Below are 461,373 nucleotides of genomic sequence, written 5' to 3'. Positions count from 1 at the left end.
TCTTGCTTTCATATCACACCGCAGATTCTTTTTTAATTCTAAAGCTTCTTCTGGCATTTTAGTTTTTATCCAGCTTCTTTCCATATTTCTCACCAAGATTTTCGATACTTCCGTCTTTATTCTGAATGTCAATTCGGTTCAAAGAACCACGCAAGTTTTTGCGGATGGCAGTAAGGTAAGCTTTGCGGAGTTTTTTCTGCTCTGCTTCTTCTGCTTTGGTAAGTCCCACAGATTTGGATTTATGGTATAATTCATTAATTCTGTCGATATCGACGTTATTCATAATGTCCCTCCTCGTATACTAAGTGGCTTTTAATAATTATCAATAACCACTTACTTTGCTTAAATTCTAAGGCTTTTCCAGCCAGAATTCGTAGTAGTATTTTATCCGTTGTATTATACACAATGGTCCTACGTTTGTAAACACAGAAATATCTTTGTTAGTAGATGCAATCAATCTTTGTCTTGCTGCTGGCTGTACTTAATTCTGTGTGAGAATCTTCTCTGCAATGGCTTCCGCAGTTTTAATACCATCCATTGCTGCAGAAGTGATTCCTCCGGCATAACCTGCTCCTTCTCCACATGGGAAAAATCCTTTGATATTACTTTCAAACTTCTTATTTCTTTCCATGCGAAGCGGGGAAGATGTTCTTGTTTCTACACCTGAAAAAACGGCATCTTCTGCATCATACCCCTTTATTTTACGTCCAAAAGCCTTCATCCCTTCCAAAAGAGATTCACAAACGTAATCCGGAAGGCACTCATGAAGATTTGCAAACTGCCAATCTCCCTTTATTGATGGGGTGACTGTTCCGATCTTTGTGGATACCTGTTTTTTCATGAAATCTCCAAAAAGCTGTACCGGAATCTTTCCATTTCCGATTTTATAAGCAAGTTTCTCATACTTACGTTGAAATTCCAACCCTGCTAATGGACTGTCAGAAGAAAAATCTTCTGGTGTTACTGTTGTAATCAATGCCGTATTTGAATTACGTCCTGCCCGGTCATGATAACTCATCCCATTAACGCAAAGCCGTCCTTTTTCTGAAGAAGAATTTACAACATATCCTCCTGGACACATACAAAAAGAATAGATTCCCCGGCCCGTACTTTCACACTGATGTGTAAGCTTGTAGCTCGCTGTCGGAAGTTCTTCCGGATACTCTTTTCCATACTGGCTTTCATTAATAAGATGCGCCGGATGTTCCACACGGACTCCAATGGCAAATGCTTTCGGAGTCATGAAGAGCTTCTTTTCATGAAGCATATAAAAAGTATCTCTTGCACTGTGACCGATTGCAAAAATAACATTGCGGCAAGGGTATTTTGTACGAACACTGTCTTTCTCGATAAGAAGTCCTTTGATCTGGCTGTTCTGCCTGCCAGCAGTTATTTCCTGTTCATGGACTTTCCCTGCCTCATCTTCTTTTATGCCGGCAATATCCTCACACAATATATCACAAACCTTTGTCCGAAAATGAACTTCCCCACCCAGACTTTCGATTTCTTTTCGAATTGATGCCACCACATCTTTTAAAATATCTGTTCCTATATGCGGTTTAGCTTCATAAAGAATATCCTCCGGTGCGCCATGTTTCACAAATTCCTTCAGAACAAAATGATTTCGCCCAAATTTATCTTTAACTAATGTATTAAGCTTTCCATCAGAAAAGGTTCCTGCACCACCCTCTCCAAACTGTACATTCGATTCCTCATCCAGTTCCCCCGTCTCAAAAAAATGTTCCACAACTTCAGATCGGGTCTCCACACAATCCCCACGTTCAAAAACAACAGGGGCAAATCCAGCCCTCGCAAGAACTAACGCAGCAAAAAGTCCGGCTGGTCCCATTCCTACAATCACTGGTCGTTCTTCCAGTTTTTCTTCTTTGAAAGACATTCCTGCTTCTTTACTATTACTATATGGAAAGGTATAGTTTGAAACAGATGGTTTTGTCCATTTACTTTTTTTGGCTGAAAGAAGTTTCTTTTCATTTTCAAACTCTGCATCAATTGTATACACATAAAAAAGCTGTGGCTTCTTTCTTGCATCCACAGATTTTCTTACAATCTGCCAGGAGACAGGTCTTTTCCCATGCGCCTGATGAATAATCTCTTCAAAAAGTTGTTCCCTGGTATGTCCCACCTTTAATTTCAACTGTGAAATTCGTATCATCTTCTTCGGTTCCTTTCTGAAATACCATCGTTTTCTTCCATCGTATGCCGGTCATCCTTAAAAAGCTCTTGATTTCTCTTGACAATCGCTCTTCCTGCTACTGTACCACTCGAAAATGCCCATTGAAGATTATAGCCTCCGCAAGTTCCATCAACGTCTGCTACTTCTCCTGCAAAAAATAGTCCAGGCTGCAAAACGGACTCTAACGTATCTGTTAATTCATCAAGGCAGACTCCGCCTCTCGTTACCTGTGCCTTTTCATAACTTGCATATCCGTTAATTCGCAATGAAAAATGAGCAACTGCTTTTACAAGATTCTCCCAATCTTGTTTTTTCATTCTGCCCGTCGTTTGTCCTTCTTCTACCTTTGCCTCTCTTAAAATAATTGGACAAAGCTTCGCTGGAAACAGTCCCTTTAAAAAAGATAACATACTTTTCTTTTTATTATTTTGTGCAAGACTTAAAAACAGGTTTCCTTTTTCTTCTGAAGAAAGCTCTGGCATAAAGTCAAAAGATAATGAAACCTTTTTATTTTCTTCTAACGCTGTAATAGCAAAGCGGCTCAACTGAAAAATTGCCACTCCTGAAATTCCGTAGTCGGTCCATTGAAGTTCCCCGATTTCATGTCGGACTGCATTGCCATTGATTTCTAATGTGATCGCTGCCTGATTACGTACTCCACTCACTTTTTTTAAAAACGGAGCAGATGACTTTAATGCAGTAAGTGCCGGAAGCGGTCTTATTATCCTGTGTCCAAATTGCTTTGCAAATGTATAGCCGCTGCCATCACATCCAAACTTTGGTCCGGCAAGTCCACCGGTTGTAATAAGAAGGCTCTTGCAAACATAGTATTTTTCTTTTTTATGTTGTACATTTTCTTCGGAAAGCAAATGTACCCCGATATAAAACAGACCTTCTTTTTCAGAAACTGTACGAACTTCCGCTTCAGGAACAAAAGTAACTCCCGTTCCGGACAGTACACCTGCTTCAAAGGCTTCCCTCACGCTTGCCGCCTGTTCACTATACGGATAAACATACCCATTCTTATCCTTTGTATAAATTCCAAGACTTTGGAACAATTCCATTGCTTCTCTTTGCCCAAACACAGACAGTACTTTCTGCGCTCTTCCGGGACAATCACTCCGATAATATTCTTCTTTTTGTGAAAAGTTAGTAAGATTGCACTTTCCATTACCTGTAACAAGAATCTTTCTGCCCATCTGACTCTGCTTATCAATCAGAAGAACTTTCTGTCCCTGATTTTTACAGGCAATCGCCGCTGCCATACCGGCTGCTCCTGCACCAACAATAATCGTATCCCATATCCTATGCTTTTTTGTATGTTTCAAGATTCCATCTCCCGAATATATCCACAACTCTTAAGAATCTCTTCCTGCTTTCTTTCCATTACTATACGTTCTTCCTCTACCATATGATCGTATCCCATTAGATGAAGCATACTGTGCGCAACTAAAAATGCCAGCTCCCTTGTATTAGAGTGCCCATAAGCCTTCGCCTGTTCTTTTACTTTATCCATGGAAATAATGATATCGCCAAGCATCAATTCCCCTGTTTCTGGATGAAAAGCATCCGGATCTCTTTCTTCTATATCAGAGAAATCTCCCGGCACCGGATAGTCTGCCATTGGAAAAGAAAGAACATCCGTCGGACGGTCAATCTGGCGATGTTCCCTGTTGATCTGATGAATCTCCTCATTATCTGTCAAAAGTACATATACCTGCACTTCATACGGACATTTCTCATAATCTAATGCAGCTTCGATTACATTTTTAATAACGGTCTCATAATCCGGCAAAACCACTTCCGGATATACATTTTCTATTTCAAATGTCATTTTTTCTCCTGCTTTCCTGTTGTTCTCTGCTTTCTCTTTTGTCTTGCTTCTTTCTTTTTGTCATACTCATCGTATGCGGTAACAATTTTCTGAACAAGCGGGTGACGCACAACATCTTTGCTTGTCAGATTACATACACCAATTTCATCAATATTCTTAAGCACATGAAGTGCATCATCAAGACCTGAACGAGTACCTGACGGCAAGTCTTTCTGCGTAAGGTCGCCGGTAATAATTGCCTTTGATCCAAAACCAATACGGGTGAGAAACATCTTCATCTGTGCCGGTGTCGTATTCTGCGCTTCATCTAACACAACAAATGCATTATCTAACGTTCTTCCTCTCATATAAGCAAGAGGTGCCACTTCTATTAATCCCTTTTCCATGTTTTTAGCAAAAGTATCCGCACCCATAATTTCGTAAAGCGCATCGTAAAGAGGCCGTAAGTACGGATCCACTTTACTTTGAAGGTCACCCGGAAGAAATCCCAATTTCTCCCCGGCTTCAATCGCCGGACGAGTCAGAATAATACGATTCACTTCATTCGCCTTAAATGCTGTAATTGCCTTTGCCATCGCAAGATATGTCTTTCCGGTTCCCGCAGGTCCTACACCAAATACAATCATCTTATTGGTAATCATATCCACATATTTCTTCTGTCCCATCGTTTTTGGCTTAATCGGTTTCCCCATGATCGTATGACAGATCACATCACTATCTAACTGGGTAACCGCAGATTCCTCATTCGTCATGGAAAGAGAAAGTGTATAATTAATATTCTGCTCTGTAATATCATTCCCTCTCTGCGATAATAAAAGGAGCTGCTCTATTACATGTTTTGCTCTATCGCAATCCTTCTCTCCTCCAATTAACTTCAACTTGTCATCTCTAAAAATAATCGTTACATGCAATGTCTTCTCTATCTTTTTCATGTTTGCATCAAACTGACCAAAAACATTACTTGCATGTTCCGCTGGAAAAGGGAATTCCTGTTCTGCTATACTCATTCTTTGTCTGATTTTCCTTTCTTGTCAATATATTTTCAAAATCCCACTATATGATTTGTAATTGAACTTACTGCCAAAATTATCTGTTTAAAACAACAGGCTCTTGTTTTATATCCTTTTCCCCATTTAATGTTGAGGAAATCTCCTGAACTTTACCTACACGTTCTTTTATCTTGATAATTCCCTTTGCAGTACACTCATTTTTATCACTGTCTATTCTAACATTATTTTTCAGGATTACCACCCCTTTTCTCTCATATTCTTTCAAAAAGAGAAAAAGACGCTTCCTTGCCTCCTTTTTTGCCTGGGACACACTATAACTCTCTTTTGAAATCTGACACTGCGCCTTTGTTATAACAAAAAGAGAAACCGGCAGATAAAACTGCGGTCCGATATGCAGCAAAATTTCTCTGGACTGTTCATCATACTCTGCATATGCTGTTTTACGTTCCGGCATTTTAATCGTATAACCATTTATCAAAAAGCGATAACTTTTTTCTGTCTTTCCAGTATAATTTTTTTTATAATAAATTAATGGAAAATGATCTTCATATTTTATTTTTGAAATCGCATAAACATCTCCCTGCGCCCTTACTAAGGTCTCCTCTGCGATTTCTCCCGCATCATCTCTTATCTCTACAACCCCTGAAATAAGCACATCCCCCGGCTTTACTTTATCGCCCTTTTTCACCTTTGCACTTCCGCTTCTTATAAGTATACTGGCAATCTTTCCTTTCTTTGAAGCAATAAGATTACATGGTGATTCCTGCATTTCTCCCTCCTTTTGATCACGTTTATCTAAAGTTTCCTTCACTCTGACTCTTAACAGTGTTCCCTTTCTTTCACAAGACACCCATGCTATATCTTCAAAATCCTTTCGAATCTGCTCCTCTAATCGTGCACACGAAAACCCTGAAATCTTTGTCCCACTATGAACTCCTTTTTTCTCAAGATAATCAAGAAGCTCTTCCTCTGAGTGTCCATAACTTCCTGTCACCTGCACCTGCCATATAAAACAGGACATGACAATAAAAATAGCTGTACAAAACAAAAGTGCCAACACAAAACACTTTCTTTTTTTATATCTGCAGAACAAATACGGGATTCCTTTTTTCTGTATACACCGGAACGTACTCCCCGTTTTTTCTGATATTTCCTGAAGTTCTTTATATCCCCCTCTGCTTATGTAAAAAATATAATACTTTCCCTCTTTTTTAATATTCCACAAAAGAATCTGCTTTGCTGCGCAGAGATTTAAAAAACGTTCCTGATTCATCCCACTTAAAACAACCCGGCAATATCCCGACAGAAAATGAAATAACGAAAAGAGCATCTTCTTCTCCCTTCAAAAATGAATTGAATGAATATGACCTGTAATCTTCATATCAACATCGGTAAAATATTCAATTAAAAGACCTTCCCCCTCAATAATCATCTTACATTTATAGCAGTTCAACACAATCTTTTTATCACTGAAATCACCCAGACTCCCATAATTTTCTATACTGATTTCTTTGGCTCCATTTACCGAACAGACAAAAGAACTCTTCCTTTCCAGCATAAAATCACACCATGTATTTTTTATATCCCTATGAGAAAGAAGAAAAAAATAGAACTCCTGATTTCTAGATTTATTGTAGACGAAAAAAGAAAAACTACCCTATCCCATCTGCTCTGTAGTCGCTGTATTTAAGATGCTCATCCGCATCTTAAATACGCTCCCAAGCCGCATCTGGGATGTATTATTTTTTTCTTTTTTCTGACTACTCTAAATCTACAGTTGGTGAGAATGGGGATTCTCCAGAAGGTTATGGATTCTCAGGAAATTAAAATCTAAAGGATTGACTCATTTCTTCTGGAGTTTTCCATCTAAATAGAAATTGTATACTTCTGGACAATCCCCTTGTTTTTTAACTGTGTTGTAGGATGAGGTTAGACAGCCGCTATAATAGAACTTCTTGCTGAATTGCAAGGAAACTATAGTAAAGGAAAGAGAATTTTTATAAGTATTGCATTTTGTGACTTTGCGCTGTGGAATTTTGACTCTGAAAACTTTGGACTCGTTTTTCCGAAGTTTTCGTTTTTTGAGGCAAAATGGAGCGTTTGGCGCAACAGAACAAAATCAAACTTATAAAAATTCTCTTTTCTTTAGAAACCTTAATACAATTCAGTTAAGCAATCTCTCTTCAGTGGCGTCTGTTGCCCTCCCCCCTGCAATAGGAACTTCCTTCTGGCATATTCCATATTGACAAACTGTAGATTTAGAACAGTCAGAAAAAAGAAAAAACACGATATCCCAGATGCGGCTTCGGAGCGTGTTTAAGATGCGGATGAGCATCTTAAACACAGCGACTATAGAGCAGATGGGATATTGTGTTTTTTCTTTTTTCGTCTATACAAAATCTACAAATTAGAATTTTGCCTGTTCTTTCGATGCTTGTGCTACCTGCACAACTTCTTCAAGAGAAGCTCCTCCTGCGGCAACTACTGCTGCTGCAATCGTTCCTTCTGCAACAGGACAGTCAACCATCTTAATCTTGCGGTCTTCCATAGATTCTAAGACCATCTCTGTTGTCATAACAGCGCTTCCTAAATCCATAAAGATTGCTACGCCATCCTCACTATACACTTCTTCGACTGCTTCTGTAATTTTTTCAAAACTTGTCCCAAATCCGCCGTCATCCATTCCACCGGCTGCCTTCATCGGTGTTTCCGGTGCCATTAAAGATGCTAATTCCACAACACCTTCTGCTAACTTCTGGCTATGGGATACAACAACAATACCTACCATATTTCTAATTCCTTTCTCTTATGCAAGTTCCTGTACTGCTTTAAGCATTAATGTAAATGAAGTAGCGCCTGGATCCTGGTGTCCGATACTTCTCTCTCCAAGATAGCTTGCACGACCTTTTGTTGCGATAATTGTCTTTGTATATTCGATACCTTCTTCTGCAGCCTTTACGCCTGCTTCTAAAGCTTTCTTTGCATCTTTATCTGCTTCATAGGAAGCTGCAATTGCATCATGTGCCGGAATCATAGCATCAAGCATAGTCTTCTCGCCTTTTACTGCCTTACCACGCTTCATGATACCGTCAATAGAAACCTGAAGCATTTCGATAAAGTCATTCATATCCATCTCTGTCTTACCATTCAGTAAAGCACCTGACTTCATAAATGCAGTTCCGTATAAAGGACCGGAAGCACCACCAACAGTAGAAACAAGCTTCATTCCGATTGCTTTTAAAATAGCTCCGATATCTTTACCTTCAAATGTTCCTTCAATTGTTTTAACTGCATCAAAACCACGAGCAAGATTAATTCCATGGTCACCGTCACCAATTACATTATCAAGCTCTGTTAAAAATAACTTCTGCTCATCTACATCTGCAATAATCTTGTCAATGATCTCAATTACTTTTTTTACGTCTGCCATAATTATGTCCTCTTTCCTGATATTATGCTGTTGGGTTCAAAAGGTATTTGACCCCTTTGATACCAGATACTACATGCTTTGCACTCCTGCAAACAAACTTGCATCGGCTTTCTGACCTTTTGACCCTGGTATCATATTAATACTGTAACAAAAGACCCACGCAGATTACGCCGGTCTTTTTATAATTCATTGTAACCTGTCTAAGGTCAGTCTGTCAATAACTGACCTTAAACAGTCTGCTTGTTGTTCTATTATTTTGCAACGGTAAGTGCAGGAGTATCTGCCTCATCATCTAAAAGTTCTTTCATCTGATCATCCAGACGAAGTAATGTAATAGAGAATCCTTCCATCTCAAGAGATGTCATATATTCGCCTACCATTGTCTTATATACTTTGATACCTTTCTCAGCTAAAACATCTGCTACATGATTATTAACGATGAACAGTTCCATTAAAGGAGTAGATCCACATCCATTAATCATCACTGCAACTTCAGATCCTGCATAATCGATATCTGCTAAAATCTTCTCAAGAAGTGTATCAACAATCTCATCTGCTGTTTCAAGAGGTTTCTTCTCAACACCAGGTTCTCCATGGATACCAATACCGATCTCCATCTCATCGTCAGCCAGTTCAAATCCAGGTTCTCCGGCTGCTGGTACAGTACAAGGCTTAATAGCCATACCCATTGTTCTTACGTTATCAATAACTTTCTGAGCAACAGCCTGTACTTCGTCAAGGCTTGCTCCTCTTTCTGCTAATGCTCCGGCAATCTTATGTACAAATACAGTTCCGGCAACACCACGACGACCTGTTGTATATAAAGAATCCTGTACAGCTACGTCATCATTAACAACAACTTCTTTTACATCGATGCCATCCATATCCGCTGCCATCTCTGCTGCCATCTCGAAGTTAAGAACATCACCTGTATAGTTCTTTACTACCATTAAAACGCCCTTGCCATCATCAACAGCTTTAATTCCTTCATAAATCTGATCAGGAGTAGGAGAAGTAAATACAACACCTGCAACTGCAGCATCTAACATACCTTTTCCAACAAATCCGCCATGTGCTGGCTCATGTCCGCTTCCACCACCACTGATTAATGCTACCTTGCCAGTCTTCTTCTGCGCTCTGACAACAACATTACCACAGTCAAGCTTCTTAACATACTGAGGGAAAGCCTTAACCATACCTTCTATCATCTGGTTTTCTACCTGATCTACTGCATTAATAATCTTCTTCAAAATAATCTCCTCCTTCAAAGAAATAATATGTCATTGGAAGTATATGACAACTCATACACTCATTCCAGTTTTAATAATATCACTTTTGTATAAATCGGTCAATTAGTTTTGTGCAATTTTAAGGATATTTTGAATAACTATTTGGGGCTGTCGCAGTAACGATTCTTTAATCGTTACTGTTGATGCCCTTTTTATATGATTTTCTAATCCAATCTATTAAATTTTTGTACATATCTCTCTTTGTTTTTACAAAAAGGGTATACAAAATCAAGCCTCTTGCTTTTGACAAAAGACTTTTTACATTTGTATTTTAAGCTCTTTAAATTCAGGCACTCTTTTTTAGTTCAAACAAATGCTGTCCTGTACAGTCATTCTGAATCTTATTGTGAAGTTTGTTTATGTTATGGGCGATTGCCAGAATAATATTCTGTGCTAGGATATTTTCCATTCCTCGATAGGTGTACCGGCGAAATCCCATATCTGCTTTTATGTCCGCAAATGATCCTTCCACCTGTATACTCCGGTTCATTCGCAACTGTTTTCCGTAATCACTGGTAATCCTCTCCACGCATTCCTTCCGTTTTGCATTTAAGGTCTTTTGTACATGGAGTGTCTTTTTTCTCTCTTCTATTGGTGTTTTACAATGATTCCCATGAATACAGTCCGTTTTACACGGGCAGCCTTTACACTCTTTACATTCGTATATTGATGTGACACGGGTATATCCTGTTTTTGATGTTCTCTCTGTATCGCATCTCCATTCCAGCTTTTTCCCATTATGACACACATAGCTGTTTTCTTCCTCATCATAAGTCATATTTTCGGCCCGCCCAATATCATTCCGGTATCTTGCTTTTTTGGACCTTTCATAGTTACCTGGTTTGATATACGCTATCTGACCGTTCTCTTCAATAAAAAGATAATTCTCTTCACTTTCATAACCGGCATCTGCAACGATATCCCGATACCGAAAGCTCAGATGTGACTCCATATCCTGCAAAAATGGAATCAGTGCCTGTGTATCATTTGTTTTCTGGTTCGTGTCAACCCATGTGATATACTCCGAATCCACTCCATGCTGGACATTATATCCTGGTTTCAACTGCCCAGTGCCCAGATGATCTTCTTTCATCCGCATAAAGGTAGCATCCTTATCTGTTTTTGAGTAACTGCTCCGTTCCCCGCAGGTATGGATCTTTTGATTGTATTCTTTGTATTTCGCAAGATAGGTCTCTAATTCTTTGATATCTTTTTGCAGTTTTGACTGCTTTTTGCCGCATCCATGAACAAAGATAATCCCCTCTTCTTCCTTGATCCGGTAAAGTCTTTTCCGTATTTTTTTCAATGTCCTGATACCAAACGTTGTCCCATTGAAGATAAAATGGATCCCGTAAGAGAGTTCCAGTCCTTCCACAAAAACAGCGATCCTTTCTGCTAATCTGTTCTGAAATTTTGTGACGGCTTTCTTCCATACGAAAGTATAGCGGCCTGCTACAGATTCCATCTTTGTTCCGTCAATAAAAACCTGAACACCGGAGATCTCACCGATGTCAAGAAGGACTTCTGTTACTTCTGCCAGAGTCTTTTTGGAACACTGCGAAAAATGAGCAGAGAGAAATCTGGCGATAGTGGAATGATCTGGTGCTGGTTTTCCTTCTAAAAGATACATGAAATTGATATCTCTCTTACAGGCAGTTTCAATGTCCCTGCTCGAATAGATATGGTTCATAGCAGCATAAAGGATAATCTTGAACATCTGACGCGGTGATACCTGATTTTTTTTGATCTTCTGATAAGAATTATAAAGATCGGTTAATTCCAGCCCCTCCACAAATACACTCAACAGGCGTACCGGGTCATTGTCTTCGATGAGAACTTCCATTTCAAGAGGAAGTTTGAATTGATAATTTAATATAGATGATGTATAATCTTTTTGTATAATTTTTGTGATTGTCATAACATAGATTATACACCAAAGCCGTTCTTCATAGAAGTACGGCTTTGATTTTCTTTACGCAAATGGCTGTCGGGCTATTGTTCCGAGATAAAATAAAAATAAAACACAGAGAGATCCCATATATAAATCTGCACTATTTGAAGAACGAGGAGAGATTGTATCCAAGGGAAGAAGACAACCTCTTGTCTTACTGACCTGGACACAATCCAACGAAGTACTTCAACTAGTGTGGATTTATATATGGGGTCTCTCTGTGTTTTTTAATAGTCTAAAGTTGGAACAATAGCGCGACAGCCCCGAACTTTACATAATCACGATTATGTCTAATTTGATTTGTTTGGAGACGAAGTCTGGAAAGTGAATCTCAAACCTCCCCAGGATATCCTTAAAAACAGCATGAAAAAAGGACATCCATAACTGGATGTCCTCTTACAGCACTTATTTATATTTTCGTTTTCTAGCAGCTTCAGATTTCTTTTTACGTTTCACACTTGGTTTCTCATAGTGTTCTCTTTTACGAATCTCCTGCTGAATACCTGCTTTAGCACAGCTTCTCTTAAAACGACGAAGAGCGCTGTCTAAAGATTCGTTTTCTTTAACGATAATACTTGACATTGACTCACCTAACCTCCCTCCAGTTGCGTATTGTGCCTAATACAACTGTCTGGGTATTTTTGCACTGTCTAACATTATAGCATAAAATACTAATTCGTCAATAACTTTTTTAAAATTTTTTAAATAAATTATTTCTCCAGTTCTTTCACCTCTTTATTTTGGTTATTATATCAGATATAATATGTCTCTCCATTCTTCTTACTTTTTTATTCGTACTTTTTTACATTGCTCCACTTACTGTAATATATTTTTCCTTTCACAGTTTTGTATGCACGAACTCTGATATAATATACTCGGGAGTTTGACAGTTATATGATTATGCGTCGGCACAATCTGGCATAAAATTTTGAAAGCAGAATATACTTGAAATATGTGATTCAGTACGATATATTGAAAGCAGAAAAGAATATGCTGTACAATATGTACACAAATACAAATCCCCTCAGTACCGCAAATACTGAGGGGATTATATTATATTTTCCCAGAAAAATCCATGTCAATCTTTAATATTTCATTCCCCGAATGCTCACAATCTCATGAAACTCACAAAGACTTTTCAAATTCTCTAATATTCAGTTTTGAATTTATTTCAGCAGTCAACAAATAACAAACCATAATTTTACTGCAAATATTCATTGACTTTTTTGTTAAATTATGTATATAATACTTATATAGCAACCATTGATATATCATAACGGAGGTAGCGTAAATGCCAGATTCCACAATCTTACAGCCAGAAGGCTTAGAACAACGCTACGAAAGATATAAAGAAAAGATAAAACACTTTACGATAATGAATGACATCTTTATGCGGAATGTTTTAAAGGAAATTTCATGTACGGAATATATTCTTCAGGTTATCATGAACAAAAAGGAACTAACGGTAATCGACCAGACTTTACAAAAAGATTATAAAAATCTCCAAGGGCGTTCCGCCATTTTAGACTGCGTGGCAAAAGATGCAGAGAATAATTTTTTTAATGTGGAGATTCAAGGTGAGAATGATGGTGCTTCTCCAAAAAGAGCCAGATACCACTGCGGTCTACTGGATATGAACCTACTGAATCCAGGCGATCTTTTTGACAATCTCCCAGAAACTTATGTCATTTTCATTACTAAAAATGATGTCCTTGGATATAACCTGCCAATCAACCACATAAGAAGACGAAGCAACGAAACCGGAGAAATATTTGAAGATGGACAACATATTTTATATGTAAACTCGAAAAAACAGGACGACACCGAATTAGGCCGCTTAATGCATGACTTACATTGCAAAGAAGCAGACAAAATGTATAGTAATGTCCTGTCTGCAAGAGTACTGCAGTTAAAAGAAACTACGGAAGGAGTGAACCAAATGTGTCAGGAATTAGAAGAAATCTATAATGAAGGAGAGCAGTCTGGCGAATTAAAAAAAGCAAGAGAAACTGCCCTTACTCTTCTTGATATGGGAATGCCAGCAGAACAGATTGCAAAAGCTGTAAATTTCTCTATTGAAACTGTTCAGAATTGGATAGCAGAAACCAACTCCTGATCTATAGATTTGGTTAGACGAAAAAAGAAAAAATACGATATCCCATCTGCTCTGTAGTCGCTGTGCTTAAAATGCTCATCCGCATTTTAAACACGCTCCGAAGCCGCATCTGGGATATCGTATTTTTTCTTTTTTCTGTCTAATTTAAATCCATAGTTGGTAAAAATGGGAATTCTCCAGAAGGGCATGGTTTTTCTGGACAAAATGAAATGCTTAGTGCAACGGAACAAAATCAAACTTATAAACATTCTCTTTTCTTTAGAAGATAAAATACAATTCAGCTACATACCCTCTCTTTAGCGGTGCCTGTTCAAAATTCTATATCAAACATTTATTAACTCTTATGTTGAATTATGTATATAATAGTCGTATAATAGCATTGACACATCATAATTGAAGTCTTGAAAGGAGGACATATGGCTGTCAGAGAAACCTATATCTCAAAGACACTTTCTGCGCTTGGTGATGGTGTAGCGAAAGTCGATGAAAAGATTAAGGCATTACTGGCAGATAAACAGATTCTGGCAAGAATTTTAAAATACAGTGTAGAAGAATTTAAAGAATATGATATACTGGAGATAATCAATAGAATTGAGGAAGTAGAGATATTAGAAGTTCCAGTCGATGCAGGACTTTCTCACAAAAGTAAAAACGAATTTGGAAAAATTTCTGGAAGCAATACAGAGGATAATGTGCCTGGCGAGGGTGTAATATTTTATGATATTCGATTTAATATAACTAAAGGGAAGAAACGCATAAAGGTTCTTATCAATATTGAAGCACAGGCGACAACAAGTGTTTCCAGATTAGGATATCACATTGAAAACCGCATGACATACTATCTTTCCAGAATGATTTCTGCACAAAAGGAACAAGAATTTTTCGGAAGTGACTACGATAAGATTAAGGAAGTAATAAGTATCTGGATATGCATGGATGCCAGAAAAAATGAAGATTCCATTATAGAATACCAACTTAGACCGGAAGTAAAATTTGGTGAAAATATTCACCCCGAAGAGATAAATCTGTTAAAGGGGATTCTCATAAAAATACGAGGTGGGAAAAACATGACACAGTCTAAAAATAAACTAATCGAAATGTTGGAATATGTAATTGCAGACCATTCGGTAGAAGAAAAAAAGAATTATTTAAAAAATGAATGCGGCGTAGAGATGACCAAAGAATTGGAAAGGAAGGTGGAAGCGATGGGCGAAAGTATGGGTCGTGCAATATTACAGGGAATGCTAGAAGATGCCTGGGATAAAGGAGTAGCACAAGAACGCAGAAATACGGAAAAGGAACGAGAAAATACTCAAAAGGAACGAGAACACGCAATTGCTGCATTCATTTCTTTTGGAATACCAAAAGAAAAAATATTAGAAAAAGGATATACTGAAGAAGAATATACGAAAGTCAAGAAAAAACTGTTCTCTTAATATTTATCTTATGATTTACCATAGGTAAGTTAACAAAATTGACGAAACCAGCATCGAAAGAGAGAAGAGACTCTATATTTGTAGCCTTAGAACGAGGATTGAATGTGAGCGCAAAAGCGAACATTCAACCCACAAGTGATAGAGTCACAGATACAGAGTCTCTTCTCTCTTTCGGTGCATCTGTTTTGCTTCACAAATCAAATAATTATCCCTTCGCAATGATCCACCTCATGCTGTATAATCTGCGCCACCCAGCCTTTATACTTCTGGTGCTGTTTTTTAAAATGAATATCTTCATACTCCACTTCTATCTCCTGATATCGAGTCGTTTTTCTAACTCCTTTTAAAGATAAACAGCCTTCTTCCGCTTCATATGGTTCTTTTTTACTCACAATCATCGGATTTAACATCGCAATATTCGCAAATCCCATATTCACCGCAATAATTCTTTTATTTACCCCAATCATATTTGCTGCCATTCCAACACAGCCAGCTTCATTTGCCTTTAACGTATCAAGTAAATCCTGCACTACTGACATATCGTTTTTTGTCGCAGGAACTGCTTTCTTTTTGAGAAACAAAACATCTCTCATAATCGGTCGAATCATAAACTATCCTCCTATCGAAATTCTGATTTGATGGACTAAGAAACGAAAACCAGAAATTCTGACTTTACAAGGCCAGCCAAAGACAGCTCCGCAAAAGAGACAATAGCCTATATTTGTGGCCTTAGAGCGAGGATTGAATGTGAGCGTTTAAGCAAACATTCAACCCACAGCGATAGAGTCACAAATATAGGCTATTGTCTCTTTTGAGGAGCGTCTACTTGCCTGCGGCACTCCAGAATTTACATCTTATAATTGTTCTTTTGCGATTTCCACTGCTTTTTCTAATGCAGCTTTGATTCCTGCTGGATTCTTTCCACCGGCCTGAGCCATATTTGGACGTCCACCACCGCCGCCACCTACTAAGGCTGCTGCCTCTTTGATGATCTTTCCGGCATGTGCTCCTGCTTTTACAGCATCATCTGTTGCAGTTACGATTAAGTTAACTTTTCCGCCCATATCGGAAGCAAGGATAATAACACCGCTTCCAATCTTATCTTTAAGGTCATCACCTAAAGTACGCAGAGCATTCATATCAACGTCTTTTACGGATACTGGAAGTACTTTGTAATCGCCTGCTTCCACTACCTGATCCATTACATCTGCAACTTCACTCTTTGCAATCTGATCTTTTAACTTTTCATTCTCTGCGGTAAGTGCTTTGATCTCGTCAAGCATGGACTGAATCTTTTCTGCTAATTTATGAGGCTCTGCCTTTGCTGCTTTTGCTGCTTCATGAAGTGTTTTTTCTTCATCAAGGTAATATTTCATTACACCGTCTCCGGTTAATGCCTCGATACGTCTTACTCCTGCTGCAACACCTGTCTCAGAAATAATCTTAAATGCTTTGATTACTCCTGTGTGTGGTACATGTGTACCTGCACAAAATTCTTTGGAGAAGTCTCCCATTGTAACAACTCGTACTTTGTCACCATATTTTTCTCCGAATAATGCCATTGCACCAGTTTTCTTTGCTTCGTCAACACTCATAATCTCTGTGTTTACAGCAATATCTTCCGCAATTTTATCATTTACCATCTTCTCTACTTCAGCGATTTCCTCTGCTGTTAATGCCTGGAAGTGAGAGAAGTCAAAACGAAGACGGTCTTTATCAACATAAGAACCGGACTGTTCTACATGATTTCCAAGAACGGTACGTAAAGATTTCTGAAGAAGATGTGTTGCACTGTGTCCTTTTGCTGTGTCTGCTCTCTGTGCTTTATTTACAGATAAAGTTACCGTATCACCAACTTTAAACATTCCTTTTGTGACATGTCCGATATGTCCGATCTTACCACCGAGCATCTTCACAACATCTTCTACAATAAATTCACCATCTTTACATGTGATCACACCACTGTCGGCATGCTGTCCACCGCCTGTAGCGTAAAATGGTGTCTCATCAACAAAGATTGTTCCTGCCTGTCCGTCAGTTAATGCCTCTGTAAGCTCTGTATCTGTTGTCATAACTGTAATCTTAGAATCACATTCCTGTGTATCATATCCAACAAAAGTACTTGTTACAGATGGATCAATTGATTCGTAAACAGTAACATCAGCACCCATGTAGTTTGTTGTCTTTCTTGCATTTCTTGCTTTTTCTTTCTGCTCATTCATGCAAGCCTGGAATGCTTCTTCATTTACAGTGTATCCTTTTTCCTCAAGAATTTCTTTTGTAAGGTCTAATGGAAATCCATACGTATCATAAAGTTTGAAGGCATCTTCACCATCAAGCTCTTTTACACCTTTTTCCTTCATGGATTCTTCTAAATCAGCAAGGATTGCAAGACCCTGATCGATTGTCTTATTGAACTTACCTTCCTCCTGAATGATAACATTGTAAATGAAATCTTTCTTTTCTTCTAATTCCGGATAACCATCTTTAGAACCTTCAATCACTGTCTTGCTAAGTTCTGCTAAAAACTTACCTTCGATACCAAGTAAACGTCCATGACGAGCTGCTCTTCTGATAATACGGCGAAGAACATATCCACGACCTTCATTACTTGGCATGATACCGTCAGAAATCATAAATGTAGCGGAACGGATATGGTCTGTGATCAGACGGATTGAAATGTCATCCTGTTCATTCTCTTTATAATTCTTCTTTGCTACTTCACAAATCTTATCACGAAGGGAACGAATCGTATCTACATCAAAAATAGATCCTACATCCTGAACAATAACAGCAAGACGCTCTAATCCCATACCGGTATCAATATTTTTCTGTTTTAATGTTGTATAGTTATTATGTCCGTCATTTTCAAACTGAGTAAATACGTTATTCCATACTTCCATGTAACGGTCACAATCACAACCTACCGTACAACCTGGCTTACCACAGCCGTATTTTTCTCCGCGGTCATAATAAATCTCGGAACAAGGACCACAAGGACCTGCACCATGTTCCCAGAAGTTATCTTCTTTTCCAAACTTAAAAATGCGTTCCGGAGCAATTCCAATCTCATCTCTCCAGATAGCAAATGCCTCATCGTCTTCTAAGTATACAGATGGATATAATCTGTCTGCATCAAGCCCTACAACTTCTGTAAGGAACTCCCATGACCATGCGATTGCTTCGTGTTTAAAATAATCTCCAAAAGAGAAGTTACCAAGCATTTCAAAAAATGTACCATGACGGTCTGTCTTACCAACGTTTTCAATATCACCGGTACGAATACACTTCTGACAGGTTGTTACTCTCTTTCGTGGTGGAATCTCCTGTCCTGTAAAATAAGGTTTCAATGGTGCCATACCTGCATTGATCAGTAATAAACTGTTATCATTATGTGGAACCAGTGAGAAACTCTTCATTGCAAGATGTCCCTTGCTCTCAAAAAACTCCAGATACATTCTTCGAAGTTCGTTTACTCCATACTTTTTCAAAATTCTGTCCTCCTGTAGTATCGCATATATTAATGCCGGTTATACCGACATGAAAGGGTGCTGGCAGAAAACAATCCGTTCTCCGTCAGCACCCTAAAATATATCGCTATGTTAATTATTTACCTGATGTATTTTCAGTACCAGCCGTATTGCTTTCCATGTTCTTCTTCGTTCTTAACTTCTTTCCACAAAAAATACCTCCGGCCGCGGCTGCTACCAGCAAAATAAACGTTATAATATATTGAACAAATGCACTTAATACAGCCGACATAATAGGCCCTCCTTCTCATACTGAAAATGTTTTCGGTTACATAAAGCTAGTATACCATATTTCATAAAAAACTGTAAACCTTTTTCTGATTTAATTCGTTGAAATGAACAGACGAACAAACATCCTCAAATCTTCTATCACTGATGTAGTAATTCCTTTCCAGCCAAAGACAGGAAGTAGAAGGCTCTTAGTATAGCATCTGTGGCCTCGGAGCTACGCCAACACCTCATTCATGCTTCCTGTTCGGTAACCTTCCAGGTCCAGGGAAACGTAGGTAAATCCGTATCGTTTGAGTTTATCTACGATTTCTTTTCGAAGTTTTTCGTCAAGAATTCTTGAAATATCCTCCGGCAATAGTTCAATTCTTGCGATTGTACCATGAATCCGAACACGAAATTGATGAAATCCTTTTTCCCGAAGAAGCTCTTCTGCATGTTCTACCATAAGAAGCTTCTCTGATGTTATTGTCTCTCCATAAACAAACCGAGAAGCCAGGCAGGCAAAAGATGGTTTACTCCATGTGGGAAGATTCATCTGGTGGGATAGTTCTCTGATTTCTGCTTTGGTAAGCCCGGCTGCCCGAAGCGGACTTTTTATTCCAAGCTCTGTGATTGCCTGCATTCCCGGTCGATAATCCCCTAAATCATCCATATTCGAACCTTCTACAACATATGCCATCTGATATTCTTCTGCTTTTTGTAAAAACTTTTCAAACAGACCTTTTTTACAAATATAACAGCGATTTGGCGGGTTATCTTTAAAATGATGCAGTTCGGTGTCTCCTAAATCAAGAACAATCTGTTCCACACCAAGACTTTTACAAAATTGTTGTGCTTCTTTTGATTCTCTTTCCGGAAAAAGACAGGACTTTGCAGTTAACGCAATCACATTATCTCCTAATGCTTCTTTCGCCACTGCTAAAAGAAAGGTAGAATCTACTCCTCCGGAAAAAGCGACTGCTACCGATCCAAGTTCTTTTAAATAATCCAGTAATCTTTGATATTTTACTTCTAAATCGCTCATATCTTCTTTTTTCAGCTTCTTTCCATTAATCTTTATCTTAATCTTTATCTTAATTTTTATCTGTTTTTTCTATATTTCTTATAATTTCTATGTTTCCCTTATTTGTATTATTTTACTCCTCTTGCGCAAGTCTTGTAAAGAAACAGGTACGGTTTCCTGTATGACAAGCAGCTCCAATCTGCTCTACTTTTGCCAAAATCGTATCTTTATCACAGTCAATATCTAAAGACTTCACATACTGATAATGTCCGGAAGTATCTCCCTTCGTCCATAGTTCCTGACGGCTACGGCTAAAATAAGTCATTTTCCCTGTTTCCAACGTTTTTTCAAAGGATTCTTTTGTCATATAGGCAAGCATCAATACTTCATTTGTCTTATAATCCTGTGTAATAACCGGAATCATTCCATCACTGTTTAATTTGAATTTGTCAAAAGAAATAGTGCTTTTCATTTATAGTGCTCCTTTCGTAGAAAGTACATCTGTAATTCTTGGATCATAGGAAGAAGCTTCATCTAAAGCTTTTGCAAATGCTTTAAACGCTGCTTCCATAATATGATGATTGTTACTTCCATGTATTAATTTTAAATGCAGATTCATTGCTGCACTGTAAGAAACTGCATAGAAAAATTCCTGTACCATTTCTGTATCAAACCCACCGACTTTTTCTACGGTAAATGGCAAATCACACACGCAATATGGTCTTCCGGATAAATCTACCGCACCAAGTACAAGCGTCTCGTCCATTGGAAGCAGGAAGTTTCCAAAACGTCGAATTCCTTTTTTATCTCCTACTGCTTCGCGAATCGCCTGTCCAAGTACAATACCTGTATCTTCAATCGTATGGTGACAATCGACTTCTAAATCTCCATCTACTTTGCAGGTCAGATCAAAAAAGCCATGACGTGCAAAACTATTTAACATATGATCAAAAAAACCGATTCCTGTATCAATATCATACTTTCCACTGCCATCTAAATTCAGCTCAACTACAATCTTTGTCTCACTGGTATTTCTCTCAACACGCGCTTTTCTTTCTGGCATCTCTACTCCTCCTCTTCAAAACGAACAGCAATAGAATTTGCATGCGCTGTCAATCCTTCCGCTTTTGCAAATGTTTCAATGTCATTATGAATCGCTTTCAAAGCATCTTTTGAATAATAAATAATACTTGATTTCTTTACGAAATCATCTACATTTAACGGAGAGAAGAACTTTGCGGTTCCATTTGTAGGAAGAACATGGTTTGGTCCTGCAAAATAATCTCCAAGTGGTTCAGAACTGTACTCTCCGATAAAGATAGCTCCGGCATTTCTTACCTTTGTCATTACTTCAAATGGATTCGCTGTCACGATTTCAAGATGCTCGGAAGCAATCGCATTCACTACTTCTAACGCTTCATCTAATGTCTCTGCCTCTAAAATATAGCCAAAGTTTTCAAGAGATTTTTCAATAATCTCTGCTCTTGATAACTTCTTTAAGTAGCCTTCAATCTCTTCCTGCACTTTCTCACCAAGTGTTTTACTTGTTGTTACTAAAATCGCACTGGCAAGTTCATCATGTTCTGCCTGTGAAAGTAAATCTGCTGCAACATAGTGCGGATTGGCTGTATCATCGGCAAGAACAAGAATCTCGCTTGGTCCTGCGATAGAATCAATACTTACATGTCCATATACTGCTTTTTTTGCAAGAGCAACATAGATGTTTCCAGGACCTACAATCTTATCAACTTTTTCAATTGATTCTGTTCCATAAGCTAATGCACCGATTGCCTGCGCTCCACCGACTTTATAAATATGAGTAGCACCTGCTTCATTTGCTGCTACTAATGTTGCCGGTGTTACTTCCCCATCTTTATTTGGAGGAGTAACCATCACGATTTTTTCTACTCCAGCTACCTTTGCCGGTACAATATTCATAAGTACAGAAGACGGATATGCTGCCTTTCCACCCGGTACATACACACCAACAGAAGCTAAAGCAGTCATCTTCTGACCAAGAATCGTACCATCCGGTTTGGCATCAAACCAACTATTTCTCTTTTGTTTTTCATGATACTCACGAATATTTACAAGAGATTTACGGATAACTTCTACTAAAGAATCATCTACTTTTTCATATGCTGCCTTGATTTCTTCCTCTGTTACCTGAATTGTATCTTTTGTCAGCTTACATTTATCAAACTTTTCTGTGTAAGCAAAAAGGGCTTCATCTCCCTTTTCCTTAATCTCGTCTAAAATACCCTGTACTGTTCCGGCATACTGGTCATAGTTATTTGGGCTTCTCTTTAATAAATCACTTAAAATATTTTTTGTATTTTCTTTATTTACCTTTAAAACTCTCATTTTCTTTTCCTCTGGAATGTTCTAATTTATTTTTGTTTCTATTTTTCACCATCTATTGCTGCTTCAGTTTACGCAGGTCATAAATCAGTTTACGAATTCTCTCCTGTTCCATCTTAAGACTTACCTGATTTACTACCATACGGGCAGAAAGATCACAAATTTCCTCTAGGACTGTAAGCCCGTTTGCCTTTAATGTAGAGCCAGTCTCCACGATATCGACAATGACCTCAGAAAGTCCAACAATCGGAGCTAACTCAACGGAACCATTCAACTTGATAATCTCTACGGTCTGGAACTTTTTATTATAAAAATAATCTTTGGCAATGCTTGGATACTTAGAAGCTACACGAATAAGCTCTCCATGCTGCAACTTTTCCCTTGCACTTTCCGGTCCACAGACACACATCTTACACTTTCCAAAGCCCAAATCCATTACTTCGTAAAGGTTTCTTCCTTCTTCAAGAATCGTATCTTCCCCTACGATACCGATATCCGCTGCACCGTACTCTACATAAGTAGGAACGTCAGAAGCCTTCGCTAAGAAAAACTTAAGCTTTAAATCTTCATTGACAAAAATAAGCTTTCTTGTCTCTTTATCACGAATGGAATCACAGGTAATACCAAGTTTTTCAAACATATCCATTGTTTTATTAGCAAGTCTTCCCTTTGCCAGAGCAAATGTTAAATAGCGCATCTTAATATTCCTCCCTGAATTCCTTTAATGTCTTTGTCTCCTGCTCTCCGGAAGCCATATCATAAACAGTGACATTCTCCCCATCTAAATAGATAATTCCTTCTGCTCCCTGATTCTTTCCAAAAGCAAGATATTCTTCTAAAGTCTTTCCTTCTGTCATAGAAACGAGTTCCGTCCTCACTCCGGCATCTCTTAACTTTACAACTAACGGAATCGCATTCTGTCTGTCCTCTGATTTATAAAGAAGTAAAGAATAGGCATATTCTTTTAAGGAAATGCTGATATTCTGTCGGCTTAATGCAGATAGTACATCATCAATCAAAATGGTAAATCCGCTGGCACTTGCTTCCTTGCCAAACTGCGCTAAAAGGTTATCATAACGTCCACCCTTTCCGATTGCATCTCCAGTTCCATAAGTATATCCTCGGAAAATAATTCCTGTATAATAATCAAAATGATTCACCATGCCAAGATCAAAACTTACATATTTCTCATATCCGTAAAGCTTTAACACTTCATAAACTTCCTCTAATCTGGCAATTGCCGCCTGACAACGAGGATTTATCGTAAGCTTCTTTGCCTTTTCAAGCATGGTAACATCACCATATAAATCATTATACTCAAGCAGAATGTTACGATAACAATCTTTCATAGATAAATCCGATAAAAGAATTTCCATTCCAAGAGCATTCTTATTCTCGATATATTCGTGAATCTGCTCCTTAACTTCCTCAGAAGCTTCTAACGCATCCATAATTCCTTTATAAAACTCTGCCTGCCCGATATCTATACGAAAATCCGTAAGACCTGCTGCAAGGAAACAGTCAATCATCATGATAATTCCCTCTGCATCTGCTTCCGGACTGTCATCATTAATAAGTTCCGCTCCCATCTCCGTCTTCTCAGTAAGCTTACCTTGATAACTTCTGTTATTTAAAAATGTATTCCCACGATAAGAAAGACGAAGTGGAAATTCACAGGCACTATAATACTTTGCCACACTTCTTGCAATAGAAGGCGTCATATCCGGGCGAAGCACTAATGTATTATTATTTCTATCAAAAAACTTAAACATCTCTACAGAACTTACGGTTCCTGTATCACTGTTAAATATATCAAAGAATTCAAATGTTGGTGTCTCAATATCCTGATAGCCGTAAAGCTCTAATATATGATGAATCCGCTTCTCCACCGCTGACTTTCTCTTACATTCTGAGTTATAAATATCTCTTACTCCCTCTGGAGTGTGGAGCAGTTTTTCTTTCATTAATGTTATCCTCCTAAATTAAAATCTCATTCACCACTTTTATAAAATTGTCTGAGCTATTCTCATAAAAAAATAAAAATCTATAAAAGAAAGAGCCTGCATTCACAGACTCTTTTGTGACAATCTTCTTGCCCCTTAAACACTCTGTCACAATAAAGTGGTAACGCATTAAAACTGTTTATGATTATACTCGTGACCGCCCATTTTGTCAACCAGAGAACAGAACTTTTTCTAATTGATTCCTGTAAAATTAATTGAAATTATGGTCGTCCATATCTCCATCTCCATCAAATTCAACAGGATCGATGTGACTTACCGCCCCATACATATCTCTTCCGACTACCTTTTTATCTTCTCTTTCCTTCTCAATAAGATCACTCAGCACTCTCTTTACCTGCGCAGACTTCGCAATATTTTCCAGACGGATAACTGGCGTGGAGCGGTCTTTTGTGTGAAGCTCAATCGTTCCTGTTCCAAAAATACGCTGTGGAAGACTGCGGTATAATGTAATATCTGTAATACGATATAACAGACACTCATCTTCTCTTGAAGAAAGAAATCCGCTATTTACATATAATCTTCCATTCCCCACTGTATATTTTGTAAAACTAATCGGGAACCATAAATGATGCTTTCTGTCCTCCCAGATATTTGCTGTCACTTCTCTGATCTCTCCATTTTCTGCTTTTCCCATAATATGCCTCCTTCTATATTTTCGTTCTTTTATCCAACATATCACATTCTCATTTTCCATGCAAGTATGCCTGACATTTTTGACATTCCCTTCTTATCTATGGTATCATGAAAAGGCTGCAAATCCTACTGTTTTTCAGATATTTTTGCCGCAATATCATTCTATACTTTTATATTTTTCATGCAAAGCAGATACATTTCTTTTGCATGGATTATTTAAAAGTATAAATATTATTTCAGGAGGAATTTTACTATGGCTTTTGATGGCGTTGTAATAGCCAATATTGTATATGACATGAACCGCCTGCTTACCGGCGGACGCATCTACAAAATCTATCAGCCGGAAGCGGACGAACTGCTTCTTGTTGTAAAAAATAATAAAGAAACCTATCGACTACTGATTTCTGCCGGAGCAAGTCTCCCACTTATCTATTTTACTACAAAGACAAAGGCGAATCCTATGACTGCCCCAAACTTCTGTATGCTGCTTCGAAAATATATCAGCAACGGAAGAATTATCGAAATCACACAGCCTGGTATGGAACGAATCGTTGAGATCACAATTGAACATTTAAATGAACTTGGTGATACGTGCCGTAAAAAAATGGTTATCGAAATCATGGGAAAACATAGTAATATTATTTTTATTGATGAAAAAAACATGATTATCGACAGTATCAAACATATTTCTAATCAGGTAAGTTCTGTAAGAGAAGTTCTGCCAGGAAAAACTTATATTGCCCCGCCGGGAAAGGGGAAGATTTCTCTTAATGACCTTTCTGCAGAGTGGATGGAAAATACACTGCTTGTCAAACCAGTTTCTGTGCAAAAAGCAGTCTATGGCAGTATTTCCGGTATCAGTCCGGTGCTCGCCAATGAAATCTGTTACCGCGCTGACATTGACGGAGATTCTGCTGTTGCTTCTCTTACCCCAGTGCAGCAAAGTTCCCTTTACGGTGAACTCGTCCGTCTGAAAAATCAGATAGAAACACACGCTTTTTCTCCAAATATTATTTACGAAGGAAAAGCTCCAAAGGAATTCGGTGCGTTTACATTTTCCATGTTCAGTGATTTAACTATAGAAGAATATCCTTCCATCTCTGAAGTATTAGAAACCTTTTACGCACAAAAAGAAGTCGTGACCCGTATCCGCCAAAAGTCCGTTGACTTACGCCATATCGTGCAAAATGCGTTAGAGCGTACTGCGAAAAAATATGACCTGCAGCTAAAACAGTTAAAAGATACAGACAAAAAAGAAAAATATAAAATATACGGAGAGCTTCTTCACACTTACGGCTACGAGGCAGCCCCTCATCAAAAAGAATTAAAATGTATCAACTATTATGATGGCAAAGAAATCACGATCCCACTTGACCCCGACTTAAATGCAATGGAAAATGCCAAAAAATATTTTGACCGCTACGGAAAGTTAAAACGTACTTATGAAGCATTAAGTACTCTTACAAAAGAAACCTTTGCCGAACTATCACATTTGGAATCTGTAAGTAATGCTTTAGAAATCGCCCGCGATGAAAATGACCTTGCTATGATCAAAGAAGAATTAATCGAGTGCGGTTACATGAAACGCCATGGCAGAAATCAAAAAAAACGTCAGGGCAAAAGTAAACCGCTTCACTATATTTCTTCTGACGGATTCCATATGTATGTCGGAAAAAATAACTTCCAGAACGACGAATTATCTTTTAAATTCGCTAACGGAAAAGATATGTGGTTTCATGCTAAGAAAATGGCAGGTTCCCACGTCATCGTAAAGCTCGGAACCGCAAATGAACTTCCTGACCGCACCTACGAAGAGGCCGCAAGACTTGCCGCTCACTACTCTAAAGGGAAAAATGCTCCGAAAGTTGAGGTTGATTACACCGAACGACGAAACTTAAAGAAACCGCCTCAGGCAAAACCAGGATACGTCATTTATCATACAAATTACTCTATGCTCATTGATCCGGATATCAGCAGTATCAAAGAAATTTCTGATTTGTAGATTTGGTGTAGACGAAAAAAGAAAAAAATAATACATCCCATCTGCTCTGTAGTCGCTGTATTTAAGATGCGGACGAGCATCTTAAATATAGCGACTACAGAGCAGATGGGATATGGTATTCTTTCTTTTTTCGTCTACATCAAATCTACAAATCAGAATATAATTTTTCGTATTTTCTGGAAGATGCTTTCCATGAATAGTTTTTCCTCATTCCTTTTGCAGTAAGGTTTTTCCATTCTTCTGGATTCTTTTTATAAACATCTAAGGCTGCAAGAATTGCATCTAAAAAGGCTTCCGCATTATAATCTGTAAATCCAAAACCTGTTCCTGTTTTGCTCTTTGGATTATAGATGCTTACGGTATCTTTAAGACCTCCTGTCTTTCTTATGATCGGAACTGCTCCGTAACGAAGGGACATAAGCTGACAAAGTCCACATGGTTCAAAGCGTGATGGCATTAATATCGCATCACAGCCAGCATAGATGTATTTTGCCATTTCATCGGTATAGTCTAATTGTACATATACTTTATCCGGATACTGTTCCTGATAGGAAAGAAACATATTTCGATATTCCTCTTCCCCATCGCCTAATACGTAAAGCTGTACCGGCTTCTTCATGAGACGTTCCATCATATAAGAAAAGAGTGCAAAGCCTTTCTGTTCAGTCAATCTTGAAACAATTCCTAATGTAAATGCTGTTCTCTTCTTTGGAAGACCTGTTTTTGCCTGAAGAGATGCTTTATTCTTTTTCTTTCCTTTATCAAAGGTTTTATCATCATAATGGCAAGGAATGTATTCATCTGTAGAAGGATTATAGATATCATAATCAATTCCGTTGACAATTCCGCAAAGATCATCACTTCTATGCTGTAGCACACTATCTAATCCTTCTCCATATTCTGGCTGTTTAATCTCCTCCGCATATGTTTTACTTACTGTTGTGATCTTATCTGCAAAAACAAGTCCACCTTTTAAAAGATTTGCCGAATTATTATATTCTAGTTTGTCGTAAGTAAACATATCGTCAGGAAGACCGGTTATATCTTTTAAACGGTCGATTTCCGTAATTCCCTGAAACTTTAAATTATGTATTGTCATCACAGTTTTAATATTACGATAAAATGGGTCGGCACAATAAAATGCTTTTAAAAATACCGGCACTAAAGAAGACTGCCAGTCGTGGCAATGAATAATATCCGGTTCAAAATCAAGATAGGATAACATCTCAAGTACTGCTTTAGAAAAATAACTGAACTTCTCTATATCTACCCACATGTCATAATATGGGGAATCTCCGCAAAAATAAAAGTTATTTTCAATGAAATAATAAATAATTCCTTCATAACTTAATGTTTTTACGGTCACTGTCTGCATTCTCCAGCCAAGATACATAGGAAAAGTCACAACCGTTTCCATCTGATCACGCCACTTTTTATCAATACAATGATACCCCGGTAAAACAACCCTTACATCATATTTTTTATGATTTAACTGCTTTGGCAGAGAGCCGACTACTGCACCTAATCCTCCTGTCTTTACAAACGGATCACATTCTGCACTGGCAAATAGTATCTTCTTCATAGTTTTCTCCATCCTGTTTTTTATTTTTAGTAAGGCAAAATACCTTTTGACCCTAACATCATAACATAAAAGAAATAGCTATACAATTACGATTTCTTTCGTTAAAGAACAGGAAAGAGAATTCTTCTTTTTTTGTCTCCCCTAGTTTAATTATGCATTCATTCTATATTCTAATCGTAGTTTATCTGCGATAAGTGCAATAAATTCCGAGTTTGTTGGTTTTCCTTTTCCTGCACTAATCGTATAGCCAAACATATCTTCAAGAACATCAATCTGCCCCTTGTTCCATGCTACCTCGATTGCATGACGGATTGCTCTCTCTACGCTGCTTGAAGTTGTTTTATACTTTTTAGCAATTGTTGGATAGAGAAGCTTTGTAATATAATTCAATAGATTGATATCATTTACTGTCATCATAATCGCTTCTCTTATATATTGGTATCCTTTGATGTGAGCCGGTATACCGATTTCTCTTATAATATGTGTCACATCATTTTCCAATGTATTTTCCGTATATTGATTCATGCCATATTTCTGCATCGCATATCTTCTCTCTTTTTCCTTTATTTGCAGCTCTGCTTTTCTTCGTACAAGCATTGCCTGAAAAATACGGTGTATCACACTGTCTAAATTATAAGGCTTCATTATATAATAATGTACTCCTAATTTACAGGCATATTCTACCATTGATTGATTTCCCATAGAGGAAATGACGATAAATATCGGTTTTTTCTTAATACTTCTGTTTCCATTTGTTTTTTCAATAACAGTAAATCCGTCCATAACTGGTAAGATAACATCAATAAGAACAATATCCGGAACTTCATCAATAATGACTCGGTAAGCATCTTTTCCGTTATCTGCAATATTTAACAACTGTATTTTTTCATTATTTTCTAAAAATTTTTTTAAATTATTTCGGGCAAATTCTGAATTATCTGCTACTAGCACTTTGATCTTTTTTTCGTTTTTCATATTCATTTTCCTCCCCATCCATCTTTTTTATATAATTTTAAATCACATGACTGCAGAACTTTTTATTTTCCCTTTATATTCCAAACGAATTTTGTCCGCAATTAACGCAATAAATTCTGAATTTGTTGGCTTTCCTTTTCCTGCCTGAATAGAATATCCAAATAATTCATTAATTGTATCCATCTTCCCTCTATTCCATGCCACTTCAATCGCATGACGAATTGCCCTCTCTACTCTTGATGGTGTCGTATTATGCATTTTTGCGATTGTTGGATACAACTGTTTCGTAATAGAATTTAATATGTCCATATCATTTACTGACATAATGATAGAATCTCTTAAGTACTGATACCCTTTAATATGTGCCGGCACCCCTATTTCATGAATAACATTCGTTACAATAATTTCCAAACGATATTTTTCATCCTGATGTTCTTCTTCTAGCTTAATAAACTTTTCCTGATCAGATAGGAGTTTTCCGTTTTTTATCTGACGTATTTTTTTAATTAACGAAGTCCGTTCAAAAGGTTTCAGTATAACATACTCAGCGCCTAATCCTATTGCTTCTTCCATTACTTCTTCCTGCCCTAATGCTGTCAAAATAATAAATGCCGGTTTTTTTAAGCTGCTTTCATCTTTGTTTATTTCTTCAAGAACTTTCAACCCATCCATTTTAGGCATAATGATATCTAACAGTACAACATCCGGATGACTTGTCCTTATCATAGACAAAGTGTCAAGACCATCCGAGGCACTCCCCACGAGTGTCATATCCTTCTCTTTAGAAATAATCTCCTGTAAATTCTGACGAATTCGCTCATTATCATCCGCAATCGCTACATTAATATTTGACATATAACATCCTCCTGTAAATTACATTCAAGAATGCCTCGGCATTCTTGCTGCGAGATGCGCGTCATGCAAAGCATGACATATTTCTTTTGCGCATCTCTGCAATCCTGCCGGAGGCTATATCAGATGGGGGATTGACTCCCACCACTGATACTAATTTGCTCCTCGCCACCTGAAGAGGTGGGAGTCATCTCACATCTGATATATTACAGCAAGAATACCTGGGCATTCTTGAAAGTTAGATAACGCAAAAAACTATTTGTTTTTACCGCAATTACCTTGATTCTTTAATATATTATGATGTTATTTTTGCTATTATACCAAAAATAAAGGAGTTTACAGACGAATCAACGAAACGCAAAGATTCGATTGTTAATTTTTATTGACTTTTTAAATTTTATGTGTTAAAGTTTTTGTAGTTTACACAATTAAAGTATAAAAGTAAATCTATTATTCATGTACTCTTAGAATCTTCTTGTACTACTAATGAAAAATCACCCATAAAAGTACTGATACCATAAAGACTTCAAGCGTACATATTACAAAGAGAGGAAAAATGTATGAAGTTACTAATCTTAATCGCTTATTTTATTGTACTTATTACAATCGGTTTTGTCTGTCGGCAGAAGGCAACCGATGTAAATGGCTTTGTTCTTGGAGGACGTTCTGTTGGACCATGGCTTACTGCCTTTGCTTACGGAACTTCTTATTTTTCTGCTGTTGTTTTTGTCGGTTATGCCGGACAGTTTGGCTGGCGTTTCGGTATCGCAGCAACATGGGCCGGTATCGGTAATGCTCTTATAGGCTCCCTCCTTGCATGGGTGATTCTCGGACGGCGTACCCGAATCATGACACAGCACCTTGACTCTGCAACAATGCCGCAGTTCTTTGGAGAACGTTTCCAAAGTAATTCTCTGAAAATAGCCGCATCAATCATCATTTTTATTTTCCTGATTCCGTATACCGCTTCCCTTTATAACGGTCTTTCCCGTTTATTTGGAATGGCATTTCATATTGATTATTCTGTATGCATTGTCCTCATGGCAATTCTTACTGCGATTTATGTTATCGCAGGTGGATATATGGCAACAGCAATCAACGACTTTATTCAGGGAATTATCATGCTTGCCGGAATTGCAGCTATTATCATTGCTGTACTTAACAGCAAAGGTGGATTTATGGCAGCTTTAGATGGTCTTGGACATATAAGTGATCCGGCTGTATCCTCCACTCCTGGAATTTTTGGATCTTTCTTCGGACCTGATCCACTTAGTCTGCTTTCTGTTGTAATCCTCACTTCTCTTGGTACATGGGGACTTCCACAGATGGTTCAGAAATTTTATGCAATTGACAATGAAGATTCCATCAAAAAAGGAACCATCATCTCTACCTTTTTTGCATTAGTTGTTTCTGGAGGATGTTACTTCTTAGGTGGCTTTGGCCGTCTTTTCTCTGATAAAATCGATATTGCTGCTAACGGATATGACTCTATCATTCCGACAATGCTTGAAAACTTACATCCTTTATTGATTGCTCTTGTTGTTATTCTTGTATTATCCGCCTCAATGTCTACCTTATCTTCTTTGGTCATTGCCTCAAGTTCCACACTGACAATCGACCTGATCAAAGATAATATCGTAAAAGAAATGAGTGATAAAAAACAAGTATTTTGTATCCGCGTACTTATTGTCATCTTTATTGCAATTTCTGCAATCATCGCGATCATCCAGTACAAGAGCGCCGTTACATTTATCGCACAGTTAATGGGAATCTCCTGGGGTGCACTTGCAGGCTCTTTCCTTGCACCGTTCCTCTACTCCCTCTACTGGAAGAAAACAACAAAGGCAGCTTGCTGGACATCTTTCATATTCGGGTGTATAATCATGGTTCTGAATCTCGTTGCAGGATCTCATTTTCCAACATTATTGCAGTCCCCGATTAACTGTGGTGCATTTGCAATGCTCGCCGGATTAATCATTGTACCTGTTGTCAGTCTTTTTACAAAGAAACCAGACACTGCACTAATTGAAAATACCTTTGCCTGCTACGACAAGACCAATACAGTAACACAAAAAACCGCACTTGGAAAATAATCATACGAGAGGATGGAATCTTATGGCAGGTAAAAACATAAATATTGTATCTAAAACTTTAGCGGAGTCTTATATCCGTAAACAGATAAAAGCATTAAAACAAGATCCGGCACAGACCATCCATACTTTAACAAAACAGCTTTTAGAAAAACCAGACAGTCCTTTGGAAAAGTATCTTCTACATATCACGCCTGAAAAACTTCAGGATACACAAAGCGGATATTACCAGCTTTTCCATGATATCCTTCCTAAAATAAATACGGAACATCTGGTTACTTTAGCAATGAATATTGGATATAATAGTCTTTTTACCGCCTCAAAAAATACACAGCTACACTCCCCAGAGAGCATTTTTAATGCTCTCTGGGCTTTTAAGTTGTCAATTGATGGAATCTGTTATGAAAAAAAAGCAGCACAATATAAAGCACAGATTACCAGCGCAAAAAAGAACGGAACCCACTGTTTTATACTTTTTATCGAAAAAAATGCATGGAAACTACTTCCATTCATAAAAAAAGAAAAAGACTGTGCATTCTTCTTGTTTTGCCCCGCTTCCTGCTTAACAGAAAAATTCCTCGATGCCGCAAAGCTGACAAAAAATCTTTTTATTTCTGTTGCTTATAATAAAAATAATCATAAACACCCGACACCTTCCACCGATGTATTTAAGCAGCTTAGAATCCGAAAACTCCCCTATGCCGTACATTATTATTATTCTGCATCAGATATAGAGAACTTTAAATCTAGGGAAATCTTTAAAGAATTAAGTAAGGAAAGACCTCTGTTCTCCTTCTTTCTTTCAAAAAAATCTGACTCTGGTCAGGATACTGTAACAGAAGAAGACAAAAAGGCTGTTTATGAAATAATCATAAAAGAAAGATATTGGTTAACATATCCTTCAATTCCATTTGCTATTTGATTCATTGGGAAGAGAGCAGACGAAAATAAAAATAGTAGCCCATTGCAACTGTAAAGATATCACTGCGTAGAAAATGCCTGTCCGGCATTTTTACTTGCTCTCACATTACATTTGCAATGGGCTACTATTTTTATTTTCTGTTTGTTGGCTCCAGAAGGAATGTATTCAATAATTTTTAGGAGAGATGAGAATGATCGCTGGCGATGGCATCTTGACAGCATCGTGGAGACAGTATCATAATAAGCCACGACCTTCTGACCTCTCCCCCTTCATCTCCCCAAAGACTATTTCATTCATTCCATGTGGAGCCAAAACACAGAAAAAAAGAAACAATGTCATATCCCAGATGCGGCTTCGGAGCGTGTTTAAGATGCGGATAAGCATCTTAAACACAGCGACTACAGAGCAGATGGGATATGACATTGTTTCTTTTTTTCGTCTGTTTCCTCTAAATAAATGAAATAGTAACTAAGCTCTATTCTGTTGTGCTACGAGATATTCTGCTCCATATTTTTTACGGAGTGCAGGTTTCTCAATCTTTCCGGTTGCATTTCTAGGTACATCTGCAAAAATAATCTTCTTTGGACGTTTATAACGTGGAAGCTTCATGCAATATTCTTCAATCTCCTCTTCTGTACATTCCATACCGTCTTTTACAGAGATGATTGCTCCGGTAATCTCTCCTAAACGCTTATCCGGAAGACCAATTACCGCTACGTCTTTCACTTTATCATAAGCACTTAAAAAGTTCTCAATCTGTACTGGATAAATATTCTCTCCTCCACTTACGATAACATCCTTCTTACGATCTACAAGAAAATAAAAGCCGTCTTCATCCTGCATTGCCATATCTCCGGTAAAAAGCCATCCATCTTTAAGTGTCTCTGCAGTCGCCTTTGGATCATTATAATAACAGGTCATCATTCCAGGACCCTGCACGCAAAGTTCTCCAACCTCCCCTTGTGAAAGTGCTGTACCATTTTCATCTACAATCTTACAGGACCAGCGATATCCTGGAATTCCAATTGCTCCAACCTTATTAATATTCTCTATTCCAAGATGTACACAACCTGGACCTGTAGATTCTGAAAGTCCATAATTCGTATCATATAAATGATTTGGGAAATATTCTTTCCAATGCTTAATTAATGATGGTGGTACCGGCTGTGCACCAATATGCATTAAGCGCCACTGCGAAAGTTCATAATTCTCCAGCTTCAGATCTCCTCTGTCAAGACTGTCTAAAATATCCTGTGCCCAAGGAACTAAAAGCCATACGATCGTACAATGTTCTTTTGACACTGCATCAAGAATGATCTCCGGTGTTGTACCCTTTAATAATACCGCCTTACTTCCTGCACAAAGACTGCCCATCCAGTGGAACTTTGCTCCGGTATGATATAACGGAGGAATACACAAAAATACATCGTCTCTGTTCGTCAAATGATGCTTCTGCTCCATCTGGGCAGCCTGTAGAAGACTTTCATGATTATGAAGAATTGCCTTCGGAAATCCTGTTGTTCCTGATGAAAAATAAATCGCTGCATCATCTTCATCCTCTAAAAGAACTAACGGAGCCTGACTTGAACAATCTGCTACAAGTTCTCGATAACTTTCTGCGAATGTCGGACAGCCATCTCCTACATAAATCAAAAGACGCCCTTTGCTAAGTTCTTCCTCAATTGCTTCAATTCGACCAATAAACTCCGGTCCAAAGAAAAGCACATGAACTTCTGCCAAATCTGCACAGTACTTAATCTCATCAGAGGCAAAACGGAAATTAAACGGTACGGCAATCGCTCCTGTTTTTAAAATACCAAAATAAATTGGCAGCCATTCCAGGCAGTTAAACATTAAGATTGCTACGCGATCCCCTTTCTGAACGCCTCGGCTTAATAACATATTCGCCACACGATTCGCCTTTTCATCAAAAACACTCCATGTAATCTCACGACGATATGGAACAGAAGAGGTCTGCTGTACAAGGTCATATTCCTTCCATGTTGTCTTTCTTGTATCCTTCATCGTAGGATTCAACTCTACTAAAGCAACCTCATCTCCGTAAAGCTTATGATTTCTCTCAAGTAAATCTGTAACTGGCATAACGCTACCATCCTTTTCTTAAAAAATTTAAATATTTAAAATACAGACACCCCTTTCTCTGCGTCTGTATCTCTTAATTTTCCTAATTCTTTTTCACTTTTATTTATTAAAGTGTTGCACTATGATAAAGTATCATATTTTGTGAAAAAAGTCAACGCTATCTCGCCATTCCAGCTCTTTTTTTACCAGTTCAAAAAAATATTTTATATGCAGATTGTATACAAGATTTTTCTATAAATCATCCAGTTGATTTACGATGCTTCGTTGACAGATTTCCTTTTTTGCACTATCATTATATGGTAAAAATAAACAGAAACGAGGATAAAATTATGTTAAATGAAAAAATGGTTGCTCTCGGCACCCAGCGTTCTGTTATTCGTGAATTATTCGAGTATGGCAAACAGCGTGCTGCCGAAGTAGGCGCAGAGAATGTCTTTGATTTTTCCATTGGAAATCCTAGTGTTCCTGCTCCTGACTGTGTAAATGAAACTGCAATAAAACTGCTGAAAGAGATGGATTCCGTTATTCTTCATGGATATACAAGTGCACAAGGTGATGCCGGTGTTCGTAAGATGATTGCAGACTCCCTTAACTCCCGCTTCCAGACATCCTTTACTGCGGATAATCTTTACATGACTGTTGGTGCTGCTGCTGCTTTATGCTGCTGCTTAAACGGTCTTGCCTGCCCTGGAGATGAATTTATCGTATTTGCTCCATACTTCCCTGAATACAAAGTATTCATTGAAGCTACTGGTGCATCTATGAAGTTAATCCCTGCAGATATTGAAGCCTTCCAGATTGATTTTAAAGCGTTTGAAGAAGCAATTAACGAACATACAAAAGGAGTTCTTGTAAACTCTCCTAATAATCCTTCCGGAGCAGTCTACTCTGAGGAAACAATCAAGAAACTTGCTGAAATCCTTGAAGCAAAGTCAGCAGAGTATCATCATCCAATTTATTTAATTGCTGATGAACCGTATCGTGAGATTGCATTTGAAGGTACCTTTGTTCCTTATCTTCCAAAGTACTATAACAATACTTTAGTATGTTATTCCTGGTCAAAATCTTTATCTCTTCCTGGAGAACGTATGGGATATGTTGTTGTGCCAGATGAAATGGACGATCACGAACTGGTTTATGCTGCGATTGCAGGTGCCGGCCGTTCTCTTGGCTATGTAAATGCTCCTGGATTATTCCAGAGAGTCTGTGCCCTTTGTGCAAATGAAACTTCTGACATCTCCGTCTACGAGACAAATAAAAATATTCTCACAAAAGGACTTCGTGACATGGGATATCACGTTGTAGAACCAGGCGGAACCTTCTATATGTTCCCTCGTACATTAATTGATGACGATATTGCTTTTTGCGAAAAAGCAAAATTAGAGCATAATCTTTTAATCGTACCAGGAACCGGCTTCGGATGTCCTGGACACGCAAGAATCTCTTACTGTGTCCCTACCGAGCAGGTTGAACGCTCTCTCGCTGCATTCGAAAAACTTGCCAAATCATATAAATAAATGTGTACTGTTGGAGGCAGATTATGATTATCGATTTTCACACCCACACTTTTCCGGATCAATTATCCGAAAAGATTGTGAATCACCTTGCACATACTGGATGCATCCCTCCACATACAGACGGCTCCGTTATCGGTCTCTTTTCTTCTATGAAAGAGGCCGATATTGACTATTCTGTAAATCTGCCTGTCATGACAAAACCCGGACAGGTAGAGAAGGTTAATTCCTCATTGATCATGCAAAAAGAATATCTTCTTGATATGAAGATCATTACTTTTGGAGGAATGCATCCTGATTATGTAAACTATAAAGAAGAACTCCTGCGATTGAAGCAGGCTGGCATTCCCGGTATCAAATTACACCCTGCATATCAAAATGTAGATCTTGATGATATTCGTATGATGCGTATCATTGATGAGGCTTCTTCACAGGGGCTGATCACATTAGTCCATGCTGGCATTGATATTGGTATTTATGACCACAATTATTCTTCTGTTGCTCATATTTTAAAATTATTAAAAGAAGTTGCTCCAGAAAAGCTGGTTCTTGCACATATGGGAAACTGGGGCTGCTGGAACGAAGTCGAGAGTGATCTTGCCGGAGCGCCTGTCTATTTTGACACTGCTTTTTCTTATGGCCCGGTAACTCCACTCCCCGATGCCCCAAGAGCTCCGTATATTTCCTATAATCTTCATCCAAAGGACTTTGTACGTCTTGTGAGAAAACATGGTACAGACAAGATCCTTTTTGGCACTGATTCTCCGTGGGAAGACCAGAAAGATTATGTAAAAAGAATCTCCCATATGGCTTTTACAAAAAAAGAACTCGAACAGATTCTTTCTGAAAATGCAAAAAATCTTTTTACTATTTAATTCATTAGAGGAAAACAGACGAAAATAAAAATAATAGACCATTGCAACTGTAAAGATATCACTGCGTAGAAAATGCCTGTTCGGCATTTTTACTTGCTCTCACATTACATTTGCAATGGTCTATTATTTTTATTTTCTGCTTGTTGGCTCCAGAAGGAATGAATGCAATAGTTTTTGAGGAGAGAAGGGGGCGAGGTCAGAAGGTCGTGGCTTATTCTGATACTGTCTCCGCTATGCTGTCAATGATGGTAAAATGATATCGCCAGCTATCACTGTACATGATGAATTTATCATTATATATAAAGGTGACTACTTTATTTTTTGGGAAAATGACAATGCCCTTTCTCTTTACTGTTTGTTAAAGAGAGTACCTAATCTTCTGAACGATATACCTTTTGAGCAATAAGAGATTTCTGGCCTTGCCACCTTTTCCCTCCCAAAGACTATTACATTCATTCCTTCTGGAGCCAAAATACAGAAACAGAAAAAGATTCGGCATAGTGAAAATGACATCAGAATAAGCCACGAACTTCTGACCTCTCCCCCTTTTCCTTCCCAAAGACTATTGCATTCATTCCTTCTGGAGCCAAAACACAGAAAAAAGAAATAATACCATATCCCAGATGCGGCTTCGGAGCGTGTTTAAGATGCGGATAAGCATCTTAAACACAGTGACTACAGAGCAGATGGGATATGGTATTATTTCTTTTTTCGTCTGTTTCCTAATGAATTAAATAGTAATTTATTTTATTTTGATTTTTACAGTATGTTTTTTCCCGCTTCCATCAGTTGCCATTGCTGTAATTTTTACAGTTTTCCCTTTGGCTGATTTTTTCGTTGTTACGATTCCTTTGGCATTTACGGTGGCATATTTTGCATTACCTGATGTCCAGAGAAGTTTTGTATTTGCTTTCTTTGTGGCAGTTACTTTGGCTTTTAGTTTTAGCTTCTTGCCTGCTTTTATTGGCTTACTCCCCGTAATCTTAACTTTCTTTACAATGCCTTTCATAGATGTAATCTTCCAGGAAGCATATTTTTTACTGCCATCTTTTGCTGTTGCTGTAATCGTTACTTTTTTACCACCTGTTTTCTTTTTCAGGGTGACTATATCACTTTGGGTTACCGTTGCAACTTTTGGGTTGCTGGACTTCCAGATTAGCTTTTTATTGGATGCATTGTTTGGTAAAACTGTCGCTTTTAAAGTAAGCTTTTTGCCTGCGGCAATTTTTTTGGAAATACCGGAGAGACGAATAGAAGATACTAACCTTCTATTACTATTTGTGTCTATATTCGGTTTTGTATTCTGGCCGTTGCCTGAATACAAAATATCTCCACTGAAGTTATAATTATAAAAGATTCTTCCGGTAGATACTATCTCATACTTATCCAGAATGGACATTGGCTGGTTTTGTTCTCCTTCTACTGGAATTGCATAATTTTTATTATCTTTCTTTTTAATTTTATAAATAGAACATACTTCTTCATTTTTTTGCTGATCATAATCAAAGCGTGCTACGTAATCTGGCACTGTACCTGAAGATGTCTTTTTATTTAGCATCATCAAGCTGTATGATGTTACATGTGTTGTATAGTTGTATACGCTTTTATTTTCTGTGCATTCGTATTTATATTAAAATTGCTTGACCAGAAATAGTTTCCTGCTTCATCCTGCATAGAAGCAATCCAAATTCCAGGGAAAACTTCCTGTATTTTATAAATATTATAGTATGGTTCATCGTCACTGCATCCTGCTTGTCGTAAAGCCCCATATATCCCTGTTACAGAATCGTCTTTTGGCGTACATGGAATAAAGTCTGCCAGCTCATAGACTGCCGCAGTCATCTGTTTTGCTTCTTTTTGTGGTGTTTTCTGTACTTTTTGGTTTAATGTATCATTTCCTTCAAATACAATGCCATCTTTTGCTGCGGCAGAATAAGAAACAACTATAGAAGAAGGAAATTTATTATCACGATACACTTTTAAAGTAACCCCTTGTTTTACTTTAAACTGTGCGTTTGCCTCTTCTGCCATTAAAAAAATCGGTTCCCCCTGTACTCTGTTTTTATTAATCTCTAAGGAACCATTTCCTTCTAATGTAAGGCTTCCGCCATAAGAGTAACCCCATACAGCAATTCCCTGTATCTGATTATTTCCCACTACTTTTACTTTAAAATCATCCCCCATTTCATTTGCCACAATTTTCTTTTCAGCTTCCTGATATCCGTTTAAAGTAAGAGTATTTGTTTTTTTATCATAGCTGATGTTTTTAACTGTGCTGATAGTCACTGATTTATTGGCGTTATAAAGCTGTTTAGGATTTGCACTTCCATCATCAATCACTATATATGCACTACTCCAATCCTGCTCATTTGGTCCATTTGCCGCTTCGACCGAACTTCCCAGCATCACAAATGACATTAAAAACGCAAAACAAAGTGCCATTATCTTTTTCCATCTTCTCATCATAATCCCTCCTCATATCGTTTGCTATGTTGTTTTTTGATAATTACATTATACAAAATTCCACTCTATATTTTCTGATTCTTTCCAGTCAGTCATTGCCAAAACGGAAATCATACTTTATGGGTTTTTTGTCTGCTGCTTTTACGATATAATAGAATTAAATGAAACCTTTCAGGATTACAAAATCTACCACATAAAGCCTGGTACATAATCTTCGATTCATTTAAACTTTTAATTTAGGAGAAGGTAAGATGACCGATTTTAAAGATATTTTAATAAAATATATGGAAGAACTGGATTGTTCCTCAAAGGAGCTTGCAGATAGTTCCGGACTTTCTGCCGCAACGATCAGCCGCTATCGTTCCGGAGAACGAATACCTGATGTAGAAAGTGACAATTTAAAGCAACTGATTTACGGTATCGTTAAACTTGCCCAAAAAAGAAATCTTTCTTCTATTAATGACATAACGGTACATTCTGATTTTCTGCGTTTTTTACCGGATATATCGGCTGATTTTTCTATTTTGCAGGCAAATTTGAATACTTTATTTACTATGCTGTCAATAAATACTTCAGAGTTTGCCAGATTTTTAAATTATGATGCCTCTTATATTTCCCGCATAAAAAGCGGCGAACGGCAGCCTGCTGATCCAGAACTCTTTCTTGTTAATACTGCTCTTTTTGTAACAAAAAGATATACGAAAAAAACAGATCTTTCTATATTAGCAAATTTATTTGATTGTTCTTTGGAAGATTTGCGAGAGGAAAAAACGTATTTATCTCTTTTAAAACACTGGCTTCAAACAAAGCATACGAATACAGACAAAGAACAGCAATCTTTATCCCATTTTCTGCAAAAATTGGATGAATTCAATTTAGATGACTATATTCGTGTTATTCATTTTAATGAATTAAAAGTCCCAACGGCACCTTTTCAGTTTCCCGGTTCTAAAAATTATTTTGGATTAAAAGAGATGATGAATAGTGAACTCGATTTTTTAAAAGCAACGGTTCTTTCTAAATCACAGGAAGATGTTATTATGTATAGTGATATGCCTATTGAAGAGATGGCGAAAGATTTGGAATTTTCTAAAAAGTGGATGTTCGGAATGGCCTGTATGCTAAAGAAAGGATTACATTTGCATCAGATTCACCAAATCGACCGGCCGTTTGCCGAAATGATGCTTGGGCTTGAAAGCTGGATTCCTATGTATATGACAGGTCAGATTTCTCCTTATTATTTAAAGGAAAGCACCGGACATACCTTCATGCATTTATTAAAAGTTTCCGGTGCTGCCGCACTTCAGGGTGAGGCAATTTATGGACATCACACACAGACAGGGACGTTATTATCTTACGAAGCATAAAACTGAAATATCTTATTACAAAGAAATGGCTGAGCTGCTTTTAAAAAAGGCTTCTCCTCTCATGGAAATATTTCGGGAAAACTCCATGATGCCCTATCATGCTTTTTTACAGGCAGATGCAAAGACCAGCGGAAAACGATATCACATTTTATCTGCTTTACCGCTTCAAACTCTAAATTCTTCTTTACTTGAGGACATTTTAAATCAGAATCAGATTAATAAAGAAGATGCTCAGAAAATCAAAGCATATATTGATAAAAAGTCTGCTCAGATTCAGCAGATTCTTTCCCATGATATGATTACGGAAGAATTCCCTATTTTATCCAAAGAAGAATTTAGTAGATTTCCGATTGCGCTTCCATTATCCGATATTTTTTATGAAGAAAACATCTATTATACCTGGGAAATGTATAAGCAGCATTTAGAAAGCACTCTAAATTACGAAAAAACACATCAAAACTATTGTATAAAGCAAAATCAACAATCTGCTTTTCGAAATATTCAGATCAGGATTCACGAAAAAAAATGGGTTCTCGTATCTAAAAACAGAACCCCTGCAATTCATTTTCTCATCCGGCATCCTAAAATGAGAAATGCTTTTGAAAATATGATCATACCAATTGTAGAATTCTAGAAAATAAAAAATATCCTATAGCAGCTAATATCACAGCTACTATAGGATACTTTTTATTTTCTTTCTAAGATTATTTATTATAGAGATTTCTCTTATCGACTACTCGAACCGCTTTTCCTTCGCTTCTTGTAATAGTCTTTGGCTCTAAGATGCTGACATCTACTTTGATTCCAAGCATATTCTTTAAACCATGTACGATTTTCTTTTCTCTAGCTGCGATAGCAACATCTTCCTGTTGCATTTCCGGTGTCATCTCTACCTGAACTTCGATTGTATCGTTATTACCAATACGATCTACTAAAATCTGATAGTTTGCCTGATATCCCTGTTTTAATAAAACAGCTTCAATCTGAGATGGCCATACATTAACACCTTTTACTACCATCATATCATCGCTTCTGCCCATTGGTTTATGCATACGGATATGGGTACGTCCACAGGAACATTTCTTTCTTGTAAGATAACATAAATCTCTTGTGCGGTAACGGAGTAATGGATAGGCTTTCTTTGTAATACAGGTAAATACTAACTCTCCTATTTCTCCTTCTGGAAGAACTTCTCCTGTATCTGGATTAATAATCTCAGGAATGAAGTGATCTTCCTGTATATGCATTCCTTTCTGCTCTTCACATTCAAAGGATACACCCGGACCGGAAATCTCGGTCAGTCCATAAATATCATATGCTTTGATACCAAGAGATTCTTCGATATTATGACGCATTTCCTCTGTCCATGGCTCTGCTCCAAAAATACCTGCCTTTAACTTGATATTCTCTCTATGTCCGCCTTCATTAATTGATTCTCCAAGGCTTGCAGCATAAGAAGGAGTACAGCAAAGAATGGTAGATCCTAAATCTTCCATAAACTGAATTTGTCTTTCTGTATTACCTGAAGACATTGGAAGTGTCATACAGCCCACTCGATGAGAGCCTCCATGCAGACCTGCTCCGCCGGTAAAGAGTCCATAACCGTAGGCTACATGGCATACATCATCTTTTGTTCCACCAGCTGCCATGATTGCACGCGCACAGCAATCCTCCCAAATATTAATATCTTCCTGTGTATAGAAAGCAACTACTCGACGACCTGTTGTACCACTTGTAGACTGCATTCTCACACATTCAGATAATGGTACCCCAAGAAAACCGTATGGATACTGATCTCTCAAATCATCTTTAGTAACGAAAGGAAGTTTATGAAGATCTTCGATTCCTTTTATATCTTCTGGTTCTACTCCTGCTTCTTTCATTTTATTGCGATAAAATTCTACATGATCATATACATACTTTACCTGCTCTACAAGTCTTTCGCTCTGTAAAGCCTGCAGTTTCTCTACCGGCATCGTTTCAATCTCTGGTTGATAATAATTTCCCATTCTTCTCTTTCTCCTGTTGTCACTTAATTTATAATGATTTCATTTTCTTCTATTCTTCGCCTCTTCCAAGTGCAAATGCTTTGTGATTGAGTTCAACAAACTTTGCCGGAACACATTCCTCGATTGCTTTCTGCCACTTTTCTACTGGAATATCAAAGTATTTAGACAGTCTTCCCATTAAAACAATATTTACCGCTTTTGATGAACCTGCTTTTTCTGCTAAGGACAGACAATCCATCGCATCTACTTTAATTCCTAAAGCTTCCATCTTTTCGATAAGATTTTCAGGGTACTGTGCCGCACCGGTAATAACCGGCATTGGATCAATTTCCTGTGTATTTACTACAATTCTTCCTTCTGGTCTCAAATATTCTACATAACGGGCAGCCTCTAACTTTTCAAAAGAAACAATGAAATCTGCCTCTCCTTTATCGATGATCGGAGAATATACTTTATCTCCAAATCTTACATATGTAACAACGCTTCCACCTCTCTGGCTCATTCCATGAACTTCGGAAACCTTTACGTCATAACCTTCTGATAAAAGCAAATGTCCTAATAACTTGCTGGCAAGAAGGGAACCCTGTCCTCCTACACCGACAATCATAATATTCTTTGTCATTTCGCCTGTCCTCCTATGCCTGTAATGCATCAAACTTGCATAACTGCTGGCATACGCCGCAGCCTACACATAATGTTGTATCAATGACTGCCTTCTTATCCTTTATACTGATAGCAGGGCAGCCAAGTCTCATACATGATTTACATCCTACGCAGTTTTCTTTTTCAACCTTTAATGGTGGATTATGTTTTACATATTTTAAGAGCGCACAAGGACGACGGCTAATAATTACAGATGGTTCTTCTGCAGCTAATTCTTCTTTAATCACTGTGTCACAAGCAGCAAGATCATATGGATCTACCACGCGAACCCTGTTAAATCCCATGGAACGACACAGACTTTCTAAATCAATCTTTCCTGCTGGATCTCCTTTAATATTGTAACCGGTTGTCGGATTCTGCTGATGGCCTGTCATTCCGGTAATAGAGTTATCAAGAATAATTACAGTGGAATTACTCTGATTATAAGCAATATTAGCAAGTCCTGTCATTCCGGAATGCATAAATGTAGAATCTCCAATAACGGCTACAGTCTTTCCTTCACTTTCTTTGCCAAGTGCTTTGTTAAAACCATGAATAGAACTGATCGAAGCACCCATACAAAGAGTCATTTCCATCGCGCTAAGCGGTGCAACAGCTCCAAGTGTGTAGCATCCGATATCACCAAGAACTGTACATTTATTCTTGGACAATGTATAGAACAGTCCTCTGTGTGGACAGCCTGCACACATAACCGGCGGTCTTCCCGGAAGAGTTTCGCCAAGTTCTTTATGTGCCGGAATCTCTACTCCTAACTTCTCAGCGATCAGATTCTGTGAGAACTCCCCTTCCATCGGAAGAGTATCTTTTCCTGTAACAGTCAGTCCAAGTTCTTTACAGTGATTCTCTAAAATCGGATCCAATTCTTCAATAATCGCAAGTTTTTCTACCTTTGCTGCAAAATCTAAAATAAGCTGATCCGGTAATGGATTTACAAGACCAATCTTTAAAATACTTGCCTGTTCTCCAAATACTTCTTTTGCATACTGATAACATGTGGAAGAAGTAATAATTCCAAGCTTGGTATCAGCCATCTCCACACGATTAAAATCACAATGATTTCCGTATTCGATGAGTTTTCTTGTTCTCTCTTCTACAACTGGATGACGGCGAATTGCATTACCTGGCATCATAACGTATTTTGCGATATTCTTCTCATAAGGAATTGTTTCTGGTACAACATGTTCACCCGGTTCTACAATACTCTGAGAATGTGCAACACGAGTACACATCTTAATAATAACCGGTGTATCAAACTCTTCAGAAAGCTCAAATGCTTTCTTGGCAAATTCATAAGCTTCCCTGGAATCAGATGGCTCTAACATAGGGATCTTTGATGCGATCGCATGATGTCTTGAATCCTGCTCATTCTGTGAAGAATGCATTCCCGGATCATCTGCAACACAAATAACCATACCACCATTCACACCTGTATAAGAACAGGTAAATAATGGATCGGCAGCTACGTTTAAACCAACGTGCTTCATTCCACAAAAACTTCTCTTTCCAGCAAGAGAAGCACCAAAAGCTACTTCCATCGCTACTTTCTCATTCGGTGCCCACTCACAGTAAATCTCATCATATTTCGCAGCTTCCTCTGTTACTTCTGTACTAGGAGTTCCAGGATAGCTGGATACTACACTACAACCTGCTTCATATAAGCCTCTTGCCAGTGCCTTATTACCTAACATTAATTGTTTCATGGTAAATATCCTTTCTATAATTGTTTATTTGTTCCTTTGTATAAAAAGATACGGCTGTCCTGCACAGCCGCATCTAGCTATATCTGACTTTGTAGCACATTTAAAAATCAGGATTCTTCTGTTCCCTCTTTGTCCTCTTTCTTATCCAGTCTGTCAATTACCTCTCCAAGACAGCCTGTTCCATAATTAAGCATACGATTCACACGACTGATTGTAGCAGAACTTGCGTTTGTCTCACTCATAATCTCCGTATAAACTTTTTCCTTCTTCAACATACTTGCAACTTCAAAACGCTGCTCCATAGACCGAAGCTCAGTCATTGCACAAATGTCTTCAAAAAAATCAAAACATTCTTCTAAACTTTTTAACTCCAGAATAGCTTTATACATGCCTTCTTTACGTTCTTTTGGAATATTTTTTCCCATAAGATGTTCCTTCCTTTACGAATTCAAGAATGCCCCGGCATTCTTGCTGCGAGATGCGCGTCATGCAATGCATGACATCCTTCTTCTGCGCATCTCTGCAATCCTGCCGGAGGCTATATCAGATGGGGGGATTGACTCCCCCACTGATACTGATTTGCTGCTCGCCACCTACAGAGGTGGGAGTCATCTCACATCTGATATAATCTTATGATACCATCTTTTTTCGATTTCGTAAATAAAAAGTTTAATGTGTTAAAGAGTTTTTCCTTTAAACAACAAAAACACTATAATAATTCCCTTGATTCATTTTTTATGCTATACTTAATCTATCTTTTTGATAATGAGGTTTATTTATGAATTTAGAACAATATAACAGAATTCACGATTTTTTCATCACACATTCATCGGCTTTTTCTTTACTACTAATGGCTAACCGTTTTTTGACCGCCTGTGGTTTTTTTCTTTACCCGCTGTTATTGTTATTTCTTCTATTAAAAGGAGAATTTCTTACGTTATGTTCTTTTATTTTTATTCCTGCAATTTGTTTTTTAATCATAACAATTTTTAGAAAAGTTATAAACAAGCAGCGCCCATATGAAAAACTTCCAATTCAGTCACTAATTAAAAAAGAGAAAAAGGGACAGTCTTTCCCAAGCCGCCATGTATTTTCTATCTTTTTAATTGCAACATTATGGTTTTATTTTTGGAAACCAATAGGCATCTTTCTTCTTATTGCTGGCATTTTTCTCGCAATTGTCAGAGTAATTGGAGGCGTACATTTTATAAGCGACGTATGTGCCGGAGCGTTTCTTGGTATCATCGCAGGGTGGATTTCTAACTATATCTTTTTGATTTGCTAAAAAACAGACAAAAAAAGCCTCCGCATGCCTTTCTGGAGAATCCTCAAATCCCTCACAAGCGAAATTACCTCAAAGGCAGAAAATAAAAAGACTAATAATAGCAGATGTGACCTCGGAGCAAATGTTGGATGTGAGCGCAAAAGCGAACATTCAACACGCCACGACTAAAGTCACAGGTGCTATTATTAGTCTTTTTTATTTTCGTCTATTCAGCCAATTATGCTAAATTATTCGTTATCTAAAGCTTTGATGCTTAAGCTGATCTTACGATCATCTTTCTTGAAGTCTACAACTTTAGCTGTAACTTCCTGACCTACTTTTAATACATCAGATGGTTTCTCGATATGTTCTTTAGCGATCTGAGAAACATGAAGTAAAGCATCTACACCTGGCTCTAATTCAACGAATGCACCGAAGTCTGTCATACGAGCAACTTTACCAGTTACTTCGTTACCTACTGCGTATTTTTCGTCAGCGTGAAGCCATGGATTTGTCTCAGGGAACTTTAAGGATAATGCAATCTTCTCACCCTGAATATCTTTAATAAGAACGTTTAATTTCTCACCTACTGTGAAAACTTTCTTAGGATTTTCAACACGTCCCCAGCTCATTTCGGAGATGTGAAGAAGTCCGTCTGCTCCACCTAAATCGATGAATGCACCAAAATCTGTTACGTTCTTTACAGTTCCTTCTACAGTCATACCAGCTTCGATTCTTTCAAACAGTGCTTCCTGTTTTGCTTTCTTCTCTGCTACTAAAAGCTGTTTACGGTCACCGATGATTCTTCTCTTGCGAGGGTTGAACTCAGTGATAACGAACTCGATTTCCTGTCCGTCATATTTCTTTAAGTTCTTCTCATAAGTATCGGATACAAGGCTTGCAGGGATGAATACTCTTGTATCTTCCACTACAACACTTAAACCACCGTCAAGAACCTTAGCTACAGGAGCTTTTAATACTTCATGGTTGTTAAATGCCTCTTCTAATCTCTTGTTACCTTTTTCTGCTTTAAGTCTCTTATATGTTAAGAGAACCTGTCCTTCGCCATCATTCACATTCAGAACTTTAGCTTCCATCTCGTCACCAACTTTAGCGACTGTTGTTAAATCTAAATTCTGGTCGTTGGAATATTCGTTTCTTGAAATGATACCGTCGGCTTTATATCCAATATTTAAGATGATCTCATCCTCTTTTACATCGATAATAGTACCCTGAACTACCTCTCCATTTCTAATTGTCTTAAAACTTTCTTCCAGCATCTGGTCAAAACTCATTTCTGCCATGCTTTCATGAACCTCCTTGATAATATTATTTGGGGTTGAAGCCCCTGCAGTAATACCGAGCATCCCGATATTAGAAAAATCCTCCATATTCAAATCATTTTTTGTTTGTATATAAAAAGTATTACTACATTCTTTTTTACTTATCTCAAAAAGCTTTTGAGTATTCGAACTGTGTCTGCCACCGATCACTATCATCGCATCAGACTTCTTCGCCAGTTCTCTGGTCTCCGTCTGCCGCTCCTCAGTTGCATTACAAATCGTGTTAAAAACATTTATATCATAACCCTTTTCTGAGATAATTTCAACTAAATCTTGAAACTTATTGTAGTTAAATGTCGTCTGTGACACGATGGATATCTTCGCATCGGCATCTAACTCAACTCCTTCTGCCTGCTCTCGATTCTCAATTACAATCGGATGCGTCTGGCACCAACCCATGATCCCTTCTACTTCGGGATGATGGTTATTGCCTATAATAATGATTACTCTGCCATCCCCACTCTCCCGCTCAACGATCTTATGAATCTTTCTCACGAAAGGGCAGGTCGCATCCACTAAATCAAGACCCGCATTAAGGATCTCCTCATAAATTGCTTTTGACACGCCATGAGAACGAATAATAATCGTTCCTTCTGAAAGAGACTTAAACTCCTTGCTGTCATTAATAACATGAACTCCCTGTCTCTCCAGATCTGCGACAACTTCATCATTGTGAATGATCGGCCCAAATGTATAAACGTTCTTCTTAGAAGACTCTTTATACACCGTATCTACAGCTCGCTTTACTCCAAAACAAAAGCCAGCAGATTTTGCTATGTCAATCTTCATCATTTACTCCGGCAATATTATTTTATTTTTTTAAATTCGGAGATAATCGTATCAATCACCTGTGGAATGGACATATCTGAGGAATCTACCAGTATGGCATCTTCTGCCTTACATAGTGGAGCAATCTCCCTCTCCATATCCTGCTTGTCTCTTGCCATGATATCACTCTTAATCTGCGCAATATCACACTCTGTTCCTTTCTCCTGTAATTCATCATAACGTCTCTTCGCTCTTACATCAGCGGAAGCCGTCAGATAAATCTTAAGAGAAGCATCCGGCAGGACATTCGTTCCAATGTCTCTTCCATCCATGAGGATATCTGAAGTCTTCGCCATATTGCGCTGTAAATCTAACAGTGCAGCTCTTACTTCCGGTACAGCAGAGGTAACTGATGCCATCTTCCCGACCTCTTCTTTACGAATAAATCCGGTAACATTCTCACCATTTAAAATAACCTGCTGTTTTCCTTCCTCATCATATTCTAAAGTTACATGAATGTTCGGACATTCCGCTGCAACGAGCTTCCTGTCATGTCCATCAATACCTTTACGCAAAAAATATAAAGCGATTGCCCGGTACATGGCTCCGGTATCTACATATATAAATCCTATATCCTCTGCGATTGCCTTTGCAATCGTACTCTTTCCAGCTCCTGCCGGACCATCAATTGCTATACTGTACATGGACACTTCCTCCCATTTCTTTGAAACCTGACTGCTCACATAGTGATTTCACTTTTACCTACACTTGATTAGTGTAACATATCTTCGCGAAAAAAAAAACATTTTTTTATATTTTTTTTGAAATTCACGTAGTTTTTACGCATTTTTTCCTGCTGCATAGCCTGTTGTCCATGCAATCTGCAGATTATATCCACCTGTAACGGCATCTAAATCCATAATCTCTCCGGCAAAAAAGAGATGTTTTACCTTCTTTGATTCCATCGTTGCCGGATTAATTTCTTTTACATTCACACCGCCTCTTGTGACGATCGCTTCATTAAATCCTCTTACACCGCTGATATGCATCTCAAAATTCTTCATAAGTTCAATCATGCGTCTTCTTTCTTTTTTGCTGATATCCCTTATCTTTTTATCCTCTGGAATCTGTGCCGTATCAAGAAAGACTGGAATCATCTTTTTAGGGAGCAGACGTTCCATTACATTTGAAATATTTTTATTACGATACGTATCAAATTCTCTTAAAAAACGTTTGTCTAACTGCTCCGGTGTAAGAGAAGCCTTTAAGTCAAGAAACAGTTTCAATTCTCCTGCTTCTAATTCCTTTTGATACTTGCCAAGGCAGGTGCTTGCAGTAAGAACAAGCGGACCACTCACTCCAAAATGTGTAAACAAAAATTCTCCAAATCCTTCATAGATTGTTTTCTTCTTTGTTTTTATGCGAACCATAACATTCTTTAATGTAAGTCCCATCAACTCTTTGCACCAGTTCTCCTTCATTTCAAACGGAACAAGGGATGGCTCGATGGATTTAATTTTATGTCCTGCCTGTTTTGCAAGGATATATCCTGCCCCATCAGAACCAGTAGATGCATAAGAAAATCCTCCACAGGCAAGAATCACTGAATCTCCTTCCATCTTTCTGCCATCAGACAAAAGTACACCTACACACTGATCTTTCTCTTCATTAAAAAGCAGTTCTTTTACCTCTGTATGATAATAAATCTTTACTCTGCCTTTCTCACACTCTCTTTTTAATGCCTGTATTACATCAGAAGATCGATCTGACTGCGGAAAGACTCTCTGTCCTCGTTCTGTTTTTACAGGAAGACCGATTTTCTCCAGATATTCTATCATATCCTCATTATTAAATTGTGAAAATGTACTATATAAAAAACGAGGATTTGTTACTACATGCGTAAGAAATTCCTCCGCCGGACAAGCATTTGTAATATTACATCTGCCTTTTCCTGTAATGAAAAGCTTCTTGCCAAGCTTCTCATTTTTTTCAAGAATACATACCTTCTTTCCTGCTTTAGACGCAGAAATGGCAGCCATCATACCGGCTGCCCCTCCACCTACAATAATTACTTTGTTCATTATAGTAAACTCCTGTTATAAACATCATATTCGTTCCAGAGTTCCTCAAGAGCCATCAGGCGCTTCTCAACATCTTCTTTACGAAGCAGTGCGATTGCTGTAACCATCGCATTCACAACGCTTAACGGACATACAAGAGAATCAACGATTGTCATCACATCACTCTTTGCGATTAGTTTACAGTCCGCATACTCTATAATAGGAGACTGCATATTATCGGTAAGTGCGATTGTCTTTGCTCCATGATTCTTTGCATACTGAAGAGCGCAGATCGTTCTTTTGGAATATCTTGGAAAAGTAATGCCCATCATAACATCATTCTCACTGATATCATAAATCTGCTCTAATGTCTCAGAGGTACTGTTAGCATCCACAATAATTACATTGTCAAATAACATCTTAAAGTAATATCCCATCAACCCTGCAAGATATGCAGCACTGCGCGCGCCTAAAATATATAATCTTCTTGCATCGTTAATAAGCATTACCGACCTGTTAAATTCCTTTTCATCCACCCCACTCTGAATCGTATCTCTAAGTCGTTCCGCATCTGTATAAAGAATGCTCTTTAAGACACCTTTTTCCTGATATCTCTTAGAGGAAAGAGACATCCTCTGAATAGAGTTTGAGTTCGTCTTTACGATAACCTGAATTGCCTTCTGTAACTCCGGATATCCTTCATAATCAAGCTGATAAGCAAAACGAACTACTGTTGATTCACTGACTCCCGCTTCCTTTCCAAGCTTGGATGCAGTAAGATATGCCGCAATATCATAATTCTCTGTAATATACTGAGCCAGCCTTCTCTGTCCTTTACTAAACTCAGAAGACTTCTGCTCAATCCTCTGTAATAAATTTAAATGTTCCACTCTATTACTCCACCTATTCTGTAAAATTAAGTATATTTCATAATACTCCATTTTTCTGTTTTTGTAAAGCAAAATGAAGGATTTAAACAAAAAAATTGCAAACAGGAATCGTTTTTTCTGTTTTTGTAATTTAGCAAAAAGTTTTCCAAAAAGAAAAACTGTGTTTCCGAAAAACTTCGGTTGCACAGTTTTCATTTCTTAATGATTCATTACTGATTACTTTCCAGGATAAGTGATAACAGCTTCTACATCATAGCCTTTTAAAGCATCTCGTCCATGCAGTCCCTGCAGTTCCATAACAAAAAGAACCTTTACAACAACACCGCCAAGCTGTTCGATCAAATCAATCGCTGCTTTTGCCGTTCCGCCTGTTGCCAGCAGATCATCGACAAATACAACTCTCTGACCCGGACGGATATCTTCTTTATGAATCTCTATTTCTGCTGTTCCATATTCCAAAGCATACTCCCTGCTTACTGTCTCTCTTGGCAGCTTGCCCTTTTTACGTACAGGTACAAACCCTTTACTCTTATTATATGCAAGAGGCATACCAAATAAGAATCCACGAGATTCCGCTCCGACAACAACATCAAATTCTGTTCCCTCAAGGCAGTGCATCAATTCATGTACACTAAGTTTCAATCCTTCTGGATCACGTAAGATTGATGTAATATCCCTAAAAATAATTCCTGGTTTTGGGAAATCCGGAATATTGATGACATAATCTTCAAGTTTCTTCACTTTGTCCACCCTTTCTGCCCGAAAACAGGCATAAAACTACTACTTTTTTCTTATGTTAATTATAGCAGATTTTTCACACAAAAAACAACAAAATCTGCATATTTCTATTATCTTTCTATAAAACTTATGACAACAAGATCATTTGCGTCCTGATACAATTTATATTTGTCATTTGCCTTCGTAATTTCATTTTTATTTTAGATGTCAGGATCAACATTTTACTTTAAATCACAAAAATATTCGATGGCATATGCCACCCCTTCCTCATCATTTGTCTTTGTGACAAAGTCTGCAACTTCTTTTAAAGACTCTTCTCCATTCTCCATGGCAACACCGACACCCGCCATCTTTACCATTTCAAAATCATTGTTTCCGTCTCCACATGCCATAATACTTTCTACCGGAATATCAAGAATCTTCCCAAGATGTAACATCGCATCTCCCTTATTGCATGTTGCCCCGTTAATCTCAAGATTATTTCCAAGAGAGCAGGTCACTGCCAGATCTTTTATCTCTCTAAGATCCTTAAACGCTCTTTGTCTGTCTTCTTCTCTGGCAAAAAACATATTAATTTTTTCGACCGGAGCCTTATTCTCTTTCATCCACACTCTCAGATCATCAATTCGGTTACGTGTTGTTCTTACTAGGTTTTCAATATGCTTTTCAATTCCATAATTGCCTACATTATCATAAAAACGCGCTTCACACCATCCTGTTCCCAAAGCATATACATCATAAAATGTATGATAAGTTTCCAGCACATCAAATAGCTCTAAAGCTCTTTTCCATGGAATACAATTTTGATAAAGTACTTTATCTTCTTTCAAATCCAAAACACTTGCACCATTTGATAAAATGACATATCGCATTCCTTCAATCTGTGTTAAATACTCTGGAATACCTGTTTTCACTCTGCCTGTCGCCGGAAGGACCTGAACACCTTCGGCTAAGCATTTTTCTAGAACTTCCTTTGTATGTGGGGTTAATACCTTTTCTGAAGTAAGCGTAGTTCCATCTAAATCTAATCCTATCAATCTGACATTTTTATTCTTCTGTTCCATACATCTTTACTCCTTTACTGGTGTTTAAAACGATAATTCTGAATAACAATCTGAATACTTTTCTGACCTCTCCACTCATTAATCTGTGGATAATAGGTTACATCCATCCATATATGATGTGGCAATCCTCTTTGAACTCTTTGTGCTTCTTCTTTTCCGCAAAAACAAGAAAGTTCTTCTAAAAAACCATCCGATTCTCCAAAATACATTGCTTCTATGTTCGTTTGACTTCCGTCAGAAAGAAACAACTTCAAACACCGACCAGTTGTTCCAAGAACACGTATCCCCTTTATGTACAAATCTTTTTGTGCAAACAATGGTTTTGTATTTTCATTCCCAAACGGTTCGAGCAATTCAAATTCTTTAATCAGGCTTTCTGACAGATACGAAATCGGTAATGCTACATCAATATGTACCTTTTCTACAAAATCCTCTTCTGTAAGCGTAGTATTCGTATTTAATTTCTCCCGGAATTCCTCTAACCTGTCTTCCTGCATAGAAAGACCGGCCGCCATCGGATGACCACCAAATTTATCAAAACATTCTTTGATTTTATTCATTTCCTGATACATATGATATGCTTCAATTGATCTTCCGGAGCCTTTTAACCCCTCTTTTGTTCTTGTAATGACAAAAACCGGTTTGTGATAATATTCCTTCATTCTGCCAGCAATAATTCCTGCGATACTTTCATGACAATCCGGCAGATATACAACTAACACTTTATCTTTTGCATGGCCTGTACTTTCCAGATATGCTTTTGCTGCTTTCACTCCATCTGCGGTCATCTCTTTTCTTTCTGCATTTAAAGCAGTAAGTGCCTCTGCTTTCTGTCTGCAGATTTCCTTGTCCTTGCAAAGAAGAAGCTCTAATGCCTCCTTTGCCGAAGTAAGTCGTCCGGAGGCATTAATACATGGTCCAAGGATAAATCCAAAATGATAGGAAGATAACTTCTTATCTTCAAGATGATTCGCCTCTATCAAAGCCTGCAGACCCACAATCTCTGTCTGCCTGATTCGGCGCAGCCCTTCCTTTACAAGAATCCGATTTTCATCAAATAGAGGCATCACATCACAAACCGTTGCCATTGCTGCGATTTCAAGAAATGCCTCGCTTTCTTTTTGATCAATCTGAAACAGATCATAAAGCACCTGAATAAACTTATAGACAACCACTGCTCCACATATACTTTTAAATGGATAGGAACAATCTTTCTGTTTGGGATTAATCACAGCAGCAGCTGGCGGAAGTAGATAGGTTATTTCATCATTTTCTTTTTGAAACGGAATATCATGATGATCCGTTACAACAATCGTCAAACCTAAAGAATTACCATAAGCAATCTGAGCCGATGCAGCAATTCCATTATCACAGGTAATAATCGTATCAATCCCATCCTCTGCCGCCTGCTCTATCAGATGCTCATTAATACCATAACCGTCTTCTACACGATCTGGAATCTTATAATCCACATCTGCACCACAGCGTTTCAATCCCTGGTATAAAATATAGTTTGAAGAAACACCATCGACATCATAATCTGAAATAATACGAATCTTTTTCCCTGCTTCTATCTTTTCTTTTATGATTTCCGCCCCTTTATCTGCATCTTTTAAAAGATGAGGATCATAAAGATCCGACAGGGAACCATACAAATAACGCTGCATTTCTTCTATTGTTGTTAAGTCCCTATTCCGCATCAGACGCGCCGTCACTGGACTGATATGAAATACTTCTCCAATCTTATTAAAATCTGCTCTTTTTGAAGCGACAAACCACTTTTCCATTTATTCCTCTTCGCCCTCTGTATCTGCTAATGCTGCCTTAATCATAATTGCGCACTCTACTCGTTTACGTTCCATATCACAGCTCAGATCATAAGAATCATCGATTGTTCCATGGAAATTATAAGAATTTGCAGGACATCCGCCACTACAGTAGAATCTTGCAAAACACTCTTTACATTTCTTCTTGGTGTATACGTTACAGGAACGGAATTCATCACAAATATCTGTACGTTTAATTCCATCAAAAACATTACCAAGAAGGAACTTATCTTCCCCTACAAACTGATGACATGGGTATAAGTCTCCCCAAGGTGTTACTGCTAAATACTCTGTTCCACTTCCACAGCCGGAAAGTCTCTTTGCCACACATGGTCCGCCTGTAAGATCAATCATAAAATGAAAGAAATTAAATCCTCTTCCCTCTTTTTCTCTCTGAATCATTTCTTTTGCAAGTCTGTCATACTCATCAAAAATCTGCGGAAGATCCTTTTCCTGAATTGCATATGGCTCTTCTGGCTGTCCAACAACCGGCTCCATGGAAATCTGTTCAAATCCCAAATCCGCAAGATGAAGAACATCCTTAGAAAAATCAAGATTTCTATTTGTAAATGTTCCTCTTACATAATATTTCTGCTGATGTCTCGATTCTGCAAAGCGAATAAACTTTGGCATGATCAGATCATAGCTTGGCTTGCCATTTCTTGTAGGACGCATATAGTCATGGACTTCTTTTCGTCCATCTACACTTAAAACGACATTATCCATCTCTTTATTAGCAAATTCCATCATTTCATCATTTAAAAGAACACCATTTGTTGTGAAAGTAAAACGGAAATGTTTATCATAATCTTTTTCAAGAGAACGTCCGTACTCTACAACTTCTTTTACAACATCAAAATTCATCGTTGGCTCGCCGCCAAAGAAATCCACCTCAAGATTGTGACGATTACCAGAATTTTTCACAAGGAAATCAAGAGCAGCTTTTCCTACTTTAGCGCTCATAAGCTCACGATGTCCCTTATATTCTCCCTCTTCTGCAAAACAATAGCGGCAGGCAAGGTTACAATCATGAGCGATATGCAGACAAAGAGCCTTTACTACAGTCTTTCTACTCTTAACTTCGTTAATGTACTCTTCATAAATATCTTCTGTAAATAATAAACCTTCTTCTTTTAAAGAAGTCACTTCTTTATATGCCTCTTCAATCTCTTCCTTATTATAAGTATCAGACAATTCCTTTTTAATTTCCTCTAAATTCTTTTCTTCATATAAAGCAATTACATCATATGTCACATCATCAACTACATGGATCGCACCACTGCACACATCCATAACAATATTATATCCATTATTTTTATACTGGTGAATCACGTTAATTATCCCTTTCTACTCTCTTACTTCTCTTCTATATGTGATATCCTCCCACCTGTAATGGTAGGAGAATTCTTACGATATTTATCAAATTATCATAAAGTGATCTTAGGAAAATACTTTTCCATACAAGATTTCATACAAAATTTTTATATAAAATTTATATTATAAAATTTCTATACAAGAGATAAGGTGAACTGACCGCAAAGACAGTTCACCCTACTTCAAGCATATGTCAGGAAGCAATCTTCCTGTTGTGCTTTTTAATTATTTATTACTCTCGCAAGTCTGGTTACCTACTGTACAAGATGTCTTGCAGGCAGACTGGCAGGATGTCTGGCATTCACCGCATCCACCTTTACACATGGTAGTACCGTATGTCTTGTTTCCGGTCAGTGTCTTTACACGTTTCATTAATAACGCCTCCTCACTTCATAATCTAGTATGCAAAGCATCTAAGATGACACTTTGTAGGTTATTATAACACAAACCCTCCCGTAAGAAAAGACCTTTTTAAAGAGACCTCTACTTAACTCAACATTCCTCCAAGCATCCCTCCGGCTGCACAATATAAAAGTGTCGTAAAAAATGCTGTTTTATCTGCCATAAAAGGCTGCCCCATTCCCACACGTATCACTGAAAAAAACAAACAATATAAAGCACCAACCCCCAGTCCCCATAAATACCTTTTCTTCGTATTTTTCTTTCCGCAAAAAAATCCACCGACAAAGCAGGCAATAACGCTCATTACAATCAGGCCAATCTTTTCTACAGAAGCAGATAAGCTTCCCTTTAACATAGCAAATGCAAATACAGCCAGAAAGAGCATTGTTAGCAAAACAGCAATTATAACAGACACTAACACTCTTCCTATCCTATCCATCCATTTTTTATAAGAAATCCCGTCCATGTATCTCCGTACCTGAATATTTTTATACAGTGTATGAATTCTATTTTTATTTAGAACAAATCATAATAACAAATACTGTGTCTTCGCACATTCTCTTACTCTACGTAGGAGCGATTTTCTATAAAACAAAAAGAGCTGAAGACTTATCATCTTCAGCTCTTATGCAGTTGACGGGACTTGAACCCGTACCCAGTCAGCCCGGACTAGATCCTTAGTCTAGCGCGTATGCCAATTCCGCCACAACTGCTTATCAGTGAATCTCTTGCTCACCAACGAAAATTAGTATACCATAACATTACTTCTAATGCAAGTATTTTTTTATTAAATTTCATATCATATTTTTATGATAAAAACAAAGAGCTGAAAACTTTATGTCTTCAGCTCTCATGCAGTTGACGGGACTTGAACCCGTACCCAGTCAGCCCGGACTAGATCCTTAGTCTAGCGCGTATGCCAATTCCGCCACAACTGCTTATCAGTAATTATCTCTCACTGACAAAAATTATTATAACACAGTTTTTTTAAATTGCAAGCACTTTTTTAAATTTTTTTAATTTTTTCAAAATTTTTAACTATAAGTAAAATAAACTTACCCTTTTCATCTTCTATTTCTGGCAAATTCAAGTCGAGCCGCTGTCACTCACCACCTGAAAGAAGTGGGAGTCTTCTCGACTGAGATAAAAATCCCCTGTAGCAGATATGATATTCATACAATTAAAATGTACTTAAACTTTTAACTGTATCTAATTTCCCATCTGCTACAGAAGACTTTTTATTTTTCATTTTCTGATGAGTCTGCTTCCGTTGTATAGTCGTTTAAATACTGAATGTCTGTCGTAAGATAAAGTCCTTTATCTGTAATATAAGCAGATTCTCCGTTCTTTCGTGTAACCTTGCCTTTTACCTGTACTTTATCACCAACATAAACAGACTTTACTACATTATCCGCCTGAAAATCCGCCCATTTACGAAGTCTTACTCCAGTGGAACTAATATATGTAATAGCTACATATCCTTCCAGTTTCTCATAAGAAGCAAGTTCTTCCATGTACTTTTCGCTGGCATACAAATACATTCCATTTTTCAGATGATAATATGTTTTATCTTTATATGTTCCCTTTTTGCTTGCCCAAAGAATCTGCCCACTTTTTAAATAAGTAGAACTATTTTCTTTCTTTCCCGGTAATTCTGATATATATAACCCTTTTGCAGGCAAATTCTTTATCATAATATAGCCGGCCTTAAATGACTTATCTGTTTCCAGATATTCTTTATGTGCATCATAATCATTCTTTCGTTCTTCTTTTTGAACATTCGCACCTTTATACTCTCTTCCGCTCAAAAAATATCGAAACCCAAAAATAAATAGAAGCACTGCTGCTACCAATACCAACGAAAATGACATCGAAAGAATCGTCTTCTTTACTGATAGCAATTCCTGATCATTTTCTTTTTTTACCATAAACCATTAATTATCCCACTTTGTCAGATTATATTTTTTAATAAGCGTTGTCAGCTCTGATACATATCCCGACCATGTACAATATCCGCCTTTTTGAAGAATTGTAAGCTGAGAAGAATAACTCTTTGTGTCTGTAAGTCCATTATATCGTCTTCTCGCACCATTCATAGCGTTAGAAAGATATGCGGAATGATCAGCGATAGACTGTGCTACAGAAGGATATTTACGGAACTTCGCAGTAATAGTCACTTTCTTTCCGTTATACTCTTCTCTTGTCTTCACTTCTACATAACTTCTTCCATCCCACACTGATCCTGACCAGCTATTACCGGAAAGAGAAGTTTTCATACCGAACATATTGTTGGAATTCTGTGTAAGCCCTGACTTACCCCAGCCACTCTCATTAATTGCCTGCGCCAAAGTAACAGAGGCAAGCACACCTGTTTTTCTGTAATCTTCTCTTGCAATCGGTCCTACTGCATTAATAAATTCCTGTGTACTCATATTCTTAAAAGCTGTTGCCTGAAGACCTGTATTCACCGCCGGTTCATTCACAATCGGTGTTGAGGCCGGTGCATTTGTTGTCGTTGTATTTCCTGTCACATAGATTGCCTTTTTAGATTTGTTATATATATAATGAAATCCCAGCTCCTCAAAAGCAACTCTTGCTGGAAGCATTATAAGACTAGTTCCCCCTATCTTTGCTTTAACAGGAGCAGTACGAATATTCTCTTTTTTTCCATTTACTTTTATGTACTTTTTATTTAGATAAAACCTTACTTGATTTCCATTCGCAGAAAGCGTTATTGTCTTTCCTTTATTCGCTTTTGATATAGATACTTTTGGTCCTCTTTTTACCATTGTATAATGATATGGAATCATAATATTTCCGTTAATCATCAAAGATGGTCTTGTTACACTATTCACTCTCTTACTATTATAATATACTTTATAATTTGCACCTCTGTAGCGAACAGTACGATTACCTGTTTTATAAGTAACTGCTGCTGCTGCACTTAACGAGCTGAATGCCAGAACAAACACCATTAAAAAAATTGCAGCCTTTTTAATAACCTTTACATTTTTCATAACTATCTCCTCCCTTTTAGAAATAAAAATTAATGTTATTTAATAAATGGACAACTTTTTTGTAAATAAAAAAGCCAGCAGATAATATCTGCTGGCCTTAACCTTCATTATGCTAATTTGCTCTTTGCTAATTCTGCAAGAGCTGCGAAACCTGCCGGATCAGCGATTGCCATCTCGGAAAGCATCTTTCTGTTAACTTCTACACCTGCTAACTTTAAGCCGTACATGAACTTGCTGTAAGAAAGTCCGTTCATTCTTGCTGCAGCGTTGATACGTGCGATCCATAACTGTCTGAACTGTCTCTTTCTCTGCTTTCTTCCTGCGTAAGCGCTTGTTAAAGCTCTCATTACGGACTGTTTAGCTACTCTATACTGTTTAGATCTTGCTCCTCTGTAACCTTTTGCAAGCTTCAGTGTTCTGTTATGTCTTTTCTTTGCGCCAATTGCGCCTTTTACTCTAGCCATTAATTACTTCCTCCTATATACGATTAAAGATATGGTAAAATCTTCTTCATGTTCTTTACGTTAGTTGCATCTGTCATTGCAGCTTTTCTTAAATTTCTTTTTCTCTTCTGAGATTTCTTTGTTAAGATATGGCTCTTGTAAGCTTTATTTCTTTTTAACTTTCCACTACCTGTCTTTTTAAAACGTTTTGCAGCTGCTCTGCTTGTTTTCATTTTTGGCATAATATTAGTCCTCCTAATTTCTAATCTTAATTAACGTTTTTCAGTTAAAAACATTATCATACTTCTTCCTTCAAATTTAGGCTGTTTATCAACAACAGCTATATCTGAAAGCTGCTGTGCAAAATCCTCAAGAATTCCCTTACTGGAATTCACATGAGCAAGTTCTCTTCCTCTGAAACGAAGAGTTACCTTTACTTTATCGCCTTTAGAAAGGAACTTTCTTGCCTGATTGATCTTGGTATTCAGGTCATTCTTATCGATATTCGGTGAAAGTCTTACTTCCTTCACATCAATCGTCTTCTGCTTTTTCTTAGCTTCCTTCTCTTTACGGGCAAGCTCATATCTATATTTTCCATAATCAATAATCTTGCACACAGGCGGCTTTGCATTCGGAGCAATCTTTACAAGGTCAAGTTCTGCCTCTCTTGCAAGCTTCATAGCTTCCTTTGAAGACATAATTCCAAGCTGCTCTCCATCACTGCTGATAACTCTAACCTCTCTGTCACGTACCTGTTCATTAATCATTAATTCGTTAATAGTAGTACACCTCCATAAAAAATAAACATTAGTCCGGCAATTCAAGTACACCTTGTGCCCAAACACCCATGAAAAACATAGAAAAAATGGACAGTCACAAGACCATCCACAAAATATCTCATAATCCCTGTCAAAACAGTTCATTATATATACGATATTAACCCGAGTCACCATACGTGCTAAGGTGAGAGTGGATACTCTGCTTTTCTGTTACTCAATAACCTTAATTACTATAGCATTACCCAGACAACATGTCAAGTCTTTTTTGTCACTTTTTTAAATTCTATTCATCTATCAAGACATTTATGTCTTTTACAAATCCAGAACCAGCTCTTTTTCTTCTTTCTGGTACTGCCTGTAAGTAATTCCTACCATATCAAACATTCTTTTCGCTGCAATCGTAGAATCTGTATCCGCATACTTATCAGAATAGTAGATTACTTCTGTAATTCCCGCCTGGATAATCGCCTTAGTACACTCATTACATGGAAATAAAGTAGTATAAATACGCGCTCCTCTTAAAGAACCGCCACTATAATTAAGTATAGAATTCAGTTCCGCATGGCACACATATAAATACTTTGTATCAAGCGGAGTTCCCTTCCGTTCCCATGGCATTCTGTCATCACTGCATCCTGTCGGCATTCCATTATACCCCATAGAGAGAATCTTATTATGCGGATCAACAATGCAGGAGCCAACCTGCGTATTATTATCCTTACTTCTCTGCGCAGAAAGAAGGGCTACACCCATAAAATAGGCATCCCACGATAAGTAGTCTTGTCTTTTCATCGCTTACTCTCCTGTCCTCGATATTTTCTTTAATCATAACACAAAAATATTTATAAAACAATCCTGATTTGTAGATTTCAGGTAGACGAAAAAAGAAATCATCCCCTATCCCATCTGCTCTGTAGTCGCTGTATTTAAGATGCTCATCCGCATCTTAAATACGCTCCCAAGCCGCATCTGGGATAGGGGATGATTTCTTTTTTCTGAGTACTGTAAATCTACAGTTGGTGAGAATGGGGATGTCCAGAAATCTACGATTTTTATTCAGATAAAAACTCCAGAAGAGAACTTTTTTGTCGTGGGATGTCATGTAGAAGTGAAGTTATCACGCATCTGATACAACTAATTTCCAAATATATACAGCGATTTGAATGTCAATCCTTTTGAATTTAATTTCTCGGAAAGTCATAACCTTCTGGAACATCCCCACTCTTGCAAACTATGGATTTAGAGTAGACAGAAAAAAGAAAAACTGCCATATCCCAGATGCGGCTTCGGAGCGTGATTAAGATGCGGTTTAGCATCTTAATCACAGCGACTACAGAGCAGATGGGATATGGCAGTTTTTCTTTTTTCGTCTATACGAAATCTACAGTTCAGAATTAGTCGCCTAATGCGAACTTGTCATGTACTGCATTTAATGCTCTTTCTGTATATTTCTCGTCAATGAGAACTGTAACACGAATCTCAGAAGTGCTGATCATCTTAATGTTAACGCCTGCATCATATAACGCTTCAAACATAGAAGCTGCAACACCTGGATGTGTCATCATGCCGGCACCTACGATAGAAATCTTTGCAACGTCTTTTTCTTCGTCAATCTTGTTATACTCGCTCTTTGGAAAGCTCTTCTGGATGATCGCTACTGCCTCATCCGCTTCATCTTCTGCTACAGTAAAGGAAATATCCTTTGTTCCGTTACGTCCTACAGACTGTAAGATAATATCAACGTTAATGTTATATTTTGCAAGGGCATTAAAGAGATGGAATGCGATTCCCGGTTCATCCTTTAATCCAATTACTGCAATTCTTGTGGCATTCTTATCGGCTGCAACACCGCTTACAAGCATCTTTTCCATGTTTACTTCCTCCCTGACGATTGTTCCTTCGTTATTATTTAAACTTGATCTAACTACTAACTGTACTCCATATTTCTTTGCCATCTCTACGGAACGATTGTGAAGTACACCCGCTCCAAGAGAAGCCAAATCAAGCATCTCATCATAAGTAATCTCATCAAGCTTTCTTGCCTTCTTCACGTAACGTGGGTCTGCTGTATAAACACCATCTACATCTGTGTAAATCTCGCAGGCATCTGCATTAAGAGCCGCTGCCAGTGCTACTGCTGTTGTATCAGAACCACCTCTTCCAAGTGTTGTTACGTTATCAAACTTATCAATTCCCTGGAATCCGGTAACAAGAACGATCTTTCTCTGTTCTAATTCATTACGGATACGATCTGTATCAATTCTCTTTAACTGTGCATTACCATAACGGTGTGTTGTATGCATCGCTACCTGAAATGCATTCAATGAAATCGCCGGCACACCTAATGAACCCATTGCCATTGCCATGAGGGATACAGAAACCTGTTCTCCTGTTGTAACAAGCATATCCAGCTCTCTTTTTGATGGTGTCGGATTGATATCTTTTGCCATATTGATCAGTTCATCTGTTGATTTACCCATAGCGGATAAAACAACAACAACATCATTACCCTTTTGATAATCTTCGATACATCTCTTGGCAACATTTAAAATTCTTTCTTTGTTTCCTACAGATGTTCCTCCGAATTTTTTAACGATTAACATTCTGTTCCTCCCTAAGTCTTTCAATATTCTCATCTATTATTTTAATCTAAAGTCAGTGTATTCCAGATGTAATACAGGAAAACCAACTATTAAAATTACTCTTTGATTATATGCAGACTATTCTACATATTTTTTTATAATCAGTCAAGACGGATACGGTTAATAATATTTCCTGCTTTTTCTGCTGCCGCATTAAAGGCGCTTTCTTTCATAAGCCCTGTGATAAATGCTTTTTCATCAATTCCATCCACTGAAATCATCTCCACTGTTCCGAATATATTCTGTATTGTTTCTTCTGCAGTGTCTGCTGGCATTCTTACAAAATATTTTCTCTCAAAGTTTCCAAGATCGCTTAATGTAAGTTTTTCCGGTTCCCAAAGAATTTTAATATTCTTTCCGATATGTTTCGCACAATCTATAACATCCGCTGCCACTGCACTGGCTGTAGGAAGCTTTCCAGCTCCTTTACCATAAAACATTGTCTCATCTACCATATTTCCACGTACAAAAATTGCGTTAAATACATCTTTTACTCCTGAAAGTGGATGTTCATTATCTAAAAGCATCGGACATACCATAGCATAAAACTTGTCATCTGTTTTCCAGCTGCTTCCAAGAAGTTTGATGCTCTTTTTCATTTTTGCAGCATAACAAAAATCTTCTGCAGTAATTTTTGTAATACCTTCTGTATAAATATCTTCAAAATCAACCTGCTGTCCAAATGCGAGAGAAGATAATATCGCAACCTTACGACAGGCATCATAACCTTCTACATCTGCTTCCGGATGAAGTTCTGCATATCCTTTTTCCTGTGCTTCCTTTAAAGCTTCTTCAAAGGAAAGTCCTTCTTCTCCCATTCTTGTAAGCATATAATTTGTCGTACCATTTAAAATACCACTGACTTCTTCAATCACATCTGCTGTGAGGCAGCGCAGTAACGGACGAACGATCGGGATACCGCCGCCAACGCTTGCTTCAAATAAAAAGTTTATGTTCTTTTCTCGAGCGATCGCAATGAGTTCTGCCCCATGTTTTGCAACCAGTTCTTTATTCGAAGTTGCAACACTTTTTCCATTAAGCAATGCTTTTTTTACAAAAGTATAAGCCGGCTCCACACCGCCCATACACTCTACAACAACCTGAATATCGCTATCTTTATCGATAATATCGTAATCATGGACAACTTTATCCGCATTCGGATTTCCTGGAAAATCTCTCAGATCCAAAATATATTTTACGGCAATGTCCTCTCCTACTCTCTTTGCAATGACTGCGGCATTGGTCTGCAGTACTTCTACTACACCTGAACCAATCGTGCCATATCCTAACACCGCTACATTTATCATCTTTGTCCTCCTTATTCTTCTGAAACAATCTTCAGATTATTAATTCCATCTGCATTTTCAATTCTATCAAAAAGTTCTGCCACATCATCTGTAATTGGTAAAATCATTACACTTAACGTTATAAGCGCAATATGATTTACCGGTATACTCTGATGTATCGACAAAATATTTGCCTTGCAATCTGCTACAACCTTTAATATGCTGGAAAGCAGACCCGGCCGGTCTTCCATTTCCATTACAAAGGTAATCGTTTTCCCCTGTATCTTTTCATGAATAGGAAAGATATCATCTTTATATTTGTAATAAGAACTCCGACTGATACCAACAGCATCTATCGCTTCCTTAATTGTCCTTGCTTTCCCCCTGTTTAGCAAAGCATTCGCTTCTGCCACTTTTAATAATATTTCGGGCAAAGCTTTCTTTTTTACCATATAAAATTTAGAACTGTTCTCCATATTCTTATCTCCTGCCTGTAACAGTCAGGATTCCCTTCTCGTATTTGTTCGTCTATGAAATACAAATGTTTTCACCTCAAAGATATTATCATACTATTTTCATCCTTGCAACTGCTTTTTTTTAAAATAATCTTAAAAAAACAACTTCTGTTACATTCTTTTTCAAAAATAATATCGTTTTTCGCATTATTTTCTTCATTTATTTACCGCAAAAAAGAACAGATATCCCGACTATTCCATCGATGACACCTGTTCTTTTATTACATTACTCTTTTTTGTTAAAAACAGATATTATAAACTACTCTACAACTACACCGCGAAACACATAAGCAATCAATTCACAAAATTCCCAATACTCTGGAAACTCCTCCATATTCTTTAACGAATCACATAACCCCCTGTAATACCAGGCCTGCTGTGCTTTGTCTTTCATATTAAAACGCTGCCACAGCTTATCACCAACCATTTGATAATCTCGTTTTAAGGAACGTGCATTTGAAAGCTTATCTGCCAAAGCAACCAACTTCACATCAGAAACTTTCTCTTCTTTTAATCTTCTTACTGTATTAGCCTTTCGCTCGTTCCAGGTCCCCCCCTTTTCCTCACTCTCGGCTCTTACAATCTCTGCCACCCTTTCTCCAAATTCCTGACAGAGTACAGAAAACGTTACTTCTTTACAATCTTCCAATGTGTCATGAAGAATTGCTGCTGCAATCACTTCCTTATCCTGTGTCATTCGTGAGACAATAACCCCCACCTCTAACGGATGCACAATATACGGAAGCTTTGTTCCTTTCCGAAATTGACCTTCATGCGCCTTCGTAGCAAATGTAATCGCTTTATCAATCATAGTTTATTTAATATTCTCCTTTTCAGCCGCTGCTTCTTTTAATACTTTTTCCTGAGCATCTGCCGGCATCTGCTCATATCTGCTAAATTCATAGGAGAATTCTCCACTTCCACCTGTCATGGAACGTAAATCTGTAGAATATCCAATCAGGCTTGCCAAAGGAATGTCTGCTACTAATTCCTGTCTTCCACCTTCTAATGGATTCATTCCAAGAATACGACCGCGGCGCTTATTCAAGTCACCCATAACATCACCGGTATTCTTATCAAGAACATCTACTTTAAGATTTACAATCGGTTCAAGAAGAACTGGTTTTGCATCCATCACACCATTCTTAAATGCTGTGATCGCTGCCATCTTGAATGCCATCTCAGATGAGTCAACCGGATGATAAGAACCATCTGTCAAGGTTGCTTTAATTCCAACAACCGGATATCCAGCTAAAGGTCCCTTCAGACAACTTTCTGCAATACCCTTCTCTACTGCCGGGAAGTAGTTCTTTGGAACAGCTCCACCGAAAATCTTCTCATCAAATACATATGGTGTTTCTAAATCGCCAGATGGTTCAAATTCCATAAGAACATCACCATACTGACCATGTCCACCCGACTGTTTCTTATACTTACCACGAACTTCTACTTTGCCTCGGATCGTCTCTTTAAATGCTACCTTTGGCTTTACAAGTTCGATTTCCACTTTATATCGGTCGGCAAGCTTACTCTTTACAATTTCAAGATGCTGATCTCCTAAACCATATAATAACATCTGACGGTTCGCTTTGTCATTAACTTCTTTTAACGTAAGATCTTCATCCATCAACTTCTTAAGAGCAGCAGAAACTTTATCTTCATCACCCTTTGTCTTTGTGACATAGCGGACAAATGTATATGGTTCCGGCATCTCAGCTTTCTCAAAGATGATAGGGTTAGCCTTCGGTGATAAAGTATCCCCCGTCTTTGTAACAGAAAGTTTTGCGATTGCTCCAATATCACCTGCATAAAGAGCATTCACTTCAATCTGTTCCTTACCTCTTAAAACATAGAGCTTACCGATACGCTCTTCTGCATCTCTGTTTGCATTATATACAGCACTATCTGCCTTTAAAATACCATCTGTAACCTTTACTAAAGAAAAACGGCCTACAAATGGATCTGCGATCGTCTTAAATACATAAGCACTTACCGGCTGACTTACATCATAAGCTGCGCTCACCGGTTCATCTGTCTTTACTTTAATTCCAACAAACTGATCTGTAACGGTACCTGGTGCGGAGAAATACTTCACCATATCATGAAGAAGAATATTAGCACCATAATCTGTATTGATTGCTCCACAGATAACAGGCATAAGGTCTCTCTTTGCAATAGAAGAAACAATCGCCGTCTTAATCTCATCTTCTGTAAATGGCTCTTCTGCAAAGAACTTCTCCATAAGTTCTTCGCTTGTCTCAGCAACACCTTCCATCAACTGCTGACGATATTCATCAAGCTCCTCATTCACGCCTTCTTCTACTTCTTTTTCGTAGTAAGTTCCATTCGGCTGTAAACGACACTCTAACATCTTCGCTGCATTGATAAATCCTTTAAATTCTGTTCCTTCCTTCATTGGCATATGGAACGGTACGATCTTGTTACCATAGCTTTCTCGAAGTTCATCAATAATCGCAGAAGCATCTACATGTTCATCTTCTACACATGTAATATATACGATAACCGGAATGCCTCTCTTCGCACAAAATTCAAAACTCTTTCTTGTTCCAACTTCTACTCCGGACTTACCATTAATAACGATGATCGCGCCATCTGCTACACTTAATGCTTCGTACACCTCACCTGAAAAATCAAAGAAACCTGGTGTGTCTAAAAGATTCACCTTAACTCCATCTACCTCCAGAGGAATAACTGAGGACTGAATAGAAAACTTTCTTTTAACCTCTTCTTTATCGTAATCACTTACTGTACCGCCTTCTGTTACTGTACGAACCCTCTTAATAATCCCCGTTGTAAAAGCCATAGATTCAATTAAAGAAGTCTTGCCACAGCCACCATGTCCAAGTAATACGACATTTCTAATACTTTCGGTTGCATATACGTTCATAATCAGTTCCTCCCATGTTGTTTAATCATATTTGCGAGATTTTCAGCTTTATTTTTGTAAAATTAATGAATAATTATTCTTATACCAAGAATCTCACATGACTATTTTACTAAAAAATTCTTCATTTTACAAGAGTATTTTTAGCATTTTGACACATTTTTTTGAATTCGTTTAAATTCATAGAAAATCTTATTACTATATCCCTCTCTCCAACACATATTATCCTTCTCTTCTAGAATAAAACATCGCAAAATCAACATATTTTCTGAATAGTCCAACCAACTTTCCCTTCTTTTTCCGATTTTGCTTTAACGCTGAAAAGTGTTGACACGTTTTCTTTTTCCATGTACAATAAATACCGTTGAGATTATCGTATTATTTACTATTCTACGGTATCAGATTACATATCTATACCATTTGATCACCATTTGATCACATAGTATATCATTCGCGATGCTCTAAAACTCACATCAACTTATATCGCTTGGAGGCTTCAATTATGAACGCAAATCATATGACAATCGGCTTTATCGGCCTTGGACTAATCGGCGGCTCTATCGCCAAAACAATACGAAGAATACATCCGGATAGCATTATTTATGGATTCGATACAAATACCGACTCTCTTAAAGCAGCTAAAGAAGATGGCACTTTAAATCAATACTTTGAAACACTTGATCCAACATTTTCTTCCTGTGACATTATCTTTCTCTGCGCACCGGTTTCAAATAATATTGAATATTTAAAAGAATTAAAAGATATTGTTTCGGAAAACTGTCTGCTTACCGATGTCGGAAGTGTGAAGGAACCAATTCAGACTGCCATCAAAGAACTTGATATGGAGACAAACTTTATTGGCGGTCATCCGATGGTTGGCTCTGAAAAATCTGGATATGCTTACGCCAATGATCACCTTCTTGAAAATGCATACTATTTTCTGACACCAAGTGAGCGTACACTATTTCAACTTACAACAAAGTTTTCTTCCTTTATTCAGGGATTAGGCGCATTAGCCGTTTCTTTAAAACCAGAAGAACACGATTTTATCACAGCCGCAATCAGCCATGTACCGCATATTGTTGCTGCAGAACTCGTACATCTTGTCCGACGTGCAGACCGGAACAACGGTATGTTAAAGCAGCTTGCTGCCGGAGGTTTTAAGGATATCACGCGAATTGCTTCTTCTTCTCCGGTTATGTGGGAACAGATCTGTGAAAATAACTCTTCCAATATAAGAACTTTACTTACTTCTATGATTCATGATCTTCAGGAAGTTATTGATCAGCTTGACAATAAGAATGGCGCATATGTCAATGAATACTTTAAAGAAGCCGGTGAATATCGAAATTCTGTACCCGACCATTCCATTGGCTTATTTGATAAAGTACATAAACTTTATGTACATATTCCAGACCAGCCAGGTACAATCGCTACAGTTGCTTCTCTGCTTGCTTTCAACAGCATCAGCTTAAAAAATATTGGTATCATATATAATCGAGAGTTTGAAGAAGGTGTTTTAGAAATCGTTCTTTACGATGAGGAATCCTGCCAAAAAGGGGCGCAGGTGTTAGAAGAGAGAAATTACATTGTACATATTCGCTGATCTGTATTACGCATTTTTATTACAAACATGTACATGACTATTTTTCAAGTCGAGTCGCTGTCACTCACCACCTGAAATAGGTGGGAGCCTTCTCGACTGAGATAAATTTACATAAAGTGAGGATTTATTTATGAAAAAAATAACAAGAATTACCGGCCTTAAAGGAACTCTTCGTGTTCCCGGAGATAAATCCATCAGCCACAGAGCCATTATGTTTGGCTCACTTGCAGAAGGAACAACTACCATCCATGGATTTTTAAAAGGAGCTGATTGTCTTTCTACTATTGACTGTTTTCGCAAAACGGGAATTTCTATTGAAGAAAAAGAAGACACGATTTATGTTCATGGAAAGGGGCTTCATGGTCTTCACAAACCGGAAGAAACTTTAGATGTCGGAAATAGCGGCACAACAACCCGTCTTATTTCCGGAATCCTTGCCGGTCAGAACTTTGATACTGTTTTAAGCGGCGATGCTTCTTTAAATTCCCGCCCTATGGGACGGATTATGAAACCTCTTTCTATGATGGGCGCTGATATTACAAGTATTCACGATACTGGCTGTGCACCACTTTCCATCAAAGGCCGTTCTCTAAACGCCATTCACTATGATTCACCTGTTGCTTCTGCTCAGGTAAAATCCTGTGTACTGCTTGCTGGACTGTATGCTAATGGAAAAACAAGCGTGACTGAGCCGGCACTTTCCAGAGATCACACAGAACGTATGCTTCGTTCTTTTGGAGCCAATATCGTATCAGATAAAAACACTTGCACCATTACTCCACCTGAAACTTTGCATGGACAGCATATCGAAGTTCCCGGCGATATTTCTTCTGCCGCTTTCTTTATTGTAGCCGCCCTGATTACGCCAAATTCTGAAATCACAATAAATAATGTCGGTATCAATGACACGCGTGCTGGAATTTTGAAAGTATGCCAGGATATGGGCGCTGATATCACATTATTAAATGCCAGAGAAGAGGGCGGGGAACCAGTTGCTGATCTTCTTGTAAAAACAAGCAGCCTTCGAGGAACAATTGTAGAAGGAGATATTATCCCTGCTCTTATCGACGAACTTCCTGTCATTGCCCTTATGGCATGTTTTGCAAAGGGGCAGACCATTATCAAAGATGCACACGAACTTCGTGTAAAAGAATCTGACCGTATCGCTATTATGACGGAAAACTTAGGTGCTATGGGTGCTGATATCATAGATACAGAAGATGGCTTTATTATCAATAGCCGCAGTAATAATACAATCCCTGTACTTTACGGCACAAACATTAATTGTTCTATGGATCACCGTATCGCAATGACGTTTGCCGTTGCAGGACTTAACGCAGACGGAGAAACTATCATCACTGATTCCGATTGTGTCGATGTGTCCTATCCGGGATTTTTCACACAATTAGAACAGCTTTTTTCACAAAATTAATCACAGAAAGATTTTGAGAATACGTTATAAAATATGGAGAAATTTATGAAAAAAATTAAACAACTATTATTTATCACTTTCACTCTTACTATCATTACAGGATTATTTTGTTTCTGTGGAAACACTGCTTATGCCAAAAATGCAAAAAAAGCTTCTCGAAAAAAAATAACTTACCAGCATAAGGTAATCGCTTATCAAGACTCTCCTGCAATTTATGATTTCATTCCAACAGGAAGTGCTGCCGGAAATCGCCGCGCTTTAAACTATTTGATAGAAGGAAATGAACCTAAAACTATAAATATCAATAATGATATTTCCATCGATACCTATTTACGCCCGGGCAATAACACAACAATCAATGCCGGAGACCATACGATCACATCCGGAAGCGGCGTAATTATAAACGACCCAACTGCAGCATCCTATGATAATTTTAAAAACCTTACCATTAACGGAGGTGTATGGAAAAATTCATCTTCCTCTGGATTAAAAGGAACAATGATGCGAATTTCCTATGCTTCTAATATTTCTATCAATGATGCTACCGTCTATTGCAATTACACCGGACATGGTATTGAATTGATCGCATGCAACGGTGTTTCCATTAATGGATGCAAATTAATCCCACAGGGCAAATGTCCAAAAAAATGTGTAGAAGAACAGCTCCAGATCGACCTTGCCACACCAAAAACAGCTCCTGGTCTTTACCGTTTAAGCCCAAAGCTCTGTAACGGTACCCCAAGCAAAAATATCAGCGTAACGAACTGTATTGTCAGCGGAGCCAGAGGAATCTGCGCAAGCTTCCCAGGCAGCGAAGCAAAATACAGAAAAGCTGGAAATTACCACTCTAATATTACAATAGAGAACTGCAATATTACTGGAAAGTCTGCAGAAGCACTCGCTCTTTTCAATACAAAAAGCGCCACAGTAAAAAATTGCCGCGTAACAACAAAAACACCTTTAAAACGTAATTCCTACTCCGTAGGACTCGCTGTTGCTTATCAGAAAGGTTCTTCTCCAAAAACAAGCATTAAAAATAAAGTTGTCATTGAAAACAATATCGTAAAAGGCGGCAGACAGGGAATCTTTGTATTCTCCCACACATCAAAGAAATTCGGCAACGTAATCGTTAAGAAAAATAAAGCCTATGCCAGAAGCGGTAAAAGAAATGCTATCCGCGTGATTTCTGCAAAGAAAAAGCAGGTTTCAAAAAACAAAACAAAAAAATGGTAACAACTCCTGATTTTTAGATTTCGTGTAGACGAAAAAAGAAAAACCAGCCTATCCCATCTGCTCTGTAGTCGCTGTATTTAAGATGCTCATCCGCATCTTAAATACGCTCCCAAGCCGCATCTGGGATAGGCTGATTTTTCTTTTTTCTGATTACTCTAAATCTACAGTTGATGAGAATGGGGATTCTCCAAAAGGTTATAACTTTCCGAGAAATCAAATTCAAAAGGATTGACATTCAAATTGTAAGAAATGTACAGTAAAGAAAAGAGAATTTTTATAAGCTTGATTTTACTCCGTCGTGCTAAACGCTCTATTTTCCCTCAAAACACAAGGGGATTCTCCAAAAATCTACACTTTCTATTCAAATGGAAACCTCCAGAAGAAATGCGTCAACCCTTTAGACTTTAACTCCCCAAGAATCCATAACCTTCTGGAGATTCCCCACCCTTACAAACTGTGGATTTAGATAGCCAGAAAAAAGAAATACTGCCATATCCCAGATGCGGCTTCGGAGCGTGTTTAAGATGCAGTTGAGCATCTTAAACGCAGCGACTACAGAGCAGATGGGATATGGCAGTATTTCTTTTTTCGTCTGTACGAAATCTACAGATTCATATTTTAGTGGTGGAATAAGCGAATTCCTGTGAATGACATTTCGATTCCGTATTTATCACATGTTTCGATTACATTGTCATCGCGGATAGATCCTCCTGGCTGTGCAATGTATTTTACACCACTCTTATGTGCACGTTCGATATTATCACCAAACGGGAAGAAAGCATCAGAGCCTAATGCTACATCTGTAAGTTTATCAAGCCATGCTCTCTTTTCTTCTCTTGTAAATACTTCCGGTTTTACTTTGAAAGTATTTTCCCATACACCGTCTGCGAGTACATCCATGTATTCATCTCCCATGTAGATGTCGATCGCATTGTCTCTATCTGCACGACGAATCTCATCTTTGAACTGAAGTCCCATTACCTGAGGGGACTGTCTAAGCCACCAGTTATCTGCTTTCTGTCCTGCAAGACGTGTACAGTGGATTCTGGACTGCTGACCTGCTCCAATACCAATCGCCTGTCCATCTTTTACATAACATACAGAGTTAGACTGTGTATATTTTAAAGTAATCATGGAAATAGCCAAATCTCTCTTCGCTTCTTCTGTCAGTTCTTTATTCTCTGTAACGATATTATCAAAGAACTTATCATCGATATTTAATTCATTTCTTCCCTGCTCGAAAGTGATTCCAAATACCTGTTTTTTCTCGATCGGTGCCGGAATGTAGGCTGGATCGATCTGAATTACATTGTAGTTCCCTCTTTTTTTAGATTTTAAAATCTCAAGTGCTTCTGGTTCATATCCTGGAGCGATCACACCGTCAGATACTTCTCTTTTGATCATGTTGGCTGTAGAAACATCACATACATCGGATAATGCGATAAAATCACCGTAGGAAGACATACGGTCCGCTCCTCTGGCTCTTGCATAAGCACAGGCAAGAGGAGATAATTCTCCAAGGTCATCTACCCAGTAGATTTTAGCCAGTGTATCGCTAAGAGGAAGACCTACTGCTGCTCCGGCTGGAGATACATGTTTAAAAGAAGTTGCAGCAGGAAGCCCCGTTGCTTTTTTTAATTCGCTTACAAGCTGCCAGCCATTAAAAGCATCTAAAAAGTTAATATAACCTGGTTTTCCGTTCAGTACCTGAATAGGGAGTTCCCCCTCTTCCATATAAATCCGGGATGGTTTCTGATTTGGGTTACATCCATATTTTAACTCTAATTCTTTCATTCTTATTTTACCTCTTTTAGTTTATGTTCTGACTTTGTGATTTCGGTTATTCTTATTGCATATTTAGAGCGTGTTTGAAATATCAAAAAGTAACCTGCACGCCTCCATTTGCATATTTTAAAATTTTTCTATATTTTAGTCCAGAATTGCAAATGCGTATCTGTATAATTTTAATCTGCAACTTTGCAATATGTTTTTAAATAATTACTTTTTATTCGCACTAATTACTTGTCTTCAATAATTACTTGTCTTCAATAATTACTTATTTTTATTAATAATTTTAGATTCATATTTTCCTGTTGCAATGTCAATATAACGTACAAATAAAGAAACTTTATTCTCTTCATTCAAACTGTTCCAGAGAGTATCTGCAAATGCATCCATATCATCTGGAATTGCCATCCACTTTGGCTCTCCTTCAAAGCTTGGTAAAGGATTACCATCATGCATATAAGTGGAAATGAAATGACCCTCTCCTGCCGGAACATCACTATATGCAAATGTGTAGCGATTACAGCTTTCCGGATTACCGTTATTGCTCTTTAAAATAGACATTGCATAATTGAATTTGCCCTTTTCCAAATGAAGAACTGCTGAAATTCTAGGAGTATAGTTTGGTCCGTCCGGCTCAAATTCTCTGGAACGTAAAGACTGCTCGAATGTAAGCTGTTTATCCATTCCTTCATAAATGGTGTCTGTCTGATCCCCGTTTGTCACGATTGTTTTATTACCAAGCACTCTCACTGGCGCATAGATAATAAGGCTTGGATCTTCTAACTTTGACGGATCAAATGCCTGTGTACGAATACCTTCCCCGTCTTCCACAAAAATACGGTTACGGCTGTTCGAACTTCTTCCCATAATAAAATAAGCAATTGCTGCCTTTTTTCCGTCTTCGGAACGTCCGACAATAATTCCTCTTCCCGGATAAGAATTCTCTTTCAGTTCTTTTTCGATTGAAATCATTTTCATGAATCAAGCTCCTCCTTTGAATCTAAAACATTTTTAATAAAATCTATTTATAAAATATAATACAATAAGATACTGACAAACGCAACTGTCAGACCTTTCGAATTATAAGAAAGATATTAAAAAAGATTTAGATATTTTCCCTACTTGTGCCTGATATGTGGTAGAATAAAGTACGTCTTTTTTACAAAAGCTAAGACGTATCACATAAATGTGTGTCTACTACGCACAGAAAGGACCTATTATGAAGAAAAATTTTTTATTACTTTTCACCACCTTTTTACTTTTTGCACTTACTGCTACAGGCTGTAGCAATAAGGTTTCGGGGAACCTCGGTAAAGATGGCATCAAACTGGTTGGAACGTGGAATGGAGTTGGGAATGCTTTAGGAAGAGACGATAGTTATAACTGTGATTATCTGAGCTTTTCCATAGATAAAGAGGGACAGTTTACGCTGAAAGATATCACACAGAATAAAACCTGCCTAAGTGGAGGTCTTTCTGCTGATTCATCAAAGTTTTCTTTAAATACCGGAAGTGAAACTGCTGTAGGATTGCCTTCCGGATGGGATGATCTTGGTTCAGGCAGTACGCTTTCTTATACGATGCCTTCTGAAAATATCCTTGTATTAACCTATGATAATGTCAGCTATCTTTTTAAAAAATATAAGGAAGGGACACAGTCTGATTCTGCAAATACTACGGGACCACTCTTAAATCTTACAGAAAATGACGTATGGTACAGCAAAGAAGACTTTACAACCGATACAAACCGATACAAATTAAGTTTATATGATAATTACATGGAACTTCATTCTCTTGATGAGAAAGCTGCTACTGAAAATGAACCTGCTTTTGTTACTAATTTTTTCTATCTTTCAAGCAGGGATAATGAATTTACTTTTTATACGTACAAAGATGATTCTATGAATCTTCCTGCTGTTTTTAAAGATTTACCGAATGGTTTTTCAAAATGCACCATGAAAATTCATGCAGAAAACAACTCTCTTACTCTGTCTTATAAAGGACAGAACCTTCTTTTTACAAATAAATAAAACAAAGAAGGAATAGAACTAACAAAGAATCTTTTTATTCACATTTAATAACCTGTGTACGCCTGGAATTTTTCTGTACTATTTTTAAGATTTTTAAGAAAAACAAGAAGGATACATCACAAATCATGGAGTAACATTTATGATTGAAGTAGAAATTAAACTTCCTCTGTTCCGAAGATCTGTAACGGAACGGACGTTAACAGAGTTTGGATTTAAACCCGGCAATCTGGTGAAAGAATCGGATTTTTATTTTACCAGCGATTTTCATGATTTTATGAAAACAGACGAAGCACTTCGCATACGAACATGCGATAACTTTAACACAAGAGAAACAGCTTCTTTCCTCACCTATAAAGGGGCGAAGCTTGATACTGTTTCCACAACAAGAAAAGAATTGGAAACCCGCATAGACGATGCAGAAACTACAAGGGAGATTCTTATCTCCCTTGGTTACAAAAGACTCTATCCGGTTACGAAGCTCCGTCAGTATTACCATAAAGGAATGATGACTGCCTGCGTAGACCAGGTAGAGGGGCTTGGTTCTTTTTTGGAACTGGAAATTCTCGTAAACACTCTGGAAGAAAAAGAAAATGCCCTGCAAAGCATCGAGGCACTTCTCTTAGATATGGGCAGCAGCCTGAGAGAAACTACGCGGAAATCTTATCTGGCGATGCTTCTTTCAAAGGGTTCTCCCGATTAACAATATAAATTCCTATACATACAAGAACTAATGAGGTCAGGCCAGCTAATGAAAATGCCTGGCCTTTTTCTTTTAATAAAAGAGCTGATAGCATTACACCAAACACCGGATTCATAAAGCCAAATACTGCAATTCTTGAGGGCGGATTATATTTCAAAAGTAAAGACCAGATTGTATAAGCTACCGCTGAAATACAAGCCATATACAGCAACAGGAACAATGGTGCGATTCCCTCAAAACGAAGTTTTCCACCCATTATTTTTCCCATAACGATAAGCACTGTACCACCCATCATAAACTGCCAGCCGCTAAGGAGAACCGGGTTTGCTTTTGTAGAAAACTTTTTAATAAATGCAGAAGAACACGCAGCGGACACTGTGGAAACAAGTATGAAAAATTCTCCATTCCAGTGAAAGCTCATATCTAATCCTCCGCCACCAAGATTAACAAGAATCACTCCGGCAAAACCAATAACACAGCCAATAATTTTCGGTCCGGTCAGCTTTTCCTGATGAAATATAAGGCTGGCAATTAAAATAACCAGAAAGGAATTCGCTCCGTTAATAATTGAAGACTTTACTCCTGTTGCATGAGCCAGTCCCATATAAAAGAATACATATTGTAATATTGTCTGAAAAACTGCCAGTATCATTGCCATGGGAATTTCCATCTTTTTTAATTTATACTTTCCGGAAGTCCCAAGCAAAAGCACAAGAAAACCGGCAAGAAAAAATCGGCATCCTGCAAACAAAAGCTGTGATGAAGCATCTGCTGATGCAATATGAAACATCTTGTATCCTATTTTTATACAGGGAAATGCACTTCCCCAAAGCAGACAGCATATCATAGCTAAAAACCATACAACGCCTGTCTTTTGCATCCATTGTTCTTTCAAATTACTTTCCTCCTGTTTTATCACATATTTTACAAAATTATCGCAATCCTTTAACATTTGATTTTGCTGTTCTATTCTATACTAGCTATCCATCGTCTGTCAAATTCATTTCTCCTAAGAAACTTTGTTCTGTATTCTTGCATTTAAAAATAAGATACTATACAATGATGTCAGGGTCAAAAGGTCAAAACTCCGTTCGTGCCTGTACGATAGGGTGTTTGACTTTGAAACCCGCGGAACATGATAAAGGAGGTGATTAACTTATGAAGTTAATCCACACTGCCGACTGGCATCTTGGAAAAAATATCGAAGGTTACACCCGCTTAGAGGAACAACGGCAGTTTTTAAAAGACTTTATAAAAATATGTGAAGATGAACAAGCAGATATGATTATTATTGCCGGAGATATTTATGATAATTATAATCCGTCTGCCATAGCGGAACAGCTTTTTTATGATACATTAAAACAACTTTCAAGAAATGGCAGCTGTATGACGGTTGTGATTTCCGGAAATCATGATAATCCTGACCGCCTGACTGCCTCTGGACCACTCGCACGAGATCATGGCATTGTTATGGCCGGCAACCCAAATTCCATAATCACTCCCGGGATATATGGCCAACACGAAATTACAGAAAGTGCCCCGGGATATTTTCACGCAATTATAAATAATGAAGAAGTTGATATGCTTCTTGTTCCTTTTCCAAGTGAAAAAAGATTGAATGAAGTATATCTTAATGAAACAGACGATGAAACACAGAAAGCCTCTTCATATGGAGAAAAAATGTCTGCACTCTTCTCTTCTCTTAAAGAACATTTTCATAAAGATTCCATACATCTTATCGCAAGCCATCTCTTTGTAATGGACAGCATTGAAGATGGTTCCGAACGAAGTATACAGCTTGGAGGAAGCTATATGGTCGGAGGAGATATCTTTCCTGAGACAGCAGACTATATCGCTCTTGGACACGTCCATAAACCACAGAAAGTTCCCGGCTGTCCAAATGCAAGATACAGCGGCTCTCCACTTCCTTTTAATATTAAGGAAACTTCTTTTCATAAACAGGTTATCTCCGTAGAACTTCGTGCCGGCTCTCCCTGCGTTATTCATGAACTGCCGCTTCCTGTATATAAACCAATCGAAATATGGCATTGTGAAAACATTGAAGAGGCGATTGAAAAATGCGAAGAAAATAAAGAGCGGGACTGTTGGGTATACCTTGAGATCAAGACTGACCACTATATTCACGAAGAAGATATCAAAAAAATGAAGACATTAAAAACAGACATTCTATCAATCACTCCCGTTTTACCAGAGAATGACTCTGATGACTTTTCCGCCTCTGATATTAAAGAACAGCCATTTGATGAACTTGTTAAAAATTTTTACCGGAAAAGATTTCAGGTTGATATCGGAGAAGAGACACTCGCTCTTTTGATGCAGATTATGGAGGAAAATTAAATGAGACCACTTCAATTAAAACTAACCGGCATTAATAGTTACCGAGAAGAACAGATCATTGATTTTGAAACACTGACTTCGCAGGGACTTTTCGGAATTTTTGGTCCTACCGGAAGCGGAAAGTCCAGCATTTTAGATGCGATGACTCTTGCCTTATATGCAAAACTCCCCCGCGATACTAAAAACTTTATCAATACCAACAAAAAAAAAGCTAACGTTTCCTTTCTTTTTTCCATCACAACAGACAAGACACGCAAATACTTAGCAGAACGTTCTTTTCGCTATCACACAGGAAATAGCGTTTCTACAGTAAGAAATACAACCGGACGTCTTATCTTGTATGAAGGTGATACCGAAACTGTTTTAGCCGACAAACCTACAGAAGTTACAAATGAATGTATCCGTCTTCTTGGACTTACAAGTGAAGACTTTATGAGGACTGTCGTTCTTCCGCAGGGGCAGTTCAGTGAATTTCTCCGTCTGAAAAATAAAGAACGGCGCGTTATGCTCCAGCGTATTTTTCACCTTGAAAAATACGGAATAGAACTTACCGGTAAAATTGCCCGCGCAAGGCAAAAACAAGATTTACTTTTAAGTACTCTTTCCGGAGAAAAAAAGGGATATGAAGATGTCTCTTCCCAGAAGCTTTCTTCATTGAAAAAAGAAAAAAAAGAAAATACTAAACAGTGTGCCACACTCTCTGAACAGCTCACTGTTTTAGAAAAAAACTTTGAAGAAACAAATGAACTTTTCTCCTTACAGCAGGAACTTTCTCCCCTAGAAGAACAAAAAAAAGAAAATGAAAAGACACTTTCTTCCATAAAACAAAAGGAAAAACAGCTTGATACTGCAAAAAAGGCCAATCAGCTTCGTTCTTTTTCTGATCAGGTCTCACAGACAAAAAGCATTTGTGAAGAAGCAGAAAAAAGATTGCAGCATATTCAAAAAGAAGTAGATTCTCTTCACGTTGCTTTTGAAGCAGCAAAAAAAGCATATGATGAAGTCCATCTATCACAAAAAGAAACTCTCCCTGCCCTTCAAAAAGAAGAGCAATTATTAGAAAACTCTCTATCCACTATCAACACAATACAATCCTGGTCTAAATCACAAAAAGATTACGAAAGGCAAAACCAGGAACTTTTAAAAACATTGTCTCCTTTAAAAGAAAAACAGCAAAGCCAATTAAAAAAAGAAGAAGACATTCGAAAACAGATTGAACACATAGAAGTGGAACTGGATGCAGACAAAATCACTGCTGAAAAAAAAGCGCTTTTAGAACAGGGAAATATCATGGAAGAAACCTATCGGGAAAAGCATCAGAACTATACAACAAATTCAGAAGCGTTATCTGACTTAAAAGCAAAGATCATAACAGAAAAAGAAGCCTTTGCTCTCAAAAAAAAGCAATTAGAATACAGCTATATACAACTTTCCCATCGACTTTCTTATTTAGAAAAACAACATTCTGATCTTACCGAAAAATTAACTGATTTTAGAGAGAAAGAAATTCAAAACAAGCAACAGCAAAAATTATTGCAGCAAAATCATATGGCTCAGCTTTTACGCGAAGAATTACAAGAAGGCGTGGTCTGTCCCGTCTGCGGTATTCCTTATGAAAAACATGATCTGCCAACAGAATCTTCCCCATTTTCGTTGAAAGATCTCGAAGAAACGCAAAAAAATCTAGAAAAAAATATACAGCAATTGCAGAATAGAATCATGCAGATTGAAAAAGAATTTGCCTCTCTAAATACACAACTCCCAAATCTAAAAGAGGCTCTGGAAATCACTACCCAAAACGATCTCTCTGATATGATTTCTGCCCCTGATCTACAGAAAAAAACTCCGAATAATCCCCCTATCGTACCGGATTATTCTGCCATTTCCAGACAGCATGCTGAATATTTACAGGCAAAAGGACACCTTCAACAGCAGGAAAACCAGTATACAGAGCAGAACACACTCCTGAAAGAACAGCACGCTACCCTCCAAAACTATGTAGAAAAAATATTTTCTCTTCGAAAAGAAAATAACATCGAAAATTTTTCTATTGCTCTTAAAAACCTTCGAAATAGGGAAGAACATCATCAAAAACAAGAAAAAGCTTTAAAAGAAAAACGCCTTTCTTTAGAAATCCTCCTTTCTGAGAAAGATAGTCTTTCTTCCCAGATTATATCTTTGGAAAATGAAAGTTCATCCCTCACTGCAACCATTGATAACTGCAAAAAAGTAATTGCAGAACAAACCGAAAAAATTCCAAAACAGTTCTCTTTCGATATGGATTTTCCTCTGGCATTAAATAAGGTCAAAGAAAAACAGGAAAATATCAAAACTTGTTTTTCCAAAGCAGAAAAAGTCTACCAAAACAAACAAAAAGAACTGCAGCAAAAACGAGAAGAACTTGGCTCCTGCGAAAGCACTGCCGCTTCTTCACATACACATTTAAAGCAAATGACGCAGCTTTATCAAAACCAAAAAAATATGCTCGGTTTTAAAGAAGAGGAACAGCCTGAATGTTACTACATGGAAGAAATACAAATAAATCAACTTCACAACGAAATTGACACCTACTATACTTCTGCAAGAAAAACCGAAGAACAAATTCTTTATTTAAAAAATAAGCTTGGAAATCGTCATATTGAAGAAGAAGACTGGCGCAGACAAAAAGAAGAACGGGACTCTGCCAGAAACCAAATTAATACTCTAACTTCTTCCCTTCTCCTTTTAGACCATCAGATTCAGGAGATGACAGAAAGACTCACTGAAAAGCAAAAATTAGAAGAACAATGGGAAAAAGAAACACATAAAAAAGATATGATAAAAGAATTAGAACAGCTTTTCAAGGGAAACGCTTTCATTGAATATGTGGCCCAGGCAAAGCTTGCCTATATCGCCAGAGAAGCTTCCGTCATTCTCTCAAAGATATCTGGTGGAAACTACACTCTCGAAATTAACGAATCCGCTGAATTTATTATACGGGATAATAAGAACGGCGGTGCCATACGCCCTTCCGATACTCTTTCCGGCGGAGAAATGTTTATTACATCCCTCGCATTAGCATTAGCGCTTTCTTCCTCCATCCAGCTTAATGGAGCTGCACCACTTGAATTTTTCTTCTTAGATGAGGGATTCGGAAGTTTAGATGACGATCTGTTAGACACTGTTATGAATAGTTTAGAACAGCTTCAATCCAAAAAGAGAAGTATTGGCATCATCAGTCATGTAGAGGCCATTCAGACAAGAGTTCCCGTAAAGCTCCTTGTCACTCCATCAGATCTATCACAAAAAGGCAGCCAGATTACATTAGAATATTCCTAATATTCATTTTGTAGATTTCGTGTAGACGAAAAAAGAAATATTGCCCTATCCCATCTGCTCTGTAGTCGCTGCGTTTAAGATGCTCAACCGCATCTTAAACACACTCCCAAGCCGCATCTGGGATAGGGCAATATTTCTTTTTTCTGACTATCTAAATCCACAGTTGGTAAGGATGGGGAATCTCCAGAAGGTTATGGATTCTTGGGAAATTAAAGTCTAACGGATTGACGCATTTCTTCTGGGTGTTTCTATTTGAATAGAAAGCGTAGATTTTGGGAGAATCCCCTTGTGTTTTGAGACAAAATAAAGCGTTTAGCGCGACGGAACAAAATCAAGCTTATAAAAATTCTCTTTTCTTTACCATACTTTCCTTACAATTCAGATAAAATCTCCAGAAGAGAAAAATTTCTTGTTGTGGGATGGCATGTAGAAGTGAAGTTGTCACGCATCTGATATTACTAAATTCCAAATATACACAACAATTTAAATGTCAACCCTTTAGAATTTAATTCCATAAAAAGCCATAACATTCTGTAGAATCCCCCTTCTCACCAACTGCTGATTTATAGTAGACAGAAAAAAGAAACAATACCATATCCCAGATGCGGCTTCGGAGCGGGTTTAAGATGCGGATAAACATCTTAAACACAGCGACTACAGAGCAGATGGGATATGGTATTGTTTCTTTTTTCGTAAACTATAAATCAGTAATTAAAAACCTTTGTAGTATCTTCCTAAGGCATCTGCTGCAACCATTGCTGCGTATACCTTCTCTGGTGTAACTTCAAATGGTTCATTACCTAATGTGTCATCTGGGGAAGCTGCTAATGTTGCTGCTTCCATAAGAGCATCCTTATCTGGATTCTCGATTCCAAGATCTGCAAATGTAGTAGGAAGTCCAACATCCATGCAGAAAGTAATTACTTCATCTAATAAATCTTCATCGGCATTCTCAAGTACAAGCTGTGTTAATGTACCAAATGCAACTTTTTCTCCATGATATAAATGGTGACATTCTTTAATACATGTCAGGCCGTTATGGATGGCATGTGCGCCAGCTAATCCGCCACTTTCAAATCCCATACCAGATAACAGTGTGTTTGCTTCAATTACTTTTTCTACTGCTGTAGTACATACATCAGCTTCTACTGCAAGTTTTGCTTTTACACCTTCTTCTATTAATGTCTGATAGCAAACTTTTGCCAAAGTAATCGCTGCAATTGTAATATGACCACCTGCACAGCTAGTTGCATTGCTTGCCTGACAGGCTTTTGCTTCAAAATATGTTGCAAGTGCATCACCCATACCGGAAACTAACAGTCTCGCCGGAGCCTTTGCGATAATATCGGTATCTACTAAAACAAGATTTGGATTTGCCGGTAACCATAAGTATTCTTCAAATACGCCATCATCTGTATAAACTACAGTAAGGGCAGAACAAGGTGCATCTGTTGCGGCAATGGTAGGACATACGATAACCGGACTGTTCACATAATAAGCAACGGCTTTTGCTGTATCAAAAATCTTTCCGCCGCCGACACCGATAACCATATCGCAGCCTTTTTCTTTTACGATAGCAACCAGGCGGTTAATCTCGTTTTTAGAACATTCCCCATGAAATGCTTCAAAAACAAGTTCACATCCTGTCTCTTTGAAACTATCTTCGATAATTCCACCAACACGTTTCTTTCCGCTTTCACTAATTAAAATAAAAGGCTTCTTTCCAAGCTTTGTAGCGTACTGCGCAATATTCGCAAGCTCTCCCTTTCCCTGCACGTACTTCGCTGGACTGATAATAATGTTTGCCATAAAAAAATACCATCCTTTCTTATAATAGAAAAAAATTGCTACAAAAACCGCTTTGTAACCCCGGTTTTCTTGTTATAATTATAACAATTTTCTAATAAAAAAGCAACAGTTCTTTGTATAATTAGACAAAAAACAGGAAACAGATGCGATAGTTGTTTCTGTAAAGTTACTACTATAATATCCATTTCCCGTTTCTATTTATTTTATTCGAAGTTATTATCGAAAATAATATTAAGTTTAGCTTAATGCTGCTGTAACAAGTGCCATTTTATAAACTTCCTGTGCATTACATCCACGACTTAAATCATTGATCGGTGCATTAAGTCCCTGAAGAACTGGTCCGATTGCTTCATATTCACCAAGACGTGCAGCAATCTTATATCCGATATTACCTGCACTGATTTCTGGGAAGATAAAAGTATTTGCCTGTCCTGCTACTGTAGAACCTGCACATTTTACTTTTGCAACTTCCGGTGCTACCGCTGCATCAAACTGAAGCTCACCGTCAATATCTAAGTCTGGCGCCATCTCTTTTACTTTCTTTGTAGCATTCGCCATTAATGTTACCATCTCGCCCTTTCCAGAGCCATATGTAGAATAAGATAACATAGCAACCTTTGGATCAATACCAAAGATTTTTGCTGTCTTTGCAGTCTCAATAGCGATCTCTGCTAATTCATCTTCATTTGGAGCAATGTTAATTGCACAATCTCCCATTGCTAACTTCTTATCACCTTTTACCATGATAAAGCAGGAGCTTACAATCTTGTTACCTGGTTTTGTTTTAATTAACTGTAATGCAGGACGTACTGTATCTGCTGTAGAATAAGTTGCTCCTCCTAACAGACAATCAGCCTTACCCATCTTTACTAACATTGTTCCAAAATAGTTTGATTTAGAAAGAGCATCGCGAACCTGTTCCGGTGTCATCTTGCCTTTTCTTAATGTTACCATCTCATCAACCATCGCATCAATATCAGCATACTGTTCCGGATCAATGATCTGACATTTATCAATATTAAATCCGGTTTCTTTTGCTGCTGCCTTTACTTCGTCAGCCTTTCCAAGAAGAATAACACCAAGAACTCCCTCTGCTGTAAGTTTATCTGCTGCTTCAAGAATACGGGCATCTGTTCCTTCTGTAAAAACAATAGTACGTGGGTTTGCTTTTAACTGCTCTGATAATTTTTTAAACATGTTTTATTTACCTCCTGTTATTCAGTCATATACTTAACTAAATCCAAATAACTAAAATCTTTCGACTGCAGATCGCGCAATGGACTATCACACGAACTTGCACACACATTTTTTATTGTATCGGTTTTGTTTCCGCTTTTCAAGCTATTTCAAAAGAAAATACAAAAAATTATGCACTTTTCTTTGTACATAATAGAATTCGACTATGAATCATAAAACAATCTACTAAGCAAACTGCACAACAAAGATGTTACTGTACAGATTTTTTATATTCATAACGTAATATCCCACTCTGGAATACGCCTTCTTTCCAGGTTCCTTCTTCCACAATATTCCAGTCCGGATGTTGTTTATCCAAATATTTCTTTTGTCCGTAACCTTCTTTTATTCCATCCGAACCAAAAACAGCATCACATAAAAGTCTTCCATCTTTTCCATATACTTTATACCGATCTTTATCCCACTCAAAAGCACGAACACCTGTAGTATAGCGATTTCGATATCCTGGTCTGAACTTTTTACCGGTAAGCTGCTGGAACAGACGCAGCGTATTCGGATGGAGAAGCGCAGTATAACGAAGTCCCCCTTCACTTAGCTCCTTGTAATAATACGGATAAAACGGCATCATAAACTGTAAAAACACTTGCTTTAACTTTTCGATATCATTTACATATCCTACAAGTTTACCTTCTTCTTCCCGGAAATCTACACAGGTAAAGTATTCTTTTACCATTCTTCCCGTAACGGTAGAAAGTCCTTCAATAATATCATTCTTTTCCTTATATAATTCCTGAGATATCTCCCCAAGCTTTTTAAGCTGACTCCATTCCTCTTTATTATAAACACAAAACAAATTCTGCAGCTCCTGAGTCATATAATGATATAACTGCTCTTTTTGTTTCACTGCCTGTATATCTGCAGATGACTCTTCTTTTGTTGAAATATTCTGTAACTCTTTTTTTGCAGCACTTTGTAATTCTCTTTGCGGCTCTTTTTGCGTAGTACCTTGCGATTCTCCCTGTGTCCTGCTTTGTGACTCTCTTTTCGCAGTACTTTGCAATTCTTCCTGTGTCCTGCTTTGTGACCCCCTTTTCGCAGTACTTTGTAATTCTCTTTGTGCCGTACTTTGTAACTCTTCTTTCGTAGTATTCTTTGAATCAGACTTACTGGCCATAAAAAAGGCAATCCCAGCAATAATAATCCCAATTACTACGACTCCGATTATAAGATTCATTTCTTCTCTCCCTCTTTTTTCCTCAGTAATTATAGTAATTTTGAAAAAAATACTATATTATATTTATACTATACGTTTTTCACAAAAAATTCAATATTAAATGTTATATTTAGTAAGTATATATAAACGAAGACTTTTATGGAGATTCTATATGATTACCTGTTTCGTACAGCTTAATTTAAAGCTGCTTTTCGTTTTAATCCTGTTGGGATTTATTATCGGGAAAAGCAGACACTCAGCCATTCAAAACTTTTCCAACAAAAAGTGTGGCTATTTTATTATGGACTTTTTTAATCTGATCGGTATTCCTGTTCACGAGCTTGGACATTTACTTTTTGGACTTTTCTTTGGATACCATATTGATCAGGTTTGCCTGTACCGTACCACAAAAAAGGCGATTCATTCAGGTGGAACTTTAGGATTTGTAAAAATGCACCATGAAAATCATTCCTTTTTGCAAAAACTGCAGGGAGATTTAGGGCAGTTTTTTATCGGGATCGGCCCACTCTTATTTGGACCAACCGTTATTTATATTATCAGCCGGTTTCTCCCGGAAAATATCAGAATGCTCCCTTTTTCCTTCCAAAAAGGATGGGCAATTTCCCTGAAAGCCTTGCAACAATTACGAGCTTCTGATATAATCTTTCTGTTTGTATTCCTGTATATCATTATGGGAATTTCTTTAAATATGGAATTAAGCAGACAGGATATGCATCTTGCCTGCAAAGGCCTGATTCTTCTTGAGGTTATATTTCTTATTCTTTCAGGTCTTTCTGTTTTATTTCACTGGAATCTGCAATACAGCATTGATATTCTCTTTCGATGGAATCTACTGATTTCTTCTATCGGAATCATCTCCGCACTAATTGCCAATCTGATTTCTCTGATTTAAAGCTCATAAATAAATAATACAAAGGGGTATGTATAAATTATGTCAGTATTAAAAAAATTCAAAAAGAAATTCATTTCAAAGTTACGCCGAATCCGCAAACACTATCGCTACAAAGTATATTTTCCAAAAGTATATTCTTCCTACTGTACTGAACCTGTACAGGAGAATAAAGTCCTGTTTTTGGAAATGCGTTTTACAAAGCTTTCCAATTCATTTGAACTTATTTATAAAGCTTTAGAAGAATCCGGCGAATATGATTTAAAATGTTCTTATGTACAGTTTAATTTTATCCGCGGACGCGAATTTACACAGCGCGTTAATGAAATGCTCAAAGAACTTGCAACAGCAAAATATGTCTTTGTTGACGATGCTTCTTTAATTCTTTCTTCTATTCCATTAAGAAAAGAAACGGTAGCGATCAATCTCTGGCATGCCTGTGGTGCATTTAAAAAGTTTGGCCGCAGCACAGCAGAATTAAAATTCGGCTCTTCCGCTGCTACATTAGATAAATATCCAAACTATGGTAACCTTACTCATGTAACTGTCAGCAGCCCTGAAGTCATCTGGGCATATGAAGAGGCAATGCACCTTCCTAAAGGCATCGTAAAAGCAACCGGTGTCAGCCGTACTGACCAGTTCTATGATAAAGAATTCGTAGAAAGCCGCAAACAAAAACTATACGAAATCATGCCAGAAGCTAAAGATAAAAAAGTTATTCTTTATGCTCCAACCTTCCGAGGTCATGTTGCTACTGCTTCCTCCCCGGACTGTATTGATTTTGAACGTTTTTGTCGTGAATTAGGCAACGAATATGTTATTGTTTGTAAACATCATCCATTCGTCAAAAATCCACCAATCATTCCGGAAGAATTACAGCATTTTGCAAGAGACCTTACCAAGTACCTTTCTATCGAAGACTTACTTTGTTGTGCAGACATTTGTATCTCTGATTATTCTTCACTGGTATTTGAATACTCTTTATTTGAAAAACCAATGATTTTCTATGCATATGATTATGATAACTACTGTGACTGGCGTGGCTTTTACTATGACTATTCTGAATTCACACCAGGTCCAGTTGTTCAGACAGAAGATGAACTTTTAAACAGCATCAAGAATATTGATACACAGTTTGATAAGCAAAAAGTCATTGATTTCAAAGAAAAATTCATGGGAAGCTGCGATGGACACGCAACAGAACGTATTATCGCCTTAATGAAAGAAAATTAAAATCCTGATTTGAGGGACTAAAGAAATGAAACCCAGAAACTTTATATAGAATAAAATGTGAAGATAGTCGCGGCGTAGAAAATGCCTGACTGGCATTTTTACTTGCTCCGACATCACATTTTATTCTATATAAAGTTTCTGGGTTTCTGTTCTTTGGCTCCAGATGAAATCAGAATTTTGTGCAAAAAATAAGGGAATTCCCCAGACGTGAGTATCTTTCTGCTGAATTACATTGAGATTTCTAAAGAAAAGGGGATTCTCCAAAAAGTTATGGATTTCCGTAGAATTAAATTCAAAAGGATTGACATTCAAATTGCTGTCTATTAAAAAACTATGAAAAAAGAGAAAAACTGTTTATAAATATTGTATTTTATGACTTTGATCTATGGATTTTAGCAGAAAGCGTATTCCTTTTGGAGATTTTCATTCTAAATAAAAACCATAGTCTTCTGGACAATCCCCTTATTTTTCCCAAAACGAAAATACTAATTTCCATCTGGAGTCAAAGAACAGAAAACCAGAAATTTAATAGAAAAGAAATGTGATGTCGGAGCCAGTAAAAATGCCGAACAGGCATTTTCTACGAAGCGACTATCTTCACATTTTCTTTTCTATTAAATTTCTGGTTTTCGTTTCTTTAGACCCTCAAATTAGTATTTAATCCCCATTCTCACCAACTGTGGATTTAAAGTAGTCAGAAAAAAGAAAAAATACCATATCCCAGATGCGGCTTCGGAGCGTGTTTAAGATGCGAATAAGCATCTTAAATACAGCGACTACAGAGCAGATGGGATATGGTATTGTTTCTTTTTTCGTCTATACGAAATCTACAAATTAGTATTTTTTAGATGACATGCGAGTTCGTGTTTTTCGCCTACTGTTTTTAATTCTGGTTTTTCTTCTTGACATTTTTTCATGCAGTAAGCACAACGATTCTGGAACGGGCAGCCTTTTTGTTCTCCTGTCGCTCCATTCACTTCTCCTTCAAGAGGCTCGATTGGTTTTGAAAAATCCATATGAATATCAAATACGGATTGTAACAATGCTTTTGTATATGGATGCATCGCTTCTTCCGTAACCTTTTCTCCCGGAAGGATTTCTACAATGTTACCCATATACATTACTGCGACTTGGTGTGCTATACTTGATATCATTGCCAGATAGTGACAGATAAATCCTAATGCGATCTGTTTTTCTTTTTGCAGCTTTACAAGAAGCTCAAGGATTGTCTTTTGTACAGAAACATCTAAGGCTGAAGTTGATTCATCGCAGAAAATGATTTCCGGTTCTAAAGCGATTGCCCGGGCAATGCCTACTCGCTGCTGCTGTCCGCCACTCATATTATGTGGGTAGCGATCAACAAAGTCTCCTGGTAATTCTACCATTTCCAGATACTTTCTTGCGATGGCATCTTTCTCTTTTTTCTTAATCAGTCCGAAATTCATAAGTGGTTCACAAATTATATCCCGCACTTTCATTTTAGGATTAAAGGATGTCGCAGGATTTTGGAAGACCATCTGCACGTTTCTGCGGTTTGCTCGTAATTCTTCTCCCTTCATCTTTGTAATATCTTTTTCTTTGAAAAAAATCTTTCCTGATGTCGGTTTCTCAAGCTGTACCATCATCCGCATAAATGTGGACTTTCCGCAACCGCTTTCTCCTACAATTCCTAATGTCTGTCCCTTATAGAACTTCAAACTGATATCATCATTGGCAATCAATTCTTTTCCGTTTGCCAGAGGGAACTTCTTTGTCACATGTTTTGCTTCTAAAATAGGTCTTTCTTCTTTAGACATACCGCTCCCCCTTTAAAGATGGCACAGCCAGCAATAGATTCTTTGTATAGTCTGACTTTGGATTATGTAAAATCTCTTCTCTGTCACCGGAATCTACAACTTTTCCCTGCTTCATTACGATCATTTTATCTGCCATATACGCAGCAACACCAATATTATGTGTTACGATAATAATGCTCGTACCAAAAGTGTCTCTAAGTTCCATCATCTCACGTACGATCTGTGCCTGCGTTGTTACATCAAGTGCACTTGTCGGTTCGTCTGCAAGAAGGAGTTTTGGTTCAAATGTCATAGCCATTGCAATACCGACTCTTTGACACATACCTCCGGAAAGTTCAAATGAATAACTATCCATAATACGCTTTCCATTCGGCAGACGCATCTTTTCTAACATCTGAATGGCCATATCTGCTGCATCTTTTTTGGAAATGTCTCTATGCGCGCGGATATACTCCACATACTGGCTCCCAATTTTGCGGACAGGATTTATCATTGCCCCAGCATTCTGAAAAATCATGGAAATCTGAGTCCCTCTTAAATCTCTCCACTGCTTTTTAGAATAGTGAAGTAATGATTCTCCTTCAAAAAGAATGTCTCCCTTGGTTACCTTTCCACCGCCGGGCAAAACTCCTAAAATAGAACGGATTACTGTGGTTTTTCCGCTACCGCTTTCTCCCACAATGCTGCAGATTTCTCCGGGTTTCATCTGAAGATGAAACCCTTCGATTGTCGGTCTTGGATTTTGGCTGTATGTTACGGTTATATCCTGAACATTAAGCATAAAAACCTCCTATTTCGCTGGAGCAATTTCTGTTGTAAGCCAGTAATAATCTGCTGTGTGAATGTCTGCTCCTGTAACTGTCTTATCACTGATCATTGAACTGTTGTAATAACCATGAACAACAACAGCTGCGTCATCAATCAGAATCTGCTGTAACTGCTCAATAATCTTTGCACGTTTTGCTTCATCAAATTCTGTTTCTAACTGCTCATATAACTTGTCAAATTTATCATTTTTGTAATTACAGAAGTTTGCATCTGATTTACCATACCAGTTTGCAAGATATTCTGTAGGGTCGCCATTACCTACAGTAATCCAGTTAGAATCACAAAGATCATACTCTCCTGCAACCATCAAGTTCCACTCTTTATCTGCGTTCATAGAATCAATCTTTACATCAATTCCGAGGTCTTTAAGCTGTGTCTGGATTGCCTGTGCAAAGTCGGAAAGTCTTCTGTTCTCATATGTGATATATCTAAGTGAGATATTCTTTCCATTCATCTCGCGGATTCCATCGCCATCTGTATCTTTATAACCTGCATCATCTAAAAGTTTCTTGGCTTTATCTGTATTAAACTCATATGGATTCTTTAAATTATCATATCCATAAGCCAGACTGGAAGGAAGTACGGAAATTCCCGCTGTATATAAACCGCCAACTGTAACTTCGCACATGGTCTTATGATCTAATGCCATCTGTAATGCCTGTCTTAATGCATCGTCTTTTAAAATACCTTTTTCATTGACATACGCAAATCCACAGCGAACACCCTGTCCGATAGATACATTAAAGTTATCATCTTTTTTCAAAGTTTCAAGATCAGATGCAGAAGTAATATTTTCTACAAGATTTACATCACCGTTCTGGAGAGCCATTGCTTTATTATCTTCACTTAAGAAATCAATTTCAACGTTATCATAAGGCACTTCACCATTCCAGTAATATTTATTCTTTACAAGAGTTGCTTTTGTCTTAGAATCAAAACTTGTTAATGCATAAGGGCCTGTACCGATTGGATTCTCTGCAAGATCATAATCTCCACTTACATCAAGAATAACGAATACTGGATATGCAAGATCTTTTCTAAGGTCAGCCTTTGCCTGTTTTAAAACAATTGTTAAAGTACGTGCTTCATCATCTGCTGTAATTGATTCGTAATCCATAAACTTAGATGGATTAGAAGAACCCGTCTTGTTAGCATAAAGAACATCCCAGCAAGCTTTGATTGCAGAAGGAGTTACATCATTTCCGTTAGAAAACTTTACACCATCGCGGATGTGGAATACCCATGTCTTATTATCCTCTGTAGAATATTCATCACAAATCGTATTCTCTACACTTAAGTCATCTTTATACTTAAAGAGACATTCTCCAACACCATAACGGCTGTTACACCAGGCTGCATTAATCATATTTGCCGGGTCTAAAGATTCTGAGTAAGAAAAACATCCAAACTTTAATGTATTTCCCTCTGTGCTGTCACTGTTTCCTTTACCGTTTCCACCACAACCGGCAAGCATGGTAACTGCCATGATCATAGCTGTCATGATTCCTAAAAATCTTTTCATCTTCTTCATAAACTTATCCTTTCTTTATCCTTTTTTGTTATTTATTATACATAACTGTTGATTTCTACACAGACTGCAAAATACATCATATCATTTGCAGTTAACATACATAGGAACCCATACAGTTACTAATATAATCCTTTATTCTTCTCTTACATCAAGTACATCTCTTAAACTGTCACCTAAAAGATTAAATACTACAACAACGATAACGATTGCCAGTCCCGGATAAATCATCATCCATGGTGCATTTTGCATATAGGTTCTTCCCTCATTGAGCATAAGTCCCCATTCTGCCGCCGGAGCCTTGGCTCCAAATCCTAAGAAGGATAAACCGGCAAGTTCCAGCATCATACCACCAATATCTGTGGCGGCTGTAATTATCAATGTTGGAATAATATTTGGAAGCATATATTTTCTTAAAATATAGCTTGTTTTTGAGCCAGTTACTATTGCTGCATATATGTAATCTTCATGACGTATCTTCATGACAAGGCTTCTGGCAAGTCTTGCATATTTAGGCCAGCTTACTACAGCAACCGCAATCACCGCATTCTTTACACTAGCTCCCATAATACCTGCAACTGCAATAGCAAGAACCATACCTGGGAAAGAAATCATCATATCGGATATTCTCATAATAACCGCATCGATCCATCCTCCAAAATATCCTGCTAACGTTCCAAGTAAAGTTCCTATTGCAAAAATCAGTACAACGAGTATTAATGTTGCCGGGAGTGAACTTCTTGAAGCATAAATCACTCTGGAAAATATATCCCGCCCTAATTTGTCTGTTCCAAACCAATGAGCGCTGCTCGGTGGCTGTAATGCGTTCTTTAAATCAGATACATAAGGATCCTGTGGTGCAATTACCGGTGCAAAAATAGTAATAAGAGCAAGCAATATAACTAGCAATAAGAAAAAGGAAAACTGTTTATTCTTTTTTATAAAATCTAATACTTTATGCATTACGTTCACCCTTTCTCACTTCTTCGTATTCTTGGATCCACAAAAGTATAAGAGATATCTACAAGTAAATTAATTACCATATAAATTAATGCTACCCATAGTACATATCCCTGAATCAGTGAATAATCATAGGAACTAATTGCCTGTACTGCCAGATTTCCAAGACCTGGATATGTGAAAATAACTTCTACTACTGCCGTACCTCCTAATAAATTACCAAGAGATAATCCAAGCAGGGTAATCAATGGTAATAATGCATTTGGAAATACTTGCTTCCAAAGTACTTCTTTTTCTGTCATTCCTCTTGCTCTTGCTCCAGTAACATAATCTTGGTTCAGTTCTTCTAAAACTGCTGTTCTTACCTGCCTTGTATATTTTCCCATCATTGCAAAAGCTAAAGTCGCTGCCGGTAAAATAATCTTTTCAAATCCTTCTCCTGTTGAAATAACAGGAAGTAAACTAAACTTCAGTGCAACTACATATAAAAGTATTAGTCCAACCCAAAAGTTAGGAATCGATACCCCAAGAAAAGTAATTCCTCTGACCAGATAATCAATCCAGGAATTCTTATAAACTGCCGATAACATCCCTAGCGGAATCGCAAATAGCAGCATAAGAAGCAATGCCGCAAATGCCAGTTTTAATGTTGGAAGTAATCTTTCTGATAAAAGCTCTGCTACTGGCTTTCCATTCGAATAAGAAGTTCCGAAATCTCCATGAAGAACTTTACTAAACCATCGCCCATATTGTACTAAAATCGGATCATTTAATCCTAGTTTTTCTCTTTCCTCCTTTGCCCTCGTATGTACTCTTGGAATCTTTTTGTGCTTGATTTTGTGAGAAGATTTTTTGTCAGTTGTGTCCAAATTTTTGAGGCGTACGCAGTGCGTACGTTGATGAAATTCAGGTGCGACTGGCGGAAAATCAGCCACAAAAGTAAGTGCAAGAAAGACTCCGAGAGTACATCGTATAAAATTAACATGAAAAAGTATGGATTTTAAAATAGAAAATCATTAATATAAGACCCTGCTACATATCAAACCGGAGGCAGCAGACTGTTATGATAGGACAATCTTAGAATATCCCAAAGAAAAGGACATATAAGTACAATTCCAAAAAAATTCTTGTAATTTTCTAGAAAAGCCTATATGGCCTGTACAATTTTCTACATATATCTACAATACTTTTCAATAATATCATGACAATTTTTCTATGCCAAAGTGTAATTTTACCTTTTTTGATGCTTATTTTGACAATTAAGTTCTTTTATCTATGTATTTTTTTGTCCACCACACTACTTAATATTACCTGTCCTGTTTTTAAATGCAAATCCCTTGCATATTTTACACTTGAAATAATCCATATAATTTTTTAATAAAAATGGAAATATCCATACCAGACTAAGTATTTTTGATTCAATATTGCTATATTTACTTTTCTATTTTATAATAATGATATTATTTTTATATGATATCAGGGTCAAAAGGTCCAAACTCCATTCGGGCTTGCACGATAAAGTGTTTGACTTTGGGACCCGCGGAATTTGAGGCTGAATCAAATCATTACAACAATTTACATGGCACAGGAGGCATTGGGATTTATGCAAAACAGTAAAGAGAAAAATTTAGATTTTATAGAAATTTTGTCTAAAGAACCAGATAATATTCTTTCTTTAGACGTTTCTTCTGTAAAGACATTACAGATCGGGTATCAGGCAGAGACTCTTCTTCTACACAAAGCAGATGATGATACTCTTACAATTAAGGAATACATTAACGGTCTTTCCGGAAGTGAATATTATGCAAAAGTTACTGCGAATCGTTTTAAAACAACCATACGTTACGGTCGAAGAGAAACTGTAAATCCCGCTACCTGTATCGAAATTTTCCTCCCGGATTCTTTCAATGGCGAATTACTCCTTTCATCCCAATATGGCAATATCATTACAGATGCCGACTGGAATGTAGAACGATTTGCTGCCGAGACAACAGAAGGTTCTATTTCTTTAAATACGATCACTGCTCCACGAATCCGGCTTGTTTCTTCAATCAGTTTAATTCACATTACACGAGCAGAGGGATTTACGGATATACACTCTGTTTCTGGTACAATTATCGCTGACTGTATCGAAGGTGGTGCCAAATTAGCTACTTCATCCAGTCCGATTCAGGCTACATTCTCTTCTTTAAATAATATTGTAGAATGTGAAACATTAAATGGAAATATTCAGCTTACACTTCCTGAAAACTGCGGAATGAAGATTGATGGAATCAGCAAACGAGGCTCTATTCACTCGAACATCGAGGGACTTTCTATTAAAGAGAAACCCGGAAATGTACAAAATATTACTGGTATTTTAGGTGAAAAACCTTTTTATAATGTACGTATATCTACAATTAACGGAAATATTTCTCTAAACTAAAACATCTACTAAGCCTATGGCATAAATTCTTGTATCACACATAGAATCCATGCCATAGAATTCTTAAAATTCAAGTCGAGAAGACTCCCACCTGAAAGAGGTGGGAGTCTTCTCGACTGAGATAAAAAAAGCTGTTATAGTTACAATTATAAAATCATCAAACTATAACAGCTATTATATTCTATATCTATCTTACTTATCATGTACCTTCAAAACTACACACAAACTATCTTTTCTAATTGCAAATCTTATTGACTAAAGCCTTTACTAAAGCCGGTCATCTCGATTCCGCTTACGCTTCATCTCGATGGATTTGCTCCGCAAATCTTCATGCTGTCATAAACTGTATTCATAAAGCAAGCTTCATTCAGCCAGTTTACTGACATCATTACGGCTTTCTACGCTTGGTCAAGCTTTCGACCGATTAGTAACAGTCAACTCCACACATCGCTGTGCTTCCATCTCTGCCCTATCTACCTCATCGTCTCTAAGGGGTCTCTCACTCTTTCGAGTCTGGATATCTCATCTTGAGGGGGGCTTCACGCTTAGATGCCTTCAGCGTTTATCCCTTCCCGTCTTGGCTACCCGGCCGTGCCATTGGCATGACAACCGGTCCACCAGCGGACGGTCCATCCCGGTCCTCTCGTACTAAGGACAGCTCCTCTCAGATATCCTGCGCCCGCGCCGGATAGGGACCGAACTGTCTCACGACGTTCTGAACCCAGCTCGCGTACCGCTTTAATGGGCGAACAGCCCAACCCTTGGAACCTGCTCCAGCTCCAGGATGCGATGAGCCGACATCGAGGTGCCAAACCACTCCGTCGATGTGAACTCTTGGGAGTGATAAGCCTGTTATCCCCAGGGTAGCTTTTATCCGTTGAGCGATGGCAATCCCACGTTATGCCACCGGATCACTAAGTCCTACTTTCGTACCTGCTCCACCCGTCGGTGTCGCAGTCAAGCCTCCTTCTGCCTTTGCACTCTCTGGATGGTTTCCAACCATCCTGAGGAGACCTTTGAGCGCCTCCGATACCCTTTCGGAGGCGACCGCCCCAGTCAAACTCCCCGCCTGACATTGTCCCCCGCCCGGGTCACGGGCGCAGGTTAGAAACCCAGTACTGCAGGGGTGGTATCCCAACACCGGCTCCCTTACGGCTGGCGCCATAAGTTCTTAGCCTCCCACCTATCCTGTACATGCAATACCGAATCCCAGTATCAGGCTGGAGTAAAGCTCCATGGGGTCTTTCCGTCCTGGCGCGGGTAACCAGCATCTTCACTGGTATTTCAATTTCACCGGGTGTGTTGTTGAGACAGTGCCCAAATCATTACGCCTTTCGTGCGGGTCGGAACTTACCCGACAAGGAATTTCGCTACCTTAGGACCGTTATAGTTACGGCCGCCGTTTACTGGGGCTTAAGTTCAAACCTTCGCTTGCGCTAAGCTCTCCCCTTAACCTTCCAGCACCGGGCAGGCGTCAGCCCATATACCTCACCTTTCGGTTTCGCATAGACCTGTGTTTTTGCTAAACAGTTGCTTGGACCATTTCTCTGCGGCTGCTTGCGCAGCACTCCTTCTCCCGAAGTTACGGAGTCATTTTGCCGAGTTCCTTAACAACACTTCTCCCGCCGGCCTTAGGATCCTCTCCTCATCCACCTGTGTCGGTTTACGGTACGGGCCCTTGCTACACGATAGCGGCTTTTCTCGACAGGAAGGGGCCGCAGCTTCGCTACTTTGTTTCGCTCCGCATCACGCCTTCGTCTCATGCAGGACGGATTTTCCAATCCTGCGACTACTTCGCTTGCACCGGGCTTTCCATTCCCGGCTCTGCTTCCCTTCCCGTGTCCCCGCAGTTCTGATAACAAGGGGTGCAGGAATCTTTTACCTGCTGTCCATCGGATACGCATCTCTGCCTCTCCTTAGGCCCCGACTTACCCAGAGCAGATCAGCTTTACTCTGGAAACCTTGGATATTCGGCCGCAAGGATTCCCACCTTGCTCTCGCTACTCATTCCGGCATTCTCTCTTCTTAGCAGTCCACATCCCCTTCCGGTAATGCTTCCCTCCCCTAAGAATGCTCCTCTACCAACTCTTACGAGTTCCGCGGCTTCGGTGTGGTGTTTCAGCCCCGGACATTTTCGGCGCAGGACCTCTCGACCAGTGAGCTGTTACGCACTCTTTTAATGAATGGCTGCTTCTGAGCCAACATCCTGGTTGTCTTAGAGATCCCACATCCTTTTCCACTTAACACCCACTTTGGGACCTTAGCCGGCGGTCTGGGCTCTTTCCCTTTTGACTGTCCAACTTATCTCGTACAGTCTGACTCCCATACACCATCTGTCCGGCATTCGGAGTTTGATATTCTTTGGTAGGCTTTGACGCCCCCGCGGAAATTCAGTGCTCTACCTCCGGCAGACTTGTATGAGGCTAGCCCTAAAGCTATTTCGAGGAGAACCAGCTATCTCCGGGTTCGATTGGAATTTCTCCGCTATCCACACCTCATCCCCACCCTTTTCAACGGATGTGGGTTCGGTCCTCCATCGCCTTTTACGGCGGCTTCAACCTGGACATGGATAGGTCACCCGGTTTCGGGCCTGCACGTACTGACTGATTCGCCCTATTAAGACTTGGTTTCCCTACGGCTCCGTACCTTAAGTACTTAACCTTGCCAGTACCCGCAGCTCGCCGGACCGTTCTACAAAAAGTACGCGGTCGTACCTAAGAAGTACTTCCACAGCTTGTAGACACAGGGTTTCAGGTTCTCTTTCACTCCCCTCCCGGGGTTCTTTTCACCTTTCCTTCACAGTACTATACGCTATCGGTCACTGAGTAGTATTTAGCCTTACGGAGTGGTCTCCGCTCGTTCCCACAGGGTTTCCCGTGTCCCGTGGTACTCTGGATCCTGCCAGGTCAGCTCTGACTTTGGATACGGGGCTCTCACCCTCTCCGGCCGGCTGTTCCAAAGCCGTTCTCCTGTCATTACTGAATCCCTTCTGCAGTCCGAACCCCGCGATGCACGCATCACGGTTTGGGCTCTTCCGCGTTCGCTCGCCGCTACTTACGGAATCGATGTTTCTTTCTCTTCCTCCGGGTACTTAGATGTTTCAGTTCCCCGGGTTCCCTTCCATAAGCTATGGATTCACTTATGGATGACTGTAGTCCATACAGCCGGGTTTCCCCATTCAGAGATCTCCGGATCAAAGGATATTTGCTCCTCCCCGAAGCTTATCGCAGCTTATCACGTCTTTCATCGGCTCTCAGTGCCAAGGCATCCGCCCTGCGCCCTTCTTCGCTTGACCTTTGTATATCCATTTCCTGAGAAATGGCTGCCTCCTGTTCTTCCTAGCGTAGAGAACATTCGGCGTATGAGTTAAAACTCATGTTTTGTCTTTCGACTTGCTATTGGGAGAATTTTCGATAACTGTTCAGCCATGCAACAAAAACGGAACAAAACTGCGTAAGCTTGCTTACTGGCAGCTTTTGTGATGTTTTTTGTTATATGGCGCTCAGACGGATCGAGATGAAGGATGCTATTGCATCCGTAATCGAGATTCGCTGAACAGTTATATAAAAACTCTTTCTTATCATAGAAATCTGATGTCGCTTTTCTTTTAAAGAAAAACTTCTCTGTGTGCAGTTTTCAAGGTACATCTTCCACTTCCGTATTGCCACACCTGCTTGGTTCCCTCAAAATCAACCAAAAGATTTTTAAGGAACCGGGCAGCCACCTGCTCTCCCATGCCGTCTCCAGCATAGTACCATCGGCCGCTCAGGTCTTAACCATCGTGTTCGGGATGGGAACGGGTGTGTCCCCTGAGCGCATCGCCACCCGGAAGGGTTTTGAAAGCTTGACAGCCTTCTAAGCCAGTCGTACCATCTCGATTCGTTTCCCTCATCTCGATGCAGGACGTTCGTCCTATATCCAAAACACATTACAATCTGTCTCCTGTGCGAGCACAGGACAGCTTTCCATGGTTTTGTCTGCACGACTCACTGAATAACAAAACAACTCTTTACTTGTCTTCCTTAGAAAGGAGGTGATCCAGCCGCACCTTCCGATACGGCTACCTTGTTACGACTTCACCCCAGTTACCGGCTCCACCTTCGACAGCTCCCTCCAAAAGGTTGGGTCACTGGCTTCGGGCATTTCCGACTCCCATGGTGTGACGGGCGGTGTGTACAAGACCCGGGAACGTATTCACCGCGACATTCTGATTCGCGATTACTAGCGATTCCAGCTTCGTGTAGTCGGGTTGCAGACTACAGTCCGAACTGGGACGGCCTTTTTGTGGTTTGCTCCCCCTCGCGGGTTTGCCTCACTTTGTGACCGCCATTGTAGCACGTGTGTCGCCCAGATCATAAGGGGCATGATGATTTGACGTCGTCCCCACCTTCCTCCAGGTTATCCCTGGCAGTCTCTCCAGAGTGCCCAGCCTTACCTGCTGGCTACTGAAGATAGGGGTTGCGCTCGTTGCGGGACTTAACCCAACATCTCACGACACGAGCTGACGACAACCATGCACCACCTGTCTCTTCTGTCCCGAAGGAAGACTCCCATTACGGAGTGGTCAGAAGGATGTCAAGACCTGGTAAGGTTCTTCGCGTTGCTTCGAATTAAACCACATGCTCCACCGCTTGTGCGGGTCCCCGTCAATTCCTTTGAGTTTCATTCTTGCGAACGTACTCCCCAGGTGGAATACTTACTGCGTTTGCGACGGCACCGAAGCCTATACGGCCCCGACACCTAGTATTCATCGTTTACGGCGTGGACTACCAGGGTATCTAATCCTGTTTGCTCCCCACGCTTTCGTGCCTCAGTGTCAGTAACAGTCCAGCAGGCCGCCTTCGCCACTGGTGTTCCTCCTAATATCTACGCATTTCACCGCTACACTAGGAATTCCGCCTGCCTCTCCTGTACTCTAGCTATGCAGTTTCAAATGCAGCTCCGGGGTTGAGCCCCGGCCTTTCACATCTGACTTGCACTGCCACCTACGCACCCTTTACACCCAGTAAATCCGGATAACGCTTGCTCCATACGTATTACCGCGGCTGCTGGCACGTATTTAGCCGGAGCTTCTTAGTCAGGTACCGTCATTATCTTCCCTGCTGATAGAGCTTTACATACCGAAATACTTCTTCACTCACGCGGCGTTGCTGCATCAGGGTTTCCCCCATTGTGCAATATTCCCCACTGCTGCCTCCCGTAGGAGTTTGGACCGTGTCTCAGTTCCAATGTGGCCGTTCATCCTCTCAGACCGGCTACTGATCGTCGCCTTGGTAGGCTGTTACCCTGCCAACCAGCTAATCAGACGCGGGCCCATCCTGTACCACCGGAGTTTTTCACACAAGAGGATGTCCTCTCGTGCGCTTATGCGGTATTAGCAGCCGTTTCCAACTGTTATCCCCCTGTACAGGGCAGGTTACCCACGCGTTACTCACCCGTCCGCCACTCAGTCACCGATCAATCATCCGAAGAATCTTAAAAGGTGCTTCGTTCGACTTGCATGTGTTAGGCACGCCGCCAGCGTTCATCCTGAGCCAGGATCAAACTCTCAAATAAAATGTTTAAGATGTCAGATCCAGGTCCAGAACCACTGGTTCTTTTCCTGTCTTTACTGTTTATTTAGGTTTTGAACTTTCGTTCTGTTCCATGGACTTTCCTGCAGACATCACTCTCAGGAAAACCCGAATGAAATTTGAATTAACGTTCAAGGTTGTTTTGTTATTCAGTTATCAAGGTTTTGTGTTTTCTTTCGAAAACGCTTAATTATATTATCACATCTTCAAGTTCTTGTCAAGAACTTTTTTCAAAAACTTTTTTTCTTTTTTAAGAAGTCTGTTCTCTCTTTCAAATGTGAACTTTTATATATTATCACACAACTTCTAATCTATCAAGAAGTTTTTTAACTTTCTTTTAAGATTCTTTTCATTTTTCCAAGAAAAATGGATTTCTCGTGTGCAACGGATATTATAATATCACAACAGTATATGTGAGTCAAGCTTTTTTTGAATAAATTTTATTTTTCTTAAAAAATGTTGTATACTGTACTTTTTTTGTATTTTTCTTTCCCTTTGTGTTCTTTTGCTTTGATATATTGTTATTTTTTTATCATTATTATAGATAAATTGACTATTTCTTTTACAAAATTCAAAAATGCCTCGGCATTCTTGCTGCGAGATGCGCGTCATGCAAAGCATGACATATTTCTTTTGCGCATCTCTGCAATCCTGCCGGAGGCTATATCAGATGGTGGATTGACTCCCACCACTGATACTAATTTGTCTCCACCTGAAGATGTGGGAGTCATCTCACATCTGATATTATTCTTCACCCTACTATATCTGATATTTGTCACCTATTTTTTTATTTTGGTATAAGCACTATATAATACCGGCATTTATATCTTATATTCACCCAGCATAGCTTGGGGATTCGCTCTTTCATTTACCAGCTCTTATCCTCACTTTACCTGTCCTTACTCCTTTTTGAAGCAGCCTGTTCATATTCGCCAGGCTTTCCGGACGTACATAAACTTCTACTTCGTTTTTTAATCGGGCAAATGTATCTGCATAAACTTTTTGCAAGTTTCTTCCTTTTAAATAAATAGTCTTTAGATGCTCATTTTCACAAAAAACTTCTTTTTCTATACTATGCAGTCTGGAATTACAGCTTTTTCCTAAAGTAATCTTCTCTAGTCGCTTGCATCCGGCGAGTGCTTCTTTTTCCAGAACCCGAATACAATCCGGCAGCGTAAGCGAACGCATTTTTCTACAATCGCAAAAAGCTCTCGGTGCTACTCTTTCTATAAAATAATAATAATCACCGATTTTTGCCTGCGCCGGAATCTGAATCTGACTGGTATCTTCTATATAATATAATAACCGAACACTGCCATTCTTTATGGACGGGTTTATAATTTCATAGCGATTTCCTTCCACCTCGGCTACCCTGCCTGCCGGATTTGAAAACTCCCAGCTTGCATGAATTTCTTCATCTTGCGTTACTGTTTCCGGATGGTTATCCCAGCGTAACGTATATCCCTTTTTCTTTAACTTGGGATACTCTATTAAGTCTCCGTAATGGTATTGCTTTTCTTTTATTTTTTCTTCTAGTTGTTCATCCTGTAAACCGTTATTACCTTCCGATAATCGTTCATAGATACATACGTTGTATTCATTGTAAACAGATGAAAAAACCGCATGAACTTCTATATTTTCTTTTACACTGTCAAAGGTTTTATCCCAGCCTTCAAAGATATAATGCCATACTGCATCCTGCTGTTTTACCGGGCTTTGTGGCGCATGTGCTTCCTGTCCATATAAAACTTCTTCTTTTTTTAATACTGTGCCGTCTTCATGAAAAAAAGCTACTGTAAAAGAGCGTTCCCTCTCCTCAAAGACAGCCTTTGCCATCGTATCTTTTTCTATGTGAGAAAGGTCATTATTCCAGCCTTTAAAAATATAATAGTGTTCCGCTGTCTTTGGTTTTTGTGGATGATATGGCTGTGATGCCGCCTGACCGTATGGAACACTTTCTGTTCCAAGTAACTTTCCACTCTCATGGAAATACATCACCAGATATTCTTTCGGTACTTCTTTATAAACCGCCTTTACCACAAGATTCCCCTGCACACAGGAAATATCCTGGTCCCATCCTTGAAATTTTATTTCATGATGCTCCGATTCGCCTTTCTTTTTGGGAAGTTCAGGAGGAATCGCCTCTTCTTCATGCGAAACAAAGGAAGTCTTTAAGACATTGCCCTCTTCATCCTGAAATACAACAATATGCTTTTTTTCTTTCTTTGCTCCTGCCAATAGCTCGCCCTCCTATCACTTTAATGTACTCTCGGAATCTTTCTTGCAAAATCAAGCACAAAAAGATTCCGAGAGTACTTTTTATTCTTCCAAATTAACTACAAATATTTTCTGTTAAGCAGCCCATTTTTCAAAGAAAAATGAGCAATTATGAATGTTTCAGAATTACGGGAGCAGCGTCAGCTACGAGGTAATTCGTGATATTAATATATGATGATATCATAGGACTTTTTAAAAACTTCCCCGGCTTTTAATGTGTTGATGCCCGGCTTTTCAGAAATCTCCCCATGAAATCCTTTATTATCGCATCGTCCGCACCATGGCTCTAAGCAAACATATGGTGCGCCCGGTTTCGACCATATTCCAAAGTTAGGGAAGTTTTTGCTTTCTAATGCAATATAAGGCTTTCCATTCGGTAATGCTAATCCCACCCATTCGATCTGTCCATTATCAAATATTAAGGCATCTTTATCAAACATATCTTTTTTCAGAGCATATTTGCTATTTGTCAGTTCCAGTTTGTATGTTTTATCGGTGAGTGCAGTACCGTTTTCTGCATCAATAAGAATATAGGAAAGAGTTTCTATTCCTTCTTTAAATACAAGCGAGTAATCCTCAAAATCTGTATCTGGAAGAATATTTACGTTAAATGCAGGATGTCCACCGATTGTAAAATACATTTCTTTATCATCTACGTTCTTCACATTCCATTCTACCGACAAGCGATTGTTCTCTAATCTATGCGTAATTTCCAGCACAAAATCAAACGGATATTTCTTTTTACTTTCCTCATCAGCACATAGACGATACGTTACGAAATCTTCTCCTGCTGCTATCTGCTCAAATTCCGTATCTCGGGCAAATCCATGCTGTCCCATTGGATATGCTTTGCCATTATAAGTAAAATGTCCACCATAATACTTTCCTACATTGGGAAAAAGCACCGGTGCATGGCGATTCCAAAAAGCGGGGTCAGCCTGCCAGATAAGCTCCCTGTCATTTTCCTTATCATAAATGTTGCTAAGTTCTGCCCCATGCGCATCAATAGTTACAGATAACTTTTCATTTTCGATTGTGTAAGCTGCCATTTTATTCTCCCCTTTTTATCTATATATATTATATCTTCTTGCAATCTTTTTGTATTATAATCCACATAAAATAATCCGGCAGACCAGTATCTGCCGGACTTATGTAAAGTATATCATATATTTCTGACTAATCCAAATCAAAAAGCTGTCTTGGTTTTAAACTTACCGAAGTCCAGGTTTCTTTATTAGCTGGCACCCCATATAAGGTAACTTTACTATCTACTTTCGCAAAAATACGACATTCTTTTTTATATGTTGTATTTGTTTCTTTTAAATAGCTTTCCATATCGTTTAAGCTAAACTGGAAGGTATCATTCCCCTGTAGTTGAAACTTTCCTTCCTGATTAACTGTAATCGTCTGTCCGTCCGAATATTTTTTCAGGATATCTGCCTTTCCGGACACTGAAATTTTACTTACCTTTACAGATTCGCCATTGATATTCATCTCTTTTCCATTTTTATCATCTTCGATATACAACTCCATTGTAAGCGAATTTGCGTTACTGTCCGTATTGCTTAAGTTCGATGCGACCATGTTGTAGTCGCGGATTCGAATACAAAACGTATTGTCCCCATCTAAAATATTTGATGTATCACCAGCTTCCGATGCTTTTAAGCGGTCCGGCATATAATAACGATACTCTTCCTGCGAAGCTACCGGGTCAAAATCATCAAGAAAGGTGGCTTCCGGATCAACTGCCGTAACGTTTGCGGCAGCAATAACAGCATTCGCAAAAAGCTGCTGTTCCTGCTGTGTAATTCCTGTTTTGTGCCCTACTCCAGTGTAGATAACATTTCCTTTACTGTAAAAATAATAATTATTACGAACATCGTTTGGACTGTATGTATATGCATTTTCTTTTCCATTTTTTAAGCAAAACCATACAACAATATCATTTGTTCCATCATGATTAGAATCTTCTTCCATTGCGAGCTGATAATATTGTGAGTGCGTAGTTGCTGTACTAATAGAAGAACTTATGTAATATGGATATTGTGTCATGGCTCCCTCATTCACTTTGCTGGCATGTGATGTCGTATGCCCTGTATTATCAAAGGAATTATTGGAAAATCCCTGCGTCATCAGGCTACTTTTCTTTCAGTCGGAGATTTTGGACTCCCACTGAGACAAATTTGCTGTCACTCACCACCTGAAAGAGGCGGGAGTCTTCTCGACTGAGATAAAAAAATCATATGATTGCATCGGTCTATTGCCAATGCAGCCATATGATTTTTATTAATTATTTCACTGTGGTAGTTTTTTCGATTTCTTTTAATACAAGATCATTTAATACGACACGATTTAAATACGGTTTAGAATATAACTTCTCATACTTTGCCGTATCTTCCCCATTAAAATATTCTTTGATATCATCGTCTGTTACAGCAATCTTCTTCTCTGCCGCGATTGCATCTGCAACTAAGAATACTTTTACTGTGCTTTCACAGCTGCTCTTATACTGCTCTCTCAAAGCATCTTCATCTTCAATACCATATGCGGAAAGATAATCTTTTAAAGAATAATTCGATGACTTTAACTCTGCCTTTAATCCGTCTACAAGAACATCGATACGATCATTGATCAGCTGGTCCGGAATTTCTTTAAACGTACTCTTCTCGATCATATGATTCCAGATGTAATCTGTCTTGTTTGACTTGTAAATCTCATCTTTAATCTTCTTTTTCAGTTCTTTTGCTGACGTAACACCATAAGAATCTGCTAAATTCTCTTTTACAAACTGATCTGTCAGTTTCTGTTCTTCTTCGATATAATTAATCTTTGTTTCAAACACCGCATCTTTTCCGGCAACATCTGCATTCGTGTAATCCTTCGGAAACGTTACTTTTACCTGTATAGTTTCTCCCGGCTTTTTACCGATCAGCTGATCTTCAAAACCATCAATAAATGTTCCGGAACCAATCGTAAGATCTGCACCGGTAGCTGAGCCGCCATCAAACTCTTTGCCATCGATCGTTCCTGTATAGTCAATATTAACTACATCGCCCTTTTTTACTTTACGATCTGTAACCTGCTTCTTATAATTAGATAAAATAGAATCAATCTGGCTCTGCACATCACTGTCAGATGCTTCTATATCTTTTTTCGCAATCTTTAAAGAAGAATAATCACAAACTGTTACATAGTCAGATGCTTTTACCCCTTCTAAAGTTCCATCCTCATTCAGTCCCTTTGAATAATCCACCGTTTCTTCTTTTACTTCTGTTGTCGCTTCCGCTGCCTTCTTACTGTTATCACATCCGGTCAACATCGTCATTGATAAAACAGCTGCAAGTGCAATTGCTGCAAACTTCTTCATAATCAAATATATCCTTTCTAGTTTTAAACCACTCTTCTTTTTAACTAATCTTCTTTTTAACTACTTTTCACTTAAGTAATCTTGATTATCGATTCTGATCACTTTTAAGAATGTATAGATATTCTTACAAACTTAAGCGTTCATCGCCTCTAAAATCTCCTGCTCAAGTTCCTGTGCGATCACCGCACCCTTTACAAGCGCTTTTCTGGCATAATAAACCGCTTTCTCAAGAGATCGGTCCACACCTTGTCCTTTAAAATACAGTAAACCAAGACTATAGTAAGCCATACGATATTCTGCCAGTTCAACCGCATTCATAAAGCAGGCCGCCGCTTCTCCATACTGTCCAGAATGATAGTACTTTGTTCCCATCTGGTACATCTTCTTTGCTTTAGGGATTCCTGCTTCTAATGCTTTCTCCTGCTCAAGCTGAAATGCTCTGGCAATCTTACGAACCTTTATCACTGACTTCTCATACTTCGTATTCACTTCATAGCTGCCATCTTCTTTCTCTAAAAGAAGCTTCTGCGTAGAAAGTCCCTTTAACAGATAATCCATATAGGTGTCTACTTCTGCAAATGGCACACTTCCATTTACAATTCTTCTTGTCTGTTCCAAATCAACAATATGATTCTCTTTTAATGGAAGCTGTCCAATAAAAAAAACAGAATGTTTCATAACCTTCTTCTTCTCTTCCGGTTCTGATGCATTCTGCACCATATCGTACATCTTCTTTATATTATCCTTCTCAAGAGTCTTTCCTTCCATCATCTCTTTGATCTTTGTTCCTTCTACTGCCATCGTCCCTCTCCTTTTTATTGAAAATCTGCATGGCTCTGCATAGTTACAAATTATATTATTAAAGAAAACAATTGTCAATAGTCCGGCTGCATACAACAAGTTCCGGTTCACCGTCTTTTTCCTCACAAACCGCAATCCGGTATCCGTCATATTCCCATTCAAAAAATCTTTCTTTTAAAGCTTTCCCATTCTTTTTTCCTTTATAACCTGATATCCCCGAAAAATCCAAGCCCTCAAGCGAGATTCCAAGCCCCTCGCCCGTTTTCTTTACATAGCTTTCTCTCAACACCCAGAACCGGGTAAAAAGTTCTTCCTCTGCCCCCGGACTTTCTTCTTTTAACTTTTCCAGAATATCATATTCTCCTTCAGAGAAAAATCTCTTTGCCAGCTTCCATCTTACTTTCTGAATCTTTTCAATATCACAACCGACTTCTACATCCGACACTACACACATAACATACTTTCCGGAATGTGAAAGATTAAAACAGACTTCTTTCTTCTTTCGTTCCGGTTTGCCATGCCCTCCATAACGATATGCCCCGTCTGCTCGGATACTTTCTTCCGGGATTCCCCATTCTTTTAAGGCGTGATACAACAAAAGCCAGGCAGCAAGCTCCGTTTTCCTGTCTTCTTCTCTTACCGGACGGACTGTTTTTTCCCATCGTTCTTTCGGAAGAAAGTCTTTCCACGAAGAAAAACTTACCGGATCTGCTATTTTAGTTCTATCTAACAAATATACTTTAGTACGTTTTTCTGACTTTTTCATTCTTTTTGTTCCGTTTGTTCTGTTTGATTCTTTTGATCCTTTTGATTCTTTTTATGTGTCTTTGCTTCTTCAATCACATCATTTACCGCTAACGAAGTCACGCTGATAATAATGACTGCAATTCCGACAAGATCTGCCATAGCAAATGTCTGGTGCAGTACTGTGATTGTAAGAATTGTTGAGACAAGCGGCTCCATACAGGAAAACAGACTGCTCTTTACCGGTCCTAAATACATGACTCCTTTTAAATAGCAGGTAAATGCACATACGGTTCCAAAAATAATAACGATTCCAACTAATATTACCGTATACCCATCCCACTTTCCGGATAGTACCCAAAATTTTGAAAATGGTGCCAGCATGATTCCACCAAGAAACATTCCCCAGCCAATAACGGACGGGGATCCAAACTCTCTTAAAAGACTTACCGGCCATACCGTATAAAATACAATCGTAACTGCCGCTATCATTCCAAGGATCAATGCCTTTTGTGAAATCGCAAGAGTGTGGATGTCCCCATGCGTTGACATAAGAAAAACACCTGCAACCACAGCAATCAGAACAAGGATATCTATTATTCTCGGCAGCTTTTTATCAAGGAAAAGGCATAAAATCATAATCATGACCGGCGAAGTATACTGAAGCACTGTCGCTGTTGCCGGATTAGAATACTGCACACATAAAAAATACGTAAGCTGACACGCTAACATTCCAAATGCTGCAAATAACAGCATACTGCATGCCGTCTTCTTATTCTTCCATACATCAAAAATCTTCTCTTTTTTCTGCAAAAAGGCAATGAACAACATAATAAGCCCACCAATAATAAGTCTTGCCGTCACAAGCCATTGTGCATTCAACCCTCTTGTATCAAAAAGGAGTTTCCCTACGATACCGGACAATCCCCAGCATGTTCCTCCAATAAGAGCATAGGTGATTCCCTTTACTTTTGCATTCATTCTTTCGTCCTCTCTTTTCTTCCATATGAAGTATCCGCTCTATTCTACAATAAGAAGAAAAAGTTTGCAAACAAAAAATCCTATCACGTTTTGCAAATATCATAATGAATCCACACTATTATTCTTCGACTTTATTATATTGTTGCATTGAATAATTATCTGGGGAATATCGCAATACAGAATAACAACTTACAGAAAAAAATGCATATGATATAATGCCAGTAGGCAAAATGATGTAAGTAAAGAAAAAGAGACCCATGAAATATGGCTTAAATAAGTCATATTTCATGGGTCTCTTATGGACCTGAGGGGAATCGAACCCCTGTCCGAAAACCTATTCCGTACGGTATCTCCCATCACAGTCTCTATTTTAACATTCCCTCTGTCCGGCGTCTAAAGACAAACTCCGGATTTCAGTAGCTTCATATTACTTCATACTCCGCAAAGCTTTGGAATACGAGTGTCCCACATATTCGGTGCCGGACTCTTAATCTGTGGGGAAACTAAGGCCGACAGCTGCAACTAGGCAACGTATGCTAAATTATCTTCAGCGTTTATATTTAGTTCCGAGTTTTAATGTGGTCCCGGACCACAGATGGCTGCCCCACGTTCAAAATCCCCGTCGAAACCAGTACAAGCCCCCATAAGGGTTCTTTGAACCGTAGTATCACTATTATATACTTTTTGAGGAAAATGTCAAGGGGTTAATTTTATTTGCTGAGCTTTACATCTGCAAATCCATATTCTGTATCGGGAAGCTTAATGATATCTCTGGTACAATATAAATTCTTAAATCTTTACATCCTTTTACATTAATCGTATGTATGGAGAACGCTTCGTCATCCTTAATTTCAAATGTTCCGTTTTCTATAGTTTTTCCATCTGCCTTGATCGTTACCTTTGCTGGTCTTCTTCGAGCAATATACTTCCCATCTTTTATACCTGTTTTAAAAGTAAGAGAAGTGTATTTTCCTCCTAAGTTAAAATAGATTCCTTCATCATTGCGCAGCGTTCCTCTTACTGCAAACCCATGCGTATAGGAAGTGCCTCTCATCGTAAAAGCACGTGCATTGTAGCTTTCATAGCTTAATGGTTTCGCATATGGCTGCACGTAGTCTAATAACCAGCCGGAAGCTGGCATTGTAATCTTCTTTACCGAACTGCTGCCTTTAAATGTTTTTCCGTCTGCTCTTAAATATGGCACAACTTTATAACTATAAACTCCGCCTAACTCAAGACCGTTTACGACATAGCTTCTTTCTTTTACTGCTGTTATCTTATTCCACTTTCCATTGGCTCCGGCCTTATATAAGTAATATCCGGTCGCATTCTTTACTTTATTCCATTCCAAAACTGCTGTTGTACCGGTTACCGCAGCCGAAAGTCCCGGTTTGGTGTCCGCCAGTGTACGGATTCTTTGTACAGAAGAATAACTACCTTTTTTGCCCTGATTGATTCCTCTTACTTTATAAATATAAACTGCACCTGTCTTTAACTTTTTATGTGTAACGGAGGCTGCTTTTGTTGTCTTTATCTTTTTATACTTGCCGCCATTCACTGAGCAGTATACCTGATACTTCTTCGCATGCGCTGCTTTTTTCCAGGTAAGCTTTGCCGTTCTTTTTGCGGTAAGCTTCACTGTGAGATTCTTTACCTGCGAAGGTTTTTTCACTGCCGCTGCCTGCGCCTTCTGCGGTATAAATAATAAAACGGTCAGGCACAGGACTGCGGTCAGCAACAGTTGTACCTTTTTCTTGTAAATACTTTTCATAGATATCTTCCTTTCTCTGTCTTATTTTTCTTAATTTTTTTATTCTTTTTCTTAACAGTTTTTCTTTGTCGTAAAATAATATCTCATATTCTGTATTTTTTCAATAGATATCTAAAGGCAATCGTCCAATAAAGAGATTCCTTCGTAATTTTATTGATTTTCTTTCTTTTTTATACGATAATATTTGTGGCAGATATCTTTTTTACGACTCTGACCTTTAATTTAAGGAGATTGAAAGATGAAGAATTTAACGAAACAGGAGAAACACGAACAGTGTATCCGCGAAATTCGTGGAACATTAGTTGTTGTTGCCATCTGCTGTGCATGGCATATTTTAAGTGCATTTTTACTAAACGAAAGTGGTCTTTACTTTCTCGGTATGCCAGCATGGTTCAGTGTGTCAACGTTAGGTACGATCGTACTCTCTTTACTTGGGGTATGGTATTTGTTAAAGCATGTATTTATTGATTTTGAATATGATGATGAAGAGGAGGGAGAAGAATAATGTCTGCAGATCAGAAAGTCATTCTTGGTATTTTTGTTATTTACCTTGCTTTAAATGCGATTATCGGTATTGTATTCAGCAAACGGCAGGGAAGTAAACAGCATGTATCCTCTGAGAAAAAGTTTTTTATTGGCGGGAGAAATATGAATGGTCTTCTTTTAGCTATGACCACTATGGCAACTTACACTTCCGTCAGTTCTTTTATATCCGGTCCAGGTGCCGCAGGACTTACTTATGGATACGCACAGGCATGGATTGCTACAGTGCAGGTCCCGGTTACATTTTTAGTTTTAGGTGTGCTCGGTAATAAGCTGGCAATGGTCTCAAGAAGAACTGGTGCCGTTACCGTTGTCGGTTATCTGAAGGCACGTTATAAAAGTGATGCTTTAGTTATTATTACCAGTTTACTTATGGTCGCATTTTTTATGGCACAGATGATCGGACAGTTTACCGGCGGAGCGACTTTGATTTCTTCTATTACCGGGCTTGATCATGTCGTCTCTCTGTTGATTTTTGGCGCAGTCGTTATTATTTATACTTCTTTTGGCGGCTTCAGTGCCGTTGCTATCACAGATACGATTCAGGGAATTATTATGTGCATCGGTACGTTTTTGTTTATTTTCTTTGTATTAAAAGCAGGGGGAGGACTTGCCGGAATTGATGCAGGACTTGCGAAGAATCTTCCCGGTGTGTATGACGATCTTTTCTCTGTATATACTCCTGGTACTCTGCTTAGCTTCTGGGTTCTTGTCGGTTTTGGTACGCTCGGACTTCCGCAGACTGCTGTCCGCGCGATGGGCTTTAAGAACACGAAGAGCCTTCATTCCGCTATGTGGATCGGAGCAATCACCTGTAGTTTTATCATTGTCGGCATGCATATGGCCGGTACATGGGCAGGTGCATTAGTGGATACAAGTAATCTTCCAACCTCTGATTACTTTATCCCATACATTGTTCAAAAGATTATGCCAGTCGGTCTTGCTGGAACATTCCTTGCCGCTCCGATGGCTGCTGTAATGTCTACAGCCGACTCGCTTCTGATTCTTGCTTCCGCTGCGATCGTGAAAGATTTATGGCGTAACTATGTTGTAAAAGATGACCCGGTAAAGGTGGCTTCCTATAATAAAAATGTCGGAAAGTTAAGCACACTTGTTACTTTCGCCTTCGGCGTTATCGTTATTTTACTTACGATCAACCCGCCGGATATCATTTTCTTCCTGAATCTATTTGCCTTAGGCGGTCTGGAATGCAGCTTCTTCTGGCCTCTTATCGGCGGACTATTCTGGAAAAAAGGAACGAAACAGGCGGCTGTCAGCAGTTCGATCGGTGCCGCCGCCACCTATGTATTCTGCTATTATAATGTACATGTTGCCGGAATTAATGCTGTCGTATGGGGGCTTCTTGCCGGAGCAGTCCTGTACTTTGCAGTAGGAAAAGCAACCTGTAAAAATGGACTTGATCCAGACATTATTAAAAACTGTTTTTAAGATAGAAAAAAGAAACGACATTCTCTTAGATACTATATGACCATATCTAAAAGGTGCCGTTTCTTTTTTTATGCTTTGTCACAGCTAAAATAGCTGTTTGTGGAAAGATCAATCTTTACAAATATCTGCGTACTGTCCTTTCGTAATCTTTAACAGTTCATCTGGTTTACATTCAACCTGTGTTCCAATCTTTCCTCCACTTACCATAATCACAGGATTATTCTGTGCTGTTTCATGATATGTTGTAACAAACTGTTTTTTCATGCCAACCGGAGAGCAGCCGCCACGAATGTATCCTGTAATTTTATTAATATCTTTTACATGAATCATCTCGATAGATTTTGCTCCAACTGCTTTGGCAGCTTTTTTTAAGTCAAGTTCTTCCGCTACAGGAATAACAAACACAAAGTATTCCTTTTTATTACTTACAGTTACAAGTGTTTTAAAAACATAGTCAGGATTTTGTCCGGTAAGTTCTGCTACCGTCACGCCATTCACTGCTTCTTTCCCATGCGGATAATAATGTGCCTCATAATCTACCTTTTCTTTTTCAAGAATACGCATTACATTTGTTTTTACTTCTTTTTTCATTGTCCTAATTCATCTACTACTGAAAACTCATAAAAAGTTATAAACAGTAACTTGCTCCTTTCCTAACTAGATGTTCTTTTAACTAGATATTCTTTATTCGATGTTCTTTTATTTATATCATTTTACAATCCATTTAGAATTTATGAAAAAACAAAAAAGCCGCATTTATTATATGCCACTTTCTTGTCTTTGTCCATTTGCAAAAATATTCTAAGCGTTTAATTCCTTCTTGAATGTACGGATATATTCTTTTGCCACATCCAGATTATAACCGTTTTCTTCCATAAGTTCAATAAAATGTGTTCCGACAATGCAGCCATCAATCGTATCTTTTAATCCGGCTACATCCCCTGCGGTGCGGATTCCAAATCCCATCATGACAGGAATCTTTGATACCGTTTTTACATTTTCCAGATAGTTTCTTACGTTTTTATGGAAATGTGCCGCCTGTCCAGTTACGCCCATGGAAGATACGCAATATACATATCCTCTTGCATTTTCTAAGATCATAGGAATTCTATCTGCGGATACCGGTGCGACAAGCTGAATGAGGATTGGAGCATTTTCTGTGTGTTCAAGTGCCTCTGCCAGCTCAAACTGTTCCTCTTTTGGAAGATCGGGGATGATGAGACCATCTACGCCAGTTTCCGCACATTTCTTAGCAAATGCTTCCACCCCATAATAAAGAATTGTATTATAGTACATCATAAATACGATAGGTACTTCACAATCTTTTCTTACTTCCTCTACGGCAGCAAATACACCTTTTACGTTTGTTCCTTTACAGATGGAACGATAAGATGCATCCTGAATAACCGGACCATCTGCTGTTGGATCTGAAAACGGTATTCCAAGCTCGATAATATCAATCCCTGCCTCGTCCTGTGCTTTTATTAATGCTTTCGTTCCTTCCATATCCGGCAGACCGGCTGTCATATATGTTACAAATGCTTTTTCATGTTTTTGTTGTAATTCTTCCATTCTTTTTTCAATACGATTCATGTTTTCTGTCCTCCCTGTGAGAATACTATACTCTTGGAATCTTTTTGTCTCTATTTCTCTTTTCTATTTCTTTTTTCTATTCTTCTTTTCTATTTTTCTTTAAAATACTCTGCAATAGTATGTACATCTTTGTCTCCCCGCCCTGAAAGATTTACTACCATAATCTGGTCTTCATTCATTGTTTTTGCTTTTTTTAATGCATAAGCGATCGCATGTGCGCTCTCGATTGCTGGTATGATTCCTTCTTCACGACAAAGTTCTTTGAGTGCCTGCATTGCCTCATCATCTGTGATTGAAACATAAGTTGCTCTTTTGCTATCATGGAGATATGCATGTTCTGGTCCGACTCCCGGATAATCTAAGCCTGCGGAGATCGAACTTGCAATCTGAATATTTCCATCATCATCCTGGAGCAGATAAGAACGCATCCCATGAAGAACCCCTGCTTTTCCGGAAGCAAAGGCGCTAGCATGTTTTCCTGTCTCAATTCCAAAGCCTGCTGCTTCAACACCGATTAATTCTACGTCTTTTTCATCAATAAATTCTGCAAACATTCCGATGGAGTTTGAGCCACCGCCTACGCAGGCAAGGACACAATCCGGAAGTCTTCCTTCTTTTTCAAGAATCTGTTTTTTTGTCTCTACGCTGATAACCCTCTGGAATTCTTTTACCATCTGAGGATATGGATGCGGACCTACGGCTGAACCAATGATATAAAAAGTATCTTCTGCATTTTTTGCCCATGTACGGATTGCTTCATTTGTTGCATCTTTTAATGTGCGGCTTCCGCTCTTTACACATTCCACTTTTGTTCCAAGCATCTCCATACGGAACACATTTAATGCCTGACGTTCCATATCTTCTTCGCCCATGAATACCGTACACTCCATATCAAAAAGAGCTGCTCCGGTCGCTGTTGCCACACCATGCTGGCCAGCTCCTGTCTCTGCGATTACTTTTTTCTTACCCATACGCTTCGCTAAAAGAATCTGACCAATTACATTGTTAATTTTGTGGGCGCCGGTATGGTTTAAATCTTCACGTTTTAAATAAATCTTTGTACCATACTTTTTCGAAAGCTTTTCTGCAAAGTAAAGTGGCGTTTCTCTGCCTACATATTCCTTTAAATAATAATGATATTCTTTAATAAATTCAGGGTCATTAATCGCCTCATTATATGCTGACTCTAATTCTTTTAAAACATTCATCAGAGATTCTGCTACATATTGTCCACCGTATTCACCATATTTCTTATTCTGCATAATAAAGTCCTTTCTTTTACTGCGGCATGAGCCTTTGTCACGCCGCCTTTTCCGGTCAATATTCCTGTTTTATCTTTTATTGACCATGTACTATTGTTATTATTGTTTTTACTTTTTCCGGATCCTTTCCAAAAAAAGCTCCATCTTTACTTACTTTTTCTACTGCGGAACTTAAATCGATCACATCCGGGGCAACTTCAGAAATGGCCCGTTTTACATTGTTTTCATCGATTCCTCCCGCAAGGAAAATCACTGTTTTTTGTTTTTGTCTGATATGATCAAGCAGTTTCCAGTCAAATGTCTCCCCACTTCCTGGATTCTTGCTGTCAAATACATACCCTTTGATTTTATCTTTTATTTCATATTTTTCTAACTTTTCCAGATTGGAAATATTAAATGCTCTTAAAATCGGAAGCGTACACTGTTCATAGACTTCTTTGGTCATAGTTCCATGAATTTGAATGTAATCAAATCTAGCTTCTTCAATCTGCAGTAGTTGTTCTATTGTCGGTGAGACAACGACTGCTACTGTTTTTATTCGTTTATCTGCTTTTGCAAGCAGATCTTTTGCCTGTTTTATCGAAATGTTTCGTTTACTTTTCGGAAAAAATAAAACAAACCCAATATAATCCGGCAAATACTTGTTCACTGCTTTAATATCTTCCTCACAAGTCATTCCACATATTTTAATTTTTGTCATATAAAGCCTTCCAATCTGCCGCCAGCTCTTTTGGATGTTCCGATAACATAAAGGCGCCTCCGATCAACAGGGCATCCACTTTGCACTCTTTTAAAAATGCGATATGTTCCTTTGTTGTCACACCACTTTCTGAAACAAATACTGTTCCTTCCGGAACCATCGTACGAAGTCTTTTTGTATTTTCAAGAGAAATCGTAAAATCCTTTAAATTCCTGTTATTTACACCAATAATCTTTGGATGGATTTTTAATGCCCGTTCCATTTCCTCTTCATCGTGTGTTTCTACTAACACATCCATACCAAGTTCAGCCGCAAGCTTATAATATTCTTTCATTTGATCATCCGAAAGAATTGCCGCAATCAAAAGGATACAATCCGCTCCGATTACCTTTGCCTCATAAATCTGGTATGGGTCAATGATGAAATCCTTTCGTATCATCGGAAGTGGTGAAATCTTTCTGATTTCTTTGAAATATTCTATATTTCCAAGAAAATGGTCTTCTTCTGTCAGACAGGAAATGGCATCTACTGACTCATTATATTCATCAATTCTGTCGGTAAGCTCCATCGTCATCTCTATCTTTCCCATACTTGGAGAAGCCTTTTTAAACTCTCCGATAATAGATAGTCCCGGCTTTGCCAGCGCTTCATAAAAAGAAATACTTTTTCTTTCACAGGAAAGTGCAAGCTCTTTCATTTTTTCTTCACTGATGCGGTTTTTATGCTCTTTTAATTTCTTTTTCTTATCTTCTACAATTACATCTAAAATCATCGCTTTTATGTCACCTCTTTTTTGTCATAAATCCTTATCATAATTTCAAAAAATTCTCTATCATCTTTTTGCCATGATCGGTATAAATAGATTCCGGATGAAACTGAATTCCAATTAACGGATATTCTTTATGCTGCATCGCCATAATTTCTCCATCTTCTGTTCTTGCCAATATTTCAAAAACATCCGGCAGTGTCTTTTCATCTACCGCAAGAGAATGATATCTTGCCACATACACCGGACTTGGAATCCCTTCAAAAATTCCCCTTCCATCTTGTGTGATCAAAGACTGTTTTCCATGCATCAGTTCCTTTGCATGAACAATTTCAGCTCCAAATGCTGCTCCGATGCTCTGGTGTCCCAGGCAGATACCAAGAATCGGCTTTTTCTGATAAAAATGTTTTACGACATCTATGCATATTCCTGCTTCTTTCGGACTTTTCGGTCCCGGTGAAAGAACGATTCTATCCGGATTTAACTGTTCTATTTCTTCTATCGTCATCTTATCATTTCGAACAACCTTAATGTCTTTTTCAAAGATTCCCATATACTGATATAAGTTGTAAGTAAAAGAATCATAATTATCAATCAGCAATATCATAAATTTTCCTCCCGAACTAATACCTTGGCAAGCGCCCTTACTTTGTTGCAGCATTCGTTATATTCACTTTCCGGATCACTATCTGCTACAATACCTGCTCCTGCCTGAATATAAACCTTATCCCCTTTTTTAATCATCGTTCGTATCGTAATACAGAAATCCATATCGCCGTTAAAATCAATATAACCGATCGCTCCACCGTAAAGTCCTCTTCTTACGGATTCCAGTTCATCAATAATCTCCATCGCCCTTACCTTCGGCGCTCCACTTAAAGTTCCTGCCGGAAGGAAGGCATTTACAAGATCAAGCGGATGAAACTCCCCTTTTTTTCTTCCCTCTACCAGCGAAACAATGTGCATTACATGCGAATATCGTTGAATATGCATGAAATCTCTTACCTTTACCGTTCCAAACTCTGCGATGCGCCCCATATCATTTCTTGCAAGGTCAACAAGCATCACATGCTCCGCTTTCTCCTTTGGATCTTTCATCAATCCATCCGCAAGCAGCTGATCTTCTTCCTCATTTTTTCCACGAGGTCTTGTTCCCGCAATCGGACAGGTCAATACCTTATTATCCTTCTGCTTAACAATCATCTCTGGAGAACTTCCGATAATCTCAAACTGTTCAAAATTAAAATAATACATATACGGAGAAGGATTGATCTCTCTTAATTCTTTATACAGATCAAAACCTTTCTGTTTCGTCTCAATCGTCCATCTCTGGGAAAGTACCGTCTGGAATACATGTCCATCTATAATATACTGTTTAATCTTATTTACTTTTTCACTATATTCTTCTAAAGTATCCGACTGCTTTATAATCTTTCCATCCGGCAAAAACTCTGACTTCTCATCTTTCCGGATATCCTCAAATGCTTCCTTCACCATTTCTTCACAGCGTAACATTGCTTTCTTCCTGCTTCTGTATCATCCTCCACAACAACCGCTGTCATTGTTTCTGCGAAATGGTCAATAGATAAAAACTCTGTAACAAGCATCAATGAAATCGTACTAATTCCAATCTCATCCGGATTCTTATCCGGCAGCTCCTCCTTATACCTTACAAAATCATAGCCAAGACCACCGACAAGACCGCCTGTAAACGCAAGCTGTTCATCATCCTTATGGATTTCAAAATCACTGTAATACTCTTTTAAAAGATCCACCGGATTCCCGTTAAGTTCTTTTGTTATGCCATCTGCCCTTGCAATAAGCAGCCCGTTTTCTTTACTTGTAATGACCTCTTCCGGGTCCTTGCCTATAAAAACATACCGCCCGTTATTTTTATCGTAACTCTCAAGAAGAAATCCTCTTCTCTTCCCTACAAAACTTCCATAAATCTGTACTGCTGTCTCATCAATAAGACTGACTGTTTTACTGTATGCCCTTCTTATACGCTTCATATGTACTCCCTTCTTTCTGTAGGCGATAAAATAGTATAAAAAAATCCCTGACGTTCATAAAAAACGTCAGGGACGAAATATTCCGCGGTGCCACCCTTAATTAATCACTTAAAATCATTCTTAAAAAATCATTTCCTGCCATCCACTCTGCCTAAGATGTGCCAGACAACATATACAAAGATTCTTCCAGATAATTCTATGTTATTCTCTCTAAATCCGATACGGACAAAAGCTCTCTTATAACTCCCATCGATATCCTACCCCTGTAACGCGAGGACGCGGCATCAGCTACTGTTACTTTCACCTTGCATCTCCCAAATCCATTCCCTCTTCCCTCACATATCGGCTTCCACCTGACCCGACTCTCTGGTATGCTGTGGATAAAAGGTACTACTTTTGTTCAACGATTTTCCTACAGTCTTAATATGGTTTACAGTATAGCAACTTTTACGCTTTATGTCAATAAATTATTTTAAATTAGTGAGGAGGTGGGAATAAATAGACGAAGTCCCGAAACCTCTAATATGTAAAAATGCTTCGTATCACTGCACTCTTAATGCTCGTCCGCATTAAGAGCTTGCTCTAAGGCGCATTTTTACATATTAGGAGCTTCGAGACTTCTGTTCTTTCTAAGTCTTAACTTACAATTTTTTCTCTGCTTCTGTGTATTCTACTCCCACAAATTAGTGATGGAGAATCAGGAAATGCGAATGAGAGTACTATACTTTTGCTATTATACTATACTTTCATAAAATCGTAATCCTCTGAAAAATCCTCAAATCTCTCGACATAAAATTCTGATTTCTTTCCAACAGCCAAAAAACAGCTCTCTTAGGAGCGTCTACCTTGCCTGCGGCAAACCAGAATTCCCTATTCTCTTATTGTAGTTAAAAGTGCATCACACACACCTTCTACGCTATATTCTCCGCTTCCGGCGGTAAGAAAAATACTGTCTCCCTTTTTATAGGATACACACTCACCATTACTGGTAATTTCTCCTTCGCCGTCAAGTACAAGAATGCTTAAGAAGGATTTTTCCGAAACAGTTCCCTCCATTTTGTTAAAGGTTTTACCATCGAGGTTAAGCTTATCTACTGTAAAATAATCACAGTCTGCGATATGTGGATAATGGCTTCCATCCTTTTTCGCCGGTGCACGATTCGTTACGTCCAAAGCTTTCTCGATGTGGAGTTCTCTCTTCTTTCCGTCCTTTCCAACTCTTCCGTAATCATATACACGATACGTTACGTTAGAGTTCTGCTGAATTTCTGCAATAATAAGTCCCTTACCGATTGCATGAATGGTTCCGGCTTCGATAAAGAATACATCTCCTTTATGGACCGGTACTTTATTCAACACTTCAAGAAGAGTGTCTTCTTCAATTCTTTTTGCAAATTCGTCTTTGCTGATTTCTTTTTTAAATCCATGATAGAGATAAGCACCTTCTTCTGCATCCACTACATACCACATTTCAGTTTTGCCATATTGCCCTTCATTTTTTAAGGCATACTCGTTATCTGGATGTACCTGGATTGAAAGGTTATCCTGTGCATCAATGAATTTTGTTAAAATTGGAAAGTCCTCAAAACGCTCGCAGTTTGTTCCAAGTACTTTCTTTCCATGTTCCTCAATATACTGTCTTAATGTCTTTCCGGCATCTTCGCCATTTGCAACAAAGCTTGGACCATCTGGATGACAGGATAATTCCCACGTTTCTGCGAGTCTGTCACCTGTCATTTCTTTTCCGTAGTTATCTACAAGTTTATGTCCACCCCAAATGTAATCTTTTCCGCTTGGTTTTAATTTTAAAATTGCCATCTTCGTTCTCCTTTTAGCAAAAAGTACTTTTAAGTTTTCTGAATCGTTTCAATCAGAATCATTATAATACTTCCATCATAAAATGTTAAGGTCAAAAGGTATTTTGTCCCTAACTTGATGTCACTGATATTTACTTTTTAAAAGCTCTTTTTAACACGTCAAAAAAGCTTAAGGAGCGAACCATATGGTCAGATGGAACATAATTTCTTACCGCACGAAGAAGTTCTTTTGGTTTCTTTGCTGCAAAGGTAAAGGTTCCGCTTTTTTTTGTCTGAATGGCGAAGCGAGGAATATATTTGCCCTTAAACATAACAGATGCTATGACATAATCAACCTCTTCCCATGGAATCTGGATATAGTCATTCATCTTTTTTTCGTTATAATATTCGAAACCTCTGTCGCCAATCATAATTTTTCCGTAATTATTCATTCCGTGAAAGGAAGTGGCATCCATAACCAGATCCACTTTAGTATTGAGTGATTGTGCCATTATGCATCCTCCTTTGTATACATAACATAGCAAGGGCTGTGCAAAAATATCGGAAATATTTTTGTCACAGCCCCCTTTGTATTGTTTATTCCGCTTTAATTAAACTTAAATTACAGAATACCTACTACATGTCCTAAAATACCTACTACAAACAATGCAAGGATGATTACGATCGGAGATACTTTCTTCTTAAGTAACCACATACATAACAGTGTCAGTAATAATGGCATAAGACCTGGGATTAAGGAATTTAAGTTGTCCTGTAATGTTGTAACCTTTGTAGGATCTAAAGCCATTCCGGAAGCATACTGGGAAAGTGCTGTCTTAATACCTTCTGCTCCTGCTGGAAGGCTCTTCCAGTCAATGTAAGCACCCTCACTTAATGTTACTTTTGATACAACTGGAGTAAAGTTGATACTTACCCATCGTTCAATCAACGAACCGAGTACGAACATACCAAGAATAGATGCAATCTTTGTTACTTTCTGTAAAAGTCCTCCAGAAAGGTCTTCAGAAATCTTGCTACCAGCCTGGTAACCAAATTCCTGTGTATACCACATGAATGCCCAACGGATCACGTTCCATAATACGAAGAATAAGATTGGTCCTAAGATGCTTCCGCCCATGGCAAGAGATGCACCTAACGCACCAAGCATTGGACGAGCAGTAAACCAGAATACTGGATCACCAACACCGGCTAAAGGTCCCATCATACCTACTTTTACACCCTGAATAGCTGCGTCATCTACCTGCGCACCGTTTGCTTTTTCTTCTTCTAAGGCAAGTGTTACACCAAGTACAGGAGAAGCTACATATGGATGTGTGTTGAAGAACTCAAGGTGTCTCTTTAAAGCTGCCTTCTGATCTTCTTTGTTTGTGTACAGTTTCTTAATCGCCGGAATCATGGCGAAACACCATCCACCGTTCTGCATACGTTCATAGTTCCATGAACCCTGAAGGAAAGTAGAGCGGAGTGCAACAGATCGACGATCTTTTTTTGATAAAGTAATTTTTTCTTCTGCCATTTCTATACCCTCCTTACTTCTTAATAGTCATTTAAAATGTCATCGAGTGGATCACCAACGTTTCCGCCACCGTTTCCATTTCCACCATTTTCAGATAAGTTGATGTAAATGAATGCGATTGCAAGAGCGATTGCACCAAGTGCGATCAGTGTAAGGTCTGAAATAGCTGCCAGACAGAAACCGATTGCGAAGAATGGCCAAACTTCTTTTGTTGCGATCATGTTGATAACCATTGCATAACCAACGGCTACTACCATACCACCACCGATGGACATACCATCTGTTAACCATGCTGGCATAGACTGTAAGAAGTTCTGTACTGTTTCAGTAGGGATTGCAAGAAGACATGCTGCAGGGATTGCAATACGAAGTCCCTGTAAACAGATGGCAATGATGTGCCATAATTCAATACCCTTGAAGTTTGCTTTTTCAGCTTCAGCGTCCATACGGTGAACACATGCTACAGAAAGAGTACGAACAACCATTGTTAAGAATAAACCTGCTACAGCAAGAGGGATAGCTACAGCGATCGCTGTACTTACACCTTTAACTCCCTGTCCACCAAGAACAAGAATAATAGCAGATGCAACAGATGCTAAAGCTGCATCCGGTGCTACAGCAGCTCCGATGTTAGCCCATCCAAGAGCGATCATCTGAAGACTACCACCAAGAACAATACCTGCCTCAAGATTGCCTGTTACCAGACCAATCAATGTACATGCTACCAAAGGCTGATGGAACTGGAATTCATCAACAACACCTTCGATACCAGCGAGAAAGGCAACTATAACAACTAAGATCATTGAAATAATTGACATGACGTTTCCTCCTAATATTAATTGTTAAATACTATTTTGCTAATTCAGCTTTTGCTTTTTTCAGGATCTCATCCATGTTATCCTGAGAATCACTTGGAACTTTACGAACATCAAACTTAACGCCTAACTTCTTCAGTTCTTCAAAAGTCTCAATATCTTTTTCATCTAAAGATAATACTTTGCTGACTGCTACCTTGCCAACAGAGTGAGCCATAGAACCAATGTTAAGTTCCTTAATATCTACTCCACCCTTGATTGCTGCAAGAGCATCCTGTGGTGTTTCAAATAATAACAGAGCCTTTGTATTTCCAAAACGAGTATCCTTTGCTACCTGGATCATCTTGCTTACCGGAACTACATTTGCTTTTACCCCTGGAGGCGCTGCTTCACGAATCATACTCTTACGAAGATCATCATGAGCTACTCCATCAGATACAACGATAATTCTGTTTGGTCCTGTAGTCTTTGTCCATGCTGTTGCTACCTGTCCATGGAGCAGACGGGAATCGATACGTGCAAGCACATATTTAATCTTTCCATCTCCTACTACAGTTCCTTCCGGTAATGCACCCTTTGGCTGTCCATCGGAAACCGCTGCTGCTTTTTTCTCTTCCTTTGGCTCTAAGCTTTCTGGGTAAATTCTGACACCTTCTTTTGCACTTCCTGAAATCTGTACAGCAAGTTCCTGCGCTGTATCCATCATCATACGGGAAGCATAAGCGTCAATAAGCATCGGCAGGTTAAGACCGGCAACAATCGCCCATGTATCCTCATGACCTGCAATAAGACCATTTGCCTGATTAAATGGAGTTCCACCCCATAAATCAACGAGGATTAACACCTGCTGCGGATCTTCGAAAGATGCAACTGCTTCTTCCATTTTCTTTCTCACATCATCCGGTCCTTCATTTGGCTGCAGTGTTACGGCTGCCACGTTTGGCTGTTCTCCAAAAATCATGGAAGCAGACTGCTGGATACCGGTCGCAAAATTGCCATGGGTTGCGAGAATAATTCCTACCATGTTAACTTCACATCCTTTCCTCTCCTGTTAGAAATTATTAGTTACTCTATCTCAAAATATGAAACAGCTTTTGTCTGAAAACCTCATCCGGAAGATTCTTTTCCATCTGAAGTTTTTTAATACTCTCCTCTACATTCGGATCTGCCATTGTCCGGTAAAATGTATTAAAAAGTATTGGTTTTTCCCTGAGCATTTCTGCGGATACCGCAAATAAAAACGCACAGCTTACTTTAGAATCATCCCACAAAAGCGGCTGATTCATTCTTCCGATTACCAGTCTTGTATTTTGTACCATTGCCGGATTCCCATGTGGCAGGGCAATGTAATTAAGACTTGTGGAAGACATTTCCTCTCTGCTGAGGACTGACTGCATATATTCTTCCGTCACGAAATCTTCTTCCTGCAATGGCTGTACCATTGCTCTTATAGCAGATTCCATATTTTTTTCTTCTATAGGAAGAATAATTGCTTCTAATATATTTAATTCCAATAAATGGTTTACCTGAATTTCCTTGATTCCTTCCTCAATCTTTCGCATCTCACGCTCTGAAAGAGCCATAGAAATATAAATGATTGGAAAGTCCGCTTTTAAAATGCGTTCGGTTGTCACAATGCAGTCACAATCTAAATGAGAAAGGGATTTAAATTCCTGTAAGGAATACATTCCTGTTACTTTCACACCAACAAGCTTTCTTTCGATTTTTGATCGAATTATTCTTGCTGCCGCTGCTCCAAAATGACAGACAATGATAATTTTTGTCTTTTCCCCTTCATCTTTCATTCTTTCGATTGCTGCCTGAAAATGAATGGCAAGATAGATAAGATCATTTTCCTTCATAGACAGATTATACATATCTGCGATGTAATCTGCCGCGATTGCTGCCATTTCAAATCCAAAAGGATACTGACGTTTCATCGACTTTACCATATACGCATCCGTTTCAATATCCAGATGATTTCCTCTGAGAATCGTTGTATAAATATGGGAAGACAATCCCTCAACAAGATCTTCATCATTACAAAAATCCACACTGAGCCTCTCCGCAATTCCTTTAAGGATTTCCTGAATTGGATGTCTCATTTTCTCCATAATCTGATCCTGACAGGCAATTTTTTGTTTACGAAGCGATAACAGCAGTGTATACATATAGCGCAGTTCTTCTTTTGAATCGGGCAGACCAAATTCCTGACACCAGCCAGGAATCCATTCAAACAATCCGTCAAATTCCTGCGTATTAATGAAGTCTTCCTGTATCGCAGCCGGTCTTTCTGTATTCCCGCTGTCTGCATGACGGACAAGAAACAAAATATAAAGAAAAAGCTGCTGCAGCGACTCATCGGTAAGCTGAAACCATTCTAATCCCTGAAGCTGTAAAACTGCTCCTCTCGTCCTCTCCATCTGCTTCCTCGTAAAATAATGAAACAGTGGAAAATGAAGACTGTCAAACTGCTCTAAAGCCACAATATAATCTTCCCCAAACAAATACGGAAACAGTATCTTAACGAATACTTCTCTTCTTTTATTCTGGGATGCTGCATAGCGGATGCCATAATGCCGCTGTGCCTGGATATCTTCCGGATACTTCTTCATAATCGATGCCAAATGCTTTTCTGCGTAAGACTTGCTTACCAGAAGCTCATCTGCAATTTCCTGTATTGTCAGGAAATTATCATGCAGTACCAGAAGTAAAAGGAATCTTCTTTCAAATTCCATCTCAAAGCGAGGGATGCTCACACTCATCACTTCCGCAAACTTCTCATGTCCCCTGACCATCAACTGATTACCGGAAACAAATCGGATATCCACTCCAAATTCTTTCAGCATTTCCGCCAGTTCCTTCAGTTGATTTTTCAGAGTCTTTACAGATACTCCCAGATATTCTGACATAGAATCTAGTTCGAGTACTTCATAATCTCTCAAATACTCTATCATCATCATATCCCGTCTTGTGAATCTCATGTTTACGAATCACTCCTCACTCACTAAAATTTTATCAGATCATTCAAAAATGTAAAACGCATAGTTTGACTTATTTTTGAACAAAAGATGTGCTTAACTTAAGATTTTATTTCATTTCCCTTGCAATTTCAATATAGAAACGAGTATTTTCTTTGAAAAAACAGCAAAATAGTACTCTTCTTTTTTCATTTTTTTACATTAGATAGTATAGATAGTATTCTTTTAGTATTCTTTTTTACCTGCAATTCTGCTTTTTCTTAAATGCCAGTACAATTGCTGCAGATACGGCTGTACCTAAAATTACACTTAGCAAATACAGTGACATATAATTTGTCGCTTTAAATAAAGCAACAACCAGCCCTCCATGTGGAACTGCAGAAGTTATCCCACATGCTGCCGAAAAAGCTCCGGTAACTGCTGATCCTGCAATGGTAGCTGGCAATACATGAATTGGATCGGACGCAGCAAAAGGAATCGCACCTTCACTGATTCCTATAATTCCCATAAATATCGTATAAAATCCTGCATTTTTTTCTTCCTCCGTAAACTTCTCTTTTCCGATAAGCGCCGCTATCCCCATCGATAACGGAGCTACGGCTATAGAAGTAGACACAATCCCCATAATCTGAAGATTTCCCTGGGCTATAGACGTTACTCCAAAAAAGAAAGCTACCTTATTAACAGGTCCGCCCATATCCACTCCTATCATCGCACCAAGCACGATGCCAAGTATAATTGCACTAGAAGGATTCGCCGCCAGTTGTACCAGCATGGTATTTAGTACCTCCATCATCATTGCAACGGGTTTTCCAATCGCAAAAATAAATAATGCCGATACTGTTATCACTCCTGTAAGAGGAATAATAAATATTGGCATCATCGGCTTAAATTCTTTTACTACATGCCAGCTGTTCATCCATTTCACAAGATATCCGACGAAATAGCCGACAATAATACATCCCATAAAGCCGGTCCCTGCCTTTGTTCCAAGAATCTCTTCATTCATTGCAACCATTGCTCCGATCATTGCCGGGGCAAGTGTTGCTCTTCCTGCGATAGAAAATGCAATAAAGCCCGCCAGGATCGGATACATTAATGTGAAGGCAAGTGCGCCAATCTGATGCACTTTATCCCATATCCCAAGAAAAACAACCTCTCCATCTGGTGAAGTCGTTGCTCCAAAAGATAATGATAATGATACGAGCAGACCTCCGACAACTACAAACGGAATCATATAGGATACACCATTCATAAGCTGTCCTAATATATCTGTAGATTCTTTTTTATCAGAATGTTCTATCATATTTCCGGCATTTTCAGCATCACTGTCTTTTAGGTCACACTCTTGCACAGCATCTATACCACCCATAATAAAATATTCTTCTTCTAACCGTTCAAAAATATTCTCTGTATTTTTCAATACCGGTTTAATCCTCGTTTTAAATACTTTCTTACCATTAAAACGCTCTGGCTCATCAATACTGACATCTGCTGCTATGATCACATAGTCCGCTTTTGCAATTTCTTTTCTGGTAAGTTTATTCTCTGTTCCCTGTGACCCCTGTGTTTCCACCTTAATCTCATAACCAAGCTTCGCCGCTGTCTTTTCTAACCGCTCCGCTGCCATATAGGTATGTGCTATTCCGGTCGGACACTTTGTAACTCCAACTATTTTCATACTTTTAAACTTTCTCTCTATAAATTCTCACTCAATAAATTTCACTTAGTATCTACATCTATTCTATATCTGTTTTATATCTGATTCTCTCTATATACTCTATATCGAATCTGGGATTTAAAAAACAGACAGCAGATATTCATACATTTCCTCTTCATTTCTGCACTTTCGAAAACTTTCGATAAACTCTTCATCCACAAGCTTTCTGGCAAGACGTGCAAGAAAAGAAAGGTATTTCTCCTGCCCGGTTTCCTCCGGTGCGATGATGGCAAAAGCAACACCTACCGGCTTCCCATCAAAAGCATCCCATTCTATCAGATAGCGAAATCGTATCACTGCAAGCTGTACTTTGTTCGTTTCCCTTACAAGTGCATGCGGAATTGCAATTCCGTCTCCACATCCCGTAGAATCCCATTCCTCTCTCTTCCAAAATGCCTCTTCTAACGTACTCTCATCTAGTAGCCTGTGTGTCGCACAGAGACGACTGATTATTTTTATGGCCTCCTTCTTCGTTCCTGAAGGAACTATAATATTATCAAATATCTTTTCCCTTTTTATCAGTGTATCCAATTGATGTCTTCTCATTTTTCTATTTTTTCTAATATGCAATCCTTTCTTACATTTATAATTATATATAATACTATGATGTCACGAATTACTCCGTAGCTAACGCTACTCTCGTAATTCTGAATATACTATATCATTATTTCGTCTTATTTATTGTACCAAAAGGAAAACAAAGGTAAACCCCTTCCTTACCTCTATCAACCGTTGTTTTTTGTTTGTTTTCAGGAACAATTAGTTATTTTGCTTATAATAATTGTTCTCCTATCAATGCAATATAACCCAATTTATTCATAATGCCAAGAAAAAACGAAAAAAAACGGTTATTCTTGGCAAACTCATGCATAGACATTTTTATCGAAAATTGGTATACTTAAGCCAAGATGAGTGATACGATTTCATCTCGTCTCAACTATTCAATTAAATTATCCAATAGAGCAGTCACTCCTCCTCCTTCAATAGTGACTGCTCGCAAGAACACCGTTTCCTATCAGCCATCAGAACGGTGTTTTTTTGTATCATTTTTTTCAGAAGGCAGTGAACTGAACATATAAATAATAGAAGTAGGTTACGTATGATAAGTATAGAATAGACACAAAAACAGAAATGTTTTTTGCATGTCTTTGTTATCTTTTTCATATGATGGTAAAAAGATTTTAAGACAGGACTTTTATTATGAAAGATTACATTGAATTACGTGCGATTGAAGTAGGAAGATATATTATTGATTCTAAGGCTACCGTACGAAAGACTGCTACAAAATTCGGAGTTAGTAAATCGACTGTACATAAAGATCTTACAGAACGTCTCCCACAGATCGATCATCATCTCGCTGAAGAGGTGCGTGATATTTTAGATATCAATAAATCTGAGCGGCATATACGAGGGGGTATGGCTACCCGGCAGAAATATCTGCTTTTACATCGGGTAAATTAACAGACATTTTTTATTAGCAGACATTTTCTTATAGAAAAACTTCTGTTTATTTTTGCTTTATTTCTACCGAAATTTTTAAATTCGAGCCAAACGTACGCAAGCGGCTCAATGCATAATTTCGGTCAATGTCAGCTAAAATAAACAGAAGTTTTCTCTCTTAATTATCCAATTGTTTCTGCAGGTACTCAAGCTTCTCACCTACTATATCAAAATGTCTCTGCATCGCAAAGCTTCCCGCTACAAAATCCTTCGCTACTAAAGAATCATAAATATTCCAGTGCGCTCGCCTTAACGCTTCTGCCTGTCTTGGATCTGCCATAATACGAACACGAAAATCTGAGATAAACCGATTCATCAATTCTGCGATCATTGATGAATATAATACGATCAGACGATTATGAGATGCTGCGATCAGCTTGTTATGAAACTCCATATCCAGCCTACCACTCTCTTTTGGATCTTCAACCTCATCCATCTTTATTAAAATCTGATGAAGCTGTTCAATTTCCTCTTCTGTTGCATTTTTAATCGCTAACCGTAACGCTACGGTTTCATATCCCATACGGATATCATATACTTCTGTATACTCAATCTTATGAAGCGCCATGACCATATTCATGAACTGTACCATATATCCCTGCGGTTCACAGCGGATATAGTTCCCGCTTCCCTGACGACAATCAAGCAGTCCGTTAATTTCTAACATATGCATTACTTCACGAATGGAATTACGACTTACATCCAGCTTCTCTGCAATTTCTCTTTCTGGTAAAATCTTGTCATTTATCTTTAATTCACCAGACAAAATCTGCTCAGAAAAATAATCAAATACATATTGGTATGTCTTTTTATTCTTCATTTTGTAGGTTTTAAAATCTGTAAATTCATTCATTTTTTTGTCGCCTCCCCGTCACATTTTCTGTTAGATTTTTATCATTCTTTATTTCTAAAAGTTTATTTTATAAGATTCCTGCTTTTTTTGCAAGTGCAAAATATTAACAACACAAGGGAAAATATTTATACTAAAAAAAATGGCGGACCTGCTGCTCATTTGCAGGTCCGCCTACAAAATGCGAAAAATGAATTTCACATTAAGCAAACATGTTTGACTATTAATTTTCTGGTTTTTTTACCATAACGGAAACTCCATCCGGAATAATTGAAATATGGGCATCTTTTCCCTTTTCTTTTATTGCCATCTCAAGAGCTTCGTTTACATCATTTGCAACAGCAAATCCCATCTCCTGTGCCATCTTACGATTTTCTTCGCACATAACATAGATGACTTTGTGCTGCATTAAGATACGACATTGTATCTGATATTCCCACTGATCTGGTTTTGTCTGATCCTGTGGAACTTTTAAGATTTCTTCCATAAGGTCTGCCGGACTGGAGCAGTTTTTCAAAGCTTCATAGAAACCTTCTCCTCCATGTCCGTCACCACAATTGGAAACCATGATAAGAATACCATCATCTTTGGCTGCTGCCTCTGCGGCAGTCATTCCTTTTACGGACTGATACATATTCTGGTCAAGCGGGTATCCGCCGTTGGTTGAAATAGCGATGTCTGCGGCTTTTTTAGGAACTACCTGACAATAATCCTTCAGGAATTTGCATCCTGCGGCATGGGCTTCTATCGCATCGCCTGCAACGGCGTGTACCACTTTTTTATCTGCGTCAATAATTACATTAACAATATATTTCTGATGTGCCATTTTACTGGCAGCTACCATATCTTTATGAATCGGATTTCCTTCTAAAATTCCAGTTCTGCTATATGGAGAATCAATAAATTTAGAACAGTGATTTCCAAGCACTGTGACTTTACTAGATACTCCCGGAAGGATGCTCTTTCTTCCTCCGGAGAAACCTGCAAAGAAATGTGTTTCAATGAATCCCTCACTTACAAGAAGATCTGCATTTGCTGCAACCTTGTTAATCAAAAGAGGGGCCCCAGATGGCAAAGTTCCTATGTTCTCCATTGCGTCCATATCCTGGCTGTCATGAATAACAATATGTTCATGATCTACGATTTCTTCTCCAAACTTACCAACTAACTCTTCTCTCGTTGTTGCTCTGTGAAATCCTGTAGCAATTAAAAGGGTGATCTTTGCATCCGGATTACCTTCTCTGATTTCCTTTAACATAAAGGGAATAATATGTTTACTTGGAACAGGTCTGGTGTGGTCGGAACAAATGATTACTACATTTTCTTTTCCTTTTGCAAGCTCAGAAAGCTTTGGAGAACCAATCGGATGTGCCATTGCATCAAGAACGATCTCATCTTCTGTCTTATCGCTCTTTGGCATGGACTCGATGGACGAGGATAAAACCTCGTAGTCCATCGAATCGTCAAGATGCAGCATCATACCGGTAGTTGAAAAAGGTAATTTCATATCCATGCTGCTCAACTCCTTATTTAACACCCATCCATCCAGAGATAACCATCATCTGTACTTCAGAAGTACCTTCATAAATTTCTGTAATCTTAGCATCACGCATCATTCTCTCGATTGGATAATCTTTTGTATATCCATATCCACCGTATAACTGTAAGCAGCGTGTTGTTACATCCATAGCGTTTCTTGCTGCTACAAGTTTTGCCATAGCTGCTTTATGTGAGAATGGTTCATGATCATCTTTTGCACATGCTGCCTGATATACAAGAAGCTTAGCTGCTTCTGTCTGTGCACGCATCTGTGCCATTTCAAACTGTGTATTCTGGAACTGAGAAATTCTTCTTCCGAACTGTTTTCTCTCTGTGATGTACTTTGTTGTTTCCTCTAATGCACCTTCTGCAATACCAAGTGCCTGTGCTGCAATACCAACACGTCCACCATCTAATGTCATCATTGCATATTTGAAACCTTTTCCAAGTTCACCAACAAGGTTTTCCTTAGGAACGATACAGTCTTCAAAAATAAGTTCACATGTAGAAGAAGCACGAATACCTAATTTATCTTCATGTTTTCCGATAGAGAATCCTTTGTATCCTTTTTCTACGATAAATGCGGAGATACCTTTTGTTCCCTGAGATTTATCTGTCATAGCAAGTACGAAGAATACATTTGCTGCTCCTGCATTTGTAATAAAAATCTTAGATCCGTTTAATACCCAGTGGTCACCAGCATCTACTGCAACTGTCTGCTGGCCTGATGCATCTGTACCAGCGTTAGGTTCTGTTAATGCGAAAGCACCAATCCATTCACCTGAACATAATTTAGGAAGATATTTCTTTTTCTGTTCTTCGGAACCAAACTGATAAATAGGTGTTGCACATAAGGATGTATGAGCGGAAAGAATAACACCTGTAGATGCACAGTATTTACTTAATTCTTCTACTGTCTGGATATATGCTAATGTATCCATTCCAGCTCCGCCGTACTCTTCTGGGAAAGGAATTCCCATCAGTCCCATTTCAGCCATCATTTTGACATTCTTCATTGGGAACTCTTCTGTTCTGTCGATTTCAGCAGCTAAAGGTTTTACTTCGTTTACTGCAAAGTCATGCACCATTTCTAATATATCCTGATGTTCCTCGTCCTGTCTAAAATTCATAACTATTTCCTCCTGTCCGGTCATTTTTAACACATTGTTTTTTAATTTTGAATTTAAAATATTGAATTTAAAATAATACCACAATAAATATTATTGCTGTTATAATTGCTTGTTTGATTTTTTTTTAACAATTTGCCTGTGACTTCATTCACAATACTATTATCTGACGGCTATTTCATTTTATATCGTACTAGAAATCTCTGTCTGATTAATATATTGCTTTTATATGTTCAGGTCTGACCTTCCGTTAAAGGAAGGTCGGCCATTGACAAACTTTTTAATATTTTTTTCTATATATGCTATCAAGCTTTAAGCTTTCTGTGCTTTGAATGCTTCTGTTAACGCTGGAACTACTTCATTTAAGTTTCCAACGATTCCGTAATCTGCTACATCAAAGATTGGAGCATCTGGGTCCTTATTGATTGCTACAATCGTATCAGCACCGGAAATACCTGCTACATGCTGAATCGCACCGGAAATACCTATTGCGAAATATAACTTCGGAGCAACTGTTTTACCAGACTGTCCTACTTGATGTGCATGTGGCATCCAACCTGCATCTACTACTGCACGGCTGCATCCAACAGTTGCGCCAAGTACATCGGCAAGATCCTGTAATAACTGGAAGTTTTCCTGAGAACCAACTCCACGTCCACCAGAAACAATAATCTCTGCTTCTTCAAGGTTGATAGATTCAGCAACTTCTTTTACTCTCTCTATGAGGGTTGTACGAATTTCATCTGCTGCTACCGTAATCTCTTCTTTTACGATCTCACCTGTTTTTGCTTCATCATAAGCACCTTTTTTAAATACTGCAGGACGAACAGTACCCATCTGAGGGCGGTTTTCTGGACACATGATTGTTGCCATCAGGTTTCCACCAAATGTAGGACGTGTCCATGCAACATTTCCTGTCTCTTCATCGATTGCGATTGCTGTACAGTCTGCAGTAAGACCTGTTTTTAATCTACAAGAAACTCTAGGTCCTAAATCACGACCATTGTTTGTCGCACCAATCATTAATGTTTCTGGTTTATATTTTTCTACTAATGCAACAAGTGCTTTTGCAAAAGCATCTGTTGTATAGTATTCATATTCTGGTCCATCAACGATAATTGCGGAATCTGCACCATAGCAGATGGCATCTTTTGCAACACCTTCAATGTCTTTACCAATAACAACTGCGATCAATTCACAGCCTTTTTCCTGTGCGAGTGGTTTTGCTGCGTTGATCAATTCAAAACCAACATTTTTTGGCTTACCACATTCTGTTTCAATAAAAACCCAAATATTTTTATAATCTGCAAGATTCATTCTTCAGTCCTCCTTACAAAATTTTTGCGTCGTAAATTAATTTAACAACCTGTTTTGCTGCATCTTCTGCTTCAATATCCTGAAGTTTTACACCATTCTTTTCTGTTACCGGTGTATATGTCTTCTTTACTTTTGTTGGAGAACCACTTAATCCGCAACGCTCCAGATTGATTGCAGGAATGTCTTCTTCTGTAAGAACAGGAATCTCTTTTTTCTTTGCAGCCATTTTGCTCTTGATGGTTGGGTATCTAGGTTCGTAAGGAAGTCTAACTACTGTAACTACTGCTGGAAGCTGTGTAGAAATCATATCGTAACCTTCATCACATTCACGTTTTACCTGGATATCTCCGTCTTTTTCAATGATGTCTAATGCATATGTAATCTGTGGAAGTCCAAGATGTTCTGCGATTTCCGGTCCAACCTGTGCGGTATCACCGTCAACTGCCTGTTTACCACAGAGAATTAAATCAAATTTTAATCCTTCTTTTTCCTCTACTGCCTTGATTGCTTCAGAGAGGATATAGCTTGTTGCTAATGTATCCGATCCGCCGAACTTTCTGCTGGAAATAAGATATCCTGCGTCAGCTCCTACAGAAAGACAGGTTTTAATTGCTTCTTTAGCCTGTTCTGGTCCCATGGAAATAACAACTACTTTGCCGCCTAATTTTTCTTTTAAGCGGACACCTACTTCCTGTGCATAGGTATCAAAAGGATTTACAATACTTGGAACTCCCTTTCTTACCAGTGTATGTGTAACTGGATCTACCTTAATCTCATTAGTATCAGGTACTTGTTTGATACAAACACAAATATTCATTCTTCTTCCTCCTTAATATTACAGACGGTAGCAAACTTTGCCTGGATTTAAAATCATCTTAGGGTCAAATACTCTCTTGATGCCTTCCATAATTGCCATGTTTGTTTCTCCAACAGAATCAACAAGATATTTTACTTTACCTGAGCCAATTCCATGTTCACCGGAAACAAGACCGCCGCAATTTGTTGCTTCTTTATAAATAATGTCAAAGAATTTATCTACTCTCTTCTTAAACTCTTCTTCTTCCAGATCATTGGAGCACTGATAAATATGAAGGTTTCCATCTCCGGCATGTCCGAAGGATTTGATAACAAGACCACATTCTTCTCCGGTCTTATTTACAAATGTAAGGTATTCTGCAATCTTATTAACAGGTACAACTACGTCACACTCGTCAAGAAGCTTTGTCTCTTCCATGATAGCCTCTAAGAAAGAAGAACGTGCTGCCCATGCATCTTTCATCTTAGCAGATGTATCTGCTACTAATACATCAATTGCTCCCGCTTCTAATACAAGCTCTGCAGCCTGCTCGATCAATGCATCTACTTCATCCTCACTGTTACCATCTAATGTAACAAGAAGATATGCACCAATCTGAATTCCGTCCATTTCCTGTGGGAATACAGACTTTCCAACATAACGTTCGGAAGCAAGTACGATTTCTCTCTCCATGAACTCAATCGCCTGTGGATTCATATGAGCCATTTTAAATTTAGGTACGGTTGCAAGTGCTGTCTCTAAGTCTTCATAAGGGATAATTAAAGATGCAACAGCTTTTGGTGCTGGGATAATCTTTAATGTCAACTCTGTGATAATACCAAGTGTTCCTTCAGAACCAATCATAAGATTTAATAAGGAATAACCTGAAGATGTTTTGGAAACAGTTGCTCCAAGATGTGTAATCTCACCAGTTGGCAATACAACGGTCATTGCTCTTACGTAATCACGTGTTGCTCCATATTTAACAGCTCTCATACCACCTGCATTTGTTGCTACGTTACCACCAACACATGCAAACTTTTCACCTGGATCTGGTGGATATAACATTCCTTTTGACTGACAATCCTCTGCCAAATCATTTAACAGAACACCGGCTTCAATTTCAACAACGAAGTTTTCCATATCGTAGGATTTAATCTTATTCATCTTTGAGATATCAATTAAAACACCACCATATAATGGAACTGCTCCACCAGCAAGACCTGTACCAGCTCCTCTAGGCGTTACAGGAATATTATTCTCATAACAAATCTTCATTACTGCTGCAACTTCTTCTGTAGAACGTGGCTGTACTGCTAAATCTGGCATATGCGTACCATAAATCGGCATCTCGTCCTTCGCATAGTCCGGATTAATCTCTTCTCCCATGAAGACATTATTGGAAACTTTTTTAATTTCTTCGATAATTTCCGGTGTCAACTGATTGTACATATTTCTACCTCCTAATCATTTCCTCTTTATATAAAAAATAATAAAGTTCTTTAAAAATTTCTTTAACTTAATACATCGGTTAGAATCCTGCCATAGAACCTGCATAACAGATAATTCCGGCAATAACTACATAAATCACAAAATACTTAAATACTTTTCTTAATATCTCACTTTCAGAACCAACTGCACCAATCGCACCGGCCCCAATCGCAATACCCTGTGGACAGATCATCTTTCCAATGCCGGCTCCCATAACATTTGCCGCTGCCATCCATGAAGGATTCAGTCCAAGAGAGAGCGCTGTCTGGCTTTGTAATCCACCAAATAATACACAGGTAGATGTTCCGGAACCTGTAACAAATGCTCCAAGTGCTCCAACCAATGGGGAAATCAATGGATAGAACGGACCTGCTACAACAACTAATGCTGCTGCAATATCAGAAATCATTCCGCTGTATCCCATAATCTTTGCTGTTGCCATAACGCAACAGATCGTAAGAATCGTCTTCCAGTATTTTTTCAGAGTTTCTACAAGAACTTTTCCCATTGTTCCAAAAGAAGCTCCCTGAATCAGTCCACCGATAATTGCGGCGATGAAAATCATAACACCTGGTGTATTAATCCAGCTAAAGGAAAGAGAACCAGGATTCTCTCCCGCATACACAGTAACTGTCGTCTTTATATCGGCAATCAGATTATGAATTGGCGGACATAACGTTGAAGTAAACATCAAAAGTAAAAAGATTAAAATAAATGGGCTCCAGGCTTTTACACCTTCCGAAGCAGTAAATCCACTGCTTTCTTCTTCACCAGATAATGCTACTCTGTATTCTTCTTCCGGATTCTTATTTAAAAATCTTGCTGCCACAACCATACAGATCATAGAAATAATCGATCCGATGATATTCGGAAGCTCACATCCAATTACCTGAGCAGCAATAAACCATGGTACAGTAAATGAAAGAGAAGCAATTAAAATCATTGGCAATACACTCTTTATTGCTTTGAATCCCTTTCCAACGATAAATACCATAAAGAACGGTGACAAGAATGTAAGAATTACCTGAATCAATGCAACATTTCCTGACAACTGTAAAACATCAAGATTTGTTACGGATGCAAGTGTTACTGTCGGAACTCCAACAGAACCAAATGCTGTCGGTGTGGAGTTAACAACCAAACAAGCAATAACCGAAAGAATCGGATTAATACCAATCGCTGCCAACATCGATGCCGGAATCGCTACCGCTGTTCCGAATCCAGCCATACCTTCCATGAAATTACCGAACCCCCATCCGATAATTAAAAGTAACACTCTCTGGTCAACGGAAACACTGGCTAGCATCTTTTTAATCAACTCCATCGCCCCGGTTTCCAACGTCAGATTATATGTAAACAATGCCGCTACAATAACCAGACAGATTGGCCACAATGCATTAAGCACGCCCTCAAGTCCTGCTGTCGCAGTACATACGAGACTCAACTTCCAGTAACCTGCTGCTAATACTGCCGTAATCACCAATGCGATTAAACAAGCTTTATGACCTGCAATTTTTAGTACACTCAACGCGATTATCAGCCATAAAATGGGCAGTATTGCTAAAAAAAACTTCAAAAACAACGATACAGCACCTCCTCTGCATACCCTCTAATGGGTCACCCAATGTTTATGTTTGTATTATACCACTTGACTAAAATAATGCAATACTTTTTATTTTTTTCGGCATTATAACATATATAGACAATATGTTTTTGGTGAAAATTTCAATATTGGGCATTACAATCTATACAACTTCAACAATGGGTCACCCATTTTAAATACACATTGCACAATAGATTACTCTCTAGATGCATTTTTTACCTCTTTTTTAGGCTTTTTGCATCTTTTATTCTACATTCGCAAAATGAATGATATTTTTTTGTTATTCTAATATGATGCCCCCATCCTTTTTTCAGACGAAACATACACAAAGCATTCCTTATATTCAACTTCAAATTGCTAATCTAGCATGGATGAGATATAATTTTTATATGACACCAGGGTCCCAAAGTCAAACGCCTTATCGTGCAAGCACGAACGGTGTTTTGACTTTTGGGCCCGCAGAACATGAGATTGTAATAAAATAAAATGTACTCTCGGAATCTTTTTGTGCTTGATTTTGTGAGAAGATTTTTTGTCAGTTGTGCCCAAATTTTTGAGGCGTACGCGGTGCGTACGTTAATGAAATTCGGGTACAACTGGCGGGAAATCAGCCACAAAAGCAAGTGCAAGAAAGACTCCGAGAGTACATTAAACAGACCAGGAGGTTTTTTATGAATTTTCGTGCTAAAACGGTACAAGAATCTATTGTAGAAACTGTACACATCATCCGTCCATCTGATCTCAATGATGCAGGCCGCCTTTTTGGAGGCGTTCTGATGCAGTGGATTGATGAAGTTGCCGCACTCGTGGCAAAACGGCATTCCCAGATGAATGTCACTACCGCTTCTGTTGATAATCTTCAATTCTTACATGGTGCTTTTCAGCGAGATGTCATTGTCATCATTGGAAAAGTCACACATGTTGGACATACTTCCATGGAAGTTAAGGTAGAGACTTATGTAGAAAATACAGATGGAAAAAGAGCATTGATCAATCGCGCTTTTCTAACTCTAATCGGTCTCGGACCAGATAACCGCCCTGCCATTCTCCCTCGCCTTATCTTAAAATCCGAAGAAGACAGAAAAGAATGGGAACGAGCAGAAATCAGACGGTCACTTCGCAGAAAACAACGAGAAGAAGGATTTCACTTCTACGGAGAATAACTATTTCATTTATTAGGGGAAACAGACGAAAATAAAAAGAATAGACCATAACAAATGTAAAGATATCACTGCGTAGAAAATGCCTGTTCGGCATTTTTACTTGCTCTCACATTACATTTGTTATGGTCTATTCTTTTTATTTTCTGCTTGTTGGCACCACATGGAATGAATTCAATAGTTTTGGGAGGAATTAAGGGGGAGAGGTCAGAAGTCTACTGCTTACTCGGAAGGATATCTCGTCCGAAGAGAAAAAATGATATATTGCGACAATATAATGATAAATTTATCATGTAAAGTAATAGCTTGCGGCATCATCTTATCATCAGTGAAACTTGAAAAAAAGGTTCAGCATAGTGAAAATAACATCAGAATAAGCCACAACCTTCTGTCCCCTTCCCCATCTTTCTCCAAAGACTATTGCATTCATTCCTTCTGGAGCCAAAACACAGAAAAAAGAAATAATACCATATCCCCGATGTGGCTTCGGAGCAAGCAGTAGTCTTCTGACCTCTCCCCCTTATCTCTCCCAAAGACTATTGCATTCATTCCTTCTGGAGCCAAAACACAGAAAAAAGAAATAATGCCATACCCCAGATGCGGCTTCGGAGCGTGTTTAAGATGCGGTTGAGCATCTTAAACACAGCGACTACAGAGCAGATGGGATATGGCATTATTTCTTTTTTCGTCTGTTTTCTTCTTAATGAATAAAATAGTTAACTACCTTCTTTTTCCTGTGGAATGTCTTATTATTAATTGAGTTTCATATTCTAAACGCATGATTGGACGTTTCTTTTCTTTTTTATCGTCTTTTTGTTCCATGCGGGTTCTCTGATTTCTAAGCATAGATACCGCATAGGCTCCTTTTTCTCCAATACAATGATCGATCGTTGTAAGAGAAATTCCTGAGAAAGAAGCTACAAGTGTGTTATCAAATCCACATACAGAAAAGTCTTCTGGTATGCGGTATCCGAGGCTCGTGATTGCATCCATAATCCCAATTGCCACAAAGTCGTTCGTCCCAACAAAGGCTGTGATATTCTCCAGTTCTGCATTTGTTTCTTCTTTCTTTTTTAAGATATCTTCTCTTTTTTTGAAATATTTTCTTGTCAGGCCATATCCGGTGTCATAATGCTTATTTCCTGTAATCGTTTCCTGTTCTTCTCTTTTCCCTGAAATGACATGGATGAAAGAAGAATCCAGTCCCTGTCTCTCATACTCTTCCTGCATTCCTTCTAAACGCCTGCGTCTTGGCACTTCTATGGACGATAGCGGGGTGGTCATGTAACCGATGTCACGATGACCGAGTTCTAAAAGATGTGCTGCAATCAGCCGGCCAGACTTTTTACTGTCAAGTTCTAGTAATTCCATCTTTAAATCTGGATTGTGGTCATTGATCAGGACTAATGGAAGCTTTTCATATAAATGATTTAAAGAAGATACCGCTCTTGGCGCATACGTGTAGATAATCCCATAAAATCCGGTATCTGATGCCATATTAAGGTAATATTCTTCCCTTTCTTTTGAACGATTCGTATAGGCTATCAGCGTATACAACCCATGTTCCTGTGCTTCCTGCGTAATAAACTGAATCAATGTTGTATAATACTGTGTTGCCAGAGAAGGACACATGATCATAATCGTATCGTTTGTCCCTGTCTTTTTCTTTTTGGCTCTGCCCCTATATTCGTACCCCATCTCTTTTGCCGTTCGTTTTACCCGTTCAATTGTCTCTGGGGCAAAATGAATATCTTCCCGACCGCTTAATATCATCGAAACTGCTGACTGAGATACAAAGCATGCTTTTGCAATATCTCTTGTTGTAGTACGTTTCTTTCCGTTCATTCTACATTTCCTCTAAAATTTATTTTAATTAAACCAAATTGACTTTCTACCCTGTATTTCTCTTCATACTGCACATTACTAATCATTTTTGAAAAATTAATCAGAATTGCACTTCTCTCGTGTTTTCTTCTTGATTAGTAATCAAACTGACTGGTTTGCACCTATTTTTTCATACATTTTTACTAATCATTTTCTTGATTAATTGTACTATGATTTTGATTAGTAATCAACAGTTTTCACCTGTATTGACGGATGATTTTTTGTGAGTATACTGTGATATATCAAAACAACAGCACAGCATTTACCCGTCATTTTAATCACCCAATCACATAATAGACAGGTAAAAGAACACTGGCAGACAGCAATAGTACTCTCGGAATCTTTTTGTGCTTGTTTTCGTGAGAAGATTTTTTGTCAGTTGTGCCCAAATTTTTGAGGCGTACGCGGTGCGTACGTTGATGAAATTCGGGTGCGACTGGTGGAAAATTAGCCACAAAAGCAAGTGCAAGAAAGACTCCGAGAGTACATCAATAACTATGGAGGTATTTATCATGGCAACGAAACTTAATCTGAACGACTACTTAGGACACAACATGAATTGCACTTGTGGAGAAGAACATAAAACAAATCTTAAAATTGTAGACATTGACAAAAATGCCGTAGCCCGCCTTCCAAAGCATATCGAAACACTTGGATATAAAAATCCTTTCCTTGTTGCTGACGTAAATACATGGAATGCCGCCGGCACACAAGTTACAAAAGAATTAGAGACTGCTAATATTTCCTATAAAAAATATATTTTCAAGGACAACGAACTTGTTCCTGACGAAAAAACGCTCGGTTCTTTAATGATGGCATTTCCAAGAGACTGTGATGTTATCGTCGCAATTGGCTCTGGAACTCTGAATGATCTATGCAAATTTTCCAGTTTTCAGCTTGGTCTTGATTATATGGTTTTTGCTACGGCACCTTCCATGGATGGCTTTGTATCCATTGGAGCCGCCCTCATTACCGATTATGTAAAAACAACGTATCAGGCGCACGTCCCTCTGGCTGTAATCGGCGATACCGATATTCTCGCTGCGGCTCCGATGGAGATGATTACTGCCGGTCTTGGAGATATCCTTGGAAAATACACCTGCCTCTTAGATTGGAAAATGGCGCATATTATCACTGGGGAATACTACTGCAAGACCATTGCGGATATGGTAAAAGAAGCCGTTGAAATCGTTGTGGAAGAAAGTACAAGAATCAAAGACCGTAATCCAGAAGCAATAAAGGCAGTTACCGAAGCTCTTGTGTTAAGCGGAATCGCTATGAGTTTTGTCGGTAATTCCCGTCCGGCTTCCGGAAGCGAGCATCACTTTTCCCACTATTGGGAAATGAAATTTCAGGCAGAAGGCAAAAAACCCGTCTTACATGGCATCAAAGTTGGTATTGGCATGATTATTGTTACAAAAATGTATGAAATGCTTGAACAGGAACATTTTGACTTTACTTCTTTAAAAGAACGTTCCTTTGACTATGCCGCATGGGAGAAAAAAGTCAACGATTGCTATCAGGATGCAGCCCCTGGTATCATTGCTTTAGAAGAAAAAACACAGAAAAATAATCTTTCCGAAAGAAATAAACGTCTTACTATCCTTGAGGAAAAATGGTCAGAAATCGTGCAGACAATACGAGAAAGCCTTCCTTCTTCCGCAGAAATGGAATCTTTACTTTCCTGCCTTGGAGCACCGACGAAACCTGCACAAATTGGCATATCTCCTCAGCTTGTAGAAGATGCGATTTTACTTGCAAAAGAAGTAAGAAACCGCTTTACTTTATTACAGATTCTGTGGGATACCGGATTATCAGAAAGTTATGCAAAAACAATAGCAAATCTACATTAATTTTTACTGACCAATTAAATTCGACATAAAAATCATTTACTATTGTAAATAACTTTTTACTCTGATATCATAATATCAGGTTCACAAAAGTCAACTTATAAAAATATAAAACAAAACAACACGAAGGGAGAACGTACAAAATGAGTAAATATGCAATTGGGGTAGACTACGGAACACTTTCCGTACGTGCATTACTTGTAAACATTGAAACTGGAGAGGAAGCTGCAACTAGTGTTTATGAATATCCACATGGGGTTATGGAGGAACATCTTCCAACAGGAGAAAGACTTCCTTCCGGCTGGGCTTTACAGGAACCGCAAGACTATGTAGAAGGCTTAATTCTTACGATTCGTAATGTCCTCGCTGAGAAAAAAGTGCTTCCGGAAGAAGTAATCGGTATTGGCGTTGACTTTACCTCCTCTACTGTTATTCCTGTAAAGTCTGACCGTACACCACTTTGCCACCTTGAAAAATTTGCAAGAAATCCTCATGCCTATGTAAAACTGTGGAAACATCATGGTGCAGAAGAAGAGGCACTTCAGATTGACCGCATTGCAAAAGAACGCGGTGAAAAGTGGCTTCCACTTTACGGCGGAAAAGTATCCAGCGAATGGATGATTCCTAAAATCTTAGAAACATTACATCATGCTCCAGATGTTTATAAAGAAGCTGACCGCTTCATGGAAGCGCTCGACTGGATCATCTGGCAGATGACTGGCGAAGAAACAAGAAGTGCCTGCGGTGCAGGATACAAAGCCTTCTATCGTCACGATAGCGGCTACCCAACAAAGGACTTCTTTAAGGCACTTGATCCTGCTATGGAAAATATCGTTGAAGAAAAACTGGATGCTCCGATCAAATCTATTGGAGAAACTGCTGGATATTTAACAGATTCTATGGCAAGAGAACTTGGGCTTTTAGCTGGTACCCCTGTTGGAACAGGTATCATTGATGCACACTCTTCTCTTCCTGGATGCGGAATTGGAAAGCCTGGTACAATGATGATTATCGTAGGAACCTCTTCCTGTCATATGATGCTTTCTGAAACAGAAGCAGGAATCGCCGGTGTTGGTGGACTTGTAAAAGATGGTATCATGCCAGGCTACTTCGGATATGAAGCTGGACAGTGCTGTGTAGGCGATCATTTCGCCTGGTTCACAGATAACTGCGTACCGGAAAGCTATGAGCAGGAATCCCGCTCCCGTGGCATCTCCATCCATCAGCTTCTCACAGAGAAATTATCTGGTTACAAGGCCGGACAGAGCGGATTGTTAGCACTCGACTGGTTCAACGGTGTTCGTTCCCCATTAATGGACTTTAACTTAAATGGTCTGATCATGGGTATGAACCTTCTTACAAAACCAGAGGAAATTTACCTTTCTTTAATCGAAGCAACTGCTTACGGTACCCGTATGATCATCGAACAGTTTGAAAATGCAGGTGTTCCTGTAAACGCACTTGTATTAAGTGGCGGTATTCCAGCTAAAAACAAGATGCTTGTTCAGGTTTATGCAGATGTATGTAACAAAGAAATCCGCATTTCCGGAACAGATCAGGCAAGCGCTCTCGGTGCTGCAATCCTTGGTATCGCTGCTGCTCCTGAACGCATTACCGGCTTTAAAAACGCAAACGAAGCCGCTGAAAAACTTGGAAAAGTTCGCGATGAAGTATACAAACCAAATCCGGACAACGTAGCAGTTTATGATAAACTGTATCAAGAATACGAAACATTACATAAGTACTTCGGAACAGGAGAAAACGATGTAATGAAGAGACTGAACAAAATCCGCGAAGACAGATTAAGTGAATAAGTTCTGATCTGTAGATTTCGTGTAGACGAAAAAGAAAAAATGATATATCCCATCTGCTCTGTAGTCGCTGTGTTTAAGATGCTCGTCCGCATCTTAAACACGCTCCCAAGCCGCATCTGGGATATATCATTTTTTCTTTTTCTGACTATTCTAAATCCACAGTTGGCGAGAATGGGGATTCTCCAGAAAGTTATGGCTTTCCGGAAAATTAAATGATCCCTTCTACTCTGTAGTCGCTGTGTTTAAAATGCTCGTCCGCATCTTAAACATGCTCCCAAGCCGCATCTGGGATATATCATTTTTTCTTTTTCTGACTACTCTAAATCCACAGTTGGCGAGAATGGAGTTCTCCTGTCCCCATCCCCAAATCTTTTTCCGCTGATTTGCAGGCTTGGAATACACAGAACCCTCCCCGCCTGTAATATATAAAAATGCGCCTTTGAGCAAGTTCAAGCTGCGAACGAGGAGCTTGGACGCAGGGAAACGAAGCATTTTTATATATTACAGGCGGGGAGGGTTCGTCTGTTTCACAGCCTCACAAATCTATATTTATTGTTTTTACCTCTTCTATTGCTTCTTCTTTGAAATTCTGTTTTTGTACTTCGTCAATATCAGGAAGTTCTTCGATAGATGATACTCCGAAACAACGAAGAAATTCTTCTGTCGTTCCAAATACAATGGGATGTCCTATTGTATCGAGTCTTCCCAGTTCTTTTATTAATTGATACTCCAGCAATTTATTGACTGCAAAGTCACTTTTTACACCTCGGATCGCTTCGATTTCCTGTTTGGTTACTGGCTGCTTATAGGCAACAATCGAAAGTGTTTCTAACATAACATCGGTAAGTGAACGCTTTTTCGGCTGACTTACCAGCTTTTTCACATACTCGTACGTTTCAATCTTCGTACAAATCTGATATGCTCCATCTAATTCGATTAGACAGATTCCTCTGTCTTTACCTGCATAATCGCCTTTCATTTCCTCTAATAAATCTTTCAGGGCTTCTTCTTCTACTTCAAGAACTTCTGCCAGGCGGGAAAGTGCAACGGATTCTCCCATCGTAAATAAAATCGCCTCAACGATTCCTTTTATTCTTTCTTTATCCTTCACAAACAAAATCCTTTCATTCTTGTTTCGTACATATTTTTATTGTTTTTTTATTGCTTTTTCATTCTTGTTCATCAGTTTCTTTTCTTATTCACAGGAATCCAGATAAATTTCTGCAAAGTTGTGTTCCTGAACTACCTTGACTTCTCCTACTTTCATCAATTCAAGCACCGCAAGAAATGTCACAATAACCATCTCTTTCACTGGCTGTATATCAAGTAAGGTACGGAAGTTAATTCTTTTCAGTCCCCGAATCTGACATCGTATATCGTCCATACGGTCTTCTACTTTATATTTTTCTTTTTGAATCTTTCCAAATTGGCTTCGTACCGGATCTTCTCTATCTTTTTTCCGGCGCATGACCATTTGAAAAATCTGGTTTAATTTTTCTAAGGTAACATCTCCAACAATTTCACCTGGCCGGATTGGTTCTTCATAATGCTTGATTTCTTCCGGCACAGTTTCAGATTTAAAAAATACTTTCTGCGCATCCACACTTAAATCTTTTAGCTCTTCTGCTGCATATTTATAAATCTTATATTCTGTAAGCCGGCGTACCAGTTCTTCTCTTGGATCTTCTTCCTCTTCTTTTTCCGGCTGCGGAAGCAGCATCTTTGACTTTATCTTTAATAATGTCGCTGCCATAACAAGAAACTCACTCATAGATTCCATAGAATAACTCTTCTCCATCTCGCGAATATACTCCATGTACTGGTTCGTAATCTCCACAATCGGAATATCATATATACTTACTTTATTTTTCTCTATTAAATGTAAAAGAAGATCCAAAGGACCTTCAAATACATCCAATTTAATATCAATTTTCATGCTCTGCTCTAATTTCATGCTCTGTTCTAAATCTCTTTCGATCAATATCTAACGATGCCTCATCTAGCATCGGTAAAGGTATTTCTTTTGGTTCCGGAAGAAATTCTACTTTATAAATAATCGCTGCTAATGCCGGAATCGTAATCTTGAACTTTCTCTTCCACCACTTATATCCTGTCAATTCTGTCAGAATATCTGCCTTTGACCCATCAAAATATCCGCCGTATTCCTTTCTCTCACCAGATAGCACCTCATGGAGTACAGCATAATGATCATATCCAAATTCAAAGTCATTATACTGTTCATCACTCATATTCAATACAATAATAAAATGATCTTCCCCACACATTCTCTCATAAATGTAAACTCGTTCTTCTACCGCTTCCACTTCAATCCAGCGGAAGTTCGCAGAATTATAATCTCCATTAAAAAATGCCGGTTCATTAATATAAATCTGATTTAAATCTTTTATAAAACGATGGAAATCCTGATGTTTTGGATAGTCTAACAGCATCCAGTCACATTCTTTTTCTTCATCCCACTCTCTGAATTGTCCAATTTCGTTACCCATGAAATTAAGCTTCTTTCCAGGATGCGTATACATATAAGTATAGAGAGTCTTTGCCTGCTGGAACTTCAGATCATACTCTCCCCACATCTTCTGTAAAATCGTTGCCTTTCCATGTACTACTTCATCATGTGAAAATGGAAGCAAATAGTGTTCATTATAAAAATACATCATAGAAAAAGATAATTTATGATAATGGAACTTTCTATCATATGGATGAATCTTAAAATAATCTAATGTATCATTCATCCATCCCATATCCCATTTATAATCAAAGCCCAGACCATCGTACTCAACCGGTGCCGTTACTTTTGGAAAGTTTGTAGAATCTTCCGCAATAAGCATAACAGAAGGATGCAATTTTTGCAAACCTGAATTCATGCATTTGATAAAATCAAGTGCCCCTTCATTAATTCCCTTTGAAGAATCCCCCTGCCAGTAAATCGCATTACTGATCGCATCCATACGGATTCCGTCAAAGTGAAACTTCTCCATCCAGAAATTCGCAGATGACTGTAAAAAGCTGCGCACTTCTCCCCGGTAATAATTAAAATTGCAGGTTCCCCATTCACTGTAGCCTTTGTCCTCATCCGCATACTCATAAAGAGCAGTTCCATCAAACTTATTAAGCGCATAAGTATCTGAAATAAAATGTACCGGAACAAAGTCCATAATCACTCCAATTCCTTCTTTATGGAAAAGATCCACCATCTCCATTAACTCCCCTGCTGTTCCATAACGGGAAGTTGGACAGAAATATCCACTCGCCTGATATCCCCAGGAGCAATCTGCCGGATGCTCCGTAAGCGGAAGAAATTCAACGTGCGTATAGCCCATTTCCTTTATATAAGGAATAAGCTGTCTTGCAAGTTCATTATAATGATACCAGCCGTTCTCCTCATCTGCTTCATTCTTTCTCCATGAACCAGCATGCACCTCATAAATATTCACCGGAAGATCATAATTCTTACATCTCTTCTTTATCCATACACTATCAGAAAAATGATACTGGTCAAGATCTACAATAATTGATGCGGTATCTGGCCGCACCTGTGAACCAAAACTATACGGATCAAAACGGTCAAGTACAATTCCATCCTTCTGATAAATTCGATACTTGTACATCATTCCCGGTTCTGCATCTTCCTGTACACATTCAAATACACCGCTTTGTGCATCCTGAATCATCTCATCCTCGCTGCCATCCCAGTCATTAAACTCCCCAATCAGTTCAATCTTTTCCGCACAAGGTGCGTAAACTCGAAACAGCACGCCATCTTTCGTTATGTGTGCTCCAAAATATTCATACGCATCAAATGCTTTTCCAATATAAAATTCATGTAAATTCATACTCGTATCCCCTTATTTTATTTCACCCAGATATTTACTTCTATTTTAAGCAATTTTCTTCAGAATGGCAACAAGGAAATGCATATTTTTAGTCACCAGCCATAAAATGTACTAATTCTTATTTGGAGTATCCTATGCTAAAATATTTTTCCAAACACTTAGGGCAAAAAACGTTTTATATTTTCACCTTTCTGCTTACAACAAGTCTTTTCTTCTCTCTTATTTTTTCTCCTGTAAAGACAGTCGCCTCATCCACTTTACGGCAAGTAACTAAAAACAAAGAAACGAAACACCCCACTGACATCAGTTTTCAATCTGCCGCCCCAAATGCTATTCTAATGGAAGCCTCCACCGGTACCATTCTATATGAAAAAGACGCTGACAAAGAAAAACCTCCCGCCAGCGTCACAAAAATCATGACTCTTTTACTTATATTTGACGCACTGTCAAAAAAACAGATTACTTTAAATGATACCGTTACTGTCAGTGAACACGCCGCATCTATGGGTGGTTCACAAGTATTTTTAGAACCCGGAGAAACACAGACTGTAGACACCATGATTAAATGTATTGCTGTCTCTTCAGCAAATGATGCCTGTGTGGCAATGGCCGAACATATTTATGGAAGTGAGGATGCCTTTGTTGCAAAGATGAATGCAAGGGCACAGGCTCTTGGCATGAAGCATACTCATTTTATTAACTGCTGCGGCTTAGATGCCGAAGGACATTATACGAGCGCAAGGGATATTGCCCTTATGTCACGAGAACTTATTATAAAGCATCCAGATATTTTTCATTATACGACTATATGGATGGAAAATATCACTCATGTGACAAAGCGAGGAGAATCGGAGTTTGGACTTTCCAATACGAATAAATTACTGCGGCAATATCAGGGGGCTACCGGACTAAAGACTGGAAGTACTTCCAAGGCTGGGTTCTGTCTCAGTGCGACCGCAGAGCGTAATCATATTTCATTGATTGCCGTTGTTATGGCCTGTCAAAGTGCAAAGGAGAGAGTGAAAGATTGTGCCTCCCTCCTTGATTATGGCTTTTCTCTTTGTAAAGTTTATACAGACAAACAGCCACCTGCACTTTCCCCGGTTTCCATACATAATGGTACACAGGAAATGCTTTCCTGCAAATATGATAAAAACTTTTCCTATGTTTTTACTTCTGAAATTAATCCAAATAAAATTCAGAAAAAAGTGATATTTCAGAAAAATCTTTCAGCTCCAATTAAGAAAAATCAGGTAATTGGCAAACTGGAGTATTCTTATTATCAAAAAAATATAGGGTCTGTCTCCATACTTGCCTCGCACTCAGTAAAAAAAGCTACTTATCTCGACTACTTAAAAAAGTTAATTTTAAGCTGCTAAAATTTAAAGGATATCGATATGTTCTCCTGCTAATGCTTTGTTCATGCTTCGTACTGCACAGAACTTTCCACACATAGAACAGGTATCTTCATGTTCCGGTTTTCTGTCATCGCGGACTTTCTTTGCTGTTTCCGGATCCATCGCACATGCCCACTGAGCTTCCCAGTCTAATACTCTGCGAGCATCTGCCATTTTATCATCGATTTCTCTTGCACCGCGAACTCCTTTGGCGATGTCAGCTGCATGTGCCGCAATTTTAGAAGCCATGATTCCCTGTTTTACATCTTCAAGATTTGGAAGTGCGAGATGTTCTGCCGGTGTAACATAACAGAGGAAGGCTGCTCCGTTCTGGGCGGCAATGGCTCCTCCGATTGCTGATACAATATGATCATATCCCGGTGCAATATCTGTTACGATCGGTCCAAGTACATAGAATGGTGCACCGGAACAGATTGTAGACTGTAACTTCATGTTGGCGGCAATCTGGTCCATTGGCATATGTCCTGGTCCTTCTACCATTACCTGTACATTTTTCTCCCATGCACGTTTTGTAAGTTCTCCAAGGCGAACCAGTTCTTCAATCTGGCATACATCGGAACCATCTGCAAGGCAGCCCGGACGGCAGGCATCACCAAGAGAAATCGTTACATCGTATTCCTGACAGATATCAAGAATTTCATCGTAATATTCATAGAATGGATTTTCTTCGCCTGTCATTGTCATCCACGCAAATACAAGAGAACCGCCGCGGGATACGATGTTCATTTTTCTTTTATGCTTTTTAATCTGGTCGATTGTTTTTCTTGTGATTCCACAATGTAATGTTACGAAATCTACACCATTCTCTGCGTGAAGACGTACTACATCAATAAAGTCTTTTGCAGTAAGTGTATCTAAATCTCTCTGATAATGAATTACTGAGTCATAAATCGGTACTGTTCCAATCATAACCGGGCATTCTGCAGTTAGTTTTTTACGGAATGGTTCGGTGTTTCCATGAGAAGATAAGTCCATGATGGCATCTGCTCCCATATTAACTGCTTCCATTACTTTTTGCATTTCTATGTCATAATCTTTACAGTCTCTTGAAACACCAAGATTTACATTAATCTTTGTCTTTAACATAGAACCAACACCCTGAGGATCTAAGCATTTATGATTTTTATTCGCACAGATAGCAACCTTTCCTTCTGCAACGAATGCTCTGATTTCTTCTGGTGTCATACGTTCTTTGGCTGCAACCTTTTCCATTTCCGGAGTAATAATATTCTTTCTTGCTGCATCCATCTGTGTTGTATAATTTCTCATCTTCTGTTACCTCCAATTTATTATTAATATTTATCGTGTACTTTTTTATAAATCCCACATATGATCAAGCGGACCGTTTCCCTGTCCAAGATTCAGCATCGCTCCAATGGCTCCACTAATATAATCTTTTGCTTTTTTTACAGATTCTTCTATCGAAAATCCTTTTGCAAGATTTGCGGCTATCGCACTTGAAAGTGTGCACCCGGTTCCATGGGTATTTGGATTATCAATCCTGCAGGCTGGATACCAGACTTTCTTTGGGCACTTGAAGGCTTTCTCATACAAGAAATCATCGGCATTTTGCTCACTGTGCCCTCCCTTGCTAAGAACTGCACAGTTCCATCGTTTTGCAATGATTTCTGCCGCTTTTTCTCTCGTCTTCCTGTCTGTGATCTTTCTTCCTGATAAAAACTCAGTTTCCGGAAGATTTGGAGTCAGTAAAGAAATGTTCGGAAATAGTTTTTCATATAATACTTCTCTTACTTTCTCTTCTACAAGAACCGTTCCGCTCGTTGAAATCATAACCGGATCTGCTACTACCTGCTTTATTGAATATTTTTGCAAATACTTTGCAATAATCTCAACCTGTTCTTTGGATGCAATCATTCCAATCTTTACGGCATCCGGTTTTATATCTGAAAAAACACTATCCATCTGTTTTTCAAAAAAGTCTGGCGGCACTGGCATAATACCGGTAATCCCTTTTGTATTTTGCGCTGTAAGTGCGGTAATACAGCTTGTTGCATAAACTTTATGCACCGTTAATGTTTTTATATCTGCCTGAATTCCTGCCCCGCCACTTGCATCACTTCCTGCAATTGTAAGAACTGTTTTCATTTTGCACTTCCTTATCTTCTTTCTGACAGTCTGTGTAGCTACTTTTTTTGCGTTGAAAAACCTGACAGCTTTCTATTTCGTAAAAATCTTTTACATAAATATCAGAAAATGTTCGGATTTCTTCTGTATTATCCCTGCTATATGCATCATAAATACTACATACAGGAAACCCTGCTTTGGAAGCAGTCTTTACTGCATATAAAGAATCTTCAAACACCCAGGTTTCTTCTTTTTTCGTCTGTAAATGTTCTCTTGCCAGTTCGAATACTTTAGGACTTGTCTTTCCTGCTCCTGCCTCTTCACAGGTAATCATTCCGTCAAAATCTTTCCATATACTATTACGTATAAGAGCCGACTTTGCCATCTCTGCATCCGTTGCTGTCGCAATAATTAACCTGACCTGATTTTTCTTTAACTTTTGTATCAGATCACAGACACCTGGTTTTAACACTGCCTCTTTAAAATAAAAATCTTTTACTACCTGATTGACACCTTCTAATATTTCCTCTATCGTTACGGAAAGTTTATATTCTGTTTGCATATATAAGGCACCTTCCGGAAGAGATAATGCATCAAGTCTTTCCTTTAAATCTGACCTGGCTTTTATGCCAAGTGTGGCAAGATATCTCGCCCCGGCGTTCTCCCAGACAGGCATCGAATCAAGTAAGGTTCCGTCAATATCAAAAATTGCTCCCTTTATCACACGCAAAGACCTTCCTTGTCGTTTACCATTGCTGTCGTTTTTTCCAGTAAAACTCCTGTAGCATCTTCAATATCCTTTGCTGCAAAAATAGCACTGACAACTGCAATTCCACAAATACCGCTTCCTTTCAGCGTCAGAATATTATCGGCTGTAATTCCACCAATCGCAATAACCGGGATATGAACTGCTTCACAAATTGCTTTTACTCTTTCTTTGCTGATAGCGGATGCATCCTTCTTCGTCGATGTAGAAAAAACAGCTCCGACTCCAAGATAATCTGCCCCCATCTTCTCTGCAAGAACTGCCTGTTCTACTGTCTGTGCAGACACACCAAGAATCTTATCTTCTCCAAGAATCTTTCTTACATCATCCGCTTCCATATCGCTTTGTCCGACATGCACCCCGTCTGCATCCATCTCCTTCGCAATCTTTACATTATCGTTAATGACAAATGGAACATGGTATTTGTGACACAATTCTTTTAGGGCAATTGCTTCTTCCAGAAAATGTTCTTCATCTAATTCTTTTTCTCTAAGCTGGACAAATGTCGCTCCTCCTTTTAATGCTTTTTCCACCTGCTCATACAGTGTTTCTTCCCCAAGCCAGGAACGATCTGTTACCGCATACAAAAGTAAATCTTTTTTTAACTGTTCTCTGTTAACACAGCTCATACTTTGCTCTCTCCTCCAATATACTGACTTCAGACTTCTAATTATTCAAAAAAACAAATACACTTACATGAATTATTATATATTCATAAAAGGGAAGTAAATTAAGGATATCCTCTTAGAATATGGATAAAGAAACGATAAAATAATAATAACTTCTGATACTGAAAATATGTATCAGAGAAATATCAGAATTTTTAACTGACTTTCAATGATTTTAAACTCTGAAAAGAAAAACGCATATACACCAATTACGGTATATATGCGAATCTATCTACGCTATCCCTACGTTGGCATTATCCAAATCAGGTTATGGGTCTAAGCACCTTAGCTTACTCTCAGCCTGCTCCTGCAAGCTCCCCGTGTATGAATTTACCAATATAGTACGCTATTTATTCAAAAAAAGCAAGCATAAATTCCAAAACAATCTGCAATCTATACATCAGTTATCCTAACGCAACATCTAAAATCATCATAAGACTAAACCCGATCGCAAACATAAAAATGCCGATATTTGTTGTTTCTCCAACTGACATTTTCGGAACAAGCTCCTCCACAACGACATAGATCATCGCTCCCGCTGCAAAGCTTAAAAAATACGGAAGAACCGGAACAACCAGACTGGCTGCCCATACAGTAAACAACGATGCCACCGGTTCTACTGCCCCGGAAAGGACTCCATATATGAATGCTTTTCTTTTTGACATTCCTTTTGTACAAAGCGGCATTGAAATAATCGCCCCTTCCGGGAAATTCTGAATCGCAATTCCTAATGCAAGAGAAAACGCTCCCATTGCTGTAATATGATCTGCATGATTCAATAATCCCGCATAGATCACTCCAACAGCCATTCCCTCCGGAATATTGTGGAGGGTCACCGCCAACAGCAGATTATCTTTTTGTTCTCCTTCTATGCATTCCGGTGGAGCAAAATAATCAATTGCCATTAAAAATAAAATTCCAATCCAAAATCCAATTGCTGCCGGAATAAAACGCCACACTCCAAGTGAAGCCCCCTGTTCAATTGCCGGAAGCAACAAACTCCATATTGATGCTGCTATCATTACTCCCGCTGCAAATCCAGTAAGTGCTTTCTGCATCCCCTTGCCAAGTTCATTTTTCAAAAAAAATACACAAAATGCACCTAATGTTGTTCCTATAAAAGGAACACTGAGACCTTTTATTATCTCTATAAGCATAAAATCCCTCCAAAGACATCTTTATTAAGCATCTCTTGCAGATTTTTATTTTATTATTTTTTATTTTAAAATAAAAATCTGTCCTATTTCTTAATATGTCTTTGAAGGGAAATGTTTCTTTTTTTATTTCTTTTTTTACAACATCTTTTTCTTTTTAAAATAAGCAACACACAAAATTACGATCGTAAGACTTACATTTTCTGTGCATTCATATATGCCTGATCATAGAAAAATTCCTGTGAATTTAACGGTGTTTCCTGCACTGCCACAATCTCATAATTTCCATGGCTATCTTCTTGTCTTGCTTTTTGGTTATCGCTAAGCATTGTGATAAACATTTCTTCTAACTGCATCTTTAAATCTTTATCATAAATCGGTGCTGCAACTTCCACTCTTCTTAATGTATTTCTCGTCATAAAATCTGCTGATGCAATATAAATTTTTTCTCTTTCCTGCGTTCCAAAAATATAGATACGAGAATGTTCCAGAAATCTGCCAACAATACTTCTTACCTGAATATTCTCTGTTTTTCCTTTTACCCCCGGAATCAGACAGCAGATTCCACGAATTACCATATCAATCTTTACTCCTGCCTGTGAAGCTTCAATCAGCTTATCAATAATCTTCTTATCGGTAAGTGAATTCATTTTCAAACCGATATATGCTTCCTTTCCTTCTTTAGCATAGGATATTTCCTCATCGATCATTGATAAAATTCTGTTCTGAAGACATCTTGGCGCAACAAGCAGATGCTCTACATTATCCACTGTCTCTTCCATGGAAAGTGCCTGGAATACTTTTGCTGCTTCAACTCCAATCTCTACATTGGCTGTCATAAGAGATAAATCTGTATATAATCTTGCTGTTTTTTCATTATAATTTCCTGTTCCGATCTGTGTATAATATTCTACCTGACCCTCGGACTTTCTTGTCACAAGACATAACTTTGAATGTACTTTGTAACCGTCTAATCCATAGATCACACGACAACCGGCATCCTCTAATCTTCTGGACCATTCAATATTGTTTTCCTCATCAAATCTCGCCTTCAGTTCTACAAGAACAAGTACTTCTTTTCCATTTTCCGCTGCATCGATCAGATACTCTACAATTTTACTATGCTTTGCAACACGATATAATGTCATCTTTATAGAAATAACATCTTTATCATTTGCAGCTTCTCTTAAGAAATTAAGAAATGGTTTCATACTTTCATAAGGATAAGAAAGTAATTTATCTTTTTCTTTAAGCTGTGGAAAAATCGATTCATCTTCTTTAAACTGTGCTGATCTTTGTGGTATTCTTTTTTCGTAAAACAATTCCGGAACTTTTCTTAGTGTATCCTGAATTTCAAAAACAAACGACAGGTCTAACGGAGACTGTACCTGAAATACATGATCGGAATCCAGCTCTAAATAATCACATAAAATATCTACAATCTCGCCATCCATCTCTCTTGTGAGTTCTAAACGAACCGGCGCAAGCTTCTTTCTTCTCTTGATTAATTCCGTCATGAAATCCCTGTAATCCAGATCTTCATCATATAATGCATCTGCATCAATATCTGCATTTCTTGTTACACGAATCAATGACTTTGCTTTAATATTATATCGCTCAAACACTTTTGGAATATAATGTAAGATCAATTCTTCTACCAACATATAAGTTCCTGCTGTTGGTAATTCAACTAATCTCTTAAATCCTGTATTACTGCATGGAATAATACCAAGCTTTTCCTTTCCACTCTTTGTCTGTAATACTACAACCGCATAAATTTCGTTATTTTTCAAAAAAGGAAATGGCTGTCTTTTTCCTACAATCGTTGGAGAAATCACTGGCGCAATTTCTCTTAAAAAATACCTTTCAAGATATTCGCTTTCTTTCTTTGAAATCTTTCGGAAGTCAACCATTCGGACTCCCTGCTCCTCAAGCTGTCCCATAATGGTTTCATAAACCGCATCCTTTCTGCGATTTAACTTTGTTACCTGATGAAGCACTGCCTGAATCTGCTCTTTTGCCGTCATTTTCGTTTTATTATCACGCATCTTTCCACCAAGAAGCATCTGATCAATCAAAGATCCTACTCTCACTCGGAAAAACTCATCCAAATTACTCTGATAAATAGAAGCAAACGTCAGCCGTTCACATAATGGCACCTTTTTATTTTCTGCCTCTTCTAATACTCTCTCATTAAACTTTAACCAGGATAACTCCCTGTTCATATATACCTGCTGACTCATTTATCAATTTCCTCCATAAAAATCATATTTTCTCTCTGAATCTCCTCATATCTGATATATTTATCCCTTATATCTGATAACTGGGCTATGATAACACAGGAAAGTAAAATCTGAGAAAGCAGTCCCGTAAAATAAAAGTAAAATACCAAGTTCCGGTTTTCTGTTTTTGAAATGAAATAGAAATTCGTGTTTTTGAGTTCATCCGCCTATTTTGATAAATGTAAGATTGCTTCCAATACTCCTCCAGCAACACATCTTGCTTTATCAGATATATGATAACAGTTCTCCTGTTCTTTTACACGAGGATCGACATCAGCAATTTTTAATCCTTTTTTTACCGGATATCCTTCCCGGATCATACCACGAAGAACTCCTCCTATCACTGTTTTTACCGGGGTACCTTCTATATCTGCAATCGTATCCCCTGCCTGTACTATTTCACCTATCTGTTTTAAGATATGCAGATTCCCTGCCGCCGGGGCATGAATGACTCTTTCTTTCGCATAACCTGCGATCATTCCAGGAATTCCGGTATTCGGAGCTGCTTCTCCTTCATAGATGACTCTTCCAAGATTGTGGCCTCTTTGCGTTTCAATTACTGCATCTACATCTTTCCCTGCGCAAAACCCCGGACCAATTCCTATAACTGCCGGAGCATCCGTTATCTTTGTTCCAAGGTTTCTTTTGGCCAGAATAGCATCTACGACTACTGGAGGATGCAGAGTCTCTATTGTACTTCCATTTTCATCAATCATCACCGGAATCTGTCCCTGTTCATAAATTGCAAACGCCTCTTCTAATGAATCTGCCCGTTTTGCAATTACACCTTCCACTTCTACTTCTTTATCAAAAACTGCTTCGCAAAAACTGATTGTCCGGCGAATACAGCTTGGATTCGCAATTTCCAATACCAATACAGAAAACCTGCTCTGATGTAATTTATAGATCGTACCTGTGGCAATATCTCCGCCACCGCGGACTATGATTAATTTTTTCTTCCATTCTTCAAATGTATGCATTTCTCTTTCCTCGTATTTTCTCTTTGTGAAAAATATTCTCTTTCCATTCTGTGTGTGATATATTATATACTATATCAGGATACACAAATCTGTTTCTAACTATCCGTCACAGAACGGAATCATGTTTAAGCAATATTAAATATACTATCGAACGAAATCCAGGTCAAATATTTGATTATGAATATTTGAAAAATCATTTTTTATTTTATTAATTTTTTCGCAAGGGAGCTTTATATTTGAAAAAAAATTTTTTTAACCATAACCTTTCTTCTCTTCTCGGTCTTACTGACAGCCATATCTTAACCTTTGTCGGTGGGGGTGGCAAGACCTCTCTTATGAATACTCTGGGCATAGAATTTGCAAAACAGAGAATCCCAACACTTCTTACTACAACAACGCATATTATGAAGCCAGACTTCCTTCCCAGTAAAGCTTGCATTGAAGAAGAGAATTTAGAACAGATAACCTCCTTTTTTATGAATTTAGAGGAAGATATTTTACCTCTTGCCGCTTTAGGAATTCCTGAAAAAAAGATATATAATAAAGTCAAATGGAAAAGTCCGTCTATAAACTTTATGAAAAAACTTTCCCTATTTTCACGAAAATATTCTAATATTTCTCTGCGTATTTTATGCGAAGGCGATGGTTCTAAAAGATTTCCGATCAAACTTCCTAAAGATGGAGAACCTGTTTTTTTCCCAAAGACAGATACCATTATCGGCGTAATTGGACTATCCTGTCTTGGAAAACCAATAAAAGAGATGCTTTTTCGTTACGAACTCCTTCCAAAACTCATTTTTACTCAAAAAAATTTTTCTTCACAAAATAATTTCACGAAACTGCCACAAACCACACACAACATCACTACAGACTTTTTATACTGGCTATGTCTTTCTGAAAATGGGCTTCGGAAAAATATTTCTTCCGAAAAATTTTGTATTGTTTTTAATCAGGCGGATGTTCTCGACGAAAAAGCTCTCGCGGAAATGATTACATTGAGAAATAAAATAAGAGATGAGGGAATTTCCTGTCATATTCTTTCCCTGAAAAACAAATATATTATTAAGTAATAATTTGCCGCAGGCAAGCTAACACCTCCAAAGAGAGAAATGTCCGTCTTGCCTGCGGCAAATTACTACTTATCTAATAACTCTTGTTCATCTACTCCTTCTAAGACTGGTGCATCTTCTGGCAAAAATTCAATAAGATCTTTGTCAAGACGACCGACTCTTGCTTGAGAGTAAACATAATATCCAGCATCTTCCAATCTTTTTCTTCCCTTCTGGAAAGACTTTTCAATCAATATTCCAATCCCGGTTAAATCTGCACCGGATTCTTTTATGAGGCGGCTGGCTCCCATAGCTGCTTCTCCATTTGCAAGGAAATCATCAATTAATAAAACTTTATCGTTTTGATCAATATAATCCTGATATAAGGTCAGTTCATAGCTTGTTCCTTTTGTAAAGGAAGTTACTCTTGTCTGATATACTTTTCCGTTTAAAATTTTGGAAGTCTGTTTCTTTAAAATGACCATAGGAACATCCAGATATTTTGCTGTCATCAATGCAGGAGCAATTCCTGAACTTTCAATAGTAAATACTTTTGTAATTCCGTACTCTTTAAAATGCTCTGCAAAATCTTTTCCGAGTGCATCCATAAATTCGGAATCTACCTGATGATTAATAAAACTATCTACTTTTAATACTGTTTTTCCCAGTGCTTTTCCGTCTTTTTTTATTCTTTCTTCCAATAATTTCACTTTTTCCACCTCATATTATGTTTTTTTCCAAATTTATTTTATCCTCTTGATAATCCATATCTGATAATTCCTGCTCAGTAACATAAACTTTATATATCATTTCCGGATGTTCTTTTGCAATCCGCTTACCTCCCTTATCCCCTTCTAATGCCATCAGTTCTTCAAATAGGATTTTAGGAAATATTACGGGATTTCCTTCTCTTTCTTTTGTTACACACATATGGATTCCTTCTGGATTTCTGTAAAAGCTTTCAAAAAGCTTTTGCAAACTTTGTTTTTGCAATAACGGCTGATCACAGACCATAAAGCAGCAACCGGCATATTTTTCGTAATCTTTTGACTGTCTCAAATGATGAATTCCCAAATGAATGGATTCTGAAATTCCACGTTCCGGATGGGCATTCCATACAATATCCATCTTCGGGGCATTTTCTTTTACATAATGCTTAATCGGCTCATATCTCGTTACAATAATTTTCATTGCTGCATCAGATGCATATGCCAAATCTACGGCATAAGTAAAAAGGCATCGATTCCCGAACGGTTCTAATAGTTTATTTGAACCAAATCGTTCACTGTAACCCGAAGCCATGAGTACGACAGCTATACGTCTCTCCATTCCTCTATTCTTCTTCTCTTTCTAGAAGTCCCATCATAACCTGTTCCGCTGTAATTGGAAGGGTTCGGAAACGAAGTCCTGTCGCATTATATACTGCATCCGCAATTGCCGGTGCCGGTGTATTGATTACAATCTCTCCGATAGACTTTGCTCCATAAGGACCGGTTTGCTCATAACTGCTCTCAAATTCCACGCTGATACTGCCCATATCAAGTCGTGTAGGAATCTTATAGGACATAAAGTTTCGATTCTTCATCTTTCCTGCCTCTGTATACTGCACATCTTCATACAGAGTCATTCCCATTCCCTGCACAATACCACCTTCTGTCTGTATACGTGCAAGGTTCGTATTGATAACGGTTCCACAGTCTACGGCAGCTACGTAATTAATTGGAGTAATCTTTCCGGTTTCTAAGTCCACTTCAATCTCTGCGGCTCCTGCCATAAATGGTGGTGGTGAAACTGGTGAAGTATGAGACTCCGTCACTTCGATTATTCGTCCCTTCCCTGCTTCTAAACTTGTAATCAGATCAGATAATGTCATGCTGTGTTCTGGATTATCATTCTCGCTGATCGTCTCTCCATCAAAATCTACTTCGCCTGACTTTAGTCCCATAATTGCAGCTGCTTCCTCACAGATTCTCTTTCTCATGGATTCACATGCCTTTACAACTGCACCACCGGTAACATACGTTGTACTTGAAGCATAGGAACCACTATCATATGGCGACTGATCGGTATCTACTCCACGAACAATGATGTTATCCATATCACAGCCAAGACCATCCGCTGCCATCTGTGCAAGAATAGTATCACAACCGGTTCCCATATCAGAACATCCAATCATTAATGTGTAAAATCCATCATCATTTAACTTAAGCTGAACAGATCCTACATCCAGACCACCTATACCGGAACCCTGCATTGCCATAGCCATTCCTACAGAACGAACCGTATGCGGACCCGTTTTCACATAAGGATACTTTTCATCCCATCCAATCATTTCTTTTACTTTAGCGACACATTTATCAAGATTACAAGACTTTGTTACTTCTCCAAAATAATTCGTTAAAACGTCGCCTTCTTTTACCATATTCATTTCACGAATCTTAACCGGATCCATATTTAATTCATGTGCCAGTTCGTTCACAGCAGATTCTACTGCAAAAATCCCCTGCGTTGCCCCGTAACCACGATAAGCTCCGGCAGACACTACATTCGTATAAACAACCTCGGTCTTGAAGCGGAAAGCTTCCATATTGTATAAAGATAATGACTTCGTACCTGATAAATCTACGGTTGTCGGACCATGTTCTCCAAATGCACCGGTATTAGAGAGTGTAGATAAATCTATTCCCCGAATTCTTCCGTTTTTATCTGCTCCTAATCGTACATGTACCTGCATCTCATGTCTTGGTGAACCATGAATAAAACATTCTTCTCTTGTAAATACTATTTTAGCCGGCTTTCCAGTTTTATAAGTTACAAATGCCGGATAAATTTCTACTACCGCCGTCTGTTTTGCGCCAAATCCTCCACCAATTCGCGGTTTTACCACTCTGACCTTGGATTTCGGAATATTTAATCCTCTGGCAACGATTCTTCTTGCATGAAACGGAATCTGTGTAGAGGATATTACCTTGATTCTTCCGTAAATATCAATAGAAGTAAAGGCACAAAATACTTCCATCATCGCCTGGCTCACTGCCTTTGTATGATAGGTCCGATCAATAATATACTCACATTCTGAGAGTACTTTATCAATATCACCATTACCTCTGCACTGAGAAGCACAGATATTTCTCTTTACATCGTTTCCGATATTACTCTTGACTACATAATTATCTTCCGGATGAATAATGATTGGATTATCAATTGCCTTCGTAAAATCAAGAATTGGTTCTAATACTTTATATTTTACCTTAATTCTCTTCATAGCCTGATTTACGCAGTTCTCATCTTTTCCGGCAATAATCGCAACCGGATCACCGTTATATCGAATATGCTGATCAAGAATAAGTCTGTCATCCGGGCTTGGCTCAGGGAAAGTCTGTCCTGCCTGGGTATATCTTTTCTCTGGTACATCTTTATAAGTAAAAACCGCTTCGATTCCAGGAACTTTTAATGCTGCATCCACAGAAATATCTTCAATCCAGGCATGCGCATGAGGACTTCTTAATAACTTCACCACCAGACAATCCGCCGGGGCAATATCATCTGTATATACCGGGCGGCCGGAAAGAAGAGCCTGTGCATCTTTTTTTACGATTGCTTTATTTACAAATCTGGTATTTTCCATCTTTTGTATTATTCCTCCACTCCAAAATATTTTGCAAGGGCACGATACTGACCCTGATATCCCGTACATCTACATAAATTACCAGCTAAATATTCCTTTACCTGCTGCATTGTCGGATTCGGAATTTCTCGTTTTAAAGCCAGTACATTCATTATCATTCCCGGACTGCAGTAACCACATTGATCTGCTCCTTCCTTCGCAAGATAATCTGAAAATTCTGCTGCCTCTTCCTGTACACCTTCTAATGTTGTAATCTTATGTCCTGCTGCTCTCGCTGCCGGAATACTGCAGGAAAGAACCGGTTTTTCATCCATCCATACCGTACAAAGCCCACAGTTTCCTGTATCGCAGCCTCTTTTCATGCTCTTATAACCCTGTTCTCTTAAAAAGTCTAACAGCATCTGATCCGGGGTTGTCTCTGCCTGAATCTTCTTTTCATTTATAAATAACTCTATTATCATCTGTCTATTCCTCCGTAAGCCGGGAAATACAACGGCTAATCAATACTTTTGACAACTGCTTTCTATACTGTTTGCTTCCTCGGATATTGCTGCCATACTGAAGTTTATCGATTACTCTCTTGGCATATGATGCTACATCTTCTTTCGATAAAGAATCTGCCAGTTCCTCATCAATTACTACCTCTGCATGTTTTGGTCTTGCACCAAGGACTGTTTCAAAACGACCATCTACCATGGCCATCGCACAGGTCAGTGTTGGAAAATCGGTTTCTGTCATTCTAAAACTTTCATATGCAGTCTTTCTTCCGTCCTTTTTCACATAGATATGTGTCAAAATGTCGTTATCTAATGGCATATAAATAAATTCTCTTAATGAAACTTCTCCTTTTTTATAGAGGATAACCTGTGTATCACATGCTAAAAATGCAGTCAGAACATCTGAAAAGCCTAGTTTCGGAAAAATACTTCCACCTACTGTCGCACAATTTCTAAACTGCACCCCAACAATGTGACGAACTGCTTCTTTAAATAAATCCTGAAACTCTTTATTCAATCCCTCATGCATCTCAATGTCACGTAATGTTGCCATACATCCGATTCGAAATCCACTCTCGTCTTCTTCTATACAATCTAATCCAAGTGTAGATAAATCAATCGCATTTAAAATATTTCTGTTTCCCATCTTCAGCCACAGGTTTCCACCAATAATGACATTGTTTCTTCCTTTTTGGTTCAGTTCCCACGCCTGTTCGAGAGACTCTGCCATAATATAATTTCTTATTGTGTGCACTTTAACTCTCCTTTGTATTTTATTATCTGCCTACAAGAAAAATCCTAACTTACAGGATTCTACGTTAATTTATTATTATACATGAAAATCTTTATATTTTCCATACCTCAGCAAAATCCTATGGAAAAATACTAAAAATCTTTTTTAATATCAGAGGACTTATGTATGCCTCTAGGTAACATCCTACAAAAAACAATCCTATTATAAGTAAAGTTATGATAATCCTGTCTTTAAGTAAGGTTTGCGAATTCCCATGCCTTCCCCTTGAAATAGCCATATAAAAATTTCCAATGACCGCATTTCGGAACAAGTAAATATATATGATAATAAAAATCATACCATAAAAAACATATTGTGGAAATAAAAAGCAGACTCCTCCGATCATGCCTGTCCAACCATATTTTAATACCATAACAGAAAGCAATATTCCAATAAATATTGATGTTATATAATCCAGAAGACAAAAAACAATATATGGCGAAAACAAAAACAGACCAATAAAAAATAATATTAACTGTCTGAAACGTACAAAAAATACATACGAACAAAATGTAGATAAATCTATATTTTCTAACATCTTCATATACTCTGTAAAATCAAGAAAATCAGATAGTTTAAATATCTGCATTTTCATCGTAATATTAAAAAAAAGCGTTCCCGTTATCAATCCTGCTATATACAAAATCCCAAGAACTCTTTTGCCTTCAATCGTATAATACATAACATCCTCCCTGCAAACATATTTATTAAAATATATTCACAGAAAATAATCTTATGATTTAATTCATTAGAAGCGGAAATCCAGCCTTCTATCATCATGGTACCGGGAGGAATCCCATGTAAAAAGTATTATTAAAAAAAGCAAAATTCTTTCTCAAGAATTTTGCTTTTTTATTCTAATCTGTATCAGTCTTCTGCTTATAAGATAAATATCTTACTTTGCGTAATCAACTGCTCTCGATTCGCGGATCACATTGACTTTAATCTGTCCCGGATAACTCAATTCATTTTCAATCTGTTTTGAAATATCCCTTGCTAATAAAATCATGTCAGAATCACTTACCTGTTCAGGAACTACCATAATTCGAATTTCTCTACCGGCCTGAATGGCAAAAGTCTTATCAACTCCCTTGAAGGAGTTAGCTATATCTTCTAACTGTTTTAATCTTGTCGTATAAGTTTCCAATGTCTCCCGTCTGGCACCAGGTCTTGCAGCAGAAATCGTATCTGCTGCCTGTACGATACAGGCAATCAGGCTTGTTGGCTCAACATCACCATGGTGAGATTCCACTGCATTAATTACGACAGAGGATTCTTTGTATTTCTTACACAAATCCACACCTATTGAAATATGAGAACCTTCCATCTCCTGATCGACAGCCTTGCCGATATCATGGAGCAATCCGGCTCTTTTTGCCAAACGTACATCTTCGCCTATCTCTCCAGCTATTAAACCGGATAACTGGGCTACTTCGATGGAATGTTTCAATGCATTCTGTCCGTAGCTTGTTCGATATTTCATCTTACCAAGCAGACGAACCAATTCAGGACGAATTCCATGTACACCTACTTCTAAAACAGCGGCTTCTCCTTCTTCCCTCATTGTCTGCTCTACTTCATTCTGTGCCTTCTCCACCATCTCTTCGATCCTTGCCGGATGAATTCTTCCATCAACAATTAACTTCTCAAGAGCAATTCTTGCAACCTCTCTCCGAACCGGATCAAAGCTTGATAAAATAACTGCCTCCGGAGTATCATCAATAATCAGATCGACTCCTGTCAATGTTTCTAAAGTACGAATATTACGACCTTCACGACCGATAATTCGTCCCTTCATCTCATCATTCGGCAGCTGAACTAAAGAAATTGTTGTCTCGGCTACATGGTCTGCCGCACATTTCTGAATCGCTGTTACGACATATTCCTTTGCCTTTTTGGATGCTTCTTCTTTGGCCCTAGTCTTCATTTCTTTGACCATGACCGCCATTTCCCTTTTTACGTCATCTTCGACAGTTTTAAGCAGATAATCTTTTGCTTGTTCAGAGGTTAATCCTGAAATCCTTTCCAGTTCCTGCAGACGTTTTTCATGCAACTCTTCAACTTTTGCTTTCTGTTTTTCGAGAGCGCCTTCTTTATGGGCGAGAGACTGTTCTTTCTTCTCTAATACATCAGATTTACGATCAAGTGCTTCTTCCTTATTCAGGACACGTTTCTCATATCTCTGAAGCTCCATTCTTCGTTCTCTACTTTCCTTCTCAAAGTCATTCTTAGCTCTGAGCGCTTCTTCTTTCGCTTCTAATAATGCCTCTCTTTTCTTTGCTTCGGCATTCTTTAACGCATCATCAAGAATCTCTCTTGCCTTTTCCTCCGCACTTCCTACTTTCGCTTCTGAAACACTCTTACGATAAGCGATCGTTGCAAAAACAGAAATAACGGCAGTCAGAACAACTGCAATCAGAATAGCAATCACAGTAATTGGTGACATATCTACAGGAGCACCTCCTTATTTAGTTTTCATTGTACAAAAGTACAACACTTAGATTCTATACTTATATTGACAAAAAGTCAAGTATAATATGAATCTACTATAAAAACTGCACAGATTATTCCGTCATTTTATCCTATATAATATTACTTATGCCAAAATTTAAAAGATATTCAAATTTTTCTTTGTTAACGCTATCTGTATTTCTCTTTTTTCCCGAAATCCAGACAAGTACGCAGTAAATCCGTTCCAAAAAAGTCTTTATTGCTCAATGAAAGAAGTTCTCTGTATCACTTTCTTCTTCTAATAATTCCCCGGCTTTTGTCATCGCTTCACGAATCAACTCACTATTGTAGCCTTTTCGCGCAAAATGTGCATAAATCTTCTGTCTTGAAGCATAATCAAGCTGCGGAAATCTTCTCATATACTTCTTTACCTGCATCAGTATATCTTCCATCTCCTGACCGCCTTCTTCTTCAAAGACGGTTTCTAACACCTGCGATGAAATTCCCTTCTTTTGAAGCTCCATCTTAATCTGTAAAAAACTTTTTCTTCCTTTTTTAAAATAAATATAGTCTCTGGCATACTGAACATCGTCCACATACCCGCAGGTTCTGACATAAGATATCGTCTCTTCAAGCGTTTTTGTATCTGTAAGTGACTGCTGAAGTTTATCTCTTAATTCCTTCTCTGTCTTATCTCTTTTCGCTAAAATTGCAATGGCACGATGCTTTGCTCTTGGCAAAGCGTACTGAAGACGAATCCTTTCGAATTCGTCTTCTTCTAACATACTGCCTTCTAAAAGCTTTAACTTCTTTATCTCTCCCGGATAGAGATAGATTCCTTCTCTTATTCCCGGATCCACGTAAACCTTCTTCTTATCCGTTTCCCTCAGTGTAACTGTATAACTCATCTTTTTATTCTTCCGTTACGAGGTTGTCAAACTTATCTTTCGCTTCTTCCGTATCCGTAGCCTGCACAGCAGTTTCTACTACGGTATCGGCAGGAAGTCCGTAATATTCTCTTACCTGTACTTCTACTTCTGCCATGATCTCAGGATGTTCTCTTAAGAACGTTTTCGCATTCTCTCTTCCCTGACCAATCTTCTCTCCTTTATAAGCGTACCATGCTCCACTCTTCTGTACTGCATCTACTTTCACTGCAAGATCAATCAAATCTCCTTCTCTGGAAATTCCCTGACCAAACATAATATCAAATTCTGCTTCTTTAAATGGAGGCGCAACCTTATTCTTAACTACCTTCACTTTTGTATGGTTACCAATGATTTCTCCACCCTGCTTAATTGCCTCTACTCTTCGTACATCCATACGAACAGAAGCATAGAATTTAAGAGCACGTCCACCTGTTGTCACTTCCGGATTACCAAACATGATACCAACCTTCTCACGAAGCTGATTGATAAACACTACTGCACAGTTGGAACGATTAATCACTCCGGTAAGCTTTCTCATCGCTTTAGACATTAGTCGGGCATGAAGACCAACCTGCTGATCATCCATATCTCCCTCAATCTCTGCCTTAGGTACTAAAGCTGCCACTGAGTCAACAATAACAATATCAAGTGCACCGGAACGAATCATCGTCTCAGCAATCTCCAATGCCTGCTCTCCGTTATCCGGCTGAGATATGTAAAGATTGTCAATATCTACACCGATCTTCTTTGCATACTGTGGATCAAGCGCATGTTCTGCATCAATAAATCCTGCTATTCCATTCCTCTTCTGTGCCTCAGCAATCATATGAAGGGCAACGGTTGTCTTACCACTAGATTCCGGACCATAGATTTCAATGATTCTTCCACGCGGAACACCTCCGACTCCTAGTGCCACATCAAGACTGATTGAGCCTGTAGGAATCGCCTCGATATCTATATTCGCACTGGAATCCCCCAGCTTCATTATGGATCCCTTTCCATAATTTTTCTCTATTGCGGCTACCGCATTATTCAATGCGGCAAGTTTCCCTTCTCTGTCATCTCCAAGGTACTCCACTCTGCCTGCATTCATATTCTCTTTCTTACTTGCTGCCATGCTATTCTAATCCTTTCTAATAATAAAATTAATAAAATCTATAATACTGATAAAATATTCTTTCTCGTATCATTAGTATAGCACATTTGTTCTTTAAAAACAAGCGTTCGCAAAAATTTGTTCGTATTTTATCGATTATCTACCTTTTCCGGATAAAGATCATGATTTACAAGACGATCCATGGCCACTTTTTCCCACATTGTTCCCGGCTTTCCATAGTTAGTATACGGATCGATCGATATTCCTCCTCGCGGAGTAAACTTGCCCCACACTTCAATGTACTTCGGCTCCATAAGCTGAATCAGATCCTTCATAATGATATTTACACAATCCTCATGGAAATCCCCATGATTTCTAAAACTGAATAAATACAACTTTAAAGACTTGCTCTCTACCATCTTCACATCCGGGACATAGGAAATATAAATCGTCGCAAAATCCGGCTGTCCGGTCATTGGACAAAGACTTGTAAACTCCGGGCAGTTAAACTTTACAAAATAATCATGATCTTGATGTTTATTTATAAAAGTTTCCAGCATTTCCGGTGCATAATCCTGCGGATACTTTGTTTTCTGATTTCCAAGGAGAGTCACTCCCTGTAATTCTTCCTTTTCTCTGCTCATATATTTCTCCATTTTTACTTTTATTATTATTTGCTATTTATTTCATTCCAATTTACAAAAAACGTCCCTGCACTCCGAAATCATCACAGTACTGAAATGTAGTATATACATTTTCTTTTGGTACTTTCAAGTCTTCCTCCATAATTGCAAAAATCGCTTCATTGAACTTTTCACAATCCGTTCTTGTCACTCCTGTTTTAAAAACAACATGAACATATGCTCCATATTCAAGGAATTCTCCTCCTTTGTAAATATGTTCATCAGAAGAAATAGACACCATAAGGCCTGCTGCCGTCTTTCCCGGTACTGTTGTGATTGCCTCCCCTAACTTCTCTGTAAGAATTCTTTCCTGTTTTCTTGATGCCTGCTTTGCTAACTTTACTTCAATATATGGCATAATATATCCCCCTTTTCTTTTTCTTTTACTTTCCCTTAATGTAGTTCCGGAACCGCATTCTTATAAGTAGTAAAATGATAGATCAGATCAAAACAATATCTCTCTTCACTTTTTTCTACTATACTCCAGTTTTCTTCTTTATCAAGATTCGGCATCCATGTATCCGCCTGATATTCATAATCAAGACGGGTAATATATGCCGTATCACAATAAGGAAGCAACATATGATAAATACTTTCTCCACCTGTTACAAAAATACTTTCTGTGTCATATTTGGAAAGTTCTTCCCACAATTCTTCTTCGCTGTGAACAACAATTGCTCCTTTTCCATTATAATCTTTTTTATGTGTTAAAACAATATTAACTCTATTCGGAAGAGGTTTCCCTCCCGGAAAACTTTCTAAAGTCTTTCTTCCCATAACAATAACATTTCCTGTTGTCATTGCACTGAAGTTCTTCATATCTTCTGAAATACGTACTAAAAGTTCTCCATCTTTTCCAATAGCCCAGTTTTTATCTGCTGCTGCGATCAGTTTCATTTTTCTCCTCCTATCATACTCTACGCTTTCGGAATCTTTTCACAAAAGCAAATGCAGTGAGAACTCCGAAAGTACATCACTATTTATATTGCAATCGGAATATTCTTTATCTGTGGACCGGCCTGATAATCTTCAATCATAAAATCATCTACTGTAAATTTATAAAAATCCTTTACCTCTGGATTCAATGTAACTTTCGGTGCCGGATAAGTTGGCCTCTTTATCAGTTCCTTTATGATTGGGATATGACGATCATAAATATGCGCATCAGCTATCACATGGACAAGTTCTCCCGGCTCAAAACCACTTACCTGTGCAAACATCATAAGCAATGCTGCATACTGTACAACATTCCAGTTATTCGCTGCCAGAATATCTTGTGAACGCTGATTTAATATCGCGTTTAGACGATTGCCGGTTACGTTAAATGTCATGCTGTACGCACATGGATAAAGATTCATCTCGTGAAGATCTTCATGAACATAAATATTCGTCATAATCCTGCGGCTAAACGGATTCTCTTTTAAATCAAATAATACTCTGTCTACCTGATCCATCTCTCCTTCTTTATATTTATGCTTCTTACCAAGCTGATAACCATATGCTTTTCCGATCGAACCGTCTTCATCGGCCCATTCATCCCAAATATGGCTATTTAAATCATGCACATTATTAGATTTTTTCTGCCATATCCATAAAATTTCGTCAATTGCCGAACGAATATATGTCTTTCTGAGGGTAATTGCCGGAAATTCTTTCGAAAGGTCATAACGATTTACCACACCAAACTTTTTAATGGTATATGCATACGTTCCATCCGGCCATTTTGGTCTTACCTTTTCCCCTTCTGTACTATAACCATTTTCTATAATATCACTGCACATATCAATAAACAACTTATCTGCATAGCTCATATCGTAACTTCTCCTTTTTTATTCCTTATGTAATATACTCCTGGAATCTGTTTATGCTTTACTTTACTCCAAAAGTATATGTATTATCATTATTCGAAATCATATCGTATATTGTCAAACTGATTAGTAATTGATTTTCTTTTTAAAAAGTATTAGAATAAAATATAACAATCATACCAATACTTTCATTCGGAAGATTCTTCATGGGAATGCCTGAGGAATCAGAACCGACTGAATACAGAAAGGGCGTAATTATGAAAAAACATCGTATTATTTCAATTGCGTTATCCGTAATCGGTATCGCAGCAACAGTATCTCTGGCAGTATATCTTTTAAAAGACCGCATAAAAGGTTGTCCATTCTGCGGTAACAACTCTTCTGATGAACCCGAAGAAGATATCTTTGATTCCGATCTTGATGATTTAGAAGAGTTTGTTCCAGTAGAAAAAGAAGAAAAACCTTCTTCCCAGACAAAGATCCGTCGAGGATACATTCCATTAAAATTCCATTCCCATGAGGAAGAGGACGCTTAATTTTTAAGATCATTATTTTATCTATTGTACTTTATTTATAATGATTTTCCGGAGGCTGCAGGATTTATCTTGCAGCCTTTAACATTTCTTTTAATTCTTCTACACTGAAGGTATAGTGAGAATTACAGAAATGACAATTCACTTCAATCGGCTTTCCTTCTTCGATCATATCGGTGAGTTCCTTTTTTCCTACACTGACCACTGCCCTTGATACTCTTTCTTTTGAACAGTTACAATAAAACTCTGTAGGAATTTTATCTTCAATTGTCATATCCATTCCTTCAAACAACTCTGCCATCATATCTTCCGGTGTCTCCCCTTTGTCAAGATGTGAAGTTACAGAAGTAAAGTCTTTTAATCGTTCTTCTAACGCTGTGATAACTTCATCGCTGGCAAATGGCATCATCTGAATCATAAAACCTCCGGCCTGTCTTACCGTATTCTCCTTATTCATAAGAACCCCTAATGCTACTGATGTAGGAATCTGTTCAGAAGATGCAAAATAATAAGTCAGATCCTCTGCAATTTCTCCGGTAATCAGGTTTGTCTGTCCAGAATACGGTTCTTTTAAACCAAGATCTTTAATTACAGTAAGAACACCATTTCCGATTGCTCCACCTACATCAAGCTTTCCCTGGGCATTTGGAGGAAGCATAACATCTTTATTATAAACATATCCCTTTACCCTCGCCTTCGCATCAGATGTCACAACAAGCCCGCCCATAGGACCGTCTCCCTTAATCTGAACCGTAACAATATCGCTGTCATTCTTACACATACTTCCCATCATTGCTGTTCCTGTCATTAATCTTCCAAGCGCTGCTGTAGCAATCGGACTTGTGTTATGAATCTGTCTTGCTTTCTCTACTAATTCCTTTGTATTCGCAGCAAAAAAACGTACCTGTTTGTCAGCTGCCATACCTCTTATAATATAATCACTCATTCTAATTCCTCCTGTTTTTTCCATGTTCCTGCGCAACTACCACGATCCGGCCACTATCCGGCTGTGGAGCCTGCATCGTATATTCCTCATAGGCCTCTAAAAAAATCAGACCACTTTCTTCTAATAATTGTTTTATTTCATCAAGCGTATATCCCCTCTGGATATGCTCTTCCTGAAATTTTTGGTAAATGTTTCCTTCTTCCTGTACAAATACTTTAAGGTCAATATCATTCAAATGACTTTCCTCATCATATTCATTAAACCAGATGAAACTAACATCTTCCCTATCTTCTGCAATCACTGTCTCTCCGATCAGCTCGCGGTATTTATATTCTGTATTGAAATCAAAAATAAATAACCCTTCCGGATCAAGATAATTATTTACCAGCTGAAAAACTTTCCTTAATTCTTCCTTTTTTGTAATATAATTCACGCTGTCACAAACAGAAATTACTGCTTTTACCGTCCCATACAATTCAAACTCTCTCATATCCTGTAAAAGATAGAGGAAATCCTGTGAAGTCTTTTCTCTGGCAATCTGCAGCATCTCTACAGAATTATCTACTCCAATCATATCAAATCCCGCCTTGCCAAGCAAAGTCATCAGCTTTCCTGTTCCACATCCAAGTTCCAATACCAGACCTTCTGTTATCTTTCTGTCCTGCAAAAGATTTAAAATAAATTGTGCCCACTCTTCATAAGGCACATTATCCATGAGTTCATCATATACTCTGGCAAAATTTTCGTAACTTCCCATTTATTTTTCCTCGATTTCTTTTCCTATCGTTTCCGTCACATAGTTTCGTCTGTTTTTAATGATCGAATCTTTAATGTGCTCTCGGAATCTTTATGTGCTTGATTTTGTGAGTACATTTTATAATAACGGAGCAAAAATCCGCAAAATTCCCTGTAGCAATAAAAAAAACATATTTTTTTTGCACATTTCTTCTGTAATGTGGTTACAGTCTTCTAACGTATCTAATATGTCCTGCTTAATAGCCATGACTGTATCACAATCATATAAGAAAAGCCCATTTTCAAAATGTAGATATAAGCTGCGGTAATCAAGATTAATTGTTCCGACTGTTGCAATCTTATCATCACAGACAGCACACTTTGCATGAACAAATCCCGGTCTGTACTGAAAAATCTTTACGCCTCCTTCTACAAGCTGAGGATAATAAGACTGTGTTACAAGGAAGATCATCTTCTTATCAGGTATTCCCGGTGTAATAATCCTTACATCAACCCCACGCTTTGCTGCTAGGATCAAAGCCGTAACAACTTCATTGTCGATAATAAGATACGGTGTGAAAAAATAAATATATTTCTGTGCGCTGTTGATCAGATTAATGTATACACTCTCGCCTACAAATTCTGAATCGAGGGGATGATCCGAGTAGGGAAGAACAATTCCCCTTTCTTTTTCCGGCAATAACGCTACCTCTTCCAAAGAAAACTTCTCATAGTCAAGCTTTTCTTTTTCCGGTGCAAATGCATTCCACATCTGTAAAAACATCTGTATCATACTGTATACCGCTTTTCCCGTTATTCGCACTCCATTATCTTTCCAGTAACCAAATCTCTGCTTTTCATTAATATATTCATCTGCAAAATTAATCCCACCCGTAAATGCAGCATTTCCATCAATTACAAGAATTTTTCGATGATCTCTGTTGTTAAATACGGTAGAGAAAACAGGAATATATCTGTTAAAAACTACACACTTGATTCCTTTTTTGCGGAGAGAATCTGCATAATGTGATGGAAGATTAAAAATACATCCAACATCATCATACATAACCCTTACATCGACTCCTGCCTTTACTTTTTCCTCTAAAATATCAAGAATCGTGTTCCACATAATCCCTTCTTCTATAATAAAGTATTCCAGATAAATATACTTCTGCGCTTTCTTCAGTTCCTCAACCATAATACGAAAACATTCTTCTCCAGAAGGATAATAATCTACTTTTGAATCTTTATATGCTGGAAAGCCTGACTGATGTTCCAGATAATAAATCTGCGATGCTGTACTCCCGTCTGTAAGCTTCAATTCTTCTTCAATCTGTGGGTCAATTTTTAAATGCCTCTCGCTCTCTTCTATCATGGGTTCTAACTTTTTACGAAGATAAGATATTGGTTGTTTTCCACCTATTGTAAGATATAAAAGCCCGCCAAAGAGTGGAAATAACAATATGACAATAACCCACACCAGTTTCACTGACGGATTATCACTCCGGTTCATTATATATATAACGACTAAAATGCTAAGTATTTTAAATGCAGCTGTAATATACTGACTGTAAGATGTAAATTTAAGAAATAATCCAACAAACCATAAAACCTGCAAAAAAATAAGAAAAGTCACAATAACAATACGTTGTGATAGAAATTTCAAAAATTTACGCATTCTCTCCTCTTCTTTCCTCTAATTCACGTATTTCAAATAGAACGCACATGAGGATTGCATTCTCACTAAGACCAATTTATTAATTACTCGCCACTTATGGAAGTGAGAATTTTCTCGACTGAGATAAACTTTTTCAATGAAAAAGAATATAAATAAATCTCACTGACTCTTTTTTCTAAAATCTGCTCAAGGGCTGCTTTATAATATAACATCTGATTCCCGTATCGGTCAAGAAGCTGCTGCTCTTCCCCTTCTTTAATCTGGTCTGTCTTATAGTCAATTAAACACAGATGATTCCCCATATCTGCACAGGCATCTATCACACCCTGTACAACAACCGTATCCTCTGCTTCTGTGTCCTGATTGATCAGAGAAACCGGCAGCCCTACTGTAAATGGGAGTTCTTTTTTTACTTTACCTGCCTCATCCATTTTGCGTATTTTTTCGCCTTGTTCCGAAAATAAAAATGCTTCTATTCCCCGATACAGCCACTTAGCGGAAATCTGTTTTGATTCAGGATAATTCTGTTCTAAGTCAGTAATCCAATCAAAAAGCTGTTTTTTCGTCTGAATTTTAGCAAATGGAAGCATTTCCATTATTTTATGAACGATGGTTCCCTTCGCCGCTCCACCGACTTCTTCTCGTTCTTCTTTAAGAAACTGTGGGATGATCTTTTCTTCCTCGTCCGGCTCATACACAACACTCTCTTCATTTGGAAGCGTTATCTGCGAAAGGGATTTTAACTCTGAAACAGAATACTTTCTCTTCCACTTTGTTGCTTCCATATTTGGATATACATGAGAAAAAGCTTTCTTAATCAGAGAACTGTCCTGCCCTTCTACGTATTCCTCCATAAAATGCCGATAGGAAAATGCAGCTTCTTCTCTTTCTCTGGCATCAAAAAATTCTTCTATATCAGACCAACTAAATAATCGTGCTTTCAGCCATATTTTATCTGTGTTTTGAAATTGTTCTGCCATAACCGGAAGAATCCAATCCATCATACTTCCTGCACGCCATTTTTGCGCCTGTATACTTGCCCGCATCCCAGCTTCTAACTCTTCTGATTTTATCACCCCTGTAAGAATCAGCTTTCTCTTTGCTCTGGTCATTGCAACATACAAAATTCTCATTTCTTCTTCAAGGGTATCTTTCCACACTTTTTCCTGAATGGCTTTTTTCATCAATGATGGATGATGAAACCGTAGTGTTGTATTCACACATTCCATTCCGATGCCAAGTTCCGGATGGCAAAGAACTGCCTTATTTAAATCCATACGATTAAATTTTTTAGACAAGCCGCTTACAAACACTACTGGAAATTCTAACCCCTTGCTTTTATGAATCGTCATAATCTTTACGACATCTTCCTCTTCCATACTGGTTCCGGCTTCTCCCATTTCGATTTCATAGGATTTAAGCTGCTTCATATAGCGATTAAAATAAAACAGGCCTTTAAATACCGTTTTTTCATAATCTTCTGCTTTTTTTAGAAGCATTAAAAGATTTTCTTTTCTCTTTTCTCCATCCGGCATAAGCTGCACATCATAATAAAAACCTGTCCTCTCGTAAATATCCCACAACAATGTGCTAAGCGGCTGTTCCTTTTTTTGCTGTCTGAAATAGAGCAGATCCATAAGAAAATCCCGAATCTTTTTCTTTAATTCTTCTTCTGTTCCTTCCTGCATATAAAGACGCATAAAGTCATATAACGTATATTTCCCACGCACAGGTTCTTCAATGAGTACCCGGAGTTTCACCAGTTCTTCTTCTGTAAATTTTCCAATAGAAGATAACATGACTGATGCCATCGGAATATCCTGATATATATTATCTACAATAGAAAGATAATTCAACATGACTGTAATTTCTCTTGTCTGAAAATACCCTGTTTTATTATCACAGCTTACCGGGATTCCCTCTTGCTCTAAAAATTCAGCCATCGGTTCCATTCTTCCTGCCCCGGATCTTAACAAAATTACCATATCCCCATAGTGATAACCTTCTTCAATTAATTCTTTGATTCTTTTACAGATGACCGCACTTTCTGCCAAAATATCTTCCGGAACTTCTTTCAGTGCCGATGCACTGTCTTTTTGGAAAAATAAAATTTCCGAAGTTTCTTCATCCTGCATCATCGAACCACCATCTCCCGGACGAAGTGCTGTCTTTTCATTATAGTCAACCCCGCCAAACTCTTTTTCCATCAACTGCGAAAAAATATAGTTTGTGAATGTCAATACTCCCGGTGCACTTCGAAAATTATCCCGAAGTTCAATAGAAACTCCTGCATCAGCCTGCGATATATATTGGTCTTTTCTTCTTAAAAACAAATCTGGTCTTGCCTGTCTGAAACGGTAAATACTCTGTTTTACATCCCCTACAGTAAATAGTGAATTGTGTTTCTTATTCAACAGCATTTCTAGTATTGTTTCCTGTACAAGATTTGTATCCTGGTATTCATCCACAAAGATCATCTTATACTTTTTTGATAATTCCTTTGCCGTTTCTGAAGGCTGTGCCGCTCCCTGTTCATCATAAGATTCTACTAAAAGTTCTAATGCAAAATGTTCTAGATCATCAAAATCATAAACATTTTTTTCTTTTTTACACAAAAAATATATCTCTGCAAATCGCTTTGTAAGAGCCATATATTCTTCTAAAAGAAGATAGATTACTGCTGCTTCCCTCTGCAATTCTTCAGCCGGTGCCGTAAATACATTCTCTTTCTGACTATTGATCTGTTCTCTTACCTTCTGATGAAACTCTTTTACTTCTTCATATAATCCCCACTCTTTTTCTTTTTTAGCTGCTCTTGGAAAAGAAGAAATAGATTTTTGAGATAAGACTTTATAATAACTATTGTAATCTTTTGCTTGGGTCAGAGAATTTATATATTCTTTTATCTCCTGAAGAAGTCCTGTATATTTTTCAGGAGCATCTTCAGTGACACTCTCTAAGAGCTGATACAGTTCTTCCTGTATTTGTAAACTTTCCTTTTGTGCTTTGGAAAGAAGAAGAGTCACTGCGGTAGAAGTATCCCAGCCATCTTTTCCTGCAAGAATCGCTGCCTCTTTCCCTGTCTTTTCAAACCAGCCGTCTGCATTAGGAAAACTGCGTGAAAAATGATACAAATCTTCGATCATTTCTTCAAGAACGGTATCATTCTTTCCCGGCGCATATGCTTCAACAAATTGTAGAAAGCTTTCTCTTCCTGAGGCATATGCTTCCTCTAATACCTGTTCTACTGCCTGTTGACGAAGCAGAAATAATTCCCCTTCTTCACCAATTCGAAAGGAAGGATCTATCGCAAGCTCATTATAATGTGTCCGAATGAGATGATTACAAAAACTGTGTATTGTTGAAATATCCGCCTGCCGGATCTTTCTTATCTGTTTTCTAAGATAAAGATTATCCGGATCTTTTTCCAGGCGTTCTTCTAATTCGGTTCCGATACGTTCTTTCATTTCCGCCGCTGCTGCATTCGTAAATGTCATTACAAGAAAACGATCTGCTTCTATCGGATGTTCTTTATCCATGATTAATTCTGCCATACGACTTACAAGAACTCTTGTCTTTCCCGCTCCTGCTCCGGCAGATACCATGATATTTTTCCCTCTCAGAAATATTGCCTGTTCCTGTTCTTTTGTATAATTCATCTTACTCTCCCTCCTCTCTTATTTTTTCTAAAACTTCTTCTACAGATAAACTCTGAAAACTCTGATATTCATATCCCGGCAATTTCACATCAAATCCACATACATCGGCAAACGGACAATAATCGCAGGCTGTTCCCTTTTTATTTCGGTACGGTCTTGGACGAATTTCTCCTTTATAAATCCTTCCTCCAAGTTCAGCCGCTTTTCTTTTTGCATACCCGCCCATATAATGAAAATCCTGTGTCCCCATTACCGGAGAATTTTTATATGGTTCCCCTGATTTTTTCAGACGGACCGGCATAGACAGAAAGTCACCGTCAGGTGCCTCAAGTTTATTTAAAATATCTCCATCACTATTCGCCATTCCAGACATGCGGAAATTTTTAAGCAGACTCTCTTCCTCTGCATGATCTGCTTTAATGATAGGATCTTGTAACTGATAATAGAACACACCGGCAGGTGTTACTTCTTTCTCTGTTTCTTTATGATATATCTCCTCTGCTGCATTCATATAAATAATCAACTGTAGTTCCAGTCCATAATAAAAATCTTCCATTTCAAACTTTTTAGCACCGGATTTATAGTCGATCACACGCATAAGAACCCTGTCATCTTCTTCACAGACATCCACCCTGTCAATCGTTCCTAAAAGAAACATTTTCCGTCCATTTGAAAGAGGCACTTCAGCCTCTCTTAATCGCTCCTGCTTTCCAAAGTGAAGTTCAAAACGATCCGGTTCAAATTCACTGTTCTTTAAATGTGCACGAAGAACTCCTATTGTCCTTCTCATAATTCGCTCTACCGTCTTTATCTTATATTGATTTCTTGAAGAACTGTAAAACACATCACCAAGATTCTCATCCATAGCAGTTTGCAATGCTTCCGAAATATATTCATTCTGCACCTTCTCCGGAATTGTTTTCCAGCTATAGTCTGACTCCTTCACCTTTTTTGAAAAAGTTTCCAGTGCCTTATGGAAAAGATTTCCCAAATCCATCGGTCGAATTTTGTATTCTTCTCTTTCTTTTAATTCCAGACCATAAATACAATAATACTGATATGGACAGGCAGCAAATCGTTCCAGCCTGGTTACACTGCCTGAAATTTCTTTCCCATAAAGTTCTTCCATTAAATCTTCCGATAATTTTGGTTCCTCATATGATTCTTCCAGATACTGTCCATATTTTTCCAGATCTTTTTTCTTTTCTGAATACTGATCCCAATAATTTGCTAACATAAGAAAGGCTTTATTCTTTTTTATTTGTTCGGGATGGTGTTTCATTTGAAGAAGCCCCTGCAATAAAAACTCTCTGCTATCTTCCTCATTAAAATAATATCTTTTTTCTTCCTCTGGATATTTCTTTCTATTCAGCTTTGGAAAAAGATAAGTTAAATTCTTTTGAAGAACAGAAGGTCGAAGTGCTGTCCCGTCACTGTCCGTTAATGAATAGGAAAAATAGAGCTCTTCCGTTGGCTTAGAAAATGCCATATACATATAAAACTCATCTTCCATCGACTGCTCTAAAAGATTTTGTGACAGAGTAATTCCATATTGCTTTAAAAGTTCTTTTTCATCATCACTAATGATTCCTCTATCTTCTAAATTCGGAGGAATCTTTCCGTCATTCATCCCTGTAATGAACAAAACTTTTATCTCATGCAGACGAGATCGTTTCAAATCTCCAAGCACGACCTGATCCATAGATAACGGAACAACGCCAAGCCCCAGAGAGTCCAAACCGGCATCCATAATTTCTCCAAGTTCTTTTATCGTCATCTTCTCTTCCCCGAAAATCATGACAATCTTATCTATCAGCGAAATCAATAATTCATATAACTGTCTGTATTCTGTTGCTTTTACATAATCTCCTGCATCCTCTGCCTTTTGTGCACAGTAAGAAAACTTTTCTTCAAAAGCCAGTTCCGTCATTGTCAAATAAAGCGCTTTCATTTTATCTTTTACTGAAACTTCTTTATCCCTCATTACCTGACAGAAATGCTCAGTTTCTTTCATAAAACGTTCCTGCAAAGTATGCAGTTCCTTTATCATGTCTTCCTCTTTGTTCTTTAAGCGCCGGACAAATGGTTTTTTCCACATAGAAAGTCCTCTGATACCTGCATAAAGAACATAGTTTTCCAGATAATCGGCTTCTTCATCCATAAGATCAGACATTCCTGACTTCAGATAACGAAAAACACTCTCATAAGAATAGTCCATCTGTGCAAGATGGAATAGTGACCTTACTGCCTCAACTCCAGAATGATAGGATACCTTTTTTTTCGTATCTTCAAATACCGGAATATTTAAGATTGCAGCCTTTCGTTTAAACGCAGATGCATATTCTGCAACATCTCCGGAAAGAACAGCAAAATCCCGATATCTATATCCTTTTTGTCTCACAAGCTGTTCTATTTTATGCATAACATAATCTGCTTCTCCATCAGGATTGCGGCATACTGTCATATGAATTCGTTCTGGAAAATCATCATATGATTCTCTGTTATTCTGGAATAAATGTTGTTCTAAAAAAGCTGCTTCCGGATTATTTATAAATCTAGGAGCGATTTTTTCTCTAAGATTAACTATCTCTTCTACTTCCTGCATATTTTCTTTACAAAGCATCAGCAATGCATCTGCTGTTTTCTTACTGGCATTGAATAAATCTTCCGACAGTCCTTTTTGTCCCGGAATAAATTCAGGAATCGTCACCGTTACATTAATCTGAGCAGCCACCTTGAGCAATTCTCTTAAAAAAGAAATCTGTACCGGTGTAAATCCTGCAAACCCGTCAAAATAAAAGACTGCATTCTTTAACATCGGCGCCTTCTCTGTAAATTCTCTGGCAATATCAAGAATCTGTTCTGTTACCATAAACCTTCCCTCTATTGCCTTTTCAAAATGCTCGTAAATTCTTCCAAGTTCTTCACATTTATTACAAAGAGATTTGTTCTCGTCTAACTGCTTTGTTACTTCTTCCACCTGTTTCCATGAAACACCATAACCAATAAACTCCATAAGCATTGATTTTAGTTCATCAATAAAACCTGGCTTCTTCATGCTTTTTTTGAAATAAAGGAAATCCCCTTCCTCTTCTGAAAGAATCTTTCTAAGCATCATTGATACGCCCAGATCTTCTAGTATTTCTTTTGGCTGATAATTACATTCTGCAAAAATACGATAGGACAGACGATGAAAGCTTAGTACATCTATATTAAAAAATCCATGTCTTGGATGCATCTTTACTATTTTACGCTGCATCTCCAGACTGAACTGTTCCGGTACAATAACATAATATTGTTTTTCCGGAATCTCTATAGAACGACGGATCACTTCCTGCACCAGATATTCTGTTTTTCCCTGTCCACTTCTTCCTGTAATATATCTAAGCGCCATTCTCTATTCCTCGTTCCAGTTACTGAGTTCTTCTCTTAATACAGCTAACAGATCACTTTCCGGTATCTTCCGGACTACCTGTCCTTTCTTGATAAGGAGTCCTTCTCCCTTTCCACCTGCAATTCCAATATCGGCCTCTTTGGCTTCTCCCGGACCATTTACAACGCATCCCATAACAGCTACTTTAATATTTAAACTATCAAACTCTGTTACCATTTTCTCTACTTCATTCGCCAGTCCGATAAGATCAATATTCGTTCTTCCACAAGTAGGACAGGATACTACCTCGATTCCACCTTTTCTAAGGCCGAGTGTTTTTAATATCTGCTTTGCTGAAGCAATTTCATTTACCGGATCTCCCGTAAGCGAAACTCGAATCGTATCCCCAATCCCCTGATTTAAAATAATACCAAGACCAATTGCTGATTTGATATTTCCGCGGAACAAAGTTCCTGCTTCGGTGATGCCTACATGAAGAGGATACTGACACTTTGGCGCTAATAATTCATGCGCTCTGGCACACATTAAAACATCGGACGACTTAATACTTACTACAAGATTATCGTAGCCCATATCTTCTATCATCTTCACTTTATCAAGTGCGCTCTCTACAAGCCCCTCTGCAGTCACTTTTCCATACTTTTCTATGATATGTTTCTCTAATGAACCACTATTTACTCCGACACGAATCGGCACATTATATTCTTTTGCTTTATCAACGACTGCCTTTACTCTTTCAGAAGAACCGATATTTCCCGGATTGATTCTTATTTTATCTGCTCCATTCTCAATTGCTGCAATCGCCATACGATAATCAAAATGAATATCTGCTACGATTGGAATATGAATTCTTTTTTTAATTTCTCCAAGTGCTTTTGCTGCTTCTAATGTAGGTACCGTAGAACGAATAATATCACATCCTGCTGCCTCTAACTCAAGAATCTGTGCTACGGTTGCCTCTACATCTTCTGTCTTCGTATTCGTCATAGACTGAATCAGAATCGGATTTCCTCCACCAATCACCCTGTTTCCAATTTTCACTACCTTTGTTTGTTCTCTGTACACAGCAGTTCCTCCTTTTTATAACGTACATATTTGCCAGAAAAGAGCCTGCCGCACCTTTAGCTGCAACAGCCTCTTTTCCTTTCTTACACTTTACATTCGATATAGAATAAACCTGTATAAGTTTATCTGTCTGTTCATTTATATAAAAAATATATTTTTAATATCATTCGCCATGACAATGACCATCAAAGCCATCAACAGAACCAATCCGGCAAAATGAACCATTCCCTCCTTCTCCGGAGGTACTTTCTTCCTTCGAATCATCTCAATGATAATAAACACCAATCGGCCTCCATCTAATGCCGGAAGCGGCAAAAGATTCATTACACCTAAATTAGCACTCAGCATGATCGCAAAATTCAAAAGACTTAATACCACCGTCTTAATGCCATACACGATCGACTGCTCATAGGTGTCTCCGATCATATTGACGATTCCAACCGGACCGGACAGATCGTTCAGTTTAAAACGTCCTGTTATCAAATATTTAAGACTGAGGAAGGTAGATTTAATCTGATACCTTACCTCAAGAATACTGTACTTTACTGTACCCCAAAGACCTTCTTTTGTACTTTCCTTCTTAGAAATTCCAAAAGCATAACTTCCTGATTCTGTTTTCTTTCGCGTAACCGTGACTGTCTTTCTTTTTCCGTCTCTTTCATAGGTTACTTTCACATCTGCTTTGTCATTATGCATATAGTTAAAAAGAGAAATCTCGCGAAAATTATAGATTCGTGAGCCATCTAACTTTACGATATGATCTCCTGCCCGTATTCCTGCTTCATATGCTCCGCTATCTGTTGGAACTTCACTTGCTATCGCAGGGTCTGCCCCTCCGAAGCCAACAACAAATAATGCAAGAACAAATGCCAGAATAAAGTTAAAAAACGGTCCGGCAAATATTACCGAGAATCTGGCAAGTGGTGACTGGCTTCCAAACGCTCTTGGGTCCTGACAGGCATCATCTTCTCCAAGCATAACACAACAACCGCCAAATGGAAGACACTTTACGGAATACTTGGTCTCTCCTATCTGCTTTCCAAAAATAGTTGGTCCGATTCCAATCGCAAATTCTTCGACACAAATCCCGTTTTTCTTTGCCAGCAGGAAATGTCCCAACTCATGAAAAATAACAATAATACTAAATAAAACAATTGCAAGAATTATTTTCAGCATGAATTTTCCTTTCTTTTACTGAAGTACGGAATAAACCCACTGCTCTGTTGCAAGAATCTCTTCTAAATCAGGATGAGCAGATACTTTGTGAGCATCCATACACTTTTCAATAGAACGGACAATGTCCGTATACTTTATCTCACCTTTTAAAAACTTTGCAACCGCCCTCTCATTCGCTGCATTAAAAACAGTCGGCATTGTTCCACCTGTCTTTCCAGCCTCAATTGCAAGAGATAATCCTCTAAACACTTTATAATCTGGTTTCTCAAATGTAATCTGAGATAACTTTGAAAAATCCAGTCTGTCACCCGGAAGACTTCTTCTTTCTGGATAAAATAACGCATATTCTATCGGAACACGCATATCCGGCGTTCCAAGCTGCGCAATAACTGCTCCGTCAATATACTGCACCATTGAATGAATGATACTCTGTGGCTGGATAACAACTTCTATCTGAGAATAATCTACGCCAAAAAGCCACTTTGCCTCCATCACTTCAAGACCCTTATTCACCATTGTCGATGAATCAATCGTAATTTTCGGTCCCATAGACCAGTTCGGATGATTCAGCGCATCTTCAAGCGTTACGGTCTCTAAAAATTCTGCGTTCTTTCCGCGAAATGGTCCGCCGGATGCAGTAAGAAGAATCTTATCAAGCGCTTTCTTCGGTTCTCCCTGAAGGCATTGGAATATTGCAGAATGCTCACTGTCCACCGGAAGAATAGATACACCGTATTCCCTTGCCATCGGAATGATCAGATGACCTGCCGTTACAAGTGTCTCTTTGTTTGCTAATGCAATATCCTTACCCTTTCTGATTGCCTCCATCGTCGGTAAAATTCCCATCATACCGACAACGGCTGTCACAACGACATCTGCACTGTCTATCCCAGCAACTTCAATAAGTCCATCCATTCCGCAGACAACTTCTACCGCTTCACCCGCAAGTTCTTCTTTTAACTCCTGTGCCTTCCTCTCATCAGATAAGCTTACTAACTCCGGATGAAATTCTCGAATCTGCTCTTTCAGTCGTTCTTTATTACTGCCGGCAGCAAGAGCTACTACTTCAAGCTCATCGGAATGTGCTCTGACTACATCTAACGTCTGTGTTCCTATCGAACCTGTTGAACCTAATATCGCTATCTTTTTCATTTTAATCCCACCACCATCACTAACATATAATAAATAATCGGTGCCGTAAATATAATACTGTCAAATCGATCCAAAATACCTCCATGCCCCGGAATCAAATGACTGTAATCTTTGATATCATAATTTCTCTTAATCGCAGAAGCACCTAAATCTCCAATGATACTAATAAGACCACCTACAGCACATACTATGCCAAATACTATAATCAGGTTATAATGAACTGACAGGAAATTCTTTGAGATCAAACCATAAAGGCAGCCAAGTAAACCTGCTCCGATAACCCCGCCTACAGCACCTTCTATTGTCTTCTTCGGACTTAATATTGGAGACATCTTATGCTTTCCAAATAATCGTCCGGCACAATATGCCAGTGTATCATTACCCCAGGCACTTAAAAATACAAGAACTACCATATAAGCACCATCAGAAAGCATACGGATTCGATAAATACAGGAAAGCATTATTGTAACGTAAAATAATGCAAAATAAGAAATCGCCACACTCGAAATCTCATATTTAGGAAAAGTAAACACATATACCGCTATCAGCATAATAAGTACCAGTAATGCCAACGGGATTATATACTGCTCTAATCCAAGAAGTAATAACAAATAATATAATATACTACCTGTGTATACTATGACACCAAGAGCAGACTTCTCCATATGGATCACTCTTAATAACTCAAATACACCAATCAAAGAAATCGCTCCCACTACAAAAAATGTAAGAAAGCCACCATAATATAGTGTAACAAACGCAATAATCACCAGAATAATTCCGCTGATCAATCTCTGTTTAAACATCGCTGTCCTCCTTATCAGACTCCGCCAAAACGGCGTTCTCTGGTATTATAATACTCTACAGCCCGTATTAATTCCTGCTTATCAAAATCCGGCCAGAGTACATCTGTAAAATAGAATTCCGCATAGGCAAGCTGCCATAACAGCCAGTTAGAAAGTCTCTGTTCGCCACTTGTCCGAATCATCAGATCCGGATCTGGCAGATCCTTTGTATCAAGATAAGAAGCAAACCGTTCTTCAGTAATCTCTTCCACAGAAAATGCTCCCTCTTTGCAATCCTGTGCCATGTGGCGCATTGCTCTTACCATCTCATCCCTGCTTCCGTAATTAAGCGCAATCGTAAAATTAAGTCCTGTATTCGCTGCAGAAACCTCTTCAAGTTCATCAATTGCTGCCCTGATATCATCATCTAAACGGCTCTTTTCTCCAATAACACGAACCCGCATGTTATTCTTTGCTGTTCTTTCGATACAATCTTTTAAATACTTTCGTAAAAGCCTCATCAATGCCTTTACTTCCTTATCCGGACGTCTCCAGTTTTCTGTTGAAAATGCATATACTGTCAAATACTTGATTCCGATATTCCACGCATCTTCACAGATCTGTTCTACTGTCTTCGCCCCCTGGGAATGTCCATAATTTCTAGGCATCAGACGTTTCTTGGCCCATCGTCCATTTCCATCTAATATAATAGCCACATGCTCCGGAATTACAAGCATCTTTCCATTCAATTCCTTTTCCACTTATCTGTAAACCTCCAAACTTCTAAACCAATCTTATAATGAAACACATAAGAAAAACCAGACAGCCAGTCACGCCGGCCGCCTGGTTGCTTTCCATGATACTATACTGTAAGAATCTCCTGAGACTTCTTATCGATCATTCCATCGATTGTCTTAATATGCTTATCTGTAGCTTTCTGTACTTTATCCTGCTGATCTTTTAATTCATCCTCAGTAATCTCATTATTCTTGTTCGCCTTCTTAAGCGTATCATTCGCATCTCTTCTGATATTACGGATAGCAACCTTCGCTGCCTCACCCTTTTTCTTAACGTCCTTTACAAGTTCCTTTCTTCGTTCCTCTGTCAATTCAGGGAACACAAGACGGATAACCTTACCATCATTCGTAGGATTAATTCCGATATCAGACTGCATAATCTCCTTCTCAATTGCCTTTAAAAGAGAAGTCTCCCATGGCTGAATCGTAATAATTCTTGGTTCAGGAACAGAAACATTACCAACCTGCTGTAATGGAGTAGGGGTTCCATAATAGTCTACCTTAATCTTATCTAATACATGCGGATTCGCTCTTCCGGCACGAATAGAGTTATACTCTCTCTCCAGACTCTCAATAGACTTCTGCATCTTCTCTTCAAACTTCTTTATCATAATATGTCCTCCTACATTATACTTTGTACTCTCTATTATTGTGTGGTATTAATTTACAATAATCCATCTTGATTGTCAAGCTATTTCCATTTTTTATTTATCAAACAATACCTCTATACCGTAACATATGTTCCGTTAAACTTGCCACTCATTGTATTTACAATACTGTTCTCCTCTTCCAAACCAAAAATGACTAATGGCATCTTATTCTCAAGGCACATGATTGTTGCTGTCAGATCAATAACACCAAGCTTTTTGGAAAGTACCTCATCAAGAGAAATCTCATCATACTTCACAGCATCCGGATTCACCTTCGGATCACTGTCATATACACCATCAATTGCTTTTGCTAAAAGAATCGCATCCGCTTCAATCTCAATGGCACGAAGAGCTGTAGCTGTATCTGTGGAGAAATATGGATGTCCGGTTCCGCCGGCAAAGAAAGTTACCACTCCATCTTCCAGATTATTCACTGCATCATCTTTTGAAAAAAGTTCTGTAAATGCTCCACAGGTAAAAGGAGTATAAACCTTAGTCTTCATTCCTGCATGACGGAACATATCAGAAACATAAATACAGTTCATTACAGTTGCAAGCATACCAATCTGATCTGCCTTGGTTCTTTCCATGTTCTCGCTGGTTCTTCCTCTCCAGAAATTACCGCCGCCAATAACAATAGCAACCTGCACCCCATCATCAACGATCTGCTTTACCTGCTCTGCTACTTTTAATACGGTTTCCTCATCAAAGCCAGTCTTCTTCTCTCCGGCTAACGCCTCTCCACTTAACTTTAATAAAACACGTTTTAAACCTTTTAAATCTTTCATGTAAACCTCCAAAAGTCTTTATCCCATGATAATCTTCCGGGTGCGAAAATCATAACGAATCTCTGTCTTCCTAAATTTCTCATCTACATCAATAAATTTAAGCATAGTATCATCATGCGCTAACACTGGATAGTTCATCCCTGACAGCACCGAAAAAAAGACATCTATGATCATATATCCATTTTTCCTCGAAACATTCGACAATAATACTTTCATTCTTCACACCTCTGATTCTCTACCTTGTACAAAAAGGCAAAGTAATACTTAATAACATTATAGCCGATTCTGCCCCCAATGTAAAGAACCAGATATCAATCCTGATTTGATGGATTAAAGAAACGAAAACCAGAAACTTTATATAGAATAAAATGTGAAGATAGTCGCGGCATAGAAAATGCCTGACCGGCATTTTTATTTGCTCCGACATCACATTTTATTCTATATAAAGTTTCTGGTTTTCTGTCCTTTAGCGCCAGATGAAATCAGGATTTTTGTCTGAGGGAAATAAGGGGCTTGTCCAGAAATCTACGATTCTCCTTCAATTCAAGTCGAGCAGCAGTGAAAAATTTAAATGTCAATCCTTTTGAATTTAATTCCATGGAAAGCCATAATATTCTGGAGAATTCCCATTCCTTCCAACTGTAGATTTAGATAGTCAGAAAAAAGAAAAAACACCCTATCCCAGATGCGGCTTCGGAGCATGTTTAAGATGCGGATAAGCATTTTAAACACAGCGACTACAGAGCAGATGGGATAGGGTGTTTTTTCTTTTTTCGTCTACATCAATCTACAAAATCTAACCTAAATTGCGGATTTTAAAGTCTCTTTCGGCTTCTCTTTTTGCATCTTTCTTTGCAATATCCTGTCTCTTATCGTATAACTTCTTACCTCGGGCAAGACCGATTTCAACTTTTACAAGGCTGCCTTTAAAGTAAACTTTTAATGGCATTAAGGTGTAGCCTTTCATTTTAATCTGACCGGCCAGTTTATTGATTTCTGATTTATGAAGAAGAAGCTTTCTTACACGAAGTGGATCACGATTAAAAATATTCCCCTTTTCATAAGGGCTGATATGCATATGATTAATGAGCACTTCTCCTTTATTACTTATTGTTACAAAGGATTCTTTTATACTACATTTGCCCATGCGCAGAGACTTTACTTCGGTTCCATGAAGAGCAATTCCTGCCTCATATTTTTCATCGATAAAGTAATCGTGATATGCTTTTTTATTGTTGGCAATTAATTTAATGCCTTCTGATTTTGCCATACAAATTCCCCTTTCCTGTCATAATATACTCTTAGATTCCTTGCCTTACTGAACCCCATAAGTACATATATTTAACGATGCTAAATCTCATCAATTTTCTTTTTGCTGTAAAGATGGAGCAGGCGGTCTGCTTCCTCATCATCAATCCAGTCATTTAAAAGAATACCGTCCTTATCCGGAAGGCTGCTTCCGGTCTCGTCAAATTCAGAATCTTCTTCCGCAAAACTATCTCCTGGTATTCCATCACCATAATAATCATCTGGATCAGGATAATCAGCATGCTGCGAAAATTCTTTTAAAACAAAATCTATCGTACGTTCCATTTTATCTGCAGAACGAACTACAATTTCTACCTTTTGACCCAGTGTGAAAATTCGTCCGGTATGTTCCCCCGTAAGCTTATAACTTTCTTCATCAAATACATAGAAATCATCTAACAGGCTGTTAATCGAAACCATTCCTTCGATCGTATTATCAAGTTCTACAAAAAATCCCCAGGAGGTTACTCCAGAAATGACACCTGTAAAGGCTTCTCCTAAATACTGCTGCATATATTCTACTTTTTTCAGTTTGTCCACTTCTCTTTCCGCATCCTGTGCACGACGTTCCATAGTAGAACTCTGCTGTGCCACCGATGGTAATATGGCCTCATAATGTTCTAATCGCTTCTGATTCAACTTTCCGTGAATATTCTCTTTGATAATTCGGTGGATCTGTAAGTCAGGGTAACGTCGTATCGGTGATGTAAAATGCGTATAGTACTGTGTGGAAAGTCCAAAATGCCCTACATTCAGCGTTGTATACTTCGCCTGTTTCATTGATCTGAGTGCAAGGCGGCTAATTAATGGTTCCTCCGGTTCTCCTTCTAATGAAAAAAGAAGTTTCTGAATTTCTTTCGGATGAAAGTTCTCTCTTCCGGTCTTCATATAATATCCAAAATTATGGATAAATGTATCAAGTTTCTTTATCTTATCGCTATCGGGTGTCTCATGTGTTCGATAAAGGAATGGAATTTCCTGCCAGAAGTAATCCTCAGCAACCGTTTCATTGGCAAGAAGCATAAAGTCTTCAATGATATCTGTTGCAACATTTCTCTCATATGGATGAATATCTATCGGATATCCCTTATCGTCTACGATGATCTTAGATTCCGGAAAATCAAAGTCGATCGCCCCTCGTTTTCTACGCTTCTCTTTTAAAATAGCTGCTGCTTCTTTCATTAAAAAACATAATGCACGAATATCTTCTCTTTTTCCTTCTGGATGTTCCTGACCTTCAAGAATCGCCTTTACACCTGTATAACTCATTCGTTCATCAACACAGATCACTGATTCCGTAATCGTATGATCAAGTACATTACCATTTACATCAAATGTCATCATACAACTCATTGCAAGACGGTCTGTTCCTGCGTTCAAAGAACAGATTCCGTTGGAAAGTTCTCTTGGAAGCATCGGAATAACACGATCTGCAAGATAAACGCTAGTTGCTCGTTCTAATGCTTCTTTATCAAGCGGTGAGTCTTCTTTAACGTAGTGAGCTACATCTGCGATATGCACACCGAGATAATACTTCTCATCCTTTTTAGAAAGTGTGATTGCATCATCTAAGTCTCTCGCATCTTCTCCATCAATTGTTACTGTAAGAAGATTTCGGAAATCCACACGCTTTCCGCCTGGCTGTTCTGAAATCTCCTGAGGTACAGACTGTGCTTCTTTCATAACAGACTTTGGGAATTCTTGTTCAATTCCATAAGCACGTATAATACTTGTCACATCGGTAGCTGGATCATCCATTGGTCCAAGAATTTCAATAACCGCTCCTTCCGGTTTCTTTCTTTCTCCTCCAAAATCCGTCAGACGAACTACTACTTTATCTCCGCCCTTTGCGCCACTCATATGCTTCTTAGAAATAAAAATATCTTTATCGTAATGACGGTCATCCGGGAGAACAAACCCGAAGCTGGTATTCTTCTGGAAGGTACCGACAAGTGTCTTACAGCCACGTTCTAATATTTTTAAGACCATTCCCTCGCGGCGCTTTCCTTCTCTTCCCGACCTCTTTGTCACTTTCACTTTAACAATATCTTTATGAAGCGCACCGTTTACCTGTGTCGCAGGAATAAAGATATCTTCTTCTTCTCCCTCAACCGTCACAAAACCAAAACCACGTGCATTCGCTGTGAATACGCCCGTAACATTGTGGTTCTCCGGCTTAATATACTTTCCCTTCGCTGTAAGTTCTACACTTCCATCTGCCACAAGAGCATCCATTACTTCTTTTAATGCGCCCCTGTCTTTATGTGGTACATCCATAAGATATGCCATTTCTTTTAATTTTAAAGGAATATAATCCGGGTCATAAATCATATCCCGTATGCTGTTTTTACGCTGTTCAAATAATAATTTATCTTTCATAAATAGCTTCCCCTGTCAAAACTTTTGTCAAAAAAAGCCGCCTCAGTTCAGTTTGCGAATTGAGACGGCATCATAGTCTGCTTTAAAATTACTGGAAAACCTTCAGGCATAGGCCGATGGCTACTACGAAGAACAAAAATCCAAGAATTGCTGTAATTCTTTCTAACTTACCTTCCTTAGTCCGACCACGGTTCTTTCTAACATAAGAATCAGAATCAACCTGTCCGCTTAAGGCACCGAACCCTGAATTCTTGCTTTCCTGCATCATTACCACTATAATCATCGCAAGACATATTAACATAAATACGATTGTTACTAATGTTCTAGCCAAATTTCACACCTCCTGCCATCTACACAAAATCTAAACTATTATAGCACAGTTTTTTCCACAAAACAAGCTTTTAATTCTCTTCTGTTGTAGATTCGGCAGATTTCTCTTCCTGTTCTGCAAGATAATCATGCGTACTTTCTGTTACTCCATCAACAAAGATATCAAAAACAGATTTCGACTGTGTCATGGATTCCTGTAAATTTCCATTTCTAATGTACTTTTTATATTTCTTAAACTTTTTGTTACTCTTTGCTAATGTATCAAGAGAAGAACCATCGACCGTAAACTTCTCTATATTAAATACTTTTGCATTTCCAGCTCTTAAATTCTTCTCCAGTTCAGCAACTTTTTCTACAGTACCGTCTGATATATGCTCATCATTCAGCTGAGAAAGCACAACAGCATTCTCTGCATAACCAGCTGTCCAGTCTGTTGCGATTTCTTTGTCTTTTAATACTTTATTCACTGCATAAGCATAATATACACTCCAGTCAGATATCACAGAAGTAAGTGCATCTTTTGGTGCGGTAGAAATAAGATTGATGTCATTTCCAATCAATGGAGTATCATTCTCTGCACATACCGTTGCTACAGCAGTGGTATACGTATACTGCGCCATCATCTTCACACCAGCTGCAATAAGCTGTCTTGCTGCCTTCCCATCTGCATCATAAACGCCTCTTTTACCGACATAACGAACTAAAACAGAGGACTGTGAACAAGCTCTTTCTACTCCAAGATAAAATGCATTAATACAGCTTGTTGTCTTTGCATTCTTTTCGCATGCCACAAATCCAATCACACAGTCTTCCGCGGAAATATCTCCTTTATCAAGAAGATGATTTAATTTGATACCAGCAACGAGACCAGCTACATGATATGCTTCATATATTCTTGTATCGTAGTTATGAAAGTTAGAAAGTTCACTGTCCTTAGCAAGCTTTCCGCCTTCCTGACAAAACTGTACCTTCGGATACTTCTTCGCTGTTTCTTCTAATACACTTTCAAACTCCGGATTTTCAGAAAAAATAATGCTGCAGCCTTTTTCTGCAAGTTCCGCTGCTTTCTTCTCACAATCAGACTTCTTAACACTTTCTTTAATGATGATCTGATCATCTTTTATTCCTGTCTGCTCCTGCATCTTGCGGATTCCCTGTACTCGCGCAACGGTATCTGGTGCATCTCCGTCTGAAGAGAGCAGATACCCCACTTTCATACTTCCACTGTCTGCAGTCTTTGTTTCCTGCTGCTCTCCTGTATTCTCAGGAAAAAGTGACTTACTGCTTCCACATCCACAGATAGAAAGCGCCATGATCACAGCCATAACTACTGCTATATGTTTTCTCATGTTTTCGATTCCTCCGTTTCTTTGCTTAACGGTCCTCTCTAAAATATGCCAGTCCCAGACTATTCGGCGGCTGCTGCTCTCTCTTCTTACGAAGACTCGTAATAATAAGAACAATGATCGTTACCAGATATGGAAGCATCTTAAAGATTTCCTGCATACTTCTTCCAAGTCCCGGTATATAAAGATATAAAATATACAATCCGCCAAATAGGAAGGATCCCCAGATTGCATTGACTGGCTTCCAGAGGGCAAAAATAACAAGCGCGATCGCAAGCCATCCTCTGTCACCAAAACCATTATTCGTCCAGGTTCCTCCTGAGTATTCCATTACAAAATAAAGTCCTCCAAGGCCGGCAATTCCTCCACCGATTACCGTTGCAAGATATTTATAAAGCGTAACATTGATTCCTGCCGCATCCGCTGTCGCTGGACTTTCTCCTACTGCATTCAAATTCAGTCCCCAGCGGGTACGTTTTAAAAAAAACGCCATAAGTAGTGTAATAATAATTGCAAAATATGTCAAGAACCCATAATTAAAAAATATCTCTCCGATTACGGGGATCTTTGATAAAAACGGAAGCTTTGCACGATAAGCATCTCCGGTAACCGCTACGGAAATCTGTCCTACACCACCGGCAAGTGTCGAAAGGGATCCTCCAAAAAAGTTACCAAAACCAACACCAAATGTTGTCAGGGCAAGACCTGCCACATTTTGATTCGCTCTTAATGTAATTGTCAATACACTAAAAATCAAACCACCGAATGCAGCCATTAAAAATGCAGCTAACAGGGACAGAATCATTCCAACCAGACCATTTGGATGTGCGGCAGCCTTTTCATAATAAAAAGCTGCGATAAGACCGGCAATTCCGCCCATATACATCATCCCAGGAACTCCAAGATTTAAATTGCCTGATTTTTCTGTCAGAATTTCTCCATCTGCGCCAAAGAGCATACAGACACCCTGCATAATGGCCTTTTGTATAAATGTAATTAATACTGTCATCACTCTCTTCCTCCTTATGCGCTGTGCTTTCCGCGAAATTCCAATTTATAATTTATGAAAAATTCACATCCGATAACAAAAAACAAAATAATTCCCGTAATAACATCGGAAGCATTTTCATTCAGATTATACTGTGTCGCGATCTGAATCGCTCCCTGCTGCATAAATACAAGAAGAAAAGAAATCACTGCCATTGCCCATACATTAAACTTCGCAAGCCATGCTACAATGATCGCGGTAAATCCGCGACCTCCCGCCGTACTTGTAGAAATCGTATGAGAAGAACCACTTACAAGAATAAATCCTGCAAGACCTGCAATTCCTCCGGAAATTCCAACGGTACGGATAATCACGTTACCTACGTTAATCCCTGCGTATCGTGCAGTATTCTCACTCTCTCCTACAACAGAAATCTCATAGCCATGTTTTGTACGCTTCATATAAATAAACATGAACACCGTTAATAATAACACAATTACAAGATTCCATCCATAGTCAAGTCCAAAAAGAGGAGGAAGCCATCCTGCTTTTGTCGGAGCATTAATAATTCCAACCGAATTTGATCCAACCGGATTCTCCCAATATACAATACAAAATGTTACAACCTGCATAGCAACGTAATTTAACATCAGGGTAAATAACGTTTCATTTGTATTCCACTTTGCCTTAAAAAATGCCGGAATAACTCCCCAGATAGCTCCGGCAGCAAAACTGCAAAGAAACATCAGCACAAGTAATACTCCTGTTGGAAGAGCATTCCCTGCATAGATCATCATTGCCGCAGAAGCAACACATCCCATAAGAATCTGTCCTTCTGCACCGATATTCCAAAACTTCATTTTAAAAGCAGGTGTTACCGCAACTGCCACACATAACAGAGTCAGTGCATCTCTTGCTGTTACCCAGAAACGGCGGCTTGTTCCTACGGCGCCTTCTACAATTCCTTCGTAGACTTCTACAGGATTCATCTTAATAATCATAAAAATAAAACCTGCGCATACAACAAGCGAAAGGAAAATTGCAACAATTCTTACCAGCCATCTCTTTCCAAATGGCATATCCTCTCTTTTCGAAAGATGTATCAGTGGTTCTTTCACTGTATTATCCATTATTTTTCCTCCTTATGGGATGTCATCAACATTCCGACTTCTTCTTTTGTTGTCTTTCTGGCATCCACAATTCCTGTTACCTTACCATCACAAAGTACCAGGATTCTGTCGCAGAATTCAAGAAGCATGTCTAGATCCTCTGCTACACATACAACGGCAACGCCCCGTTCTTTTTGTTTGTTTAACAGATTATAGATCATATAAGAAGAGTTGATATCAAGACCACGCACCGGATAAGCAACAAGAAGAACTGCCGGTGAAGAAGCAATTTCTCTTCCTACAAGAATCTTTTGTACATTTCCCCCGGAAAGTCTTCTTACAGGATAATCAATATCCGGGGTTACAACATCTAGATCTTCTTTAATCTTTTCTGCCAGCTCTTTTGGTGCTTTTAAACTCGTAAAGAACCCTTTTCCTTTTCTAAAAGAACGAAGAAGCATATTTCCTGTCATACCCATAGATCCGACAAGTCCCATACCAAGACGGTCTTCCGGAACAAAAGAATGACGGACTCCCAGTTCATTAATCTGTGCTGCATTATATTTAGCCAGATCAATATCCTCTCCTTCCGGCGAGTGGAAAACAACACTTCCGGAAGAAAGCTTCGTAAGTCCGGCAATCGCCTCTAATAATTCTTTTTGTCCACTTCCGGAAATTCCTGCCACGCCAAGTACTTCTCCACCAAACGCTTCAAATGAAACATTCTCTAATGTATGCAGTCCGTCCTCATTCGTACAGGTAATAGTATCGATTGTAAGACGCTTTTTAAGATCATGCGGCATCGGACGGTTAATATCAAGGGAAATCTTTTCTCCAACCATCATCTCTGTGAGAGATTCTACAGTCGCCTCTGAAGTTTGTAATGTCCCAATATACTTTCCTTTCCGTAAAATCGAAACACGATCAGACAATTCTAAAACTTCATTTAGTTTATGTGTAATAATGATAATTGCCCTGCCATCATCTCTCATATTGCGAAGCACATCAAACAATTTATCTACTTCTTGTGGCGTAAGTACTGCTGTCGGCTCATCAAGAATTAAAATATTGGCACCTCGATATAACATCTTAACAATCTCTACTGTCTGTTTCTGAGAAACGGACATGGTATATACCTTCTGTGCTGGATCAAGATCAAAACCATACTTATCAACAAGCTCCTGAATATCTTTATGCACTTTCTTCATGTCAAGAACCGCGCTTCCCTTTAATCCCAAAATAATATTTTCCGCTGCGGTCATAACATCGATCAATTTAAAATGCTGATGGATCATTCCGATTCCAAGATCAAAAGAATCCTTTGGAGAACGAATCGATACTTCTTTTCCATCTACAAATATATGTCCTTCATCTGGAAAATAAATTCCGGAAATCATGTTCATCAAGGTGGTCTTCCCACTTCCGTTTTCGCCAAGCAACGAAAGAATCTCTCCCCTTTTCACCTGAAGATTAATTCCATCATTTGCGACAATCTTGCCAAATCGTTTTGTTATATTTTTTAATTCTATGGCATATGTCTGTTCCAACTTTTTTTCCTCCATTATCCGACTATTCAAGTCGAGCAGCTGTCACTCACCATCCAAAAGAGGTGGGAGTCTTCTCGACTGAGATAAAATATTGTTTTTTACATAATCAGGCAGAGCCACTGATATGGCGGCTCTGCCTTAGTAAACTGACTGTTTAATTACTTTGTAATGGAGTCAATTCCATCAATAATAAATGTGAATGCCGGTGCAGAAGTCATTCCACCTGCCACGTCGGATTCATGGAAATATCCATCTTTGATATAACTCTGAAGCTTTGTAGCATCCTCATCACCGGACTCTACAAGTTCTTCAAGGGTCTTACCACCGACGGTAAACTTAGAAGTATCAAATACATGAATTGTTCCGTCTTCAATTCCCTTCTGTGCTTCTTCTACTTTTTCTTTTGTTCCTTTAGCAACGGTCTTATCATTCAGTTCTGTAATTGCATCCGCTCCATCTTTTACACCTTTTGACCAATCTGTATCAATAGCTGTTCCCCCAATTACAGACTGTACAGCATATGTGTAATACGGACCCCAGTTGATTGTTGCAGAAGTAAGAGCTGCATCCGGAGCTGTTGGAATCATATCGATATTATAACCTACACAAGGAACCTTCTTTGCTTCACATGCTGTAGGAGCTCCTGTTGTATCGGCATGTTGGCTGATTAATACACAACCATCCGCGATCAACTGCTCCGCACATTCTTTTTCAAGATCAAAGGATGCCCAGCTGTTTGTATATTTTACTTCCATCGTAGCAGAATCACAAACAGACTTCACACCAAGATAGAAAGAGGTAAATCCACTGATAACTTCGGCATATGGGAAAGCCCCTACATAACCGATCTTACATTTATCTTTTGTAACTTCACCTTTTTGAATCATCTCATTTAACTTCATACCCGCAACAACACCGGATAAATAACGAGATTCATATACGTTCGTGAAGAAGTTGTGCATATTAGCAAGCCCACTGCTCTTTGCCTGATATCCTGTTGCATGACAGAACTGTACATCCGGATAATCTGCAGCTGCCTGAAGAATATAACTTTCATGACCAAAACTGTTTGCAATAATAATGTTGCATCCCTGTTCTGCCAGGTCTACCGCAGCATCATAACAACCTTCATCTTCTTTGATATTGGTCTTGATCACTACCTGATCATCTGTAAGACCAAGATTCTTCTTCATCTCTTCTACTGCTTTTAAATGTGCTTCGGTGTATCCTTCATTCTCATCACCGATCATAATACATCCCACTTTCACATCGGATGCTGCTACAGGTTTTCCTGCTGTTGAACTTCCATTTGCGGATGTAGAACCTTCTGATCCACTGTTTGAAGAACCGCAGGCACAGAGTGATGCTGTCATAACAGCAGCAAGAATAAATGCCAGTAATTTTTTCATTGTCTTTCCTCCTCTATATTTGCTTCTGAAAAAATACACTTCTATATTAGACTACATCTTTTCATAAGTAAAGTCGAAATAGAGCGAAAATAAGATTTTTTCTTATTAATCCTTCAATTTTGTAATTTTGTAATATAATCTCTCAATTTTTCATGATTTCTGAGATGGCTCTCCTAAAATTCTATCTGTAGCATTTCATAAATCACTTTCCATAACTTCCAGAATTCCCAAGTTCTTCTTCAATCCGCATAAGCTGATTATATTTTGCAGTTCGTTCTGCCCTGCATGGAGCGCCTGTTTTGATCTGCCCTGCATTTACCGCCACTGCCAAATCCGCAATCGTTGTATCTTCTGTATCCCCGCTCCGATGAGATATAATCGTGCGATAACCAGCTTTTTGTGCCAGTAAGATCGCATCAAGCGTTTCAGATAAGGTACCGATCTGGTTCGGTTTTATTAAAATCGCATTTGCGATTCCCTTCTCAATTCCTTCTGACAACCGTTTTACATTTGTTACAAAAAGATCATCTCCAACAAGCTGTACCTTTTCTCCAAGGCGATAGGTAAGGACTTTCCACCCTGCATAATCTTCCTCGCTCAATCCATCCTCAATAGAAATCAAAGGGAATTTTTCTACAAGTTCTTCATAATATTGCACCATTTCTTCTGCATTTCTGTAAATTTCCTTTTCTTTCATCTGACTTTCCCCTGGAAAATAATAGCGTCTGGTATTTTCATCATACAATTCGGAGGCTGCCGCATCCATTGCAAAAAAGATATCCACTCCAGGCTCATACCCGGCAAGCTGCGTTGCTTCCTGCAATAATGCCAGCGCTTCTTCCGCAGAATTTAAATTCGGAGCAAAACCACCTTCATCGCCCACACCGGTTGCATACTCTTTTTCAGCTAACGTTTTCTTTAACTGTTGATAAATCTCTGCACACATCTGGATTCCTTCCGATAAAGACTCTGCACCAACTGGCATGATCATAAATTCTTGAAAGTCAATTGAATTTTTCGCATGACACCCCCCATTAATGACATTCATCATAGGAACCGGCAGTACTTTACCATTCACGCCGCCAACATAACGGTAAAGGGGAATCCCCAAGCCTTCGGCCGCTGCTCTGGCCACTGCAAGAGAAACTCCCAAAATAGCATTTGCACCGTATTTACTTTTATTTTCTGTACCGTCCGCTTCTTTTAAAATATGATCGATTTCTCTTTGTTCTAAAGCATTGCAGCCGCATAAACGATCACTGATTCTTGTGTTTACATTTGTAACTGCCCTCTCTACTCCTTTTCCTCCAAATCGTTTTTCCTCATCTCGAAGCTCCACCGCCTCAAAACGACCTGTAGAAGCTCCAGAAGGCACAATCGCTTTCCCGCTTGCACCACTTCCTAATCTTATCGTTACTTCTACCGTTGGATTCCCCCTGGAATCAAGCACTTCTAAACCATGTACTTCTTCAATACTAAAATCTTTTTTATTTAAACCTTTTTTCATAAAAAAATTCCCCCTTACTGAATTGTGAAAATAATTTCTTTCTCATATACTCTCTTAATCTTTCTGTGTCTGATTTTACGAAAGATTCCAAAAGTATATTTTCTTCAGTATGGGAGAAATTTCATTTTTTATACATAATTTTTATATGTACTTACTTATATTGTTCAATATATGCTTTTACTACCGCTACAAGCTTCTCATAGCTCATACTTGCAGTATTTAGGCAAAAGTCATAGTTTCTTGAATCATTCCAGTCTTTCCCGGTATGATATCTGTAATAATCTGAACGATATTTATCCGTTTTTTCAATTTTGCGGATAATCTCTTTTTCTGTACCGCCATTCTGTGTCTTTACGCGGGCAATACAGTCTTCCTTTGGTGCATAAAAGAATAAACGAACTACATCCGGATTATCCTTTAAAATAAAATCCGCACATCTTCCGATAATTACGCAGGATTCTTCTGCCGCAACTTCTTTGATAATCTTCGCCTGATAATTAAAAAGGTTGTCATCTGATACGAAATCATCACTTTCTGGAGGGAATATCTCCCCCTTGTAAATCTTTTTACTGATGCCAAATAAAGGCAGGCTCTTCACCTTCTCATCTACTTCTCCAAACAAAGCTTCATTGATACCACTCTGTTCAGAAGCCATACGAAGCAATTCTCTGTCATAGCAATGAATACCAAGTTCCTTGGCCAAAAGTTTGCCTAAAGTTCTTCCACCACTTCCATAACTTCTTGCAATCGTAATTACTGTATGTTCCATTGTAACACCTACTCTCCCAAATATGCCTTTTTAATAGACTCATTATTCATAAGTTCTTTCGCATCACCGCTAAGAGCAATCTTACCTGTCTCCAAAACATACGCTCTGTCAGCAATTGCCAGTGCCTTCTTCGCATTCTGTTCTACAAGAAGTACTGTCGTTCCAGCGGCAGAAACCTGCTGAATAATCTTAAAAATCTCATCTACAAAAATCGGTGATAGTCCCATAGAAGGCTCATCCATCAGAATGATTCTTGGTTTAGACATTAACGCACGTCCCATCGCTAACATCTGCTGTTCTCCACCGCTTAATGTACCTGCAGACTGATTTCTTCTCTCTTTTAATCGCGGAAAACTTTCATATACCATCTCTAAAGACTGTGCGATCTCATTCTTATCTTTTCTTGTATATGCACCAAGCTTCAAGTTCTCATACACAGAAAGATTCGCAAATACACGTCTTCCTTCCGGTACATGTGCCATTCCCATTGTTACGATCTTATGTCCCGGTACCTTTGTAATATCCTGTCCTTCAAACAGAATATGTCCCTTCTTTGCCTGAAGCATACCGGTGATTGTCTGAAGAGTTGTTGTCTTACCAGCACCATTCGCACCGATAAGAGCGATAACTTCTCCCTGATTTACCTCAAAGGAAATCCCCTTGATGGCCTGAATCATCCCATAATATACTTCAAGATCCTTTACTTCAAGCATTGCCATAAAGTTCTTTCCTCCTATTCTCCAAGATAAGCCTTAATAACTTCCGGATCATTTAAAACATCTTTCGTCTTGCCCTGTGCCAGTACCTGGCCAAAGTTTAATACGGTAAGTTCTTCACATATTCCTGATACAAGCTTCATATCATGTTCGATCAATAATACTGTCATATCAAAATTATCACGAACGAAACGAATCGTATCCATAAGTTCTATTGTTTCATTCGGGTTCATTCCGGCAGCCGGCTCATCTAATAAAAGAAGCTTTGGATTTGTTGCAAGCGCTCTGGCAATCTCTAACTTACGCTGCTCTCCATATGGAAGATTCGATGCAAGAAAGTCTGCCTTACCATCAAGCTCAAATACTTTCAGAAGTTCCATTGCCTTTTCATTCATCTCTTTTTCCATCTTATGGTACTTTGGTAAACGTAAAATGCCTGTCAAAGCGGAATACTTATACTGATTATGCAGTCCAATCTTTACATTGTCAAGAACAGACTGCTGGGAAAACAGACGAATATTCTGGAAAGTTCTTGCAATACCTGCCTTATTAATCTCAATTGTCTTCTTTCCAACAAGATCTTCACCATCTAACTTGATAATACCGTCTGTCGGTTTATATACACCGGTCAGCATATTAAAGACAGTTGTCTTTCCTGCACCATTTGGTCCAATCAGACCGTAAAGCTGTCCTTTCTTTATCTCAACCTCAAATCGGTCTACCGCACGAAGACCACCAAAAGAGATACCCAGATTCTTTACTTCAAGTAATGCCATAATTACTGTACCTCCTCTGCTTTTGCTTTTTTGCCAAACATTCTCTTAATGGAATACTTTTCTCTCCACTCGATTGCTTTTGGTGCCCAGTTAAAGAGCATCATGATAATTAATACAATCGCGTAAATCAACATACGGTAATCGGCAAGTCCACGAAGAACTTCCGGAAGCATTGTAAGAAGAACTGCCGCAATAATAGATCCACGAAAACTTCCCATGCCACCTAAAACAACGAATACAAGAATCATAATGGACATATTGTAACCGAAGTTTGCAGGAAGTGCTGTTAACGTAGACAGGTTATGTGCATAAAGTACACCACCCGCACCGGCAATCGCTGCTGAAATTGTAAATGCCATTAATTTATACTTTGTAATATTGATACCTACAGATTCCGCTGCGATACGATTATCACGAATCGCCATGATCGCGCGTCCTGTTCTTGAGTTTACAAGGTTAAAACAAACAAATAAACTAATTAAAATAATAATAATACCAACAACAAAGGTAGACTGATTTGGCGTTCCGACAATACCTTTTGCTCCATCAATGATCTTTTGTCCATCTGTCTCCATATTTAAAGAGGCACTGTCCTTTATGGAGAAATGAAATCCTTTACTGTCTTTTCCAAGATACATAACGTTAATTACATTCTTGATAATCTCACCAAATGCCAGCGTTACGATTGCAAGGTAATCGCCTCTAAGACGAAGAACCGGAATACCGATAAGCCATCCAAAAATTGCTGCAACAACTGTACCGATAAGAATCGCCAGAATAAAACGAAGTGTTTCATTCATTCCTGTCGCCATCATACATTTTGAAAATACAGCACTTGAAAATGCTCCAACACACATAAATCCTGCATGACCAAGACTCAGCTCACCAAGATATCCTACACAAAGATTTAATCCGATCGCTACGATAGAATAAATGCAAAGCGGAACAAGAAGTCCCTGCATCAGACTCGACATCATTCCGGTAGATACCATAACCTCTACAATAATAAATACTGCGATTACCATAGCATAGGTAATCAACATACTTTTTGTCTGTTTGTTCATACTTTTTAAATTTGCTTTTTTCATTTCTTATGCCACCTACACTTTCTCCTGTACCTGTTTGCCAAGAAGTCCCGTAGGCTTTACTAAAAGTACGATGATCAATACGGCAAATACGATTGCATCAGATAACTGTGAAGAAATATATGCTCTTCCCAGAATCTCAATTACTCCCAGTAAAATACCACCAATCAACGCTCCCGGAATCGAACCGATACCACCAAATACCGCTGCAGTGAATGCTTTGATACCAGGCATCGCTCCAGTATACGGAGAAAGAGTCGGATATGCGGAACATAACAATACACCAGCAATCGCGGCAAGCCCGGAACCGATCGCAAATGTAAGCGAAATTGTCTTATTTACATTTACACCCATAAGCTGTGCTGCATCTTTATCTTCAGATACTGCAAGCATTGCCTGACCTGACTTCGACTTTTTAATAAAAATCATCAATGCTGCCATAATAACAATACAACTGATCACTGTTGCGATTGTTACACCGGAAATTGTAAGATTTCCTCCAGCCAGCTTAATTGATGGAATATGTACAACAGACGTAAATGACTTTGTGTCTGCTCCAAATAAAATCAACGCTAAGTTCTGCAAAAAGTAACTGACACCAATTGCAGTAATCAATACCGCAAGTGGAGATGCTTTTCGAAGTGGTTTATACGCAATCTTTTCAATTACTACACCAAGCAGGGTACATCCAATAATTGCAGCAATAATGCTTACTGTAGAATTCAGATGGAAACTGCCCATCAAAACAAAAACGATGTAACAGCCAATCATGATAACATCGCCATGTGCGAAGTTCAGCATCTTAGCGATACCGTATACCATAGTATAGCCAAGGGCAATAATTGCGTAAATACTTCCCAGGCTGATACCATTTATCAAATATGATATAAAACTCATATGTTTTCCTCCGTGCCGTCCTTACGGCTTTTCTAAAAAACGAAAAACTTCTCTAAACCAAAAAAGGAGCTACCCGCAGGTAACCCCTTCCCTGGGCTATATTATTTAATCCAAATCACTTAAGAATTACATTGCCTTGTAAGCACCGTTTTTAATAATAACAGCCTTAGGAGACTTAGTTACTTCTCCACTCTCGTTCCATGTAAGACCGTCTTTTCCACCTGTGAGACCCTGCATTTTAATCTTAGTCATCGCACCTTTTAATGCATCGCACATATCAGAAGCACTCATATCTGTAGTTGCTTTAGATTCCTCGATTGCTGCCTTTAATGCGTAAACAGCATCGTAAGAGTCTGCTGCGAATTGGTTCGGAGTATCTTTATATTTTTCTTTGTAAGTCTTTACAAAGTTCTGAACCGCTTTATCTTTTGCGTCTGCTGCGAATGGTGTTAAAAGCATAACCCCTTCAGCTAACTTCGTATCAAAGTTCTCTACAGTAAGGATACCATCCATTCCGTCTACACCGAAGAATTTCGGTTTATATCCCATAGTATCTGCCTGTTTTAAGATAATAGAAGCTTCCTGATAGTAAATAGGTAAGAAGAGTAAATCAGCACCTGCGTCTTTTGCTTTCTGAAGCTGTGTACCAAAGTCTGTCTTAGAATCTGCTGTAAATGCTGCTTTAGAAACAATCTGCAGTCCTTTATCCTTAGCTTCTGCTTCAAACTTCTCTTCGATACCTGAAGAATATACATCAGAACTATCATAGATAATACCAATCTTCTTAGCAAGCTTGTTCTCTGCAATATACTGAGCAGATGCAATACCCTGGTTAGGGTCTGTAAAACATACCTGGAATATATTACCGTTTCCACTGGAGAGTACATCTGGTGCAGATGCAGATGGAGTAATCTGGAACATATTATCAGAAGCTGTCTTACCTGCTACTGCGATACATGGAGCAGTTGTTGTTGTTCCTACTAACATCTGCATGCCCCAGTCTTTTAATGTATTATAGGCATTCACTGACTTCTCCGCATCATTCTGATCATCTTCAAAACGGTATTCAATCTGCTTACCGTTAATACCACCTGCAGCATTGATTTCATCTACTGCAATCTGTGCTCCGTTCTTTACGGCTGTTCCGTAAATCGCTGTTGCTCCGGTAGTCGGTCCAATACCACCAATATAATATTTGTCTGCATCTTTCTTAGATGAAGAACTTGAATTACTACCACATCCTGTTAATGCTGTTACTGCCATTGCAGCGACTAACATTACACTTATAAACTTTTTCATTATTTTTTCCTCCTTTATAATATATAATGAAAAATATAACTTTAATGTATCAACTCAATGTCAAGTATTCTGATTCCACTACCACTTTGTCAATACCTTAGATATTTTTATGGACTTTATCTTACTACACTAAAGCAATAAAATCAAGTTTTTTTGAAGGATTAAAAAAAATTTTTGCATTTTTTTTGTTTTTGACTTCATTTTTCACTTTTTATCTCATAGAAAGCTCCCTGCTTCTCCACGATCCAAACTCATGTAATACGACACGCTTCCTATAGAAAACATACAAATCCGCTCTATAATACCTTAATATTTTAAATGTTATTTATAAAATAAAACAACTCCGCTCGCAAAAACAGATAGGAACAACCTGCTTTATGAGCGGAGTTTGAAATAGTTACTTTTTTGACGGAAAATCACCCTCACCAGTCAAACAGTTTAACACATTACATTAATGAGAGAGAATTTCCGTTCCATCTTCCGTCACCAAAATTGTGTATTCCCACTGTGCGGAAGGCTTACCATCTTCTGTGCGGATTGTCCAGCCGTCATCTTCATCTTCCCATACGTCTGGTTTTCCCATATTTACCATTGGTTCAATCGTAAATGTCATTCCCGGCACAAAAAGAATGCCTTCATCTGGTTCACCGATATGATTGACCCATGGTTCTTCATGGAACTGTACACCACATCCATGTCCTCCGATTTCTCTTACAACACTGTATCCATTCTCTACAGCATGTTTATTACAAACATACCCCATATCTCCCATCGTTCCCCAAGGCTTTGTTGCCTCAAGCGCAAGATCGACACATTCTTTTGTTACACGAACAAGCTTTTTCTTTTCTTCAGAAACCTCACCGATGCAGAACATTCTTGATGCATCACCGAAATATCCATTATAAATTGTCGTACAATCTACATTCAGAATCTGTCCACTTTTTAAAATCTGGTCATCACTTGGGATACCATGGCACACCACATCATCAATAGATATACAGACACTTTTTGGATATCCCTGATAACCAAGACATGCCGGAATTCCACCGATTTCTCTTGTGTACTCTTCAATAAGACGGTTTAACTCTCCCGTACTTACTCCCTCCTTTACATAAGGAGTAATAAAGTCAAGCACCATCGTATTCTTCTTACCTGCTTCGCGTATTCCTTCTATCTGTTCCGGTGTTTTGATCATAGAATGATCTGGCACTTCATATCCTCTGTTCCAGTAATCTTTGATACGATTATCAAAGGACATATGACATGCCTTATACTTTCTTCCACTGCCACACCAGCATTTATCATTTCTTCCTATCTTCATTTTGATCCTTCTTTCTGTATCATTCCTCTAATTTATCTCAATCGAGAAGACTCCCACCTCTTTCAGGTGGTGAATGACAGCAGCTATTTTTTCTTCTACTGTCACATATCGTATATTAAGCTACTTACTCTTATTTTGCAATATTTATTTCATTTTACCTATCTATTTGGGATAAATGCAGATTTTTGCATTTTTATCTACTGTTTTCATAATCTTTTTCATATACTTTTCTTTCACTGCAACACAACCTCCCGTATACGGATTGCTTCCTGTACAATGTAAGAAAATAGCTGCCCCTTTTTTATAGATGCATTTTTTATTATAATCAATCGCCAATGCATAATTATAATGCGGTCTGTAACGGATGAGATGTTCCCCCGCGCGGCTTGCCTTTACTTTTCGAATATCTATCATCTGATTATAATACTTTCTGCCCGCACTCCAGTACAGATAAGAATTTAACTTTATGTATTTTATCTTACTTCCCGGATTACTTTTGATTCCAAACGCTTTTGTGAAACCATAGGTACCAGTCGGTGTTTTCTTATCACCTTCACGCTTTTTATTTATTCCGTTCTTTCCAACATAACCGGCACAGGCAAATACTTTTTTAAACTTTCCGTTTGCTTTTTTATACAAAATAATATCTGCCTTACTGTTTCCTTTGTATTTCACAAAAATAAGCTGGTTTACCTTCTCACTCTTCTCGTATTTTTGAATAAGTCTGGTCCATCTGTTCTTTTTTACTGCAGCTTTTTTATCTGACATATTCTTCCTCTGGCTTTTTATCGTTTCTGCCTGTACAGATACAGTATTCCCTGACATAGTAACTATACTTATCACAAAAATAATTGTTAAAAAGATCGCCAATCCATTCAAACAAAGAGTTCCTATTTTCGTAGTTCCTTTCATAATATGTGTTTCCTTTCTTTTTTATTCAACCTTAACCCACTATGTTTAAGCGAATTGATTTCCTTAAAAGGATAACACAAAGCTTGTAAAAGATAAAGTTTGCACTTTTACCTATAACAAAACAGACCCTGAAGATCTGATTGTCACAAATCTACAAGGTCTATTTTTGTTTATTTTTTAGTTAGACGCAGATCATCTTTGTCCTTTATAAGCATTATCCGCTTATTTCTTAATAAGCAGTGACTTTCCTGTCATTTCTTTTGGCTGTTCCATTCCCATCATCTCGATTAAGGTTGGAGCAATATCTGCTAAGCATCCGCCTTCTCTTAATGTATAAGCCGGATCATAGTTTACAAGGATAAACGGAACTGGGTTTGTTGTATGTGCTGTGTATGGTTCTCCTGTTTCATAGTCAATTAACTGTTCGCAGTTTCCATGATCTGCACAGATAAACATCTGTCCATCTACTTCTTTTAATGCTGCTACTGCATTTCCAACGCAGGTATCTACCGTCTCAACTGCCTTAATTGCTGCTTCCTGTACGCCAGTATGTCCTACCATATCAGGGTTTGCAAAGTTGATGATAATCACATCGTATTTATCAGATTTGATTGCTTCTACAAGTTTTTCTCCAACTTCTGGTGCGCTCATCTCCGGCTGTAAATCATAAGTTGCTACTGCTGGAGACTTAACAAGGATTCTATCCTCATTCTTATTTGGAACTTCTACACCTCCATTGAAGAAGAATGTTACATGCGCGTATTTTTCTGTCTCTGCAAGACGAAGCTGTGTCAAACCGTTTGCTGCAAGGAATTCTCCGAAGGTGTTTGTAATTTCTTCTTTGTGGAATGCGATAATCTTTCCAGGGATTGTCTCATCATATTCTGTAAAGCAGACATACGTTAATGGGAATACTCCATTTCTTCTTTCAAATCCTGTAAATTCAGGGTCACACATGGCACGAGTGATTTCTCTTGCACGGTCTGGACGGAAGTTGAAGAAGATAACGGAATCATTTGCTTTTACTGTGCCTACTGGCTGTCCATCTTTCTTGATTACTGTAGGGATAACGAACTCATCTGTCTTATCATTATCATAAGAAGCCTGAATTGCCTCTACTGCATCTGCTGCTTCATTACCTTCACCGTAAACTAAAGCAGCGTAAGCTTTTTCTACACGATCCCAGCGGTTATCTCTGTCCATTGCATAGTAACGACCTTCGATAGATGCGATCTGGCCTACACCGATTTCTTTGATCTTAGCTTCTAATTCTTCGATGAATTCTTTACCAGATGTTGGGGCTGTGTCACGACCATCAAGGAAACAATGTACACATACGTCTGTAAGTCCCTGTCTCTTTGCAAGCTCTAATAAAGCATAAAGATGTGTATTGTGGCTGTGTACTCCACCATCAGATAATAAACCATATAAATGAAGTGTGGAATTATTCTTTTTACAGTTTTCTACTGCTTCTAAAAATGCTTTATTATCAAAGAAATCGCCATCCTGAATTGCTTTTGTAATTCTTGTAAGCTCCTGATATACGATACGTCCTGCACCCATGTTAAGATGTCCAACTTCTGAGTTACCCATCTGTCCGTCCGGAAGACCAACAGCAAGGCCGCTGGCATTTCCTTTTACAAATGGACAGTCTTCCATTAACTTATCGATATTTGGAGTGTTTGCCTCATATACAGCATTGGCTTCATGTCTGTCATTTAAACCAAAGCCGTCCATAATTAATAATACTGTAGGTTTTTTACTCATTTTATAATCTCCCGTTTAAAGTTTAGTTGACCCGCGGAGAAAAGTCCGCGGGTTACTGTTAACATTCTTATTACTCTGCTTTAAAATGCAAAGCTTATTATTTGTTATAGTTTACAATCTGACCAAAATCAGCTTTTAAGGAAGCTCCACCAACAAGACCTCCATCAATATCTGCCTGTGCAAATAAGTCTGGAGCTGTCTTAGCGTTTACACTTCCGCCATACTGAATACGGATTGCTGCAGCAGTTGCATCATCATAGATTTCTGCGATACATTTACGAATCTCTGCACAAACTTCCTGAGCCTGCTCTGTTGTAGCAGTCTTTCCTGTTCCGATCGCCCAGATTGGCTCGTAAGCGATTACTGCTGTCTTAGCCTGATCTGCTGTTACATTTAAGAAACCAACTTTAACCTGCTGACGGATAAAGTCCATTGTAACGCCCTGTTCTCTCTGCTCTAAAGTTTCTCCACAGCACATGATTGGTGTAATACCATGTTCGAAAGCTTTTAACATTTTTTTGTTAACTGTTTCGTTTGTCTCTGCGAAGTATTCTCTTCTTTCAGAATGTCCGAGAACAACGTATTTTACTCCGGCATCTACTAACATAGCAGGAGAAATCTCACCAGTGTAAGCACCGCTTTCTTCATAGTACATATTCTCTGCACCAATTGCGATGTTAGAACCTTTTGCAGCTTCCATAGCTGGGATAATGTCGATTGCTGGTACGCAGAATACTACGTCAACATCTTCATTCGCACAAAGTGGTTTTAACATATTTACTAATTCAACTGCCTCACTAGGAGTTTTATTCATTTTCCAGTTACCTGCTACGATTTTCTTACGCATAACAAATTCCCCTTTATTATATATTTATGATGTTAGGGTCAAAAGGTATTCTGACCCTAACTGATGTCACGAATTACTCTGTAGCTAACGCTACTCCCGTAATTCTGAAATTATTTATCGTTTGCTGCTGCAACACCTGGTAATTCTTTACCTTCTAAGAACTCAAGAGAAGCTCCGCCACCTGTAGAAATATGGCTCATCTTGTCACCATATCCAAGCTGGTTAACTGCTGCTGCGGAATCTCCGCCACCAATGATTGTTGTAGCATCTGTCTCAGCAAGTGCTGCTGCAACTGCCTTTGTACCTGCTGCAAGGATTGGGTTTTCGAATACACCCATAGGTCCATTCCAAACAACTGTCTTAGCTGTCTTTACTGCCTCTGCGTATAATTCGATTGTCTTAGGTCCGATATCGCAAGCTTCTTTGTCTGCTGCCATAGCGTCTGCATCGTATACATATGTTGGGATTTCAGCATCGATTGGGTTAGGGAAAGCATCTACCATTACAGAGTCAACTGGAAGAAGTAACTTCTTGCCAAGGCTTTCTGCTTTTTCCATCATTTCTTTACAGTAATCAATCTTTGTCTCGTCAACTAAAGAGTTACCGATTTCATATCCTTTTGCTTTTAAGAATGTGTAAGCCATACCACCACCGATGATGAGTGTGTCACACTTCTCAAGTAAGTTAGAGATAACGTTTAACTTATCTGCAACTTTTGCTCCACCAAGGATAGCAACGAAAGGACGTACTGGGTTCTCTACAGCATTGCCTAAGAAATCGATTTCTTTCTGCATTAAGTATCCAACTACTGCTGTGTCTACTAAAGAAGCAACACCTACGTTAGAGCAGTGAGCTCTGTGAGCTGTACCGAATGCATCATTTACGAATACATCACAGATAGAAGCAAGGTCTTTGGAGAATTCTTCTCCACACTTTGTCTCTTCTTTGCGGAAACGAGTGTTCTCAAGTAAGATAACATCTCCGTCTTTCATAGCTTCTACTGCAGCTTTTGCGTTTGGTCCAACAACTTCACGGTCTGCTGCAAATTTTACTTCCTGTCCAAGAAGCTCAGATAAACGAGCTGCTACTGGAGCTAAAGTCTTTGTTGTGTAATCTTCTTCTGTTTTTACTTTACCTAAGTGAGAGCAAAGAATTACTTTACCGCCGTCTGCGATTAACTTCTTGATTGTTGGAAGTGCAGCTACAAGACGGTTCTCGTCTGTGATCTTACCATCTTTTAATGGAACGTTGAAGTCACATCTGCAAAGAACTTTAAGTCCTTTTACATTAATATCGTCTACAGATTTTTTATTTAAACCCATGTTGGAATTCCTCCTAAATTATATTCATGTACTCTTAAAATCAAAATCTACATAACTGCAGATTTATCAGACTTCCAAAAGCACTTTTTCAAAAACAAACAAAGGTCCGGTCCCACGAGACCGGACCCATGTTTGAGTCTTATATTCTTAAATATATACTAATACTATCGCTTAGATTATGCTAATTCAGCAAAGTATTTGATTGTACGAACCATCTGAGATGTGTAGCTGTTTTCGTTATCGTACCATGAAACAACCTGTACTTCGTATAAATCATCAGCAACTTTGTTAACCATTGTCTGAGTTGCATCGAATAAAGAACCAAATCTCATTCCTACGATATCAGAAGAAACGATTTCGTCTTCGTTGTAACCGAAAGATTCGTTAGCTGCTGCTTTCATAGCTGCATTGATTCCTTCAACTGTTACATCAGCACCTTTAACAACTGCTGTTAAGATTGTTGTAGATCCTGTAGGTGTAGGAACACGCTGAGCAGATCCGATTAACTTACCGTTTAATTCTGGGATAACAAGACCGATTGCCTTAGCAGCACCTGTGCTGTTAGGAACGATGTTAACTGCTGCTGCACGAGATCTTCTTAAATCACCTTTACGCTGTGGTCCGTCAAGAGTCATCTGGTCACCTGTGTAAGCATGGATTGTACACATGATACCACTCTGGATTGCAGCATATTTGTTAAGAGCGTCAGCCATAGGAGCTAAACAGTTTGTTGTACAAGATGCAGCAGAGATAATCTTATCTTCTGGTTTTAATACTGTATGGTTAGTATTGTAAACAACTGTTGGAAGGTCGTTTCCAGCAGGAGCGGAAATAACAACTTTCTTAGCACCAGCATTGATATGAGCCTGAGCTTTCTCTTTGCTTGTGTAGAAACCAGAACACTCTAATACTACATCAACACCGATTTCTCCCCATGGGCAATTGTTTGCATCTGGGAAAGCGTAGATTTTGATTTCCTTTCCATCAACTGTGATAGAATCTTCGCCAGCTTTTACTGTAGCTGCTTTCTCATATGTTCCCTGAGAAGAGTCATATTTTAATAAGTGAGCAAGCATTTTAGGGCTTGTTAAATCATTGATAGCTACTACTTCATAGCCTTCTGCACCAAACATCTGTCTGAAAGCTAAACGACCGATACGGCCAAATCCATTAATTGCAACTTTTACTGCCATGGTAATTCCTCCTAAGTTTTAGATATTCTTTGACATTAAAGTTCGCAGGGAATATGCCCTCCTGCGTTCCGATTTGACTCATCCTGTCAAATCCTTAACTATTTTACCTAATTATTGCCAAGATTTCAAGTAGTATTTTGCATAAAATTATAGATTTTTTTCTTTCACTTTTATGCTATTATGATATTGTTGCCATTTTTCCTGCAAGTATACAGAGTTTTTGGTCTTGAAATACAATTTTTTACCTTTATTTTTGATACGCAAGAAAATTCATATACAATTTTTTACCCGAAAGGAATGATGATTATGATTTACACCGACACACATTTACACACATCTTTTTCTTCTGATTCAGACACGCCTATGGAACTTATGATCAAAAAAGGACTTGAACTTGGAATGAAAACATTATGCTTCACTGAACACTATGATCCCTGCCATCCGGATACACCTGATAAGCTGGACTTTCTTTTAGATTTTGAAAATTATAAAAAAACACTATTTTCTCTCAAAGAAAAGTATGCCTCTCAGATTGAGATTTTATACGGACTTGAACTTGGCGTACAGCCACACCTTGGTCGGTTACTTGCTAACTTTTATGAAAAATATGGAAAAGACTTTGACTTTATTATTAATTCCTGTCATATCGTAAATAATATGGATCCTTATTACGGCACATATTTCAAAGAGCTTGGCGCAACCAGAGGGCTTATGACTTACTTTGAAACAGTTTTATCCAACTTAAAAGCATTTCCTCACTACCAGTCTGTCGGTCATCTTGATTATGTCTGCCGCTACCTTCCGGAATCCTCCCAGACTTTCTTCTATGATCATTTTTCTGATATTCTCGATGAAATTTTAATCGAAATTATTGAGAGAAATCGCGCTCTTGAAGTAAATACTGCCGGACTGAAGTACGGACTTGACTGGCCAAACCCTGACATTTCCATATTAAGAAGATACCGCGAACTTGGCGGCGAACTTATCACAATCGGAAGCGATGCCCATAAACCGGAGCATATGGCATGGGAGTTTGACAAGGTGCCGGATATTCTTCATAGAGCGGGATTCCGCCATTATGCGGTGTTTAAAGAGAAGAAACCGGTGGTTTATGATATTTAAATGCTGATTTGATGGACTAAAGAAACGAAAAGCAGAAATTTGATATAGAATAAAATGTGAAGATAGTCGCGGCGTAGAAAATGCCTGACCGGCATTTTTACTTGCTCCGACATCACATTTTATTCTATATCAAATTTCTGCTTTTCTGTTCTTTGGCGCCAGATGAAATCAGGATTTTGTGTAGAAAAAATAATCCACTGTCGTGTTTCTGTATGACTTTGGTAAAATTATTGTAAAAAAAGAAAAGAGAGGCAAACATACTCAGAGTAAAAAATGTCCTAAAACAAATCCAGCATATTATCAAGATATATTGCTTCTCTGATATGTATCTGATATTCCGGCTTAACCATATAGTAAAGCAAAAATTCCAGCACCAATGCACTGCCAAGTCCCCGTCCTTCTATTTTAAAATTAGAAAATCCCATCGGCAGATAAACATTTTGAATATCTTCTATCCTGATAAATCCCGGATTCTTCATGGCTTTTGAAAAACGATATCCTTCTTCTGCATCCGGTGCAGCACAATGATGTTCCGGGCAGTTTTCTCCAAGATTTTTTCGACTTACTGTTTCATAACAACGCTTTCTGTCCTTACATCCAAACCAGCAGCATTCATTACATAGGAATTCCACTTTATCTTTTTCTATTTGCGTTAAGGTATTTAACCTATCAAAAGACTTGTTCAGACGAAAATCTGGGACAACATATCGAAATTCTTTTCGTTTCACTTCATTTGAGAACTGCTGAAAATCTGTCAGAACTTTTGTCGTAGAAGAGACAAAGTAAAGGTTAGGATAGTTCTTTTTTAAGTAATCCAATAACAAGTCTGAATGAACGATAACTCCATTTTGTATTACTACTTTAGGCTGTACATTATTCTCTTGTATATCTTTTATGCTTTTATTTTGCATATTGGAGTTTGATACACTTTCACTTTGTATATCCCCAGCTTCTTCAAATAACTTGCAAAGCGCATTGCATTTTTTATCCAAAAGATGTTCTTCTCTAAGCAGAGAATTACTAAAAGTCAGCCGGGCAGAAATTCCATACTCCTTCATTAAATCTAACACTTTTTTTGCATCGTCATCCCCAAATCCTGCTCGTCCTCCACCCCAGATACAATCCGCTGGGGCACCATAGACAGATCCAATATCACACCAATCATAAAAATATTCTCGATGTTCCCGAAATAACGGCAAAAACACCTTATACAATTCATAAAACTCAAACAGTCCCGGAAGATGATACTGTGCTATACTACTTTTCACTTGTAGTGCCTCCTTATTCTATCCGAAGCATTCGGTATCCGATTCCGATATGCGTCTGTATATACTGGAGTCCATTTTTATCTGGTTCAAGTTTTTTACGTAATGTTGCCATAAACACTCTTAATGAAGCAACATCATTTTGTGAACAGCTTCCCCAGATCTGCTGTGTGATATAGGTATGCGTTAAAACCCTTCCGACATTACGTGACAAAAGACATAAAAGCTTATATTCAATTGGTGTCAGATGCAGTTCTTTTCCTTTCAGATAGGTACAGCCAGCTATATAATCTATTTTTAATTGTCCGTTAATAAAAATAGAAGCTTCCTGTTCTTCTCCCACCTGAATAATGGCAAGGCGCCGCTGTGTCACCCGTATGCGGGCAAGCAGTTCTTCCACCGAAAAAGGTTTTGTAATATAATCATCTGCCCCGGAATCTAATGCTTCTATTTTATCGCTATCTTCACTTCGGGCGCTGATAACAATAATCGGCATATTGGACCATGTACGGATTTTTTTAATTACATCTACTCCTTCCATATCCGGAAGACCCAGATCTAAGAGGACAATATCTGGATGATGTGAAGATGCTTCCATTATCGCAGATACTCCATTGTTAGCCGTAAGATATTTATAATCATGCATTTTTAATGTTGTTACGATGAGATTTCGTATCGGACGGTCATCCTCCACAACAAGAACTACTGTTTTATTCATTTAATGTCACCTCGCTAAGTGGTAAAGTAAAAGTAAAAATACATCCTCGTGGTGTATTATCTGTAAGAAGGAGCCTTCCATCATGTGCTTCTATAATAGATTGGCAAAGTGACAGACCAAGACCAAGACTTCTCTGGCTGTCTGCAATCGTACTTTTCCCCGTATAAAACATGTCAAAGATATATGGCTTCATTTCATCTGCAATTCCCGGACCATCATCCTCCACGCAAATCTGTGCTTTTCCATTACATTTCATTCCCCGGATACAGATTTTCGAGCCTTTCGGTGTATATTTTATGGCATTATCAATCAGATTCACGAGTACCTGTATGATAAGCTGCACGTCCATCCGGACAAGAATCAATTCTTCACATTCTGTCACAATTGTATATTCATCATGCTTCCTGCTGATATGACGCAGAGATTCTGCAATGACTTCATCAAGTAACTGATCTGTAAATTTAAACTTCAGCCGCCCATCATTAAGCCTTGTAATAGATAACAGATTCTCTACTACGCCAATGAGCCATTCAGAATCATCATAAATATCCGCATAAATCTGCTGCTTCGTTTTACTGTCCAGGCACGCTCCGTTATTTAAAAGCATATCCGCATTGCCGGAAATAGAACAAAGCGGTGTCCTTAGATCATGAGAAATCGCACGCAGTAAATCTGCTCGCAGCTGTTCATTTTTTGCCAAAACAGCATTCTTCTCTTTTTCTATTGCATTGCGCAGATTTTCCATAGCAAGCGCACATTCATTTACTACAGAAAGTAAAATGCTATACTCAACGGAATCAAGAACATCTTTGTTCGCCGGAATCCCAATTACACCATATACGTGATCACCGATGCGGATCGCCAAATATAAACATTTTGCATTTTTAAAATAATTCGTTCCTACTCCTGCACGCTTATTATTTTCATAGACCCATCTGGCAATCTTTTGTTCTTCCGGTATTAAAAATTGCTGATTCGTTCCTTCCTTATTTTGATAAAACACCTGTCCCTGTGACAATTTCCCCTCTTCTACAATATATGCAACAATATCCCGGTTCAGTAAACGAACCAGCTGCGTGCAGGTGACACGCAACATCTCTTTACTGCTCCTCGCTTTTTGCAACAGGCGGTCTGTGTCGAATAATACCTGCGTTCGAAATGCAAGCTGAGAGGAAATCCTTGCATGCATTTTTAATTTAGCGGAAAGAGTTCCCGCCAACACAGAGCATACCAGCATAATCGCAAAAGTCACCGGATATCCAACTGCATATGTCTGGAAAGACATCCTTGGTTCCGTAAGAAAAAAACAAAATAAAACAACGCTTAAAAAGGAACCTGCGATACTGCACAGATAACCGTCTGTCAAAATAGAAGTAATCAATACACCAAGAATATATATCGTAACGATATTCGTATCTGTAAAATGCAGTTTCTGAAATAAAAGACCAATAATAGTACATATCATAAATATAAAAACCGTCACAAAACAATCTTTTATTGACGGTTTCTTTGCATATAATGCAAAATGCTGCTTTAATACGCCTTCTCTTCTTTCATTTTCTTCCATTATTTTAATTTCCCGCCTTTTATTTGAATTCAAGAGTATATTAGAGTATATCACACTGCTTTATCACCGTCAAAACACTGCCTTTTATCTTCCTTTTTTGAATCATAAATTATCATACTTGCTTTACCACATTTTTTTTGATAATCATGTATTTCTTTTAACAACTCTTCATCAGAAATTTCATCCAAAGATATAATTTTACAGGATTGCGTATTTTCCCTCTCCCCTATAATAAACGCTTTGTAATTTTCATTGATGAAATATCCAATCTTTCCCATAACAAAAAAACAAACAATAAACATTACCAATACTGTTAAGAGTAAAATTACTTCTTTCATCATTTATCCCCTCTTTAATTTAAATATGGAAACACTTTTTAATTGCCTTATGCTCTCCGATTACTAAAAGCGTGATATCCCCTGTAAAAAATGTATCTGGAGATATTGCCATGCTAAGCTCTCCATTATTTTTTATTGCAAGGATATTAATATCATATTTTCTTCGAATATCCAGCTCTCCAACCGTTTTTCCAATCCACTCTTTCGGTACTTCCACTTCAAATATTGCATGGGAAGCATCTACTTCCATATAATCAAGGATATGGTCATCGGTATAACGGATCGAAGCCCATTTTGCCACCTGTTTTTCTGGATAAATTACTTTATCTGCACCATTTCTTAAAAGGAACTTCTCCTGAACATCCCTCTCTGCTCTCGAAATAACCATTTTTGCACCAAGTTCCTTTAATAGAGATGTGGTCTCTAATGAATTTTGAAAGCTTCCTCCAATCGTAACAAAACAGATATCATAATTTCCAATTCCTAATGATTCTAAAAATTCCGCATTCGTGCTATCTCCAATCTGGGCATTTGTAACGTAGGGAAGGACTTTATCTACTCTGCCCTCATTGACATCTACTGCCATAATTTCATGCCCTAATTCACTAAGCTCCATTGCAATATGTCTTCCAAATCTCCCAAGTCCGATTAATAATATATTTTTCATAATTCCATTCTCCTTCTGTCTTATCTAACGGATACCATACACAATCCTAACACTTATCCTACTGTTATTTTTTCTAACGGTAACCTTGCATTTCCCTTCTTTTTCTTTGAAAGGACCGCATAAATAAGAGTAAGTCCTCCTACTCTTCCAAGATACATAAGTATGATCAGTATGAATTGTGACACTATATGAAGCTTTGGTGTGATTCCTAATGTAAGCCCTACTGTTCCAACCGCTGATGCTGCTTCATAAAGACATTCCGAAAGTGGAAGCCCTTCATATACACTGATCGTAATTCCTCCACATAAAAATAACATACAGTACATCATTGCAATCGTTGATGCATTCTTTATCACACTGCACTCGATTCTTCTTCCAAATGTTTCGACATTTTCCTGACTCCGGAATGTGGCAAATGCATTCAATATAAGCACTGCAAAAGTTGTTGTCTTCATACCTCCTGCCGTAGAACTTGGCGAACCTCCGACAAGCATAAGTATAATAATCATTGCTTTTGAAACTTCTGTCATTTTAGAAATATCCATAGTATTAAATCCGGCAGTTCTTGGAGTTACTGCCTGAAAAGCCGATGCAAGCAACCGTTTTCCCACTGACAGATGAGTAAAATCAGAAAAAAAGAAAAAAACAGCTGGTAAAACTATCAAAAGTGCGGTTGTCACAAGTATAATCTTACTCTGCATATGATACTTTCTAAAGTGGATTTTATTAATACAAATATCCTCCCACGTAAGAAATCCTATACCACCTGCTATAATTAAAAACATAATCACTACATTTACAATCGGATTTCCTGCATAAGCCGTAATGGATGGAAATGGATTCGTGGGCGTACCTAAAATATCAAATCCAGCATTACAAAAAGCCGATATGGAATGAAATACTGCCATCCATATCCCTTTCCTGCCAAAATCATGATAAAAAACCGGCAGCAACGCTAATGCGCCTGCCATCTCAACAAATAATGTTCCCTTTAAAATAAACTTTGTCAGACGGACAATTCCTCCTACTTTATGTGCAGAAATTGCATTCTGCATCGTGCTGCGCTGCATCAGAGAAATCTTTCTGCCTGACAGCATAAATACAGAAACGGCAACAGTAACCACACCAAGTCCTCCTATCTGTATCAAAAGTAAAATCACTACCTGTCCAAAAACAGACCAGTAACTACCTGTATCCAAGACAGCAAGTCCCGTTACACATACCGCGGAAGTTGATGTAAAAAGCGTCTGATTAAATGGAGTCATCACTCCCTCGGCAGAAGAAACTGGCAACATTAATATAATTGCCCCCAATAAAATAACACCTGCAAATCCCAGAATAATTAATTGAAAAGAAGACAAATGCTTCTTTTTATGTATGTCCCTTGACATAAATCCCTCCTGTTATTACTATTTCATCCGGCATGTTTCCCCTCATTATATATGTCCGCATTCAAAGATAGTATAAATATATCGACTACCATATTAAGATTACATAAAGATTTATAGATTGATTTTGTATAGACGAAAAAAGAAAAAATGCCCTATCCCATCTGCTCTGTAATCGCTGTAGTTAAGATGCTCGTCCGCATCTTAACTACTCTCCCAAGCCGCATCTGGGATAGGGCATTTTTTCTTTTTTCTGACTATTCAAGTTCGCGGGAATGGGGATTCTCGCGAAGGTTGTGGATTTCCATGGGATTAAATTCTAAAGAGTTGACATTCAAATTGTTGTATGTTGCTGAATTGCATTGAGATTTCTAAAAAAAAGCGAATTCTTATAAGTTTGATTTTGTTCCGTTACGCTAAATACTTCATTTTTCCTCAAAAAACCAGCGGCTTTCTAACCTCATCCCACAACTCAGTTAAAAAACAAGGGGATTGTCCAAAAGTCTACGATTTCTAATATAACTAAATTCCATGTATATACAACAACTTAAATGTCAGCTCTTTTGAATTTAATTTCTCGAAAAGTCATAATCTTCTGGAAAATCCCCATTCTTACCAACTGTAGATTTAGATTAGATAAAAAAAAGAAAGAATACCATATCCCAGATGCGGCTTCGGAGCGTGTTTAAGATGCAGATGAGCATCTTAAATGCAGCGACTACAGAGCAGATGGGATATGGTATTCTTTCTTTTTTCGTCTACACGAAATCTACAAATCAGGATTTAAAGTTTTCTTCTTTTTATCACAATACCGATTCCGATTGCAAGTATTACCAGTGGAATCACAAATACTGTCATAATCAATGTTGCTTTCTGGTTAAATGCCGGTACGACTGCATTCTCTGTTTTTAAGCTCTTTGCTCTGATCGATATCTTACTCTTTTGTTCTGCAAGATAATTCACACCATTTAATACAAAGTCCGTATTGGCCCCACTGACTGCCTGATCAATATCTTGAAGCAGCATGTTCGTACATCCAGTTACGATCATTCTTCCACCGGTAGAATCAGATACCGCTACAGAGATGTCAAATGGACCGCTGATATCTTTCTTTTCTTTATTTAATGTGGAACTTGATGTATCTACCTTGGAATAAGCGCCATCACTTGTGGAAAGTAATGAAGTTACTGTGTAATCGGATGCAGAAGAATCCTTCTTTGCATTCTTTTCTGTGATATCTTTTAAACCTTTTGCACTTGGAGCAAGGACATAAACATTGCTGTTATACTGTGCAGAAGTTGCATCGGAACTTTCAATCGTCGGCAGCAGATAAATTGGATATTGTGTATATTTACTTGCATCGCTTTCTACCACAACACCTTTCTGTGGTTCTACATTATATGATTGAAGCAGGCTGTATAAGTTTGTAAGATTCTCTACTCTCGCATCTAAGAATACATACATCTTTCCACCGTTTTTCATATAAGTTTTAATCATCTTAAGCTCATCTTTTGTGATATCTTTTTGCGCACCATTGATGAGCAGGATTGAACAATCCTCCGGTACTTTCTGTTCTGTGAGAAGATTCAGTGTTTTTACAGAGTAATTGTCTCCCTCAAAACTACTTGTCGTACTTGAATCAAAACTTTGTTCTGAATGTCCGCTTAACGTATAGATTACCGGTGTGGAATCTGAAATAACATAATTAATTGCCTCTGTTGTAAGACTTTCTAACTGAAGAGAATCTGCCGAATAGGAGTAGTCACTTCCATAACTGTAGGAAACATAGTCATTTGCAGAAACATAGCGGTATTTCTTACCACATTTTATAATCATACTGTCATTTGCAACTTCTTCACTGCTATCTACATATTTCTTTGTAAAGTTCGGATACAGATCCGGATCTTTATAAACAAATTTTATTTTTGTAGAATTTTTCTTATATTCTTTCCAGACCTGTGCATAAGAAGAGTTTACATCGGATTCTTTATTCACTACGTATATGGTAACTTCTTTATCTAACCCTTTTATTATTTTTTTCGTCTGTTTTGAAAGTGAGTAAATTTTATTGGCTGTTACATCTACTGTATAGTTTTTACTTGTTACAAATATATTGACTGCAATAACTGCTGCGATCAGAACGACAACTGCTACTGCTGAAAAAATACCTTTTTTTAATTTTGCATTCATCTTTTTCCCTGTCATTTTATGCCCTCCTAATTCCATCTGCGTTTTTCAATTCCCTGCATTGTCAGGAATAAAAATACTGCAATAAATGATACGTAATATACAATAGAAGATGCATTTAAAATTCCACTGCAAAAGTCATTAAAACGATCCAATACAGAAAACCAGTCAATGATTTTAGACAGACCGTTATCAAACAGCGCAGGTTTTACTTTGCTTAAAATACCAATCACTGCGATACCGGCAATGCCTGCTCCTGCCGCAATTTTCATGTTCTTGGTCTCATCATAGAAAAACCATGCAATAAGAAGTACTGCCAGCACACATACGAGATACGTATATCTTGCTCTTCCTGGTACAACATTTGAGATATTCGGAAGTAACATACAAAATAAAACTACTGCAAAGGATAAGGCTGCTGCGATCATCTGATTATCTGTGATAGAAGATACAAACATTCCTACTGCCATCAGGCAGGCGCCTAAAAGGAAGTAACCAAGGCAGCCGGTAAGAACTGTTTTCCAGTTTACACTTCCAAACATACTTAATACACCGGCTTCTATAAGGCTTACTAACATAGACATAGCGAGCAATGTTACAGAAGCCAGATACTTTCCAAGGACAATACTTCCCGGCCGAATCGGGGAAGTATACAAAAGCTGATCTGTTCTCTGCTTCTTTTCTTCCGCAAATAAACGCATAGTAAGAATCGGCACAATAACAATATATAAGATCGTACTGTTAGAAAATACGTACTGTGAATAGTCTGTATACCCGTAAGACATACAGATTACTGAAAAATAAACTCCTGTTGCAGCAATAAAAAGAGCAAAATAAATATAGGCTGCCAGTGAGTGAAAATAGCTTCTCATTTCTTTTAAATAAATGGCTTTCATTCTACTTATCCTCCTCTTTTACGTCTTCTGCTTTTTTCTTTCTTTTAAAAGAAAAACCATGATGACTTTGCTTTTCAATCTGCTCTGAAGCTTTCTTTGCCTCTGATTCTACTTCTTCCACATCCTGTCCGGTAAGTTTCAGGAATACATCTTCAAGAGATAAACTTTCTCGTTCCATCTTGATGATCGGCAATTTTTCTTCTGCAAATTCAAAGAATAAATTATCGCGGATATCCTCTTTTGTTGCTGTTTTTGCCTGCACATCAACGATGTCTTCTTTTTCTCCTGTAATCTTGTAATCTTTAATATATTCTGAAGCTTTTAATACTTTTTCTACTTTTTCCTTATCTCCTTTTACCGATAAGATAATACTGTCCGTATCTGAAAAATCTTCTGATAAATGCTCTGGTGTATCTTCTGCAACTAACGTTCCCTTATCTATAATAAGTACGTAATCACATACCGCATTCACTTCTGATAAAATATGAGAACTTAAAATAATCGTGTGCTTTTCGCCCAGACTCTTAATCAAAGAACGAATTTCTATGATCTGGTTTGGATCAAGACCTACCGTCGGCTCATCAAGGATCAACAGCGGTGGATTTCCAATCAGTGCCTGTGCGAGTCCTACTCTTTGTTTATATCCTTTGGAAAGATTTTTAATCAGTCTCTTTTTCATGTCAGAAATCTTTACCGCTTCTGTTACTTCATTGATCGATGATTCTTTTTCTGTTTTTTTACGAATTCCCTTAAGATCACAAATAAAATTCAAATATTCTTCTACTGTCATATCTTCATACAGAGGAGGAATCTCCGGAAGATACCCAATTAACTTCTTTGCCTGTAAGGGCTGTTCTAAAATATCATATCCGCCAATTTTCACTTCACCAGAAGTCGCAGAAATATATCCGGTCATTATATTCATTGTTGTAGACTTTCCTGCACCGTTTGGTCCAAGCAGACCGACAATCTGTCCGTCAGGTACGGAAAAACTGATATCTTTTACTGCATGGTGTTTTCCGTAATCTTTGACTAAGTTTTTTACTTCTATCATAAAATAAGCCTCCTGTTTAAATTTACACGTAGTATAGTATTCTTAATTTACGATAATTTTGTGAACATATGCCTTTTTTCACATTAAGTTCACACTTTAAACAGAGTTATCCTTATGTCTTTTATTGTTTTTTTATTAACAACAACTCTTATATATATATCTATATGATCCCTTTTTTCTTTTTTTATTTTTTATAGTTTCCTTTTTTTACAAACTGAAAAAATGAAATTCTTGCAGCTACAACTATCATTTTTTCTCATTTCACACTTAAAAATATGAAGTTAAATGTCGGGTTATGAAATTTTTTTAAAAAAAGTTGTACTTTTACTTATTCTTTTTATTGAATAACTTCTCACAATATAGTATAATAGAGCGCGGAAAAAGAACTTGATGAGAGACTTGATTCTGATATTTTTTTGTCAATCATCAGGAGTTTAAAAATATGTATAATACACAATATCAAGGAGGAACAAACTATGTCTTACGTTGATGACGTACTTGCAAGAGTTATTGAGAAAAACCCAAGTGAACCAGAATTCCATCAGGCAGTTACTGAAGTATTTGAAACAATCCGCCCGTTAATTGAAGCGAATGAAGAAGAATTCAAAAAACAGGCTGTTTTAGAGAGAATCACTGAGCCTGAAAGAATGATTAAGTTCCGCGTACCATGGGTTGATGACAATGGACAGGTTCAGGTTAACATGGGTATCCGCGTTCAGTTTAACAGCGCAATCGGACCTTACAAGGGAGGCTTACGTTTCCACCCATCTGTAAACCAGGGTATCATCAAGTTCTTAGGATTTGAACAGATTTTCAAAAACTCTCTTACAGGACTTCCAATCGGTGGTGGTAAAGGTGGTTCTGATTTCGATCCTAAGGGTAAATCCGATCGTGAAGTTATGGCATTCTGCCAGAGCTTTATGACAGAGCTTTGCAAACATATCGGTGCAGACACTGACGTACCTGCTGGTGATATCGGTGTTGGCGGAAGAGAAATCGGTTATCTTTTCGGACAGTATAAGAGAATCAAAGGTCTTTATGAAGGTGTTCTTACAGGAAAAGGCTTAACATATGGTGGTTCCCTTGCAAGAACAGAAGCTACAGGATATGGTCTTGTATACTTTACAGAAGAAATGTTAAAATGCCACAATGATGACATTGCTGGTAAGACAGTTGTTGTTTCCGGTGCTGGTAACGTTGCAATTTATGCTACTGAAAAATGTCAGCAGCTTGGCGCAAAAGTTGTAACATGTTCTGATTCTACTGGATGGGTATATGATCCAGAAGGAATCGATTTAGCTGCATTAAAAGAAATCAAAGAAGTAAAACGTGCTCGTTTAACAGAATACAAAAAGTATCGTCCAAACAGCGAATATCACGAAGGACGTGGTGTATGGTCTGTTAAATGTGATATCGCTCTTCCATGTGCTACTCAGAACGAGCTTTTCCTTGAAGATGCAAAACAGTTAGTTGCTAACGGATGTATCGCTGTATGTGAAGGTGCTAACATGCCTACTACATTAGATGCTACAAAGTACTTACAGGAAAACGGTGTATGGTTCGCTCCTGGTAAAGCTTCTAATGCCGGTGGTGTTGCTACATCTGCTCTTGAAATGTCCCAGAACAGTGAAAGATTAAGCTGGACATTCGAGGAAGTTGACAGCAAGCTTAAAAACATCATGGTTAACATTTATCATAACATTGATGATGCTGCAAAACGTTACAACAAAGAAGGCGACTATGTAACTGGTGCTAACATCGCTGGTTTCGAAAAAGTATTAAACGCTATGCTTGCACAGGGCGTTTGCTAATTCTTCCCTGATTATTATTTGAAAATAAATTTTTTCTTGAAATCGTTTTTCAAATGATATATAATCAAAGAACACAAAGGAGTGTTCCGTTTAGGAATACTCCTTTTTTGTTTTCCTTTTTTTCATTTTAAGGTTTACGAAAGAATCCTCTCGCCGGCTTTTCTCTTCACTGAATTTGCTTTTGTGAGATTATTAATCACTTTTGGAGGTAACATATTATGGATAAAATAGACAGAAAAATTCTTTCTCTTCTTCAGGAGAATGCCAGATATCCTTTAAAATATCTTGCACAGAAAGTATTCTTATCTTCTCCTGCTGTTTCTACAAGAATAGAACATTTGGAAAAAGCCGGCATTCTCACCGGCTATCATGCAACGATTGATCCCGTTGCTCTTGGATATCATATTACTGCATTTATCAATCTGACTTTAGACCCAAAACAAAAGGATGAATTCTATCCTTATGTCAAAGATTGTCCAAATGTACTTGAATGCAACTGTGTTACTGGTACATATTCAATCATGTTAAAGGTAGCCTTTCCAAGTACAATGGAATTAGACACCTTTATCGGACATCTGCAAAGATTTGGGAACACACAGACACAGATCGTATTCTCTACTGCTGTTCCCCCAAGAGGAGTTGGCATCGAAACAGACGACCTTGAAAAAGAATAATTACCGGGTGCTCTATAATTTCTCTGTCAATACTGTCTAGAGATATTATAGAGTATCCGGTAATTTATTTTACTTATGATAAGGATGATTGTTGAGTATTCGGTATCCTCGATAAATCTGCTCATATAGAACCATACCTGTCATATTAGAAGACATGGTAAAGTCTGAGAGAACCAGAGATTCTATTATTATTGGCTGTTTTGTTTTTGATGCCTTCTTTATCTGAGCATCAGCCAGGATTTCTTCATTCCATTCTGGAACAAAAAACATAATTCCCTTTATTCCGGAACCTTCCCAATTTTTTATCTGTTCACTCAGTCTTTCTGATGTAAGTTCCGCCTTGCCTGGCTGTACTATGAACTTCTTCATCCCTGCATCTTTTACAAGCAGAGACTCCCATTCTTTTTCCTTCTTTATAAACTTACAACTAATCTTACAGTAGCGGCTAAGACGTTTCTCATATTCTGCGATTGCTTTCTTACAGAATTTCTGTGACTTCTTAGATTCCTGTATATATACTTCGTACTTCATGTTATTCCTCTATTAAAATGCATAAAAAAAACGAACCAGAAGGGACTCGAACCCCCGACACACGGTTCCGGAAACCGTTGCTCTATCCAACTGAGCTACTGGTCCAATGGAAGTTCATAAAAAACTTCCGCTGTTTATAATACTATATTTTATATCATATTGCAAGGAAAATTTTCTTTGTAAATTCGATAATCTTCTGCATTTTCTCTCAGTTTTTTTACTGCTTCTTTGATACATTTTATCGTGTAATCGATTTCATCCTGCGTGTTTTGATAACCGATCGTAAGGCGCAATGTTCCCCGAGCCAGTTTTTCCGGAATCCCCATGGCGGTAAGCACATGAGAAGGAGCGGTATCTCCCGTACTGCATGCTGAAGCAGCAGAGGCACATATATTTTTCTCATCTAATAAGAGCAATAACTCATTTCCCTCTATAAACTGAAAACTGACATTGCAATTCCCCGGCAATCTCCTCACAGCACTTCCGTTTATTCGACAATACGGTATTTCTTCACAAAGTTTCTTCATAAGATACTCTCTCATCTGCTGCACTCTTTTCTCCCTTTCCCTCTGTGCGGCAAATGCGATTTCTGCTGCCTTTCCCATACCGACAATTCCTGCAACATTTTCTGTTCCTGCCCGATGATTTCTCTCCTGCTTTCCTCCATGAATATAAGACATAACAGGCACACGCTTATCTATATAAAGAAATCCCACCCCTTTTGGTCCGTTAAATTTATGTGCGCTTGCACTTAGTAAATGTATATTTTCTTTTTTGATATCAATGGGAATCTGTCCATATGCCTGTACGGCATCTGTATGAAAGAAAATATCATTTTCCTTTGCAATTTTTCCAATCTGATCGATTGGCTGTATTGTTCCTACTTCATTATTAGCGTACATAATAGAAATTAATATCGTATCTTTTCGTATCGCTCTTTGAAGCGCATCCAAACGAACGCACCCCCACTCATCTACATCAAGATATGTCACTTCAAATCCCTGTGTTTCTAAATAAGCACAGCTGTTTAATACTGCATGATGCTCAATTTTACTTGTAATAATATGTTTTCCTTTTTCTTTTAATCTTTGTGCTGTACTTTTTATCGCCCAGTTATCTGACTCCGTCCCACCTGATGTAAAATAAATTTCTTCTGCGGATACTTTCAGCGTCTCCCCAATTTGTTTGCGGACCGTTTCTACCGCCTGCCGACATTCTGATGCCATTTTATATATTCCGGAAGGATTCCCGTATTTTTCGCAAAAATATGGCTGCATCGCTTCTTCTACTTCCGGACGAACCGGTGTTGTTGCTGCATTATCAAGATAAATCTGCTGCATAGGCTTTCCTCTTTTCCATCATTCTTTACGAATTGCTTCTGAATAGATACTTTTATTTCTGCATACAATCAAATAACCCTTTATCTATGGTGTTTTCATGTCATATAAAACTTCCTATAAAAAAACAATCTTTACCGGAACATTAATTTTAACACTCTCGGGGTTTCTCGCTAGAATACTCGGATTCTATAACAGAATATTCCTTTCTAATCTGATTGGTGCAAAAGAACTTGGAATTTATCAGCTGATTTTCCCAGTATATATGCTATGTTTTTCTTTATGCTGTCATGGCTTTGAGACTGGAATCTCTAATCTTACTTCCCGTTTTTTTGCAAAAGGGCAAAAAAAGAACGCACACCGGCTTGTAAAACTCGGCTGCCTTCTCTCTTTTTTTCTTTCTATTATATTAATGTTTTTTTTATTTGAAGGTGCTGATTATTTAAGTACATTTGTCTTAAAAGAAGCTTCTGCTGCTCCTTCTTTAAAAATCGCAGCACTCTCTCTTCCCTTTGTGTCCATAAAAGCCTGTCTCCATGGCTATTACATCGGTTTGAACCGCTCTGCTGTACCCGCAGTCAGTCAGATTGTGGAGCAGATTACCCGCGTCGGAAGTATTTATCTTCTTTCCGTTACCATTTTTATTTTAGGTGCCGATGCTCGTATTGCAGCCTGGGGAATGGTGCTTGGAGAAGGGGTTTCTACATTTTATACTATTCTTGCCTATTTTCGTACATACTTTTTAGAAAACAGAAATTCCCTTTTTCATAAGAACGCAATCTCCAAAAAGAAAAATACAAAAAAAAGAGCAGATACCCATCGAACTGAGCCTGCTCTTCTCCCGGCAAAAAAGCTTTTCTTTCACTTTTTTTCTTTTAGTCTCCCTATCTCCATCAATCATTTCAGCCTCACTGTGATCAGCAGCTTAGAAACGATGTTAATTCCTTTTATGTTGAACATATTTTTCCAAAGTTATACTCATGCTTTAGAAACTTATGGTACTTTAACCGGCATGGCATTACCGTTCCTGTTCTTTCCCGCTACAATTGTAAACTCTTTATCTGTAATGCTTATGCCGGCTATTTCCTCTGCCTATGACCGAAAACAACACCAGCAAATGGAGAAAACGATTTCTGCCAGCCTGCACTTTTGTATTCTCATCGGTATATTCAGCACGTTTGCCTTTCTTATTTACGGAACCATACTTGGAGAAACAATCTTTCACAGTAAAGAAGCCGGAGAATATGTTCATTCTTTCTCTCTTCTTTGTCCATTTATGTATGCGGCACAAACGACATCCAGTATTCTAAACGGATTTGGTAAGACAAAACAGACCCTCTATCACAATCTTCTCGGTGTTGGAATCCGAATCTTCTTTATCCTGCTCCTTATTCCTTCCAAAGGAATTTTCGGATATTTATTAGGACTTCTTGCCGGATACAGCCTTCAGCTTCTTTTAAATATTTATTATATTTATCGCACGATACCTTTTTCCTTTTGTACCCAAAAGACGATTCTATATCCTGTGATTACTGCGATAATCAGCGGAATTCTTTCAAAAAAATGCTGGGAAATCGCTGCGGTTTCTCTGCCGATTCCTGCATTTTATATTCTAGCTGCCAGCGGATGCCTGTATTTTTTCCTTTTTATCCTTCTGCAGCTTTTAAGGGAATATGTCACTACACAACTCGGGCAATCTGCTCACATAAAATAAGGCGCATCATCTGATGCGGAAAAGTGAGTGCCGAAAAACTTAACTTTTCATTTGCCCTTCGTATCACTTTCTCTGACAGCCCCAGCGAACCCCCAATCACAAAAGTCACCTGTGAAGGTACCTGCAAAAAAATCCTGTTCATCCGGTCGCCCCATTCCTGTGTACTATAATGCTTTCCATCAATACAAAGAGCAACAACATATTCATCGTCTTTTATTTTATTTAAAATCCGTTCCCCCTCTGTGTCCCGAATCTGTCTTTCCACAGATTCAGGACACGAATCAGGTGTCGGTTCATCCGGACACTCTAAAATATCCATCGGGTATTTCTTTCGGATTTCTTTTACATAATGTCCAATACCCTCTTTAAAAAATTCTTCTTTTACTCTGCCAACACAGACAATCTTTATCCCTCTCATAATGCATTAATCGTCTCTTCTGCCGCCGAATAATAAAAGAAGACGTAACAACTGTAAAATAGAAGATGCAGCAGCAGCAACATAAGTAAGCGCAGCAGCCGTAAGCACCTTTCTTGCACCGGAAATTTCATCATCATAAAGAATATGAGAATTACCAAGAATCTTTAATGCTCTTGAAGAAGCATTAAACTCCACCGGCAGCGTAACAAGCTGAAATATTACAGTAAGAGAAAACAGCAATACACCAAGCATGATCAATGTATGGCTTCCTCCAAGAATAATTCCGATCAAAATAAGCGGCCAGGAAATATTTGCTCCAAAATTTACAACTGGTACAATCGCACCGCGGATCTTAAGCGGCGCATAACTTTCTGCATCCTGAATCGCATGCCCACATTCATGTGCCGCCACTCCGATCGCCGCCACAGAAGTAGAGCGGAATGTTGCGTCAGATAAATTAAGAACCCGACTTCTTGGATCATAATTATCTGTCAGATCTCCGGAAATATGCCGAATCTCCACATCATAAATTCCCGCTCCATGTAAAATACGTTCTGCCGCCTCTGCAGCAGTAATTCCCGCATGACTTCTTACCTTATCAAACTTCGCATAAGTAGACTTCACTCTTGCAGAAGCAAGCAGGCAGATTATCATGCCTATTACAACCAGAATATATGTCGGGTCCCAAAATGCCCCGTAATATCCTCCATAATACATATCGATACCTCCAATCTTAGATGTAAGCAATTCATTCTTCTCTTACTTCCGAAGTTCTTCATTACTTTTAAATTATTGTAAATCCTTTTCATTATTGTTCAATACGGTAGGCAGCGATAACCTCCGCTGTATACATATGATGATAATCCTTCTGTGGATACCATCTTCCATCCACTTCTGAATCAATAAATTCTTCTGGATTCAACTGCGTTTCCATAAGTTTTTTACATACAAAAACCATTTTACCTTCCTCAAAAGTCGGCTGTTCCTCATCGGTTTTTACTACATGAAAACCTACTTTGCTAATTTTATCTTCATCTCTTCCAGATACTTTTCCAAGATATCCCATCTCCTCCTTACGCTCTCCATCAAAAAATGTTAACGTGAAGAATTCTCCTGCATCTACAAATTCTTTTGTAAAGCGCTGTGGACGTATCCCGACAGTTACGACATTCTTTCCCCAAAAAACACCCATCATTCCCCAGGAAGCAGTCATCGTATTCACCTTGCCTTCTCTCTCGGCAGAAATCAACATCCAGTCCTGGCCAATTCTCTGAAATGGGTTTACATTTTCCTTTGTTATATCAATCTTTTCAAACTTCATTATGATATCCTCCTTAAAATTTCAATTAATAATCCAGCTTTCTTGCCGCTTCTACAATCATCTCTTCTGTTACAGTATATGGATAATGCGCAAGATCCTCATCTTTTACCATAAATGATGCACACTTTGCGACTTCTTCTACCGTAACACCGACTTCAGAAAGCTTCGTTGGTAGCCCAACTGTCTTATTAAAAGCAGTCAGCTTCTCACATTCTTCTTCTTTACCATCAATCGTAAGCAAAAGCAAAACACCAAATCCAACAACAACGCCATGCAGGTGATTCTCATCAAATCCAGGCAGGTTGCAAAGACCATAGAAAAAGGCATGCGCAGCTCCACCATTATAATCCATCGTATGTTCTCTTGCCACAAGCAACGAAGCCCAGCCTGCTGTAATAATAATAGTAAGCGCCGCCTGTTCTAATGCATAGGATGCCGTCCTCTGTTCGTTATCTTTTAATGCCTGTGCTCCATGCTCAAGCATCGCTTCCATACACATACGGCTAAGCTGTACTCCCATTGCCTTATAATGCTCTAACTGCTCACCTCTTGCAGAAATACTTACTTCATAATACTTTGCATAAGTATCTCCAATTCCAGCCCATAAATATTCTGTTGGCGCATTTGCGATAATTTCTGTATCAATAAAAATATGCTTCGCCGGCTCGAGAAAATGTACAAACTTACAAAATGTTCCGTCTTCGTTATATACAATAGACACCGCAGATGTCGGAGCACAGTTTGATGCGATCGTCGGGAAAGAAAAATACGGTTTTTCAAGCGCAATACTTACAAGCTTACATGTATCGATTGCCTTTCCTCCGCCAACAGCAAATATCACATCTGCCTGTTGTACTGCTTCTAACTGTTCGAGAGCTTCTGCATTCTCAAAGGTACATTCTCCTCCAAACCATACAAAATCAACAATTTCAATTCCAGTATCTTCTACCGCACAAAGCAGCTTCTCCTTCGCAGCAGCCATCGCCTTCTTTCCACCAATAACAACTGCCTTGCTTCCATATATGTGACATTGTTTTTCAATCTTTTTATATGCTTCCGGTCCTACCGTATACGGTGGAACCTGTACTGAATAGTTCTCCATGATATACTCCTTTCTGTCCGTTTTATTATAGTAAAGTAACATCGCCCCGTCAATATACGATTCCTGTTCTTGTTCTTTCCCATCTCATATGCTACACTCATAGAGACTATCTACTTAATCAAAATATATAAAATAAAAAGGAGTGTTTCATTTTATGTTAAACAAACAATACACAAACATGCTACAGGAAAAAGACGTTATCTTTGAAATATTCCAGTATGCTGCAGAACGTGCCAAAGTCGTTGGAGCAGAAAATATTTATGATTTTAGCCTTGGTAACCCTTCTGTACCTGCACCTTCTATTGTAAACGAAACAATTGTCCAAAAAGTGAAAACTTTAGACCCTCTTGCCCTGCATGGATATAGTCCAAGCTTTGGAATCATGGAAACCCGCGAAAAAATTGCTGCCTCTTTAAATAAAAAATATGGTTCAGCCTACAAAGCTGCCAATATTTTTATGGCAATTGGTGCTGCTGGAGCTTTAGCTCACGCTCTTCGTGCGGTAACAAATCCCGGCGATGAAATTATTACTTTTGCACCTTGTTTCTCTGAATATAAACCATATACCGCCGGCGCTGGATTAAAGCTTACAATTATCCCTGCAGATATCGACACTTTCCAGATTAATTTTGCAGCATTTGAAGCCCAATTAAATGAAAATGTTTCTGCTGTCCTGATCAACTCTCCAAATAACCCTTCCGGAATTGTCTACTCTACAGAAACCATTGAAAAACTGTCATCAATCTTAACAGCAAAATCAAAAGAATTCCATCATCCAATCTATCTTATTTCAGATGAGCCTTATCGTGATATTATTTTTGAAGGAGTAGATGCTCCTTACATTGCAAATTATTATAAGAACACGCTAACCTGCTATTCTTTTAGTAAATCGATCTCTCTTCCGGGAGAACGTATCGGCTATCTTGCCGTACATCCGGATTGTTCTGATGCCGATAAGATTATTGAAATCTGTCCGCAGATTTCCCGAACAATCGGGCAAAATGGTGCCGCTTCCCTGATGCAGAGAACCGTAGCGGATGTCTGCGGCTGTACCTCCGATTTAAGCGTGTATGAAACAAATAAAAAAATACTTTTTGAAGCGCTTAGAGAATACGGCTACCATTGTGTAGAACCCGGCGGAACGTTCTATATGTTCCCACGTTCTTTAGAACCGGATTCCCAGGCATTTTGCAAAAAAGCAATGGAAAAAGATCTGATGCTCGTTCCTGGAGATATCTTTGGATGTCCGGGGCACTTCCGTATCGCCTACTGTGTCCCTACGCAAAGAGTGGAACAGGCACTTCCCGTATTTAAGGAACTCGCCGAAGAATACAGATAACAGCTATAGATAACTCACAAAAAATTAAGAATATCCCGTACTGTTATGTAGCAAATCACAGTGCGGGATATTTCTTTTCTATTTTATAACAATTTAATTCTTTAAAGATTCTTTTTCCAGAAATTCTATAAATTCATCTTCCGGCAATGGTCTGGAATAATAATATCCCTGAATATAGTCACAACCGCTCTGTTTTAAGAATCTTACCTGTTCTTCTGTTTCTACTCCTTCTGCAACTGTCTCTATATCCATCTCATGCGCCATTCCTATAATATTACGCACGATACTTTTCGTTTTTGGATTCTCTTCCATCTTACGGATAAAGCTCATATCAATTTTTAATATATCAAAATCGTAATCCTGGAGCATGCCAAAGGAAGAAAAGCCACTTCCAAAATCATCTAAGAGAATCTTGGTATTTCTAATCCGAAAACTCTCAAGAATATCACTTCGATTTTCCCTGATGGCAGCGTATGAAGTTTCTGTAATTTCAAAACGAGTCATATACTCTCTACCCACTTCTTTAAATTGATCTATTTCTTTTATGATTGTTTCCATCATTACTTCATCATAGAAATCCATCCAGGATAAATTTACAGATACCGGAACAACAAACTTATTCTTTTCGTATCTTTCATTAATGAACTGCCATACTTTCTTAAGTACATAAAAATCAAGCTCGGAAATATGACCATCCTCTTCTATTGCCGGGATAAATAATCCCGGAGAAATGAATCCCTTTTCTGGATGGATCCAGCGAATCAATGCTTCTGCTGAAGCAATCTTTCCAGTTTTCGCATCAATAACTGGCTGATAATAAACCTTAAACTGTTCCTGTGCGATTCCCTCCTGCAATTCCCCGGTAAGCTTTGCTTTGTCTACATAAGCAGCCTGCATAGAATCATCATAAATCATGTACGGTTGAACATATTCATCCGTAATATACTTCTTCGCAAGCTTTGCCCTGTCGATCATACCGGAAATCTTCATCGGTTCATCTTCTACATAAAAAATACCACATCGGATAATCAAATTCATCCGCTTACCGTCTTTGCAAAACTTATTCTCACATACTTTTGTCAGTTCTGCAAAGTCTAAATTCTTCTTATCGATCAGGCAGACAAAATGATCAGACTCTACTCTTGCAACGATCACCGGAGCAAGTCTTGAATATTTCAGCGTTTTATATATATTCCGAAGAACTACATCTCCATTCTCCACTCCAAACAATTCATTCACTGCTTTAAAATTCTTTATATTAAAAAACAATACTGCATACTGTGTTCTATCAGATGCTGCATTTAAAAAACGTTCTGTATTGCGAATAAATCCCCGACGATTATATCCTCCTACCAAAACATCTTTTTCTGAAAATTCAGTAATATCCTCTCTCGCCCCGACAATAATATTTAATCGTTTATCTACATAAATATAAGAATATCTTTTTAACCTCACTTCACCTGTTTCATCTATCTCATGAACAGTAAAAGAAAACTGTTTATCTTTGCAAAGACCTTCTTCTATTGCAGAAAGTTCCACACATTTTTTAAACTTTTCACACTCACTGTCCACAACGTCTTTCTGCGAATCATAAGAAGTCCAGCCTTCATATAATTCTTCTCTTTTCAGGTACTCTGATAAAACAGAAGATAAAATGTCTGTCTTTATCATCTTTTTTCTATTTGCATCAATAATGATAATATTCTCATAATTCTTCTGATAAATCTTTTGCGGTACATTCTCTACAAGATACCCTGCAGTAATATCTGTAAAATGTAACACTGCTCCAATTTCCTTTGAAAAAGAATTCCTTGCCATATCTACATTCACCCGCAGTACAGATACCTGTGCTTCTTTTGAACAGGCAAATGCCGTATCCATGGAAATGTCTGTTTTTCCTTCATGAAATGTCTTTAACATATTTTTTTGTGAAAACTTCTGACAAAAATTCTTTCTTAATTCATCTACCGGAATCATTTTACTGATCATCTCTATATAAGAGTCAATACTCTGACCTTCCCGACCTTCTAATTCCTCCTTCTTTCCGGCAAAAGAAAGACAGATTCCCTGGGAAACATTCGCTGATACAATGCCTACAGAGTCTAATGTATGACTCATTGCCATCTGCAAAAGCTTTATATAATCATCATTAATATCCCGCACATACATGACAACCTGCTGATTATCCTCTCTGTACTCTGTGCTTCGTACAATCTCCATGGAAATCCAGCGATATTCTCCATCAATAACTCTACGATACTGTAAACTTGCATATTGGCTGCCATCTGAAAAAATTCTCTTCAAATGTTCTATAGAACAAAATTCTACATATTCTTTATAATCCTCCTCATGAATATGCCCTTCTTCAGCAAGCCCCATAAGACATTCGGATATACTTTCTTTTTGAAAACACTCCCTTAGCGGATCATTGTCTCCATGCTCTATAATCTCATAAGTATCTGCCTTTAAATCTATTTTTAAAATCCGGAAAAATATTGTAGACAACATCATTACCGCATCATTAAAATTGCTTGAAATGTTATCATAGAGAGTAATAGTATTCCGAACTCTTCTAGATACAATAGATTCATTAAATGGACGTACAAAATAATCGCTAGCTCCCAATTCGTAAGCCTTTCTCACGCTCTCTCCACCAATCTCAGCAGAAATAACAATTACAGGAAGCCTGTCTAACCACTTTCTCCTTTTCATAATGGAAAGGGCTTCATATCCATCCATTACCGGCATATTCATATCAAGTAATACTAGCTTAAACTCTTCCCTGCTTTTCTCTAATATACCGATTGCTTTTTTCCCATTCTCAACCTGATAAATCTCATACTCATCCTCCAGCATGCTTGCGAGAAGTTCCCTATTCAGTTCAGAATCATCTACAATTAGTATTTTTAATTTGTTTACACTCTGTCCGGCATCTAGCATCTTCATTTCCCTCACTTCTCATGTTATGCTGATTTTAGATATAGTAATCTAGAATAAGTATATCATCTATATAACAAAAATTAAAGATATTTATAAAAAAGAGAGGATTTTTACTTTTAATCCTCTCTCCTATTTTTATGTTTTACAGTACTTTTCTATATTCAGTCATTCAAGAATATCTCAGCATTCTTGCTGCGAAATATGTGTCATGCAACGCATGACATACTTCTACTGCATATCTGATATAATTAATCCTCAAAATATCTCTCGAGGAACTGTCTCGTTCTTTCTTCCTTCGGATGTTCAAATACCTGCTCCGGTGTTCCGTATTCTGCAATAGTACCTTGATCTAAGAAAAGAACTTTATCAGATACATCTCGAGCAAACTTCATCTCATGTGTAACGATAACCATTGTTGTATGTCTGTCTGCCAAACCACGGATAACCTTTAATACTTCCCCGGTAAGTTCCGGGTCAAGCGCTGATGTCGGCTCGTCAAAACACAGGATATCCGGCTGTAACATTAACGCTCTTGCGATAGCTACTCTCTGCTGCTGTCCTCCGGAAAGCTGATGTGGGTAAAAATCCATCTTCTCTTTTAATCCAACACTTTCAAGAAGCGCCTCTCCCTCTGCCTGAATCTCCGCAAGAGTCTGTTTTTTATTCTCTTTAAAATCCGGACGTTCCTTTGCCATTAATTCTCTGGCTAATGTACAGTTACGTAACGCTGTATATTGTGGGAAAAGATTAAAGGACTGAAATACCATTCCAAAATGTAAACGGTTCTTTCTTATCTGTGCATCTCCTAAAGACTTATTATCATCTGCATCAAAGATTACTTTATCATTTACAATAATCTGTCCATGTGTTGGACGCTCTAAAAAGTTCAGGCAGCGTAAAAGCGTTGTCTTTCCACTTCCCGATGCTCCAATCATTGCAAGGGCTTCTCCCTTTTCCAGAGAAAAATCAATGCCCTTTAACACTTCAAGACTTCCAAAATTCTTTTTTAAATTTTTCACTTCAAGAATAGACATCAAAACCCCTCCTTATACTCTAAAATAGTCCATTTTCTTTTCAATCCATCCAAATAAAAGAGTCAGGATTCCATTGAAAACAAGGAAAAATACTGCTGTAGAGAATAATGGCCAGATTAAGCCCTGTTTTGTAAAACGTTCTGCACACATGATAATCTCTGCAAGACCAATAATTCGGGCAAGAGCGGTATCTTTCGTAAGAGTGATCACTTCATTACTCATCGGCGGAATAATTCTCTTTATAACCTGTAACAGAATAATCTTAAAGAAAATCTGTGTCTTTGTCATACCAAGAACCTGTCCTGCTTCGTACTGCCCTCTTGATACACTTTCAATTCCACCACGATAAATTTCTGAAAAATAAGCAGCATAATTAATAACAAATGCAATAATTGCTGCTGTAAAACGAGAACTCATCGGCATAGAAAACAAAAGTCCTGGTGCATACAGTACAACGAACAACTGAAGCATCAGTGGTGTTCCTCTGATAATCCAGACAAAAGTTCTGCTTAACCATTTTAAAGGCTTGAACTTTGACATAGAGCAAAATGTAATCACTAATCCAAGTGGCAATGCCAAAAGTAAAGTGATAAAAAACAGCTCGATGTTAATAATGAATCCTGAACTTAAGGATTCCATTGGGCTGGTAGCCATCATAATCTTATCCTTCTTTCTTCATATATTTTAAATAATTTTAAGAATACCTCAGCATTCTTACTGCGAGATGCCCGGCTGAAACCACAACAAGAATCCGGTCTTTCTGTCCTTTTTCCTTTAAAAGATACTGAAATCCCGGATTCTTTTATATGTATTCATACGAAGCTTATACAGCTTCTATATCATACCATAGAAGCAGTTATTTAATCAACATATCCTGTAAATCGTATTTCTTAGCAATCGTATCTACCGTTCCATCTTCATAAAGTTCTTTGATTGCCTGATTTACCTTTTCTGTCACATCGCTGCCCTTACGGAATGCGATACCATATTCCTGCTGACCAAAGTTATTATCCATGTTGATAACTAAATCTTCATAATCTGTTCCTTCGCCAACCATACCAAGAGCACATACACTGTCAACTAAAGCAACATCTGCTGTTCCTGATTTTACTTCCATGAGAGCCTTAGCCATAGAATCAGAAGCTACATAGTTCGCATCTTTAAAGTAATCCTTAGCAGAAACCTTTACTGTATCATCATCGGCAATAGAACCGTCAATCTTACCTTCACCAGTAGAACCCTGTTCTGCTGTAACAGTAAGACCTTTTACACTCTTCATGATTTCTTTTTCTCTGCTCTTCTTCATTACCATAGCTTGTGTATTGTAAAGATATGGATCAGAAACACTCATATTCTGCTTTCTCTCTTCGGTAATACACATTCCATTCCAAAGACAATCAATATTCTTAGAGTTTAACTCTACCTCTTTAGAATCCCAGTTAATTTCACTAAATTCTACATCAATGCCAAGCTTCTTTGCCACAGCCTGTGCCATCTCTGTATCAAAACCAACAAGCTCATTCTTTTCATTATAATAATTCATCGGTGCAAATAATGTAATACCAACTGTAAGCTTGCCCTTTCCCTGAATATAAGCCCAATCAGAATCAGAACTTGTACTTGTAGAACCAGCTTCGCTGCCACTCTTATTAGAAGAACCACATCCAACTAATCCTGTAACGCTCATTACGAGAACTAAAAGCATAGCAATTATCTTTTTCATAGTATCTCTCCTTTTTCTTTCCCTTATAATCTCTGCGTAGTTTTATCAATGCACTACACTAAAGTATTATAGCTAAAAGGGAGTTATTTGTCAAGATACAAAAAAAGAAACAAGCCTGATTTGATAGACTAAAGAAACGAAAAGCAGAAACTTTATATAGAATAAAATGTGAAGATAGTCGCGGCATAGAAAATGCCTAGCCGGCATTTTTATTTGCTCCGACATCACATTTTATTCTATATAAAGTTTCTGCTTTTCTGTTCTTTGGCGCCAGATGAAATCAGGTTTTTGTGTGGAGAAAATAAAGGGGGTTGTCCAGAAATCTACGATTTTTATTTGGGTAAAATCCCCAGAAGAAATGCGTCAATCCTTTAGACTTTAATTTTCTGGAAAGTCATATCCTTCTGGTACATTCCACGTTGCCCAACTGTAGATTTAGAATAGCCAGAAAAAAGAAAAAGTGATATATCCCAAATGCGGCTTGGGAGCATAGTTAAGATGCAGATGAGCATCTTAACTACAGCGACTACAGAGCAGATGGGATATATCACTTTTTCTTTTTTCGTCTATTACCAAATCTACAAATCAGTAATTAATATCTTGGGGTTAATCCTACATACATATCTTTGTACTGTTTTGCACTCTTTTCCCAGGATACATCTTTATTCATATCACGAATCACCATATCATCCCAGCATTTTCTATTCTCGAAATAAAGAGTCTTAGCTCTATTGATCGCATCGTAAAGAAGGCCACTTTCATATCTGTCAAATGTAAAACCATTGCCTGTATTTTCAAATACATTGTAAGGCTGAACAGTATCCTTGAGACCTCCTGTTTCTCTGACAATCGGAACTGCACCATATCTCATAGATATAAGCTGGGTAAGTCCACATGGTTCAAACCTTGATGGAACTAAAAGTGCATCGCATCCTGCATAAATGTTATGAGCCACATTTTCATTGTAGGCAATATACGCACAAAAACTACCTTTGTATTTATTTTCATAGTAGCGGAATGTGTCCTCATACTGAGAATCACCTGTACCAAGAACAACTACCTGTGTATTTCCATCCATGATACCTGGAATTACGTCATTCACTAAATCAAGCCCTTTCTGGTTTGTAAGACGGGAAATCAGTCCAATTACCATCTTATTCTCATCTACATCTAAGCCTAACGCTTCCTGAAGTGCCTTTTTGTTCACTTTTTTATTCTTTATCACTGATTCTGCATCATAATTAGATGCCAACAGCTTATCGGTTGCCGGATTCCAGATATCTGTATCAATACCATTCACAATTCCTAAAATTTTATTTTGGTGATATCTTAAATGTTCTGCCAGTCCTTCACCATACTCCTCTGTCTGAATCTCCTCAGCATAGGTATTACTTACGGTTGTAACTTTATTGCAGTAATCGATTCCACCCTTTAACATATTTGCATCAAGCCAGTTCTGTGTCAGGCAATCCTTATTAAATACATAATCAGGAAGTCCTGACCAATATTGAATCATTTTTCTATCATAAACACCCTGGAATCGCAGATTATGTATGGTAAGTACTGCAATCGCACGTCCCACATCTGTATCACTAAAGCTGGTTCTTAAGTAAAGAGGTACTAAAGCGGCCTGCCAGTCATGACAATGCACTACGTCCGGAGTCCAATCCAGATAATTGAGCGCAGCAAGCGAAGCTTTTGCAAAATAACAGAACTTCGGTATATCGTCTATCAAATTCGTATATGGATTGCCCCAGGAGAAAAACTCATCATTATCTATAAAATCATAGACAACACCATCTTCCTGATACTCCATGATTCCTACATAATATTGTTTTCCATCGGAGCAGAGATTCATATAGAAGGAGCCCCTGTATTCCATCTTTTCCTGATACTCCTGAGGAATACACTTATATCTTGGCAGAATCACCTTAACATCCAGGTTTAATTTTGCCAGAGCCTTTGGAAGAGCAGACATTACATCTCCGAGTCCACCAGTCTTAACAAATGGATAACATTCTGAACCAATAAAAGCAACACTTCTTCTTGGTCCTAAATCCGGCTGTTCCATCGGAATATTCTGTTCAGTTGTCGTCTTCGGAGTAGCTGCTTTTTCCTCTATTTCAGCTATTTTTTCTTTTGTTGCATCTGCTTTTTCCTTTGTTGCAGCCTTAGAACGAACCGTTTTCTTTTTGGTCGTAGTTTTTGGTTCCGCTACTTTTTCCTCAGTCACAGTCTTTGAACGAACTGCCCTTTTCCTTGTCACTGTTTTAGACTTAGCTACCTTTTTCTTCGACTCTTCTTTCGGCTTATCTGTCTTTTCCTTTGGCTCTTCTTTTGGCTCTTCTGCCTTTTTCTTTGGCTCTTCTTTCGGCTCATCTGCCTTTTTCTTCGACTCTTCTTTCGGCTTATCTGCCTTTTTCTTCGACTCTTCTTTCGGCTTATCTGCCTTTTTCTTTTCCTCTGCTGTTGAGACAACTTCTGTTTTCTCAACAGCATCCTTTATTTCTGTTGAAACAGTTTTCATAGTTGTTTTTTTGGTATTGATTCTCTTACTCATAACTCTCTCCAATCCATGAAATGATGATACACACGTTGATGTTTTATCTCTTTACTTTATATAATTATTTTAACAAATAACACAACTATAGTCAATTAAAGGAAGTTTTAAATTCTCGAAAAATTCAATTCCGATTTGTAGATTTCGTATAGACGAGAAAAGAAAAAACAATATACCCCATCTGCTCTGTAGTCGCTGTATTTAAGATGCTCATCCGCATCTTAAGTACGCTCCCAAGCCGCATCTGGGGTATATTGTTTTTTCTTTTCTCTGACTATGCTAAATCCACAATTGGCGAGAATGGGGATTTTCCAGAAGGTTATGATTTTTCATGGAATTAAATTCTAAAGGATTTACATTTAAATTGTTGTATATACTTGAAATTTAGTTACATCAGATGTGAGATAACTTCACATCTACAAGACATCTCTTAATAAAATTTTTTTCCTTCCGAAGATTTTATCTGAATAAAAATCGTAAATTTCTGGACAAGGCCTCTTATTTTTTAACTGAGTTGCGGAATAAGATTAAACAGCCACTGTAATAGAACTCTTTGCTGAATTGTAAGAAAACTATGGCAAGAAAAGAGAATTTTTATAAGTTTGCTTTTGTTCCGTTACGCTAAACGCTTCATTTTGCCTCAAAAAACGAAAACTTCGGAAAAACAAGTGGATTCTTCAGCGGATTTTTGAATGTCAGCCCTTTAGAATTTAATTTTCCGGAAAGTCATATCCTTCTGGTACATTCCATGTTGCCAAACTGTGGATTTAGAATAGTCAGAAAAAAGAAATAATACCCTATCCCAGATGCGGCTTGGGAGCGTGTTTAAGATGCTCATTCGCATCTTAAATACAGCGACTACAGAGCAGATGGGATAGGGTATTATTTCTTTTTTCGTCTACATCAAATCTACAAATCAGTATTATTGTGAAGCAGCTTATGTTCTTTTCCTTTAAGGAGTCCTTCGTAAAGTTCTCCTACGATTGGATTATCATTAGAACGTTTTATCTGTGCCGCATCGTCAATGCGGTATAATCCCTCAAATCTTGCTGCTTTGGTTCTTGGGCCGATTGGTACTGGCTGTCCGCCGCCTGCCATACAGCCTCTTCTACATGCCATGACTTCTACAAAGTCATATTGTGCTTCACCACTTTTTATTTTCTGGATAAGTTCATCTGCATTTTTCAGTCCACTGACTACAGCAATCTTAAGCTGTCTGTCTCCATATGGAATAATAGATTCTTTTATCCCTTTTGTTCCACGAATACCAGTGAATTTAATTTCATTTAAGGCTTCCATTCCGCTATCTGCTACCAAGCGACGAAGGACTGCTTCTGTTACACCACCAGTTACACCAAAGATAACACCGGCTCCTGATGATAATCCAAATGGCATATCCATTGCTTCCCATGGCATCTGTGTCAGATCAATTCCTGCCTCTTTTATCATTCGGATGATTTCTGTTGTTGTCAATACGAAATCTACATCCTGCTCTCCTTCTGTCTTATGTTCTGGGCGGAGGATTTCTGCTTTTTTCGCAGTACATGGCATAATTGAAACAACAATCGTTTTTCTGCTATCTTCTTTATTATTCCGCGCTTCTTCTTTTAATACCGCTCCAAACATCTGCTGTGGAGAACGGCAGGTGGAGATATTTTCGCGTAACTCCGGATATTTCTGCTCGCAAAACTTTACCCATGCAGGGCAGCAGGATGTGAACAATGGTAATTTTTCTCCTGACTTCACTCTTTCTAAAAATTCTTTTGATTCTTCCATAATCGTAAGATCTGCACCGAAATCTGTATCATATATTTCATCAAATCCCATTCTTCGAAGTGCTGCCACAAGCTTTCCAAGAGAATTTTCCCCTTTTGGTATACCAAATTTATCACCAACAGCTACACGAACTGCCGGAGCAATCTGCACAACAACTCTTGTGTTTTTATCAGCAAGCGCCTCCCATACCGGATGAATGTTATGCTTGATCGTTATAGCGCCTGTCGGGCATACGACACGACACTGTCCACAGCCAACACAGGCTGTTTCTGCCATTTTTCGATCAAATGCCGGCATAACCTGCATCTTAGAGCCGCGATAGGCAAACTCTAAAATACCTAATCCTTGAATCTCCTCACAAGTTCTTACACAGTCTCCGCAGAGAATACATTTATTTTTATCAATAACTATACAATCTGAGCTTTCATCAATCGGAATCTGTGGTTTATTATTTTCAAAACGTATGTAGCTGACTCCAAGCTGTTTTGCAAGATTCTGTAATGTACAGTCTCCATTCTTCTTACAGGTTGTACACTCTCTGCAATGTGCAGAAAGCATCAGCTCTAAAATCATCTTTCGATGATGCTGCAGCTTTGGTGTATTCGTATAGATCACCATGCCGTCTCTTGGCACCTCGGAACAAGAAGCAAAGATCTTCCCTCTATCATCTTCTACCACACACATACGGCAGGCGCCATAAGTAGAAAGTTCAGAATGATAACAGAATGTCGGCAGATTAATTCCCGCTTTTCTGATAACAGAAAGCACATTTTTTTCATCATCAAATGCAACTTTTCTATTATTAATTGTCATATATTTCATTGCTTTCCCCTCCTATGCTTCTATATGAATTGCGTGGAATGCACAGGCACTCTCACAGGCACCACATTTAATACAGATACTGTCATCAATAACATACGGCTTTTTAATCTGTCCGCTGATTGCGCCAACCGGACAGTTTCTTGCACATTTTGAACATCCTTTACAACGTTCCGGACTGATAACAAAACGACGTAATGCTGTACAGTTCTTTGCTGCACATTTTTTATCGACAACATGTTCTTCATATTCCTTACGGAAAAGACGAAGTGTACTCATAACCGGAAGTGCTGCACTCTTTCCAAGTCCGCACAGTGCTGTATCCGTAATCATAGAAGCCAGTTCATCAAGCAGATTTAAGTCTTCAAGTGTTCCCTTTCCGGCAACAATCTTTTCCAGTATTTCAAGCATTCGTTTTGTTCCCTCGCGGCATGGAACACATTTACCACAGCTTTCATTCTGCGTAAAATTCATAAAGAAACGGGCAACTTCTACCATACAGGTCTTATCGTCCATAACTACAAGACCTCCTGAACCAATCATCGCTCCCATTTTCTTTAAGGAATCAAAATCAAGGCTGACATCTAAATGTGGTGTGATGAGACATCCGCCGGACGGTCCTCCAATCTGGACTGCTTTAAAATGTGCATCTCCTTTAATTCCACCACCGATATCATAGATTACTTCCCGCAAAGAAGTTCCCATCGGTACCTCTATCAATCCTGTATTTTTTACACTTCCTGTAAGAGCAAATGCTTTCGTTCCGGGACTCTTTTCCGGCCCGATACTCCGATACCATGCTGCACCTTTATCAATAATCATCGGAACATTGGCAAAAGTCTCAACATTATTTAATACGGTTGGCTTTGCGAACAATCCCTGTTCTACCGTTCTTGGAGGTTTTACTCGCGGCATCCCTCTTTTACCTTCAATAGATGCAGTGAGTGCACTTCCTTCACCACATACAAAAGCTCCTGCTCCCCTGTTAATATGTAAGTGGAAAGAAAAATCTGTTCCAAGAATGTTCTCTCCAAGAAGTCCACTTTCCTCTGCCTGTGAAATTGCTAGGCGAAGACGACTGATTGCAAGCGGGTATTCTGCACGTACATAAATATATCCTTCCTGTGCCCCTACTGCATAAGCTGCAATCAGCATACCTTCTATCATTTTATGAGGGTCACCTTCCATGATACTTCTGTCCATAAATGCTCCCGGATCTCCTTCATCACCATTACATACAATATAACGTGTTTTCTCCTGCTGTCTTGCAACCTGTTTCCACTTATATCCTGTCTGGAAACCACCGCCTCCACGACCTCGCAGATTTGATTCTAAAATCGTCTCAATTACGTCATCCGGTGTTTGTTCAAACAATACCTTTGCAAATGCCTGATATCCGCCAACTGCAATATATTCTTCTATATGTTCTGCATCAATATGTCCACAATTTTTAAGTACCAGACGGGTCTGTTTCTTATAAAATGGAATCTCTTCCTGCTTTGGATATTCAACACCATCCTGCTTATATAAAAGATGGTGGATAATATTTCCATGCTTTATCGTTCTTTCAAAAATCTCTTCGCAGTCTTCTAGTTTTACTTTCGTATAAAGAATACCAAGCGGTTCAATTCTCATCAGCGGTCCCATCTCACAAAAGCCATGACAACCGCTTCTCTTCACTGCAACTGGATGTTCACTTCCATGTGCGATTTCTGGTCCAAATTCAACATCAACATCTTTGCAATCCTTTGTAAGTTCACACATTTTCTCATAAATCTCACCTGAACCACCGGCTAAACATCCTGTTCCTGCACAAATCAAAATACGGCACTTCGTTGAAGAAACTTTACCTGCTGCCATCTCACGAATCTTGCTTAACTCTTCTCTGTTATGAATCCTCATCCCCTATTCCTCCTCTCGAAGCTTCTGAAGTAACTGTGCAGCATCATCCGGTGTCATTGACGGATATACTTTATCATTCACCGTCAGTACCGGAGCAAGACCACAGGCACCAAGACAGGATACCGTCTCCACAGTAAATAACATATCGTCCGTTGTTACCTTCTCTTTTGAAAGTCCCAGTTCACTATAAATTCTTTCCAGAATCGTAGTAGACTTACGCACATGACATGCCGTTCCATCACAGACCTTAATCACATATTTTCCCTTTGGTTCAAAAGAAAAATTCTCATAAAATGTAGCAACACTAAATGCCTTCGCCTCTGTAATCCCAATCTTATCCGCAACATAAGATAATAATTCCGGTGGCAGATACCGATACTCACTCTGAATATCCTGTATAATCGGAATAAGAGATGCTTCCACCGCCCCGTGAGACTCAATAATCGCATCCGCTTTGTCATAGTAACCCTTCTCTAACATAAGCTTCTCCCTTCTTTATATGCATATACACTTTTGAAAAAACACTACAAAAGCAAACACAAAAAATTAAAAAATACACATTACTCACATTTAGACATTGTGAACAATTTTTCAAACAAAACAGTTATTTTATCCTCTTTTTTGATAAACATTTTATCATTATACTATTATTATATAAAAAAACAGAGAAATTTACAATAACTTTTTGATAGTTTTTTAACAATTTTATTTTTATAATAACTCTATTGCTTATTCTGTTATATAAAAAACAGCATTTTATTCCTGTAAAGTAATATAAAAGACCAGGAACATCACAACTGCAATGCTCCTGGTCTTTTTACTTACTATAATTTTCATAAAAATGTATTCTAGGCCGGTCCAACATCAATCCACTTTTTATCTACCCATTCTCCCTGAGTATAATTCCATCGACGTTTCTGTACTCTTCCATTATGAATACGATACACATACTCTATCTGATCCGCACAAGGATTAATATCACCGTCAGAAGCTTTCATTACTTCTTCATAAGGTGTCTCTGCTTCTTCTGCCTGCAAACTTGCTACTGGACATACCATACCCAAACTCATAAGGACAGCACCTGCTGCGATTGTTTTTCTCCATCTTGCCTTTTTCATCGTTCTCTCTCCTTTTTATGTATATGCAAATTATAAAGTTACCGTATATAAACATAAAACCGGCAAAGAACAGGCAACATTAAAACATCATCTATTCTTCGTCATCTAAATTATCTAACCTTGACTCAATTAAACTAGAAAGTTTCTGTAAAGATTCCGAGCTTATCTCCTCGGAAACAAAAGTATTAAACAAGCCAGAAAATACTCTCGTATTTTTCTTCTTCTCCTGCTGTAACTGCTTCATAGAATATTCTTCTCTTGTCATAGATGGCTCAAATGTTCTGGCGTAATTCTTTGTTGTCTTCTTAAATCCGGCAACTTGAACGAAATTCTTCTTTAAAAGCGAATTTAATAATAAATGCACCGAGCTTGACTTCCATGTCCGATCATCTGATACTTCTACGATTTCTGAAGATGTTAGAGCCTCTCCTTCATCCCACAACACTTCTAGAATCTGCATCTCACTATTTGTAATTCTTGGAATCTTCTTACCCATAATATCATCCTTTTCTTCTGTTAATTATATTTTTCATTATATCATATAAAGGAATAGAATGAAATATGAGTTTCCCTAATAAACTAATTATTTACCTTTCTTCTATTATAGGATATGAATTGTACAATCCTTTTTCAATATCTTTTTTGGATATTTTCTCTACAGTCCTTCCAATATGCAAAATATATGTTCCATCTTTTTTCTTTTCTAAATACAAATCTTTTCCAGTAAAAACAGATTCTTCTTGATTTTGAATTTCTTTATCTGGGCTGTATGTTGGCTGTAATATAAAATAATAAGAACTAAGCATCCATATAAAGCATCCACAAATCACAGCTATATTTACCTTCTTCTGCAACTTCAAATTTTCTTTCGCATCTAATATGTAAAAAAGTCTTTGTTTGAACCCTTCTTCACTGTTTATATCAACAAAATTCAAAGAATTAAAATTCAATTTTTTTAATGAATGTTTCTCTGCTTCCAATACATAACATATTGTTTTCAAGTATTCTAATGCATATCTCATAGGATAGTCTCGGAGCATGGTCTTATCACACCCCATCTCTATCATCAGTTTAATATCTTTATGTAAAAGTCGAAATAACGGATTCCACCAAAATATAATAATCATCAGATATGCAAATAATAACTTCCAAGGATCCTTTCTCTTCCAGTGTGTATATTCATGCGTTAAAATATATTTGATTTGTGTATCTGTGCATTCTACTTCTGTCATATAAATCGTTGGTTTAAATATACCTACTAAAAATGGTGTATCCACTAAATCTGTATATCTTATAGAAATACCACTGTTTGGAGCAATCTCTTCTAAAATACGCTCTACTCGTCCATCCCCTTTATAACAGGTTCTTCGTAACTTTATAAGCAGCCCACCTACAGTAATGCTGTAGTAAATCGACCAGGCGATAATCCCCAGAACCCATATACCAAAAATAGTCCATAAAGCCAGCCTTCTTTTATCTGTTCCTAAGTCTGCATACGTTTTCATCAGAAAAGAAAACATATGTGGATCACAAATTACTTTCTGAAACACTGGTACTTCTATTGGTATTAACATTCTGATTACACAAAATGCATATAAAATACAGATAAATGTAACTCCATACTTCATCAGGCAGGCTGTTCTTCTTCTTAAAACGACTATCAGGAGAAGCAACGGGCAGCTAACTAAAACTGTCCATATTAAAGAATATAATGATATCATACTTGTCCTCCCTATCCCCGTTCTGCTTTGGTATTGTAATCATTATACACTATATAAAAATAAAAAGAAAGAGTTTTTGTTTCTTTTTAACATTTATTTTTTTCTTTTGCATTTATTCTAATTTTTGTATCATTTTTAGATACTTTTATTATAACGAATAAAAGACAAATAAAAAAACATTATGCAGTTACTGTATATCCTTGCACAATGAATACGATGCATTTCATTGTGCAAGGATATAAAACAGATTTGCATAATGCTTTTTTGTTTCATTTATGAAATTAATGGGTTTTGTCGTATGATTTCAAAAAGTGAGTCAGACGATCGCAGGACTTTGCCCATACGACAAGTTCTTCCGGACTCAGGGTTTCCATGATAGCATCTAACATTTTTTCATGGAATTCTTCATGATGTTTATAAGCAGCAATTCCTTTTTCAAGGAGATATACGTTAACAACCCGCCTGTCTTTTTCACTTCGTGATCTCGCTACATAGCCTTTATTTACAAGACTGTTCATAGATGTTGTGAGCGAACCTACTGTGATATTCAAACGTTTCGCTACCACACTCATGCGTGCTCCTTCACCCAGACCGATTGCTTCTATGATATGCATATCATTATTGCTTATATCCGAAAATTCATCTGTGATGATCGCCTTCTCTTCTAATTCTAAAATCTCGTGGAAAGTCTTTACTAACATTGTGTTTATTGTTTCTCTTACATTGTTCATTCCTATATTCTCACCTTATCTAATACCGTATCGTTTCTTTTACATTTATTATAAACAATCTTTACAGAAATAATCAATTACTTTTTTTACTGTTTCTATTGTTTTTGCTTCATAAGCACGTCCTCCGCAGAATAAAAGGGCCTGATCGACTTCTCCTTTGGCTGCGTGAATAAGTGCTTCGGTGATGCAGTACGGTGTTTCTGCCGGATTGCAGGTATGAATACAGCGAAGACACTTTGTTGGTGGAATTCTGCCTTCGGTTTTTACTTTGTCTAAAAAAACATTTCTGATTGCTCTTCCCGGCATACCTACCGGACTGTTTACGATAACGATATCTTCTTTTTTGGCTTGAATATAGGCTTGTTTATAACGTTCATCTGCATCACATTCTTCTGTTGTTACAAAACGGGTTGCAATCTGCACTCCATCTGCACCAAGAGTAAATGCTCTTTCATAATCTGCATGCTCATAAATCCCTCCTGCCAGAATGACAGGGATTTTTTTCTCATATTTTTCTTCATATTTTCTTACTACAGTAATAATTTCTTTTACTTCTTCGGCGTAAATTTCTGGAGTAAGTTCTCCTAGCTGTTCTTTATGGAAACCAAGATGTCCTCCTGCCATAGGCCCTTCAATAACAATAAAATCTGCTGTTTTTTTATATTTTTTATCCCAGAATTTCAAAATAACATGGGCAGATTTTCTGGTAGATACAATGGGAGCGATTGCAATATCACTATCTTTTATATAAGCAGGAAGATCAACCGGAAGCCCTGCTCCTGATACGATAAAGTCAGCTCCCGCCGCAATCACTTCGCGTGCATACGTTTCATAATCATTCATTGCCACCATCAGATTAAAGCCAATGACTCCTTCCGGAGAAATCTTTCTTGCTTTATCCATTTCTTTATGAATCGCACGTTTATTCGCTTCTACTGGATTCTCATAAAAATCCGGTTCACGAAAACCAATCTGCGCAGCAGATATCGTTCCGGCCCCACCTTCTTTTGCGACAGCTCCGGCCAGTCCGCCAAGACTGATACCAACGCCCATACCACCCTGTATAATCGGGACTTTTAATTGTTTTTTCCCAATGGAAAATTGTTCTTTTCTCATAAGTTACATTCTCCTGTAAATCCTGTCTTTATAGTCTCCTGTAAAATACATCTGCCCTTACATACTGCGAAAACGTTGATATCTTTGCTCCACTCGTTCTTCTTCTGTCATACTCTTGCTATTTTCTAAAAATACAGAAATATTTTCCTCTAGATTATCAAATACGTTAATAATCGAATCTAATGTGTAACCTTCTGGTTCCGGTATGATTTTTTCTACAAAACCAGCTTTATATAAATCATAGGAAGTAAGCTTCATCGCTTTTGCTGCACGAGCTGCCTGACTGCCATCTTTCCACAAAATAGCGGCATATCCTTCCGGAGAAAGAATGGAATAGACAGCATTTTCAAGTATCCAGACTTCATCAGCTACAGCCATGGCAAGTGCCCCGCCACTACCGCCTTCTCCAATCAGTATAGAAAGGATCGGGGTTTTTAAGGCAGACATTTCATAAAGATTTCGGGCAATTGCCTCTCCCTGCCCTCTTTCTTCTGCTTCCATACCACAAAATGCTCCCGGTGTATCAACAAAACAGATAATCGGGCGATGGAACTTTTCTGCCTGCTTCATAAGACGAAGTGCTTTCCGATATCCTTCTGGTTCCGGCATTCCAAAATTACGCGCAATATTTTCTGCGGTACTTTTTCCTTTCATCTGTGCAATAACCGTAACAGGCTTTCCCTGAAAGTAGGCGATACCTCCGCAGATTGCGGCATCATCGCCAAAGTTTCTATCACCATGGAACTCTATAAATTCTTCAAATAATCCATAAATATAATCTTCTCCTACCGGACGATCTTTCTCACGTGATGTCAGTACACGCTCCCATGCCGTCTTTTCCCCTGCACGTTTTTTCTGTGCCAAAGAGAGCTTTTGTTTACGTGACTTTCCTGCATTTTTATTTGAAACAGCCTGCACATCTTCTCTCTTTGATGACGGATTTACAGTATTTAAGTCAGTCTTTATTTCAGAAACGGCTCCTGTATTCTTTACTATTCCAGAATGCTTTGTCGTCAAGCGATGCATTGTAAGTATCTGTTCTAAGACCGTCTTCATATCTTTTCTCTCTACGATTTTATCGATAAATCCATGTTTTAAGAGAAATTCTGAACGTTGAAATCCTTTTGGAAGCTTCTTATGAATCGTCTGCTCAATGACACGAGGACCTGCAAATCCGATAAGTGCCTTTGGTTCTGCTAAAATAATATCTCCAAGCATGGCAAAACTTGCAGTAACTCCGCCTGTGGTCGGATCCGTCAGCACTGTGATGTATAACAAGCCCGCATCGCTGTGTCTTTTTAATGCTGCCGAAGTCTTTGCCATCTGCATAAGAGAAGTCATTCCTTCCTGCATTCTTGCTCCGCCAGAACAGGTAAAAATAATAACAGGAAGCTTTTCTTTTGTGGCACGTTCCACACCTCTTGCAATCTTTTCACCTACAACTTCACCCATGCTTGCCATAAGGAAACGACCATCCATCACCATAAGAGCAACTTCATTTTCACCAATACGCGCTTTTCCGGTAACAACCGCTTCATCTAACTTTGTCTTATCCTGTAACGCTTTAATTTTGTCAGGATAGCCAATCATATGCAATGGATTTTCTGTAGAAAGACCCGTATCCCACTCTTCAAAAGAATCTGCTTCTGTTAAAAATTCAATTCGTTTCTGTGCCGGCATTCTAAGATATCCCCCGCACTTTGGACAAATATAAAGATTCTTTTTATAATCTTCCGTAAAGATACCTTTTCCGCATTTATTGCATCTTTTTAAAAGTCCTTCCGGAACCTCTGGCTTTATCTGACTGGCTGTTTCTTTTACTTCCGGTTTTGTGACGGGTGTTTTCTTAAATATACTTTTTAACTTCATTATTTATTCTCTCCCATCTCTTCAAGCACTTTTTCTAAGTACTGAATTGTAAAATCGCCCTCCTGATAATCCGGACGTTCCATGATTTCATACAGAAAATCAATATTAGTTGTGATTCCTTCAATGATCACTTCACCCAATGCCCGGTGCATCTTTGCAATTGCTTCTTTTCTTGTTGCTGCAAATACAATTAGTTTTGTGATCATAGAATCATAATAAGGGGATACTTCGCAGCCGCTGTAAATCGCACTGTCAATACGGACCCCTTTACCTCCCGGAAGATACATATCGGTAATCCTTCCCGGACATGGACGGAAGTTCTTAGACGGATCTTCCGCATTGATGCGGCATTCGATCGCATGACCTGTAATCTGGATATCTTCCTGCTTCCATTTTAGTTTTTCTCCATCTGCAATACGGATCTGCGCTTTAATCAAATCAATTCCGGTTACCCATTCTGTAACGGGATGTTCTACCTGAATACGGGTATTCATTTCCATAAAATAAAAGCTCTTGTCCTTTTCAAGAAGGAATTCAATCGTACCGGCATTCTTATAGCCGGCCGCCTTTGCTGCAAGAACTGCTGCTTTTCCCATTCTTTCACGAAGTTCCTCATCTACAGCAGCAGAAGGAGATTCCTCAATAACTTTCTGATGATTTCTCTGGACAGAACAGTCTCGTTCTCCAAGATGAATGACATTACCGTAATTATCCGCAAGAATCTGAAACTCTATATGACGAGGATTCTCCACAAAATGCTCCAGATACATACTTTCATCACCAAAGGCTAGCCCTGACTCTTTTTGTGCCATTAAAAAGGCATTTTCAAATTCCTCTTCTGTATAGGCAACACGCATTCCTTTGCCACCGCCGCCAAGAACTGCCTTTACGATAACGGGGAACCCTATTTCTTTTGCAATTTCTAATGCTTCTTTTACATCGGTAAGTGCCTTCTGGCATCCCGGAATAACCGGCACGCCGGCATCTACCATAGTCTGTCTTGCCACTGCCTTATTTCCAAGACGGGCAATAATATCGGAATCCGGACCGATAAAAGTAATATGGCAGGCCTCACATAGCTTTGCAAACTGGCTGTTTTCTGATAAAAAACCAAATCCCGGATGAATCGCATCCGCACCGGTAATTATTGTTGCACTGATAATCTGCTCCATATTCAGATAGCTGTCTTTCGCTGCAGCTGGTCCGATACAGACCGCCTCATCGGCAAGCTGCGTGTGAAGCGCCTCCCGGTCTGCTTCGGAATACACTGCAACAGTCTCAATTCCCATCTCCCGACATGCACGAATGATGCGGATGGCAATCTCTCCTCTGTTTGCAATTAATATTTTCCGAATCATTATAATCTCCTCTTATCTATCCAACCATAAAGGTTAATTCTGCTTTTACGACCACTTTTCCATCCACATAAGCTGTAGCTTCTCCTACACCCATAGGACCTTTTCGTTTTACAATCTTTGTTTCTAACTTCACCTTATCTCCCGGAACAATTTTTCCTTTAAAACGGCATTTATTGATTCCGCCAAAGTAGGCTGTTTTTCCTTTATTCTCTTCTAAAGAAAGAATCGCAACAGCTCCTACCTGCGCTAATGCCTCTACTGTAAGAACCCCTGGCATAACCGGTTCCTGTGGAAAATGTCCACGAAAAAAGTCTTCATGAAAAGTAACACATTTATATCCGACAGCACTGACACCCGGTTCCATCTCTTCGATATAATCTACTAAAAGAAAAGGATGTCTATGTGGTAAAATCTGTTCAATTTCTTTAATTCCTAATCTCATAATTTTTCCTCAAATCTGTTCATTCCATAAGAATGCTATATTACTGTATACGGAATAATGGCTGTCCATACTCTACATTGTCTTCATTTTCTACAAGAATTTCTGTGACAACTCCATCAAATTCACTCTCAATCTCATTCATAAGCTTCATAGCCTCAACAATCGCCAGCGTCTGTCCCTTCTTTACAGTATCACCAACCTTTACAAAAGGCTGTGCATCTTCAGATGGCGCTGCATAGAATGTTCCAACTAATGGAGATTTTACAATATTACCGCCTTTTTCTTCCGTTATCTGCTCTGGCTCCTGCTGTGCAGAAACTGCAGTTTCTACTGTATTAATCCCTGCTCCGGCTGCTTCCTGTAAAACAAGATTTGATGCCGGTACAACAATTTTTTCTTCTGGCTGTGGACAGCTCATGGCAATACGGATATTTCCTTCTGTATATTCAAAATTTGTAAGTCCCGCTTTCGATACTTCTTTTACTAACTCTAAAATCTGTTGATAATCCATATCGGTCTACTCCTCGTATTTCTTTACAAGAAGAGAAGCATTATGTCCTCCAAATCCAAGAGAATTGGAGATTGCTACATTCACTTCCTGTTCTACTGCTCCATTAATCACATAATCAAGATCACATCCCTCACCTGGATTCGTCGTTCCTACCGTTGGGTGAATATATCCCTCTTCAATAGACTTCACACAGACAATCAATTCCACTGCGCCGGCTGCTCCAAGTAAATGACCAATCATGGACTTTGTAGAGCTCATTTTTACATGATCTGCACTGGCACCAAAAGCTCTTCTTACCGCTCTTGTCTCAAAAAGATCATTATGATGTGTTCCTGTTCCATGTGCATTAATATAGTCTACTTCCTCTGGTTTTACCCCTGCTTCTTCCATGGCAAGTTCCATCGCTTTTGCAGCACCACTTCCATCTTCTGCAGGAGAAGTAATATGGAACGCATCACAGGTAGAACCATATCCAGCTAATTCAGCAAGGATCTTTGCCCCACGATTTTTCGCATGTTCTAACTCTTCTAATACAACAACTCCGGCACCTTCTCCGATTACAAAGCCACTTCTTGCCTCATCAAATGGAAGAGAAGCACGTAACGGATCACTTTCTCCTGAAAGAGCAGTAAGATTTGTAAATCCTGCAACTGCGACTGGTGTAATACTGCTTTCTGTTCCTCCGGCAAGCATCACATCCGCATCTCCGTACTGAATCGCACGAAGGGCATCTCCAATTGAGTTACTTCCTGTTGCACAGGCAGTTACAACATCGGTACATTTTCCTTTACATCCAAGGTCAATTGCTACATTTCCCGCTGCCATATTCGATATCATTAAAGGAATCAGCATCGGGCTTACTCTCTTTGGTCCTTTTGTAATAATCTTTTCATGTTCCTTTTCCATGCTGGCAAGACCACCGATACCGGAACCGATAATTACACCAACGCGGTAAGGATCTTCTTTTGCCATATCAAGTCCTGCCATATCAAAAGCTTCTCTAGAAGCTGCTACTGCATACTGAGAAAATACTTCCATTCTTCTTGCAGCTTTATTATCCAGTCTTTCTTTTACATTAAAGTCTTTTACTTCCGCTGCGATCTTTACTTTATAATCTTCGGTATCAAACTTTGTAATCTCTCCGATACCTACCTTTTCTTCTTTAATTCCATTCCAGAACTCGTTTACTGTGTTTCCGATCGGAGTCACAGCACCCAGTCCAGTAATTACTACTCTTCTTTTCATAAATTTTCCTTTCGTTTATTATGGGCAGAACTCATTCCCTTTCATGGATGAGTTGATTACTTTACATCACCATTCCACCATCAACTAAAAGTACCTGGCCTGTAATGTAAGCTGCCTTGTCAGATGCCAAAAATACTGCTGCATTCGCAATATCTTCCGGCTCTGCAAAGCGGCCGAGTGGAATTTGTTTCTTTGCATTCTCTTTTACTTCATCAGAAAGTACATCTGTCATCTCTGTTTTTACAAATCCCGGAGCAATGGCATTACAGGTAATTCCCCTTGATGCTAATTCTTTTGCCGCAGATTTGGTCAATCCAATCATTCCTGCTTTGGAAGCACAGTAATTTGCCTGACCGGCATTTCCGGCAACGCCGGAAACAGAACTTACATTAATGATTCTTCCATATCTTTGTTTCATCATGCGACGGCTCGCAAAACGAATCATCTGAAAGCATCCTTTTAAGTTCGTATCAATAACATCATCAAAATCTGCTTCGCTCATAGCCATTAACAGACCATCTTTTGTAATTCCTGCATTGTTTACAAGAATATCGATGCTACCAAATGTTTTGGCTGCTGCCTTTACTAAAGCGTTACATTCTTCAAAATCTGCTACATTGGCACGAAAAATTTCTGCTTTTCCTCCTGCCTCTTCAATCTCTTTTTTTACTAAAAGCGCTTTTTCTTCATTTCCATGGAAATGTACTGCTACCGATGCCCCTTCTTTTGCAAGGGCAATGGCGATTGCTTTTCCGATTCCGCCGGACGCGCCGGTCACAATTGCTGTTTTTCCTTCTAATAACATATCTATAACTCCTTTATAGCTTCCACTGTTTTTTCTACTTCTTCCATTGTTCCGATTCGGAACATCTTTACGCTTTTATCAATCTTTCTCATAAAACCGCTCAATGTCTTTCCCGGTCCAATCTCTACGAAAATATCCACACCGTCTGCTATCATGGCACGTATACTCTGCTCCCATAAAACGGAGGAATAAACCTGTTCTTTTAATAACTCTTTCGTTCTTTCCGTATCTTTTATAATACTTGCATCTACATTTGTCACATAAGGAATCTTCAATTCTCCCAATGTCACTTTGGAAAGTGCCTCATAAAGCTTCTCTCCTGCTTCTTTTAAGTAAATGGAATGGAATGGTCCGCTTACGTTTAATGGAATAACACGCTTTGCCCCTGCTTCTTTTAATGCAGGTGCTGCATTTGCAACTGCTTCCTTATCACCGGTAATTACAATCTGTCCCGGACAATTATAATTAGCAACATAAACGCCTTCCATATATGCGATTGCCTCATTCACTGCCTCTCCAGACAGTCCAAGTACGGCGGCCATGCCTCCCTTTCCGTCTGGTACTGCATTATGCATAAGGTTTCCACGAAGCCATACCATCTTAATAGCATCCTCAAGCTCCATACCACCTGCTGTTGTAATCGCACAATATTCTCCAAGACTAAGTCCGGCTGTCATATCCGGAGTGAGCCCTCTTGCCATAATCTCTTTTGTCATTGCCATACAGGTAGTAACTAATGCAGCCTGTGTATAATCCGTTCTGTCAAGGAGTTCATTTTCCTCGAAACAGATATGTTTCATATCCTGTCCTAAAATCTCACAGCTCTTATCAAATACTTCTTTTGCCAGTGGGCTTTGTTCATAAAAATCTTTACCCATTCCTGCGACCTGTGCTCCTTGTCCCGGATAAAGAAATGCTATTTTACTCATTTACTCTACCTCCCGATTTTCTCTGCCTGAGTAAGAATAATCTCCTTCATCTCCTGACAGATTCCTTCGATAATTTCTTTACAACTTCTGCTGTCTTTTACAAGACCCGCAATCTGACCTGCCATCACACTTCCATGAATGACATCGCCATCAACAACCGCTTTCCTGAGACCACCTAACGTAAGCTTTTCAAGTTCTTCAAAAGAAGCTCCTTCCTGCTCTAACTTTAAGTACTCTCTTGTCTGCTGATTTCTTAAACATCTTACCGGATGTCCGGTTGTTCTTCCAGTTACCTTCGTATCAATATCTCTTGCCTTAATGACCTTATTCTTGTATGCATCACTTACAATAGATTCCTTTGATGCTACAAAAATCGTTCCCATCTGGATTGCCTTCGCACCAAGCATAAAAGCGGCTGCCATTCCTCTTCCATCGGCAATTCCGCCTGCTGCGATTACCGGGATATTTACCGCATCAACAACCTGTGGCACTAATGCCATTGTTGTTGTCTCTCCGATATGCCCGCCGGATTCTGTACCTTCTGCGATTACCGCATCCGCGCCCGCTTTTTCCATCCTCTTTGCAAGTGCAGTACTTGCTACAACAGGAATTACGCGTACACCCGCTTTCTTCCAGGCTTCCATATATTTTTCCGGATTACCTGCACCTGTCGTTACTACTTTTACACCTTCTTTTATAAGAAGATCGGCAATAGCGTCTGCTTCCGGATTTAATAACATCAGATTGACACCAAATGGCTTATCCGTCTTTTCCTTTACCTTGTGAATCTGGTCTTCCACCCAGGAAGCCGGTGCCCCACCGGCACCAATGATTCCAAGTCCTCCGGCTTCGGAAACAGCGGCGGCAAGCTCAGCTGTTCCAACCCATGCCATACCGCCCTGAATTACCGGATACTCAATTCCAAGCAATTCTGTAATCACTGTTTTCATCCCTGTACCTCTGCTTATTTATGTTCTTCAATATAATTTACAACATCTCCAACTGTTACCATCTTCTCTAATTCTTCTGTAGGAATCTCTACTCCAAACTCATCTTCAAGACTCATAACCATCTCGAAAAGGTCAAGAGAATCTACCTTTAAATCTTCTTTGAAAGATGCTTCCATTGTAATCTGATCTTCTTCAATTCCTAATGAGTCCACGATTAATTCTTTAATTTTGTCAAACATAATATAAACCTCTCTTTTTTCTTTTTGTTTTTATATATTCATAACTATTCAAAGCCTAAGTTCAATGGATATCTTCTATAGTTACCTAAGAATTACCTAAGAAGCGTATTGAAACTCTGCATGCCCCCAAACAGTTATATGTAATCCGGAAATTCCGGAAATTACCTTTTATCATTTTATCATTCAAACTTACCATTCCAAATACATACCGCCCCATGTAAGACCTGCGCCAAATCCTGCAACAATAATCTTCATTCCTGGCTGTAACTTTCCTTCCTGCTTTAATTCATCAAGCAGTACCGGTATGCTTGCAGAAGACATGTTTCCGTTCTGCATCATATCCATCGGAAACTTCTCAATTGGCTGCTTTAACCGCTTTGCAATTGCTTCCACGATTCTTCTGTTTGCCTGATGAAGAACAAACAAATCGATTTCTTCTACTGACTTCTCTGCCTTTTCCAAAATCTCATCAATAACGGCTGGAACCTGTCGGACTGCAAACTTATAAATCTCCCTGCCGTCCATAGCTACATAGCCTTCAAGCGATCTATCTTTTCTTTCTCCTGTGGGATTCTTACAGGTGAGTACCTCACCTCTGCTTCCATCAGAATGAAGTACAGAAGGAATTTCAATATTCCCTTCTTCCTCTGCACTAATGACAGCAGCACCGGCACCATCACCAAATAAAATACATGTGCCTCTGTCCTTCCAGTTAACAATATTAGACAGACACTCTACACCGATTAATAATGCTTTCTTCGAAAGCCCTGCCTTAATCTGTCCGGCTGCCATCTGGTATGCCACTATAAATCCTGAACATGCTGCATTCAAATCAAATGCTGCCGCATTCACCGCACCAAGTTCCTTCTGAACACTACATGCCGTACATGGCAAAAGCTGTTCGGAGGAAACGCTCGATACAATAAGAAGATCAATCTCTTCTGCTGTTATTCCGGCATCTTCTAACGCTTTCTCGGCTGCCACAGCCGCCATGGAAACTGCTGTCTCTTTCCCGACAATATGCCGGCTCTTAATTCCGGTACGACTTTGAATCCATTCATCGTTCGTATCTACCAACTGAGAAATTGCAGCATTATCAAGTACTTTCTCAGGAAGGCAGGAGCCTGTCCCTTTTATTTTGACAAACATCACTCTCTCCTTTTTTGTGTGATACCTTCCCATACTCTTGAAAAAGCATCTTCTTGTTAAATCATCACAGGCATCTGAACCACCTCACATCTGCTACAAATGATTCAGCGCCAAATATTTTGATTATCAAATCTTATTGTTTTGAAATATTATTATTTTGATTTCATATTATTTTTAAATAAAATAGTTTTAATATCAAAATAAACATTTACAAATATACCATAGCTCTCAGAAATGTCAAGTACTTTTTTTAATGCATTTTTTTGAATTATAAGATAAAAGTGGAGAATTATCTCCCATCTGATATAAAACTACTGCTAAATGTTTCTAAATTATATGTTTTCTTATTTTCTTCCATATGCTATACTCTCTTACAAATGTATTCTCAAAGTTTTTGCTGCACATGCTAAAGCAGGCGCAAAAAGATTTCAAGAATACATCCATAGGTAATTGCGAAACTCGCGATGCTCGTTCGCAATCTTGAACTTAAACAGGGAAGGATTCGTGCTTAGCACGAATCCTGGAATAAAAAGTGGATAACCGGACATTTTAGGCGCACTTTAATAAGCCCTCGGTTTTATGGAGTTGGTAAGTCCTAGGCTATGAAAGATTTTAAACTTCTGATGTATTGTCGTTGATGGATTTTGTCGGCAACAACTACAGTTAATAACTGTGATATACCAGCAAGAAGTAAATCTGCATGAAGTGTTTTTTCGTTTGTTGTTTTTCGGTTAGCGACACAAAAACTGTCTTTAAAGTGGTTGATTGATTTTTCAACATTTACTCGGATTTTGTAAGTGTCATCCCATTCCTGTGAGCCACGCTCCACGCCGGGGTATGCTCTAAGGTTTTTTTCGGGATAAACGTAAATCATTCTGCCACAGGAAGAAGTTGTACATGGATTATCGCAGTGGCACACCCGTCGTTTTGATTTGTCTTCACGATTGTATTCCCATTTCATTTTGGGACACACAAATTTCATGGTCGGAAGATTACTTCTTAAGTGAGACTTACTACCTTCCCGTTTCATAGGGAGTGAAGGATCATGAGGACAGCAGGGAATACCATTTTCATTGAATGTATAATCCACGTTATCCAGTGAAAGTTTTACCTTTAAAGGAATAAATGCTTTTTGAAATTTAAAATCTTCAAATAAGGATTTGTAGATTTCAATCGTATCAAAGGCAGCATCACCAAGAAATATCTTGGGATTGATAAGAGGGTGCCGTTCTTTGAAATCTTTAAGGGTTGGAATCAAGGCTTTCGAATCGGCAAGTGATTTATCTTCATCAGGAGATTTTGATTTCTTTTCAACAATGATGTCAGGGTGAGAATCCAGATAATCCTTGTTATAAAAATCAATGGAGCGAACAATGCCAAGTCCATTGGTCGTAATGCCAAATTTATAAGCATAGCAGAAATGACCATTCACATACTGTTGCTTTACTTCATGGTTAGCAGCGGCGGATGCAGGCATAGAGGCATAGGCTGCCTTGTAAGGATCATAAGAATCATCGAAGTTATGAGCTTTAGCATAGGACTTAAGCTGTTTAATAATGCGGTTGGCGTATTTGGGATTGTTTTCAGTCACATATGCTTTAATCCCTGAAGTATCAAACAAAAGCATAGAGGCGAGATTACCGTTAATGTCCTGGCAGATTGGTTCTGTGATATCTACGAGATTATCAAAAACTGATTGTAAGTCCATTAAAAAATCCTGTTTGAAACGAGTGATTTTTGAAGCGTCAGGAACTTTAGTAAAGCCACAGAATTCCCTCAGATGTCTGGAATAATGAAGGAAGATTAACAGGAGGGAATCTGTTGGAATAGAAAAGAGGCGTTGAATAATCAAAGCCCAAAGCATTGCATGCAAAGGATATTTACGATTTCTTCCAGTGGATGCGTAGTAATGCTTGTAAAAAGAAGTCGGAATAATTTTATCAAGGTCAATGTGATTTTCGAGCAGAGTAAGGAAATGAGGTTTGTCAGATTCATAAATATCTTTACAATCTTCAAAAATATCTGCCAAAGAGAGTTGTTTTTGTGGTATCATAGACATATCTCCTTTCGGGGCGTGATTTATGGTTTCTAGTCAACTCCATTATATCACAAACCGTGAGGAGATTTTTATTTTTAACAACAAAAAAATGACGTATTTATGCGACTTGTGGCGTTTCGCAAACGCCTAAAATACATCCAAATAGAAAGGAGAAAGAAATTTCCATGAAAAAGAAACAAAAACAACATTATACAGGGAAGAAATGGATTGCAGCGCTTGTCGTTATTGTTCTCATTTTTGCAGCAATCTATTATTATATTGCTCTTCCTGCAATAAACATTCACAATCCGGAGCTTTGGAAGTTTGTCTTGTTTGTCCTTGTCATTGCATTCGCACTGTATGCACTTCCAAAAACGACTTTTACAGGTGATCGTAGACATCCCGTAAATTTCAGTGGCAGCTATAAAACAAAGACTTTTAAACTTTTGGCCGCTCTTATCGTTATCATTGCTGCCGCCTACTTTGTTGGCACACTTTTATCTTCTCCAATTATTAATGCTTCCAAATACCAGAAGCTCATGAAAGTAGAAAAAAGTAAATTTACAAAAGATATTGATCAGATTTCTTACGACCAGATTCCTCTGCTTGATAAATCTTCCGCAGAAATTCTTGGTGCCCGTAAGATGGGTAGTCTTGTAGACCTTGCATCTCAATTTGAAGTTGCTGATGAATACAGCCAGATCAATTACAAAAATAACCCGGTTCGTGTCACTCCGCTTCGCTATGCGGATCTTATCAAATGGTTTACAAATAAAAAAGCGGGCATACCTGCTTATATCAAAATTGACATGGCAACACAGCAGACGGAACTTGTTCGTCTGAAGGAAGGAATGAAATACACCCCATATGACCATTTTGGCCGCTATCTTTACCGTCATCTCCGCTTTAAATATCCTACCTATATGTTTGATGACATTAACTTTGAAATTAACGAAGAAGGCGTTCCTTATTGGGTATGTAGTGTAAAGAAGTACAATATCGGTCTTTTTGGCGGACAGACTGTCGGACGTGTCGTATTATGTAATGCTATCACAGGAGAATGTAAAGATTACGATGTAAAAGACACCCCTAAATGGATTGATCGTGTCTACTCTGCTGATTTACTTGTAAGCCTTTATCAATATCATGGCACATTAAAACATGGATTTATTAACAGTATTCTTGGTCAAAAAGATTGTCTAACAACTACAAACGGCTATAATTACCTTGCTATCAACGATGATGTATGGGTATATACCGGTGTTACTTCCATCACAAGTGACCAATCAAACGTTGGTTTTGTTCTCATGAACCAACGTACTATGGAAACAAAATACTACGAGATTGAAGGAGCAATCGAAGATTCTGCCATGACTTCCGCAGAAGGAAAAGTTCAGAACTTAGGTTACAAGGCAACTTTCCCACTTCTTTTAAACATTGATGCAGAGCCGACTTATTTCATGGCATTAAAAGATGCCTCAGGACTTGTCAAAAAATATGCTATGGTAAATGTACACAATTACCAGATTGTAGCAACCGGCGATACCGTAAATGATTGTGAGGCATCTTACCGTTCTCTTATTCAATCAAACGGTATCAGTCCAGATGAAAAAACCGGAGAAACTTCTCAAAAAACAATAACCGGAACGATTAAAAAGATTGCACAGGCAGTCATTGATGGAACTTCCCATTATTACATCGTTCTAGATGAATCTGACCTGATTTATGACGTAGATATATCCAAGCATTTAGATACGATATTGTTAGAAGCAGAGAATAAAGTAACCATAAAATATACGGAAGGAACTCCTGCAACAGTAATCGAAATACAAAAACAGTAATTAGACAGACTAAACAAATAAAACCAGAAATAGTATGTATAAAACTATACTATTTCTGGTTTTCTTTTTAAGAGAACCTCAATGCCTCTATTGGTTTCTTTTTCGCTGCTTTATTTGCTGGATAAATTCCAAATCTATTACTTCGACTCTATTTTTAATATTGGAAATCAATATTTAAGATAGATTTCCAGTTTTCTTTTAACTTTGGATAAAGTGCATCGAATTCACGATATACTTTATCATAAATAAATGCAAATTCTTCGTCCGGTTTATAAACTTCGTCTCGCATTTTAATAATCTTATCACAGGCATCAACCACACTTGGGTATGCTCCGGTACCCACTGCTGCTAAAATTGCCACACCAAGGGCTGCGCTATTTTCAGAATTCATATCTGGAAGTGTTACTGGCATATTATAGATATCTGCCATAAGCTGTCTCCAGAATGGACTCTTTGAACCACCACCGCACATCCGCATTGTTTCCGGACGTACACCACAATTACGAATTCCGGTAAGAATATCTCGTAATGCATACGTTGTTCCTTCCATTACGGCTCTTGTCATATCTGCTCTTGTATGAATTGCAGCAAGTCCTACGAAAGAACCTCGACAGTTCAAGTTAAAATGAGGAGACTGTTCTCCATTTAAATATGGCAGATAAATTAAACGGTTTGCACTTGGGTTAGAAGATGCAGCATCTTTGTTAATCTGCTCATATTCTAAATCATCTGGATAGAAGTTATTTCTCCACCATTTAAGAGAAGCTCCACAGGAATTTACACTTCCCATAAAATGCCATGCTCCCGGAACCGGCATACAGAATGTATATACAGATTTATTAATATCAAGTACCGGTTCCTCGGAAAAAGCAAATACTGTTCCACTCGTTCCAATTGTTGTCATAGCTCGTCCCGGTGCTACAACACCTGTTCCTACACCTCCGGCAGAGTTATCACTTGCACCTCCGACTACGGCACATTTTGATGTGATTCCCATTAACTTTGCAACTTCTGGAAGAACATATCCCGTAATTTCCTGGGATTCGTATACTTTACCAAGCATTGCCTCGTTAAGATTCATGGCAGTCATAATTTCATCAGACCATTTTCTATTTGGAATATCAAGAATCTGTGTTGCAGAAGCATCGGACACTTCTGTCGCATATTCGCCAGTCAGACGATAGCGCAGATAATCTTTTGGCAATAAAATGTGTTCTACTTTTTCATAAATCTGTGGCTGATTTTCTTTTACCCACTGAATCTTTGCTGCAGTAAGACCCGGTCTTGCAGGAGTAAGAGAATATTTCATAAATAAATCGTCTCCTACGATATGTCGTACATGCTCACAAGATTCAGAAGTTCTTCCATCATTCCATAAGATTGCACGACGAAGAATCTCTCCATTCTTGTCAAGCATAACTGCTCCCATCATCTGCCCTGAAATTCCAAGACCCATTACCTGTTCCGGTGCAATACCTGACTGATCCATAACCGCTTTAACTGTCTTTAATGCTGCCTGATACCAATCTTCCGGATTCTGCTCAGACCAGCCGTTATGTGGCTGATACAATGGATATTCCACAGCAGAAGCTGCAATTTCCAATCCATTTACATCAAATAATACTGTCTTTAAACTACCTGTTCCTAAATCTAACCCTAAATAATATGTCATTATTTTCCCCCGATCTTTTTTATGTACTTTCAGAACTTTTCTGTACTTTCTTTTTCAAAAAATTCTTTTCAAATTGTTACATATGTCTTTCAAACTTCTTCCATGGAATATTAAGTGTTGCATGTTCATTCAGCAAGCCGTCTACATGCATTAATAATGGGAAATCATCAATACTTACTTTACCTGCTTTTGCCAACGCCTTTACTGCACGAGCAGTTCTTGTTGCGATAACAACTGCCTCCAATGTCTGACCCTGTAACTGTTCTAATGTTTCTTCAATAGTGTAACCTTTTCCAAGAAGTAAACCTACTGTTCTGCTTCGTCCGGCTGATACTGTAACGTCTAAGTCTCCGGCTGCAAACATAATATTATCTACACCACCGCCTACAATTCTTAATAGTTCTAACATTTCCTTTACACTTTCCTGGAAAAGTGCAGATTTCATATTATTATGATCGATTCCGTCATCACCAAGTTTCTCTTTAATTCCAATTGCCAATGCTGTGCCAAGTGCATATCCATTCTTCAACGCTACCGCACATTCTAAGCCGACAACATCTTTTGTCAGGCTGATAATGTAGTAATCTGTTGAAAACAAACTGCGAATCCATTCTAATGTTTCGAAATCAGGACCACAATATGCCACAAAAGATGGATCGTGATCAGATAAATCTCTTGCCGTACAAGGACCACCTATAGCATATAATCTTAACTTACTTCCTTCTGGAAGTTTTTCCTGCCAGTATTCCGGATAGGTCTGCATCGTTCCATCTTCATAATCAAGCATTCCTTTTGTTACAGAAATTAATGGAATACTTTCGTCAAGAATCGGAAGAATCTCATCTGCAAACCACTCTACACCAAAGCTAGATATACCACATACAATCAAATCTGCTCCCTTAATTGCTTCCTTAACATCCGCACATTTAATATAGTTAATTCCATCGTGTAAAGTTCTTCTTAAGTTGACATGGTAATTATCCTCACGAAGTCTGTCAATAACCGCATCATCTAAAGGACTTCCTACTAAACGTACCTCATGTCCATTCTCAAAAAGTGGAAAAGTAAGCGCAGAAGCCATCTGTCCTGCTCCGATCAATGTTACAACACTCATAATTGTACCTCCTAGATATTACTCGAATCCCGTCTGTATCCTTAGATTCCTACTATTCTGCATCTCCAGTCGTATCGTTTACAAAACCTGAAAAGCAACCCTTTAGATTATTGAAATATTTCTCATTATTAAGGAGAATCATTTCATTTGTTGTTTATAGTATAGATTTTATTGTGAGAAAAGTCAATCGGCATATGAAACAAATTTCACATATGAAAATTGTTCATAATGAATAAGTGCATATTCTCGTAAATTATAGCCGCAAATTTCCTTTTATGATATACTTATTACTATTCAAGAATATCTCGACACTCTTGCTGCGAGATGTGCGTTATTATTTTACAAAGGCTTTTATGAATTACGAATCTTTTTACAGAGAGGATTAATAGAAATATGGATACAAATAAAATCACACAGATGATCCGCATTGCAAAAATGCATTATGAATTAAACCGTACACAGCTTGAGATTGCAAAAAAAGAAGGGATAAGCAAGGCCACTGTCAGCAGGATTTTAAAATCTGCTATGGATAAGGGTATTATCGAGGTTCGCATTAAAGATTCGATCTTGAATGATACAGCACTCGAAAAAGACCTGATAGATGCTTATCCGATTAAACGTGCTGTTATTGTTCCTGATCTGGTAGAAAATGAGCAGATTCTTCTCCAGGATGTCTGTGCTGCTTTGATAGATGATCTTCCAAGATATATAAAAAACGATAGTGTGATTGGCGTTTTTTATGGTCATACATTAACTGCCCTTGCACGTCAGCTTCCTAAAATCAAGCGTAAGGGAGTATCTGTAATCCAGCTTGCCGGCGGATTTTCGCGGGCCGTTTATGAGTCAAATTCTCTATCTATCCTTCGAAGTTTTGCCGATTGCTTTGGTGGAACTGCTTATCAGATTCCTGCTCCTGCAATGGTAGAAAAACCATTTATTGTGGAAGCTCTAAAGCAGGACTCACAGATTGCGAAAGTTTGTGATATGGCAGAAATATGCGAAACAGCTATTTTTTCTGTCGGCAACTTAGAGCGCCCTTCTATTCTCTATGAAATGGGACTGATTACATCAATCGAATACCAGGATATGATACACCGCGGAGCAATCGGTGACTGCTGCTCTCACTTCTTAAATAAAAATGGAGATGTATTTGACGAAACAATGGATGCACGTGTTGTAGGACCTTCACTTGAAACCATCAAGAAAATCCCTAACAAAATGCTTGTTGTTTCCGGCAAAAAGAAAGCGGCGGTCATCCATGCTGCCCTAAAAGGCGGGCTTGCAGACAGTCTTTATATTGATTCCCCTACTGCAGAAGAATTATTAAAAAAACAATTTTAATTTAAGAATGTCTCAAGAAGAGATGGGAGTTATCTTTAACAGACAAAAACCAGAGATTTGCTATAGCACAAATCTCTGGTTTTTTATTTTTATCTCCTAATGGAAATCCGTATAATTATTCTTCTTCCCAGTTATGATATACTGCCTGTACATCATCGTCTTCATCAAGTAAGTCTAATGTACGGTTAAGATTCTTAATATCTTCTGGGTCTGTCAATGTTACGTAGTTGTCCGGAATCATTGTTACTTCTGCGGATGCCATTGGTACGCCTTCTTTTTCAAGCGCTTCTCTTACTTCACCAAATACATCTGGATCTGTAGTGATTTCGTAGCTGTCATCTTCTTCTACGAAGTCTTCTGCACCTGCATCTAATGCAACCATCATGAATTCATCTGGATCTGTTTCGTACTCTTCTTTCGATACGATAATCTGTCCCTTTTTCTGGAACATGAAAGATACACAACCAGATGTACCGATATTTCCACGACCTTTAGAAAATGCGGAACGAACGTTAGCTGCAGTACGATTCTTATTATCTGTTAATGTTTCTACGATAATCGCAATACCGTTAGGACCGTATCCTTCGTATGTATTCTGTACATAGTTTACGGAGTTTGCATCTCCGGCAGCTTTCTTAATACCTCTTTCAATCGTATCATTAGGCATATTGTTAGACTTTGCTTTAGCGATTACATCTCGAAGCTTACTGTTATTAGCAGGATCTGGACCGCCTTCTTTTACTGCTACTGCAATTTCACGACCGATTACGGTAAAAATCTTACCTTTTGCAGCATCATTTTTCTCTTTTTTGTGTTTAATGTTCGCAAACTTGGAATGTCCTGACATTTTATCTTCTCCTTACTTTTTTATAATATTTACGTACTCAAAACTATTCAATACCAAAAATCAAACGCATCTATAATGCTTTGAATAGTTGCAAATACTCTTTATAGGCATAACTTTTCTAAGTTTATCACCGTTTTATCATGTAGTCAAGTGGTTACTCTTTGATAATTCCGGACTCTTTGATGCTATGAATTGCTTTTTTTATTTCTGACGGGGGTAGTACAAGAGCAAAACGAACATATCCTTCTCCCAGGCTTCCAAAGCTGCTTCCCGGTGTACAGATTACTCCGGTCTTTTCCATGAGTTCCATAACAAATTCATTAGAATTATCATAACCTTTTGGTAATGGTCCCCATGCAAACATTGTTCCTTCACTGTCTGGAATATTCCAGCCAATTTCACGAAGTCCTCCACATAAAGCATCTCGTCTTTCCTGATATGCCGCACATTGTTCTCTTACGGCTGTATCATCAGAATAAAGTGCCGCTACGGCACCTGCCTGTACCGGAAGGAAAATTCCATAATCTATCTGGGAACGGAAACGTTTAAATACTTCAATAACTTTTGCATTACCAATCACAAAAGACATTCTTGCGCCGGTATAATTATAACTTTTGGACAGAGAATAGAATTCTACACCAACTTCTTTTGCTCCCGGAAACGAGAGGAAAGACTTTCCTTCTTTCCCATCGTATATAATATCAGAGTAGGCATTATCATGAATAATTAAAATATTATTTTCTTTTGCAAATGCAATCAACTTCTCATAAAATTCATCCGGTGCTGTTTTGCAAATAGGGTTCGCCGGATAAGATACGACCATGATTTTGGCTGCTTCTTTTACATCCTGCGGAATAGCATCAAAATCCGGAAGATAATTATTTTCCTCTGTTAATGGATAAAACCACTGGTTACTCTGTGCAATAAATGCTCCCGTTGAAAAAATAGGATAACCTGGATTCGGTAAAAGTACGATATCTCCCGGATTAATCAGCGGGAGAAAAATATGTGCCATTCCTTCCTGGGATCCGTAAACTGACATGATTTCGTTTTTGGCAATATCTGTATGATATCTTTTTTTATAACGATGAACGACCGCTTCTAAAAGTTCTTCTGTTTCTCCCAAAGAATAATGATAATTTTCCGGATGAAGGCAAGCTTCTGACACTGCTTTCATTACACATTCCGGTGTTTCAAAATCCGGTGTACCTACAGAAAAATTATAAATCTTTTTTCCCTGTTTTTCTAATTCTTTCTTTTTTTTATCTAAAATCTGAAAAATTCCTGCTTCAAAATTTTTCATTTTTTCTGCTGGTTCAAAATTCATTGTTTTTCTCCTTCGTTATCAATCTACTTAAAATTCAGGAATGTCAGAACATTCTTGAATTACCTTTATGTAATCAGTTCTAAACTGATTTTTAAGGCATAGTTTACTCTTTTTAGTGTATCTGTGTCAAGATGGCATACACGTTCTTTTAACCGCTGTTTATCAATGGTACGTATCTGTTCTAATAGTACGACAGAATCTTTTGTAATATCACATTCTGCTGCAGAAAGCTCCACATGAGTTGGCAGCTTTGCCTTATTCATCCGGCTTGTGATCGCTGCACAGATTACTGTAGGACTATGACGATTCCCCGCATCATTTTGAATAATGAGAACCGGGCGAACACCACCCTGCTCTGAGCCTACAACCGGACGCAGATCCGCATAATAAATATCTCCCCGTTTTATCATCATTTTCACTCACTCCATTTTACTTTTCTTTCTAAATGAAGTATTTCCAGTAAACATCATGAGTATTCTGATGATTTTTTCTTTTTGATCTTTCCCCTGAAATTTTTTATTTCAAAACTTTTTCCAGATAATTCGGCAAATCTCCTGCAAGTACACTATAATATCCTTTTTCTTTTGCGGCGGCATCTCCCGCAAGTCCATGGCAATATACCCCTAATCGTGCTGCAGTTAACAAACTAAGCCCGCCTGCCAGAAAACCACAAATTATTCCGGTTAAAACATCACCGCTTCCGCCTGTTGCCATTCCGTTATTTCCACTCATATTAATATATGAAGGAGCATTTCCATCAGATACAATTGTCCTTGCATCTTTTAGGACGATTATATGATTTTGATCTGCCATCTTCATCGCTGCTTTTGGCAGATTACTCTGAATCTCCGCTATTTCTTCTTCAAGCAGCCTGGACATTTCTTTTAGATGTGGCGTTAATATGATTCCACTCTTATATTCATAGAATAATTGTTTTATCTCTCTATCATTTTTCAATAAAACAGCCAGATTATTTAATCCATCCGCATCAATTACAAGCGGAACTTTACCCAATGCGAGAACCTGCTTTAATAATCGTCTGGCAAATATACTCTGTCCGATTCCTGGACCAATGCCGATAACTGATGCCCAGGAAATCGCTTCCGGCAAAATCTCTTCCGCCTTTTCTTCTGAATCATATGTTGTAAGAATCGCTTCCGGAAGCTTTTCTTGTAAAATTACCCTGTTTTCCTCGCAAGAAAAAACCCGTACCAGTCCACTTCCGCTTTTATAAGCTGCCGTTCCGCTCAAAACAGCTGCTCCAGCCATATTTTTTGCCCCTGCGATTAATAATACCTTCCCATAATTCCCCTTATTCGTCCAGGCTTTTCGTTCTGGCAACAGAGAAAGATCCTCTTTTACAAAAGAAATCATCTTCGGAGCAATTTTTTCTACCGCTTTGTTTGGGAATCCAATTTCTTTTACAATAACTTCTCCACTGATATCCGCTCCCGGATACAGGAGCAGCCCAGCTTTTAACAGTCCAAACGTAACCGTCAAATCTGCGCAAAAAGCTATGCCAAGAATCTGTCCTGTCGAAGCATCTACACCCGATGGCACATCAACCGCTACTTTTAACGCTTTCTTCTGATTCATTCTCTCGATTACTTGTCTGTGCTGTCCCGCTACTTCTCTTTTTAATCCAACACCGAAAACCGCATCGACGATCACATCATATTCTTCTTCTGGAAACTCCATCAAAAACTGCGCTTCCATCTGCTCTAAAACTTTCTTCTGAATCTGATGGGAATCTGAATCATGTGGAATTGCTCCGATTTCATAAAAATCAACATTGTATCCATCTTCTAATAAAAGACGCCCAAGTGCCAGACCATCTCCACCGTTATTGCCCTTTTCTGTAACAATAAGTACACTACTCTTTATTGGTACTCTCTCTAAAAAGACTTCTTCTAAAGCAAGCGCCGCCTTTTCCATTAAAACAATACCAGGAATCCCCATCGTATTTATACTATACGCATCAATCTGCTGCATTTCCTCTCTTGAAGCAACGTAACGCATCTTTTAAACCTCCTGTTTCTTAAAAGATGTACCCCGGAGTCTTTACTGCACTTACTCTTGTAAGAAGATTCCAGCATACATACGTAATTTGCGATTGAGCAGTCAGCAAAAAGAGATGAAAAACAATGCTTTCTATCACACAGCTTCTCATCTCTTACTTTCTTTTACAATATATACTTTACAGTAACTATTCTATTGATTCTGACTGTGAATTCTATAAGACAATGTCATAATACTCTCTGCAAGATGTACATTCTCAACCAGAATATCTTCTGAAAAATGTAAATCTACCGGTGCAAAGTTCCATAATGCCTTAATTCCTAAATCAACTAACTGTTCTGCAACCTTTACCGCTTTTGACTTCGGTAACGTTAATGCAGCAATCATTACCTCATGCTCTTTTAAAAATGTTTCCAGCATGTCGATATCATATACTTCCACACCCCGCACTGTCATACCAATTAATCTTGGATTCACATCGAAAAGTCCGATAATTTTAAATCCATTACTGTCAAAATCCTGGTTATTCGCCAACGCCTGACCAAGATTACCCGCACCTACGATAATGATGTTATTTGTTCTATCCAGACCCAGAATCTTACCCATCTCATTATAAAGATACTCTACATTATAACCATATCCCTGCTGACCAAACCCACCAAAATTATTTAAATCCTGACGAATCTGAGAAGCAGTGACGTTCATTCTCTGACTCAGTTCCTTTGAAGAAATACGAACAACATCATTCTTCAGTAAATCTCCAAGATACCGATAGTACCGGGGTAATCTTTTTATCACTGCCGGAGAAATTGACTTTTCATTCCCTGTTTTTACAACTGCTTTATTGCCTGGCATAAGATCCTCCCTTTGATAAAAAATTCCCATTCTCAAGCTCTACTTAATCAATTATATACAAAAATAGTTTTAATGTCAAATAGGATTGTTAAAAATTCCAACACTTATTTACTTATTTTTTCTTTCATGATAAAATACATCAGAAATATTTCTACTATATAATAATATAATCATTTGGAGGTTATTATGATTTTAGCCTGTCAGAAAATCGAAAAAGCATTCGGAGGCAAATCCGTATTAAATAATGTTAATTTTTTAATTAATGAAGGGGAAAAGGCTGCTGTAATCGGTATCAACGGCGCCGGTAAAACCACTCTTTTCAAAATTATCACCGGAGAATATGAGGCAGATCATGGGGAGGTTATCTTTCAGAAAGGATCTACTTATGGCTACTTATCTCAGATCATTGACGTAAGTTCTCATCGCAGCATTTATGAAGAAATGCTTGATGCCAAAAAAGATATCATCGAACTAGAAAAGAAAATACGTCAGTTAGAAAAAGATATCAGCACTTTGTCCGGTGAAGCACTAGAAAGCGCAATGGAAAGTTATTCCCGTTTCACTGACCGCTTTGAGAAGGCAAATGGTTATGCCTGGAAAAGCGAAATTATCGGTGTATTAAAAGGTCTTGGTTTTGATGAAAGCCAGTTTGACACACCAATCCATACACTTTCCGGAGGACAGAAGACCCGCGTAGCACTCAGCCGTATTCTTCTGATGCACCCGGATCTCATTTTACTTGATGAGCCGACTAACCACCTTGATATGGAATCCATTCGCTGGTTAGAAACTTTCCTTTCTAACTACCGGGGTGCGGTGCTTATTGTTTCCCATGACCGCTATTTTCTTGATAAAGTTGTTGATAAAGTAATCGAGATCGAGCGTGGAAACAGTCAGGTATTTAACGGCAACTACAGTGCTTACGCCGAAAAGAAAAAAGCACAGCGTGATGCCCAGATGAAACTTTATATGAATCAGCAACAAGAAATCCACCATCAGGAGGAGGTAATCACAAAGCTTCGCTCTTTCAATCGTGAAAAGTCCATCAAACGTGCCGAAAGCCGGGAGAAAATGCTTAGTAAGATTGAACTTGTCGATAAACCTGTGACTTTAAACAGTAAGATGCGTATCACTTTAGAACCGGAAGTACTTAGTGGAAACGATGTTCTTACTATTGAAGGACTTTCCAAATCTTTTGGTGATAAGGCTTTATTCCGTAATTTAAATGTTCAGATTAAACGTGGGGAAGTTGTTGGACTCCTCGGTGCCAACGGTACCGGAAAAACCACTCTTTTAAAAATCATTAACCGCCAGCTTCGTGCTGACTCTGGAAAAATCCGCTACGGCTCTAAGGTGTCCATCGGTTATTATGATCAGGAACAACATGTATTAGACGATTCCAAAACAATTTTTGATGAAATTTCTGATGCCTATCCAAAGCTGACTAATACCCGCATCCGAAATGTTCTTGCTGCCTTTCTTTTTACCGGCGAAGATGTATTTCAGGTCATCGGCACTTTGAGTGGTGGCGAAAAAGGACGAGTTTCTCTCGCTAAACTCATGCTTTCCAATGCGAACTTCATCATTCTTGATGAGCCGACCAACCATTTAGACATCCAGTCCAGAGAAATTTTAGAAGAAGCGATTAACAACTATGAGGGAACTGTATTTTACGTTTCCCATGACCGTTACTTCATTAATCAAACAGCCACAAGAATCCTGGACTTATCCCCAGAAGGCATCGTAAACTATAAAGGCAACTACAACTATTACTTAGAACAAAAAGAAGCTGGAAACGTATCTGCTGACAGCGATAACATCACACTTGCTGCCTCCGCTGATAAATCTCCTGCCCCTTCTCCAGAAAAAGCCAAGGAGGACTGGAAACGTTCGCGTGAAGAGGCCGCAAAACAGCGTAAGCGTGCCAACGATTTAAAGAAGACAGAAAAAGAAATCAGTCGCTTAGAAGCAGAAAATGATCAGTTAAAAAATGAAATGGCATTACCTGAAAATGCTACCAATGTATCAAAACTTATGGAACTCAATACTAAATTTGAAGAAAATGAATCTACCTTACTAGAACTCTATGACAAATGGGAAGAATTATCAGAATAATTTTTAATTTGTAGATTCGATATAGACAGAAAAACGATATATTCCTCCGCCCTGTAATTGCATCTGGAATATATCGTTTTTTTATTTTTTCTGTCTACTTTAAATCCTTCGTATTAAGTTCTGTTTTTAACTGATTTATGGGATTAGGTTAACATTTAATTTTTTGCTGCTTTCTTTAATTACTTTTTCTAATTCGCCATCTGTAATTGCAGTTACTCGACCTGTTTCATATTCCTGATCAACCCACTTCTTTACCTCGGCTACCAGTGGACTCTTCTTGTCTACTGCCTTATCTCCCTTTAAGCGATAGTAAGTATTTATCCAATGGGCAATTCCAGCAAGTCCGCTTGTATTTGATACCGCTACAAGCACCGGACGGTTTAACAATTTATCTGTATCAAATATGTTATAGATTTCTTCATTTTTAAGAAGACCATCTGCATGGATTCCGGCTCTTGTCACATTAAAGTTCTTTCCTACAAACGGTGTTCTTTCTGGAATGTGATATCCAATCTCTTTCTCATAATACTCTGCCAGTTCTGTAATAACTGTAGTATCCATTCCGTCTAATGTTCCACGAAGCTGGGCATATTCAAATACCATTGCCTCAAGCGGGGTGTTTCCTGTACGTTCACCGATTCCAAATAATGCACTGTTTACAGCAGATGCTCCATAAAGCCATGCTGTTGTAGAATTATTCACTGCTTTATAGAAATCATTATGACCATGCCATTCTAGTAATTCTGATGGTACTCCGGCATGTTCTTTTAATCCATAAATAATTCCCGGCACAGAACGTGGAATCACAGCTCCTGGGAAGTTTACTCCATATCCCATCGTATCGCAGGCACGAATTTTTACAGGAATACCATACTCATCTTTTAATTTCATAAGCTCCAGACAAAATGGAATAACAAATCCATAAATATCAGAACGGGTAATATCTTCCAGGTGGCATCTTGGACTGATTCCGGTTTCAAGACATTCTCTTACAACGCCTAAATAATGTTCCATCGCCTGTTTTCTTGTCATTTTCATTTTATAGAAAATATGGTAATCAGAACAGCTTACAAGAATTCCGGTTTCTTTTAAACCAATTTCTTTTACTAATTCAAAGTCTTTCTTACTTGCACGAATCCAGCTTGTAATTTCAGGAAATTTATAACCCTTTTCCATACATTTATATACCGCATCTCTATCTTTTTTACTATATAAGAAAAATTCGCACTGACGAATAATTCCTTTCGGTCCTCCTAAGCGGTGGAATGCATCATATATATGCACGATCTGATCTGTTGAATACGGCGTTCTTGACTGCTGTCCATCGCGGAAAGTTGTATCCGTAATCCAGATATCTTCCGGCATTTCATGAGGTACGATTCGGTCATTAAAGGCTATTTTCGGCACTTCCTCATACGGGAACAGATTACGGAATACATTAGGCTTATCCGTATCAACCAGCGGGTACATATATTCATCTAATTTCAATAAATTTGATTTTTTGTTCAGCCGAACTGAGCGGTTATCCATTTCCATAGTTCTATCTCCATTTCTTTTATTAATATGACGGCAATTCACAGTCTATAAAAACCCATATAGTATAGCATAGTTTCCAAAAGTATCCTGACTTTCAAGTCGAGCAACCTGAATTGCATAAATCATTTTTAAAAACTTCATTTTATTCCCGTTATTATTCTATCATTAAAGTTAAATTTGTCAAGAGATAGTATTTTTTATATCTTTTTTCGCATAATACATTTCATTTTCCTTCATTTACTTTATCATTGCACAGCGTCATATCTAAGAGTTCCTGTCTACGTTTCAAATAAAAGAAAAACAAAAAACGATATATCCCACCTGTTCTGTAAATGCTGCGTAAAAAATGTTCTTGCATCTTGAACGCATCTCAAAACTTCAGATGAGATATATCGTTTTTATTCTTTCCAATCTAAAACCGGAAATTATTATTTATTAACATTTACTTTCTGTCCGATCTTACTTTCCGTTCCAGATAAAAGTCTGCCAATATTTGCTCTATGGCGATAAATTGCAAAAAATGCATAAAGGACACACATCGCAAATAAATCCCATCTTCCTGGATGAAAAATAAGAATTTCTACTACGATACCTGCTGATAATAGGATCGAAGCTAAGGAAACATATCTTGTTACAGCTGTGACTGTCACAAAGATAATAAAACAGCATAAACCGATTCTCCAGTCAAAAGCCATCATTGCGGCGGCTGTTGTCGCAATTCCTTTTCCTCCTTTAAACTTTAAGAAAACAGGATAATCATGTCCCATTACTGCCGCAAACCCTGTAACAAGCTGAATCAGTTCTGCATTCAAATCTGGTACAGCCGGACATAATACAAACTTTACAATAAGTACCGGAACAAAGCTTTTTAATGCATCTCCAAGGAAAGTAAGTAATGCACGAGTTTTACCAAGTACACGAAGTACATTCGTTGTACCAGAATTCCCGCTTCCATAGTCACGAATATCCATTCCGCATAACTTTCCTACAAGGTAACCACTTTCAATGCAGCCGCAAAAATAGCCTACCACAATTACAAGCACATAATATACAGCAGTCATTTACTTCTCCTTTCTCTCACGATAGATGAAATGGATCGGAGTACCACGAAAACCAAATGTCGTACGGATCTGATTCTCAATATATCTGGTATATGAAAAATGTGTCAGTTTCTTCTCGTTAATGAACATAACAAATGTCGGCGGCTTTACAGAAACCTGAGTAATATAGTAAATTCGTAAACGCTTACCTTTATCTGATGGTGGCTGCTTCATAGCCATTGCTTCGGTAAGAATTTCATTTAAGACACCTGTCTGTACACGAAGGGCACAGTTTTCAATTACGGCATCAATCATATCAAAAAGCTTTGGAAGTCTCTGTCCTGTCTTTGCAGAAAGGAAAATCAGTTCCGCATATGGCATATAGGAAAGCTTTTCGCGAATCTTTTCTGTGAACTTCTTCATCGTGGTATTATCTTTTTCCACAAGATCCCACTTGTTCACTGCAATAATCATACCTTTACCACGTTCGTGGGCAATTCCTGCAATCTTTGCATCCTGCTCCGTAATTCCTTCCGTTGCATCAATAATCAAAACGGCAACATCACAACGCTCTACGGCTGTAACGGTACGAATAATACTGTAACGCTCTAATTCTTCTTTAATCTTACTCTTTCTACGAAGCCCCGCTGTATCAATAAAGATATATTCCTGACCATTACGCTTTACCGTTGTATCAATCGCATCTCTTGTCGTTCCTGCAACCGGAGATACAATCACTCGTTCTTCTCCAAGAAGCTTATTGATAATCGAAGACTTACCTGCATTCGGTTTACCGATTACCGCAATCTTCGGACGTTCATCTTCCTCTTCCTCTTCTCGTGCCGGTGTTTCAAACTGTTCAATTACATGATCTAACATATCACCTATTCCAAGTTTGCCCTGTGCAGAAACAGGAATCGGATCACCAAGACCAAGATTATAAAATTCATAGACATCCGGCATATATTTTTCAAAGTTATCTACTTTGTTTACGACAAGAAGAACCGGACGATGCGAACGGCGTAACATATCTGCCACTTTAAAATCTGCATCTACAAGTCCCTGACGTACATCTACAAGGAACAAAATAACATCTGCTGTCATAATTGCTGTCTCTGCCTGTTCCCTCATTCGTGAAATGATAATGTCATCAGACTCAGGTTCAATTCCTCCGGTATCAATCAGGGTAAACTGATAGTCTAACCAGCTGACCTCCGCATAGATACGGTCCCTTGTTACTCCTGGTGTGTCTTCTACTATTGAAATCCTGCTTCCTGCTAACGCATTAAACAGCGTAGATTTCCCTACATTCGGGCGGCCTACCACCGCAACAACCGGTTTACTCATAATTTCCTCCATTCTCTATCGTAATAATTTTATCAACAAAGTCTCTTCCCTCTGATTGTATAATATTTACGGGAACTTGTAAAGAATCGGAAAGTTCCTTTAATGAAATGTCATCAAGGAAAATATCCTCATCAGCTTTTAACACATTGCATGGAAGGAGGAGCTCCTCTCCAAGCGCCTTTCCTTTTAACTGTGCAATAATATCCTGTCCGGTCAAAAGACCTGAAACTGTAATATGTTCACCAAAAAATTTATTAGTAATGCAGTACACATCTATCTTAATACCAGGGAATTTCGTTTCCACATCCGCTGCAAGCTTCTTAATCGTTGGATAAGCAAGTTTCGCTGTCGCGATTGCTACATGTTTTTCCCGATCATCACCGGTAAGCTCCGCAAGGTGTTCTTTTACTTCCTCTAGCAAAAGCCGCATCATACCGACACCATTTTCAAGCTGTCCATAGCCTTCATAATACGCCTCATCTGGGAATTCCTGTTCTGCGAGAATAAACCATTCATCGCTTGCATGAACAAAGGTTGTTCCATAATTTTCACGAAAATAATCCTGCCATTTATGAATCTGCTTCAGTACTTTACCTGCATCTTCTTTTTCAAAAAGCTCAAGCGGAGCAAGACCTTCTCTGTACTTTGTAAGACCAACCGGAACGACAGATAAACTTTCCATGTACGGAAGAAACTTTCCAAGATCAGATATCGTCCGATCAAGTTCTTCTCCATCATTCAATCCTTTACACAGTACGACCTGACTGTTCATGCGAATGCCTGCTTTATAAAGTCGTCCTATTTTTTCTAAAATATCTCCTGCAAAACGATTGTGAAGCATCTTACATCGAAGCTCTGGATTCGTTGCATGAACAGAGATATTAATTGGTGATAAATGATACCGAATCACTCTTTCGATGTCTTTATCACGCATATTGGTTAATGTAATATAATTCCCCTGTAAAAAAGACAAACGTGAATCATCATCTTTAAAGTAAAGTGTTTCTCTCATTCCCGGAGGCATCTGGTCAATAAAGCAGAACATACATTTATTACAGCAGGAGTGGTATTCATCCATGAGAGAAGACTCAAAAGTAATTCCCAAATCTTCATCCTCATCTTTCTCAATCTCCAATACACACTCTTCCCCGTCTTTTGTGAGAACCAGCACATCTAAATACTCTTCTTCCACATAATACTGATAATCAAATATGTCTTCTATTTCATTTCCGTTGATTTCCTCTATGGCATCCCCCGGCTCTAAACCAAGTTCTTCAGCAATACTTCCCGATTCAACCGAGGCAATAATATGCAAATGTTTTTTCATTCTTCTTCTCCATTTATTCAAAGATTCCTGACATAAATCATATAATTCAAGAATGTCTCGGCATTCTTGCTGCGAAATTTTAAAAAGTTACAGACACATAAAACAGCCCATATTTCCTCTTTTCCCATGACTTGCTCTATGTGAAAATAACTTGTCGCTATTACAACAGGTACAAATGTCTGTGATATCCAGATTCTCCTTGCGGATTCCCGCCTGCGTAAGTATGAGTTCATTTACCTTCCATAAATCCAACTGATACTTTCCATTACCTTTATCATCCATGATCAACGGTATTTCCTCCGGCAAAAAAACTTTCTTAAATGCATCTGCAACTTCTTCACCAACTTCATAGCAGTTTCGGCAAATAGACGGACCAATTGCCGCAATAATATTTTCCGGCTTACTTCCGTATTCATTTTGCATATATGCTACAAACTTTGCTCCAATCTTTTTTACAGTACCACGCCAGCCAGAATGAGCCATTCCAGCCACATGGTGTTCCGGATCATAAAAAAGAAGAGGAACACAATCGGCATAAGAAGTATAGAGGGGAATCCCTTTCTCATCTGTAATAAGTGCATCAATTCCCGGCACTGTTTCTCTTATAATGCCATCGCCCTTATCCTTTGCTGTAACTTTACGAATCCTGGTCTCATGAATCTGAGAAGACAACACCAGATCTGCTGCATTAAAACCAATTGCTTCTCCGATTCTTTGAAAATTCTCCTGTACTTTTTGTGGATCGTCTCCACGAGTAAACGACAGATTCATTGAAGAAAGATATCCTTCACTTACACCGCCGATTCGAGTAGAAAAACCATGACATACTCCAGCCTTCACAAGCTTTGGAAATGTAAGGAATACTACCCCGTTTTTCTCATTTATCATTGTCGAATGATTCTCATTAGCATATACAAACTTCATAGCTTTCTCCACAGTTTCTAATTCAATCTAACACTTATTCCTGAAACTCAAATGCATTCTTTATCCAGTGACATTGTAAATCTTTATCTACTTCTATAACATCAAATCGAACAGCAGTTGTGTCCATAAGCTGTTTTTTCATACGATAATAATTTAATGTATAACAGATTCTTTTTTGTTTTTTTAAATTAACTGCTTCCGCCGGAGTACCACATTCTTTGCTTCTTCTCATCTTTACTTCCACAATAAGAATGGTTTCTTTTTCCAGCGCAATAATATCAATTTCTCCATGGTAACTTCGAAAGTTTCTCTCCAGTATGCGAATCCCCTTTTCCTCAAGAAAAAGAGCTGCTGCTTCCTCTGCAGCCATTCCGTAATTTCTTCGCACTGCTGCCTTCTCCATTCCTTTAAATCTGCTCCCCACAAATGTTTTTAAGGAAACTGCGGCGATGTATTGGACATGGACCCTGTCGATGTATCGCCTCGATATGTTCCTTAGAACCATATCCCTTATTGGATGCAAAATCATATCCTGGGAAAATATGATCATACTCTTCCATCATACGATCTCTGTAAACTTTTGCCATAATACTTGCTGCTCCGATAGAAATACTTTTGGCATCTCCCTTGATAATCGGAACCTGTTTCATGTCCATTCCCGGAATCGTTACTGCATCATTTAATAACAGACTTGGCTTCACAGACAGATTTGCAACCGCCTGGCGCATCGCTTCATACGTTGCCTGTAAAATATTGATTTCATCAATACGCTCTGGAGAAGCCATTCCGATTCCTACAGAAACCGCTTCTTTTTGAATTACCTCAAATAATTCTTCTCTCTTTTTTGCAGAAAGCTTCTTTGAATCATTAATGTATAAGATTCTGCTTTCTTTTGGCAAAACAACCGCTCCGGCTACAACCGGACCTGCTAATGGTCCCCGGCCCACTTCATCGATTCCACAAATAAACTCATATTGACTGTATTCTTTCTCAAACCGGCACAGATTCTCTATTCTCTCTACTTCCTGATAATACTTTTCCACCTTTTTTTTCTGAGAAAGTAAAAAACTCTGTACGCCTTTTCTTTCATCGTTCTGATACAATACAATCTGTGCAGAAATTTCTTCTGGGGTAAGATTTTTAAATTCTTCTTTTATAGCAGTAATACTTTTCATTTTTTAAGAAACCTTTCCAAACTTATTTAACGGCCAGATTCTTATCCATACCTTACCAATAATTTGTGAACGGTGTACCGGACCAACCTCCTCATAGCGGCTGTCATAACTGACAGGACGGTTATCTCCCAAACAAAAATACTCATCCTTACCAAGTTTTTGCGCACTCTTTGCCACACCTGCCTCATCGATATAATCCGTAATGCCGTATATATCGCTTTTTAGCTTCTTTCCATTGATATAAACCTTGCCCTTTTTTATTTGCACCGTTTCTCCCGGCAGCCCTATAATACGCTTTATATAATACGGGTGTTCTCCATATTCTTCCGGTCCCGGAAAAATAACAATATCATATCTTTCTGGTTCATGAAAACGGTAGGATAATTTATCCATGATAAGGTTCTGTCCATCAGAGAGAGTCGTATCCATAGAATCTCCTCGTACAACTGTCCTCTGTCCTACATAGTGAAGTATAAAATATACTATCGCACATAAAATAACAAGATACAGTATTGTACCAATCACTTCTTTCACGTTCTTTCTTCTCTGTTCTTTTCTTCTGCGCTGCCGCCTTCCCAGTCTTACTTCCTGGTTCTTCCTTGCTCTTCTAGCCATATTTCGCAGACACCTTCCATTCAAGATACTTTTTAAGATACTTTATCAAATCAGGAAACTTTTCCAAACTTATTTAATGGCCAGATTCTTATCCATACCTTGCCAACAATCTGTGAACGCTTTACGGGGCCAACAATCTCATAACGGCTATCCTGACTGACCGGACGATTATCCCCTAAACAGAAATACTCATCCTTCCCTAATGTCACCGGCTCCTCGGCTATTCCCGGATAATCAATATAATCTGTAATGCCATATACATCACTCTTTAGCTCTTTATCGTTAATATAGACCTTTCCATCTTTAATCTGGACGGTTTCACCTGGCATTCCGATAATCCGCTTAATATAATACGGATGCATTCCTTCTTCTTCTGGTCCAGGGAAAATGATAATATCATATCTCTTTGGATCATGAAAACGATAGGAAAGCTTATCCATAACCAGATTCTGTCCATTTGCCAATGTGGTATCCATAGAATTTCCATTAACCACTGTTCTCTGTCCTACAAAATGTAAAATAAGAAATACAAAAATACAGACACCGGCTATGTATGCGATCGTACCTAAAATATTTTTTGCAGTACTGTTTTCCTTTGTCCCACTCGTTTCTTTCTCACTGTTCTTCTCTGTTTCAATTTCTTTATTGCTCATCTGGCACCTCCAAAGACAACTTGCCAAGACGCAGGGAACGGAAATCCTCTAAAAGAAGTCGTCCTGCTTTGTCAATATCCATCTGATTTCCTTTCATCAGACATCCTCTCACTCTTGCAATTTCTTCAAGAATCTCTAAATTCTCTTTGCCCTCATCTACAGCATATCTTTCTTCCAGTACCCCTTTATAGGTTTTCTTCAGGAAATCAATAAACGCAATTGCCATCTCTGTTGTATTAAGAATCTCTTCTTTAATAGAACCAATTAATGCCAGTCGGAGTCCAACTGCCTGATCTTCAAATTTCGGCCATAAAATACCTGGCGTATCTAAAAGCTCGACATTCTTATTAATCTTAATCCACTGCTTTCCCTTTGTAACACCTGGCTTATTTCCTGTCTTCGCACAGGCTTTGCCTGCAAAAGAATTGATAAAAGTAGACTTTCCTACATTCGGAATTCCTACAACCATCGCACGTAGTGGACGGTTTAATATTCCTCTTTTTTTATCTCTTGCCTTTTTTTCCTGACAGACCTTTTCTATCAGAGACTTTACTTCTTTCATTCCGGCACCTTTTTGTGAGTTCACCTTTGCCACAAAAAAACCTTTTGCTTCAAAATAACTCTGCCACGCTGCCGTTGTTTTTGCATCTGCCATATCTGCCTTATTTAGCACAATAAGACGATACTTATTCCTTGCCAGTTCATCTATGTCCGGATTTTTACTGCTAAGCGGAACTCTGGCATCTACCAGTTCCACTACAATATCAATTAACTTGATATTCTCCTGCATCATTCTTCTGGCCTTTGTCATATGACCAGGATACCACTGAAAATGCATTTCTTTCCCTCCTGCTATTCTTCCTACTGTCTCTTTGCTTTATGAATCGTACCTGTTATTTTACCGACAAATTGTGAACGTTTGATGTTTCCAATATTAGATACTCTTGAATCTTCACTGTTATTACAGTTATCTCCCATCACAAAATACTCATCATCTTCCAGTGCCACATCATATGCAGCTAAACCTGCTGAAAGGATTTCTTCCTCTGAAAAACCTTTCAGTTCTTTATTATTTATATAAATCTTTCCATTCTCTATCTTTACAGTTTCACCCGGCAGACCAATAACCCGCTTTACGGAATAATGTGTTGTAGAGCCATTCTCAAGTTCTAAAATAACCGCATCAAGCCTCTTCGGACTGCCGAATCGATAATCCAGTTTATTTACCAACACAGTATCTCCATCATAATATGCAGGTTGCATAGAATCCCCATGGACGGTTACTGTCTGAAAACAAAACTGAATAACCAAAAATGCTAACAGAATTGCTGCTGCAATCTCTCCGACCCATAGACCAATTCGGCGGATCATCAAATTTCTTCTTTCTAAATATCGATAATTTTTCATCTGTTTTCACCTGTTTCCCGGAAATCTGTATGGAAAAACAGGGCAAGTATAAATACTCGCCCCGATTTTTGTGATACTATTTAACTAATTCTTTTACCTTAGCTTTCTTACCGATTCTCTCACGTAAGTAGTAAAGTTTAGCTCTTCTTACTTTACCTTTTCTTACTACCTGAATCTTTGTAACGATTGGAGAATGTAATGGCCATGTCTTCTCAACACCAACACCATTGGAGAACTTTCTTACTGTGAAAGTTTCTTTTGCTCCACCGTTCTGTCTCTTAATAACAGTTCCTTCAAATACCTGGATACGCTCACGTGAACCTTCTACTACCTTTGCAGAAACACGAACTGTATCTCCAACGCGGAAACTATCAACTTCTGGTTTTAACTGTGCATCTTCAATGCTTTTAATAATATCTTTCATGTGTGACCTCCTATATATTCTCGGTGTTCTTAATACCTAAATGTAAAAGCGGACCACCTTTTTTCACAACTTGTTAAGTGTACCATACTATGCCTGGTCATGCAAGTCTTTTTTTAACTTTTTTAAATACTTTTCATCATCTTTAGATAAGTCAGCCTTCTCTAACAAATCAGGCCGCCTTTCTAAAGTTCTCTTCAACGACTGTTCCCGCCGCCATTTATCCACATTACCATGATGACCGGACAAAAGCACATCCGGAACCCTTTTCCCATGGAATTCTACCGGTCTTGTATACTGGGGATGCTCTAAAAGATTGTCATGGAACGACTCAAATTCAGCAGATTCTTCATTATTCAAAACTCCGGGTACAAGACGGGAAACCGCATCAATCATGACCATTGCCGGCAGTTCTCCGCCCGTAAGGACATAATCACCAATCGATACATAATCTGTTACGATTTCTTCTAAAATTCTTTCATCTACCCCTTCGTAATGTCCACATAGAAAAATCAGATCTTCTTCTTTAGCAAACTCTTCCGCCATTGATTGATTAAAAACAGCTCCCTGTGGTGTCACATAAACTACTCTTGGTTTTTTCTCTATATTCTGTGTAATATCCTCATACGCAAGATAAATCGGTTCCGGCTGCATCACCATTCCCGCTCCTCCACCATAAGGATAATCATCCACATGTTTATGTTTATCTTTGGAATAATCTCGTATATTTACCGCATTCAGATGAATATATCCATTCTGTAACGCTCTTCCGGTTACACTCGTATGAAGCCCTGCCTCAATCATATCCGGAAACAGAGTGAGTACATGGAAATTCATTAGTCCACCAGCCCTTTCAGCATATGAACCAAAATAATTTTCTCATCCATATCCACATCAAGAATACAATCTTTGATTGCCGGAAGAAGTACATGACCTCCATCGGATGTTTTTACTTCGTACACGTCATTCGCACCAGTCTCTATAACATCAACAAGCTCACCGATCGTTACACCACTTTCGTCAACAAGCGTAAGGCCCAGCAAATCTGCAACATAGTATTCATCCTCTTCTAATGGAACAGCATTCTCTCTCGTAACTTTAAGAGGACATCTCTTATACTTTTCTACGTCATTAATATCATCCAGTCCTTCAAACTTTACAAAAACAAACTGTTTGAAAAACTTACAATACTGCACCTTCTTCTCAACCAGTTCCTTACCTGTGTCAATAATGACCGTATCTAAGTCGAGGAATCTTTCTTTATCATCTGTTGTTGGAAAAACTTTGACTTCACCTTTCAGTCCATGTGTTCCCGTAATAATACCAATCTGAAATAAATCTTCCATACCTTATTATCTCCATTCTGCCGTTGAATTCTTCCCTGTATAGAAAAAAATGTTACCTGCTCAAATATTTACAGGTAACATTTCAAATGCCTATTACTGTGCGATATCAACTATCACTTTTTTATCATCGCGGGATGCCGCTGCCTTTACAACCGTACGGATTGCCTTTGCAATACGTCCCTGTTTGCCAATTACTTTGCCCATATCATCTGGAGCAACATGTAATTCTAAGATAATGGAGTTCTCTGTCTCCTTCTCTGTGACAGCAACTTCGTCCGGATGATCAACGAGAGAAACTGCTATAACTCTTACTAATTCTTTCATTATATTAGCCTCCAGTTATTATTTCTCAATACCGGCATTCTTTAATAATCTTGCAACTGTGTCTGTTGGCTGAGCTCCTTTAGAAAGCCAGTCTTTAGCTGCTTCTTCATCGATATTAACTACGCATGGTTCCTGGTTAGGATCGTATAAACCGATTTCGTCGATGTTTCTTCCATCTCTTGGAGATCTTGCATCTGCAACTACAATTCTATAGATAGGATTTCTCTTTTTACCCATTCTTTTTAATCTCATTTTTACTGCCATGTGATTCACCTCTTTCATAATATTTGTGTATAATTCATTCATCTATATTGGAACCGGTTACCCGGATACCATCGTTAATTAAACTTTTTAAATTTATATTTAAAATGGAAGCTTCATTCCACCAAGGTTAAATCCGCCTTTTCTGCGGCCACCCTTTCCCATCATTCCATTCATCTGCTTCATCATCTTACGTGACTGCTCAAACTGTTTGCAAAGCTTATTCACATCCTGAAGCTTTACACCAGCTCCTGCTGCAATTCTCTTCTTCCTGGAAGGGTTCAAAATACTTGGGTTTGCTCTCTCTTCCGGTGTCATAGAATAAATGATTGCTTCAATGCTGTCCATCGCTCCATCATCTATGTCTACATTCTTAAGCTGGCTTCCTACACCTGGAATCATAGAAAGGATATCTGTAAGACCACCCATCTTCTTAATCTGCTGCATCTGAGAAAGAAAATCATCAAAGCCAAACTCTGCTTTTCGAAGCTTCTGCTCTAACTTTCTTGCTTCTTCTTCATCCACTGCATTCTCCGCTTTCTCAATAAGAGTAAATACATCTCCCATTCCAAGAATACGGCTTGTCATTCGGTCTGGATAAAACTGCTGTAAATCTTCGAGTTTCTCACCCATACCTACATATAATATCGGCTTACCTGTTACCGCGCGGATAGAAAGTGCCGCACCACCTCTGGTATCACCGTCAAGCTTAGTTAAGATAACGCCGTCGATGCCAACCTTCTCTTCAAAAGTCTTCGCTACATTCACTGCATCCTGACCTGTCATAGCATCTACAACTAATACAGTCTGTGTCACATCAACGTTCGCTTTTATATTCTGCAGCTCCTCCATCATAGACTCATCTACATGAAGACGACCCGCAGTATCCAAAATAACAATATTATTGTCATTCTCTCTGGCATGCTCAATAGAAGCCTTGGCAATATCTACAGGATTCTGCTTATCTCCCATAGTAAACACAGGTACTCCCTGCTTTGCACCATTCACTTCCAACTGCTTGATCGCTGCCGGACGATATACGTCACAGGCAACTAATAAAGGCTTTTTCCCTTTCTTCTTGAGCTGTCCGGCAATCTTTGCACAGGTTGTTGTCTTACCTGCACCTTGAAGACCTGCCATAAGAAAAACGGTTATCTCATTCCCCGGCTTAATTACCAGTTCTGTCATCTCGGAACCCATTAAAGATTCCATCTCTTCTTTTACAATCTTTATTACCATCTGACCTGGATTAAGTCCAGTCAGAACATCCTGTCCTATCGCTCTGTCAGTTACTGTCTTGACAAAGGATTTTACTACACGGAAGTTAACATCCGCTTCCAACAGGGCTCTCTTTACTTCCTTCATCGCTTCCTTTACGTCAGCTTCTGTCAGACGGCCCTTGCTTCTTAAATTCTTAAAAACATTCTGTAATTTATCCGTAAGGCTCTCAAATGCCATAACAAAATCTCCCTGCTCTTAATACTCTTCCAGTATCTTACTGGACAGTTCTGCAATCTGTGCAATCTTTTCTCTGACAACGGACTTATCATCACACTCCGCAATCTCTTCTGCACATGTATGAATGGAAGCTACTGTCTTCTTTACTTTTTGAAAATGCTCTACCAGATGAAGACGATTCTCGTAATCTGTAAGAATCTTCTCACATCTCTTAATCAAATCATGCGCACCCTGCCGGCTGATTCCTCGAATTGATGCAATCTCTGTAGGAGATAAATCATTCTGAATGTATTCACCATAAACATCTTTCTGGTGCTGTGTCAGCAATTCACCATAAAAATCAAAAAGTAATGACTTCTCTACTATTCTATCCAATAGTCTCTCACCTCATGTCATGTAAAGTAGTTTTGCTTTACAGTTGGCTATTATATACGACACAAATATTTTTGTCAAGTACTTTTCCTTTCTTTTTTTAATACTAATTTATGAGGCTAAGGAAACGAAAACCAGAAATTTAATAAAACAGAAAATGTGAAGATAGTCGCAGCGTAGAAAATGCCTGCTCGGCATTTTTACTCGCTCCGACATCACATTTTCTGTTTTATTAAATTTCTGGTTTTCTGTTCTTTGGCTGCAGATGAAATTAGTATTTAAATTTTTTTTGGGTAATAATGGGATTGCCCAGAAGTCTATGCTGTTCATTAAAATGAAAATTTCCAGATCTGTGGATTTAAGATGGTCAGAAAAAAAGAAACCATGCCCTATCCCATCTGCTCTTTAGTCGCAGATGGGATAGGGCATGGTTTCTTTTTTCGTCTATATAAAATCTAGAAATTCTCTGCTTTAATCTGGAAATAAGACTGTGGATGATCACATACCGGACATACATCTGGTGCTTTCTTTCCAACACAGATATGTCCACAGTTTGCACACTGCCAAATCGTATCGCCATCTCTGGAGAAAACGATTTCTTTCTGTACATTATCAAGAAGTTTTAAATATCTTGCTTCATGTTCCTTTTCAATGGCGCCAACGCCTTCGAACTTCTCCGCAATATCATCAAAACCTTCTTCTCTTGCTTCTTTTGCAAAAGTTGCATACATATCTGTCCACTCATAGTTCTCACCTTCTGCTGCTGCCTGAAGATTCTCGATCGTAGAGCGGATTGCTCCTCCTTCAAGGAGTTTAAACCACATCTTTGCATGTTCTTTCTCATTATTAGCTGTTTCTTCAAAAATATTTGCAATCTGAACATATCCTTCTTTTTTTGCCTTACTTGCAAAATAAGAATACTTGTTTCTTGCCTGAGATTCTCCTGCAAAAGCTGTCATTAAATTCTGTTCTGTTTTTGTTCCTTTTAATTCTGGCATAATAAACCCCTTTCTTATATTAAATCATATTTATTAATCCCATTATTACATGATGTCACGAATTACTCCGTAGCTAACGCTACTCCCGTAATTCTGAAACATTATATTATAGTAACTCATAAAAGATATAACTACCGCTAAATCAATAACAGTAACTCTTACTTTTTATATAATATCTTATTAATAAATAATTGTCAAGAAAAAAATGATTATTTTTTCTCGTTTTTATCTTTTACGATTCGATAGATAAACATATATGCATAAATCAATAACGGTAACGCAAGCATCGTAAACAAAGATGCCATAAAATATGGACTCCCCGTAATCGCACAATATAATGTAACAAAAACCATCGCGATCAAAAAGATTACTATCAACAATGCTGCTATTCTTTTTACTTTTTTCATAACAATTCTTTTTTAACGATCCTCTCTTAAATGTTTTAAGTACTCTTTTATATGATTCTCATAACCATTTTCTGTAGGAATATAAAATCGTTCCTCTTTTACCTCATCTGGAAGATACTGTTGTTTTACATAGTTTTCCGGATAATCATGCGCATATTTATAACCAATTCCATGTCCTAATTTTTTTGCTCCTCCGTAATGAGCATCTCTTAAATACGGAGGAACCTGCCCTGTATTCTGGCTCCGTACCATAGATAACGCCTTATCTACCGCCATGATACACGCATTACTTTTTGGTGCACTTGCCACATAGGCTGCCGCCTGCGACAACAAAATTCTAGCTTCCGGCATACCAATCCTCTCGACTCCCTGAGAAGCTGCTACTGCAACTACTAACGCCTGCGGATCTGCATTGCCCACATCTTCTGAGGCGCATATCATGATTCTCCGGGCAATAAACTTTGGATCTTCGCCTGCATCAAGCATGCGTGCCAGATAAAACACAGCTGCATCCGGATCTGTTCCTCTCATACTTTTTATAAATGCAGAAATTGTATCGTAATGATTATCGCCATCCCTGTCATAGTTCACTGCTTTTCTTTGAATACATTCTTCCGCTGCTGTCAAGTCAATTAATGTCCTTCCATTCTCATCCGGCTCTGTAGTCAATATACCAAGCTCTACTGCATTAAGCGCTCTTCTTGCATCTCCCCCTGCCATCTGCGCAATAAACTGTGCTGCTTCCTCTGTGATTTCCGCACCATATGCTCCCATCCCTCTTTCATTATCTTCCACTGCAGTTTTCACTAATTTACAAATATCTTTCTGTGACAATGGTTCCAGATGAAAAATCTGGGAACGGGAAAGCAGGGCGCTATTCACTTCAAAATACGGATTCTCTGTTGTTGCTCCAATCAAAATGACCGTACCATCTTCCACAAACGGCAACAGATAATCCTGCTGTGCCTTATTAAAACGATGAATCTCGTCAATAAACAATATCGTTTTCTTACCATACATACCAAATGCATCTTTAGCCTGAGATACTGCCTGTTCCATATCCTTCTTACCCGAAGTAGTTGCATTCATCTGCACAAAATCTGCACTCGTCGTATTCGCGATTACTTTTGCTAATGTTGTCTTTCCTGTTCCAGGAGGACCATAAAAAATCAGCGAGCTAATCTTATCCGCCTTGATCGCACGATATAAAAGTTTATCTTTTCCTATAATATGCTGCTGTCCTACAACTTCATCAAGATTTTTAGGACGCATTCTCACCGCAAGAGGCGATTCTTCCTTTTTCCTCTGCATACTCATATATTCAAATAAGTCCATTCTTTTGCCTCTGTTTATTTATTCCCTTCCTTGTTGTCTTCTCTAGTTACACAATCACTTGTCCTGTCTCTGCTTTTTCTACCCTTGTTATTTCACACTTTTTACGGATGCCGGTTCTCCTTCAACCAAAATGCTTGCATTTAACTTTCGTATAATTGCATAGCCATCTTCCAGATCAACTACACTATAACATCCCTGTTCAAATACAAAGTTCCAGTATCCATCCAGCGGTAACTTCAGCATCGCCGCCAAAAGATGTCCAAGTGTCCCCTTATGTGCCGCAATAAGCATCTTTTCTCCCTTAGATTCTCTTCCTGACGGAATATCCCTCAAAAAATCTTCTGTCCTGCTGCGCACATCTGCAAAACTTTCTCCTTTTGGAATCCTGTATGTAGAAAATTCTTCATTCCAGGCATCTAACTCTTTTGGATAATTACTCTGTATTTCTTTATAAGTCATCCCCTCAAATATACCAAAATCCTGTTCCATAAGTCGTCGATCACCAAAGATCTCCTGCTCTCGCTCTTCCATCACAATCTGTGCTGTATTATATGCACGAACTAATGGACTTGCTACTATATAATCAAAAGAAACCTCTTTTAAGATTTCTTTTAAATATCTTGCCTGGGAAATCCCTTTTTCAGAAAGAACGGCATCTGTTCTTCCATAATAACACCCCTTCGCATTCAGTGCGGTTTCTCCATGTCGAATCAAATAAAGTCTCATTATCATTTCCTCAAGTTTCTATTTTATATTCATCTTCTATTCTTTGTTTATTATACAAAAAAAGCCGTTGCAAATCAATTACTGCAACGGCATCATCCCATGTATTTTTAAAGCCTCACAACATTTGAAGCCTGCGGTCCTTTCTCTCCCTGAACAATATCAAACTCTACTTCATTCCCTTCTTCTAATGATTTAAAGCCTGGCATATTCAGTCCTGTATAATGTACAAAGATATCTTTGCCACTCTCATCCTGTATAAACCCATACCCCTTCTGATTGTTAAACCACTTCACTCTTCCCTTAAACATCGGAATACCTCCATTATCAAACTACCTGCCTTCTCCCGGTCAGGATAGCATTATTTTAGCACAATGCTAGATACAAGTCAATATATTTTCAGATAATTATAATTATTCTACATAATTATCTGAATTTTTATCATATTTTACATTTTTCGAGTAATATTATCTTCACAATGTCTGTATTCATACAACAGTCTGTTCATCCTCTGAATCTTTCGGTCAAATAATCCCAGTTTATATAATGTGATAATAACAACCCCCATAAGTAACGCCAGAATCATTCCCTTCATCCCGTCCAACTTATACCCACTGTAAATTAATACAAGCGTCGTCATTGAATCTAGTCCCACGCTATCAGCTATCATCTTTGGCTGCAGGAACTGTCTTGCAACCAGACACACAACATATAAAATGATAAGGAACATCGCCTGACGATAATCTCTTTGTAAAAAACAGATAAGAGTCCATGGTATCAATATCGTTCCCGTCCCTAAAATAGGCAGCAGGTCCACAATGGAAATTACTAACGCAAGTAAAAGCGCATATGGGTTACCAATAATTAAAAATCCTATCAGTAAAATCACAAAAACAATACACATTATTTTAACCTGCGCTACGAAAAATCCACCCAGAGCAGCAAAAACTTTATCCTTAATATCCCTTGCCGTCTGTCCAATATCTTCCGGAACTACCTTCCAGAAAAATTCCCCCAGTCTCTCTCTATCCGCAATAAAAAAATATGCTGAAATAATCATCACAATCGTTCCGATAAATCCATTCGTCAGATCTGCCGCTGCTGTTCCCATCATCTCCACTCCTTTTGGAGCAAACTTATTAATCACTCCGCCCATCTGGCTAAGAAGATTATTAAAAAAGACCTGTATCTGATTACCAAAATCAGCCGAAATTGGAGAAACTATATCTGTAAGGTTCTTACTCAACAGCTTTATGGTCGTCTTCACATATCCATAATATGCCGGCGCTCCAGAAAAAAGTTCCATTAACTCCCTTCCAAGCTTCGTTATCGCAATATATCCTAACCCTGCAATCAGCACCAAAACCAAAATAATAATTACAGCCGAAGACCACTTTTTATTCAGCTTAATATGCTTTTCCAGGAAATTACATAACGGTGTGGCTAGTAACGCCAATATCCAACTGGCTACAAATGGCCAGAAAAACCCCATCAACTTTGGAATTCCAAAAATCAAAATCATTGCCATACCAAAAAACACAAGCAATTCCATAATAATATTCAACAATATCTTCCATTTCTTCACTTTGATGTCACCTGCTCTCTAAACAAAATAAATGTAACTACAAGTATAGCACAGCCCTTTATATTTTCAACCAGATGCTTTCATCAACAGAATTTTGAAAGACTTGCACAAATATATTATGAAATTCTACACAATTCTCTTTTCCTCTGTAACTGGTACAATCTGATTCTTTTCTCTATTATAATAATATACAGAATCTGATAATATATCTCCTAGGGCAACTACTGTTCTATTTGCATCCTCTACCATAGTAAAAAGATCTGATGGATTATCAATTCTATCTGACGGCACCAGAATCACTTCATGGATACTGCTCGGCAGAATATAAAAATCTGTCTTCTTTTTCAAGGCAAATGTCTGCAATACATCATCATATAACAGTACAGAAGCCCCATTCACTTCCTGTCTGTTCGTCATAATATACATAGGGATCGCCGAACGATCCATTGGCATACAAACCCCTGCTCTCTGAATCATCTCATCCATATCCACCATCTGTGCCGGAAATAATCTCGGTGTATTCTCTCTTGCCGCTAACAAAAGCTCGTTCATAGAAATCCCCCACGCTTCCATCTCCTGATTCGTTACAAGCGCTGTAGAAATCCCTATATCATCACTATGTGCCACCCAGCGAAATGTCAGCGCGAGATCATACAACTTTAAATAAGGACAATCTTCTAAAATCTCTTCATTCTTCTTATAATTCACAAGCCGATAAATAATTCTGTCCTTTACATACTCAAACTTCTCCAACTTAAAATGATAATCCGCAACTCGTGAAATCTTCCATTCATATTCTTCTCGAATTCTGCGAATAATCTCTTCCAGACTCTCCCCTTTTAAATAATAACTATAATACTCATCCAGATAGATTGCCGGAGAAACATTCATCTCCTTACTCTTAATATACAGTCCTCTTAACTGTACCCCATTGTTCTTCGTTACCATAGCAACATCTAATTCCACATCACTTTTCCAGCCTTCTAAAATATGCTCCTCTATGTATTCCTGAAACATGTCAAATGTCATCTTTATTCCTCACTTTCCATAATATATGTTTTTTTATTTATTATGGAAATATCATAGCATATTTTGTAATATTTTTCCAGTATTTTTTCTATTTTTTTCTATTTATTTTATTCTATGACAGATTGGAACATTGTTTTACATCTTGTTCCAATCTGTCATCTTTTCAAGAATGCCCAGATATTCTTAAATTTTAATACTCCGTAATCTTATTATCTTCTGTATAAAGATATACTTTACCAGTATCTTTATCTACGTAATAATCCCCTGTTTTTTTCCCACCATCAGCTTCATATACGTGGAACTCATATCCTTCTGCTCCTGGATTTTCACTGTTATAAGCAGTAAGTTTCTCATTTTCCTCACGAAATTCGTACGAAATATCCTGATGATCTGTTTCTAGTTTATCCTTCAGATAATTTTTAGCATCTTCATACGTATCAAAAGTGCCTGCCCCTAAATGACCCATAATGCCATCTCCTGTATCTCCTGTATCCTCTGTATCATTTGTATCTTCTGTCGCTTTATTATTTTCCTTTGTATTATCAGGATCTTCCACACTCCATCCAGTTGTTGCTTCCATATCCTCTCCATTTGAATTTTTCATTCCACAGCCGACAAGAGCACACACAACCATTACCGCCAGTAACATTACCACATACATTTTTGATTTTTTCATCAATAAAACTCCTTTCTTTATTAATGTAGTCTCTGATTCTTCATTCAAGAATGCCCCGGCATTCTTGCTGCAAGCTGCACGTCATGAAATGCATGACATACTTCTTCCGCGCATCTGATATACTTGCCTTTACAAAAAGATTCCGAGAGTACATATCGTTTTATAAATATTATCTGCACTTTTTCAAAAAATATAATTTATTTATTCCGCTTTTTATAATTTTATAGAAAATGGTTATACTGATAAAACCAACACAGAAAGGAGTATTTATTTATGAAGTGGATTGATTATACCGCTCTAACTTTAGCTATTATTGGCGCGATTACCTGGGGATTAATCGGCATATTCCAATTTAATCTTGTCTCATTCTTTTTTGGAGAAAATAGCTGGTTTTCCCGTCTTATCTATGATCTTGTCGGCCTGTCCGGTTTATATTTACTTACCTTATTTGGTCGAATCGGACGCGACATGTAACCGTACTCTATCATTTTTTTATATTCTGCTAAAAAGGCAGTAGGGAAGCGAAAATTTGCGTAAACAAATTTTTCTACAGCTTCTTTACTGCCTCTTTCCTTTTTGTTATACTAATTTCAGAAGGAATATAAATTTAAAATTACACAATGTACTCTCGGAATCTTTTTGTGCTTGATTTTGTGAGAAGTTTTTTTGTCAGTTGTATCCAAATTTTTGAGGCGTACGCGGTGCGTACGTTGATGAAATTCGGGTGCAACTGGCGGAAAATCAGCCATAAACTCAAGTATAAGAAAGACTCCGAGAGTACATCATCACAATGCAGGGAGGAATTTTAATGCATTTCAAAAAGAAATTATGGTATTTTCTATCCATCCTTTCTACATTATTACTTGTCGTTCTTCCGATCAGCGGATGTAACTCCTCTTTTAATGTAGAAAGCACTACAGAAACCAGAACATACACTTCAACAATTACTAATAATTCCGATAAAAACACTTCGGACACCTCACAGTCGGACAATGCAGGCACTGCTTCTTCTAAAAAGAAACAAATCGATGAAACGGATGATTATCTTAACAAAAACGGCAGCTACACATCTAAAGAAGATGTGACAAACTACCTTATCCAGTACAGACAGCTTCCGACGAATTTCATTACAAAAAAAGAAGCAAAAAAACTGGGCTGGTCTGGCGGAAGCTTAGAACCTTATGCTCCAGGCAAATGTATCGGTGGAGATTATTTCGGCAATTATGAACAACGATTACCAGTTGTCTCTGGAAGAACCTACCACGAGTGCGATATCGACACTTTGAATGCAAAAAGCCGCGGAGCTAAACGAATTATCTACTCAGATGACGGTCAGATTTATTATACAGATGATCACTATGAAACTTTTACTTTACTTTATGGGGATGATATACAATGACAATCACAATCGATGGATTATCCATAAAAAAGAAAGAAGATTTTTATGCGAACATAAAAACTGAACTGAATGTTCCAGAATATTTTGGAAATAATCTGGATGCTCTATATGATATTTTAACAGAACATCCAGATCGTTTACAGATTAAATTTCTTCATTACGACAGAATGTGCGCGCAGCTCGGAGTTCCATTCTGTCAAAAACTGTTAAAGGTGCTACAGGATGCCGACATCCTCACCATAATAAATCAGCATTAATACAATTGTAACGAATTCTAACACAGGGAGTACCGTAAGGGTACTCTCTTTCCATTTATACAGATTCACAGCAACTCTGTTTATTCCAGTCAGCATGATATGCTCACTGTTTTTAAGAAACGTAAGTGGTACGCCAAAAATTTTTAATGATAATACAAACGGAAGCACCACCGCAATCGCAAGATAAATCCATATCCAGCCAGATGGAACCTTTTTAATAAGCTCATCTGTCATACCAGAAAATGTAAGTATATATAACACTAATCGATGCCAGAAATAAATCTGCAACGTTCTTTTACCTACTGTTCCTATAACCGGAATCTTACGATTTGGCACAAGGCTTATAATCGCAATTCCCATAAGAAAGGCAATCATATAGAATACCAGACGATGCACTGCCCCACAATCTTCTACATTAATAAATTCATACGCATTCCTTCCCGTAAAAAGACGTATATAAGAATACTTATCTTCGATTCTCGCTAACGTATATAAAATCATATCCGTAAGAAAAATAGCAGAAAGACACTTAATCCACAGTTTATCTAAAACCTCCTGCACTTTCTTTATATCCAAATGATATCCCACATAATAAAAAGGAAAAAATACAATAATCCTTGAAAGATAAAGAAAGCTTCCAATATTCGTATCATATCCAGCAAGACATGCAATCATAATACTGATCGGCATAACAAACCACAGCGGTAATTCACGCAGCAAATATGTCATAAGCATAAAAGCAGCCATGGCAAACATATACCATGGAATTCCTGTATCTTCAAACCACTGAAATACCGCTTCCTGATGAAATAATAACTTAATTCCATAAATGCAAAACTTCAACGTGTAACCAATCATAATATAATATATAGGCTTATCCCATCGAAACGGATGCCTTGCACCCCACTTCTTCTGTAATAATCCTGACAAAAAAATAAAAAGCGGCATATGGAAGGAATAAATAAAAAGAGAAAGGCTTTTCATTGTATTCGATATTGGTGCATACTGATTCACAAAATGTCCTATAACAACCATAACAATTAAAAAACACTTCAGATTGTCCCACTTATAAATGCGCTTTGTGTTTCTGCTCACTGCTTCACTCATCTCAATACCTCTTTGTATCAAATATTTGCATCTGATTATAACACCGACAATCATTTTTTTCTATAGTAAAATTTAACACTTTGGAAACTTTTCCGTAACATTTGTTGTGAATTTTTCAGCCCTCAATACTAATTTACATAAAAAATAGCCGTCCTGTTCTCTATTAAAGTTTAGGACGGCTATTTCAATAGTCTATTAACTTGCCCGGGTCAGATGGAGTGCGCCCATCTTTCCCAGTTGTCTTGTTAAGTATATTATATTCTATGCCGCTCCTATTGTCAAACAGGCATTTCACCCATTCCCATACTGCTAACCGCCTATAAAAAAGGAATTTGACCACTTTATAGAAACTTTATAAATAAAATATTACCATTTTATTACCACTACCCAAAAATAAAAGCCGGAAACCTACTAAAATAGCGGCCCTCCGGCTTTTACTATGCGGATAACAGGAATCGAACCTGCACTCCGAAGAACTAGATCCTAAGTCTAGCGCGTCTGCCAGTTCCGCCATATCCGCATATCCTGTAATTCAATTATCTTTTTTCGTAGGCGAAAAAAGAAAGCGGGTGATGGGAATCGAACCCACGTATCTAGCTTGGAAGGCTAGTGTTCTACCATTGAACTACACCCGCAGATATCGGGGTGACAGGATTCGAACCTGCGGCCTCTTGATCCCAAATCAAGCGCTCTAGCCAAGCTGAGCCACACCCCGGTATAACTATAATGTTTTAAATCAAAAATCATCTATAAGACGATTCTCAAATGAGACATCGGGGATTCGAACCCCGGACAACTTGATTAAAAGTCAAGTGCTCTACCAACTGAGCTAATATCCCATATAAATATTACTGAGCCAGCATATCGAATCACTGGTCCAACTGGACTAGCTGGATTCGAACCAGCGAATGCAGGAGTCAAAGTCCTGTGCCTTACCGCTTGGCGATAGCCCATTATAAGGTGGGTAGAGGGATTCGAACCCTCGGCCTCCAGAGCCACAATCTGGCGCGCTAACCAACTGCGCCACACCCACCATAGCCAGGACAACCTGACAAACGTGCCCGAAGGGATTCGAACCCCCGACCCACGGCTTAGAAGGCCGTTGCTCTATCCAGCTGAGCTACGGACACGCATAAAATAGTAGTTACATTATATAACTGTAAATACTGCTCTCGCAGAAGCGGGTGATGGGAATCGAACCCACGTATCTAGCTTGGAAGGCTAGTGTTCTACCATTGAACTACACCCGCAGATATCGGGGTGACAGGATTCGAACCTGCGGCCTCTTGATCCCAAATCAAGCGCTCTAGCCAAGCTGAGCCACACCCCGATATTCAAATAATTCATGTCCTCGCCATTCTCTCGCGCTGACAATATGCATTATATACTACCCCAAACAAAATGTCAACAGTTTTTTTTAACTTTTCTTAAAATTTTTAAAAATATATTTTTTTCAGACAATTAGCACAACTGTACATTTATTTTTTGACATTTCCACCTGGCATTTTTCTTATATCCTTATAGTGATATCTTAAAATGTGAAGCATTTTTTACTTTATAAGAATATGCTCTCCATAAAACAAAAAAACAGCCGGTATAAACTTTTCTTCATTATACCGACTGTCCTTTAAACACTTAAGATTTTAATTTTCTTCTGCCTTTTCTGTTTCTTCTACTTTTTCTGTTTCTTCTGTCTCTTCTGTCTCTTCCTGCTCTGGTTCATCCTCTTCTTCATCGAAGAAATCATCGTCAAAGTCGTCATCATAGTCATCATCAATATCTTCTAAATAATCTGGAGAAAGATACTTATAAACTAAAGCTGCAATTCCTGCAACTGCTGCTACTGCTCCGATAATTGCCAGAACCCATAAAACTTTCTTAGATTCATCCTTCTTATCATTGCTCATTAACTCTGATAACTTTGCAACACCAAGTAATTCATCAATATTTTTCATTATGCAAGTCCTCCTTACTAATCTTTTCTTTAGTATATCACGATAAAGCCTGCTTTACCAACAATATTTTTTTACTATTTGATTCATTAGGGGAAAACAGACGAAAATAAAAATAATAGACCATTGCAAATATAAAGATATCACTGCGTAGAAAATGCCTGTTCGGCATTTTTACTTGCTCTCACATTATATTTGCAATGGTCTATTATTTTTATTTTCTGTGTGTTGGTACCACATGGAATGAATGAAATAGTTTTTGGGGAGAGAAAGGGGGGAGAGGTCAGGAGGTTGTGGCTTATTTCGATGCTATTTCTACTATGCTGAACCTTTTTTCAAGTTTCACTGATGATAAGATGATACCGAAACCTATCACTGTACATAATAATTTTATCATTATATTGTCGCAATATATCGTTTTTTCTCAAAACATATGCCATACGTTATATATAACGCACATCTCGCAGCAAGAATGCCAAGGCGTTCTTGAATTAGAATGTACGATAAATATAAAGGCGATTTCTGTACTTTTTTGTAAAATGACAATCTCCTTTCTCTTTACTACTCGTTAAGAGCGAGAAAATAATCTTCTGGATGATACATCTTCCGAGCAAGCAGTAGTCTTCTGATTTCTTCCCCATCTCTCTCCAAAGACTATTGCATTCATTCCTTCTGGAGCCAAAACACAGAAAAAAGAAATAATACCATATCCCAGATGCGGCTTCGGAGCGTGTTTAAGATGCGGATGAGCATCTTAAACACAGCGACTACAGAGCAGATGGGATATGGTATTATTTCTTTTTTCGTCTGTTTTCTTCTAAATGAATCAAATAGTAACTTTTTTTAATTTTGCGAAAGATGCGAACATTTTTTTTCGTCCTACTCTGTCAAAGTCTACGGAGACTTCATAATCTCTTCCACCTTTTGTGATTTCCTGTACGGTTCCCACGCCAAACTTGATATGCTTCACGCGGTCTCCCACCTGATAATTTAATTCTCCGGCTGGTTTTATTTTAAAATCACTCAGATTATACGGTTTTCCTGCTCCCGCTCCATATTGATACTTCACCGGGCGATCTGTCTTTTTCACTTCCTGATGTGTGGAATTATTCTTCTTTATATCGAGATAAGCGGAAGGGATTTCATCGATAAAGCGGGAATGCCTGTTATATTGTGTCTGACCACGTAACATTCTTCTCTTGGCTGAACTTAAGAACAGTCTTTCCTTTGCTCTTGTGATTCCAACATAGCAAAGCCGGCGTTCTTCTTCTATTTCTGATTCATCGCCTGACATCATAGCACCATAACCTGGAAACACGCCTTCTTCCATGCCTCCAAGGAAAACATTATTAAATTCCAGACCTTTTGCATTATGAAGTGTCATCAATAACACCTTATTATCCTCTTCTTCTAAGTTATCAATTCCCGCATTTAGTGTATACATATCTTTTTCTGCAAGGAAATCTCGAAGATTCGGATTTTCTTCCTCTTCTTCGTAATATGCAATATCGTTAAAAAGTTCCTCTATATCTTCTAAGCGGCTGATGGATTCATCTGTTCCTTCTGCTTCTAATTCTGCTCTATATTGTGTTACATCAAGAATATGTTCTAACAATTCACTGATTTCATGTTCCATACTGTAATTTCGAAAATTTTCTATCATATCTGCAAATTTATGAAGCTTTGCAAGTGCCCTTGCAACTTCCGGAATCTCATCTGCATTAAATACTGCATCAAGGAAACTCATCTGATTCATGATCGCAAACTCCTGCAGACGGTTAATTGTTGTCTGACCAATTCCTCTTTTCGGAACATTGATAATTCTTTTTACGGAGAGATCATCCATTCCGCTGTCTACCACTTTCAGATAGCTCATCAAATCTTTAATTTCTTTTCTATCGTAAAAACTAATTCCTCGTACGATCGCATATGGAATATTTCTTTGTTTTAACTTTTCTTCAAATATGCGAGACTGTGCATTCGTTCTATATAAAATTGCCATATCCTTATATTCTACCCCTCGCATGGAGAGGAAATTAATAGTGGATACAACTCCTTCTGCCTCTTCATATTCCGTATCATACTGCTTAAAGTGAACCAATTCTCCCTTCTGGTTTTCGGTCCACAATTTCTTTTCTTTTCTTCCTTTATTATTTGCAATAACTCCGTTTGCAGCATTAAGAATATTCTGCGTGGAACGATAATTCTGTTCTAAACGGATTACCTGTGCATCCGGAAATACTTTCTCAAAATTTAAAATATTATAAATATTGGCTCCCCGGAATTTATAAATAGACTGATCATCATCTCCGACAACACAAAGATTACAATATTTCTTTGCAAGAAGACTTACCAATAGGAACTGTACTGTATTCGTATCCTGATATTCGTCAACCATAATATACCGAAAACGATCCTGATAATGCTCTAAAACTTCTGGATTTGCCTGAAATAAATCTACCATTTTTACAAGAAGATCGTCAAAATCAAGTGCATTATTCTCCTTTAGACGCTTCTGATAACATTCATAAATATCCGCAATTCTCTGATTACGATAATTACTTCCGTACTCATTACGATAATCGAGCGGAGATTTATATTCATTCTTGGCAGAAGAAATTTCTGACATAACCGAGCGTTCTGGAAACTGCTTCGTATCGATTTTCATCTCTTTTAAAACTTCTTTCATAAGAGACTTTTGATCGCTTGCATCATAAATCGTAAAATTTCTGTCATATCCTAACAAATCAATATGTCTTCGCAAAATACGGCTGCAAGTAGCATGAAAGGTGCTGATCCAAATATCTTCTGAACCGTATCCTACCAGAGAATCTACACGCTCTCTCATCTCCTGCGCCGCCTTGTTTGTGAAAGTGATTGCCAGAATGTTCCATGGTGCAATTCCTTTTTCTTCTATTAAATATGCAATACGGTGTGTTAGTGATCTGGTCTTTCCCGATCCTGCTCCCGCAAGCATCAAAAGGGGGCCTTCTGTACAGAAGACCGCCTCTCTTTGTTCTTTATTTAAAGTATCGTAAATACTCATTATCCAACCTTTCTAAAACACTGTGTCATTATATTGATACTTCATTTATAGGATAAATCCCTTTATCAATATGCTAAGGCACCAGTTTCTGACCACAGTTTGGACAGAACTTACTTCCTTCCGTCTTCTGACCACAGTTTGGACAAAAGTTTGGTACTCCTCCTGCCGGCTGCTCTGCCTGTGGCTGAGGCTGGCTTTGAGGCTGTACATTTGAAGCTGTATTCTGAACCTGTCCCTGTGCAATATTCTGATTATTCTGTCCCTGCATGGCATTCTGCATCTGATTTACCATCTGCTGTCCCATCATCATTCCCATCTGCATAGATGCCATATCTGCTGCCATATTGTTTCCGCCGCCATTATTGCTAGTATTTGTCATCGCATCGATCATCGCCATCTGCTGATATCGTCCCATGTCACCAACCATACTCTGACCAGCCACCTTAGTTACCATTTCCTGAACTTCTTCCGGATAGCTGACAGAATCAATCTGGAATCCGGTTGCAGCAAGTCCGATTTTCTCCAGTTCTGTATTCAGTTCTCCCATGATTCCCTCAGAAATCTCGACTGCGTTCGCCTGAATATTAAACATATCCTTTCCTTCACGAACGATCCATCGAAGAAGCAGCTGATTAAGAACAGATAATACACGTTCTCTTACTTCCTCTGTTGTATACTGTTTCTTTATCCCTGCTACTTTGTCGATCAGCATCTGGTAACTTCCAACTTTAAACTGGAATGTTCCATTCGCACGAATCGGCATTCCTCCTGGAAGAGCCGGGGTAGGAAGATTGACAGCCTGTTTGGTTCCCCACTTCATAGTAAATTCCTTTGTATTAATGAAAATTACCTCTGCGCGGATTCCACTGTTAAATCCAAACTTAAATCCCTTTAATGTAGAAAGAAATGGCATGATATCTGATTCTATATCATAATTGCCTTCTTTTTCAAAAACACCTTCCGTAACACCATTATATAAAAAAATAGCATCCTGTCCCGGACGAATAATTAAACGGGATCCCTTTTTAATTTCACTGTTATTCCATTTGTAAAAAATAACGTCATCTCTGTATTCTTCCCACTCTACTACATTGGCAAGCTGATTTTTAAATAATCCCATAATATACCTCCTTACACCCATGTACTACAAAATCTGCAAGTACATTTATTATATATACATATTTTATATTCACTGTCAAAAGACTGGTACTTATTTTTATTATACATTACTTTTATATTCTTGTCACTTAGGATATGGATTTTATTTTTCACGATATTTCCACTTGCTATATAGTAATAAAAACTATATAATATAGTTACACAAACATTTGTAAAACATATGGAGGTACCATTTTGGATAATTATAAAGACTGGCTGTGTAATTTATTAAAAACAGAATCTATTCCACCGGAAGACATCCCGGATATCGGATTATATATGGATCAGGTAACCACTTTAATGGACACCAGATTAGCTGGTTCCAAGCGCTATCCGGATGATAAGATTCTTACGAAAACAATGATCAACAATTATACAAAGAATAAACTTCTTCCTCCTTCTAACAAGAAGAAGTATTCAAGAGAGCATATTTTTCTTTTAATTATGATCTATTACTTGAAGAGTATATTATCTATTTCTGATATTCAAAGTCTTTTAGAGCCACTATCAGAAAGGTATTTTCCTGAAAATACCGAGAATGGGCTCTCACTTTCCGATATTTACCATAAGATCATTAATGACTACGCAGTGAATGAAACTGCCATATCCGAAGATATTATAAAAACCTGGGAAAAAAAGCCGTAATTCTTTTGCTGAGTATTCTCTTTCGGAAGAAGAAGCAAAATATCTGGATGATTTTTCCTTTATCTACCAGCTTTGCTCTGATATCTATATGAGAAAGCAGATTATCGAGAAGCTCATTGACCGTAGACGCGAAGAACACCCCAAAAAGAAAAAGGGCTGATTCATTTTATTATCATTTCAGAATAAGATTCAAGAATGCCCCACTGATACTGATTTGTTGCTCGCCACCTGCAGAGGGGGAAGTCATCTCACATCTGATTTAAATATAAAAAGACCAAAGAGATTCATCTGCACTGTTTGAATCCTCTCTCTGGTCTTTTTATATTTTCTAACAAGCCAAATCAGAATCAACATGCAACGTCCACGCAAATCCCAACTCCTGTCAAATCTAATCTTCTTTTTTTTCTAATTTTTCCATTCGGCTAAGTACAAGCTGATACCCGTCTGTTCCATAATTCAAACAACGGTTCACTCGACTGATCGTTGCCGTAGATGCACCGGTTACTTCGGCTACCTCATTATAAGTTTTATGATTCCGAAGCATATTTGCCACCTCGAAGCGCTGTCCCAACGACAATAATTCATTGACCGTACATAAATCTTCAAAAAAAGCATAACATTCTTCTACAGACTGTAGCTTTAAAATACCCTCCATTAACTTTCTTGTCTCTTCATTATGTACACTTTTTCCCATAAGTTTCACCTCTTCCTTAAAAATTCAAATCTATGTATCTTCTAATCTTTATTTATCCTCTTTGTACTTTCTATGAATATATTCTTTAAATACGTCTACGGAATGATTCACGATCAACTCTTCCGGAAAATCAATTTCTTCTATCAATTTTTCTGAGAAGTCTCTTCTTGCCACATCACAAAATACATGAGAATCGCTGTTCATTACTACCGGCTGTTTATATTCCTTACACAATTCCAACATTGCAATCAGATTCTCTCTCGTATGCTTTCTTGCACCCATCGGATTCAAAGAGTTATTATTTACTTCTAAAAGAGTATTGGTTTCCTTTGCTGCTTCTACAATCGGTTCATATTCTAACGGATAAATCCCATCGTCCGGGTGTCCGATAATATCTACCAAAGGATTATGTATCGCTCCTAAAACTGCCTGTGTATTCTCCTTCCTTGTCCCTGGCTGAATACAAACACTATGTAAACTGGCAATCTTAAGATCGAGCTGTCGTAATGTTCTTTCATCCAGATCTACATGTCCGTCATAATCTAAAATGTTAAGCTCAACACCCAGCATTACTTCAATACCACACATTGTACGCGGAACAACTTTTAAATTATGAAAATATAAACTATGGCATGTTCCCGGCATCATTGGTGCATGCTCTGTAATACCAAGCAACTTTAACCCTTTATCAAACCCTGCTTTTGCCATCTCCATCATACTGTTATAAGCATGTCCGCTAGCAATCGTATGCGTATGCACATCTAATAAATAATCCATTATTTCCTCCGCTCCATCAAAATCTGTCTTACTTAATCTGTCACATTGTTGCATCTATTAAATCTTATGTTACATCTGTTAAAGGTTCCCGTATAAATGCGGGAACCTCACTTATACATTAACGTAATACATCATCACAGTTTCATAGTATATCATATTTTTCTGCTTTTTTATAGTTAAATTTCCTGGTACGTATTTTCTAACATTTCACACGAAGAATGTAAACGCTGTTTTTCTTCTCCTCCAAGCGGAAGTTCCACGATCCGCTGAATTCCCATCCGATTTACAACACATGGAATTCCAATATAAATTCCACTTTCTCCATATTCCCCCTGTAAATACGCCGATACTGTAAGCACGCTATACTCATTTCCAAAGATAGCCTTTGTAATTCGAGCCATTGCCATTCCTATCCCATAATATGTTGCTTTTTTCGCTTCAATAATTTTATATGCTGCCATCCGCACTTCTTCTTCTAATTCAAGCAGTTCCTGAAAATGACAGCCTTTTGTTTCTCCACACAGATCAAAGATCGGTTTTGTCGCCATCATAGCCTGACTCCATGGAACGAACTCACTATCCCCATGTTCTCCCATTACATAGGCATGCATATTTCTAGGATCTATCATAAACTTTTCTCCAAGAAGATATCGAAGCCTTGCTGTATCCAGCGCAGTTCCTGTACCAATAACTTTTTCTGGAGAAAATCCACTAATTTCATACACGATCCTTGTCATAATGTCTACAGGATTCGTTGCCACAAGAAAAATACCACAAAAACCACTTTGTAAAACCGAATGTAGAATACTTTCAAATATTTTCCGGTTTTCTTTTAATAAATCCAGACGACTCTGCCTCTCTTTTTGTGGCAATCCTGCTGTAAGAACTATAAGATCAGCATCCCTGCAATCACTATATTCTCCTGCATAAATTTCCATGTTACCCCCGCTAAAAGCCACTCCATGATTTAAATCCATGGCCTCTCCCTCAGCTTTTTTCTTATTGATATCAATCAACACAAGTTCATCACATAAATTTTGATTTAATATTGCGTAGGCATAACTCATTCCCACCATTCCGGTCCCTATTAAAACAACCTTTCTTTTTTCTGCTTTTTTCATAAAAAAACACCTCCTTACCGGAGGTATTTTCTGCTGTTTTAAAAGAAATTATTCATATCTGTTAATTTGCCTCGTATGGACGCACGCGAAGCTGAAGACCATGTGTATCGCAGACTTTCTGACAATCTGCAACTTCTTCGGCACCAATTACATCAACAACTGTCATCACTACATTCGGAACATAGCGCTGACATGCTTTTGCAAAACTTAACATGGCATCATAAGAGGCCAGACCAAAGCGATTTCTTGTTACATCAAGGTATTTCTGTGCGGTAGAAGAATTTAAACTGATCGAAACTGTATCAAAAATTCCTGCAAGTCGACTTGCAGTCGGTTCTCCGAACACCAAATCGGATAAACCATTCGTATTGATACGTAACGGAATATCCGGATGTATACTCTTTAACCACCGAGCCACTTCCACTACATCATCAAAGCGCATGGTCGGTTCTCCAAAACCACAGAAAATAATTTCTGCTACATGAGACCAGTCATATTTTGAAAACAATTCTTTTACTAATTCTACCGATGGTTCTTCCTTAAGCCATAAACTGTTATGTTCATTAAATTCTTTTAAACTTCTTAAACAAAATGTACAAGAACAAGAGCATCGATTTGTCATATTAATATAAATCTTATTCGGGAATCCATTCTCTCCAAGATCTGATAAATCCTCTTTAAAATCTTCTAAATTATAATAAACACCATTTTTTACTGTATATAAAATCATCTCTAAATCTCCTCTAAATATTCTTCAAAACATATTCCGTAATTCCATGGCAATCCCATCTGTGCTGTATAAGCAATGGCTTTGTCAAGAAAAGTTACTGCTCTTTTCACCGCAGTTTTAAAATCCTGTCCCTGCACTAAGGCTCCCGTTACAATAGAAGAAAAAACATCACCTGTTCCAGAACGGTCTCCACCAATTTTTCTTGTAGACAACAGCTCCGAAGTTTTATCTTTCTCAAAAATATAATTAAAAATCAAATCCCCCTGCTGCAGTCCGGTAATCACAATCCGGTCCGGTCCCATTTCACTTAATGCCTCACAGATTGCCTCCAAACCTTCTTCTGACAAATCCACCTTATGATAATCCAGATCAAGGATACGACATGCTTCTGTAAGATTTGGAGTAAGCACATCCGCATAAGGAAGAAGTTTCTTCATCTCCAGACACATATCATCCGTATAAGAAGAATACAACTTCCCGTAATCTCCCATTACCGGATCAACTACAGCCAATGTATTCTCTTTTTTAAATTTTTTAAAAAATTCGACAACTAGTCCGATCTGTTCTTTTGAACCAATAAATCCTGTCGTAATTCCATCAAATTCAATACCGGTTTCTTCCCAACTATTCATATATGTCTCAAGATATGGCGTATAATCCTGTAAAAAATAGTTCGGAAATCCTGTATGCACAGACAAAATTGCTGTCGGCATTACACAACACTGTATCTTCATCGCAGAAATAATCGGCTGTGCCACAGCAGCAGAACATCTGCCAAACCCTGTCACATCATTAATTACCGCTACCCTTTTCTGTCGCTTCATATTTCCTCCAAACCCCTGCTATATGTTTCACTTCATCATAGCCGGTCATTTTAAAAGTATCTATTTATAACGTATATAATTCCGGTGTAAGTCTTCCGTCATCTGCCAGATCAATAATCAAAAAAGTCGGACCCGATGGTGTCATCTGTCTTGGCAAAGCAATACTTCCCGGATTAAAGACTGTCACACCTTCACTTTCATATACATGATATGCCGGACAATGCGTATGACCGTAAAAAACGACATCTGCTCCCATCTCCTGCGCTCTGCTTACAAGTTCTTCTTCACCCCAGCTCACGCCATAAACATCTCCATGTGTCACAAACGCCACATGATCGCCAAGTTCAAAAACATCTTCTTTATCTCTGCTAAAATTATAATCACAGTTTCCGGCTGCCATATAAACCGGGCACCCAGCCAGTTCTTCTAACATTTCCGGCGGAATTTCCATATCACCACAATGGATAAGTCCTTCAATCTGACCATGAAATCTGTCAATTACATATTCCAAATTCGCCATACTTCCATGATTATCACTAACCACTAAATATTTCTTTCCCATACTCGCTATCATTCCCTCTAATCTTATTTACTGTTTTTGATCAATCGTTTCTATGAATATTCTTTTATTATCTCTATTTATTTCATTAAAAGCGATTTAAATGATACCACATCCCTCGCGGCCTTTCAACGAAAATGTATAAATCAATCACTGTTTATGCACAATTCTCTTGATTTCAAGAAGAAAAGAAACTATACTATTTTAAAGACTAAGGAAAATTTAATCAGGAGGAACATAATTAATTATGAATCAACTATCTGATCCTATTGCCGTATTTGATTCCGGCATGGGCGGCATCAGTGTTTTAAGAGAGATGACAAAACTGATGCCAAATGAAGATTTTATTTATTACGGGGACTCCAAACACGCCCCTTATGGTACAAAAACACTTGAAGAAGTTCGTACACTTACGATTGAACATATTACATACCTTATCAAAGAAAAACAGGCAAAAGCTATTGCTGTTGCCTGTAACACTGCAACAAGTGCTGCTGTACGCATCTTAAGAGACATGTATCCCGATCTGCCTTTAGTCGGGGTGGAACCTGCTATTAAGCCAGCTGTACTTGCCTGCGAACACGCAAAAGTTATCGTTATGGCTACTCCAATGACATTACGCGAAGAAAAATTCCACAAGCTGGAAAGTATTTACGATAAACAGGCGGATATTTATCCACTCCCCTGTCCCGGTCTGATGGAATTTGTTGAACAGGGTATTCTCTCCGGAGAAAAACTCGAAAACTTTCTTCACAACCTTCTTGATCCTTATAAAGATAAAGATATTACCGGAATCGTCCTTGGATGCACACACTATCCGTTTTTAAAAGACACCATCCAAAAGATTGTTGGTTCATCTGTCACAATTTTTGATGGTGGATACGGAACTGCCAAAGAACTGCTCCGCCGCCTTACCGTTGCTAATCTAAGACAGGTTGACCAAAACCACAAAGGTAATGTCACCTTTTTAAACAGCTCCGATGACCCGGCATTAATTCAAAGATCAAGGAAATTATTACAATACTAATTTGCTGGAGACACAGACGCCGCTTTAGTAGAAAATATTAAGCTGAATTGCAGGCGGTCTTCTAAGAAAAAAGAATTGCTATAAGTTAGATTTTATTCCGTTGCGCTAAGCATTCCATTCTGCCCAGAAAAACAGGAACTTGGGAAAAACGAGTCCCAAGTTCCTATGGTCAGAATTCCATAGCGCAAAGTCACAAAATCTAACTTATAACAATTCTTTTTTTCTTTACCATAGTTTTCTTACAATTCAGCATAAAAATTTATTCCGGCGGCTGATAGTTTAACAACAAATAGCAAACTAGTAATTTCTGTTGGAAAGAGAAGGGGATTCTCCAGAAAATTATGATTTTTAATCAAAGAACTGTTTCACCATAAGAAAATAGCAGTGAAAGCCAAATTCTTCTGGTTGATCCGATTTCTTTCACTATAATATCCTTACAATTCTGTAAGAAGATATCCCCATCTGGAGATTTTAATCCCAATGAAAATCATAGACTTCTGGACAATCCCCTCTCCATTCAAAATTAAAATACTAATTTCCATCTGGAGCCAACGAACAGAAAACCAGAAATTTGATAGAAAAGAACATGTGATGTCGGAGCAAGTAAAAATGCCGGTCAGGCATTTTCTACGAAGCGACTATCTTCACATTTTCTTTTCTATCAAATTTCTGGTTTTCGTTTCTTTAGTCCCTCAAATTAGTATTTTTCTGAAAATTCTGTTGTAACTAATGTTTCATATTCTACGCGTTTTTCTAGTTCTCCTGCTTCTTCTAAGATATCCTGAATTAATACAAAACTTTCTTTTTCAAATTTTGTATTTTCTTTATAACTATCCTGTTCAGCATATCTTTTTACTATTTTTTCTATTGTTTTTCTATCTGTATCTTTAAATTGCGGTGCAATTACCTTTGCAACTTCTTTCGGTGTATGTGTATTGACATATTGCTGTCCTTTTTCGATTGCCCGGGTAAATGCTTCCAGTAATTCTTTATGTGATTCAAGATAGCTTTTCTTTACGCTGTAAGCTGTATATGGCACATATCCGCTCTCTTTTCCTACAGAGGCAACTACATAACCTGCCCCCTGTTCTTCAATCAATGTTGCTGACGGTTCAAATTCAATAGTATAATCTGCTTTTCCTGAAACAAATGCTCCAGATGTATTCGCAAAATCAATATTTTGTACAAGATCAATGTCTTTTTGTGGATTCATCCCATGTTTTTTCAAAACATACTCAAATACCATTTCCGGCATGCCGCCTGGCCTTCCGCCAATAACTTTCTTTCCTTTTAAGTTCTCCCATTGAAAATCTTCTTCTTTGTTCCGGCTTACAACAAAATTGCCTGCTCTTTGAGTAAGCTGGGCAAAATTGATAAGATAATCTGCATTCCCCTGATTGAATTGATAAATCGTTGCCTCCGGTCCCATAAAAGCAATATCTGCATCTCCACTGATGACTGCTGTCGCCGTTTTATCTGCGCCAAACCCGGTTGTGAGTTCTAGCTTAATGCCCTCTTTCTCAAAATAACCTTTTTCTATCGCCACATATTGTGGGGCATAAAAAATAGAATGAGCCACTTCATTTAAACGTACTTTTTTCAAATGATGTTTACTTCCCTCACAGCCTGCCAGACAACAGATACCAAACAGCATCACGAAACATGGCATCATTAATATTACAAGATATCTTCTCATCATACCTGATAATACTCCTGTTTGATTCTACAACAATATATTCAGTAAAAATGCAGATGTGCAATATAAGCAAAAAGATTTAACTTGTGAATTTGAAAACTTATTCTATTATTGTACCTGTTTTACCTAAATATCCTTCTAAGGCTTTATCAATAGATGTGATAATTACCTTTCTTCCATTGCCTTTTTCAAGGAAGGATACTCCAGCTTCAATCTTCGGAAGCATTGTATTTGGCTCAAACTGTCCTGAATTAATATACTGCTGTGCGTCTTCTACAGAAATATGTTCTAATGGAACTTCCTGATCTGTATTATAACCTACACATACATGCTCTACGCTTGTTAAGATCATAAGTGCGTCTGCATTCAAAAGTTCTGCCATTCTTCCGCTCGCATAGTCTTTTTCAATTACTGCACTTGCACCATGAAGCTCTACGCCCTGTGCTAATACAGGAATTCCACCACCGCCGCAGGCAATCACTACCTGTCCCTGATCAGATAAAGCTTTGATTGAATCTATCTCAATAATTCCCTGTGGCTTTGGCGCTGCTACGATTCTTCGATATCCGCCTTCTACTTCTGTTACATAGTTACCATGTTTCTCTTCCTGTTCTGCTTCTTCTTTGGAAAGGAGTCTTCCAATCACCTTTACCGGTTCGGTGAATGCATCATCGTAAGGATCTACCATTACCTGTGTAATGATTGTACATACAGGGCGATATACACCTCTTTTTAAAAGTTCTGCACGAATAGCATTCTGTAAATCATATCCGACATATCCCTGACTCATCGCAGAGCAGACAGACATCGGTGCCTGTGTATAATCTTCTCTTTCCTTACTAAATTCATTCATGGCTGTATGAATCATTCCAACCTGCGGCGCATTACTATGAGAAATAACAACATCTGCTCCTGCTTCTACTAAATCAGCAATCGCTTTGGCTGTCTTTCTTGTTGCTTTGTACTGTTCTGGCATTGTTGTTCCGAGTGCTCTGTGTCCAAGAGCTACTACTACTTTTTTCTTGCTCATGTTTTCCAATCCTTTCTACTTATTACTTGTCTTTTAGTCTATCAGAAAATGAGAAGAATTTCTACTATTTCTCAAGGTATTCTTTCATTGTTTCTATCATTTGTCCGCCATCATGAAAACCTTGTTTATAAAGAACGGTAAGTTTCGCTTTATCTTTCTCAACTCTTCCGACATCAACCTTCACCTGCGGACGAATGATCAATACTTTTCCTTCCTTTTCCTGTTCTTCTAAGAAGTCCAGTGTTTCATTGTAACGGATATGTCTTGTTTCCATTGCATGAAGAAATGCTTTATATTTTGGATAACGAAGGTACATGAGCGGCATTAGTTTATTTGGCTCTTTGCGATATCCTTTATCTCTTGTAAGAATAACTACATTCTTCTCATTGCCGTCTTCTATTGATTTACGAATCGGAATGCTGTCTGCGATTCCTCCATCAAGAAGTTTATGACCTTTTACAACGAGTGTCTTAGATACTAACGGGAGAGAGCTTGATGCGCGGATCATCCACATCTGCTTTCTCAGATCACGTACCCTTAAATACCTTGCGGCTCCAGTATCTACATCAGTAACAACAGCATAAAACTTGCCCGGATAATTTAAAAAAACCTGATGATCAAATGGGTCTAATACATCCGGAATCTGTTCATAAAGCATCTCCGGTCCAAAAACATTCCCTGTTTTTAAAAATGTTTTTGCTCCACAATAATTTGGATCATCCAGATAATCAACATTCACCCGAAAGGCTCTTCCTCTTTGCTTTGAAAGATAACTGCATGCATGGCAGCTTCCTGCTGATACACCATATACACTTGAAAATTCAATTCCTGCATCTAAAAAGGCATCTAACACACCGGCGGTATACACCCCGCGCATTCCTCCTCCTTCTAAAATCAATCCTGCATTATACATAAATCGACCTCTCTTTCTATCTCTTTTTATTTTGTATTCTCTTTGCTGTCTATTTTATCTCAGTCGAGAAGACTCCCACCTCTTTCAGGTGGTGAGTCCCCTCACATTGGATACGTAAACTATTATAACGCGATTCTAAAAAATTCTCTATATTATTATGTTAAATTCTGTCTTTGGCAATAGTAAGCCACTTTCGAATAATGAGAGAATCACACAAAAAAAGAAACGCACAAATTTATTTTACTATTTGTTGGCGTGTATATTCTCTAACCGGTTTTCTTCCGGCTTTTCTTGCGGCAATCTGCTCATAAAAATCCGCACTACGAATATCTACATTATAAATCTGAGCCTGTGGGGAACCAGCAGCATATAACTTTTTACCTTCGATTGGGCGCTGAATAATATCTATACTGGATTCCTTTCGTATTTCCCTCAAAAGCGGGGAGGCTTTTTTAGAAAAACCTAAAATTCTTGCATACGGTACCGGAATGTTTTTCGCTTCTTCTAAAAATGGATAATATTTTATATGGAGTACGATATGCAAAAGTACTCTCCTTAATGCGGCATCCGTAAGTTGTTTTGCGTGAAGTCTTTCTATTAAAGTTTCAAAAGAAAGCCCTGGTTCAAATAAATTTTGAAATCTTCTCGCCAGATCAAGGTTCATTCCAAAGTATTTTCCGATCACCCTGTTTTTCAAAAGAAACGTATATTCAAGATACGGCATCATATCTTCCCATGTAACAAAGTTTCCATGTAAAAACCCTTCTATAAAAGGTGAATATTCTCCGCAAAGTGCATTTACAAATGCACTCTTTTCATATTTTTTAGCGACATAGTTTTCTTTATCCACAGAGTACTCTCTATTTACAAACATTTTTTCATTATTTTTATTAAAAAATATTTTATTTCCTTTGTTCCTACTATAATATTGATACAGTTCCATTCTGATGGATGTTGCAGAAGAATACTCTTCGGCAAGTATTTGTTCATGATAATGGTTTCCTTTTCTTTTAACGGTAATTGGTTGAATGGAAGAATTTCTCCGACGCAGTGCCTTAATATATTCTAAACCTAATATGTGATTCGGCTCTTTCAAAAATTCTACGGCTGTTTCTGGTTTCGAATCAAAAAGCAGCTTTCCTGCTGCGAAAGCTCTTGCTTCTGGAAAACTTTTTCCTCGCTTTAATTGTTCTTGTAAAATCTGCCTATATTCTTCCGGTTCTTCAAGAAACAACGTCGCATAGGAAGAGTAATCTTCAACATCTGCCCATTCACTTCCAAAAGAAAGATAATCAACACAACCTAAGCGGTCAAGTATGCCGATACCTGCAGTCGCAAAATATTCTGCACTGGCTGTCGCATATATTACCGGCATTTCAATGACGAGATCTGCCCCTCCTGACAGAGCCATCCGGGTTCTCATATATTTATCTGCAATTGCTGGTTCTCCTCTTTGTACATAATCTCCGCTCATTACTGCAATAACGTAATCTGCTCCTGTCTGCTTTCTTGTTTCTTCTATATGATATTGATGTCCTTTGTGAAACGGATTATATTCTGCAATGATTCCTGCTACCTTCATAACGAATTCCTTTTCTATTATCTACTCTTTACGATTATAAATATTTTAAACCATCTATAGTATACCTGAAAACAAATAAAACAGCAACTTTTCTGTTTCTTGTGATTTCTTACATTTTTATACTTGTATAATCGCGTATTTTTGACATTTTTATCTTTTTGTCTAATCATGTTAACTTTCAAACAAAAACGTTTATTGTTTATTATGAAATACAATTACCTATCAAAACTTAAAAAAAAGTGCCGAAATAACAAAAAAACTCCATCACAAGTTGAATAAGTACATTTCCAACGTAAAAAAAAAGTTCTATAATATGCCTAACAGAATAAAATAAGCGAAATTTGGCGTTTCGTAATAAATTATTATACAAAAGGAGATACAAAATGAAGGTATTAGTAATTAACTGCGGTAGCTCTTCTCTCAAATATCAGGTTATCGATTCTGAGACAGAACATGTTCTTGCAAAGGGTTTATGTGAAAGAATTGGTATTGATGGTGTTTTAACTTACCAGCCTGCTGGTCAGGACAAGATTAAATATGAAGCTGCTATGCCTGCACATCGTCAGGCTGTTGAACTTGTATTAAAACAGTTAACAAACCCTGAAAATGGTATTTTAAAATCTATCGATGAAATTGATGCTGTTGGACACCGTATGGTACATGGTGGTGAGAAGTTTGCTTGCTCTACACTGCTTACAGATGAAGTATTAAAGACTGTAGAATCCTGTAACGACTTAGCTCCACTTCACAACCCTCCTACATTAGTTGGTGTTGCTGCTTGTAGAGAGCTCCTTCCTACAACTCCTATGGTTGGTGTATTTGATACAGCATTCCATCAGACTATGCCACCAGAAGCTTACATTTATGGTCTTCCATACGAGTATTATGAAAAATATGCTGTTCGTCGTTACGGTTTCCATGGAACATCTCACAAATATGTTTCTTTAAGAGCAGCTGAAATCCTTGGTAAAAAACCAGAAGATTTAAAAATCGTTGTATGCCACCTTGGTAATGGTTCTTCTATTTCCGCAGTTGATGGTGGAAAGTGCGTAGATACATCTATGGGACTTACTCCATTAGAGGGACTTGTAATGGGTACACGTTCTGGTGATATCGACCCTACTTGTATCGAATTCATCGCTCATAAAGAAAACCTTTCTCTCGAGCAGGTTATGGATATCATAAATAAGAAATCTGGTGTTCTTGGTATTTCCGGTGTTTCTTCTGACTTCCGCGATCTTGATGAAGCTGCAAAAGCAGGTAACAAACGTGCTGATTTAGCTTTAAGAGTATTCGCTCACTCTGTAGTTAAATATATCGGAAGTTTCATTGCCGTTATGAACGGTGTTGATGCTATCGTATTTACAGCTGGTATCGGTGAGAACGACGATATCATCCGTTCAAGAATTATCGAACACTTCGATTATCTTGATACAACATTAGACCAGAAAGCAAACAAGATGCATGGAGAAGAACGTATCATCTCTACTCCAGATTCCAAAGTAAAAGTTATCTGTATCCCAACAAACGAAGAGCTTGCTATCTGCCGCGATACCGTTGAGATCGTTACTAAAAAAATGGTAGAAGATACAGTGAAAGACGTTTTAAGCAATAACTAATCCTTTCCATATTTTTTATCATATCTTCATTACTTAATATAAAGAATCCCCCAGAAAGTTCCTCATCTGGGGGATTCGCTTTTTAACTTATATATTCACTTTACAAGAAATGAATCTATAAGTTTATTCGATTCTTTTTTATTCAATTTTTCTTATTCAATTCTTTCAAATACCATCGTAGCCTGAATACGGTCTCCGCCTCCAAGTCCCTTGCTTCCGCCTGATGTGGTACTGATTGTGTGTAACCGATATCCCTTATCTGCCTGTTTGTTAATTACATCCTCCAGTTCACTTAAATTCTTAGATGAAGTTCCAATTAACTTCTCCTTTAATGTAACCTGTAATACAACATATTTCTGCATAGACCTTCTCCCTTCCTCTTTGATGTAGTCTCAGAGTCTTTTCTAATCAGAGTCTTTTCTAAGAGTACATTTTGCATCCTCAATGTGTTTCTTTCATTATACTATACAGCCGCTCTTATGTATATATATTTATACAATTTCCACTATTTTTAATATGTATGTATTATTCTAACGTCACAGCCCCCTGACAACTATATACGTTAGTTATCAGGGGGCTATTTTTTATCTTTTAATTACTTTGGTAATGTAATCTTTCCATAAACTGCAGATGTTGCCGCAGTTGCAGGGGAGCCTAGATAAATTCCTACTTTAGATGTTCCCATACGTCCCAGGAAATTTCGATTATTTGTTGCAAGTACTTTTTCTCCGTCACAAAGGATTCCTCCTGCACGTCCACAGCATAATCCACAGCCTGGTTGAGTAATAATTGCTCCTGCTTTTGCTAAGGTTTCCATATAACCTGCTTTTATTGCCTCAATGTAAATCTTACGGCTTGCCGGAGTTATGATGGTACGACATGCTACCGTCTTTCCTTCAAGGATTTTTGCTGCTACTGCTAAATCTTCTAATCGTCCGTTTGTACAGGAACCGATGAATACCTGATCGATATCTGTTCCGACAAGTTCGCTCACAGGATGGATATTATCTACCTGTGAAGGGCAGGCACACACCGGTACGAGTTCTTCCGCCTGATACGTGATCGTCCGGCAATACGCAGCATCTTCATCACCATATAACCAATCGACATCTTCCATCTTTACTTCTGAATACTCACAGGTTTTCTCATCTGGACGGAACAGGCAGCACTTTGCTCCTGCTTCAATCGCCATATTAGAAATCGTCATTCTAGAAGCAACAGACATGGCATCTACTGCTGAACCTGTAATCTCAAGTGCTTTGTATGTCGCCCCATCAGCACGCAAATCTCCAATTAAACGTAAAATAACATCTTTCGCTGTTACATTTGCCGGTAATGTTCCATTAATAACTACTTTGATTGTTTCTGGAACACGAATCCACATTTCTCCTGTACCAAGTATCGAAGCCATCTCTGTGTAACCGATACCAGAAGAAAAACAGCCGACACATCCATACGTTGTTGTATGGGAATCTGTACCAAAAACAATATTACCCGGCTTTGCATAACCCGCTTCTGTCATAAGCTGATGACAGATACCGTCACGTCTGTGTACGTGTGTTAAGCCGTATTTATCCGCAAAAGCATCTCCAATCTTAAAATGGCGAACATCTTCTACTGCACTTGTCGGAACAAGATGATCGTAGATCAATACCACTTTATCCGGATCCCAGAGCTTTGTAAATCCCATTTCTTCGAACTTTTCTGCAACAAAAGGAATGAAAATATCATGAATCATTACTCTGTCAACATTTACTGTAACAATCTGGCCAGGAGTTACTTTAGAAAGGCCAGTATTTTTTTCGATAATTTTCTCAATTAATGTACTTCCCATGACTGCCTCCTAAATAATTCCGTTACGTTTCTGCATCGCTTTTACAAGACCACCTGCATTAATAATGTCCATCAGGTTATCTGGCAGTGGATGAATCGGATATGTCTTTCCATCAAATTCTAAAGATTCACCCATATGCACTGTCAGGGTATCGCCTTCTTTAATCACATCCTGAATATCACTGTTCTCAATAAGCAAAAGTCCGTTATTAATAGAGTTTCTAAAGAAAATACGGGCGTAAGACTTTGCAATGACACACTTGACTTTCAATGCCTTAATAATTTCCGGTGCCTGTTCTCTGGAGGAGCCACAGCCAAAATTCTTTCCGGCAACAATGATATCTCCTTCCTGAATCTGCCCTGCAAGTTCCGGTCTTAACGGAGAAAATCCATACTGCTTCATATCTTCAACGGTAGGAAGTGCCAGATACTCTGTCGGAATAATAATATCTGTATCAATATCATCACCGAGTATCCATACTTTTCCAGTAAACTGTTCCATGATATACTTACCTCTTTCTATGATAAAATGCTTTACGCTTCCGGTTCCGTAATGTATCCTGCAAGAGCAGAAGCTGCTACTGTTGCAGCACTTGCCAGATATACTTTGGAACTTGGCGCACCTGCACGACCTTTAAAGTTTCTCGTTCCTGTGGAAATCAGTACTTCATTCTCACCGATTACACCCTGACAGCTTCCCCAGCATACGGAACAGTTACAATTCATAACCATCGCTCCTGCTTCCATTAAAGTAGTGATAATTCCCTCTTCTAACGCCTGAATGTAAACAGCTTTTGAAGCCGGTGCAACGATGAATCGAACCTTAGGATCAACCTGTTTTCCTCTGACAATCTCAGCAGCTACCCGAAGGTCATCAATACGTCCATTATTACAAGAACCTAAGAAAGCTTCGTCAATAGCGATCCGCTCTTCTTTTACATCTTTAAGCAGGGCAAAATTATCTACAAAATCCGGGCGTACAACAACTGGTTCAATCTTACTCAAGTCATAATCATACACTTCACAAAAATGTGCATCCTCATCACTTTTAAACATATGTACTGCCTCACGACCATGCGCTTTACAATATTCTACAACCTTTTCATCCGGCTCAACAATACCAGCCTTTGCACCAGCCTCTACAGTGAGATTACAAAGAACCATACGGTCATCAACAGAAAGCTTGTGCGCTCCATCTCCCGCAAACTCCATAATCTTATAATTCGCTCCATTCGCTCCGATATCTCCAATAATCGTAAGAATTAAATCTCTTGGGTAAACCCCTTCTTTTAATTCTCCATGCAGATTAAAACGGATTGTTTCAGGAACCATAACCCAGGATGTTCCTGTTGTCATCGCATATAAAAAATCTGTACATCCAACCCCTGTACCAAACGCTCCTAATGCTCCGTAAGAAGTGGTATGTGAATCTGCGCCAAAAATCAACTCTCCAGGGCAGACATAATCTTCCATCATAATCTGGTGACAGACTCCCTGTCCTTCATATAACTTAATATCATTCTCTATTGCAAAATCACGCATCTTTTTATGTGCCTCTGCTGTCTTCGGGTTCTCAGCTGGAACATTGTGATCCATGATAAATACTACTTTATCTTTATCTGCAATTTGAGGATGTTTTAATTGATTATGATACATATCCACCGTAAGATGTGTTGTACCATCATTACTCATCATACGATCAAGTGTTACTGTATGGATATCATTCGGTTTTACAAAATCAACACCAGCAGCACGAGCGATAATCTTTTCTCCTAAAGTCATTCCCATAATCTACGCTTCCTCCTTATTTAAAGATGCAATCAATCCTCCGGCATTCAAAATATTCTGCATATATTCCGGAAGCTTTGTACAGGAAAATACCTGTCCGTTAACCGTGACTGTACCTGCAGAAAGATCAAGCTCTGCCTCTCCACCGTCTTCTACATAATCGTATAATTCCTTACATACAATAACCGGGAGTCCGATATTGATTGAATTACGATAAAAGATTCTGGCAAATGACTTGGCAATTACCGCTTTAATTCCAAGAGCTTTTAAAACACTCGGTGCCTGTTCTCTCGATGAACCACAGCCAAAATTCTCTCCGGCAACGATCAAATCACCCGGCTGCGCTTTTTTTGAAAAATCAGGATCTAAGGATTCAAATGTATATTGTTTCATTGCTTCAATATCTGGTAAAAGTAGATACTGTGATGCAATGATCTGGTCGGTATCCACGTCATTATGGAATTTCCATACTTTATTCATAAATATTACCTCCAATAAAATTTCTATTTATTAGAATACTACAAATTAAAAATGAAGTCCAGAAAATCAACGTTTTTTTCCATTATTTTTCCACTTTCCATAACTAATCTCTATATAGTATATTAATCTAAGAATTTTCTTTCAATTTTCTCTTGCTTTTTTCTAAAATTTCATATATAATTTAAACATAAATTAGACATATTATTCTAATTTTAAAGAGATGTCACTACTATACTGGTTCTTAAATATTTATTTTATATATTTATGTGTAGACATCTCTTTTTTTGCGTTCATTTATCTCCGAGAATATTTCGATAAAACTTATGTTATTAGATATTCAATAATGCCTCGGCATATTTACGATTAATTTCCAAGAAAGGATACTACTATGGAACGATTACCCAAAGATCCGATTATGCTTTACAGCGTCATTAACACAAAGCTGCGCGACTTCTACTCTTCATTAGAGGCTTTGTGCGAAGATATGAATATTGATGAGAATACTCTTAAAGAAAAACTATCTTCTGCAGGCTTTGAATATAATAAAGAGCGAAATCAGTTTATCTAATACTTGGATAAGCTGATTGTTAACCGACTTCCATTACCCCCGGATTTAATCCCTGATTATATCTTCTATTCTACATCTTATCTTCTAGATCTGTTTCCGCACAATCTTATACTCATCATACATCTGAAAATACGGACAACTATCTGCAGAACCAGACAACATTCTCGCCAGATCATCCTCATCCAGATTCACCTGGCATTCTCCTGTCCCATCTTCTTCATCAATCCAGTAATATGCACATAAATCACATTGACTTGTCATAGCTAACTCCTTTATTGTAAAAATATTACATTTATTTTATCACAATACTTTTTTTATTTCAATATTATTTTTCATATTCTTTTTTACATAAATTTGACTTATATTTCTTTCCTTTCTTACCAATACTTGTTATTATAAACTATAGCGATTTTATCAGGAGGTTAATATTTATGAAATGTGCTATTGTCGATTTAGGTTCCAATACAATCCGTCTTTCTCTTTACAATACATTAGAAAACGGAAGCTTTGAAACCTTATTCTCAAAAAAATATATGGCCGGTCTTGCCGGATATGTCTCCCATGGAATTATGTCTAATGATGGTATCAATCAGGCATGTGCCGTACTGCTTGATTTCAAAGTCCTTTTACAGCAGCTTGGTGTGAACGAAATGCATGTGTTTGCCACCGCTTCTTTACGTAATATCAAGAATACAGAAAAAGCACTTGAAACAATCAAGCGCAGAACTGGTCTTTGTGTCGATGTCATTGCCGGCAGCGAAGAAGGTATCTTAGGCTACTATGGTGCCCTGTACACAACCGATTTAAAGAACGGTATTATGTTTGATATTGGTGGTGGAAGTACTGAATTCGTTCGTGTAAAAAATGGAAAAGTAAAAAAATCCCAAAGTATTTCTATCGGTTCTTTAAATCTTTTCCACAATCACGTTTCCGGTTTATGGCCAGATAAAAAAGAACAAAAAGCGATTGCAAAACGTATTTCAAAACGACTCGATGCTGTTGATTTTCCAAAAAAAGTACCAGAAAAAGTCTGTTGTGTCGGCGGTACATGTCGTGCCATCTTAAATATTGTCAATTACCATTTTAACAAAGAGGAAAATAATCGAATCATTACAAAAGATGAATTCAATAAAATTTTAAAAATACTATTAAAACGTGATGCTGCTTCCCGTAATTATATTTTAAAACTATGCCCAGATCGTGTCCATACGATCATCCCCGGTATGCTTGTTGTAAAAGAAATTATAGAAAGACTTCACTGTGAGAAGATATGGGTATCCCGCTACGGTGTGCGCGAGGGATATCTTTGTAAAAACTTTTTAATGACAGGTTCTACACAAGAACTTCCACAATAATTCTTTCTCCAAGACACCTTGAAGTATTCGCAATAAATGTTATAATGGTTTATTGTGAAGATTTTTAGGAGGAGATATCATGACAATACTTGAAAAGAGAAAGTTAGCACCAGAACGAGATGAACATTTAAAAAAAGGAGAATTCACCGTTTTAAATGGAGAATATTCTAAAAACTTTAATGTATATGTTGTAGGAACCAAACATAAAGAAGCTGTTGATTTTATCAAAGTTGCTTTAGACCGTTCTACAGATAATGTACTTGGCTTTGGAATCAAGATGGGATGCCAGAAAAACTTTAATGTTATCGTATGGGATGAAGAAGATATTCCAGAAGAATACAGAGCAGATTAACTACTAATTTGAGAGACTAAAGAAACGAAAACCAGAAATTTAATATAGAAGAAAATGTGAAGATAGTCGCTTCGCAGAAAATGCCTGACCGGCATTTTTACTCGCTCCGACATCACATTTTCTTCTATATTAAATTTCTGGTTTTCTGCTCTTTGGTTCCAGATGGAAATTAGTGATTTGTGTTGGAAAGAGAAGGGGATTTTTGGGAAGATTATGATTTTTAATCAAATAACTATTTCTCCATAAGAAAATATTCCTTGTCTGGAGCCTTTATTTGGATGAAAACCATAGCCTTCTGGACAATCCCCTCATTCTCACCGATTGTGGATTTAGATAGTCAGAAAAAAGAAATACTGCCCTATCCCAGATGCGGCTTCGGAGCGTGTTTAAGATGCGGACGAGCATTTTAAACACAGCGACTACAGAGCAGATGGGATAGGGCAGTATTTCTTTTTTCGTCTATACGAAATCTACAAACTATTATTTTCTATGAAGAATCCTAATGGAATTCAGAAGGCAGAGTACGGATACTCCTGTATCTGCAAATACTGCGATCCACATATTTGCAAATCCGAAAAGTCCCATGATCATAACAATAATTTTAATCGCAAGTGCAAATACAACGTTTTGCCATGAAATGCTGTTTGTCATCTTTGCAATGCTGACTGCTTCCGGAATCGCTTTCATTTCAGAATTCATAAATACGACATCTGCTGCTTCAATTGCTGCATCTGCGCCGCTTCCCATTGCCGCACCAACATCTGCGCCAGCGAGTACCGGTGCATCGTTGATACCATCTCCGACAAACATAACTGCTCCATGACTTTCTCTGATTTTCTTCAGCTCGGATAACTTATCCTGTGGAAGCAATTTTGCATGTGCTTCGTCGATTCCTGTTTCTTTTGCAACAGCATCTGCGCTCTCCTGCGCATCGCCTGTAAGCATTGCAGTAATGATTCCCTGCTTCTTTACCGCTGCGATTGCTTCTTTCGCATCTTCCTTTACTGTATCAGAAATAACAATGTTTCCAACAAATTTACCGTTTAATACAACGAGGACTTCTGTGCCAAAGTCTTCTTTCTGATAGGAGCTAAGATCAACATTCTGTTCATCCATAAGCTTTCTGTTACCACAAAGAACCACACCTTTACTAAGTTCTGCACGTATACCATGTCCTGCGATTTCTTCTACTTTAGAAGGCCGCTCAATGGAAAGTCCCTTTTCTTTTGCTGCATCTACAATACTATTTCCGATCGGATGTGTAGAAGACAATTCACAACTTGCACTGATTGCTAACAAATCATTTGCAGTCATCGCATTTCCTGCCGGATTTGCTTTCTGAACTACAAAGTTACCTTTTGTGATCGTTCCTGTTTTATCCATTACAATTGCTTTGACATTTTTAAGCCCTTCAATAGCAATTCCTCCTTTAAAGAGGATACCTTTTTTAGAGCCCGCTCCAATTCCTGAAAAGAATGCCAGAGGAACACTTAATACTAATGCACAAGGGCAACTGATAACAAGGAATGTCAATGCTGTATAAATTGATGCTGTTCCGCTTGTTCCATAAATGGTATTTACTGTTCCTGTGTATGCACTATCTACAAAAAGATGCCAGTTCAGAGAATCAGGTAAAATAAATGGAAGAACAATTGCTACAAATAATGCAAAAAATACAACAAACGGTGTATACACTCTTGCAAAACGAGTAATAAACTTGTCAATATTCGGCTTACTTGCTGCTGCATTTTCCACCGAATCAAGAATTCTTGTTACCATAGATTCCTCAAGAATCTTCTCAACACGAATTTTTAACTGTCCTGATGTATTGACACATCCGGAAACAATATTATCTCCTGTTTTTGCCATAACCGGTACTGGTTCACCGGTGACAGGTGAAGTATCAATACGGCTCTCTCCATCAATGATAACACCATCTAATGGAATACGGTCACCGGGACGTACTAAAAGGATATCTCCTACATTAGCTTCTTCTGCATCAATGACACGAATATCTTCTCCAACAATAAGATTAACAACTTCCGGTCTTAAGTCAACTGCTTCCATAATCTGTGTACGACTCTGCTCCGTTGCTTTTTCTTCAAAATACTCACCAATACGATAGAAAAGCATAACACCTACTGCTTCCGGAAATTCCTGAATACAGAACGCACCAATTGTTGCGATACACATCAAGAAGTTTTCATCAAATACCTGACCTTTCATGATATTCTTCCCGGCTGTAACTAATACTTTGCCGCCAAGAACTAAATATGCAATCAAGAATAGAGCAAACATTGGAATTGCCGGTACATTCCCAATATGTTCAAGTACCTCACCAATAATAAATATTACTGCTCCAATACCAATACTTACTAATGGATTATTAAATGAGAATTTCTTCTCTTCTTTTTCTGCTGATTTTGCTACTTTATTATCTTTTGGCACAATTGTAATTCCATCTTCCATAGAATCAATTGTTTCTTTAATCAATGGAATCATCTGATCCGGATTCTTTGCAGAAAGCTTCATCTGCTTTGTCGCATAAGTAATTGTCAGATCATCTACACCATTGAGTGTTCTTAACTTTGCTTCAATCTTAGCTGCACAGTTTGCACAGTCAAGTCCTTCCAAAATATATATCTTTGTATTAGAAATACCTGTTGGTCTCTTTCTCTGTCTTGGAACAATTGTCACGCCGTCTTCAATAGAATCTACAACAGCCTGCATTTTAGGCAATAACTCTGCCTGATTATTTGCTGAAACACGAAGCTGCTTTGTTGCAAATGCTACCGAAGCAAATCCTACTTCCGGCATCTGGCGGATTTTTGCCTCAATCTTAGCCGCACAATTCGCACAATCAATTCCTTCTAAAATATATACCTTTTTCTCTAAATCCTCATCCGGCATATGGCAAGTACACTTTGCAAGACTTTCTCCACATACGTCACAATATTCTATATAAGAATTACACTGACTGCAATCACAGTGATCCGGATGTCCGTCTACATGATGATATTCCACTTCAAAATGTGTATGTGATCGCGTCGCCTGTGGTTTGGATGGTTCATGATGATGATCATGTCCGCAGCCGCAGCCGTCTTCATGTCCATGCTCGTGATCATGATGGTCATGGTGATGCTCGTGGCTACATCCACAGCCCTCTTCATGGCCATGCTCGTGATCATGATGCTCATGATGATGCTCGTGACCGCATCCACAACCGTCTTCATGGCCATGTTCGTGATCATGATGCTCATGATGGTCATGGTGATGCTCGTGGCCGCATCCACAACTCTCTTCATGATCATGCTCGTGATCATGATGGTCATGGTGATGCTCGTGGCCACATCCACAGCTCTCTTCGTGACCATGCTCGTGATCATGATGCTCATGGTGCTCATGGTGATGCTCTGCTGTTTTGCGCTTACCGCGAGTTCTTTCTACAACCTCAACATCTGGTTCCATAGACTGAATTGTCTCTCTGATTTTTGGCAAAACTGCTTCTGGGTCTTCTGCTTCAAATCGAAGCTGTTTTGTTGCAAATGTAACTGATACATCGTTTAACTCCGGCAGCTTGCTTAACTTTCTTTCAATCTTGGCTGCACAGTTCGCACAATCAAGATTCTCCAGAATATATACCTTTCTCTGCATTGTGATACCTCTCTTCTCGATATCAGGAATCGGTATGTGTCATATGAATCAATGCCTCTTCCATAATATCTACAATATGCTGGTCATCCAGTGAATAAAAAACATTCTTCCCTTCTCTTCTTGCCCGCACCTGATGCATCTTACGCATCACAGCAAGCTGATGAGAAACTGCAGACTTAGTCATGTCAAGGAAAACGGCAATATCACCGGCACACATCTCCTGTTCTTTTAATGCGTACAAAATCCGTATCCTTGTATCATCTGCTAAAACCTTAAAAAAAGATACTACCTTATCAAGTTCGGTCTCCTTAGGCATACTCTTTTGTACTTTCTCAATACTTTCAGGAAACATTGCCACACAATCGCTCTTTTTCGTTCCCATAACTTCCTCCTTCATTAAATAGATAATTGAATATCTATTCAACTGTTATCATTATAGTTGAATAGTTGCTCAATTGTCAATAGGTATTTTTTTAATTTTACATTTTTCCAAAGTTGATACATCTTTATCACAAAATTTTAATCACATTCCCTGTACAATTAAAAATAAATTTTTTCCCAAATGCATTTTTTATAATTTCTAAATTTTCATCTCCGGTACAATGCGAAACTGCAATAAACTCTATATTGATTTCTTTTAGAGCCGCTATTGTCTTTTTAAGCCGACTCTCATCTGCTTCTACCAAATGCGTTCCGCCAACAATCCCACAAATCTTTTTTTTACTTCTTTTTTGGATCGTATAAATTATATTCATAATTCCAGGATGTGAGCAGCCTGTAATTACGACAATTCCGTCTTTTATTTCAAGAGCTATTGCAATCTCATCCGTAAAATCATCTTTTTTATATACGCCTTTCTCTTTTACAAAAAAATGAGGATTTCCCTGCTCATAGTCTGTAATACGTTCAAAATTTCGATGAATCGTTATACCCGGAAAAATTTCCCGGCTATCTTCTTCTATTTCACAGATTTTTACTCCATACCTTTCCACATCATTCCTAGAAAATGAAATTCCTATATTTTTTACTGTTCCATCTTTTTTCTCATGATATTTTTCCTGAAAAAAACTCTTCCCCACATACATTTTTTCTATCGGAATATTTTCCAATAATCTTTCCACACCACCCACATGGTCATAGTGTGCATGACTAAGCAATAGCGCATCCAGCTTATCTAAAGAAACACCCATTTTTTCTGCATTATCAAAAAATGCCCCGCTTTGTCCTGTATCCATCAATAGCCGAATCGGTGGTTTGGAATCCATTTTTTCAATTAAAATAGAAAAGCCATGCTCACATACATATTTTTCTTCTGTATCTTCATGATTTTCAATCAATGTTGTTAATTTCCATTCCATAAAAACGCCTCCATTTCTTATAAAATATGATACAATAAATTCATAGTTTTGAGAAGTTTAAAAAATAAACTGGATTTAAATAGTTAATATGTCATGACAGGAGGTTTTTATCATGAAACATTCTCTTCACTTATACGGAACACTCGGTCCTGCCTGCGCTTCAAAAGAAAAAATACAGGCAATGTTTTTAGCGGGGATGACCGGAATGCGGCTCAATCTTTCTCACAGTAATCTTGATGACTGCGAAGACTGGCTGCAGCAGTATCACGAAGTTTCCGAACGTATGCATATCATTCCGGAACTTCTTGTTGATCTCCAGGGTCCGGAACTTCGTATAGGCACATTAGATACTCCTCTATCACTTTCTTCTGGAGATATCGTTTTCCTTATATCAGAAAAGTCCTTCCAGGAAAAAAAAGAAAATTCGGATATTTTTTCCCGTATTCTTAATGGCAAAGATGAATTTTTTATTATCCCATGTCCGGAAATTCTCTTCTCTTATTTTGATGAAGAGCAGGAAGTCCGCCTTAATGATGGAAAAATTGTTTTAAAAATATCCGCTCCTCTAGAATCAGATATTTTTTGCGCAGAAGTAATCAAGGGCGGCGAATTAACTTCCAGAAAAAGTATCGCAATCAAAGATCTTACTGTTCCACTCCCTGTTCTTACAAAAACCGACAAGGAAAATCTTAAACTACTTCGGAAATACCACGTTACCGGTGTCATGCTTCCTTTTGTAAGAAACGCAGATGATCTGATCACACTCCGAAAAGAACTGATGGCAGATAATATGGACTATATTCGCATCTTCGCCAAGATAGAATCCATAGAAGGTGTTGAACACTTGCCTTCTCTTCTTCCTTTCTGCGACGAGATTGTAATTGCACGAGGCGATCTTGGAAATGCTATTCCACTGCCAAAACTTCCTGCTGTGCAAAAAAGAATCTCCACGACATGCCGTCATGCAAAAAAACCTTTTATGGTCGTCACACAGATGCTCGCCTCCATGGAAGAAAACCCTGTACCAACCAGGGCTGAAGTAACGGACATCTTTCAGGCCGTTTTAGATGGAGCTTCCTCATTAATGCTGACAGGAGAAACTGCTATGGGCGCTTATCCGGAAGAAGCGATGAAAATCCTCTCCCAGACCAGTGAAGAAGCATTACGGTTTAAATACTAATTTGATGGATTAAAGAGACGAAAAGCAGAAATTTAATAGAGAAGAAAATGTGAAGATAGTCGCTTCGCAGAAAATGCCTGACCGGCATTTTTACTCGCTCCGACATCACATTTTCTTCTCTATTAAATTTCTGCTTTTCTGTGCTTTGGCTCCAGATGGAAATTAGTATTTAAATTTTGGATGTGGATAAGGGGATTGCCCAGAAGTCTATGGTTTTTATTTGGAATGAAAATCTCCAGAAGGGGATATCTTCTCACTGAATTGTAGTCTGTCTTCTAAAGAAAAAAGAATTGTTATACGTTTGATTTTGTTCCGTTGCGCTAAACGCTTTATTTTGCCTCAAAAAACGAAAACTTCGGAAAAATAAGTCCGAAGTTTTCAGAGTCAAAATTCCACAGCGCAAAGTCACAAAATACAATACGTATAACAATTCTTTTTTCTTTATCACATTTTTTTACAATTCAGCATAGAATTTTATTTCAGCAGCTGTCTGGTTTTGATAACAAATAGCAGTGAACGCCAAAGCCTTCTGGAGAATTTCCATTCTCACAGCCTTCTTGACAAGCTCCTTTTTCTCCAGATTAAAATATTAATTTCTATATGGCATCAATAAACAGAAAACCAGAAATAAAGATAAAATAAAATGTGATGTCGGAGCAAGTAAAAATGCCGGTCAGGCATTTTCTGCGCCGCGACTATCTTCACATTTTATTTTATCTTTATTTCTGGTTTTCGTTTCTTTTGCTCAGCAAATTAATCTTAAAGTGCTTTAATTCTTTCGATGGCTTTTAATGTATTTTCATGAGAACCGAATGCTGTGAGTCGGAAATATCCTTCTCCGCTTGGTCCAAATCCTGAGCCTGGTGTTCCTACTACGTTTGCATTCTTTAACAGGAAGTCAAAGAAGTCCCAGGATGGCATTTTATCTGGAGTCTGTAACCAGATATATGGTGCGTTTACTCCACCAAATACGGTGTATCCTGCATCTTTTAAGCCTTCTTTGATAATTTTCGCATTGTTCATATAGAAAGCAACCTGCTCTTTTAACTGTGCTTTTCCTTCTGCACTGTAGCAGGCTTCTCCTGCTCTCTGAATGATGTATGGAGCACCGTTGTACTTTGTTCCATGTCTTCTTGCCCATAAGGAATGTAAAGTAACATCTCCGGCTTTTAAGTCTTTAGGAACTACAGTAAATCCAAGTCTTGTTCCTGTAAATCCTGCATTCTTTGAAAAGCTTCGAAGTTCAATTGCACAGGTTCTTGCTCCTTCACATTCATAAATACTGTGTGCGACATCATCTTCGCTGATATATGCCTCGTAAGCAGCATCATAAATAATTACTGCGCCAATCTTATTAGCATAATCAACCCAGTCCTGAAGCTGTGCTTTTGTAATCGTTGTTCCGGTAGGATTATTTGGGAAGCAAAGATAGATAATGTCCGGCTCTTCTTTTGGAAAGTCTGGTACAAAATCATTCTCTGCGGTGCATGGCATATAGATGACATCACTCCAGGTTTCTGTGGAAGGGTCGTATGTTCCTGTTCTTCCTGCCATAACATTCGTATCGACATAAACTGGATAAACTGGGTCGCATACTGCAATTTTGTTATCTATACTGAATATTTCCTGAATATTTCCCGAGTCACATTTTGCTCCATCACTGACAAAAATCTCATCTGCATGAATATCGCAGCCATGGCTCTTATAGTCACCATCTGCAATTGCATTTCTTAAAAATTCATATCCTAAATCTGGAGCGTATCCATGAAAAGTTTCTGCCTTTCCCATCTCGTCTACCGCACTATGAAGACTTTCGATAATCTTTGGTGCTAATGGCTGTGTTACATCACCGATACCTAAACTGATGATAGATTTATCTGGATTTGCCTCTTTGTATGCGGCTACTTTCTTTCCAATTGTAGAAAAAAGATAACTTCCCGGCAGTTTTAAATAGTTCTCATTTACTTTAAACATAGTTACTCCAATCTGGCTTTTGCCTCTTTACGTCTCTTTACAATTCATTGCTCAAAAATATTATGCAATATCATCCGGAAGGGTAATCTCTCCGTCAAATACAACGGTTGCCGGACCAGTCATATAAACCTGGTTGGCTTCTCGATCCCAGCGGATTTTCAAATCTCCTCCGAGCAAATGTACTGTAACTTCATTTTCTGTCTTATCATTTAATATGCAGGCCACTGTTGTTGCACAGGCACCGGTTCCACAGGCAAGTGTTTCATCACTGCCTCTCTCCCATACTCTCATATTTACAGTATTTCGATCAAGTACTTCTACAAATTCTGTATTTGTTCTTTTAGGAAATACCGTATGATTTTCAAAATATGGACCGCTTGCTTCAATGTCCAAATCTTTTACATTGTTCATAAAAATAATGGCATGCGGGTTACCCATAGATACACAGGTCATATGATAGATTTTTCCTTTTACCTCAACAGGTACGTTGACAACAGGACTTTCTTCTACTGCAACCGGAATTTCTTTTGGTTCAAGAATAGGCGCACCCATATTTACCTCAACACTTGCAACCTTTCCGTTTTCTACCTGCAGCCGAAGATATTTAATTCCTGCTAATGTTTCTACTGAAATCTCTGTCTTATCTGTCAAGCCATAATCATACACATATTTTGCTACGCAGCGAATACCGTTTCCACACATTTCTGCCTGAGAACCATCGGCATTGTAAATATTCATACGAAAATCCGCTGTTGCTGACGGACTAATAAGAATTAATCCATCTGAACCAATTCCAAAATGACGATCACTTACAAACTTAGATACTTCTGCCGGATTCTTTACAGACTCCTCAAAACAATTCACATAAACGTAGTCATTTCCTATTCCGTGCATCTTTGTAAACTTCATAGGCTTCTCCCTTCTGTCGCATATATAACATATAAAATATACGATACTCTTTCTTAATTAACAAGGGTTCTCGCTATTTTTAATAAAATTTCTGTGATTCTTCAGAATTACTTTGCAAAATTATATCTGCGATATCTGTTTTATTTATTAAATTAAATGATGTTTCAGGATCAACAGCTCAAAACCCCGTTCGTGCTTACACGATAAGGTTTTTGACTTTGGGACCCGCGAAACATAAAAATCATTTCAAATCAAAAACCTGTAAAACCATATATGATGTTTCTACCATATTCGTTCCATTATCCATACTTCTTTTCTGAAGATAACGATGTGCTTCTTCCTCTGTCATTCCGTTCTTTTCTATTAATAAGGACTTGGCCTGATTAATAATTCCCTGTTCATCTGCAGAACGCTTATCCGGCTTTTCTTTTTCCTGCTTTAACTTTCTATGTATATCTGTCAGTAGATCAGACACTGTATCGACCAGATCATAGGCTTTTAACGGCAATGGCAGATAAATAACATCATCATCTCCATATTGCTGCCACTGTGCATTACTGGCGATGACTACCATTTCAAAAGTATCCGGAAGACAATCTTTTAATTCGTAATAAATCATATCAGCAAAGCGGATGCCGCATACAACAACACCCGCCTCTAGTCTTTCCACTGCCTGAATAGCCTGGGCCCCGGTAACACAGACGGCCGATACATCATATCCATTCTTTATCAGGACGTTTTTCATTTTTAATACAATTTCCTTTTTCGGAAATACAACAACGATATTCAACAATTCTCACTCATCCTCATAAGCCATCCAGTCGTTTCCATCTACAGTCGTTATCTTAAAAGACTGTAGTTTAGTATTTATAAAGATATGATTCTGTTTCCCAGTCAGAAACATGTCTACAATATTCATGCCATTCTTTTCTCTTTGCTTCCAGATATTTTTTACTTATATGCTCTCCAAGAACCCCCTGAATATAAGTATCCTGTTCAAAAGCGTCACATGCTTCACCAAGTGTAGATGGCAAGACATCAATATTCATATCTGCGATTTGCTCTTCTGTCAGTAAATACATATTTTTACCAATCGGTTCCGGCGCTTCTAACTGATTCTCGATTCCATCCAGTCCTGCTGCAAGACAAAGTGCCATGACAAGATATGGATTTGCTGCAGGATCCGGACTTCTGAATTCGATTCTTGTGCCGGCTCCTCTTGAAGCCGGTATACGAATCAGCGGACTTCTGTTAATAGAAGACCAGCAAATTGCTACCGGCGCTTCGTAACCGGGAACGAGTCTCTTGTAGGAGTTTACAAGGGGATTACAAATACAGGACATTCCTCTGGCATGCTTAATAAGTCCTGCAATAAAATGATAACAGTCTTTGCTTAGTCCCAGTGGATCTTTCTTATCAAAGAAAAGGTTCTTTCCATCCTTTTCAAGCGACATATTGATATGCATTCCGGAACCATCGATATCGGTAATCGGCTTTGGCATAAATGTTGCATACAATCCATGTCTCTTTGCAATTGTCTTTACTACCATTTTAAATGTCATGATATTGTCAGCAGTTATCAGAGCATTATCGTACTTGAAATCAATTTCGTGCTGTGCCGGAGCAACTTCATGATGGGATGCTTCAATTTCAAACCCCATACTCTCTAATGTAAGAACGATATCTCTTCTTGCATTCTCACCCAAATCTAACGGAGTTACGTCAAAATAACTTGCCTTTTCATGTGTAATGTTTGTTGGCTGTCCATTGTCATCGGTATGAAAAAGGAAAAATTCACACTCCGGTCCGACATCAAAAGTATATCCCATCTTTGCAGCTCTTTTTAATACATTTTTCAGGACATATCGGCTGTCTCCCTCAAAAGGTACCCCATCCGGACGATACACATCACACATAAAGCGGGCAACCTTTCCATGCTGCGGACGCCATGGAAGAATCTCAAATGTATTAAGGTCCGGATACAGATACATATCAGATTCCTCAATACGGACGAAACCTTCGATTGCAGAGCCGTCAAACATACATTTATTATCTAATGCTCTTTCAAGCTGGCTGGCTGTAATCGCTACATTTTTTAAGTTTCCCGATACATCTGTAAACTGAAGTCTTATAAACTGTACGTCTTTTTCTTCCACAAGCTGAATAATATCCTGCTTTGTATAATTTCCCATTGGTATCCTCCCAATTATGCTATATACCCACGAAATCTTTTGCAAGGGTAAATGCACAAAAGACTCCATGAGTACATATTATTTATATCAGGGATTCACTCCCCTTTTTATGCCTCGTTAATCTTGCTCTCAATCTCTTTATCAATTTCTGCGATATCCACTAAAGATAAATCTTCTCTGCAGGAAGACTCTAAGCTGGTAAGTAAGGCGTTTGCTGTATCAAGAGAAGTCAGACAGTTCACACCTGTTTCTACTGCATGACGACGGATAACAAAACCATCTTTGCTTCTTTCAATACCCTGTGAAGGTGTATCGATGATAAGATCAATCTGATGTCCTAAGATCAGATCCAGCAGGTTTGGATGTGTCTCTTCGATTTTATTTACTCTCTTCGCTGGCACACCGCTTTCCTGTAATGTCTTGCATGTATTTCTTGTCGCATAGATTTCGTAGCCAAGTGCTGCGAATCTCTTACCAACTTCTACTGCATCTAACTTATCAGAATCCTTCACAGTCATGATCATCTTCTTGTGTTTTGGTAAATCAACACCAGAACCTAAGAATGCTTTAAATAATGCTTCTTCATAGTTCTTAGAAATACCAAGACATTCTCCTGTGGACTTCATTTCTGGTCCAAGGCTGATATCTGCCCCACGAATCTTCTCAAAAGAGAATACTGGCATCTTGATTGCCCAGTATGGAGATTCCGGCTGAAGTCCAGGCTCATAACCTAACTCTTTTAACTTCATTCCTGTCATAACCTTTGTTGCAAGGTCAACAATAGGAATACCTGTTACCTTACTGATATAAGGAACCGTTCTTGAAGAACGAGGATTTACTTCAATTACATATACTTCATCCTGATATACAATAAACTGGATGTTGATAAGACCAATAACATGTAAAGCCTTTGCCAGTAACTTTGTATAATGGCCGATCACCTTTTTAATCTTAGGAGAAAGGTCTCTTGCAGGATATACGGAAATACTGTCTCCGGAATGGATTCCGGCTCTCTCTACATGCTGCATGATACCTGGAATAACAATCTCTTCTCCATCACATACCGCATCAACCTCGACTTCAACACCCATCAGGTATTTATCGATAAGAATTGGATGTTCCTGTGCATATCTCTGAATAACATCCATAAATTCGGAAATATCTTCATCAGAAATCGCAATCTGCATACCCTGTCCACCAAGTACATAAGATGGACGAATCAGTACAGGGTATCCAATCTCATTCGCTGTCTTGATAGCTTCTTCTTTTGTAAATACTGTGCCTCCCTTTGGACGTGGAATACAGCATTTCTCAAGAATCTCATCGAAAAGCTCTCTATCTTCTGCTGCATCTACGTTCTCAGCACTTGTACCAAGAATCGGCACACCAATCTTATTTAACTTCTCTGTTAACTTGATCGCTGTCTGTCCACCGAACTGTACTACCGCTCCATCTGGCTTCTCTAATTCTACGATATGCTCTACATCTTCCTCTGTTAAAGGCTCAAAATAAAGCTTATCTGCGATATCAAAGTCTGTACTTACTGTTTCCGGGTTATTGTTTACGATGATTGTTTCGTAACCCATTTCTTTAAATGCCCATACACTGTGTACAGAACAGTAATCAAACTCAATACCCTGTCCAATACGGATTGGACCGGAACCAAGTACCATAATCTTCTTCTTATCAGAAGTTTCTTCTACTTCATTGAAGCTTCCAAAACAAGAATAGTAGTATGGAGTTTCTGCTGCAAACTCTGCCGCACAGGTATCAACAACCTTGTATGCCGGAACGATATCCATCTGACGTCTTAAGTTCTTTACATACTCCTCATTCTGACCGATAAGATCTCCGATCACTTTATCCGGGAATTCCATCTCTTTTGCCTTCAGTAAAAGATCACGATCTAATTCTTCCGCATTTTTAAGTTTCGCTTCCATCTCAACGATGTTATTTAATTTATCAATGAACCACAGATCAATCTTTGTGATATCATGAATCTTCTGTGGGTCTACTTTACGACGAAGTGCCTCTGCAATACAGTAAATACGAAGGTCATCTACGATATGAAGATGTTCTTCTAATTCTTTATCACTTAACTTATCAAAATCGCCATGCATCAGGCTGTCTACATGCTGCTCTAAAGAACGGAGAGCCTTCATAAGACCACCTTCAAAGTTAGTACAGATACTCATAACCTCTCCGGTTGCCTTCATCTGTGTTGTCAAATGACGGGAGGCAGAAATAAACTTATCAAATGGAAGTCTTGGAACCTTTACTACACAGTAGTCAAGCGCCGGCTCAAAACTTGCAAATGTCTTACCTGTTACAGCATTCTTGATTTCATCTAAGTGGTAACCAAGTGCGATCTTCGCAGTAACTTTGGCAATCGGATATCCTGTTGCCTTAGAAGCTAATGCAGAAGAACGGCTTACACGAGGGTTAACCTCAATTACACAATAATCAAATGTATCTGGATTTAATGCAAACTGTACGTTACATCCACCTTCTACACCAAGTTCATCAATAATATTTAATGCAGAATTACGGAGCATCTGGTACTCTTTATCTCCTAATGTCTGAGAAGGTGCAACAACGATACTGTCTCCAGTATGAACACCAACCGGGTCAAGGTTCTCCATATTACATACCGTAATACATGTTCCGTTACCATCACGCATTACTTCGTATTCGATTTCCTTCCAGCCGGCGATAGATTTCTCTACTAATACCTGTCCTACACGGCTAAGACGAAGACCATTCTGAATGATTTCCACAAATTCTTCTTCATTATCTGCGATTCCACCACCGCTTCCTCCAAGAGTGTATGCAGGACGAAGAACAACCGGATATCCAATCTTCTGCGCATATTCCAGACCATCTTCTACATTCGTAACAATCTGGCTTGGTGCGATCGGCTCCCCGATCTTTTCCATTGTTTCTTTAAATTCTTCTCTATCCTCTGCCTTACGGATCGTTTTACCTGTTGTACCGATCAGCTTTACCTTATGCTCTTTTAAGAAACCACACTCGTCTAACTCCATAGCGATATTTAACGCTGCCTGTCCACCTAATGTTGGAAGAAGACTGTCCGGAGAAACTTTTAAGATGAGCTTCTTGATAACTTCTGGTGTTAACGGCTCAATATATACTTCATCTGCGATATCTTTATCTGTCATAATTGTTGCAGGGTTGGAGTTAACAAGAACAACGTGAATTCCCTCTTCTTTCAGGGAACGGCATGCCTGTGTTCCCGCATAGTCAAACTCTGCAGCCTGTCCGATAACAATAGGACCGGAACCAATTACAAGGACTTTTTTAATACTGGTATTCTTAGGCATCTTTTGCAACCTCCATCATATTAATAAACTCTTCAAATAAAAACTCGGAATCGTTTGGTCCAGGGCAGGCTTCCGGATGGAACTGTACTGTCATAACATTCTTTCCAAGATAATGAACTCCTTCTAATGTACCATCATTTACATTAATGAAGCTTACTTCTGCGATATCTCTGTTCAGAGAATCTTCCATTACCATATATCCATGATTCTGCGAAGAAATGTAAACCTTTCCTGTTTTTAAATCTTTTACTGGATGGTTTGCTCCACGATGTCCGTACTTCATCTTCTTTGTATCTGCTCCGTTCGCAAGAGCCATCAGCTGATGTCCGAGACAGATACCAAAAATAGGAATATTCGTAGCAAATAACTTCTTCAGTTCCTCAATAATCTCCACACATTCCTTTGGATCTCCAGGACCATTAGAAAGCATGATTCCGTCCGGTTTTGCTGCGATAATCTCCTCAGCCTTTGTATATGCCGGATATACTGTAACCTCACAGCCACGCTTGTTTAAAGACTTCTCAATATTCTTCTTTGCTCCAAAATCCATGAGGGCAACTTTAAAGCCATCTCCCGGAAGCACTCTCTTTTCCTTGCAGCTTACTTCACGTACAACTCCACTTACTCTGTATTCTTTCAACTGCTTTACTACTTCGTCCAGATCGAAATCTTCTCTTGTAGTAATCATTCCGTTCATTACACCGTACTCTCTTAAAATACGTGTCAGATGTCTGGTATCAATTCCTGAAATACCAGGAACATCGTATTTCTTTAAGAATTCGTCCAATGTCATCTCATTACGGAAGTTACTTGCCAGTTTTGCACACTCTCGCACAATAAGTGCCTTTGGCCATGGATGTACAGACTCCATATCTTCCATACAAATTCCATAGTTACCAATTAACGGGTAGGTCATAACAACAGACTGTCCTGCATAAGATGGATCTGTTAATATTTCCAGATATCCTGTCATAGAAGTGTTAAAAACAACCTCACTGATTACTTCTTTTGCTGCTCCAAAGCTTTCGCCGGTCAGCACAGTCCCATCTTCTAAGATTAGAAATGCCTTCATGATTCACGTTCCTTTCTATATTCAATCATTTGCAACTGCATATTAAGGAAAATACAAAAAAGCAAGAGAGTAAGTTACTACTAATTATAACTCTTTTTGTAACTCTTTGCAAAAAAAAAGACGGGTTCCCCCGGCTCCGTTGTGCGAAAATACACTGATCAAACAAATCGGCCGGGAACGTGTCTTTTCAGACTTGCGAAGAAAACTGACTCTCACGTTGCCGCTCTTTGCATAAATACTTAAATTGTACAAATTCTAGCATACATCGACTACAATTACAAGAGAGAAGGGCGAAAAACTATAATTTCTATCTTTCGCCGCTTCTTTCCCCCCTTTCTCCCATATCACTTTGTGCATAATTCCGATAACAATTTTTCTGGTTGCAAGAAATTATGTCAGCTCCGCAATTCGGCTCACTGCAACATAAATCTGGCTGATCTTATACCACGTTGCAAAGTCTACAACACCCGTTTGCGGCAAATGAAAAATATTCTGGAAAACCTTTACGAAATTTGCCGTCGCTGGTCTATAAATCCCATCCACTCTTCCCCATAATAATACCGCAAAATCTCAATAGCCATTCATATAGACTTAACATTTATAGAGGTAAAAAGAATATTTTTGCTCACACTTACATCTTTGCTACTGTTTTCTCAAATTCATCTTCTGTATCACAAAAAACGACCGTTAGATTTGACACTCAATTTTATATGATTTGTCAAACCTAACGGTCTACTTTTGACATTATCCCGTTGTCGGTTTTTATTATTTGATCTTAATTACTATCGTGCTCTTTTTGCCAGTTCCATCGGTAGCCATTGCTGTAATTTTTACTTTTTTGCCCTTTGCAGCTTTTTTCGTTTTTACAACTCCCTTAGAACTTACAACCGCATATTTTTTATTATTGGATGTCCAGCAAACCTTTTTATTCGCCCCGGATGTAGCTGTAACTTTAGCCTTTAACTTTACAGACTTACCTGCTTTTACCTTGTTCATGCCGGAGATAATAACTTTCTTTACTCTTCCTTTCATGGATGTGATTTTCCACGCTGCCCTAACATTACTTCCGTCAGTGGCTTTTGCTGTGATAACCGCTTTTTTCCTTGCGCTATTCTTCTTCACAGATACGATACCATTTTGATTCACTACAGCAACTTTAGAATTACTTGTACTCCATACAACTCTTTTTTCCTTTGCTTTACTTGGGAAAACTGTTGCGGTAAGTTTTATTTTTCCTCCACATGCTATTTTTTTTGAGATTCCTTTTATTGTTATCTTAGATACTTTCTTATCTTTGGATGGATTTTCTTTACCATTATTGTCCTGTGGATCTTTATCTGGCTTAGTATCCTTATTATCGGCTTTCTTATCGTTGTCTTTCTTCGGACTTTCCTTTACTGTAAGCACAAACTCAGCTTGCCCTTCCTGATATAAATCAGACTCACTGGTAGTTGCTCTGATCACAGTCGTTCCCTTTCCTATAATAGAGATATTTCCGGCGGCACTTATTGTCGCTACATTTTCATCATCTGAAGTATACTCCACAGAATTATCGGAACTATTAGAAATAATCGGATTGGTAAAATTTTTATCTCCTACTGTTTTCTCCACATTTTTTTCTTTAAAGCTTATTTCTGGCATTGCTTTTTCAATTAATAGTGTTGCTCTTTTTGAGGAAATTTTTGTATAATTTTCTTCATCTCCGGTAAATTCTGCTGTTACCTTATATTTCCCTGGTAACACCTTATTATTGCCCTGATATGTTACAGATACACCTGCCGGCAACTTTCCTTCAATCTTTAACGAATGTTCTCCTCCGTCATAGTATTCAGAAGCATCATTAAAACGTATATCAGTCAAATTATATGTTGCTTTTTTTATAGTAAGTGTTGCTGTAAGATTACGGATCGTCTCGTAATGTTCAAAATCCCCTGAAAATATAGCTGTCACTGTATAATTTCCAGCATTAACCTTATTATTTCCTCTATAGCTTACACTCACGCCTTCCGGTAAATCTCCTTCAACTTTTATGGAGTGGGCACTATGATCATACACAACTTCTTTACTTCCAAAAGAAATATTTGTCATGTCATAAATTCCCTTATCTACATCCACTTCATAGGAAATCTCCTTAAAAGAATAGTTATTATTTTTTTCTGCATAAGCATTAATTGTTGCTGTACCGATTCCCTGAATAGATACCATACCAGTGGCATCTACGCTTACTACACTTGTGTCACTCGAAGAATATTTCACTTCCACTTCCTTACACTCCTGCTTAAGTGGATTTTGAAAATCTGCGTCTCCGTATCTCTTCTCAAGCACATGATTCGTAAACTCGGTCTGTATAACTTTTTTATTAATAATAAGCTCAGCAGACATATCCTTTATCTGCTCATGATTGGAATCTCCTGTAAAAATGGCTTTGACTTCATAGGTACCAGCATCCGTCTTAGAATTCCCTGTATATCTGACTTTAACGCCTTCCGGTAAATCTCCTTCAACCTCAATTGAATGACTCGCACCATCATATGTCACCTTTTTATCAGCAAATATTACATTAGACATATCATATACCGCTTTTTTTACATTTAATGTAAAGCTGGTGCTATCCATCTGATATTCTTCTGTCGCCTCAGCCAGCACCGTGATCACTGCTGTACCAACACCTTTGATTCTGATCTTTCCAGTTGATGAATCTACTGTTGCAACGTCCGTGTTATCAGATGAATATGTCAATGTTCGATTCTCTGTATTCACAATCTGATTTATGAAATCTTTGTCTCCATACACCTTATCAACAGATGTATTTGGGAAATATAATCCTGTCGTTGCCTTTTGTATTCTGAGAACAGCCGTCTTATCTGGTATGGCTTCATAATTTTTATTATCACCATTAAACTTTGCTGTGACGGTATATGTTCCTTCCTTACTTTGCTTATTATTCTCATAAGTAACACGCACACCATCCGGCAACTCTCCCTCGACTGTGATTTCATGTTCTTGTCCATCATATGTTACTGTTTTACTATTAAAAGTAACACCAGACATATCATATACCTTTTTATTTACTATGAGTGTAAATACTGCCATAGAGTCTTTATAGTTCTTTCCATTCGTTACTATTGCCTTTATTTCTGTGGTACCTGCATTATGTATTTCTACCGTGCCATCTGACTGTACCGATGCAATACTTATATCCGTCGATACAAATGTAATATTTCCATCGGTAACCGCTGTCACTGGATTTTTAAAGTCTGCATCTCCATAAACCTTTTCCATTTTTGAATTCAAAAATGAAACCTCAGACTCAGCTTTTGCTATTGTAAAACTTTTTTCAACAGTTCCCGAATAAGCTTCTTTTCCTGTAATAATTATTTTGGCATTTCCTGCATTTATGTTCTTTTCGTAGGTAACTACATAATCCTGATTATTTGTAAGTGTCTTATTTCCGTCTTTTATTGTAACGGTTGGTTTCTTCTCTTTTCCATCGTAAATGCATTCTGTTTCCTTAACAGTTACCGTACATTCTTCAATATTTTTTTGATCATACTCACAGATAAAACCACTGTTACCTACTCCATAATATCCAGAATTTATCGGTCTTTCTCCACTATCATTCCAGTCTCCGTTCTGTTTATTCGGAGGATTGTCTATATTTATGATTGTTCCATAATTCTCAGCAGTTCCGCCTGATGGTTCCACATAATCCGTGTCCCAATTGGCATAGGAAAACGTCTCTCCATTAACCCATTTCCAGGCTCCTTCCTGCTCTTCATCTGTACACCCTAACCAATACCAGCCGGCAGTACCATTCAACATAAGTTCTTTAATTTTGGCATTCTCCTCTTCGCTGGAAATACTTACCAGATATCCACCTTTTTCTTCACAAAATTGTTTTGCTTCTTTCCAGCTCAATGGATAATCATATAATTCATATTGGTGTCCGTTATATACCATCTTAGATGCAAACTTTACCTGATCTTTTTTAATCCATTCTGCATGTAATTCTGATGTATCCGCTTCCGAATACCAATTTACTTTATTCCCTTCTGTAGAACCTGTATGCCAACCAGCAAATATATAGCCTTCTCTCGATGGAACCGGAAGGTTACCATATTCTTTACCTGGCAGTATTCTTTTGCTTCTTGACAGGTAGCCGTCATATGCTTCTGCATCATATACATACACTTTTTTATTTGCTGAATCAAAAGCAACGCTTCTTCCAACCTGGAGTGCATCTGCAATATCGGAATTCCCAGTAATATGCACAGATAAGACCGCTCCGCCTTCCGGAACTGTCAGGTTGCCTTCCTGCTGATATCCACGTACTTTTGTAATCACTCCACTGTCACTAATCGCTGCTTCTGCACCCCATGTATTCGTATCCGGAGTTGTTCCGGAAACATTATACCAGACAACTGCTCCTGTACCTCTTTTGGTATTAACACCGGTTACCTTTTTCTCACAAAGTGCCTGAGGAAAACTTCCTCCCTCTGTATCAAAAGTTATTATGCTTCCTTCCCTATTATCATATTCTTCCGAAACCAAATCAAAGAATTGGGGATCCGTCGCATTCAGATTCCATATTTGTATCTTTTTCCCGGCTTTTAATGTGTCTCCGGCATAACTTACATCCATCGCTCTGTAATTTGCAACTTCCGGTACCAGATAATAATGTCCATCTATCGGTATTACCTGCCAACGTTGCGCAGAATTATCGGAATCTATACATTGCTGTATCGCTGTCCCGACATCGGTTCGGGCCCCTTCAACATCTAATACTAATTTGGTCTTACAATTAATAATCTTATAATATCCATTCCCTACATATTTAAAATAAAACTTCTGATAATCTGTGCCATCATAATCTGCCGTAAGCACCTTGGCCCCGCTTCCATTCTGATGTCCGTCTATGTCAATCGCTAAAGAATTATCGCCTTTGGGCCGTATACTGTAAATGCCATCTTCTACCGTTCTGTCATTTGCCAGGCCGACAAAATAATAATTCAGTATTGTTGTTCTCGTCCCCGTAATATCTGCAGTGGCTGCTGTACCCGAAACATAATATAGTCCTGGCTCATCTACTTTAAAGAACCCCGATGTAAGATTACTGATATCATAACTTCGTGTATACGGCTCTACATACACCTCTCCTATTACTTTTGTTTTATCGGTCGCTTTATATACCTGTATACAAATATTTAGTATATTCGCACTGGCTGATATCGTTCCTGATAATGGATACTGTGTGCCTATACTGATAGATCCCGGCAAAGTATCATTTGAAAAAGAAACCCACGGGGACGGATCCGGACCATCATATGCCGGAGATCCATACCCGTATATATATGTATTACTTAAAAGATATCCATTGGAATATCCTCCATTAATTTTAACCGTATTTCTTGCATTACCCTCTATTGTATATACATTAGTTGATGACACGGAAGTTACTATACCAACATGAGAGCCACCACCAGAACCAAAATAAATAATATCCCCGGCAGAAGGGATGTATCCGCTACTCCTCAAATGAAATCTGTTATGATTCTGAAACCAGGTTACTCCATTATAACAAGAAGCTGTCCGCGGTATAATATCTCCTGCTCCCGCCTGCTTCGCACACCACGATACAAAAGCGTGACACCATGCATAAGAATATGAACCATTGATGCTTCCCAAATCTTTTGTATATTTATTTGGCACTCCTGTAACACCAACTTCCCCTTTTGCTACATTAACCACATCCGCTGCTGTTGCTGCCTTAACCTCTTTTTTCCCACATAGTATGCAAAACAGCCCCACCATCGCTATAATTATCCCTAAACAATATTTTTCCCTCTTCACGTATATTCCTCCTTTTTTATCTGTAACTTTTTAAATTCCGACTGCAGCTTCCCATTCTCCTCAAAACACCTTCATAATCATCCCCCATCTGTTCGTAACATTCTTTAAGGAAAGTAGAAGTACTTCTTCCATGATTATCCGGAAGCTTGGAACTTTAAACCAACTGCTTAAAGAGCATGGTCCAACCAGGGACGATGTCATTGTCTGGGCAAAAAATGAAGTTGCTCTGGAAACTGAAACGGAGGAAGGGCGAAAAACTATAATTTCTATCTTTCGCCGCTTCTTTCCCCCCTTTCTCCCATATCACTTTGTGCATAATTCCGGTAACAATTTTTCTGGTCACAAGAAATTATGTTAGCTCCGCAATCCGGCTCACTGCAACATAAATCTGGCTGATCTTATACCACGTTGCAAAGTCTACAACACCTGTTTGCGGCAAATGAAAAATCTTCTGGAAAACCTTCACGGAATTTGCCGTCGCTGGTCCATAAATTCCATCCACCTTTATTTTAGGAATCAACGGATAATCTCCTGCGATCACATTAAGCTGTTCCTGTATCTGCCGCACTTTTGGTCCTGATGTTCCATTCGTCAGTTCATATCCCGGATAGGAAGCCGGAACCCCCGAAATAGTCTCTGCCTCATTAATATACATATCTTCCCCATAATAATACCGTAAAATCTCAATCGCTGAAAGTCCATCATCCCCTAACGCTTTAGAACCCCACTGGCTCATAAACTCAGGACAGCTTACTTTCTTTCCATCGCAATACTGGGTAAGGATTGGCTGTGTCACTTCCGGTCGTGACAGGTAAGAATTAAAAATCTCATCTACTACATTACTAATCGAGTGATACGTATTCTTTCCATTGATCCACTTCTGATCAAACGCAGTGGAAGATGTGATAGTAAAATCTTTGCCTTTGCCTCTGTACGTCGAAACCATCGTTCATTCGGGGTTTGGGTTCAGAGTTGAGACTGCCATTCATATAGACTTATTTATAGAAGTAAAAAGAATATTTTTGCTCGCACTTACATCTTTGCTACTGTTCTCTCAAATTCATCTTCTGTGTCACAAAAATGATACGGCTCATATTCTCCATATGCAGATGGACGGCTAATGGTAACCAACTGTATCTTATCTGTCCCTACTTTATCAATTATTCTTTTTTTCAATTCCACTAAATGTTGTCCATGAGTAGTTTGTAAAGCAGAACATCCTACACTACCAAACTTTTTAGCAACTAGATAACACATAATCTAACTCCTTTTTAAATTCACTTTCTGTTTTAATGCTTCCATTTTCATAAAGTCTTCGCAAAATACAACCAATTTCATTATCATATTTCTGTTTATATATATACTTATGAAGCCAATTATTTAGCTGGCGGTCATAATAAGTATTATATTGTATCTCAATCGGATAATGATAATTGCTTAATTGATAATATACATGAACTCCTCTATACCCATCATCATGAGCTTTCCCACAACTCATATTTGCAATGCGAATGTGTTCTTCTTTACTAAGAGAATGTATATCCTCATAATTATCACACAATGCTCGAAATCCCAAAAGGTCGTCAAATACTTTCCTTGTTTGATGGTCAGGATAATAACGTGCATATTTTAATTTTGCTGATTGTATACTTTTTATACGATAATCTATTGCAACACTTTCCAATTCTGTACATAAATCATACCATTGATTAACCGCTTTCAATTCTTTAAATAATTCTTCTTTGATAAAATAATGCAAATTTTTCTTTAGATTAATGCCAAGATTAGAACGGTAAGAAAGTATTTCTAATTTTTTCAAAGATAAACCATCTTTCCTCAAAATATCATCGACCAAATTTTCCCTCCTTACGTTTATTATATTTCTATAAATTCTCTATCTTAAAATCACTTTAGCATACTTGTCATTCTTTCTTTGGATAAATCTTGAGACTATCTAAGATAACTGACTTATCTTCCAGCTTATTCTCTGGCGCTATACTTCCGGATTTCTTTAAAGCTTTTGACCGTATCTCGTTTATATTTATCTTAAATCTTATCACAACTTCATCCTCTTTTACAGATATTTTTTCAATAAGCTTATTCACAAGAACACGTTTTGTTGGATTATCAGCATTCAGAAATACATCCTTCCATGTTGGAATCTGCATACGCAGACTATCCCACTCATTAAAAGAGACATCCGCTCCGTCAAGTTCCTTTTGTTTCTCTGCAATCACTTTTTCCTGCTGTTCCTTTTCCTGCTTCTGCTTTTCAATCAGTTCTACCAGCTTATCTACAGGTACAGGATACTCTCCAAGCATCGCTTCTGGAATCTTATCTTCCATGACAGAAATCTTTTGCTGGATATGCTTGAGTCTTTCCTGTTCTCTTGAAAGTTCTTTCGCTTTCTCCTTTTTTGCCTTTCGCCCATTCTCGGAAATCTGCTCGAAAATATCCTCGTTTTCCTGAAGCTTATCTATGTACTCGGCAATCGCCTGAAACACAATCTTTTCAATTCTTTCTGCTTTAAATTGATAGACTTTGTAATGTGGAACTCCCTGCCATGCATCCTGGCACTTATATATTGCCTGTCTGCTCGCCCTCCTTTCTCCCGTATCTTTAATTGTCCAATAGTTATATCTACTTCCATTTGTACATTTGCAGCCACAGTATCCACAGTAAATAACATCAATGAGGGGAAGCATCCCCTCATTTCTTGCGATAACCTTTACACCTTTATTCTGCGGAGCGGTACGATACTTCATCCCTCTCTGCTTTCTTTTTATCTGAACCAGATTCCAGTCATCAGGACTAATAATCTGTATCTCTGGATTTGGTTCTTCCGAGAGAATCCATTCAGAACTATCTAACCGCTTACTTTTTCCGTTTTCTTTCTTTTCTCTACGTTTATAAGCTGTATAACCTGCATAAATCGGATTCGTTAAAATGCTGGTTACCGTTCCACCTCTCCATACCTCAGATGGAGCAAGTTCTTTATATTCCTCATCCAGATTCAGTTCTCTGGCAATCTTTGAAGAACCATACTCTTTATCAAGAGAAAGCTCGTATATATGTTTTACTGCCTTTGCCCTTTCGGGAATAATCACAAGATGGTGTAATGCTCTGCCATGCTTACTGATTTCTCCAGACAGCTCCAATTTATATCCATACGGAGCCTTCCCCCCGACAAACTTCCCCTGCTGTACTAGCTTTTGTGCCGTATCTTTGACACGCATTCCCGTATCAGAACTGCTCTTTTGTGCATTGCCATAACGCAGAGCTAACATCATCTGCCCCATAATGTCATCACTCTCTGGTGAGATACAGCCGTCTTTTACCGTATATATATCCACACCATAGCTTTTAAGCTGCATAACATATGCACCAATTTCCCACATTCTTCTACCGATTCGGTCATCCTTATAGACTGCAAGAATATCATACTCGTTTCTTTGTGCATCTCGCAATGCCTGCTGTAAAATATCACGATTCTCTACGGCATTACTGTATCCACTATTACTTCCCTCAAAGTATTCCTTTGAATCCAGATGCCATTCCTCATGTTGTGCGATAAATTCTTTCACCAACTGTCTCTGGATACCTAAGTCTCCATCTTCCTCCAACTGTTGATTAGAACTTACACGAAGCAACATCCGCACCCTCTTTTTCTCGCCCATCTTAGGAAATCCTTTCTACATGATAAATCTGATGATTTTTAATCTGCTCCCTTAATGTATGAGACAGTACATTATTTACTTCTTTTTGAATCTCCATTTGATGGTATCCTGTCTCTGTCCGTTCCCTTGTCTCATCAAATTCTGGAAACTCCAGGATAACTTTTACACCATCCTGTTTTGTTTCTATGCAGGAATACTTTGGAGCTTCTAAAGAAATACCTGTAACAGACTTTCCTGTTGCATTTCTGCCTACATGGACTTCTTTTAATTCTTTACTTCGCTTTGTTGTCTGATTCATACAAAAACCTCCTATACATCGTATTGAAATCATAAGTTGTCTTATGACTGCATCGTTTTAAGCTATACAGACATTTGATTTCGATAAATGATAGATTCATAGGTAACCATATATCAGAAAGTACATAGTCTCCTATGAATCTTTCAGAAGGATAATATATAATTACCGCTTCTTATTTTACCTACAGCGGCCTTATATCTCCTGTATCTCTTAATTCCTCATATCGTTCTTTCAACTCATAATATAAAATGCAATACGTCCGTATATTTTGTACTTTTGTAGTATGCGTTCCTCCTCGATCTTCATCTAAAAGCTCCATCTGCGATAATGCTAAAATAATCTTCTTTACACTAATACCTGTACAATTATACCTTTTAAGACCATAAACTAATGCTTTTCTACTAAGAAATACACCTCTATTACTAACCAACATTTCATTTGCTTCTCCTCTATATAATGCTTTATCTTTATAAGAACATCTTCTATATAGATCCTTATCATCTACTAATTCGCAAACAACTTTGATGACCCTGTCTTCCTCTGACATACTGAGTTGCTCTAAATGTAACTTCTGTTTCTCCTTTTGAAGTGTAAGTGCTTTATCCAACTTAGATTTAAGCTTCAATTTATCACTGTTATCCACATATTTTCCATATAAAATAGCTGTTATTTTAAGAAAGACTATGCTTTCCTCAATTCGCATAGACTGCTCTCCATGCCTGCTTAACGCCTCATACTGAGTCTGAATGGTTTCTATTACATCTTTCATATTCCCTAATAATTTATCCAAAAAATTCATTACAATAGTTGCCATCGTCTGCTCCTGCTGAATTTTAGTAAGAGTTTTCAAATCCACATTTTGAGCCTCTATCTGAAGGGTTCTTGACTGTAAACTTTCTACCCCATCGAGAAATTCTGATGTAATAAACACAACTGCACTTTGAGGATTACTTTCTATGTGACGTACCACTGCATCCATCATAGAGATCTGCCGTTTATAATCGTAACCGGTCGCCGCAGGGTGATAATCTTCCAATATCATAGGAAATCCATAACACTGTTGCACTTTCTTCACTGCCATCTTCTTTTGGTCATTTACCAAACTGCACATAAACTGCGAAGGATTTTCCATGTACATCATCGCCTGCGTTAAAGCAGTCTTATAACTTCCTGTTTTTCCATAAAGATTGATACACACTGCCGGATTAAAACCAGCTTTTATAAACACGAATTTTATAGCTGATAACAAAACTGCTGTAAATAAGATTTCACTGGCTCCTGGTGATGCCATCAGGTAATCTTCTTCTTTTCTATCAGCATTTTTCTTATCTGCTAATCGTACCTTATTTTTCCATTTCATTTGTTTAACATTTTCGTCAACTTCAAGCTGTATCCCATCCTGATTTGACATATATGTATAATCACCGGCAACAAATATCTCTTTACCAACTTGTAATGTCTGATACCCATTGGAAGTTATGTGATACATCTTAACCTGCTTTGCGTCCTCACAAGATGTCTGTAAACGTAATAAAAGCATCTGCCTTTCCCATCTATCTAATCCGGCATCCATAATCTCCGTCCACAAAGTAAAATATGATAGGTTATTAAGCTTTTTTACTCTACGAGGAGGTAATTCTGTCCCATCAAACATTTTTGCCACTAACTCATACTCCATACGGTTCTTTTTACTCTCATCCTCCTCTATATAATAGAAGATTCGATTCACCTTTACATCAAACTCTGTTATATGTCTTTCATCCACCATTAAACCTTGGTTCGGTACAAAACTAAAATTCATTATGATTACTCTCCTTTTATATTTTTCTTTCACGCGACTCTCAATGCTGCGGACTAATAGCCCGCAGCCTCTTTTATGTAACAATAAAAATCACAACAACAGTAACAAATCATCCACATCCTGCTTACTTATCAGTCTACGGCTTCTTTTGTTATCCCACTTTCCGTTCTTGATATTCTTGAAGACTGTCTTCCTGTATTTTTTTAAGACCTGCTTTTGTCTTTTCAATTTTTCTTTTTTAGATTTATTCTCTTTCCTTAAATCTTTGCACTCGCTTAACAAATTTTGGTTCTTTTCTTCCAACCGTTCGTTTCTTTTAGCCAAGCGACAATTATTTTGTCTTATTCTGTGATTCTCCTCCTCTAGCTGTTTGATATACTTTATACTCCATTTATAATGGTATTTAAGTCTTGCCTCCTCCAGCTTTTTCTTATTAATCTCCTCCTGACTTTCTGCCATAATTGCTTCTAAGCTATCTTCCCTACAATTCGGTATGCTCATATTGTCCTCTGCCTCGTCATATGCTACATCTGCATCTATCAGCAACGGATTTTTGTTGCAATAAGTGAAGAAATCTTTATCGAAGTTTTCTTGCCGTGAAGCATATTCTTCGTAAACCTCATACTCCGCTGGAACAACACTAAGTTTCTCCATCATTTCATCTTCGAATACTTTTTTCTCCAGCTCTGTATTTAATACTCTCTTTAACATTTTAAAATCCTCCTAAAACTAAACTCTTTTGAACTCGTCAGTCCAAGGTATCTGATACCACTCCTCTGTATTTTTAGAGCTGCTTTCATCTTAATATCTCTTAGAAAGCTTGAGTACCTCTAAAATATTCAACTTGTATTTTATACATTTTTACCCTTTTCAATTAATTATTTTAATGATATAATAAAAATTTTATAGCAAAAAATCGTGTTAAAAAAAGAGGTTTCTCTCTTTAACACGATTTTAATAAATATATCAAACCATAAGTTTATTACAATGACATTCTCTAAAAATGCATCTAGTTTATTTTCTATAAATAATCTAGTTTTTACATCTCTATCCTCAAAATCAATTATCCTTTTATTCCCAAAAATTAATTTTACCGCCATCATTTTTTGGTTCTCTGAACACATTCTCCTTATAATATTTATTTATTTTTCTATGAACAAAATTTGCATAGCCTTTTAACTTCTTTTCAAAAATCTCGTCTTCCTCACAGTTTAATTCTGTTTCTTTAACAATCTTTTTATATCTTTCCTCAAATTTCTTATTCTCTACAAACTCTATCTTTTCATAACTTGGTATTCCTTCTCCCTCATCTGAAAGTCCTTTTATCGGCACATAAGTTGTTTTTACTTCATAAATACTCCATATGTTTTCAATTTCCTCTATTTTATTTAAAATTCTATTAATACAGTCATTTTCATTTCTTCGCATATCCCATAAATTCAAATATCTGTCTATTGCTGCTTCGAAATTTACATCTTCTTGTGTAATTTCATTTTTCTCCACAACCCCTTCTATGCTTTGTATATTAATTCCATAAATCAACTGTTGTAATTTCCTAATTTTTGTATTTATTCTCTCAAATATATTTTCTCCCGCTCTTTCAAATAATATAGACAAGTATCTATCCAAACTTTGTTCAAAGGATATTGCTTTATTTATATATTCCTCATCTTTAATTTCTGGATACAAGTCTATTTCTTCTTTTAATTTTGATAAATTTTTTCTAATTCTATACAAATGTGGAACAAATATTTTTTCCATTAAATAATTTTCAACATCCCAATGTCGTCCCCACCATCCTAGCTCTTTTACAAACCAAGAATCATTAACTTCTAACATATCCTCTATTATATTCCATAATTTCTCTCTTTGTTGTAAATCATACAGTTCCCACTTATTATTTCTCAGATTATTTATATCTTCACTTTGAGGAAACATTTCAAATATTGCTCTAAAAAATCTCTGTTCTCCTTCTCCAAATTTTATATCGTCTTCTTTTAACTCTCCGTATAAGGCTTTGTACATTCTTTTATTTTTGTCCCTATTGTCTCCCCAAATTCTTTCATAACTTTTATTTTTAGGTAAATCTATTTCAAAAATCCGTTTAATCCTATCGTTAAAAAATTTACGGAGTTCCATTTGATCTTCATAATTTTGTTCCTTTAGTTTGTCACATATATCCTTCTGTTCTCTTATCCATTCTGCAAATGTCATTCTCATGTACCCCCATTACTTTTCTTTATTAAATCACATAATCCTAATCGTGTCTAATTTTTTTGCAACATGGGAGAATCGCCCATATTCCGAACAAAATAAAAAAATTCTTTTTGCATTTTAATAAAAACAAATTATTCTCCAAACACTATAGTGGCTCAGTTGTCAAGACAAAAATCTAAGATTTTTATAATGAACTGATATGGTGGACAAGTTACAAGGAACATGGAGAGAACAGTGGAGCACTCCCCAGATCCAATATATGCTAAGCTACATATGGCATCAACATTGCCGGATAGTAGCATTCAGCCGGTGTTTGGTAATCAAGTGCAGAATGGCGTCGCTCAAAGTTGTAGGTGTGGATATACTGTCTGATAGCAGCCCTTGCTTCCCTGATGTTGTTGTACTGTGTCAGATAGGCTTCCTCATACTTGAAGCTGCGGAACCAGCGCTCAATCATGATGTTGTCTGCCCAGCGGCTTTTTCCATCCATACTCTGGCGGATACCGTTTTCCTTTACAAAGTCAATGTATTGCTGACTTGTAAACTGACAACCCTGATCTGAATTCAAGATCTGAGGTTTTGCCACTTTGAAAGCTTTTTTCAGGGCACTGATAACCATTCTGGTATCAAGTGTGTCATCCACTTCCCAGCCGACAATACAACGGCTATACCAGTCGATCACGGCTGTCAGATACAGAAATCCGCGCTTGATCGGAATATATGTAATGTCAATAGACCATGCCTGATTTGGTTTGTCTATGACCGCATTACGAAGAAGATATGGACATACTTTCGCCTGCTGCATTCGCTTGGAAAGATTCATCTTTGGATAAATCGGGTAAATATCCATCTCATTCATGTAGCGTCTTGCCTTGCGGCGTCCAACCTGGTAACCACGGGTTTTTAACTGTGCAGACATTTGTCTTGCGCCCCAAGTGGGATTATCTGTATGGAGATGATCAATGATCTCTTTGCAGGCCAGTTCCTCATCTGAAATAGGGGCACCCTTGTAATAAATGCTTGTACGGTTGATGTCAAGCAACCTGGCGCCAACAGAAGCCGGAATTTCCTTAGTCGTCAAAAGGTTTTGGACTAAACTTACTCTCGTAGTCAGGTCCACAAATTTCTTCAGATTTTTTTTTGAGCCAGTCAACCTGCATGGTTAACTGACCAACCTTTTTGGCATACTCCGCTTTCTCCTTACGCTCTTCGGCAAGCTTTTCTTTGAGGTTTTCCTCACGCTTGTCGTCGAACACAACCGAAGCATTGTTCAAGAACTCTTTTTTCCAGTTGCGGAGCAGATTTGGTTGGATGTTATTTTCAGTTGCAAGGGTATTGAGATCTTTCTCACCCTTAAGCAGCTCAATTACAAGGTCTGATTTGAATTTGGCATTAAAATTTCTTCTTTGTCTGGACATGATAATGGATCCTTTCTTTCATACTGGTTTAAGTATATCAGATTCATTAAAAACTGTCCGAAAAAGTGTCTTAATTTATGAGACCATTATACTTGATAATGCTGCTTGTGATATAAAGTCCCATACCAAAGTGCATATTAGAAGTACGGCTTTTGTCGCCCATGAAAAACTGTTTCTGTGCATGATGTAGGGCCTCCGGTGTGAAGCCGCCTCCCTCGTCCGTTATAGATATATGTAAAAAGCAGTCCGTTTTTTGCACCGTTACATAAATTGTCCCCTGTGGTGGAGAATAGTCTAACGCATTGCTTATCACGTTCATAATTGCCCGTTCCAACAGCAGCTTATCCGCCTTAAGTGTGCCCAGGTTAGCCCCCGTTTCCAGTTGCAGACAAATTCCTTTGGTAAGGCATAAAGAGCTTGCCTGCGCTTTAATCTGGCCCATGTAATCAGCTATATCAAATTTCTCCAAATGAAGCTGATACCCGGCGATTGTCCGGGAAATGTCAATTAACACTTTAATATAAATGCCTATCTGTTCGGAGCTTTCAGTGATGTAACCCGCATATAGACGTTGTTCGTCGTCTAGCTCCGTTTCATTTATCAAATCAATATTTCCTTGAATGACGGTCAAAGGTGTTTTCAAATCGTGAGCGAGTGCTGCAATCTGTTCTCTCTGTAACTGTTCCGCGTTCCATTGCTTCTCTAAAGATATTTTCAGATTATCTTTCATATTTGCAAAAGAACAAAGTACGTCCTCAAATTCTTTGATTTTTGAATGTCCCACTTCAAAATCAAGATTTTGTTCTGCTACCTGCCTTGTCGCTTCAAAAAGCGGAGAGAGCTGCGTCCGCATATTTTTTGCAAACTTCGCTGTCAATATCACGCGTACTGCAATACAGTTGATTGCTATAAAAATATAAAGCAGAATTTCCGGTGAGGGAAAATGCTCATAAAGCCATTCATTTGTAAACTGTGAACCTATGTAATATTGCAGCACTACATATTCATTTTTGCGGGTCACAAGCAAATACTGTTTGTTGAGGTTTGTATTTATCTGCCCGGATATTGCGTATTCCATAGCCCGGTCCAAATCGTCGCCCTCTAAGGTCGTTTCCGTCACTTGATAATTTTTATCCAGCACCAAATATTCACAGCCCATAGGAAGCTGCACATCTGCCAAATCCGGCGTTGCAGCAATAACAGGAGCAAGATCTTTTGTGCAGCGTTCTGAATAATCCGCATAGGTAATAAGCCCTGTACTGGTTCCAGCTAAAATAAGACTAAATGGTATTGCCACCGCACCTATTAGTCCAATCAACAGCATACATAAGAATTTCCAAAAAGACGCTTTCAGTGATGTTGTTTTTTTCATTCCCATTTATATCCAATCCCCCAGACTGTCGCTATCGGCTGAATATCCAGTTTGTTCAATTTTGACCGGATATTCTTGATATGAGTAGAAATCGTAGAATTATCACTGTCGCCCTCTAAGCTGAAAACAGCTTCGTAAATCTGTTCTTTTGAAAATACCTGTCCTTTATTCCTTGCAAGATATTCACAAATCAGATATTCGCTTTTTGTTAAGGCAACAGGCGTGTTATCTACCCGTAATTCTTTTTCAGATAAATCAATTTTTATGCGGTCAAAGGTAAGTGCGGTATGTCGTTCCCTACGTTCACGCCGTAGGTGGGCGTTTACTCTCGCCCGCAATTCTGCAATACGAAATGGTTTTGTCAGATAGTCGTCTGCTCCCAGACCAAGCCCAAATGTGATGTCATGCTCCATTGTCTTTGCTGTCAGAAAAAGAATAGGACAGTCTACAAGGGAACGAATTTTATCACAATAGGAAAAGCCGTCTACATCTGGCATCATAATATCCAGTATAATCAAGTCATATCTGTTCAGCTTATCAAGCGGTACCTGTGCGGCAGAGGTATAAGTGGTCACGAAATGCCCATCCTTTCGCAGCCCGTTTTTGACAAGCTCTAAAATAGCCCGTTCATCATCAATCATAAGGATCGCCGCCATATTGTTGCCTCCTTTCGTTGTCCTTTTTAGTATAGCACAAGCTCCAAGGGCAGGAAAGCTGTCATTGTCGCTTTGCAATATAGTAGTTATCATTTACATTGACCGCAACCGCTTCCGCTTTATCGGTTCCGTAAATCTCATAGACATCTGTGTAAAACCAAGACTCTCGCCCCTGTCCGGCATTTTCCCCGTACCAGTCAATCTTGCTTAAATCTTCTTTTGACAAAGGGATTTTCGTTTCTGTATCGAATGTAACACTTTCAGCGAGAATATCAATGTAGCTGCCTAATTCATCATCTGATACCATATCAGACGTTACTTGATAAACCGTCCCGCCCCAAAGAAGTTGTGTCGCATTTTCTGGATTGACTTCAAAGCTGTCATTTATAGATTCTTCTGTTTTCTTAAAATCAAAAACAGTATCGCTATCTTTGACATTTTCGCTGATAACAGCTTTATGATACCCTCCGTTTACATCTACAATAAGATAATCGTCTGCGTTAGGAGCCGCATATACATTGAGAAAAGGAATAATGTAAGCGGCTTCTGGTGCTTTCTCCGCCAAATCCGCTAAGGATTGAAAAGTTGCCGGTTCAACATTTTCTTGCAGCAATATTTTTCCGTTCTCGTCTATGGCGGCAAGCTGCCGGATATATCCAATCCATTCTCCAAGCCCGCCATTTGATACGGTATCTGCCAAAATGGTGTAATCGTTACCTTTATAGGAAAAACGTGTTACATTTTCCGTATTCAAATAACATTGTTCCTTGTCACTGGAATATTCTTCGATTCTGTCCTGTAAAGTACAGCCAGCAAGAGCCACACAAACGATAAAGGTAAACAGCAGAAGTAGCATTATTTTTTTGCTTTTATTCATAATTTTTTCTTCCCTCCCAATGAGAAAACCATAATAAGGTCAGCAATAAGCCGCCTGTCGTTAATGCTGCAATCCATATTTTTTCTGTTCCATAGTTGAAAATTTGTCGGCTCAAAATATCCTGTACCCAATTCATAGACCATGCAAAGGGGATATACCGGGCTACACCTTTCAGCTCAATATTGCTATATAAGATACATTGCAGACTTTCAAACACGCCCCAAAACAGGGATAACCCTAATCCAAATTTGAAGCTAAGGAACAGGTGCAAGATGTATATTATAAAATTACAAAAGGCCATCCCGGCGGCGGCTCCAATGAGCATTCCGAGCTGCACTGTATCAGCCATTCCCAAAAGATGTATGCCAATCACAAATAACAGGAACAGAAAGAACAATGCAAATACCCCCGAACCATAAAGATAAGTTAATTTTGCAAGCATATTTTTGTGTCTGTTTGGTACAGCAAGCAGCGTTTGGAAGTGTGAAGCCTTTTCTTCCAGTGCAACGTTCAGACCAACAATAACGCTTATCAACACCGGAAAAAACGTTGTCGTAATTTCCAATATCATTTTGAGCTTTTTACTGTCTGCGGTGCTGGCATACTGGGAATAGTAAGCAAGAAATAACAATGCCCCCATAACAGGTACACAAAAATGAATAGCCCAAAACGATGTATGCTTCGTTTTTTCCTGTTCAGAACGAAGCGCATAAATAAAACCCATTTCTGTCTACCTCCCTTTGGAAAAATCCTTTGCGTCGGCATAGGATAAAATAAGAAACAAGAGTATTGACAACGAAATGGAAATCATAATGGCTATAGAAAATCCACAATTTCCCGCATAAGTTCCGTTTATTTCAATTCCCATAAGCGGCTCTGCCAGTTTTGCTGCCCAACAATACGGTACAAACCACCATGCTATTGTATTTCCTAATGCGGTAGCAGTAGATAGGACAATCCCAAGTATTGTATTTAACACAATCGGCACAAACATTCCCGTTTTGCGTGCTAAGTACAGACACAAAGGGATTTGCCAGACAGACGCAAGGATAATTCCGATACTTCCTGTAATGCTGTGTAAAAGAGAATATACTGCCGTTGCCGGAGCAATGATATTACTGATAGAAATAAGCAATGCTAAAAATATCGCTGAAACAAGCAGTTTTTCGACTAAGATAATGCCCTTGGCAAATTCAAATCTCGAAAGATTTACAGGCATAGAAAATACCGAATAGTATTTCCCGGCGTTTTCTTCTTTTCTGTGTGACAAAGAACACAAAATTGCGATTGCTCCAGGAAGCAGGAACGCATACCACCAGTAAAGCGTCATGTACTGATACCCCATATATCCACCCATAATCCATGCAAAAATAGCCGTAATTAGCGGAACAATGAAAATCAGTTTGTTCGATATTGTCCTCTTGAATTTCAAATGTTCTGATTTTAGATAGTCCATGCCTTAACCCTCCCTGTGATTGCTTTTTACAACGTCCATAAAAAGCTGTTCCAAATTTTCGTTTGCATTAAGTTTCCCCTCATAGCCTAAGATGCCACCCGCAATAATGCCGATGTGGTCAGCGGTCTGTTGTACCTCGGAGAGAATATGACTTGATAAAATAACGGTAATACCCTTTGCAGGAAAGGAACGGATAAGCTCTCTAAGTTCTTCAATCCCAATCGGGTCAAGCCCGTTGGTTGGTTCATCAAGTATGAGCAGCTTCGGGTTGTTTAGTAATGCAACTGCAATTCCAAGACGCTGTTTCATACCAAGAGAAAACTGTCCGGCTCTTTTCTTGCCTGTTTCCGTCAGCCGGACGATTTGCAGCACTTCGTCAATCCGCTTATCTGTCAGCCCTAAAATAGTAGTCCTTACTTTCAGATTTTCATAGGCGGTCAAATTTTCATAAAGCGGCGGCATTTCAATTAACGCTCCAATATGGTTTAAGTCGCTGCGTTTCCATGCGTGGCCGTCAAACTCAATACTCCCAGATGTGGGTCTCAAAATACCTGTTATCATTTTGAGTGTTGTAGATTTTCCGGCTCCATTTGGTCCTAACAATCCATAGACGGAATTTCTTTCAATGTTCAGCGATATGTTATTTACGGCTGTCTGCCCGTTGAACGATTTGCAGAGATTTGTTGTTTTTAAAATCATATTCATATTTATAATCATCCTTTCTTTTTTTTCATAATATCAATCAATTTTGAAGATTTCATAAAGATATTCCATCTATGCAGCAAATGTGCTTGATATAGGAGAATACTCTTCTATGAATTTTTTGTTTCATCACTTGAATAAACTGGTATTCTATCATTCCTTCAACATGGCTCTCCTTCTACCCCATGAAATGCCCCTGCCGGATACATCCACTGTCCTTTTGCATAGATATCGTTTGCCGAGAATTCTCCAGTGACCAGACTGCGAATCGCTTTCTCATCTCCATGATACACACAGGATTTCGCATTTCCCACAAAGGTATCCAAATCACACTTATTATCCAGCATAAATTCCAGAATTTCTTTATCATGCTTTAACAACTGATATTCTTCTGGATATAATTTGCGAATCCCGGCAAACAGCTTCGGTGTAGAGAAAATACACATAGCACAGTTGCAGGGGTTCCACCCGGCACGGTAAGCCTTATATGATGGGATGTACGCAGTAACTACAGACCTCTTAGACGGTGATGTAAAAGATATCCTAAAATTCAGCGAAGGTCGTTGGAAAATCGAGGAATGTTTTCGTGTAATGAAGACTGACTTTGAAACAAGACCAGTTTTTCTTCACGATGACGTACGCATAAAAGCCCATTTCCTTATCTGTTTTCTTGCGTTGGTGATATATCGTTACCTCGAAAGAGATCTGGGAAATGCCTTCAGCTACGAGGCAATCTTGGATAAATTGAGAACAATGAATTTCACCGATATACAAGAACAAGGTTTTATTCCACTTTACACACGAGACAAGCTAACCAATATCCTATTAAATAAAGAATACAAGACAAGACGCAAATTCTAATACTGAAAGCGTAAATTCTAATAGCCACCATCTTCTTGAACTGTCGTTCAAGAAGCATCGCTCGCTTAGCTCGCTCAATTCTAATATAACTACGCAAAAAAGCCTGCTGTCCGTGATAGACAACAGGCTCATAAGCCATATTCTTTATGGAATTAGTATTAAAATTTTCAATGTAAATTTCCCGTTTTCGCATTTGGTCATCAACTGACCATCATATTTCTCAACGGCTTTTCGCATATTAGAAATACCGAAACCGTGAAGAAAATCATCATTCTTTGTGGTACGGCTCTTTGTGTTTCCGCTATCCTGCAAGCAGTTATTTTCAATCAGTACAGAAAAGAAGTTTTGCATTTTCCCCGCTTTCACAAGTATCGCCCTCTGTTCTTCAGGAAGTTTTTCACTTGCTTCTATGGCGTTATCAAGTCCATTCCCGAAAATGGTACTAACATCCAAAGGCTCAATAAAATCTACACCATTACTATAATATGCCCTTATTGCAGCTACAAAGGCATGTTCCAAAAGTGTACATCATATTCCTTTTTTAAATAAGAAAAAAGAATATGCATATGGGATAACAATCAACACTGCCATGATGAAAAATAACAGTATCTTAGAGTCCAGAAATCCATTGGCGATCATAGCCAGGCCACAAAAGATAAACAGTCTGGAGCTGACACGGTGTGTGCGATTCCAGTTTTCTTCACTGGACAGTATCCATGGAATCCGAATGCCAGCACTATAGTTCTGTTTTGTTTTTGCCAGATAATTGCCAATTACCAAAAGCATGAGTCCAATGATCAGATAAGTGAGCAGAGTAATATTCACATTTATTCCAAGAGCAATAGCATAGCTAGAGCACACAACAATCGGGGAAAGTGCAGCCATGAACCACACAAGTGCCCGGATCAGCTTCGGACTGATGTTCTGGCGTTTTGGATCAACATGGGTGAAAAGAAAGCAAAACCACATCATTGCAAACATAAAAAGCGGAAGTCCGAAAACGGTAATTGCCTTGCTGCTCCAGCCATCTGGAGTATTTCCAGTGGAAAAATGGGTAGGGAGCTTTGCCGGAAGCTGATTCCACAAAAGCAATCCGATCAAGATTGGGCTTAAAGAAAGAAGGCTGCCAAGTAACAAAAACCATTTATATTTTTTCATCATGAGATTCGTCTCCTTTCAAGTCTTTTAACCATAGAAGTAATTCTTCTACAACGGAAGTATTCAAATCATAGTAAATAAAATTCTTTTCTTTTGTTTCCCATATCAGATCAGCCTTTTTCAAAATCTTTAGATGATAGGAAACAGTAGCACCGGTCATATGAAAATGACTACCAATTTCTCCGGCGGACATTCGGCCATTCTTTAATAACTGTAAGATTTCTCGGCGTGCAGGATCGGACAAGGCCTTAAAAGTATCTGCAAAAGCCATAGCATCACTTCTTTCAAAAGTATTTAGAAATATTTCTAAATATAATATATTCTGACGAAACAGAATTGTCAACAACTATTTAGAAAAATATCTAAATTCTAAAATCCTTGTGTTTCAATCGCTGCTATATGAAAAATATGGTAGTATCACTGTTCAAAAGCTGTTCAACATCTGGCTTTTCCCTTCAGTTATACATGGCCCATAGATTCCGCATCTGTCTGCTCAACTGCTCATATGACCATCTTTTTTTACTGTTTGTGCGACTGTTGCTGTCATTGATGATAAAACCGTCCCTGTCATTCCGATTCCGGTATCCCGGCAGACAAATTCCATTGTCGTCATTTCCGGCTGTTCGGATGGAATTTCCCTGCAGCTGATATAAATCTGCCCGTTTTCTCCGTTATATTTCACCGCATTCGACAGGATATTCATCATCACACGTTTCACATACCTCGGACTTCCAATAAGATCACAGTGTTTGATTTCTTTTTTCTCCCATACAATTCGGATATTCTGTTCTGCAGCAATCTGTTCAATCACAACAAGCACTTCCTCAAAAATTTTGTTCAGATTAAATGGACTCTCTTCCAGAACAACTTCACCAGACTCCAGCTTACTCATATCCAGAACATCATTTACCAGTTCCAGCAGCAGATTGGATGCCTCTTTGATCTTTGCTCTGTATTCTGTCTGTTTCTCCATATCGTCTGCATAATGCTCTGCCATATCAATCATCCCGCAGATTCCATTGATTGGAGTCCTGATATCATGGCTCATCCGTTGGAGAAACTCCGTTTTTGCCTCATTGGCGGCTTCTGCCTTTTTTGCAGCTATCAGAAGTTCTGCTTTATATTTTTCATCTTTTTCCTGTTCCTTTTTCTGATGTGCCTGATTGGTTCTGTAGGTCCAGAGCCAGAATATACTAAACATCAGAAAATAAAGAAAAATAACGCTTATTACACTTAATGGAAGGTTACGGAACACTTCCATATCCGGAAGCCACGTTATCATCCATGACCTCAGACTCGTTCAGCTTATTCTACACCGTCCTTACACCCAAATCAGCTCCTCTCTCCGGCTTATCTTTTCCCTGTTTTTCCTGAATGATTCTCTTATTGATTTCCAAGCGTTCATGAATCGATGGTTTTTTCTCTTTCCTTGCCATTGCCTTTTTCTGTTCCACTGTCTTTCTTTCTGCTTTCCCTGCATCCTTAACTGCTGTATTTGCTTCAACGCCAGTTCTTGGCACAGTTTCTCTGCTCTCATTTTTCTCTGCTATCTTCTGTTCTCGTCTCTCCTGCACACCTTTTTCTTCCATGCTGCAAAAACTCTGCAAATACGGCAGTACATGATTCTGCATATCCGTCAGATCTTCCATATACTTCTGATACTCTTCATTACCTTTCCCTTGCTGATAGCTAATCCAGCTTTCATCCGTCAATTTCATTTCATTCTGCATCTTTAATTGACTGATGATACCTCCGTTTCCGGTACCAATCTCTATCTTACCTTGAAAATGATGCAGCATCTTGTCGCCCTTCTCAGCATAATATACTGTAAAAAACATCTGTGCTGTCGTTTTTGGTTCGTTGGAGTTTGGATCACGGTCAGCATACCATGCTTTGTCCTGTTCTGCGCTCTTGGAATCCAAATCCGATAACTTCTGGCATCGTGGATTCATGAACTCACTTTTCTCACAGTAATTGACATACACCATCGGCTCCATATCTTTCGGAAGTTCCGGTTCGTAGGACTTCAATCGTTCGATCAATACTCCGGCACGGACGGACAAATCACATTCTTCCTCTACAATGTCCTTCAAATAAGAAATATAAAAATGTGTATTGCCACTCTGCAAATCCAACATCACCTCTTGTACCGTATTTTCTCCGATCTCCACATTATCCCGATACTCATACGGATCAAAAGCTTCTGCAATCTCATCCAGTGCCTCTGCCAGCTGTTCTGTGGTCATCTTCTCTGGATACATTGCTTCTCGAACATCCCTCATCGGTACATACTTATAGTCCGGCAATGCTTCATGAATTTTCTCAATCCCTTCCCGTACCAGTGCAAGTTCTCCATAAAATCGAACATCGTCCATCAGATTTCCAAGTACTGTATTTCCTTTTACGATTGCAAATTCGGCTTCATCATAGTAACTATCTTCCGGATCACGATATTCTACTTTAAAAAGCAAACAAAAGCAAAAAGAAAATGCCTGCACTACCGCACTTTCCAACCATGAATGAACAATGGCTCCGATACCACTCCGTATATACTCTGTTTAACGTAAATGACATAATCGCCAATATATTTGCTTTCAATGTTTCTTTTGGCCAGGTAGAATAAATTTCGCAGGAAGCGACATTTTTAATATAATCTTTATATAGTACATAATAATTCTTTGCCGTATTATCAGAAACGGCTCCATCATGTACTATAACATACTCCGGGATTACCACTCTGCTCAATACAACCTCTCCTGTTGCCTGAATATCCTTAACCTCGCTCTCTGCGATTTTTGGAGGATAATCACCATATAATGTGTGCGGTCCGATTGCAAGGACTTCATACGAAGCCATTTCGGTAATTGTCGGTTCCAAAGAGAGATTCTGCAAAGCAAGCTGCCCAGAAAGCATCTGACTCCCTGAAACCTCTACCGGTTCAAATCCCGGAGCTGTTATTTTTAAATTATACTCTGAGTATGGCTGATTCAATCCTGGTTCCATTGAATATTCTAAAGGAGGGGTCTCTAACTCAATCACTTCTGTCTGTCCCGACACATCTGTTTTTAATATTTCTAATATTTTATCCGGTTCCCCTGCAGAAGAAATCTCCACTGCAGCATCCGTAATCGGGCGTTTCCCCCGGTTAGAAACAAGAGATACCTGTAAGGTTCCTACATCTGGCATAATGATACACCTGCGTTTTTTATTATAATATTCTGCAGGCACAATGCTGTGACAAACTGACGAGACGGACTATTGTTATTATGATTATTATTTAATCTTATTAATTGTTTTTACCTTACTCCATTTCGAATAATATCTGTTAAAAAAGAACTGTTTATAGCTTCGAATTCTTACATAGTAACGCTTTTTCCTTTTTAACTTTTTAATTTGAGCAGATGTTACATTTTTCTTTATTAACACTGTCTTTTTATTCTTCTTAAAATTCTTCTTTGTAGAACATTGAATCTGATAACCGTCTACCTGGGCACGTTTAGACCATTTTACTCGAAGCTGTCCTTTCTTTTTACTCTGCACTTTTTTTATTGTAGGTGCATATAATCTGATATAATAATAAGTATATTTAATATAGTTATATCTATAATATGGAGGTTGAGACGGCAGTACATTTTCCTTATCTTTATCGGTTGGTATGTTTTCTCCTTTTGATCCTGAATCAGAAGGTTTTTCTTTTACAATAACTTCTATTTCCTTCTGGCATGATTTATAATTCTGCTTTCCGTTTTCATCGCTTCCGTCTGCAGTTATATAAATCACTGTTCTTCCTTCACGAAGTCCTTTTATATTTCCTTTGTCAGAATCTACCGAAACAATCTCTGGATCTTTTGAAGAAAATTCTACTTTTCCTATCGCATTTTCCAGTCGAATCGTTTCTGTATCTCCAACATATAAATCATATTTTTGTTTCTTTAACTCAAAGTTCTGTTCTGCTTTTTCAATAGAAAAGTGCTTTTCTACCTGCCCTTCATAATTTCCGAGTCCCGTAATCGTAACGTTACCTTCTCCTGCATCTATATTATCAGAATATGAAATCTTATAATCTTTAGACAAAGTCAGTTTCTGTGAAGATTCATCTTTCACAATAACTTCTGGTTTCTTTTCTTTTCCATCATAAATATATTTTCTAACAAGCTCAAAACTAATCTGACAAGAGTTAATATTCTTTTTCACTGGTTTCGTATCTATATTTATGGTGTTATCCTGGTTATCTGTAAAAGTTACTGAATTTGTTTTCTGTTGTATGGATTGTTCTTTTTTATCAGTATCCTTATATGTTTCGACTTTTAAATCGCTACAATTTTTATCCGAAGTAAACTGTACCTTGTCGTTATCACTGTTTAAACATACGTCTGCTTCCGCTGTACCGGAAATACTAATCAAATCACTATTTTCTAAATCTGTGCCTCTTGTCACTTCAAAAGTAAAAAGATTACTTCCTTTTAACTCAACACCTTTAGTTTTACTTAACGTAACACTTTTAGCCCCATCAGACTTTGCAGCATAGTAATGACCATCAATCTCCGCTCCAAGATAAAATCTATCCTTAATATCTGATACTGAAAAACTATCACTTGGATCAACAGTAATATATATTTCTGTATTCTGACTTCCTACCATTCTATAATCATACACTTTCATTGTACCGGTAAAAGTATTGTCTTTATAAAAATTAATGTTTGTCCATTTGCATTCATCATAGTAAATGGCTTATCAGCATATACGTGCAATGTAATCGCATTAGATGGAATTGTAGTTCCGGCAGAGCCAACCATATGATCAATACCAGGGATAGGGGTAGGAGTTAGAATAAGATCATCTACGGTTAATCCAAGGTTATAATAATCTTTTGTACTGATGCCATTTCCACTCACATAGTCTAATTGTGTATAACAATTCTCAAGTCTTATTCCATCTCTAATCGCATCGTTTGTATATGTAAATGAAGTATAATCATCTGATACATACATGTAATAATATCCTGACCTATTATTGCAATCATATATCTTGAGACGATGTTCCTTCTTTCCATCACGATCAAAGTCTCCATATTCATATCCACAAAGAATCACTGCATGACCAGGATTTTCTCCGTTATCATCTATATAGTAATAACCGAATATAGAAAGGGATTCTTTTTCCTGATCCAGTTTTGCCTGTGAAACAAATGACTCTAAAAATGTTTTTAAAGAAGTCGATTTAGAATTCTTTTGTGTCTTTATTGTTGGCGAGAACGCATTCAAATACTGTGTAAGCTGATAATAATTTATAATACTTAATAACTTAGAATCAGCATTCGGATTATTTAAAAAATAAAAATCTTTGTTGTATCCGAGCACCCTTCTCTTATTTTGAATAATAGCTGTCTCTATACCCAAGCAGGATCCCTCCCATTTTTCTTTTATTTTTTTCTTTAAATACTCTTTTTCTGCCTTTTTTTTCGCATTTGCAAGTAATTTATCTGCGTAATCTGTTGAATAATCTGCAGTAAAATTATCTGGATCATGACCAAAACTATTATTGTGTGTTTTTAATATAAAGTATTCATGTTGTTTCCAAACGATTTTTCCTCCATACTGATAATTCTCTGGATATCTTTTTATACTATCCCAAGAAGAATCTGCTTCCGTAGGATAATATCCTTCTGTACTTACCCCATTGAAAGCATCTGATGAAATCGTTGGCAGTGATCCTTTAAATTCAACTTTCTTTAAAGAAGTACACTGATCAAAGGCTTTTCCCCCAATTGATGTGATTTTGTTAGGAATTTCAATCTTCGATAAATTCGAGATATTAGAAAAAGCATTCTGCCCAATATTTTCCACACTAGAATCTATTGATACCTTTTTTATAATATTGCGATAATTGTACCATGGACATGTCATTGGATCTGTCCAATCGTTCATTTTCCCTCTTCCATTGATTCTCAAAAGATCAGTCTGTAATTCCCAGGTCACACCATTACCACAAGTACCACTTTTAGCCTCCGGATCATCTTCTGCTTTTCCTGACCATACTTTCCATGTAATAAATCCTCCAAATTGATGACTAGTAGGAGTTAAGATAATTGGATTCCATGTAGAATCACTATAAGGATAATAAGCTGTTGCAGAAACTTTATTAAATGCATACGATTCTATCGTAGGGTACTCCCCGCTAAATGTAAATCTCTTTAACTGTTTACATCCATAAAATGCTTTTGACTGTATCACAGCAAGGCGTTTGGGGAAATCTACCTTTTCTAGCTTACTACAATTTTTAAATGCTGCCTCTCCAATCTTGAAAAGTGAAGAACCTAATGTAACTTCTTTTACTTCCGTACAGTTTGCAAATGCATATTCGCCTATGAACTGTACAGAGGATTCAAAAACTATTTTTTGGATATCTTCCTTGACATAATCCCACGGAGCAGGAACACTTTCTGAATAGGTATACATATAACCTGTTCCTGAAATGGTAAGAACGTGATTTTCTGACAGCTTCCATGTAAGATTCTTTCCACAACTACCGGATGTACTATTGGGTTTGTAATCCTTCGTATCTACCGGATACTTATTCGTAAAATCATATCCTTTATACTCTGCATCCGGAGTATGATCTGGAAAATTATTCTGACCCTTTAAAAAATAAGTCCTCGTCCCTTGTTCTGCATCCCATGTTGCATCCACATAATAATAGTAATTATCTAGTTTTACAATATTCCATCCATGACTTCGATTAATTCCATATCCTCCAATAATCCTACAATCAATTCCTTCCTGTAAAGCCATACGGTAAAAAAGCACAGAATATCCCTGACAATTTGCTTTTCCCTTAAATATCGCCCCATAAGCAGTTCTTTTCAATCCATAACTATTATCTGCATCATTTTCATAATCATAGGCGACATGATTACAAATATAATTATATATAGCCACTACTTTCTCATAATTACTTCTGCCATCAAGATTTAATTCTTTCATAATCTCTACTAATTTCTTTTGCAGCTCTAATTCCTGATTCTCTGTTATATAATATGTGAAGTTATATGTTATTACCAAACCCTGACTTGTAGTTTTTCCAGAAATATTTACAGATGCTATAGCTCCCCAGCGCAAATAATCTCCCTGATCTGATATACCGGTATGCTTTAATGCACTATTATATATCTGCTCTGCCAGTTTAGTAAACTTATCATTATCAAACGATGCTGAATCTGCCTTATAATATACCGTGCACTCAGCCTGACGATTTATTATCTGCGTACGAAGTCTATCTGCTGCCAAAGTAACTGTACTTGCATAGTCTGCACTTCCTGCTGCCGCACCTACATCTGATTGATTATTTTCATTATTAAAAGTTATCTGTCCTATTACTGTAGACGCTATACTATCATTTGTGCTGTTTACTGTATCTGATGCATGTACTTCTTTGGGAATAAAAAATAATGCCGCAATCATCAATACAATAATAATAGATTTTTTATTCATATTTTCTCCTCCATTCAATTCAGTGTACTCCCCGAATCTTTTTATGCTTGATTTTGTGAGCATCCCAGCACTTTTATAGCCTTATTATAAATATATCATATAACCTTCCAAAAAACATACAAAAAACCAAAAATTTTTAGAGTTTTTTCAATGATACCCTGTAAATGTGAAGTCATCTCACATCTAATACAACTAAATTTCAAGCATACGCAACAATTTAAATATCAATCCTTTAAACTTTAATTCCCTGAGAATCCATAACCTTCTGGAAACTCCCCATTCTCTCCAACTGTGGATTAGAGTAGTCAGAAAAAAGAAAAAATACCATATCCCAGATGCGGCTTGGAAGCGTGTTTAAGATGCGAATGAACATCTTAAATACAGCGACTACAGAGCAGATGGGATATGGTATTTTTTTCTTTTTTCGTCTACATTAAATCTACAGATCAAGATTTTTCTTTGAAAACACACAGCCACAATAATTCTGGCGATACAGATGATACTCCTCAGAAAGTGCGATGGAGCGCAGATATCCTCCCTTTTTCTTAAAGTCAGATGGCAGATGTTTCACCCCATATTGATCAGCGAGTTTTTCTCCGATTTCGTTAATCCACTGTGCATTCTTATGCGGACTGATTGAAAGTGTTGTTGTAAAATAATCTGCTCCAGTTTCCGCAGCTTTCTTAGCAGCTTCTTCCATACGGAGTGCATAACAATGATAACAGCGGGGTCCTCTTTCTGGCAGATCTTCCATTCCTTTTGCCATATCAAAAAATACCTGCGGATCATAAGTACCTTCTACAAAAGTAACATCATTCTCATATCCGGCTTCATGAATAAAGCGTTTCAGTTCCTTTACTCTTTTTATGTATTCTGTTTCCGGTGTGATATTTGGATTATAATAAAATATCGTGATTTTAAAATATTTTACTAAATATTCAAGTACATAACTACTGCAAGGTGCACAACAGGCATGAAGGAAAAGGGATGGACGTTTGTTTCCTTCCGCACAGTTTTTTGTAATCTTATCTGTGACTTTATCAAGCAGCTTTTGGTAATTTATTTTCTGCATATTATTTGTATTATTATTCTTATTCATATAAACCTCCTCTCTGCCACCTCTTCAAATTTTTAACCCCTTATACCTTCCACAACCTTCTGTCTTATCCCCTTCTTCCTCAACAAAAAGCGAGAAATTCTAAGCTCCTCCAGCCGTAGCACAGCCCACCGAAAAATTCAGTCAGCAAACAGAACTTATAAAACAGAATCGTATAGAAAATGCGACTCGGAGCGCGTGAAAATGCCGACTGAGGCATTTTGCTCGCAGCGACTACTGAGCATTTCTATACGATTCTGTTTTATAAGTTCGTCTGTTTTAATCAACCCTTTCAGTGGGCGTCTCCTTTGCCTGCGGCAAAATCAGAAATTCTAAGCTTTTTTAATAAATTTATTTCCGCATTTTGGGCAGGTTATTTCTACTTTTCCCTTTCCTTTCGGGACACGAAGTTTCTGCTTACACAGCGGACATTTAAAAAAGCGGAATAATTTTGCTTCGGCTTTTTCTTCTCGTTTTTCAATGACATTTTCACAAATTGGGCGGATCATATGCAAAAACTTCTCATTCTCCTGTTCTCTTTTTTCGTAGTTATGAGAAAATACCCGGAAGATGCACCAGAGTAATGGCAGATAACTGATTAAGTTAACGTTATTCACCGCCTGTGACGGCCACAGTCCTGTAAGCAAGTTCAAAATGACACTGACTGCCAGTAAGAAACAGGACATTCCGTCAAAACCGTATATTCCATCTAAAAAACTTCCTAACCGTTTCATCCCCAACATTACTCCTTTTATCTAGCGAATCAATGTAAAAAATCCTGCGCTTAATGTCATCATGATGACTCCTGCAAGTAAAACACCGCACATAGCTGCAATTGCACTGGATTTAAAATTCATCTTTAAGAAACTAGCTGCTAATGTTCCTGTCCATGCTCCTGTTCCCGGAAGCGGGATTCCTACGAATAAAAGTAACGCAACAAAAAGTCCCTTTCCTGCTGTTGCCTGAAGTTTCTCTCCGCCTTTCTCGCCCTTTGCCGTACACCAGCGACAGAACTTACCGATGATTCCCGGCATATCGTTTCCAATTTCAAGTACCTTTCTTGCAAATAAATAGATGAAGGGTACCGGAATCATATTTCCGATAATCGCAATGATATAAGAAGGAATCAATGGAAGTCCTACTGCCTGTGAGTAAGGAATGGCTGCTCTCAATTCTGCGATTGGAACCATGGAAATTAAAAATACTGTTAAATAATGTTTAATCATCTTATCTTCCTTTTCAATTTGATTTATTTTATAGATATTTGCTTTTATAACTGTTTCGCTCCAAATAATACTACACATTATTCTGTCCGTCAATCACTGTCGTTTACGAATTATGTCGGTATTACGTGATTCTCTGTTATTTTTTAAGTAATGACTGTTTCATGAGCTGGATAAACTCTTTATTATTCTTTGTTCTTTTAAAGAAATTCAGTATCTGCTCCATATTTTCGTCTGCACGATTGCCGGATAATTCTCTGTGAAGTGCATATACGATTTCCTGCTCTTCTTTTGTTAACAGTAAATCTTCTCTTCGTGTTCCGGAACGCTGGATATTGATTGCCGGAAAAATTCTCTTTTCTGCCAGTTTACGATCTAACACAAGCTCCATATTACCGGTTCCTTTAAATTCTTCAAATACAACGTCATCCATCTTACTTCCTGTCTCAACGAGTGCTGTCGCAAGAATTGTAAGACTTCCTCCTTCACGCATATTTCTTGCTGCTCCGAAAAACTTCTTTGGCATATAGAGTGCTGCCGGATCAAGACCACCGGAAAGTGTTCGTCCACTTGGAGGAACCAGCAGATTATATGCTCTTGCCAGTCGAGTGATACTATCTAATAAAATCACGACGTCCTGTTTATGCTCTACAAGACGTTTTGCTCTCTCTAATACCATTTCAGATACTCTTTTATGATGTTCTGGTAATTCATCAAACGTAGAGTAAATAACTTCTGCATTTGGTCCTTCAATGGATTCTCTGATATCCGTTACCTCTTCCGGACGTTCATCAATTAGAAGAACGATAACCTTCATATTGGGTCTTGTTGCCGTAATACTTCTTGCAATCTGTTTTAATAATGTGGTCTTTCCTGTCTTTGGCTGAGAAACGATCATTCCACGCTGTCCCTTTCCAATCGGGGAAAGAAGGTCTACCATACGCATGGATAATGGTGCATTCTCTGTTTCAAGATTAATTCTCTCATTTGGAAAAATCGGTGTAAGATCCTCAAAGTTCTTTCTTTTTGCTGCATCAAATGGTTTATATCCATTGACTGACTGTACATATAGTAAAGCGCTGTACTTTTCATTCTGCGTTTTAATACGAATATTTCCCACTAAAATATCCCCGGTTTTTAAATTAAAACGACGTATCTGAGACGGTGAAACATAGACATCATTCTCTCCCGGAAGATAATTCTCGCAACGAATAAATCCATAACCATCCGGCATGACTTCAAGGATACCGTTTGCCATATTTCCACTGTCTAAGCTGGATATGTCATTCTTTTTACCTTCTGCTTCTGATTTTTTTTCTTCTGTATCCTCTGCTTTTTCCTCTGCTTTTTCTTCTTCTCTGTTTTCTTTTTTACTTTCTTCTGTATGTTCTTTTCTATGTTCTTTTCGCTTCTCTTCTTTGTTTGCTCTTTTATTCTCTTTCCTGTTTTCTTCTCTCTTTACTTCTATGTTCTCTTCTTTTTTCTCTTCTCTCTTTTCTTCATATTTTTCGCTTTTCATAAGCTTTTCCACCAACTGTTCCTTTTTCAGCGTACTTATCCCACGAATTCCTTTTTCTTTCGCATATGCCTTCAATTGAAGAAGTGTCATTTCTTTAAAATCCATTCCTGCCTCCAAAATTTCTCTAAAATATTTTTAAATACGTTTTGTATACGTTTTCACAACCGACTTCAAGAATGTCTCTGCATTTTTCTGCCGGCTCCACAAAAAATCTGTCTTATATGTTCATTTCAATATCACCTGTCAACTTCACTGACAGGGATATTTTCACATACTATTCAAGTCGAGCAGCCACCTGAAAGAGGTGGGGGTCTTCTCGACTGAGATAAAAAAAATAACAATTAAATCATTTGGGAAATCAAAAGATTATAACTAAAAACATGATGTGATACCAAGAAAAAACATCTTTTCACATCAGATTATTAAGACGAATTAGAATTATCTTTTTTATAATACCACAGATTAGGAAGAAAACAACCTGTTTTTGTGAAATATTTGATTGCACAATAAGAAAAGCGATGCTAGAATATATTCTGGGAAAGGACGGAAATAATTATGACAAATAAAGAAAAAGCTTTAGAAATGCACAAACAATGGAACGGTAAACTTTCTGTAGAAGCCAAATGTCCGGTAGCTTCCGCAGAAGATCTTGCGATTGCATATACTCCCGGTGTTGCTGAGCCATGCCGCGCTATCGCAGAAAATCCTAAAGAAGCCTATACTTACACGATCAAGTCAAACACCGTAGCAGTGGTATCTGATGGAAGTGCCGTACTCGGACTTGGCAATATCGGTGCTCTTGCTGCTATGCCTGTTATGGAAGGAAAAGCTGCCCTTTTTAAAGATTTTGGCGGTGTTAATGCCTTCCCTATCTGTCTTGATACACAGGATACAGAAGAAATTATTGAAACTGTTGTCAGAATCGCCCCGGCTTTTGGTGGCATTAACTTAGAAGATATTGCAGCTCCACGCTGTTTTGAAATAGAAGAACGCCTTGATCAGATGCTTGACATTCCTGTTTTCCACGACGACCAGCATGGTACAGCTATCGTTGTTCTTGCAGGAATCATTAATGCATTAAAAGTTGTAAACAAACAAAAAGAAGATTGTAAAGTTGTAGTCAATGGTGCCGGTTCTGCCGGAATTGCTATCGCAAAGATGCTCTTAGCTTACGGTTTTCATGATCTAACACTTTGTGATCGTCAGGGAATACTGTGTTCTGGTGATCCTTCTTTAAACTGGATGCAGGAAAAGATGACTCAGGTTACAAATCTTTCTCATAAAACAGGAACTCTTGCCGATGCGATGAAAGGTGCTGATATTTTTGTCGGAGTATCCGCTCCTGGTATTATAAATCAGGATATGGTTCGTTCTATGGCAAAGGATTCTATCTTATTTACTATGGCGAATCCAGATCCGGAAATCCTTCCTCACCTTGCAAAAGAAGCTGGTGCAAAGGTTGTTGGTACCGGTCGCTCTGATTTTCCAAATCAGGTAAATAATGTACTTGTTTTCCCTGGCATCTTTAAAGGTGCCTTAGAAGGTCACGCTACACATATTACTTCTGAAATGAAGCTTGCTGCTGCTCATGCGATCGCTGGTCTGGTTCCCCAGGAAGAATTAAGCGATAACAATATTCTTCCACATGCATTCGACCCACAGATTGCTGATGTTGTAAGCGCTGCTGTCAAAGAATATATTGACTAGTTTTTATGGAACGCTATTATACCTACAGTCGTTTTATTAAAGAATATTTTGGAGAAAAACTATACAAGATCTGTCTGGATGGTGGTTTTACCTGTCCAAATCGTGACGGGACACTTGCAACCGGCGGATGTATCTTTTGCAGTGAAGGGGGAAGCGGAGAATTTACAGAGAACGCTTCCCTCTCTGTTTCTGAACAGATTCGTCTTGGAAAAGCACAGACCGCTGAAAAATACCATGGGGAACATTATATTGCTTATTTTCAGGCATTTACAAACACTTATGCACCAATAGAACGTCTCCGGGCTCTTTACGAAGAGGCGATAGAGGCTCCGGAAATTGTTGCATTATCGATTGGCACAAGACCTGACTGTCTTTCTCCTGAAGTTCTTTCTTTACTAAAGGAATTAAATAAAAGAAAGCCTGTATTTATTGAAATGGGACTACAAACAGCACATGATCATACTGCTGCCTTTTTAAATCGTGCTTATCCAACAGAAACCTTTACTGCTGCCTGTCATGCTCTTTCAAATGCAGGAATCCGGGTCACCGCTCACATCATTCTCGGTCTTCCCGGTGAAACAGCAGATATGGAAATCGAAACGATACGTTATCTGAATTCTCTTCCAATAAACGGCATTAAGATTTCCATGCTCTATGTATTAAAAAACACGATTTTGGCTGAATATTATAAACAACATCCATTTCATATCCTCACAATGGAGGAATATATTGATCACCTGATCGGCTGTCTTAGCTGGCTTCGAAAAGATATCGTTGTGGAACGAATTACCGGTGACGGCCCAAAAGATCTCCTGATCACTCCAAAATGGATCGGACACAAACGTCTTGTATTAAATACGATTCATAAAGAAATGAAACAACGAAACTTTATGCAGGGAGGAAGCCTATGTCAGAAGAATCTTTAACATTATATAAATTAATGATACTGTTTATGTTGGATAATCTGGATTTTCCACTGACCAATTCCCAGCTAAGCGAATTTTTTGTAAATCATGGATATACATCCTATTTTCATTTACAACAGGCAATCAGCGAATTGGTAGAATCTGAATTTGTACGTACAGAAACTATCCGCAACACAACAAACTATCATCTCATGGAATCCGGAAAAGAAGCACTTTCAATGTTCCACACCCAGATTTCTGAACCGATCAAAAAGGATATTCTTGATTATTTTGCCGAAAAAAAATACCAGCTCCGAAAAGAAGTGGATATCACTGCCGACTATTACCCCCTCAAAAAGAAACGGGGAGAATATATGGTAAAAACACAGATTAAAGAAAAAGGTTCCCTGCTCTTAGAACTAAGCATCAACGTCGTCTCCAAAGAACAGGCCATCGCAATCTGCGATAGCTGGGAGAAGAAAAGCGATGCTGTCTACGGGAAGTTAATGGAAATGTTGCTGCTGACAAACTCTGATTCGTAGATTTGGTAAGAGACGAAAAAAGAAAAAAATAATACATCCCATCTGCTCTATAGTCGCTATGTTTAAAATGCTCATCCGCATCTTAAACTCGCTCCCAAGCCGCATTTGGGATGTATTATTTTTTCTGGCTATTCTAAATCTACAGTTGGTGAAAATGGGATTCTCCAGAAGGTTATGGTTTCCCAAGAAACTAAATTCGGAAGAATTGACGCATTTCTTCTAATTCCTTACACATTTGTTTTACTCCCTCCTCTGTTCCTTTTAATACATTTCGCATAAAGATATTATCTATTATCGTAAAGTGTTTTATCTTTTCTTTACCATATTTCTCTTGCAATTCAGCAAAAAGTTCTATTACAGTGGCTGTCTAACCTCATTCTGCAAATCAGTCAAAAAACAAGGGGATTCTGGAAAATCCCCATTCTCATCAACTGTGGATTTAGATAGTCAGAAAAAAGAAACAATACCATATCCCAGATGCGGCTTCGGAGCGTATTTAAGATGCGGACGAGCATCTTAAATACAGCGACTACAGAGCAGATGGGATATAGTATTGTTTCTTTTTTCGTCTTATTCTTCCGTTAATGCATATTCCTCAATTAGTTCCCAGATTTCATCTCTTCCTGCTTTTGTAACAGCAGAAAATGGTACGATTGGAACGCCTTCGATTACTTTTAAAGTGTCTTTTAACAGTTTTAACTGTTTTTGAAGCTGGCTTCTTTTGATTTTATCGGCTTTGGTTGCTACAATTACCGGGGAGAAGCCGTTGCTTAAGATCCAGCGGTACATCTGTACATCATTATTGGTTGGCTTGTGACGAAGATCAATCAATAAGAATACCATACGAAGCTGCTCAGAAGTATGAAGATAATTTTCTATCATCGGGCCCCATTTGGCTGCGACTTCTTTGGATACTTTAGCATAACCGTAACCTGGAAGGTCTACGATATACATTTCTTCATTGACATTATAGAAGTTAATAGTCTGCGTTTTTCCTGGCTGACCAGAAGTTCTTGCTAGAGACTTTCTGTTTACAAGCGCATTAATCAGTGAGGATTTTCCTACATTGGATTTGCCTGCAAATGCAACTTCCGGCAAAGTATTTTTAGGAAGCTTACTTGTAATTCCGCATACCGTTTCTAAGTTTACATTTTTGATTACCATATATTTTCCTCCTTTCTCTGGCAAGTATTTAACCTTTTAAACCATGGTTCAATATATATCAATGAATCTAAATCATAAATTTTAATATGTATTGATTCCCTGACTCATTTTTTCATTCCTATTGATTATTTAGGTATTATCTTTGATCGAAATCAATGACTTAATTATGCAAACATCGTAGTTACTTTTTCAGAGCATGTTTAATTACTTCGTTCATTTCTTCTACATAAGTAATTTTCAGGCCGCTTATGATCTCCTCATCAAGTTCTGCAACATTTCTTTTGTTTCTTGCAGGGACAAGTACTTCTTTTACGCCAACAGTTTTAGCTGCTAAGAGTTTTTCTTTTAATCCGCCGATTGGAAGTACTTTACCTCGAAGGGTGATTTCTCCTGTCATGGCGATATCTCCGCGAACAGGAATTTCTGTAATTGCAGAAAGTATTGCCAGAGCCATTGTAATACCTGCAGACGGACCGTCTTTTGGTACAGCTCCTTCTGGAATATGCAGATGAATATCATGTTTTTCAAAATAGCCGCTATCAATTCCATATGATTCTGCAATAGAGCGGACATAACTAAGACCAATCTGTGCAGACTCTTTCATGACATCGCCCATACATCCGGTAAGCTCCATCTTTCCTTTTCCCGGCATAACATTTACTTCAATGGAAAGCGTATCTCCACCAACACTGGTCCATGCAAGTCCTCTCACAACACCAATCTGTGGTTTCAGGTTCTCATCCTCATCTTCAAATGGTGCCGGACCAAGAAGTTCTTTTAAAGACTTCTTCTTGATATCAACTTCTTTTTCCCCTTCAACAATTTTACGGGCTGCTTTATGCATAAGCTGACCAATGGTACGTTCGAGATTACGCACGCCTGCTTCTCTTGTATAAGAGTGAATGACTTCTCTGACAACTTCCTCGGATATACTTACCTGCTTTTTCGTAAGACCGCTCAGCTTTCTCTGCTTCTTTATAAGATAATTCTCTGCGATATGGAACTTTTCATTCTCTGTATAGCTGGAAAGTTCAATGATTTCCATACGATCAAGCAATGGTTTTGGGATTGGAGAAAGATCATTCGCAGTTGCAATAAAAAATACCTCACTTAAATCCATTGGCACTTCAAGATAATGATCCCTGAAATTTATATTCTGTTCTCCATCTAACACCTCAAGCAGTGCAGATGCGGTATCTCCCTTATAATCACTGCTTACTTTATCTACCTCATCTAAAAGCATTACCGGATTCTTCACGCCTGCCTGACGGATTCCCTCGGCAATTCTTCCCGGCATCGCACCTACATATGTCTTTCTATGTCCACGAATTTCCGCTTCATCTCTCACTCCACCTAAAGAAATACGGACATACTTTTTATTCAGCGCTCTTGCAATTGATCTTGCGATAGATGTTTTACCGGTTCCCGGAGGTCCTACGAGACAAAGAATAGGAGTCTCGCCTTTTTTGGTAAGGAAACGAACTGCCAGATAATCAAGAATTCGTTCCTTCACTTTTTTAAGCCCGTAGTGATCCTCTTCTAAAATCTTCATTGCCTTCTCAAGACTTTTACTGTCTCTAGAAACTTTATTCCATGGCATTTCGAGCATCGTTTCAATGTAGTTCTTTGTCATCGTGCTTTCCGCTGCGATCGGAGGCATCTTTTTATAACGCTTTATCTCTTTTTTAATCTTATCCTTTACTTCTTTCGATGCCTTTAGCTTTTCACACTTCTCAAGATATTCATCCGCTTCTGAAACAATATCTTCTTCGCCAAGCTCTTCCCGGATCACCTTCTGCTGTTCTCTTAAAAGATAATCTTTTTGATTTTTATCTACATTCTTCTTTACTTTTTCTGCAAGTTCGTTACGAATGATGCTGATTTCTACTTCTTCTGTTAAAATAGCAAGCAGGCTCTGAATCTGCTGTTTTATATCGGATTCTTCTAAAATCTGCTGTTTTTTTCCAAGTTCAAATGGAAGCTGAGAAGCAAGTTCGCTCACAAGCGAACGTAAATCTCTTTCATCAATAGCCTTCTGAAGCTGTGGAGCAAAAAATCCCGGATTTTTCTCGGAAAATTCTTCCGCTCCTTCTTCAAGCATTCTGAAAAAAGCTTCCTCTTCCACAGGAGTTTCTGGATAGCCTGTATAAGGCAGTTCTTCTACTTCTACTTTCACACATCCATCAACTTCTGTATAAGAAGAGATACGTGCTCTTGTCTGCCCTTCTACAAATACTCTTAAAACTCCCTGTCCTGCCTTCACCATTTGAAGAATCTTCGCAATCGTTCCGACTGTATATAAATCTTCCTGATCCGGTTTATCGATAGAAGGGTCTATCTGATTCACCAAAAATATTTGTTGTTCATGATTTACCGCCTGCTCTAAGGCTGCCATTGATTTTGGTCTGGATACTTCAAAATATACAGAAGTATTTGGATAAACCATCTTTCCTCGCAAAGCCAGTAAAGGTAATATCTGTTTCTTCATCTTTTCCTCCTTTTTGGGAGTAATGTATTGATTACTCACCACTTATAGAAATGGGGAGTCTTCTCGACTGAGATAAAAAGGCTGGCACAAAGGTAACAAATCTCCCTCCTGTGTCAGCCTGTGCCTCTTAACAGTAACTGTTAAGCGATTTCATTGTTATTTTTCTTTTGACGCTTTCTTGTAACCGTCTTCTTCGTTACCGGCTGGTCATGATATGCCAGTTCCGGTTCTCCACTTCCATCCACAGTCTCTTTTGTGATCGTGCAGGATGCTACCATATCATCCGATGGAATAGTATACATTAAATCCATCACAACAGATTCCATGATAGAACGCAGTCCTCTGGCTCCTGTATTTCTTGCAATAGCCTTTTCTGCGATTGCCTCTAAAGCATCCTCTGTAAACTTCAGTTCAACGCTGTCCATCTCAAACAGCTTCTGATACTGTTTTACTAATGCACTCTTTGGTTCTGTAAGAATTCGCACAAGAGCTTCCTTGTCTAATGGATTCAGGGATACGTTAACTGGAACACGACCAATGAATTCTGGAATCAATCCAAACTTCACAAAGTCTTCCGGAAGAACCTGTTTTAATAAAACACCAACATCCTTCTTGCGTTGTTCCATAATCTCTGCCTGGAAACCAATCGACTTCTTACCGATACGGTTCTCAATAATCTTTTCAAGCCCATCAAAAGCTCCACCACAAATAAATAAAATATTTGTTGTGTCAATCTGAAGGAATTCCTGATGTGGATGCTTTCTTCCACCCTGTGGCGGAACAGAAGCAACCGTTCCTTCTAAAATCTTTAATAAAGCCTGCTGTACTCCCTCACCGGAAACATCTCTGGTAATTGAAGTATTCTCTGACTTTCTCGTAATCTTATCAATCTCATCAATATAAATGATACCTGTCTGCGCGCGCTCAATATCATAATCAGCAGCCTGAATCAGCTTAAGAAGAATATTCTCTACATCCTCACCTACATAGCCTGCCTCTGTAAGAGCTGTCGCATCTGCAATTGCAAATGGTACATTTAACTGTCTCGCCAATGTCTGTGCGAGAAGGGTCTTTCCGGAACCAGTAGGTCCAAGCATGATGATGTTACTCTTCTGAAGTTCTACATCATAGCTTCCACCTGCCAGTATACGTTTATAATGGTTATATACTGCTACGGATAAAACCTTTTTTGCCTCATCCTGACCGATAACATAATCATCTAAAAAAGCCTTCATTTCTTTTGGCTTCATAAGATTGATTTCCTGTGTATCTTCGTTAAAACCTTCAAACTCGTCTTCCATGATTTCCATGCATACTTCGATACACTCATCACAGATATAGACACCCTTTGGACCGGCTACGAGCTTTCTCACCTGATCCTGGGTTTTATTACAAAATGAACATCTGAATTGCTTGTTGTTGTCGGATCGTGTTGCCATATTGTCACCTCACTCCTGCTGCAATCTGTCTCATAGAAAAGTTACCACAACTATAAAAGCTGTGGTAACTCTATTATTTGATGCGTTCTCAAAATCTTCTAAAATCCGCCATAAAAGCTGATGTATTGAGATTCTGAAAGTACATACTACTGTCTTTTTTCAACGACGGCATCAATAATACCATATGCCTTTGCCTGCTCGGCCGTCATATAGTTATCTCTTTCCGTATCCTGCACGATCTTCTCGTATGGCTGACCAGTATTCTCTGCAAGAATTCTGTTTAATTTCTCTTTTGTACGCAGAATCTGTTCTGCTACAATCTCGATCTCTGTAGCCTGTCCCTGAGCACCGCCGGATGGCTGGTGGATCATAATCTCAGAATTCGGAAGAGCCAGACGTTTTCCTTTTGCGCCGCCGGCCAGAAGGAATGCTCCCATACTGGCTGCCATACCCATACAAATAGTGGATACATCGCATTTTACAAACTGCATGGTATCATAAATCGCCATTCCAGCAGTTACAGAACCACCCGGACTCATAATGTATAAGCTGATATCCTTCTCAGGGTCTTCTGACTCTAAGAAAAGCAGCTGAGATACGATCAGGCTCGCTGTGGTATCGTTAACTTCTTCTCCGAGAAAAATAATTCTCTCTTTTAAAAGGCGGGAATAGATGTCATAAGATCTCTCCCCATGACTTGTCTGCTCAATGACATAAGGTACTAAACTCATAATTCCTCCTGTTTCTACATAAACAGCAACCAGAAATTTTAATGATCTGTAACCAGATTATAGTTACGATTATTTTTCTTCGAAATCAAGCTCTTCCGTAGCTTCTGTTACATTTGCCTGATCCAGTACAAATTCAACTGCTTTCTGGACTGCGATGTCTTTCTTCATGTTCTCTTTCTGTTCTTCTGGAATCATACCTTCGATCTGGCTTGCTTCCATCTGATACATCTGAGCCATCTTCTCAAACTCTTTCTTTAAGTCTTCTTCGTCTGCTTCGATGTTCTCTGCTGCAACGATTGCTTCAAGAACAAGGCTTCCCTGTACTCTCTTTAACGCATCACCTTTCATGCTCTCTCTTAAAGCATCCATGCTCTGTCCGGAGAACTGAACGTACTGCTCAAGAGAAAGTCCCTGATAAGCAAGTCTCTGCTTGAACTCATCTACCATCTGGTCTACCTGGAAGTCTACCATAGCATCTGGGATATCCATCTCAGAAGATTCTACGATCTGATCGATAAGAGCGTTCTGTGCAGCAGCTTTTGCCTGCTCTTCTTTTGCTGTAGCAAGTTTTTCTTTGATATCATTCTTGTATTCTTCAAGAGTATCAAACTCTGTTGTATCCTGTGCAAAATCATCATCGATTGCTGGAAGCTGTTTTTCTTTAATTCCAAGAACTTTTACATGGAATACTGCAGCTTTACCAGCTAAGTCTTCTGCATGGTACTCTTCTGGGAAAGTAACTTCTACATCTTTCTCACCGTTAATCTCAACACCGATTAACTGCTCTTCAAAGTTGTCAATGAATGTATGGGAACCAATCACTAACTGCTGGTTCTCTGCTGTACCGCCGTCAAATGCAACACCGTCAACAGTTCCTGCATAGTTAAGAGTAATGATATCTCCATCCTGAACTGCTCTGTCTTCTACAGTGATTTCTCTGGCGTTCTGTTCCTGTGCTTCCTTTAATTTAGCTTCTACTTCTTCATCTGTTACATCAGCAGAATCTTTCTGTACGTCTAAACCTTTATACTGACCTAATTTAACTTCAGGCTTTAAAGCTACTTCTGCTGTGAAAATGAAGTTCTGTCCTTTTCCAATCTGAGTTACGTCTACCTCCGGACGGGAAACTACATCAAGACCGCTCTCTTCTAATGCTTCTGCATATGCTTCTGGCATAAGTTCGTTCGCTGCATCTTCATAGAAAACTCCTGCTCCGTATTCTTTTTCAATGATATACATAGGTACTTTTCCTTTACGGAAACCTGGCAGATTAAAAGAGCCTTTCTTCTTATTGTAAGCGTTCTTCATTGCTGCATCAAACTTAGATGCCTCTACCTCGATAGTAAGCTTGGCCATATTATGCTCTAATTTTTCAACCTGTACGCTCATTTTTTAGTATCCTCCTTAATATGTTCCTTATTTAAAGTTTATTCATAGTAAACTCACTTTGTATTTTAATATATGAAAACACATTTAAATATTATAACATGAGAAATATTCACTGTCTATAAAAATTTGACGAAAAACTGATAGAAAAACATAGAAACAAGCCGTCTGTTCTTATATTTTTAAAGGACAGGCAGCTTGTTCTTACGGTATTCTGATTTCAGTAAGGGACTTTCTCTAAAGAATCGCTAAAGAATCAACAAGACTTAACGGCTCTGACCAGCCATCTCCTCTTCCTGTTTCTTAATCATCTTACGAACCATTTCTCCTCCAATGGAGCCGGCTTCTTTTGCAGTAATATTGCCGTTATAACCCTGTTTTAAATTCACACCGAGCTCATCAGCTACTTCCATTTTAAAACGATCCATTGCATCTCTTGCTTCCGGTACTTCTGTTCTGTTGGATGAAGAATTTTTATTACTTGCCATTGTCTCTACCTCCGTAATGAGTCTTCGATTGGAATACCGTAATCCTATTGTGTGCAGATTCAAAAGAAATATAATGGCAAATAAAGGTAAGTTTTTTTATTTCTACTCTTACTTCTTGGATTCTCTAATCCACTCCGATAAAAGTCAGGATTTCCTCTGGCTTTTTGATTATGATCTTCGCTCCATGTTCTTTTAAAAATTCTTCGCCACGAAATCCCCAGTCACATAAAATCTCATCCATACCACTGTTTCGTGCCGTTTCGATATCTACATCAGAATCTCCAACATAAACAGAACTTTCTGCCGTACTTCCAAGCTCTTTTAAGGCTTCTCTCACTGTATCCGGCGCTGGTTTCTTTCGAATTCCTTCACTTTCTTTTTCACCGATTGCGACAGAAATCATCCCTTTAAAATATATTTCATTTAATTCTTTTACTGCAAAATCTGCCTTATTAGAAACAATCGCAATCTTAATGTTATGTTCTTTTAAAATATGCAAAAGCTCCATGATCCCTTCATATGGCTTTGTCGTATCATTACAGTGCTTTCCGTAATGCTCTTTAAATAATGCAAAAGCCTCTTCAAAATTCGGATCATCTTTTCCTCCCGGAATTGCCCTCTGGATAAGTAACACTATTCCATTTCCGACAAATCTTCGAACTTCATCTAACGTACGTTCCTGATAATCAAAATGACGCATTGCATAATTTACACTGTTTTTTAAATCTTCTAATGTGTCAAGTAATGTTCCGTCTAAATCAAATACTACAGTGTCTTTTTTATTCATTTTCCTGTTTCCTGTCTTTCTCTTTTTATATCAGATGTGAGATGACTCCCACATCCAAAATTTACATTGGACGGTACAGCATACTTCGATTAATGTCTTTGATCGAAGCTGCTCCGCACATCGCCATCGTATCCGCAAGTTCTGCTGCAAGCTTCTCAATATAAAGCTTTACTCCTTCTTCTGCTCCACCGTACACCGCCTGTACAAATGGTCTTGCGATCAGGACAGCATCGGCTCCCATCGCCAGCGCCTTGAAAATATCTGTTCCCTGACGGATACCGCCATCTACAAATATCTTCATTCTTCCCTGATTCCATTCTACGATCCGCTCTAACACTTCCGCTGTTGCCGGTGTCTGGTCAAGCACCCTTCCTCCATGATTAGACACGATAATTGCACTCGCACCTGCATCAAATGCCTTCTTTGCACCTGCCACAGTCATAATTCCCTTTACAATAAAAGGAATTCCAGCTGCGTTAACAATCTCACTAAGCTGCTCTACTGTCTTACTTCCTGCCGGCGGATTCAGATTCTTAAGAAATGGAAGACCTGCTGCATCAATATCCATCGCAACCATCTTAGCACCTGCCTCCTGTACCATATCCATCTTTTCACGAATCGTCTCAATATTCCATGGCTTCACTGTTGGAATTCCCTGTCCATGATTCTTCTTGATCGCTGCCGCTGCCCCTTTAAATACATCCGGATTCGTACCATCTCCCGTAAATGCTGCAATTCCATTTGCCGCACAGGCAGATACTAAAATATCATTATATTCAAGATCATCATATTTCTCTCCATAATGAAGCTTCATCGCACCTACCGGTCCTGCAAAAAACGGATAGGCAAACTTCTCTCCAAACAACTCAATACTTGTATCCGGTGTTACATTCTCACAAATGGTATCCATATTAATACGGATTTCTTTCCACGCATCATAATTTCTCATAGCAACATCGCCCACACCTTTAGCCCCCGGTCCTGGCATCTGATTTTTACAGGCTCTTCCGTTACACTGCGGACAAACCTTACAATATGGTCCTATTTCTGATTTTGCTTTCTTCATTACCTCTTCATATGTCATACCAACACCTCCTAATTCAAATCGCATAATATAATATAAAATATTTATACACCTTCGGAAGTAAAAATGCAATTCTGATTTGTAGATTTGGTATAGACGAAAAAAGGAAAAAATACTATATCCCATCTGCTCTGTAGTCGCTGTATTTAAAATGCTTATCGCATCTTAAACACGCTCCCAAGCCGCATCTGGGATATAGTATTTTTCCCTTTTTTCTGACTATGCTAAATCCACAGTTGGGCAACATGGAATGCACCAGAAGGATATGACTTTTCGGGAATTTAACTTCTAAAGGTCTGACACATTTCCTCTGGAAGTTTCCATTTGAATAGAAAGAGTAGACAACCTACAACAATTTGAATGTCAATCCTTTCAAATTTAATCTTCTAGGAAGCCACAACCTGCTGAAGAATCCCCATTCTCACTAACTGTGGATTTAGAGTAGTCAGAAAAAAGAAAGAATACCATATCCCAGATGCGGCTTCGGAGCGTATTTAAGATGCGGACGAGCATCTTAAATATAGCGACTACAGAGCAGATGGGATATAGTATTCTTTCTTTTTTCGTCTACACCAAATCTACAAATCAAGATTTATGATATTTTTCCTCGTAATCCGTTATCATGGATTCTCTCTTATGTTTGCGAAGTCCGCGGTAAACCAGTTTCCTTATAATGTCATAAATAACCGCAAATAACGGTACTCCGATAACCATACCGACAACTCCCCACATTCCTCCAAATAAAAGAATGGAAAATAATACCCAAAAGCTTGAAACACCTGTCGTATTACCAAGAATCTTTGGTCCGATTACATTACCATCAAGCTGCTGTAATACAAAAATAAAAATAATGAAATATAGACAGTGCATCGGGTTTTCTAAAAGTAACAGCAGACCACATGGAATTGCCCCGATAAACGGTCCAAAAAACGGAATAATATTGGTAATTCCTATGATCACACCGATAAATGCCGGCGCTTCAAATCCCATGAAAGAGAGTCCTGCAAAGCACAATAATCCGATGATCGCAGAGTCAATAATCTTTCCTACTAAAAATCCATTAAACATCTTATCTGTATAACGAATCTCTTCTTCAATAATTCTTGCCCATTTATCAGGAAATACACCATGTAAAATCAATCCTGCCTGTGCTCCAAACAGCTTCCTGCTTCCGAGAAGATATGCCGAAATCAAAAATCCAAGCGAAATATTTTTTAAAACACCAAGCACACCAAAAACCTGTACACTGAGGCTATTGATAATACTCTGTACTTTTTGTATCGTATCCACATTTAAAAGACTGTTAATATGGCTCTCTGCCTGATTTGCAAATTCTTCAAAATATGCCTGAAGTTCTGGCTGATTTTCCAGCATATGTTCAATCCAATTATTCAGTATCGTAATTTTTTGCGGTACCATATCAATGATCTTCATTACACTGTCCCATACCTGTGGAATAATAAGCATAATTACCATCCACACGATTGCCAATGCCACACATAACGATATGACAATCGCTATAAAACAGATAAAACGTTTTGCTTTTCTATTGGCCTTTGGAAAAGTCTGAAACAGCTTTTCTTCTATTTTATTACATAATGGCGCAAGCAGATATGCAATTACTGCCCCATATAAAAATGGTTTCAAAATTCCTGTAATACCTTTTAACAGTTCAATAATAACCCTCATTTTAAACAATACAAATGCACATAAAATACCTGATGCCAGTATTGCCGCGCCGGTAATTCCTATTTTTAAATATTTTTTCATCTCGTCATCTTTCACCTGCTATACGCTTCCTCTCTTCAGATGTCTCCTGCAACACTTTCTGAAAACCATCTTCTACTATTAGAATTCCCAGAAAAGGGCAAATGAAACATCTTCTTTTGTGTCAGTATAATAGTATACCCTACCCCAAGAAAATTTACAACATAACTATTTGATTCATTAGAGGGAAACAGACGAAAATAAAAAGAATAGACCATTGCAACTGTAAAGATATCACTGCGTAGAAAATGCCTGTTCGGCATTTTTACTTGCTCTCACATTACATTTGCAATGGTCTATTCTTTTTATTTTCTGCTTGTTGGCTCCAGAAGGAATGAATGCAATAGTTTTTGAGAAGAGAAGGAGGAGAGGTCAGGAGTCTCCTGCTACTTAGAAAGTATATCTGTCAGACAATTTTATTTATCTGCTCTTACATTACATTTCCTATAGTCTATTCTTTTTATTTTCTGTTTGTTGGCTCCAGAAGGACGGAATGCAATAGTCTCTGGGAGGGTTGAGGGGAAGAGGTCTGAAGTCTCCTGCTGCTTAGAAAGTATATCTGTCAGACAATTTTATTTATCTGCTCTTACATTACATTTCCTATAATCTATTCTTTTTATTTTCTGTTTGTTGGCTCCAGAAGGACGGGGGAAGAGTTCAAAAAGTTGTGGCTTATTCTGATACTATCTCCGCGATGCTGTCAATGATGATAAGATGCTATTGCAAGCTATCACTATACATGATAAATTTATCATTATATTGTCACAATATCTCGCAACAAGACAAATCTAAAGGTGACTACTTTAATCTCCTATACGATACATCTTCCGAGCAAGCAGTAGTCTTCTGATTTCTCCCCCCATCTCTCTCCAAAGACTATTTCATTCATTCCTTCTGGAGCCAAAACACAGAAAAAAGAAACAATACCATATCCCAGATGCGGCTTCGGAGCGTGTTTAAGATGCGGATGAGCATCTTAAACACAGCGACTACAGAGCAGATGGGATATGGTATTGTTTCTTTTTTCGTCTGTTTTCCCTAATGAATCAAATAGTAATCAAACCATTTGTAAGACATGGATTAACAAAAGCCATGCCAGACCGTAATAAGTAATTACTGCAACCAGGTCATTAATTGTTGTAATCAATGGTCCGGATGCAACCGCCGGATCTATTTTAATTTTATGGAAAAACATCGGTACGAGTGTTCCGACCATACTTGAAATAACCATCGCTGTCATCAAAGAAAATCCAACGCAGCCGGAAATTACAAAGGCATGTGTTATCGGATTACTTTTTAGCAGCCAAATATAACATCCGATAAATACAAAAGCAAGAATTCCAAGAAAAAGACCATTGCAAAATCCAACTCGCATTTCTTTTACTACAAGGCCAAATTTCTGCTTTGTGCTTAGTGTTTCATCCATCAGTACACGAATTGTCACAGCCAAAGACTGTGTTCCGACATTTCCTGCCATATCAAGAATTAAAGACTGGAAGCACATAACAACCGGAAGTACAGCAACAACTGTCTCAAACACGCCGACAACAGAAGATACACCCATTCCTAAAAACAAAAGAATGATCAGCCATGGCAGTCTTTTTTTCATGCTCTGTGCTGTTGTCTCTTTTAAATCTTCTTCTGCAGTTAAACCGGCTAACTTTGCATAGTCATCTCCCATCTCTTCATCAACAGCTTCTACAATATCCACTGCTGTAATAACACCGATCAGGAGATGTTCCTGCGTAAGGACCGGAATAGAATCTTCCGCATAATCTTTAATTCTCTCAATACATTCGTCAACTTTTTCATGATCATTTACATACGGATAAGAAGTACTGATGATATCTTCTAAGTTATCCTGCTGTCTTGCTACGATTAAATCCTTTAAATCGATCGCACCGTAAAACTTGTCATTCTCATCAAGAACATACACTGTAGAAATATTATCATTCTCTCCCGCCTGCTGCACCAGTTCACGCATCGCCTGACGAATTGTCAGATTATTATGAATCACAATGAAATTCGTAGTCATTCTGCTACCCATTTCATCATCCTCATAGGAAAGAATCATCTTAATATCATGTCCTGATTCTTCATCAAGTAATCCCACCAGTTTTTCCTGAGTGGAGTGATCCATTTCATCTAAAATATCAGCCGCATCATCCGAATCCATATAAGAAAGTACCTTCGCAGCCTCATCTAACGGTAATTCCTTCAAATAGGAATCCGGATCATCAATATAAGAAAAAATCTCTGCGATCTGTTCCGGACCAAACATCCGGTACCATCTTTTTCGCTCCGCTTCTGACAGTAATTCAAAGGCTTCTGCGATATCATTCTCATGGTAATCGGAAATTCTTTCCAGCATATCCTCTTCCGAAAAAGAGCCATGCATAATCTCCAGAATCTCTTTCGCATAATCTGGTTTTTTTAACATTTTCTCCATCATACATCTCCCTTCGACCCTTAAAAGGGCATAAAAAACCCACCGCATCAAGTTTCCAAAACTTTTCAGCAGTATGTCAACCAATTACTAACTGTGAAGTATAGGAATCCACGCGGTGGAAAAACGATCAATGTATAATGGTAACTATCTAAAAGTAGTAGTTCTATATATTATACAATAAAAACATAAAAAATCAGATGTTTCTTAAACTACTTCTCTGACGAAATCCATATCCAGTCACATCCAAATTTTTAAACTCTTCTTTATAACACATACCACCGCAAATTATACTCTGCCCCGTACTATCACAACTGTCCATGAATTTCACCTCTTTTCCTAATCAAAATCAAACTTAAACCGTTGACATTCTACTATAATATACTTATAAAAGCAAGCATTTTTCCCGTTTTTACAAAGATAACACCTCTGCTTTACTTATACTACACTACCTGTAAACATCTCCACCTGAGCCATAGTTCAGATGGAGCTTTCACCGCAAAGATTTTCAGTCAAAAGAAAACACCTGTTTGATGCTGTCATAGTGAAGGAACTTGCCTTCTTTAGCAAAACTTTCAATCTGCTCTCTTGTTGCAAACATATGACCGTCAATCTCTGCTTCCTGAAAAGATACATCCTTCTCATCAATATCCATCACAAAACGATAGACATCTACAAAATAATTATCTCCCTCATCAGGATTCACTCTTTTATAAGTAAATACATATCCGCCTTCTGCATTACGCACGTCAAGACCAGTTTCTTCCTTCACTTCTCTTCTTACTGCTTCCTCGGAAGATTCTCCTGCCTGTACTCCGCCACCGGAAACTTCCCACCATCCAGGTGCCCATGCCTTTGTCATAACACGCTTTGTAATTAAGAAAGTACCATCTGGTCTTGCAATCACACCAAGAACAGTCAGGTGATATTCTCCCTCTTTTAAGCACCAGTCATTACGCTTCATTGTACGTCCAGTTAACTGTTTATTTTCATCATAAATATCCCAAAATTCCATTTCGTTCATCTCCTGTATAAATTGTCCCATTCATCATAACATGAGAACGCAGCGAAAACAACTCATACTATTTTTTATCTGCTGCAGTGAATATAAAATACATAAGAAAAAGTGAGTGACCGAATTGCATTTGGCATGTTTTTATTTTATAATATTTTATAATATGTAAAGATTTTTTATTTATCTTTACATTACAACAAATGTAAACTATTGATTTTGGAGGTACGCATGAATCAAATGTATGATGTTATTATTATTGGCTGTGGTGAGGCCGGTATCTATGCCGGTTATGAGCTTAGTTTAAAAAATCCTTCCTTAAAAATTGGGGTTTTTGAGCAGGGAAGAGATATTTATAAAAGAAGCTGCCCGATTGTAGCAAAGAAAGTGAAACAGTGTATTAACTGTAAAGTCTGTGATACTATGTGTGGTTTTGGCGGAGCCGGTGCATTTTCTGATGGTAAGTTTAACTTCACTACGGAATTTGGCGGCTGGCTGACAGACTATATGGACCATGACGAAGTTATGGAACTGATTCATTATGTCGATGATGTAAATGTGGCTCATGGTGCTACTACAAATTATTTCTCTACTACTACTCCGGAGGCACAGGCTCTTGCAAAGAAAGCTCTTGAATTTGACCTTCATCTTCTGCAGGCACAGTGTAAACATCTTGGTACTGAAAAGAATCTTATGATTCTTACAAATATTTATGAAGATTTAAAAGATAAAATGGATTTTCATTTTAATACAGCTATTTCTGAAATTAAAACCTGTTCTGAAGGATATGAACTTGTAACAGAAAAGGGAGATATTGCACGTTGTCAATACCTGATTGCCGCTCCCGGCCGCAGTGGTGCTGAATGGTTTGCAAATCAGTGTAAAAATCTTGGAATTAAACTTATTAATAATCAGGTAGATATCGGGGTTCGTGTTGAACTTCCTGCCAGAGTATTCGAACACATTACAGATGTTGTATATGAATCAAAGCTCGTTTACCGTACCAAACAATATGGTGACAGTGTCCGTACATTCTGTATGAATCCTTACGGTCACGTTGTTGCTGAAAACGTAGAAGGTATCAACACTGTAAATGGACATTCTTACTCTGATGCTTCTCTTCGCAGTGAGAATACAAACTTTGCCCTTCTTGTTTCTAACCGCTTTACAGAACCATTTGATGAACCATATCGCTATGGTAAACACATCGCTTCTCTTTCTAATATGTTAGCAGGCGGTGTACTTGTACAACGTTTCGGTGATCTTGTAAAAGGAGTCCGCACAAATGAACATCGTTTAAGTCAGTCTTTCGTAAAACCAACACTGACAGCGGCTATTCCAGGAGACTTATCATTAGCACTTCCAAAACGTCAGCTTGACGATATTATTGAGATGATCTACGCTCTTGATAAAGTTGCTCCAGGTACTGCAAATTATGACACTCTTTTATACGGTGCGGAAGTTAAATTCTATTCTTCCCGTTTAGAGTTAAGCCATGAACTTGAGACAAAACTTCCTGGATTCTTCGCGATTGGAGATGGTGCCGGCACAACAAGAGGACTGGCACAGGCTGGAGCTTCCGGAATTAAAGCCGCAAGAGCGGTACTTTCAAGAATAAAATAAACAAATACTAATTTGTAGATTTCGTGTAGACGAAAAAAGAAATACTGGCATATCCCATCTGCTCTATAGTCGCTGTGTTTAAAATGCTCGTTCGCATCTTAAACACGCTCCGAAGCCGCATCTGGGATATGCCAGTATTTCTTTTTTCTGACTATCTAAATCTACGGTTGGTGAGAATGGGGCTTAAATGCGAATTTGAGGAACTAAAGAAACGAAAACCAAAAATTTGATATAAAAGAAAATGTGAAGATAGTCGCTTCGTAGAAAATGCCTGTTCGGCATTTTTACTCGCTCCGACATCACATTTTCTTTTATATCAAATTTCTGGTTTTCTGTTCTTTGGCTCCAGATGGAAATTAGTATTTAAAGCTTGGATGGGAATAAGGAGATTGTCCAGAAGTCTATAATTTTTAATCAGAGAACAGTGACAGCCAATGCCTTCTACTTAATCCGTTTTCTTTCACCATAATATCCTTACAATTCCGTAAGAAGAGATTTCCCTTCTGAAAATTTTCATTCTGAATAAAAATCATAATCTTTTGGGGAATCCCCTTCTCTTTCCAACAGAAATCACTAATTTGCTATTTGCTATTAAAAACAGACAGCCGCTGAAACAAAATTTCCTGCTGAATTGTAAGGAAACTATGGTAAAGAAAAAAGAATTGTGATAAGTATTGCATTTTGTGACTTTGCGCTATGGAATTCTGACCATAGGAACTTGGGACTCGTTTTTCCCAAGTTCCTCTTTTTCCGGGCAGAATGGAATGCTTAGCGCAACGGAACAAAATCTAACTTATCACAATTCTTTTTTCTTTAGAAGGCTAACTACAATTTAGCTCAATATCTTCTACTAAAGCGGCGTCTGTGTCCCCAGCAAATTACTATTCTTTATATGCTTTATAGGTTTCAAATTCTTCAACAATGGATTCTTCCGGTGCTTTTGTTATAAGGCTTACTACAATGATGAAGAGCAAGCTGATGATAAATCCAACAACCAGTGAATATAATCCAGTTGCGACATACGGAGTCTGTCCACCGATCAGTGGGATATAATCCCAGATAATTACAGTTAACGCTCCAGAAAGGAGTCCTGCGATTGCTCCCGGAAGGTTTGTTCTCTTCCAGAAAAGACTCATTACTACTAATGGTCCGAAAGCAGAACCAAGTCCTGCCCATGCATCAGATACAAGGGCCATAACAGAGCTATTTGGATTCCAGGCGATAATAAATGCAAGTGCTGCGACAACAATTGTCGTAATTCGTCCTACATTTAATACTTCTTTATCTGTTGCTTCTGGTTTAAAAATATCCTGATAAATATCGGCGGATACAGAAGAGGAACATACAAGAAGCTGAGAATCTGCCGTAGACATGATTGCTGCTAAAATACCGCAGATAAAGATTCCTCCGATAAATGGAAGATTAATCTTATTTGTAAATGTTTCCTGAATCATCTGAATAAATACGGATTCTGCTGATGGGGCTCCTGCTGTTTCTCCAAGAATTGCCGGAAGAAGATACGCACGACCGATCACACCGATTGCTACGGCAAGTGTAAGAGAGATAATAACCCACACAATTGCAATGACAGATGATTTACGAAGTTCTTTTTCATTCTTGATTGCCATGAATCGAATCAAAATATGAGGCATTCCGCAGTATCCAAGTCCCCATGCGAGATTAGATATAATCTCAATCGGTGTAATCGGATGATCTCCATTATACATAAGACTCATATAGTGTTCTGAATTCACTCCACTCTGTGTTAATAATGCAGAGAAATCTCCGCTTACAAATCCCCATGCAACAATCGGAACAACTAATAATGCGATAAGCATTAAGGTTCCCTGCACAAAGTCGGTTGTACATACTGCAAGGAAACCGCCCATAAATGTATAAATTAAAATAACGGCTGCTCCAATAAATAATGCTACATGATAATCAATACCAAATACCGTATTAAAAAGCTTTCCTCCTGATGCCAGCGCAGAGGCTGTGTATACCAAGAAAAATACAACGATGATAACTGAAGAGATTCCTAAAAGAATCTTCTTCTTATCATGGTAACGATTTCCGAAAAATTCCGGAAGAGTCATGGAATTATTTGCCACGATCGTATACGCACGAAGCGGCTTTGCAATAATTAACCAGTTTGCGATTGTTCCAAGTCCAAGACCGACAGCGATCCATGCCTGTCCTGTACCTAATGCATATACAGAACCTGGAAGTCCCATAAGCAGCCATCCACTCATATCGGATGCTTGTGCAGATAATGCAGCTACCGGACCGGAAAGACCTCTTCCTCCTAAGAAATAGTCATCGGCTCCTGTTGTCTTTTTCATACACCAGACACCAATTCCAATCATCAGCAGCAAGTACACGCCAAAGGCGCATAATATTGCGGTTGTTGTTGACATACTTTATCCTCCTGTTTTCTCTTATTTGCAGCTGTCCATACTGTCCATACGTAGCAAAAGGCCACATGCTGTAAATTTGTTATGAACAGCTGCTTTAATTTATTCATCATACAAATTTTTGTATAACAATCTTACTTTATCTTTACGAAATTCATATTCTTCAGACTGGTTCAGTGTAATATTTTCATTTGTCACACTTACCTGATGAACCGTAATCTTGTCACCTTCCTTTACAGCCTTTTTAGAGATTTTTAACACACTGCTGCTTTGTTTTTCTGAAGCCACTTTCACTCCGTTTACAAAAACCCGGCTTGCATCTGTAAAATTATTTCCAACTAATAAATAGCTATCTTCACATTCTTTTATTTCTGTAATTTCTACAGGATCTAAGCTGTAATTTATCTTTGTCGGTTCCAAAGGCTTTTTGCCTTCTCGTACAAAATCACTTCCATAAAGCATATCGTACTGTAAAAGTTTTAGATTTTTACGGTATTTTTCACTAGACTGCATCGTCTGATGATATTTATTTAAAAATCCATTATAGATTCCTACCTCGCCAAGTACTTTCGATGCCAGCTGCCAGGCTTCTACTTTACAGGATTCTTTCTTTTTATTTGCCTTGTTATATCCAAAATTATCCCAGATAAAATACGGTGTCTCGTACTTTGAATTATTCTTGAGATCTTTATTTTCAAGATTCATTCCCGGCAAATGATCACCATAGGCGATCACCATCACGTCTTCTGGATAATCGGAAAGTTTTTCTGTCAGTTCTTTAATAAAATCATCCATTTCTCTTGTTTGATTCACATAGTATGTAAACTGATTAAGATAACTCTGACTCAAACCTTCACCAGAAACGGTAATTGGAGAATTACTCTGATCATCTGTAGGATAATCTCCATGCCCCTGCACAGATATCGTATAAATAATATCTTTCTTCTCTGTCTGCTGTAAAGTATCCATGATATATCTGGTCAAAACAGAATCTTTCGCCCATCCGGCTTCGTTTCTGCTTTCGATATCCATATTTTCAATACTGATAAAATTATCAAATCCAAGATTGGAAAAAACGGCATCCCTATCATAAAAAGATGCATTATTGTTATGAATCACACTTGATGCATACTTCTTCTCTTTTAACCAATAGGCCACACTGTCACAGGTTGTTTTGTGAAGAATACTTCGATATGGGTATTCTCCTGTACCGAAATAATCAATATTCATTCCTGTAATGACTTCAAATTCTGTATTGATTGTTCCTGCTCCATAAACCGGAACTTTTAAATATCCTGATGTATATTCTTTCTGAATCTTATGAAATGTAGGAATCGGATCTTCTGAAATATTTAAATTCTTTACTGTTGTTGCGTCAAAAAAAGACTCTAACTGAATAAAAATAATATTAGGCTGACGTACAACTCCTGCCTTTTTCTTTTCTGCTTTTTTTACTTTTTTCTTTATGCGGTCTACCGTTTCTCTTGAATAATTAATCGGACGGTCAATCCCGGTATCTATTGCTGTGACACAAAAACCATAGGCAACTCCATAATCTTTATAACCGGCGATCAGATTATCAAACTTCTTAATCAGCATTCCTTTACCGACTCCGACATAAGTTACCGCACAAAAACATACTACAGTAACTGCTGTACATAAAACTTCTGTTACCAAATGCCTCGATCGCTTATCTTCTGGAGAATAAAGGTAAAGACATACAAGACCACCTGTCCCGACCACTAATAAGATGACAATTCCAAGAATCTGCCACACTTCAAGATAACTGCCAAGAATCGGCAGAACTGACTTTACTAATGTAAGATCTACTGCCGTAAACGGTGTCTTTCTGTCACTTAAAACTACTCCGTTCGCAATCGCTACTAAAACCCAGCAGCCACTGATAAATACATAGGCAAAAATCCTTTTCCTTACTAAAAATACAATGGAAAAACATAAAAATATAATAAATCCATTATAGAGAAATACAAATGTTCTTTCCTGAACAAATGTAATCACCTCACCTACAGATCTCCTCTCCGTAAATTCCAGAAGAAGATTCAGGCAAAGAGTCAGAATCAGATTAAGAATAAGAACTCTGCAATTCGAAGAATTCCTGATTCTCTCCCATATATTTTTCTCTCTCATATCTACTCCTTGTCTACTACTTTGCTGTCCTTTGTATCTGTGTTGCCTGCACAATAAAACGGCCGGCTTTCGAAGAAGAAGTACATGTTGATAATGTCAGAATATCTTCTTCACTGTCTGGTTTTGTTTTCAGACTATAAAGTGCCTTTTCAATAGAATTCTTCAAATAAGATGCATAGTCTTCCTCAGAAGCAAATGCAATCGTATATACATCAGAATCCTCATTAACATCAATCTCTCTTGCTGCAAACACCTTATATTCTATCTCTTCCTCCGGTGTGATAATCCAGATTTTCTGATGCTTTTTATAATCGGCATCCGGATTATACTCTGTATCATAATGCTTCTTTAGCATACCAAACATCTGGCCATTTTTCAAATTATGTCCATAGACGATACTGTTTTCCGAAGAAAAATCCGGTTCACATCCTGCATCTAAAAAGATCGCACCAATAAAACTATCCTTTCCTTCAAATGTCTGATGAAGGTATGTCGTATTATCTGCCGCTTGAACAATCGGATAATTAATGCCCGTACCCTTAATATAGATCCAGGCCTTTACATCCGGATTCACCTTAGCAAGTGCCTCAAAATCTACTGTAACCGGACAGTTATCCTTCCCCTTCTTCGTTTTCTGTTCGTCAGGATCAGCATTTTCTTTCACATATTGTCTTAACTGCTCATATTCCTTTTTCCCACCATGGTAATGTCTATAATACCCCCACAGCTTCCATGCTGCAACACAAAAAATGAGAATGCACAATATAAGAAGCAGATTTGAAAAAAATCCGCTCCCTTTTCTTTTTTTCTTTTTAGCCATAGGCACACCTATTTAAGACGAAGTGGCAGACCACTGATCGCTACATAAACTTCATCACTTAAAGAAGCAAGAACCTGATTTGCCTTTCCTGAAATATCGCTAAAAATTCTTCCAAGTCGATATGACGGAACCACACTCATTCCAACCTCATTAGATACAATGATAAGTGTCTTATCTTCATCACGAATTGCCTTTACAAGATTACTCAGTTCCTTTATAACTTCGTTCTCAAGCTTTTCTACTTCGGAAGCAGAAATCTTATCAAAATCTCTCTCCTCATCTTCACATAAAATATTTGTAATCATAACGGTAACACAATCAAGAAGGATCGTATTCTTTTCTGTACTCTTTACAACTTCTCCAAGATCTCGGTATCCTTCATAAGTTCCCCATTCGGAATCTCGTCTTTCCTGATGGATACGGATACGTTCTTTCATATCATCATCGACCGGAATCGCTGTCGCAAGATAAAGAACACTGCGCTTTCCATATTCCTTTGCCTTCTGCTCTGCGATTACGCTCTTTCCACTTCGGCTACCGCCGGTAACCATAATAACCTTTGACATAACAAATTCCTCCTTAAACCTCTCTGCTGATTTCTCAACAGATTACTGATTCATCTCTTTTCAAGTTCGTTATGAACTCTTTTACACTTATTATTCCTTTGATGTCTGTGTATCCAACACAGAAATCTCTCCACGCATGATAAATCCCATCGTAATAAATACTGTCACGATCATAAGAATCATACTATCTATCCTATACCCAAGCGCCGCATTCACACTCCCGATTATTGCAGCCAATGTTCTTGCATACACTGCAATATAAAAAGATTCTGCCATGGACACCATCTTCCCATCACTTCTTCGGACACTTCCCCTGCAAATTAAAGCAAATGCCAATGCCACAAGAAGATACTGTACTGCTTTCGTAATAAGTAGCACTACCAGATAAAATGCCAGAAACATATACAGCGCAGGCAGCATTTCCACCAAGCCCTGATTATTAAGCCTCCAGTTTTTAAACTGAGAAAGACTAATAACCTGCTTCCCACTTGGCATTTTAATCAAAATATTCTTCTTTCCAACCAAAAGCTCCTGTACATAGTCTGATTGAAAATCGGACTCCTTAAATTGTTCTACCGATGAATCCGCTTTAACACGAACCACACCACCTATAGTAAAATCAATCGGACTTTCACTATGAAACTCTCCTTTTTCTAAAGTAAATCCAGGAATACGCTCTAAAAACAGGTTCTCAAATCCTCCCACACTCGCTGTCCATGCTGCAAACGGAATCACGTTCTCTATAAAAACAAGAAACATAATAAGAACACTGATATATCCAATAAACGCTCCTTTTTTCTTCCTGATCAGTTCTTTATACTGAGACGGATGGACGCAGGCAATCACATATTGCCACAAAAATCCAATCTTACTCTCCTGCTGCATCTTCTTCCTCCTACGCCGAGTATATAATAGAAGCAGCAATCTCTTCTGCCTTCTCTTTACTGATTAATACTTCAATAAGCTTCAGCGCAAATGCAATCGCTGTCCCTACACCTCTGCTCGTTACCACATTCCCATCAACAACAACCGGGTCTTCTTTATATGCTCCAACCGGAATACCATCAAGACATCCTGGATAACTTGTTGCCTCTTTATCTTTCAAAAAACCAAGACCGCCAAATACAGATGGTGCTGCACAGATAGCTGCGACCCACTTTCCAGCTTCATATTGTTTCTTTAAAAGATCTGCTAAACCTTCATGTTCCCTTAAATAATTCGTTCCTGGCATTCCGCCCGGCAGTAAAAGCATATCCGCTTCTTCCCTGATATCTTCTATTAAAATATCTGTATTCACAGAAATATTATGTGAGCCTGTTATCTGTAACCTGCCCATAATGGACACCATTTTCACATCGATACCCGCTCTTCTTAATAAATCTACTGCCGTCAAGCCTTCCACTTCTTCAAAACCATCGGCACAAAATACATATACTGAACGCATAAATAAGCCCTCCTTTGTCTTTATGATAAATTCATTAACCTTAATTGTAGCTTAATTACCTCTTTTTATCAAGCTTGGTCATACTTTTTTCACTTTATTTCTTCAGAAAATATGCTATCATATAAAAATACGTCGTTATTATAATAATTCATCTGATTAGAAAGGAAAATTGAAATGGAAATCGAAAGAAAGTTTTTAATAAAATCTTTACCTGATGACCTGAATCATTACCCTTGTGACACTTTAACACAGGCCTATATTTCTACAGAACCGGTCATACGTGTCAGACAAAAGAATACAGACTATATCTTAACCTTAAAATCTTCTGGTCTTCTTGCAAGAGAAGAAGTTGAGATGCCCCTGTCAGAAGAATCTTTTGCACATCTTCTTACAAAAAAAGATGGGATTTCTATTGAAAAAAAACGCTATAAGATTCCAGATGACCCTTATCTGATTGAACTAGATGTATTTGAAGGGGACTACAGCGGATTTTGTATGGCAGAGGTAGAATTTCCTGATATCGAGCATGCCAACGCTTATAAGGCACCTTCCTGGTTTGGTCCGGAAGTTACCATGGATTCCCGCTTTCATAACTCAAGCTTAAGTAAGCGTACTCCAGACCAGATCAAAGAATTTCTTAGGCTTATCCAAACAATGTGATTTTTGATTTGTAACAGAATTTTAAGAATAATTAATATCATTTTCTTGTGAAATGTATTATAATGATACTGTTTTGTTACTTGAGCTTTATATTTTTTTTAACAAAACTATTTTGAGAAGGGAGAATATTAACGAATGAGTGATAATACACAAACAAAGAATGCTGCTTCTGGCAGCAATGCAACAAGAAATCGCCGCAGTAATAAGAAGGCAGCCTCTAATACAGGTAAAATCATCGTAGCTGTTATTCTTATTCTTCTAATCGCTGTTTACGGTGGCGGTGTTTACTATTATTCCAATCATTTTCCACACAATACCGTAATCAATCACGTAAAAGTCGGAGAGATGGATACCGCAGCCGCAGAGAAGGCATTTACAGATGATCTCGCATCACATAAGATTTCCTTAAAAGAAAAGAAACGTACTGAAGTAATCGATGCGAATGATGTCGGAACCGTAATCAATGTCGGCAGTCAGATTACCGATCTTCATGATTCTATGAATCCATGGTTATGGTTTACAAACCTGTTTGGAGAAAAGAAATATACAGTTAAATTAGATGTAACTTATGATGAAGCGAAGTTAGAGGAAGTTGTAAATAATCTTGAATGTTTCAAAAAAGAGAATGTAACCGCACCAAAGAGTGCTTACATAAAAGCAGGAGACAGCCAGTTTGAGATTGTTCCGGAAGTTCTCGGAAACACTGTGAAAAAGAAAGCATTGCTTCAGTTAATCGGAACTGACTTATCTACCGGTATTACAAAGATTGATCTTGAAAAAGAAAATCTTTACAAGCTTCCAAAATACTATGCGAAAGATCAGGCTGTGACAGATGCACTTGCCAAAGCGAATAAGTACGCCAGCGGCACAATTACCTATGATTTTGACTACACAAAGGAAACTCTTGATTACAATACATCCAAAGATTGGGTTAAGATTTCCAAAGACTTTAAAGTAACTTTAGACGAAAGCAAAGTGGGAGACTATATCGAAAAACTTGGTTCTAAATACAATACGATGGGTTCTTCCCGTCCTTTCACAACTGCCTACGGTTCTAAAATCAATGTATACGGTGGTGACTATGGATGGAAGATCTACTTCGATAAAGAAAAAGCCCAGTTGATCAAAGAACTAAAATCCGGAAAAGATGTTGAAAGAGAACCTGTATATTCCTACAAGGCAAGATGCAGAAAATCTGCTAAAAATGATATCGGTAACTCTTATGTTGAAGTAAGTATTTCTAATCAGGAAGTATGGCTCTTCGTAAATGGAGAATGTAAAGTAAACTCCTCTGTTGTTACCGGGGACCCAACAAAAGGACACCAGACCTACACCGGTGTTTATGCGCTCACTTACAAGCAGCGAAACGCAACTTTAACCGGTCCTAATGCAGGCGGCGGTTCCTATTCTTCTAAGGTAAGCTTCTGGATGCCATTTAATGGTGGTCAGGGACTTCATGATGCAACATGGCGTTCTTCTTTCGGCGGTTCTATTTACAGAGGCAACGGTTCTCATGGATGTGTAAACTGTCCATATTCTACTGCCGCAGTCCTTTATAAATATGTAGAAGAAGGATTCCCTGTTATCGTTTACTAATATAGCGTTCATCAATTTTTATTTGTTAATGACATAAAAATATCCCCACCGGGTGGAGTGCTGCTCCACAATGGTGGGGATATTTTTTTGTTTAGAAGTCACCCTATCCTTTCTCTGTTCTCCAGCATTTTGATTAACTCCTGCTTTGATACAGCACCTTGTATCGTATATGTAACTCCATTTACTTCATAGATTATGACTCCTTTATCTTCATGCGTAAAGTATTTTCCTTTTACACCACAAACAGAAACCTCTTCTTTCCTGTCTTTTTGTTTGTCAAAAGCCATCTGAATCACATAATCTGCATCATGCTGATTATATATGATCAAATCTCCTTTTTCGTTACTATAAGTCATATAATACCAGTATAGATCTTTCTCATCGCTGTTTTCAGTCTCTTTTTTGTAGCCTTCAGGAACCCACTTTAATTTATACTTAGCTGGTACACTATAATCAATTGTTTTTTTCTGATTTGCTGTTATTTTCTCATTTTCTTTGTTTTCTGATTGCTTTTCATTTTGCAAAACTGCATTTTTGCTATCTTCCCTGGTATCTTCCTTTTCTTTTCCACCATATTCAATCCGTAAACCATCTTCTTCCTGTTTTACAATAAGATTGCTTCTCCACTCCCGGATTGTTTCCTTGGCAAATACACTGCCACAGAGTAAAACCGCCACTAAAGCCGCAACTAAAATAATTCTCTTTTTTCCTTTTCCCATGTCAACTACCCACGACCTAAAGGTCATGGGCTTGTAACTGCCCAGTCGTACTAACGGCTTACACCTCCGACCTTTAATCCCCGATAGATATTGCTATCTAAAGTGGCGTTACATCATAGGGTGGTTGACAGCACCCTTTGTAGCAGAGTTTACTCTGTTACAACTGTATCAGGTACTTGGCTATCTGCAAGATAGTCTATTCCCATACGATACAGATTCATAGCTCCAATGCGGTCATCATTAGATTTATAACCACAGTTTTTACAAGTAAACAGATGTATCTTCTTATTGCGGTTAGACTTTTCAACGTGTCCACAACAAGGGCAGCACTGACTTGTATAGCGAGGGTCTACCTTAATAACAGAAGACTGATTCTGTTTTGCTTTGTAGATTAGTTTTTGCTCAAGGTCATAGAAAGACCATGATACAGAAACATAACGGTCTTTTGTTTTAACACGTTCTGTAGCATTACGAATACCTGACAGATCTTCTAATACAAAGAGAGTGTGCTTTGGGTTATTTTTAACGAGTGCCTTTGACACCTGATGGTTAATATCCCGCATCCAACGGTTTTCTCGCCCACCAATAGCTTTTATCCTTCGTCTTGAAGATGCTGTCCGTCGCATTTGGAGTTCTTTACGAAGTTTGGAATAATTAGCACGTTTTTGCTTTATAGCCTTACCGCTAACAAATCCAGACTTGTGTTTACTGTCATAAGTGGCAACAACAAAGTTAATACCTCTATCTATGCCCACAACATTACAGATGTCAGAAATATTACTTTCTTCGACATCATAGGTTACTGGTATGTGAAGATAATACTTACCATGCTTATTTACAAGCTTAGCTGTACCAAACTTATAGATCGTATGGTCGAAATACTTAGACATTCCATCTGCAAAATAAGATAACTTCACACGACCATTCAGCGTATTGATTGAAAAGCGGTTTTGTGTTAAGGAATAATCTCTGTTCCAAACCAAATCATACTGAGGCTTTTTGAACGAGGGTTTGATCCATTCGTTTTGATTCTCCAGAATGGTCTTATATCTGGCGATAACGGTCTTCAAAACAGACTGAGCCATTTGCGATTTAAGACCAAACTTTTCCCGTAAAGTAGAATACAAAACCTTATTAAGTGAAAACTGCTTTAAGTCGTGAGTATGGAATACATAGTCTGAAACATAATTGCAGGCATTACGATAAACAGACATAGTTTCATCAAGCAAAACTTTATCCGTTTCCGTTGCGGCTATTTGAATTTTAGCTGTAATAGTTATCTGTTCCATAGATGTACTCCTTTCGTAGATATTTCACTAAATATATTATATAATAACAATTGGTGAAAATCAATGTTTTGAGGTGAATTATGGATAATAGATACAATCGTCATAACAGACGAAAATACAATCTTAAAGTACATATAGTTCTAGTAACCAAATATCGTAAACAATTACTCAAAGATTCTATCGCTGATGATGTTAAACAAAAGATTTTCGATATTGCTAATGCTTATGGCTACGAAATTATTGCTATAGAAACCGACAAAGATCATATACATTTCTTATTAAGTTACGATACAACAGATAAAGTTTGCGATATTGTCAAAATTGTAAAGCAAGAAACAACGTATTATTTATGGCACAAATATAGTTCGCTTCTATCTAAACAGTATTGGAAAAAGAAGATATTTTGGTCAGACGGATATTTTGCTTGTAGCATTGGAGAAGTATCTTCAGCCACTATACAAAAATATATTGAGAATCAGGGTTAACGATTAAAGATTTACAAGGCTCCTCCCACCACCTAAAGGTAGTGGGTTTCCGCCTATGGCAAACGAAAGGATTTTATTTATGAAAATATCTTTTTTCACTTTTTGTATCTTTTAACTGACTTTTACTTTTTGTCTGCTCATCTCCGATAAAATTATTATGACAACTCTCTTTTTGATATAAATTTTCCATCTTTTCTTCGAACTCTTTAGATGGCTTATACCGAATCTTTTTACTCTTTTGGCTGATTTCCTCCCATTCTTTTTCAGCACACTGTTCCACTGCTTCTTTCAACAATTCTTCAAACTTCTTATCTGTCATCTCCCATACCCCATTTCTATCATTTTCTCTTTCAATATTTTTCTCGCCCTGCTGGCTATCTTTCGCACATTATCCGGCTTTATTGAAAGAATTTCCCCTATCTCTTTACTCCCTAATTCGTTATAATATTGCAAATATAAAACTTCTTTATAAGGGTATTTCAGATTCATGATCAACTTTATCAATAGTTCCTGTTTTTCCCTGATGATAATTTCCTCTTCCAAATGATTTTTAAAAATATTCTCCTTTGCATCTAAACTTTCCTCTACATTGAAATTTTCTTTATCATCTGCATATTTATAATACTTCTGTTTTCTCATCCAATCAAAACAACGGTTTTTTAATATAGTAACAATATAATTCCATGTTTTTTTATCCTTTATATCACCAATTCGTTCCAAATGTTCCAATAAAATCAAGAATGTATCATGTACTATATTTTCCGCCTCTGCTGAATCTTCTAACAATTTCATCGCAATATAAAACATTTTATTTTTATATGTACGATAGAGAAGTTCTAAAGTTTCTCCATCTTCTTCCTTACAGTAAGTCATTAAACTTCCAAGCAATCATTCTTCCTCCTGCTTCTTTTAATTTCGCCCCTGTACAAGTGCTTCTACTATAGTAACGCATTAAGAGGACCAAATGTGACAAAAATTTAATTCATTAAGGAGAAACAGACGAAAAGCAGAAATTTGATATAGAATGAAATGTGAAGATAGTCGCGGCATAGAAAATGCCTGACCGGCATTTTTATTTGCTCCGACATCACTTTTCATTCTATATCAAATTTCTGCTTTTCTGTTTGCTGGCTCCAGATGAAATCAGGATTTTGTGTGAAAAAAATAAGGGGAATCCCCAGAAAATTATGATTAATCAAAGAACTATTTCACCATTAGAAAATAGCAGTGAAAACCAAAGTCTTCCGATTGCCCCGATTTCTTTCACTATAATATCTTTACAATTCCGTAAGAAGATATCCCCATCTAGAGATTTGGAGTTGTCAGAAAAAAGAAAAAATATCTTATCCCAGATGCGGCTTGGGAGCGTGTTTAAGATGCGGATGAGCATCTTAAATACAGCGACTACAGAGCAGATGGGATAGGGTATTTTTTCTTTTTTCGTCTACACAAAATCTACAAATCAGTTCCTATCTTCTTACCTTGACTCCTTTTCCGTCTCTTCCCATGAGTCGTATCTTACTAAATACCAGTTCTTTTTCTTTATAAATAATAGATGGGGTATCTTCCTCTTCCACTCCGGTAAGATATATGTGCTTGACATGATCCTGCTCCTGAAGCTTCATACCGCGGATACCGATTGCTCCTTTTTTCTTTCTTGTTACTTCTTCTAATGGAAAACGAAGGAAATAACCTTCTTCACTCTGCATAATGATCTGTGCATTAGTGATACCTTCTTTGGCGCTGACAATTCGTACTGCCGTTAAAGTATCCCCTTCTGCTAACTTTGTAGCGGCAACTGTCTTTTTCTGTACAATAAATTCTGCTCCATCAACAAGCTTTACCATGGATGCGGCAGTAACAAATAATAAGGAGGACTCTTTTAATACCCGATCCGGTGCAATTAAAAGAATCTGTTCATTTCTACTGTCATAATTCCCAATATTATCAAGTGGGGTTCCTTTATCCCGGAGTCGTCCTGATGGAATATCCTGCACTTTTATCTGATGCATCACACCTGTATCAGTAAATACACAGACTTTATCGGTATTCATACAGTGAACGATATGACGGTATTCTTTTAATACGGTTTCTTCATTTCTCTCGTACGTACTCTTATCAAGAATCTTAGAATAGCCGAAACGATCCATGACAAATACAACTTCTTTTTCTTCAATTGGCAGTGCTTTTACAACTGCAGCTTTTGCATTGGTAAGTTCTGTTTTTCTTTCAAATCCATAGATCTTTTTGATTTTTTCCAGATCTTTTTTCATCACTTTCTTCATGGAAGCCGGATGCTCTAAAATATCCTGATATTTATCTATCTTTTTAAGGATTTCTGCGTATTCTTCCTGTAATGCCATAATCTCAAGACCGATCAGTCGATACAGACGCATCTCAAGAATAGCGGAAGCCTGCTTTTCTGTAAAACAAAGCTTTGAAGCTTCTTTTTTCGATTTTTGTGTCTTAAAAGTAATATTGTCTGTTTCTCCATGAATCAGACAGCTCTTTGCATCTTTTAAGCTCTTGCTGCCACGAAGAATTTCTATGATCAAATCAATCATATCACTTGCTTTGATCAGACCTTCTTTAATTTCTTTTTGTTCTAATTCTTTTTTCAGAAGTGTCTCATACTTTCTTGTGAGTACTTCGTAATGGAATCTTGTATGGTAGCTTATGATATCTTTCAGGCTTAAAAGTTCCGGTCTTCCATTCGCAATAGCGAGCATATTTACCCCAAAAGTATCTTCTAATCTCGTCTTCTTATATAGAAGATTCTCAAGGCGCTCTACATCTGCATTCCGGCGAAGTTCTAATACAATACGGATACCTTCTTTTGAAGACTCATTAGAAACATCCACAATATCACTTGTTGTCTTATTCTCGATCAGACCTACCACATCTGCAATAAACTTACTGATATTTGCACCGATCATTGTGTATGGAATTTCTGTGATAACAAGCTTGTCTCTTTCTGAGCGCTTTTTCGCTTTTTCAAAATGAACCTTTCCTCGAAGTTTCATCTTTCCACTGCCTGTTTCATAAATATTCTTTAGCTCTTTCTGATTGACTACGATTCCACCTGTCGGAAAATCCGGTCCTTTTACATATTCCATCAGTTCTTCTGTCGTAATATCCGGATTATCCATATAAGCTTTCACTCCGTCTACCACTTCAGAAAGATTATGTGGAGGAATGCTTGTGGTCATGCCGACAGCGATTCCCTCTGCTCCATTAATCAAAAGATTTGGGATACGAACCGGAAGTACGACCGGCTCTTTTTCTGTTTCGTCAAAGTTTGACTGGAAATCGACCACATTCTTGTCCATATCTGCAAGGTAGACTTCCTGTGTGAATTTCTGAAGCTTTGCCTCTGTGTAACGCATCGCCGCCGCTCCGTCTCCCTCGATCGAGCCAAAGTTACCATGCCCGTCAACAAGGGGCATTCCTTTTTTAAAATCCTGTTCCATTACAACTAAGGCTTCATAGATTGAGCTGTCACCATGTGGATGATATTTACCCATGGTATCTCCGACAATACGTGCTGACTTACGGTGCGGCTTATCGGCAGAAAGTCCTAACTCCTGCATCGCATACAGTACTCTCCGCTGTACAGGTTTCAAGCCATCCCTCACATCCGGAAGGGCACGCTGACAGATGACGCTCATCGCATAATCAATATAAGACTTCTGCATAATATCAGAAAACTCTGTTTTTATAATCTGTTCAGACATATTTCTCTCCGTTTCTTTATTATGTACTTTCAAAATCTTTCTTTGTTTGACCTTACAAGAAAAAATTCCGAACGTACATTATTCTATAAATCTAGATCCGCATCCTTTGCATGCGTATGGATAAACTCTCTTCTCGGCGGAACTTCACTTCCCATCAACATCGATGTAACTTCTGATGCAAGTCTTCCGTCCTCAATCTCAACCTGTTTTAAGATACGTGTCTCTGGATTTAGTGTTGTTTCCCAAAGCTGCTCTGCATCCATCTCTCCAAGACCTTTAAAACGCTGTAGAGTAAAGTTACTCTTATGTGTTTTTCGATAATTCTCTAATGCTCTGTCATCATAAAGATATTCTTCTTTTCCCCGCTTCGGAATCGCTTTATAAAGTGGTGGTGTTGCCAGATAAACATGTCCCTGATGAATGAGATCTGGCATAAAACGGTAGAAAAATGTAAGCAGCAATGTTGCAATATGTGCTCCATCTACATCGGCATCTGTCATAATGACAATCTTATGATACTTTAACTTGGAAATATCAAAATCATTACCATAGCCTTCTGAAAATCCGCATCCAAAAGTATGGATCATTGTCTTAATTTCCGCATTAGCAAGCACTTTATCCATGGATGCCTTCTCCACATTAAGAATCTTTCCACGAATCGGCAGAATGGCCTGGGTGCGGCGATTTCTTGCTGTTTTAGCAGAGCCACCGGCAGAATCTCCCTCTACAATAAAAACTTCGCACTCTTCTGGAACACGACTCTCACAGTTTGCCAGTTTTCCGTTCGTATCAATAGAAAACTTGGACTTCGAGATGAGATTCGTTCTCGCTCTCTCCTCTGCTTTTCGAATCTTTGCAGACTTTTCCGCACAGGCAATCACCTTTTTCAGTTCTTCTAAATTCCTGTCATAATATAACGTCAGTTCTTCTCCAAGTACTTCACTAACTGCTTTTCCAGCATCCGGATTGTCCAGCTTCGTCTTAGTCTGTCCTTCAAATCTTGGATCTTTATGCTTAACAGAAAGAACTGCTGTCATACCGTTACGAACATCTGCACCGGTAAAATTCTTATCTTTTTCTTTTAAAATTCCCAGTTCTCTCGCATACTGATTCATAACAGACGTAAACTTTGTCTTAAATCCAGTAATATGAGTTCCACCTTCCATCGTACAGATATTATTGCAGAATCCCATAATTGTTTCCTGAAATTCATCTACATACTGAAAAGCCGCTTCCACCTCAATATCATCGATCTTTTTCTTAAAATAAACAATCTCACCAACTGCCGGCTTTCCCTTATTCAAATCTCTGACATAAGCCTTTAATCCTTCTTCTTCATGAAAAAGGACGGTTTCCTCTTCTCCTGGTCTTCTATTCTCAAAAGTAATAGATAATCCAGGATTCAGATAAGCAGTCTCATGTAATCTGCTCTTAATGGATTCCGCCTTAAAGTATGTTTTATCAAATATTTCTCCATCTGGTAAAAAAGTAACACTCGTTCCCGTATCGCCTTTTCGACACTTGCCGATGACTTCCAACGGTGCTACTGCTTTTCCTCTCTCGTACATCTGCTGATACACCTTACCATCTGACTGTACCTTCACTTCAAGCCAGACAGAAAGTGCATTAACAACGGAGGCTCCTACTCCATGAAGGCCACCGGAAATCTTATAACCTCCCGTACCAAACTTACCTCCGGCATGCAGCATAGTAAATACCATCTCTACTGCCGGAATTCCTGTCTTATTATTAATTCCTGTAGGAATACCTCGTCCATTATCCCGAATCGTTGCCGTTCCGTCTTCTTCAAGAATCACCTGAATATTACTGCAATACCCCGCCAGATGCTCATCTACAGAGTTATCTACAATCTCATAAATAAGGTGATTAAGACCTCTGGTAGAAACACTTCCGATATACATTCCCGGACGCTTTCTTACCGCTTCTAGTCCCTCAAGAACTGCAATGCTATTCGCATTATATGCCATCTGTTCTCCCATAAATACCTCACAATTTTATTATAATTACTTACCTTTATACATATCTTCTCATAGATATTCACCTGTAAATATCCACTTATAAATGTTTACTTTCTATGTCCCTTTTTATAGGAAGGAATCTGCTGCTGCCAGTCAGGACAATCTGTATCATAATATAACTTATTCTCATAAATCATATTTATTTCACCATTTTTATATTCAAATGCCACCGAAGAGCAATTCTTTCCAAAAGGTGTCTTCCAAAACTGACTAAGAGAACGTCCTGTCAAATTAAGGATAAAACTTCTGACTACGCAGCCATGTGCCACAATAAGAACATTCTCTGCTTTCCCTTCCAATGGAATAATCTCCTCTTTAAAGAATTCGTCAGTTCGTCTTAAAACATCCTGGAAATATTCTCCATACTTTGCTGGGCGAAAATGTTCTGGATCAAGACGGAATCTCTGATAGCGTGTCATTGCCGGATTCTCCATAATCTTTCCGATACACTTTCCCTCGGAGGTTCCAAAACTCATCTCCTTCAGACGGTCATCGCGGACAATCTCTATCGGACGGTCCATGCGAACAATCTGTGCCGTTTTATACGCTCTTTTTAACGGACTGGAAAAAATATGATCAAAAGGAATCTCCTTCATTCCTTCTGCTGTCATCTGCGCCTGCTCGATACCTTTAGGTGCCAGAGGAATATCAACCTGTCCCTGAAGCTTACTCCTCTTATTCCACTTTGTCTCTCCATGTCTCATTATATATATCTTCATCTGTAAAGCTCCCTTTTTCCTGAAAATTATTCATTCTGTAAAAATGCTTCTGCTATCTCTTTTAACTTCATTCCGTTAGACGCTTTTAATAAAAGTACGTCATCCGGATGTACATATGTTAAGAGATACTCCTGTAATTCCCCTCTTGTCTCAAAATGCTTTACAATAATTCTCGCATTATTGTCTTCAATACCTTTTAATATTTCTTCGGAAAGTTCACCGTAGGCAGCAACTTCATCTACCTGTGTCCCAGCAATAAACTTACCTACTTCATAATGATAATCCCTCTCCTTTTCTCCAAGTTCAAGCATATCTGCCAGTGCGGCAATTCTCCTGCCCTTCACACCTTCCATAGAAGAAAGTACCGAAATACTTGCTTTCATAGAATCTGGGCTGGCATTATATGTATCATCAATCAACGTACAGCTCTTTAATGTATGCATCTGCTGACGCTGTCCATGGAAAGTACTAAGTGCCTTCGCTGCCACTTCCATGTCAAGTCCCATCTGATGTGCGACCCCTAATGCAACTAAGGCATTACGTACATTATGCTCTCCCATAGTGCCAAGAACAACTTCCATATTCTTCTCTGCTTCGCCATCTTTGTAATAAAAATGAAACAGGGTCTGTCCATCCCGCACACGTACTTCTTCTGCTCGATAATCACATTCCTTATTCAGTCCATAAAAAAATGTTCTGTGAGAAAGCTTTCCACGATATGGTGCAAGGAACTTATCATCTCCATTCAAAAAGACTATACCATCTTCCGGAAGTCCCTTTACAATATCCATCTTCTCCAGACAAATATTCTCCTGAGTTTTCAACTGTGCAATATGACTTACTCCAATCATCGTCACAACTGCTATATTCGGACGAATCATATTGGTAAGCTTCTCAATCTGCCCTCTTTCACTCATGCCAATTTCAAGAACGGCAATCTCATCTTCCGCTGTAAGATGAGAAAGAGTTAATGGCACACCAATCTGACTATTCTGATTCCCGATTGTCTGGAATACCCTCTTCTGTGAAGCTAATGCTGTGCTAATCATCTCTCTTGTTGTTGTCTTTCCAACACTTCCTGTTACAGCAACAACCGGAAGATTCATACGATTCCTGTAAAATGTTCCTACCTTCTGCATCGCTTCTACTGTATCTGCCACTTTAATCCATGGCTTATCCTCAAAACCAGTTAACGGCTTATCATGCTCTGATGTAAACGTCGCACCATTTATCTTAAGTGCGCCATCAATAAACTTATGTGCATCCACTCTCTCCCCGATGATCGGTACAAAAATGCTATCCTCGTTACCGGAACGTGAATCGATTGAAAACTCCTTGATTACTTTATTCTCATCTCCACATAAAAGCTGTCCTTCGGCAGCCTTTACAATATCTTTAATTGTTATATTCTCCATGATTATTCTCCTGATAAATAAATACTATCTTTAGTCAATTAAAATCTCTCCAGGAAATTCTAACATAACATATGATACAAACTTGCTGCTCGCCACCTGCAGAGGTGGGAGTCATCTCCCATCTGATATCTTACAGCAATCTGTAAACAGATGCAAGAGCAGTCCTTTTTCCAAACATTTGTTCTGACATATTATACATCATCAAAATTAAAATTTCAAGATGAAATTCTATAGAGATTTTATGAAGCTTTATAAAAGCTCATAACATCCATTCCATAATGCAATGTAGAAGCAATTATAGCCAAATAAAAAATTAAACAATACGCACAAAAAAGCATGATATAACAACTGCCTCCTGTCAATGCACGATGATGCGCTGCATCCATCGCTTGCTCTAAGGCGCAGTTATTATATCATGCTTATTTATTTTAGTTTTTGGCAAAATAGCTATTTAAGTAAAAACTTTATGCACAATGACCTTTTTTCTCGATAACTTCAATTACCGAATCAACATACTTTTCACATTCTTCCTTTGTTTCCGCTTCTACCATAACACGTATCACTGGCTCTGTACCACTTTCACGAACAAGAATTCTTCCTGTCGCCCCAAGTGTTTCTGCAACCTGCTTTACTGCTGCCTGTACGTCAGCATCATTCTGTGCCTCCGGTTTACTCTTCACACGTACATTCTTAAGTACCTGCGGATAAATACGAACCGGTGATGTCAATGTTGCTAAAGACTGCTTCTTCTCTAACATTACTTCCATCATCTTAATGGCTGTAAGGATTCCGTCTCCGGTTGTTGCATATTTACTGAAAATAATATGTCCTGACTGTTCACCGCCGATACGATGTCCATTCTGTACCATATTTTCGTAAACATATTTATCTCCAACCTGTGTCTTTTCATAATCAACACCAAGTTCGTCAAATGCTTTATACAATCCAAAGTTTGACATAATTGTTGTTACGACTGTATTATTACGAAGTTCACCTTTTTCTTTAAGATATCTGCCGTAAACATACAAAATGAGGTCTCCATCTACAACGCTTCCATTCTCATCAACAGCGATACAACGGTCTGCATCCCCATCGAAGGCGAATCCCACATCAAGCTGATTCTCTTTTACAAACTTCTGAAGCACTTCGATATGTGTAGAACCGGCATTCATATTAATATTCAGTCCGTCTGGCTGTGCATTGATCACATAGGTCTTTGCTCCTAATGCGTCAAAAACACTCTTTGCGATCATCCAGGAACTTCCATTAGCACAGTCCAACCCTACTTTCATATTCTTATAGGAACGTGTTGCAAGAGAGATCAAATAACCGATGTAACGATTTCTTCCTGCGGAATAATCAACTGTACATCCAATCTGATCACGTACTGCCATCGGAATTTCAAACTTACCATCAATATAATCTTCCACTTTAAGGATCGTTTCCTCATCCATCTTCTCGCCTTTAGAATTAATGAGTTTAATTCCATTATCATAGTATGGATTATGGCTTGCAGAGATCATGATACCACAGTCAAAATCTTCTGTTCTTACTACATAAGAAACGCTCGGTGTTGTTGTTACATGCAGTAAATATACATCTGCTCCTGAAGCTGTAAGTCCTGCTACTAAAGAATATTCAAACATGTAGCTTGAACGACGTGTATCTTTACCAATTACAACTTTGCATTTCTCTTCTTTATCTTTACCATAATACCATCCAAGAAAACGACCTACCTGATATGCGTGCTCTACTGTTAGATTTACATTTGCTTCTCCGCGGAAACCATCTGTTCCAAAATATTTACCCATTCTCTTCTCCTATCAGCTATTACTTATTGTTCTTTTTACATCTTATTCCTGTATTTTTTAATATATCTAAGAATATAGCCAGAAAATACAGGCACCGTTATATTACGTTCTGCATATTTTCATATTTTCATTTGCATATTTTAACTTATGTATGATAACACTATTCATGGCGTAATGCAACGATTGGATCTAAATTAGCTGCTTTTACTGCCGGAAGTAATCCAAATACTACTCCGATTATTGTAGAAAATGCAATTGCCAGAATAACTGCCGGTATACTGATTGCAATTGGAACATTTGATATCTTTCCGATAACTTCTGCTAATGCAATACCGGTAATCGTACCAATGATACCTCCAAGACTGGTCAGTACTGCTGCTTCTGTTAAGAACTGTGCCAGTATTCGATTCTTTCTCGCACCGATTGCCTTTTTCAAACCGATTTCTCTTGTACGCTCTGTTACGGATACAAGCATAATATTCATAACACCGATACCACCAACTAATAATGAAATACTTGCGATCCATATTAACTGTTTATTTGTCGTTGCGCTTACCTGCTGACTTTCTTCTGCGGTCTCATTCATATTTGCCGCACGATATTTGATATCTTTATTTGTTACCGTTTCGTTTAATAAGGTCTGTGCTGCTTTTCCAACAGATGTCATATTATCTGTAGAATCTGCCAGCAGCTTTGCATTCTGTGGCTCATCATACTGCTGAACAATATTCCAGTCCACATCAGGAATTACAACAATACCACTCGCACTTCCGTCGTTATATACATAAGTATAATAATCCTCTACAGAATTAATTACCGGGCTGAAGGCGGTAGACTCTTCAATGACACCAACAACAATAAATGGCTCTCCTTTTATATCAATGGTCTTTCCTACCGGATTCTCATTTCCAAAAAGAGAGTCGGCTGCTACACTGTCTACTACTGCCACTTTACGATACTTCTCATAATCGCTCTCCGTAAAGCCTCTTCCTTTTTTCATTACATAACCACAGGTTCCAAGATAATGAGAATCTGCCCCGATCAACTGCCCACCGGAAAGCACTGTTGAATTATAGTAAATGTAATCTACCTGTGTACGTGACATATAAAGGGAAGCATCTTTTACATGAGAAAGCTCAGCTAACTGTTCACGCATGGCATCATCAAGAACAGGAATTCCCTTCGGAATTCCATATTCCATTTCTGCTGGATAGTTTCCACTTTCTGTTAACTGTACTGTTGTTGTATTGGTACCAGAACCGATCAGATTCTTTTTAATCTGTTCATTCGTTCCTTTAATTGTTGATACAATGGCAATAATTGCCGCAATACCGATAATGATGCCCAGCATCGTCAGGAAAGAACGCAGTCTGTGACTCCATACACCCTGAAAAGATAATCTTATATTTTCAAGCATCGTTCTCCTCCTTAATAAATCATTTCGCTGTCATCTTCGGAAATCTTCGTTTTAACTCCTTCTCTTAAGTTCTTTCCATAAGGGAAGGCAATGTTATCTTCATCTGTCAGTCCGGATATAATTTCCACATACTGGCCATTCATAGTCTTTCCAACTTTGACATACTGCTTCTTCAGACGCTTTGTCTTTTTATCACGAATATAAACATAATTCTTTTTGTCTTCTGTGCGGATATATGCTTTCTGAATATAGATTGCATTATCATTCGCTGTTCCCATAGACTTTGAACTATAAGAAACTTCGACAGAACCACCCGGACTCAAACCATCTGCATCTTTAATAAAGCCAATGACCGGATAATAAGAACTATTTGGATTGGAACTTCCTCCATCATTACTACTGTCTCCGGTAGGGAAATCCGAAATTTCCTTTACTTCTGCGGTATACTCATCTCCTGTATCACTAGATACACATTTGATCGTTCCACCAACCTTTATATTGCTAAGTTCCATCTCGCTAATCGAAGTCTTAACATACATTCCATCTGCTGCCTTAACTACGATAGCCGCCGAACCATCTGTAGGAACCGTTCCTTTATCGCATGAAGTAGTAACCGTACCGGCAATCTTTGCCTTAACTGTCGCTTTATCTACTTCTGCTTTTGCTTCATTGTAGTTAATCTGCGCTTCATGAAGATCTTGTTTGGCTTCAGAAATTTCATCTTCTTTTTCGGCAATTGCTTCCCTTAACTCTGCTGCAGTATAATTATTGCCATCATCACCGTCATTATCTCCACTGCCATCGTCAATGCCAGAACCGCCATCTCCATCATCACCGCCGTCTCCGCCAGTATTATCTCCACCGCTGGTATCCGCTTCTTTCACAACCAACGTTCTTGATATCTTAGTTTTAGAAATACCTTTTACATTCTTAACCTGCGCAGTAAGTGTAATAGAAGAAGACGGTTCTCCTTCATCTACATATAACCAAACACCAGACTTCGTCTTCTCAATACTTGTATACTTTGAAATATTATTTGATAAAGTCCATGTAACCTTACTCTGGTCATCCTCTCCATTTCCCCAGCTTCCATCTTTAGACACTACAGAAAAGAGATAGCCATTACCCGCTTTTACTTTCTTTCGATTCTGTTTAAACTTGATTTCCTTATCTGCCGCCGGCGTCGGTGTCTTATTTGTTGTTGGAACAGTATTTCCTTTATTCTCAGTTGTTGTAGCCGCTGAATCCTCTTTCTTTACATTATCTATTAAATCTGAAATAGCGTATTGCGTTGAATCTAATAAAATATTCTTAAACTTAGTATCTGCATTTATAGATAATGTAAACTGCTTATTTCCTGCTTTGTAATCTTTTTCAGAAGCATAGGAAATAAACTCTGCATTATTTTTATTTTTTATTAACTCTTTAATTACAGAACCTTTAATAACTCCATTATCACTCAAATAATATACATATTTTTCATCTGAACTATCATATTCATCCTTATCATCTATACTTGTTATTGCTTTCGGCAATTCTATATAAGATACCTTAGTCAATTCATTTAACGAAGATATTGTATAATTTTCTTCAGATGTAATGTCTGTTCTAAATAATGTGTCTGGAGTTAATGTATAAGTTTTTCCTGTCTGCTTTTCATTTTCATACTCAATAAACTTTGCATATTTTCCATCTTTTTGTAAATTTCGAATTGCACTACCTACAACAGAGCCATTAATATTTAAATTATATATATATGGATCTTCTTCTGTTCCTGAACCTTTGATATAGTTTTCTTCTGATGAAATATTACCTACAATATCTTCATCTCCACCATTTTTCAATTCTTCAACAGAATACATTTTACCTTCTTTTACATTAATCTTTGATAATTTATCTGGTGTCAAGGTATATGTACTAGTATCATCTCCATCATATTCTTTAACTACTGCATAACCATTCTCACCTTTATCTTTTAATTGTTTAATAACTGAACCACTGATTTTTCCACCTTTTTTCAAATTAAAGATGTATTTATCGTCTTTTGTTCCTTTTCCCGATGCATCCTCAAGACTATTAATATTCTCTTTTGGTGTCGCATCATCCTTTCCTGATTCTTCTCCAGAACCACCTTCGGAGCCTGAGCTGCCTCCACTTCCAGAACCGCCTTCGGAACCGGCGCTGCCTCCACTTCCTGAACCACTTTCGGAGCCTGAGCCACTTCCACTTCCTGAACCACTCTCGGAGCCTGAGCCGCTTCCACTTCCTGAACCACTTTCGGAGCCTGAGCTACTTCCACTTCCTGAACCACTCTCGGAGCCTGAGCTACTTCCACTTCCTGAACCACTCTCGGAGCCAGCGCTGCCTCCATTTCCAGAACCACTTTCGGAGCCTGAGCCACTTCCACTTCCTGAACCACTCTCGGAGCCGGCGCCACTTCCACTTTCAGAACCTGAGCTGCTTCCATCTGCCTCATTCGTAGCTTTCGAATTGCTCACTGCGGTAGTTCCATCCCTTTCCGCCTCTGCCATAAGGTAGCGAAGGCTTGTTCCCTTTATATCAGAAAGATTAACAGATGCATCCATCACTCTGCTGTTTCCCGTATCAATTGAACCAACTGTCTTTGTGTTTTTAAGCTTCTTTAATTCCTTCTCCATCTCAGCAATTTCCAACTCAGATGACTGCATCTGAAGCTTCTGAAGTTTTAAATCCAGTTCTTTTTCCGCAACATTATACTTCAAAAGAACATCGCCTTTTTTAACTTTATCACCTTTTTTGACATAAATCTTCTTTACTTTTTGTCCACCGGAAACATGTACTTCCTGTATAAAATCTGAAGTAAGCGTTCCCGTAAGAGAAGTATCTGTATCAAACCAGTCAGAACTGTTCAGCATACTTACCGGGAATACTTTTACTACAATTTTATTTCTCTTTCTTATAACAATAATGGAAGTGATTCCAACTGCCATAACGAGAACTAAAACTACAGCAAGCAGTATCTTCTTCTTTCCCTTCAAATCAGATCTCTCCTTCCCATGCATTCACTCCGAAATCTTTTTCTAATTCTGATGAAACACTTTCTGCTGCCTCACTCTGCACTTCGGACTGTTGTTTTTCTTTCTCTTTTCTTTCTTTATCTTCTACAATCTCTCCATCAAAAATATGAAGTACTTTTTTCGCATGATTGGCAATATTCGCATCATGCGTAATCATAATAATCGTAACACCTTCTTCATTTAACTGCTGAAACAGATTCATTACCTGAATACCGGAACGGCTGTCTAAAGCTCCGGTAGGCTCATCAGCAAGAATAATCTTAGGATTATTCACAAGTGCTCTGGCTATCGCCACACGCTGCTGCTGTCCACCAGAAAGCTGACTTGGACGGAAATGTACTCTATCCGCCAGTCCAACTCTTTTCAATGCCTGAAAAGCAATCTCTTTTCTTTTCTTCACCGGTATTCCTGCATAACTTAAAGGAAGTGCTACGTTATCAAGAGCGGTCTGCTTCGGAAGAAGATTAAAACTCTGGAATACGAATCCCAAAGTGTTTAATCGAAGATCCGAGAGACGATTTTCATTATAATCTACAATAGACTCCCCTTCTAAAAGAAATTCTCCCTTCGTCGGCCGATCCAGACACCCTATGATATTCATCAACGTTGTCTTTCCTGATCCGGAAGGGCCCATGATTGCCACATATTCTCCCTCATCAATAGAGATATTCACATCTTTAAGAACTGGTATGACAATCTTATCCTGCAAATAATTTTTATAAATATGTTTTAGTTCTAAAAGCATATGCTGTATGTCCTTTCTGATTAAGAATCTCTATTCTCCAAAGTCTGCAACATCACTGTCACTTGTTCCATCATCAACAGCATCTGAACTGTCACTTCCTGTATCGAAACTATCATCCCCTGCATCTGTGCCGTCATCTATACTTTCATCATAACCACTGTCATACGTATCTTCTCCATAATCAGAAGTATCTTCTTCATAGGAATCATAATCATCTGCTCCAAATGTTTCGGCATCATCGCTTGTCTGTTCTTCTCCATAGTCAGAAGTACTATCTTCCGGAGCAACTCTTGTAACCCGCATACCTTCTTTTAATGTACTGTCATCACATGCAATATAATCTGTTGTCTTGAGTCCACTCTTCACTTCGTACTCATCAAGATTCTCATCATACTCACCAACTGTAATCTCCTGAAGCTTCAGCTTATTATGAGAATCCAGCCATACATAATACCTACCGTTACTCTTCTTAATATAGGCAGCCGGCAGCCACATACCGTCCTTCTTCTCATCCTGGCCGTTATCTTGTTCAACAAGAACATGCTGTCCCATCATTAAGCCATTATCATCATCGAGCTTCACATAGAAATTATATTTCGATGCAGTCTCTCCTGTACTGCCATCTGAAGAATCATCATAAGCCATCTCATCGCTGCTCTCGGTAGAATCATCTGCAGTAGCATCTGTCTTGATACTGCTGATCGTTCCTTTCCAGGTCTGGGAATCATCTACTCTTGAACGTACAATAACCGGATCCCCTTCATTCAGGCTGTTAACATTCGTTTCACTGACCTTTCCTTTAATACGGTAGTTACCTACTGCAAGAATTGTCATATATGTAGAATCATCTGAACTTCCATCTCCGGAATCTGAACCATCATCTGAACTGTCATCACCTGAGGAAGAACTGCTTTCCAGAGAACTGTTTATCGTCTTTACAAGACCATTCATCTTACTCTTTACTGTAGCATCTTTAATATTCTTCTCTAATGTCTTGATCGTCTCTTTATTCGTCTTGATCGTATACTGATCTTTCTTAATCGTAGTCTGTGCTGTTAAAATCTGCGTCTGAAGCTGAATCTTCTCCGTAGCACTCGCAGACTTCAAATCAGACTGATAGGAACTGATATCTTTTGTCAACTGATTAATCTCATTCTGTAAAGTCTCTTGTTCCAGCTCTTTCTTTTCTTTTGAAAGCTTTAATTCCTGAGTATTATATTTAAACAGCTTATCTCCCTTTTTCACCTGATCGCCAACATTCACATAACGCTTCTCTACAGACATATCCGACTGTAAATTAATCTTCCATGAACTCTCTGCATCAACCGTTCCTGTATAACGATTATTCGCCCCGGCAGCCGTTCCAAGTCCTGTAATCTCACGAACAGATTCTACATACGCCTTTCCTTCGCTTGTACCACCCATATTCCGAATAACAAAAAAAACAACAGCTATCACTATGACTGCTGCCGTACCACAGATGAGCGCCAGCTTCTTCTTAGAAAACTTCTTCTTTTCCGGCTCCTGCAGAATAATCGCATCCTCATCACTGAGAAAACCTTCTTCATCATGATGTTCCTCTGCTAATTCTTCTGTCTGATTTTCTTCTTCCAGTGTATCTTCTTTCTTCCGATGCCAAAATCTTCTCTTCCTTTTTTCTGGCTTCTCATCTTCCTGTAACTCATCTAATTCTTTATCATATTCTTCTTCTGAAAAATCACTGTCCTCATCGATATATCCCATATCATCTTCATACAGATTAATATCTTTCTTCTTCCTCTTGTGGAAAAATCCTTTTTTCTCTTCTTTATCATTCACAGATGAATCCACGTTCAGCTCATCCATAAACTCCTGCCCATTCTTCTTCCGAAACATACTTACCTCCTTAATACTCTTATGTGCTCTCGGAATCTTTTTGTACTTAATCTGTGAGAAGATTTTTATTAGACGTACCCAAGTTTTTGAGGCATACACAGTGCGTTCATTGATAAAATATGGGTGCAACCAACAAAAAATCAATCACAAAGGTATATACATACAGTGAAGACTCCAACAGTACATTCTTTATAAAAAGCCTATCAAAGCTTTAAAATAGTCGCTTGAAACTTTTTTATATAATATCACAATTACTCTGAAAAATCATCAAACATTATCATAAATTAAAAGAATGTTCACATTTTTATTATACATAACAAAAACATTCCCTGGCTACTTAATAATTATTAAGAATGGATTTTAAGGTATAGCCTTTAGTATAGAAAAAAGGAAAACGATATACCCCATCTGCTCTATCCTTGCTGTGTTTAAAATACTCACCTGCATTTTAACACTCTTTGAAGGAGCATCCTGGATATATCGTTTTCCTTTGTACTCTAAATCCTGCAAATCAACAGGAATGCCGGGGCATTCTTACACTTTCCACTGATTTGTAGCATTTATTTAATTTTCACACCTTTTCCAATTCCTTTTGTTTTTAAGAACTTCTGATATGCTTTCTTCTGTTTCTTTGGTACTTTAATCGTTGCTTTTGCATGAATTCCTTTAAATGCTTTCGCACCTATGGATTTCTTTGTAAGATACGTTGTCTTAATCGTAATACTCTTAAGATTCTTGCATCCACTGAATGCCTGTTTTCCAATGCTTCTTACACTTGCCGGGATGACAATCTTTGTTAACTTCTTGTTGTTGGCAAATGCTTTAGCTGCAATGGATGTTACCTGATACTTCACTCCATTTACAGTAATCGTTGATGGAACCGTTGCTTTCTTCGCTTTTTTATTTGCTTTATTATATTCAACTGTCTTATTACCATTTACTTTATATACTGCTTTGGATTTCTTATCTGTTACTTTAGCAGGCTGTGTTGGTTGCTGTGGTTGTGGTGTTGTATTTCCAGTACTTGGCTTATCATTTCCAGAAAGCTGTTTTCCTGTTGCCGGGATTACCTTCTGTGCTACTAATACCGTATTACATGCAGAACAGTGTTCTCCTTCTGTCTTACCCGGTGTTGTTTCTGTTGGCGCAACTGCCGGATCAACTACAACTGTATCCTTTCCATTTAATTTTCCTCTTTTCTTTTTAATATTTATCGTTATCGTATTTTATTGCAAAATACGTTATTTTTCATACTTAAACAGCGGTTTTTTATGACAATAGTGCCAGTTTTTATTAACTTTTTCAACAAACTTTTGGCAAATTAACGAAAACAGACCTGGGTTCTGTTTGTTGGTAGTTCGTGAAACTTGTTGGAAGATTTTTGGGAGGGAATAGAAAGGACAGGCAAAGGAGAATTTCCATTTTTGCCAACTGTGGATTTAGAACAGTCAGAAAAAAGAAAAAATACCATATCCCAGATGCGGCTTCGGAGCGTGTATAAGATGCGGACAAGCATCTTATACACAGCGACTACAGAGCAGGTGGGATATGGTATTTTTTCTTTTTTCGTCTACACGAAATCTACTAATCAGGTTTAATCTACTAATTTATCTAATTCTTTTACATATTCTGTTTCAGTAGCTACTTTATGATTTGCTTTTGTAGCATAAATCTTTACAGCTCCCTGAGACTTCTTAATTGGCTGCATTGTTCCAGCTCCGGCTACACAACCACCTGGACATGCCATACCTTCTAACAGATAGCCATTATATTTGCCTTTGGATGCCATCATCATAAGCTTACGACATTCCTCTAAACCTTCTGCGTTAGCTACCTTGATTTCTTTATCTGGATATTCTTTCTTGATTACATCAACTACAGCCTGTGCTACTCCACCAGATACGGCAAAGTTTCTTCCGTCTGCGGATACATCGTTAACACCGTCTACGTCTTCATGCATTGCTTCAAGATCTAAGTCTTTTGCTGCGAAAATTCCACTCATTTCCTCGAAGGTAAGTACGAAGTCTACTTCACTTCGAACGGTTCTTCTCATCGCTTCAAGCTTCTTCGCTGCACAAGGTCCAATAAATACGACTTTGGCATCTGGTGTGTGATTTTTAATTAATCTTGCTGTTAATGTCATTGGTGTTAATGCCATGGATACACAGTTTGCATACTCTGGGAAGAGCTTCTTAGCCATTACGGACCATGCCGGACAACAAGATGTTGCCATAAATGGAAGTTCTTCCGGTACTTCTTTTAAGAAGTCTTCTGCTTCCTGTTTCGCACATAAGTCCGCTCCGATCGCTACCTCAAGTACATCGGCAAATCCGAGTTCTTTCATGGCTGCACGAAGCTTTTCCGGTGTTACCTTTGGTCCAAACTGTCCTACGAATGCAGGTGCTACTGCAGCATATACCTTTTCACCGGACTGGATTGCCTTGATTACCTGATAAATCTGGGACTTATCAGAAATTGCACCAAATGGACAGTTTACAAGGCACATTCCGCAGGATACACATTTATCATAATCAATCGTTGCTTTTCCGTTCTCATCAGATGTGATAGCATTCATACCACATGCTTTTGCACATGGGCGTTCCTGAACAATAATCGCATTATAGGAACATACAGTAGCACAACGTCCACATTTGATACAGGCATCCTGATCAATGATGGACTTACCGGTTACGCGATCAAGAGAGATTGCCTTCTTTGGACATACTTCCATACAAGGATGTGCCAGACATCCCTGACATCCATCTGTTACATGTACTTTCTTTTCCTCACATGCATTACATGCGAACTTAATTACGTTAATAAGTGGTGGAGTATAGTAGCCTTCTGGCTTATCTGCCTCCATAATTCCATCAGATACCGGTGCTGGTTCTGCTGCTCCTCTGTATGGCAGACCCATTGCCATTCGGAGTCGTTCTCCTACGATTGCCCTTTCAAGAAAAACGTCATTTCTGAAATTACCGGTTTCACCAGGTATGATTTTATAAGGCAGCGCCTCAATCTTTTTATCAACAGGTCCCTCTTCATAAGCCATTTTAGCTACTTCAGTAAATACAGCATGTCTGATTTCCTGAATTCTTGTTTCTACTCCTCTCATAGATACCTCCCTAGTTTGTTAAAGTCATAATTACCCTTAAATTTATTGTGTTAACTATATCACAAACAATAGCTTATGAGAATATATGTATCCAATTTTGTACAACTTTTTTGCTATGTTTTTCATTTTGTACAAAAATCTACCCTTTTTTTAATGACAAAAAGAGAGAGGAAACTCCCAGTTTTGATGTTAACTGGTGAATTTTCTCTCTTTTTAATATATCTGTTATTATTTTATCATAATCGTTCTGCTAAAATAAACCACAATTCAAAAGCAGACTGAAAACTGGATACCTGACATCCTTGAATTCATCCGACATTACATCTCTGCAAGAAGCTTCTCTACCGTTACAAGCTTTGTACATGTTACAAATAATGCTGTCGCGATTGATAACTCTTCTGTAGAAGGTAAGGTAGGAGCGATTCGGATATTAGAATCTTCCGGATCATTACCATATGGATATGCTGCACCCGCACCTGTAAGTACAAGACCTGCCTCTTTACATTTAGCTACGATTGCCTTGGCACATCCCTTCTGGGCATTAAAGGAAATGAAGTATCCGCCAACCGGTTTGCTCCAGGATGCGATTTCTAACTCACCAAGTTTTTTTTCTAATGTCTCTAATACTGCCTCAAACTTTGGACGAATGATCTCGGCATGTTTCTTCATATATTCTTTCATTCCGTTAATATCTTTAAAATATCTTACATGACGTAACTGATTAATCTTATCTGGTCCGATTGTCTGCCATTGTAATTTGGCTTTGGTATCAGCGACATTCGCTTCAGAAGAGGCCATTGCTGCCACACCTGCTCCCGGGAAGGTAATCTTTGATGTTGAGCAGAATTCATATACCATATCCGGATTGCCAGCCTTCTCACATTCTTCTAAAATATTTAAAATATGTGGCTGCTCACTTTCCGGTCTGTCATACAGATAATGAATACCATATGCATTATCCCAGAAAATACGGAAATCCTTTGCGGCTGGTTTTAAATTCGCAAATCTTTTTACTGTCTCATCAGAATAAACAACGCCACCTGGATTAGAGAACATTGGCACACACCAGATTCCCTTCACAGAAGGATCATTATTCACATAATCCTCAACGACATCCATATCCGGACCATCTTCTGTCATAGGTACATTGATCATCTCAATACCAAACTGCTCTGTCACACCGAAATGTCTGTCATATCCTGGTACCGGACATAAAAACTTTACTTTATCAAGCTGTGACCAAGGAGTACTTCCCATAATTCCAAAAAGTTCTGCACGAGCCACACAGTCATACATAATATTAAGACTGGAGTTACCAAGTACGATCATCTGAGAAGGTTTCGCTCCTACCATTCCTGCCATAAGTTCTTTTGCTTCCGGAATACCGTCTAACACGCCATAATTTCTTACATCCGTTCCATTCTCTGCATTAAGAACAGTCTCTCCGTTTAAAACATCCATCATCGGCATAGATAAATCAAGCTGTTCTTTTCCTGGTTTACCTCTTGAAATATCCAGCTTCAGACCTTTCGCTTTTTCTGCATCATATTCTGCCTGTAATTCTTCCTGTAATGCCAGTAATTCTTCTTTGCTTAATTCTCTGTATGGTTTCACTTCTTTACCTCCCAAAATTTATCTAGTGTAAACACTAATATATTTCCAAAGCAACTAAAAACAAAGTTTTAACCGCTTTTCTTTACTTCTTTTTTATACCAGTGGTAATTGTATGCTATTTTTGAATAAAAAACAAGCCATTTTTTCATTTTTTTCAAAAAAAACAAGAAAAACATTTTTTAATTCCATTTTTTATGAAATATTTACATACCAATCCTTCTGTTTTTTCGCTTTTCCTAAAAATTCTCCTGTATTTTTTCTGTTTACGGAAATTTTTCCAACTTGAAAGCAACATTCTTTTTATCATGCATACTATAAACTGTAATCAAAAAACAGGGGGAAATCCCATGAGTGATTTAGCTGCTACAAACTGCCAGAATTCCTGTTCTTCCGGATGTGGATGTAACTGTGGTAACGATGGTGGTTTTAATAACTGCTTCTGGCTTCTTTTAATCCTTTTATGCTGTAATAACGGCAACGACTGTGGATGCGGATGTGGTAATGATAATTTAATCTGGCTCATTCTCATTCTCTGCTGCTGTGGCAATGGCTGTGGTATCGGTACTTTCGGCAACGGCTGTGGATGTGGCTGCGGCTGCTGATTCTTTACTAATTTACTAAACTGTAACTAACAGAAAAGGCATTGTACCTGCACTGTTTTTGCTGGTATAATGCCTTTTTTATTTCTTATTTCTTATCTTTCTCTATTACTTATTTTATCGCTGATTCTTCCGGTATTCTGCATCATTCTTTAATTTTTCTTCACTCTTTTTTCTTGCCTCCCGCTCTCGTTTTTTCTTAAGACATTCCGGATCTATCTCATAAATCGTATTATCTTCTACAATAAGATTTTCATTCATAATCCTATCTCTCCCCTCATAAAATGAAATAATTACAGATAAATCTACCTGCATATTAATGATGTCACGAATTACTCCGTAGCTAACGCTACTCCCGTAATTCTGAAACATTCGAAATCCGCTGATTTACTACGTAAATCGCTACTTTCTCATATTTCGCGGGTCCCAAAGTCAAACACCTTATCGTGCAAGCACGAACGGTGTTTTGACCTTTTGACCCTGACATCATTATATTATATGAAAATGTTTCAGGTAGTTTTCCTATATATTCTCAAAATCTTTCTATCTGAATCTTTCTATTCGAATTCAAAGGAGGTTTCCATGCAAAATTTAAATGATTCCCCATCCCCACTCTCCCGTCTTATTAACGATGATAATCTTACTATTTTAGAAAATATCATTCCTCACTGTAATGCCAATCTTGGAAAATTTTTAGCTCTCTGTCTCAAAATATCTGAAATGCAGAAAATCATGGAAGGATTTGATGACAGCGAACGACTAAGCGCATGCGGCTTTGAAAATAACGCTCAGGATATTGCATCTATACTTCGTTCTGTCCGTAATTCCGTCTCCGAAGAAAAAGCCCATCAAATTGATAACATCCTGCAAATTCTGAACTTTTCAAGATTCTATGAAAAATATAATCAAATACTCTCTGAACATCCTGAGCTTGTGCAATCATCCGCACCTGCCACATCAGCAGCAGATACGTCACCCTCTACAGAGCAAAATCCATTCTCCGATCCTTCTCTGTTCTTCCTCTTAAATTCACTTATGAATGGTTCTGAAGGCAAACAGAATGAAAAATTAAAACAGCTCATGACACTCGCACAAAATAGCGAAGGAAAAGATATCAACGAATTACTTTCACTCTTCCGATAACGCCAATACTGATTTGTGGATTTGGTATAGACGAAAAAAGAAAAACTACCATATCCCATCTGCTCTGTAGTCGCTGTGTTTAAAATGCTCATCCGCATCTTAAACACGCTCCCAAGCCGCATCTGAGATATGGTAGTTTTTCTTTTTTCTGACTACTCTAAATCCACAGTTGACAAAAATGGAAATTCTCCAGAAAGTTATGACTCTCCATGGAATTAAATTCTAAAGGATTGACATTCAAGACATTCAAATTGTTGTATATGACTAAATTGTATTTAATCTTCTGACAAAAAACAATGGGATTCCCCAGAATATTATGACATTCCGGGAAATTAATTTTTAAAGGACTGACATTCAAATTGTTGGATGTTGCTGAATTGTATTAAGATTTCTTTACCATAGTTTCCTCGCAATTCAGCAAGAAGTTCTATTATATCGGCTGTCTAACCTCATCCTACAACTTAGTTAAAAAACAAGTGGATTGCCCAACTGTAGATTTAGAATAGACAGAAAAAAGGAAAAATAATACATCCAAGATGCGGCTTCGGAGCGTGTTTAAGATGCGGATGAGCATCTTAAATACAGCGACTACAGAGCAGATGGGATGTATTATTTTTCCTTTTTTCGTCTATACGAAATCTACAAATCAGGATTTGTTATTAACGATATTTTTTCAAAATGCTTCAGCATTTTCTTTTTTTCTGTCTCATTCATCTTTATCGTTTCTTTCCCAAGATAGGTATCTATCTTTATTTCGAATTCGTTTCTTCGTCTTTTTAGCAGACCCTTTCTTCCCTGTTCTTTTTCTTCGGGTTCACTTAATATCGTGCCACTTCCCACATGTCTGCCTTCTCCTGTATAAAAGTGAAGTACACTTCCTACGGGGAGTTCCCCTTTCACGAGGGTTCCCTGGATTCGAAGGGTTGCTGTTCTGCTGTTTTGCTCTAGTGTTGCATCATAATAAAAAAGAAATGTGGCTTTTTCATGAATTTCCATGACTGCTTTCTTCCATGGTTCCATGTTTTCTTCGTCACGATATCGTTCCATGGTCTGTTGATGAAACTGTTTTAACTTATTTAGCAGCATCTTTGGGTATCCTCCACAACATCTTTTAGTTTCTGACAGGCTTCACAGTAAATGTTATCGACCATTCTCAATTTTAGTTCTACGCCTTCTTCCCTGACTTTCTTAAGCTTTATAAGAGCGATCTGAAAGAGCTGATCGTTTTTTATTCTGCCATCCATAAGGATATACAGGTAAAACTGTTGTTTTTCTCCCTTATTTTTCAGCAGTAGTTCTTCTTTCTTTTCCTGTAGGAGATCTGTCCCGATAATTAAGGCTTCTCCTGCAGAGTATTCTCGTATTACTTGAGGAAACTGACATCGGAAATCTTTATGATATCGTTGAAACTTCTTTACTTGTACTGCCCCATTTCCAAAGACAAATGCCTGCTGGCAGCTATGTCCTAAAAGGGTGTTCTCTAATTCTAGCTCATCTTGTAAAAGATAAAGCATTTTGCTTATTTTTTTGGAATTGTCTAATTCTGTTCTTAAAATAACAAAAAGAGCAAACTGTTCTTCTTCGCCTTCATTTTCCTTTTTAGTATGGAATTTCTCTGTTTTTTCCTGCTTTTTCTGCTCGGACTTTTCATCTAAGCTTTCTTTCGTCATTCTGGCAAATTCTTCTTCTATCTGTATGGAGTCTTCTAATAACTGCTGCAGCTTCTCATAACTGCAGATTTCTCTTCTTTCAAAAATCTGTTTCCATTCTTCAGAAAGAATGTTATAGAAAAGTTCTGAATAATCTGCTTCTGTTTTTAGTGGCGGAACTTTAACATTTCCCCTTGCACTTGCTACAAGAATCTTGTAGATCAGACGATTATCTGCTATCTGCTGCAGCTTCTCATCAAATAAAACGGCATCGCCAAATATTCTTTCATCTTCCGGATACCATTCATAATCCTGCTCAAATGTAAGAAGCTGAAACTTTTCCGGATGTAGGAGTACGACCCCATACTGACTGTTATTCATATCGACATATAAGTCCTGCAAATCAATAATTCCGGGATAAATATGACATTCGGATAACTGTCTTAAAATGTGTAATACCTGCATGGCTATCTTCTTTAAAATCAGTGAGTCAACATGATAATGATCCATCTGCTTTCTTGCAAATAAAGACTTTACCGGGATTGCGGAAGAAGGAAGCATTGCGATCTGCTCCTCAAAAATGATTTCCGGAATTCTTTTTAATTCCCGAATGACCGGATGTCCTTTTTCAAATAATTGCTCTTTACTTCCGCTCCCCATTGGGACAGTTTCCATACGTTCCATTTCTTCCATGTCTCTCACCTCACTTTCTTATAAATGATGTTATGCACCAATCGATACACCTTTCATCAGATCTTTTAACGGCTTTACAATATTGTCCAAAAACTCTGTACTCATTGGCTTAAGTAATTTATCAATTTTAATAAACATTGGGGAGGCTTCTTCGTCTAATTCCCCATCCGGCTTTACAAAACAAAAATGAAAATCTTCCTCACTCATTTCATCTGTCGAAAAAAAGATTACCTGACCGACCGGATACTGAATATATTCTTCATAATCATTACTTCCATAGGCATCTGTAAAAACCAACACTGCTTTATTTCTTCCTGTTACCGGGAATTTACGTAAAGAACTTCCGATCGCTTTATGGACAGATTCCTTTCCATCATTACCGCCTCCGTAAAGCTTTATTCCCTTTAACTTTTTTAAAAAAACTGAAATATCCGAAGTGAAAGCATCTCTTCCTTCAAATAAAACCGTCTCTGTCTCTTCTCCGTTTTCTTCATTTCTTATTAAAGTAAGTCCAATCTGCGGATAGACTTCATACTTTGATAAACATTCTAAAAAATGGGCGGCCGAATAATATACTGCCGGAAATACGGTGTACATAGATGCTGTTGCATCTACTACAAAATCTAAATATAATGTAAATGCCTGTTCTTTTTCTTTTTTAAAATTCTGCTGTAAATTTAAAGGAATTTCTGGATTCCAGTTCTCGTTCATATGACATATCTCCTATCTTTTAATCTGCAAAATTTCAATATTTGTTCCTGCGTAGGTAAATACATCCCCTGCACAGACTTCTCCTTCTCTTTGCTGCTTTATAATATGGCAGTCTTCATGTAAAAGAATGACTTTAATCTTATCATCCATTCGATAAAAGGATAAGATATGTCCACTCATTCTTCCATTCTGGCTTCGTTCCTGCTTTGTTCCAAATTCAATCGGTATAAAACGATAATTTTTCATATAGGGACTATATTTCACATCGCCGATCCGATAAGAAAAACGGATTGTTTTCTCTTCTTGTGACTGCGTCAGAAGTTCTGGAAGTTCCGGAAGCTTTCTTACAGATGTCAGGTATGCTGTCATATCCTGAATCACTTCTTTAATGCTTCCATAACGTTCTTCTTCTCTCGCGATCATTTTCGCAATAATCCTGCTTAACCGCTCATCAATTCCCGGCATCTCTTTTAACTGATACGCATAATCATCGCCTATCATATAATTCTTTATTTCTTCACTTCCGTAGAAATGGTGTTTACCTGTATAAATAAAATAAAGAACAAGACCAGCAGAATAAATATCCATCTCCGGGTGGCAAATGTAACTGTTCCAATATCTTGGATCTGCGTACCCCGGGGTTCCTTTCTGTTCTCTCCGAAGCATCACTGTTACGTTGGATGCGTGTAAATGTACCCAGTCAAAGTCAATGATCTTTACTATCGTCCCATCAGGAGAAGCCAGTACATTCTCCGGTTTTAAATCTCTGTGAACGATCGGATCTTGCTGATACATAGACATATAGTGATCAATACCGTACAAGAACTTCATTGCGATACGATTCCTTACTCTCATCTTTTCATTCCAGGTATCTCCGGCGATTCCCTTTCCGCGCATCAGCTCGGACAGATCACTTTCTTCAATGTATTCTACTAATGTGATAAAACGTTTATTTTTCTCATCAAGCATCCCTCCGTAAATCCGAATAATATACGGAGAATACAGTTGTACTTTACTTTCTTTTTCTACGTAAACCTGCTCTAGATCATTACAAAACAACACCTTTACAAAGTATTTCTTCTCTGTTCGGATATCTTCCGCTATCATTGCCTGCTTACTTCCGGTACGGTGACATTCTTTTAACATTTTTAAAGATACGACCATATTTTCACCGGACCTCTCTCTGTCACGAATCCAGGTAAAAACTTCGCCCTCTTCAAAATAACAATTCATATTACCGCCCTCCTATAAAACGGTTCCCTAATAATTTCTCTTTTAACGATATCGGTTTCTTTTTCTCGGAAAGCTTTGTATAACAGCAATTCTCCTCTTTAGGAACTGCCTGTCTTATATCTGTTTTGGGAAATTCTATTTCCATTTCGACTTCTTTTTTCTTTTTTTCTTTTTCCTTCTTCAAGTAAAAGATTGCCGTCTGATTATCTTCTTCTCCCGCTTCCCTTGCCTTTTCAAAAATCCGTCCGATCACCTTTTGTGGACGTTCACAGTTGCAAAGTACAGATTGAATTTCTTCTAATGTAAGGTCTCCGAATGCTCCATCTGACCCCATTAATATCCCATCAGCTTCTTCAGCCTGAAACACAGAACAATACGGGATACATTCCTTTCGCTTACCAAGATAATCAAGAAGGCGATTCTTATTCTGATAATACAATACCGATCCTGGTGCTGTCTTTCCTTCTCTGACCATCTTCTCTGCTACATTCTGTATCTCACTGACTAATGTAATTTTACCATCTTTAATACGGTACACCGGACTGTCTCCACAGTTTGATACGATAACCGTATCCCAGAAATGGATGACAGAGGATAACGTAGTTCCACCTTTCATTCCGGCATCTAAACCATTCTTATATAACCTCTGATTCAACTTACTATATATTTCTTCCGAAAATTCCTGCAAAATCTCAATCTGTCTGTCTAAAGGATTCCCTCGAAATCTTTCACTCATCATCGTCGCAAGCAGTTCCTGATACCACATATTAACCGCTGCTTCTGAATAATATTTTCCCCCGGAAAGTCCACCCATTCCATCAGCAACTACCATAGCTCTTACTGCTGCTTCCGCATTCATGCGAAACTCCATCTGGCAATAGCTGTCCTCATTGGATGAGCGTCGGTTTATTTCACTTGCAAAAAAGAAAGCCACCGTACTTCCTCCCCTCTCTATTTGAAAATTTCTTTTCTTTATGATACACTGAATCACATAAAAAATCTATGTACTCTCGGAATCTTTTTGTGCTTGATTTTGTGAGAAGTTTTTTTGTCAATTGTGCCCAAATTTTTGAGGCGTACGCGGTGCGTACGTTGATAAAATTCGGGTGCAACTGGCGGAAAAGCAGCCACAAAAGCAAGTGCAAGAAAGACTCCGAGAGTACATATCTACCAAAGGAGGTTTTCCATGTTTCCCGAATCTTTTTCTGAGCTTACATTTTATCAGAAGAAAAAAGATATTTTAATATATACGGCTGCAGATTCTAAACATCAATACATATTAAAATGCAGTGAAAATATTCCTTCTGTCCGCCAGGCCCTGCTTGATGAATATGAAGGATTATCTCCTCTGTCCCACCCGTCTCTTCCACATTATTATGGATTTCAGGAAGACTTCACTTTACCAGGAACGAGCGTTCCTCTTCTTGCTCTTTGTATGGAACACTGCGAAGGTACTTTACTCCCTGAACTTGTGCCATCTTTATCTTTAAAAGATCTGTTACGGATTCTATTTTCCACCGGAGAAGTGCTTGCTTATCTTCTGGAAAACGGCATTCTTTATACCGATCTTCATCCGTCAAACCTTCTCATAAGAACAACGGATCAGTATAGGATGGTCACTCTTCTGGATTTTACTTACTGTTATTATTTTCTGAATAACCCAAATCCACCATATACGCTCCGCTTTTCCTATAATCTTTCTCCTGATCTCAAAGGACAGCAGATGTTGATTCAGGAGCTTACGTTCTTTCTCCATGCTCTTCTTGAACAAAAAGAACAAGCAACAGGAAATCAAAAGAATTCTATTCAGAAATCCCTTCCTTTTTCTGTATATATGCTGCTTGAAACGGGCAATCATCCACCAGAAACGCTGTCCCTTCATGAGTTTTTACTCATGATCAAACAGTGTATCATATAAATCTTCTACTACCGGCGCAAGTGTCTTTCCGATTTCTGTTGTCTTTAAACGGTTCGCTACGATAATATACTGTGGATCATCTGCCGGAGCAAATGTGACAAGCCACGCGTTATTGGTCCCGTCGCCTCTCTCGGCAGTTCCGGTCTTTGCAGCAATCGAGTATCCCTGTTCTCCTACTTCAGAAAGCCCATAGGATTCTCCCGCTTCCTTCATCACTTCTTTGATTTCTTCTGCTGTATCTGCATCCATTGTTTTTACCAGCTTTTCCGTCTTTCCTTCCTGCGTTATCTTTCCCTTGCTATTGACTACAGATTTAAAAAGATATGGTTTTAACATTTCTCCATCGTTTGCAATACTTTGTGTGATCATCGCCATTTGCAATGGGGTAACTAATGTTTCTCCCTGTCCAAATGCTGTTGTTGCAACAATATTATCCTCGTAATCTTTTAAATCAAAATTCGAATGTAGTGTTGCAAAATCAAGAGAAATATCTTCCCCTAATAAAAAGCTTCTTCCTGTTTTATATAATCGCAGTCCACCAAGCTTTAATGCGCGGTTCATAAAGTATACATTCGATGACTTCACGAAACCTTCCCGATAAGCAATACTTCCATAAGCCTTTCCCCCATAATTCCTTATCGTCTGTCCATTCACTTTAAGAGAACCGGTATCTTCTACTTCTTCTTTCTCAATTCCTGCTTCTATGATTTCTTTGGAAGTAATCAGCTTAAATACCGAACCAGGTGCTACCGGATTCTGGTAGGCATTGGAAAAAAACACTCCTTCTTTTTCATTGATTTCTTTCCATTTCTCTTCGATTTCTGTCACATTAAAGGTTGGAGAAGAAGCCAGTGCCAGAAGTTCCCCTGTCTTTGCATTCATCACGACAACGGAACCTTTATACTTTTTGATATCTTTATATGCTTGTTCCTGAAGCGCTGCGTCAATGGTAAGTGTGACATCCGCCCCTCTTTTTTCCTGATCTCTATTACCACAATCACTGTGAACAAGCACATCATTCATAGTCTTTTCTACGCCATATGTCCCATAAATCTTAGACCAGTAGCCGACCAGATTCGAAAACGCATATGGATGAGAATACGTACGTGTACCTCCCGGCTTCTGAGAAAATGCGATCGTATTTCCATTCCGGTCTAAAATAGACCCTCTGACATACTCTTTTTCATACACCTTTGCCTTCGCCTGACTCTTCTTTTTGTCCGCTTCTTCGGACACGCCCGGCAGCAACGCGGAAACTCTTACGAGGGAAATGATCATTAAGATGACGCAGATAAGTGTGGCACTTTGCAGTAACTGCGTTCTCCTTAAAAAATTTATCTTGTTCTTCTTCATCTTCTAGCGTTCCTTTCCATTTGACATTACTTGATACAGCTACGATCAATCCCACGATCATAAAACTGATCATCAGAGAACTTCCGCCACTTGAAATAAATGGCAATGTAATTCCGGTAAGTGGACAAAGACCGGTACTTCCGGCAATAATGATCAATGTCTGATCAAAAAGCATGAAGACAAAACCAGCTCCCACCGCCCTGTGATAGCGGTCCTGCTTTCTTACAAACAGCTGAACACCTTCAAGCCACATCATAATAAATACAATAAATACAAGCAAAGCAAACACCATGCCGCATCGCTGAATCAGTGCCGGATACACAAGATCGCTTGTCTTAACCGGAAGTTCTGTAACAGAAGATGTTCCAAACCATCCACCAAGAACGATCGATTCTTTTGCCTTAAGAAGCTGATAGCCAAGTCCTAATGCATCTTTTTCAGGGTGAAGCCAGTAAATAAAACGATTTGCAATCTTGTTATAATTTGAAAGAAAAATCTGTGCAATCTTATTCGTTCCAAGAAATACTCCCGCAGCTTTCCACTTTGTCAACTGCATTCCAATAACCGAAAGCCCTAAAGATCCTGCTGCCATAACAAGCACTGTTCCGATAAAACACCGTATATTCGGTATAAATAAAAATATAAACGTCAAAAATAACATGAGAATCAAGAGCATCGTACCAAACTCGCTCTGTAATGCCAGAAATAATACTTCTATGAACGTCACGATATAAAATGCTCTGATATTTTCTTTATCTGGATTCTCCTTTGTTCCAAGTAGTCCCGCTGCAATAAATACATACAAAAACTTGATAAATTCTGTTGTCTGCAGCGACACTCCTCCGATTGTAATCCAGTTCCTTACGTTTCCTACACTCTTTGCAAGAACAAGTGTAATCACTGATAAAAACAATGAAAAATAAAAGAATATCCTGCAAACCTTTACAGACGATAAATTTAACTTCTTCAGAGCCTTTGTTGAGGACAGATTCTTACAATTCAGATAAAGGAATGCCGCTACAAGCGCCATTACAAATCCAAGAATATATTGAAACTGCAAAGCGGCAGCCGGATTATGTGTCTCATAATACTGTGGATTCTTTAAAACCTGTTCTTCCCTGAAAATACATTGAAGCATCGTTCCTACGGTAAGAAGCAATAAAGTGTAAATGACAATCTTTTTATTTCCATGGATCACCGATGTAAAAAACCAGGATAATAAAGTAATTCCAAGCAGAATTCCTATCATATCAAGATAAATCTTTCCTGCTCCTTTTGCCTGCACAAAAATGAATGCTGCTGCCTGCATTAGCAAAAGAGCGAGGACCGGACTATTCTTAAAAGAATAAAAGGCTCTTTGTATCTCCCACAGAACTCTCTCAAACGAAAATGACTTCGTTCCGGTATCATGTCTACTCATAAATACCCTCCACGTTTTTATATAATCTGGTAGACTGGCTTCTTCTGCCTTCTACTTCGATCTGAAATTCTTCATTACCAATATAGACACGAACACCATCTGATAAAGGAACCTGACTTGTCATCATCCCATTCACATATAACTTATTCATTGTTCCTACATCTTCCAAAACGTATCTTCCATCTTTTTCCACGATACGGCAATGATTTCTTGCCACACACAAATCATCAAGAACCAGGTCATTATTGGTACTCCTTCCGATTGTAAATGGAATCTGATTTACGCGGTATCTTGCCATCACCCGATGATTCGCATCAAGCTTCATCAATGTGATTCCCGTTGTCTGACGCTTCTTCATCGGAACGATCTTACTACTTTGTTCCTCTGCTTTATCACCGGCAGACCTATACTGTTCCGCTCTGGTCTGTTCCTGACGCTGTTTCTCTTTCTCTTCATAATCATATAACCAGTCTGTATTCACACGAAGGCTCTCTCCATCATATCCCGGACGGTCTTCTCCTGGCTGTTCTTCTATATTGTCATAGAAAGACCAGTCTTCCTGCTGTTCTTCTGCATTATCATAGAATGTCCTATCTTCTGCTTGTTCCTCTGTATCCTCATAGATTGGCATATCTTCTAACTGCTCACCTGTATTCTCGTAAATCAGATTTTCTTTCCGTTTCTCCTGTTTTTGTATTTTCTTTTGTTTCTTCTCTTTTTGTACTTCTAACTTCTTCTCCTCACGCTTTTGCTTGATTTCCTCCTTCTTCTCCTGTCTCAGTGCCCACTCATCTACGAAACTCTCCCCCTCTTCGGAAGCTTTCTTAAGATTCTTATTCGAACGAATCAACACTAATACAATAAATGCAATTAAAATGACAACCCCTATCTGAGAAATAATAGACATAAATATAGCTCCTGCCTTTCGTTATTTGTAACAATCACTTTCAACAGGAGCATACCATAAATAGTATCTTTATTCAAATATTTGCTTTCCGAACTTTTACTGACGCTGTCTTACTTTTGCAACGGCTTCTACCATAGTAGCAAGATTACCTTCTAAAAGTACTTCATCATGCCCAATCATCTTTGTGAGTACTGTCAGGAATTCTTCTCCTTCGAGAGAATGTTTTTCAAACTCCTGTCTGATTTCTTCTACATTACGCTTTCCATTCTCTTTCTGATAACACTTTCCAGTCCACACTGAATACAATGTCGCTGCGTAAAAATACATATCATTACGCAAAAAGTCTTTTGTAAACCGGCTTGGTCTTCTCACGTAACAGTAATCCTCAAACTTTTCCATATCAAGGGCATCCGGCACATAATTCTTCTCAATAGAAAGCGCCGGTATTTCCTGAAATTCTGCCTGTTTCCAGTCAGGAATTCCTGTTTCCATATATTCTAAGGCACTTTTCTTAAAAGAAACATTCTTTTTATTTCGATTCATATCATCAAAAAGTAACTTATCTTCCATAGCAAAACGGCAATATCCGTTCTTTTCATAACCAAACTCTTTGTTCTTTTCATTCTGTAAAAGCTGCTTTCCAATACAGAAAGAGAACCACCACTTCTGTGAAACCGGGAGTTCATAAACGGAATTATATTTACGGCATAAATCTTCCTCGATTTCATAGCCCTTTTGACGAAGTCTCTCTGCAGCCGATTCAATCATGATCCATATTTCCTGGCTGTTTGCAACAGAATTCGACTTATATCGGGCAATCATCTCAATAATGACCTCTGCCGGAGTGATACCAAGCGGTTCCATCTGCGCCTTTGCAAGAAGTTTTTCAATAGATTCATACGTTGGCTGCAGGGCAATACAGAAACGAAGAAGCCACTCTCTTGTGACAACAGCCTTTCCTGCTCTTATCTTTGAAAACTGCGCTTCACAGTGCAGACATCCAATATCTCTTAAAAACCAGGCCGCCTTATCATAATATCCATATTCTTCCTCAATCACTTCCTCAAGACACTGTCCAAACTTTCTTGCTCCATCACGAAATTCATCTTTATAAATCCGTATCAGTTCATAAAATTCTTCTAACGTCCCTGCTTCAGAAAGCATTACCCACAAGTCCATCGTCGCAAGACTTCTGCTGTCCTGCTGTACATTTTCTTCTAAGATATCCTCAATCTTCTCTCTGACAGTTTCAAAAGAATCTATCGAAAAAAGTCCGTTGATCAATGCAATCCACAGTGCATCATCTATATTTTTACAGTACAGTCCATATCCCATATAATTTTCCAAAAGAATATGATTAATTTCTTCCAGATTCATCTGAAATGCCATTCCAAGTGTAACATAAATATCTCTGGAAGATGGCATGGAACCCCGAAGCCAGGCTCCGATTGCCTGTCTGGTTACTGGAACATACGTAACGGTTCCTTCCTTTTTCTTTTCCACTCGATGAAACACCTTTTTGGCCAGCGAGGTATTACTATAGTCAAAAGCATCCATTTTTTCCTCTAAAAATCTGGAAAACGGAATCTTATTCTTCTGTCCTTCAGCCAGCCGTTCTTCTATTGCATTCATAAAAGATTCTATTGTATCGTCTGCTAATCTTTCCATAATTCCCTCATTCTTATCTGCGCTTATTTACCTGTTACTTTTTATATTCTTCCTATTACTCTTCCTGCTTTTTTTTCGCCTTCTGCATCTGGATCAGATTAACAATCTGAATACATACTGCAATCACTCCAAGAACAATAAAATAATACAGTCTTACTTTCTGCGAACGGAAGAACCAGCCTGCCGCTTCTATAATCCATCCTTCTACCAGGCAAAGCCCGATCACCTTCCATAAAGGATATCTCTCTTTTCTCTGAAGAATTACCCCCTCATAATTCAACATGAGGAGTACCCACATTCCTGCCATACCAAGGGCAATCTTCCAGTGTCCGATCATCAGAGAATAATGAGATAAATACATAATACATCCCGTCAGAAATCCTTGTGGGAAACCTATGAATAAAAATGGAATCATTGGGCCTTCCTGCTCTTCTTCCACAGATTCTGCCTCCACACTTTCCACTGCATTGCTTACAGGCTCTTCTATCGACGTATCTTCTTTATGTCTACGTCCCATGTCACATTCCTCCTCACCGCTGTCCTTTGTTCTTCCGTCTTTTCTTACTTTATGACCTCTTCGTCCACGTTCTTCCCGCAGTACCCTTGTCATCTCCGGCTTATACATATAAAGCATATCCTCTATATAACAGGCCGTCTCCATCTGCTTTCTATCAAATAATGAGGCATGTGCCTGAAGCTGTACTACAAAATCTTCAAGAATCTTTATCCACTGCTCTTTTCTGTTCAGATGAACAGCAATCTTATCAAACAGTTCATAACCTTTTTGATCAAAAAGATTCGCATTGAGTAATCCGATTCCGGTTCTTAAAATATCGTCTTTTCGCTCTCCCGGTATACTCTGCTCGCTAAACTCCCTTACATACCTGTAAAGGCTTTCCATATCGGAAGCATTAAGATGATACATACGCCGGCTGTATTCTGACTGTTCTTTCTGAAAATCTCCACCACATAACAAACCTGTATATAATTCTTTATTTCTTTCTCGAATCATAGATAACAAAGAAGCAAACTCCTTTTTATCTTCATCATAAACTTCTCTTAAAATATGATCCATTTCCATTAAAATGGCTTCTTTAGAACGTCCTGTTACTCCCGCAATGAGACTTTCAATATAGATTTGTCTCTCTGCCTGTGAAAATGGATGCTGATGTACTTCCTTCAAAATATCTTCTGCCACAAATTTTAATTCTTTATCTTTACAAACCCAGTATAGCAGCTCTGGTATATTTTTACTAAGATATTCTATGGAGAGGGAGTTCTTTCCATGCTTTCTTGCAATATCATAAAAAATCCATTCTACTTTTTTCAAAAGATTTCCAGTATGACGCACATTTTTTAAATACGCTGCTGCTGCCTGCTGAAAGTCCTGATAAATAGAATCTTGTTTCTCACTTGCCTTTGCAATGCCATGATAAAAATACTGATCCAGTGCATCCCAGTCAGCATCCCACCCATTCTTTTCAGAAAGAGAATAGGAATAGGTTCCGCATACTTTTGGGGAAAAATAAAAAGGTACTGATGGAATGGCTTCTCTTGTAAATGAAACATATCCTGCCTTCTCCCTGATACACTGTGGAAGTAAACTGTGGATCACATACATAACTTTCTGTGTATTCGCGGCAAACTCTTCTTCCTTCCAGTTCGGAGCAACAATATTAAGACCTTCCGAATGTCCTGACAAACACCAAAAGACCACCTGCATAAATTCAGGTAGTCTCTCTTCAAGACACAGCTCTCGTAAGATATCTTCTCGATCAAATTTGGCTTCTTCTAATGTTAATGTTGGAAGAAATCCTGTACTCTCCCCCTCCGTCCATTCTATTCCTGGAGCAAGATATACTGCCGGATTATGATCCGGCGCTTTGGGCTGATATAATCTTACCCTTTTATTCTGACGTTTATCTTCTCCTGATTCACAGGGAATAGATGTCATCTTGACAAACCCACAGACAGGGCTGTATACAAGTTCTTCTACTTCGATTCTTCCTGTTTTATCAACCACCGCTGCCTGCGCTACTTTCTCTAATTCTCTTAAATATGTCCTGTCTTCCGGTATGGAAGAAGCTACAATTCCCCAACCGAGTTTATTCCCGGAAATACAATGATTGGACCATGTATATTCATGAATTAAATATTCTATCTTCATTACTCAAGCCACCCTCTTTCCTGCATAAACTTCATTATCATCCATAAGATTGGTTCCTCCGTCCTGATCGGCCGCACTCTTCCAACCGTCCTTACTTCCTTCTGCGTTCCCTCCATCGTCTCTTCTGTTTCACATCCAAGTGCTGAAACTGCAAAAAGTCCACTTTCTTTATAATCATCCAGATTACGCTGCAGACGAAAAACCTTCTGATCAAAAATCTGTTTTAATATTTCCTGTCTTAAAAAATGATGATCCATATTCATAAAGCCGTAGGACACCTGCTTTCTTTCAAATAAAAGACTGCTTCCTCGATATTCCTTTATTTCTCCGAGTTCTTCTAACAAATCACTTTTTGCGATCGTAAGTGCCATATATTTTTGCTTTAATTCATGATCTCCTAAAACAGAACGAATAGAATCTAAAATGGTATCCGCTTTTCTCTCATAGAAATACTCATCACTTACTGTATTCTCCATCATGAAATCTGCCTGATTCATTACCTGTTTTCCGTTCTCGTTACTCATACGCTGAATGGACATCTGTTCTTCCTTACTCATAACATATAGTTTCTCAAGAACCCGTTCTTCATCCGGAATCTGCTTATTAATGAGAGAATGTTCCAAATGCATCTGTGCCGGATCTACCAGACAGATAAATCCATCCATATGACGAACAAAACCGGTTCTTCCGGTTCCGGCACTATCACGTATTAATTCTCCTGCCACATCATAAATTGAAGTGATCATGTGGAGATTCTTCTGCCCGATCCGATAGGTCACTTCCAAAAATATCGGTTTCTTAAATGCCTTGCTCGTTGATTCCGGACAGATTCCATAGCGCAGCAGCTTATCCGCATTCCGCTCCATCTCCATCTTATAATCATCATTCGGATTTCCGTAAGCATTACGAATGGTAAGGTTCTGTCTTTGCATCACATCAAATCCATTCATCATAAGCGAACACAGATAAACTGTCTTACCAGATGCAACACTTCCTGCTAAACCAATCATAAGCATCTCATATTTAAAAAAGTTCTGTGGAAGAACATTATGGCAATGTGGACATACCATCGTATTTGAAAACATCGTCACCGCTCCCTCTTCCACATGAAATGTGTATCCACAGCTATCCGGATCAAAACGCTTCACTGCCAGTTCATTTCCCGCTGCCGTAAGCTCCTGATTCAACTCTGTCATAACTTCATTATCAATAATGATTCTTCGGGCATCAATCTGTTCTTCCGGGATTCCCATGGCACTCCAAAAATATAAATAAGATACGTCTGTTTTATAGGAAAATACTTCATTCAGCGCCGGGGACTGAAATCGCACTCCATCGGTTCTTAAAAGAAATCCTGCATCTTCATTCGAAATGTTCCGAAAACAGTAAGGACATTTCTTCACTCGTATTGTTTTTGTCTCCTGCATTAGTATCTCTCCCGTCTAACATCTCTTTGTTGCTTTTATCGAAATCTCATGTTTCGATTCCAAAATAATATAATACGTCACATCCTGTTTTATGACAGCTTTCTTTGTAGAAATCCCCTGATCTCTTGAAAGACCGGCTTCCCTGATTTCAAAAGGCTGCTGCTTAGAAACAATGATCAGTTCTTCCGGCTGATCTGATGCACAGATTTCCAACCCCTGATCTTCGATATAATAAGTAAATTCTTTACCTGACGGATGCTTACCATACATAAGAATATTATCAAGTGCAACTTTATCTTTTCGAATCGTTCCATCTGCACAAACAGCCGCACATCCTCCAAAAGCAGAACCATGTGTGATCAGAAAATCCATCCCAAATACACGATCTCTCTGCTTCTTTTCTTCTTCCTGTCTTAACTGCCGCTCCTCTTCTCTTCTCTGACTCTCCAGTTCAGAAACCTGACCAGCATAATCCAATATGTATTTTTCCTTCTGCTGCCTTCCGCTCTGCCGCTTCCATTGAACGACACCCGCCACAGCTAATACCGCTGCGATCACAAGACCGGCTTCCATAGTAAAAGTAGCAATCAACTCTTTACACCTCATTCAATCCTTGTTTATTGACAGAAATTTCCTCTTTGTATTTCTATCTTGCATGATATCACGAATTACTCCATAGCTAACGCTACTGACATCATCCTGTATACGATTATAGCAGAAAAAAAGCATTTCTCAAAGAGGGTGATTTATTGGTTTTTACTTGCAGTCTCTATTTGATTTCTATCTGAAAATATTATAAGATATAATTATAGAAAACTATATAGATTTTTGTAAATAACAGAAATGAGGATTTTTTTATGTCTCCTGAATCATTGCAATTGAAAAAAGAATTTGAAATACAAAAGATAGCTTCTCTTCATTATTTTGAATATAAAAGCGATTTCATTTTTAAAAGTGAATATCATGACTACTGGAAATTACTTTATGTCGAAGATGGAAGCGCTGAAATTACATTTTCTAATAAAAAGCTTTCTCCAGTAATTTTAGAAAAGGGAGATTTATTTATACAATCTCCTGATGAATATTATTCCTTTAAAGCAGCACCAGGGAAAATTGCTGTCCTTTTTACAGCTGGCTTTTATTGCGACACCCAACATCCTGCCCTTCTTTCTAATCTTTCTAACAAAAAGTTTCACTGTCAGAAAAAAGAAGCAACCCTATTACAGGACCTTGCTCTAGAAGGAAAAAATAATTTTTCTCCTAAGATTAACCCGGTATCTCCTGCCGCCCTTGAACGAAGATATAATCAACCATTTGGTGGAGAACAGCTAATCAGTATTTATCTTGAAATGCTTCTTATCAGCCTTATGCGCCAGTATACTTCTTCCGAAGAACAAAAGGATCAAAAAAAGAGTATGGATCAGCCTGAAAAAGAAAACAATCTTTCTCCGGCCCTCCTGAAAACGGACTCTATTCTTTTTAATCGAATTACAGATTATTATGAAGCACATATCACAGAACATATTAAAGTAGAACACCTTTGTAAAGAATTTGCGATCGGGCGTTCCCATTTACAAAGAATATTCAGAGAACAGACCGGTTATGGCGCCATAGAATACTTCTGCCAGATGAGGATCAGCGTCGCGAAACGCTGTATTCGTGAAAACAAAATGAACCTGACCGATACTGCAGCCGCACTTGGCTATACCTCCATCTATTATTTTTCAAAACAATTTAAAAAAATTACCGGTATGTCTCCTTCTCAATATCAAAAGATGGTACGCTCCTCTAAAAAAGATCCGATTTATGAACAGATAGATTTGGAGAATCCACTTTCTCCATCTGATATAAAATATTAATTTTTTCAAATTAAAAATTCAAGAATGCCTCGGCATTCTTGAATTTTTCTTCTACTCTTTATCGTCCCTGCAGGTGAACCGTCTATTTCCATCCGTCTATTTCCATAAATTTTCCGGATACGTTCCCTGTTCTTTCATGGCAGCAATCGCATCCATAACCGACTTCTTATCTTCTTTGTAAGTAACTCCATACCACTTTTCTTCAGATTCCATTACCTCTACAGTAGCTTTCTTTTCCTGAAGTAATTCTTCCACTACACTTGGAAGGAAATATTCACACTTCATAGGATTCTCTTTTAAACCTTTATCTAAGAACGCAGGGAATTTTTCTTCAAGCACTTTTAAAAATCCCGGTGTAAATCCCCAACAGTTCATAGAAACTGGCGTTTTATCCGGAACCGGTATCCAGCTTGCTCCGTCATCCAATGTATACGCTGCTTCTTCTCCTCGTTTTTCGATTCTTGTTCTTTCTGTAATTTCTTTTAAGAAATGATTTTCATCAACCTGGCATACCCCTCTTGATACATGACCATTCTCAGTAATTGTTTTCTCAATATGGAACGCAATCATAACATAACGATACAGCTCATCATCTTCATGCGTTGTCAGATAATCATATAACATCTGAAATGCCTTTGGTCCATAATAATCATCCGCATTGATTACTGCAAATGGTGCATCTACAACATCCTTACAGCACAGTAGTGCATGACCTGTCCCAAATGGTTTTTCTCTTCCTTCCGGTACGTGATATCCTTCCGGCAGCTTATCAAGTTCCTGGAAAACATATTCTACTTCCATAAATGGTTCGATTCTTTTACCGACGATTTCTTTAAAATCTTTCTCAATCGCATGCTTAATAATAAAAACAACTTTCTTAAAACCAGCACGTTTTGCATCATACACACTGAAGTCTAAAATAGCATGTCCCTGCACATCTACTGGATCCATCTGTTTTAAACCGCCATAACGACTTCCCATTCCTGCTGCCATTACAATTAATACAGGTTCTTTCATTCTCTCTTCCTCCCTATGTAAAAAATCTTCTTTATTTATTGAAATCTTCTTTTCTATTTTCCCATAGAAAATCAAAAACATCAATGATGATTTTATACTATTTTTATAATTATTATGTATTTATCTCAAATATTTATATTTCTTTCGTTGAGAACACTAAAAAAAGACAATATAATATAATAAATAGCATTTGATATTTTTATCACAATCATCCACTACAAGTATCCCATAGAAATACAGTCTATCATGTACTCTAGGAATCTTTTTGTGCTTGCTTTTGTGAGAAAGACTCCGAGAGTACATACAAATCCAAAGGAGGCAGTTATGACGCAAACAAGATATACTTTGCAACAACACCATATTAACTTAAAGTCATCTGTAAAATTGTCACAAATCAATATGTATCATTGCGAATCCCCTGCTTCAAACATCTTTCCGGGGCATCCATATTCTAAAATCATCTTTATTCAAAAAGGTGACGGACAATTTTATTTTGGCAATCAATTTTTACCAGTTCAAGAAAATGATTTATTACTGGTGAATCCCGATAAACAAAAGTTTTCCGTTGATGTACAACACCCTCCACTTGATTTTATTATTTTAGGTATTGAAAATCTTCTTTTTACTAACGATACCGGTGAAGCAATCTCTCCGTTTACAAGACTTTCTCTTTCTTCTGATATTTGCCTTAATCTCATGCATATGCTCATTCATGAAGTAACGAAACGTTCAGAATACTATGAAGAGGCATGTCGGCATTATCTGAATCTTATTCTTATAGAAATACAACGGAATACACAAATTAATTATGATTATCCTTCAAAAGAAAAAAATAATAGAGATTGTACTTTTGTTAAAGAGTATTTAGATGACCATTTTACTGAAAACATTACTCTTGATCTTCTTTCCAAAGAAAGCAAAATGAATAAATATTATCTGGTACACTCTTTTACAAAGCATTTTGGATGTTCTCCGATTAGCTATCTGAATGAAAAACGAATCGAGGAAAGTAAAAATCTTCTGGAAACAACAAATCATTCAATCGCATCCATTGCATCTATGATCGGTTTTTCCTCACAATCTTACTTTTCTCAATCATTCAAGAAAAATACATTTATGACTCCAAACGAATATCGAAGAGCCGCACGGCAAATTTAATATTTTTTGTTATTATTTTTTATGTTTCATCTGGAAAAAGAGTCTAACTTATAGTATAATGGTATAATTAATGCAAAAACAGTATCTAATATAGGAGGATTTTATCCATGCCAGTAAAATATGTATTCGTCACAGGTGGAGTTGTTTCCGGTTTAGGAAAGGGTATTACCGCAGCTTCTCTTGGACGTCTTTTAAAAGCACGTGGTTATAAAGTAACCAGCCAGAAGTTTGACCCATATATCAATATGGATCCAGGTACTATGAACCCGATACAGCACGGTGAAGTTTTCGTTACCGATGACGGTGCGGAAACAGACCTTGACCTTGGACATTATGAACGTTTCATTGATGAAAAGTTAAATAAACAGTCTAATGTTACTACCGGTAAAGTATACTGGAGTATCCTTAACAAAGAACGTCGTGGAGATTTCGGCGGACATACCGTACAGGTTATTCCTCATGTCACTAATGAAATTAAAAGTCGTTTTTATCATAATGAAGATGCTTCTGAAACAGAAGTAGCAATTATTGAGATTGGTGGAACTGCCGGTGATATCGAAAGTCAGCCATTTTTAGAAGCGCTTCGTCAGTTCCAGCATGAAGTAGGACATGAGAACTGTATTCTTATTCATGTAACACTGATTCCTTACTTAAAAGCTTCCGGAGAATTAAAGACCAAGCCTACACAGGCCAGTGTAAAAGAATTGCAGGGAATGGGAATTCAGCCAGATATTCTTGTTTGTCGTTCTGACCTTCCATTAGATGATGATATTAAAGCAAAAATCGCTCAGTTCTGTAATGTTCCTAAGAAACGTGTTATTCAGAATCTTGATGTCGATATTTTATATGAATTACCTCTTGCTATGGAAAAAGAAAAACTTGCTAACGTAGCATGTGAATGTCTGAATATGGAATGCCCACAGCCTGATTTATCTGATTGGATCTCTATGGTTGATGCCTGGAAACATCCAAAACATAAAGTTAGAGTTGCTCTCGTTGGTAAATACGTTTCTCTCCACGATGCTTACATCAGTGTTGTAGAAGCATTAAAACATGGAGCAGTTGCCAACAACGCAGAAGTCGAAATCAAGTGGGTTGATTCCGAACTGGTAAGCAACTACAACGTAGATAGTTTCTTCTCTGACGTAGACGGCATCATCGTTCCTGGTGGATTTGGTGACAGAGGTATCGAAGGTATGATCTGTTCAATCCAATATGCCCGCGAACATAAGATCCCGTATCTTGGACTTTGTCTTGGAATGCAGCTTACTATCGTAGAATTTGCTCGTAATGTTCTCGGATTAAAAGATGCACACAGTCATGAATTTAATGAAAACACAGCGAATCCTGTCATCCATATCATGCCTGATAAAGAAGGCATCACTGATTTAGGCGGAACCCTTCGTCTTGGTTCTTATCCATGTATCCTTGACGAACACTCCAAAGCATATCAGCTTTATGGTCATAAACAGATTGAAGAAAGACATCGTCATCGTTACGAAGTAAATAATGATTACCGCGAAGTACTCCAGGAAAACGGAATGCTTCTTTCCGGATTCTCACCTGACGGACGTATCGTTGAAATGGTAGAGATTCCTGAACATCCTTGGTTTATCGGAACACAGGCACATCCTGAATTTAAATCAAGACCGAATAAACCACACCCATTATTTAAGGGATTCCTTGCTGCTTCATTAGCACATCAGAATAAATAATAAAAATGGTGTCACAGGAACGGTTTAACGACCGTAGCCTGTGGCACCATTTTTATCTCAGTCGAAAAGACTCCCACCTCTTTCAGGTGGTGAATGGCGGCTCGACTTGAATTTAAATTAAGGCTGTTTATCATATTAAAATTTCATATAATATTGTGATGAGAATACAAAGTCCACTTCCTGCAAAAAATAAAGCATTCGGTTTCCATTTTTCAGAATTCTCAGGAATAACCGTTCTTTTTGCTGTCCGAATCCTTGTTTCTTTTTTCTCTTTTGTTTTGTATACTTCCTTTTTTTCTTTCTCTTCTATTTCTTCTTTTCCAATAAGAAATACCAAATAGCCTGCTATGAGCATACTAACTACTGCTATAACTCCACCAATAAGCACGAGGCTTATTTTAATTCCTCCCTGCATATTTGTAACACCTGGATTAAAAAGATGATAGCCTGCAATATGACACTCTAACAAAGTCCGTATAACTTTGGTTGAAGGAAAACAACATAGGATTACAGTAAATCCATTAAACAGCATATGAAGTGCTATCGAAACTGTCAGATTATCTGTAATATAAATTACAACAGCAAAAAACAGCCCCATAACAAATGCATAACACATCTGATTAAAATTCATATGAAGTAAAGCAAATGTTATAGCAGATATAAATATTGCTATCTTCTTATCTGAAATTCCACGATAAATAATTCCTCTGAAAAGAACTTCTTCTATCAAGGCTGGCATAATTGCCACTGCGATCATCGCTTCTAGCGGATGCCCTGAAATTTCTTCTAAAGAAACATCTAATAAATTCTGAAATACAATCATAGAACAGGCATTTACATAGCCCGCCATAATAAATAGAAATATAGCAGCAATAACAATGAAAAAAATACTTTTTAAAGAAACCTTTTTTAAATGACAATATTCTGTTGGTTTTACATAAGCTTTTTTGCAACACCAACATACATAAAGCAGCAATATTTCATTAAGTAATACTGTTCCCTGAAAACTTATATTAAGGGAATACATCGTAAAAATTGTTATAAGCCAGCCTGCTATACAAATCCCAATATTTTTTAGATTTCTTTCCCATATATTTGCAAGCAAAAACCAGATTCCTGTTGTCGCTATCACTATGCCAAATGGAAAAATTCCCAGTAAGGATACAAGAACTGACCCTATTATATGCAGCAGCACTATCATAAACCATATTTTATTAGGATTTAAAAAAGACTTTTCTAACATTTCTGTTCCTCCATATGGAATGGCACTCCTGCTATTTTTCAATTAACGTAATTCCGGTATTGCTTATCTTTATCTTTTTATCTTTGTATAAACGGCCAATCGCACGTTTAAACTCATTCTTACTCATGCCAAATTCACTTCGGATATCTTCTGGAGCAGACTTATCATGATATGGAAGAGCACCATCATTCTCCTGAAGTTTTTCCATAATCTTTGCAGAATCAACATCCATCTGTAAATGTGCCTTTTCACGAAGACTGAGGTTTAATTTACCGTCTTCTCTTACAGAAAGAACTCTTGCCTGTACCGTCTCTCCTATTCTTAACTTTCTAACAATTTCTTTATTCTGAAGCATACCATTATACTTATTATCTACAGCAACAAATACTCCATACTCCGGATTCTTTCCATATACAGTTCCCTGTACAATATCATCTGCCTTATATGGAGAATCTGTACGAAGGAAATCATAGACCTTCATCGTTGCACAAAGTCGGTCACTCTTATCAATATAGAGTCCTACTAAATACTTATCTCCTTTTTGAACCTTTACAATCTGTTCACTATATGGAAGAAGAAGATCTTTCTCCAACCCCCAGTACATAAAACCGCCAATATTATTTACCTGTGCTACTTCTAAAACGGCAAGCTCTCCCAACTGAAGCTTTGGCATGTTTGTTGTCGCAATTTCTCTGTCTTTTGAATCACGATACACAAATACCTCTACTTCATCACCAATCTTCGCATTCTGTGGAACTTGCTTTTTCGGAAGTAAAACACAATCACTTTTTCCATTCCTCTCTGGAGTATCAGAAAGATACACTCCAAAATCTGTTTTATGATCAATATACAACTTCTGTTTTACGCCTAATTCTATCATTACAAATCCTCCCTTTATTATACTATTATTTTTCTTCCTGTTTCTGCAATATCATCTCAACTAAAGCTGCAACTTCCCCATCAGGTTTTATATATTTTACTTTAAAAATATTTTCCTGCTGTTGCGTAAATACCTGTATCGTTTCCTTAAACATCGCTGCTTTTCGATAGTCAATTCGCACTTCGCTTACATTTACATTCTCAGGAAGTACATCTTCTGACCATAATGCATACACCGTATTATTCACATGATTATTACTGTCTAAATATTGCTTTGTTACTTCAATAGATTCCTGCTGTTTCCACTCACCATTATCATCTATCTTTCGATTAATTCTTACGGTAGTATCCACATCCTTTTCTACATAAATATCCGCGATTTCTTTGCTTACTTTCATCGGAAGCATCTTTTTCGTATCCATCAATATCCAGATAGCTTCTGCTAAAACAATCGCTTCACCCTCTTCATCAAGAATAGAGTATCTTCTGTATCCATAAAATCCTCGCATCTTATACGCCTGTGTCGTAACAGTAATATGTTCAGACATCTTAGGATGTCTTATTATCTTTACATTCCATGCAATTAAATACCATGCTCTATGATTCTTCTGATCTTCTTCTACTCCAAGTCCTAACTCTTCTGACTGAAACATTCCACAATCCTGAAAATATTCTAAAATCTGATGGAGTCTTGCTACTCCACTTTGGTCTACCTCACTATAGCGGACCTGTATTTTCATTTCATACATATAATGCACCTTTTACTTTTCTTCTACTTCTAAAAATTAATGCGTCTTTTCTCACTGTCCTTTATTCCTTCTACTTTTCTGGCAGTGCCGTATTATCATAACATATTTTTAGTACTTTTTCATCTTCTTTCTCAATTTCAAAAGCAAGTTCACAGGTAGCCATATCGATAAACTTTTTCACTAATACAACATCTACTACTTCATAGTCTCCTACTATCGCTTCTTTACAGGCATTCTTTTTCTTTGCTCTATATGAAAAACTCACATCCTCACTACAGGTTGTCATATCCGGCAGCCATCCTTTACAGGAACTGTGTATTTGCTTTACATCTGTTTTCCTAATAAAATTCTGTACATTCTGTGCATTAAGTCCACTTCCTGCCAAAATCTCAATTTGCTCTCCATATTCTTTCTGTAAATACTGTATAGTCTCTGCTCCGGCAATCGCTGTAGACTTTAATCCACTAGTAAGAACTCTGTCCACTCCAATCTCAATAAGCGTTTGCATTGCCTCATTTATATCCGTCACACAATCAAATGCCCTGTGAAAAACAGACTCCTTATTATAAGACTTAATAAGCTGTACCATTTTCTTTGTTTGCTTCTCATTTATTTTTCGATCAGCAGTCAAACAGCCAAATGCAATCCCATCCGCTCCATTTTCCAATAAAATGTGGGCATCCTCTAGCATCACTTCAAAATCTGCCATATTATAGCAAAAACCTGCTCCTCTTGGACGAACCATACAGATAACCTTCAAACCTGTATTTTTCTTTACCTGACGAAGTGTTCCAAGAGACGGGGTTAAGCCACCTAAATGCAATGCACTATTTAACTCTACTCTCTTCGCCCCACCCTTCCAGGCCTGCAATGCATCATAATAACTACCACAGCAGATTTCTACTTCTAGATCCTTTGACATAAATCTAATCTCCTTCTTTTTTACATTTTTGTTCCTCTAACTCCAGCCACTGTCAGCCCTGAAATAGAAAAGCTATCTTATATTTGTGCCTTAGAGCGAGGATTGAATGCGAGACGTTAAGCGAACATTCAACCCACAGTGATAGAATCACAAATATAAGATAGCTTTTCTATTTCGAGGCGTCAGCCTGTTAATGAACTAAATAGTAAAAACTAAATCAAACGATTTTTCTTTTCTTTTTCCTCTCTCATCAACGTTTTCATTGCTGTTTCTACTGCCGTCGTTTCACCAAAGAAAGCTAATGTTGTGATATGCTGTGGACAACTTCCATTAATCTCTACCGGATAAACATTACTTGTCTTAAATGCACGATCTGCGTAATATAATACACCGGCTACCGTTGTCTGTAATAAACCTACTGCATCAAACTTTCTACTTTTTAATTCTTCTCTGCTCTCCGCATTCATTTTGCGATAAAACATCTTCATTACGGATTCACTTGGATTATAAATAATACGTCCTTCTGTCATTTTAAACCTCCACTACATCTTGTACATATTCTAGAGCATGTTTATATAATCATTAATTATCATGATAGCATATTCCTAATCAAGTAACAATGTACTTTCTTGCTGTTAATATGTAATATCTTCCCAATATGCAAAAAAAGGACACAATAATGTGTCCTATCCATTACAGCGCTACCAGGATTCGAACCTGGAAATGCTGGAATCAGAATCCAGTGCCTTACCATTTGGCGATAGCGCTACATTGTGATTCTAAAAGAATCAAACGTGGGCAAGAGGATTCGAACCCCCGACCTTTTGGTCCGTAGCCAAACGCTCTATCCAGCTGAGCTATGCCCACAAATTCTTTAAAGTATGCCGGCGATCGGAATCGAACCGATACGGGAGTATAAGTCCCGCAGGATTTTAAGTCCTGTGCGTCTGCCAGTTCCGCCACACCGGCATATATGGGACCTACAGGACTTGAACCTGTGACCCTCTGCTTGTAAGGCAGATGCTCTCCCAGCTGAGCTAAGATCCCAAATATAACTATTAAATTATAATTCCTTTCGGAAACGACCCGGATGGGATTCGAACCCACGACCTCCGCCGTGACAGGGCGGCGCTCTAACCAGCTGAGCCACCAGGCCAAATATTCAAATAAAGTGGACCTTCAGGGACTTGAACCCCGGACCGATCGGTTATGAGCCGATTGCTCTAACCAGCTGAGCTAAAGGTCCCTAAAATAATCCAAATCAAACTTAAATTCATTTAACTTGTGAAGCCGATGAACGGACTCGAACCGTTAACCTGCTGATTACAAATCAGCTGCTCTGCCAATTGAGCCACATCGGCACTTCATCAAATGACTCCTACGGGATTTGAACCCATGTTACCGCCGTGAAAGGGCGGTGTCTTAACCACTTGACCAAGGAGCCAGACTCCCCGAGTAGGACTTGAACCTACGACAGCGCGGTTAACAGCCGCGTGCTCTACCGACTGAGCTATCGAGGAATATTGATCAGGGTCATACCCTGAAAACCACACACATTATATCATATCTTTCTAATCTTTGCAAGTACTTTTTTAAGGTCAAGCTATCGACCGATTAGTAACAGTCAACTCCACACATCACTGTGCTTCCATCTCTGCCCTATCTACCTCATCGTCTCTAAGGGGTCTCTCACTCTTTCGAGTCTGGATATCTCATCTTGAGGGGGGCTTCACGCTTAGATGCCTTCAGCGTTTATCCCTTCCCGTCTTGGCTACCCGGCCGTGCCATTGGCATGACAACCGGTCCACCAGCGGACGGTCCATCCCGGTCCTCTCGTACTAAGGACAGCTCCTCTCAGATATCCTGCGCCCGCGCCGGATAGGGACCGAACTGTCTCACGACGTTCTGAACCCAGCTCGCGTACCGCTTTAATGGGCGAACAGCCCAACCCTTGGAACCTGCTCCAGCTCCAGGATGCGATGAGCCGACATCGAGGTGCCAAACCACTCCGTCGATGTGAACTCTTGGGAGTGATAAGCCTGTTATCCCCAGGGTAGCTTTTATCCGTTGAGCGATGGCAATCCCACGTTATGCCACCGGATCACTAAGTCCTACTTTCGTACCTGCTCCACCCGTCGGTGTCGCAGTCAAGCCTCCTTCTGCCTTTGCACTCTCTGGATGGTTTCCAACCATCCTGAGGAGACCTTTGAGCGCCTCCGATACCCTTTCGGAGGCGACCGCCCCAGTCAAACTCCCCGCCTGACATTGTCCCCCGCCCGGGTCACGGGCGCAGGTTAGAAACCCAGTACTGCAGGGGTGGTATCCCAACAATGGCTCCCTTACGGCTGGCGCCATAAGTTCTTAGCCTCCCACCTATCCTGTACATGCAATACCGAATCCCAGTATCAGGCTGGAGTAAAGCTCCATGGGGTCTTTCCGTCCTGGCGCGGGTAACCAGCATCTTCACTGGTATTTCAATTTCACCGGGTGTGTTGTTGAGACAGTGCCCAAATCATTACGCCTTTCGTGCGGGTCGGAACTTACCCGACAAGGAATTTCGCTACCTTAGGACCGTTATAGTTACGGCCGCCGTTTACTGGGGCTTAAGTTCAAACCTTCGCTTGCGCTAAGCTCTCCCCTTAACCTTCCAGCACCGGGCAGGCGTCAGCCCATATACCTCACCTTTCGGTTTCGCATAGACCTGTGTTTTTGCTAAACAGTTGCTTGGGCCATTTCTCTGCGGCTGCTTTCGCAGCACTCCTTCTCCCGAAGTTACGGAGTCATTTTGCCGAGTTCCTTAACAACACTTCTCCCGCCGGCCTTAGGATCCTCTCCTCATCCACCTGTGTCGGTTTACGGTACGGGCCCTTGCTACACGATAGCGGCTTTTCTCGACAGGAAGGGGCCGCAGCTTCGCTACTTTGTTTCGCTCCGCATCACGCCTTCGTCTCATGCAGGACGGATTTTCCAATCCTGCGACTACTTCGCTTGCACCGGGCTTTCCATTCCCGGCTCTGCTTCCCTTCCCGTGTCCCCGCAGTTCTGATAACAAGGGGTGCAGGAATCTTTTACCTGCTGTCCATCGGATACGCATCTCTGCCTCTCCTTAGGCCCCGACTTACCCAGAGCAGATCAGCTTTACTCTGGAAACCTTGGATATTCGGCCGCAAGGATTCTCACCTTGCTCTCGCTACTCATTCCGGCATTCTCTCTTCTTAGCAGTCCACATCCCCTTCCGGTAATGCTTCCCTCCCCTAAGAATGCTCCTCTACCAACTCTTACGAGTTCCGCGGCTTCGGTGTGGTGTTTCAGCCCCGGACATTTTCGGCGCAGGACCTCTCGACCAGTGAGCTGTTACGCACTCTTTTAATGAATGGCTGCTTCTGAGCCAACATCCTGGTTGTCTTAGAGATCCCACATCCTTTTCCACTTAACACCCACTTTGGGACCTTAGCCGGCGGTCTGGGCTCTTTCCCTTTTGACTGTCCAACTTATCTCGTACAGTCTGACTCCCATACACCATCTGTCCGGCA

The 461,373-nt window shown here is 38.3% G+C and carries 396 protein-coding genes, 21 tRNA genes, 4 rRNA genes, 1 other RNA gene, 6 pseudogenes, 1 riboswitch and 1 other annotated feature (2 of these 430 cut by a window edge); of the genes and pseudogenes, 62 read left to right on the top strand and 366 right to left on the bottom strand.

Going from position 1 to position 461,373, the window contains the following annotated elements:
- The 13 genes from EHLA_RS05490 to rpsU form a co-directional block, all read right to left on the bottom strand.
- Positions 1–84 carry the 5' end (the start) of a 5-formyltetrahydrofolate cyclo-ligase gene (locus EHLA_RS05490; RefSeq protein ID WP_096239608.1) on the bottom strand. It extends 492 nt beyond the left edge of the window, so only the first 84 of its 576 coding nucleotides appear in the window; the start codon lies at positions 82–84; its stop codon lies off the left edge, out of view.
- The gene (locus EHLA_RS05485) at positions 59–283 is read right to left on the bottom strand and encodes a DUF896 domain-containing protein (protein WP_021907634.1); all 225 of its coding nucleotides are present in this window, start codon (positions 281–283) and stop codon (positions 59–61) included. Before EHLA_RS05485 ends, EHLA_RS05490 begins: the two co-directional genes overlap by 26 nt.
- Positions 284–481: 198 nt before the next feature.
- Complete coding sequence (locus EHLA_RS05480; RefSeq protein WP_096239607.1) at positions 482–2,173, bottom strand: NAD(P)/FAD-dependent oxidoreductase; 1,692 nt, start codon at positions 2,171–2,173, stop codon at positions 482–484.
- On the bottom strand, positions 2,170–3,522 hold the full coding sequence (locus tag EHLA_RS05475; protein ID WP_096239606.1) for an aminoacetone oxidase family FAD-binding enzyme: 1,353 nt from the start codon (positions 3,520–3,522) through the stop codon (positions 2,170–2,172). Before EHLA_RS05475 ends, EHLA_RS05480 begins: the two co-directional genes overlap by 4 nt.
- Positions 3,519–4,028 carry an rRNA maturation RNase YbeY gene (gene ybeY, locus EHLA_RS05470; RefSeq protein WP_096239605.1) on the bottom strand — a complete coding sequence of 170 codons (510 nt, stop codon included), beginning with the start codon at positions 4,026–4,028 and terminating at the stop codon, positions 3,519–3,521. The genes EHLA_RS05475 and ybeY overlap by 4 nt, the downstream gene beginning before the upstream one ends.
- Complete coding sequence (locus EHLA_RS05465; RefSeq protein ID WP_096239604.1) at positions 4,025–5,035, bottom strand: PhoH family protein; 1,011 nt, start codon at positions 5,033–5,035, stop codon at positions 4,025–4,027. The genes ybeY and EHLA_RS05465 overlap by 4 nt, the downstream gene beginning before the upstream one ends.
- A gap of 79 nt (positions 5,036–5,114) precedes the next feature.
- Positions 5,115–6,368 carry a sporulation protein YqfD gene (locus tag EHLA_RS05460; RefSeq protein ID WP_096239603.1) on the bottom strand — a complete coding sequence of 418 codons (1,254 nt, stop codon included), beginning with the start codon at positions 6,366–6,368 and terminating at the stop codon, positions 5,115–5,117.
- A gap of 12 nt (positions 6,369–6,380) precedes the next feature.
- Positions 6,381–6,596, bottom strand: coding sequence for a YabP/YqfC family sporulation protein (locus tag EHLA_RS05455; protein WP_096239602.1), 216 nt, complete (start codon positions 6,594–6,596; stop codon positions 6,381–6,383).
- Between the two features lie 849 nt (positions 6,597–7,445).
- Positions 7,446–7,826: a dihydroxyacetone kinase phosphoryl donor subunit DhaM gene (dhaM, locus tag EHLA_RS05450; RefSeq protein WP_021907692.1), complete on the bottom strand. Its 381-nt coding sequence runs from the start codon at positions 7,824–7,826 to the stop codon at positions 7,446–7,448.
- Positions 7,827–7,844: 18 nt separating this feature from the next.
- Positions 7,845–8,468, bottom strand: coding sequence for a dihydroxyacetone kinase subunit DhaL (gene dhaL / locus EHLA_RS05445; protein WP_021907691.1), 624 nt, complete (start codon positions 8,466–8,468; stop codon positions 7,845–7,847).
- A 251-nt stretch (positions 8,469–8,719) separates the two neighbouring features.
- A complete protein-coding gene (gene dhaK / locus EHLA_RS05440; RefSeq protein WP_096239601.1) occupies positions 8,720–9,718 on the bottom strand; it encodes a dihydroxyacetone kinase subunit DhaK in 999 nt (332 codons plus the stop codon).
- 325 nt (positions 9,719–10,043) lie between these two features.
- Positions 10,044–11,675 (bottom strand): IS1182 family transposase, encoded by a 1,632-nt coding sequence (locus EHLA_RS05435; protein WP_096239600.1) that lies wholly within the window; start codon positions 11,673–11,675, stop codon positions 10,044–10,046.
- A gap of 438 nt (positions 11,676–12,113) precedes the next feature.
- Positions 12,114–12,290, bottom strand: a complete 177-nt coding sequence (rpsU, locus tag EHLA_RS05430) for a 30S ribosomal protein S21 (protein WP_005346250.1) — start codon at positions 12,288–12,290, stop codon at positions 12,114–12,116.
- A 709-nt stretch (positions 12,291–12,999) separates the two neighbouring features.
- On the opposite strand from rpsU, the gene EHLA_RS05425 reads away from it, so the two are divergent.
- Positions 13,000–13,824 carry a PD-(D/E)XK nuclease family transposase gene (locus tag EHLA_RS05425; protein ID WP_096239599.1) on the top strand — a complete coding sequence of 275 codons (825 nt, stop codon included), beginning with the start codon at positions 13,000–13,002 and terminating at the stop codon, positions 13,822–13,824.
- 416 nt (positions 13,825–14,240) lie between these two features.
- Complete coding sequence (locus EHLA_RS05420; RefSeq protein ID WP_096239598.1) at positions 14,241–15,260, top strand: hypothetical protein; 1,020 nt, start codon at positions 14,241–14,243, stop codon at positions 15,258–15,260.
- A gap of 197 nt (positions 15,261–15,457) precedes the next feature.
- On the opposite strand, the gene EHLA_RS05415 is transcribed toward EHLA_RS05420, so the two are convergent.
- From EHLA_RS05415 to EHLA_RS05375, 10 genes are all read right to left on the bottom strand, one after another.
- Positions 15,458–15,868, bottom strand: coding sequence for a peptide deformylase (locus EHLA_RS05415; RefSeq protein ID WP_096239597.1), 411 nt, complete (start codon positions 15,866–15,868; stop codon positions 15,458–15,460).
- A gap of 246 nt (positions 15,869–16,114) precedes the next feature.
- On the bottom strand, positions 16,115–18,751 hold the full coding sequence (gene alaS / locus EHLA_RS05410; RefSeq protein WP_096239596.1) for an alanine--tRNA ligase: 2,637 nt from the start codon (positions 18,749–18,751) through the stop codon (positions 16,115–16,117).
- Positions 18,752–18,866: 115 nt separating this feature from the next.
- The gene (locus EHLA_RS16055; RefSeq protein ID WP_123864842.1) at positions 18,867–19,022 is read right to left on the bottom strand and encodes a vanadium nitrogenase; all 156 of its coding nucleotides are present in this window, start codon (positions 19,020–19,022) and stop codon (positions 18,867–18,869) included.
- Positions 19,023–19,235: 213 nt separating this feature from the next.
- Positions 19,236–20,045 carry an ATP-dependent sacrificial sulfur transferase LarE gene (gene larE / locus EHLA_RS05405; RefSeq protein ID WP_096239595.1) on the bottom strand — a complete coding sequence of 270 codons (810 nt, stop codon included), beginning with the start codon at positions 20,043–20,045 and terminating at the stop codon, positions 19,236–19,238.
- 112 nt (positions 20,046–20,157) lie between these two features.
- On the bottom strand, positions 20,158–20,496 hold the full coding sequence (gene hisI, locus EHLA_RS05400; RefSeq protein ID WP_096239594.1) for a phosphoribosyl-AMP cyclohydrolase: 339 nt from the start codon (positions 20,494–20,496) through the stop codon (positions 20,158–20,160).
- Complete coding sequence (hisB, locus tag EHLA_RS05395) at positions 20,497–21,087, bottom strand: imidazoleglycerol-phosphate dehydratase HisB (RefSeq protein ID WP_021906642.1); 591 nt, start codon at positions 21,085–21,087, stop codon at positions 20,497–20,499.
- A gap of 2 nt (positions 21,088–21,089) precedes the next feature.
- Entirely contained in the window at positions 21,090–22,388 is a 1,299-nt protein-coding gene (gene hisD / locus EHLA_RS05390; protein ID WP_096239593.1) for a histidinol dehydrogenase, read from the bottom strand.
- Between the two features lie 52 nt (positions 22,389–22,440).
- A complete protein-coding gene (hisG, locus tag EHLA_RS05385; protein ID WP_005344871.1) occupies positions 22,441–23,082 on the bottom strand; it encodes an ATP phosphoribosyltransferase in 642 nt (213 codons plus the stop codon).
- A gap of 1 nt (position 23,083) precedes the next feature.
- Entirely contained in the window at positions 23,084–24,349 is a 1,266-nt protein-coding gene (hisZ, locus tag EHLA_RS05380; protein ID WP_096239592.1) for an ATP phosphoribosyltransferase regulatory subunit, read from the bottom strand.
- Between the two features lie 250 nt (positions 24,350–24,599).
- On the bottom strand, positions 24,600–25,043 hold the full coding sequence (locus tag EHLA_RS05375) for a PH domain-containing protein (RefSeq protein WP_055297959.1): 444 nt from the start codon (positions 25,041–25,043) through the stop codon (positions 24,600–24,602).
- A gap of 252 nt (positions 25,044–25,295) precedes the next feature.
- Here EHLA_RS05375 and EHLA_RS05370 point away from each other — a divergent pair, with 252 nt between their 5' ends.
- Positions 25,296–27,044: an Rqc2 family fibronectin-binding protein gene (locus EHLA_RS05370; RefSeq protein ID WP_096239591.1), complete on the top strand. Its 1,749-nt coding sequence runs from the start codon at positions 25,296–25,298 to the stop codon at positions 27,042–27,044.
- Between the two features lie 145 nt (positions 27,045–27,189).
- Here the strand turns inward: EHLA_RS05370 and glgA are convergent, their stop codons facing one another.
- The 3 genes from glgA to spo0A (EHLA_RS05355) all read right to left on the bottom strand — a co-directional run bounded on the left by glgA (position 27,190) and on the right by spo0A (EHLA_RS05355) (position 30,456).
- Positions 27,190–28,626, bottom strand: a complete 1,437-nt coding sequence (glgA, locus tag EHLA_RS05365; RefSeq protein WP_096239590.1) for a glycogen synthase GlgA — start codon at positions 28,624–28,626, stop codon at positions 27,190–27,192.
- A gap of 150 nt (positions 28,627–28,776) precedes the next feature.
- Positions 28,777–29,601, bottom strand: coding sequence for a sporulation transcription factor Spo0A (gene spo0A / locus EHLA_RS05360; RefSeq protein WP_167513797.1), 825 nt, complete (start codon positions 29,599–29,601; stop codon positions 28,777–28,779).
- A 42-nt stretch (positions 29,602–29,643) separates the two neighbouring features.
- Positions 29,644–30,456, bottom strand: a complete 813-nt coding sequence (spo0A, locus tag EHLA_RS05355; RefSeq protein ID WP_021908195.1) for a sporulation transcription factor Spo0A — start codon at positions 30,454–30,456, stop codon at positions 29,644–29,646.
- Between the two features lie 557 nt (positions 30,457–31,013).
- Here spo0A (EHLA_RS05355) and EHLA_RS05350 point away from each other — a divergent pair.
- Together EHLA_RS05350 and EHLA_RS05345 are read left to right on the top strand one after the other, a co-directional pair.
- On the top strand, positions 31,014–32,546 hold the full coding sequence (locus EHLA_RS05350) for a sodium:solute symporter family protein (RefSeq protein ID WP_096239588.1): 1,533 nt from the start codon (positions 31,014–31,016) through the stop codon (positions 32,544–32,546).
- A gap of 22 nt (positions 32,547–32,568) precedes the next feature.
- Complete coding sequence (locus EHLA_RS05345) at positions 32,569–33,465, top strand: hypothetical protein (protein ID WP_096239587.1); 897 nt, start codon at positions 32,569–32,571, stop codon at positions 33,463–33,465.
- Positions 33,466–33,933: 468 nt separating this feature from the next.
- Here the strand turns inward: EHLA_RS05345 and EHLA_RS05335 are convergent, their stop codons facing one another.
- Positions 33,934–35,568: a class I adenylate-forming enzyme family protein gene (locus EHLA_RS05335; protein WP_096239585.1), complete on the bottom strand. Its 1,635-nt coding sequence runs from the start codon at positions 35,566–35,568 to the stop codon at positions 33,934–33,936.
- Positions 35,569–35,897: 329 nt separating this feature from the next.
- Here EHLA_RS05335 and EHLA_RS05330 point away from each other — a divergent pair, with 329 nt between their 5' ends.
- Entirely contained in the window at positions 35,898–37,085 is a 1,188-nt protein-coding gene (locus EHLA_RS05330) for a pyridoxal phosphate-dependent aminotransferase (RefSeq protein WP_021908186.1), read from the top strand.
- A 23-nt stretch (positions 37,086–37,108) separates the two neighbouring features.
- The gene (locus tag EHLA_RS05325; RefSeq protein WP_096239583.1) at positions 37,109–37,957 is read left to right on the top strand and encodes an amidohydrolase family protein; all 849 of its coding nucleotides are present in this window, start codon (positions 37,109–37,111) and stop codon (positions 37,955–37,957) included.
- Positions 37,958–38,699: 742 nt separating this feature from the next.
- Here EHLA_RS05325 and EHLA_RS05320 read toward each other — a convergent pair.
- On the bottom strand, positions 38,700–39,485 hold the full coding sequence (locus EHLA_RS05320; protein WP_242970673.1) for an Ig-like domain-containing protein: 786 nt from the start codon (positions 39,483–39,485) through the stop codon (positions 38,700–38,702).
- A 47-nt stretch (positions 39,486–39,532) separates the two neighbouring features.
- The gene (locus tag EHLA_RS05315) at positions 39,533–40,423 is read right to left on the bottom strand and encodes a hypothetical protein (RefSeq protein ID WP_123864841.1); all 891 of its coding nucleotides are present in this window, start codon (positions 40,421–40,423) and stop codon (positions 39,533–39,535) included.
- 248 nt (positions 40,424–40,671) lie between these two features.
- Here EHLA_RS05315 and EHLA_RS05310 point away from each other — a divergent pair, with 248 nt between their 5' ends.
- Positions 40,672–41,787 carry a helix-turn-helix domain-containing protein gene (locus EHLA_RS05310; protein ID WP_096239580.1) on the top strand — a complete coding sequence of 372 codons (1,116 nt, stop codon included), beginning with the start codon at positions 40,672–40,674 and terminating at the stop codon, positions 41,785–41,787.
- Positions 41,741–42,421 carry a hypothetical protein gene (locus EHLA_RS05305; RefSeq protein WP_096239579.1) on the top strand — a complete coding sequence of 227 codons (681 nt, stop codon included), beginning with the start codon at positions 41,741–41,743 and terminating at the stop codon, positions 42,419–42,421. Before EHLA_RS05310 ends, EHLA_RS05305 begins: the two co-directional genes overlap by 47 nt.
- A gap of 70 nt (positions 42,422–42,491) precedes the next feature.
- Here the strand turns inward: EHLA_RS05305 and EHLA_RS05300 are convergent, their stop codons facing one another.
- From EHLA_RS05300 to EHLA_RS05285, 4 genes are all read right to left on the bottom strand, one after another.
- Positions 42,492–43,796: a phenylacetate--CoA ligase family protein gene (locus EHLA_RS05300; RefSeq protein WP_096239578.1), complete on the bottom strand. Its 1,305-nt coding sequence runs from the start codon at positions 43,794–43,796 to the stop codon at positions 42,492–42,494.
- 49 nt (positions 43,797–43,845) lie between these two features.
- Positions 43,846–44,418, bottom strand: coding sequence for an indolepyruvate oxidoreductase subunit beta (locus EHLA_RS05295; protein ID WP_096239577.1), 573 nt, complete (start codon positions 44,416–44,418; stop codon positions 43,846–43,848).
- A gap of 13 nt (positions 44,419–44,431) precedes the next feature.
- Positions 44,432–46,159 (bottom strand): indolepyruvate ferredoxin oxidoreductase subunit alpha, encoded by a 1,728-nt coding sequence (gene iorA / locus EHLA_RS05290; RefSeq protein WP_096239576.1) that lies wholly within the window; start codon positions 46,157–46,159, stop codon positions 44,432–44,434.
- A gap of 107 nt (positions 46,160–46,266) precedes the next feature.
- Positions 46,267–46,584 carry a YerC/YecD family TrpR-related protein gene (locus EHLA_RS05285; protein WP_021908181.1) on the bottom strand — a complete coding sequence of 106 codons (318 nt, stop codon included), beginning with the start codon at positions 46,582–46,584 and terminating at the stop codon, positions 46,267–46,269.
- 353 nt (positions 46,585–46,937) lie between these two features.
- On the opposite strand from EHLA_RS05285, the gene EHLA_RS05280 reads away from it, so the two are divergent.
- Positions 46,938–47,444, top strand: a complete 507-nt coding sequence (locus tag EHLA_RS05280; protein ID WP_096239575.1) for a phosphatase PAP2 family protein — start codon at positions 46,938–46,940, stop codon at positions 47,442–47,444.
- A gap of 227 nt (positions 47,445–47,671) precedes the next feature.
- On the opposite strand, the gene EHLA_RS05275 is transcribed toward EHLA_RS05280, so the two are convergent.
- From EHLA_RS05275 to EHLA_RS05165, 23 genes are all read right to left on the bottom strand, one after another.
- Positions 47,672–49,555 (bottom strand): bifunctional 4-hydroxy-3-methylbut-2-enyl diphosphate reductase/30S ribosomal protein S1, encoded by a 1,884-nt coding sequence (locus tag EHLA_RS05275; RefSeq protein WP_096239574.1) that lies wholly within the window; start codon positions 49,553–49,555, stop codon positions 47,672–47,674.
- A 17-nt stretch (positions 49,556–49,572) separates the two neighbouring features.
- Positions 49,573–50,238 carry a (d)CMP kinase gene (gene cmk, locus EHLA_RS05270; RefSeq protein WP_021908178.1) on the bottom strand — a complete coding sequence of 222 codons (666 nt, stop codon included), beginning with the start codon at positions 50,236–50,238 and terminating at the stop codon, positions 49,573–49,575.
- 135 nt (positions 50,239–50,373) lie between these two features.
- Positions 50,374–51,615 carry an NAD(P)/FAD-dependent oxidoreductase gene (locus EHLA_RS05265; RefSeq protein WP_096239573.1) on the bottom strand — a complete coding sequence of 414 codons (1,242 nt, stop codon included), beginning with the start codon at positions 51,613–51,615 and terminating at the stop codon, positions 50,374–50,376.
- Positions 51,615–52,484, bottom strand: a complete 870-nt coding sequence (locus EHLA_RS05260) for a MurR/RpiR family transcriptional regulator (protein WP_021908176.1) — start codon at positions 52,482–52,484, stop codon at positions 51,615–51,617. Before EHLA_RS05260 ends, EHLA_RS05265 begins: the two co-directional genes overlap by 1 nt.
- 216 nt (positions 52,485–52,700) lie before the next feature.
- The gene (locus EHLA_RS05255) at positions 52,701–53,225 is read right to left on the bottom strand and encodes an adenine phosphoribosyltransferase (RefSeq protein ID WP_021908175.1); all 525 of its coding nucleotides are present in this window, start codon (positions 53,223–53,225) and stop codon (positions 52,701–52,703) included.
- A 218-nt stretch (positions 53,226–53,443) separates the two neighbouring features.
- Positions 53,444–54,286 (bottom strand): Cof-type HAD-IIB family hydrolase, encoded by an 843-nt coding sequence (locus EHLA_RS05250; RefSeq protein WP_096239572.1) that lies wholly within the window; start codon positions 54,284–54,286, stop codon positions 53,444–53,446.
- A gap of 14 nt (positions 54,287–54,300) precedes the next feature.
- Positions 54,301–56,073 (bottom strand): single-stranded-DNA-specific exonuclease RecJ, encoded by a 1,773-nt coding sequence (gene recJ, locus EHLA_RS05245; protein WP_096239571.1) that lies wholly within the window; start codon positions 56,071–56,073, stop codon positions 54,301–54,303.
- Positions 56,074–57,444, bottom strand: coding sequence for a thioether cross-link-forming SCIFF peptide maturase (scfB, locus tag EHLA_RS05240; RefSeq protein ID WP_096239570.1), 1,371 nt, complete (start codon positions 57,442–57,444; stop codon positions 56,074–56,076). It abuts the gene before it with no gap.
- A gap of 267 nt (positions 57,445–57,711) precedes the next feature.
- Complete coding sequence (scfA, locus tag EHLA_RS05235) at positions 57,712–57,858, bottom strand: six-cysteine ranthipeptide SCIFF (RefSeq protein WP_005347340.1); 147 nt, start codon at positions 57,856–57,858, stop codon at positions 57,712–57,714.
- 115 nt (positions 57,859–57,973) lie between these two features.
- On the bottom strand, positions 57,974–58,303 hold the full coding sequence (locus EHLA_RS05230) for a TIGR04086 family membrane protein (protein ID WP_157908551.1): 330 nt from the start codon (positions 58,301–58,303) through the stop codon (positions 57,974–57,976).
- A 213-nt stretch (positions 58,304–58,516) separates the two neighbouring features.
- Positions 58,517–58,601 (bottom strand) — tRNA-Leu (locus EHLA_RS05225).
- A gap of 140 nt (positions 58,602–58,741) precedes the next feature.
- A tRNA-Leu gene (locus EHLA_RS05220) sits at positions 58,742–58,826 on the bottom strand.
- Positions 58,827–59,126: 300 nt separating this feature from the next.
- A complete protein-coding gene (locus EHLA_RS05215) occupies positions 59,127–59,816 on the bottom strand; it encodes a hypothetical protein (RefSeq protein ID WP_096239568.1) in 690 nt (229 codons plus the stop codon).
- 6 nt (positions 59,817–59,822) lie between these two features.
- The gene (locus EHLA_RS05210) at positions 59,823–60,905 is read right to left on the bottom strand and encodes a glucosaminidase domain-containing protein (protein WP_096239567.1); all 1,083 of its coding nucleotides are present in this window, start codon (positions 60,903–60,905) and stop codon (positions 59,823–59,825) included.
- Between the two features lie 107 nt (positions 60,906–61,012).
- A complete protein-coding gene (gene rplT / locus EHLA_RS05205; RefSeq protein WP_021908168.1) occupies positions 61,013–61,369 on the bottom strand; it encodes a 50S ribosomal protein L20 in 357 nt (118 codons plus the stop codon).
- Between the two features lie 23 nt (positions 61,370–61,392).
- Positions 61,393–61,590 (bottom strand): 50S ribosomal protein L35, encoded by a 198-nt coding sequence (gene rpmI, locus EHLA_RS05200; RefSeq protein ID WP_005350182.1) that lies wholly within the window; start codon positions 61,588–61,590, stop codon positions 61,393–61,395.
- 30 nt (positions 61,591–61,620) lie between these two features.
- Positions 61,621–62,115, bottom strand: a complete 495-nt coding sequence (gene infC, locus EHLA_RS05195; protein ID WP_021908167.1) for a translation initiation factor IF-3 — start codon at positions 62,113–62,115, stop codon at positions 61,621–61,623.
- 324 nt (positions 62,116–62,439) lie between these two features.
- Entirely contained in the window at positions 62,440–62,919 is a 480-nt protein-coding gene (locus EHLA_RS05190) for a deoxycytidylate deaminase (protein WP_021908166.1), read from the bottom strand.
- Positions 62,920–63,521: 602 nt separating this feature from the next.
- The gene (locus EHLA_RS05185) at positions 63,522–64,730 is read right to left on the bottom strand and encodes an aspartate kinase (RefSeq protein WP_021908165.1); all 1,209 of its coding nucleotides are present in this window, start codon (positions 64,728–64,730) and stop codon (positions 63,522–63,524) included.
- Positions 64,731–64,870: 140 nt separating this feature from the next.
- Positions 64,871–66,076 carry a homoserine dehydrogenase gene (locus EHLA_RS05180; RefSeq protein WP_096239566.1) on the bottom strand — a complete coding sequence of 402 codons (1,206 nt, stop codon included), beginning with the start codon at positions 66,074–66,076 and terminating at the stop codon, positions 64,871–64,873.
- An 11-nt stretch (positions 66,077–66,087) separates the two neighbouring features.
- Positions 66,088–66,531, bottom strand: a complete 444-nt coding sequence (locus tag EHLA_RS05175; RefSeq protein WP_021908163.1) for an ACT domain-containing protein — start codon at positions 66,529–66,531, stop codon at positions 66,088–66,090.
- A gap of 298 nt (positions 66,532–66,829) precedes the next feature.
- Positions 66,830–67,381, bottom strand: a complete 552-nt coding sequence (locus EHLA_RS05170; protein WP_096239565.1) for an HD domain-containing protein — start codon at positions 67,379–67,381, stop codon at positions 66,830–66,832.
- A 3-nt stretch (positions 67,382–67,384) separates the two neighbouring features.
- Positions 67,385–69,478: an elongation factor G gene (locus EHLA_RS05165; RefSeq protein ID WP_096239564.1), complete on the bottom strand. Its 2,094-nt coding sequence runs from the start codon at positions 69,476–69,478 to the stop codon at positions 67,385–67,387.
- Between the two features lie 499 nt (positions 69,479–69,977).
- On the opposite strand from EHLA_RS05165, the gene EHLA_RS05160 reads away from it, so the two are divergent.
- The 3 genes from EHLA_RS05160 to EHLA_RS05150 all read left to right on the top strand — a co-directional run bounded on the left by EHLA_RS05160 (position 69,978) and on the right by EHLA_RS05150 (position 73,746).
- On the top strand, positions 69,978–71,081 hold the full coding sequence (locus EHLA_RS05160) for a prephenate dehydrogenase (RefSeq protein ID WP_096239563.1): 1,104 nt from the start codon (positions 69,978–69,980) through the stop codon (positions 71,079–71,081).
- A 130-nt stretch (positions 71,082–71,211) separates the two neighbouring features.
- On the top strand, positions 71,212–72,513 hold the full coding sequence (gene aroA, locus EHLA_RS05155; protein WP_096239562.1) for a 3-phosphoshikimate 1-carboxyvinyltransferase: 1,302 nt from the start codon (positions 71,212–71,214) through the stop codon (positions 72,511–72,513).
- A 45-nt stretch (positions 72,514–72,558) separates the two neighbouring features.
- Positions 72,559–73,746 (top strand): right-handed parallel beta-helix repeat-containing protein, encoded by a 1,188-nt coding sequence (locus tag EHLA_RS05150; protein WP_157908550.1) that lies wholly within the window; start codon positions 72,559–72,561, stop codon positions 73,744–73,746.
- Between the two features lie 618 nt (positions 73,747–74,364).
- On the opposite strand, the gene EHLA_RS05145 is transcribed toward EHLA_RS05150, so the two are convergent.
- Positions 74,365–75,540, bottom strand: coding sequence for a phosphoribosylaminoimidazolecarboxamide formyltransferase (locus tag EHLA_RS05145; RefSeq protein ID WP_021908157.1), 1,176 nt, complete (start codon positions 75,538–75,540; stop codon positions 74,365–74,367).
- Between the two features lie 258 nt (positions 75,541–75,798).
- The gene (locus EHLA_RS05140) at positions 75,799–76,512 is read right to left on the bottom strand and encodes an IMP cyclohydrolase (RefSeq protein ID WP_021908156.1); all 714 of its coding nucleotides are present in this window, start codon (positions 76,510–76,512) and stop codon (positions 75,799–75,801) included.
- A gap of 241 nt (positions 76,513–76,753) precedes the next feature.
- Here EHLA_RS05140 and EHLA_RS05135 point away from each other — a divergent pair, with 241 nt between their 5' ends.
- On the top strand, positions 76,754–77,563 hold the full coding sequence (locus EHLA_RS05135; RefSeq protein ID WP_096239560.1) for a hypothetical protein: 810 nt from the start codon (positions 76,754–76,756) through the stop codon (positions 77,561–77,563).
- A 139-nt stretch (positions 77,564–77,702) separates the two neighbouring features.
- A complete protein-coding gene (cyaB, locus tag EHLA_RS05130; protein ID WP_096239559.1) occupies positions 77,703–78,263 on the top strand; it encodes a class IV adenylate cyclase in 561 nt (186 codons plus the stop codon).
- Here cyaB and EHLA_RS05125 read toward each other — a convergent pair.
- The gene (locus EHLA_RS05125; RefSeq protein ID WP_330399890.1) at positions 78,211–79,158 is read right to left on the bottom strand and encodes a DMT family transporter; all 948 of its coding nucleotides are present in this window, start codon (positions 79,156–79,158) and stop codon (positions 78,211–78,213) included. The two genes, cyaB and EHLA_RS05125, sit on opposite strands and share 53 nt — an antisense overlap.
- Positions 79,159–79,421: 263 nt before the next feature.
- Here EHLA_RS05125 and EHLA_RS05120 point away from each other — a divergent pair, with 263 nt between their 5' ends.
- Positions 79,422–80,621: a metallophosphoesterase family protein gene (locus tag EHLA_RS05120; RefSeq protein ID WP_096239558.1), complete on the top strand. Its 1,200-nt coding sequence runs from the start codon at positions 79,422–79,424 to the stop codon at positions 80,619–80,621.
- The gene (locus EHLA_RS05115) at positions 80,622–83,939 is read left to right on the top strand and encodes an AAA family ATPase (protein ID WP_096239557.1); all 3,318 of its coding nucleotides are present in this window, start codon (positions 80,622–80,624) and stop codon (positions 83,937–83,939) included.
- Between the two features lie 711 nt (positions 83,940–84,650).
- On the opposite strand, the gene EHLA_RS05110 is transcribed toward EHLA_RS05115, so the two are convergent.
- From EHLA_RS05110 to EHLA_RS05100, 3 genes are all read right to left on the bottom strand, one after another.
- The gene (locus tag EHLA_RS05110; RefSeq protein WP_021908150.1) at positions 84,651–85,748 is read right to left on the bottom strand and encodes a glycerol dehydrogenase; all 1,098 of its coding nucleotides are present in this window, start codon (positions 85,746–85,748) and stop codon (positions 84,651–84,653) included.
- Between the two features lie 237 nt (positions 85,749–85,985).
- Positions 85,986–86,945 (bottom strand): phosphate acetyltransferase, encoded by a 960-nt coding sequence (pta, locus tag EHLA_RS05105; RefSeq protein WP_021908149.1) that lies wholly within the window; start codon positions 86,943–86,945, stop codon positions 85,986–85,988.
- 250 nt (positions 86,946–87,195) lie between these two features.
- Complete coding sequence (locus tag EHLA_RS05100) at positions 87,196–88,179, bottom strand: hypothetical protein (protein WP_096239556.1); 984 nt, start codon at positions 88,177–88,179, stop codon at positions 87,196–87,198.
- Between the two features lie 280 nt (positions 88,180–88,459).
- Here EHLA_RS05100 and EHLA_RS05095 point away from each other — a divergent pair, with 280 nt between their 5' ends.
- Together EHLA_RS05095 and EHLA_RS05090 are read left to right on the top strand one after the other, a co-directional pair.
- Positions 88,460–89,071, top strand: coding sequence for a hypothetical protein (locus EHLA_RS05095; protein ID WP_123864840.1), 612 nt, complete (start codon positions 88,460–88,462; stop codon positions 89,069–89,071).
- Between the two features lie 39 nt (positions 89,072–89,110).
- A complete protein-coding gene (locus EHLA_RS05090; RefSeq protein WP_096239554.1) occupies positions 89,111–90,301 on the top strand; it encodes a CDP-glycerol glycerophosphotransferase family protein in 1,191 nt (396 codons plus the stop codon).
- Between the two features lie 827 nt (positions 90,302–91,128).
- Here the strand turns inward: EHLA_RS05090 and EHLA_RS05085 are convergent.
- The 5 genes from EHLA_RS05085 to nikB form a co-directional block, all read right to left on the bottom strand.
- Positions 91,129–92,097, bottom strand: coding sequence for an ABC transporter ATP-binding protein (locus EHLA_RS05085; RefSeq protein ID WP_096239553.1), 969 nt, complete (start codon positions 92,095–92,097; stop codon positions 91,129–91,131).
- Complete coding sequence (locus tag EHLA_RS05080; RefSeq protein ID WP_096239552.1) at positions 92,090–92,878, bottom strand: ABC transporter ATP-binding protein; 789 nt, start codon at positions 92,876–92,878, stop codon at positions 92,090–92,092. The genes EHLA_RS05085 and EHLA_RS05080 overlap by 8 nt, the downstream gene beginning before the upstream one ends.
- A 9-nt stretch (positions 92,879–92,887) precedes the next feature.
- Positions 92,888–94,456, bottom strand: a complete 1,569-nt coding sequence (locus EHLA_RS05075) for an ABC transporter substrate-binding protein (protein ID WP_096239551.1) — start codon at positions 94,454–94,456, stop codon at positions 92,888–92,890.
- 132 nt (positions 94,457–94,588) lie between these two features.
- Positions 94,589–95,416, bottom strand: a complete 828-nt coding sequence (gene nikC / locus EHLA_RS05070) for a nickel transporter permease (protein WP_096239550.1) — start codon at positions 95,414–95,416, stop codon at positions 94,589–94,591.
- A 5-nt stretch (positions 95,417–95,421) separates the two neighbouring features.
- The gene (nikB, locus tag EHLA_RS05065; RefSeq protein WP_243145718.1) at positions 95,422–96,282 is read right to left on the bottom strand and encodes a nickel ABC transporter permease; all 861 of its coding nucleotides are present in this window, start codon (positions 96,280–96,282) and stop codon (positions 95,422–95,424) included.
- 734 nt (positions 96,283–97,016) lie between these two features.
- Between nikB and EHLA_RS05055 the strand changes: the two genes are divergently transcribed.
- A complete protein-coding gene (locus tag EHLA_RS05055) occupies positions 97,017–97,838 on the top strand; it encodes a DUF4097 family beta strand repeat-containing protein (RefSeq protein WP_157908549.1) in 822 nt (273 codons plus the stop codon).
- Positions 97,839–98,242: 404 nt separating this feature from the next.
- On the opposite strand, the gene EHLA_RS05050 is transcribed toward EHLA_RS05055, so the two are convergent.
- The 12 genes from EHLA_RS05050 to EHLA_RS04995 all read right to left on the bottom strand — a co-directional run bounded on the left by EHLA_RS05050 (position 98,243) and on the right by EHLA_RS04995 (position 113,352).
- Positions 98,243–101,133 (bottom strand): 23S ribosomal RNA (locus EHLA_RS05050).
- A gap of 416 nt (positions 101,134–101,549) precedes the next feature.
- Positions 101,550–101,667 (bottom strand): 5S ribosomal RNA (rrf, locus tag EHLA_RS05045).
- Positions 101,668–101,864: 197 nt separating this feature from the next.
- Positions 101,865–103,394, bottom strand: a 16S ribosomal RNA gene (locus EHLA_RS05040).
- Together the 16S, 23S and 5S rRNA genes form the textbook arrangement of a ribosomal RNA operon.
- Before the next feature lie 881 nt (positions 103,395–104,275).
- Positions 104,276–105,649 carry a leucine-rich repeat protein gene (locus EHLA_RS05035; protein WP_096239547.1) on the bottom strand — a complete coding sequence of 458 codons (1,374 nt, stop codon included), beginning with the start codon at positions 105,647–105,649 and terminating at the stop codon, positions 104,276–104,278.
- Between the two features lie 203 nt (positions 105,650–105,852).
- Complete coding sequence (locus EHLA_RS05030; RefSeq protein ID WP_096239546.1) at positions 105,853–106,737, bottom strand: aldose 1-epimerase family protein; 885 nt, start codon at positions 106,735–106,737, stop codon at positions 105,853–105,855.
- Positions 106,738–106,864: 127 nt separating this feature from the next.
- A complete protein-coding gene (locus EHLA_RS05025; protein ID WP_096239545.1) occupies positions 106,865–107,821 on the bottom strand; it encodes a hypothetical protein in 957 nt (318 codons plus the stop codon).
- Positions 107,822–107,978: 157 nt separating this feature from the next.
- Positions 107,979–109,055, bottom strand: a complete 1,077-nt coding sequence (gene tig, locus EHLA_RS05020; protein ID WP_096239544.1) for a trigger factor — start codon at positions 109,053–109,055, stop codon at positions 107,979–107,981.
- 132 nt (positions 109,056–109,187) lie between these two features.
- The gene (locus EHLA_RS05015; RefSeq protein ID WP_021906699.1) at positions 109,188–109,856 is read right to left on the bottom strand and encodes an SEL1-like repeat protein; all 669 of its coding nucleotides are present in this window, start codon (positions 109,854–109,856) and stop codon (positions 109,188–109,190) included.
- Positions 109,857–109,914: 58 nt separating this feature from the next.
- On the bottom strand, positions 109,915–110,622 hold the full coding sequence (locus EHLA_RS05010; RefSeq protein WP_096239543.1) for a 4'-phosphopantetheinyl transferase family protein: 708 nt from the start codon (positions 110,620–110,622) through the stop codon (positions 109,915–109,917).
- Positions 110,619–111,581, bottom strand: a complete 963-nt coding sequence (locus EHLA_RS05005; RefSeq protein WP_096239542.1) for a DMT family transporter — start codon at positions 111,579–111,581, stop codon at positions 110,619–110,621. The genes EHLA_RS05010 and EHLA_RS05005 overlap by 4 nt, the downstream gene beginning before the upstream one ends.
- A gap of 296 nt (positions 111,582–111,877) precedes the next feature.
- Positions 111,878–112,222, bottom strand: a transfer-messenger RNA (tmRNA) gene (gene ssrA, locus EHLA_RS05000).
- 83 nt (positions 112,223–112,305) lie between these two features.
- Entirely contained in the window at positions 112,306–113,352 is a 1,047-nt protein-coding gene (locus EHLA_RS04995) for a fibronectin type III domain-containing protein (protein WP_096239541.1), read from the bottom strand.
- A gap of 238 nt (positions 113,353–113,590) precedes the next feature.
- Between EHLA_RS04995 and EHLA_RS04990 the strand changes: the two genes are divergently transcribed.
- Positions 113,591–113,857 carry a YhdT family protein gene (locus tag EHLA_RS04990; RefSeq protein ID WP_096239540.1) on the top strand — a complete coding sequence of 89 codons (267 nt, stop codon included), beginning with the start codon at positions 113,591–113,593 and terminating at the stop codon, positions 113,855–113,857.
- Positions 113,857–115,344: a sodium/pantothenate symporter gene (gene panF, locus EHLA_RS04985; RefSeq protein WP_096239539.1), complete on the top strand. Its 1,488-nt coding sequence runs from the start codon at positions 113,857–113,859 to the stop codon at positions 115,342–115,344. The genes EHLA_RS04990 and panF overlap by 1 nt, the downstream gene beginning before the upstream one ends.
- Before the next feature lie 108 nt (positions 115,345–115,452).
- Here the strand turns inward: panF and ybaK are convergent, their stop codons facing one another.
- From ybaK to EHLA_RS04910, 16 genes are all read right to left on the bottom strand, one after another.
- Positions 115,453–115,935, bottom strand: a complete 483-nt coding sequence (ybaK, locus tag EHLA_RS04980) for a Cys-tRNA(Pro) deacylase (RefSeq protein WP_096239538.1) — start codon at positions 115,933–115,935, stop codon at positions 115,453–115,455.
- Between the two features lie 210 nt (positions 115,936–116,145).
- Positions 116,146–116,937, bottom strand: a complete 792-nt coding sequence (trpA, locus tag EHLA_RS04975) for a tryptophan synthase subunit alpha (protein ID WP_096239537.1) — start codon at positions 116,935–116,937, stop codon at positions 116,146–116,148.
- A gap of 89 nt (positions 116,938–117,026) precedes the next feature.
- On the bottom strand, positions 117,027–118,199 hold the full coding sequence (trpB, locus tag EHLA_RS04970) for a tryptophan synthase subunit beta (protein WP_096239536.1): 1,173 nt from the start codon (positions 118,197–118,199) through the stop codon (positions 117,027–117,029).
- Positions 118,200–118,275: 76 nt separating this feature from the next.
- The gene (locus tag EHLA_RS04965; protein ID WP_096239535.1) at positions 118,276–118,899 is read right to left on the bottom strand and encodes a phosphoribosylanthranilate isomerase; all 624 of its coding nucleotides are present in this window, start codon (positions 118,897–118,899) and stop codon (positions 118,276–118,278) included.
- Complete coding sequence (gene trpC, locus EHLA_RS04960; protein WP_096239534.1) at positions 118,886–119,671, bottom strand: indole-3-glycerol phosphate synthase TrpC; 786 nt, start codon at positions 119,669–119,671, stop codon at positions 118,886–118,888. Before trpC ends, EHLA_RS04965 begins: the two co-directional genes overlap by 14 nt.
- Positions 119,672–119,708: 37 nt before the next feature.
- Positions 119,709–120,272 (bottom strand): anthranilate synthase component II, encoded by a 564-nt coding sequence (locus EHLA_RS04955; protein ID WP_096239533.1) that lies wholly within the window; start codon positions 120,270–120,272, stop codon positions 119,709–119,711.
- Entirely contained in the window at positions 120,269–121,180 is a 912-nt protein-coding gene (locus tag EHLA_RS16570) for an anthranilate synthase component I family protein (protein ID WP_330399885.1), read from the bottom strand. Before EHLA_RS16570 ends, EHLA_RS04955 begins: the two co-directional genes overlap by 4 nt.
- A complete protein-coding gene (locus EHLA_RS16565) occupies positions 121,156–121,677 on the bottom strand; it encodes a hypothetical protein (protein ID WP_242970672.1) in 522 nt (173 codons plus the stop codon). Before EHLA_RS16565 ends, EHLA_RS16570 begins: the two co-directional genes overlap by 25 nt.
- A gap of 65 nt (positions 121,678–121,742) precedes the next feature.
- Positions 121,743–122,090: a binding site (T-box leader), on the bottom strand.
- Positions 122,091–122,547: 457 nt separating this feature from the next.
- Positions 122,548–123,495 (bottom strand): type I phosphomannose isomerase catalytic subunit, encoded by a 948-nt coding sequence (locus EHLA_RS04945; protein WP_096239532.1) that lies wholly within the window; start codon positions 123,493–123,495, stop codon positions 122,548–122,550.
- A 130-nt stretch (positions 123,496–123,625) separates the two neighbouring features.
- Complete coding sequence (locus EHLA_RS04940) at positions 123,626–123,985, bottom strand: DUF956 family protein (protein ID WP_005348155.1); 360 nt, start codon at positions 123,983–123,985, stop codon at positions 123,626–123,628.
- A 110-nt stretch (positions 123,986–124,095) separates the two neighbouring features.
- Entirely contained in the window at positions 124,096–125,010 is a 915-nt protein-coding gene (locus EHLA_RS04935) for a PTS system mannose/fructose/sorbose family transporter subunit IID (protein ID WP_096239531.1), read from the bottom strand.
- 20 nt (positions 125,011–125,030) lie between these two features.
- A complete protein-coding gene (locus EHLA_RS04930; RefSeq protein WP_021907161.1) occupies positions 125,031–125,828 on the bottom strand; it encodes a PTS mannose/fructose/sorbose transporter subunit IIC in 798 nt (265 codons plus the stop codon).
- 31 nt (positions 125,829–125,859) lie between these two features.
- A complete protein-coding gene (locus tag EHLA_RS04925) occupies positions 125,860–126,849 on the bottom strand; it encodes a mannose/fructose/sorbose PTS transporter subunit IIB (protein WP_096239530.1) in 990 nt (329 codons plus the stop codon).
- A 46-nt stretch (positions 126,850–126,895) separates the two neighbouring features.
- Positions 126,896–128,809, bottom strand: a complete 1,914-nt coding sequence (locus EHLA_RS04920) for a BglG family transcription antiterminator (protein WP_096239529.1) — start codon at positions 128,807–128,809, stop codon at positions 126,896–126,898.
- Positions 128,810–129,044: 235 nt separating this feature from the next.
- The gene (locus EHLA_RS04915; RefSeq protein WP_096239528.1) at positions 129,045–130,487 is read right to left on the bottom strand and encodes a PTS fructose transporter subunit IIC; all 1,443 of its coding nucleotides are present in this window, start codon (positions 130,485–130,487) and stop codon (positions 129,045–129,047) included.
- Between the two features lie 117 nt (positions 130,488–130,604).
- On the bottom strand, positions 130,605–131,057 hold the full coding sequence (locus EHLA_RS04910; RefSeq protein WP_021907157.1) for a PTS sugar transporter subunit IIA: 453 nt from the start codon (positions 131,055–131,057) through the stop codon (positions 130,605–130,607).
- 669 nt (positions 131,058–131,726) lie between these two features.
- On the opposite strand from EHLA_RS04910, the gene spoIIID reads away from it, so the two are divergent.
- Complete coding sequence (gene spoIIID / locus EHLA_RS04905; RefSeq protein ID WP_021907156.1) at positions 131,727–131,987, top strand: sporulation transcriptional regulator SpoIIID; 261 nt, start codon at positions 131,727–131,729, stop codon at positions 131,985–131,987.
- Between the two features lie 157 nt (positions 131,988–132,144).
- On the opposite strand, the gene EHLA_RS04900 is transcribed toward spoIIID, so the two are convergent.
- The 7 genes from EHLA_RS04900 to EHLA_RS04870 all read right to left on the bottom strand — a co-directional run bounded on the left by EHLA_RS04900 (position 132,145) and on the right by EHLA_RS04870 (position 140,728).
- The gene (locus EHLA_RS04900; RefSeq protein WP_096239526.1) at positions 132,145–132,879 is read right to left on the bottom strand and encodes a FadR/GntR family transcriptional regulator; all 735 of its coding nucleotides are present in this window, start codon (positions 132,877–132,879) and stop codon (positions 132,145–132,147) included.
- Positions 132,880–133,099: 220 nt separating this feature from the next.
- A complete protein-coding gene (larA, locus tag EHLA_RS04895) occupies positions 133,100–134,389 on the bottom strand; it encodes a nickel-dependent lactate racemase (protein WP_096239525.1) in 1,290 nt (429 codons plus the stop codon).
- Positions 134,390–134,402: 13 nt separating this feature from the next.
- Positions 134,403–135,545 carry an acyl-CoA dehydrogenase gene (locus EHLA_RS04890; protein ID WP_021907153.1) on the bottom strand — a complete coding sequence of 381 codons (1,143 nt, stop codon included), beginning with the start codon at positions 135,543–135,545 and terminating at the stop codon, positions 134,403–134,405.
- A gap of 309 nt (positions 135,546–135,854) precedes the next feature.
- Positions 135,855–136,859 (bottom strand): electron transfer flavoprotein subunit alpha/FixB family protein, encoded by a 1,005-nt coding sequence (locus EHLA_RS04885; RefSeq protein WP_021907152.1) that lies wholly within the window; start codon positions 136,857–136,859, stop codon positions 135,855–135,857.
- Between the two features lie 13 nt (positions 136,860–136,872).
- On the bottom strand, positions 136,873–137,676 hold the full coding sequence (locus EHLA_RS04880; RefSeq protein ID WP_021907151.1) for an electron transfer flavoprotein subunit beta/FixA family protein: 804 nt from the start codon (positions 137,674–137,676) through the stop codon (positions 136,873–136,875).
- 18 nt (positions 137,677–137,694) lie between these two features.
- Positions 137,695–139,107 carry an FAD-binding oxidoreductase gene (locus EHLA_RS04875; RefSeq protein ID WP_096239524.1) on the bottom strand — a complete coding sequence of 471 codons (1,413 nt, stop codon included), beginning with the start codon at positions 139,105–139,107 and terminating at the stop codon, positions 137,695–137,697.
- Positions 139,108–139,186: 79 nt separating this feature from the next.
- Positions 139,187–140,728 carry an L-lactate permease gene (locus tag EHLA_RS04870; protein ID WP_096239523.1) on the bottom strand — a complete coding sequence of 514 codons (1,542 nt, stop codon included), beginning with the start codon at positions 140,726–140,728 and terminating at the stop codon, positions 139,187–139,189.
- Between the two features lie 692 nt (positions 140,729–141,420).
- Here EHLA_RS04870 and EHLA_RS04860 point away from each other — a divergent pair.
- On the top strand, positions 141,421–141,912 hold the full coding sequence (locus EHLA_RS04860) for an acyl-CoA thioesterase (RefSeq protein ID WP_021907148.1): 492 nt from the start codon (positions 141,421–141,423) through the stop codon (positions 141,910–141,912).
- Between the two features lie 717 nt (positions 141,913–142,629).
- On the opposite strand, the gene EHLA_RS04855 is transcribed toward EHLA_RS04860, so the two are convergent.
- The gene (locus EHLA_RS04855; RefSeq protein ID WP_096239521.1) at positions 142,630–143,754 is read right to left on the bottom strand and encodes a LacI family DNA-binding transcriptional regulator; all 1,125 of its coding nucleotides are present in this window, start codon (positions 143,752–143,754) and stop codon (positions 142,630–142,632) included.
- Between the two features lie 551 nt (positions 143,755–144,305).
- On the opposite strand from EHLA_RS04855, the gene EHLA_RS04845 reads away from it, so the two are divergent.
- Both EHLA_RS04845 and EHLA_RS04840 read left to right on the top strand, forming a co-directional pair.
- Positions 144,306–145,646, top strand: a complete 1,341-nt coding sequence (locus tag EHLA_RS04845; protein ID WP_096239519.1) for a sn-glycerol-1-phosphate dehydrogenase — start codon at positions 144,306–144,308, stop codon at positions 145,644–145,646.
- A gap of 140 nt (positions 145,647–145,786) precedes the next feature.
- Positions 145,787–147,457 (top strand): ribulokinase, encoded by a 1,671-nt coding sequence (locus tag EHLA_RS04840; RefSeq protein WP_096239518.1) that lies wholly within the window; start codon positions 145,787–145,789, stop codon positions 147,455–147,457.
- A 535-nt stretch (positions 147,458–147,992) separates the two neighbouring features.
- On the opposite strand, the gene scpB is transcribed toward EHLA_RS04840, so the two are convergent.
- The 3 genes from scpB to glgB all read right to left on the bottom strand — a co-directional run bounded on the left by scpB (position 147,993) and on the right by glgB (position 151,311).
- Positions 147,993–148,568, bottom strand: a complete 576-nt coding sequence (gene scpB / locus EHLA_RS04830) for an SMC-Scp complex subunit ScpB (protein WP_330399878.1) — start codon at positions 148,566–148,568, stop codon at positions 147,993–147,995.
- 84 nt (positions 148,569–148,652) lie between these two features.
- Positions 148,653–149,393 carry a segregation and condensation protein A gene (locus EHLA_RS04825; protein WP_096241557.1) on the bottom strand — a complete coding sequence of 247 codons (741 nt, stop codon included), beginning with the start codon at positions 149,391–149,393 and terminating at the stop codon, positions 148,653–148,655.
- Complete coding sequence (gene glgB, locus EHLA_RS04820; protein ID WP_096239515.1) at positions 149,383–151,311, bottom strand: 1,4-alpha-glucan branching protein GlgB; 1,929 nt, start codon at positions 151,309–151,311, stop codon at positions 149,383–149,385. Before glgB ends, EHLA_RS04825 begins: the two co-directional genes overlap by 11 nt.
- Positions 151,312–151,445: 134 nt before the next feature.
- On the opposite strand from glgB, the gene EHLA_RS04815 reads away from it, so the two are divergent.
- Complete coding sequence (locus EHLA_RS04815) at positions 151,446–152,690, top strand: D-alanyl-D-alanine carboxypeptidase family protein (protein ID WP_096239514.1); 1,245 nt, start codon at positions 151,446–151,448, stop codon at positions 152,688–152,690.
- A 3-nt stretch (positions 152,691–152,693) separates the two neighbouring features.
- Here the strand turns inward: EHLA_RS04815 and thiC are convergent, their stop codons facing one another.
- The 7 genes from thiC to yqeB all read right to left on the bottom strand — a co-directional run bounded on the left by thiC (position 152,694) and on the right by yqeB (position 160,664).
- Entirely contained in the window at positions 152,694–153,998 is a 1,305-nt protein-coding gene (thiC, locus tag EHLA_RS04810; RefSeq protein ID WP_096239513.1) for a phosphomethylpyrimidine synthase ThiC, read from the bottom strand.
- Between the two features lie 45 nt (positions 153,999–154,043).
- The gene (gene thiD, locus EHLA_RS04805) at positions 154,044–154,835 is read right to left on the bottom strand and encodes a bifunctional hydroxymethylpyrimidine kinase/phosphomethylpyrimidine kinase (protein ID WP_096239512.1); all 792 of its coding nucleotides are present in this window, start codon (positions 154,833–154,835) and stop codon (positions 154,044–154,046) included.
- Positions 154,804–155,538 carry an HAD family hydrolase gene (locus EHLA_RS04800; protein ID WP_096239511.1) on the bottom strand — a complete coding sequence of 245 codons (735 nt, stop codon included), beginning with the start codon at positions 155,536–155,538 and terminating at the stop codon, positions 154,804–154,806. The genes thiD and EHLA_RS04800 overlap by 32 nt, the downstream gene beginning before the upstream one ends.
- Positions 155,535–156,209: a thiamine phosphate synthase gene (gene thiE, locus EHLA_RS04795; RefSeq protein WP_096239510.1), complete on the bottom strand. Its 675-nt coding sequence runs from the start codon at positions 156,207–156,209 to the stop codon at positions 155,535–155,537. The genes EHLA_RS04800 and thiE overlap by 4 nt, the downstream gene beginning before the upstream one ends.
- A gap of 261 nt (positions 156,210–156,470) precedes the next feature.
- Positions 156,471–156,579, bottom strand: a riboswitch (TPP riboswitch).
- 73 nt (positions 156,580–156,652) lie between these two features.
- Positions 156,653–157,405, bottom strand: coding sequence for a ZIP family metal transporter (locus EHLA_RS04790; protein WP_096239509.1), 753 nt, complete (start codon positions 157,403–157,405; stop codon positions 156,653–156,655).
- A gap of 191 nt (positions 157,406–157,596) precedes the next feature.
- A complete protein-coding gene (gene ppk1, locus EHLA_RS04785; protein ID WP_096239508.1) occupies positions 157,597–159,645 on the bottom strand; it encodes a polyphosphate kinase 1 in 2,049 nt (682 codons plus the stop codon).
- A 206-nt stretch (positions 159,646–159,851) separates the two neighbouring features.
- Positions 159,852–160,664 carry a selenium-dependent molybdenum cofactor biosynthesis protein YqeB gene (gene yqeB, locus EHLA_RS04780; protein WP_096239507.1) on the bottom strand — a complete coding sequence of 271 codons (813 nt, stop codon included), beginning with the start codon at positions 160,662–160,664 and terminating at the stop codon, positions 159,852–159,854.
- A 236-nt stretch (positions 160,665–160,900) separates the two neighbouring features.
- On the opposite strand from yqeB, the gene yqeC reads away from it, so the two are divergent.
- Complete coding sequence (yqeC, locus tag EHLA_RS04775; protein ID WP_096239506.1) at positions 160,901–161,734, top strand: selenium cofactor biosynthesis protein YqeC; 834 nt, start codon at positions 160,901–160,903, stop codon at positions 161,732–161,734.
- Between the two features lie 65 nt (positions 161,735–161,799).
- On the opposite strand, the gene EHLA_RS04770 is transcribed toward yqeC, so the two are convergent.
- The 13 genes from EHLA_RS04770 to thyA form a co-directional block, all read right to left on the bottom strand.
- On the bottom strand, positions 161,800–162,423 hold the full coding sequence (locus tag EHLA_RS04770; RefSeq protein ID WP_021907200.1) for a xanthine phosphoribosyltransferase: 624 nt from the start codon (positions 162,421–162,423) through the stop codon (positions 161,800–161,802).
- A 10-nt stretch (positions 162,424–162,433) separates the two neighbouring features.
- The gene (locus tag EHLA_RS04765) at positions 162,434–163,042 is read right to left on the bottom strand and encodes a nucleotidyltransferase family protein (RefSeq protein WP_096239504.1); all 609 of its coding nucleotides are present in this window, start codon (positions 163,040–163,042) and stop codon (positions 162,434–162,436) included.
- A gap of 4 nt (positions 163,043–163,046) precedes the next feature.
- Entirely contained in the window at positions 163,047–165,341 is a 2,295-nt protein-coding gene (locus tag EHLA_RS04760) for a xanthine dehydrogenase family protein molybdopterin-binding subunit (RefSeq protein WP_096239503.1), read from the bottom strand.
- 8 nt (positions 165,342–165,349) lie between these two features.
- The gene (locus tag EHLA_RS04755; protein WP_096239502.1) at positions 165,350–165,802 is read right to left on the bottom strand and encodes a (2Fe-2S)-binding protein; all 453 of its coding nucleotides are present in this window, start codon (positions 165,800–165,802) and stop codon (positions 165,350–165,352) included.
- A 4-nt stretch (positions 165,803–165,806) separates the two neighbouring features.
- The gene (locus tag EHLA_RS04750) at positions 165,807–166,592 is read right to left on the bottom strand and encodes an FAD binding domain-containing protein (RefSeq protein WP_096239501.1); all 786 of its coding nucleotides are present in this window, start codon (positions 166,590–166,592) and stop codon (positions 165,807–165,809) included.
- Positions 166,593–166,710: 118 nt separating this feature from the next.
- Positions 166,711–167,313 carry a stage II sporulation protein M gene (locus EHLA_RS17105; protein WP_096239500.1) on the bottom strand — a complete coding sequence of 201 codons (603 nt, stop codon included), beginning with the start codon at positions 167,311–167,313 and terminating at the stop codon, positions 166,711–166,713.
- A gap of 213 nt (positions 167,314–167,526) precedes the next feature.
- Positions 167,527–169,077: a ribonuclease Y gene (gene rny / locus EHLA_RS04740; protein ID WP_021907206.1), complete on the bottom strand. Its 1,551-nt coding sequence runs from the start codon at positions 169,075–169,077 to the stop codon at positions 167,527–167,529.
- Between the two features lie 268 nt (positions 169,078–169,345).
- Entirely contained in the window at positions 169,346–169,990 is a 645-nt protein-coding gene (locus tag EHLA_RS04735) for a regulatory protein RecX (RefSeq protein ID WP_096239499.1), read from the bottom strand.
- A 4-nt stretch (positions 169,991–169,994) separates the two neighbouring features.
- Positions 169,995–171,104, bottom strand: coding sequence for a recombinase RecA (gene recA / locus EHLA_RS04730; RefSeq protein WP_096241555.1), 1,110 nt, complete (start codon positions 171,102–171,104; stop codon positions 169,995–169,997).
- Between the two features lie 152 nt (positions 171,105–171,256).
- Positions 171,257–171,751 (bottom strand): preQ(1) synthase, encoded by a 495-nt coding sequence (gene queF / locus EHLA_RS04725; RefSeq protein ID WP_021907209.1) that lies wholly within the window; start codon positions 171,749–171,751, stop codon positions 171,257–171,259.
- A gap of 52 nt (positions 171,752–171,803) precedes the next feature.
- Positions 171,804–172,148, bottom strand: coding sequence for a hypothetical protein (locus tag EHLA_RS04720; protein WP_021907210.1), 345 nt, complete (start codon positions 172,146–172,148; stop codon positions 171,804–171,806).
- Between the two features lie 35 nt (positions 172,149–172,183).
- Positions 172,184–172,687 (bottom strand): dihydrofolate reductase, encoded by a 504-nt coding sequence (locus EHLA_RS04715; RefSeq protein ID WP_021907211.1) that lies wholly within the window; start codon positions 172,685–172,687, stop codon positions 172,184–172,186.
- An 83-nt stretch (positions 172,688–172,770) separates the two neighbouring features.
- Complete coding sequence (thyA, locus tag EHLA_RS04710) at positions 172,771–173,601, bottom strand: thymidylate synthase (RefSeq protein ID WP_021907212.1); 831 nt, start codon at positions 173,599–173,601, stop codon at positions 172,771–172,773.
- A 254-nt stretch (positions 173,602–173,855) separates the two neighbouring features.
- Between thyA and EHLA_RS04705 the strand changes: the two genes are divergently transcribed.
- Positions 173,856–174,134 (top strand): hypothetical protein, encoded by a 279-nt coding sequence (locus tag EHLA_RS04705; protein ID WP_123864837.1) that lies wholly within the window; start codon positions 173,856–173,858, stop codon positions 174,132–174,134.
- 64 nt (positions 174,135–174,198) lie between these two features.
- Here EHLA_RS04705 and hslO read toward each other — a convergent pair whose 3' ends face one another.
- The 34 genes from hslO to gap all read right to left on the bottom strand — a co-directional run bounded on the left by hslO (position 174,199) and on the right by gap (position 215,783).
- Positions 174,199–175,077: an Hsp33 family molecular chaperone HslO gene (hslO, locus tag EHLA_RS04700; RefSeq protein WP_096239497.1), complete on the bottom strand. Its 879-nt coding sequence runs from the start codon at positions 175,075–175,077 to the stop codon at positions 174,199–174,201.
- Position 175,078: 1 nt separating this feature from the next.
- Positions 175,079–175,834 carry a class I SAM-dependent DNA methyltransferase gene (locus EHLA_RS04695; protein WP_096239496.1) on the bottom strand — a complete coding sequence of 252 codons (756 nt, stop codon included), beginning with the start codon at positions 175,832–175,834 and terminating at the stop codon, positions 175,079–175,081.
- Between the two features lie 117 nt (positions 175,835–175,951).
- The gene (gene cls / locus EHLA_RS04690) at positions 175,952–177,490 is read right to left on the bottom strand and encodes a cardiolipin synthase (protein WP_096239495.1); all 1,539 of its coding nucleotides are present in this window, start codon (positions 177,488–177,490) and stop codon (positions 175,952–175,954) included.
- Positions 177,491–177,573: 83 nt separating this feature from the next.
- Positions 177,574–181,149 (bottom strand): helicase-exonuclease AddAB subunit AddA, encoded by a 3,576-nt coding sequence (gene addA, locus EHLA_RS04685; RefSeq protein WP_096239494.1) that lies wholly within the window; start codon positions 181,147–181,149, stop codon positions 177,574–177,576.
- Between the two features lies 1 nt (position 181,150).
- Positions 181,151–184,543: a PD-(D/E)XK nuclease family protein gene (locus EHLA_RS04680; protein ID WP_096239493.1), complete on the bottom strand. Its 3,393-nt coding sequence runs from the start codon at positions 184,541–184,543 to the stop codon at positions 181,151–181,153.
- A 3-nt stretch (positions 184,544–184,546) separates the two neighbouring features.
- A complete protein-coding gene (ispG, locus tag EHLA_RS04675; RefSeq protein ID WP_096239492.1) occupies positions 184,547–185,608 on the bottom strand; it encodes a flavodoxin-dependent (E)-4-hydroxy-3-methylbut-2-enyl-diphosphate synthase in 1,062 nt (353 codons plus the stop codon).
- A 138-nt stretch (positions 185,609–185,746) separates the two neighbouring features.
- Positions 185,747–186,784: an RIP metalloprotease RseP gene (gene rseP, locus EHLA_RS04670; protein ID WP_173854264.1), complete on the bottom strand. Its 1,038-nt coding sequence runs from the start codon at positions 186,782–186,784 to the stop codon at positions 185,747–185,749.
- A gap of 15 nt (positions 186,785–186,799) precedes the next feature.
- Positions 186,800–187,936 (bottom strand): 1-deoxy-D-xylulose-5-phosphate reductoisomerase, encoded by a 1,137-nt coding sequence (locus tag EHLA_RS04665; protein ID WP_096239491.1) that lies wholly within the window; start codon positions 187,934–187,936, stop codon positions 186,800–186,802.
- Complete coding sequence (locus tag EHLA_RS04660) at positions 187,933–188,742, bottom strand: phosphatidate cytidylyltransferase (protein WP_096239490.1); 810 nt, start codon at positions 188,740–188,742, stop codon at positions 187,933–187,935. The genes EHLA_RS04665 and EHLA_RS04660 overlap by 4 nt, the downstream gene beginning before the upstream one ends.
- A 14-nt stretch (positions 188,743–188,756) precedes the next feature.
- Positions 188,757–189,458: an isoprenyl transferase gene (locus tag EHLA_RS04655; protein WP_096241553.1), complete on the bottom strand. Its 702-nt coding sequence runs from the start codon at positions 189,456–189,458 to the stop codon at positions 188,757–188,759.
- A gap of 125 nt (positions 189,459–189,583) precedes the next feature.
- On the bottom strand, positions 189,584–190,129 hold the full coding sequence (gene frr / locus EHLA_RS04650) for a ribosome recycling factor (RefSeq protein WP_021907224.1): 546 nt from the start codon (positions 190,127–190,129) through the stop codon (positions 189,584–189,586).
- A gap of 113 nt (positions 190,130–190,242) precedes the next feature.
- Positions 190,243–190,956, bottom strand: coding sequence for a UMP kinase (pyrH, locus tag EHLA_RS04645; RefSeq protein ID WP_096239489.1), 714 nt, complete (start codon positions 190,954–190,956; stop codon positions 190,243–190,245).
- An 18-nt stretch (positions 190,957–190,974) separates the two neighbouring features.
- Entirely contained in the window at positions 190,975–191,172 is a 198-nt protein-coding gene (locus tag EHLA_RS16050; RefSeq protein ID WP_123864836.1) for a hypothetical protein, read from the bottom strand.
- A 580-nt stretch (positions 191,173–191,752) separates the two neighbouring features.
- The gene (gene smpB, locus EHLA_RS04640) at positions 191,753–192,226 is read right to left on the bottom strand and encodes an SsrA-binding protein SmpB (protein WP_021907182.1); all 474 of its coding nucleotides are present in this window, start codon (positions 192,224–192,226) and stop codon (positions 191,753–191,755) included.
- Between the two features lie 80 nt (positions 192,227–192,306).
- Positions 192,307–194,643, bottom strand: coding sequence for a ribonuclease R (gene rnr / locus EHLA_RS04635; RefSeq protein ID WP_096239488.1), 2,337 nt, complete (start codon positions 194,641–194,643; stop codon positions 192,307–192,309).
- 88 nt (positions 194,644–194,731) lie between these two features.
- The gene (gene secG, locus EHLA_RS04630; protein ID WP_021907180.1) at positions 194,732–194,974 is read right to left on the bottom strand and encodes a preprotein translocase subunit SecG; all 243 of its coding nucleotides are present in this window, start codon (positions 194,972–194,974) and stop codon (positions 194,732–194,734) included.
- Between the two features lie 70 nt (positions 194,975–195,044).
- Entirely contained in the window at positions 195,045–196,322 is a 1,278-nt protein-coding gene (locus EHLA_RS04625; RefSeq protein WP_096239487.1) for a BMP family ABC transporter substrate-binding protein, read from the bottom strand.
- A 25-nt stretch (positions 196,323–196,347) separates the two neighbouring features.
- Complete coding sequence (locus EHLA_RS04620; RefSeq protein WP_021907178.1) at positions 196,348–197,328, bottom strand: ABC transporter permease; 981 nt, start codon at positions 197,326–197,328, stop codon at positions 196,348–196,350.
- A 14-nt stretch (positions 197,329–197,342) separates the two neighbouring features.
- Positions 197,343–198,437, bottom strand: a complete 1,095-nt coding sequence (locus EHLA_RS04615; protein WP_096239486.1) for an ABC transporter permease — start codon at positions 198,435–198,437, stop codon at positions 197,343–197,345.
- Complete coding sequence (locus EHLA_RS04610) at positions 198,437–199,963, bottom strand: ABC transporter ATP-binding protein (protein WP_021907176.1); 1,527 nt, start codon at positions 199,961–199,963, stop codon at positions 198,437–198,439. The genes EHLA_RS04615 and EHLA_RS04610 overlap by 1 nt, the downstream gene beginning before the upstream one ends.
- A 158-nt stretch (positions 199,964–200,121) precedes the next feature.
- A complete protein-coding gene (locus EHLA_RS04605) occupies positions 200,122–201,372 on the bottom strand; it encodes a BMP family ABC transporter substrate-binding protein (RefSeq protein WP_096239485.1) in 1,251 nt (416 codons plus the stop codon).
- Positions 201,373–201,574: 202 nt separating this feature from the next.
- The gene (eno, locus tag EHLA_RS04600; protein ID WP_096239484.1) at positions 201,575–202,879 is read right to left on the bottom strand and encodes a phosphopyruvate hydratase; all 1,305 of its coding nucleotides are present in this window, start codon (positions 202,877–202,879) and stop codon (positions 201,575–201,577) included.
- A 151-nt stretch (positions 202,880–203,030) separates the two neighbouring features.
- Positions 203,031–203,648, bottom strand: a complete 618-nt coding sequence (locus tag EHLA_RS04595; protein ID WP_021907173.1) for an AAA family ATPase — start codon at positions 203,646–203,648, stop codon at positions 203,031–203,033.
- An 8-nt stretch (positions 203,649–203,656) separates the two neighbouring features.
- Entirely contained in the window at positions 203,657–204,367 is a 711-nt protein-coding gene (locus tag EHLA_RS04590; protein WP_021907172.1) for an ABC transporter ATP-binding protein, read from the bottom strand.
- Positions 204,368–204,381: 14 nt separating this feature from the next.
- Positions 204,382–205,140: an ABC transporter ATP-binding protein gene (locus tag EHLA_RS04585; RefSeq protein WP_021907171.1), complete on the bottom strand. Its 759-nt coding sequence runs from the start codon at positions 205,138–205,140 to the stop codon at positions 204,382–204,384.
- A 2-nt stretch (positions 205,141–205,142) separates the two neighbouring features.
- Complete coding sequence (locus EHLA_RS04580) at positions 205,143–206,228, bottom strand: branched-chain amino acid ABC transporter permease (RefSeq protein WP_096239483.1); 1,086 nt, start codon at positions 206,226–206,228, stop codon at positions 205,143–205,145.
- Positions 206,229–206,240: 12 nt separating this feature from the next.
- Positions 206,241–207,122 carry a branched-chain amino acid ABC transporter permease gene (locus EHLA_RS04575; protein ID WP_096239482.1) on the bottom strand — a complete coding sequence of 294 codons (882 nt, stop codon included), beginning with the start codon at positions 207,120–207,122 and terminating at the stop codon, positions 206,241–206,243.
- A gap of 126 nt (positions 207,123–207,248) precedes the next feature.
- The gene (locus EHLA_RS04570) at positions 207,249–208,421 is read right to left on the bottom strand and encodes an ABC transporter substrate-binding protein (protein ID WP_096239481.1); all 1,173 of its coding nucleotides are present in this window, start codon (positions 208,419–208,421) and stop codon (positions 207,249–207,251) included.
- A gap of 451 nt (positions 208,422–208,872) precedes the next feature.
- A complete protein-coding gene (locus EHLA_RS04565) occupies positions 208,873–209,742 on the bottom strand; it encodes a methionyl aminopeptidase (RefSeq protein ID WP_096239480.1) in 870 nt (289 codons plus the stop codon).
- A gap of 162 nt (positions 209,743–209,904) precedes the next feature.
- On the bottom strand, positions 209,905–210,654 hold the full coding sequence (locus EHLA_RS04560) for a L,D-transpeptidase family protein (RefSeq protein ID WP_096239479.1): 750 nt from the start codon (positions 210,652–210,654) through the stop codon (positions 209,905–209,907).
- A 222-nt stretch (positions 210,655–210,876) separates the two neighbouring features.
- The gene (gpmI, locus tag EHLA_RS04555; protein WP_096239478.1) at positions 210,877–212,421 is read right to left on the bottom strand and encodes a 2,3-bisphosphoglycerate-independent phosphoglycerate mutase; all 1,545 of its coding nucleotides are present in this window, start codon (positions 212,419–212,421) and stop codon (positions 210,877–210,879) included.
- Between the two features lie 97 nt (positions 212,422–212,518).
- A complete protein-coding gene (gene tpiA, locus EHLA_RS04550; protein WP_005350609.1) occupies positions 212,519–213,268 on the bottom strand; it encodes a triose-phosphate isomerase in 750 nt (249 codons plus the stop codon).
- Between the two features lie 110 nt (positions 213,269–213,378).
- Entirely contained in the window at positions 213,379–214,590 is a 1,212-nt protein-coding gene (locus EHLA_RS04545) for a phosphoglycerate kinase (RefSeq protein WP_005350607.1), read from the bottom strand.
- Between the two features lie 176 nt (positions 214,591–214,766).
- Positions 214,767–215,783 (bottom strand): type I glyceraldehyde-3-phosphate dehydrogenase, encoded by a 1,017-nt coding sequence (gene gap / locus EHLA_RS04540; protein WP_096239477.1) that lies wholly within the window; start codon positions 215,781–215,783, stop codon positions 214,767–214,769.
- 306 nt (positions 215,784–216,089) lie between these two features.
- Between gap and EHLA_RS04535 the strand changes: the two genes are divergently transcribed.
- A complete protein-coding gene (locus tag EHLA_RS04535; protein ID WP_242970670.1) occupies positions 216,090–216,905 on the top strand; it encodes a histidinol-phosphatase HisJ family protein in 816 nt (271 codons plus the stop codon).
- Between the two features lie 278 nt (positions 216,906–217,183).
- Here EHLA_RS04535 and EHLA_RS04530 read toward each other — a convergent pair whose 3' ends face one another.
- The 9 genes from EHLA_RS04530 to EHLA_RS04490 form a co-directional block, all read right to left on the bottom strand.
- A complete protein-coding gene (locus EHLA_RS04530) occupies positions 217,184–218,173 on the bottom strand; it encodes a hypothetical protein (RefSeq protein ID WP_096239475.1) in 990 nt (329 codons plus the stop codon).
- Between the two features lie 13 nt (positions 218,174–218,186).
- Entirely contained in the window at positions 218,187–218,888 is a 702-nt protein-coding gene (locus EHLA_RS04525) for a response regulator (protein WP_096239474.1), read from the bottom strand.
- On the bottom strand, positions 218,881–220,455 hold the full coding sequence (locus tag EHLA_RS04520; protein ID WP_154580382.1) for a DUF4118 domain-containing protein: 1,575 nt from the start codon (positions 220,453–220,455) through the stop codon (positions 218,881–218,883). Before EHLA_RS04520 ends, EHLA_RS04525 begins: the two co-directional genes overlap by 8 nt.
- Before the next feature lie 50 nt (positions 220,456–220,505).
- Positions 220,506–220,796 (bottom strand): hypothetical protein, encoded by a 291-nt coding sequence (locus EHLA_RS04515; protein WP_096239472.1) that lies wholly within the window; start codon positions 220,794–220,796, stop codon positions 220,506–220,508.
- Between the two features lie 16 nt (positions 220,797–220,812).
- Positions 220,813–221,460 carry a potassium channel family protein gene (locus EHLA_RS04510; RefSeq protein ID WP_096239471.1) on the bottom strand — a complete coding sequence of 216 codons (648 nt, stop codon included), beginning with the start codon at positions 221,458–221,460 and terminating at the stop codon, positions 220,813–220,815.
- A 53-nt stretch (positions 221,461–221,513) separates the two neighbouring features.
- Positions 221,514–222,851: a TrkH family potassium uptake protein gene (locus EHLA_RS04505; RefSeq protein ID WP_096239470.1), complete on the bottom strand. Its 1,338-nt coding sequence runs from the start codon at positions 222,849–222,851 to the stop codon at positions 221,514–221,516.
- 780 nt (positions 222,852–223,631) lie between these two features.
- Positions 223,632–225,053 carry a GldG family protein gene (locus tag EHLA_RS04500; RefSeq protein WP_157908548.1) on the bottom strand — a complete coding sequence of 474 codons (1,422 nt, stop codon included), beginning with the start codon at positions 225,051–225,053 and terminating at the stop codon, positions 223,632–223,634.
- An 11-nt stretch (positions 225,054–225,064) separates the two neighbouring features.
- The gene (locus tag EHLA_RS04495) at positions 225,065–225,931 is read right to left on the bottom strand and encodes an ABC transporter permease subunit (RefSeq protein WP_096239468.1); all 867 of its coding nucleotides are present in this window, start codon (positions 225,929–225,931) and stop codon (positions 225,065–225,067) included.
- A gap of 1 nt (position 225,932) precedes the next feature.
- On the bottom strand, positions 225,933–226,985 hold the full coding sequence (locus EHLA_RS04490; RefSeq protein ID WP_021908236.1) for an ABC transporter ATP-binding protein: 1,053 nt from the start codon (positions 226,983–226,985) through the stop codon (positions 225,933–225,935).
- A 476-nt stretch (positions 226,986–227,461) separates the two neighbouring features.
- Between EHLA_RS04490 and gdhA the strand changes: the two genes are divergently transcribed.
- Both gdhA and EHLA_RS04480 read left to right on the top strand, forming a co-directional pair.
- Positions 227,462–228,796 carry an NADP-specific glutamate dehydrogenase gene (gene gdhA / locus EHLA_RS04485; protein ID WP_096239467.1) on the top strand — a complete coding sequence of 445 codons (1,335 nt, stop codon included), beginning with the start codon at positions 227,462–227,464 and terminating at the stop codon, positions 228,794–228,796.
- A 218-nt stretch (positions 228,797–229,014) separates the two neighbouring features.
- On the top strand, positions 229,015–229,470 hold the full coding sequence (locus EHLA_RS04480) for an Lrp/AsnC family transcriptional regulator (RefSeq protein WP_096239466.1): 456 nt from the start codon (positions 229,015–229,017) through the stop codon (positions 229,468–229,470).
- A gap of 69 nt (positions 229,471–229,539) precedes the next feature.
- Here EHLA_RS04480 and EHLA_RS04475 read toward each other — a convergent pair whose 3' ends face one another.
- The 3 genes from EHLA_RS04475 to nifS form a co-directional block, all read right to left on the bottom strand.
- The gene (locus tag EHLA_RS04475) at positions 229,540–230,001 is read right to left on the bottom strand and encodes a 23S rRNA (pseudouridine(1915)-N(3))-methyltransferase RlmH (RefSeq protein WP_096239465.1); all 462 of its coding nucleotides are present in this window, start codon (positions 229,999–230,001) and stop codon (positions 229,540–229,542) included.
- A 31-nt stretch (positions 230,002–230,032) separates the two neighbouring features.
- Positions 230,033–230,106: transfer RNA gene (locus tag EHLA_RS04470), tRNA-Arg, on the bottom strand.
- 44 nt (positions 230,107–230,150) lie between these two features.
- Positions 230,151–231,341 (bottom strand): cysteine desulfurase NifS, encoded by a 1,191-nt coding sequence (nifS, locus tag EHLA_RS04465; protein ID WP_096239464.1) that lies wholly within the window; start codon positions 231,339–231,341, stop codon positions 230,151–230,153.
- 97 nt (positions 231,342–231,438) lie between these two features.
- Between nifS and EHLA_RS04460 the strand changes: the two genes are divergently transcribed.
- Positions 231,439–233,052, top strand: a complete 1,614-nt coding sequence (locus tag EHLA_RS04460; RefSeq protein ID WP_096239463.1) for a putative polysaccharide biosynthesis protein — start codon at positions 231,439–231,441, stop codon at positions 233,050–233,052.
- Here the strand turns inward: EHLA_RS04460 and rlmH are convergent.
- The 4 genes from rlmH to EHLA_RS04440 form a co-directional block, all read right to left on the bottom strand.
- Positions 233,018–233,470 carry a 23S rRNA (pseudouridine(1915)-N(3))-methyltransferase RlmH gene (gene rlmH / locus EHLA_RS04455; protein WP_096239462.1) on the bottom strand — a complete coding sequence of 151 codons (453 nt, stop codon included), beginning with the start codon at positions 233,468–233,470 and terminating at the stop codon, positions 233,018–233,020. The two genes, EHLA_RS04460 and rlmH, sit on opposite strands and share 35 nt — an antisense overlap.
- Positions 233,471–233,476: 6 nt before the next feature.
- Complete coding sequence (locus tag EHLA_RS04450) at positions 233,477–234,187, bottom strand: zinc metallopeptidase (protein ID WP_096239461.1); 711 nt, start codon at positions 234,185–234,187, stop codon at positions 233,477–233,479.
- 91 nt (positions 234,188–234,278) lie between these two features.
- Positions 234,279–234,791 (bottom strand): flavin reductase, encoded by a 513-nt coding sequence (locus EHLA_RS04445; protein ID WP_096239460.1) that lies wholly within the window; start codon positions 234,789–234,791, stop codon positions 234,279–234,281.
- A 25-nt stretch (positions 234,792–234,816) separates the two neighbouring features.
- Positions 234,817–235,893 (bottom strand): iron-containing alcohol dehydrogenase family protein, encoded by a 1,077-nt coding sequence (locus EHLA_RS04440; RefSeq protein WP_096239459.1) that lies wholly within the window; start codon positions 235,891–235,893, stop codon positions 234,817–234,819.
- 154 nt (positions 235,894–236,047) lie between these two features.
- Here EHLA_RS04440 and EHLA_RS04435 point away from each other — a divergent pair, with 154 nt between their 5' ends.
- Entirely contained in the window at positions 236,048–237,232 is a 1,185-nt protein-coding gene (locus EHLA_RS04435; protein WP_096239458.1) for a pyridoxal phosphate-dependent aminotransferase, read from the top strand.
- 93 nt (positions 237,233–237,325) lie between these two features.
- On the opposite strand, the gene EHLA_RS04430 is transcribed toward EHLA_RS04435, so the two are convergent.
- The 24 genes and pseudogenes from EHLA_RS04430 to EHLA_RS04315 form a co-directional block, all read right to left on the bottom strand.
- Complete coding sequence (locus EHLA_RS04430; RefSeq protein ID WP_096239457.1) at positions 237,326–240,178, bottom strand: REC domain-containing phosphodiesterase; 2,853 nt, start codon at positions 240,176–240,178, stop codon at positions 237,326–237,328.
- Positions 240,179–240,420: 242 nt separating this feature from the next.
- Positions 240,421–241,206, bottom strand: a complete 786-nt coding sequence (locus tag EHLA_RS04425; RefSeq protein ID WP_096239456.1) for an amino acid ABC transporter ATP-binding protein — start codon at positions 241,204–241,206, stop codon at positions 240,421–240,423.
- A gap of 12 nt (positions 241,207–241,218) precedes the next feature.
- The gene (locus tag EHLA_RS04420; protein WP_173854342.1) at positions 241,219–241,860 is read right to left on the bottom strand and encodes an amino acid ABC transporter permease; all 642 of its coding nucleotides are present in this window, start codon (positions 241,858–241,860) and stop codon (positions 241,219–241,221) included.
- Between the two features lie 202 nt (positions 241,861–242,062).
- Positions 242,063–242,929 (bottom strand): transporter substrate-binding domain-containing protein, encoded by an 867-nt coding sequence (locus EHLA_RS04415; RefSeq protein WP_021908250.1) that lies wholly within the window; start codon positions 242,927–242,929, stop codon positions 242,063–242,065.
- Between the two features lie 592 nt (positions 242,930–243,521).
- Positions 243,522–245,489, bottom strand: a complete 1,968-nt coding sequence (locus tag EHLA_RS04410) for a glycogen synthase (protein ID WP_242970669.1) — start codon at positions 245,487–245,489, stop codon at positions 243,522–243,524.
- Between the two features lie 909 nt (positions 245,490–246,398).
- Complete coding sequence (locus EHLA_RS04405) at positions 246,399–248,087, bottom strand: [FeFe] hydrogenase, group A (RefSeq protein WP_096239455.1); 1,689 nt, start codon at positions 248,085–248,087, stop codon at positions 246,399–246,401.
- A gap of 12 nt (positions 248,088–248,099) precedes the next feature.
- Positions 248,100–249,986, bottom strand: coding sequence for an NADH-quinone oxidoreductase subunit NuoF (gene nuoF, locus EHLA_RS04400; protein ID WP_096239454.1), 1,887 nt, complete (start codon positions 249,984–249,986; stop codon positions 248,100–248,102).
- A 3-nt stretch (positions 249,987–249,989) separates the two neighbouring features.
- Positions 249,990–250,466 carry a complex I 24 kDa subunit family protein gene (locus EHLA_RS04395; protein ID WP_021908254.1) on the bottom strand — a complete coding sequence of 159 codons (477 nt, stop codon included), beginning with the start codon at positions 250,464–250,466 and terminating at the stop codon, positions 249,990–249,992.
- A 368-nt stretch (positions 250,467–250,834) separates the two neighbouring features.
- Positions 250,835–251,104, bottom strand: coding sequence for a hypothetical protein (locus EHLA_RS04390; protein ID WP_096239453.1), 270 nt, complete (start codon positions 251,102–251,104; stop codon positions 250,835–250,837).
- Between the two features lie 91 nt (positions 251,105–251,195).
- Complete coding sequence (locus EHLA_RS04385; protein ID WP_096239452.1) at positions 251,196–251,600, bottom strand: BlaI/MecI/CopY family transcriptional regulator; 405 nt, start codon at positions 251,598–251,600, stop codon at positions 251,196–251,198.
- A 91-nt stretch (positions 251,601–251,691) separates the two neighbouring features.
- On the bottom strand, positions 251,692–252,825 hold the full coding sequence (locus tag EHLA_RS04380) for a M56 family metallopeptidase (protein ID WP_096239451.1): 1,134 nt from the start codon (positions 252,823–252,825) through the stop codon (positions 251,692–251,694).
- Between the two features lie 281 nt (positions 252,826–253,106).
- Positions 253,107–253,556 carry a MarR family winged helix-turn-helix transcriptional regulator gene (locus EHLA_RS04375; protein WP_021908258.1) on the bottom strand — a complete coding sequence of 150 codons (450 nt, stop codon included), beginning with the start codon at positions 253,554–253,556 and terminating at the stop codon, positions 253,107–253,109.
- A 48-nt stretch (positions 253,557–253,604) separates the two neighbouring features.
- Positions 253,605–254,672 (bottom strand): NAD(P)H-dependent flavin oxidoreductase, encoded by a 1,068-nt coding sequence (locus tag EHLA_RS04370; protein WP_096239450.1) that lies wholly within the window; start codon positions 254,670–254,672, stop codon positions 253,605–253,607.
- Positions 254,673–254,729: 57 nt separating this feature from the next.
- Positions 254,730–256,541: an acetyl-CoA carboxylase carboxyltransferase subunit alpha gene (locus EHLA_RS04365; protein WP_096239449.1), complete on the bottom strand. Its 1,812-nt coding sequence runs from the start codon at positions 256,539–256,541 to the stop codon at positions 254,730–254,732.
- Positions 256,541–257,899, bottom strand: coding sequence for an acetyl-CoA carboxylase biotin carboxylase subunit (locus tag EHLA_RS04360; protein WP_021908261.1), 1,359 nt, complete (start codon positions 257,897–257,899; stop codon positions 256,541–256,543). Before EHLA_RS04360 ends, EHLA_RS04365 begins: the two co-directional genes overlap by 1 nt.
- A gap of 16 nt (positions 257,900–257,915) precedes the next feature.
- On the bottom strand, positions 257,916–258,341 hold the full coding sequence (gene fabZ / locus EHLA_RS04355) for a 3-hydroxyacyl-ACP dehydratase FabZ (RefSeq protein WP_005348778.1): 426 nt from the start codon (positions 258,339–258,341) through the stop codon (positions 257,916–257,918).
- Between the two features lie 40 nt (positions 258,342–258,381).
- Positions 258,382–258,852, bottom strand: coding sequence for an acetyl-CoA carboxylase biotin carboxyl carrier protein (gene accB, locus EHLA_RS04350; protein WP_096239448.1), 471 nt, complete (start codon positions 258,850–258,852; stop codon positions 258,382–258,384).
- Positions 258,853–258,858: 6 nt separating this feature from the next.
- Complete coding sequence (gene fabF / locus EHLA_RS04345) at positions 258,859–260,097, bottom strand: beta-ketoacyl-ACP synthase II (protein ID WP_096239447.1); 1,239 nt, start codon at positions 260,095–260,097, stop codon at positions 258,859–258,861.
- A gap of 61 nt (positions 260,098–260,158) precedes the next feature.
- On the bottom strand, positions 260,159–260,902 hold the full coding sequence (gene fabG / locus EHLA_RS04340; protein WP_096239446.1) for a 3-oxoacyl-[acyl-carrier-protein] reductase: 744 nt from the start codon (positions 260,900–260,902) through the stop codon (positions 260,159–260,161).
- A gap of 2 nt (positions 260,903–260,904) precedes the next feature.
- On the bottom strand, positions 260,905–261,831 hold the full coding sequence (gene fabD, locus EHLA_RS04335) for an ACP S-malonyltransferase (RefSeq protein WP_096239445.1): 927 nt from the start codon (positions 261,829–261,831) through the stop codon (positions 260,905–260,907).
- A 5-nt stretch (positions 261,832–261,836) separates the two neighbouring features.
- Complete coding sequence (gene fabK, locus EHLA_RS04330) at positions 261,837–262,781, bottom strand: enoyl-[acyl-carrier-protein] reductase FabK (protein ID WP_096239444.1); 945 nt, start codon at positions 262,779–262,781, stop codon at positions 261,837–261,839.
- Positions 262,782–262,795: 14 nt separating this feature from the next.
- Positions 262,796–263,020 carry an acyl carrier protein gene (gene acpP, locus EHLA_RS04325; protein WP_021908267.1) on the bottom strand — a complete coding sequence of 75 codons (225 nt, stop codon included), beginning with the start codon at positions 263,018–263,020 and terminating at the stop codon, positions 262,796–262,798.
- A gap of 189 nt (positions 263,021–263,209) precedes the next feature.
- Positions 263,210–264,169, bottom strand: a complete 960-nt coding sequence (locus EHLA_RS04320; RefSeq protein ID WP_096239443.1) for a beta-ketoacyl-ACP synthase III — start codon at positions 264,167–264,169, stop codon at positions 263,210–263,212.
- 663 nt (positions 264,170–264,832) lie between these two features.
- A pseudogene (locus tag EHLA_RS04315) lies at positions 264,833–266,222 on the bottom strand (transposase).
- Positions 266,223–266,392: 170 nt separating this feature from the next.
- Between EHLA_RS04315 and EHLA_RS04310 the strand changes: the two are divergent.
- Positions 266,393–268,048 (top strand): cytochrome b/b6 domain-containing protein, encoded by a 1,656-nt coding sequence (locus EHLA_RS04310; RefSeq protein ID WP_096239441.1) that lies wholly within the window; start codon positions 266,393–266,395, stop codon positions 268,046–268,048.
- Between the two features lie 154 nt (positions 268,049–268,202).
- On the opposite strand, the gene xylB is transcribed toward EHLA_RS04310, so the two are convergent.
- Both xylB and EHLA_RS04300 read right to left on the bottom strand, forming a co-directional pair.
- On the bottom strand, positions 268,203–269,720 hold the full coding sequence (gene xylB / locus EHLA_RS04305; protein WP_021908270.1) for a xylulokinase: 1,518 nt from the start codon (positions 269,718–269,720) through the stop codon (positions 268,203–268,205).
- A 76-nt stretch (positions 269,721–269,796) separates the two neighbouring features.
- Positions 269,797–270,834 carry an NAD(P)-binding domain-containing protein gene (locus EHLA_RS04300; RefSeq protein ID WP_021908271.1) on the bottom strand — a complete coding sequence of 346 codons (1,038 nt, stop codon included), beginning with the start codon at positions 270,832–270,834 and terminating at the stop codon, positions 269,797–269,799.
- Between the two features lie 393 nt (positions 270,835–271,227).
- Between EHLA_RS04300 and EHLA_RS04295 the strand changes: the two genes are divergently transcribed.
- Positions 271,228–272,175, top strand: a complete 948-nt coding sequence (locus EHLA_RS04295) for a sugar-binding transcriptional regulator (RefSeq protein ID WP_096239440.1) — start codon at positions 271,228–271,230, stop codon at positions 272,173–272,175.
- Between the two features lie 115 nt (positions 272,176–272,290).
- Here the strand turns inward: EHLA_RS04295 and EHLA_RS04290 are convergent, their stop codons facing one another.
- The 5 genes from EHLA_RS04290 to EHLA_RS04270 form a co-directional block, all read right to left on the bottom strand.
- A complete protein-coding gene (locus EHLA_RS04290) occupies positions 272,291–273,022 on the bottom strand; it encodes a YebC/PmpR family DNA-binding transcriptional regulator (RefSeq protein WP_021908273.1) in 732 nt (243 codons plus the stop codon).
- A gap of 154 nt (positions 273,023–273,176) precedes the next feature.
- On the bottom strand, positions 273,177–274,349 hold the full coding sequence (locus EHLA_RS04285) for an aminotransferase class I/II-fold pyridoxal phosphate-dependent enzyme (RefSeq protein ID WP_096239439.1): 1,173 nt from the start codon (positions 274,347–274,349) through the stop codon (positions 273,177–273,179).
- 65 nt (positions 274,350–274,414) lie between these two features.
- Positions 274,415–274,762, bottom strand: coding sequence for a type II toxin-antitoxin system PemK/MazF family toxin (locus EHLA_RS04280; protein ID WP_021908275.1), 348 nt, complete (start codon positions 274,760–274,762; stop codon positions 274,415–274,417).
- Positions 274,763–274,865: 103 nt separating this feature from the next.
- Positions 274,866–276,368, bottom strand: a complete 1,503-nt coding sequence (locus EHLA_RS04275) for an NAD(P)H-hydrate dehydratase (protein ID WP_096239438.1) — start codon at positions 276,366–276,368, stop codon at positions 274,866–274,868.
- Positions 276,369–276,560: 192 nt separating this feature from the next.
- On the bottom strand, positions 276,561–277,223 hold the full coding sequence (locus EHLA_RS04270) for a redox-sensing transcriptional repressor Rex (protein ID WP_096239437.1): 663 nt from the start codon (positions 277,221–277,223) through the stop codon (positions 276,561–276,563).
- Positions 277,224–277,409: 186 nt separating this feature from the next.
- Between EHLA_RS04270 and abc-f the strand changes: the two genes are divergently transcribed.
- The gene (gene abc-f, locus EHLA_RS04265) at positions 277,410–279,338 is read left to right on the top strand and encodes a ribosomal protection-like ABC-F family protein (protein WP_096239436.1); all 1,929 of its coding nucleotides are present in this window, start codon (positions 277,410–277,412) and stop codon (positions 279,336–279,338) included.
- Positions 279,339–279,473: 135 nt separating this feature from the next.
- Here abc-f and EHLA_RS04260 read toward each other — a convergent pair whose 3' ends face one another.
- From EHLA_RS04260 to EHLA_RS04135, 26 genes are all read right to left on the bottom strand, one after another.
- Complete coding sequence (locus EHLA_RS04260; protein ID WP_096241550.1) at positions 279,474–280,868, bottom strand: 2-isopropylmalate synthase; 1,395 nt, start codon at positions 280,866–280,868, stop codon at positions 279,474–279,476.
- A 434-nt stretch (positions 280,869–281,302) separates the two neighbouring features.
- Positions 281,303–281,935: a glycerol-3-phosphate 1-O-acyltransferase PlsY gene (gene plsY / locus EHLA_RS04255; RefSeq protein ID WP_096239435.1), complete on the bottom strand. Its 633-nt coding sequence runs from the start codon at positions 281,933–281,935 to the stop codon at positions 281,303–281,305.
- On the bottom strand, positions 281,936–283,261 hold the full coding sequence (der, locus tag EHLA_RS04250; RefSeq protein WP_021908282.1) for a ribosome biogenesis GTPase Der: 1,326 nt from the start codon (positions 283,259–283,261) through the stop codon (positions 281,936–281,938). It abuts the gene before it with no gap.
- Entirely contained in the window at positions 283,254–284,588 is a 1,335-nt protein-coding gene (locus EHLA_RS04245; RefSeq protein WP_096239434.1) for a DUF512 domain-containing protein, read from the bottom strand. Before EHLA_RS04245 ends, der begins: the two co-directional genes overlap by 8 nt.
- A gap of 87 nt (positions 284,589–284,675) precedes the next feature.
- Complete coding sequence (gene pgeF / locus EHLA_RS04240) at positions 284,676–285,512, bottom strand: peptidoglycan editing factor PgeF (RefSeq protein WP_096239433.1); 837 nt, start codon at positions 285,510–285,512, stop codon at positions 284,676–284,678.
- Between the two features lie 34 nt (positions 285,513–285,546).
- Entirely contained in the window at positions 285,547–285,915 is a 369-nt protein-coding gene (locus tag EHLA_RS04235) for a YraN family protein (protein WP_096239432.1), read from the bottom strand.
- Between the two features lie 4 nt (positions 285,916–285,919).
- Complete coding sequence (locus EHLA_RS04230; RefSeq protein WP_096239431.1) at positions 285,920–286,687, bottom strand: ribonuclease HII; 768 nt, start codon at positions 286,685–286,687, stop codon at positions 285,920–285,922.
- 3 nt (positions 286,688–286,690) lie between these two features.
- A complete protein-coding gene (lepB, locus tag EHLA_RS04225; protein ID WP_096239430.1) occupies positions 286,691–287,302 on the bottom strand; it encodes a signal peptidase I in 612 nt (203 codons plus the stop codon).
- Positions 287,303–287,352: 50 nt separating this feature from the next.
- Positions 287,353–287,955 (bottom strand): signal peptidase I, encoded by a 603-nt coding sequence (gene lepB, locus EHLA_RS04220; RefSeq protein WP_096239429.1) that lies wholly within the window; start codon positions 287,953–287,955, stop codon positions 287,353–287,355.
- Positions 287,945–288,793, bottom strand: coding sequence for a ribosome biogenesis GTPase YlqF (gene ylqF, locus EHLA_RS04215; RefSeq protein ID WP_096239428.1), 849 nt, complete (start codon positions 288,791–288,793; stop codon positions 287,945–287,947). Before ylqF ends, lepB (EHLA_RS04220) begins: the two co-directional genes overlap by 11 nt.
- Positions 288,794–288,816: 23 nt before the next feature.
- Positions 288,817–289,362: a signal peptidase I gene (gene lepB / locus EHLA_RS04210; RefSeq protein ID WP_096239427.1), complete on the bottom strand. Its 546-nt coding sequence runs from the start codon at positions 289,360–289,362 to the stop codon at positions 288,817–288,819.
- A gap of 76 nt (positions 289,363–289,438) precedes the next feature.
- Positions 289,439–289,786, bottom strand: a complete 348-nt coding sequence (gene rplS, locus EHLA_RS04205; RefSeq protein ID WP_021908291.1) for a 50S ribosomal protein L19 — start codon at positions 289,784–289,786, stop codon at positions 289,439–289,441.
- 87 nt (positions 289,787–289,873) lie between these two features.
- Positions 289,874–290,620, bottom strand: a complete 747-nt coding sequence (gene trmD / locus EHLA_RS04200; protein ID WP_096239426.1) for a tRNA (guanosine(37)-N1)-methyltransferase TrmD — start codon at positions 290,618–290,620, stop codon at positions 289,874–289,876.
- Positions 290,620–291,129: a ribosome maturation factor RimM gene (gene rimM, locus EHLA_RS04195; RefSeq protein WP_096239425.1), complete on the bottom strand. Its 510-nt coding sequence runs from the start codon at positions 291,127–291,129 to the stop codon at positions 290,620–290,622. The genes trmD and rimM overlap by 1 nt, the downstream gene beginning before the upstream one ends.
- 93 nt (positions 291,130–291,222) lie before the next feature.
- The gene (locus tag EHLA_RS04190; protein ID WP_096239424.1) at positions 291,223–291,453 is read right to left on the bottom strand and encodes a KH domain-containing protein; all 231 of its coding nucleotides are present in this window, start codon (positions 291,451–291,453) and stop codon (positions 291,223–291,225) included.
- An 18-nt stretch (positions 291,454–291,471) separates the two neighbouring features.
- Positions 291,472–291,717, bottom strand: coding sequence for a 30S ribosomal protein S16 (rpsP, locus tag EHLA_RS04185; RefSeq protein WP_021908295.1), 246 nt, complete (start codon positions 291,715–291,717; stop codon positions 291,472–291,474).
- Between the two features lie 99 nt (positions 291,718–291,816).
- Positions 291,817–293,172 carry a signal recognition particle protein gene (gene ffh / locus EHLA_RS04180; RefSeq protein WP_096239423.1) on the bottom strand — a complete coding sequence of 452 codons (1,356 nt, stop codon included), beginning with the start codon at positions 293,170–293,172 and terminating at the stop codon, positions 291,817–291,819.
- An 18-nt stretch (positions 293,173–293,190) separates the two neighbouring features.
- The gene (gene ylxM, locus EHLA_RS04175; RefSeq protein ID WP_021908297.1) at positions 293,191–293,547 is read right to left on the bottom strand and encodes a YlxM family DNA-binding protein; all 357 of its coding nucleotides are present in this window, start codon (positions 293,545–293,547) and stop codon (positions 293,191–293,193) included.
- A gap of 452 nt (positions 293,548–293,999) precedes the next feature.
- Positions 294,000–294,542 (bottom strand): rubrerythrin, encoded by a 543-nt coding sequence (gene rbr, locus EHLA_RS04170; RefSeq protein ID WP_096239422.1) that lies wholly within the window; start codon positions 294,540–294,542, stop codon positions 294,000–294,002.
- Between the two features lie 209 nt (positions 294,543–294,751).
- Positions 294,752–294,949, bottom strand: coding sequence for a hypothetical protein (locus EHLA_RS04165; RefSeq protein WP_096239421.1), 198 nt, complete (start codon positions 294,947–294,949; stop codon positions 294,752–294,754).
- Between the two features lie 12 nt (positions 294,950–294,961).
- On the bottom strand, positions 294,962–296,284 hold the full coding sequence (locus EHLA_RS04160) for a replication-associated recombination protein A (protein WP_096239420.1): 1,323 nt from the start codon (positions 296,282–296,284) through the stop codon (positions 294,962–294,964).
- Between the two features lie 87 nt (positions 296,285–296,371).
- The gene (gene cobC / locus EHLA_RS04155) at positions 296,372–297,010 is read right to left on the bottom strand and encodes an alpha-ribazole phosphatase (protein ID WP_157908547.1); all 639 of its coding nucleotides are present in this window, start codon (positions 297,008–297,010) and stop codon (positions 296,372–296,374) included.
- Positions 297,011–297,117: 107 nt separating this feature from the next.
- On the bottom strand, positions 297,118–297,318 hold the full coding sequence (locus EHLA_RS04150; protein WP_021907760.1) for a cold-shock protein: 201 nt from the start codon (positions 297,316–297,318) through the stop codon (positions 297,118–297,120).
- A gap of 137 nt (positions 297,319–297,455) precedes the next feature.
- Positions 297,456–298,592, bottom strand: coding sequence for a sporulation integral membrane protein YtvI (gene ytvI / locus EHLA_RS04145; RefSeq protein WP_123864835.1), 1,137 nt, complete (start codon positions 298,590–298,592; stop codon positions 297,456–297,458).
- A gap of 126 nt (positions 298,593–298,718) precedes the next feature.
- Positions 298,719–299,621, bottom strand: a complete 903-nt coding sequence (locus tag EHLA_RS04140; protein WP_021907758.1) for a DUF5688 family protein — start codon at positions 299,619–299,621, stop codon at positions 298,719–298,721.
- A 190-nt stretch (positions 299,622–299,811) separates the two neighbouring features.
- Entirely contained in the window at positions 299,812–300,297 is a 486-nt protein-coding gene (locus EHLA_RS04135) for a hypothetical protein (RefSeq protein ID WP_096239417.1), read from the bottom strand.
- A 273-nt stretch (positions 300,298–300,570) separates the two neighbouring features.
- On the opposite strand from EHLA_RS04135, the gene EHLA_RS04130 reads away from it, so the two are divergent.
- From EHLA_RS04130 to EHLA_RS04120, 3 genes are all read left to right on the top strand, one after another.
- Positions 300,571–300,771 (top strand): DUF378 domain-containing protein, encoded by a 201-nt coding sequence (locus EHLA_RS04130; protein WP_021907756.1) that lies wholly within the window; start codon positions 300,571–300,573, stop codon positions 300,769–300,771.
- Positions 300,772–301,105: 334 nt separating this feature from the next.
- The gene (locus EHLA_RS04125) at positions 301,106–301,696 is read left to right on the top strand and encodes a ribonuclease domain-containing protein (protein WP_096239416.1); all 591 of its coding nucleotides are present in this window, start codon (positions 301,106–301,108) and stop codon (positions 301,694–301,696) included.
- Positions 301,693–301,953, top strand: coding sequence for a barstar family protein (locus EHLA_RS04120; protein WP_096239415.1), 261 nt, complete (start codon positions 301,693–301,695; stop codon positions 301,951–301,953). Before EHLA_RS04125 ends, EHLA_RS04120 begins: the two co-directional genes overlap by 4 nt.
- On the opposite strand, the gene EHLA_RS04115 is transcribed toward EHLA_RS04120, so the two are convergent.
- The 13 genes from EHLA_RS04115 to EHLA_RS04055 all read right to left on the bottom strand — a co-directional run bounded on the left by EHLA_RS04115 (position 301,912) and on the right by EHLA_RS04055 (position 309,178).
- Positions 301,912–303,060: an acyltransferase family protein gene (locus EHLA_RS04115; protein ID WP_021907753.1), complete on the bottom strand. Its 1,149-nt coding sequence runs from the start codon at positions 303,058–303,060 to the stop codon at positions 301,912–301,914. The genes EHLA_RS04120 and EHLA_RS04115 overlap by 42 nt on opposite strands.
- A 440-nt stretch (positions 303,061–303,500) precedes the next feature.
- Positions 303,501–303,580, bottom strand: a tRNA-Leu gene (locus EHLA_RS04110).
- Positions 303,581–303,624: 44 nt separating this feature from the next.
- Positions 303,625–303,695, bottom strand: a tRNA-Gly gene (locus EHLA_RS04105).
- A 5-nt stretch (positions 303,696–303,700) separates the two neighbouring features.
- A tRNA-Pro gene (locus tag EHLA_RS04100) sits at positions 303,701–303,775 on the bottom strand.
- A 51-nt stretch (positions 303,776–303,826) separates the two neighbouring features.
- Positions 303,827–303,899, bottom strand: a tRNA-Lys gene (locus EHLA_RS04095).
- 42 nt (positions 303,900–303,941) lie between these two features.
- Positions 303,942–304,013 (bottom strand) — tRNA-Gln (locus EHLA_RS04090).
- Between the two features lie 6 nt (positions 304,014–304,019).
- A tRNA-His gene (locus tag EHLA_RS04085) sits at positions 304,020–304,093 on the bottom strand.
- 23 nt (positions 304,094–304,116) lie between these two features.
- A tRNA-Arg gene (locus EHLA_RS04080) sits at positions 304,117–304,190 on the bottom strand.
- Positions 304,191–304,239: 49 nt separating this feature from the next.
- Positions 304,240–304,310 (bottom strand) — tRNA-Gly (locus EHLA_RS04075).
- Between the two features lie 5 nt (positions 304,311–304,315).
- A tRNA-Pro gene (locus EHLA_RS04070) sits at positions 304,316–304,390 on the bottom strand.
- Positions 304,391–304,703: 313 nt separating this feature from the next.
- Entirely contained in the window at positions 304,704–305,015 is a 312-nt protein-coding gene (locus EHLA_RS04065) for a DUF4366 domain-containing protein (RefSeq protein ID WP_096239413.1), read from the bottom strand.
- A gap of 823 nt (positions 305,016–305,838) precedes the next feature.
- On the bottom strand, positions 305,839–308,058 hold the full coding sequence (gene pcrA, locus EHLA_RS04060) for a DNA helicase PcrA (RefSeq protein ID WP_096239412.1): 2,220 nt from the start codon (positions 308,056–308,058) through the stop codon (positions 305,839–305,841).
- Positions 308,059–308,131: 73 nt separating this feature from the next.
- Complete coding sequence (locus EHLA_RS04055) at positions 308,132–309,178, bottom strand: SPFH domain-containing protein (RefSeq protein WP_096239411.1); 1,047 nt, start codon at positions 309,176–309,178, stop codon at positions 308,132–308,134.
- A 233-nt stretch (positions 309,179–309,411) separates the two neighbouring features.
- Here EHLA_RS04055 and EHLA_RS04050 point away from each other — a divergent pair, with 233 nt between their 5' ends.
- Positions 309,412–309,861: a DUF1836 domain-containing protein gene (locus EHLA_RS04050; protein WP_330399866.1), complete on the top strand. Its 450-nt coding sequence runs from the start codon at positions 309,412–309,414 to the stop codon at positions 309,859–309,861.
- Between the two features lie 388 nt (positions 309,862–310,249).
- Here the strand turns inward: EHLA_RS04050 and EHLA_RS04045 are convergent, their stop codons facing one another.
- The 6 genes from EHLA_RS04045 to EHLA_RS04020 all read right to left on the bottom strand — a co-directional run bounded on the left by EHLA_RS04045 (position 310,250) and on the right by EHLA_RS04020 (position 314,569).
- The gene (locus EHLA_RS04045) at positions 310,250–310,555 is read right to left on the bottom strand and encodes a YerC/YecD family TrpR-related protein (RefSeq protein WP_021906443.1); all 306 of its coding nucleotides are present in this window, start codon (positions 310,553–310,555) and stop codon (positions 310,250–310,252) included.
- A 48-nt stretch (positions 310,556–310,603) separates the two neighbouring features.
- Positions 310,604–311,332 (bottom strand): phosphatase, encoded by a 729-nt coding sequence (locus EHLA_RS04040; protein WP_096239410.1) that lies wholly within the window; start codon positions 311,330–311,332, stop codon positions 310,604–310,606.
- 176 nt (positions 311,333–311,508) lie between these two features.
- A complete protein-coding gene (locus tag EHLA_RS04035; protein ID WP_021906441.1) occupies positions 311,509–312,453 on the bottom strand; it encodes an L-lactate dehydrogenase in 945 nt (314 codons plus the stop codon).
- Positions 312,454–312,514: 61 nt separating this feature from the next.
- On the bottom strand, positions 312,515–313,183 hold the full coding sequence (locus EHLA_RS04030) for a TatD family nuclease-associated radical SAM protein (RefSeq protein ID WP_096239409.1): 669 nt from the start codon (positions 313,181–313,183) through the stop codon (positions 312,515–312,517).
- A gap of 2 nt (positions 313,184–313,185) precedes the next feature.
- Positions 313,186–314,007: a pyridoxamine kinase gene (locus tag EHLA_RS04025; protein WP_096239408.1), complete on the bottom strand. Its 822-nt coding sequence runs from the start codon at positions 314,005–314,007 to the stop codon at positions 313,186–313,188.
- A gap of 64 nt (positions 314,008–314,071) precedes the next feature.
- Positions 314,072–314,569 (bottom strand): metallophosphoesterase family protein, encoded by a 498-nt coding sequence (locus EHLA_RS04020; protein ID WP_157908546.1) that lies wholly within the window; start codon positions 314,567–314,569, stop codon positions 314,072–314,074.
- Positions 314,570–314,813: 244 nt separating this feature from the next.
- Between EHLA_RS04020 and murI the strand changes: the two genes are divergently transcribed.
- On the top strand, positions 314,814–315,593 hold the full coding sequence (gene murI / locus EHLA_RS04015) for a glutamate racemase (RefSeq protein WP_096239406.1): 780 nt from the start codon (positions 314,814–314,816) through the stop codon (positions 315,591–315,593).
- Positions 315,594–316,290: 697 nt separating this feature from the next.
- On the opposite strand, the gene EHLA_RS04005 is transcribed toward murI, so the two are convergent.
- From EHLA_RS04005 to EHLA_RS03990, 4 genes are all read right to left on the bottom strand, one after another.
- The gene (locus EHLA_RS04005; protein WP_096241549.1) at positions 316,291–317,289 is read right to left on the bottom strand and encodes an ABC transporter substrate-binding protein; all 999 of its coding nucleotides are present in this window, start codon (positions 317,287–317,289) and stop codon (positions 316,291–316,293) included.
- A gap of 100 nt (positions 317,290–317,389) precedes the next feature.
- Entirely contained in the window at positions 317,390–318,319 is a 930-nt protein-coding gene (arcC, locus tag EHLA_RS04000) for a carbamate kinase (protein WP_021906679.1), read from the bottom strand.
- Positions 318,320–318,383: 64 nt separating this feature from the next.
- A complete protein-coding gene (locus EHLA_RS03995; RefSeq protein ID WP_096239404.1) occupies positions 318,384–319,232 on the bottom strand; it encodes a patatin-like phospholipase family protein in 849 nt (282 codons plus the stop codon).
- Positions 319,233–319,467: 235 nt separating this feature from the next.
- Positions 319,468–320,814, bottom strand: a complete 1,347-nt coding sequence (locus tag EHLA_RS03990; RefSeq protein ID WP_096239403.1) for a nucleotidyltransferase family protein — start codon at positions 320,812–320,814, stop codon at positions 319,468–319,470.
- Positions 320,815–321,197: 383 nt separating this feature from the next.
- Here EHLA_RS03990 and EHLA_RS03985 point away from each other — a divergent pair, with 383 nt between their 5' ends.
- Positions 321,198–322,433 (top strand): acetate/propionate family kinase, encoded by a 1,236-nt coding sequence (locus tag EHLA_RS03985; RefSeq protein ID WP_096239402.1) that lies wholly within the window; start codon positions 321,198–321,200, stop codon positions 322,431–322,433.
- 152 nt (positions 322,434–322,585) lie between these two features.
- Here EHLA_RS03985 and EHLA_RS03980 read toward each other — a convergent pair whose 3' ends face one another.
- The 5 genes from EHLA_RS03980 to EHLA_RS03960 all read right to left on the bottom strand — a co-directional run bounded on the left by EHLA_RS03980 (position 322,586) and on the right by EHLA_RS03960 (position 326,534).
- Positions 322,586–322,795, bottom strand: a complete 210-nt coding sequence (locus EHLA_RS03980; protein WP_096239401.1) for a DUF4177 domain-containing protein — start codon at positions 322,793–322,795, stop codon at positions 322,586–322,588.
- Positions 322,796–323,028: 233 nt separating this feature from the next.
- Entirely contained in the window at positions 323,029–324,267 is a 1,239-nt protein-coding gene (locus EHLA_RS03975; RefSeq protein WP_096239400.1) for a 3-isopropylmalate dehydratase large subunit, read from the bottom strand.
- A gap of 9 nt (positions 324,268–324,276) precedes the next feature.
- A complete protein-coding gene (locus tag EHLA_RS03970) occupies positions 324,277–324,768 on the bottom strand; it encodes a 3-isopropylmalate dehydratase small subunit 2 (protein ID WP_021906674.1) in 492 nt (163 codons plus the stop codon).
- Between the two features lie 32 nt (positions 324,769–324,800).
- The gene (locus tag EHLA_RS03965; protein WP_096239399.1) at positions 324,801–326,054 is read right to left on the bottom strand and encodes a 3-isopropylmalate dehydratase large subunit; all 1,254 of its coding nucleotides are present in this window, start codon (positions 326,052–326,054) and stop codon (positions 324,801–324,803) included.
- 3 nt (positions 326,055–326,057) lie between these two features.
- Positions 326,058–326,534 carry a 3-isopropylmalate dehydratase small subunit gene (locus EHLA_RS03960; RefSeq protein WP_096239398.1) on the bottom strand — a complete coding sequence of 159 codons (477 nt, stop codon included), beginning with the start codon at positions 326,532–326,534 and terminating at the stop codon, positions 326,058–326,060.
- 388 nt (positions 326,535–326,922) lie between these two features.
- Here EHLA_RS03960 and EHLA_RS03955 point away from each other — a divergent pair, with 388 nt between their 5' ends.
- On the top strand, positions 326,923–327,102 hold the full coding sequence (locus EHLA_RS03955; protein WP_096239397.1) for a DUF4250 domain-containing protein: 180 nt from the start codon (positions 326,923–326,925) through the stop codon (positions 327,100–327,102).
- An 84-nt stretch (positions 327,103–327,186) separates the two neighbouring features.
- Here EHLA_RS03955 and EHLA_RS16405 read toward each other — a convergent pair whose 3' ends face one another.
- Positions 327,187–327,363 carry a DUF6472 family protein gene (locus tag EHLA_RS16405; protein WP_021907374.1) on the bottom strand — a complete coding sequence of 59 codons (177 nt, stop codon included), beginning with the start codon at positions 327,361–327,363 and terminating at the stop codon, positions 327,187–327,189.
- 170 nt (positions 327,364–327,533) lie between these two features.
- On the opposite strand from EHLA_RS16405, the gene EHLA_RS03950 reads away from it, so the two are divergent.
- On the top strand, positions 327,534–328,457 hold the full coding sequence (locus EHLA_RS03950) for a phosphatase (protein WP_096239396.1): 924 nt from the start codon (positions 327,534–327,536) through the stop codon (positions 328,455–328,457).
- Positions 328,458–328,536: 79 nt separating this feature from the next.
- On the top strand, positions 328,537–328,809 hold the full coding sequence (locus EHLA_RS03945) for a hypothetical protein (RefSeq protein WP_021907376.1): 273 nt from the start codon (positions 328,537–328,539) through the stop codon (positions 328,807–328,809).
- A gap of 480 nt (positions 328,810–329,289) precedes the next feature.
- On the opposite strand, the gene EHLA_RS03940 is transcribed toward EHLA_RS03945, so the two are convergent.
- From EHLA_RS03940 to EHLA_RS03930, 4 genes and pseudogenes are all read right to left on the bottom strand, one after another.
- Positions 329,290–331,719, bottom strand: coding sequence for a heavy metal translocating P-type ATPase (locus tag EHLA_RS03940; RefSeq protein WP_242970759.1), 2,430 nt, complete (start codon positions 331,717–331,719; stop codon positions 329,290–329,292).
- 567 nt (positions 331,720–332,286) lie between these two features.
- Positions 332,287–332,463: pseudogene (locus tag EHLA_RS16985) on the bottom strand (cation transporter); the annotation flags it as partial.
- Positions 332,464–332,485: 22 nt separating this feature from the next.
- Entirely contained in the window at positions 332,486–332,845 is a 360-nt protein-coding gene (locus tag EHLA_RS03935; protein ID WP_021906506.1) for an ArsR/SmtB family transcription factor, read from the bottom strand.
- Positions 332,846–332,972: 127 nt separating this feature from the next.
- Positions 332,973–333,821: an MBL fold metallo-hydrolase gene (locus tag EHLA_RS03930; protein ID WP_096239393.1), complete on the bottom strand. Its 849-nt coding sequence runs from the start codon at positions 333,819–333,821 to the stop codon at positions 332,973–332,975.
- Positions 333,822–333,933: 112 nt separating this feature from the next.
- Between EHLA_RS03930 and EHLA_RS03925 the strand changes: the two genes are divergently transcribed.
- Positions 333,934–335,001, top strand: coding sequence for a pyruvate kinase (locus EHLA_RS03925; RefSeq protein ID WP_096239392.1), 1,068 nt, complete (start codon positions 333,934–333,936; stop codon positions 334,999–335,001).
- A gap of 759 nt (positions 335,002–335,760) precedes the next feature.
- Here EHLA_RS03925 and EHLA_RS03920 read toward each other — a convergent pair.
- From EHLA_RS03920 to EHLA_RS03795, 25 genes and pseudogenes are all read right to left on the bottom strand, one after another.
- Positions 335,761–336,975 carry an LL-diaminopimelate aminotransferase gene (locus tag EHLA_RS03920; RefSeq protein WP_096239391.1) on the bottom strand — a complete coding sequence of 405 codons (1,215 nt, stop codon included), beginning with the start codon at positions 336,973–336,975 and terminating at the stop codon, positions 335,761–335,763.
- A 60-nt stretch (positions 336,976–337,035) separates the two neighbouring features.
- Positions 337,036–337,884, bottom strand: a complete 849-nt coding sequence (gene dapF, locus EHLA_RS03915; RefSeq protein ID WP_096239390.1) for a diaminopimelate epimerase — start codon at positions 337,882–337,884, stop codon at positions 337,036–337,038.
- A 241-nt stretch (positions 337,885–338,125) separates the two neighbouring features.
- Complete coding sequence (locus EHLA_RS03910) at positions 338,126–338,677, bottom strand: ANTAR domain-containing response regulator (protein ID WP_242970668.1); 552 nt, start codon at positions 338,675–338,677, stop codon at positions 338,126–338,128.
- A gap of 67 nt (positions 338,678–338,744) precedes the next feature.
- Complete coding sequence (gene glnA, locus EHLA_RS03905; RefSeq protein WP_096239389.1) at positions 338,745–340,076, bottom strand: type I glutamate--ammonia ligase; 1,332 nt, start codon at positions 340,074–340,076, stop codon at positions 338,745–338,747.
- A 107-nt stretch (positions 340,077–340,183) separates the two neighbouring features.
- Positions 340,184–343,417: a carbamoyl-phosphate synthase large subunit gene (carB, locus tag EHLA_RS03900; RefSeq protein WP_096239388.1), complete on the bottom strand. Its 3,234-nt coding sequence runs from the start codon at positions 343,415–343,417 to the stop codon at positions 340,184–340,186.
- The gene (locus EHLA_RS03895; RefSeq protein WP_021907382.1) at positions 343,410–344,489 is read right to left on the bottom strand and encodes a carbamoyl phosphate synthase small subunit; all 1,080 of its coding nucleotides are present in this window, start codon (positions 344,487–344,489) and stop codon (positions 343,410–343,412) included. The genes carB and EHLA_RS03895 overlap by 8 nt, the downstream gene beginning before the upstream one ends.
- A gap of 390 nt (positions 344,490–344,879) precedes the next feature.
- A pseudogene (locus EHLA_RS03890) lies at positions 344,880–345,032 on the bottom strand (peptidoglycan-binding domain-containing protein); the annotation flags it as partial.
- A gap of 222 nt (positions 345,033–345,254) precedes the next feature.
- On the bottom strand, positions 345,255–350,339 hold the full coding sequence (locus EHLA_RS03885; RefSeq protein ID WP_096239387.1) for an Ig-like domain-containing protein: 5,085 nt from the start codon (positions 350,337–350,339) through the stop codon (positions 345,255–345,257).
- 349 nt (positions 350,340–350,688) lie between these two features.
- A pseudogene (locus tag EHLA_RS03875) lies at positions 350,689–351,273 on the bottom strand (peptidoglycan-binding protein); the annotation flags it as partial.
- Between the two features lie 98 nt (positions 351,274–351,371).
- Complete coding sequence (locus EHLA_RS03870) at positions 351,372–351,596, bottom strand: DUF6718 family protein (RefSeq protein WP_096239384.1); 225 nt, start codon at positions 351,594–351,596, stop codon at positions 351,372–351,374.
- Positions 351,577–352,194 (bottom strand): hypothetical protein, encoded by a 618-nt coding sequence (locus EHLA_RS03865; RefSeq protein ID WP_096239383.1) that lies wholly within the window; start codon positions 352,192–352,194, stop codon positions 351,577–351,579. The genes EHLA_RS03870 and EHLA_RS03865 overlap by 20 nt, the downstream gene beginning before the upstream one ends.
- A gap of 67 nt (positions 352,195–352,261) precedes the next feature.
- Positions 352,262–354,016, bottom strand: coding sequence for a recombinase family protein (locus EHLA_RS03860; RefSeq protein ID WP_096239382.1), 1,755 nt, complete (start codon positions 354,014–354,016; stop codon positions 352,262–352,264).
- 1 nt (position 354,017) lies between these two features.
- Positions 354,018–354,314 (bottom strand): hypothetical protein, encoded by a 297-nt coding sequence (locus tag EHLA_RS03855; protein ID WP_096239381.1) that lies wholly within the window; start codon positions 354,312–354,314, stop codon positions 354,018–354,020.
- A gap of 181 nt (positions 354,315–354,495) precedes the next feature.
- The gene (locus EHLA_RS03850; RefSeq protein WP_096239380.1) at positions 354,496–356,115 is read right to left on the bottom strand and encodes a hypothetical protein; all 1,620 of its coding nucleotides are present in this window, start codon (positions 356,113–356,115) and stop codon (positions 354,496–354,498) included.
- A 90-nt stretch (positions 356,116–356,205) separates the two neighbouring features.
- Complete coding sequence (locus EHLA_RS03845; protein WP_096239379.1) at positions 356,206–356,826, bottom strand: hypothetical protein; 621 nt, start codon at positions 356,824–356,826, stop codon at positions 356,206–356,208.
- A gap of 360 nt (positions 356,827–357,186) precedes the next feature.
- Entirely contained in the window at positions 357,187–358,329 is a 1,143-nt protein-coding gene (locus tag EHLA_RS03835; protein ID WP_096239377.1) for a hypothetical protein, read from the bottom strand.
- A gap of 265 nt (positions 358,330–358,594) precedes the next feature.
- Positions 358,595–359,413, bottom strand: coding sequence for an IS3 family transposase (locus EHLA_RS03830; RefSeq protein ID WP_242970654.1), 819 nt, complete (start codon positions 359,411–359,413; stop codon positions 358,595–358,597).
- Complete coding sequence (locus EHLA_RS16555) at positions 359,403–359,750, bottom strand: transposase (RefSeq protein ID WP_229097941.1); 348 nt, start codon at positions 359,748–359,750, stop codon at positions 359,403–359,405. Before EHLA_RS16555 ends, EHLA_RS03830 begins: the two co-directional genes overlap by 11 nt.
- A gap of 70 nt (positions 359,751–359,820) precedes the next feature.
- A complete protein-coding gene (locus EHLA_RS03825) occupies positions 359,821–361,128 on the bottom strand; it encodes a sensor histidine kinase (protein WP_096239376.1) in 1,308 nt (435 codons plus the stop codon).
- On the bottom strand, positions 361,119–361,778 hold the full coding sequence (locus EHLA_RS03820; RefSeq protein WP_044922413.1) for a response regulator transcription factor: 660 nt from the start codon (positions 361,776–361,778) through the stop codon (positions 361,119–361,121). The genes EHLA_RS03825 and EHLA_RS03820 overlap by 10 nt, the downstream gene beginning before the upstream one ends.
- 61 nt (positions 361,779–361,839) lie before the next feature.
- Positions 361,840–362,655, bottom strand: a complete 816-nt coding sequence (locus EHLA_RS03815) for a NisI/SpaI family lantibiotic immunity lipoprotein (RefSeq protein WP_096239375.1) — start codon at positions 362,653–362,655, stop codon at positions 361,840–361,842.
- Positions 362,648–363,379: a lantibiotic immunity ABC transporter MutG family permease subunit gene (locus EHLA_RS03810; protein ID WP_005423209.1), complete on the bottom strand. Its 732-nt coding sequence runs from the start codon at positions 363,377–363,379 to the stop codon at positions 362,648–362,650. Before EHLA_RS03810 ends, EHLA_RS03815 begins: the two co-directional genes overlap by 8 nt.
- A gap of 6 nt (positions 363,380–363,385) precedes the next feature.
- On the bottom strand, positions 363,386–364,111 hold the full coding sequence (locus EHLA_RS03805) for a lantibiotic immunity ABC transporter MutE/EpiE family permease subunit (RefSeq protein ID WP_096239374.1): 726 nt from the start codon (positions 364,109–364,111) through the stop codon (positions 363,386–363,388).
- A gap of 3 nt (positions 364,112–364,114) precedes the next feature.
- Positions 364,115–364,816 (bottom strand): lantibiotic protection ABC transporter ATP-binding protein, encoded by a 702-nt coding sequence (locus EHLA_RS03800; protein ID WP_096239373.1) that lies wholly within the window; start codon positions 364,814–364,816, stop codon positions 364,115–364,117.
- Positions 364,817–364,974: 158 nt separating this feature from the next.
- Positions 364,975–365,193 carry a hypothetical protein gene (locus EHLA_RS03795; RefSeq protein ID WP_242970667.1) on the bottom strand — a complete coding sequence of 73 codons (219 nt, stop codon included), beginning with the start codon at positions 365,191–365,193 and terminating at the stop codon, positions 364,975–364,977.
- A 100-nt stretch (positions 365,194–365,293) separates the two neighbouring features.
- On the opposite strand from EHLA_RS03795, the pseudogene EHLA_RS16980 reads away from it, so the two are divergent.
- Positions 365,294–365,638, top strand: a pseudogene (locus EHLA_RS16980) (IS1634 family transposase); the annotation flags it as partial.
- A 180-nt stretch (positions 365,639–365,818) separates the two neighbouring features.
- Here EHLA_RS16980 and EHLA_RS03785 read toward each other — a convergent pair.
- From EHLA_RS03785 to rho, 12 genes and pseudogenes are all read right to left on the bottom strand, one after another.
- Entirely contained in the window at positions 365,819–366,193 is a 375-nt protein-coding gene (locus EHLA_RS03785; protein WP_005347147.1) for an ATP-binding protein, read from the bottom strand.
- 9 nt (positions 366,194–366,202) lie between these two features.
- The gene (locus tag EHLA_RS03780; protein ID WP_096239371.1) at positions 366,203–366,835 is read right to left on the bottom strand and encodes an SdpI family protein; all 633 of its coding nucleotides are present in this window, start codon (positions 366,833–366,835) and stop codon (positions 366,203–366,205) included.
- On the bottom strand, positions 366,819–367,103 hold the full coding sequence (locus EHLA_RS03775; RefSeq protein ID WP_023923479.1) for an autorepressor SdpR family transcription factor: 285 nt from the start codon (positions 367,101–367,103) through the stop codon (positions 366,819–366,821). Before EHLA_RS03775 ends, EHLA_RS03780 begins: the two co-directional genes overlap by 17 nt.
- Before the next feature lie 222 nt (positions 367,104–367,325).
- A pseudogene (locus EHLA_RS03770) lies at positions 367,326–368,105 on the bottom strand (sensor histidine kinase); the annotation flags it as partial.
- A 37-nt stretch (positions 368,106–368,142) separates the two neighbouring features.
- The gene (locus EHLA_RS16210; protein WP_242970666.1) at positions 368,143–369,330 is read right to left on the bottom strand and encodes an LPD25 domain-containing protein; all 1,188 of its coding nucleotides are present in this window, start codon (positions 369,328–369,330) and stop codon (positions 368,143–368,145) included.
- Positions 369,293–370,018, bottom strand: a complete 726-nt coding sequence (locus EHLA_RS03760; RefSeq protein ID WP_096239370.1) for a hypothetical protein — start codon at positions 370,016–370,018, stop codon at positions 369,293–369,295. Before EHLA_RS03760 ends, EHLA_RS16210 begins: the two co-directional genes overlap by 38 nt.
- Before the next feature lie 87 nt (positions 370,019–370,105).
- Positions 370,106–371,473, bottom strand: a complete 1,368-nt coding sequence (locus EHLA_RS03755; protein WP_242970665.1) for a fibronectin type III domain-containing protein — start codon at positions 371,471–371,473, stop codon at positions 370,106–370,108.
- A 17-nt stretch (positions 371,474–371,490) separates the two neighbouring features.
- On the bottom strand, positions 371,491–374,322 hold the full coding sequence (locus EHLA_RS03750; protein ID WP_162290851.1) for a leucine-rich repeat protein: 2,832 nt from the start codon (positions 374,320–374,322) through the stop codon (positions 371,491–371,493).
- 439 nt (positions 374,323–374,761) lie between these two features.
- A complete protein-coding gene (locus EHLA_RS03745; RefSeq protein WP_330399859.1) occupies positions 374,762–375,421 on the bottom strand; it encodes an epoxyqueuosine reductase QueH in 660 nt (219 codons plus the stop codon).
- Between the two features lie 329 nt (positions 375,422–375,750).
- On the bottom strand, positions 375,751–376,152 hold the full coding sequence (locus EHLA_RS03740; protein WP_021907847.1) for a hypothetical protein: 402 nt from the start codon (positions 376,150–376,152) through the stop codon (positions 375,751–375,753).
- 21 nt (positions 376,153–376,173) lie between these two features.
- Entirely contained in the window at positions 376,174–376,644 is a 471-nt protein-coding gene (locus EHLA_RS03735; RefSeq protein WP_096239367.1) for a COG2426 family protein, read from the bottom strand.
- Between the two features lie 136 nt (positions 376,645–376,780).
- Entirely contained in the window at positions 376,781–378,265 is a 1,485-nt protein-coding gene (rho, locus tag EHLA_RS03730; RefSeq protein WP_096239366.1) for a transcription termination factor Rho, read from the bottom strand.
- A 450-nt stretch (positions 378,266–378,715) separates the two neighbouring features.
- Here rho and EHLA_RS03725 point away from each other — a divergent pair, with 450 nt between their 5' ends.
- The 3 genes from EHLA_RS03725 to EHLA_RS03715 are packed head-to-tail and all read left to right on the top strand — an operon-like array spanning position 378,716 to position 381,314.
- A complete protein-coding gene (locus tag EHLA_RS03725) occupies positions 378,716–379,867 on the top strand; it encodes an NAD(P)-dependent malic enzyme (RefSeq protein ID WP_021907850.1) in 1,152 nt (383 codons plus the stop codon).
- A gap of 5 nt (positions 379,868–379,872) precedes the next feature.
- Entirely contained in the window at positions 379,873–380,793 is a 921-nt protein-coding gene (locus EHLA_RS03720) for a TIGR01212 family radical SAM protein (RefSeq protein ID WP_021907851.1), read from the top strand.
- Positions 380,775–381,314: a DUF4364 family protein gene (locus EHLA_RS03715; RefSeq protein WP_021907852.1), complete on the top strand. Its 540-nt coding sequence runs from the start codon at positions 380,775–380,777 to the stop codon at positions 381,312–381,314. The genes EHLA_RS03720 and EHLA_RS03715 overlap by 19 nt, the downstream gene beginning before the upstream one ends.
- Before the next feature lie 570 nt (positions 381,315–381,884).
- Here the strand turns inward: EHLA_RS03715 and yihA are convergent.
- The 12 genes from yihA to EHLA_RS03660 all read right to left on the bottom strand — a co-directional run bounded on the left by yihA (position 381,885) and on the right by EHLA_RS03660 (position 396,109).
- Positions 381,885–382,478, bottom strand: coding sequence for a ribosome biogenesis GTP-binding protein YihA/YsxC (gene yihA / locus EHLA_RS03710; protein WP_021907853.1), 594 nt, complete (start codon positions 382,476–382,478; stop codon positions 381,885–381,887).
- A 181-nt stretch (positions 382,479–382,659) separates the two neighbouring features.
- Complete coding sequence (lon, locus tag EHLA_RS03705; RefSeq protein ID WP_096239365.1) at positions 382,660–384,966, bottom strand: endopeptidase La; 2,307 nt, start codon at positions 384,964–384,966, stop codon at positions 382,660–382,662.
- A gap of 140 nt (positions 384,967–385,106) precedes the next feature.
- Positions 385,107–386,405 carry an ATP-dependent Clp protease ATP-binding subunit ClpX gene (gene clpX, locus EHLA_RS03700; protein ID WP_096239364.1) on the bottom strand — a complete coding sequence of 433 codons (1,299 nt, stop codon included), beginning with the start codon at positions 386,403–386,405 and terminating at the stop codon, positions 385,107–385,109.
- 146 nt (positions 386,406–386,551) lie between these two features.
- A complete protein-coding gene (gene clpP / locus EHLA_RS03695; RefSeq protein WP_096239363.1) occupies positions 386,552–387,136 on the bottom strand; it encodes an ATP-dependent Clp endopeptidase proteolytic subunit ClpP in 585 nt (194 codons plus the stop codon).
- Positions 387,137–387,205: 69 nt separating this feature from the next.
- Positions 387,206–388,525, bottom strand: coding sequence for a trigger factor (tig, locus tag EHLA_RS03690; RefSeq protein ID WP_096239362.1), 1,320 nt, complete (start codon positions 388,523–388,525; stop codon positions 387,206–387,208).
- Positions 388,526–388,788: 263 nt separating this feature from the next.
- Positions 388,789–389,010 (bottom strand): alpha/beta-type small acid-soluble spore protein, encoded by a 222-nt coding sequence (locus tag EHLA_RS03685; RefSeq protein ID WP_021907858.1) that lies wholly within the window; start codon positions 389,008–389,010, stop codon positions 388,789–388,791.
- Positions 389,011–389,134: 124 nt separating this feature from the next.
- On the bottom strand, positions 389,135–389,797 hold the full coding sequence (locus tag EHLA_RS03680; RefSeq protein WP_096239361.1) for an HAD family hydrolase: 663 nt from the start codon (positions 389,795–389,797) through the stop codon (positions 389,135–389,137).
- Between the two features lie 61 nt (positions 389,798–389,858).
- Complete coding sequence (locus EHLA_RS03675) at positions 389,859–390,881, bottom strand: alpha-hydroxy-acid oxidizing protein (RefSeq protein ID WP_096239360.1); 1,023 nt, start codon at positions 390,879–390,881, stop codon at positions 389,859–389,861.
- Positions 390,882–391,466: 585 nt separating this feature from the next.
- On the bottom strand, positions 391,467–392,651 hold the full coding sequence (locus EHLA_RS03670; protein WP_242970664.1) for an AI-2E family transporter: 1,185 nt from the start codon (positions 392,649–392,651) through the stop codon (positions 391,467–391,469).
- A gap of 1,054 nt (positions 392,652–393,705) precedes the next feature.
- Positions 393,706–395,100 carry a magnesium transporter gene (gene mgtE / locus EHLA_RS03665; protein ID WP_096239358.1) on the bottom strand — a complete coding sequence of 465 codons (1,395 nt, stop codon included), beginning with the start codon at positions 395,098–395,100 and terminating at the stop codon, positions 393,706–393,708.
- 190 nt (positions 395,101–395,290) lie between these two features.
- Positions 395,291–395,416, bottom strand: a complete 126-nt coding sequence (locus EHLA_RS16765) for a hypothetical protein (protein WP_021907863.1) — start codon at positions 395,414–395,416, stop codon at positions 395,291–395,293.
- A 186-nt stretch (positions 395,417–395,602) separates the two neighbouring features.
- Entirely contained in the window at positions 395,603–396,109 is a 507-nt protein-coding gene (locus tag EHLA_RS03660; RefSeq protein WP_096239357.1) for an NUDIX hydrolase, read from the bottom strand.
- A 228-nt stretch (positions 396,110–396,337) separates the two neighbouring features.
- Between EHLA_RS03660 and EHLA_RS03655 the strand changes: the two genes are divergently transcribed.
- Positions 396,338–397,729: an NAD(P)/FAD-dependent oxidoreductase gene (locus tag EHLA_RS03655; protein ID WP_096239356.1), complete on the top strand. Its 1,392-nt coding sequence runs from the start codon at positions 396,338–396,340 to the stop codon at positions 397,727–397,729.
- A gap of 881 nt (positions 397,730–398,610) precedes the next feature.
- Here EHLA_RS03655 and putP read toward each other — a convergent pair.
- From putP to EHLA_RS03625, 6 genes are all read right to left on the bottom strand, one after another.
- Positions 398,611–400,146 (bottom strand): sodium/proline symporter PutP, encoded by a 1,536-nt coding sequence (putP, locus tag EHLA_RS03650; RefSeq protein ID WP_096239355.1) that lies wholly within the window; start codon positions 400,144–400,146, stop codon positions 398,611–398,613.
- A 99-nt stretch (positions 400,147–400,245) separates the two neighbouring features.
- On the bottom strand, positions 400,246–402,291 hold the full coding sequence (locus EHLA_RS03645; RefSeq protein WP_096239354.1) for a sulfatase-like hydrolase/transferase: 2,046 nt from the start codon (positions 402,289–402,291) through the stop codon (positions 400,246–400,248).
- A gap of 16 nt (positions 402,292–402,307) precedes the next feature.
- Positions 402,308–403,111: a class B sortase gene (srtB, locus tag EHLA_RS03640; protein WP_096239353.1), complete on the bottom strand. Its 804-nt coding sequence runs from the start codon at positions 403,109–403,111 to the stop codon at positions 402,308–402,310.
- A gap of 8 nt (positions 403,112–403,119) precedes the next feature.
- On the bottom strand, positions 403,120–403,677 hold the full coding sequence (gene cobU / locus EHLA_RS03635) for a bifunctional adenosylcobinamide kinase/adenosylcobinamide-phosphate guanylyltransferase (RefSeq protein ID WP_096239352.1): 558 nt from the start codon (positions 403,675–403,677) through the stop codon (positions 403,120–403,122).
- A 90-nt stretch (positions 403,678–403,767) separates the two neighbouring features.
- Positions 403,768–404,562: a DUF1189 domain-containing protein gene (locus EHLA_RS03630; protein ID WP_021907870.1), complete on the bottom strand. Its 795-nt coding sequence runs from the start codon at positions 404,560–404,562 to the stop codon at positions 403,768–403,770.
- A gap of 10 nt (positions 404,563–404,572) precedes the next feature.
- A complete protein-coding gene (locus EHLA_RS03625) occupies positions 404,573–405,121 on the bottom strand; it encodes a DJ-1 family glyoxalase III (RefSeq protein WP_096239351.1) in 549 nt (182 codons plus the stop codon).
- Positions 405,122–405,295: 174 nt separating this feature from the next.
- Here EHLA_RS03625 and EHLA_RS03620 point away from each other — a divergent pair, with 174 nt between their 5' ends.
- Positions 405,296–405,781 carry a CYTH domain-containing protein gene (locus EHLA_RS03620; protein WP_096239350.1) on the top strand — a complete coding sequence of 162 codons (486 nt, stop codon included), beginning with the start codon at positions 405,296–405,298 and terminating at the stop codon, positions 405,779–405,781.
- 135 nt (positions 405,782–405,916) lie between these two features.
- Positions 405,917–407,377 carry a L,D-transpeptidase family protein gene (locus EHLA_RS03615; RefSeq protein ID WP_096239349.1) on the top strand — a complete coding sequence of 487 codons (1,461 nt, stop codon included), beginning with the start codon at positions 405,917–405,919 and terminating at the stop codon, positions 407,375–407,377.
- Between the two features lie 98 nt (positions 407,378–407,475).
- Here the strand turns inward: EHLA_RS03615 and EHLA_RS03610 are convergent, their stop codons facing one another.
- Together EHLA_RS03610 and EHLA_RS03605 are read right to left on the bottom strand one after the other, a co-directional pair.
- On the bottom strand, positions 407,476–408,096 hold the full coding sequence (locus EHLA_RS03610; RefSeq protein WP_157908545.1) for a DUF4367 domain-containing protein: 621 nt from the start codon (positions 408,094–408,096) through the stop codon (positions 407,476–407,478).
- Between the two features lie 149 nt (positions 408,097–408,245).
- Positions 408,246–409,385: an RNA-guided endonuclease TnpB family protein gene (locus EHLA_RS03605; RefSeq protein ID WP_096239347.1), complete on the bottom strand. Its 1,140-nt coding sequence runs from the start codon at positions 409,383–409,385 to the stop codon at positions 408,246–408,248.
- 80 nt (positions 409,386–409,465) lie between these two features.
- Here EHLA_RS03605 and tnpA point away from each other — a divergent pair, with 80 nt between their 5' ends.
- Complete coding sequence (tnpA, locus tag EHLA_RS03600; protein ID WP_096239346.1) at positions 409,466–409,870, top strand: IS200/IS605 family transposase; 405 nt, start codon at positions 409,466–409,468, stop codon at positions 409,868–409,870.
- Between the two features lie 73 nt (positions 409,871–409,943).
- Here the strand turns inward: tnpA and EHLA_RS03595 are convergent, their stop codons facing one another.
- Both EHLA_RS03595 and EHLA_RS03590 read right to left on the bottom strand, forming a co-directional pair.
- On the bottom strand, positions 409,944–410,189 hold the full coding sequence (locus EHLA_RS03595; RefSeq protein ID WP_096239345.1) for a hypothetical protein: 246 nt from the start codon (positions 410,187–410,189) through the stop codon (positions 409,944–409,946).
- Positions 410,186–410,758, bottom strand: coding sequence for an RNA polymerase sigma factor (locus tag EHLA_RS03590; RefSeq protein WP_096239344.1), 573 nt, complete (start codon positions 410,756–410,758; stop codon positions 410,186–410,188). Before EHLA_RS03590 ends, EHLA_RS03595 begins: the two co-directional genes overlap by 4 nt.
- Before the next feature lie 299 nt (positions 410,759–411,057).
- Here EHLA_RS03590 and EHLA_RS16040 point away from each other — a divergent pair, with 299 nt between their 5' ends.
- A complete protein-coding gene (locus EHLA_RS16040) occupies positions 411,058–411,294 on the top strand; it encodes a hypothetical protein (protein ID WP_123864834.1) in 237 nt (78 codons plus the stop codon).
- Positions 411,295–411,339: 45 nt separating this feature from the next.
- Here EHLA_RS16040 and EHLA_RS03580 read toward each other — a convergent pair whose 3' ends face one another.
- The 12 genes from EHLA_RS03580 to EHLA_RS03520 form a co-directional block, all read right to left on the bottom strand.
- Positions 411,340–413,604, bottom strand: coding sequence for a DNA gyrase/topoisomerase IV subunit A (locus EHLA_RS03580; protein ID WP_096239342.1), 2,265 nt, complete (start codon positions 413,602–413,604; stop codon positions 411,340–411,342).
- 83 nt (positions 413,605–413,687) lie between these two features.
- Complete coding sequence (locus EHLA_RS03575) at positions 413,688–415,604, bottom strand: DNA gyrase/topoisomerase IV subunit B (protein WP_096239341.1); 1,917 nt, start codon at positions 415,602–415,604, stop codon at positions 413,688–413,690.
- An 86-nt stretch (positions 415,605–415,690) separates the two neighbouring features.
- Complete coding sequence (locus tag EHLA_RS03570; protein ID WP_096239340.1) at positions 415,691–416,362, bottom strand: histidine phosphatase family protein; 672 nt, start codon at positions 416,360–416,362, stop codon at positions 415,691–415,693.
- 26 nt (positions 416,363–416,388) lie between these two features.
- Positions 416,389–417,777 carry a UDP-N-acetylmuramoyl-tripeptide--D-alanyl-D-alanine ligase gene (locus EHLA_RS03565; RefSeq protein WP_096239339.1) on the bottom strand — a complete coding sequence of 463 codons (1,389 nt, stop codon included), beginning with the start codon at positions 417,775–417,777 and terminating at the stop codon, positions 416,389–416,391.
- 464 nt (positions 417,778–418,241) lie between these two features.
- Positions 418,242–419,588, bottom strand: coding sequence for a phosphoglucosamine mutase (gene glmM / locus EHLA_RS03560; protein WP_096239338.1), 1,347 nt, complete (start codon positions 419,586–419,588; stop codon positions 418,242–418,244).
- Positions 419,589–419,748: 160 nt separating this feature from the next.
- Positions 419,749–421,005, bottom strand: a complete 1,257-nt coding sequence (locus EHLA_RS03555; RefSeq protein WP_096239337.1) for an ABC transporter permease — start codon at positions 421,003–421,005, stop codon at positions 419,749–419,751.
- Positions 421,006–421,016: 11 nt separating this feature from the next.
- Positions 421,017–424,022, bottom strand: a complete 3,006-nt coding sequence (locus EHLA_RS16205; protein WP_162290850.1) for an efflux RND transporter periplasmic adaptor subunit — start codon at positions 424,020–424,022, stop codon at positions 421,017–421,019.
- Between the two features lies 1 nt (position 424,023).
- Positions 424,024–424,806: an ABC transporter ATP-binding protein gene (locus tag EHLA_RS03545; protein WP_096239336.1), complete on the bottom strand. Its 783-nt coding sequence runs from the start codon at positions 424,804–424,806 to the stop codon at positions 424,024–424,026.
- 30 nt (positions 424,807–424,836) lie between these two features.
- Positions 424,837–426,681 (bottom strand): efflux RND transporter periplasmic adaptor subunit, encoded by a 1,845-nt coding sequence (locus tag EHLA_RS03540; protein WP_096239335.1) that lies wholly within the window; start codon positions 426,679–426,681, stop codon positions 424,837–424,839.
- A gap of 560 nt (positions 426,682–427,241) precedes the next feature.
- Positions 427,242–427,535: a leucine-rich repeat protein gene (locus EHLA_RS16200; protein WP_157908543.1), complete on the bottom strand. Its 294-nt coding sequence runs from the start codon at positions 427,533–427,535 to the stop codon at positions 427,242–427,244.
- Positions 427,536–428,275: 740 nt separating this feature from the next.
- Complete coding sequence (locus EHLA_RS03525; RefSeq protein WP_021908208.1) at positions 428,276–429,796, bottom strand: 4Fe-4S dicluster domain-containing protein; 1,521 nt, start codon at positions 429,794–429,796, stop codon at positions 428,276–428,278.
- A 318-nt stretch (positions 429,797–430,114) separates the two neighbouring features.
- Complete coding sequence (locus EHLA_RS03520) at positions 430,115–431,410, bottom strand: aminotransferase (RefSeq protein WP_096239332.1); 1,296 nt, start codon at positions 431,408–431,410, stop codon at positions 430,115–430,117.
- 347 nt (positions 431,411–431,757) lie between these two features.
- On the opposite strand from EHLA_RS03520, the gene EHLA_RS03515 reads away from it, so the two are divergent.
- On the top strand, positions 431,758–432,012 hold the full coding sequence (locus EHLA_RS03515; RefSeq protein ID WP_096239331.1) for a chorion class high-cysteine HCB protein 13: 255 nt from the start codon (positions 431,758–431,760) through the stop codon (positions 432,010–432,012).
- A gap of 114 nt (positions 432,013–432,126) precedes the next feature.
- Here the strand turns inward: EHLA_RS03515 and EHLA_RS16400 are convergent, their stop codons facing one another.
- Positions 432,127–432,270 (bottom strand): hypothetical protein, encoded by a 144-nt coding sequence (locus EHLA_RS16400; protein WP_167513814.1) that lies wholly within the window; start codon positions 432,268–432,270, stop codon positions 432,127–432,129.
- Between the two features lie 321 nt (positions 432,271–432,591).
- Here EHLA_RS16400 and EHLA_RS03510 point away from each other — a divergent pair, with 321 nt between their 5' ends.
- On the top strand, positions 432,592–433,152 hold the full coding sequence (locus EHLA_RS03510) for a hypothetical protein (protein ID WP_096239330.1): 561 nt from the start codon (positions 432,592–432,594) through the stop codon (positions 433,150–433,152).
- A 639-nt stretch (positions 433,153–433,791) separates the two neighbouring features.
- Here EHLA_RS03510 and EHLA_RS03505 read toward each other — a convergent pair.
- Genes EHLA_RS03505 through EHLA_RS03485 form a run of 5 tightly spaced genes read right to left on the bottom strand, consistent with a single transcriptional unit; the run spans position 433,792 to position 438,372 of the window.
- Positions 433,792–434,238: a hypothetical protein gene (locus tag EHLA_RS03505; protein ID WP_021908213.1), complete on the bottom strand. Its 447-nt coding sequence runs from the start codon at positions 434,236–434,238 to the stop codon at positions 433,792–433,794.
- On the bottom strand, positions 434,229–435,494 hold the full coding sequence (locus EHLA_RS03500) for a hypothetical protein (RefSeq protein ID WP_096239329.1): 1,266 nt from the start codon (positions 435,492–435,494) through the stop codon (positions 434,229–434,231). Before EHLA_RS03500 ends, EHLA_RS03505 begins: the two co-directional genes overlap by 10 nt.
- Before the next feature lie 30 nt (positions 435,495–435,524).
- Positions 435,525–436,205: a hypothetical protein gene (locus EHLA_RS03495; protein WP_096239328.1), complete on the bottom strand. Its 681-nt coding sequence runs from the start codon at positions 436,203–436,205 to the stop codon at positions 435,525–435,527.
- 12 nt (positions 436,206–436,217) lie between these two features.
- A complete protein-coding gene (locus tag EHLA_RS03490) occupies positions 436,218–437,438 on the bottom strand; it encodes a serine/threonine protein kinase (RefSeq protein WP_096239327.1) in 1,221 nt (406 codons plus the stop codon).
- Position 437,439: 1 nt separating this feature from the next.
- On the bottom strand, positions 437,440–438,372 hold the full coding sequence (locus tag EHLA_RS03485; RefSeq protein WP_096239326.1) for a PP2C family protein-serine/threonine phosphatase: 933 nt from the start codon (positions 438,370–438,372) through the stop codon (positions 437,440–437,442).
- 252 nt (positions 438,373–438,624) lie between these two features.
- Between EHLA_RS03485 and EHLA_RS03475 the strand changes: the two genes are divergently transcribed.
- Complete coding sequence (locus tag EHLA_RS03475; RefSeq protein ID WP_096239324.1) at positions 438,625–439,356, top strand: protein kinase domain-containing protein; 732 nt, start codon at positions 438,625–438,627, stop codon at positions 439,354–439,356.
- On the opposite strand, the gene EHLA_RS03470 is transcribed toward EHLA_RS03475, so the two are convergent.
- The 7 genes from EHLA_RS03470 to EHLA_RS03440 all read right to left on the bottom strand — a co-directional run bounded on the left by EHLA_RS03470 (position 439,327) and on the right by EHLA_RS03440 (position 448,904).
- Positions 439,327–440,604 (bottom strand): penicillin-binding transpeptidase domain-containing protein, encoded by a 1,278-nt coding sequence (locus EHLA_RS03470; RefSeq protein WP_157908542.1) that lies wholly within the window; start codon positions 440,602–440,604, stop codon positions 439,327–439,329. The two genes, EHLA_RS03475 and EHLA_RS03470, sit on opposite strands and share 30 nt — an antisense overlap.
- Positions 440,540–442,129: an FtsW/RodA/SpoVE family cell cycle protein gene (locus EHLA_RS03465; protein ID WP_096239322.1), complete on the bottom strand. Its 1,590-nt coding sequence runs from the start codon at positions 442,127–442,129 to the stop codon at positions 440,540–440,542. Before EHLA_RS03465 ends, EHLA_RS03470 begins: the two co-directional genes overlap by 65 nt.
- Positions 442,122–443,036 (bottom strand): FHA domain-containing protein, encoded by a 915-nt coding sequence (locus EHLA_RS03460; protein WP_096239321.1) that lies wholly within the window; start codon positions 443,034–443,036, stop codon positions 442,122–442,124. Before EHLA_RS03460 ends, EHLA_RS03465 begins: the two co-directional genes overlap by 8 nt.
- Positions 443,037–443,132: 96 nt before the next feature.
- Positions 443,133–444,704: a hypothetical protein gene (locus EHLA_RS03455; RefSeq protein WP_096239320.1), complete on the bottom strand. Its 1,572-nt coding sequence runs from the start codon at positions 444,702–444,704 to the stop codon at positions 443,133–443,135.
- Between the two features lie 55 nt (positions 444,705–444,759).
- Entirely contained in the window at positions 444,760–446,871 is a 2,112-nt protein-coding gene (locus EHLA_RS03450; protein ID WP_096239319.1) for a hypothetical protein, read from the bottom strand.
- Entirely contained in the window at positions 446,871–448,298 is a 1,428-nt protein-coding gene (locus tag EHLA_RS03445; protein ID WP_096239318.1) for a hypothetical protein, read from the bottom strand. Before EHLA_RS03445 ends, EHLA_RS03450 begins: the two co-directional genes overlap by 1 nt.
- Positions 448,299–448,313: 15 nt before the next feature.
- The gene (locus tag EHLA_RS03440) at positions 448,314–448,904 is read right to left on the bottom strand and encodes a hypothetical protein (protein ID WP_123864833.1); all 591 of its coding nucleotides are present in this window, start codon (positions 448,902–448,904) and stop codon (positions 448,314–448,316) included.
- A 251-nt stretch (positions 448,905–449,155) separates the two neighbouring features.
- On the opposite strand from EHLA_RS03440, the gene EHLA_RS03435 reads away from it, so the two are divergent.
- Positions 449,156–450,157 (top strand): AraC family transcriptional regulator, encoded by a 1,002-nt coding sequence (locus EHLA_RS03435; RefSeq protein WP_021908226.1) that lies wholly within the window; start codon positions 449,156–449,158, stop codon positions 450,155–450,157.
- 96 nt (positions 450,158–450,253) lie between these two features.
- Here the strand turns inward: EHLA_RS03435 and EHLA_RS03430 are convergent, their stop codons facing one another.
- Complete coding sequence (locus EHLA_RS03430) at positions 450,254–451,174, bottom strand: sugar phosphate nucleotidyltransferase (protein ID WP_096239316.1); 921 nt, start codon at positions 451,172–451,174, stop codon at positions 450,254–450,256.
- 324 nt (positions 451,175–451,498) lie between these two features.
- On the opposite strand from EHLA_RS03430, the gene EHLA_RS03425 reads away from it, so the two are divergent.
- Both EHLA_RS03425 and EHLA_RS03420 read left to right on the top strand, forming a co-directional pair.
- Positions 451,499–452,332, top strand: a complete 834-nt coding sequence (locus EHLA_RS03425) for an AraC family transcriptional regulator (RefSeq protein WP_157908541.1) — start codon at positions 451,499–451,501, stop codon at positions 452,330–452,332.
- Between the two features lie 107 nt (positions 452,333–452,439).
- Entirely contained in the window at positions 452,440–454,047 is a 1,608-nt protein-coding gene (locus EHLA_RS03420; protein WP_096239314.1) for a CTP synthase, read from the top strand.
- 130 nt (positions 454,048–454,177) lie between these two features.
- Here EHLA_RS03420 and EHLA_RS03415 read toward each other — a convergent pair whose 3' ends face one another.
- The 15 genes from EHLA_RS03415 to EHLA_RS03345 all read right to left on the bottom strand — a co-directional run.
- On the bottom strand, positions 454,178–455,290 hold the full coding sequence (locus EHLA_RS03415) for a CPBP family intramembrane glutamic endopeptidase (protein ID WP_096239313.1): 1,113 nt from the start codon (positions 455,288–455,290) through the stop codon (positions 454,178–454,180).
- A 31-nt stretch (positions 455,291–455,321) separates the two neighbouring features.
- Entirely contained in the window at positions 455,322–456,170 is an 849-nt protein-coding gene (locus EHLA_RS03410) for a S1 RNA-binding domain-containing protein (protein ID WP_173854261.1), read from the bottom strand.
- Between the two features lie 25 nt (positions 456,171–456,195).
- Positions 456,196–456,918 (bottom strand): acyl-[acyl-carrier-protein] thioesterase, encoded by a 723-nt coding sequence (locus tag EHLA_RS03405; RefSeq protein WP_096239312.1) that lies wholly within the window; start codon positions 456,916–456,918, stop codon positions 456,196–456,198.
- 70 nt (positions 456,919–456,988) lie between these two features.
- Complete coding sequence (locus EHLA_RS03400; RefSeq protein WP_096239311.1) at positions 456,989–457,840, bottom strand: copper homeostasis protein CutC; 852 nt, start codon at positions 457,838–457,840, stop codon at positions 456,989–456,991.
- Positions 457,841–458,052: 212 nt separating this feature from the next.
- Entirely contained in the window at positions 458,053–458,370 is a 318-nt protein-coding gene (locus EHLA_RS03395; RefSeq protein ID WP_096239310.1) for a BMC domain-containing protein, read from the bottom strand.
- Positions 458,371–458,536: 166 nt separating this feature from the next.
- Positions 458,537–458,608: transfer RNA gene (locus EHLA_RS03390), tRNA-Gln, on the bottom strand.
- A 25-nt stretch (positions 458,609–458,633) separates the two neighbouring features.
- Positions 458,634–458,707: transfer RNA gene (locus EHLA_RS03385), tRNA-Arg, on the bottom strand.
- A gap of 15 nt (positions 458,708–458,722) precedes the next feature.
- Positions 458,723–458,809: transfer RNA gene (locus EHLA_RS03380), tRNA-Leu, on the bottom strand.
- Positions 458,810–458,814: 5 nt separating this feature from the next.
- Positions 458,815–458,887: transfer RNA gene (locus tag EHLA_RS03375), tRNA-Val, on the bottom strand.
- Positions 458,888–458,922: 35 nt separating this feature from the next.
- A tRNA-Asp gene (locus EHLA_RS03370) sits at positions 458,923–458,996 on the bottom strand.
- 16 nt (positions 458,997–459,012) lie between these two features.
- Positions 459,013–459,086 (bottom strand) — tRNA-Ile (locus EHLA_RS03365).
- Between the two features lie 42 nt (positions 459,087–459,128).
- Positions 459,129–459,201 (bottom strand) — tRNA-Thr (locus EHLA_RS03360).
- A gap of 11 nt (positions 459,202–459,212) precedes the next feature.
- Positions 459,213–459,284: transfer RNA gene (locus EHLA_RS03355), tRNA-Glu, on the bottom strand.
- Positions 459,285–459,287: 3 nt separating this feature from the next.
- Positions 459,288–459,360, bottom strand: a tRNA-Asn gene (locus EHLA_RS03350).
- A gap of 74 nt (positions 459,361–459,434) precedes the next feature.
- A 23S ribosomal RNA gene (locus EHLA_RS03345) occupies positions 459,435–461,373 on the bottom strand; it runs 953 nt beyond the window's last position.

This window comes from Anaerobutyricum hallii (genome assembly GCF_900209925.1).
Classification (GTDB): Bacteria; Bacillota; Clostridia; order Lachnospirales; family Lachnospiraceae; genus Anaerobutyricum; species Anaerobutyricum soehngenii.
The sequence above is the reverse complement of the archived record's forward strand: the minus strand, read 5'-3'. Positions and strand labels throughout refer to the sequence as shown.

Excerpts from the sequence above, each read along its gene's own strand:
- EHLA_RS05485 (WP_021907634.1), bottom strand. The coding sequence starts at position 283 with ATGAATAACGTCGATATCGACAGAATTAATGAATTATACCATAAATCC.
- EHLA_RS05480 (WP_096239607.1), bottom strand. The coding sequence starts at position 2,173 with ATGATACGAATTTCACAGTTGAAATTAAAGGTGGGACATACCAGGGAA.
- ybeY (WP_096239605.1), bottom strand. The coding sequence starts at position 4,028 with ATGACATTTGAAATAGAAAATGTATATCCGGAAGTGGTTTTGCCGGAT.
- EHLA_RS05465 (WP_096239604.1), bottom strand. The coding sequence starts at position 5,035 with ATGAGTATAGCAGAACAGGAATTCCCTTTTCCAGCGGAACATGCAAGT.
- EHLA_RS05460 (WP_096239603.1), bottom strand. The coding sequence starts at position 6,368 with ATGCTCTTTTCGTTATTTCATTTTCTGTCGGGATATTGCCGGGTTGTT.
- EHLA_RS05455 (WP_096239602.1), bottom strand. The coding sequence starts at position 6,596 with ATGCTGGAAAGGAAGAGTTCTTTTGTCTGTTCGGTAAATGGAGCCAAA.
- dhaM (WP_021907692.1), bottom strand. The coding sequence starts at position 7,826 with ATGGTAGGTATTGTTGTTGTATCCCATAGCCAGAAGTTAGCAGAAGGT.
- dhaL (WP_021907691.1), bottom strand. The coding sequence starts at position 8,468 with ATGGCAGACGTAAAAAAAGTAATTGAGATCATTGACAAGATTATTGCA.
- EHLA_RS05435 (WP_096239600.1), bottom strand. The coding sequence starts at position 11,675 with ATGACAATCACAAAAATTATACAAAAAGATTATACATCATCTATATTA.
- rpsU (WP_005346250.1), bottom strand. The coding sequence starts at position 12,290 with ATGTCAAGTATTATCGTTAAAGAAAACGAATCTTTAGACAGCGCTCTT.
- EHLA_RS05425 (WP_096239599.1), top strand. The coding sequence starts at position 13,000 with ATGCCAGATTCCACAATCTTACAGCCAGAAGGCTTAGAACAACGCTAC.
- EHLA_RS05420 (WP_096239598.1), top strand. The coding sequence starts at position 14,241 with ATGGCTGTCAGAGAAACCTATATCTCAAAGACACTTTCTGCGCTTGGT.
- EHLA_RS05415 (WP_096239597.1), bottom strand. The coding sequence starts at position 15,868 with ATGATTCGACCGATTATGAGAGATGTTTTGTTTCTCAAAAAGAAAGCA.
- EHLA_RS16055 (WP_123864842.1), bottom strand. The coding sequence starts at position 19,022 with ATGTCGGCTGTATTAAGTGCATTTGTTCAATATATTATAACGTTTATT.
- larE (WP_096239595.1), bottom strand. The coding sequence starts at position 20,045 with ATGAGCGATTTAGAAGTAAAATATCAAAGATTACTGGATTATTTAAAA.
- hisI (WP_096239594.1), bottom strand. The coding sequence starts at position 20,496 with ATGAAAAGCACTATTTCTTTTGACAAATTCAAATTAAACAGTGATGGA.
- hisB (WP_021906642.1), bottom strand. The coding sequence starts at position 21,087 with ATGCCAGAAAGAAAAGCGCGTGTTGAGAGAAATACCAGTGAGACAAAG.
- hisD (WP_096239593.1), bottom strand. The coding sequence starts at position 22,388 with ATGAGAGTTTTAAAGGTAAATAAAGAAAATACAAAAAATATTTTAAGT.
- hisG (WP_005344871.1), bottom strand. The coding sequence starts at position 23,082 with ATGCGCTATTTAACATTTGCTCTGGCAAAGGGAAGACTTGCTAATAAA.
- hisZ (WP_096239592.1), bottom strand. The coding sequence starts at position 24,349 with ATGAAAGAAAAACTGCTCCACACTCCAGAGGGAGTAAGAGATATTTAT.
- EHLA_RS05375 (WP_055297959.1), bottom strand. The coding sequence starts at position 25,043 with ATGGGAAAAGCAGAAAATGGAGAGATCAGAGAAGTGACAGCAAATATC.
- EHLA_RS05370 (WP_096239591.1), top strand. The coding sequence starts at position 25,296 with ATGGCTTTTGATGGCGTTGTAATAGCCAATATTGTATATGACATGAAC.
- glgA (WP_096239590.1), bottom strand. The coding sequence starts at position 28,626 with ATGAAGAAGATACTATTTGCCAGTGCAGAATGTGATCCGTTTGTAAAG.
- spo0A (WP_167513797.1), bottom strand. The coding sequence starts at position 29,601 with ATGAAAAACGAAAAAAAGATCAAAGTGCTAGTAGCAGATAATTCAGAA.
- spo0A (WP_021908195.1), bottom strand. The coding sequence starts at position 30,456 with ATGTCAAATATTAATGTAGCGATTGCGGATGATAATGAGCGAATTCGT.
- EHLA_RS05350 (WP_096239588.1), top strand. The coding sequence starts at position 31,014 with ATGAAGTTACTAATCTTAATCGCTTATTTTATTGTACTTATTACAATC.
- EHLA_RS05345 (WP_096239587.1), top strand. The coding sequence starts at position 32,569 with ATGGCAGGTAAAAACATAAATATTGTATCTAAAACTTTAGCGGAGTCT.
- EHLA_RS05335 (WP_096239585.1), bottom strand. The coding sequence starts at position 35,568 with ATGCCAGTTACAGATTTACTTGAGAGAAATCATAAGCTTTACGGAGAT.
- EHLA_RS05330 (WP_021908186.1), top strand. The coding sequence starts at position 35,898 with ATGTTAAATGAAAAAATGGTTGCTCTCGGCACCCAGCGTTCTGTTATT.
- EHLA_RS05325 (WP_096239583.1), top strand. The coding sequence starts at position 37,109 with ATGATTATCGATTTTCACACCCACACTTTTCCGGATCAATTATCCGAA.
- EHLA_RS05315 (WP_123864841.1), bottom strand. The coding sequence starts at position 40,423 with ATGATGAGAAGATGGAAAAAGATAATGGCACTTTGTTTTGCGTTTTTA.
- EHLA_RS05310 (WP_096239580.1), top strand. The coding sequence starts at position 40,672 with ATGACCGATTTTAAAGATATTTTAATAAAATATATGGAAGAACTGGAT.
- EHLA_RS05305 (WP_096239579.1), top strand. The coding sequence starts at position 41,741 with ATGGACATCACACACAGACAGGGACGTTATTATCTTACGAAGCATAAA.
- EHLA_RS05300 (WP_096239578.1), bottom strand. The coding sequence starts at position 43,796 with ATGGGAAATTATTATCAACCAGAGATTGAAACGATGCCGGTAGAGAAA.
- EHLA_RS05295 (WP_096239577.1), bottom strand. The coding sequence starts at position 44,418 with ATGACAAAGAATATTATGATTGTCGGTGTAGGAGGACAGGGTTCCCTT.
- iorA (WP_096239576.1), bottom strand. The coding sequence starts at position 46,159 with ATGAAACAATTAATGTTAGGTAATAAGGCACTGGCAAGAGGCTTATAT.
- EHLA_RS05285 (WP_021908181.1), bottom strand. The coding sequence starts at position 46,584 with ATGGGAAAAAATATTCCAAAAGAACGTAAAGAAGGCATGTATAAAGCT.
- EHLA_RS05280 (WP_096239575.1), top strand. The coding sequence starts at position 46,938 with ATGAATTTAGAACAATATAACAGAATTCACGATTTTTTCATCACACAT.
- EHLA_RS05275 (WP_096239574.1), bottom strand. The coding sequence starts at position 49,555 with ATGAAGATTGACATAGCAAAATCTGCTGGCTTTTGTTTTGGAGTAAAG.
- cmk (WP_021908178.1), bottom strand. The coding sequence starts at position 50,238 with ATGTACAGTATAGCAATTGATGGTCCGGCAGGAGCTGGAAAGAGTACG.
- EHLA_RS05265 (WP_096239573.1), bottom strand. The coding sequence starts at position 51,615 with ATGAACAAAGTAATTATTGTAGGTGGAGGGGCAGCCGGTATGATGGCT.
- EHLA_RS05250 (WP_096239572.1), bottom strand. The coding sequence starts at position 54,286 with ATGGAACAGAAGAATAAAAATGTCAGATTGATAGGATTAGATTTAGAT.
- recJ (WP_096239571.1), bottom strand. The coding sequence starts at position 56,073 with ATGGAAAAGTGGTTTGTCGCTTCAAAAAGAGCAGATTTTAATAAGATT.
- scfA (WP_005347340.1), bottom strand. The coding sequence starts at position 57,858 with ATGAAACGTGTAAAGACACTGACCGGAAACAAGACATACGGTACTACC.
- EHLA_RS05215 (WP_096239568.1), bottom strand. The coding sequence starts at position 59,816 with ATGGTAAAAAAAGAAAATGATCAGGAATTGCTATCAGTAAAGAAGACG.
- EHLA_RS05210 (WP_096239567.1), bottom strand. The coding sequence starts at position 60,905 with ATGAAAAATGTAAAGGTTATTAAAAAGGCTGCAATTTTTTTAATGGTG.
- rplT (WP_021908168.1), bottom strand. The coding sequence starts at position 61,369 with ATGGCTAGAGTAAAAGGCGCAATTGGCGCAAAGAAAAGACATAACAGA.
- rpmI (WP_005350182.1), bottom strand. The coding sequence starts at position 61,590 with ATGCCAAAAATGAAAACAAGCAGAGCAGCTGCAAAACGTTTTAAAAAG.
- infC (WP_021908167.1), bottom strand. The coding sequence starts at position 62,115 with ATGATTAATGAACAGGTACGTGACAGAGAGGTTAGAGTTATCAGCAGT.
- EHLA_RS05190 (WP_021908166.1), bottom strand. The coding sequence starts at position 62,919 with ATGAAAAGACAAGACTACTTATCGTGGGATGCCTATTTTATGGGTGTA.
- EHLA_RS05185 (WP_021908165.1), bottom strand. The coding sequence starts at position 64,730 with ATGTTAATCGTTAAAAAATTCGGAGGAACATCTGTAGGAAACAAAGAA.
- EHLA_RS05180 (WP_096239566.1), bottom strand. The coding sequence starts at position 66,076 with ATGATAAATGTAGCGGTGTTAGGATATGGCACGATTGGTTCAGGTGTA.
- EHLA_RS05175 (WP_021908163.1), bottom strand. The coding sequence starts at position 66,531 with ATGGAGAACAGTTCTAAATTTTATATGGTAAAAAAGAAAGCTTTGCCC.
- EHLA_RS05170 (WP_096239565.1), bottom strand. The coding sequence starts at position 67,381 with ATGATTGATAAAGCGATTACATTTGCTACGAAGGCGCATGAAGGTCAA.
- EHLA_RS05165 (WP_096239564.1), bottom strand. The coding sequence starts at position 69,478 with ATGAACGTATATGCAACCGAAAGTATTAGAAATGTCGTATTACTTGGA.
- EHLA_RS05160 (WP_096239563.1), top strand. The coding sequence starts at position 69,978 with ATGAACGCAAATCATATGACAATCGGCTTTATCGGCCTTGGACTAATC.
- aroA (WP_096239562.1), top strand. The coding sequence starts at position 71,212 with ATGAAAAAAATAACAAGAATTACCGGCCTTAAAGGAACTCTTCGTGTT.
- EHLA_RS05150 (WP_157908550.1), top strand. The coding sequence starts at position 72,559 with ATGAAAAAAATTAAACAACTATTATTTATCACTTTCACTCTTACTATC.
- EHLA_RS05145 (WP_021908157.1), bottom strand. The coding sequence starts at position 75,540 with ATGAAAGAATTAGAGTTAAAATATGGATGTAACCCAAATCAGAAACCA.
- EHLA_RS05140 (WP_021908156.1), bottom strand. The coding sequence starts at position 76,512 with ATGAAAATGATTTCAATCGAAAAAGAACTGAAAGAGAATTCTTATCCG.
- EHLA_RS05135 (WP_096239560.1), top strand. The coding sequence starts at position 76,754 with ATGAAGAAAAATTTTTTATTACTTTTCACCACCTTTTTACTTTTTGCA.
- cyaB (WP_096239559.1), top strand. The coding sequence starts at position 77,703 with ATGATTGAAGTAGAAATTAAACTTCCTCTGTTCCGAAGATCTGTAACG.
- EHLA_RS05120 (WP_096239558.1), top strand. The coding sequence starts at position 79,422 with ATGAAGTTAATCCACACTGCCGACTGGCATCTTGGAAAAAATATCGAA.
- EHLA_RS05115 (WP_096239557.1), top strand. The coding sequence starts at position 80,622 with ATGAGACCACTTCAATTAAAACTAACCGGCATTAATAGTTACCGAGAA.
- EHLA_RS05110 (WP_021908150.1), bottom strand. The coding sequence starts at position 85,748 with ATGGCAAACATTATTATCAGTCCAGCGAAGTACGTGCAGGGAAAGGGA.
- pta (WP_021908149.1), bottom strand. The coding sequence starts at position 86,945 with ATGTTTAAAAAATTATCAGAGCAGTTAAAAGCAAACCCACGTACTATT.
- EHLA_RS05100 (WP_096239556.1), bottom strand. The coding sequence starts at position 88,179 with ATGAATCTTATAATCGGAGTCGTAGTAATTGGGATTATTATTGCTGGG.
- EHLA_RS05095 (WP_123864840.1), top strand. The coding sequence starts at position 88,460 with ATGGACTTTTTTAATCTGATCGGTATTCCTGTTCACGAGCTTGGACAT.
- EHLA_RS05090 (WP_096239554.1), top strand. The coding sequence starts at position 89,111 with ATGTCAGTATTAAAAAAATTCAAAAAGAAATTCATTTCAAAGTTACGC.
- EHLA_RS05085 (WP_096239553.1), bottom strand. The coding sequence starts at position 92,097 with ATGTCTAAAGAAGAAAGACCTATTTTAGAAGCAAAACATGTGACAAAG.
- EHLA_RS05080 (WP_096239552.1), bottom strand. The coding sequence starts at position 92,878 with ATGCTTAATGTTCAGGATATAACCGTAACATACAGCCAAAATCCAAGA.
- EHLA_RS05075 (WP_096239551.1), bottom strand. The coding sequence starts at position 94,456 with ATGAAGAAGATGAAAAGATTTTTAGGAATCATGACAGCTATGATCATG.
- nikC (WP_096239550.1), bottom strand. The coding sequence starts at position 95,416 with ATGCATAAAGTATTAGATTTTATAAAAAAGAATAAACAGTTTTCCTTT.
- EHLA_RS05055 (WP_157908549.1), top strand. The coding sequence starts at position 97,017 with ATGCAAAACAGTAAAGAGAAAAATTTAGATTTTATAGAAATTTTGTCT.
- EHLA_RS05030 (WP_096239546.1), bottom strand. The coding sequence starts at position 106,737 with ATGGCAGCTTACACAATCGAAAATGAAAAGTTATCTGTAACTATTGAT.
- EHLA_RS05025 (WP_096239545.1), bottom strand. The coding sequence starts at position 107,821 with ATGACGCAGGGATTTTCCAATAATTCCTTTGATAATACAGGGCATACG.
- tig (WP_096239544.1), bottom strand. The coding sequence starts at position 109,055 with ATGAAGAAGTTTGCAGCAATTGCACTTGCAGCTGTTTTATCAATGACG.
- EHLA_RS05015 (WP_021906699.1), bottom strand. The coding sequence starts at position 109,856 with ATGGCAGTAGAAGGAACAAAGATCAAAGAGATGATGGAAGGAAAGACT.
- EHLA_RS05010 (WP_096239543.1), bottom strand. The coding sequence starts at position 110,622 with ATGAAAAAGTCAGAAAAACGTACTAAAGTATATTTGTTAGATAGAACT.
- EHLA_RS05005 (WP_096239542.1), bottom strand. The coding sequence starts at position 111,581 with ATGAATGCAAAAGTAAAGGGAATCACCTATGCTCTTATTGGAGGAACA.
- EHLA_RS04995 (WP_096239541.1), bottom strand. The coding sequence starts at position 113,352 with ATGAAAAGTATTTACAAGAAAAAGGTACAACTGTTGCTGACCGCAGTC.
- EHLA_RS04990 (WP_096239540.1), top strand. The coding sequence starts at position 113,591 with ATGAAGAATTTAACGAAACAGGAGAAACACGAACAGTGTATCCGCGAA.
- panF (WP_096239539.1), top strand. The coding sequence starts at position 113,857 with ATGTCTGCAGATCAGAAAGTCATTCTTGGTATTTTTGTTATTTACCTT.
- ybaK (WP_096239538.1), bottom strand. The coding sequence starts at position 115,935 with ATGAAAAAAGAAGTAAAAACAAATGTAATGCGTATTCTTGAAAAAGAA.
- trpA (WP_096239537.1), bottom strand. The coding sequence starts at position 116,937 with ATGAATCGTATTGAAAAAAGAATGGAAGAATTACAACAAAAACATGAA.
- trpB (WP_096239536.1), bottom strand. The coding sequence starts at position 118,199 with ATGCAGAATAAGAAATATGGTGAATACGGTGGACAATATGTAGCAGAA.
- EHLA_RS04965 (WP_096239535.1), bottom strand. The coding sequence starts at position 118,899 with ATGACAAAAATTAAAATATGTGGAATGACTTGTGAGGAAGATATTAAA.
- trpC (WP_096239534.1), bottom strand. The coding sequence starts at position 119,671 with ATGATTTTAGATGTAATTGTAGAAGATAAGAAAAAGAAATTAAAAGAG.
- EHLA_RS04955 (WP_096239533.1), bottom strand. The coding sequence starts at position 120,272 with ATGATATTGCTGATTGATAATTATGATTCTTTTACTTACAACTTATAT.
- EHLA_RS16570 (WP_330399885.1), bottom strand. The coding sequence starts at position 121,180 with ATGTTACGCTGTGAAGAAATGGTGAAGGAAGCATTTGAGGATATCCGG.
- EHLA_RS16565 (WP_242970672.1), bottom strand. The coding sequence starts at position 121,677 with ATGAAGCGTATAAGAAGGGCATACAGTAAAACAGTCAGTCTTATTGAT.
- EHLA_RS04945 (WP_096239532.1), bottom strand. The coding sequence starts at position 123,495 with ATGGCAATTTTAAAATTAAAACCAAGCGGAAAAGATTACATTTGGGGT.
- EHLA_RS04940 (WP_005348155.1), bottom strand. The coding sequence starts at position 123,985 with ATGGCACAATCACTCAATACTAAAGTGGATCTGGTTATGGATGCCACT.
- EHLA_RS04935 (WP_096239531.1), bottom strand. The coding sequence starts at position 125,010 with ATGGCAGAAGAAAAAATTACTTTATCAAAAAAAGATCGTCGATCTGTT.
- EHLA_RS04930 (WP_021907161.1), bottom strand. The coding sequence starts at position 125,828 with ATGTCAATTATTTCAATGATCTTAGTTGTTATAGTTGCCTTTCTCGCT.
- EHLA_RS04925 (WP_096239530.1), bottom strand. The coding sequence starts at position 126,849 with ATGGTAGGAATTATTCTCGCAACCCATGGCAATTTTGCGACCGGTATC.
- EHLA_RS04920 (WP_096239529.1), bottom strand. The coding sequence starts at position 128,809 with ATGAGATTCACAAGACGGGATATGATGATGATAGAGTATTTGAGAGAT.
- EHLA_RS04915 (WP_096239528.1), bottom strand. The coding sequence starts at position 130,487 with ATGAAAATAGTTGGAGTTACAAAGTGTCCGACCGGAATAGCACATACC.
- spoIIID (WP_021907156.1), top strand. The coding sequence starts at position 131,727 with ATGAAAGATTACATTGAATTACGTGCGATTGAAGTAGGAAGATATATT.
- EHLA_RS04900 (WP_096239526.1), bottom strand. The coding sequence starts at position 132,879 with ATGAATGAATTTACAGATTTTAAAACCTACAAAATGAAGAATAAAAAG.
- larA (WP_096239525.1), bottom strand. The coding sequence starts at position 134,389 with ATGGATATGAAATTACCTTTTTCAACTACCGGTATGATGCTGCATCTT.
- EHLA_RS04890 (WP_021907153.1), bottom strand. The coding sequence starts at position 135,545 with ATGAATTTTAGACAGGACGAGGAACATCAGGATATATTAGAAATGGTG.
- EHLA_RS04885 (WP_021907152.1), bottom strand. The coding sequence starts at position 136,859 with ATGAATCTTGCAGATTATAAAAATATTTGGGTTTTTATTGAAACAGAA.
- EHLA_RS04880 (WP_021907151.1), bottom strand. The coding sequence starts at position 137,676 with ATGAATATTTGTGTTTGTATCAAACAAGTACCTGATACTAATGAGATT.
- EHLA_RS04875 (WP_096239524.1), bottom strand. The coding sequence starts at position 139,107 with ATGTACAATCAGTTGACACCGGAAATTATCGAAGAAATTAAAAAAGTT.
- EHLA_RS04860 (WP_021907148.1), top strand. The coding sequence starts at position 141,421 with ATGAATTTTCGTGCTAAAACGGTACAAGAATCTATTGTAGAAACTGTA.
- EHLA_RS04855 (WP_096239521.1), bottom strand. The coding sequence starts at position 143,754 with ATGAACGGAAAGAAACGTACTACAACAAGAGATATTGCAAAAGCATGC.
- EHLA_RS04845 (WP_096239519.1), top strand. The coding sequence starts at position 144,306 with ATGGCAACGAAACTTAATCTGAACGACTACTTAGGACACAACATGAAT.
- EHLA_RS04840 (WP_096239518.1), top strand. The coding sequence starts at position 145,787 with ATGAGTAAATATGCAATTGGGGTAGACTACGGAACACTTTCCGTACGT.
- EHLA_RS04825 (WP_096241557.1), bottom strand. The coding sequence starts at position 149,393 with ATGAAAATTGATATTAAATTGGATGTATTTGAAGGTCCTTTGGATCTT.
- glgB (WP_096239515.1), bottom strand. The coding sequence starts at position 151,311 with ATGAATTTACATGAATTTTATATTGGAAAAGCATTTGATGCGTATGAA.
- EHLA_RS04815 (WP_096239514.1), top strand. The coding sequence starts at position 151,446 with ATGCTAAAATATTTTTCCAAACACTTAGGGCAAAAAACGTTTTATATT.
- thiC (WP_096239513.1), bottom strand. The coding sequence starts at position 153,998 with ATGAGAAATTATACAACACAGATGGATGCAGCAAGAAAGAATATTATT.
- thiD (WP_096239512.1), bottom strand. The coding sequence starts at position 154,835 with ATGAAAACAGTTCTTACAATTGCAGGAAGTGATGCAAGTGGCGGGGCA.
- thiE (WP_096239510.1), bottom strand. The coding sequence starts at position 156,209 with ATGAGCTGTGTTAACAGAGAACAGTTAAAAAAAGATTTACTTTTGTAT.
- EHLA_RS04790 (WP_096239509.1), bottom strand. The coding sequence starts at position 157,405 with ATGCTTATAGAGATAATAAAAGGTCTCAGTGTTCCTTTTATAGGAACA.
- ppk1 (WP_096239508.1), bottom strand. The coding sequence starts at position 159,645 with ATGAGTCAGCAGGTATATATGAACAGGGAGTTATCCTGGTTAAAGTTT.
- yqeB (WP_096239507.1), bottom strand. The coding sequence starts at position 160,664 with ATGCATACATTTGAAGAATGGAAGAAAAAATTAATCATAGTCCGCGGT.
- EHLA_RS04765 (WP_096239504.1), bottom strand. The coding sequence starts at position 163,042 with ATGGAGAGACGTATAGCTGTCGTACTCATGGCTTCGGGTTACAGTGAA.
- EHLA_RS04760 (WP_096239503.1), bottom strand. The coding sequence starts at position 165,341 with ATGGAAAATACCAGATTTGTAAATAAAGCAATCGTAAAAAAAGATGCA.
- EHLA_RS04755 (WP_096239502.1), bottom strand. The coding sequence starts at position 165,802 with ATGATAATAGAGTTATTTATAAATGAAAAGAAGATTCAGGCAGAGACA.
- EHLA_RS17105 (WP_096239500.1), bottom strand. The coding sequence starts at position 167,313 with ATGTATTATACGATTGAAGGCAAAAGAGTTCTTGGGATTTTGTATATA.
- rny (WP_021907206.1), bottom strand. The coding sequence starts at position 169,077 with ATGTCACCAATTACTGTGATTGCTATTCTGATTGCAGTTGTTCTGACT.
- EHLA_RS04735 (WP_096239499.1), bottom strand. The coding sequence starts at position 169,990 with ATGAGTTATACAGTTACACTGAGGGAAACGGATAAGAAGAAGGTTTAC.
- recA (WP_096241555.1), bottom strand. The coding sequence starts at position 171,104 with ATGAATGCAGGCAGAGTGGAGTACCTTGGAGATGACAGAGAAGGGAAA.
- queF (WP_021907209.1), bottom strand. The coding sequence starts at position 171,751 with ATGAGCAGAGAAAAGGAAGAATTACAGGGAGTGACTCTCCTTGGAAAT.
- EHLA_RS04720 (WP_021907210.1), bottom strand. The coding sequence starts at position 172,148 with ATGCCATATATTGAAGTAAAGTTAGCAAAGCAGGCATCAAGAAAACAG.
- EHLA_RS04715 (WP_021907211.1), bottom strand. The coding sequence starts at position 172,687 with ATGAAACTGATCGCAGCAGCAGATAAAAACTGGGCTATTGGAAAAGAT.
- thyA (WP_021907212.1), bottom strand. The coding sequence starts at position 173,601 with ATGAGCTATGCAGATAAGTTGTTTATTGATATGTGCAGTGATATTATA.
- EHLA_RS04705 (WP_123864837.1), top strand. The coding sequence starts at position 173,856 with ATGAAAAAACATCGTATTATTTCAATTGCGTTATCCGTAATCGGTATC.
- hslO (WP_096239497.1), bottom strand. The coding sequence starts at position 175,077 with ATGAGTGATTATATTATAAGAGGTATGGCAGCTGACAAACAGGTACGT.
- EHLA_RS04695 (WP_096239496.1), bottom strand. The coding sequence starts at position 175,834 with ATGGGAAGTTACGAAAATTTTGCCAGAGTATATGATGAACTCATGGAT.
- cls (WP_096239495.1), bottom strand. The coding sequence starts at position 177,490 with ATGCGTAAATTTTTGAAATTTCTATCACAACGTATTGTTATTGTGACT.
- addA (WP_096239494.1), bottom strand. The coding sequence starts at position 181,149 with ATGAATTATACAAAAGAACAGGAACAGGCAATATTTCTGAGAGGGAAA.
- EHLA_RS04680 (WP_096239493.1), bottom strand. The coding sequence starts at position 184,543 with ATGGCGCTTAGATATATTACAGGAAGAAGTGGACAGGGAAAAACAGAA.
- rseP (WP_173854264.1), bottom strand. The coding sequence starts at position 186,784 with ATGCTGAAAATAATTCTTGCAATTGTTTTATTTAGTATTATTGTTATT.
- EHLA_RS04665 (WP_096239491.1), bottom strand. The coding sequence starts at position 187,936 with ATGAAAAAGATAGCGATATTAGGTTCAACAGGTTCGATAGGAACACAG.
- EHLA_RS04660 (WP_096239490.1), bottom strand. The coding sequence starts at position 188,742 with ATGTTTAAACAGAGATTGATCAGCGGAATTATTCTGGTGATTATTGCG.
- EHLA_RS04655 (WP_096241553.1), bottom strand. The coding sequence starts at position 189,458 with ATGCTTGTAATTCCGGAGCATGTGGCTATTATATTAGATGGAAATGGA.
- frr (WP_021907224.1), bottom strand. The coding sequence starts at position 190,129 with ATGATAAAGAAGTTTGAAGAGAAGATGCAGAAGTCTATTGAGAGTCTG.
- pyrH (WP_096239489.1), bottom strand. The coding sequence starts at position 190,956 with ATGAAAGATTTAAAAGGTTTAAAACGTGTTTTATTAAAGTTAAGTGGA.
- EHLA_RS16050 (WP_123864836.1), bottom strand. The coding sequence starts at position 191,172 with ATGAAAGTATTATTGTCGAATGTTTCGAGGAAAAATGGATATATGATC.
- smpB (WP_021907182.1), bottom strand. The coding sequence starts at position 192,226 with ATGGCAAAATCAGAAGGCATTAAATTAATTGCCAACAATAAAAAAGCA.
- rnr (WP_096239488.1), bottom strand. The coding sequence starts at position 194,643 with ATGAAAGATAAATTATTATTTGAACAGCGTAAAAACAGCATACGGGAT.
- EHLA_RS04625 (WP_096239487.1), bottom strand. The coding sequence starts at position 196,322 with ATGAGAAAACATATAGCAGTAGTTATGGCTGTGATCATGGCGCTTTCT.
- EHLA_RS04620 (WP_021907178.1), bottom strand. The coding sequence starts at position 197,328 with ATGACAGTATTAATTACATTTATACAAAAGGCCATTATGCAGGGTGTC.
- EHLA_RS04615 (WP_096239486.1), bottom strand. The coding sequence starts at position 198,437 with ATGGATAATACAGTGAAAGAACCACTGATACATCTTTCGAAAAGAGAG.
- EHLA_RS04605 (WP_096239485.1), bottom strand. The coding sequence starts at position 201,372 with ATGAAAAAATTACTGGCATTTATTCTTGCTGCTGTTATGACAGCATCA.
- eno (WP_096239484.1), bottom strand. The coding sequence starts at position 202,879 with ATGAAAAAAGGTTTAAATAAAAAAGATTTTAGTATTGAAGAAGTACAT.
- EHLA_RS04595 (WP_021907173.1), bottom strand. The coding sequence starts at position 203,648 with ATGGAACATACAGTAATTACGATTGCAAGAAGTTATGGAAGTGGTGGA.
- EHLA_RS04590 (WP_021907172.1), bottom strand. The coding sequence starts at position 204,367 with ATGGCAATGCTTGAAGTAAAGGATCTTGAAGTATATTATGGGATGATT.
- EHLA_RS04585 (WP_021907171.1), bottom strand. The coding sequence starts at position 205,140 with ATGGCATTACTTGAAGTAAAGAATCTGGGTATCTCTTTTGGTGGTCTT.
- EHLA_RS04580 (WP_096239483.1), bottom strand. The coding sequence starts at position 206,228 with ATGAAAAAAGCAAATTTAAAAAGTATGAACAAACAGACAAAAAGTATG.
- EHLA_RS04575 (WP_096239482.1), bottom strand. The coding sequence starts at position 207,122 with ATGAGTTTTATATCATATTTGATAAATGGTATCAGCCTGGGAAGTATT.
- EHLA_RS04570 (WP_096239481.1), bottom strand. The coding sequence starts at position 208,421 with ATGAAAAAGTTTATAAGTGTAATGTTAGTCGCTGCAATGGCAGTAACA.
- EHLA_RS04565 (WP_096239480.1), bottom strand. The coding sequence starts at position 209,742 with ATGAAGATAGGAAGAAATGATAAATGCTGGTGTGGCAGTGGAAGAAAG.
- EHLA_RS04560 (WP_096239479.1), bottom strand. The coding sequence starts at position 210,654 with ATGAAAGGAACTACGAAAATAGGAACTCTTTGTTTGAATGGATTGGCG.
- gpmI (WP_096239478.1), bottom strand. The coding sequence starts at position 212,421 with ATGAGTAAAAAACCTACAGTATTATTAATTATGGACGGCTTTGGTTTA.
- tpiA (WP_005350609.1), bottom strand. The coding sequence starts at position 213,268 with ATGCGTAAGAAAATCGTAGCAGGTAACTGGAAAATGAATAAAACTCCT.
- EHLA_RS04545 (WP_005350607.1), bottom strand. The coding sequence starts at position 214,590 with ATGGGTTTAAATAAAAAATCTGTAGACGATATTAATGTAAAAGGACTT.
- gap (WP_096239477.1), bottom strand. The coding sequence starts at position 215,783 with ATGGCAGTAAAAGTTGCAATTAATGGATTTGGCCGTATCGGTCGTTTA.
- EHLA_RS04535 (WP_242970670.1), top strand. The coding sequence starts at position 216,090 with ATGATTTACACCGACACACATTTACACACATCTTTTTCTTCTGATTCA.
- EHLA_RS04525 (WP_096239474.1), bottom strand. The coding sequence starts at position 218,888 with ATGAATAAAACAGTAGTTCTTGTTGTGGAGGATGACCGTCCGATACGA.
- EHLA_RS04520 (WP_154580382.1), bottom strand. The coding sequence starts at position 220,455 with ATGGAAGAAAATGAAAGAAGAGAAGGCGTATTAAAGCAGCATTTTGCA.
- EHLA_RS04515 (WP_096239472.1), bottom strand. The coding sequence starts at position 220,796 with ATGATGAAAGAAGTAATTTTACTCTTAACAGTATTGGTAATGTTTATT.
- EHLA_RS04510 (WP_096239471.1), bottom strand. The coding sequence starts at position 221,460 with ATGAAAAATATATTATTAATCGGACTTGGGAGATTTGGAAGACATATT.
- EHLA_RS04505 (WP_096239470.1), bottom strand. The coding sequence starts at position 222,851 with ATGTCAAGGGACATACATAAAAAGAAGCATTTGTCTTCTTTTCAATTA.
- EHLA_RS04500 (WP_157908548.1), bottom strand. The coding sequence starts at position 225,053 with ATGACAGGGAAAAAGATGAATGCAAAATTAAAAAAAGGTATTTTTTCA.
- EHLA_RS04495 (WP_096239468.1), bottom strand. The coding sequence starts at position 225,931 with ATGAAAGCCATTTATTTAAAAGAAATGAGAAGCTATTTTCACTCACTG.
- EHLA_RS04490 (WP_021908236.1), bottom strand. The coding sequence starts at position 226,985 with ATGATAGAAGTAAAAAACTTAGTCAAAGATTACGGAAAACACCATGCA.
- gdhA (WP_096239467.1), top strand. The coding sequence starts at position 227,462 with ATGTCTTACGTTGATGACGTACTTGCAAGAGTTATTGAGAAAAACCCA.
- EHLA_RS04480 (WP_096239466.1), top strand. The coding sequence starts at position 229,015 with ATGGATAAAATAGACAGAAAAATTCTTTCTCTTCTTCAGGAGAATGCC.
- EHLA_RS04475 (WP_096239465.1), bottom strand. The coding sequence starts at position 230,001 with ATGAAGTACGAAGTATATATACAGGAATCTAAGAAGTCACAGAAATTC.
- nifS (WP_096239464.1), bottom strand. The coding sequence starts at position 231,341 with ATGCAGCAGATTTATCTTGATAATGCAGCAACAACACCGGTTCGTCCG.
- EHLA_RS04460 (WP_096239463.1), top strand. The coding sequence starts at position 231,439 with ATGTCATATAAAACTTCCTATAAAAAAACAATCTTTACCGGAACATTA.
- rlmH (WP_096239462.1), bottom strand. The coding sequence starts at position 233,470 with ATGAGAGGGATAAAGATTGTCTGTGTTGGCAGAGTAAAAGAAGAATTT.
- EHLA_RS04450 (WP_096239461.1), bottom strand. The coding sequence starts at position 234,187 with ATGTATTATGGAGGATATTACGGGGCATTTTGGGACCCGACATATATT.
- EHLA_RS04445 (WP_096239460.1), bottom strand. The coding sequence starts at position 234,791 with ATGAAGTTTGAAAAGATTGATATAACAAAGGAAAATGTAAACCCATTT.
- EHLA_RS04440 (WP_096239459.1), bottom strand. The coding sequence starts at position 235,893 with ATGGAGAACTATTCAGTACAGGTTCCACCGTATACGGTAGGACCGGAA.
- EHLA_RS04435 (WP_096239458.1), top strand. The coding sequence starts at position 236,048 with ATGTTAAACAAACAATACACAAACATGCTACAGGAAAAAGACGTTATC.
- EHLA_RS04430 (WP_096239457.1), bottom strand. The coding sequence starts at position 240,178 with ATGAAGATGCTAGATGCCGGACAGAGTGTAAACAAATTAAAAATACTA.
- EHLA_RS04425 (WP_096239456.1), bottom strand. The coding sequence starts at position 241,206 with ATGTCTATTCTTGAAGTGAAAAATTTAAAAAAGAATTTTGGAAGTCTT.
- EHLA_RS04420 (WP_173854342.1), bottom strand. The coding sequence starts at position 241,860 with ATGGCTACCAGCCCAATGGAATCCTTAAGTTCAGGATTCATTATTAAC.
- EHLA_RS04415 (WP_021908250.1), bottom strand. The coding sequence starts at position 242,929 with ATGAAAAAGATAATTGCTATGCTTTTAGTTCTCGTAATGAGCGTTACA.
- EHLA_RS04410 (WP_242970669.1), bottom strand. The coding sequence starts at position 245,489 with ATGAGTAAGAGAATCAATACCAAAAAAACAACTATGAAAACTGTTTCA.
- EHLA_RS04405 (WP_096239455.1), bottom strand. The coding sequence starts at position 248,087 with ATGAAATATATGACAATTAATAATAGAAAAGTTGCATTTGATGATGAA.
- nuoF (WP_096239454.1), bottom strand. The coding sequence starts at position 249,986 with ATGAGGATTCATAACAGAGAAGAGTTAAGCAAGATTCGTGAGATGGCA.
- EHLA_RS04395 (WP_021908254.1), bottom strand. The coding sequence starts at position 250,466 with ATGTTAGAGAAGGGTTACTATGACAAAGCGGATGCGATTATTGAGTCT.
- EHLA_RS04390 (WP_096239453.1), bottom strand. The coding sequence starts at position 251,104 with ATGAAAAAGGCAAGATGGAGAAAAACAATCGCAGCAGGTGCTGTCCTT.
- EHLA_RS04385 (WP_096239452.1), bottom strand. The coding sequence starts at position 251,600 with ATGGGTAAGAAGATTCCAAGAATTACAAATAGTGAGATGCAGATTCTA.
- EHLA_RS04380 (WP_096239451.1), bottom strand. The coding sequence starts at position 252,825 with ATGATATCATTATATTCTTTAATATGGACAGTTTTAGTTAGCTGCCCG.
- EHLA_RS04375 (WP_021908258.1), bottom strand. The coding sequence starts at position 253,556 with ATGAACAATGTAAGAGAAACAATAAACACAATGTTAGTAAAGACTTTC.
- EHLA_RS04370 (WP_096239450.1), bottom strand. The coding sequence starts at position 254,672 with ATGAGAAAAGAACAATTTTCCATTGGGAAAAAACAATTAAAAGTCCCG.
- EHLA_RS04365 (WP_096239449.1), bottom strand. The coding sequence starts at position 256,541 with ATGAAGTTAAAAAGTATATTTAAGAAAACACCCGTCACAAAACCGGAA.
- EHLA_RS04360 (WP_021908261.1), bottom strand. The coding sequence starts at position 257,899 with ATGATTCGGAAAATATTAATTGCAAACAGAGGAGAGATTGCCATCCGC.
- fabZ (WP_005348778.1), bottom strand. The coding sequence starts at position 258,341 with ATGAGATTAGGAATTAAAGAAATTGAACAGATTTTACCACATAGACAT.
- accB (WP_096239448.1), bottom strand. The coding sequence starts at position 258,852 with ATGGATTATCAACAGATTTTAGAGTTAGTAAAAGAAGTATCGAAAGCG.
- fabF (WP_096239447.1), bottom strand. The coding sequence starts at position 260,097 with ATGAAAAGAAGAGTAGTAATTACTGGACTGGGTGCTGTGACTCCGATC.
- fabG (WP_096239446.1), bottom strand. The coding sequence starts at position 260,902 with ATGTTATTAGAAGGAAAAACAGCAATTGTGACCGGCGCGTCCGGCGGA.
- fabD (WP_096239445.1), bottom strand. The coding sequence starts at position 261,831 with ATGAGTAAAATAGCATTTCTTTATCCGGGACAAGGAGCACAGGTCGCA.
- fabK (WP_096239444.1), bottom strand. The coding sequence starts at position 262,781 with ATGAAAACAGTGATTACAGAATTGCTTGGAATTGAGTATCCGGTAATT.
- acpP (WP_021908267.1), bottom strand. The coding sequence starts at position 263,020 with ATGTTTGACAAAATTAAAGAATTAATCGTGGACTCATTAGGAATTGAA.
- EHLA_RS04320 (WP_096239443.1), bottom strand. The coding sequence starts at position 264,169 with ATGTTTGTCAAAATAAAAGGGACAGGCTCCTGCCTTCCTGAGAAAGTA.
- EHLA_RS04310 (WP_096239441.1), top strand. The coding sequence starts at position 266,393 with ATGAAAAAGAAACAAAAACAACATTATACAGGGAAGAAATGGATTGCA.
- xylB (WP_021908270.1), bottom strand. The coding sequence starts at position 269,720 with ATGACATATTATTTAGGGTTAGATTTAGGAACAGGTAGTTTAAAGACA.
- EHLA_RS04300 (WP_021908271.1), bottom strand. The coding sequence starts at position 270,834 with ATGAGTGTTGTAACATTGATCGGAGCAGGACAGATGGCTTCTGCGCTT.
- EHLA_RS04295 (WP_096239440.1), top strand. The coding sequence starts at position 271,228 with ATGGATACAAATAAAATCACACAGATGATCCGCATTGCAAAAATGCAT.
- EHLA_RS04290 (WP_021908273.1), bottom strand. The coding sequence starts at position 273,022 with ATGTCAGGACATTCCAAGTTTGCGAACATTAAACACAAAAAAGAGAAA.
- EHLA_RS04285 (WP_096239439.1), bottom strand. The coding sequence starts at position 274,349 with ATGAATTTTGAACCAGCAGAAAAAATGAAAAATTTTGAAGCAGGAATT.
- EHLA_RS04280 (WP_021908275.1), bottom strand. The coding sequence starts at position 274,762 with ATGATGATAAAACGGGGAGATATTTATTATGCGGATCTGCGTCCGGTT.
- EHLA_RS04275 (WP_096239438.1), bottom strand. The coding sequence starts at position 276,368 with ATGCGTTACGTTGCTTCAAGAGAGGAAATGCAGCAGATTGATGCGTAT.
- EHLA_RS04270 (WP_096239437.1), bottom strand. The coding sequence starts at position 277,223 with ATGCCAGGCAATAAAGCAGTTGTAAAAACAGGGAATGAAAAGTCAATT.
- abc-f (WP_096239436.1), top strand. The coding sequence starts at position 277,410 with ATGATTTTAGCCTGTCAGAAAATCGAAAAAGCATTCGGAGGCAAATCC.
- EHLA_RS04260 (WP_096241550.1), bottom strand. The coding sequence starts at position 280,868 with ATGGATAACCGCTCAGTTCGGCTGAACAAAAAATCAAATTTATTGAAA.
- plsY (WP_096239435.1), bottom strand. The coding sequence starts at position 281,935 with ATGACTGCTGTATATTATGTGCTTGTAATTGTGGTAGGCTATTTTTGC.
- der (WP_021908282.1), bottom strand. The coding sequence starts at position 283,261 with ATGAGTAAACCGGTTGTTGCGGTGGTAGGCCGCCCGAATGTAGGGAAA.
- EHLA_RS04245 (WP_096239434.1), bottom strand. The coding sequence starts at position 284,588 with ATGAAAAAACATTTGCATATTATTGCCTCGGTTGAATCGGGAAGTATT.
- pgeF (WP_096239433.1), bottom strand. The coding sequence starts at position 285,512 with ATGAAGTTTGTATATGCTAATGAGAATCATTCGACAATGATAAATGAG.
- EHLA_RS04235 (WP_096239432.1), bottom strand. The coding sequence starts at position 285,915 with ATGGAGAAGGCAGCAGTGCGAAGAAATTACGGAATGGCTGCAGAGGAA.
- EHLA_RS04230 (WP_096239431.1), bottom strand. The coding sequence starts at position 286,687 with ATGAAAAGTATTACTGCTATAAAAGAAGAATTTAAAAATCTTACCCCA.
- lepB (WP_096239430.1), bottom strand. The coding sequence starts at position 287,302 with ATGGCTAGAAGAGCAAGGAAGAACCAGGAAGTAAGACTGGGAAGGCGG.
- lepB (WP_096239429.1), bottom strand. The coding sequence starts at position 287,955 with ATGAGCAATAAAGAAATTGAAACAGAGAAGAACAGTGAGAAAGAAACG.
- ylqF (WP_096239428.1), bottom strand. The coding sequence starts at position 288,793 with ATGCATTTTCAGTGGTATCCTGGTCATATGACAAAGGCCAGAAGAATG.
- lepB (WP_096239427.1), bottom strand. The coding sequence starts at position 289,362 with ATGAAAAATTATCGATATTTAGAAAGAAGAAATTTGATGATCCGCCGA.
- rplS (WP_021908291.1), bottom strand. The coding sequence starts at position 289,786 with ATGAAAGATATTATTAAAAGCATTGAAGATGCACAGTTAAAACCAGAA.
- trmD (WP_096239426.1), bottom strand. The coding sequence starts at position 290,620 with ATGAATTTCCATGTACTCACTCTGTTTCCGGATATGATTGAGGCAGGG.
- rimM (WP_096239425.1), bottom strand. The coding sequence starts at position 291,129 with ATGGAAGATTTATTTCAGATTGGTATTATTACGGGAACACATGGACTG.
- EHLA_RS04190 (WP_096239424.1), bottom strand. The coding sequence starts at position 291,453 with ATGAAAGAATTAGTAAGAGTTATAGCAGTTTCTCTCGTTGATCATCCG.
- rpsP (WP_021908295.1), bottom strand. The coding sequence starts at position 291,717 with ATGGCAGTAAAAATGAGATTAAAAAGAATGGGTAAAAAGAGAAATCCT.
- ffh (WP_096239423.1), bottom strand. The coding sequence starts at position 293,172 with ATGGCATTTGAGAGCCTTACGGATAAATTACAGAATGTTTTTAAGAAT.
- rbr (WP_096239422.1), bottom strand. The coding sequence starts at position 294,542 with ATGCCAGAATTAAAAGGAACAAAAACAGAACAGAATTTAATGACAGCT.
- EHLA_RS04165 (WP_096239421.1), bottom strand. The coding sequence starts at position 294,949 with ATGAAAAAAGTAAAAAGAATAGCAGCATTGTTGATAGTAATCTTTTTG.
- EHLA_RS04160 (WP_096239420.1), bottom strand. The coding sequence starts at position 296,284 with ATGGACTTATTTGAATATATGAGTATGCAGAGGAAAAAGGAAGAATCG.
- cobC (WP_157908547.1), bottom strand. The coding sequence starts at position 297,010 with ATGAGACTTTATTTGATTCGACATGGAGAAACCGCACTGAATGCGAAG.
- EHLA_RS04150 (WP_021907760.1), bottom strand. The coding sequence starts at position 297,318 with ATGTTTAAGGGAAGAGTGAAGTGGTTTAACAATCAGAAGGGGTATGGG.
- EHLA_RS04140 (WP_021907758.1), bottom strand. The coding sequence starts at position 299,621 with ATGACATTTGACATGTTTCAGGAATACATAGAGGAGCATATTTTAGAA.
- EHLA_RS04135 (WP_096239417.1), bottom strand. The coding sequence starts at position 300,297 with ATGAAAAAATCAAAAATGTATGTGGTAATGTTACTGGCGGTAATGGTT.
- EHLA_RS04130 (WP_021907756.1), top strand. The coding sequence starts at position 300,571 with ATGAAGTGGATTGATTATACCGCTCTAACTTTAGCTATTATTGGCGCG.
- EHLA_RS04125 (WP_096239416.1), top strand. The coding sequence starts at position 301,106 with ATGCATTTCAAAAAGAAATTATGGTATTTTCTATCCATCCTTTCTACA.
- EHLA_RS04120 (WP_096239415.1), top strand. The coding sequence starts at position 301,693 with ATGACAATCACAATCGATGGATTATCCATAAAAAAGAAAGAAGATTTT.
- EHLA_RS04115 (WP_021907753.1), bottom strand. The coding sequence starts at position 303,060 with ATGAGTGAAGCAGTGAGCAGAAACACAAAGCGCATTTATAAGTGGGAC.
- EHLA_RS04065 (WP_096239413.1), bottom strand. The coding sequence starts at position 305,015 with ATGAAAAATATTGATGAATTACTTGGTGTTGCAAAGTTATCAGAGTTA.
- pcrA (WP_096239412.1), bottom strand. The coding sequence starts at position 308,058 with ATGAGTATTTACGATACTTTAAATAAAGAACAAAGAGAGGCGGTCTTC.
- EHLA_RS04055 (WP_096239411.1), bottom strand. The coding sequence starts at position 309,178 with ATGGGATTATTTAAAAATCAGCTTGCCAATGTAGTAGAGTGGGAAGAA.
- EHLA_RS04045 (WP_021906443.1), bottom strand. The coding sequence starts at position 310,555 with ATGGGAAAAAGTGTACATAATGAAGAGACAAGAAAGTTAATGGAGGGT.
- EHLA_RS04040 (WP_096239410.1), bottom strand. The coding sequence starts at position 311,332 with ATGGATTATTTATTAGATGTGCATACGCATACGATTGCTAGCGGACAT.
- EHLA_RS04035 (WP_021906441.1), bottom strand. The coding sequence starts at position 312,453 with ATGAAAAAAGCAGAAAAAAGAAAGGTTGTTTTAATAGGGACCGGAATG.
- EHLA_RS04030 (WP_096239409.1), bottom strand. The coding sequence starts at position 313,183 with ATGATTTTATATACAGTAAAAAATGGTGTTTATTATAATTTAGAAGAT.
- EHLA_RS04025 (WP_096239408.1), bottom strand. The coding sequence starts at position 314,007 with ATGAAGCGACAGAAAAGGGTAGCGGTAATTAATGATGTGACAGGGTTT.
- EHLA_RS04020 (WP_157908546.1), bottom strand. The coding sequence starts at position 314,569 with ATGGGAAAGAAATATTTAGTGGTTAGTGATAATCATGGAAGTATGGCG.
- murI (WP_096239406.1), top strand. The coding sequence starts at position 314,814 with ATGAATCAACTATCTGATCCTATTGCCGTATTTGATTCCGGCATGGGC.
- EHLA_RS04005 (WP_096241549.1), bottom strand. The coding sequence starts at position 317,289 with ATGAGAAGATATCTTGTAATATTAATGATGCCATGTTTCGTGATGCTG.
- arcC (WP_021906679.1), bottom strand. The coding sequence starts at position 318,319 with ATGAGCAAGAAAAAAGTAGTAGTAGCTCTTGGACACAGAGCACTCGGA.
- EHLA_RS03995 (WP_096239404.1), bottom strand. The coding sequence starts at position 319,232 with ATGTATAATGCAGGATTGATTTTAGAAGGAGGAGGAATGCGCGGGGTG.
- EHLA_RS03990 (WP_096239403.1), bottom strand. The coding sequence starts at position 320,814 with ATGAAGGTAGCAGGAATCATTGCAGAATATAATCCGTTTCACAAAGGA.
- EHLA_RS03985 (WP_096239402.1), top strand. The coding sequence starts at position 321,198 with ATGAAGGTATTAGTAATTAACTGCGGTAGCTCTTCTCTCAAATATCAG.
- EHLA_RS03980 (WP_096239401.1), bottom strand. The coding sequence starts at position 322,795 with ATGCAGAAATATGTTGTATTACAGGTTACATTAAAGGAGAAGTTAATT.
- EHLA_RS03975 (WP_096239400.1), bottom strand. The coding sequence starts at position 324,267 with ATGGGAAGTACATTAATTGAGAAAATTATCGAAAAAAATACTGGCCTT.
- EHLA_RS03970 (WP_021906674.1), bottom strand. The coding sequence starts at position 324,768 with ATGGAACAGTTTACTGGAAAAGTATGGATACTCGGTGATGATATTGAT.
- EHLA_RS03965 (WP_096239399.1), bottom strand. The coding sequence starts at position 326,054 with ATGGGAATGACTTTAGGAGAAAAGATTATCGCTCGTGCTGCTGGTGTT.
- EHLA_RS03960 (WP_096239398.1), bottom strand. The coding sequence starts at position 326,534 with ATGAATAAAGTATGGAAATTCCATAATGACGTGGATACCGACCAGATC.
- EHLA_RS03955 (WP_096239397.1), top strand. The coding sequence starts at position 326,923 with ATGGAACGATTACCCAAAGATCCGATTATGCTTTACAGCGTCATTAAC.
- EHLA_RS16405 (WP_021907374.1), bottom strand. The coding sequence starts at position 327,363 with ATGACAAGTCAATGTGATTTATGTGCATATTACTGGATTGATGAAGAA.
- EHLA_RS03950 (WP_096239396.1), top strand. The coding sequence starts at position 327,534 with ATGAAATGTGCTATTGTCGATTTAGGTTCCAATACAATCCGTCTTTCT.
- EHLA_RS03945 (WP_021907376.1), top strand. The coding sequence starts at position 328,537 with ATGACAATACTTGAAAAGAGAAAGTTAGCACCAGAACGAGATGAACAT.
- EHLA_RS03940 (WP_242970759.1), bottom strand. The coding sequence starts at position 331,719 with ATGCCGGATGAGGATTTAGAGAAAAAGGTATATATTTTAGAAGGAATT.
- EHLA_RS03935 (WP_021906506.1), bottom strand. The coding sequence starts at position 332,845 with ATGGGAACGAAAAAGAGCGATTGTGTGGCAATGTTTCCTGAAAGTATT.
- EHLA_RS03930 (WP_096239393.1), bottom strand. The coding sequence starts at position 333,821 with ATGGAATGGAAATTAACAACATTGATTGAAAATCATGAAGATACAGAA.
- EHLA_RS03925 (WP_096239392.1), top strand. The coding sequence starts at position 333,934 with ATGAAACATTCTCTTCACTTATACGGAACACTCGGTCCTGCCTGCGCT.
- EHLA_RS03920 (WP_096239391.1), bottom strand. The coding sequence starts at position 336,975 with ATGTTTAAAGTAAATGAGAACTATTTAAAACTGCCGGGAAGTTATCTT.
- dapF (WP_096239390.1), bottom strand. The coding sequence starts at position 337,884 with ATGAAGTTTACAAAGATGCACGGAATAGGAAATGACTACGTTTATGTG.
- glnA (WP_096239389.1), bottom strand. The coding sequence starts at position 340,076 with ATGGGAAATTATACAAAGCAGGATATTATTCAGCTTGTGGAAGAAAAA.
- carB (WP_096239388.1), bottom strand. The coding sequence starts at position 343,417 with ATGCCTAAGAATACCAGTATTAAAAAAGTCCTTGTAATTGGTTCCGGT.
- EHLA_RS03895 (WP_021907382.1), bottom strand. The coding sequence starts at position 344,489 with ATGAAGGCATTTCTAATCTTAGAAGATGGGACTGTGCTGACCGGCGAA.
- EHLA_RS03870 (WP_096239384.1), bottom strand. The coding sequence starts at position 351,596 with ATGTGTTATCTAGTTGCTAAAAAGTTTGGTAGTGTAGGATGTTCTGCT.
- EHLA_RS03860 (WP_096239382.1), bottom strand. The coding sequence starts at position 354,016 with ATGGGCGAGAAAAAGAGGGTGCGGATGTTGCTTCGTGTAAGTTCTAAT.
- EHLA_RS03855 (WP_096239381.1), bottom strand. The coding sequence starts at position 354,314 with ATGAATCAGACAACAAAGCGAAGTAAAGAATTAAAAGAAGTCCATGTA.
- EHLA_RS03850 (WP_096239380.1), bottom strand. The coding sequence starts at position 356,115 with ATGAATTTTAGTTTTGTACCGAACCAAGGTTTAATGGTGGATGAAAGA.
- EHLA_RS03845 (WP_096239379.1), bottom strand. The coding sequence starts at position 356,826 with ATGTTAAAGAGAGTATTAAATACAGAGCTGGAGAAAAAAGTATTCGAA.
- EHLA_RS03835 (WP_096239377.1), bottom strand. The coding sequence starts at position 358,329 with ATGACATTTGCAGAATGGATAAGAGAACAGAAGGATATATGTGACAAA.
- EHLA_RS16555 (WP_229097941.1), bottom strand. The coding sequence starts at position 359,750 with ATGTCCAGACAAAGAAGAAATTTTAATGCCAAATTCAAATCAGACCTT.
- EHLA_RS03825 (WP_096239376.1), bottom strand. The coding sequence starts at position 361,128 with ATGGGAATGAAAAAAACAACATCACTGAAAGCGTCTTTTTGGAAATTC.
- EHLA_RS03820 (WP_044922413.1), bottom strand. The coding sequence starts at position 361,778 with ATGGCGGCGATCCTTATGATTGATGATGAACGGGCTATTTTAGAGCTT.
- EHLA_RS03815 (WP_096239375.1), bottom strand. The coding sequence starts at position 362,655 with ATGAATAAAAGCAAAAAAATAATGCTACTTCTGCTGTTTACCTTTATC.
- EHLA_RS03810 (WP_005423209.1), bottom strand. The coding sequence starts at position 363,379 with ATGGGTTTTATTTATGCGCTTCGTTCTGAACAGGAAAAAACGAAGCAT.
- EHLA_RS03805 (WP_096239374.1), bottom strand. The coding sequence starts at position 364,111 with ATGGACTATCTAAAATCAGAACATTTGAAATTCAAGAGGACAATATCG.
- EHLA_RS03800 (WP_096239373.1), bottom strand. The coding sequence starts at position 364,816 with ATGAATATGATTTTAAAAACAACAAATCTCTGCAAATCGTTCAACGGG.
- EHLA_RS03780 (WP_096239371.1), bottom strand. The coding sequence starts at position 366,835 with ATGATGAAAAAATATAAATGGTTTTTGTTACTTGGCAGCCTTCTTTCT.
- EHLA_RS03775 (WP_023923479.1), bottom strand. The coding sequence starts at position 367,103 with ATGGCTTTTGCAGATACTTTTAAGGCCTTGTCCGATCCTGCACGCCGA.
- EHLA_RS03760 (WP_096239370.1), bottom strand. The coding sequence starts at position 370,018 with ATGCCAGATGTAGGAACCTTACAGGTATCTCTTGTTTCTAACCGGGGG.
- EHLA_RS03755 (WP_242970665.1), bottom strand. The coding sequence starts at position 371,473 with ATGGTAGGAAGTCAGAATACAGAAATATATATTACTGTTGATCCAAGT.
- EHLA_RS03750 (WP_162290851.1), bottom strand. The coding sequence starts at position 374,322 with ATGAATAAAAAATCTATTATTATTGTATTGATGATTGCGGCATTATTT.
- EHLA_RS03745 (WP_330399859.1), bottom strand. The coding sequence starts at position 375,421 with ATGAATAAGAATAATAATACAAATAATATGCAGAAAATAAATTACCAA.
- EHLA_RS03740 (WP_021907847.1), bottom strand. The coding sequence starts at position 376,152 with ATGAAACGGTTAGGAAGTTTTTTAGATGGAATATACGGTTTTGACGGA.
- EHLA_RS03735 (WP_096239367.1), bottom strand. The coding sequence starts at position 376,644 with ATGATTAAACATTATTTAACAGTATTTTTAATTTCCATGGTTCCAATC.
- rho (WP_096239366.1), bottom strand. The coding sequence starts at position 378,265 with ATGGATTTTAAAGAAATGACACTTCTTCAATTGAAGGCATATGCGAAA.
- EHLA_RS03725 (WP_021907850.1), top strand. The coding sequence starts at position 378,716 with ATGACAAATAAAGAAAAAGCTTTAGAAATGCACAAACAATGGAACGGT.
- EHLA_RS03720 (WP_021907851.1), top strand. The coding sequence starts at position 379,873 with ATGGAACGCTATTATACCTACAGTCGTTTTATTAAAGAATATTTTGGA.
- EHLA_RS03715 (WP_021907852.1), top strand. The coding sequence starts at position 380,775 with ATGTCAGAAGAATCTTTAACATTATATAAATTAATGATACTGTTTATG.
- yihA (WP_021907853.1), bottom strand. The coding sequence starts at position 382,478 with ATGGTAATCAAAAATGTAAACTTAGAAACGGTATGCGGAATTACAAGT.
- lon (WP_096239365.1), bottom strand. The coding sequence starts at position 384,966 with ATGAAGAAACAGATATTACCTTTACTGGCTTTGCGAGGAAAGATGGTT.
- clpX (WP_096239364.1), bottom strand. The coding sequence starts at position 386,405 with ATGGCAACACGATCCGACAACAACAAGCAATTCAGATGTTCATTTTGT.
- clpP (WP_096239363.1), bottom strand. The coding sequence starts at position 387,136 with ATGAGTTTAGTACCTTATGTCATTGAGCAGACAAGTCATGGGGAGAGA.
- tig (WP_096239362.1), bottom strand. The coding sequence starts at position 388,525 with ATGAGCGTACAGGTTGAAAAATTAGAGCATAATATGGCCAAGCTTACT.
- EHLA_RS03685 (WP_021907858.1), bottom strand. The coding sequence starts at position 389,010 with ATGGCAAGTAATAAAAATTCTTCATCCAACAGAACAGAAGTACCGGAA.
- EHLA_RS03680 (WP_096239361.1), bottom strand. The coding sequence starts at position 389,797 with ATGAATAAAAAAGACACTGTAGTATTTGATTTAGACGGAACATTACTT.
- EHLA_RS03675 (WP_096239360.1), bottom strand. The coding sequence starts at position 390,881 with ATGACATATGAAGAGGTAATGAAGAAAGCAAAATCAGAAATAGGACCA.
- EHLA_RS03670 (WP_242970664.1), bottom strand. The coding sequence starts at position 392,651 with ATGAAAAAATATTTAAAAATAGGAATTACCGGCGCGGCAATACTGGCA.
- mgtE (WP_096239358.1), bottom strand. The coding sequence starts at position 395,100 with ATGATGGAGAAAATGTTAAAAAAACCAGATTATGCGAAAGAGATTCTG.
- EHLA_RS16765 (WP_021907863.1), bottom strand. The coding sequence starts at position 395,416 with ATGGACAGTTGTGATAGTACGGGGCAGAGTATAATTTGCGGTGGTATG.
- EHLA_RS03660 (WP_096239357.1), bottom strand. The coding sequence starts at position 396,109 with ATGGAATTTTGGGATATTTATGATGAAAATAAACAGTTAACTGGACGT.
- EHLA_RS03655 (WP_096239356.1), top strand. The coding sequence starts at position 396,338 with ATGAATCAAATGTATGATGTTATTATTATTGGCTGTGGTGAGGCCGGT.
- putP (WP_096239355.1), bottom strand. The coding sequence starts at position 400,146 with ATGTCAACAACAACCGCAATATTATGCGCCTTTGGCGTGTACTTGCTG.
- EHLA_RS03645 (WP_096239354.1), bottom strand. The coding sequence starts at position 402,291 with ATGAGAGAGAAAAATATATGGGAGAGAATCAGGAATTCTTCGAATTGC.
- srtB (WP_096239353.1), bottom strand. The coding sequence starts at position 403,111 with ATGGCTAAAAAGAAAAAAAGAAAAGGGAGCGGATTTTTTTCAAATCTG.
- cobU (WP_096239352.1), bottom strand. The coding sequence starts at position 403,677 with ATGTCAAAGGTTATTATGGTTACCGGCGGTAGCCGAAGTGGAAAGAGC.
- EHLA_RS03630 (WP_021907870.1), bottom strand. The coding sequence starts at position 404,562 with ATGCAGCAGGAGAGTAAGATTGGATTTTTGTGGCAATATGTGATTGCC.
- EHLA_RS03625 (WP_096239351.1), bottom strand. The coding sequence starts at position 405,121 with ATGCGTTCAGTATATGTATTTTGTGCCGATGGTTTTGAAGAAGTGGAA.
- EHLA_RS03620 (WP_096239350.1), top strand. The coding sequence starts at position 405,296 with ATGGAAATCGAAAGAAAGTTTTTAATAAAATCTTTACCTGATGACCTG.
- EHLA_RS03615 (WP_096239349.1), top strand. The coding sequence starts at position 405,917 with ATGAGTGATAATACACAAACAAAGAATGCTGCTTCTGGCAGCAATGCA.
- EHLA_RS03610 (WP_157908545.1), bottom strand. The coding sequence starts at position 408,096 with ATGGGAAAAGGAAAAAAGAGAATTATTTTAGTTGCGGCTTTAGTGGCG.
- EHLA_RS03605 (WP_096239347.1), bottom strand. The coding sequence starts at position 409,385 with ATGGAACAGATAACTATTACAGCTAAAATTCAAATAGCCGCAACGGAA.
- tnpA (WP_096239346.1), top strand. The coding sequence starts at position 409,466 with ATGGATAATAGATACAATCGTCATAACAGACGAAAATACAATCTTAAA.
- EHLA_RS03595 (WP_096239345.1), bottom strand. The coding sequence starts at position 410,189 with ATGACAGATAAGAAGTTTGAAGAATTGTTGAAAGAAGCAGTGGAACAG.
- EHLA_RS16040 (WP_123864834.1), top strand. The coding sequence starts at position 411,058 with ATGATTAATCAAAGAACTATTTCACCATTAGAAAATAGCAGTGAAAAC.
- EHLA_RS03580 (WP_096239342.1), bottom strand. The coding sequence starts at position 413,604 with ATGTCTGAACAGATTATAAAAACAGAGTTTTCTGATATTATGCAGAAG.
- EHLA_RS03575 (WP_096239341.1), bottom strand. The coding sequence starts at position 415,604 with ATGGGAGAACAGATGGCATATAATGCGAATAGCATTGCAGTTCTTGAG.
- EHLA_RS03570 (WP_096239340.1), bottom strand. The coding sequence starts at position 416,362 with ATGAAGATATATATAATGAGACATGGAGAGACAAAGTGGAATAAGAGG.
- EHLA_RS03565 (WP_096239339.1), bottom strand. The coding sequence starts at position 417,777 with ATGGAGAATATAACAATTAAAGATATTGTAAAGGCTGCCGAAGGACAG.
- glmM (WP_096239338.1), bottom strand. The coding sequence starts at position 419,588 with ATGGGTAAATATTTTGGAACAGATGGTTTCCGCGGAGAAGCAAATGTA.
- EHLA_RS03555 (WP_096239337.1), bottom strand. The coding sequence starts at position 421,005 with ATGCTTGAAAATATAAGATTATCTTTTCAGGGTGTATGGAGTCACAGA.
- EHLA_RS03545 (WP_096239336.1), bottom strand. The coding sequence starts at position 424,806 with ATGCTTTTAGAACTAAAACATATTTATAAAAATTATTTGCAGGATAAG.
- EHLA_RS03540 (WP_096239335.1), bottom strand. The coding sequence starts at position 426,681 with ATGTTTCGGAAGAAGAATGGGCAGGAGTTTATGGATGAGCTGAACGTG.
- EHLA_RS03525 (WP_021908208.1), bottom strand. The coding sequence starts at position 429,796 with ATGAGAGGAGTAGAAACAAGAATTCAGGAAATCAGACATGCTGTATTT.
- EHLA_RS03515 (WP_096239331.1), top strand. The coding sequence starts at position 431,758 with ATGAGTGATTTAGCTGCTACAAACTGCCAGAATTCCTGTTCTTCCGGA.
- EHLA_RS16400 (WP_167513814.1), bottom strand. The coding sequence starts at position 432,270 with ATGAATGAAAATCTTATTGTAGAAGATAATACGATTTATGAGATAGAT.
- EHLA_RS03510 (WP_096239330.1), top strand. The coding sequence starts at position 432,592 with ATGCAAAATTTAAATGATTCCCCATCCCCACTCTCCCGTCTTATTAAC.
- EHLA_RS03505 (WP_021908213.1), bottom strand. The coding sequence starts at position 434,238 with ATGCTGCTAAATAAGTTAAAACAGTTTCATCAACAGACCATGGAACGA.
- EHLA_RS03500 (WP_096239329.1), bottom strand. The coding sequence starts at position 435,494 with ATGGAAGAAATGGAACGTATGGAAACTGTCCCAATGGGGAGCGGAAGT.
- EHLA_RS03495 (WP_096239328.1), bottom strand. The coding sequence starts at position 436,205 with ATGAACGAGAACTGGAATCCAGAAATTCCTTTAAATTTACAGCAGAAT.
- EHLA_RS03490 (WP_096239327.1), bottom strand. The coding sequence starts at position 437,438 with ATGAATTGTTATTTTGAAGAGGGCGAAGTTTTTACCTGGATTCGTGAC.
- EHLA_RS03475 (WP_096239324.1), top strand. The coding sequence starts at position 438,625 with ATGTTTCCCGAATCTTTTTCTGAGCTTACATTTTATCAGAAGAAAAAA.
- EHLA_RS03465 (WP_096239322.1), bottom strand. The coding sequence starts at position 442,129 with ATGAGTAGACATGATACCGGAACGAAGTCATTTTCGTTTGAGAGAGTT.
- EHLA_RS03460 (WP_096239321.1), bottom strand. The coding sequence starts at position 443,036 with ATGTCTATTATTTCTCAGATAGGGGTTGTCATTTTAATTGCATTTATT.
- EHLA_RS03455 (WP_096239320.1), bottom strand. The coding sequence starts at position 444,704 with ATGGAAAGATTAGCAGACGATACAATAGAATCTTTTATGAATGCAATA.
- EHLA_RS03450 (WP_096239319.1), bottom strand. The coding sequence starts at position 446,871 with ATGAAGATAGAATATTTAATTCATGAATATACATGGTCCAATCATTGT.
- EHLA_RS03445 (WP_096239318.1), bottom strand. The coding sequence starts at position 448,298 with ATGCAGGAGACAAAAACAATACGAGTGAAGAAATGTCCTTACTGTTTT.
- EHLA_RS03440 (WP_123864833.1), bottom strand. The coding sequence starts at position 448,904 with ATGAGGTGTAAAGAGTTGATTGCTACTTTTACTATGGAAGCCGGTCTT.
- EHLA_RS03435 (WP_021908226.1), top strand. The coding sequence starts at position 449,156 with ATGTCTCCTGAATCATTGCAATTGAAAAAAGAATTTGAAATACAAAAG.
- EHLA_RS03430 (WP_096239316.1), bottom strand. The coding sequence starts at position 451,174 with ATGAAAGAACCTGTATTAATTGTAATGGCAGCAGGAATGGGAAGTCGT.
- EHLA_RS03425 (WP_157908541.1), top strand. The coding sequence starts at position 451,499 with ATGACGCAAACAAGATATACTTTGCAACAACACCATATTAACTTAAAG.
- EHLA_RS03420 (WP_096239314.1), top strand. The coding sequence starts at position 452,440 with ATGCCAGTAAAATATGTATTCGTCACAGGTGGAGTTGTTTCCGGTTTA.
- EHLA_RS03415 (WP_096239313.1), bottom strand. The coding sequence starts at position 455,290 with ATGTTAGAAAAGTCTTTTTTAAATCCTAATAAAATATGGTTTATGATA.
- EHLA_RS03410 (WP_173854261.1), bottom strand. The coding sequence starts at position 456,170 with ATGATAGAATTAGGCGTAAAACAGAAGTTGTATATTGATCATAAAACA.
- EHLA_RS03405 (WP_096239312.1), bottom strand. The coding sequence starts at position 456,918 with ATGTATGAAATGAAAATACAGGTCCGCTATAGTGAGGTAGACCAAAGT.
- EHLA_RS03400 (WP_096239311.1), bottom strand. The coding sequence starts at position 457,840 with ATGTCAAAGGATCTAGAAGTAGAAATCTGCTGTGGTAGTTATTATGAT.
- EHLA_RS03395 (WP_096239310.1), bottom strand. The coding sequence starts at position 458,370 with ATGACAGAAGGACGTATTATTTATAATCCAAGTGAATCCGTAATGAAG.